Annotated in this window: 411 protein-coding genes, 1 tRNA gene and 9 pseudogenes (2 of these 421 only partly in view); 253 read left to right on the top strand and 168 right to left on the bottom strand. The window is 62.8% G+C overall.

The window, feature by feature from the left end; genetic code table 11:
* The 4 genes in view from ACVJ5M_RS31460 to ACVJ5M_RS31445 are tightly spaced (at most 16 nt apart) and all read left to right on the top strand, a layout consistent with a single transcriptional unit that may run on beyond the window.
* On the top strand, positions 1-1,179 hold the 3' portion of the coding sequence (locus tag ACVJ5M_RS31460) for a hydantoinase/oxoprolinase family protein (RefSeq protein WP_231144548.1). 888 nt of this gene lie to the left of the window's left edge; 1,179 of the gene's 2,067 nt are visible here — the last part of the coding sequence; its start codon lies off the left edge, out of view; the stop codon is at positions 1,177-1,179.
* A gap of 13 nt (positions 1,180-1,192) precedes the next feature.
* Positions 1,193-2,875, top strand: a complete 1,683-nt coding sequence (locus tag ACVJ5M_RS31455; RefSeq protein ID WP_354100546.1) for a hydantoinase B/oxoprolinase family protein — start codon at positions 1,193-1,195, stop codon at positions 2,873-2,875.
* 7 nt (positions 2,876-2,882) lie between these two features.
* Positions 2,883-3,686 carry an SDR family NAD(P)-dependent oxidoreductase gene (locus ACVJ5M_RS31450; RefSeq protein ID WP_085404128.1) on the top strand — a complete coding sequence of 268 codons (804 nt, stop codon included), beginning with the start codon at positions 2,883-2,885 and terminating at the stop codon, positions 3,684-3,686.
* 16 nt (positions 3,687-3,702) lie between these two features.
* Entirely contained in the window at positions 3,703-4,404 is a 702-nt protein-coding gene (locus ACVJ5M_RS31445; protein WP_085404127.1) for an HpcH/HpaI aldolase family protein, read from the top strand.
* An 888-nt stretch (positions 4,405-5,292) separates the two neighbouring features.
* Here ACVJ5M_RS31445 and ACVJ5M_RS31440 read toward each other — a convergent pair.
* Together ACVJ5M_RS31440 and ACVJ5M_RS31435 are read right to left on the bottom strand one after the other, a co-directional pair.
* Positions 5,293-5,562 (bottom strand): DUF2798 domain-containing protein, encoded by a 270-nt coding sequence (locus ACVJ5M_RS31440; RefSeq protein ID WP_084795198.1) that lies wholly within the window; start codon positions 5,560-5,562, stop codon positions 5,293-5,295.
* The gene (locus tag ACVJ5M_RS31435) at positions 5,555-6,454 is read right to left on the bottom strand and encodes an NmrA/HSCARG family protein (RefSeq protein WP_354100547.1); all 900 of its coding nucleotides are present in this window, start codon (positions 6,452-6,454) and stop codon (positions 5,555-5,557) included. The genes ACVJ5M_RS31440 and ACVJ5M_RS31435 overlap by 8 nt, the downstream gene beginning before the upstream one ends.
* 103 nt (positions 6,455-6,557) lie before the next feature.
* Between ACVJ5M_RS31435 and ACVJ5M_RS31430 the strand changes: the two genes are divergently transcribed.
* Positions 6,558-7,451 carry a LysR family transcriptional regulator gene (locus ACVJ5M_RS31430; protein WP_063984119.1) on the top strand — a complete coding sequence of 298 codons (894 nt, stop codon included), beginning with the start codon at positions 6,558-6,560 and terminating at the stop codon, positions 7,449-7,451.
* Between the two features lie 245 nt (positions 7,452-7,696).
* Complete coding sequence (locus tag ACVJ5M_RS31425) at positions 7,697-8,872, top strand: 4-hydroxybenzoate 3-monooxygenase (RefSeq protein WP_231144549.1); 1,176 nt, start codon at positions 7,697-7,699, stop codon at positions 8,870-8,872.
* Positions 8,873-8,876: 4 nt separating this feature from the next.
* On the opposite strand, the gene ACVJ5M_RS31420 is transcribed toward ACVJ5M_RS31425, so the two are convergent.
* Positions 8,877-10,079 (bottom strand): LysR family transcriptional regulator, encoded by a 1,203-nt coding sequence (locus tag ACVJ5M_RS31420; RefSeq protein ID WP_084795197.1) that lies wholly within the window; start codon positions 10,077-10,079, stop codon positions 8,877-8,879.
* Positions 10,080-10,238: 159 nt separating this feature from the next.
* Between ACVJ5M_RS31420 and ACVJ5M_RS31415 the strand changes: the two genes are divergently transcribed.
* The 8 genes from ACVJ5M_RS31415 to ACVJ5M_RS31380 are packed head-to-tail and all read left to right on the top strand — an operon-like array spanning position 10,239 to position 17,560.
* Entirely contained in the window at positions 10,239-10,931 is a 693-nt protein-coding gene (locus tag ACVJ5M_RS31415) for an isochorismatase family protein (RefSeq protein ID WP_063986481.1), read from the top strand.
* 53 nt (positions 10,932-10,984) lie between these two features.
* Positions 10,985-12,211: a gallate dioxygenase gene (locus ACVJ5M_RS31410; protein WP_063984117.1), complete on the top strand. Its 1,227-nt coding sequence runs from the start codon at positions 10,985-10,987 to the stop codon at positions 12,209-12,211.
* Positions 12,212-12,255: 44 nt separating this feature from the next.
* On the top strand, positions 12,256-13,455 hold the full coding sequence (locus ACVJ5M_RS31405; RefSeq protein WP_354100548.1) for an ABC transporter substrate-binding protein: 1,200 nt from the start codon (positions 12,256-12,258) through the stop codon (positions 13,453-13,455).
* A 3-nt stretch (positions 13,456-13,458) separates the two neighbouring features.
* Positions 13,459-14,322, top strand: coding sequence for a branched-chain amino acid ABC transporter permease (locus ACVJ5M_RS31400; protein WP_063984115.1), 864 nt, complete (start codon positions 13,459-13,461; stop codon positions 14,320-14,322).
* An 8-nt stretch (positions 14,323-14,330) separates the two neighbouring features.
* The gene (locus ACVJ5M_RS31395; RefSeq protein WP_084795382.1) at positions 14,331-15,269 is read left to right on the top strand and encodes a branched-chain amino acid ABC transporter permease; all 939 of its coding nucleotides are present in this window, start codon (positions 14,331-14,333) and stop codon (positions 15,267-15,269) included.
* Entirely contained in the window at positions 15,266-16,024 is a 759-nt protein-coding gene (locus ACVJ5M_RS31390) for an ABC transporter ATP-binding protein (RefSeq protein ID WP_354100549.1), read from the top strand. Before ACVJ5M_RS31395 ends, ACVJ5M_RS31390 begins: the two co-directional genes overlap by 4 nt.
* A complete protein-coding gene (locus tag ACVJ5M_RS31385; protein ID WP_063984112.1) occupies positions 16,011-16,709 on the top strand; it encodes an ABC transporter ATP-binding protein in 699 nt (232 codons plus the stop codon). Before ACVJ5M_RS31390 ends, ACVJ5M_RS31385 begins: the two co-directional genes overlap by 14 nt.
* A gap of 29 nt (positions 16,710-16,738) precedes the next feature.
* On the top strand, positions 16,739-17,560 hold the full coding sequence (locus tag ACVJ5M_RS31380; protein ID WP_063984111.1) for a creatininase family protein: 822 nt from the start codon (positions 16,739-16,741) through the stop codon (positions 17,558-17,560).
* A 1,013-nt stretch (positions 17,561-18,573) separates the two neighbouring features.
* Here ACVJ5M_RS31380 and ACVJ5M_RS31375 read toward each other — a convergent pair.
* The 3 genes from ACVJ5M_RS31375 to ACVJ5M_RS31365 all read right to left on the bottom strand — a co-directional run bounded on the left by ACVJ5M_RS31375 (position 18,574) and on the right by ACVJ5M_RS31365 (position 22,924).
* A complete protein-coding gene (locus ACVJ5M_RS31375) occupies positions 18,574-19,473 on the bottom strand; it encodes an HlyD family secretion protein (RefSeq protein WP_456679561.1) in 900 nt (299 codons plus the stop codon).
* Positions 19,474-19,535: 62 nt separating this feature from the next.
* The gene (locus tag ACVJ5M_RS31370) at positions 19,536-21,866 is read right to left on the bottom strand and encodes an ABC transporter permease (protein ID WP_456679560.1); all 2,331 of its coding nucleotides are present in this window, start codon (positions 21,864-21,866) and stop codon (positions 19,536-19,538) included.
* Positions 21,863-22,924: an HlyD family secretion protein gene (locus ACVJ5M_RS31365; RefSeq protein ID WP_283017535.1), complete on the bottom strand. Its 1,062-nt coding sequence runs from the start codon at positions 22,922-22,924 to the stop codon at positions 21,863-21,865. The genes ACVJ5M_RS31370 and ACVJ5M_RS31365 overlap by 4 nt, the downstream gene beginning before the upstream one ends.
* A 322-nt stretch (positions 22,925-23,246) precedes the next feature.
* On the opposite strand from ACVJ5M_RS31365, the gene ACVJ5M_RS31360 reads away from it, so the two are divergent.
* The 7 genes from ACVJ5M_RS31360 to ACVJ5M_RS31330 all read left to right on the top strand — a co-directional run bounded on the left by ACVJ5M_RS31360 (position 23,247) and on the right by ACVJ5M_RS31330 (position 30,031).
* Positions 23,247-24,146 (top strand): hypothetical protein, encoded by a 900-nt coding sequence (locus ACVJ5M_RS31360; RefSeq protein WP_063984106.1) that lies wholly within the window; start codon positions 23,247-23,249, stop codon positions 24,144-24,146.
* Between the two features lie 22 nt (positions 24,147-24,168).
* Positions 24,169-25,119: a 3-hydroxyacyl-CoA dehydrogenase NAD-binding domain-containing protein gene (locus ACVJ5M_RS31355; protein ID WP_063986479.1), complete on the top strand. Its 951-nt coding sequence runs from the start codon at positions 24,169-24,171 to the stop codon at positions 25,117-25,119.
* Between the two features lie 85 nt (positions 25,120-25,204).
* The gene (locus tag ACVJ5M_RS31350) at positions 25,205-26,425 is read left to right on the top strand and encodes an acyl-CoA dehydrogenase family protein (RefSeq protein ID WP_063984105.1); all 1,221 of its coding nucleotides are present in this window, start codon (positions 25,205-25,207) and stop codon (positions 26,423-26,425) included.
* Between the two features lie 55 nt (positions 26,426-26,480).
* Positions 26,481-27,332, top strand: coding sequence for an enoyl-CoA hydratase-related protein (locus ACVJ5M_RS31345; RefSeq protein ID WP_084795195.1), 852 nt, complete (start codon positions 26,481-26,483; stop codon positions 27,330-27,332).
* Positions 27,333-27,369: 37 nt separating this feature from the next.
* Complete coding sequence (locus tag ACVJ5M_RS31340; protein WP_063984104.1) at positions 27,370-28,596, top strand: CaiB/BaiF CoA transferase family protein; 1,227 nt, start codon at positions 27,370-27,372, stop codon at positions 28,594-28,596.
* Positions 28,597-28,679: 83 nt separating this feature from the next.
* Positions 28,680-29,465, top strand: a complete 786-nt coding sequence (locus tag ACVJ5M_RS31335) for an enoyl-CoA hydratase (protein ID WP_063984103.1) — start codon at positions 28,680-28,682, stop codon at positions 29,463-29,465.
* Positions 29,462-30,031 (top strand): NADPH-dependent FMN reductase, encoded by a 570-nt coding sequence (locus tag ACVJ5M_RS31330; protein WP_199877105.1) that lies wholly within the window; start codon positions 29,462-29,464, stop codon positions 30,029-30,031. The genes ACVJ5M_RS31335 and ACVJ5M_RS31330 overlap by 4 nt, the downstream gene beginning before the upstream one ends.
* Before the next feature lie 66 nt (positions 30,032-30,097).
* Here the strand turns inward: ACVJ5M_RS31330 and ACVJ5M_RS31325 are convergent, their stop codons facing one another.
* From ACVJ5M_RS31325 to ACVJ5M_RS31315, 3 genes are all read right to left on the bottom strand, one after another.
* Complete coding sequence (locus tag ACVJ5M_RS31325; protein ID WP_063984102.1) at positions 30,098-30,547, bottom strand: hypothetical protein; 450 nt, start codon at positions 30,545-30,547, stop codon at positions 30,098-30,100.
* 56 nt (positions 30,548-30,603) lie between these two features.
* A complete protein-coding gene (locus ACVJ5M_RS31320; RefSeq protein ID WP_084795194.1) occupies positions 30,604-31,935 on the bottom strand; it encodes an NAD(P)/FAD-dependent oxidoreductase in 1,332 nt (443 codons plus the stop codon).
* Between the two features lie 105 nt (positions 31,936-32,040).
* Positions 32,041-33,546, bottom strand: coding sequence for a threonine/serine exporter family protein (locus tag ACVJ5M_RS31315; RefSeq protein ID WP_245328447.1), 1,506 nt, complete (start codon positions 33,544-33,546; stop codon positions 32,041-32,043).
* A gap of 453 nt (positions 33,547-33,999) precedes the next feature.
* Between ACVJ5M_RS31315 and ACVJ5M_RS31310 the strand changes: the two genes are divergently transcribed.
* From ACVJ5M_RS31310 to ACVJ5M_RS31265, 10 genes are all read left to right on the top strand, one after another.
* A complete protein-coding gene (locus ACVJ5M_RS31310; RefSeq protein WP_084795191.1) occupies positions 34,000-35,043 on the top strand; it encodes a heme o synthase in 1,044 nt (347 codons plus the stop codon).
* Entirely contained in the window at positions 34,955-35,935 is a 981-nt protein-coding gene (gene cyoA / locus ACVJ5M_RS31305; protein WP_349642919.1) for a ubiquinol oxidase subunit II, read from the top strand. The genes ACVJ5M_RS31310 and cyoA overlap by 89 nt, the downstream gene beginning before the upstream one ends.
* On the top strand, positions 35,932-37,920 hold the full coding sequence (cyoB, locus tag ACVJ5M_RS31300; protein ID WP_063984099.1) for a cytochrome o ubiquinol oxidase subunit I: 1,989 nt from the start codon (positions 35,932-35,934) through the stop codon (positions 37,918-37,920). Before cyoA ends, cyoB begins: the two co-directional genes overlap by 4 nt.
* Entirely contained in the window at positions 37,917-38,549 is a 633-nt protein-coding gene (cyoC, locus tag ACVJ5M_RS31295; protein WP_231144552.1) for a cytochrome o ubiquinol oxidase subunit III, read from the top strand. The genes cyoB and cyoC overlap by 4 nt, the downstream gene beginning before the upstream one ends.
* Complete coding sequence (gene cyoD, locus ACVJ5M_RS31290; RefSeq protein ID WP_063984097.1) at positions 38,546-38,941, top strand: cytochrome o ubiquinol oxidase subunit IV; 396 nt, start codon at positions 38,546-38,548, stop codon at positions 38,939-38,941. Before cyoC ends, cyoD begins: the two co-directional genes overlap by 4 nt.
* Positions 38,942-39,718: 777 nt before the next feature.
* On the top strand, positions 39,719-40,519 hold the full coding sequence (locus tag ACVJ5M_RS31285) for an acetoacetate decarboxylase family protein (protein WP_063984095.1): 801 nt from the start codon (positions 39,719-39,721) through the stop codon (positions 40,517-40,519).
* Positions 40,520-40,648: 129 nt separating this feature from the next.
* Positions 40,649-41,449 (top strand): acetoacetate decarboxylase family protein, encoded by an 801-nt coding sequence (locus ACVJ5M_RS31280; protein WP_063986473.1) that lies wholly within the window; start codon positions 40,649-40,651, stop codon positions 41,447-41,449.
* Between the two features lie 247 nt (positions 41,450-41,696).
* Positions 41,697-42,284 (top strand): helix-turn-helix domain-containing protein, encoded by a 588-nt coding sequence (locus tag ACVJ5M_RS31275; RefSeq protein WP_063984094.1) that lies wholly within the window; start codon positions 41,697-41,699, stop codon positions 42,282-42,284.
* Positions 42,281-45,127: an ATP-binding protein gene (locus ACVJ5M_RS31270; RefSeq protein WP_231144553.1), complete on the top strand. Its 2,847-nt coding sequence runs from the start codon at positions 42,281-42,283 to the stop codon at positions 45,125-45,127. Before ACVJ5M_RS31275 ends, ACVJ5M_RS31270 begins: the two co-directional genes overlap by 4 nt.
* A gap of 111 nt (positions 45,128-45,238) precedes the next feature.
* A complete protein-coding gene (locus tag ACVJ5M_RS31265; RefSeq protein ID WP_063984092.1) occupies positions 45,239-48,118 on the top strand; it encodes an ATP-binding protein in 2,880 nt (959 codons plus the stop codon).
* A 12-nt stretch (positions 48,119-48,130) separates the two neighbouring features.
* Here ACVJ5M_RS31265 and ACVJ5M_RS31260 read toward each other — a convergent pair whose 3' ends face one another.
* Complete coding sequence (locus ACVJ5M_RS31260; protein WP_084795189.1) at positions 48,131-50,881, bottom strand: LuxR C-terminal-related transcriptional regulator; 2,751 nt, start codon at positions 50,879-50,881, stop codon at positions 48,131-48,133.
* Positions 50,882-51,140: 259 nt separating this feature from the next.
* Between ACVJ5M_RS31260 and ACVJ5M_RS31255 the strand changes: the two genes are divergently transcribed.
* From ACVJ5M_RS31255 to ACVJ5M_RS31235, 5 genes are all read left to right on the top strand, one after another.
* The gene (locus tag ACVJ5M_RS31255; protein ID WP_354100317.1) at positions 51,141-54,008 is read left to right on the top strand and encodes an ATP-binding protein; all 2,868 of its coding nucleotides are present in this window, start codon (positions 51,141-51,143) and stop codon (positions 54,006-54,008) included.
* A gap of 129 nt (positions 54,009-54,137) precedes the next feature.
* Positions 54,138-55,850, top strand: coding sequence for a thiamine pyrophosphate-dependent enzyme (locus ACVJ5M_RS31250; protein WP_063984090.1), 1,713 nt, complete (start codon positions 54,138-54,140; stop codon positions 55,848-55,850).
* Positions 55,851-55,964: 114 nt separating this feature from the next.
* Positions 55,965-56,507 (top strand): hypothetical protein, encoded by a 543-nt coding sequence (locus tag ACVJ5M_RS31245; RefSeq protein ID WP_063984089.1) that lies wholly within the window; start codon positions 55,965-55,967, stop codon positions 56,505-56,507.
* A gap of 208 nt (positions 56,508-56,715) precedes the next feature.
* Positions 56,716-57,867: an OpgC domain-containing protein gene (locus tag ACVJ5M_RS31240; protein WP_063986471.1), complete on the top strand. Its 1,152-nt coding sequence runs from the start codon at positions 56,716-56,718 to the stop codon at positions 57,865-57,867.
* 1,840 nt (positions 57,868-59,707) lie between these two features.
* Positions 59,708-60,085, top strand: a complete 378-nt coding sequence (locus ACVJ5M_RS31235) for an H-NS histone family protein (protein WP_354100316.1) — start codon at positions 59,708-59,710, stop codon at positions 60,083-60,085.
* Between the two features lie 205 nt (positions 60,086-60,290).
* Here ACVJ5M_RS31235 and ACVJ5M_RS31230 read toward each other — a convergent pair whose 3' ends face one another.
* From ACVJ5M_RS31230 to gmd, 8 genes are all read right to left on the bottom strand, one after another.
* Complete coding sequence (locus ACVJ5M_RS31230) at positions 60,291-61,094, bottom strand: WecB/TagA/CpsF family glycosyltransferase (RefSeq protein WP_144030834.1); 804 nt, start codon at positions 61,092-61,094, stop codon at positions 60,291-60,293.
* A 177-nt stretch (positions 61,095-61,271) separates the two neighbouring features.
* Positions 61,272-62,408, bottom strand: a complete 1,137-nt coding sequence (locus ACVJ5M_RS31225; protein WP_354100315.1) for a glycosyltransferase family 4 protein — start codon at positions 62,406-62,408, stop codon at positions 61,272-61,274.
* Between the two features lie 66 nt (positions 62,409-62,474).
* The gene (locus ACVJ5M_RS31220) at positions 62,475-63,236 is read right to left on the bottom strand and encodes a hypothetical protein (protein ID WP_063984085.1); all 762 of its coding nucleotides are present in this window, start codon (positions 63,234-63,236) and stop codon (positions 62,475-62,477) included.
* An 8-nt stretch (positions 63,237-63,244) separates the two neighbouring features.
* Complete coding sequence (locus ACVJ5M_RS31215) at positions 63,245-65,536, bottom strand: polysaccharide biosynthesis tyrosine autokinase (RefSeq protein ID WP_354100314.1); 2,292 nt, start codon at positions 65,534-65,536, stop codon at positions 63,245-63,247.
* 129 nt (positions 65,537-65,665) lie between these two features.
* Positions 65,666-66,310 carry a P-loop NTPase family protein gene (locus tag ACVJ5M_RS31210; RefSeq protein ID WP_085404109.1) on the bottom strand — a complete coding sequence of 215 codons (645 nt, stop codon included), beginning with the start codon at positions 66,308-66,310 and terminating at the stop codon, positions 65,666-65,668.
* 159 nt (positions 66,311-66,469) lie between these two features.
* Positions 66,470-67,768 (bottom strand): O-antigen ligase family protein, encoded by a 1,299-nt coding sequence (locus tag ACVJ5M_RS31205; RefSeq protein ID WP_161495915.1) that lies wholly within the window; start codon positions 67,766-67,768, stop codon positions 66,470-66,472.
* A gap of 202 nt (positions 67,769-67,970) precedes the next feature.
* Positions 67,971-68,909, bottom strand: coding sequence for a GDP-L-fucose synthase family protein (locus tag ACVJ5M_RS31200; RefSeq protein ID WP_085404108.1), 939 nt, complete (start codon positions 68,907-68,909; stop codon positions 67,971-67,973).
* Positions 68,890-69,987, bottom strand: a complete 1,098-nt coding sequence (gene gmd / locus ACVJ5M_RS31195) for a GDP-mannose 4,6-dehydratase (RefSeq protein ID WP_354100313.1) — start codon at positions 69,985-69,987, stop codon at positions 68,890-68,892. The genes ACVJ5M_RS31200 and gmd overlap by 20 nt, the downstream gene beginning before the upstream one ends.
* A 442-nt stretch (positions 69,988-70,429) precedes the next feature.
* On the opposite strand from gmd, the gene ACVJ5M_RS31190 reads away from it, so the two are divergent.
* The 4 genes from ACVJ5M_RS31190 (at position 70,430) to ACVJ5M_RS31175 (ending at position 76,121) form a co-directional block, all read left to right on the top strand.
* Positions 70,430-71,095, top strand: coding sequence for a transglutaminase-like cysteine peptidase (locus ACVJ5M_RS31190; protein ID WP_084795183.1), 666 nt, complete (start codon positions 70,430-70,432; stop codon positions 71,093-71,095).
* Positions 71,096-71,405: 310 nt separating this feature from the next.
* Entirely contained in the window at positions 71,406-72,890 is a 1,485-nt protein-coding gene (locus ACVJ5M_RS31185; RefSeq protein WP_231144558.1) for an undecaprenyl-phosphate glucose phosphotransferase, read from the top strand.
* A gap of 152 nt (positions 72,891-73,042) precedes the next feature.
* Positions 73,043-74,044: a glycosyltransferase family 2 protein gene (locus ACVJ5M_RS31180; RefSeq protein ID WP_354100312.1), complete on the top strand. Its 1,002-nt coding sequence runs from the start codon at positions 73,043-73,045 to the stop codon at positions 74,042-74,044.
* 523 nt (positions 74,045-74,567) lie between these two features.
* Positions 74,568-76,121 carry a polysaccharide biosynthesis protein gene (locus tag ACVJ5M_RS31175; protein ID WP_063984081.1) on the top strand — a complete coding sequence of 518 codons (1,554 nt, stop codon included), beginning with the start codon at positions 74,568-74,570 and terminating at the stop codon, positions 76,119-76,121.
* An 80-nt stretch (positions 76,122-76,201) separates the two neighbouring features.
* On the opposite strand, the gene ACVJ5M_RS31170 is transcribed toward ACVJ5M_RS31175, so the two are convergent.
* The 8 genes from ACVJ5M_RS31170 to ACVJ5M_RS31135 form a co-directional block, all read right to left on the bottom strand.
* Positions 76,202-77,536, bottom strand: a complete 1,335-nt coding sequence (locus ACVJ5M_RS31170; protein ID WP_187387741.1) for a cellulase family glycosylhydrolase — start codon at positions 77,534-77,536, stop codon at positions 76,202-76,204.
* A gap of 213 nt (positions 77,537-77,749) precedes the next feature.
* Positions 77,750-79,066 (bottom strand): O-antigen ligase family protein, encoded by a 1,317-nt coding sequence (locus tag ACVJ5M_RS31165; protein WP_063984079.1) that lies wholly within the window; start codon positions 79,064-79,066, stop codon positions 77,750-77,752.
* Positions 79,067-79,966: 900 nt separating this feature from the next.
* Entirely contained in the window at positions 79,967-80,263 is a 297-nt protein-coding gene (locus ACVJ5M_RS31160; protein WP_063984077.1) for a hypothetical protein, read from the bottom strand.
* Positions 80,260-80,451: a hypothetical protein gene (locus tag ACVJ5M_RS31155; protein ID WP_063984076.1), complete on the bottom strand. Its 192-nt coding sequence runs from the start codon at positions 80,449-80,451 to the stop codon at positions 80,260-80,262. Before ACVJ5M_RS31155 ends, ACVJ5M_RS31160 begins: the two co-directional genes overlap by 4 nt.
* 139 nt (positions 80,452-80,590) lie before the next feature.
* A complete protein-coding gene (locus tag ACVJ5M_RS31150; protein ID WP_063982644.1) occupies positions 80,591-80,863 on the bottom strand; it encodes a hypothetical protein in 273 nt (90 codons plus the stop codon).
* Positions 80,864-81,130: 267 nt separating this feature from the next.
* Positions 81,131-82,435, bottom strand: coding sequence for an ABC transporter ATP-binding protein (locus tag ACVJ5M_RS31145; protein WP_063984074.1), 1,305 nt, complete (start codon positions 82,433-82,435; stop codon positions 81,131-81,133).
* 27 nt (positions 82,436-82,462) lie between these two features.
* Positions 82,463-84,196, bottom strand: a complete 1,734-nt coding sequence (locus tag ACVJ5M_RS31140) for an ABC transporter permease (protein ID WP_231144559.1) — start codon at positions 84,194-84,196, stop codon at positions 82,463-82,465.
* A 16-nt stretch (positions 84,197-84,212) separates the two neighbouring features.
* Complete coding sequence (locus ACVJ5M_RS31135; protein ID WP_354100311.1) at positions 84,213-86,192, bottom strand: carbohydrate porin; 1,980 nt, start codon at positions 86,190-86,192, stop codon at positions 84,213-84,215.
* Between the two features lie 829 nt (positions 86,193-87,021).
* Here ACVJ5M_RS31135 and ACVJ5M_RS31130 point away from each other — a divergent pair.
* A complete protein-coding gene (locus tag ACVJ5M_RS31130; RefSeq protein ID WP_063984071.1) occupies positions 87,022-87,288 on the top strand; it encodes a metal-sensing transcriptional repressor in 267 nt (88 codons plus the stop codon).
* Between the two features lie 25 nt (positions 87,289-87,313).
* Here the strand turns inward: ACVJ5M_RS31130 and ACVJ5M_RS31125 are convergent, their stop codons facing one another.
* The 6 genes from ACVJ5M_RS31125 to ACVJ5M_RS31100 form a co-directional block, all read right to left on the bottom strand.
* A complete protein-coding gene (locus ACVJ5M_RS31125; RefSeq protein WP_084795179.1) occupies positions 87,314-87,778 on the bottom strand; it encodes a site-2 protease family protein in 465 nt (154 codons plus the stop codon).
* A 12-nt stretch (positions 87,779-87,790) separates the two neighbouring features.
* Entirely contained in the window at positions 87,791-88,288 is a 498-nt protein-coding gene (locus ACVJ5M_RS31120) for a flavin reductase family protein (protein WP_080669672.1), read from the bottom strand.
* 102 nt (positions 88,289-88,390) lie between these two features.
* Positions 88,391-89,902 (bottom strand): 4-hydroxyphenylacetate 3-hydroxylase family protein, encoded by a 1,512-nt coding sequence (locus tag ACVJ5M_RS31115; protein ID WP_231144560.1) that lies wholly within the window; start codon positions 89,900-89,902, stop codon positions 88,391-88,393.
* 77 nt (positions 89,903-89,979) lie between these two features.
* Entirely contained in the window at positions 89,980-90,618 is a 639-nt protein-coding gene (locus tag ACVJ5M_RS31110; RefSeq protein ID WP_187387740.1) for a MarR family winged helix-turn-helix transcriptional regulator, read from the bottom strand.
* Positions 90,619-90,655: 37 nt separating this feature from the next.
* Positions 90,656-91,420 carry a maleate cis-trans isomerase family protein gene (locus ACVJ5M_RS31105; protein ID WP_063984067.1) on the bottom strand — a complete coding sequence of 255 codons (765 nt, stop codon included), beginning with the start codon at positions 91,418-91,420 and terminating at the stop codon, positions 90,656-90,658.
* The gene (locus ACVJ5M_RS31100) at positions 91,410-92,105 is read right to left on the bottom strand and encodes an isochorismatase family protein (protein ID WP_231144561.1); all 696 of its coding nucleotides are present in this window, start codon (positions 92,103-92,105) and stop codon (positions 91,410-91,412) included. The genes ACVJ5M_RS31105 and ACVJ5M_RS31100 overlap by 11 nt, the downstream gene beginning before the upstream one ends.
* An 84-nt stretch (positions 92,106-92,189) precedes the next feature.
* Between ACVJ5M_RS31100 and ACVJ5M_RS31095 the strand changes: the two genes are divergently transcribed.
* The 7 genes and pseudogenes from ACVJ5M_RS31095 (at position 92,190) to ACVJ5M_RS31065 (ending at position 97,632) form a co-directional block, all read left to right on the top strand.
* Positions 92,190-93,149, top strand: coding sequence for a polysaccharide deacetylase family protein (locus tag ACVJ5M_RS31095; protein ID WP_063984065.1), 960 nt, complete (start codon positions 92,190-92,192; stop codon positions 93,147-93,149).
* Between the two features lie 73 nt (positions 93,150-93,222).
* Positions 93,223-94,095, top strand: a complete 873-nt coding sequence (locus ACVJ5M_RS31090; protein WP_063984064.1) for a branched-chain amino acid ABC transporter permease — start codon at positions 93,223-93,225, stop codon at positions 94,093-94,095.
* Positions 94,095-94,430, top strand: a pseudogene (locus tag ACVJ5M_RS31085) (ABC transporter permease subunit); the annotation flags it as partial. The gene ACVJ5M_RS31090 and the pseudogene ACVJ5M_RS31085, both read left to right, overlap by 1 nt.
* 121 nt (positions 94,431-94,551) lie before the next feature.
* Positions 94,552-94,932, top strand: coding sequence for a branched-chain amino acid ABC transporter permease (locus ACVJ5M_RS31080; RefSeq protein ID WP_354100319.1), 381 nt, complete (start codon positions 94,552-94,554; stop codon positions 94,930-94,932).
* Positions 94,929-95,690 carry an ABC transporter ATP-binding protein gene (locus ACVJ5M_RS31075; RefSeq protein WP_231144563.1) on the top strand — a complete coding sequence of 254 codons (762 nt, stop codon included), beginning with the start codon at positions 94,929-94,931 and terminating at the stop codon, positions 95,688-95,690. Before ACVJ5M_RS31080 ends, ACVJ5M_RS31075 begins: the two co-directional genes overlap by 4 nt.
* On the top strand, positions 95,687-96,460 hold the full coding sequence (locus tag ACVJ5M_RS31070; RefSeq protein WP_063984062.1) for an ABC transporter ATP-binding protein: 774 nt from the start codon (positions 95,687-95,689) through the stop codon (positions 96,458-96,460). Before ACVJ5M_RS31075 ends, ACVJ5M_RS31070 begins: the two co-directional genes overlap by 4 nt.
* A complete protein-coding gene (locus ACVJ5M_RS31065; RefSeq protein ID WP_063984061.1) occupies positions 96,457-97,632 on the top strand; it encodes an ABC transporter substrate-binding protein in 1,176 nt (391 codons plus the stop codon). The genes ACVJ5M_RS31070 and ACVJ5M_RS31065 overlap by 4 nt, the downstream gene beginning before the upstream one ends.
* A gap of 47 nt (positions 97,633-97,679) precedes the next feature.
* Here ACVJ5M_RS31065 and ACVJ5M_RS31060 read toward each other — a convergent pair whose 3' ends face one another.
* Positions 97,680-98,744 (bottom strand): alcohol dehydrogenase, encoded by a 1,065-nt coding sequence (locus ACVJ5M_RS31060; RefSeq protein WP_063984060.1) that lies wholly within the window; start codon positions 98,742-98,744, stop codon positions 97,680-97,682.
* Positions 98,745-98,929: 185 nt separating this feature from the next.
* Here ACVJ5M_RS31060 and ACVJ5M_RS31055 point away from each other — a divergent pair, with 185 nt between their 5' ends.
* The 12 genes from ACVJ5M_RS31055 to ACVJ5M_RS31000 all read left to right on the top strand — a co-directional run bounded on the left by ACVJ5M_RS31055 (position 98,930) and on the right by ACVJ5M_RS31000 (position 112,997).
* A complete protein-coding gene (locus tag ACVJ5M_RS31055) occupies positions 98,930-100,453 on the top strand; it encodes an aldehyde dehydrogenase family protein (protein WP_354100310.1) in 1,524 nt (507 codons plus the stop codon).
* Between the two features lie 162 nt (positions 100,454-100,615).
* Positions 100,616-101,344: an autoinducer binding domain-containing protein gene (locus tag ACVJ5M_RS31050; protein WP_354100309.1), complete on the top strand. Its 729-nt coding sequence runs from the start codon at positions 100,616-100,618 to the stop codon at positions 101,342-101,344.
* A gap of 252 nt (positions 101,345-101,596) precedes the next feature.
* On the top strand, positions 101,597-102,175 hold the full coding sequence (locus tag ACVJ5M_RS31045; protein ID WP_080669671.1) for an acyl-homoserine-lactone synthase: 579 nt from the start codon (positions 101,597-101,599) through the stop codon (positions 102,173-102,175).
* 34 nt (positions 102,176-102,209) lie between these two features.
* Positions 102,210-102,716: a hypothetical protein gene (locus ACVJ5M_RS31040; protein WP_354100308.1), complete on the top strand. Its 507-nt coding sequence runs from the start codon at positions 102,210-102,212 to the stop codon at positions 102,714-102,716.
* Positions 102,717-103,459: 743 nt separating this feature from the next.
* Positions 103,460-104,809: an ABC transporter substrate-binding protein gene (locus ACVJ5M_RS31035; protein ID WP_063984055.1), complete on the top strand. Its 1,350-nt coding sequence runs from the start codon at positions 103,460-103,462 to the stop codon at positions 104,807-104,809.
* Between the two features lie 75 nt (positions 104,810-104,884).
* Complete coding sequence (locus tag ACVJ5M_RS31030; RefSeq protein ID WP_063984054.1) at positions 104,885-105,775, top strand: ABC transporter permease; 891 nt, start codon at positions 104,885-104,887, stop codon at positions 105,773-105,775.
* The gene (locus tag ACVJ5M_RS31025) at positions 105,772-106,662 is read left to right on the top strand and encodes an ABC transporter permease (RefSeq protein ID WP_063984053.1); all 891 of its coding nucleotides are present in this window, start codon (positions 105,772-105,774) and stop codon (positions 106,660-106,662) included. Before ACVJ5M_RS31030 ends, ACVJ5M_RS31025 begins: the two co-directional genes overlap by 4 nt.
* 8 nt (positions 106,663-106,670) lie before the next feature.
* On the top strand, positions 106,671-107,777 hold the full coding sequence (locus ACVJ5M_RS31020; protein ID WP_354100307.1) for an ABC transporter ATP-binding protein: 1,107 nt from the start codon (positions 106,671-106,673) through the stop codon (positions 107,775-107,777).
* Between the two features lie 22 nt (positions 107,778-107,799).
* Complete coding sequence (locus tag ACVJ5M_RS31015; RefSeq protein ID WP_187387739.1) at positions 107,800-108,291, top strand: (2Fe-2S)-binding protein; 492 nt, start codon at positions 107,800-107,802, stop codon at positions 108,289-108,291.
* A 2-nt stretch (positions 108,292-108,293) separates the two neighbouring features.
* Positions 108,294-110,681, top strand: a complete 2,388-nt coding sequence (locus tag ACVJ5M_RS31010) for a xanthine dehydrogenase family protein molybdopterin-binding subunit (protein WP_354100306.1) — start codon at positions 108,294-108,296, stop codon at positions 110,679-110,681.
* An 11-nt stretch (positions 110,682-110,692) separates the two neighbouring features.
* Positions 110,693-111,490 carry an FAD binding domain-containing protein gene (locus ACVJ5M_RS31005; RefSeq protein ID WP_063984050.1) on the top strand — a complete coding sequence of 266 codons (798 nt, stop codon included), beginning with the start codon at positions 110,693-110,695 and terminating at the stop codon, positions 111,488-111,490.
* 16 nt (positions 111,491-111,506) lie between these two features.
* Positions 111,507-112,997, top strand: coding sequence for an amidase (locus ACVJ5M_RS31000; protein ID WP_063986463.1), 1,491 nt, complete (start codon positions 111,507-111,509; stop codon positions 112,995-112,997).
* A 2-nt stretch (positions 112,998-112,999) separates the two neighbouring features.
* On the opposite strand, the gene ACVJ5M_RS30995 is transcribed toward ACVJ5M_RS31000, so the two are convergent.
* The gene (locus ACVJ5M_RS30995; protein ID WP_063984049.1) at positions 113,000-113,899 is read right to left on the bottom strand and encodes a LysR substrate-binding domain-containing protein; all 900 of its coding nucleotides are present in this window, start codon (positions 113,897-113,899) and stop codon (positions 113,000-113,002) included.
* Between the two features lie 389 nt (positions 113,900-114,288).
* On the opposite strand from ACVJ5M_RS30995, the gene ACVJ5M_RS30990 reads away from it, so the two are divergent.
* The 10 genes from ACVJ5M_RS30990 (at position 114,289) to ACVJ5M_RS30945 (ending at position 125,455) form a co-directional block, all read left to right on the top strand.
* Positions 114,289-115,428, top strand: coding sequence for a metallophosphoesterase (locus ACVJ5M_RS30990; RefSeq protein ID WP_063984048.1), 1,140 nt, complete (start codon positions 114,289-114,291; stop codon positions 115,426-115,428).
* Between the two features lie 456 nt (positions 115,429-115,884).
* Positions 115,885-116,499 (top strand): cupin domain-containing protein, encoded by a 615-nt coding sequence (locus tag ACVJ5M_RS30985; protein WP_231144567.1) that lies wholly within the window; start codon positions 115,885-115,887, stop codon positions 116,497-116,499.
* A 301-nt stretch (positions 116,500-116,800) separates the two neighbouring features.
* Complete coding sequence (locus ACVJ5M_RS30980) at positions 116,801-117,817, top strand: ABC transporter permease (RefSeq protein ID WP_063984046.1); 1,017 nt, start codon at positions 116,801-116,803, stop codon at positions 117,815-117,817.
* Positions 117,818-117,820: 3 nt separating this feature from the next.
* A complete protein-coding gene (locus ACVJ5M_RS30975) occupies positions 117,821-118,672 on the top strand; it encodes an ABC transporter permease (protein ID WP_354100305.1) in 852 nt (283 codons plus the stop codon).
* Complete coding sequence (locus ACVJ5M_RS30970; RefSeq protein WP_063984045.1) at positions 118,672-119,634, top strand: ABC transporter ATP-binding protein; 963 nt, start codon at positions 118,672-118,674, stop codon at positions 119,632-119,634. The genes ACVJ5M_RS30975 and ACVJ5M_RS30970 overlap by 1 nt, the downstream gene beginning before the upstream one ends.
* A complete protein-coding gene (locus ACVJ5M_RS30965; protein ID WP_063984044.1) occupies positions 119,631-120,623 on the top strand; it encodes an oligopeptide/dipeptide ABC transporter ATP-binding protein in 993 nt (330 codons plus the stop codon). The genes ACVJ5M_RS30970 and ACVJ5M_RS30965 overlap by 4 nt, the downstream gene beginning before the upstream one ends.
* Complete coding sequence (locus tag ACVJ5M_RS30960) at positions 120,613-122,067, top strand: amidase (RefSeq protein WP_354100304.1); 1,455 nt, start codon at positions 120,613-120,615, stop codon at positions 122,065-122,067. Before ACVJ5M_RS30965 ends, ACVJ5M_RS30960 begins: the two co-directional genes overlap by 11 nt.
* 44 nt (positions 122,068-122,111) lie before the next feature.
* A complete protein-coding gene (locus tag ACVJ5M_RS30955) occupies positions 122,112-123,725 on the top strand; it encodes an ABC transporter substrate-binding protein (RefSeq protein WP_456679559.1) in 1,614 nt (537 codons plus the stop codon).
* A gap of 54 nt (positions 123,726-123,779) precedes the next feature.
* On the top strand, positions 123,780-124,967 hold the full coding sequence (locus ACVJ5M_RS30950) for an amidase (protein ID WP_063984042.1): 1,188 nt from the start codon (positions 123,780-123,782) through the stop codon (positions 124,965-124,967).
* Positions 124,964-125,455: a GlcG/HbpS family heme-binding protein gene (locus ACVJ5M_RS30945; RefSeq protein ID WP_063984041.1), complete on the top strand. Its 492-nt coding sequence runs from the start codon at positions 124,964-124,966 to the stop codon at positions 125,453-125,455. Before ACVJ5M_RS30950 ends, ACVJ5M_RS30945 begins: the two co-directional genes overlap by 4 nt.
* Positions 125,456-125,673: 218 nt before the next feature.
* Here ACVJ5M_RS30945 and ACVJ5M_RS30940 read toward each other — a convergent pair whose 3' ends face one another.
* Positions 125,674-126,630, bottom strand: a complete 957-nt coding sequence (locus tag ACVJ5M_RS30940; protein WP_028152372.1) for a LysR family transcriptional regulator — start codon at positions 126,628-126,630, stop codon at positions 125,674-125,676.
* Between the two features lie 135 nt (positions 126,631-126,765).
* Here ACVJ5M_RS30940 and ACVJ5M_RS30935 point away from each other — a divergent pair, with 135 nt between their 5' ends.
* The 9 genes and pseudogenes from ACVJ5M_RS30935 (at position 126,766) to ACVJ5M_RS30895 (ending at position 136,611) form a co-directional block, all read left to right on the top strand.
* Positions 126,766-128,232 carry an amidase gene (locus ACVJ5M_RS30935; protein WP_063986461.1) on the top strand — a complete coding sequence of 489 codons (1,467 nt, stop codon included), beginning with the start codon at positions 126,766-126,768 and terminating at the stop codon, positions 128,230-128,232.
* A gap of 251 nt (positions 128,233-128,483) precedes the next feature.
* A complete protein-coding gene (locus tag ACVJ5M_RS30930; protein WP_063984040.1) occupies positions 128,484-129,983 on the top strand; it encodes a CoA-acylating methylmalonate-semialdehyde dehydrogenase in 1,500 nt (499 codons plus the stop codon).
* A gap of 295 nt (positions 129,984-130,278) precedes the next feature.
* A pseudogene (locus tag ACVJ5M_RS30925) lies at positions 130,279-130,393 on the top strand (IS110 family transposase); the annotation flags it as partial.
* Positions 130,375-130,613: pseudogene (locus ACVJ5M_RS30920) on the top strand (IS110 family transposase); the annotation flags it as partial. The pseudogenes ACVJ5M_RS30925 and ACVJ5M_RS30920, both read left to right, overlap by 19 nt.
* A 337-nt stretch (positions 130,614-130,950) precedes the next feature.
* The gene (locus ACVJ5M_RS30915) at positions 130,951-131,982 is read left to right on the top strand and encodes an IS110 family RNA-guided transposase (RefSeq protein ID WP_247296495.1); all 1,032 of its coding nucleotides are present in this window, start codon (positions 130,951-130,953) and stop codon (positions 131,980-131,982) included.
* A gap of 697 nt (positions 131,983-132,679) precedes the next feature.
* Positions 132,680-133,639, top strand: a complete 960-nt coding sequence (locus ACVJ5M_RS30910; RefSeq protein ID WP_063986460.1) for an ArdC family protein — start codon at positions 132,680-132,682, stop codon at positions 133,637-133,639.
* A 308-nt stretch (positions 133,640-133,947) separates the two neighbouring features.
* Positions 133,948-134,094 (top strand): hypothetical protein, encoded by a 147-nt coding sequence (locus ACVJ5M_RS30905; protein ID WP_155256151.1) that lies wholly within the window; start codon positions 133,948-133,950, stop codon positions 134,092-134,094.
* Positions 134,095-135,334: 1,240 nt separating this feature from the next.
* Positions 135,335-135,658, top strand: coding sequence for a DUF736 domain-containing protein (locus ACVJ5M_RS30900; RefSeq protein WP_028152370.1), 324 nt, complete (start codon positions 135,335-135,337; stop codon positions 135,656-135,658).
* Positions 135,659-135,780: 122 nt separating this feature from the next.
* A complete protein-coding gene (locus ACVJ5M_RS30895) occupies positions 135,781-136,611 on the top strand; it encodes a DUF2285 domain-containing protein (protein ID WP_028159861.1) in 831 nt (276 codons plus the stop codon).
* Between the two features lie 64 nt (positions 136,612-136,675).
* Here ACVJ5M_RS30895 and ACVJ5M_RS30890 read toward each other — a convergent pair whose 3' ends face one another.
* The gene (locus ACVJ5M_RS30890) at positions 136,676-137,701 is read right to left on the bottom strand and encodes a site-specific integrase (protein WP_354099194.1); all 1,026 of its coding nucleotides are present in this window, start codon (positions 137,699-137,701) and stop codon (positions 136,676-136,678) included.
* 134 nt (positions 137,702-137,835) lie between these two features.
* On the opposite strand from ACVJ5M_RS30890, the gene dusA reads away from it, so the two are divergent.
* On the top strand, positions 137,836-138,831 hold the full coding sequence (gene dusA, locus ACVJ5M_RS30885; protein WP_354095267.1) for a tRNA dihydrouridine(20/20a) synthase DusA: 996 nt from the start codon (positions 137,836-137,838) through the stop codon (positions 138,829-138,831).
* A gap of 53 nt (positions 138,832-138,884) precedes the next feature.
* Here the strand turns inward: dusA and ACVJ5M_RS30880 are convergent, their stop codons facing one another.
* The 6 genes from ACVJ5M_RS30880 to ACVJ5M_RS30855 form a co-directional block, all read right to left on the bottom strand.
* Complete coding sequence (locus tag ACVJ5M_RS30880) at positions 138,885-139,553, bottom strand: outer membrane protein (RefSeq protein WP_038943855.1); 669 nt, start codon at positions 139,551-139,553, stop codon at positions 138,885-138,887.
* Between the two features lie 366 nt (positions 139,554-139,919).
* Positions 139,920-140,459 (bottom strand): TIGR02281 family clan AA aspartic protease, encoded by a 540-nt coding sequence (locus ACVJ5M_RS30875; RefSeq protein ID WP_063984038.1) that lies wholly within the window; start codon positions 140,457-140,459, stop codon positions 139,920-139,922.
* Positions 140,460-140,487: 28 nt separating this feature from the next.
* Positions 140,488-140,691: a DUF1289 domain-containing protein gene (locus ACVJ5M_RS30870; RefSeq protein WP_028146760.1), complete on the bottom strand. Its 204-nt coding sequence runs from the start codon at positions 140,689-140,691 to the stop codon at positions 140,488-140,490.
* 44 nt (positions 140,692-140,735) lie between these two features.
* Positions 140,736-142,331, bottom strand: coding sequence for a sensor histidine kinase (locus ACVJ5M_RS30865; RefSeq protein WP_063984037.1), 1,596 nt, complete (start codon positions 142,329-142,331; stop codon positions 140,736-140,738).
* Positions 142,332-142,468: 137 nt separating this feature from the next.
* A complete protein-coding gene (gene nhaD / locus ACVJ5M_RS30860; RefSeq protein ID WP_354095268.1) occupies positions 142,469-143,746 on the bottom strand; it encodes a sodium:proton antiporter NhaD in 1,278 nt (425 codons plus the stop codon).
* A gap of 22 nt (positions 143,747-143,768) precedes the next feature.
* Positions 143,769-144,641: an NAD(P)-dependent oxidoreductase gene (locus tag ACVJ5M_RS30855; protein WP_456679558.1), complete on the bottom strand. Its 873-nt coding sequence runs from the start codon at positions 144,639-144,641 to the stop codon at positions 143,769-143,771.
* A 189-nt stretch (positions 144,642-144,830) separates the two neighbouring features.
* On the opposite strand from ACVJ5M_RS30855, the gene ACVJ5M_RS30850 reads away from it, so the two are divergent.
* The 4 genes from ACVJ5M_RS30850 (at position 144,831) to ACVJ5M_RS30835 (ending at position 148,573) form a co-directional block, all read left to right on the top strand.
* Entirely contained in the window at positions 144,831-145,268 is a 438-nt protein-coding gene (locus tag ACVJ5M_RS30850; RefSeq protein WP_063984035.1) for a VOC family protein, read from the top strand.
* Between the two features lie 108 nt (positions 145,269-145,376).
* On the top strand, positions 145,377-146,519 hold the full coding sequence (locus ACVJ5M_RS30845) for an Mrp/NBP35 family ATP-binding protein (RefSeq protein WP_063984034.1): 1,143 nt from the start codon (positions 145,377-145,379) through the stop codon (positions 146,517-146,519).
* 193 nt (positions 146,520-146,712) lie between these two features.
* Positions 146,713-147,804: a TRAP transporter substrate-binding protein gene (locus ACVJ5M_RS30840; protein WP_014496209.1), complete on the top strand. Its 1,092-nt coding sequence runs from the start codon at positions 146,713-146,715 to the stop codon at positions 147,802-147,804.
* Between the two features lie 523 nt (positions 147,805-148,327).
* Positions 148,328-148,573 (top strand): YunG family protein, encoded by a 246-nt coding sequence (locus ACVJ5M_RS30835; RefSeq protein WP_425364300.1) that lies wholly within the window; start codon positions 148,328-148,330, stop codon positions 148,571-148,573.
* Between the two features lie 225 nt (positions 148,574-148,798).
* Here ACVJ5M_RS30835 and ACVJ5M_RS30830 read toward each other — a convergent pair whose 3' ends face one another.
* The 3 genes from ACVJ5M_RS30830 to ACVJ5M_RS30820 form a co-directional block, all read right to left on the bottom strand.
* Positions 148,799-150,613, bottom strand: coding sequence for a sulfatase-like hydrolase/transferase (locus ACVJ5M_RS30830; protein WP_231144572.1), 1,815 nt, complete (start codon positions 150,611-150,613; stop codon positions 148,799-148,801).
* 92 nt (positions 150,614-150,705) lie between these two features.
* On the bottom strand, positions 150,706-153,252 hold the full coding sequence (locus ACVJ5M_RS30825) for an arylsulfatase (protein ID WP_084795176.1): 2,547 nt from the start codon (positions 153,250-153,252) through the stop codon (positions 150,706-150,708).
* A 297-nt stretch (positions 153,253-153,549) separates the two neighbouring features.
* The gene (locus ACVJ5M_RS30820) at positions 153,550-154,407 is read right to left on the bottom strand and encodes a metal-dependent phosphohydrolase (protein ID WP_456679557.1); all 858 of its coding nucleotides are present in this window, start codon (positions 154,405-154,407) and stop codon (positions 153,550-153,552) included.
* 464 nt (positions 154,408-154,871) lie between these two features.
* Here ACVJ5M_RS30820 and ACVJ5M_RS30815 point away from each other — a divergent pair, with 464 nt between their 5' ends.
* The 4 genes from ACVJ5M_RS30815 (at position 154,872) to ACVJ5M_RS30800 (ending at position 159,958) form a co-directional block, all read left to right on the top strand.
* Entirely contained in the window at positions 154,872-156,635 is a 1,764-nt protein-coding gene (locus tag ACVJ5M_RS30815) for a cache domain-containing protein (RefSeq protein ID WP_063984029.1), read from the top strand.
* Positions 156,636-156,766: 131 nt separating this feature from the next.
* Positions 156,767-157,720, top strand: a complete 954-nt coding sequence (locus ACVJ5M_RS30810; RefSeq protein WP_063984028.1) for an ABC transporter substrate-binding protein — start codon at positions 156,767-156,769, stop codon at positions 157,718-157,720.
* 161 nt (positions 157,721-157,881) lie between these two features.
* Positions 157,882-158,556, top strand: coding sequence for a response regulator transcription factor (locus ACVJ5M_RS30805; protein ID WP_028146749.1), 675 nt, complete (start codon positions 157,882-157,884; stop codon positions 158,554-158,556).
* Between the two features lie 67 nt (positions 158,557-158,623).
* Positions 158,624-159,958: a sensor histidine kinase gene (locus ACVJ5M_RS30800; protein WP_371498199.1), complete on the top strand. Its 1,335-nt coding sequence runs from the start codon at positions 158,624-158,626 to the stop codon at positions 159,956-159,958.
* A gap of 18 nt (positions 159,959-159,976) precedes the next feature.
* On the opposite strand, the gene ACVJ5M_RS30795 is transcribed toward ACVJ5M_RS30800, so the two are convergent.
* The 6 genes from ACVJ5M_RS30795 to ACVJ5M_RS30770 all read right to left on the bottom strand — a co-directional run bounded on the left by ACVJ5M_RS30795 (position 159,977) and on the right by ACVJ5M_RS30770 (position 166,338).
* Positions 159,977-161,263 carry a M20/M25/M40 family metallo-hydrolase gene (locus ACVJ5M_RS30795; protein WP_063984026.1) on the bottom strand — a complete coding sequence of 429 codons (1,287 nt, stop codon included), beginning with the start codon at positions 161,261-161,263 and terminating at the stop codon, positions 159,977-159,979.
* A 121-nt stretch (positions 161,264-161,384) separates the two neighbouring features.
* Positions 161,385-162,986 (bottom strand): TRAP transporter large permease, encoded by a 1,602-nt coding sequence (locus tag ACVJ5M_RS30790; protein ID WP_063984025.1) that lies wholly within the window; start codon positions 162,984-162,986, stop codon positions 161,385-161,387.
* A complete protein-coding gene (locus tag ACVJ5M_RS30785; RefSeq protein WP_014496195.1) occupies positions 162,983-163,522 on the bottom strand; it encodes a TRAP transporter small permease subunit in 540 nt (179 codons plus the stop codon). Before ACVJ5M_RS30785 ends, ACVJ5M_RS30790 begins: the two co-directional genes overlap by 4 nt.
* A gap of 300 nt (positions 163,523-163,822) precedes the next feature.
* Entirely contained in the window at positions 163,823-164,875 is a 1,053-nt protein-coding gene (gene moaA / locus ACVJ5M_RS30780) for a GTP 3',8-cyclase MoaA (protein WP_231144576.1), read from the bottom strand.
* A 131-nt stretch (positions 164,876-165,006) separates the two neighbouring features.
* Positions 165,007-165,510 carry a hypothetical protein gene (locus ACVJ5M_RS30775; RefSeq protein ID WP_063984023.1) on the bottom strand — a complete coding sequence of 168 codons (504 nt, stop codon included), beginning with the start codon at positions 165,508-165,510 and terminating at the stop codon, positions 165,007-165,009.
* 153 nt (positions 165,511-165,663) lie between these two features.
* Complete coding sequence (locus tag ACVJ5M_RS30770) at positions 165,664-166,338, bottom strand: HAD-IA family hydrolase (RefSeq protein ID WP_063984022.1); 675 nt, start codon at positions 166,336-166,338, stop codon at positions 165,664-165,666.
* Positions 166,339-166,503: 165 nt separating this feature from the next.
* On the opposite strand from ACVJ5M_RS30770, the gene rpiA reads away from it, so the two are divergent.
* The 3 genes from rpiA (at position 166,504) to gor (ending at position 169,300) form a co-directional block, all read left to right on the top strand.
* On the top strand, positions 166,504-167,229 hold the full coding sequence (rpiA, locus tag ACVJ5M_RS30765; protein WP_028146742.1) for a ribose-5-phosphate isomerase RpiA: 726 nt from the start codon (positions 166,504-166,506) through the stop codon (positions 167,227-167,229).
* A 2-nt stretch (positions 167,230-167,231) separates the two neighbouring features.
* Positions 167,232-167,780 carry a DUF2059 domain-containing protein gene (locus ACVJ5M_RS30760; protein WP_063984021.1) on the top strand — a complete coding sequence of 183 codons (549 nt, stop codon included), beginning with the start codon at positions 167,232-167,234 and terminating at the stop codon, positions 167,778-167,780.
* Between the two features lie 131 nt (positions 167,781-167,911).
* Entirely contained in the window at positions 167,912-169,300 is a 1,389-nt protein-coding gene (gor, locus tag ACVJ5M_RS30755) for a glutathione-disulfide reductase (RefSeq protein WP_063984020.1), read from the top strand.
* A 269-nt stretch (positions 169,301-169,569) separates the two neighbouring features.
* On the opposite strand, the gene ACVJ5M_RS30750 is transcribed toward gor, so the two are convergent.
* Together ACVJ5M_RS30750 and ACVJ5M_RS30745 are read right to left on the bottom strand one after the other, a co-directional pair.
* Positions 169,570-170,865: a DUF892 family protein gene (locus ACVJ5M_RS30750; protein ID WP_063984019.1), complete on the bottom strand. Its 1,296-nt coding sequence runs from the start codon at positions 170,863-170,865 to the stop codon at positions 169,570-169,572.
* 108 nt (positions 170,866-170,973) lie between these two features.
* Entirely contained in the window at positions 170,974-171,981 is a 1,008-nt protein-coding gene (locus tag ACVJ5M_RS30745; protein ID WP_063984018.1) for an alpha/beta fold hydrolase, read from the bottom strand.
* Between the two features lie 401 nt (positions 171,982-172,382).
* On the opposite strand from ACVJ5M_RS30745, the gene ACVJ5M_RS30740 reads away from it, so the two are divergent.
* The 5 genes from ACVJ5M_RS30740 (at position 172,383) to ACVJ5M_RS30720 (ending at position 174,502) form a co-directional block, all read left to right on the top strand.
* Positions 172,383-172,922, top strand: coding sequence for a hypothetical protein (locus tag ACVJ5M_RS30740; protein WP_208086100.1), 540 nt, complete (start codon positions 172,383-172,385; stop codon positions 172,920-172,922).
* Positions 172,919-173,122: a hypothetical protein gene (locus tag ACVJ5M_RS30735; RefSeq protein WP_063984017.1), complete on the top strand. Its 204-nt coding sequence runs from the start codon at positions 172,919-172,921 to the stop codon at positions 173,120-173,122. Before ACVJ5M_RS30740 ends, ACVJ5M_RS30735 begins: the two co-directional genes overlap by 4 nt.
* Positions 173,123-173,279: 157 nt before the next feature.
* Positions 173,280-173,432 (top strand): hypothetical protein, encoded by a 153-nt coding sequence (locus tag ACVJ5M_RS30730; RefSeq protein ID WP_187387736.1) that lies wholly within the window; start codon positions 173,280-173,282, stop codon positions 173,430-173,432.
* Positions 173,433-173,517: 85 nt separating this feature from the next.
* Complete coding sequence (locus tag ACVJ5M_RS30725; RefSeq protein ID WP_063984016.1) at positions 173,518-173,853, top strand: hypothetical protein; 336 nt, start codon at positions 173,518-173,520, stop codon at positions 173,851-173,853.
* Positions 173,854-173,881: 28 nt separating this feature from the next.
* On the top strand, positions 173,882-174,502 hold the full coding sequence (locus ACVJ5M_RS30720; RefSeq protein WP_063984015.1) for a hypothetical protein: 621 nt from the start codon (positions 173,882-173,884) through the stop codon (positions 174,500-174,502).
* A 60-nt stretch (positions 174,503-174,562) separates the two neighbouring features.
* Here the strand turns inward: ACVJ5M_RS30720 and ACVJ5M_RS30715 are convergent, their stop codons facing one another.
* The 4 genes from ACVJ5M_RS30715 to ACVJ5M_RS30700 all read right to left on the bottom strand — a co-directional run bounded on the left by ACVJ5M_RS30715 (position 174,563) and on the right by ACVJ5M_RS30700 (position 178,375).
* The gene (locus ACVJ5M_RS30715; RefSeq protein ID WP_456679556.1) at positions 174,563-175,702 is read right to left on the bottom strand and encodes a hypothetical protein; all 1,140 of its coding nucleotides are present in this window, start codon (positions 175,700-175,702) and stop codon (positions 174,563-174,565) included.
* Positions 175,703-176,049: 347 nt separating this feature from the next.
* Positions 176,050-176,271 carry a hypothetical protein gene (locus tag ACVJ5M_RS30710; protein ID WP_175618061.1) on the bottom strand — a complete coding sequence of 74 codons (222 nt, stop codon included), beginning with the start codon at positions 176,269-176,271 and terminating at the stop codon, positions 176,050-176,052.
* A 26-nt stretch (positions 176,272-176,297) separates the two neighbouring features.
* Complete coding sequence (locus ACVJ5M_RS30705; protein WP_063984014.1) at positions 176,298-177,524, bottom strand: carboxylate-amine ligase; 1,227 nt, start codon at positions 177,522-177,524, stop codon at positions 176,298-176,300.
* A gap of 20 nt (positions 177,525-177,544) precedes the next feature.
* Entirely contained in the window at positions 177,545-178,375 is an 831-nt protein-coding gene (locus ACVJ5M_RS30700) for a class II glutamine amidotransferase (protein ID WP_063984013.1), read from the bottom strand.
* A gap of 203 nt (positions 178,376-178,578) precedes the next feature.
* On the opposite strand from ACVJ5M_RS30700, the gene ACVJ5M_RS30695 reads away from it, so the two are divergent.
* Together ACVJ5M_RS30695 and ACVJ5M_RS30690 are read left to right on the top strand one after the other, a co-directional pair.
* Positions 178,579-179,175 (top strand): hypothetical protein, encoded by a 597-nt coding sequence (locus ACVJ5M_RS30695; protein ID WP_231144579.1) that lies wholly within the window; start codon positions 178,579-178,581, stop codon positions 179,173-179,175.
* Positions 179,172-179,657, top strand: a complete 486-nt coding sequence (locus tag ACVJ5M_RS30690; protein ID WP_231144580.1) for a hypothetical protein — start codon at positions 179,172-179,174, stop codon at positions 179,655-179,657. The genes ACVJ5M_RS30695 and ACVJ5M_RS30690 overlap by 4 nt, the downstream gene beginning before the upstream one ends.
* A 52-nt stretch (positions 179,658-179,709) precedes the next feature.
* Here ACVJ5M_RS30690 and ACVJ5M_RS30685 read toward each other — a convergent pair whose 3' ends face one another.
* The 4 genes from ACVJ5M_RS30685 to ACVJ5M_RS30670 all read right to left on the bottom strand — a co-directional run bounded on the left by ACVJ5M_RS30685 (position 179,710) and on the right by ACVJ5M_RS30670 (position 184,332).
* A complete protein-coding gene (locus ACVJ5M_RS30685) occupies positions 179,710-180,339 on the bottom strand; it encodes an FMN-binding negative transcriptional regulator (protein WP_354097874.1) in 630 nt (209 codons plus the stop codon).
* A 74-nt stretch (positions 180,340-180,413) separates the two neighbouring features.
* Entirely contained in the window at positions 180,414-181,880 is a 1,467-nt protein-coding gene (gene pdxR, locus ACVJ5M_RS30680) for a MocR-like pyridoxine biosynthesis transcription factor PdxR (protein WP_231144581.1), read from the bottom strand.
* A 51-nt stretch (positions 181,881-181,931) separates the two neighbouring features.
* Positions 181,932-182,528, bottom strand: coding sequence for a redoxin domain-containing protein (locus ACVJ5M_RS30675; protein ID WP_084795175.1), 597 nt, complete (start codon positions 182,526-182,528; stop codon positions 181,932-181,934).
* Between the two features lie 46 nt (positions 182,529-182,574).
* Complete coding sequence (locus ACVJ5M_RS30670; protein ID WP_063984009.1) at positions 182,575-184,332, bottom strand: MOSC and FAD-binding oxidoreductase domain-containing protein; 1,758 nt, start codon at positions 184,330-184,332, stop codon at positions 182,575-182,577.
* Between the two features lie 174 nt (positions 184,333-184,506).
* Between ACVJ5M_RS30670 and ACVJ5M_RS30665 the strand changes: the two genes are divergently transcribed.
* The 5 genes from ACVJ5M_RS30665 to ACVJ5M_RS30645 all read left to right on the top strand — a co-directional run bounded on the left by ACVJ5M_RS30665 (position 184,507) and on the right by ACVJ5M_RS30645 (position 187,424).
* A complete protein-coding gene (locus ACVJ5M_RS30665) occupies positions 184,507-184,887 on the top strand; it encodes a nuclear transport factor 2 family protein (RefSeq protein WP_354097873.1) in 381 nt (126 codons plus the stop codon).
* Between the two features lie 453 nt (positions 184,888-185,340).
* A complete protein-coding gene (locus ACVJ5M_RS30660; RefSeq protein ID WP_354099531.1) occupies positions 185,341-185,814 on the top strand; it encodes a TerB family tellurite resistance protein in 474 nt (157 codons plus the stop codon).
* Positions 185,815-185,816: 2 nt separating this feature from the next.
* Entirely contained in the window at positions 185,817-186,179 is a 363-nt protein-coding gene (locus ACVJ5M_RS30655; RefSeq protein ID WP_354097872.1) for a hypothetical protein, read from the top strand.
* Positions 186,176-186,811, top strand: a complete 636-nt coding sequence (locus ACVJ5M_RS30650; protein WP_354097871.1) for a TerC family protein — start codon at positions 186,176-186,178, stop codon at positions 186,809-186,811. Before ACVJ5M_RS30655 ends, ACVJ5M_RS30650 begins: the two co-directional genes overlap by 4 nt.
* 34 nt (positions 186,812-186,845) lie before the next feature.
* Positions 186,846-187,424 (top strand): TIGR00645 family protein, encoded by a 579-nt coding sequence (locus ACVJ5M_RS30645; RefSeq protein WP_085404852.1) that lies wholly within the window; start codon positions 186,846-186,848, stop codon positions 187,422-187,424.
* 16 nt (positions 187,425-187,440) lie between these two features.
* On the opposite strand, the gene ACVJ5M_RS30640 is transcribed toward ACVJ5M_RS30645, so the two are convergent.
* The 3 genes from ACVJ5M_RS30640 to ACVJ5M_RS30630 form a co-directional block, all read right to left on the bottom strand.
* Positions 187,441-188,409 carry a helix-turn-helix domain-containing protein gene (locus ACVJ5M_RS30640; RefSeq protein ID WP_063986457.1) on the bottom strand — a complete coding sequence of 323 codons (969 nt, stop codon included), beginning with the start codon at positions 188,407-188,409 and terminating at the stop codon, positions 187,441-187,443.
* A 176-nt stretch (positions 188,410-188,585) separates the two neighbouring features.
* Positions 188,586-189,146, bottom strand: a complete 561-nt coding sequence (locus tag ACVJ5M_RS30635; protein ID WP_063984004.1) for a DUF2478 domain-containing protein — start codon at positions 189,144-189,146, stop codon at positions 188,586-188,588.
* A 67-nt stretch (positions 189,147-189,213) separates the two neighbouring features.
* Positions 189,214-190,623 carry an aldehyde dehydrogenase family protein gene (locus ACVJ5M_RS30630; RefSeq protein WP_063984003.1) on the bottom strand — a complete coding sequence of 470 codons (1,410 nt, stop codon included), beginning with the start codon at positions 190,621-190,623 and terminating at the stop codon, positions 189,214-189,216.
* A 183-nt stretch (positions 190,624-190,806) separates the two neighbouring features.
* Here ACVJ5M_RS30630 and ACVJ5M_RS30625 point away from each other — a divergent pair, with 183 nt between their 5' ends.
* Positions 190,807-191,184 carry a hypothetical protein gene (locus ACVJ5M_RS30625; protein WP_028159380.1) on the top strand — a complete coding sequence of 126 codons (378 nt, stop codon included), beginning with the start codon at positions 190,807-190,809 and terminating at the stop codon, positions 191,182-191,184.
* Positions 191,185-191,340: 156 nt separating this feature from the next.
* Positions 191,341-192,327, top strand: coding sequence for a cysteine synthase A (locus ACVJ5M_RS30620; RefSeq protein ID WP_063984002.1), 987 nt, complete (start codon positions 191,341-191,343; stop codon positions 192,325-192,327).
* Between the two features lie 28 nt (positions 192,328-192,355).
* On the opposite strand, the gene ACVJ5M_RS30615 is transcribed toward ACVJ5M_RS30620, so the two are convergent.
* The 6 genes from ACVJ5M_RS30615 to ACVJ5M_RS30590 all read right to left on the bottom strand — a co-directional run bounded on the left by ACVJ5M_RS30615 (position 192,356) and on the right by ACVJ5M_RS30590 (position 197,328).
* Positions 192,356-192,730, bottom strand: coding sequence for a winged helix-turn-helix domain-containing protein (locus ACVJ5M_RS30615; protein WP_063984001.1), 375 nt, complete (start codon positions 192,728-192,730; stop codon positions 192,356-192,358).
* Positions 192,731-192,876: 146 nt separating this feature from the next.
* Complete coding sequence (locus ACVJ5M_RS30610) at positions 192,877-194,088, bottom strand: MFS transporter (protein ID WP_052435626.1); 1,212 nt, start codon at positions 194,086-194,088, stop codon at positions 192,877-192,879.
* A 118-nt stretch (positions 194,089-194,206) separates the two neighbouring features.
* A complete protein-coding gene (locus tag ACVJ5M_RS30605; protein WP_028159377.1) occupies positions 194,207-194,650 on the bottom strand; it encodes a cupin domain-containing protein in 444 nt (147 codons plus the stop codon).
* A 25-nt stretch (positions 194,651-194,675) separates the two neighbouring features.
* On the bottom strand, positions 194,676-195,476 hold the full coding sequence (locus ACVJ5M_RS30600) for an alpha/beta fold hydrolase (RefSeq protein ID WP_063984000.1): 801 nt from the start codon (positions 195,474-195,476) through the stop codon (positions 194,676-194,678).
* Between the two features lie 42 nt (positions 195,477-195,518).
* The gene (locus ACVJ5M_RS30595) at positions 195,519-196,067 is read right to left on the bottom strand and encodes an NAD(P)H-dependent oxidoreductase (RefSeq protein WP_084795173.1); all 549 of its coding nucleotides are present in this window, start codon (positions 196,065-196,067) and stop codon (positions 195,519-195,521) included.
* Between the two features lie 28 nt (positions 196,068-196,095).
* Positions 196,096-197,328 carry an acyl-CoA dehydrogenase family protein gene (locus ACVJ5M_RS30590; protein WP_063986456.1) on the bottom strand — a complete coding sequence of 411 codons (1,233 nt, stop codon included), beginning with the start codon at positions 197,326-197,328 and terminating at the stop codon, positions 196,096-196,098.
* A 420-nt stretch (positions 197,329-197,748) separates the two neighbouring features.
* Between ACVJ5M_RS30590 and ACVJ5M_RS30585 the strand changes: the two genes are divergently transcribed.
* Positions 197,749-198,540, top strand: coding sequence for a response regulator transcription factor (locus ACVJ5M_RS30585; protein ID WP_135214413.1), 792 nt, complete (start codon positions 197,749-197,751; stop codon positions 198,538-198,540).
* A 126-nt stretch (positions 198,541-198,666) separates the two neighbouring features.
* Here ACVJ5M_RS30585 and ACVJ5M_RS30580 read toward each other — a convergent pair whose 3' ends face one another.
* Positions 198,667-199,749, bottom strand: a complete 1,083-nt coding sequence (locus ACVJ5M_RS30580) for a substrate-binding domain-containing protein (protein WP_354099530.1) — start codon at positions 199,747-199,749, stop codon at positions 198,667-198,669.
* Between the two features lie 113 nt (positions 199,750-199,862).
* Here ACVJ5M_RS30580 and ACVJ5M_RS30575 point away from each other — a divergent pair, with 113 nt between their 5' ends.
* Entirely contained in the window at positions 199,863-201,347 is a 1,485-nt protein-coding gene (locus ACVJ5M_RS30575) for an aldehyde dehydrogenase family protein (RefSeq protein ID WP_063986455.1), read from the top strand.
* Positions 201,348-201,534: 187 nt separating this feature from the next.
* The gene (locus tag ACVJ5M_RS30570; protein ID WP_063983997.1) at positions 201,535-201,798 is read left to right on the top strand and encodes a hypothetical protein; all 264 of its coding nucleotides are present in this window, start codon (positions 201,535-201,537) and stop codon (positions 201,796-201,798) included.
* Positions 201,799-201,809: 11 nt separating this feature from the next.
* Here the strand turns inward: ACVJ5M_RS30570 and ACVJ5M_RS30565 are convergent, their stop codons facing one another.
* The 3 genes from ACVJ5M_RS30565 to ACVJ5M_RS30555 all read right to left on the bottom strand — a co-directional run bounded on the left by ACVJ5M_RS30565 (position 201,810) and on the right by ACVJ5M_RS30555 (position 203,880).
* The gene (locus ACVJ5M_RS30565) at positions 201,810-202,601 is read right to left on the bottom strand and encodes a COG4705 family protein (RefSeq protein WP_063983996.1); all 792 of its coding nucleotides are present in this window, start codon (positions 202,599-202,601) and stop codon (positions 201,810-201,812) included.
* 69 nt (positions 202,602-202,670) lie between these two features.
* On the bottom strand, positions 202,671-203,009 hold the full coding sequence (locus ACVJ5M_RS30560) for a hypothetical protein (RefSeq protein WP_063986454.1): 339 nt from the start codon (positions 203,007-203,009) through the stop codon (positions 202,671-202,673).
* Positions 203,010-203,130: 121 nt separating this feature from the next.
* Complete coding sequence (locus ACVJ5M_RS30555) at positions 203,131-203,880, bottom strand: COG4705 family protein (RefSeq protein WP_063983995.1); 750 nt, start codon at positions 203,878-203,880, stop codon at positions 203,131-203,133.
* Between the two features lie 226 nt (positions 203,881-204,106).
* Here ACVJ5M_RS30555 and ACVJ5M_RS30550 point away from each other — a divergent pair, with 226 nt between their 5' ends.
* On the top strand, positions 204,107-204,769 hold the full coding sequence (locus tag ACVJ5M_RS30550) for a response regulator transcription factor (RefSeq protein WP_063986453.1): 663 nt from the start codon (positions 204,107-204,109) through the stop codon (positions 204,767-204,769).
* Positions 204,766-206,076 carry an ATP-binding protein gene (locus ACVJ5M_RS30545; RefSeq protein WP_354097869.1) on the top strand — a complete coding sequence of 437 codons (1,311 nt, stop codon included), beginning with the start codon at positions 204,766-204,768 and terminating at the stop codon, positions 206,074-206,076. Before ACVJ5M_RS30550 ends, ACVJ5M_RS30545 begins: the two co-directional genes overlap by 4 nt.
* Before the next feature lie 2 nt (positions 206,077-206,078).
* On the opposite strand, the gene ACVJ5M_RS30540 is transcribed toward ACVJ5M_RS30545, so the two are convergent.
* Entirely contained in the window at positions 206,079-206,975 is an 897-nt protein-coding gene (locus ACVJ5M_RS30540) for an alpha/beta hydrolase family protein (RefSeq protein ID WP_063983993.1), read from the bottom strand.
* A gap of 182 nt (positions 206,976-207,157) precedes the next feature.
* Here ACVJ5M_RS30540 and ACVJ5M_RS30535 point away from each other — a divergent pair, with 182 nt between their 5' ends.
* The 3 genes and pseudogenes from ACVJ5M_RS30535 (at position 207,158) to ACVJ5M_RS30525 (ending at position 210,680) form a co-directional block, all read left to right on the top strand.
* A complete protein-coding gene (locus ACVJ5M_RS30535; RefSeq protein ID WP_063983992.1) occupies positions 207,158-208,546 on the top strand; it encodes a class II 3-deoxy-7-phosphoheptulonate synthase in 1,389 nt (462 codons plus the stop codon).
* A 4-nt stretch (positions 208,547-208,550) separates the two neighbouring features.
* The gene (locus ACVJ5M_RS30530) at positions 208,551-208,904 is read left to right on the top strand and encodes a diacylglycerol kinase (protein ID WP_063983991.1); all 354 of its coding nucleotides are present in this window, start codon (positions 208,551-208,553) and stop codon (positions 208,902-208,904) included.
* A gap of 17 nt (positions 208,905-208,921) precedes the next feature.
* A pseudogene (locus tag ACVJ5M_RS30525) lies at positions 208,922-210,680 on the top strand (NAD+ synthase).
* A 164-nt stretch (positions 210,681-210,844) separates the two neighbouring features.
* Here the strand turns inward: ACVJ5M_RS30525 and ACVJ5M_RS30520 are convergent.
* The 5 genes from ACVJ5M_RS30520 to ACVJ5M_RS30500 all read right to left on the bottom strand — a co-directional run bounded on the left by ACVJ5M_RS30520 (position 210,845) and on the right by ACVJ5M_RS30500 (position 215,375).
* Positions 210,845-211,237, bottom strand: a complete 393-nt coding sequence (locus ACVJ5M_RS30520) for a cytochrome C oxidase subunit IV family protein (protein WP_063983989.1) — start codon at positions 211,235-211,237, stop codon at positions 210,845-210,847.
* A 9-nt stretch (positions 211,238-211,246) separates the two neighbouring features.
* Positions 211,247-211,969, bottom strand: a complete 723-nt coding sequence (locus ACVJ5M_RS30515; protein WP_063983988.1) for a heme-copper oxidase subunit III family protein — start codon at positions 211,967-211,969, stop codon at positions 211,247-211,249.
* A gap of 14 nt (positions 211,970-211,983) precedes the next feature.
* Positions 211,984-212,688, bottom strand: coding sequence for a cytochrome c oxidase subunit 3 (locus tag ACVJ5M_RS30510; RefSeq protein WP_063983987.1), 705 nt, complete (start codon positions 212,686-212,688; stop codon positions 211,984-211,986).
* Positions 212,685-214,463: a cbb3-type cytochrome c oxidase subunit I gene (locus tag ACVJ5M_RS30505; protein WP_354097868.1), complete on the bottom strand. Its 1,779-nt coding sequence runs from the start codon at positions 214,461-214,463 to the stop codon at positions 212,685-212,687. Before ACVJ5M_RS30505 ends, ACVJ5M_RS30510 begins: the two co-directional genes overlap by 4 nt.
* A gap of 78 nt (positions 214,464-214,541) precedes the next feature.
* Positions 214,542-215,375, bottom strand: a complete 834-nt coding sequence (locus tag ACVJ5M_RS30500; RefSeq protein ID WP_063983986.1) for a cytochrome c oxidase subunit II — start codon at positions 215,373-215,375, stop codon at positions 214,542-214,544.
* 545 nt (positions 215,376-215,920) lie between these two features.
* Between ACVJ5M_RS30500 and ACVJ5M_RS30495 the strand changes: the two genes are divergently transcribed.
* The gene (locus tag ACVJ5M_RS30495; protein ID WP_063983984.1) at positions 215,921-216,829 is read left to right on the top strand and encodes a DUF2189 domain-containing protein; all 909 of its coding nucleotides are present in this window, start codon (positions 215,921-215,923) and stop codon (positions 216,827-216,829) included.
* A gap of 54 nt (positions 216,830-216,883) precedes the next feature.
* Here ACVJ5M_RS30495 and ACVJ5M_RS30490 read toward each other — a convergent pair whose 3' ends face one another.
* Together ACVJ5M_RS30490 and ACVJ5M_RS30485 are read right to left on the bottom strand one after the other, a co-directional pair.
* A complete protein-coding gene (locus tag ACVJ5M_RS30490) occupies positions 216,884-218,083 on the bottom strand; it encodes a DUF2865 domain-containing protein (RefSeq protein WP_063983983.1) in 1,200 nt (399 codons plus the stop codon).
* A gap of 130 nt (positions 218,084-218,213) precedes the next feature.
* Entirely contained in the window at positions 218,214-218,519 is a 306-nt protein-coding gene (locus tag ACVJ5M_RS30485) for a hypothetical protein (protein ID WP_063983982.1), read from the bottom strand.
* Between the two features lie 289 nt (positions 218,520-218,808).
* Between ACVJ5M_RS30485 and cysS the strand changes: the two genes are divergently transcribed.
* The 4 genes from cysS to ACVJ5M_RS30465 all read left to right on the top strand — a co-directional run bounded on the left by cysS (position 218,809) and on the right by ACVJ5M_RS30465 (position 222,929).
* Positions 218,809-220,191: a cysteine--tRNA ligase gene (cysS, locus tag ACVJ5M_RS30480; RefSeq protein WP_063983981.1), complete on the top strand. Its 1,383-nt coding sequence runs from the start codon at positions 218,809-218,811 to the stop codon at positions 220,189-220,191.
* A gap of 115 nt (positions 220,192-220,306) precedes the next feature.
* Positions 220,307-220,798, top strand: a complete 492-nt coding sequence (locus ACVJ5M_RS30475) for a GNAT family N-acetyltransferase (RefSeq protein WP_354099528.1) — start codon at positions 220,307-220,309, stop codon at positions 220,796-220,798.
* On the top strand, positions 220,795-222,393 hold the full coding sequence (cimA, locus tag ACVJ5M_RS30470) for a citramalate synthase (protein WP_063983980.1): 1,599 nt from the start codon (positions 220,795-220,797) through the stop codon (positions 222,391-222,393). Before ACVJ5M_RS30475 ends, cimA begins: the two co-directional genes overlap by 4 nt.
* A 158-nt stretch (positions 222,394-222,551) precedes the next feature.
* The gene (locus ACVJ5M_RS30465; protein ID WP_063983979.1) at positions 222,552-222,929 is read left to right on the top strand and encodes a VOC family protein; all 378 of its coding nucleotides are present in this window, start codon (positions 222,552-222,554) and stop codon (positions 222,927-222,929) included.
* A 4-nt stretch (positions 222,930-222,933) separates the two neighbouring features.
* Here the strand turns inward: ACVJ5M_RS30465 and ACVJ5M_RS30460 are convergent, their stop codons facing one another.
* Positions 222,934-223,539, bottom strand: a complete 606-nt coding sequence (locus ACVJ5M_RS30460; RefSeq protein ID WP_063983978.1) for an LOG family protein — start codon at positions 223,537-223,539, stop codon at positions 222,934-222,936.
* 201 nt (positions 223,540-223,740) lie between these two features.
* Here ACVJ5M_RS30460 and ACVJ5M_RS30455 point away from each other — a divergent pair, with 201 nt between their 5' ends.
* From ACVJ5M_RS30455 to ACVJ5M_RS30440, 4 genes and pseudogenes are all read left to right on the top strand, one after another.
* Positions 223,741-225,702 (top strand): ABCB family ABC transporter ATP-binding protein/permease, encoded by a 1,962-nt coding sequence (locus ACVJ5M_RS30455; protein WP_063983977.1) that lies wholly within the window; start codon positions 223,741-223,743, stop codon positions 225,700-225,702.
* 77 nt (positions 225,703-225,779) lie between these two features.
* Positions 225,780-226,487: pseudogene (locus ACVJ5M_RS30450) on the top strand (phosphatidylserine decarboxylase); the annotation flags it as partial.
* An 80-nt stretch (positions 226,488-226,567) separates the two neighbouring features.
* Positions 226,568-227,449, top strand: a complete 882-nt coding sequence (locus ACVJ5M_RS30445) for a CDP-alcohol phosphatidyltransferase family protein (RefSeq protein ID WP_028146689.1) — start codon at positions 226,568-226,570, stop codon at positions 227,447-227,449.
* Positions 227,450-227,671: 222 nt separating this feature from the next.
* The gene (locus ACVJ5M_RS30440; RefSeq protein WP_063983976.1) at positions 227,672-228,391 is read left to right on the top strand and encodes an RraA family protein; all 720 of its coding nucleotides are present in this window, start codon (positions 227,672-227,674) and stop codon (positions 228,389-228,391) included.
* Between the two features lie 16 nt (positions 228,392-228,407).
* Here ACVJ5M_RS30440 and ACVJ5M_RS30435 read toward each other — a convergent pair whose 3' ends face one another.
* Positions 228,408-228,701 carry a hypothetical protein gene (locus tag ACVJ5M_RS30435; protein ID WP_063983975.1) on the bottom strand — a complete coding sequence of 98 codons (294 nt, stop codon included), beginning with the start codon at positions 228,699-228,701 and terminating at the stop codon, positions 228,408-228,410.
* 100 nt (positions 228,702-228,801) lie between these two features.
* Between ACVJ5M_RS30435 and ACVJ5M_RS30430 the strand changes: the two are divergent.
* The 9 genes and pseudogenes from ACVJ5M_RS30430 (at position 228,802) to ACVJ5M_RS30390 (ending at position 239,770) form a co-directional block, all read left to right on the top strand.
* A pseudogene (locus ACVJ5M_RS30430) lies at positions 228,802-229,625 on the top strand (SDR family NAD(P)-dependent oxidoreductase).
* Between the two features lie 226 nt (positions 229,626-229,851).
* Entirely contained in the window at positions 229,852-230,625 is a 774-nt protein-coding gene (locus tag ACVJ5M_RS30425) for a motility protein A (RefSeq protein WP_028146686.1), read from the top strand.
* A gap of 24 nt (positions 230,626-230,649) precedes the next feature.
* Positions 230,650-231,480 carry an OmpA/MotB family protein gene (locus ACVJ5M_RS30420; protein ID WP_063983973.1) on the top strand — a complete coding sequence of 277 codons (831 nt, stop codon included), beginning with the start codon at positions 230,650-230,652 and terminating at the stop codon, positions 231,478-231,480.
* 276 nt (positions 231,481-231,756) lie between these two features.
* Complete coding sequence (locus tag ACVJ5M_RS30415; protein ID WP_063983972.1) at positions 231,757-233,655, top strand: potassium transporter Kup; 1,899 nt, start codon at positions 231,757-231,759, stop codon at positions 233,653-233,655.
* 140 nt (positions 233,656-233,795) lie between these two features.
* Entirely contained in the window at positions 233,796-235,724 is a 1,929-nt protein-coding gene (locus ACVJ5M_RS30410; protein ID WP_028146684.1) for a potassium transporter Kup, read from the top strand.
* Between the two features lie 304 nt (positions 235,725-236,028).
* Positions 236,029-236,355, top strand: a complete 327-nt coding sequence (locus ACVJ5M_RS30405; RefSeq protein ID WP_028170872.1) for a rhodanese-like domain-containing protein — start codon at positions 236,029-236,031, stop codon at positions 236,353-236,355.
* Positions 236,356-236,362: 7 nt separating this feature from the next.
* Positions 236,363-237,544, top strand: a complete 1,182-nt coding sequence (locus tag ACVJ5M_RS30400) for an aminotransferase (protein ID WP_063986450.1) — start codon at positions 236,363-236,365, stop codon at positions 237,542-237,544.
* 5 nt (positions 237,545-237,549) lie between these two features.
* Positions 237,550-238,662, top strand: coding sequence for a polyamine ABC transporter substrate-binding protein (locus tag ACVJ5M_RS30395; protein WP_231144586.1), 1,113 nt, complete (start codon positions 237,550-237,552; stop codon positions 238,660-238,662).
* Between the two features lie 301 nt (positions 238,663-238,963).
* Complete coding sequence (locus ACVJ5M_RS30390; RefSeq protein ID WP_063983970.1) at positions 238,964-239,770, top strand: outer membrane protein; 807 nt, start codon at positions 238,964-238,966, stop codon at positions 239,768-239,770.
* A 226-nt stretch (positions 239,771-239,996) separates the two neighbouring features.
* Here the strand turns inward: ACVJ5M_RS30390 and ACVJ5M_RS30385 are convergent, their stop codons facing one another.
* The 6 genes and pseudogenes from ACVJ5M_RS30385 to ACVJ5M_RS30360 all read right to left on the bottom strand — a co-directional run bounded on the left by ACVJ5M_RS30385 (position 239,997) and on the right by ACVJ5M_RS30360 (position 244,785).
* Positions 239,997-240,929: a lipid A biosynthesis lauroyl acyltransferase gene (locus tag ACVJ5M_RS30385; RefSeq protein ID WP_063983969.1), complete on the bottom strand. Its 933-nt coding sequence runs from the start codon at positions 240,927-240,929 to the stop codon at positions 239,997-239,999.
* Between the two features lie 8 nt (positions 240,930-240,937).
* Positions 240,938-242,215, bottom strand: a complete 1,278-nt coding sequence (locus ACVJ5M_RS30380) for a beta-ketoacyl-ACP synthase (protein ID WP_063983968.1) — start codon at positions 242,213-242,215, stop codon at positions 240,938-240,940.
* Between the two features lie 47 nt (positions 242,216-242,262).
* Entirely contained in the window at positions 242,263-243,468 is a 1,206-nt protein-coding gene (locus ACVJ5M_RS30375; protein ID WP_063983967.1) for a beta-ketoacyl-ACP synthase, read from the bottom strand.
* Positions 243,465-243,935 (bottom strand): 3-hydroxyacyl-ACP dehydratase FabZ family protein, encoded by a 471-nt coding sequence (locus tag ACVJ5M_RS30370; RefSeq protein WP_063983966.1) that lies wholly within the window; start codon positions 243,933-243,935, stop codon positions 243,465-243,467. Before ACVJ5M_RS30370 ends, ACVJ5M_RS30375 begins: the two co-directional genes overlap by 4 nt.
* Positions 243,936-243,945: 10 nt before the next feature.
* Entirely contained in the window at positions 243,946-244,233 is a 288-nt protein-coding gene (locus ACVJ5M_RS30365) for an acyl carrier protein (RefSeq protein ID WP_007592476.1), read from the bottom strand.
* 209 nt (positions 244,234-244,442) lie between these two features.
* Positions 244,443-244,785 (bottom strand): annotated as a pseudogene (locus tag ACVJ5M_RS30360) (hypothetical protein).
* Between the two features lie 338 nt (positions 244,786-245,123).
* Between ACVJ5M_RS30360 and ACVJ5M_RS30355 the strand changes: the two are divergent.
* The gene (locus ACVJ5M_RS30355) at positions 245,124-245,753 is read left to right on the top strand and encodes a ParB-like protein (RefSeq protein ID WP_063983964.1); all 630 of its coding nucleotides are present in this window, start codon (positions 245,124-245,126) and stop codon (positions 245,751-245,753) included.
* A gap of 446 nt (positions 245,754-246,199) precedes the next feature.
* Positions 246,200-246,343: a hypothetical protein gene (locus ACVJ5M_RS30350; RefSeq protein ID WP_166094525.1), complete on the top strand. Its 144-nt coding sequence runs from the start codon at positions 246,200-246,202 to the stop codon at positions 246,341-246,343.
* 43 nt (positions 246,344-246,386) lie between these two features.
* Here ACVJ5M_RS30350 and ACVJ5M_RS30345 read toward each other — a convergent pair whose 3' ends face one another.
* Positions 246,387-246,590, bottom strand: a complete 204-nt coding sequence (locus tag ACVJ5M_RS30345; RefSeq protein ID WP_063983963.1) for a hypothetical protein — start codon at positions 246,588-246,590, stop codon at positions 246,387-246,389.
* 162 nt (positions 246,591-246,752) lie between these two features.
* On the opposite strand from ACVJ5M_RS30345, the gene ACVJ5M_RS30340 reads away from it, so the two are divergent.
* The gene (locus ACVJ5M_RS30340) at positions 246,753-247,484 is read left to right on the top strand and encodes a Crp/Fnr family transcriptional regulator (RefSeq protein ID WP_063983962.1); all 732 of its coding nucleotides are present in this window, start codon (positions 246,753-246,755) and stop codon (positions 247,482-247,484) included.
* Between the two features lie 139 nt (positions 247,485-247,623).
* Entirely contained in the window at positions 247,624-247,791 is a 168-nt protein-coding gene (locus tag ACVJ5M_RS30335; RefSeq protein WP_166094532.1) for a hypothetical protein, read from the top strand.
* A gap of 32 nt (positions 247,792-247,823) precedes the next feature.
* Here the strand turns inward: ACVJ5M_RS30335 and ACVJ5M_RS30330 are convergent, their stop codons facing one another.
* The 5 genes from ACVJ5M_RS30330 to ACVJ5M_RS30310 form a co-directional block, all read right to left on the bottom strand.
* A complete protein-coding gene (locus ACVJ5M_RS30330; protein WP_063983961.1) occupies positions 247,824-248,321 on the bottom strand; it encodes an MgtC/SapB family protein in 498 nt (165 codons plus the stop codon).
* Positions 248,318-248,899, bottom strand: a complete 582-nt coding sequence (locus tag ACVJ5M_RS30325; RefSeq protein WP_063986449.1) for a peroxidase-related enzyme — start codon at positions 248,897-248,899, stop codon at positions 248,318-248,320. The genes ACVJ5M_RS30330 and ACVJ5M_RS30325 overlap by 4 nt, the downstream gene beginning before the upstream one ends.
* A 114-nt stretch (positions 248,900-249,013) precedes the next feature.
* Positions 249,014-250,786, bottom strand: coding sequence for a di-heme-cytochrome C peroxidase (locus ACVJ5M_RS30320; RefSeq protein WP_063983960.1), 1,773 nt, complete (start codon positions 250,784-250,786; stop codon positions 249,014-249,016).
* Between the two features lie 274 nt (positions 250,787-251,060).
* Positions 251,061-253,955, bottom strand: a complete 2,895-nt coding sequence (locus ACVJ5M_RS30315; protein WP_231144587.1) for an ATP-binding protein — start codon at positions 253,953-253,955, stop codon at positions 251,061-251,063.
* A 250-nt stretch (positions 253,956-254,205) separates the two neighbouring features.
* On the bottom strand, positions 254,206-255,795 hold the full coding sequence (locus ACVJ5M_RS30310; RefSeq protein WP_224580704.1) for an ATP-binding protein: 1,590 nt from the start codon (positions 255,793-255,795) through the stop codon (positions 254,206-254,208).
* Between ACVJ5M_RS30310 and ACVJ5M_RS30305 the strand changes: the two genes are divergently transcribed.
* Positions 255,794-256,012, top strand: coding sequence for a hypothetical protein (locus tag ACVJ5M_RS30305; RefSeq protein WP_231144588.1), 219 nt, complete (start codon positions 255,794-255,796; stop codon positions 256,010-256,012). The genes ACVJ5M_RS30310 and ACVJ5M_RS30305 overlap by 2 nt on opposite strands.
* Positions 256,013-256,380: 368 nt before the next feature.
* Entirely contained in the window at positions 256,381-257,349 is a 969-nt protein-coding gene (locus tag ACVJ5M_RS30300) for a catechol 2,3-dioxygenase (protein WP_038955078.1), read from the top strand.
* Positions 257,350-257,420: 71 nt separating this feature from the next.
* Here the strand turns inward: ACVJ5M_RS30300 and ACVJ5M_RS30295 are convergent, their stop codons facing one another.
* Together ACVJ5M_RS30295 and ACVJ5M_RS30290 are read right to left on the bottom strand one after the other, a co-directional pair.
* Positions 257,421-260,948 (bottom strand): molybdopterin cofactor-binding domain-containing protein, encoded by a 3,528-nt coding sequence (locus ACVJ5M_RS30295; RefSeq protein WP_456679555.1) that lies wholly within the window; start codon positions 260,946-260,948, stop codon positions 257,421-257,423.
* Positions 260,948-261,430: a (2Fe-2S)-binding protein gene (locus ACVJ5M_RS30290; protein WP_063983956.1), complete on the bottom strand. Its 483-nt coding sequence runs from the start codon at positions 261,428-261,430 to the stop codon at positions 260,948-260,950. The genes ACVJ5M_RS30295 and ACVJ5M_RS30290 overlap by 1 nt, the downstream gene beginning before the upstream one ends.
* A gap of 250 nt (positions 261,431-261,680) precedes the next feature.
* Here ACVJ5M_RS30290 and ACVJ5M_RS30285 point away from each other — a divergent pair, with 250 nt between their 5' ends.
* The 9 genes from ACVJ5M_RS30285 to ACVJ5M_RS30245 all read left to right on the top strand — a co-directional run bounded on the left by ACVJ5M_RS30285 (position 261,681) and on the right by ACVJ5M_RS30245 (position 270,464).
* Positions 261,681-263,138, top strand: a complete 1,458-nt coding sequence (locus tag ACVJ5M_RS30285) for a 6-hydroxynicotinate reductase (protein ID WP_187387735.1) — start codon at positions 261,681-261,683, stop codon at positions 263,136-263,138.
* On the top strand, positions 263,135-264,031 hold the full coding sequence (locus ACVJ5M_RS30280) for a UPF0280 family protein (RefSeq protein ID WP_063983955.1): 897 nt from the start codon (positions 263,135-263,137) through the stop codon (positions 264,029-264,031). Before ACVJ5M_RS30285 ends, ACVJ5M_RS30280 begins: the two co-directional genes overlap by 4 nt.
* A gap of 15 nt (positions 264,032-264,046) precedes the next feature.
* The gene (locus ACVJ5M_RS30275; protein WP_063983954.1) at positions 264,047-264,631 is read left to right on the top strand and encodes an amino acid synthesis family protein; all 585 of its coding nucleotides are present in this window, start codon (positions 264,047-264,049) and stop codon (positions 264,629-264,631) included.
* 80 nt (positions 264,632-264,711) lie between these two features.
* Positions 264,712-265,914: an ABC transporter substrate-binding protein gene (locus ACVJ5M_RS30270; protein WP_063983953.1), complete on the top strand. Its 1,203-nt coding sequence runs from the start codon at positions 264,712-264,714 to the stop codon at positions 265,912-265,914.
* Between the two features lie 152 nt (positions 265,915-266,066).
* Entirely contained in the window at positions 266,067-267,956 is a 1,890-nt protein-coding gene (locus tag ACVJ5M_RS30265; RefSeq protein ID WP_231144589.1) for an ABC transporter permease, read from the top strand.
* Complete coding sequence (locus ACVJ5M_RS30260) at positions 267,953-268,738, top strand: ABC transporter ATP-binding protein (RefSeq protein ID WP_063983951.1); 786 nt, start codon at positions 267,953-267,955, stop codon at positions 268,736-268,738. Before ACVJ5M_RS30265 ends, ACVJ5M_RS30260 begins: the two co-directional genes overlap by 4 nt.
* A complete protein-coding gene (locus ACVJ5M_RS30255; protein WP_063983950.1) occupies positions 268,735-269,439 on the top strand; it encodes an ABC transporter ATP-binding protein in 705 nt (234 codons plus the stop codon). Before ACVJ5M_RS30260 ends, ACVJ5M_RS30255 begins: the two co-directional genes overlap by 4 nt.
* Positions 269,440-269,453: 14 nt before the next feature.
* Complete coding sequence (locus ACVJ5M_RS30250) at positions 269,454-269,909, top strand: MarR family winged helix-turn-helix transcriptional regulator (protein ID WP_063983949.1); 456 nt, start codon at positions 269,454-269,456, stop codon at positions 269,907-269,909.
* Positions 269,910-270,074: 165 nt separating this feature from the next.
* Positions 270,075-270,464, top strand: a complete 390-nt coding sequence (locus tag ACVJ5M_RS30245) for a hypothetical protein (RefSeq protein WP_063983948.1) — start codon at positions 270,075-270,077, stop codon at positions 270,462-270,464.
* A gap of 4 nt (positions 270,465-270,468) precedes the next feature.
* Here ACVJ5M_RS30245 and ACVJ5M_RS30240 read toward each other — a convergent pair whose 3' ends face one another.
* Positions 270,469-271,152, bottom strand: a complete 684-nt coding sequence (locus ACVJ5M_RS30240) for a hypothetical protein (RefSeq protein ID WP_063983947.1) — start codon at positions 271,150-271,152, stop codon at positions 270,469-270,471.
* 125 nt (positions 271,153-271,277) lie between these two features.
* Entirely contained in the window at positions 271,278-272,474 is a 1,197-nt protein-coding gene (locus ACVJ5M_RS30235) for an amidohydrolase family protein (protein ID WP_456679554.1), read from the bottom strand.
* Between the two features lie 157 nt (positions 272,475-272,631).
* On the opposite strand from ACVJ5M_RS30235, the gene ACVJ5M_RS30230 reads away from it, so the two are divergent.
* The 3 genes from ACVJ5M_RS30230 (at position 272,632) to ACVJ5M_RS30220 (ending at position 275,232) form a co-directional block, all read left to right on the top strand.
* Positions 272,632-273,405: a ferredoxin--NADP reductase gene (locus ACVJ5M_RS30230; protein ID WP_063983946.1), complete on the top strand. Its 774-nt coding sequence runs from the start codon at positions 272,632-272,634 to the stop codon at positions 273,403-273,405.
* A gap of 106 nt (positions 273,406-273,511) precedes the next feature.
* Positions 273,512-273,835: a hypothetical protein gene (locus ACVJ5M_RS30225; protein WP_063983945.1), complete on the top strand. Its 324-nt coding sequence runs from the start codon at positions 273,512-273,514 to the stop codon at positions 273,833-273,835.
* Positions 273,836-273,924: 89 nt separating this feature from the next.
* A complete protein-coding gene (locus tag ACVJ5M_RS30220; RefSeq protein WP_063983944.1) occupies positions 273,925-275,232 on the top strand; it encodes a cytochrome P450 family protein in 1,308 nt (435 codons plus the stop codon).
* Here ACVJ5M_RS30220 and ACVJ5M_RS30215 read toward each other — a convergent pair.
* From ACVJ5M_RS30215 to ACVJ5M_RS30205, 3 genes are all read right to left on the bottom strand, one after another.
* The gene (locus ACVJ5M_RS30215; RefSeq protein WP_063983943.1) at positions 275,133-276,383 is read right to left on the bottom strand and encodes a DUF763 domain-containing protein; all 1,251 of its coding nucleotides are present in this window, start codon (positions 276,381-276,383) and stop codon (positions 275,133-275,135) included. The two genes, ACVJ5M_RS30220 and ACVJ5M_RS30215, sit on opposite strands and share 100 nt — an antisense overlap.
* 92 nt (positions 276,384-276,475) lie before the next feature.
* The gene (locus ACVJ5M_RS30210) at positions 276,476-277,276 is read right to left on the bottom strand and encodes an ABC transporter substrate-binding protein (protein ID WP_063983942.1); all 801 of its coding nucleotides are present in this window, start codon (positions 277,274-277,276) and stop codon (positions 276,476-276,478) included.
* 10 nt (positions 277,277-277,286) lie between these two features.
* Positions 277,287-278,264 (bottom strand): tripartite tricarboxylate transporter substrate binding protein, encoded by a 978-nt coding sequence (locus ACVJ5M_RS30205; RefSeq protein WP_063983941.1) that lies wholly within the window; start codon positions 278,262-278,264, stop codon positions 277,287-277,289.
* A gap of 114 nt (positions 278,265-278,378) precedes the next feature.
* Between ACVJ5M_RS30205 and ACVJ5M_RS30200 the strand changes: the two genes are divergently transcribed.
* Genes ACVJ5M_RS30200 through ACVJ5M_RS30175 form a run of 6 tightly spaced genes read left to right on the top strand, consistent with a single transcriptional unit; the run spans position 278,379 to position 283,264 of the window.
* Complete coding sequence (locus ACVJ5M_RS30200; RefSeq protein ID WP_063983940.1) at positions 278,379-279,089, top strand: TetR/AcrR family transcriptional regulator; 711 nt, start codon at positions 278,379-278,381, stop codon at positions 279,087-279,089.
* A 30-nt stretch (positions 279,090-279,119) separates the two neighbouring features.
* Positions 279,120-280,004: an amidohydrolase family protein gene (locus tag ACVJ5M_RS30195; protein WP_063983939.1), complete on the top strand. Its 885-nt coding sequence runs from the start codon at positions 279,120-279,122 to the stop codon at positions 280,002-280,004.
* A gap of 52 nt (positions 280,005-280,056) precedes the next feature.
* The gene (locus tag ACVJ5M_RS30190; RefSeq protein ID WP_063983938.1) at positions 280,057-280,770 is read left to right on the top strand and encodes a PIG-L deacetylase family protein; all 714 of its coding nucleotides are present in this window, start codon (positions 280,057-280,059) and stop codon (positions 280,768-280,770) included.
* Positions 280,767-281,450, top strand: coding sequence for a 4-carboxy-4-hydroxy-2-oxoadipate aldolase/oxaloacetate decarboxylase (locus tag ACVJ5M_RS30185; protein ID WP_063983937.1), 684 nt, complete (start codon positions 280,767-280,769; stop codon positions 281,448-281,450). The genes ACVJ5M_RS30190 and ACVJ5M_RS30185 overlap by 4 nt, the downstream gene beginning before the upstream one ends.
* Before the next feature lie 27 nt (positions 281,451-281,477).
* Positions 281,478-282,347, top strand: a complete 870-nt coding sequence (locus tag ACVJ5M_RS30180; protein ID WP_063983936.1) for a substrate-binding domain-containing protein — start codon at positions 281,478-281,480, stop codon at positions 282,345-282,347.
* The gene (locus ACVJ5M_RS30175; RefSeq protein ID WP_063983935.1) at positions 282,347-283,264 is read left to right on the top strand and encodes an NAD(P)-dependent oxidoreductase; all 918 of its coding nucleotides are present in this window, start codon (positions 282,347-282,349) and stop codon (positions 283,262-283,264) included. The genes ACVJ5M_RS30180 and ACVJ5M_RS30175 overlap by 1 nt, the downstream gene beginning before the upstream one ends.
* A gap of 19 nt (positions 283,265-283,283) precedes the next feature.
* On the opposite strand, the gene ACVJ5M_RS30170 is transcribed toward ACVJ5M_RS30175, so the two are convergent.
* The 3 genes from ACVJ5M_RS30170 to ACVJ5M_RS30160 all read right to left on the bottom strand — a co-directional run bounded on the left by ACVJ5M_RS30170 (position 283,284) and on the right by ACVJ5M_RS30160 (position 286,265).
* Positions 283,284-283,595 (bottom strand): hypothetical protein, encoded by a 312-nt coding sequence (locus tag ACVJ5M_RS30170; protein WP_063983934.1) that lies wholly within the window; start codon positions 283,593-283,595, stop codon positions 283,284-283,286.
* Between the two features lie 152 nt (positions 283,596-283,747).
* Positions 283,748-284,953, bottom strand: a complete 1,206-nt coding sequence (locus ACVJ5M_RS30165) for an amidohydrolase family protein (protein ID WP_063986447.1) — start codon at positions 284,951-284,953, stop codon at positions 283,748-283,750.
* 73 nt (positions 284,954-285,026) lie between these two features.
* Positions 285,027-286,265, bottom strand: a complete 1,239-nt coding sequence (locus tag ACVJ5M_RS30160; protein WP_063983933.1) for an amidohydrolase family protein — start codon at positions 286,263-286,265, stop codon at positions 285,027-285,029.
* Between the two features lie 148 nt (positions 286,266-286,413).
* Between ACVJ5M_RS30160 and ACVJ5M_RS30155 the strand changes: the two genes are divergently transcribed.
* On the top strand, positions 286,414-286,830 hold the full coding sequence (locus tag ACVJ5M_RS30155) for a nuclear transport factor 2-like protein (protein WP_063983932.1): 417 nt from the start codon (positions 286,414-286,416) through the stop codon (positions 286,828-286,830).
* Positions 286,831-286,914: 84 nt separating this feature from the next.
* Here ACVJ5M_RS30155 and ACVJ5M_RS30150 read toward each other — a convergent pair whose 3' ends face one another.
* Entirely contained in the window at positions 286,915-287,670 is a 756-nt protein-coding gene (locus ACVJ5M_RS30150) for a GntR family transcriptional regulator (RefSeq protein WP_231144594.1), read from the bottom strand.
* A gap of 198 nt (positions 287,671-287,868) precedes the next feature.
* Between ACVJ5M_RS30150 and ACVJ5M_RS30145 the strand changes: the two genes are divergently transcribed.
* Genes ACVJ5M_RS30145 through ACVJ5M_RS30130 form a run of 4 tightly spaced genes read left to right on the top strand, consistent with a single transcriptional unit; the run spans position 287,869 to position 292,024 of the window.
* Entirely contained in the window at positions 287,869-288,726 is an 858-nt protein-coding gene (locus ACVJ5M_RS30145) for an ABC transporter ATP-binding protein (RefSeq protein WP_063986446.1), read from the top strand.
* Complete coding sequence (locus ACVJ5M_RS30140) at positions 288,726-289,502, top strand: ABC transporter permease (RefSeq protein WP_063983930.1); 777 nt, start codon at positions 288,726-288,728, stop codon at positions 289,500-289,502. Before ACVJ5M_RS30145 ends, ACVJ5M_RS30140 begins: the two co-directional genes overlap by 1 nt.
* 40 nt (positions 289,503-289,542) lie before the next feature.
* Positions 289,543-290,568 carry an ABC transporter substrate-binding protein gene (locus tag ACVJ5M_RS30135; RefSeq protein WP_063983929.1) on the top strand — a complete coding sequence of 342 codons (1,026 nt, stop codon included), beginning with the start codon at positions 289,543-289,545 and terminating at the stop codon, positions 290,566-290,568.
* 16 nt (positions 290,569-290,584) lie between these two features.
* A complete protein-coding gene (locus ACVJ5M_RS30130) occupies positions 290,585-292,024 on the top strand; it encodes an amidohydrolase family protein (RefSeq protein WP_283018655.1) in 1,440 nt (479 codons plus the stop codon).
* A gap of 65 nt (positions 292,025-292,089) precedes the next feature.
* On the opposite strand, the gene ACVJ5M_RS30125 is transcribed toward ACVJ5M_RS30130, so the two are convergent.
* Genes ACVJ5M_RS30125 through ACVJ5M_RS30105 form a run of 5 tightly spaced genes read right to left on the bottom strand, consistent with a single transcriptional unit; the run spans position 292,090 to position 296,609 of the window.
* The gene (locus ACVJ5M_RS30125) at positions 292,090-293,229 is read right to left on the bottom strand and encodes an ABC transporter substrate-binding protein (RefSeq protein ID WP_063983927.1); all 1,140 of its coding nucleotides are present in this window, start codon (positions 293,227-293,229) and stop codon (positions 292,090-292,092) included.
* A 20-nt stretch (positions 293,230-293,249) separates the two neighbouring features.
* Complete coding sequence (locus tag ACVJ5M_RS30120; RefSeq protein ID WP_354099524.1) at positions 293,250-294,227, bottom strand: branched-chain amino acid ABC transporter permease; 978 nt, start codon at positions 294,225-294,227, stop codon at positions 293,250-293,252.
* Positions 294,224-295,078, bottom strand: a complete 855-nt coding sequence (locus ACVJ5M_RS30115; protein WP_063983925.1) for a branched-chain amino acid ABC transporter permease — start codon at positions 295,076-295,078, stop codon at positions 294,224-294,226. The genes ACVJ5M_RS30120 and ACVJ5M_RS30115 overlap by 4 nt, the downstream gene beginning before the upstream one ends.
* Positions 295,075-295,818, bottom strand: a complete 744-nt coding sequence (locus tag ACVJ5M_RS30110; RefSeq protein WP_063983924.1) for an ABC transporter ATP-binding protein — start codon at positions 295,816-295,818, stop codon at positions 295,075-295,077. The genes ACVJ5M_RS30115 and ACVJ5M_RS30110 overlap by 4 nt, the downstream gene beginning before the upstream one ends.
* Positions 295,815-296,609: an ABC transporter ATP-binding protein gene (locus ACVJ5M_RS30105; RefSeq protein ID WP_223153603.1), complete on the bottom strand. Its 795-nt coding sequence runs from the start codon at positions 296,607-296,609 to the stop codon at positions 295,815-295,817. The genes ACVJ5M_RS30110 and ACVJ5M_RS30105 overlap by 4 nt, the downstream gene beginning before the upstream one ends.
* A gap of 354 nt (positions 296,610-296,963) precedes the next feature.
* On the opposite strand from ACVJ5M_RS30105, the gene ACVJ5M_RS30100 reads away from it, so the two are divergent.
* Positions 296,964-297,872, top strand: a complete 909-nt coding sequence (locus ACVJ5M_RS30100; protein ID WP_063983922.1) for an amino acid ABC transporter substrate-binding protein — start codon at positions 296,964-296,966, stop codon at positions 297,870-297,872.
* Positions 297,873-297,882: 10 nt separating this feature from the next.
* Here ACVJ5M_RS30100 and ACVJ5M_RS30095 read toward each other — a convergent pair whose 3' ends face one another.
* A complete protein-coding gene (locus tag ACVJ5M_RS30095) occupies positions 297,883-299,109 on the bottom strand; it encodes an MFS transporter (RefSeq protein ID WP_354099523.1) in 1,227 nt (408 codons plus the stop codon).
* A gap of 91 nt (positions 299,110-299,200) precedes the next feature.
* Between ACVJ5M_RS30095 and ACVJ5M_RS30090 the strand changes: the two genes are divergently transcribed.
* The 4 genes from ACVJ5M_RS30090 to ACVJ5M_RS30075 are packed head-to-tail and all read left to right on the top strand — an operon-like array spanning position 299,201 to position 302,793.
* Positions 299,201-299,674, top strand: a complete 474-nt coding sequence (locus tag ACVJ5M_RS30090) for a MarR family winged helix-turn-helix transcriptional regulator (RefSeq protein ID WP_063983920.1) — start codon at positions 299,201-299,203, stop codon at positions 299,672-299,674.
* Position 299,675: 1 nt separating this feature from the next.
* Positions 299,676-301,727, top strand: coding sequence for an FUSC family protein (locus ACVJ5M_RS30085; protein ID WP_063983919.1), 2,052 nt, complete (start codon positions 299,676-299,678; stop codon positions 301,725-301,727).
* Positions 301,724-301,930, top strand: a complete 207-nt coding sequence (locus ACVJ5M_RS30080) for a DUF1656 domain-containing protein (protein WP_028146630.1) — start codon at positions 301,724-301,726, stop codon at positions 301,928-301,930. Before ACVJ5M_RS30085 ends, ACVJ5M_RS30080 begins: the two co-directional genes overlap by 4 nt.
* Positions 301,927-302,793 carry an efflux RND transporter periplasmic adaptor subunit gene (locus tag ACVJ5M_RS30075; protein ID WP_063983918.1) on the top strand — a complete coding sequence of 289 codons (867 nt, stop codon included), beginning with the start codon at positions 301,927-301,929 and terminating at the stop codon, positions 302,791-302,793. The genes ACVJ5M_RS30080 and ACVJ5M_RS30075 overlap by 4 nt, the downstream gene beginning before the upstream one ends.
* 659 nt (positions 302,794-303,452) lie before the next feature.
* Here ACVJ5M_RS30075 and ACVJ5M_RS30070 read toward each other — a convergent pair.
* On the bottom strand, positions 303,453-304,664 hold the full coding sequence (locus tag ACVJ5M_RS30070; protein WP_354099522.1) for an acyl-CoA dehydrogenase family protein: 1,212 nt from the start codon (positions 304,662-304,664) through the stop codon (positions 303,453-303,455).
* 569 nt (positions 304,665-305,233) lie between these two features.
* Between ACVJ5M_RS30070 and ACVJ5M_RS30065 the strand changes: the two genes are divergently transcribed.
* The 4 genes from ACVJ5M_RS30065 to ACVJ5M_RS30050 are packed head-to-tail and all read left to right on the top strand — an operon-like array spanning position 305,234 to position 307,899.
* Positions 305,234-305,962 carry an outer membrane protein gene (locus ACVJ5M_RS30065; RefSeq protein ID WP_187387734.1) on the top strand — a complete coding sequence of 243 codons (729 nt, stop codon included), beginning with the start codon at positions 305,234-305,236 and terminating at the stop codon, positions 305,960-305,962.
* Between the two features lie 51 nt (positions 305,963-306,013).
* Positions 306,014-306,523: a porin gene (locus tag ACVJ5M_RS30060; RefSeq protein WP_063983916.1), complete on the top strand. Its 510-nt coding sequence runs from the start codon at positions 306,014-306,016 to the stop codon at positions 306,521-306,523.
* Positions 306,524-306,575: 52 nt separating this feature from the next.
* Positions 306,576-307,334: an outer membrane protein gene (locus ACVJ5M_RS30055; RefSeq protein ID WP_063983915.1), complete on the top strand. Its 759-nt coding sequence runs from the start codon at positions 306,576-306,578 to the stop codon at positions 307,332-307,334.
* 31 nt (positions 307,335-307,365) lie between these two features.
* Positions 307,366-307,899, top strand: coding sequence for a porin (locus tag ACVJ5M_RS30050; RefSeq protein ID WP_063983914.1), 534 nt, complete (start codon positions 307,366-307,368; stop codon positions 307,897-307,899).
* A gap of 83 nt (positions 307,900-307,982) precedes the next feature.
* On the opposite strand, the gene ACVJ5M_RS30045 is transcribed toward ACVJ5M_RS30050, so the two are convergent.
* Positions 307,983-309,101: a glycoside hydrolase family 172 protein gene (locus ACVJ5M_RS30045; protein WP_063983913.1), complete on the bottom strand. Its 1,119-nt coding sequence runs from the start codon at positions 309,099-309,101 to the stop codon at positions 307,983-307,985.
* A 92-nt stretch (positions 309,102-309,193) separates the two neighbouring features.
* The gene (locus tag ACVJ5M_RS30040; RefSeq protein ID WP_063986444.1) at positions 309,194-310,819 is read right to left on the bottom strand and encodes a long-chain fatty acid--CoA ligase; all 1,626 of its coding nucleotides are present in this window, start codon (positions 310,817-310,819) and stop codon (positions 309,194-309,196) included.
* 163 nt (positions 310,820-310,982) lie between these two features.
* Between ACVJ5M_RS30040 and ACVJ5M_RS30035 the strand changes: the two genes are divergently transcribed.
* The 15 genes and pseudogenes from ACVJ5M_RS30035 (at position 310,983) to ACVJ5M_RS29965 (ending at position 323,947) form a co-directional block, all read left to right on the top strand.
* Positions 310,983-312,845 carry a flavin-containing monooxygenase gene (locus ACVJ5M_RS30035; protein WP_063983912.1) on the top strand — a complete coding sequence of 621 codons (1,863 nt, stop codon included), beginning with the start codon at positions 310,983-310,985 and terminating at the stop codon, positions 312,843-312,845.
* Positions 312,842-313,648, top strand: coding sequence for a shikimate dehydrogenase family protein (locus ACVJ5M_RS30030; RefSeq protein ID WP_456679553.1), 807 nt, complete (start codon positions 312,842-312,844; stop codon positions 313,646-313,648). Before ACVJ5M_RS30035 ends, ACVJ5M_RS30030 begins: the two co-directional genes overlap by 4 nt.
* A gap of 119 nt (positions 313,649-313,767) precedes the next feature.
* Positions 313,768-314,602, top strand: a pseudogene (locus ACVJ5M_RS30025) (lytic murein transglycosylase).
* Between the two features lie 105 nt (positions 314,603-314,707).
* Positions 314,708-314,929, top strand: a complete 222-nt coding sequence (locus tag ACVJ5M_RS30020) for a hypothetical protein (protein ID WP_028146622.1) — start codon at positions 314,708-314,710, stop codon at positions 314,927-314,929.
* Positions 314,930-314,941: 12 nt separating this feature from the next.
* On the top strand, positions 314,942-315,364 hold the full coding sequence (locus ACVJ5M_RS30015) for a hypothetical protein (RefSeq protein WP_063983909.1): 423 nt from the start codon (positions 314,942-314,944) through the stop codon (positions 315,362-315,364).
* A gap of 387 nt (positions 315,365-315,751) precedes the next feature.
* Positions 315,752-316,198 carry a MaoC family dehydratase gene (locus ACVJ5M_RS30010; protein ID WP_014496047.1) on the top strand — a complete coding sequence of 149 codons (447 nt, stop codon included), beginning with the start codon at positions 315,752-315,754 and terminating at the stop codon, positions 316,196-316,198.
* Positions 316,199-316,298: 100 nt separating this feature from the next.
* The gene (locus ACVJ5M_RS30005; protein WP_354097862.1) at positions 316,299-316,811 is read left to right on the top strand and encodes a hypothetical protein; all 513 of its coding nucleotides are present in this window, start codon (positions 316,299-316,301) and stop codon (positions 316,809-316,811) included.
* A gap of 289 nt (positions 316,812-317,100) precedes the next feature.
* Entirely contained in the window at positions 317,101-318,258 is a 1,158-nt protein-coding gene (locus ACVJ5M_RS30000) for a helix-turn-helix transcriptional regulator (protein WP_063986443.1), read from the top strand.
* Between the two features lie 228 nt (positions 318,259-318,486).
* Complete coding sequence (locus ACVJ5M_RS29995) at positions 318,487-319,461, top strand: helix-turn-helix transcriptional regulator (RefSeq protein WP_063983907.1); 975 nt, start codon at positions 318,487-318,489, stop codon at positions 319,459-319,461.
* A gap of 134 nt (positions 319,462-319,595) precedes the next feature.
* Positions 319,596-319,844, top strand: coding sequence for a DUF6894 family protein (locus tag ACVJ5M_RS29990; RefSeq protein ID WP_063983906.1), 249 nt, complete (start codon positions 319,596-319,598; stop codon positions 319,842-319,844).
* A complete protein-coding gene (locus ACVJ5M_RS29985) occupies positions 319,813-320,046 on the top strand; it encodes a hypothetical protein (RefSeq protein WP_187388101.1) in 234 nt (77 codons plus the stop codon). The genes ACVJ5M_RS29990 and ACVJ5M_RS29985 overlap by 32 nt, the downstream gene beginning before the upstream one ends.
* A gap of 144 nt (positions 320,047-320,190) precedes the next feature.
* Entirely contained in the window at positions 320,191-321,309 is a 1,119-nt protein-coding gene (locus ACVJ5M_RS29980) for a helix-turn-helix transcriptional regulator (RefSeq protein ID WP_063983905.1), read from the top strand.
* A gap of 108 nt (positions 321,310-321,417) precedes the next feature.
* Complete coding sequence (locus tag ACVJ5M_RS29975; RefSeq protein WP_063983904.1) at positions 321,418-322,536, top strand: helix-turn-helix transcriptional regulator; 1,119 nt, start codon at positions 321,418-321,420, stop codon at positions 322,534-322,536.
* Between the two features lie 231 nt (positions 322,537-322,767).
* Positions 322,768-323,025, top strand: coding sequence for a hypothetical protein (locus tag ACVJ5M_RS29970; RefSeq protein WP_063983903.1), 258 nt, complete (start codon positions 322,768-322,770; stop codon positions 323,023-323,025).
* A gap of 193 nt (positions 323,026-323,218) precedes the next feature.
* A complete protein-coding gene (locus ACVJ5M_RS29965) occupies positions 323,219-323,947 on the top strand; it encodes a sulfite exporter TauE/SafE family protein (RefSeq protein WP_063983902.1) in 729 nt (242 codons plus the stop codon).
* Here ACVJ5M_RS29965 and ACVJ5M_RS29960 read toward each other — a convergent pair.
* Entirely contained in the window at positions 323,944-327,147 is a 3,204-nt protein-coding gene (locus ACVJ5M_RS29960) for an efflux RND transporter permease subunit (protein WP_354099520.1), read from the bottom strand. The two genes, ACVJ5M_RS29965 and ACVJ5M_RS29960, sit on opposite strands and share 4 nt — an antisense overlap.
* A gap of 135 nt (positions 327,148-327,282) precedes the next feature.
* Positions 327,283-328,527, bottom strand: a complete 1,245-nt coding sequence (locus ACVJ5M_RS29955) for an efflux RND transporter periplasmic adaptor subunit (RefSeq protein ID WP_354099519.1) — start codon at positions 328,525-328,527, stop codon at positions 327,283-327,285.
* Between the two features lie 201 nt (positions 328,528-328,728).
* On the opposite strand from ACVJ5M_RS29955, the gene ACVJ5M_RS29950 reads away from it, so the two are divergent.
* The gene (locus tag ACVJ5M_RS29950) at positions 328,729-329,334 is read left to right on the top strand and encodes a TetR/AcrR family transcriptional regulator (protein ID WP_063983899.1); all 606 of its coding nucleotides are present in this window, start codon (positions 328,729-328,731) and stop codon (positions 329,332-329,334) included.
* A gap of 16 nt (positions 329,335-329,350) precedes the next feature.
* Here the strand turns inward: ACVJ5M_RS29950 and ACVJ5M_RS29945 are convergent, their stop codons facing one another.
* From ACVJ5M_RS29945 to ACVJ5M_RS29930, 4 genes are all read right to left on the bottom strand, one after another.
* Complete coding sequence (locus ACVJ5M_RS29945) at positions 329,351-330,838, bottom strand: amidase (RefSeq protein WP_428841293.1); 1,488 nt, start codon at positions 330,836-330,838, stop codon at positions 329,351-329,353.
* Between the two features lie 290 nt (positions 330,839-331,128).
* A complete protein-coding gene (locus tag ACVJ5M_RS29940; RefSeq protein WP_231144605.1) occupies positions 331,129-332,496 on the bottom strand; it encodes an MFS transporter in 1,368 nt (455 codons plus the stop codon).
* A 75-nt stretch (positions 332,497-332,571) separates the two neighbouring features.
* Positions 332,572-334,101 carry an aldehyde dehydrogenase gene (locus ACVJ5M_RS29935; protein WP_063983896.1) on the bottom strand — a complete coding sequence of 510 codons (1,530 nt, stop codon included), beginning with the start codon at positions 334,099-334,101 and terminating at the stop codon, positions 332,572-332,574.
* Entirely contained in the window at positions 334,098-334,748 is a 651-nt protein-coding gene (locus ACVJ5M_RS29930; RefSeq protein ID WP_063983895.1) for a GntR family transcriptional regulator, read from the bottom strand. The genes ACVJ5M_RS29935 and ACVJ5M_RS29930 overlap by 4 nt, the downstream gene beginning before the upstream one ends.
* Before the next feature lie 156 nt (positions 334,749-334,904).
* Here ACVJ5M_RS29930 and ACVJ5M_RS29925 point away from each other — a divergent pair, with 156 nt between their 5' ends.
* The 5 genes from ACVJ5M_RS29925 to rnz all read left to right on the top strand — a co-directional run bounded on the left by ACVJ5M_RS29925 (position 334,905) and on the right by rnz (position 340,673).
* A complete protein-coding gene (locus tag ACVJ5M_RS29925) occupies positions 334,905-335,678 on the top strand; it encodes an alpha/beta fold hydrolase (RefSeq protein ID WP_231144607.1) in 774 nt (257 codons plus the stop codon).
* Positions 335,679-336,075: 397 nt separating this feature from the next.
* Positions 336,076-337,293 carry a multidrug effflux MFS transporter gene (locus ACVJ5M_RS29920; protein ID WP_063983893.1) on the top strand — a complete coding sequence of 406 codons (1,218 nt, stop codon included), beginning with the start codon at positions 336,076-336,078 and terminating at the stop codon, positions 337,291-337,293.
* Between the two features lie 15 nt (positions 337,294-337,308).
* Positions 337,309-338,706, top strand: a complete 1,398-nt coding sequence (gene guaD, locus ACVJ5M_RS29915; RefSeq protein WP_063983892.1) for a guanine deaminase — start codon at positions 337,309-337,311, stop codon at positions 338,704-338,706.
* 14 nt (positions 338,707-338,720) lie between these two features.
* Positions 338,721-339,704, top strand: a complete 984-nt coding sequence (locus ACVJ5M_RS29910; protein ID WP_354099518.1) for an antibiotic biosynthesis monooxygenase — start codon at positions 338,721-338,723, stop codon at positions 339,702-339,704.
* Between the two features lie 66 nt (positions 339,705-339,770).
* Entirely contained in the window at positions 339,771-340,673 is a 903-nt protein-coding gene (gene rnz, locus ACVJ5M_RS29905) for a ribonuclease Z (RefSeq protein ID WP_063983890.1), read from the top strand.
* A gap of 15 nt (positions 340,674-340,688) precedes the next feature.
* Here the strand turns inward: rnz and ACVJ5M_RS29900 are convergent, their stop codons facing one another.
* The gene (locus tag ACVJ5M_RS29900) at positions 340,689-341,522 is read right to left on the bottom strand and encodes an IclR family transcriptional regulator (protein ID WP_063986442.1); all 834 of its coding nucleotides are present in this window, start codon (positions 341,520-341,522) and stop codon (positions 340,689-340,691) included.
* Between the two features lie 123 nt (positions 341,523-341,645).
* Between ACVJ5M_RS29900 and ACVJ5M_RS29895 the strand changes: the two genes are divergently transcribed.
* The 6 genes from ACVJ5M_RS29895 to ACVJ5M_RS29870 are packed head-to-tail and all read left to right on the top strand — an operon-like array spanning position 341,646 to position 348,350.
* Positions 341,646-342,566, top strand: a complete 921-nt coding sequence (locus ACVJ5M_RS29895; RefSeq protein ID WP_063983889.1) for a dihydrodipicolinate synthase family protein — start codon at positions 341,646-341,648, stop codon at positions 342,564-342,566.
* A gap of 27 nt (positions 342,567-342,593) precedes the next feature.
* Positions 342,594-344,033 (top strand): FAD-binding oxidoreductase, encoded by a 1,440-nt coding sequence (locus ACVJ5M_RS29890; RefSeq protein WP_063983888.1) that lies wholly within the window; start codon positions 342,594-342,596, stop codon positions 344,031-344,033.
* Positions 344,034-344,035: 2 nt separating this feature from the next.
* A complete protein-coding gene (locus ACVJ5M_RS29885; protein WP_063986441.1) occupies positions 344,036-345,142 on the top strand; it encodes a four-carbon acid sugar kinase family protein in 1,107 nt (368 codons plus the stop codon).
* The gene (gene pdxA, locus ACVJ5M_RS29880) at positions 345,139-346,176 is read left to right on the top strand and encodes a 4-hydroxythreonine-4-phosphate dehydrogenase PdxA (RefSeq protein WP_231144609.1); all 1,038 of its coding nucleotides are present in this window, start codon (positions 345,139-345,141) and stop codon (positions 346,174-346,176) included. Before ACVJ5M_RS29885 ends, pdxA begins: the two co-directional genes overlap by 4 nt.
* Before the next feature lie 13 nt (positions 346,177-346,189).
* Positions 346,190-347,320, top strand: coding sequence for an iron-containing alcohol dehydrogenase (locus ACVJ5M_RS29875; protein ID WP_231144611.1), 1,131 nt, complete (start codon positions 346,190-346,192; stop codon positions 347,318-347,320).
* 58 nt (positions 347,321-347,378) lie between these two features.
* Positions 347,379-348,350 carry a Bug family tripartite tricarboxylate transporter substrate binding protein gene (locus ACVJ5M_RS29870; protein ID WP_063983885.1) on the top strand — a complete coding sequence of 324 codons (972 nt, stop codon included), beginning with the start codon at positions 347,379-347,381 and terminating at the stop codon, positions 348,348-348,350.
* Positions 348,351-348,435: 85 nt separating this feature from the next.
* On the opposite strand, the gene ACVJ5M_RS29865 is transcribed toward ACVJ5M_RS29870, so the two are convergent.
* On the bottom strand, positions 348,436-348,726 hold the full coding sequence (locus ACVJ5M_RS29865) for a hypothetical protein (RefSeq protein WP_063983884.1): 291 nt from the start codon (positions 348,724-348,726) through the stop codon (positions 348,436-348,438).
* Here ACVJ5M_RS29865 and ACVJ5M_RS29860 point away from each other — a divergent pair.
* From ACVJ5M_RS29860 to ACVJ5M_RS29835, 6 genes are all read left to right on the top strand, one after another.
* A complete protein-coding gene (locus tag ACVJ5M_RS29860; RefSeq protein WP_063983883.1) occupies positions 348,725-349,045 on the top strand; it encodes a hypothetical protein in 321 nt (106 codons plus the stop codon). The genes ACVJ5M_RS29865 and ACVJ5M_RS29860 overlap by 2 nt on opposite strands.
* A 144-nt stretch (positions 349,046-349,189) precedes the next feature.
* Entirely contained in the window at positions 349,190-350,101 is a 912-nt protein-coding gene (locus ACVJ5M_RS29855; protein WP_231144613.1) for a DUF6056 family protein, read from the top strand.
* Positions 350,098-350,496, top strand: a complete 399-nt coding sequence (locus tag ACVJ5M_RS29850) for a hypothetical protein (RefSeq protein ID WP_063983881.1) — start codon at positions 350,098-350,100, stop codon at positions 350,494-350,496. Before ACVJ5M_RS29855 ends, ACVJ5M_RS29850 begins: the two co-directional genes overlap by 4 nt.
* 486 nt (positions 350,497-350,982) lie before the next feature.
* Positions 350,983-351,056, top strand: a tRNA-Gln gene (locus tag ACVJ5M_RS29845).
* A gap of 239 nt (positions 351,057-351,295) precedes the next feature.
* Positions 351,296-352,732 carry an SEFIR domain-containing protein gene (locus tag ACVJ5M_RS29840; protein WP_354099517.1) on the top strand — a complete coding sequence of 479 codons (1,437 nt, stop codon included), beginning with the start codon at positions 351,296-351,298 and terminating at the stop codon, positions 352,730-352,732.
* Positions 352,733-352,793: 61 nt separating this feature from the next.
* Positions 352,794-353,738 (top strand): DUF2971 domain-containing protein, encoded by a 945-nt coding sequence (locus ACVJ5M_RS29835; protein WP_354095280.1) that lies wholly within the window; start codon positions 352,794-352,796, stop codon positions 353,736-353,738.
* A 21-nt stretch (positions 353,739-353,759) separates the two neighbouring features.
* Here ACVJ5M_RS29835 and ACVJ5M_RS29830 read toward each other — a convergent pair whose 3' ends face one another.
* From ACVJ5M_RS29830 to ACVJ5M_RS29820, 3 genes are read right to left on the bottom strand one after another with little or no spacing between them, the layout of a single operon-like run.
* Positions 353,760-354,434 carry a hypothetical protein gene (locus ACVJ5M_RS29830; RefSeq protein WP_354095281.1) on the bottom strand — a complete coding sequence of 225 codons (675 nt, stop codon included), beginning with the start codon at positions 354,432-354,434 and terminating at the stop codon, positions 353,760-353,762.
* A complete protein-coding gene (locus ACVJ5M_RS29825) occupies positions 354,425-355,168 on the bottom strand; it encodes a terminase large subunit domain-containing protein (protein WP_354095447.1) in 744 nt (247 codons plus the stop codon). The genes ACVJ5M_RS29830 and ACVJ5M_RS29825 overlap by 10 nt, the downstream gene beginning before the upstream one ends.
* Positions 355,168-355,812, bottom strand: coding sequence for a hypothetical protein (locus tag ACVJ5M_RS29820; protein ID WP_354095283.1), 645 nt, complete (start codon positions 355,810-355,812; stop codon positions 355,168-355,170). Before ACVJ5M_RS29820 ends, ACVJ5M_RS29825 begins: the two co-directional genes overlap by 1 nt.
* Positions 355,813-356,107: 295 nt before the next feature.
* On the opposite strand from ACVJ5M_RS29820, the gene ACVJ5M_RS29815 reads away from it, so the two are divergent.
* The gene (locus ACVJ5M_RS29815; protein ID WP_354099515.1) at positions 356,108-357,028 is read left to right on the top strand and encodes a hypothetical protein; all 921 of its coding nucleotides are present in this window, start codon (positions 356,108-356,110) and stop codon (positions 357,026-357,028) included.
* A gap of 216 nt (positions 357,029-357,244) precedes the next feature.
* Here the strand turns inward: ACVJ5M_RS29815 and ACVJ5M_RS29810 are convergent, their stop codons facing one another.
* The 3 genes from ACVJ5M_RS29810 to ACVJ5M_RS29800 all read right to left on the bottom strand — a co-directional run bounded on the left by ACVJ5M_RS29810 (position 357,245) and on the right by ACVJ5M_RS29800 (position 359,720).
* Positions 357,245-359,233 carry an AAA family ATPase gene (locus ACVJ5M_RS29810; RefSeq protein ID WP_354099514.1) on the bottom strand — a complete coding sequence of 663 codons (1,989 nt, stop codon included), beginning with the start codon at positions 359,231-359,233 and terminating at the stop codon, positions 357,245-357,247.
* 77 nt (positions 359,234-359,310) lie between these two features.
* Complete coding sequence (locus tag ACVJ5M_RS29805) at positions 359,311-359,541, bottom strand: hypothetical protein (RefSeq protein WP_354099513.1); 231 nt, start codon at positions 359,539-359,541, stop codon at positions 359,311-359,313.
* On the bottom strand, positions 359,538-359,720 hold the full coding sequence (locus ACVJ5M_RS29800) for a DNA-binding protein (protein WP_354099512.1): 183 nt from the start codon (positions 359,718-359,720) through the stop codon (positions 359,538-359,540). Before ACVJ5M_RS29800 ends, ACVJ5M_RS29805 begins: the two co-directional genes overlap by 4 nt.
* A gap of 587 nt (positions 359,721-360,307) precedes the next feature.
* Here ACVJ5M_RS29800 and ACVJ5M_RS29795 point away from each other — a divergent pair.
* The 3 genes from ACVJ5M_RS29795 (at position 360,308) to ACVJ5M_RS29785 (ending at position 362,575) form a co-directional block, all read left to right on the top strand.
* Positions 360,308-360,796 carry a hypothetical protein gene (locus ACVJ5M_RS29795; protein ID WP_354099511.1) on the top strand — a complete coding sequence of 163 codons (489 nt, stop codon included), beginning with the start codon at positions 360,308-360,310 and terminating at the stop codon, positions 360,794-360,796.
* Positions 360,797-361,111: 315 nt separating this feature from the next.
* Positions 361,112-362,101: an ABC transporter substrate-binding protein gene (locus ACVJ5M_RS29790; RefSeq protein WP_354099510.1), complete on the top strand. Its 990-nt coding sequence runs from the start codon at positions 361,112-361,114 to the stop codon at positions 362,099-362,101.
* A gap of 231 nt (positions 362,102-362,332) precedes the next feature.
* Complete coding sequence (locus ACVJ5M_RS29785) at positions 362,333-362,575, top strand: hypothetical protein (protein ID WP_354099509.1); 243 nt, start codon at positions 362,333-362,335, stop codon at positions 362,573-362,575.
* Between the two features lie 71 nt (positions 362,576-362,646).
* Here the strand turns inward: ACVJ5M_RS29785 and ACVJ5M_RS29780 are convergent, their stop codons facing one another.
* From ACVJ5M_RS29780 to ACVJ5M_RS29745, 8 genes are all read right to left on the bottom strand, one after another.
* Positions 362,647-362,877, bottom strand: a complete 231-nt coding sequence (locus ACVJ5M_RS29780) for a DUF6894 family protein (RefSeq protein ID WP_354099508.1) — start codon at positions 362,875-362,877, stop codon at positions 362,647-362,649.
* Between the two features lie 50 nt (positions 362,878-362,927).
* Positions 362,928-363,128, bottom strand: coding sequence for a hypothetical protein (locus ACVJ5M_RS29775; RefSeq protein ID WP_354099507.1), 201 nt, complete (start codon positions 363,126-363,128; stop codon positions 362,928-362,930).
* Between the two features lie 648 nt (positions 363,129-363,776).
* On the bottom strand, positions 363,777-363,983 hold the full coding sequence (locus tag ACVJ5M_RS29770) for a cold-shock protein (protein ID WP_354099506.1): 207 nt from the start codon (positions 363,981-363,983) through the stop codon (positions 363,777-363,779).
* A gap of 235 nt (positions 363,984-364,218) precedes the next feature.
* Positions 364,219-364,386: a hypothetical protein gene (locus ACVJ5M_RS29765; RefSeq protein WP_354099505.1), complete on the bottom strand. Its 168-nt coding sequence runs from the start codon at positions 364,384-364,386 to the stop codon at positions 364,219-364,221.
* 14 nt (positions 364,387-364,400) lie between these two features.
* Positions 364,401-365,087, bottom strand: a complete 687-nt coding sequence (locus ACVJ5M_RS29760; RefSeq protein WP_354099504.1) for a hypothetical protein — start codon at positions 365,085-365,087, stop codon at positions 364,401-364,403.
* 51 nt (positions 365,088-365,138) lie between these two features.
* The gene (locus ACVJ5M_RS29755) at positions 365,139-365,363 is read right to left on the bottom strand and encodes a hypothetical protein (protein ID WP_354099503.1); all 225 of its coding nucleotides are present in this window, start codon (positions 365,361-365,363) and stop codon (positions 365,139-365,141) included.
* A gap of 175 nt (positions 365,364-365,538) precedes the next feature.
* Positions 365,539-366,804: a site-specific integrase gene (locus tag ACVJ5M_RS29750; protein WP_354099502.1), complete on the bottom strand. Its 1,266-nt coding sequence runs from the start codon at positions 366,802-366,804 to the stop codon at positions 365,539-365,541.
* Between the two features lie 303 nt (positions 366,805-367,107).
* Positions 367,108-368,931, bottom strand: coding sequence for a caspase family protein (locus ACVJ5M_RS29745; protein WP_063983872.1), 1,824 nt, complete (start codon positions 368,929-368,931; stop codon positions 367,108-367,110).
* Positions 368,932-369,136: 205 nt separating this feature from the next.
* Between ACVJ5M_RS29745 and ACVJ5M_RS29740 the strand changes: the two genes are divergently transcribed.
* From ACVJ5M_RS29740 to ACVJ5M_RS29715, 6 genes are all read left to right on the top strand, one after another.
* On the top strand, positions 369,137-369,499 hold the full coding sequence (locus ACVJ5M_RS29740; protein WP_063983871.1) for a DUF1428 domain-containing protein: 363 nt from the start codon (positions 369,137-369,139) through the stop codon (positions 369,497-369,499).
* Between the two features lie 365 nt (positions 369,500-369,864).
* Positions 369,865-371,118 carry an ABC transporter substrate-binding protein gene (locus tag ACVJ5M_RS29735; RefSeq protein WP_063983870.1) on the top strand — a complete coding sequence of 418 codons (1,254 nt, stop codon included), beginning with the start codon at positions 369,865-369,867 and terminating at the stop codon, positions 371,116-371,118.
* A gap of 67 nt (positions 371,119-371,185) precedes the next feature.
* Positions 371,186-372,049 (top strand): branched-chain amino acid ABC transporter permease, encoded by an 864-nt coding sequence (locus ACVJ5M_RS29730; RefSeq protein ID WP_063983869.1) that lies wholly within the window; start codon positions 371,186-371,188, stop codon positions 372,047-372,049.
* 13 nt (positions 372,050-372,062) lie between these two features.
* Positions 372,063-373,034, top strand: coding sequence for a branched-chain amino acid ABC transporter permease (locus ACVJ5M_RS29725; protein ID WP_063983868.1), 972 nt, complete (start codon positions 372,063-372,065; stop codon positions 373,032-373,034).
* Positions 373,024-373,791, top strand: coding sequence for an ABC transporter ATP-binding protein (locus ACVJ5M_RS29720; RefSeq protein WP_063983867.1), 768 nt, complete (start codon positions 373,024-373,026; stop codon positions 373,789-373,791). The genes ACVJ5M_RS29725 and ACVJ5M_RS29720 overlap by 11 nt, the downstream gene beginning before the upstream one ends.
* Positions 373,788-374,507, top strand: coding sequence for an ABC transporter ATP-binding protein (locus tag ACVJ5M_RS29715; protein ID WP_063983866.1), 720 nt, complete (start codon positions 373,788-373,790; stop codon positions 374,505-374,507). Before ACVJ5M_RS29720 ends, ACVJ5M_RS29715 begins: the two co-directional genes overlap by 4 nt.
* On the opposite strand, the gene ACVJ5M_RS29710 is transcribed toward ACVJ5M_RS29715, so the two are convergent.
* The gene (locus ACVJ5M_RS29710; RefSeq protein WP_063983865.1) at positions 374,489-375,154 is read right to left on the bottom strand and encodes a TetR/AcrR family transcriptional regulator; all 666 of its coding nucleotides are present in this window, start codon (positions 375,152-375,154) and stop codon (positions 374,489-374,491) included. The two genes, ACVJ5M_RS29715 and ACVJ5M_RS29710, sit on opposite strands and share 19 nt — an antisense overlap.
* 107 nt (positions 375,155-375,261) lie before the next feature.
* Here ACVJ5M_RS29710 and ACVJ5M_RS29705 point away from each other — a divergent pair, with 107 nt between their 5' ends.
* On the top strand, positions 375,262-377,550 hold the full coding sequence (locus ACVJ5M_RS29705) for an arylsulfatase (protein ID WP_063986439.1): 2,289 nt from the start codon (positions 375,262-375,264) through the stop codon (positions 377,548-377,550).
* A 151-nt stretch (positions 377,551-377,701) separates the two neighbouring features.
* Here ACVJ5M_RS29705 and ACVJ5M_RS29700 read toward each other — a convergent pair whose 3' ends face one another.
* The 3 genes from ACVJ5M_RS29700 to ACVJ5M_RS29690 form a co-directional block, all read right to left on the bottom strand.
* On the bottom strand, positions 377,702-378,268 hold the full coding sequence (locus ACVJ5M_RS29700) for an invasion associated locus B family protein (RefSeq protein WP_354099501.1): 567 nt from the start codon (positions 378,266-378,268) through the stop codon (positions 377,702-377,704).
* A gap of 64 nt (positions 378,269-378,332) precedes the next feature.
* Positions 378,333-381,479: a multidrug efflux RND transporter permease subunit gene (locus ACVJ5M_RS29695; RefSeq protein WP_063983863.1), complete on the bottom strand. Its 3,147-nt coding sequence runs from the start codon at positions 381,477-381,479 to the stop codon at positions 378,333-378,335.
* A complete protein-coding gene (locus ACVJ5M_RS29690) occupies positions 381,476-382,648 on the bottom strand; it encodes an efflux RND transporter periplasmic adaptor subunit (protein WP_071914957.1) in 1,173 nt (390 codons plus the stop codon). Before ACVJ5M_RS29690 ends, ACVJ5M_RS29695 begins: the two co-directional genes overlap by 4 nt.
* 396 nt (positions 382,649-383,044) lie before the next feature.
* Between ACVJ5M_RS29690 and ACVJ5M_RS29685 the strand changes: the two genes are divergently transcribed.
* The 6 genes from ACVJ5M_RS29685 (at position 383,045) to ACVJ5M_RS29660 (ending at position 389,160) form a co-directional block, all read left to right on the top strand.
* The gene (locus ACVJ5M_RS29685; protein ID WP_063983861.1) at positions 383,045-383,284 is read left to right on the top strand and encodes a hypothetical protein; all 240 of its coding nucleotides are present in this window, start codon (positions 383,045-383,047) and stop codon (positions 383,282-383,284) included.
* Between the two features lie 424 nt (positions 383,285-383,708).
* The gene (locus ACVJ5M_RS29680; RefSeq protein WP_231144619.1) at positions 383,709-386,261 is read left to right on the top strand and encodes a TonB-dependent receptor; all 2,553 of its coding nucleotides are present in this window, start codon (positions 383,709-383,711) and stop codon (positions 386,259-386,261) included.
* A 20-nt stretch (positions 386,262-386,281) separates the two neighbouring features.
* Positions 386,282-386,971: a Fe2+-dependent dioxygenase gene (locus ACVJ5M_RS29675; protein ID WP_063983860.1), complete on the top strand. Its 690-nt coding sequence runs from the start codon at positions 386,282-386,284 to the stop codon at positions 386,969-386,971.
* Positions 386,968-387,876: a tonB-system energizer ExbB gene (gene exbB / locus ACVJ5M_RS29670; protein ID WP_063983859.1), complete on the top strand. Its 909-nt coding sequence runs from the start codon at positions 386,968-386,970 to the stop codon at positions 387,874-387,876. Before ACVJ5M_RS29675 ends, exbB begins: the two co-directional genes overlap by 4 nt.
* A 3-nt stretch (positions 387,877-387,879) precedes the next feature.
* Complete coding sequence (gene exbD, locus ACVJ5M_RS29665) at positions 387,880-388,335, top strand: TonB system transport protein ExbD (protein ID WP_014495997.1); 456 nt, start codon at positions 387,880-387,882, stop codon at positions 388,333-388,335.
* Positions 388,336-388,344: 9 nt separating this feature from the next.
* Positions 388,345-389,160, top strand: coding sequence for an energy transducer TonB family protein (locus ACVJ5M_RS29660; protein ID WP_063983858.1), 816 nt, complete (start codon positions 388,345-388,347; stop codon positions 389,158-389,160).
* Here the strand turns inward: ACVJ5M_RS29660 and ACVJ5M_RS29655 are convergent.
* The 3 genes from ACVJ5M_RS29655 to ACVJ5M_RS29645 all read right to left on the bottom strand — a co-directional run bounded on the left by ACVJ5M_RS29655 (position 389,148) and on the right by ACVJ5M_RS29645 (position 391,248).
* A complete protein-coding gene (locus ACVJ5M_RS29655; protein WP_028146575.1) occupies positions 389,148-389,567 on the bottom strand; it encodes a hypothetical protein in 420 nt (139 codons plus the stop codon). The two genes, ACVJ5M_RS29660 and ACVJ5M_RS29655, sit on opposite strands and share 13 nt — an antisense overlap.
* 62 nt (positions 389,568-389,629) lie before the next feature.
* Positions 389,630-390,310, bottom strand: coding sequence for a site-2 protease family protein (locus tag ACVJ5M_RS29650; RefSeq protein ID WP_354099499.1), 681 nt, complete (start codon positions 390,308-390,310; stop codon positions 389,630-389,632).
* 71 nt (positions 390,311-390,381) lie between these two features.
* On the bottom strand, positions 390,382-391,248 hold the full coding sequence (locus ACVJ5M_RS29645) for a LysR family transcriptional regulator (RefSeq protein ID WP_063983856.1): 867 nt from the start codon (positions 391,246-391,248) through the stop codon (positions 390,382-390,384).
* Between the two features lie 90 nt (positions 391,249-391,338).
* Between ACVJ5M_RS29645 and ACVJ5M_RS29640 the strand changes: the two genes are divergently transcribed.
* Positions 391,339-392,250 (top strand): DMT family transporter, encoded by a 912-nt coding sequence (locus tag ACVJ5M_RS29640; RefSeq protein ID WP_063986438.1) that lies wholly within the window; start codon positions 391,339-391,341, stop codon positions 392,248-392,250.
* Positions 392,251-392,252: 2 nt separating this feature from the next.
* On the opposite strand, the gene ACVJ5M_RS29635 is transcribed toward ACVJ5M_RS29640, so the two are convergent.
* From ACVJ5M_RS29635 to gntR, 6 genes are all read right to left on the bottom strand, one after another.
* Positions 392,253-392,645 carry a GFA family protein gene (locus tag ACVJ5M_RS29635; RefSeq protein ID WP_063983855.1) on the bottom strand — a complete coding sequence of 131 codons (393 nt, stop codon included), beginning with the start codon at positions 392,643-392,645 and terminating at the stop codon, positions 392,253-392,255.
* Positions 392,646-392,648: 3 nt separating this feature from the next.
* Positions 392,649-393,782, bottom strand: a complete 1,134-nt coding sequence (locus ACVJ5M_RS29630; protein ID WP_245328445.1) for a serine hydrolase domain-containing protein — start codon at positions 393,780-393,782, stop codon at positions 392,649-392,651.
* Between the two features lie 69 nt (positions 393,783-393,851).
* The gene (locus ACVJ5M_RS29625; RefSeq protein ID WP_014495989.1) at positions 393,852-394,598 is read right to left on the bottom strand and encodes an SDR family NAD(P)-dependent oxidoreductase; all 747 of its coding nucleotides are present in this window, start codon (positions 394,596-394,598) and stop codon (positions 393,852-393,854) included.
* A gap of 120 nt (positions 394,599-394,718) precedes the next feature.
* Positions 394,719-395,450, bottom strand: coding sequence for an SDR family oxidoreductase (locus ACVJ5M_RS29620; RefSeq protein WP_063983852.1), 732 nt, complete (start codon positions 395,448-395,450; stop codon positions 394,719-394,721).
* A 164-nt stretch (positions 395,451-395,614) separates the two neighbouring features.
* Positions 395,615-397,444, bottom strand: a complete 1,830-nt coding sequence (locus ACVJ5M_RS29615; protein WP_063983851.1) for an IlvD/Edd family dehydratase — start codon at positions 397,442-397,444, stop codon at positions 395,615-395,617.
* A gap of 122 nt (positions 397,445-397,566) precedes the next feature.
* Positions 397,567-398,667: an HTH-type transcriptional regulator GntR gene (gene gntR / locus ACVJ5M_RS29610; RefSeq protein ID WP_063983850.1), complete on the bottom strand. Its 1,101-nt coding sequence runs from the start codon at positions 398,665-398,667 to the stop codon at positions 397,567-397,569.
* Between the two features lie 201 nt (positions 398,668-398,868).
* Between gntR and ACVJ5M_RS29605 the strand changes: the two genes are divergently transcribed.
* The 14 genes from ACVJ5M_RS29605 to ACVJ5M_RS29540 all read left to right on the top strand — a co-directional run bounded on the left by ACVJ5M_RS29605 (position 398,869) and on the right by ACVJ5M_RS29540 (position 411,691).
* On the top strand, positions 398,869-399,930 hold the full coding sequence (locus tag ACVJ5M_RS29605) for an ABC transporter ATP-binding protein (protein ID WP_063983849.1): 1,062 nt from the start codon (positions 398,869-398,871) through the stop codon (positions 399,928-399,930).
* A 71-nt stretch (positions 399,931-400,001) separates the two neighbouring features.
* Positions 400,002-401,315, top strand: coding sequence for an ABC transporter substrate-binding protein (locus ACVJ5M_RS29600; RefSeq protein ID WP_063983848.1), 1,314 nt, complete (start codon positions 400,002-400,004; stop codon positions 401,313-401,315).
* Positions 401,316-401,382: 67 nt separating this feature from the next.
* Positions 401,383-402,330: a carbohydrate ABC transporter permease gene (locus tag ACVJ5M_RS29595; protein ID WP_063983847.1), complete on the top strand. Its 948-nt coding sequence runs from the start codon at positions 401,383-401,385 to the stop codon at positions 402,328-402,330.
* A 2-nt stretch (positions 402,331-402,332) separates the two neighbouring features.
* The gene (locus ACVJ5M_RS29590; RefSeq protein ID WP_014495982.1) at positions 402,333-403,208 is read left to right on the top strand and encodes a carbohydrate ABC transporter permease; all 876 of its coding nucleotides are present in this window, start codon (positions 402,333-402,335) and stop codon (positions 403,206-403,208) included.
* A 79-nt stretch (positions 403,209-403,287) separates the two neighbouring features.
* A complete protein-coding gene (denD, locus tag ACVJ5M_RS29585) occupies positions 403,288-404,274 on the top strand; it encodes a D-erythronate dehydrogenase (protein WP_071914932.1) in 987 nt (328 codons plus the stop codon).
* A gap of 29 nt (positions 404,275-404,303) precedes the next feature.
* Entirely contained in the window at positions 404,304-405,290 is a 987-nt protein-coding gene (locus ACVJ5M_RS29580) for a sugar kinase (RefSeq protein WP_354099498.1), read from the top strand.
* Between the two features lie 13 nt (positions 405,291-405,303).
* Positions 405,304-405,954 (top strand): bifunctional 4-hydroxy-2-oxoglutarate aldolase/2-dehydro-3-deoxy-phosphogluconate aldolase, encoded by a 651-nt coding sequence (gene eda / locus ACVJ5M_RS29575; RefSeq protein WP_028146563.1) that lies wholly within the window; start codon positions 405,304-405,306, stop codon positions 405,952-405,954.
* A 57-nt stretch (positions 405,955-406,011) separates the two neighbouring features.
* Entirely contained in the window at positions 406,012-407,181 is a 1,170-nt protein-coding gene (locus tag ACVJ5M_RS29570) for an acetyl-CoA acetyltransferase (protein ID WP_063983845.1), read from the top strand.
* A gap of 123 nt (positions 407,182-407,304) precedes the next feature.
* Entirely contained in the window at positions 407,305-407,511 is a 207-nt protein-coding gene (locus ACVJ5M_RS29565) for a hypothetical protein (protein ID WP_014495977.1), read from the top strand.
* 119 nt (positions 407,512-407,630) lie between these two features.
* Positions 407,631-408,845 (top strand): CaiB/BaiF CoA transferase family protein, encoded by a 1,215-nt coding sequence (locus tag ACVJ5M_RS29560; protein ID WP_063983844.1) that lies wholly within the window; start codon positions 407,631-407,633, stop codon positions 408,843-408,845.
* The gene (locus tag ACVJ5M_RS29555; RefSeq protein WP_063983843.1) at positions 408,842-409,978 is read left to right on the top strand and encodes a thiolase family protein; all 1,137 of its coding nucleotides are present in this window, start codon (positions 408,842-408,844) and stop codon (positions 409,976-409,978) included. Before ACVJ5M_RS29560 ends, ACVJ5M_RS29555 begins: the two co-directional genes overlap by 4 nt.
* Entirely contained in the window at positions 409,975-410,334 is a 360-nt protein-coding gene (locus ACVJ5M_RS29550) for a Zn-ribbon domain-containing OB-fold protein (protein ID WP_063983842.1), read from the top strand. The genes ACVJ5M_RS29555 and ACVJ5M_RS29550 overlap by 4 nt, the downstream gene beginning before the upstream one ends.
* Before the next feature lie 500 nt (positions 410,335-410,834).
* Positions 410,835-411,362, top strand: coding sequence for a carboxymuconolactone decarboxylase family protein (locus tag ACVJ5M_RS29545; RefSeq protein WP_028146557.1), 528 nt, complete (start codon positions 410,835-410,837; stop codon positions 411,360-411,362).
* 26 nt (positions 411,363-411,388) lie between these two features.
* On the top strand, positions 411,389-411,691 hold the full coding sequence (locus tag ACVJ5M_RS29540) for a nucleoside triphosphate pyrophosphohydrolase family protein (protein WP_014495972.1): 303 nt from the start codon (positions 411,389-411,391) through the stop codon (positions 411,689-411,691).
* A 15-nt stretch (positions 411,692-411,706) separates the two neighbouring features.
* On the opposite strand, the gene glsA is transcribed toward ACVJ5M_RS29540, so the two are convergent.
* From glsA to ACVJ5M_RS29520, 4 genes are all read right to left on the bottom strand, one after another.
* Entirely contained in the window at positions 411,707-413,554 is a 1,848-nt protein-coding gene (gene glsA / locus ACVJ5M_RS29535) for a glutaminase A (RefSeq protein ID WP_063983841.1), read from the bottom strand.
* Between the two features lie 22 nt (positions 413,555-413,576).
* Complete coding sequence (locus ACVJ5M_RS29530) at positions 413,577-415,775, bottom strand: TRAP transporter permease (RefSeq protein WP_063983840.1); 2,199 nt, start codon at positions 415,773-415,775, stop codon at positions 413,577-413,579.
* Between the two features lie 42 nt (positions 415,776-415,817).
* Positions 415,818-416,981 carry a TAXI family TRAP transporter solute-binding subunit gene (locus tag ACVJ5M_RS29525; RefSeq protein WP_063983839.1) on the bottom strand — a complete coding sequence of 388 codons (1,164 nt, stop codon included), beginning with the start codon at positions 416,979-416,981 and terminating at the stop codon, positions 415,818-415,820.
* A gap of 167 nt (positions 416,982-417,148) precedes the next feature.
* Entirely contained in the window at positions 417,149-417,370 is a 222-nt protein-coding gene (locus tag ACVJ5M_RS29520; RefSeq protein WP_135214343.1) for an acetyl-CoA carboxylase biotin carboxyl carrier protein subunit, read from the bottom strand.
* Positions 417,371-417,464: 94 nt separating this feature from the next.
* Between ACVJ5M_RS29520 and ACVJ5M_RS29515 the strand changes: the two genes are divergently transcribed.
* Positions 417,465-418,439: an IclR family transcriptional regulator gene (locus ACVJ5M_RS29515; RefSeq protein ID WP_063983838.1), complete on the top strand. Its 975-nt coding sequence runs from the start codon at positions 417,465-417,467 to the stop codon at positions 418,437-418,439.
* Entirely contained in the window at positions 418,369-419,928 is a 1,560-nt protein-coding gene (locus ACVJ5M_RS29510) for an acyl-CoA carboxylase subunit beta (protein WP_063983837.1), read from the top strand. Before ACVJ5M_RS29515 ends, ACVJ5M_RS29510 begins: the two co-directional genes overlap by 71 nt.
* Before the next feature lie 491 nt (positions 419,929-420,419).
* Here the strand turns inward: ACVJ5M_RS29510 and ACVJ5M_RS29505 are convergent, their stop codons facing one another.
* Positions 420,420-420,695 (bottom strand): DUF3303 domain-containing protein, encoded by a 276-nt coding sequence (locus ACVJ5M_RS29505; protein WP_038941960.1) that lies wholly within the window; start codon positions 420,693-420,695, stop codon positions 420,420-420,422.
* A gap of 269 nt (positions 420,696-420,964) precedes the next feature.
* Between ACVJ5M_RS29505 and ACVJ5M_RS29500 the strand changes: the two genes are divergently transcribed.
* Entirely contained in the window at positions 420,965-423,001 is a 2,037-nt protein-coding gene (locus ACVJ5M_RS29500; RefSeq protein WP_354095303.1) for a molybdopterin-containing oxidoreductase family protein, read from the top strand.
* 20 nt (positions 423,002-423,021) lie between these two features.
* On the opposite strand, the gene ACVJ5M_RS29495 is transcribed toward ACVJ5M_RS29500, so the two are convergent.
* The 6 genes from ACVJ5M_RS29495 to ACVJ5M_RS29470 all read right to left on the bottom strand — a co-directional run bounded on the left by ACVJ5M_RS29495 (position 423,022) and on the right by ACVJ5M_RS29470 (position 429,109).
* The gene (locus ACVJ5M_RS29495; protein WP_231144624.1) at positions 423,022-424,497 is read right to left on the bottom strand and encodes an FAD-binding oxidoreductase; all 1,476 of its coding nucleotides are present in this window, start codon (positions 424,495-424,497) and stop codon (positions 423,022-423,024) included.
* 171 nt (positions 424,498-424,668) lie between these two features.
* Entirely contained in the window at positions 424,669-425,436 is a 768-nt protein-coding gene (locus ACVJ5M_RS29490; protein WP_063983835.1) for an amino acid ABC transporter ATP-binding protein, read from the bottom strand.
* 40 nt (positions 425,437-425,476) lie between these two features.
* Positions 425,477-426,169: an amino acid ABC transporter permease gene (locus ACVJ5M_RS29485; protein ID WP_063983834.1), complete on the bottom strand. Its 693-nt coding sequence runs from the start codon at positions 426,167-426,169 to the stop codon at positions 425,477-425,479.
* Positions 426,166-426,960 (bottom strand): amino acid ABC transporter permease, encoded by a 795-nt coding sequence (locus tag ACVJ5M_RS29480; protein WP_063983833.1) that lies wholly within the window; start codon positions 426,958-426,960, stop codon positions 426,166-426,168. Before ACVJ5M_RS29480 ends, ACVJ5M_RS29485 begins: the two co-directional genes overlap by 4 nt.
* A 62-nt stretch (positions 426,961-427,022) precedes the next feature.
* Positions 427,023-427,919: an amino acid ABC transporter substrate-binding protein gene (locus tag ACVJ5M_RS29475; RefSeq protein ID WP_063983832.1), complete on the bottom strand. Its 897-nt coding sequence runs from the start codon at positions 427,917-427,919 to the stop codon at positions 427,023-427,025.
* Positions 427,920-427,948: 29 nt separating this feature from the next.
* Positions 427,949-429,109 carry an aminotransferase class V-fold PLP-dependent enzyme gene (locus ACVJ5M_RS29470; RefSeq protein WP_187387730.1) on the bottom strand — a complete coding sequence of 387 codons (1,161 nt, stop codon included), beginning with the start codon at positions 429,107-429,109 and terminating at the stop codon, positions 427,949-427,951.
* Positions 429,110-429,346: 237 nt separating this feature from the next.
* On the opposite strand from ACVJ5M_RS29470, the gene ACVJ5M_RS29465 reads away from it, so the two are divergent.
* The 4 genes from ACVJ5M_RS29465 (at position 429,347) to ACVJ5M_RS29450 (ending at position 433,167) form a co-directional block, all read left to right on the top strand.
* Entirely contained in the window at positions 429,347-430,141 is a 795-nt protein-coding gene (locus tag ACVJ5M_RS29465) for an IclR family transcriptional regulator (RefSeq protein WP_063983830.1), read from the top strand.
* A gap of 380 nt (positions 430,142-430,521) precedes the next feature.
* Positions 430,522-431,946, top strand: coding sequence for a TadE/TadG family type IV pilus assembly protein (locus ACVJ5M_RS29460; RefSeq protein ID WP_063986436.1), 1,425 nt, complete (start codon positions 430,522-430,524; stop codon positions 431,944-431,946).
* 10 nt (positions 431,947-431,956) lie between these two features.
* Positions 431,957-432,514, top strand: a complete 558-nt coding sequence (locus ACVJ5M_RS29455; RefSeq protein WP_063983829.1) for a TadE/TadG family type IV pilus assembly protein — start codon at positions 431,957-431,959, stop codon at positions 432,512-432,514.
* A complete protein-coding gene (locus ACVJ5M_RS29450; protein WP_028157690.1) occupies positions 432,514-433,167 on the top strand; it encodes a TadE/TadG family type IV pilus assembly protein in 654 nt (217 codons plus the stop codon). The genes ACVJ5M_RS29455 and ACVJ5M_RS29450 overlap by 1 nt, the downstream gene beginning before the upstream one ends.
* Positions 433,168-433,284: 117 nt before the next feature.
* On the opposite strand, the gene ACVJ5M_RS29445 is transcribed toward ACVJ5M_RS29450, so the two are convergent.
* A complete protein-coding gene (locus ACVJ5M_RS29445; protein ID WP_063983827.1) occupies positions 433,285-434,085 on the bottom strand; it encodes a type 1 glutamine amidotransferase domain-containing protein in 801 nt (266 codons plus the stop codon).
* Positions 434,086-434,556: 471 nt separating this feature from the next.
* Positions 434,557-435,730, bottom strand: a pseudogene (locus tag ACVJ5M_RS29440) (patatin-like phospholipase family protein).
* Between the two features lie 220 nt (positions 435,731-435,950).
* Between ACVJ5M_RS29440 and ACVJ5M_RS29435 the strand changes: the two are divergent.
* The 3 genes from ACVJ5M_RS29435 (at position 435,951) to ACVJ5M_RS29425 (ending at position 439,290) form a co-directional block, all read left to right on the top strand.
* A complete protein-coding gene (locus ACVJ5M_RS29435; RefSeq protein ID WP_063983825.1) occupies positions 435,951-436,733 on the top strand; it encodes an acetoacetate decarboxylase in 783 nt (260 codons plus the stop codon).
* Positions 436,734-436,848: 115 nt separating this feature from the next.
* The gene (locus ACVJ5M_RS29430; protein ID WP_231144625.1) at positions 436,849-437,865 is read left to right on the top strand and encodes a transporter; all 1,017 of its coding nucleotides are present in this window, start codon (positions 436,849-436,851) and stop codon (positions 437,863-437,865) included.
* A gap of 21 nt (positions 437,866-437,886) precedes the next feature.
* A complete protein-coding gene (locus ACVJ5M_RS29425) occupies positions 437,887-439,290 on the top strand; it encodes a carbohydrate porin (protein WP_063983823.1) in 1,404 nt (467 codons plus the stop codon).
* Here the strand turns inward: ACVJ5M_RS29425 and ACVJ5M_RS29420 are convergent.
* The 3 genes from ACVJ5M_RS29420 to ACVJ5M_RS29410 all read right to left on the bottom strand — a co-directional run bounded on the left by ACVJ5M_RS29420 (position 439,287) and on the right by ACVJ5M_RS29410 (position 442,962).
* Positions 439,287-440,582 (bottom strand): MFS transporter, encoded by a 1,296-nt coding sequence (locus tag ACVJ5M_RS29420; RefSeq protein ID WP_063983822.1) that lies wholly within the window; start codon positions 440,580-440,582, stop codon positions 439,287-439,289. The genes ACVJ5M_RS29425 and ACVJ5M_RS29420 overlap by 4 nt on opposite strands.
* 113 nt (positions 440,583-440,695) lie before the next feature.
* On the bottom strand, positions 440,696-441,892 hold the full coding sequence (locus ACVJ5M_RS29415) for an acetyl-CoA C-acyltransferase (protein WP_063986435.1): 1,197 nt from the start codon (positions 441,890-441,892) through the stop codon (positions 440,696-440,698).
* A gap of 299 nt (positions 441,893-442,191) precedes the next feature.
* Positions 442,192-442,962: an enoyl-CoA hydratase gene (locus ACVJ5M_RS29410; RefSeq protein WP_063983821.1), complete on the bottom strand. Its 771-nt coding sequence runs from the start codon at positions 442,960-442,962 to the stop codon at positions 442,192-442,194.
* A gap of 153 nt (positions 442,963-443,115) precedes the next feature.
* On the opposite strand from ACVJ5M_RS29410, the gene ACVJ5M_RS29405 reads away from it, so the two are divergent.
* Positions 443,116-443,646, top strand: coding sequence for a PaaI family thioesterase (locus ACVJ5M_RS29405; RefSeq protein WP_063983820.1), 531 nt, complete (start codon positions 443,116-443,118; stop codon positions 443,644-443,646).
* A gap of 69 nt (positions 443,647-443,715) precedes the next feature.
* Complete coding sequence (locus ACVJ5M_RS29400; protein WP_063983819.1) at positions 443,716-444,336, top strand: TetR/AcrR family transcriptional regulator; 621 nt, start codon at positions 443,716-443,718, stop codon at positions 444,334-444,336.
* Between the two features lie 95 nt (positions 444,337-444,431).
* Here the strand turns inward: ACVJ5M_RS29400 and ACVJ5M_RS29395 are convergent, their stop codons facing one another.
* Complete coding sequence (locus ACVJ5M_RS29395; RefSeq protein WP_063983818.1) at positions 444,432-445,352, bottom strand: LysR family transcriptional regulator; 921 nt, start codon at positions 445,350-445,352, stop codon at positions 444,432-444,434.
* 101 nt (positions 445,353-445,453) lie between these two features.
* On the opposite strand from ACVJ5M_RS29395, the gene ACVJ5M_RS29390 reads away from it, so the two are divergent.
* The 7 genes from ACVJ5M_RS29390 to ACVJ5M_RS29360 form a co-directional block, all read left to right on the top strand.
* Positions 445,454-446,950: a CoA-acylating methylmalonate-semialdehyde dehydrogenase gene (locus tag ACVJ5M_RS29390; RefSeq protein WP_063983817.1), complete on the top strand. Its 1,497-nt coding sequence runs from the start codon at positions 445,454-445,456 to the stop codon at positions 446,948-446,950.
* A 23-nt stretch (positions 446,951-446,973) separates the two neighbouring features.
* Positions 446,974-448,119, top strand: coding sequence for an isobutyryl-CoA dehydrogenase (locus ACVJ5M_RS29385; protein ID WP_063983816.1), 1,146 nt, complete (start codon positions 446,974-446,976; stop codon positions 448,117-448,119).
* A complete protein-coding gene (locus tag ACVJ5M_RS29380; RefSeq protein ID WP_063983815.1) occupies positions 448,116-449,183 on the top strand; it encodes an enoyl-CoA hydratase/isomerase family protein in 1,068 nt (355 codons plus the stop codon). The genes ACVJ5M_RS29385 and ACVJ5M_RS29380 overlap by 4 nt, the downstream gene beginning before the upstream one ends.
* Positions 449,184-449,207: 24 nt before the next feature.
* A complete protein-coding gene (gene mmsB, locus ACVJ5M_RS29375; protein WP_354097877.1) occupies positions 449,208-450,104 on the top strand; it encodes a 3-hydroxyisobutyrate dehydrogenase in 897 nt (298 codons plus the stop codon).
* Positions 450,104-451,819, top strand: a complete 1,716-nt coding sequence (locus tag ACVJ5M_RS29370; protein WP_063983813.1) for an AMP-binding protein — start codon at positions 450,104-450,106, stop codon at positions 451,817-451,819. Before mmsB ends, ACVJ5M_RS29370 begins: the two co-directional genes overlap by 1 nt.
* Positions 451,820-452,299, top strand: coding sequence for a MaoC family dehydratase (locus ACVJ5M_RS29365; RefSeq protein ID WP_063983812.1), 480 nt, complete (start codon positions 451,820-451,822; stop codon positions 452,297-452,299).
* A 229-nt stretch (positions 452,300-452,528) separates the two neighbouring features.
* Positions 452,529-453,193 carry the 5' portion of an SDR family NAD(P)-dependent oxidoreductase gene (locus ACVJ5M_RS29360; RefSeq protein WP_063983811.1) on the top strand. Its footprint extends 253 nt past the window's final position, so 665 of the gene's 918 nt are visible here — the first part of the coding sequence; the start codon lies at positions 452,529-452,531; its stop codon lies off the right edge, out of view.

The raw sequence follows: 453,193 nt of genomic DNA, 5'->3' as shown, positions 1-453,193 counted from the left end.
ATCCCGAACGGCGAGCCGGCGGTCGGCACCGATCTCGAGGTCGCGCATTATCATCGCTTTCGCAAGGGCTCGGGCTTCCCGCTGAAAATCCAGTCGATCCGCATGATCGAGATCGGCGCCGGCGGCGGCTCGATCGCGGCGAAGAACCCGCTGGGCCTGCTCGATGTCGGGCCACGCTCGGCGGGCGCGATGCCGGGGCCGGCCGCCTATCAGCGCGGCGGAACCGAACCGACTGTGACTGATGCCGATATCCTGCTCGGCTATATGGGCACCGAATCCTTCGTCGGCGGCTCGTTCAAGGTGTCGAAGGACGCCGCACTCGCGGCGATGACAAAGCTGGCGGCTTCGCTCGACGTCGGCGTGCCCCGCTGCGCCTTCGGCATCCACGATCTCGTCAATGAATCCATGAGCAAAGCGGCGGCGGTGCACGCGACCGACCTCGGCGTCGATCCGCGCAGCCTGCCGATGGTCGCCTTCGGCGGCGCGGGCCCGGTGCATGCCTACGGCATCGCGCGCAAGCTCGGCATCAAGCGCATCATCTGTCCGACCGGCGCCGGCGTCACCTCGGCGATCGGCCTGCTGATCGCGCCGGTGGCTGTCGATCTCTCCGCGAGCTTTCCGATGCAGGTCGACAGTTGGGATTTTGTCGCGATGGATCGCCTGCTCGGCGATCTCGCAGCGCATGGGGCGGATGTCGTCCGTGCTGCAGGGGTTGCGCCGGAGACGATCACCAACACCTACACCGTCGACATGCGTCACGTCGGTCAGGGCCACGAGATCACGGTCGCGCTGCCGGATCGCAGCCTGTCGCCGAAGCAGTTCCACGAAGAGCTTCTCGCCAATTTCTACAAGCTGTACCGCGAGTTGTTCGGCCGCACGGTCTCGGGTTCATCGGTCGAGGTGATCACCTGGCGCCTGCGCTCCAGTGGTCAGAAGGATCAGGTGACCCGTCCGCACACGCGGCATGCTGCCGAGGCCAAGAAAGGTAACCGTTCGGTCTATTTCAGCGAAAGCGGCGGCTTTGTCGAAACGCCGGTCTACGATCACTACAAGCTGCCGGTCGGCGAAGAGATCAAGGGTCCGGCCATTGTCGAGCAGCGGGAATCCACCGCGGTCGTCGGACCGAGCGGCACGGCTCGCGTCGACATCAACGGCAATCTCGTGATCAACATCGCCTGAGGACGACGCACCCATGTCCGTGAACGCCGCCGATTTCAACGATCCCATCAACTTGCAGGTGATGTGGAATCGCCTGATCTTCATCGCCGACCAGGCCGACATCGTGCTCGGCCGCACCGCATTTTCGCCGATCGTGCGCGAGAACCACGACTACGTGACCGTGCTGCTCGACAGCCGCGGCCGCGCGCTGGCGCAATGCACGTGGTCGATCCCGGTATTCATCACCTCGCTGCCGGTTGCCGCACAGAAGTATTTCCTGCCGAAGTTTCCGGCCGGGACCCTGCAAGACGGTGACGTGCTCGCCACCAACGATCCGGAGATCGGCACCGGGCACCTGCCCGACGTGACGATGATCACGCCGATCTTCAAGAAGGGGAAGGTCGTGGCCTATGCCGGCTCGATCGCGCATCTGCCGGATATCGGTGGCGCTCCCTTGCATTCCGAAGCCAGCGACATCTTCGAGGAGGGCATCCGTTTCCCGATCGTGAAGCTGCACAAGGCCGGAGTTCCCAACCAGGACGTGCTCGACATCATTGCCGCCTCCGTTCGCCTTCCGACCGAGGTGATGGGCGATCTCGAATCCATGGTCGCGGCCAACAATGTCATGGGCCGCGAACTGGTGAAATTCCTCGACGAATATGATCTCGATGGCATCGACGAGCTGGCCGACGCGATCCACACCCGCTCCGAAGCGCAGACCCGCCGCGCCATCCGGCAATGGCCGAATGGCACCTATAGTGCCGAGGTGCTGCTCGACGGCTACGACAGCGATGTGACGCTGAAGGCGGCCGTGATCGTCCGCGACGATTCCATTCACGTCGACTACACCGGAACATCCGCGCAAATTCTTCACTCGATCAACTGCCGGACCAATTATCGCTACGCCCATTCGGTCTACGCGCTGAAATGCCTGCTCGACCCGGACACGCCGAACAATGAAGGCTGCATCACGCCGATCACGGACGAGGCGCCGCTCGGCTCGATTCTCAATCCAGAGGAATGGACGGCGGGAAATTCGCGTAACCTGATCGGGCATGTCATCCCATCGCTGATTTTCAAGGCGTTGGAAGGCGTGGTGCCGGAGAAGGTGATGGGCGATAGCGGCGGCGCGCCGATCTGGGCCGCCAACTGCGTGGGACGGCGTGATGACGGTACGCAGTATGGTTCGGTGCAGAACTTTCACGGCGGGCAGGGCGCCCGCGCCGAACTCGATGGTCTCGACACCCTGAGCTTCCCATCTAATTGCAAGGTCACAGCGATCGAGATGTTCGAAATCGCCGTCCCCGCGCTCACCGAGTGCAAGGAGCTGATTCCTGACTCCGGCGGTGCCGGAAAGTGCCGTGGCGGCCTCGGCCAGCGCGTCGTGCTGCGCAATCTCGGGCGCAATCCGATGAACATCTATCTGGCGTCTGAGCGCGTGCGTCATCCCTGCTTCGGTGTCGTCGACGGCAAGTCCGGCAGTGCCGGCAAGGTGTACAAGAACGGGGATCCGCAATTTCCCAAGGGAAAGGTGGTCCTGAAGACGGGTGACCGTCTGGAGGTGGAGACGCCCGGCGGTGGCGGATGGGGACGGACGTCCCAGCGCTCGGCGGCCGCAATCGAGCTCGATCTAGCCGAGGGGTTGATTACGCAGGCGGCCGCGAGGCAGATTTACGGCTATCAGCGCTCAAACGTGGCGGCGACCGCCGCCGAATAGGAGCATCATGGGTCTGCTCGATGGAAAGATAGCGCTCGTCACCGGTGCCGGGACCGGGATTGGGCGCGAGACTGCGATCCTGCTCGCGCAGGAAGGCGCAACAATCGTCCTGACTGGCCGCCGGATCGATCCGTTGCGGGACGTCGTGGCTGACATCGAGAAGGCCGGCGGCAAGGCCGTTGCCCGCGCATTGGATGTCGCATCGCGCGATGCGATTCTGGAGACGGTCGGCTGGGTCAAGCGCAACGTCGGGACGATCGATATCCTCGTCAACAATGCCGGCAGCGCCAGCAAGGTGCTGAACGCGCGCTTCATCAGCGAAGCCGAGTGGAATGCCACGGTGAATGTCAACCTCACCGCGGTGTTCAACCTGACCCAGGCCGTGCTGGAGGACATGATAGCCAGGAAGGAAGGCACAGTGATCACCGTGTCGTCGCTGGCCGTGGTCAATCCGAATCTGCTCGGCGGCGCCGCCTATGGTGCAGCCAAGGCCGGCGTGAAGAACTTCATGAGCTTCCTACACAACACATATCGCAACCAGGGCATCCGTGCGACGACCATCCTGCCCGGCGAGACCGATACGCCGATCATGGACAATCGCGCCCGGCCGCCGCTCGAGGGCGAGCGGGCCGTGATGCTCCATCCGCACGACGTTGCGCGCGCGGTTCTGCTCTGCGCCAGCCTGCAAAAGGGCGCCGTGATCCCCGAACTGCACATCTGCCCGACCTTCATGCGCGACACCTCGGCCGATATCGAGGTCGCCCGCTGGGTCGGCGCGCCCGAAGGCCTCAGCGACAAGCCGAAGACCTGACAGAGAAGGATCTCCCATGAACGGAGCTAAATTGCGCGAGCGCCTCGCCAAGGGCGAGGCGGTCACCATGCTCACACCGCATCACGCCTCGTCGGGGCTGGCGGTCCGCCTGGTAGAGCTCGGGGCCGATGCGATCTTTGTCGATTGCGAGCACGGCACCTGGAGCTTTGAGGATGTCCGCGTGACCGCCCAGGCCATTCGCGGCGCGGGTGGCGCGGCGATCGTCCGGCCGCACTCGCATGAACGGCCTCTCCTGATCCGCTACCTCAACGCGGGTGCCGATGGGCTGATGGTGCCGATGGTCGATACCGCCGACCAGGCCCGGGCCATCGTCGACGCGGTGCGCTACGCCTGTCCTGCCGACTACGAGAAGCGGCTGGTCATCGCCATGATCGAGACGCCGCAGGCGATCGACAACATCGAAGAACTGACCGCGGTGGAAGGAATTGATGTCTTCTTCATCGGGCCCGGCGACCTCTCGCAGAACATGGGCTATCCCCCGGCGCCGCCGTTCGGTCAGCCGCGGCCGCAGGCCGTGATGGAGCGGGTCGCGCTTGCAGTGAAGAAGATCCGCGCTTCCGGCAAGATCGCCGGTACGCTCGTGACCTCGGACGAATTGCCGTCCTGGCTCGAGCATGGGGTACGGTATTTCTACATCCACTCGGATCCGTTTCTTCGCGTCGGACTGATGGGCGTCAAACGGATGCTCGGTCGGTGATGGGATCGCGTTGGCGTTCGGTGGCTGAAGCTAGCTTAAACTTCCCCATGATGGACTGGAGCGAGAGTTCAGGTTTTTCAGATAGTTAGAAGGCGGCGTGTGCGCGCCGTGTGCACCGAGAGATCATGAAAAATCTATGTGAGGCAAGTGTGGGCAGGCTCTCTTTGGATCGATGTGACGTCCACAAGAGCAACTGCATGTGTGTGTCTCCGCAGGAGCGGAGAACTCGCGTGAGGGCGCTTGAAAGCGCTCCCTCCAGCAGAACTCAGAGGTCGGCCGATCATGAGGAGATGTGTGAGCTGCAGCGAGGACAAGAATAGTCTTGGGGCGCCTCGTGTTCTCCCGGCGCATCTGATTCACCATGCGAAGTTCGCCGAACAGCCGCGGATTCTCAATCAGCGGGTCCCGGGTTCGAGCCTTGGTGTGCCCACACCACTCGGACAATCACACACCTCCAGCGGCTCGCGGAGTTGTCATTCCAACAAGCCGAGGCAGCGGCTGTCGCGGCAGCAGCCCAGTTTTCGTCATGCCATCGATCAGTCCCGACGACGTCGACATTGAATAGTGCTGTGCTCGACGTCTCAACGTAAAACTGCACCTGCCAGTGAACGACGACGAAGCAGGCGAGGCTATGGACGATAAGCGGCAATGGCGCGGGTGAAGAGCTGATCGTGCGTTGAAACGCAACAATCCAAATCACGTCGCTCCGGATAAGTGCCCGTCGAACCGCCGCATACGGGCTTTTCTTTTCCCGTCGCGTTTGCCGATGGGCGTCTCCTCCTCTCTGGTGCTTCGCGAGGCGCCCTGTTAGACCAATCGGGCGTGCGTTCTTGTCTGTGAGACGAGGCCTCTTCGACCCCGGAGGTGCATCGCACCTGGGATCCCGGCTCAGCGAGCGGATGGTTCGACGATAGTGGATACTATCCGCCGGACGATCGGCAAAATGAGCATGAGACTGGGAAATGCGATCAGCCAGGAGGCAAACCATGCGCTGAGCCAATTGGTGAGGAATCCAGGACCCAGGCCCAGTCCTTTGACGGTGACGACCGCTGAGACGATGCCTGACATGAAGATAGACAAAACCAGGGGCGTGACGAGGCGCCCATAGGAGGGTGGAAGTTTCCTCAGCTGCAGGAGCGGATGCCGTGCTCTAGACATTGCTTGCCTCCGCCGGGTTCTCGGAAGCGGATTGATGCACGAGATCGCCGATATATTGCTCCATCGAGCGCGGCTCACGACCGAGCGCGGCGGATAACAAAAGACTGTTCCCTCCCAACCCATATTGTCGATAATGATTATGGACTTTCGATAGAAGCTCGAGCTGGTGATCGTCGTAGGGTAGGCGCGTAACCTTTGCCCATTCTTCAAAGTTGGGCTCCTCAGCTGTGACTGGCCGCCCAAGTTTCCGGGACATGATCGACACGATATCAATACGGCTGAACATGCCCGCGCAAAGCTCCAACGTCGCATAGTCCAGCTTCGAGTCCGTGAGTGCGGTGGCCGCGATCTCCGCGACATCGCGATAGTCGACTCTCGCAATCCGCTTTTCCTTCGGAAACGGCTCCGCAAACTTGCCCTCCCTGAGGATCGTCGGCCATGCGAAGCCGATGTTCTGCATAAAATTTGCGGGATGCAGGATCGTATAGTTGAGCCGCGAGGAATACAACGCGTCTTCGACAGGAATCTTGCTTGCGTGGTTCTTGAGGCCCGTGTTCGTCGGCTGGATAACCGATGAGAACACGAATTTGCGCACGCCGGCTCGCTCGCCGGCTTCAACGAGCGCAACGCCCATCGCAGCCTCATCGGGCGCGAACGCCGGCCCAATGTGGAAAATGCCGTCAACGCCTTCTGCCTTGTTCAAACTATCCGCATTTCGCAAATCGCCAATTGCGATTTGCGCTGCACCACCGAGCCGCGCGACCTTGCCGCGCTCGGCATCTCTCACCAACGCGCGAACAATTGAATTTCGCCTCAAGAGTTCCGGGATCACCAGCCGGGCAAATTTGCCGGTGGCGCCGACCACGAGAACAACGGGCACGGTTTTTGTCATGCGAATTCTTCCCTCGATTTCTTTCCAGACGAAGTTACGTTGTCTCGAATGCCGAAACAATATGCGTTAAAAGTGACTCTCTCTCTTGAGATGCGAGATAATCATGACGCGTTTGGAAGACCTGGAAGCGTTTCTCTCAGTCGTCGATCATGGCAGCTTGACAGAGGCGGCGCTTCGCCTCGGCCGATCGCTTCAAGCCATCAGCCGTTCGCTCGCTTCTTTGGAGGAGGATGTCGGTGTTGTCCTGATCCACAGGACGACGAGACACTGTAGCCCCAGCGAGGCTGGCGGCGAATTTTATAGAAGGGTTCAGCCAGCAATTGCGGAAATACGGGAAGCCCGGGAACAAGCGGCCAGTCGGCGGCTGGAGCCCTCTGGGATATTGCGAATTGGCGCTCCCGTACTGTTCGGACCAGACTTTCTGGTCCCGATCATTGCGGAATATATGAAAGAGTTTCCACAGACGGAGATTGATCTTCAACTTTTCGACGGGTTTAGCGATCTGGCGGTCGAGCGGCTCGACCTCGCGATCCGCATCGCGGACCTCCCGGACTCTGGTTTGCAGAGCAAACTGCTGGGCACGCTGCGCCGTGTGGTCTTCGGAGCGCCATCCTATTTTGCCCGGCGCGGTCGGCCCAAGCATCCTCAAGACCTGCGACAACACAACTGTCTTGTCCGGTCGATAGATCAACAGGTCGGACAATGGTCGTTTCAAATCGACGGAAGGACTCGCCTCGTCAGAGTTCAAGGCACGTTTCGGTCGAATACGATGGCAGCCATTTACGCTGCGGCAACCAGCGGCCTGGGGCTCGGCTATTCACCGCTTTGGCAAATAAAGCACCTGGTCGCGACATCGAAGCTGAAAGTCGTGTTGGAAAACTTCGAACCGAAGCCCGTTCCCATTCATGCTCTCTGGTTGGAAAACAGACTTGCGCCCGCAAAGGTACGAGCATTCACGGATTTGCTGGCTTTGCGATTGAAACTGGACGATCTTTAGAGAATTCGTGGCGGTGATCGCAGCCTGCCGACGGTCTGCGCGACCTACGCTGAGGACCTTGGAATTCTTGCGAGACGTTGCCTGCGGAAACTGGGGCGTCGCCTTGCAATAATGTAGTTAGATCGGCGTATTTGATCTTTGCGCCTTGTGCCGTGGGTCCTTCTCGAACAAATCTGCACCGGTGGTTGTTCCACCAAGCTGTGCATTTGGTCGGTGGTTCGATGAATGCGGTGAGAAGTCTGAAGATGCGAACGCAAGTTGGAATCATTGGTGCCGGACCGGCCGGGCTTTTCCTGTCGCATCTGCTGCACCGGGCCGGAATAGAATGTGTCGTCGTCGAGGCCCAGAGCCGCCCTTATGTCGAAGGGCGTGTGCGCGCCGGCGTGCTCGAGCCGGGCACGATGGAGACTCTTGAAATGCTCGGACTGGACGCGCGGATGCGGCGAGAGGGCATGGTTGATGAAGGCCTCGACATTCGCTTTCGCGGCAAGAACATCCATCTCGATCTTCCCGGCCTGACCGGCAAGCGGGTGATGATCTACGGTCAGCAGGAAGTGGTTAAGGACCTGATCGGGGCCCGGCTTGAGGCGTCGCAGCCGCTGTTGTTCGAGGCGAAGGTCTCGCGGCTGTCGGATCTCGACGGCGACCGGCCGAAGATCCACTTCAGCCATGATGGCCGTGACGAGGTCTTGGAGTGCGATTACATCGCCGGCTGCGATGGTTTTCATGGCGTGAGCCGGCAGGCGCCGCCGCCAGGCCACATCATCAATTATGAGCGCGTTTACGATTTTGCCTGGCTCGGCGTGTTGTCGCGGTCGAGGCCACTCGGCGATATGACCTATTCGAACAGCGATCGTGGCTTCGCGCTGTGCAGCCGGCGTTCGAACGCGGTCTCTCGCCTATATCTGCAAATCGATGCCAACGACGATCACACATCATGGTCCGACGACCGGTTTTGGGGTGAACTGCACGCGCGTATGTTCGACGAGGACCGGACCGAGATCGTCGAGGGCGAGATCTTCCAGCGCGATATCGCGCGGCTGCGCTCGTTCGTTGCCTCGCCGATGCAATATGGCAGGCTGCTGCTCGCCGGCGATGCGGTCCATATTACGCCGCCCGCGGGTGCCAAGGGGCTCAATCTGGCGGTGGCCGATGTCCGCGTGATGGCGGCTGCACTGATCGAGTTCTACCGGACCGGCAACAAGAGCAGGCTCAACGGCTATTCCGAGAAGTGCCTGGATCGCGTCTGGAGGACGGTCCGGTTCGCGACCATGCTCACCGGCCTGCTGCACAGATTTCCGGAGCATTCGGCCTTTGAGCGAAACCTTCAGCTTACAGAGCTGGAGTACATCCTGGGCTCGCGGGCTGCCCAGACCACCATCGCCGAGCAATATGTCGGCACGCCTCTGGACCTGACCTGACCCGTCAGAGCTGTCCGATTGCCCTGATGTTGGCCATCAGCAACTGGGCGGCAAGCGACGGGCTGCTCGCCTGCCGTTGCAATATCCCGATCGGACGGCTGGTTTCCGGCAGCGTCAGGGGAAGCACGACCAGCGTCCTGGTCGCGATGTCCTCGTGGAACAGGTGTGCGGAAGCCGCGGTCAGCATGTTGCTGCCGATCAGGATTCCTCGGGTAATGGCGAGATCGGCAGTCTCGACCACCACGCGGGTCTCGCCGAGCCCGTGGTTTCTCAAGGTGTTTTCCAGGAGCTCCCGCGTTGGGGCGCCGTGAGGTGGCAGCACCCAATCGGCCGAGGCGAGATCCGCGAATGTCAGTTTTCGCTTGCGCGCCAGCGGATGTGCCCCGCCTGCGACGACCGACAGGACATCCTGGGTCACCACCTCGCGCGCCAAGCCGATCGTGTGTTCCGGGGGACGGAGTGCGCCGAGCATGAAATCGATATCGCCCGCGCGCAGCCGCGTGGCCAGATGCTCGAATGTCCCCTCGACCGTGGTGACCGTCAGGTTGGGATGATTTCTGGTGAGCTCGATGATCGCCTTCGGAAGCAACCGGGTCCGGCCAAGCGACAGCGACCCAACGATCACCCTGCCGGTGATCGCACCGCGAAGCGATTGGATTTCGACTTCGCCGGCGCGGATTTCGGCAAGTGCCCGCCTGATATGCACACCGAGCAGGGCGCCCAATGGCGAAGGCTGCATGCCGCCGGCGCCGCGGATGAACAATTTGGCACCGATGCTTGTTTCGATCTCACGTAGCGACTGACTGGCGGCGGGCTGGGATATTCCCAAGCTGTCCGCCACCGCGCCCACGTGGTGTTGCTCCACCAGTTCGGCAAAGACGAGCAGACGCTGGCGGCTGATGGACAGGGAGAAGATGGGCGCCTTGTCGACCAGGCTTGCCGACAGCTGGGCGGTCTTGAAGGCCGACCGTGCAGTTTCCATCTCTGCGAACGCGCGTTCGACCCGAGCGAGCAAGGCTCGTCCGAATTCAGTCAGCAGCATGCCTTGCGATCTGCGTTCGAACAGCTGGACGCCAACATCGGCCTCCAGCTCCTTGATCGAGCGCGTCACGGCGGACTGCGCGCGGCGAACCAGCCGGCTCGATTTGATGACGCTTCCGGAGTGGGCCACGGCCACGAAAGCGCGAAGGTTCCTGATATTCAGCAAGTCCGCGCGAGCCTCATTGCGGGGTGTCCGTCTCGGGAAGACATAACGAATTTAGATAGCATCCCGCGGGATTTGCGCCTAGGCAGCGCCGAAGAGCAAGCTAATTTTCCGTCACCGGCGAACTGCGTCCGAACGATGAGCCCGAGGCTGGATAACCTGATGACATCACCGTCGCCCTACGAAATGCCGCCTTATGTCATCGACCGCGTCATGAAGAAGCGCGGGCGCTTGCGTGTATTCGAGCGGTTCGAGCCGCGCGAGACCGCGCTGGTGGTGATCGATATGCAGAAATTCTACGTGTCTGATGTCCCGCCCGCGGTTGCCATCGTGCCCCATATCAACAAGCTTGCAGCAACGTTTCGCGCGCGGGGTGGGCATGTTGCTTGGGTCAGTATGACGGCTGGAGACAACGGCAGGAGCCTGTGGCCGATCTACCACGATTATTTCTTCACCAAGGAGAACGCTGCCCGCCATCGCGATAACCTGACCGCGGGGGCTGACGGGCACCGGATCTATCCCACGCTCGATGTGCAGCCGGGGGATATCATGGCGACCAAGTCTCGCTTCAGCGCATTCATTCCGTCCCGCTCGGACCTCCCCGAAAAATTGACGGCGGCAGGGATCACCAATGTCGTGATCGTGGGCATGCTGACCAACATGTGTTGCGAGACATCGGCGCGCGACGCCATGATGCTGGACTTTCGCGTGGTGATGGTGAGCGACGCCAACGCGGCCCGTTTCATTGAGGACCACAACATCGGATTTTCGACCGTTTTCCAGAGCTTTGGCGACGTTTTGACGACCGACGAGGTCATCGACGATCTCGTCCTAGAAGGCACGTCGCGGAAATAGGGCCGCACGGCGATTAGTCAATTTCTGAACGGCAGCGAGCAGGGAGCAAGTAGATGGCGAGGATTATCGGAGGCATTGGCGCCTCCCATGTGCCGACGATCGGTGTCGCCTATGACAAGAACAAGCAGGATGTGCCCGCTTGGGCGCCGCTGTTCAAAGGCTTCGAGCCGGCGGCCAAATGGCTGGAGGAGAAGAAGCCGGACGTGCTGGTGTTCTTTTACAACGACCACTTGAACGCATTCTTCTACGATCTCTATCCGACATTCGCGCTCGGCGTGGCGCCCAGCTACGACGTCGCCGACGAGGGCGCTGGGCTCCGTCCGCTGCCGACCTTGCCCGGTCACCCCGGACTCGCGCGCCATATTGCAGAAAGCGTTATCAACGACGAGTTCGACCTGACCGTGTTCCAGGATCGTCCGCTCGACCACGGTGTGTTTTCGCCGCTCCCGCTGCTGTGGCCGCACAAGGGCGGCTGGCCTGGCGCCGTCATCCCCGTCGAGGTCAACGTCGTTCAATATCCGCTGCCGACAGCGATGCGCTGCTATCGGCTCGGGCAGGCGCTCCGTCGCGCGATCGAATCCTATACCGAAGACCTGTCCGTCGTGGTGGTAGGCACCGGCGGTCTTTCGCACCAGATCCACGGCGAACGGACCGGCTACAACGATACCGAGTGGGACATGCGCTTCATCGATCTGATCGAAAAGGATCCGATGACGCTCGCGAAGATGAAACACGTCGACTACATCCGCCTCGGCGGCGCCGAGAGCGTCGAGGTCATCATGTGGTTGGCCATGCGCGGCGCGCTTAGCGACGACATCAAGAAGGTTCACCAGAATTACTATCTGGCGACGACGACGGCGATGACGGTCCTGGTGTTCGAGGAGAACGACCAGACTCCGAAGAAGGTCGAAGGCGTCTCGCAGAACCCGCAACTGTCCGGGATCGAGGATATCGCGGGCACCTATGCCTTCGACATCAAGACCGGCACGAAATGCATTCGTTTGAACCGGTTCTTCTGGAACATGAGGACGCCGGCGAGCCGCGCGGAATTCGAACGCGACGAGGCTGCGGCATGTCGCAACGCGGGTCTGACCGATCAGGAGACCACGCTTGTACGGGACCGCAACTGGCTGGGACTGATCCAGTACGGCGCGAATTTCTTTGTGCTGGAGAAGTTCGCGCGGTTGGTGGGAGAGACCAATCTCGAGGTCTATGCATCGATGCGCGGCGAGACCTTCGATGAGTTTCTTGCAACGCGCCAGGTGCCGGACGCCCGCTAATCGCCGCGCATGCGTGCCTTTCCCTGTCCCTTCGGAGTGACGTGATGACTGTTCGACCGTTCCTGATGTCCGCCGTGCTGAAGCGTGTCGCCACTGCTGCGACGATAACCGCGATGCTGTCGGGCATGGCGCAGGCCGCCAGCGGCAAGCTGACCATCGGACTGGTGTTGCCGATGTCCGGCGCTTTCGCCGATCAGGGCCAGTATTACGAGAACGGCGTCAAACTGTATCAGAAGCTGCACGGATCGACGGTCGCAGGACTAACCGTCGAGACGGTGTTGCGGGACGATCAGGGACCGGGCTCGGGTGACCTCGCGCGGCGCCTGACCCAGGAGTTGATCGTCCGCAACAAAGCCGACGTGATCCTCGGCTACAGTTTCACGCCGAATGCAATGTCGGCGGCGACCTTGCTGACGGAAGCCAGGAAGCCTGCGGTCATCGTTAACGCGGCGACCTCGATCATCACCGAAAAGTCACCTTATTTTGTCCGTGTGTCGTTCACGCTGCCGCAGTTGGCAGCCACGCTCGGCGCGTGGGCTGCCAAGAACAACATCAAGACGGCCTATACAATCGTCTCCGACTACGCGCCGGGCTTCGACGCCGAAACCTGGTTCAAGAAGATCTTTGAGGCAGGCGGCGGCAAGGTGATCGGCGACGCACGGACCCCGGTCGCGGCCATGGAATACTCGCCGTTTCTCCAGCGCGCCATGGAAGCCAAGCCCGACGCGGTGTTCGCGTTCAATCCCGGCGGCGATGTCTCGGTCGCCTTCATGAAGGCGGCCAAGGAGCGCGGCCTCGTCAAGTCCGGCATCAAGCTGTTGGTGACCGGAGATGTCGTCGACGACTACATGCTGGCTGCGATGGGCGATGCGGTCGATGGGGTGATCTCGTCGATGCATTACCAGGTCGAGCTCGACAACAAGGCCAATGCAGGGTTTTTGAAGAGCTACAAGGAGATGTTTGGTGCCAACGCGGTCCCGAGCGTCCGCACCGTGCAGGCCTATGATGCCATGGCGCTGATCTACAAGGCGGTCGAGAAGACCAACGGCAATCTCGACGGCGATGCGCTGATGGCGGCCTTCAAGGGCACGAAGCTCGATAGCCCGCGCGGGCCCGTGGAGATCGATCCCGCCACGCGCGATGTCGTCGAGAACATCTACATCCGCAAGGGCGAGCAGAAGGACGGCGGCTGGCACAACATCGCATTCGACACGATCGAGGCTGTCAAGGACCCAGCGAAGTAGTCGATGAACGGGATTGCCTCAGTCGTCGCCGATGGTGTTGCCTACGGCATGCTGCTCCTGCTGTTCTCGGTCGGTCTGTCGGTGACGCTGGGGCTGATGCGCTTCATCAATCTGGCGCACGGCGCCTTTGCGATGTGCGGCGGTTATGTTGCGACTACGTTGCTGCAATCCGCGCATCTGCCGTTTCTGCTGATCCTGCCAGCGGCCTTCCTGGCAACGGCCTTAGTCGGCGTGCTGATCGAACGATCGGTGATCCGTTACGTCTACGCCATGCCGGCGCTTCAGCAGGTGCTGTTTTCCATTGGTCTGGCCTTTGCCGCCAGCGCGCTCGCGACCATCATCTTCGGTCCGCAGCAGCAGGCCGTGCTGCTGCCCGACTGGCTCGCCGGCCATATCGATATCATCGGCATTCGCTTCGGCAGCTATCGCCTGTTTCTGGTTGTTGCCGGCCTCGTGACGGCGGTCTGCCTCATGCTGCTGTTCAATCACACCTTGTTCGGCGCGAAGATCCGCGCTTCGGTCGACAATCGCCGGACCGCCGAAGGCATCGGCATTAACGTCGATCGCTTGTTCGCGCTGACATTCGGCCTTGGGGCAGGGCTGGCGGGGCTTGGCGGTGCGCTATCGGTCGGGTTTCTCGGCCTCGATCCGACATTTCCTTTCAAGTACCTCACCATCCTCCTGATGGTGGTGGCGATCGGCGGCCCCGGCTCGATCGGCGGATCGGTGGTTGCCGCGCTGTTACTCGGCGTTGTCGACGCCTTGTTCAAATACTATCTGCCCGCGGTCGGGTCGTTCGTGGTGTATGGCCTGTTGGTCCTCACCATGATCTTCCTGCCCAGGGGTCTTGCCGGACGGGCCGCGTGAGGACGATCATGAATAGCGGTCCCGGCGTTGCGCTCCTGCTTGCGACCTTGGCGAGCTATGTCCTGTTTCCGGACTATCTGTTGCTACTCAGCAGCCTGTTCGTGCTGGCGATCTTTGCGCTCGCCTACGATCTGCTCCAGGGGCACGCCGGCATCGTCTCGTTGGGGCACGCGGCGTTCTTCGGCCTCGGCGCTTACGCTGCGGCTATCCTGGCGCGTGCCGGCATCACGGAACCGGTCGCAGGTCTTGCCGGCGCGATGCTGGTGAGCGCGGCAGCTGCATTCTGCGTGACGCCCATCGTCGTGCGCGGCAACGATTTTACGCGGCTGCTGGTGACGCTCGGCATGGGCTTCCTGCTCTATGAGGCCGCCAACAGCGCGCGCTGGCTTACGGGCGGCGCGGACGGCTTTCCCGACTTCACGATCGGGCCCGTCCTCGGGCTGTTTCCTTTCGATTTTCTCGGCAAGACGGCCTTCTTCTACGCGCTGTGCGTTCTGGCGATTGTCTTCGTCTTTCTCAAACGGGTCACGGAATCGCCGTTCGGTCTGGCCCTGAAGGGCATTCGCGAGAACACGCAGCGCATGCCCGCGATCGGCGCGCCGGTCGCACGCCATCTTGCCATGGCCTATACGATGTCGGGCGCGATTGCGGGCTTGGCCGGCGCGGTGCTCGCGCAGACCAGTCACTTCGCCTCACTCGACATGCTCGGCTTCGATCGCTCGGCGGAGGTGATGATGATGACCACCATCGGCGGCTCCGGCAGCATCCCCGGTGTCGTGATGGGGGCAGCGGCGTTCGGCTTCATGAAGGATTATCTGTCGACGGTCAGTCCGAAGTACTGGCACCTTGGCATCGGCATCGTGCTGATGCTGTCGGTGTTCGTGATTCCCAATGGCATTGCAGGCGTGGCTGACAGCCTGCGCCGGCGTTTCGGGCGGCCGTCATGACCGCCATCGAAACACGGGATCTCAGCATCCGCTTTGGTCACTTCGCTGCGGTGTCCGGCGTCTCGCTCGCCATCGCCGCGGGATCGCGGCATGCGCTGATCGGCCCCAATGGCGCGGGAAAGACCACATTGGTCCATGCGCTGACCGGCGGGGTCGCGGCCTGCTCGGGAATGATCCTGATCAGTGGAGACGACGTCACGCGGCTGGGCGAGAGCGCGCGGGTGCGGCGCGGGCTGTCGCGGACCTACCAGATCAACCAATTGTTTCGCGGCCTCAGCGTGCTCGACAACGTGGTGCTGGCCGTGCTCGAGCGCAAGCAATTGACCCGGGTGTTCTGGCGCCGCGCCGCGCACGACAATGCGACCATCGAGGAAGCCCGTGAGCATCTTGCCTTCGTCAACCTGATCGCTCACGCGGACAGGCCGGTTCATGAATTGCCCTACGGGTTGCAACGCCTGCTTGAAATCGCGGTGGCGCTGGCCGCAAGGCCTCGGATCCTGGTCCTCGACGAGCCCGCCGCAGGCGTTCCTGCGGCGCAGAGCGAGGCTATCTTCGAGCGCATCCACGCACTGCCGCGCGATCTGACGCTCCTGTTCGTGGAGCACGACATGAACCTAGTCTTCCGCTTTGCCGATCGGATCACCGTGCTGGTCGAAGGCCGCATCATCACGGAGGGCACGCCGGCCGAGATCTCCGGCAACGAGCGCGTGCGCGAAGTCTATCTCGGACGCAGGGGGGCCCATGTCCCTGCTTGAGATCGAGAGGCTCACGGCCGGCTATGGGGAGGCCGTGGTGCTGGAGGAGATGAGCCTGTCGGTGTCGGAAGGCGAATGCCTGGCCGTGCTCGGCAGGAATGGCGTCGGCAAGAGCACGCTGATGCTGGCGATCATGGCGCACGCCGCGCGCTTTGCCGGCAGGCTGCGCTGGGATGGCCACGATTTCAGCACGCTCAGCACCAACCAGCGGGTCGGGCTCGGACTTGGCTGGGTGCCGCAGGAACGCGAGATCTTTCCGTCGCTGACGGTGGAGGAAAACCTGCTTGTCGCGCATCGTCGAGGCGGCCGCTTCGACCTCAATGGAATCTACGAGGTGTTTCCGCGGCTGAAGCAACGTCGGCGCAACATGGGCGACAAGCTGTCCGGCGGCGAGCAGCAGATGCTGGCGATCGGGCGCACGCTGATGACGAGCCCGCGCCTGTTGCTGCTGGACGAACCGTTCGAGGGGCTGGCGCCTGTGATCGTCGAGGAGCTCGAGGAGACGTTGATGCGCCTGCGGCGCGACAGCGGTTTTGCGATCATCATCGTCGAGCAGCGCGCCGAGGATGTCCTGCGGCTCAGCGACCGCGCCATCGTGCTGGATCGCGGCAAGATCGTGCTCGAAGGGAAATCCGCGGAATTGCTCGCCGATTTCGAACAGGTTCATCGTTGGCTGTCGGTCTAGGCCGGCACTGACTTATCCCGGAGTTTCCCATGACCAGCGAAAATCTGTTCTCCAGCACCATGGCTGAGATGACGGCCAATGCGGTTGCAGAGGCAGCCAGCCGCAAGGCCGCGGTGCTGCTGCCGGCCGGAGTCATGGAAGCGCATGGACCGCATCTGCCGATTGGCACCGACGCCTTCATCGCGCTGCAGCTCTGCCGGGCGACGCAGAAATACGCGGCCGCACGCGGCAAGGAGACGGTTATTGCGCCGCCCTATTATTGGGGGATCAACGGCGTGCTCGGCGAATTCGTGGGGAGCTTTCGCATTCGGACTGAGACGGCCGCCGCCTTGCTGACGGACGTCATCGATTCCTTGGTGGCCAACGGGTTTCCCGACGTTTTCGTCGTCAGCCATCACGGTGACCGAGCCCACAACGACATGATCCTGGATGTGTTGCAGAAGGCGCATCTGCGCGGCCAGGCCGGCGCGCGCTGGCTATATGCGCCGACGCGATGGAATATGATCAAACGCCTCGGACAGACCGGCGAGGAGCCGATCTGGGTGCGTTGGGATCATGATCCCGCGCTCGACGACTTCAAGGTCACTGGCGTGTTTGGTGTCCATGCGGACGAATACGAGACTGCGGCGATCGTCCGCCACTATCCTGAGACCGTCGATTTTGAAGCGTTGCGCGGCCTGGAGCCGACCAAGCTCACCGTTGACGATCTCGCCGTCTGGCGACAGGGCGGTGAGGCGGCCCGGCGATTGACGCCGAATGGTTATTTCGGCGCGCCCAATCCGGTCGATCCCGACCTCTGGCGCTTCTACGACGAAACGGCCAAAATTATGGCTGAGGCTATCGCCAGGTAGTTGCTTGCTTGGAAATTTCAGCGATGGAGGCGAGCGGGTGGAGGCTAAACTGAGATTGCGGGACTACCTCCCGACGGCCGGCGCAAGAGCAATCTTCAATGGATGTGGGTCTTTTGCTGGTAGATATGGAATTCTTGATCTGACCAAGCCCGTCTCGTTTCAGGGCTGGCGAGCCGGAGCAAGAGCGTCTTGGGTTTTTATCGTTTCAGCCCGACTGAGCTCAGGTCTGGACCAATTGCTGAGACAGATCGGTTGTGCAGTTACCGCATCTTTTGCTTTAGGTCATCGCGAGCGGACGAGAGTACATTTCGAAAGATAGCGGAGAGGGCCGGCTTCACCATCGAAGAATTGTGGTCGAATGCCCAGACCGTATAGTCGTAGCCGTAAAGGGTTGTCACGCCACCCTACGAATCGATGGGCTCGGCGAAGTTCGAGAGCCCTTCCGGAAACTGATCGACGAGGTCGGAAGGTTTGCGTCGGCAAAATAGCATACGGCTGGCGGTCAGCGGCTACATCGCAGCGCCCGGGATGCTAGGAGTGGCGATCAGTTAGGCTTGTCCGCAAAAATCGCGACCAAGCTTATCAAGATGTCCGTGGTCGACCGACCGTTCGCGTCTGTTTCCGCGATCAGAGACCGCCTCGATGTTAGATCTGAGTAGTTCTCGCCGCCTGGACCTGGCTCAAACTTCCCCATGATGGATTGGAACGAGAGTTTAATTCTTTCAATTGGGTAGAGGGCCGCGTGTGCACGACGTGTGCACCGGGAGATCAAGGAAAAATCTTGCGATAGCCGACGTAAGCAAGCTTCTGAAATGGGCGAGCGGCCGCGGGGAAAGCGTCACTTCTTCGCCGCATATTCGCGCGGCTATCTGCGGCTTATTCGATCAACGATGAGCATCCTGGGATGGGAAGCAACTGGCTCTCAATCAGCGGGTCCCAGGTCGGAGCTTGGTGCGCACACCGTTTGCAAATGGTCGGTATAGTGTAGCTCTGCGATTTCAATCGCTGGGGTCCTAGCGGTCGATCCAGACGGTCATGCCCGGCTCAATGCCGGCCATCTCTCCCTTGGGATCGAGGCGAAGGCGAAGCGTGTTGCGGTCATGATCGCCAATCACACGCTCTGCCTGCCAGGTGGCAAACACGCCGAGCGGCCGCAGCTCGGTGATGACCGCCTTCGTCGCGCTATTGGCACCGTTCCGCATCACATTCGCGGTTTCTCCCATCGCGAGACGATCGAGATGGTCCTCGCGCACGTTGAAGGAGAGCCATTGCCTGCCTGCGGCCTCGACCATCAGGATCGGCTGGCCCGCGCGAACGTTCTCGCCGACCTCGGCGGCGATGACGCTGACCACGCCGTCGGCCGGCGCGCGCAACACCATCTTGTCGAGGCGGCGCTCGAGCACGGTGACCGCGGCGGCCGCGGCCTGCACCTGCGTGTCGGCGATAGCGCGCTCTTCCCGGGTCGGGCCGGCCACGGCCGCATCGTAATTGGCCTGGGCCTCGGCCACGCCGGCGCGTGCGCTGGCGACGTCGTTCTCGGCCTGGTCGAGCGACTGCTGGGATTCAAAGCTCTGGCGCGCCAGCGTGCTGGTCCGGGTGAGCTGGGCCTGCACGAAGTCGAGGCGGGCGCTGGCCTTGGCGATGGCGGCTTTCAGCGAGTCGACCTGCTCGCGACGAACGCCGGCATAGACGTTGTTGCGGTTGGCGGTTGCCGACGCGAGCGCGGCACGCGCCTGGTCCGCCTGCGCCGTCAACTCCACCGCCGATAGCCGCGCCACGACGTCGCCGGCCTTCACAGAGGCCCTCTTCTTGGCCGCAATCGAGACCAGCTGGCCGTTGACCTCCGGCTCGACCCTGATCTCGGTCGCGCGCACGACGCCGACGATGGCTGCGGGTGGTGCCGAGTGGCGCATGACATAGAGCAGCGCGCCCCGCCGCGACCAGCGCGAGCGGAATCGCGACGAAGGCGGCAGGTCTAAGGTTGGGCATGTCCCTGTCTCCTCCTGACGGCAAATGCCGAGATCACCGCAAGCGCGAAATAGCCGAGCGCCAGGCACCACAATGCGAGCCAGTCATGCCCAACCTCCCAGATGCCGGCGCCGAGCTGGTTGATGCGCACGAGGCCGTCGATCGCGGAGTCGGCCGGGAATAACCGGCCGAACGCAAGGGCCACGTCCGGAATCGCTTCGCGCGGCCATGCGAAGCCGGCCATGAAGAACTGCGGCAGGCTCGTCGCCAGCAGCAGGATGGTTGCGTTCTCCGGCCGCGTGAACCAGGCCCCGACAGCCTGCCCCATGAAGCTCGTTGCCAGCAGAAAGACACTCGCGAGCGCGAGGATCTGCGGAAGATGGCCGAGTGTCGAAAAACCGTAGATCCGCGGCAGCACGATGAGATAGAGCGCGAGCGCAGGAAGGTAGACGGTCAGATGCGCGATGCCGCGGCCGAGCACGCCGGCAAAGGCTGCGCCTCCGCTCGCCAGCGCGGTGCCGGTCAGCATCGCTGCGCCGATCAGCAGGGTCTGCTGCAGGATCAGGATGAACGCCGCCGGAACGACGTAGCTCGCATAGCCGCCCACCGGGTTGAAGATCGGCTGCAGCAACACGTCGGCCGGGCTCGACGTCGCGAGCTTCGCCTTGACGAGGCTGCCATCCGAGCGCGCGCCGCGCGAAACCAGCTCGGACGTCAAGGTTCCGATAGCGGTGGCGACCCCGCTGGCGCTCGATCTGAAGATGAACAGATAGGTTGCGTCCGCATAGACGGGTATGTGGGCGGTGATGCCCTTGAGCACGTCGCGTTCGGTGTCGGGTGGAATCTCGACGGCGGCAAAGGCCTGCCCGCGATCGATCGCGCTGTGCGCCTCGGCGAGCGTTCGGGCGCGAACCGTCACGCTCAATGCGCCGCTCGCATCCAGCGTCTCGACGATCTGCCGGCTGAGATCGCTGAGATCGTTGTCGACGACCGCAATCGGGAGCTTGCGAAGGATCTGGTTCAGATAGGGCTGCGGATAGTAGATGCCGTAGACCAGGGGAGCGAGAAACAGCAGAGCGAAGGCGCCCCGCGTTCCCAGCACGCGCCGCCACTCCGCCACGAAGGCGCCGCCGACGCCGCGCGGTGTGGAGATGACCTCGTGTGGCTCGGCAGGCCGCGCTGTTGCGAACCAGCCCTTGCGGGTGACGTTCGCCATGCACATCCACGCCAGGCCGGCAAAGACCAGCGCCAGGCCGGCAAGTGCAGCGAAGGGAATAGCGGAATCCGCGACCGGCAATCCCCGCGCGGCTTGTCCCAGCAGGACGGCCATGTACCAGCGAAGCGGCAGGATCGCGCTCCATGCCTGCGCAAAGGCATTCATGCCGATGGTGGGAAAGCCGACGCCGGCATAGCCGAATGCGGGCGAGGCAATGAGGCCCGCAAGCCCGAGTCCGGTGGCGAGATCGCCGACCAGAAGCTGGAGCAGGGCGCCGAGCGACAGATAGGCGATGATCAGCAGCGAGGCTGCAGCGATCATCAACGGCAAGTCGCCCTTGAAGGGAATCTCCAGCACGCCCTCCAGGAACAGCGGCTCGGCCAGCATGATCAAAATGAAGAGGCAGAACAGCGGCGCGAGCTTGCCGGCCAGCGCGACAAGCGGATCGCCGCCGGCGCTTTCGAGCCAGGCCCGCGCGTCGCGGCGGCGGAATTCGGAGCCGACGGAATAGCCGGCGGCAAGGGTCATCACCACATGGATGATGGTCGGCAGCAGCGCGCGCAGCAGGAACTGCGCGTAGTTCTTCTGCGGATTGACGAGCGCCATGGTCTCCGCCTTGAGCGCTCCCAGGGACGCTGGCGCAGGTGCCGCGCGACTGGCGGGAGCGGCCACCGCTGCCGCTGCGGAAAGTGAATCGCTCAGACCCGAGGATGCGATCCCGGAAGGAGTCAAAAACTGCTGGTTATAAAATCCGACGATCTGCGGGCGGCGCGCGGCCTTCAGGTCGCGCTCGAAATCCGGCGGAATGTGGACGGCCGAAATCGACTTGCCGGAGCGTATGTCCTGCACGGCCGTGGACAGCGTGCCGGAGCGGTCGACGATCTTCAGGCTTGGCGACGCCGCAATGTATTCCACCAGGGCACGCGACGCGTCCGACTTGTCCTCGTCGACGACAGTCACGCCGAGCCCGCGGATGACTGGATGGCTGAAGACCGTGGTGAGCACCACGAACGCGAACAGCGGCACGCCGAAGATCAGGAGCAGCGCCACGCGGTCATGAAGCAGCCAGCGGCACTCGCGCCGCGCGACCAGCAGAAATCCGGGCTTTGGCGCCGGCCTCATGGCCGCGACCGCCAGTCGAGATAGGCGCTCATTCCCGGTCGCAGCTCGGGCACCGGTTGCACCGGATAGGCACGGATCGAAAACGTCCGCAGGTCGAAATCACCCGAAGCACGCGTGGCCCGCCAGCTTGCATATTCGCCCTTGGTCGCGATGAGCTTGACCTCGACTGTCACCGAGCGGTCGCCGAGGGCGGGAATGCGGACATCGAAGCGATCGCCGACCTTGAGGCCTTTGACGAGATCCTCGCGCAGATCGAAATGCACCCAGAGGTCCGCGAGATTGATCAAGGTGACGAGCGGGACGCCCGGCGAGACGTATTCGCCGGGTTCCACATTACGCTGATAGATCTGCGAGGCTACGGGCGCATAAACCACGAGCTGGTCGATGATCGACTGGACACTCTGGATATCGGCACTGGCCTTTTCGACATTGGTATTGGCAATGGCCCGCTCCTCCTTGGTGTAGCCATTGACCGCCTGCTCATAGGCCGATTTGGCCTGGTCGACGGCGCGCTCGCTTTCGTGCAGCGCATCGGTGGCCTGATCGAGGCGGGCTTGCGGCGCGTTGCCTTGCTCGGTCAAGGTGTGTGTGCGGTCAAACGTCTTCTGTGCCAGCACCAGCGCCGCCTGGGCGCGCTCCATCTCCGCCTTCCGTGCCGCGATCACTTCCACCCGCGTTCCGACGAGTACGTTGGCAAGCTGGGCGTCCGCAACGGCCTTGGCCGCCTTCATCTGGTCGTGTTTGGCCAGCGTTTCCGGATTGTCGATCTGGACCAGCACCGCGCCCGCAGCGACGTTCTGGCCGCGCTCGACGGGAATCTTGCCGACCCGTCCGTCCACGCGCGCCGCGATATCGAGCCGCGTTGCATCGACCTCGCCCTGAACCAGCAAGGGTTCGGGTCGTAAGAGATAGAAGGCGGAAAGCGCGACGACGGCAGCCGCAACGACACCGACGATGATGGAAGGAGTACGTGTTGGGTTGCGCGTGGTTTTCGCCTGTTCGTTAGCCGGCTCGTCGGGTGTGTTTTGAATGTCCTTGTCAGAGCTCGGCGCGTCCATGCCTGACTCCCTTTCTGATGGCCGGATGGCCTCTAGTTTATTCGGTTGTGAGGCCCAGCCGCAATCGCGAGGCGATGAATGTTTTTGAGTCGGAGCCGACCATGTAACCTGTCCGTTACCCACGCTTGGATGTTTGATCCCTGACTTGTTGAAAGCTGCTGCTCTCGCAGTGGTGCTCGTCCCGACGTCCCGGGGGGCGCCAGGTGATCAAGCAGCAGACCCATCCCAGCGATGATATTCCTGTCCAAGATGAATGACGGCGATCGCGTCATAGTCGCGTCACCTGACCCGGTCCGTGGTCGGGCCAGGATGCAGGTGCGACATGCCAAACGCCGTCACGAAATCAAGCCCCACGATCCCTCGTCTCTTCGTCCTCGAATTGAACGCGGGCTGCATTCACCTGATGAATGCGGATGGCTCCGACCGCACGACCATCGTCACCGGCTGCCACCTTCCGGATGGCATCGTCGTGGATGTCGAGGCTGGCCATATCTACTGGACCAACATGGGCATCCCGAGCCTGGATGACGGGTCCATCGAGCGCGCCGACATCGACGGCAAGAACCGCAAGACCATCGTCCCGCGGGGACACACCCACACGCCGAAGCAGATCATCCTCGATAAGAAGGGCGGCAAGCTCTACTGGTGCGATCGCGAGGGTATGCGCGTCATGCGCTGTAACCTCGAGGGCTCGCGGCTGGAGACGCTCATCGAAGCGGGCCACGGCGAAGCCGATCGCAAGGACCAGATGCGATGGTGCGTCGGGCTGGCGATCGACCCGAAATTCGGTCGTATCTACTGGACGCAAAAGGGGCCTGATAATGCAGGGCTCGGTCGCATCTTCCGCGCCAATGTCGAAATCCCAGCCGGCCAGACCGCAGCCATGAGATCCGACATCGAGATATTCTACGACGGTCTGCCGGAGCCGATTGATCTGGAGATCGATCACCAGAGTCGAATTCTCTACTGGACCGATCGCGGTGATCCTCCGCGCGGCAACACGGTGAACCGGGCCTCGCTCGACAACAAGCCTGCCGAGCCGGAGATCGTGGTGACCCATCTCATGGAGGGGATCGGTATCGCGCTCGACGTTCCCAACGATCGCATGTTCGTGACCGATTTCGCGGGCTCGGTCTACTCCGCGCGGCTCGACGGGGCCGGCGAGCGCAACTTCCTCTACGCCCAGGGCAATCTCACCGGCATTGCCTATGCCGAAGTCTGACCAACGCATTGGAGAGAACGACATGACCGACACCAAGCCCATTCGCCGTATCGCCATCATCGGCACCGGCGTGATCGGCGCGAGCTGGAGCTCGCTATTTCTCGCCAAGGGATTGCAGGTCGTTGCGACCGATATCGCGCCGAACGCGGAAGCAGCACTAAGGAAGTTCGTCGAGACGGCCTGGCCGGCGCTCAAGCGATTGGGCTTGTCGCCCGGAGCTTCGCAGTCGAACCTCACGTTCACGCCCGACATCGCGCAGGCACTCGCCGGCTCCGACCTCGTCCAGGAGAACGGGCCCGAGCGGATCGAATTCAAGCAGAAGCTCTATGGCCAGCTCGACGAGCTGTTGCCGCCCGACGTGATCATCGCATCGAGCTCGTCGGGGCTCACCATGAGCGAAATCCAGAAGGGTGCCGCATCCCATCCCGAGCGCTGCGTCATCGCCCATCCGTTCAATCCGCCCCATCTGATCCCGCTGACGGAGATCGTCGGCGGGGCAAAGACCTCGGAAGCCACGATCCGGCGCGCAACGGAATTCTACACGTCGATCGGGCAACGGACGGTGCGCCTCAACAAGGAAATGCCGGGGCACGTCGCCAACCGCCTGCAGGCGGCGCTGAGCCGCGAAGTCTATTACCTCGTGGCCGAGGGCGTGGTGAGCGCCGCCGACGTCGACACCGCCCTGAGCTGGGGCCCGGGTTTGCGCTGGGGCGTCATGGGCAGCCTGATGCTGAACCATCTCGGTGGCGGTCCGGGCGGCATCGAGCACTTCTTCCAGCAGTTCACCGGCCCGATGACGGCCTGGTGGAAGACCCTCGGCTCGCCCGTGCTGACGCCGGACGTGCAAAAGAAACTCATCGACAGCGTCCATGCCGAGGCCGGATCGCGCACCATCGCGGAGCTGGAGGCGGAGCGCGACGAAATTCTGCTCGGCCTGATCGAGCTGCGCAAGAAGGCTGCGAAGCCGAGCTGACGCAATCGGCAGCGTCCGCGAGATCAATCATACCTTCAACCCTTCACTTTTCAGGCTTCCGAGCCGCAGCGAGGAGATATCGCAAATGTCCACCGCAAACACAGCAGGCAAGACCGCCGCGCCGAAGTCACCGCCGGCACCCAATGGCGATTTCTACCAACTGGTCGACCTCCTCACCCCGGACGAAAAGGCGCTCGTCAAGAAGGTGCGGACCTACATGGAGACCAAGGTCCAGCCGGTCATCAACAAGTACTGGTCCGACGACGCGTTTCCGTTCGAACTGCTGCCGTCGTTCAAGGAGCTTGGCCTCGGTGGGCTCGGCTTCAAGGGCTATGGCTGCGCGGGCGGCAGCCAGAAGCTGTTCGGCTTCGTGGCGATGGAGCTGGCGCGCACCGACGCCTCGTTCTGCACGTTCTTCGGCGTGCATAGCGGCCTCGCCATGGGCTCGATCTATCTCGACGGCTCCGAGGAGCAGAAGCAGAAATGGCTGCCGGCGATGGCGCGCTGGGAAAAGATTGGCTGCTTCGGCCTCACCGAGCCGCTGGTCGGCTCCGGAACGAGCGGCGGCCTGACCACGACGGCCAAGCGGGAAGGCGATACCTGGATTCTCAACGGACAGAAGCGATGGATCGGCAATGCGCCTTGGTGCGACATCTCCATCATCTGGGCGCGCGACCTTGCCGACAATCAGGTCAAGGGATTCATCGTCGAGAACAAGTCGACGCCCGGGTTCAGCGTCGAGAAGATCGAGCACAAGATCGCGCTCAAGGTGGTCCAGAACGGCCAGATCACGCTGAAGGACGTGCGGGTGCCTGAAGCGAACCGCCTCCAGGGCGGCAATTCCTTTCGCGACACCGCGCGCGTGCTGCGGATGACGCGCTACATGGTGGGCTGGGCATCGACCGGCATCCAGATGGGTGCATACGAGGCCACCCTCAAATATGCCCAGGAACGATTGCAATTCGGCAAGCCGATCGCCTCGTTTCAGCTGATCCAGGATCTGCTCGCCAAGATGCTCGGCAATCTGACCGCGTGCCAGTGCCTGATGCTCCGCCTGGCGCAGCTCGATGACGAAGGCAAGCTCGGCGACCATCACGCGGCACTGGCGAAGGCATTCTGCACGGCGAAGTCGCGCGAGACGGTCTCATGGGGCCGCGAGGTGCTGGGCGGCAACGGGATCGTCGCCGACTACAACGTCGCGCGCTTCTTCGCCGACGCCGAGGCGCTCTACTCCTACGAAGGCACCTATCAGATGCAGAATCTGATCGTCGGCAAGGCCATCACCGGTCACGGCGCTTTCCTCTGACCTTTCAGCGGGGCCGGCGCATCGGCGCCGGCTGCCCTACTCAGGAGACACGACCATGGTTTCGGGAACTGCACCGTTCACCCCTTCGCCTGCAACAGCACCAAGCTCAGCACCGAGAGCGGCGCTGGCCCTTGCGAACGTCCAGTACGAGAAAAAGGGCCCGATCGCCTACGTGACGGTCAATCGGCCTAAAGTGCTCAATGCACTCAATACGCCGACCTGGACCGATTTGCACGCGGCATTCGAGGATGCCAAAGCGGACGCGTCCGTGCGCGGCGTCATCCTCACCGGCGCTGGCGACAAGGCGTTCATCGCCGGCGCCGACATCAGTGAACTCGCCCATGTCGATGCTTACGACGCCGAGGAGTCCAGCCGGTTCGGCCAGGGTGTGCTGGACCTCATCGAAAATCTCGGCAAGCCGGTGATCGCGGCGATCAACGGCTTTGCGCTGGGCGGCGGCTGCGAGACGGCGATGGCCTGCACGATCAGGATTGCCGCCGAGCATGCCAAATTCGGTCAGCCCGAGGTCAAGCTCGGCCTGTTGCCCGGCGGTGGCGGAACGCAACGCCTGCCGCGCCTGGTGGGAAAGGGGCGTGCGTTGCAGCTGATCCTCACCGGCGAGACGATTTCCGCGCAGGAAGCCTATCGCATCGGCCTCGTCAACGAAGTCGTTGCTGCCAGCAGTCTGATCGATCGCGCCGAGACGGTCCTGAAGCAGATCATGGCCAACGCGCCGATCGCCGTGAAGTTCTCGCTGGAAGCGGCCAATAAGGGCATGGACACGAGCCAAAGCGAAGGCCTTGTGCTGGAAGCCTCGTTCTTCGGCATTTGCGCCGCCACCGAAGACAAGAAGGAAGGCACCGCAGCCTTCCTCGAAAAACGTGCGCCGCAGTTTCGCGGACGCTGAAACAAGGCCGCTCTGAGCGGATTTGGAAAGGACGCCCATGGCAAACGACAACATTTTCTCCGGACTGAAGGTGGTGGACCTCGCGAGCTTCATCGCGGGCCCGAGCGCCGCCGTGATCCTGTCCGACTTTGGCGCCGACGTGATCAAGGTGGAGCCGCCGAGCGGCGAGCTGTGGCGACATGCGAACCACCTCCCGCCGCAGCCGGTCGCCGACGATGCCTATCCCTGGCACCTGGCCAACCGCAACAAGCGCGGCATGGCACTCGACCTGAAATCTCCGGAGGCCCATCAGGTTCTCGAGAAACTGGTCAAATGGGCCGACGTGCTCATCGTCAACACGCCGCATCCGGCGCGCAAGAAACTGAAGCTCGAATATGAGGATGTGGTGGGGTGGAATCCGCGCCTGATCTACGCCGACATCACGGGCTTCGGCGACAAGGGACCGGACGCGAATCTTCCCGGCTTCGACATCACGTCCTACTGGGCCCGCAGCGGATTGCTGTCGATGACGCGCGATGCCGGTGCGCCGCCGACCTGGCCGGTGGCCGGCAGCGGCGACAACGCCACCGCCGTTGGGCTCTATTCGGCGATCGTCACGGCCCTGTATCGCCGTGAACGGACCGGGGAGGGAGCGCATGTCACCACCTCGCTTCTCGCCGAGGGCGTGTGGTCTGCCAGCGTCTCGATCCAGGCCGCGCTGTGCGATGCGAAATTCTTCGGGCTGCATGATCGCATGCACCCCGCAAATGCGGCCATGAACGTGTATCGCGCCAAGGATGATACCTGGTTCGTTCTCATCATCACGCCCGACAAGGTGGAGGCCGTGGCGAAGGCGATCGGCCGCCCCGATCTCCTGACTGATCCGCGGTTCTCCGACCCGGCGAAGCTGACGGCGAACATGACGGAGCTCACGGCGATTCTCGACGAGACCTTCTGTGCCGAGCCGATGGCACATTGGTACGAGGTATTCAACGGCGTTCACGTGACGTTCGGAGCAGTACGCGGGCCACAGGAGGTGATCAACGACCCCCAGCTCCGGGCCAACGACATCATCGTGCCCCTCGAGGGGGCGGGCGGCAAGCTGACGTCCACGATCTCCAGCCCGCTTCAGGTGCATGGTGTCGCCAAGGTGCCCGCGAAGCGCGCGCCGAAGATCGGAGAGCATAACGACGAGGTTCTCCGGCAGCTGGGATTCAGCGCGGCCGAGATTGATGGTCTGCACGCGAGCGGTACCGTTCCGAAGGCAAAGGGCCAAGCGGCCTAGCGCGATGACAGGGGGTGTGGCGGCGCTAGCCGCCGCGACCCTGCGTTGCGGTCAAACTCAGCAAAGGGTTCAGGAGTTCGACCATGGATGAGATCGTGACCGAACATGCCGCGGGCATCTTGCGTATCCAGTTGAACCGCCCGACAAAGCGGAACGCGATGACATCGGCCATGTACGTGGCTCTCGCTGATATCTTCAACGCGGCGGCGAATGACGAGGGTACGCGTGTCATTCTCTGGCATGGCGCGGGAGATTCGTTCTGCGCCGGCAATGACATCGATGACTTTCTCAAGAATCCTCCAGGACCGGGTGAATCGCCACAAGCGGGCCTCATGCATGCACTGGTTGACTTCGACAAGCCACTGGTCGCGGCAGTCCACGGCGCTGCGATCGGCGGCGGCACGACCATGCTGACGCACTGCGACTTCATCTACGCGGGCGAGAGCGCAAAATTCCAGATGCCCTTCATCAATCTGGCGCTCGTTCCGGAGTTCGGATCGAGCTGCTCAGTGCCGGCGCGGATCGGTCACGTCCGTGCAGCCGAGCTGATCTTGATGGGATCTCCATTCGATGCCCGGCGTGCGGCGGAGCTGGGACTGGTGACCGAAGTTGTCCCCGACAACGATCTCCGGGCGAAGGCAACCGACACGGCCCGGAAGTTGGCAGCGAAGCCCGCGGCTGCGTTACAGGCCAGCAAGCGGCTCATGAAGCAGCCATTTCGCGAGCAGATCAAGGCCGCGATGAAGGCCGAGAACGAAGAATTCAGCACGCAAGTCCGCTCCGAAGATGCAAGGGAAGCGTTCACGGCTTTCGTGGAAAGGCGCAAGCCCGACTTCACGCGAAACATCAAGTCTCAAGCGACTGCATGACCAAGGAAAAGCCGATGTACGTATGCGTATTGGTTGGAAGCCTGCGGAAGGCTTCGTTCAACGGGATGCTGGCGAATGCACTGATCTCGCTGGCGCCGTCCTCGATGAGGCTCGACATCGTCGAGATCGGAGGATTGCCATTTTACAATGAAGATCTCGATACCGCAGCTCCGCCCGCGCAATGGACCGCGTTCCGCCAGCGCATGAAGGCCGCCGACGCCGTTCTGTTCGTCACGCCGGAATATAACCGGTCAGTGCCTGCCGTGCTCAAGAACGCGCTGGATGTCGGTTCCAGGCCGTATGGACGCAGCGTCTGGGACCGCAAGCCGGGTGCGATCGTCAGCGGCTCGCCCGGGGCGATCGGAGGCTTCGGCGCCAATCATCATCTCAGGCAATCGCTCGTGTTTCTGAACGTGCCGACCCTGCAGCAGCCTGAGGCCTATCTCGGGCATGTCGACAAGCTGTTCGATGAGCACGGCAAGCTCGCTGGCGACGGCACCAGCAAATTCCTCCAGGCGTTCATGCAGGCGTTCGCCAATTGGGCCGAGACGGTTCGGCCGAAATGATCCGATCTCGGGGGCAGCGCGTCTGCCCCCTCGCGGCAAGAGCGGGCTGAAATCGCAGCGTCGCGCTCAAAAATGGATCGGCCGCATTTGCTCGAATTCGTCGCGGCACGCGCGGCTGAAGTCATGCAGCAGATCGATCGTGCCATCGATGGCCATTTCGCGCAGTTGGACAAAGCTCTTGTCCGGCTCCAGATAGGTGTCCAGGATTTTTCGGGTGACGTCCTCGGCATGATGGACCACCGGCTTTGAAGATATCGCCCGCATCGCGCTCATCTTGGCGTAAAGGCTGACCAGGCTCGGAATGTCGGCTTTATCGTGCTGGAGCGCATCGATGTAACATTTGGCGGCGTCCTCGATGAAATCCCTGTACAGGGTCTGCCGCCGAGTCTCCTCGTGAAGGACCCACTGCGCGCGGACCTGGCTTCGCTGGCTCCGCCAATTGGCTATTCCGCTTGTCAGGCCGCCCACGGCTGCACCGGTGAGAGCGGCGAGCGCGGATATGATGGAAGCGTCCACAGGTGCAGTCCTTAACGAATTTCCGGGAATGCTTGCAAGGTCTTGATTGGCCGCAACTATGACGAGGACGATCTCGGTCCCTCGGAAATCAGCCGCGAGCTCCTTTGCCCCGACAGATACGACCAGAACCACTGGGTCTGGACTCGAAACCTGTTCTGGAGTTGCGGCAGGGCGAGCACATGCAACGCGGCCCACACCCACCAGGTCAAAAAGCCGCTGCTGCGCAAATGGCCGGACTCGAGAATCGCAAAATTCTTGCCGACCACCGCCATGTTGCCCTTGTCGCGATACCGAAACGGTCGGCCATCCTTGTGTCCCTTGACGCGGCTGGCGATGACCTGACCGACAAATCGTCCCTGCTGAATGGCTGCCTGCGCGACCCCGGGGACGGGGTGACCATCCTGGGTCATCGTGGCCGCATCCCCTGCAACAAAGACGTTGGGCGCATCGGGAATGTCCATGAAGGCGCCCACGAATGCGCGCCCGGCGCGGTCTGTCCGGGTCGCCAGCATCTTCACGACCGGGGAAGCGCTGACGCCTGCCGTCCAAAGTACGGTGGCGCTGGGAATGCGGACGCCGGCCGCGATCACGCCCTGATCGTCAACCTTCTCGACCTTTACGCCCGTCGAGACCTCGACTCCGAGTTTCGTCAGTCGCTTGGCCGCCTTTCGCGACAGCGATTCCGCAAAGGTCGGCAGGATGCGAGTGCCGCCATCCAGCAGAACAATCCGGCTCTTGGCGGGGTCGATCTTGCGGAAATTGTTACGCAGGGTCACCGAGACCAGTTGAGCGATCGAAGCGGCAAGCTCGACGCCGGTCGGACCGGCGCCCACCAGAACGAAGGTCATTTGGCGAGCGCGCTCGTTCTCGTCATCGGTTGCTTCAGCCAGTTCAAATGCGCTCAAGATCTTGGTCCGGATCGTTTCGGCGTCGCTCAGGCTCTTGAGGCCCGGTGCGAACCGCGCGAACTCGTCATGACCGAAATAGCTCGGACGCATTCCGGTCGCGATCACCAGGAAATCGTACTCGAGCTTTCGACTGCCAATCTCCGGGCAGATGGCCTCGACGGTGCGTGCTCCCAGGTTGACGCCCTTGACCTCGGCCAGCATGACGCTGAGATTTTTCTGCTTTGCCTCGAGTTGCCGGATCGGTGCCGCGATCTCGGATGGCGCCAGAACAGCGGTGGCGACCTGGTACAGGAGCGGCTGAAAGATATGGTGATTGCGGCGGTCGACCAGCGTGATCTCGACATCGGCTCGCTTCAGAGCCCGTGCCGCCGCGATACCGGCAAAGCCACCGCCGACGATCAGGACGCTTTTTTTGCCTGGGGCCGCCTTTGTCGACGGCGGCTTTTCTTGCGGGAACGATTTGGTGAGAATTGTCGTCATGGGTACACCGACTCTCCAGGGCCAGCCGCCCCCCCAGGGTCAGATACAGCGGAGCTCCGGATTAATCTTGGATGGCGCTGCGGTGCATTGAACGACCGTGCCTGATCATCCGGGGAAGGGTCTGAGCCGCTCGTACAGCATGCGCGGGAGGATCAGCCCGAAGGCCATCGCCGTGATGATCAAAAGCGCCGTGGCACTGCTCGCAGCGATACTGGTGACCAGAGCCGCCGGTGCGCCCGGGCCGATTGAGACCAGTTCGACGAGGCCCGTCGCAGTGTTGAACAGGAAGAAACCAGGCATCAACGAGACAACGGCGGAGAACGCGACCGCCGCGAAGGGCAGATGCAGGCGATCGACCACGGGAGCCGTGAGGGCGCTGGCAAACATGCAGGCGACGAGTGTTCCGGCCGGAGCACTTCCGCCGGCGGAGATCACCGCCCAGTGTGCGGCATGTGCAAGCATGCCGACTGCAATCGGGAAAGGCAGCAGACGCCATGGCATTGAGAAGAAAGTACCGAATGAGGCGACTGCGCATCCTGCTGCGATCACATCGATGATCAACGGCAGGGGCGGAGATGGCCCGGCTATCGCGAGTTGCCCGCCGGCGGCCGTGTACCCGAACAGACCGCCGGCGCAGATCAGCAGCACGATGATGCCGGCATAGGCCAGGCGGGTCATGCCCAGTGCGATGCGCGTGCGAGCGAGGTCCATGGCACCGTTGAGGATATGCGGACCGGGGACAAGCACCATGCAGGGACAGAAGGCGACCAGCGCAATTGCATCCGACAGTCGAAATCGGCTGGCAACAGCAGCTACAGCACCGGCGACCAGCGCGGCGCAAAGTGGCTGGAGGAGCGGGTTATGGCTGAAGCCGGACAGCCTGCGCCTGATGAGCGCGCCGGCGGCTGCGCTCATTGCGATCAGGAGCAGGCTCATCGCATCGAGCGCGCCGAAGATGACGCCAAGCGAGGCCGCACCAACGGCTGCGAACAAGGTGAAGCGTGGCGTGGAAGCGGGCGGTAGACGATCGGCCGACTCAAGTGCGGATTGCGCGGCACCGGCCGGCAATGTGCCGTCGCAGATCTGATCTATCACCGTCGTAACGGCGAGTACCCTGCCCATGTCGACGCCGAGCGGCCTGGCGGGCACAGCTTGCGAGACGCGCGAGCCATCCAATTCGATGATCAGTTCGTCCCATTGCGGGAGCACCTTCACCGCGACGCCGAGCGCGCGCCCAAGACGCGTGGCAGCGACAACCGTCCGTTCCGTGGTCTGACCGTGAGCAAACAGAAGAGCGGCCGCCAGCACGGTCGTGCTCAGCGCCGTTTCGCAAGACGGCGGTTCGGCGCGCGAGCTCTCCGGCTTTCGCTCGGTCAATTGCGTTGCGCGGTCCAGTAGCCCGAGCATCGTGAGCTTCCCGAATAGCCGCTCCACCTTCCGCGACCCGAGTTCCCGGAAAGTCTGCCCGTGCCGGACGCGAATTTGTCGTGAACCTCTACCGAAGCGCGGACCGAACCGGATTTCGCGACGTAGCCCCTGAATTTCACGAGATTGGGATGCGTGACTATTCCGTCGGAAATATTGACGGTGAAGTTGTAGCTGGGATCGCATGCGCCGCCTTGCGTCACGAAGACGAGATCCCAGGAGCCGTCATAGGCGGATCGTGCCTGCGCGGCCGGGGCCATCAGGCAAACAGCTGCAATCGTCCAGAGCAAAGGCATCTTCATCGATAGTTCTCCGTAGGCTCGGCGAACGTTTCCACGCAAACGGAACGAATTTCGCCGATGTTCAAACCAGGGATCGAGCGTCACAAATATAGGGCTGCTCTAGGAAGAATTGGCGCAAAGCGCTTGTTGAAAAGTGCTCAGATCACTTTGAATCGTGCGTTCACGAAAGATGCAGGCGCGACCAGACGCCCAGCCAATTGTTTTGAGCAGGATTGGCTCCAATCGAGCAGCCATATTCAATCGCGGCCACCGCTGGGCAGACATACTGAACGCACGCACTGTCGCTGTTCGAACGGAGCACGACAGGTCGCATTCAGAATGAACCTGGAGCCGCGAGATGAACGCCAAGTCCATTGCTGGCCAGCTTGGGGAAAGACGCGCTCGTACCCCTCATTCGCTGGCTGACCATTGGAATGTGTCTGACTTCGTCGCCCTCACAAAGCCGCGCGTGATGATGCTCGCGGTCTTCACCGCGCTCGTCGGATTGAGCTCCGCTCCGGTTCGCCTTGATCCGCTAACGACCCTTGCGGCAGTTCTTGCCATTGCAGCGGGAGCCGGAGCCGCCGGTGTCCTCAACATGTGGTACGACGCCGATATCGATGCGGTCATGAGCCGCACCGCCATGCGGCCAATTCCGCTCGGCAAGATCTCCCGGTTCGCGGCGCTTGTCCTTGGACTCCTTCTTGGCGGGTTCTCCGTGGTGGCTCTCGCCCTGGCGACGAACCTCGTGGCAGCCGCGTTACTGGCGGGCGCTATCCTCTTTTATGTCGTGGTGTACACGGCGTGGCTGAAGCGGTCCACGCGGCAGAACATCGTCATCGGCGGCGCTGCCGGCGCGCTGCCGCCGGTGATCGGATGGGCCGCGGCAACAGGCGATATCGGGCTGGAGCCGCTTGCGCTGTTCCTCATCATCTTTCTCTGGACGCCGCCCCATTTCTGGGCGCTGGCACTCAACCGCACCGAGGATTACGCCGGCGCGGGCGTACCGATGCTGCCGGTTGTTGCGGGACGCTCGGTCACAACACGGCAGATATTGATCTACAGCGGTCTCCTGGCTCTCGGTTCGGAGCTGCCCTGGGCACTGGGGTTCGCAGGCGTGATCTACGGCGTCACCGTTGCGATCTGCGGGGCGCTTTTCCTCATGCTTGCATTTCTGCTGGACAGAAGCATCGGGCCTGATCGCCGTCCCGCCCACAGGCTGTTCGTGTTCTCCATCTTCTATCTGTTCGCGTTGTTCGCAGCGTTCCTGGTTGACCATGGCGGCGAGTCATTCCGGCGCACGCGTGCCTCGCATGCGGGCATTGCCACGTCGGTGCATGCTGATCGCCTGCCGGAGGTCGCCCGGAGCGCATGGCGCACCAACAATCCCAGGGAGCTCTAACATGCGATACGGCTTACTGGCAGCCCTCCTGACCGGGGCCATGATGCTCGGCGGCTGCACCGAAGGCGTGCTCGATCCGAAAGGGCCGATCGCGCTGGCCGAGCGGCAAATTCTGTTTAACGCGCTCGGCATCATGCTTGCGATCGTGATCCCAGTGATCCTTGCGATACTTGGCTTCGCCTTCTGGTTTCGTGCATCGAACGAGCGTGCGCGCTATCGGCCGGATTTCACATATTCCGGACGTCTTGAACTGCTGGTCTGGTCCATCCCCGCAATGACGGTGCTCCTGGTCGGCGGCGTCGCATGGATCGGCGCACACGATCTCGATCCGGGCAAGCCGATTAGCTCGACGGTCAAGCCTGTCAACGTTGAAGTCGTCTCGCTCGACTGGAAATGGCTGTTCATCTATCCCGAGCAGGGCATCGCGAGCGTCAACAAGCTGGTCGTGCCGGTGGGGACGCCGATCAGCTTTGAACTGACCTCATCGAGCGTCATGAACAGCTTCTTCGTGCCTCAGCTCGGGAGCCAGATCTACACCATGTCGGGAATGGCGACCCGCCTCCACCTGCAGGCGGACCATCTCGGAACCTATCCAGGGATCTCCGCCATGTTCAGCGGCGAGGGCTTTCCCTACATGCACTTCACGGTCGAAGCAGTGACCGACGGTGGATTTGCGCAATGGGTTCGGCAGACCGGCGAAACCGGTTCGATCCTCGATAAGCAAGCTTACGCCGATCTGGTCAAGCCGAGCAAGGCGGTCGCGCCGTTCACCTATCGTGGCGTCGTCTCCGATCTGTTCAGCAGCATCGTAAATGCTGGGATGGGCACCCAAGACTCCCATCAAGACTCTTCTCTATCAGTTTGTTCAACCTCGCAGAGGGCAGAGCGATGAATCTCCTCGGAAAGCTCGATTGGAGCGCGATTCCTCTCCATGAGCCGATCATCATGGGTGCAACGGGCTTCATGGTCCTGGTCGTGCTGGTCGTTCTCGGATTTATCACGGCGAAGGGAGCTTGGCCCTATCTATGGCGCGAGTGGCTCACCTCGGTCGACCACAAGCGGATAGGCGCCATGTATTGCATACTGGCGCTCGTCATGATGCTGCGCGGCTTCAGCGATGCGATCATGATTCGCGCGCAGCAGGCGCTCGCAGCCGGCGGTGCACAAGGTTATCTGCCGCCCGAACATTTCAATCAGATTTTCTCGGCGCACGGCACGATTATGATCTTGTTCATGGCAATGCCGTTCGTGGTCGGGCTCATGAACTTCGCAGTACCGCTGCAACTCGGTGTTCGCGATGTGGCATTCCCGACGCTCAATTCCGTCAGCTTCTGGCTGACCGCCTCGGGCGCGTTGTTGGTCAACATTTCGCTGGCGGTCGGCGAGTTCTCGAAAGCAGGTTGGTGGGGGTATCCGCCACTGAGCGAATTGCAATACTCGCCCGGTGTCGGCGTCGACTACTATCTCTGGTCTCTGCAGATATCGGGTATCGGTACCCTGCTGGCGGGAATAAATTTCGTCACGACCATCCTCAAATTGCGGGCACCGGGGATGGGCTATATGCGCATGCCGGTCTTCTGCTGGACCGCGCTTGCCGCCAACCTGCTCATTGTCGCGGCTTTTCCGGTCCTGACCGCGACGCTCGCGATGCTGGCGCTGGATCGCTATCTCGGCTTTCACTTCTTCACGCTCGAAGGCCAGGGCAATCAGATGCTGTACTCCAACCTGTTCTGGGTATGGGGGCACCCCGAAGTCTACATCCTGATCCTGCCGGCGTTCGGCGTCTTCTCGGAAGTTATGGCGACCTTCTCCGGCAAGCCGTTGTTCGGCTATCGCTCGATGGTCGCCGCGACGATGGCCATCTGTATCCTCTCCTTCCTGGTCTGGCTGCACCACTTCTTCACAATGGGTGCCAGCGCGAACGTCAACGGCTTCTTCGGCGTCATGAGCATGATCATCGCCTTGCCGACGGGCGCGAAGATCTTCAACTGGCTGTTCACGATGTACGGCGGCCGGGTTCGTTTCTCGGTGCCGGTGCTGTGGTCGATTGGCTTCATGGTGACTTTCGTCATCGGCGGCATGACCGGTGTGCTCATGGCGGTGCCCCCGGCCGACTTCCAGCTGCACAACAGCGTGTTCCTGGTCGCGCACTTCCACAATGTCGCCATTGGCGGCGTCGTGTTCGGAGTGATGGCGGGGTACAATTATTGGTTTCCCAAGGCGTTCGGGTTCAAGCTCGACGAACGCTGGGGCAGAGCCTCTTTCTGGTGCTGGTTCGTCGGCTTCTATGTCGCCTTCATGCCGCTCTACGTGCTCGGCCTGATGGGCATGACCCGGCGCATGCAACATTACGACAATTTGTCCTGGCAGCCGTGGTTGATAGCGGCGGCATTCGGCACCGCTATCATCCTGGTCGGCGTCGCTTGCCAGATCGTCCAACTCGTTGTGTCGATCCGCAATCGCGAAGAATTGCGGGACGTGACCGGTGATCCCTGGAACGGCCGCACGCTCGAATGGGCGACGGCGTCCCCGCCGCCGGCATGGAACTTTGCGTTCCAACCCAAGGTCGCCGGACTGGATGCGTTCTGGAGCAGCAAAAGCCGCGCACTGGCGACAAGGGACGAGCCAGCGCCGGCGCGTAATTACGAGCCCGTCGAAATGCCGAAGAACAGCGCCACCGGCTTTGTTACGGCCTTCTTCGCGGTCGTCATCGGCTTTGCGCTGATCTGGCACATCTGGTGGCTGGCCGGCGTCGGGATGTTCGGCGCATTCGCGACGCTACTTACCTTCTCATTCCGCCGACACAACGAAATTGAGGTGCCGGCCGAGGAGATCGCCCGGTTCGTGCAGGCCCACCAGGCTGGAGTTGCAGCATGAATATCGCCGTCGCAATCGATCAGATTCCGCAAGAGGCACTGCCAAGTGCGAGTGAAGCGGGACCTGCTCCAAAGAGGATCGTGGTCGCCTATGGCTTCTGGATCTTCCTGCTGAGCGACATCATCATGTTCGCCGCGCTGTTCGCGAGCTACGCGGTCCTCGTGCGCTCCACGGCCGGCGGCCCGACCGGCGCCCAGCTGTTCAACCAGACGACGGTCGCGATCGAGACAGCCTGCCTTCTCTTTTCGAGCTACACTTGCGGGCTGATGTCCTTGGCGGTGAATTCGCGCCGCTATTTCAGGACCTATTTGGGAGCGTTGATCACCTTCGTGCTCGGAGCCATATTCCTTGCTCTCGAGATCCGCGAATTCCTGAGCATGATCGCCATCGGCGCAGGGCCGCAGCGGAGTGCGTTTCTGTCCGCATTCTTCACGCTGGTCGGATGCCACGGGCTGCACGTTACGCTCGGACTGGTCTGGCTGACCGTGATGATGGTGCAGGTTGCGGTATTTGGATTCGCCGCGAGGGTGCAGCATCGCCTGCTCTGCTTCTCCTTGTTCTGGCACGCCCTCGATATCGTTTGGGTCGGGGTACTGACGGTGGTTTATCTGATGGGAGTGAGCTCATGACCGAGGTTCGACACGAACGCGCACCCGGAGACAGGCCGAGCCGCGAGATGGACGCATCGGCTCCATCCGAGCTTCTCGTCTACACGATCGGCCTGCTTGTGGCGGTTCTTCTCACGGCTACGTCATTCTGGGCTGCAAATACGACGCTGCTCTGGCCAGGCGGCGTAGTCCTCGGTCTCGCCGTCCTCGCCATTGCCCAGATGGGCATTCACCTGGTGTTTTTCCTGCACATCACCAGCGGGCCGGAGAGCACCAACAACGTGCTCGCGCTCGCCTTTGGCGCTCTCATCGTATTCGTCGTGATCGCCGGCACGATGTGGATCGTGGCAGACATGAACACGAACATGATGATGCCGTCGAGCATGCCGATGGGCATGAGGATGCAACGCTGAAGGGCGTCGCGGGGATGGCTGCTGTCGTTCGAGCATGCCGTCCTCGCGCAGTGCGTGTTCGTCAGCTTTGGTCGGCCACATCGATCGGAAGGCGCTCGACGGCGCCCATCGCGTCGTAATGCTGTGACGGGCCGACTATCTTGTGGGGCGTTTGCGAGTGCTATTGCTGTCCCTGGCGCCGGGGATTTGCGGGATATCCACCTGGATTACCTGCCTGCAGGTATCGCTGAGTTCGGAGCTCCGCTCTCTGAGACAAATCGTTATGTCGTCCGCATTGGGGATGAACGCACTGCAAAGTCGGAACACATCGGGCGTGCATGCCGCGCGCTGTTCCGGTGTTCCTTGCGAGAACGAGGGCGCGGACCAGGCGGTGGCGAGCAGCAGGCACAGGGACACACCCCACGCCGGGGATATCGACCGCCGTGGCATCCGCTTGTTTGAACTTTTCGTTTTCATCTGGAATCTCGTGCTGATCAATCGAGGCCGATACTCGACCTCGCCAGGCTGACACCGATACGCTCTCGTCGGAGCACGGGCTTGTCGCAAAATGTCAGCGTTTGTAGCTTTCGACCCTGCCGCGGCCCACCGCGTCCTGGAACGGCCTTGTGGGGGAGCGGGCAATATGCATCTGCCCGGTTCGGGCCGGTCTGTAGCAACCGCGAGTGCGCATGAACCGCCAAGGCGTCACACGTTCGTCCAAGCGTCGCGCCTGATACGGGCGCTAGTGTTCGATCCTGGAATGATGCGCCTGACACCGACTGCTGGCGGGGCGAGGACATGCTCAAGGGATTTACGGCTCCTCGGTCGCCTCGGGGGATTGCTGCATTGGTCCCACCGCCACCCTGGCACTTCGCTGGTGACGTGCTCGCGGTGGAATTCTGGAATGATCCCGATGTATCGGTCCAGATATTCCCCTCTGGCGTGGAGCTTGATGAGCGACGTCGAGGCCGCTCGGTCGCACTCTTCACGGACTATCAGTTCACGGCGCAGAACGAGGAATATCTGGACCCGGCCAGATATCAGTGCCGCGGGTTCAGCGTTCTCCTCGACGCGATGTGGAAGGGGACCCCAATAGCGTGGTGCCCATACTGCTATGTGGACAACGACGCTGCATTGATGAGAGGCTGGATTCAGGGCTATCCGAGAAAGTTCGGCACTGTGCACCTGACCCGCACCTTTGCCGCAGCGAGCATGGCTTCGGCGCCTCTCGCCAATGATAGCAGATTTTCGGCCTGCATGTCTGCTCACGGCCGCTTGCTGGTGCGGGCGAGCGTCGTTTTGCGCGAAAAGGCTGACCGTCTTGTCGGGCTTCTCGATCGCCGGATTGTGGGGCGGCGGTATTTTCCGCGGCTTTCGGCGGGCATGCACGACAAGCCGGCTGTGGACGAACTCGTTCGATGTATCTCGGATCATTCCCTGGTCACAAACATCTGGATCGGCGAGGGTGACCTCAATTTTCCGGAGGCCTACGGAGAGGAATTGGAGATGCTGGGTCCGCTCAAGGTTGGACGCGCATATCGGTTCTCGTTCTCCTATTCCGTCACCGACATCGAAGTTCTGGCAGACCTGACAGCGTAGCGGCCGGCTGATGCCAACAGACGTGTTCCGGATTGCGGCAGGAATCAACAAACCGGCGCATTTCAATCAAATCAAGCGGGGCTGGTTCCGGTAGCCTCTATGCCGAAAGCGATGCATCAGGACACGGGAATGCTGAAGGGCTTTACAGTTCCGAAGTCGCCATTCGGCCAGGCCGCTCTCACTCCGCCGCCACCCTGGCACTACGCTGGCGATGCTGTCGGAGTCGAATTCTGGACCGACCCCGACGCGACAGCAGCGACATTGCCGAATGGTCTTTCGCCGGATCCTGAGTCAAACGGTCACGCCGTCATGCTGTTTCTGGATTGGCAATTCACCGCCCAGGACGACGAATACCTCGAACCGGCTCGCTATCAATATCGCGAGGCGTTTGTCCTGGTCGACGCAATGTATGTAGACATCCCGGTCATGTGGTGTCCGTACATCTATGTCGACAATGACGCTGCGCTGGCGCGCGGCTGGACACAGGGATTTCCCAAGAAGACGGGGAGCATCTTTCAGACACGCTCCTTTGTGGCTCCTGGGCCCGCCGCGGCGCCGATGGCGTCAGGCAGCCGGTTTGGCGCCAGCCTTTCGGCGCATGGCCAGCGTCTTGCGGAAGCGTGCGTCACCTTGCGCGAGCCGGTCGAAGACGGATTGTCTCTGCTCGGCCGCCCCACGGTCCTGCTGCGCTACTTTCCGAGCCTAGTGGCCGGCCGCCGGGACAAGCCTGCCGTCGACGAGCTGGCGATGTCAGTCACCGACAATCTCACCGTTGCCGGTGCATGGATCGGAACAGGAGAGCTCAATTTTCCGGATGCGAACGGTGAGGAGCTCCACTCGCTCGCGCCGCGTCGGATCGAGTCGGGCTTCCGGTACTCGCTTTCCTATTCGACCAGCGATCTGAAAATCCTCGAAGACCGTGCTTTATAAGTGACCTCTCGCGCCCGGACGGCGAAGTGCACAGCCGCCGCTTCGCTAGGAGGTCCGTCGCAGGGCCGCTATCGGCGGCTATATTGTTGAAAATAAACAACTCTTTCGCGTCATCGAACGTTTGCTCAGCAAAAGAGCATTTGCCCGAATTTAACTGTTCAGAACGTTACTTAACAAGCCAAGGGGCTTCCCTTGCTGCACTCTCTCGCCGATCCGGGCGGCCGGGCTAAGCGTCGAGGGAACGAATATGACAGGACTTCCGGCTACCGCCCCAGAATCTTCCCTCGCATCCGACCAACAATTCAACTTGGTTGCGAGTAGCCTGGCCACGCTGCTTGAAACGGCGAGGCGAGAGCTGGAGCGTGATCGAGATGCGGCGAGGGTGTCGCTGGCGACGGCATCCCACATCCTGCAAGCGGAGATCGAGCGATGTTCGGGCGCTAGCGGCTCCACAAGGGGCGGTCTAGCGGCCTGGCAGATCTTGCGCGTGCGAGCTTACATCGACAGCAATCTGCACCGTACCATTCACATTCGGGATCTCAGTGCGGTCGCACGTCGAAGCCCGGCGCACTTTTCCCGGAAGTTCAAACTGGCTGTTGGGGAGTCGCCGCATGCCTATGTGGTGCGAAGGCGCCTGGAGCGAGCCTGCCACCTGATGATGACCAGTGCGGCCTCGCTGAGCGAAATAGCCCTGAACGTTGGCTTTTCCGATCAGGCGCACCTATGTAGGCTCTTCAGGCACGCTTTTGGCCGGAGCCCGGCCAATTGGCGACGCGAGCGCGGCATCCCTGACGAGGTCAGCTTAAGACCCGGCTTGGACGAGAATATCCCATGAGCGATCAGCGCGGCAAAGTGCTGAGCTTCGGCCCTTTCGAGCTGTCGATCGGGGGCAGGATTCTAACGAATGGCGCAGAGACCGTATCGCTTGGCGCGCGCGCCATGGACCTTCTCATTGTCCTGGTGGAGCAAGCCAACAAGGTCGTCGGCAGGAGAACCCTGATCGAGCGCGTTTGGCCGGAGAGCGGAGTTGAACAAGTCAGCCTGCGCGTTCATATCTCGGCGCTCCGCAAGGCCCTCAATCGGAGTGACCCCGGTCGGCGGTATATCGCGAACGTGCCCGGGCGAGGGTACAGCTTCGTCGTACCGGTAACGTCAGCTTCCCTGCCAATGTCGGGGGATCTCAATCCATCTTCGAGGCCCCGACTGCCTGCGCGCCTGGTTCGGATGCTCGGACGAAGAGAGGCGCTCGCCACGATCCAGATGAAGCTGGCCGAGCAGAAATTTGTTACGATCGTCGGCCCCGGCGGGATTGGTAAAACCACCGTAGCGGTGGCGGTTGCCCACGAAATGAGCGCCACCTTCAATGGCCAGATCTATTTTGTCGACCTTAGTGCTCTGGGCGGCGCTTCGCGCGTAGCTCCAGCAATAGCGGCAGCACTAGGCGTGTCGGTACAAACGAGCAATGTCGTACCAGCCCTGATTGATCGGCTGCAGGGAAGGTCAACACTCATCATTCTCGACTGTTGCGAACACCTTATCGATGAGGCGTCGGCCGTGGCGGAAGAACTGATCTGCCGTGTCCCGACACTGCATCTGCTCGCGACCAGCCGGGAGGCGATGCGAGTCGAAGGTGAACAGATCTACGAACTCTGCGCGCTCGAATGCCCTGGGGAAGACAACAAGTCGGCGCACGACGTGCTGCAATATCCCGCGGTCCAACTGCTGGTCGATCGCGTGCGGGCCGTACGCGGTGACTTCGAGCTAACAGATGCGGATGCGCCGATTGCGGCAAGGATCTGTCGGCGGCTTGACGGAATTCCATTGGCAATCGAACTCGCCGCCGGCAGAGTTGACATATTTGGCCTTAGCAAGGCGGCAAGCTTACTCGACGACCGACTAAACCTGTCATGGGTGGGGCGCAGAACGGCGTTGCCGAAGCACCAGACCTTGAACGCCGCGCTGGAATGGAGCTACGACTTGCTTGGCGTGACCGAGAAGCGCGTCCTGAGCCGGCTCAGTGTTTTCGCCGGCGGATTTACGTTCGAAGCAGCGGTCGCCGTGGTCGCTGACGAAACGATCGATGAAGCAAACGTCTCGGATTGCATTTGGGAGCTCCGCTCGAAATCGATGATTGCCGCTCAGGGACAGAGCGCGAGGCTCCGCTTGCTCGACACCACTCATGCCTTTGCGTCCCAACGGCTGGCCGAAAGCGCCGAGGAGGTCGGTTTGCGCCGCCGTCACGCCCTCTACTTCGGCGACTTGTTCAAACAGGGTGCTTCAATGGACATTCCTGAGAGGATCCAGGCGCTCGGGGTCGAGGTCGGCAATGTCAGAGCGGCTCTGAACTGGGCTTTCTCGGTCGAAGGTGATGCGAAAATTGGCGTTGAACTTGCCGCCGCCTCAGCAAGCACCTGGATGGCAATGGCCCTTCTTACCGAATGCCGGGATTGGATGACGAAGGCCATCGGCCGGCTCGACAATGCGAGTGCCGGCTCGCGCCAAGAAATGATCGTTCAGTCCGCGCTCGCCAGTTGCATGATGTTCACGGATGGCATGACCGAAGAGTCGTACGCAAGCTGGGAAAAAGCGCGCCTTCTGGCCGAGTGCCTTGACGACACCGAATGCCAGCTCGATTCCCTGCTTGTTCTTTGGGCCCACCAGATCCGGCTTCCAAATTATGCCGAGGCGACGGAATTGGCAGATCGATGCGGTGATGTCGCTGCTTTGAGCGGCAATCGTGGCGCGATCGCAATGGCCAACTACATGCGTGGCGTAACGTACCACCACAGTGGGCGAATATCACAGGCTGAAGCTTGCTTTGAGTTGTCCCTGCACCGCGACGACGAAGCGTCCCGTCGGTCTCTCATCACCCGGTTTGGCTACGATCGGAAAGTAGATGCCCTGGCCGTACTGGCCAATGTGACCTGGCTCCGGGGCTGTCCTGATCAGGCGCGACGCCTCAAACTGACGTCGATCGCTGAGGCACGCCAGTTGGATCACGCGGTACCGCTCTGCGTGGCGCTGGCTTGGGCAAGCTTCAATACCTATCTGGCAAGCCCGGACGATCCCGAGACCGAATCGCTTGCCAACGAACTTGTCGACCACGCCGGAAAATACAATGTGGAGAGCTACCAGGGGTTCGGCCTCGGCATGCAGGCTCTCTACGGCGTCAGGCGGGGGGAGGGCGATGCAGCTACTGCGACGCTCTACCGAGGTTTGGAGAAGTTGTCCGCGGCGCGATATGGAGTCTTCAATTGGTTTCTGCAAGCAGAGTTCGCAAGATGCACGGCCGTCGCGGGGCATCCGCAGCTGGGGCTTGCCGTCTTCGAACGGGCCAAGATCAATCTTGACGAGACCCACTGGTACGCCGCGGAATTGCGCCGCATCAGAGGCGAACTGGCCGTGTACAACGACGAGGGGCTTGAAGTTGCCAGACAGTATTTTCTGTCGGCGCTCGGACTCGCCGCCAGTCAAGCCAGTTTATCGTGGGAGCTCAGGGCCGCGACCAGCCTGGCCATTGCAGAAGAATCAGCCGAGCTGAAGGAGCGCGCGTGGCAGACCTTGCAGTCCACCCACGCAAAATTCCGAGAAGGCCATGAGACCGTCGACCTACGGTTGGCCAAGCAGGTACTAGCCGTTTCACATTTGCACGATGGCGCCGCCAACTCGATGCACTGAGGCTTGTCGCTGGAGAAGGTTTGGGGTAACCCTCGGAGGGCCGGGTGTATTTGCCCAAGACCGACGACGAACGGTGCAATTGCCGACGTCGTGCTTTTGGCGGAATAGGTTATGTCCGTCCAACCAATTGGCTCATCGTGTGCAATCCGGTTTCGGTTTGGCCCATTCGAGCTGAATGTATCCGAGCGCTCTCTGAGCAAGGCGGGCCAGATCCTTCCACTGGGCGGCAGAGCCTACGACATTCTGATAGCTCTGCTCGAAAATGCCGGTGAGGTCGTCCCCAAGTCCGAACTGATCGCCAGGGTATGGCCTGACGTAACCGTCGAGGAAGGCAGTCTTCGTGTCCATCTATCGGCGTTGCGCAAGACACTGGGCGATGGTCAATTTGGTGACAAGTACATCGCGAATATCCAGGGCCGTGGGTATAGATTCATTGCGCCGGTCACGCCACTTCCCGCAGCCCTCGACAGCGGTAACGCATCTTCGGGATTGTCCAGCTTGCCGCCGGCATTGGGCCGCATGGTTGGCCGCAGCAAGGTCGTCCTTGAGATTCAGCGTTTGCTCCAGACTGACCAGCGCCTCACGACTATTTTGGGCGCCGGCGGCATAGGCAAGACCACGGTTGCCCTGTCGGTTGGGCACGCGGCGCTTGCTGATTTCTCCGGGGCGGTATTCTTTGTCGATCTTTCAACGGTGACCGACAACGAGCAAGTCATCGGTGCTGTCGCTTCCGCGGTCGGGCTCGTCCCGCAGCCAGCCGATCCGAAGGAGGCGCTGCTCAATTTCCTGAGCGCTCGCAAGGCGCTTATCGTTCTCGATAGCTGCGAACATCTCATCGAGAGATCCGCGGAGATAGTCGACTATATTGTCCGGAATACCCCGGCCGTCTACATACTCGCGACCAGCAGGGAAACCTTGCGCGTTCCTGGCGAACGCGTATTTCGTCTTTGTCCACTGGACTGCCCGCCGGAGCAGCCGCAGCCGACTGCGTCAGAGGTGCTTGCTTATCCGGCCGCACGGTTGTTCGCCGAACGCGTCAGTGCTCGCCGCGGCAGCTTTTCGCTTAGTGACGACGAAGCTCCTATGGTTGCCGAGATTTGCCGCAAGCTTGACGGCATTGCGCTCGCTATCGAACTCGCCGCCGGAAGGGCCGCTGTCTTCGGCGTCGGGAATACCGTGGCAAGGTTGGGTTCGCGCATCGATCTCCTGAAGTTCGGTCGCCGGACGGCGAATCCTCGGCATCAGACGCTCAAGGCGACGCTGGACTGGAGCCACGATCACCTGTCCGAGGCCGAACGGATTGTGCTGCGACGAGTCGCAATCTTTATCGGGCCCTTTTCATTGGAAGCGGCGTGTACGGTTGCAGAGCAGGAGGGTACTGACCGGTCCGAGATCGAGGGAACGATCGCAAACCTTGTCAACAAATCGCTCATCGTGGCGTGGCCCAGCTATCGACAGATGCTTTATCGATTGCTCGACACGACACGCTCCTATGCCCTGGAGAAACTCGCTGCGAGCGGCGAACACAATTCCATGGCGGCGCGCCACGCGATCCATTTGAGCCGGTCATTGGAGGACAGCCGCGACAATCTTTTCGACCTGGAGTCCGGACGGCCTCCGGGGAGCGCGATACAGCACTATCTGGGAGACGTCCGAGCCGCGCTTGAATGGAGCTTTGGCCCCCGTGGAAACGGCAGCGCGGCCATACGACTGGCGGCGGCGGCCTCGCGTCTGTTTCTGGCCAAGTCGCTTTTCGTGGAGTGCCGGGACTGGATGGAGAAGGCGATCAATCGGATAGCTGCGGACTGCGACCCGCGCGACCAGATGGAGGTCCACGCTTCGCTTGCCTTGTCGCTGATGTTTACCGCCGGGAACAGTGAGAGGGTTCGCGATGCCTTCAATACGGCGTTGGCATTCGCAGAGCGGCACGACGATGCCTACCAGCAACTGCGTCTTCTCAGCGGGCTGTCGATGTATCTTCATCGTACGATCGACGCGGCGGGCAGCCTTGAAGTTGCGCGACGCGCGGAGTCGATCGCGAACAAGACCGGAAATCCGGAAGATGCGGCGCTTGCGGATTCGATGCTGGGGGCCGCCTATTATATCCTTGCGGACCACGTCCGCGCGCCAAAATACCTCGAACGGGCTCTGCACAGGTCGCCGGCGTCCCGACGGTTCAACGCAACTCAATATCTGTTCGATCTGCGAACCACCTCGCTGTTCAACCTGACCCGGTCACATTGGTTTGCTGGCAATCTCGATAGGGCGGCGGATTATGCCGAAAGAACCATCGAGGAGGCTGAGAGATCGGATCATCCGGTCGCTCTGTGTCGAGCTCTCATGCTGACGATGCCTTTCTATTTCTGGATTGACGATTTGGGGCAGGTCGAACCGAACCTCTCCGCGCTCGAGCTGACTGCGGAGAAGTATTCGCTGGAGCCATTCCGGGCTGTCGCCACAGGACTTAGGGGGCGCTATCTGGTCCGTGTCGGCCAGACGGAAGATGGCATGCGTCATCTGCGAGACGGCCTGGAAAAACTGCGGATCCTGCGATACGAAATGCTTGTAACGGATTTCGTCTCCGAGTTGGCGCTCGGCCTGGCGAAACAGAACGAGCGCGCGGAAGCGCTGGCTCTCATTGACGGTTCGATCGCCACGCAGCTCGGATCGAACAGGCCTCTTCACCTTCCGGCGCTGTTGCTGGCGAAAGGCGCGGCCTTTGTGTGCCGAGAGCCTCAACAGCTTGGTCTGGCCGCGGAGTGTTTCGGGGAAGCGATGACCCTGGCCGGGCAACAATCGGCGCTTTCGTTCGAGCTGCGGGCGGGATTGGAGCTTGCGCGGATTTGGATTGATCGGGGTCAAACCCGAAAGGCCCACGATCTCATCGAAGCCATCTACGGCCGGTTTACCGAGGGCTTCGAAACGCCGGATCTCATGTCGGCGAGGCTGGTCCTCGAGCGGACCCGCGTTCGTGCGCGACAAGCCGGATGACGGGGCGAAGCTTCACCGCGTGGTGACAATGCCGAGGGTCTGCGCGCGTGACACGGCCTGCGCGCGCTTCTCCACACCCAGCTTGGTGAAAACGCTCTTGAGATGCGACTTCACCGTCTCGGGGCCGATATCAAGGCTTCGGGCGATTTCCTTGTTGGACAATCCATCCGCGATCCGCGTGAGAATATCGGTCTCGCGACGGCTCAATGCGCTGAGAATCCGTGCGCTTGAGTCCGTAGCCGAGCGATCCTGTCGTGCTCGCTGCAGACCCGCCGCGAGACGATCGACGTAGGGGATCAGATCCGCCTTGAGGTTTCCTCCCTCCCGTGTCGCCCGGAGAAGCTCTGAAATGGCTGGCCCCTCGTCGAGGACGGTCTGATAGAGACCGGCCGCCGCACACGCGGCAAGCACGCGACTAAACCGGCTCACCGCCTCCGCGGCCTTGCCCGCGCTGAGCTGAACTGTCGACTGACGAATCGCAATGCAGATCAGGAACTGACGGTGCTCCATCGCTTCGGCTTCGTGCTGCAATTGTTGAAGGATTGAAGCGGCCTCGTCCGATTGAGCCTGCAGGCCCAGCAAATGAGCGCGGGCCAGTTTGTGGTACCATCCGATCTCCGACCAGGCGCCAGGCCTCGGTGCCGGGTATTTCCGTGCAAGGCGTTCCAGGCGATCGACGCATGCGGCGGCTTCATCCAACCGGCCGTCGTTCAGGTAGAGCCGCGCCTGCTCCGCGATCACGCCGGCCGAGAGTCGTCCCCAATCCCGCGCGACGCCGAGATTTTCAGCTCGTTCCAACAGAGTGCGGGCCCGCTCGAAGTTCATCCGTGCAGCGGCGACCCGGGAGATCACGAAATAAGTGCTCCACACGCAGTCGAGCATTGTCCCCGAGTTAATCAGCGGGAGGCGATCGATGACCCAGGCTTCCGCCTCATCGAGCAGGCCTTGCTCGTACTTGATTCGCGCGATCAGACTTGCTGGCAAGGCCGCTGCAATCGAATTCGGCCCGACATCCTGCTCGGCGACCCGGAAGCCCTCGCGGTAGTGCTTATCTGCCGCCGCGAGGCGTATCTGCCGCTCTTCTGTAAGCCCGTTGAGGCAGTGTCGATACACCGAGGCAAATACGTTCCTGCGATCCTCCTCGACCGAATAGGGAATCCATGGCGTCGCATGGAATTGCTTGAGGCTGCCCGCCTTCATGTGGCTGAAGCGAACGACGTTTGATGCTACGTTCGCGGTCCAGGGATCGGATGAACGGTCGACGCAATCCTGTGCCAGAGGCAGCGCGCTTTCGCTGTCATCCTTCAGCGCGATGGCAACGGAGCGGATCGCCTGGCATTCACACAGCAGGTTGCCATCAGGCAGAGGCATTGCGGCGATGTCGCCTTCGATGTCGGTTGCAAGCTTCAGGGCCTCGTCAAAGCGAAGCGCAAGCGCCAATCCCCATCCGATCGCCAATCGGACCTCGCACTGACCTCGCATGAGTTCGTCGGGAAACTGGCGTTGCCACTCCAGCAAGGTGAAGAGATCGCCTCTCTTGATCAAGGACATCGCGCAATTTTTGATCCAGCCGATCGCGCGGTCAGGAGCGCCGGCCGCGATCGCGTGCTGGACCGCTTCAGTCCATAATTCGTGGGAGGCATACCAAAGAGCCGCACGCCCGTGCAGTTCGGGAACTTCAATGCCACGGTCCGCCTCGAGCCGCTGTCGCAGATATTCGGCAAGCAGCGTGTGATAGCGAAACCAAACGCCGTCGTTGTCGAGCGGCGTGAGTAGCATCTGGCGCTGGGCAAGCGATGCCAGGATGGTGCGGCTCGCGCCCAAACCCGTTACGGCCTCGCAGAGGGCGCCGGAGAGCCGGTCGAGAACGGCCGTTCGCAGCATGAAGTCGACCAGTTCGACCGGGAGCCCATCCAGCATCTCGGTCAGGTAGGCGGCAATTGGACGCTGCGAGCCCGAGAGATTGTGGACATATTCCTTCAGGCCGGATCCAGACTGCGAAGGCATGGATGAAATGATCCGCAACGCGGCCGGCCAGCCTTCGGTCTTGCGCTGCAAGAGTTGCACGTCGGGGAATTCCAGCACTCCGGGTTTGGTGCCGTCCAGAAACGCCTGTGTCTCCAGCATGTCGAACCGCAGGGCTTCGGCATCGATCTCGATCAGCTGGTTCTGGGCTCGCAAGGTCGCGAGCGGCAGGGGAGGTTCGGTACGCGTCGTCAGCACCACGTGACAGTGGGACGGTGCGTGCTTCAAAAAATACGCGACGGTCTGATGGATGCGAGAAGCGCTGACCCAGTGATAGTCCTCGAGAAACAGGTAAACGTCGTCCTCCATCTCCGCCAGATCGTTGATCAGGCTCGACAGGATCGCCGTTGGGTCGATCAAATTGTTCTCGAGGATCAGCCCGATCGCGCCGGCGCCGACGTCCGGGCAGGCGTGATGCAGGGCCTGGGAAACGTAAAACAGAAACCGCGTGGCCTCGTCGTCGTCCGGATCGATCGTCAGCCACGCAACGGCATTGCCGTCTTGCTCGAGCGTCTCGGCCCAGGTGGCTGCCAATGAGCTCTTGCCGAAGCCCGCCGGCGCCTTGATGACACCCAGTCGCTTGGCCGGGAGGTCCGACAAGATCGCGAGCAGTCGGGGGCGCGCGACCAGCCCGCCGAATCGTGCCGGCAGGATCTTGGTCGCGAGAAATGGCAGCTGTCCTCCGCCGGGCGACGGACCCGTTCCATGAGTCGGATGGCTGGAGTGCGGCTGGATCAAAGGCTCCCCCTAACCACGTCAGTCCTCCCCCCATTCGGGGGATGCAAACCATGGTGAAATTGTACGATCTCTGTCAGCGAGAGGGAAGCGCCGGGCATTGTCAGTTGTATGCAGGCCGCATGCCGGTCGCTGCGTGCTGATCCCTGAAAGTCCACGCTAGGAGCCGGAAGCCAGCCGATGTCTATCGAGAACGCACGCTTGGGTTTCGCGCGGACCACTGAACATCCGGGAAAAGCACCCCAAGCCGGTGCCAAGAGCCATGGCTGACGATGAGCCTCGCGGAAATCTGCTATTCGGCCCCTTTGAGCTTTCGAGCAAAGAAAGGGCGCTGTGGCGCGACGGCGTGGCGCTGCCCCTCGGCAGCAGGGCCCTCGACATCCTGATCTACCTTGCCGAGCGTCCTGGCAAGGTGATCACAAAGCAGGAATTGATCGATCACGTCTGGCCGGACGTGACGGTCGAAGAGGGGAGCATCCGGGTCCACGTGGCCGCGATTCGCAAGGCGCTTGGTGACGGCCAATTCGGCAACCGCTACATCGCAAACATCAAGGGACGGGGCTACTCGTTCGTCGGCGCATTGGCCTCCCTTGGGGGCGCCACGGAAAGCAGGACCGCCAGGTCCTGGCGGCAAGGCAGGCTTCCGGTGCGACCGATCATGATGATCGGACGCGAGACGTTCGTCACCGAGCTCGGCGACAGGCTTCGAAATGACCGGTTCGTGACACTGCTCGGCCCCGGCGGCATCGGCAAGACAACCATCGCTCTGGCCGTCGGCCGCGTCGTCGCCCAGGCGATCGGCGGCGAGATCTATTTTGTCGATCTGGAAAGCCTCACCGATCCGCACCATGTTGCTGCGGCCGTTGCGACCTCCCTGGGGTTCTCACTCAAATCGAAAGATCCCGGCCCGGAGCTGGTCGACCTCATCCGGTCGCGGAAGCTCCTCATCATACTCGACAGCTGCGAGCATGTGATCGAGGCGGTCGCGTCGCTTGCCGAACAACTCTACCAGCAAACGGAACAGATTCATCTTCTGACCACGAGCCGGGAATTGCTGAAAGTTGAGGGTGAGCATTGCTGCCGGGTTCCTCCTCTCGATTTTCCGCCAGACGACTCGGAGCAGACGGCAAATGCAATTCTGCGGTATCCGGCGGTGCAGCTGTTCGTACGGCGCGTGGCCACGCGAGCGGGTCGCATCGTTCTCACCGACAAGGAGGCGCCATTCGTCGCGGACATATGCCGAAAGCTGGATGGGATACCACTCGCGATCGAGTTGGCCGCGGGTCAGGTCGCCTCCCTTGGCCTTGAGAACACGGTTGACCTCCTGGTGTCCCGGCTGGAATTGCTGAGACTGAGCCATCGGACGGCAGTCGCCAGGCATCGGACGCTCAAGGCGACGCTGGATTGGAGCTACGATCTACTGTCTGACGCAGAGAGGATCGTGTTTCGACGCTTAGCTCCCTTCGTTGGACGTTTCACCCTCGATGGCGCGCGGTCTGTCGCCGGTGAACCCGGTGCGGGAGTCGAGGACATTTTCGACGCCGTCGCAGGGCTGGTCGAGAAGTCGTTGATAGCAACCCGGATTGATGTCGTGCAGGCGCAATATCGGCTGCCCAACACGACCCGGGCATACGCACTGGCAAAACTGGAGGAGCATGACGAAGTCGATATGGTCTTCGGCCGGCATGCGGAATACCTCGCCGGACATCTCGAAACGCTGAGGGAGGCTCTATCGAGCCTGCCAGGCGCAGAGAGAGCTGCGGCCTATTCCGACCAATTGAGCAACGTCCGTGCGGCCCTCGAATGGAGCTTTGGGCCGTGCGGCGATGCCGCGACGGCAACGAGACTGGCCGCCGCCGCCACGCAGGTGTTTCTGGAGCTGTCGCTGCTGATCGAATGCCAGGCATGGGCCGAACGCGCGATGGCGGGCCTGGGAAATCCGCATCAATACTCCCGCCGCGCCTTGGAGATCTCTGCAACGATCCCGCTGGCCTTGATGCATACGGAAGGCAACGATCAACGCGTCCGGACCGCTTTCGCAAACGCGCTGGATATTGCAATCGAACAGGGCGATCTCGCCCACGAGCTGCGGGTTCTAAGCGGACTTTTCATGTATTCGCACTGGACCATGGACATCCGGGGTGCGAGCGAGATCGCCACCCGGAGCAAGAAACTGGCTTTGGGAACGGGGAGTCACGACGACATGGCGCTGGCGGAAGCAATGCTGGCGGCTTCCGAACATCTGTCGGGAAATCACCTCGCCACACAACTGCATTGCGAAGCGGGTCTCCGGCACCTGGCGTCCCGACCGCGCTCTCGAACCGAACCATATCTCTTTCATTATACGAGCTTCCTGCTCGTCGGCATGGCACGTTCTCTCCTGTACCGGGGCTTGCTCGACCAATCGCTGGACTATGCAAGGCGCGCCAGAGCGGAAGCCAAGAGGTCGGGCAACCCCGCCACGTTGTGCCGGTCCCTGGCTTTGGTCCTTCCCGTGTTTCTGGCCATGGCGGATCTGAGCCAATCGGACCAGTACATTGGTGAGCTGAGTGAGCTCTCTGTCGCGCATTCCCTGATGCCTTATCGCGCCATAGCGACGGGCTTGAAGGGGCGATGGTTGCTTCTTCAAGACAATCGCATCGAAGCGATACAATTGCTGAAGCGAGCCCTGGAAGAGCTTCACGTCCAGCGCCACGAGATGCTGAACATGGATTTTACCTGCGATCTGGCCGCGGCGCTTATGGACCTCGGTGAGCATGAGCAGGCGCTGACCCTCACGGTGAATGCGATCGAGCAACAGCAGCGTGCCGGAAAATTGTTGCACATGTCTGCCTTGTTCAGGATGAAAGGGCTCATCCTGGCGTCTCGATCTGCGGAGGATCGCTTCGACGCCGAAGAAAGCCTGCTGTCGGCAATCGACTGGGCCAAACGCCAGTTCGCCACCCTGTTCGAATTGACGGCCGCGACGGACCTGGCCGGGCTGTTGCTGAAACAGGATCGCTTGCCGGAAGCTCACGAATATCTCAGCGCGAGTCTTGATCGCGTGCCGGCCGGGATATCATTTCCTGCCCGCAACCGCGCGGTGCAAATGCTCGGCCAACTCCGATCCGCAGCCGAGGACGTCGGTTGAAAGGTGCGCCATCCGAAGCCGTGCGCCGTCTGCGCAGTTGGGTTCAAGTCCTCGCATTTTGATCCAAGCCCTGACAGCACAGTTGGGCGCACGCTGTGGCAGGAACGGTCATAGCCACGGTTGAATGTCATGGGCAAGCTGGTCGCGGATATCATTGTGGAGACCTTGCAGAGCGCAGGCGTCAAGCATTGTTACGGCGTCGTCGGCGACACCCTCAATCTGATCGCCCGCTCGCTCGAAAAAAGCGAGATCGAGTGGATATCGATGAGACACGAGGAGGCGGGGGCGTTCGCCGCGCAGGCGGAGGCGCAGGTCGCAGATCGCCTGACCGCTGTTGCCGGCAGTTGTGGTCCCGGAAGCTTGCATTTCATCAACGGGATATTCGAAGCCAATCGCAACCGTGCACCCGTCATCCTGATCGCAAGTCAGATCATTCGCGACGAACTTGGCTTCGAATTCATCCAGGAGGTCGACTTCAAGCAGGTCTACCGAGACTGTAGCGTCTTCTGCGATATGATCCATACCCCGGAACAGGCGCGCCGGAAAACGGTGATCGCCTGCCAAACGGCTCTGACGAAACGCGGTGTTGCTGTCTTGATCGTACCGGCGGATATCTCCGCCTCGGTCGTGGATGATAACATCCCCTATGCGGTGCACGTCGCCAGACCCGTCACGCGACCGAGCGATGCGGATATCAACGAGATCGCGGATATCCTCAACAGCAGCGAAAATGTTGTCGTGTATGGCGGATCGGGCTGTAAAGGAGCCCATCAGGAAATTCTCGCGGTCGCCGACAGGCTGAAGGCGCCGATCGCGCATACGTCGCGCGCAAAGGACTTCCTCGAGTTTGACAATCCCTACAACATTGGAATGACCGGGATGCTCGGCAACGAGGCCGGGTATCATGCCCTGTTGGATTGTGATGCGTTGTTGATGCTGGGCGCCGACTTTGCCTGGCGGCAATTCTACCCGGACAAGGCAAAGATCGTGCAGGTCGATATCGACCCGACCCATCTGGGGCGACGGCATCCGATCACGAAGGGTGTCGTCGGCGATGTGAAGGCGACGTTGGAGGCCTTGCTGCCGAAGCTCGCCGGGCGCACCGACGCCTCATTCCGAGGCGCATATCTCCAGCGCTATGCGAAATATCGGGAAACAGAGCGGGCCAAGGTCGCTGCCGGTCACGATGGCAATATTCCCGGAAGCTATCTGACACAGGTGATCAGCCGCCATGCGGCGAAGGATGCGTTGTTCACGGCCGACGACGGCACCCCGGCCGCCTGGGCCTATCGCCACATCGAGGCAAACGGCCAGCGCCGTATTTTCGCAAGCCTGCTTCATGGAACGATGGCCAATGGCATGCCGTCGTCCATTGGGCTCCAAAAGGCAGAACCCGGCCGGCAGGTCGTGTGCATGGCCGGCGACGGTGGAATCTCGATGCTGTTCGGAGATCTGATGACGATCGTCCAACAGGAGTTGCCCGTCAAGATCGCCGTCTACGACAACGGCAAGCTTGGCTTCGTGGAGATCGAGCAAAAGGCCGAGGGCATGCTCGATACCTTCACGAAGCTGAAGAACCCGAATTTTGCAGGCGTTGCGCGCGCGCTGGGTCTCTGGGGCCAGACCGTTTCGAACGCGAGCGAATTGGAGACCGCGGTCAAGGACTGGCTGGCGCAACCGGGACCCGCGCTTCTGCACGTGCATGTCAACCCGATGCAGCTCGTCATGCCGCCATTCATGCAGGTCGAACCTGCAATCGGGATGGCGCTCTATTCCGCCCGCGCCGTCCTGCACGGTCGCGGAGGCGACGTCTGGGAGATGGTGAAGGAAAATTTCCTCTAGTCGGGTCGTCCCTCCAGCGGGGGCATGGCATGCCGTGCTGCGCGAGAGTGGCCAAGCATTGCTGTGATGGGTAGATCGAGATTGGCGAAACTGCCGGAGCCATCGGCTCTGCCCATGGCAAGGTACTTTGCCGTTGTCGGCGGCGCACTCGCTGCTCTTCTGCTGATAATTGGCTGGTCTCTGCCGAAGCTGCCGGACAGATTTCCTGATCGGGCAAATGGTATCGACGCAGCCACCATCCGGATCTCATCCGCGCGCAAATGGCCGGAAAAGGTCGTCCTGGATACCAGCCAGCCGGCAATGCCGCCATCGTCCCTCGAGGCGATACCGATCCAGGAATTGGCCGAGCAGCTGCCTGATGAGAGGACTGATCAAATGCACGCTGATTCCTCAGCTGACTTCGTGGCGGAATCGAAGCCCCTGGCGCGGCCGATCATTGCCGAGCATCCGCTTATGCGCGGCAAGCGTAAGAGAGCTCGGGCCGGTTCATCTGCCCATGTGGCGAGAACCCGTAGTCCCAACGAGCTCCAGGGATTGAGTGCGGAGTGCTGCTGGTTCGAGCCGATGGACAGGCGGGTACGATCGAGGCCTGCCTCGCGCAGTCGCGTGGCGCGTCGCGACTCATGGACAGGCTGGCATTTCCCGGAGGCAAATTGAAAGTTGGAGCTGCTCTGCCAGCCTCGTCCTTGTTCTGCCGACCTCACATCCAACATGCGCATGATTGTCCAATACGAGCAGTCATGGGGTCGCTACGCTGACGGCGACTATGTCGCAATGCTTGGGGGCGGGCTCTAGACGCCGTATCCGGGCGCTGTGCAGGCAAATCGTCGATGGAAGAGATGGGCAAGGCTTCGGTGCGTTGACGATGAAGATTCTCGCTACGCTGCCGACGAAAGGCCGGGATCTCCGGCTGGACCTGTTCCGAGGTGTGGCAAATTGGGGAATCTTCCTCGACCATATCCCCAACAACATCGTGAACTGGGTCACAACGCGCAACTACGGTTTCAGCGATGCTGCGGATCTCTTCATATTCATTTCCGGCTACACCGTTGCCTTCGTCTTCGCGCGGATGATGCTCGAACGCGGGTTTGTCATTGGCGCGACGAGGCTTCTGAAGCGCGTCTGGCAGATCTACGTCGCCCACGTCTTCCTCTTCGTGCTCTATCTCGCCGAAATCGGATATGTCGCGCAGCGCTCCGGCAACTCTGGTTTCACCGATGACTTCAACATCCGGGGCTTCCTGGCAAATCCGGCGCAGTTCCTGTTCGAAGGGCTGATATTGCGCTTCAAGCCGGTGAACATGGATGTGCTGCCGCTTTACATCGTGCTGATGGGCGTATTCCCGCCGATACTCTGGCTGATGCTGCGCAGACCCAACATGACGCTGACTGCTTCGGCGTTGCTCTATGTCATGGCCAGGCGCTTCGGATGGAACCTCTCGGCCTATCCAACTGGCCTCTGGTATTTCAATCCATTCGCGTGGCAATTTCTGTTCACATTCGGAGCCTGGTTCGCGCTTGGCGGATCGGCACAGGCGATGCCGTTCATCCGGTCGCGTACCGCGTTGGTGCTCGGCATCAGCTATCTTCTGTTCGCTCTGGTGATGACAATGGCGGCCCGGTTTGACGAACTGCGCGAACTGATTCCGCCTGAGGTCTACGGCGCCTTCAATCCGAACGACAAGACCAATCTTGCGCCTTATCGCCTGCTGCACTTCGTCGTGTTCGCGTTCTTCGTCGTTCGTCTGCTGCCACGCGATTGGCCGGGGCTGGAATGGGCGATCTTTCGGCCCGCGATCAAATGTGGTCAGCAGTCGCTCGAAGTCTTTTGCTCCGGCATATTCCTGTCCTTTGCTGCACATGTCGCGCTGGTTGAGGTCTCCGGCGCGATCTGGATGCAGATCGTCGTCAGCATTGTCGGCATCCTGATGATGACCGTGCTGGCGTACTACCGCTCCTGGTCGAAGCGCGTCGACAAGGCGCCGAAGGCCAAGCCGGCTGTTGTAGCGGCGGGTTGAGCGTCGCGCGGGGAGGAGTTCGGAAACACGATCTGCGATGAAGCGCTCACGATTTCATGGATTGATCCAGACCGCGCTTCTCTCGCCATTTCGGGCCCGGCCCCCGTATGTAGTGAGCTTCGGGGCAGTATCTATAAGCTCACGTTGAATACACATATTCCGGTCGCGCCTAGTCAGCTCTGACGGATTTTCGTTGCGGGATCGACGGCGGCGTCTTTGGGCGACCCAAGGTTTGCCGGATGGATGAACTTTGGCACGACGCATTTGCTGTCGTCGCGAAGATAGCGCGCGACCCTGCCAGGGCGACAGCCGACCGCCCGGTGATCGGCGACCATGCGCCGCTGTTTTGGTCTAGCCATGACCGCGCCCAATTCGACCCCGATCACGTGGCTTGGACAGGCTCCGGCCCAGGCGAGCGGCTCTTATGCCGACGCCGGACGCTCGCAACCAACAACGCGCATCGGCAAGCAAGGGTAACCCTCGTCAATTTGCGATGAGTGATTTGCATAACGTCAACGGAAGTGCAGCCGACCGCAGGAAAGGTGAGACGAATAATCCAGGACAGCGTTTGCTGAAGGTAGCGCGCTGGATAGGTGAACAGCTTCGCGTAGCTGGCCTCCTCTCTAATCCTCGTCGAAATAGATATCTTCAGGAAGATTAAACGCGACGTATACGACGAAAGCGGCTGCAACGAAGACCAGTAAGGTGAGCGACAAGCCAATTAACAGCCACACGATTCTGAGGTTCTCAAATGAGCGAATGCAATTAAATGGAGTATATACGTGCCCTGCGGTTGGGGTAGCCGGACTTAAGCCTCGGCTCCCCTGCTTGGCGCAGCGTTCTTCCGGGTAGCTCTCAATTTAATGCAGCGCTTGCAAGATTTTGATTCCCGTGTTTTTACGGTAATCATCTGCTGGTACGCTAGCGTCGGCTGCTCGGCCGTTTTACGCGTCTGGAAGGGCCCCGATTTGGCTTCTGAAGAACGTTGCGCCTCAATTGAGAAGATTGCCTGAGTTTATTCGCTTCCGCTTCACCAACCCTCCTTCGCAAATCGACTAACTCTCGAAATTGTTGCGCTAAATCAATGTGTTCCATGCGATTCCAAACCGTTTTCTTTTCTTCTGATAGCTGGCTGTAAGGCCGAGCCAAATATGCAGTTGCGTGCTTTGCCAATGTTGAAGTCGAGGTGGCAATTGTCTCCCACCGACCGATAATATATTCGAGCGGCAACGCAATTAAATTCATACGTTAAGCTAATAAGTCAACCTTACCCCGAGCCGACAGCCACCTGTCGCCTGAGCAGCATGGTACCGTTCAATTGGCGCTCGCAAGATAGGCCGCCGCCCTTTGGGTCGTCGCAGATATTTGCCGAAGTTATGTCGTCTCAGCAGCGGAACGCCAACCGTTGCAGACCTGCGAGAACGGGGTACTCCAAAGAAGTGGTATCGATCCATTTAATTGTTGTCGCCGGGATACTTTAAATAGATTATTGCTGTAGCGAAAAATTCGGAAATTCGAATGCGGTTGTGCCGGCAATCCCGCGCTTCATTGGGTGCCAGCTGATTGCGCAAGGTTTAATCAGGGCGTGGGGACATTTTAGGCAGCAGAAGCATTCGCCCAAGCGATCGCATCAATTCAAGGAAGAGAATTTACCAATTTATTTCCGAACGGCAGAGTATTCCAATTCGCGCATGCGCAATATTGCCCGAATCGCCTGCTGTTTACATAAGATGGACGGGCAGTAGGAACGCTGCAACTTCTGGTGCGTTGCCGGAACAGATCGAACCACTATTACGGGATTTGGTGGAACGAAGTTTGTTTCATCAATTGTGAGCGAAAAATGCGGCCAAGCACGTTCGATTTGAAATCACTATCTATCGACGAACTCTGGAAACTTCACGAGGAAGTTTGCAGTATTTTGTCTGACCGGATCTTGCTTGAAAAGCAGGGGTTAGAAGAGCGTCTCGCGAAGCTTAGTGGCGGCGCCCAGATCGAAAAGCCTAAGATCTCAGGCAGGCCGCTGAAGGCCAACGATCGCCGGAAGTATCCGCCGGTGCTTCCCAAGTACCAAAATCCCAACGACCCATCCGAGACGTGGTCCGGTCGCGGTAAGCAACCAAAGTGGTTGGTTCCTCATCTCAAGGCAGGTCGGAAGTTGGTTGATTTTCTAATCAGCACAAACAAGCGCAATGCAACTGGGCGTCGTAAATCCGCTTGACGATTTGGATCTGCGGTTGACGCAGAGCGCTGTGCGAGTTTCGACGTAGGCCATGGGCTCTCAATGGTCAGCGCGAGTGTGCGTCTGTCGAGCTGCTGTAGCCTGTAAGTTGACCCAGGCGCTATCGCAGCCGGCTACGAGCGGTCCTTAGAAGAAGCATTGGCTTGCTGTGCATGGCGCGATCGTGGTCCCTGATCTTTCCTGACTACCATCGCCTTCTGATTATCTCGTGCGCCGCCAACACCACGAATATGGGCGCCATTACCAGGTATCTTTTCCAAAGCCTCTTTGGCTCGGTGAAAAGGCGATAGGCCCACTCCAGCCCACTCCGTTGCATCCAAGATGGCGCCCGCCGAACCAGATTGGCGTGGAAATCAAACGCTGCACCAACGCCGAGCATAGTTGCGCCACCGCATCGCCCCTTGTTTTGGCCCATCCAGATCTCTTGCTTTGGCGTTCCAAGTCCTACCCAGACGAAATCAGGCGCAGCAGCTCGGATTTTCGCGCAAGCGATCTCATCCTCCTCAGGGGTGAGAGGCCGGAAAGGTGGACATTGCGTTCCTGCAATCTTTAGGTTGGGGTATTTCTTGACGAGTGCTTCAGCAAGGAGATCTGCGACGCCCTCGGCGCCTCCGTAGAAATAGTGACGCCAGCCTCGCGACAATCCGTGCTGGCAGACCGCGGGCAGCACATCCGGGCCGCAGACGCGATACACTGGACCATCTCCCGCCGCTCGAAGGGCCCAAACCAACGGCATTCCATCAGGTGCAACAATATCGGCGGTTTGGTGAGCAAGATCCAACTGAGCATTGTTGCGGGCTGCGATGATGCCGTGCACATCGCGAAAGACCACATATCGGTCCTGCGAGTCCAGGGTCCATGTCTCAAAAGCGGCGAGGAGTTGGTTCAGACTGATTGTCGAGACGGGAGTGCCTACCAGCAATGCCTGAGATAGTGGTACGCAATTCGCCGCTGACACATCAACATTAATATTCACGAAAACACCCAAGATATAAATCCGCAATTTATATATCTGATTTAATGCATATTTAATGAGGAAGATAAATAGACTTTAGATGCGTGGTTTGATTTGCTTAGATTTAACGCCAAAGGGGAGGGTGGCTTTACTGGACAATCTAAAATTGTGCGGGCCGCCGGTTGACCACTATTCTCGGTGTTGTTGCGGTCACATGGACTTGCGAATAAAGGACGCTTTCCGCCAGACGACGGTTAGTTTCTCGACGTAGGAGTTGATTTCGTATCGTTGAGCTTGATCTTCGCGAGCGGTGCTTCCCAATCGCAACCGTAGCTCGGGATCTTCGATCAATCGTTCGATCGCTCTGCTCAAGGCCGACACATCACCCGCCGGCACCAGGAAGCCGTTTCGTTCAGGGGCAATGACTTCCGGAATTGCGCCAACGGGGGTAGATATCACGGGCACGCCGTGGGCGAATGCTTCCAATATCACCATGGGGAGGTTTTCGGCGTACGAGGGGAGCGCCAGGATATCGGTCTTGCAAAGAAGATCGTCGGCTTGCTCAGAGCTCAACCAGCCCGGAATAAGCACCCTGCCGACGAGACCGTGTTTCGCCACAGCCCTGCGGCTTTCTTCAACGGAGCCGTCACCTGCAATCGTTGCCGTCCAGTCCTGTCTCTGCGACAACATCTGCAATGCAGCTATCAGCTGCGGGGTACCTTTGCGCTCGCCGAGTTGCCCCAAGCACGTGATTCTTATCCGGGAATCAGGGGCTTGAAGTTGCGGTTTCGAACTTAGCTTCGTGGCATTGGGCAGAACTGTAATCTTGTCGCGAACCTGAGGCACACGCATCAGAACGGCGTGAGCCCAATACTCGCCCAGTACGACGATCTGCACACTCTTCAGAAAGAGAAGGTCAACGGCTCTCGCCAACCTGGTTGGGGCAACCGCCAGAAATTCGTCAAATCCAGATCCGTGCAAGTGGACCACGTAGGGGACCCTCAAGAGGCGAGCTGCTGCCCCCACAACCGTCTTTCGATAGCTACTTCCCCAGTTCGATAGGTGTATGTGCAGCACGTCAATTCGTCGAAAGAGGACCAGCCACGCGAATTTCAACAAAGCAATGGCGAAAACAAATTGAGCCACAATGAGTCCGCGCTGACCTCGCGTGACTAGGCGACTTGCCTCAACGTTCAAGTGGGGTTGTTGCTGCTCAATGGTCTCAAATATGCTGTCGTTTAAGCGATCGATACCACCGCGCCCATCGAGACCAAGCGGCGTGGCAACAGCGACGCGAAGTCGTCCTTCAATCAGGTGCAAACTACGTTCTTCGCCGCTGCGGAGCATTGAATCATCTTGGGTCGAGGGCGAAATCAAATTGGTCTCCGCATGTCAAATCGATCCGCGTGAGGTTCAAGGATGCCGTCGGTCGGATACGCCCGGCACAATGACTTCGGAGCCCCGATTGCGAAGTGCATCCGCGAAGATTTCGCGGTTGCGTATCGGAACTTCGGTTAGCAGTGGCAATATCTGATCGCGAACGCGCCACGCTGGACCGGTGAATATCTCAACGGCTTCCATGTAGAGACCGGTATTCAAAATCTGAATAAATTCTCTGATCGCCGTCTTCGCCAACGCGGGATCCAACGCCTCGAAAATGGAAAATGCGATATGATTGCGCTTCAGCGCAATCCATCCTTCACTAGGACCAAGCTCGTAAGACAGACGCAGGTACTGGAGGTTTTCGGACTTGAACCCAATCTGGTTGTTGCTTAGCCAAAAGAGTGCGAGCCATGAGAATGGGTCGGCTGGCGAGCAGGACAGTGTGGTGACGAGGGCCCTCCGCAGCGCATCGAACTCCTGATCGATGGTCTCGGGCCTGCCTACCGAGAGCGTCTGCTCGGCAATCCTCAGTCGAATGATTGCTGCGCTTCTCGTGGCGGAAGCTCTGCAGAACGGCAACTGCTCGATCGCATCAAGGTCCGACTTGAGCGGTGAAAGGATTTCGGGCCGAAACGCGCGACCAGAAATTATTCCGCGCGCGACCGATTCATCGAAGCCTTGATTCCAAAACAGCGGGAGCGTCCAACATCCCCAAAGTATCGCGATCAGGGCAAAGCCGCCAACGAAGGCGCGCACAAGCAAAGACACCTGTGTTCTAGACAGTTCGAGCATTCAAATCTTTATCGTGCAGTGGAAACTGACGAGGCCGGCCTCTCGCCGTAATAGACATTCCCGTATCCCGAATAGAGTTGCAGCACTTTAGCGTCAGCCTGCGTCAACACTACTCCGAGCATGTTATCTTGAATCGTAGGCGCCGACCTGAGCGCTTGGGCGACGACATCAAATTTCGTATGCGCCCACTTAATCGCAAGAACATAGGCATCCATGAGTTGTGTGGTCGCACGTACATCGACGATCGGCGCAAGCGGCGAAAGATCGACCACAACGTAATCGTAGTTCTTGCGGAGGACGTCGAAGAATTGCCTGGCTTCACTCGAATTCAGAAGCTCATTGGGATGCACTTCATTGTCCCAGCTGACAGCGCCCGGCAGAAAAGACATATTCGTCTTCGAATCCCGCCACAGAAGCTCGGAAAGCGGCTTTCTGCCCATTATCCCATCGATGATCCCAAATTCGGCTGCCGGAGCGATGCGGTTGGAGAGCGCACTGTTTCGCAAATCGCAGTCAACCAATAAGACCTTAGCTCCGGTTTGGGCGATGAGCTGTGCGAGCGACGCCGACAACGTCGATTTGCCTTCGTTAGGAATCGCCGAGGTTATTCCGATAACCTTGGAGGATTTCGCATCCCAACTTACATCGATATCCAGCTTAATTGCGCGGACCGCTTCCGAGAACTGCGAGAATGGATTGTTCGAAGCGGTCCAAATCAAGCCTCGATTTCTCGTGATTGTTCGGTTGGCGCGATCGCTTGTTCCCACCCGATTATTCAAAGTATCGCGAGGGGTCTTTCCGGCGCTGATCTTTGGAACGAGTGAAATACATGTGGCGTTGAGTTCCGCCTCGACTTGTTCGGCGGTTCGGAACACCCGATCCGAAAGATCGCGCAAGATCGCCAGGCCAAGTCCTAGAATCAGTCCTCCGATTCCGGAGAGGCCGAGCGCTAGCGCTGGCTTTGGATCGCTTTTCTGCGTCGGAGGAGCCGCCTGAGAGATTACGCGCGCTTCACTGATTGGAAAGGATTGCTGCTGAATTGATTCCATGTACCGCTGCAGAAAGTTGTCATAGAGAGTTCGGTAGGTTTGGGAAGCGCTCTCTAGCTCTTTCAATGACACCTGGGCCTGGTTCGTCGCCTTCGATTGGCTGACCGCATTCTCCAACTCACGTTGAACGCCGACCTCGCGTTGCTTGGCGATTTCAAAGTCACTTTTGTAGGTTTCGGCGAGGCGCTGAAGTTCGTTGAGAATTGAGTTCTGAATCTCAGCCATTTGACTTCGAAGGTTGACGGCTGCCTCGTGACCCGTTCCGTACCGGCGTGCCCAATCCGCTTCGCGATTTGCGATGTCCAGGTACTGCGAACGCAGCTTTGTCACCACTTCGCTCTTGAGGGCGTCTGCTACCGTTGAGTTGACCGTTGAATTGGGAGAGTCGGCTCGCAATACCGCTTCGATCCGATCAAGCCGGGCCTTGGCTTCCGAGGTTTGCGCCCGCGCGACCACGACCTGACTGTTGAGTTCGGATACCTGTTGCTCTGTGACGAGCCGCCCGCCGGAGCCACCGGTGTTTACGATGTTGTTCTTTGCCTTGAAGTCGACAACCGCACGCTCCGCCAAGGTTGCCTGATTGCGTAGTTCACCGATGCGGTCCTGCAGCCAGGCACTTGCCCGTCGGGTTGCTTGGTCCTTCGCCTCCAACTGGTCGACGATATAGGCTTCGGCTACGGCGTTGGCGATCTCCGCAGCGCGATCGCGACTCAGCGACTTGAAGCTGATCTCAATCACATATGACAGGCCAATCCGCTTAATGGTGAGTTGAGACTGAAAGGTCCGGATCGCCGACCGCGTAAGCTCAAAGTTTGAGGCGGTGTCCCTTGAGCCGAGCACGGCGGACACCAAGCCAAAAGCTGAGGAAAAAAGTCCGGATCGTGATCCGGAAAATTCCGGATCCTCGATCAAATGAAGTGTTTTAATTACGGAGAGAGCTACCTTTTCCGACTTCAATATTTCGATTTGGCTCTCCACTGACGCCGAGTCGATCGGGATGTCTCCCAGAATGGACTGCTGTTGAAAGAGCTGAACCTTGCGGGTGTCTATGATCAGGGTGGTCTGGGCTGTGAAACGAGGGGGCGCAGTCACCACGTATACGAGGCCGAGAGCAAGGATCGAGAGCGCTGTGATCAATATGATCAAGTACTGGCGTTGCAAGAATCCAACAAGGCGATTGAGGCCTTCTGCCGCCGATTCGGGCGGTCGCGGCAACTCAAAATCGACCCGTGACTTATCAGAATACAACATGGGGACTTTCGGATGATCGACGTGTTGCGTCAAGGCGCGCCGTCGTTCCAATGGGAAATCTGGTCGCCGAATAACCGACGAGCGTCGCGCTTAATCGTGGAATGCTGGCCATCGGGAGTCAGTGTGGCTCTAGGGGCTTACACTGTTCGATATTCTATTTGTCGTGTTTGAACTGGGGGCTGACGCGCTGGATGCGGCCGATGAGATTGAGAAGTTTCCGATCGTCACACCACCTTGTCCGATCGATGGCGCAGACGGCGTCCCAAACCTGGAGCTCGTGGAGCCGGTCTGCCCGCCAGATCCGCCACCCGATCCGGCGCCTGTGTCGCCCGCGCCGCCACCCGCACCCGTTTCGCCAGTCGGCTGATCTCCGGATGTGGCTGCAAAAGCGAGAACGACGTCCTGATCCTTTGTCCGGATGATCGCCTGCTGAATTTCGTTGGCGTAGGTTGGATTAGAGACGATCACGATCTTGGCTGCTTGAGCGAGCCCGCCACCGATCGCCAATTTTTGATCCTTGTTGGCGGTCGACAGCAGAGTTAAAATCGATGCTAGCGTCGCCGGATCGTCGACCGCGAGATTTCGAATTAATGTCAGCAGGATGGCGCCTCCATCCTTGTTTCGCTCCAGTACGCTTCCGGGATTGCTCTGAAAATCGGCCGAGGTCAGGGACGGCTGTGCCATAGCTCCATGCGTGGAGAGCCCCACGGCAGCCAGTAACAGGATCCAGCCAGTGGCGGCAAATGCACATTTGCGATAAAGATCAAATGGCATATTAAATCTCCCATTAACTTACGAAAAAGTTTAATTAAAAATCAATATCACGGTGGGGAGGCAGACACAATTGGTCCGCGCGCCCGATCGCTCGGCGGGCGGTTGAAGTTTAAATATCGTAAATCCTGCCAGATAGGTGTTGGGCCGGGAGCGCGGGGCTCATTGAATCCGATTGCCGCTCGGGAACGATTGGCTCAGTCCCACGCCGAGAAGCCCAAATACCGTGATTGCAAATCCGGGTACCTGGATCGAGAAATCCACCAGGGAATGAGCCAAAGCGACCGCTGAAATCGACAATGCGGCAATGGGAACGATACGATCTCGCCTGCGCACCTTTATCCCTCTGATCAGGACAGCGAGCGCCAAACCCCAGGCTGCAACGATCGTCATCGTAAGCGGGAGACCTCCTTCAGAGGCAATCTCCAGCAGCGTGTTGTGAGCGCGGTCCCACGTCCCCCACATCGATCCGTGCAGGGACCGATAAGCAGGAAACATCGAAGGAAAGGTTCCAATGCCGGTACCCAGCCAGGGATGATCCGCGATACTCGCTACGGTTGACCGGTAGGTATCGAGCCGCATCGCATCAGAAAGCCCTTCGGCGCTGAATCGTCCGCTTACGCTGGCCCCCAGGATCTGGAAGAGGGCGATCACCACACCGAGGCTGATAGCGAAGGCAATGAGGGCTCCGGACCGCCCCGGTAGATCTCGATAGAAATACAGGAGCAGCGCGAGGACGAGGCCGGCGAGGGAGAGAACAATCCCAGCCCTGGAGCCCGTCATGAACATCGCTGTTACGCAAAGTGACAACATGAAGAACGGTAGCAGGACGTCGCGAGGTGCCTCCGAGAGAATCCGAGAAAAGACCTGCCCCCAAGCGAACCCGTTGTGTTTAACGAAAGTACGAATGCTTTCGGACGTAAATAGAAGCCATACAATCGAGCAGCTGCCGAAATACACGGCTGCAGTGTTCCGGTTGGTGAACGTAGCAGTCAAGTAACTGAGATGAGCCTCTTTCTCGACCCACAGCACCTTTGTCGGATCAATCAGGAACGACGCAAGGCCGAATATCGCGTACGTAGCTCCGGACCAGGCGACAACTTTGAGTAGTTGGGTCGCCAAGCTTCGGTCGCTCCCGACGATGATGCCGCAGATGATGGTGAGAATAACGATAAAGGGAGCTCCAAGTGCATAGATCGGTTGATGGCGTGCAATAGATACCGTGGAAGCCAACGGAACACCCAGCAGCTCGCTGGTTCGCGTCCACAAGGGCGAGGGACGCGAAGCACCAAACCAGGGGGATAGTGCAAGTTGTTCATGCAGAACCATTGCGTAGGCAACAACAACAATCCCGAGGACGAAAAAGATGGGGGCATGATGGCGCCGGAGGCGGTCGGGGGAGGCTGCAATTGCGGCGGCGCCGAGAACGATACACCAAAGCGCCTCGACCCAAGCATCCATCGACCCGAACGGCAGGGGTGCTAGAGCTACGACAAGGAATAGTATCCGCGCTGAAACTCGAGTCTGCGACATCAATGCAAACGTGACGATCTCCCCCTGATGCGACGTCAATAGAATTCCGCTTTAACCTCGTCGTTGGCTCATTACACGACGAAATTGGTCGTACCTCTTTTCGCCGACTTGAGAGTATATGCGTTCGTCGTTACCGATCGAGATGCGCCCGGTAGGCGAGCGCGATACCCTCAGCAAGCGGAGTGACAGCGCGCCAGCCGAGTTTGGTGATCTTTTCAATATCGAGCAGTTTGCGTGGCGTGCCGTCGGGTTTTGATGGGTCGAAGCTGATCCCGCCTATATAGCCGACCACGGTGGCGACCAGGCGGGCGAAGTCAGAGATGGTGATGTCCTCGCCGGTGCCGATATTGACCGGTTCATCGCCGGAGTAGGTCTTCATGAGGTGAATGCAGGCGTCCGCAAGATCGTCGACACAAAGGAATTCCCGGCGCGGTGCGCCCGTCCCCCAGACCACAACGTTCTTTGCACCGGAGACCTTCGCCTCGTGGAAGCGGCGGATTAGAGCGGCCACCACGTGGCTGTATTCAGGATGATAATTGTCGCCGACGCCATAGAGATTGGTTGGCATCACGCTGATGAAGTCGGCGCCGTACTGGCTACGGTAGGCCTCGACCATCTTGATGCCAGCGATCTTGGCAATCGCATAAGGCTCGTTGGTGTGCTCAAGCGGACCGGTCAGTATCGAGTCCTCGCGCAACGGCTGCGGCGCCAGCCGGGGATAGATGCACGACGAGCCGAGGAACATCAGCTTGTCGGCCCCACCGACGTATGCCGCGTGTATCACGTTGGCTGCGATCGCCAGATTGTCGTAAAGGAATTCCGCGCGCAGCTTGTCGTTGGCAGCGATACCGCCGACTTTCGCTGCCGCAAGAAACACTACGTGCGGGCGTTTGCGGGCGAACCAGGCGTTTACCGCGGTCTGATCGCGCAGGTCGACCTCGCTGCGGGGCAGGGTCAGCAGTTCCACATTTTCGCGCGCAAGCCGGCGCACTAGCGCAGATCCGACCATCCCACGGTGGCCGGCGACGAAGACGCGCCGGCCCTGGAGCTCAAACGGGATGTCTGCCATTGGCGACCTCCCGCTTGGCGATCGCCAGATCGCTTGCCATCATCTCCTTCACCAGCTGAGCGAACGGGATCTTTGGTTGCCATCCCAGCTTCTCGCGCGCCTTGCTTGCGTCTCCGATCAAGAGGTCGACTTCTGTCGGGCGAAAATACCTGGGGTCGATCCGCACGACTGTCTTGCCCGAAGTTCGGTCTACACCAGTTTCTTCGACGCCTCTGCCGCGCCATTCGATTGTACGGCCGACCTCCGCAAAGGCCAGTTCGACGAATTCGCGAACCGAGCGCGTCTCTCCGGTCGCCAGCACGAAGTCGTCAGGCGCGTCTGCCTGCAGTATCCTGTGCATGCCTTCGACGTAATCACGCGCATGGCCCCAGTCGCGCTTGGCCTCGAGGTTGCCGAGATAGAGCGTGCCTTCGAGGCCGACCTCGATACGAGCCACGCCGGTCGTGATCTTGCGCGTTACGAAGGTCTCGCCGCGTATCGGGCTCTCGTGGTTGAACAGGATGCCGTTCGCAGCATACATGCCGTACGCCTCTCGGTAGTTCACCGTGATCCAATAGCCATATAGCTTGGCGACACCATAGGGCGATCGAGGATAGAACGGCGTCGTTTCCCTTTGCGGAACTTCCTGTACCAGGCCGTAAAGCTCGGAGGTCGATGCCTGATAGAATCGCGTTTCCTTCTCCATGCCGAGAATCCGAATCGCTTCAAGCATACGCAAAACGCCGATCCCGTCGGCATTTGCCGTGTATTCTGGACTTTCAAAACTGACGCTGACATGGCTCTGGGCCGCGAGGTTGTAGATCTCGGTCGGCCTGACCTGCTGCATGAGCCGGATCAGGTTGGTCGAATCCGTCATGTCACCATAGTGCAGCAAGAACGGCACGTTGCCGTGGTGCGGATCCTTGTAGAGGTGATCGATCCGCGCGGTATTGAACGAGGACGACCGCCGCTTGATGCCGTGCACGGTGTAGCGGAGGCCTAGAAGGTAGTCGGCCAGATAGGCTCCATCCTGTCCAGTAATGCCGCTAATCAACGCAACACGTTGTTTCGAGGCCTTGGGTGTAGTTCCCGAGAGCATTCATCTCCTCGTAATTTCTTCGCAACCTCATGTCCGTAGATCAACATAGCGGGGTATAATTCTATTTTGCATCAAATCGACCAAAATACTTAATTCTCAACGGCGAATTTCAATGCGTCCTCAGCATCGCCGCCTCAAATTAAATGCTGCCGGTATTTAAGGAAGGGTGCCGCTGGAAACTGCGGCAGCCTGAAGTGTTCAGCCTCGGTCAAGCACCTTTCGCAAGCCGCGCGCTGCACAAGGCATCTTCCTCTGCTCGGTATCGGCTCGCTGCATGCGGAGCGACATTCGCCGTAGCCTTCGCAAGCGCGGGTGTAGCGGGCGAGGCGGTTGGTTAATAAAGTCCGCGACAGTTGAGTAAAAAGCTTCGACAAAGTAGGGCCAAATCTCAAATTGCCCATGCGCATGATGCTCTCGGTAATGCGGGGGGGAGCAATTCGACATGCGTGAGATTCCAAAGATTGCCGCGGTGATGATTGCGCTGCTATCTGCCGCAATCTCCGATGGAGCAAATGCGGGAATTTCCAATATGTCGCGCGGCTTGCGGGCGCAATTGGAACGAATTCAGCTCAGCGCGCCGGCGTTGGCGCCGATGGCTCATGTGAGGTTCTGCATGGATTACCCTGCAGAATGCACAGTTCGAAGGCTGATCTTTCGCGGCGGGCCCGTTAAGCTGACTTCGTCGCGATGGTCCGATGTCGTCCAAGTCAACAACACTGTAAATGGCACGATTGTACCAACGGCCAACCTCGGCGGCCTTGCAACTGAAACCTGGATCGTTGGCCCCCGAACTGGCGACTGTAACGACTATGCGGTGACTAAGCGGCATGAGCTACTTGCGCGAGGTTGGCCGGCGCGCGCCTTGCTTCTGAGCGAGGTGATTACTTCCTCAGGCGAGCATCACCTTGTTCTGGTGGTGCGGACGGCGTCGGCTGACCTCGTTCTCGATAACCTAACCGCCGAAATCCGAGTTTGGTCGAAGACGCCTTATCGGTTCGCCCGCATGCAGACACCAGGAAATGCTAGGCTTTGGGCTACCATCGTGTCGTGGAGCTCAAGACGTGAGCGGACGGCAAGTCTCGAGGCCGTTAAGGTTGGCCTCGATTAATATCTCCATCTGGTGCCATGGCCGCAAGTCTCAGCGCGGAATTGATGCCCGGCTCCTTGGAACGCGGAAGTCCACCATTCCGCAGTCGCACTGGCTAAGCCTCAATTTTCGCAAGTACAACCCTTACGAAAAAGCGTTGCCAGCATCCATTTGAGGTAGAAGTCGGCGCAAAGGGCGCGCCGCGGCATGTCGCGTTAAAAATTTAATCAGAATTAATCGAAAGTTAGTTTAACAGTCAATCAAAAATATGCTCAAAGCACGCTTGTTTAACAAGCGAGTTTTCGAATCGCATATTTTTGAGTGATTTTTCATGCCAAACAGTAGCGGCGAGTTGGCGTCGAGCGAGGCGATCCTCTCTCGTGACAGCGTCGGCTCGGCAAGCAAGGAGCCACGGCTCCGATTTCCTCACGCGATGGCTGGGTACTTTTGCGCCGGGGTCGATTTTCTCGTAATTATCGTGTCGAGCATTCTAGGTTGCTCTATCTATCAAGCGTTTTCAGGCCTGGTTGTCAGTAATTTTGATGCCTTTGCACTGTCGGGAAGCGTCGCCGCAATCCTTTACTTGTGGATGGCACACGCGGCGGGATTCTACCAATTCGGCTCCATTGTCTCGTCACATGCCGTTTACCGGAAAATCATCAAACGTTGGCTTGTCGTCGGTCTTTTACTGGCCCTGCTGGCTTTCCTGCTCAAGGTTGGCGCGATCTTTTCGCGTGGTTCGATTGTCACTTTTGTCGCTCTGACAGCCACGTTATTGCTGGTCGCGCGGTGGGCCGTCACGCGCGCCATTAAAGTTGTCGTGTCCGAAGGACTGCTAGCTGGTCGTCGAGCCGTCCTCGTTGGATCGCGGGATGAGTTGGCGGCGCTGGACGGCGAGCAGTTATTGGGGGATTTCGGCCTGAGCGAAATCGACCGCTTAACTCTTCCAAGCCCAAGCCTGTCGACCATGCAGCTGACCCGCAGCGAACTGAGCGTGCTCAATCTAGCTATGGATAGCGCAAGGCAAGAAGGGGCCGAAGCGATCGTATTGGCAGTTTCCTGGAGTGAGTCGCGGAGGCTGGAACTCATACGCGAATGCATGCGGGCTTCGCCACTTCCAGTTCAATTGCTCCCGGATCGGATTGTTCGGGGTCTGACGCGAAATCTCACATTTGCTTGGCAGCCAAATTTTGCGATCGAAATCAAGCGCGGTCCGCTCTCCCGCGTCGAGCATCTTTTGAAACGTGTGTTTGACGTCGTTGGTGCCCTGGTGCTCCTCCTTCTACTCTGGCCGCCGATTCTCATTGCCGCGATTGCAATCAAGTTGGATTCCGCGGGACCGGTCCTGTTCCGTCAGCGACGAAACGGCTTCAACGCCAAGCAGTTCAGGATTCTAAAATTCCGTACCATGACCGTAACCGAAGACGCTGACAAGGTTGTCCAGGCGACGCGCTTCGATCGGAGAGTAACACGAGTAGGTCGTCACTTGCGCCGCTTGAGCGTCGATGAGCTTCCGCAACTCTTTAACGTCCTGAAGGGTGATATGTCGCTGGTTGGTCCGCGACCGCATGCATTGGTGCATGACATCCAGTATGGGGAAATAATGTCGGACTACGCATTTCGCCATCACGTCAAGCCGGGCATCACTGGCTGGGCCCAAGTGAACGGATTCCGGGGCGAGACACGTCAAGTCGAACAAATGCAGCGCCGGGTGGAGCTCGATCTCTGGTATATCAACAACTGGAGCCTGTTGTTGGATCTGAAGATCCTGTTGAGGACGTGCATTGAGGTTGCGAGCGCGCGAAACGCCTATTAAGCATCCCGACGCTCCAGGACTCGCCATTTCGTAATCAAACGTTAAATTGGCGGCACACCGCAACCGCGTTCGACGCAGTCTGTGGCTTATTGCATTTTGAAAGCCGCGAACGCTTCGTAGTTCTCCGATACGCTGAATCAGGTGAGTTTCTCGTGACCCGCGTCAGTATTATTATTAAAGCCTATAATGAGGAAGTGCATATCGCTTCGGCAATCGAGAGCGCCTTGGCCGCGCTTCCGAGCCCGGAAGGCGAGGTGGTGCTCGTAGATAGCGCTTCTGTAGACAAGACGCTTGAGTGCGCCCTCCCTTATCCAATCTCGATTTTCAGGATCGCGAACGCCAGTGAGCGATGTTGTGGAGCAGGTCCGCAGATTGGTTATGCACACGCCAAAGGCGACTTTCTCTGTCTCATGGATGGAGATATGGTTCTGGACAAGGAGTTCATAAAGACTGCTCTAGCCTTCCTCAACGACCATCCCGACGTGGCTGGGGTAGGGGGCAGGATCGACGAAATGTCGACGGAGAATATCGAATTCAAGAACCGCGCACGGAATCTTTTTCACTTGAATCCATTAGGTGAGGTTGATCGCCTTGCAGGCGGGGGGCTCTATCGACGGAGCGCGATCGATGAACTCGGCTACTTAACGGATCGAAATCTACACGGGTACGAGGAGTTCGACCTTGGAGCGCGACTTCGGTCTAGCGGTTGGAAACTTGTGCGGTTGAATGTCCCGGCCGCCAAGCACTTTGGTCATACTAGTAGCACATATCGCTTGCTCTTTCACCGTGTGAAGATGGGATACATTTTCGCACCAGGCGAAATGCTGCGTGCATCGATCAACGCTGGCTACTTCGCGCGTGTGATACGATCGCTTCGCGAATTTAAGCTCTGGGTCGCTGTGCTTGGATACTGGTCTGCCTTCGCGTTGCTTGCTTTGTTCACGTCTTACGGAGCAGCGTTTGCCGCCTTGGCTCTTCTTGGAGTTGCCGCCATCATCCTGGCCCTAACAGTTTGGAAAAAATCCTTTTCGAATGGAACCTATATGGTTATTGGCTGGCATGTTTTCACGATAGGCATGCTCTTCGGGCTCTTCAGGCCTAGAATCTCTCCCCTCAAGCCGCTCACGGTCGAAACGCTACGGTTGTCGCGATAATGAGGGAAGAAATGTTCCTTGTTAATTTGCGAAGGGAGCTGCGGAGAAATAAATCGATCCGAGTAAAGGTGTTTATTGCCGGCTTTCGTCTGACTAATTTTTTCTTTGAGTTTGACAAGACGCGTGTCCTCTACGCGGTGTCCAACTGTATTTACAAAACGGTTTGCTTCTTCTTCAAGATCGATATCTTGGCGCGAACACGGATTGGTTGGGGCTTGCGGATATTTCATCCCTTTTGCATATGCATTCACCCTGACGTTCGGATCGGCGACGATTGCACTTTGCGGCACGGAGTGACGTTGGGAAACAAGGGTGAGAGCTCAAGTGCGGTCCCTTCAGTGGGAAGCGGCGTCGAGTTTGGTTGCTATGCAGTGGTTTTCGGCGGGGTAAGCATTCCAGATGGAACCAGAGTGCGCGCTCTGTCGCTCACGACGGAGAGTGAAAGGTCGAAGGTGGCGATCGACGTGAACGCTCGCGATGCCTGTGACCTCGATCGGAAGTCTCTGTGCGGATTCGACAGGCCGTGAATACCGAAGGACCACATAAGCACATCAATATTCATCGCGCGTTCCAGATCCACTACGCGTTCAAGTTCATCAATCTGTTCCTGGGATTCTTCTTTCAGATCCTTGTGGTGAAAACGCTACCGCCGAGCGGCTACGCGACCTATGCGATCTTCCTTGCAATCCTTTTGACGATGGAGCGGCTACTTTCGTTCGGCATTGATCGTACGTTGCTGCGTTATGTTCCATCGCTTACAGCGGATGGTGACTATCAAGGCCTCGCGGCCCTGTTGAAGAGGGTGGCTCTCGTAAGGGGGGGATCTATCCTGGTGGCGCTGGGTGCAATTGGTCTGCTCGCGACGTTCGCGCGAGACACGTTGCTGATGGGCGAAGGGATGCTTACGATCTGCGCGTTCGCTGTTTGGTATGCGGGCTATGCGGTGACGACCGATTTGGAGATGTTGGCGCAAAGCTGGATTGTGCACGCGACGACCGCGATATCGGGAACGATCGATGTCCTTTTGCGAAGCGCGTGCGTACTCCTTCTTGCACTTTCCGGTCATGAAATCAGCGGCGCTACAGTGATCGCAATATCGGCTGTGACGACGTTCGTTGCGGTGATCATCATACTCTTAAAATTGATCCGGCTCAGGCCGCATATCTCAAGTCTTCTGATCGCGACCAGCGAGCAGCGATTGCCCCGCCTGAGCGCGAAGGATGCTCCGCTTTTCGCCGCATCAATCTACGCGTCCAACATTGGTTGGTTGATTACCAGTCCCTCGGTTGTCAGGATATTTGCCAAAGGCGGGCTCGATATTGTTACGTTTTCCGCATTTTCGTTTGTGCAAGGGCTTTGCGTTTCGATTCAAAGAGCGTTTCCCGGTCTGATGATCCTCCCAAGTCTGGAGCCCTTGTTCGCCAGGTTCACGATGGCGCCTGCGCGAGTGTTTTCCTCGCTTTCGTTGGTGTTCAAGCTTGAGTTGGTCTGCTTTCTGGCTTTCTCAATTCTTACCGGCCTCGCGGGACGAGAGATCATCGCGCTTGTATCACGGCCGGAATATGCTCCGTACTACTACTTGCTCCCGTTGGTCATGTTGATCCTCTTGTTTCAGACGATTTACCGGATATGCGAGATTGTTACGAGCGTTCAGCTTAAGCACACCGTCTTCCTGGCGCTCTGGCCGGTATCGCTGCTGGGGGTCGCAGCTCTCTACCTGACTGCAGATCGTTGGGGCCTTCTCGCAGTCCTGTTCATTCCGCTCACTGAAAGTGCAATCCGTATCGGAATCATCATGCTTGCCCATCGACGCGTCGAGACATGGCGGGCAATAGACCCCGTTCGCTCGCTCCAGGTCGGAACAGCGGCAGGCGGCTCCGTTCTATTTGCTTTGCTTGCTCGCTACGCCCGACCAGACTTCGGAAACCTAACCTTGGCCGTGCTGGCTACAGGTCTCTTCTTCTTGACGGTGTTTGTTGTACGCCCACTGCGTAAGGATGAGGTCGCGAGTCTCAGTCTGACCATGCCGTCGTCCCTGCAGTCCCTGAGTCGCGCGATCACGCGTTGGGCCCGATAGGGATAGATGGGCTCGCCCTCAGGCGCCGTTTGATCGAGCCATGGCTTCGGTCGCTCAAAGTCAAAGTGCTCTTCGAGAACCTACCTTCCGGGCAGCCTCAGGGCCTCCAGCATATCCGCCTCAAATGCGAACGGGGGAGCTGCAGAAGAGATCGCAAAACAATCGCCTTGCATCTGATGGATAGTGATCAGTCCTATACCGCTTGCAAATGAGTTGTCCCGTATCGCCCGGACGAAATTGAAGGCGCTTTTCGAGGGAGCCTTTCCGACGCAACCAGCTTGGTCGCGATTTACGCCAAACTCCGTATTCATGATTTGCTTGCGTGACAAGTGATGAAGGTCGGCCCAGGTGTTTACGACATTCATTCGCTTCAGCAACAACTCCGCATTGCCAAAGGTTGTCCTGTACTTCTCGAAGCTGTAGCTGTGAACCGTTCGATACAGAAAGTCGTAGATTAGTTGCGATTTTGCCGAGTGGGTCAGATTTGGATCTGCCGCCACGTTTCTTCGAAAGATATTTTCTGCGGCGAGCTTACCATCTCTGTCCATTGCAGCAGGAAACTCAAGACCGCCGACATGAGAGAAGAATCCAGCATACCCTTGATGCGTGAAGGTGGCGGACTCGTAGGGGTGGATCGCATAGCCGGTATTCGCGTCAAAGCGGTCGGGCCTTAGATTGACAACACCCGCTGACGAGTCCCCGCTGACCGATCCGTCGAGCTCCGCGAAGCCGGTTCCGGCCACGATTAATGTGTGAGTTGGCAGGATCAGGCGGATCTGCTTCCAGTAGAATTCGATTTGCTCGTTCCAGGGGCGCTGATCGTTGAATGAAGTGGGTGACGGGGGTTCGTTGAAAAGCTCGATAGCAACCAGAGCTGGCGGAAAGCGCGCCCCGATGGAAATGGCAAGCTTGCTGACGACGTGGATCAAGCGCTGAAACTTCTCCCCGGTCTCGCCATCCAGCAAATCGACATCCGCGAAGCCGGAGACCGGGTGAGCTCCTCGAGGGAAGGGATGAATATCCACTAGGACCCTCAGTCCACTGTCTACTCTCCGGGAAATGCCGATCATTATCTGCGCAACTAATGCATCAAGTAAGGTTTCGGAGCGAGCCGACATCAACGCGCCAACGTCTATCACCATTCTGAGGCAGTCAAAGCCAGACGAGTTGATCAAAGCGAGCCGCGATTTTGGCATGATTGCTTGGTCGGAGCCGCCGTTTCGAAAGGGATCCTCGTCGTAAACAGCCGATCCTGGGGGGCCGATCGACAAGCCGTATCCGAACGGCTGAAATGTGTTTAAGCAGACCAGGGTCTTGTGATTATCGGAGAAGGCAGGGCCGTCGCTCAGCTGCGGTTTCTGCATTGACGCGTGAGAGGGAAGGCCCGAGCAGCAGATGGCAAGAGCTGTAGCCATCGCCATCGTCCGTAGTTCTCGAAAGTGACAAGCGTTCAATGGAATGCCCAATCTTAGGTTATCGACGACTCCGTGGATGTCCGACCTGCCTCCGCTTTGATATCTTGCGGCCAGCGGAGAACATTTCGGCGTAGACAAATTTGATTTCTAACGGCCGCTCGACAATCTCGGCGGACCTTCCGGCGTTAGGAGTTGATTGGAGCCGGCGGCCGGCTAGGCGGGGTTGGAGCCAACTCCCAATCGTCGTTTAGGCTCTCGCCTGTACTGGCGCTTGAGCAGTCCGGGGGGACTGTTGAGCGATCTAGAACGCGCGCCCAAGCGTCTCAATGCGGAAAGCTCGGAGCTCGCGGTCACCATCGCCATCGCCGGCAAGACCGCATACCAGCTATTTGGCGCTAGAAACGCCGACTCTACAACGTTGGCCCCAATCATATAAATGAAAATCGCCAACGGAAACGCGTTGATGTGCGACTTCTCTTCATCTCCAGATATCAGAAGTCGCGCCGCAATCCAAAATTGCCAGGCGAGCAGGGCCAAGCATAGTGCGAGACCAACATACCCGAACGAAATTAGTATCTCCATAAAGCCATTATGCGCGTTGAGGAACTGACCGTATCCTATACCTTCGATCTGAGGTGATACTATCTTGGTAAAACCTGCTGCGAGACCGTAGCCAAGGAGCGGGCGCTGGTCGGCTAGCCCAATCAGGTAGCCCCACAGCGGAACGCGGCCCGTCAAATCGGGCTCCTTTCCAAGAGCATTAAGTGTGAGCGTTGCAAGATCGCCGCCGAATAATGCGATCATCAGAAGCGCAAGCGTCAGGAACGGCAATGCGGCTATTCGTATTTGAAATGAGCATCGACCCACGAGCATCAGCGTGGCCAGCAGGACGGGCATGAAACCCGCTACGGCGTAGGCGGCACCGGAGTTGGCTCCGTACAGGCACACCAGACTGATAGTGATGATGGCAACGCGAACTGCATAACTTGTGAAGGCAACGCGGCCATAAAAGAGCACGAGTACGAACGACAGCGCGGCCAGCTGCCCCAAGGCGGTCCGATGGCCAATCACCCCGCGCCAGGAACCCGCGTGGACCGCCTCAAAAGGAAAAACATCTGTGGCCTGATGGACACCCTGATAAGGAAAAACAAAGACCCAGACAAAGCTTGCAACGATAATAGAGGACAGCGTCCAGAGGAATAAACGCAGCGAGCCTACCGTTCCAAACTTTGAGCAAATGGCAATTCCAAAAAGTACGGTCCCAGACAGGGCAACGCTCTTTCGCAGAGTCAACAGCGGGTCTGGCGACCACAACATTGATAGGAAGCCCAGCAGAGGAAGGATAAATACAGGCCAGCTATGACGAACGGTTGTCCAGAAATTGGACGAGATCAGGAGAAGAATCGCAACCAAATAGCACAAGCTCAGCACGATTTGGCTGCGAAGGGAGCCATCTGCACCGAGGTCCATCGGACGGCCAGTGTCGATGCCGGCAATCTGCAGCGCAAATCCGCCGATCATCGCGATCATGCAAATTCCGGAAATGATCGTGACCGGCAACGGAACCGAGGGCGGTCCCGAATTTTCTGTAGGTCGCTGAAGCTTGAGCCGATAGAAGTTACGTTTTTGAAAAACCGAATTTCGTTGCATGATCCAACTGGTCTTGCGCGACGAACGCTGAGAGGTCGTCAGGACGCGAATGTCTCAGTGGGCGACAAATCGTAAACGACGAGGATTCCCCGAATATTGCTACAGCACATTTTAAATACCAGGGAAATAAATAATTAAGTATTTGCGAAACAAGCTTAAAATGGCCGAGTTGCCGCGGTCGGTCTTTTGTCCCGCCGTCACCCTCGAACCGTTTTAGGCGGTCTACTCGTGGCAATCTCTGGGAGATGGTTGGCCACCGCAAGCGTGACGTAGGCAGCCCCAGCTGGCGGCCTCAGTTGAGTTTCCTGCGAAGCTTTCGAGCGCTGGCGGGCCTACCACTCCCTGCGCTCTAATCCGCAATTGGATCGGCAGCCGGGAGCATTGGGGCTGGAATTGCTATGGCGTGCCATGTTGGCCCTCCAAGTGACAATGCGTAGAAAACCGGAGTCCGGTAGTTGTCCGGACTCCATTTTCGGAACGGGGTGTTCTACTGAAGGAACACCGGCGCGATTTGAGCACCAAGTTTTTTCGTTATTCCGGGAATGCCGCAGTGGGGGCTGGAACCACGCTGCGGCTTTTCCGATTTCGCGAGGGTTCGAGCTGCCACCTGGCGGCCGGCGGCACAGACTGCACATGCCAAGGAAGAAAGCCCCAGCTACGCTAAGGTGATGCGTGAGGAATGGGCGTTTCGGTTTTTCATTTGCTTGGTCGGGCTTTTCCCCGTCGTTCTAGTGGCAATCTTGTTGTTCAAGCTTTGAGGCCGCCAACTGAGACGGCCTCTTATTGATCCCTCTTCAGCTTTCGCCGGCCCCAATGAGGCTCTTTGCCCTTCGGGCTAAGCTCCGGGACATAGTGGCGGTTCAATGCCCGCATGACCCCGATGCGGGCAAACATCGTCGGGCCACCACCTTCCGCCACCACGATCAAGGCTTCCATCGCCGCTTGCCACTCCAGTACGGCGTGCTCTTTCTTCGGCAGCGTGGCGATGTACTCGCCGGCGTCGAGCAGCGTCACCAGTACGTGATTGTCGATCGTGACCGGATCCTTGAAACGCCGACCCCAGCCTCGTTCGGTCATTCCTTCCGCTTCAGATCATGTCCCGCGGCACCAATGGCGCGTTCAACCTCATCGGCCAGGATTGTCAGATGCTCGGCCAGCTTGGTGAACAGTTCTCGCTTCCTGGGCTCAGTTGCCAGATCACGAATCAAGGCGCACTCGGCAGCATCCGTTCGCAGCTTTTCCAACTGAGCCTGCATGTCTTTCATGGTGATCGGTTCCGTTCCCGATCTGGAACTATAACGCTTTGTGCAAAAGCAGACAGATTTGATTGCCGGTTTTTCCTATGCTCATGACCACCTGGCGACCCCATTACCGCCAAGGTAGCCTCCAAACGGCCCCGGCAACTTAGTCTTTTGCTGGGGCCGCTTTTGCGCTGGTGCCGATCAGCCGGACATAGGTCCCGCTCTCGTGCAGCTCGAGCCAGCCGCATTCAACCGCATACTTGATGCCGGCCCCAAACTCCGAGCCACTGGCTTTTAGCGTGTAAAGGAAGGGCGCGTTGACCTTCTCGATGTGGATGCGGCCGTCCTGGACAGCTTCAATAGTCGTCGCGAGTTCTATCAGCTTGCGGGCCGCGACTTCTGGGTTGGCGAAGGATCGTTCGGTGGCAAGTTTCATCGGTACCCCATAGCTGGCACGGTCGGCCTATTCCAATCGAAGTCTGGTCGGACATCGGCGCCTCTTCTGCCGCACGTCTGGCAGACGAATTTCGACTCAATATCCGATAGCCGCACATCGTCAGACCATCGATCCGCGCTTGAGGCGCTCGAGACTCTCCGGATGCTGTTGCGGCAGCCTGGCGGCAAGGGCGGCCTTTCCGTTGATCGAGATGCGCCCAACGGCAGCTTCGACTACCCGCGCGCCGAGCTCGACCCTAGCAGCTTATTAGCCCGGATTTTCAAGGCTAAAAGTCTCGGACTGCTCGTCATAGGCGAACAGCTCGGCATAACGGCCCCAGGACACCATCGTCTTGAGCGTTTCGTCCGCATAATCCTCGGACATATAGTCTTCGAGCTCGTTGCGGAACCGCGCCACGGGCGCAGTGTGCGAGGGACGTTCGTCGAGCACGCGGCGAATCAATCCCATCACCGGAACGTATGCGACGAGATGTTCGGCGAACAACCTTTTGCGTGCGTCGGTCTCGAGATGAGCGAAACGCTTGCCTGCTTCCGTCAGCATCAAGTCCCCTTCGCTGAGTTGGGCCAACCGCAGAAGCTGAAGAGATTCGCCGAGATGCAGGATTTCGTCTGCTTCGAGCTGGAGCTGGCTTGCGAGCACGGGCAGGTCGGCGTGTCCGTGATAGGGCGGTCCCGCCAGCGTCTCGATCAGGCCGGACAGCACGTTGGATGAGACGTGATGCAGAGTCATGCCGATACCGGTCCCGGAAATGCCTTCGATCGAAGATGCCTTCGGCTCGGCGCGCTGGGTCATGCGGGCATAGATGCTGTCGACAAGCTGGCGGAAATGCGGATCAAGCCGGTTGCGTGGATGAGGCAGGTCGACCTTGATCTCGGCGGCGACACGCCCTGGATTGGATGAAAATACCAGGATGCGATCGCACATCAGGACTGCCTCCTCGATATTGTGCGTCACCATCAGGATCGACTTGATGGGTAGTCGACCCTCGATCCAGAGATCGATCAGATCGGTCCGCAGCGTCTCAGCGGTGAGTACATCGAGCGCCGAAAAGGGTTCGTCCATCAACAACAAGTCGGGGTGCACAACAAGAGCGCGAGCAAAGCCCACGCGTTGGCGCATTCCGCCCGAGAGCTCTTTTGGGAAGGCCGACTCGAAGCCGTCGAGGCCGATCAGGTCGATCGCCGCCAGTGCGCGCTTGCGGCGCTCGGTGGCATCGACGCCTAGCGCTTCCAGTCCAAGCTCGACATTTTGCAGAACCGTCAGCCAGGGAAACAGTGCGAATGATTGAAACACCATGGCAACGCCGTTCGGTGGGCCAATGATGGCTTGGTCCCGGCACGTTGCCTCGCCTGACGAAGGGCTGACCAGTCCGGCGATGATCCGTAGAAGTGTCGATTTGCCGGACCCGGAGCGGCCGAGCAGTCCAACAATCTCTCCTGGCCGGATCGTTAGGTCGACGTTCTCTAGCACCAGAAATTCATCGCCGCTACCCTTTGGAAAGGAGCGGCAGACGCAGCGGATATCGATCAATGTGGCAGTTTGGTCGAGCATTATGGGCTCTCCTCTACTCAAGTCTCGTTAGCCAAGGCGCAGGCGCCGCTCGCCGAACGCGTAGAGCGGCCGCCAGATCAGTCGATTGAACAACGTCACCAGGATGCACATCGTGGCAATTCCGAGCACGACGCGCGGGAAGTCGCCGGCTTCCGTTGCGGAAGCAATATAGGCGCCGAGCCCGGTGGCCTTCAGATGCGTGTCGCCCCAGCTTGCGACCTCCGCGACGATCGACGCATTCCAGGAGCCGCCGGATGCCGTGATTGCACCGGTGACGTAGTACGGGAAGATTCCGGGCAGGATGACCTTGATCCACCACCGCCATCCCCGGAGATGGAAGCTGCCGGCGGCTTCGCGCAGATCGGTCGGAAAGGCGCTCGCGCCCGCGATCACGTTGAACAGGATGTACCACTGCGTGCCCAGGATCATCAGCGGGCTCAGCCAGATGTCTGGATTGAGCTTGAAGCTGACAATGGCGACGACAAAGACGGGGAAGGCGAGATTGGCCGGGAAGGCCGCCAGAAACTGGGCCAGCGGCTGGATCCGTTCGGCCAGCTTCGGGCGAAGCCCGATCCACACGCCAACCGGCACCCAGATCAGCGTGGCGAGGCTGATCAGGATGGCGACGCGCAACAACGTGATGAGCCCGTCCCTGATGACGACGAGAACGTCGGACATTCCGAGACTGGCCGAGAGATAGCGATAGGTCAGCCAGGCGGCATAGGCCGTGCCGGCGAGGATCAATGCGATCCAGACCGTATCGACGAGGCGTGACGTCTGGTCTTTACCTGGTGCCGCGGGCGGCAGCTTTGGCAGCGGAATGCGCAAGTTCGAGATCGCGCGGTTCAGCGCCGCGAAAGGAAGGGTCAGCGCACGCAGCGCCCGAGTCCGGCGGAACAGGTCGAGCATCCAGGAGGCCGGCGCCTCGCCTGAGGCGGTCTGCTCGAAGCGGAATTTGTCGGCCCAGGCGACGATGGGGCGGAACAGCAGCTGATCATAGGCGATGATCACGAGCAGCATCGCCAGGAGGGCGTAGAGGATGGCCGACAAATCCTGCTGCTGAATCGCCAGCGCGACATAGGAGCCGATCCCCGGCAAGGTCACCGTGGTCGTGCCGACGGTGATCGCTTCCGAGGCGACCACGAAGAACCAGCCACCCGACATCGACATCATCGCGTTCCAGATCAGTCCCGGCATCGCGAAGGGGACGTCGAGGTGCCAGAAGCGCTGCCAGCCGGACAAATGGAAGCTTTGCGTGGCCTCCTCGAGGTCCTTCGGCACGTTGCGGATCGACTGGTACATGCTGAACGTCATGTTCCAGGCCTGGCTGGTGAAGATCGCAAACACGGAGGCGAGCTCGGCGCCCAGCACCTGGTCCGGAAACAAATTCATGAAGAAGACGACAGTGAAGGTGAGGAAGCCGAGGATCGGCACCGACTGGAGGATATCCAGCAGCGGGATCATGACCAGCTCCGCGCGCCGGCTCTTGGCGGCGATCGCCGCGTAGACGAAAGTGAAGACAGTCGAGCACACCATCGCAAGCAGCATCCGCAACGTCGTGCGCAAGGCGTAGAGCGGCAGGTTTGCCGGATCGAGCGAGACCGGCGCGCGCTCCAGTTCGGACAGGGGCGCGACGGTCTGCTGGCCGCCATAGACGATCAGCACCATGGCGCCGATGACGAGGATCAGCGCCGCGACGTCCCAGACATTGGGACGTGCTGCCAACCCGATTGTGGTTCTGCGAATATCCTGTAGCCTCACGATGCGGTCCTCTCAGTTAGAATTCCGCGTGCAAGCGGCCCGAGAAGATCGAGACCGGCCCGCGATCGGCGTTGTAGGCGGGATTGACGACGAGCTGATAGTCGGCGGTCATCGTCACGCCCTCGATCACCGAATAGGCATAGTAGGCCTCGAGAATCCGCTCGTTGTTGTAGTTGAGACGGCCGTCGCCGATCAGGAGGCCGATGCCGCCGGCGGCGAGGAAGTCGCGATGCCCGGCCGACAAGCCGTTGATGGCGCCGCCGATGCCGACCGTGTCGTCCGGCCGTCCCCAGCGGCCGCCCTTGATCGACAGGCCGCCGGAGAGACCGCGGTCAATGTCGGTGAATGACAGAATCTGGTTCTGGCCGTCGTTCCAACTCGCGCGGGCGAACAGCCCGACGTCGTTGACGATCTGCTGCTCGAGATTGACGTAGAAGCCGTATTTGGAGCGGATGCGCTGGGTTGCGGTGGCGATGTCGTTAATGTTGAGCGCAGGGTTGGCGGCCGCCAGTGTCAGGACTTCGCGATAGTTCGCGGTGTTGCCGCCATTGGCAAAGACGCCGACACGCAATTTGCCCGGCTGCTCGAAGATCGAATGGCGCTCCTCGAATTCGACGACCGCGCCGCCCGTCTTGTAGACCAGTGTGTCGCTGTTGGGCGCATCGGGGACCTGGAACAGTCCGGCGCGCACGGCCCAATCCTTGCGGTTGAGCTCGACCACGGCGCCACGCGTGTAGCCGGGCAGGTCGGCGGGGAAATCGTACGCCCCCGACGACCACATCGCCCAGTTCATGAAGTCGGCGCGCGGGTCTTTTGCATATGAGTTGCCGTCGAAGAAATCACCGACGGCAAAACGGCCGACGATCAGCGTGATGCGGTCGATGTCGCGCTTGCCGGCGAGCTGGTTCGGCGCGTCGGCCACCTCTTCCTGCTCGCCGCCGAGGCCGAAGGTCTGCTTGAAGTAGTAGCGCTGCGGACGGATTTTCGGGAACGGCGCGCCAGCCTTCTGGGCTTCGCCATTGGAGAAGCCGGCAAGTCCGAGCGTGCCGTTGAGACCAAAGCCCTGGGCCAGCTCGGGATTGAAGTAGAATTCGCCGCCGTCCCACAGCCGCGCACCCAGAAACGCCGTGGTCGTCCACGTCGCCTGAAACTGGCCGCTGCCGGGCAGGCTCTGCGGGCTCGCATAGGGCGAATGGATCGGCCCGTAGCCCTGCGGCAGCACGGTCGTCTGGGCGTGGACATTCCAGTCGCCGGACTCCGGCAGTTTCGTCTTGCCGTTGATCGGCGCCATCCAGGGCGTATCGCCGAAGTGGTAGTTCAGGCCGAGCTTGAACAGATGAACGCGCGGTTCGACATCGACATTGGCGAGGCCAAAGCCGCTGAGATCGTAGGTTCGTCGCGACAGCGCGACGTAGTCGTATTCGGCCTTTGCGCTCCAATTGCCGCTGACGGCGAATTCAAGGCCGAGGCCCGCCGTCCACCCGGTTTGATACTTTCCGACCGGAAACAGCTCCGAGACACCGTCGGCATCATTGATGTTGATATGCGTATGGCCCCAGGCGAAACCGCCGGTGACGAAAGGCATGAAGCGGTCGAAGGCATAGCCGATGCGGCCGCGCACGGTGCCGACATAGTCGATTGTGGTGTTGAAGGGGGTCGGTGACCGTCCATGCGCGACGACGTCGCGCGGACCGGTGAACGTGGAGTCCGCCTCGATTCCGAGCACGATACGGTTTGCGAGCTGGCGATTGTAGCCAAGCTGGTAGCCGCCGGAGAGGCCGGTCGCGCTGGACGGCAGGATCATTCCCTGCGCGGGCAGAGGGTTGGTGCCGGGCCCAAAGCTCGCATCGCCGTAGCCGAAATGGCCGCCGACATAGAAGCCGGTCCAGTCGTAGAGGGTCTTCGCCGTTCGTGCCTTCAGCGGCAGATCGGCGGCATGCGGCTGGGGGCATCCCAAGCCCGTGAGTACGCTTCCAATGGCAAGAAATCGCTTCATTCCAAACCTCCGTGCATCGGCAGCCGCCGATCACTGCTTGCGCCGCTGTCCCAAAGCGAGCCAGGCGCCTAGTCGTCCCAGCCAGCGTGTTCCGGACAGGACCGCTCGAAGACCTTGATGGGAAATCCGTCGCTGACCGTGGAGGATCATGGCGCAATGCAGAGTTCGGCTGGCCATCCGAAGGACGGCCGCCGCCACTAGGCGTCGCAGTCGTGCGAAAAGTGCCTTGATCATCGGGCCCACCATCGGCGACGGCTTACGCGCCAGATCCAATCCAGGGTGCCTGAAGTGGCTCAGACGCCGACCATTGGCGCGGCAATCCTGGCGCCACGGTCATCTCCTCGGACCAATGGCAGACCAGTCCATTGTCGTCCGTCGACCAGCGGCAGAGAAGCCGCGGGCGGATCGATCGGCCAACGTTGTGGACGCGTAGATTGTCGTTGGCGGGAAAGGGACCGCTTGCTCTGCGCGCAAAGCGGCAAAGTCCGCGCAACCGAATTCGTGCGATTACCTTCAACATCGCTCACCTCCACCTCCGCATGACGCGGCAGGTCAGTGAGCGGAACGAGACCGCCTATTTGCGGTCGTAATTCCTGTCGCTGCCGCCGCTTTCGCGGACGCTTGTGTTCTGCGGCTGCGTTGCTCCTTCGGGGAGCGCGGCGCCATAGGTGGTACTGCCCATAGCTCTTCGTCTGGTTGTGATCCGTCGGGAACGGAATGTTCCAGACGGTGACTGGCCCAATATGCTTGCGATCGCGTGGAGTCAAGCACACAGTTCTATCCTCCAGGGAGGATATGACGTATCCTCCCTGGGAGGATAGGAGACGTCATGAAAGATCATGCTCACAGCTCGATTGCCCGCCGCCTGAAACGCGCACACGGCCATCTCGAAACGATTATAGAGATGATCGAACAGGATCGCCCTTGCGTCCAGATCGCCCAACAATTGCAGGCGGTGGAAGGAGCGATCGAGAACGCCAAAAAGATGCTGGTCCACGATCATCTCAGTCATAGTCTTGAACGATCCTTCCCCGCCGCGGGGTCGAAGGGCAGGGCGACGCTCAAGGAGTTCAAGCTGCTGGCGAAATACCTCTGAGGCCGTTGACCGATCCTTCGCAACGTCAGCACCCCCCTGCGGGCCTCACCGGCCATTTGAACGCGACGACGAAGAGAGCACTCGCTATTTCGCTGCCGGTTTTCCCAAGGTTAGGAGCGGCGAAGTCTGGATCCCAAGCATGGGTGACCAGCAACAGGGCGCACGCGAACGCTACGTTTGAGAACGGCCCCGCGATTAGAATGGCTGCACGCCGTGGAATCGAGAGGCCACCGATTGAGGGGCGAGTGTTCGGCTTTGTTGGCTTGAGAGACTCGGGTCCGTCATAGAAGCCGCACGTTGACCGAACAGGCAGAACCCTGAAGGCCAAAATCGTGCCTGATCCATCGGAAAGTCGACCGATCGTTGGACCCAGTCCAATAGTCACGACCACTGCATTGATGCCGAAGGCGCGGGCAGCAAGCAGATGACCAAGCTCATAGACGACCAGGGCGCAGTAGCCGCCAATAGCAAGCAAAGGGATCTGCCACATGCTGATCGCCTTCTACGCGCATTGGTCTTTTTGAAGTGACCAATAACGGCCTCTCTGAAAGACCAGGGGGTGTCGTGAAGTTCTCGGGCTTTCGTGAATGGCGAGCACCCGAGAGATGAAGAGTTCGTGGTCCCCGCCGTCGTGTCGGGCATATTGTTCGCACTCCAGCGCGACCAGCACGTCGGGAAGGAGTGGGGTACCGAACTGTCCGTCGGTCGCAGATATGTCGTCCCATTTGCCAGATTTTGCGCGCGCAAAGCGATCGGACAGATGGCCCTGCTCTTCGCCGAGTACGTTTATGGCGTACCGACGGCATAACCGCCATTTCACCAGGCTCGCCGCTTCGAGGTGAATGCTGAAGGCTACGAGAGGAGGAGTTAGCGATACCGAGTTGAACGAACTCATGGTCATGCCCAGTCGCTCGCCCTCGTCGGTCGTTGCGGTTACAACGATGACTCCGGTCGGGAAGTAGCCAAGCGCATCACGGAACTGTCGATTGTTGAAAGTCATGGCTATGTGCTCTCTCAGGTCGGCTGCAAGTGTCTGCGCTTGGCAAGCGTGGCTCGTATCTTGCTTCGAATCGCCTTGAGGACGTGGCAGATCAGGCTCCTGCTATTCAGCAGGGATCGCGGCTTCGATTTGCTGGGTATGGTGAAATGACGCGCTGTTCGCGGGCAGATCGTAGCTAGCCATCAGCTTGTCGACGGTCTGATCAAGCGATGCCCAGGGTGCGAGCCTCATGCTATGGGCCCGAACGAGGAATGGCGGCCCCGCATAGAAGTTCTCATATTGAACGTGTCGGGCGCCGAACTCCGAGGCCAGTAGATCCCAGGCCAGCTTGTAGAGCTTCATCCGATCCAGCGCGCTCTCATGCTCAGTCGACCAATAAGTCTCAAAAAGAGCGTTCATTTGATCGTTTCCGACGATTGAGATGTCGGCTGGCATCTGGAAGATGGCGCCGCCCATCAACTCTCTTACCGTCGCGCAGATCAGCCCATAATTGTCCTGGCACCAGCTGAGAGCGGCGTACATGTAACGCTGATTGACCACGACATACCCGTCGCCAACGGGCTGATGATCGGCGACCTGGCCAGCGATCAAGCCGGCGATCGTCGCCTCCATGGCCGCAAGTTTTCCGAGTGTCTCCTGAACGGCGGGAATTCCGCGGACGCCGGCAGATTTTGCAATCTTGTTCGCAAGCCCGACGATCAATTGAAGCTTTGCCCAGAAGCGTACGTTCGATTGATGATTTCCGAAGTAGTGCCCACCCGTTTCCATGTAGATCGCGCGACTGAGGTCGACGTTTCCGATCGTGAAGACGCGTGACCATGGGACCTTCACGTTGTCGCAGACGAGCATGCAATCGCTCTCGTCGAAGCGAGAGGAGAGGGGGTAGTCGAACGTGTTCGGTGCGGCCTGCTCCATCGATCGTCGTGACCAGAGCGATAGTCCCGGCGCATTGGCCGGTACCGCACAGGTCACGGCTTCCTTGATCCGGTCAGGCGCTAGCGGCGTCAGGTTTCCGATCCAGATCTCGTCGCAAAACGCGCCTCCGGTCGCGAGTGTCTTCATGCCGTGGAGAGTGATCCCCTCGTCGTCCATGGCCGAAACATGAAGTGCCGGCGACTTGAAGAACGACGAGCCGGCGTCAGATGAGTAGTTGCGCGCGCCCTGTGGAGGGTGGGTCGCATAGCTGACATAGAGATCGTTGTCGCGGATGTAGGTGTAATAGTCGAGGAGGTTTTGTTTGAAGCCGTGGTTCGGAACGTCGAACACTTCGGGCCGACAGGTCATCCCGGTAATGAAAGATCCAACGTGATCTGGGGATCGACCGAACAGTCCGTAGCTGGCATCGGCCCACGCTTTGTGCCCGGCCGTGCGGAATTCGAGGTCTTGGCGGCTACGCGGCCGCTTGAAATAGAAACTATGACGCTGACCGTCTTCCGAGAAGGAAAGTCGATCGAAATGATCCGGATTGCATTTCAGATCGAACAAGCGCGCGAAGCTTTGAGCAGAATTGCGGAAGGCAGGATGGGTGGTCACGTCATCAACGAGGTGGCCACCGAGGTAGATCTTGCGGCCGTCTCTCAGCGATCGAAGATAATTGGCGCCGGTCCGAAGCATTGTTCATCTCTCCAAAATTAGTTAGGTAAACTAAATAAATAGATGGGGCCTTGGAGTCAAGCAGGCCTCCCTGGGGGTTATCGCGCTGTTGTCCGTCGCCGACGCTTGGTTGGCTGGCGCAGCGCAGCCTCGCGTTGGTCTGCGGCGACATCGTTCAGGACCGAAATCGCGCTCTCGGCACGAGAGATCAAGACGCTCAGCTCGTTGGAGTAGGTGAGGGCGCTATTGCTATCGAGGTGCCCGTAGAGCGCGTCATTGACTATTTGCTGTATGGGCGCAATCGCCGAAAGCGAGGACACGCCCTTATCGGTAAGTTCGAGAAAGCTGACCCGCCTATCATCTGGATTGACGACCTTGGCCAGATAACCCTGCTCGACGAGGTCGGCGATCTCAACGCTTGCGTAGGCGTCCGTCACATGCATCTCGCGCGCTGTCGATCTGACGGTCCATTGCTGCTTATCAGTCAGACGTCCCACGGCCTGCATGAGCACATACTGAAAAGTGGAAAGGCCGACCAGAGAGGCAAATCCGCTACGAACGGTCTCAAGCAGGCTGGAAAGCACGAAATGCTGGTGGGTGATCCTCCGCACCAGCATGTCAGTCCCATCGACCATGAGCGCGGCGCGGGAAATCGTTGGCGGTAGTTTGGGGGCGCGAGGCCGGGTGACTGCCGCACCTGGCTTGGCCTTCGATACGCGCTCCCTCGACTTTGTCATCTCAACTGTTCCTCAGAAGGCCGTAGCGTACGAATCGCTATCGTGCCGCCCGCGCGGGCCAATCGTCGATTAGCATGCTTTGGCCCATGCCAACAGGGAGCGCGGCCTTGTGGCCAATCGCCTTGAGGACCGCCCAGCCAAGGCAAAGATTGGAGGAAAGCACCGCCTTGCCTGTGGCGCGAACGATGTCTGGTATGGCCCGCAAGGTCGGGGCGCCAGTGCCGGTCAGGACAATCGCGTCGGCCGAGTGCCAGTCCAGGCGCAGGACCGCTTCGACAACCTTGGAGGCGCGTAGCTTATATATGTTAAGCGTGTCACTGGAGCCGAGGTCAATTCCCCCTTTCGCCGTCAGATCAAAGCCGGCCTGTGACCAGAACGAGAATGATGCCTCCTGCAGCCAGCCCGGGTAGGGTCCAAAGAGGGCAATGCGCCGCGCCCCGAGCTCGGCGAGAGCAAGCTCAATGGCCTCGGCCGAGGAGAGAATAGGGTAGCCGTATAGCCGGGAGAGCTGCTCGAACTTCCGACGCACCTCGTCATGACCCAGCAGGTAGGTCGTTGCGGTGCAGGCGAAACCAAGGGCCCCGAGCCTGATTGCGCCAAACCCCTCGAGGCTCTCCCCCAGATTGAACAAATAGTCTGAAAACCTCTTGCGGGCGTCGATGGGATCGCCGCGGAGCCGTGTGGTGAGGCTCAGCACGTCCGGTGGCATAAGTGCGGCCATTTCAGGCTCTACGGTCGGATTGGACTGTGGCGGGGCGAAGCCAACAATGCCGCCGGATCCGTACTCAAAATCATTGGACATCGTCGCGCTCCGTCAGCTTCTCAAGGGATTTAAGCAGGTCGCTGGTTGGAAGTACGTCAGCGTATTTCTGGGCCATGTCGAACAGGTTCACGCCATGAGCGATCGAGCTGCGGTCGTAGACACACTCCTGCGGCACGGCGACGTGAAAATTGTAGGAGAAGGCGTCGACCACGCTGGCGCGGACGCAGCCTGACGTCGTGCAACCCGTCATGATGAGGCTGTCGACCTGGAGGTCCACGAGATGGCTCACCAGAGTGGTGCCAAAGAAGGCGCTGGGGTGTTTCTTCGGTATCAGTATGTCGCCGTCGATCGGCGCGACTTCCCGGACAAAGCGGTACCCGACGGGCGGAATCGTCATGATCGAGGGGACTTTTGCCGCAAGCCGGCCGCCGTCCTGCAGGACCTTCGGCGCGACATGTGGAAAGAGGACGGGCCAACGTTTCTTTCTAAATAGTTCCAGCACTGTGCTGATGTGCCCAACGGCCTGCCATGCGACCTCACCGCAGGACGTCGGATATTCCTCGACCGCTTGCCAAAACGGCAGCGGCAACGAGCCGGTCGTTCGATACTGCACGTCGATAATGAGAAGCGCAGGCCTGCGCCCAATGCCCGCCGAGCGGCCGAATCCGGCCGCATCGTAAGCTCGTCGATCTTCGTCAGTGATGATGCCGTCCCACGGTCGCACGTCAGATCTCCTCTATAAAATTAGTTTGCAAAATTAAATATCGTCGGATAGCGTTGCGGTCAATAGAGGAAGCGAGGAGGGCCCATGGCCAAGTTTGATACAAAGATGGATCGTTATCCGTTCGTGCCAATCACACAGCGGCCGACCTACGATTGGCCCGGTGGCAGGAGACTTGCCGTTTATTTTGCAATCAATATCGAAGCATTCGAGTTCGGCCGAAACCCTGGACCGGACTTCACGACCATGCCCGCCCCGCCGTTTCATCGCGGCTATGCTTACCGGGACTTCGGTAACCGGGTTGGGATCTGGCGCCTGATCGATCTCTTCCAGGAGTTCGACATCCAGCTCTCGGTACTTGCCAATACCGCCGTCTACGATGCCTATCCCGCGCTCATGGATGCGTTTCGACGGCGGGGCGACGAGTTCGTCGGCCACGGTCGTACAAATTCGGAGCGGCAGATCGACATGACCGAGGACGAAGAACGCGACATGCTGAGAGAGGTTCGGCTCCGCTTCGAGAAGGAAGAGGGGACGGCGCCGCAGGGGTGGCTCGGACCCTTCATCTCGCAGAGCACGAAAACCCCAGAGCTGCTGGTCGAGCAAGGCTTCGGCTATATGCTCGACTGGTTCTACGACGAGCAGCCGCAGCTGTTCAGAACGGATCTCGGCCCAATTCTCAGCGTGCCGTATCCATCCATGGAGTTGAACGATCTGCCGGCCGTCTTCAATAGAAGGGTCAGCGACGCTGAGTTTGCCGATCTCTTGGTCGATGCTTTCGATCAGCAATTGCAGGACTCCGAGAAATATCCGCTCGTCTTCTCGGCCGCACTCCACACCTTTGTCATGGGCCAGCCGCACCGAACCCGAAAGTTGCGGCGCGCGCTCGCGCACATCGCCTCTCAGCGCGACAAGGTCTGGATCACGACGGCCGGCAAGATAGCCGCTCATGCACTCTCGCTGCCCAAGGGGACGCTTCTCAGCCCCGAGATCGCAGGGACAGGCATTTCGCCTGAGCATTCATCGCATCGCCAAAGCCGCGTCTGATCTGCCGGGAGATGCTCAATATGGTGAAGCGATATCTCGATAAGTCTGCCTCGATCGAAGTAGCGGAGCGGCCATGATTGCTCAGCAAATTGTTAATGGCCTCATGCTCGGCGGCGTGTACGTGATGGTCGCCGTCGCCTTTACGCTGGCGATCGGTGTTCTCAACTTCCTCAATTTTTCTATTCCTGGCATCTTCATGGTTGCAGGAATGGTTTCGTGGGCCGCGCTGAAGAGCGGCCAGCACTGGCTGCTCGCGTTCGGCTTCGCGCTAATGGCGAGCGCCGTCGTGGGAGTCGCCGTCTATTTCCTGACTTATCGGCCGAGCAGCGACAGCGACCCGGAGGTTCCTCTCGTCAGCTCATTGGGATTCCTGGTTCTCCTCGAGAACCTGATCGTCTTGTGGTTGGGATCTGACCAACAATCCTATCCCGCGATCATTGCGGATTTTAATTTCAGAGCGGGCTCGATCATCGTCGGCGGAGCTCAGCTTCTAAGTCTGGCACTTTCGCTCGCGTTTGTGATCGCACTGTCCCTGTCGTTGCGGTTCACGAACCTCGGGCGTCAGGTCAGGGCGATCGCCGAAAGCCGCCGCACGGCATCGATTCTCGGTGTGAATGTCGGCTCCGTCGTCCCTAGAGTGTTCGTGCTGAGTGCGCTGTTTACGGGCGCCGGTGGCATCCTCTTCGCGATTAGCTACCTGCAGGTGTCCTCGTCCATGGGGGAGAGCATCGGGTTCAAGGGTATCAGCGCAATGATCATCGGCGGCATGGGCAACATCTGGGGAGCGGTCGCTGGCGGCCTGCTGATCGGGCTCGTCGAGATATTGTCGACGCAGTTCCTTGGTGCCGACTTCGTCAATATCGGCGTCTACGGCTTACTCCTGGCTTTGCTGATCATAAAGCCTGAAGGGCTTTTTGGCATGGCTGTCGCCAGGGAGAAGTTCTGATGTCGGGGTATCTGACCGGGCTCATCGTGCTTCTTGCCCTCAACACCATCGCCGCTTACGGCGTCTACCTGCCGATGGCCGCGGGACAGCTCAATCTCGGAATCGCGGGATTCATGGCGATCGGGGCCTACGCCTCTGCATATCTCACCAACATGTGCGGATGGCCGGCCCTTGCCGCTATAGCGGCTGGCGGGGGGACAGCGGCAATCCTGGCGTTCGTGGTTGCGATGCCAATCCTTAGGACCCAGGGCATTTATCTGTCCCTTGCGACCTTTGCTTTGGGACAGGTCATCTGCGCGATTTTGCTTAATCTGGAAGTTGTCGGCGGTGCCGCCGGCTATCCCGTCTCGACCCACATCGAGGCCTTTACGGTCGTCGCCGTGACGGTCGTAGTCGTCTTGCTCGTATGTCTGATGTCGACGACACGAGTGCCGATCTATCTCGCGGCCGTGAAGAATGGACCTCCTGGGCCTGAATGTCAAGGCCCTTGGTGTCGCCGCACTGACTGCTGGCGCGACCATCGCCGGCGTAGGTGGGGCACTATATGCGCACTACTTCAACTACGTCGAGGCGCAGTACTTCGGCGTGATGCTGAGCACCTACACCGTGCTCTACGTATTGCTCGGAGGGACTCAATCGGTTTGGGGGCCTCTCGTCGGTGCCGCGATCTTCACGATTGTGCCGGAAGCACTGAGGTCCAGCTCGCAGTGGCGATATGCGATCTTTGCACTTTTCATCATCCTCTTCATGGCCCTGCGTCCGCAAGGGCTGATCACTCGTGGACTGACGCGTCGGCGCACGCAGGCCGCAGTGCAGGGCGGAACAACCGCGTCATGAGCATGCTCCTTTCGATGCAAAATCTATCAAAAGCGTTCGGCGGTCTCGAAGTCGTTCGCGAGCTCTCCTTCGACGTGCCGGAGCGAACAGCAACCGCACTGATCGGTCCCAATGGTGCCGGGAAGACGACCGTCTTCAACCTCATCAGCGGTGTGTACCCGGTCACTTCGGGAAGCATTCGGTTTCGCGGCTCGGATATCGTGAATCTTCCGTCACGCTATCGAATCAAGCGCGGAATCGCTCGCAGCTTTCAGAATATCCGTCTGATCCCCCGTCTGTCAGTGATCGATAATCTGCTCATCGGCCAGCACGTCACACTGACGCGGCCTTTCGATGTGATGCGGCCATTTCGATTGGTTCGGGATCACGAGTGGATCTGCGCGGCCAAGGCCGAGCTTTCGGCGTTCGGTCTAGGTCAGTATGCCGATGAACCCGTAGGTCTGCTCCCTTACGGGATCCGCAAGCGCGTGGATCTCATCCGGGCAACCCTGTCGTCGCCCTCGGTTTTGATGCTCGACGAGCCGGCTGCGGGTCTCAATGCATCGGAAACACGCGAATTGCATAGCCATCTCGATACTCTGAAGGAGCGGGGAGTAACCCTTCTCGTGATCGAGCACGACATGCAGTTCATCCGATCGGTCTGCGAGAAAATTGTCGTGCTGAACTTTGGCTGCAAAATCGCAGAAGGATCATTCGACCAGGTGAGGACGGATGAGCAAGTTCGTGAAGCTTATCTTGGGGCGGAGCAGGCGGCATGAGCGGATTGATCCTCGACATTGAGCAAATGTCGGCGTGTTACGGGCGGGTCGAGGCGCTCATCGGTGTTTCGCTGCAAGTCGCGCATGGTGAGATCGTGACCGTTGTCGGTGCAAATGGGGCCGGCAAGAGCACTCTGCTCCATTCAATTCTCGGAATGGTCTCGCCAGCGAATGGCAGGATTACTTTCGCCGGCGCGGACATCACCCGCTGGCCGATTCACCGTCGCATCGACACCGGGCTCGTTCTCGTGCCGGAGGGCCGGCGGATCCTGGTGTCCATGACGATCGAAGAAAACCTGCTTCTTGGCGCCCATATGCGGCAGGACAAGACTGCCGTACGGCGTGAGATCGATGGCATCTATGATCGGTTTCCAAATCTCGCGCAGCGCCGAAATCATGATGCATCATGCTTATCTGGTGGGGAACAGCAGATGCTTGCGCTCGGCCGCGCAATGCTGGCGAAACCACAACTCCTGATGATGGATGAACCATCCCTCGGCCTGTCACCCTTGTTTGTCTCGAAGCTGTTCGAGCTCATCCGGGAATACAATCGCGAGGGGCTCAGCGTGCTGCTGATTGAGCAGAACACCGCAAATGCTCTGAGGATCGCTCACCGCGCGACAGTGCTGGAATTGGGCCGAGTGGCCCTCGAGGGGAATGCTGCCGCCATCGCTGGCAGCGCTCGCCTTCAGGAAGCCTATCTCGGGGGCGCGGCTCGCGAGGTTACGGAGATTGATCACAAGAGGAAGTCAGCAGGGAGGCGTTCATGAAATGCAGAAGAATTCTGGCGGGAATCGCAATTGCAAGCGCGCTTGCGTCGGCGGCGTATGGGCACGAAAGGGAGTTGGTCATCGGGTTGTCGATGGCCAGGACCGGTACGTTCGTAAGTGTGGCGAACGCAAACGAAATTGCCGTCGATATGGCCGTTGACGAGATTAATCGCGCCGGCGGCGTCAACGGATCCGCAATCCGGCTCGTGAAATTCGATACGGCCGGTGACCCCAAGCAATCGGTGCTCGCGGTGGAGCAGTTCGCTCGTGACAACGGGGCCCTTGCCATCGTCGGCCCATTCTCGTCGAGCGAGGCGCGCGTGGCATTTTCGGCCGGAGAACGGCTCGGGATCGTCCAGATGTCGATGTCATCTTCCGCACCTGGAGTAGCGGCCCCATTCAAGTATGCTTTCCGGAATACTGTCGATGAAGGCCTGGTCATCGAGATGGTTCTCAAGGCCATGCGCGCCAAGAATCTCAGCATGGGGACTGCGGCGATTGCTTACGCGACCGACGACGCCGTATCCAAGGCGGTCGGCACCACGGTGCTGCCGGAGGCGCTGATTAAAGTCGAAGTCCCCGTCGGCGGATTCGTCGATTTTCCGTACAAGGCGTTCGACATGTCGGCTCAGGTCTCGAAGCTCGCCCAGCTGAAGCCCGATATCGTCGGCGTTGGGGCTCCCCCCGAGGCCATGATCAATCTGGCCAAGGAGATGAAACGGCAGGGCGTTAGCGCTCGCCTGTTCGCGGGCACGACGGTCGGCGATCCCGACTTGCCGGTCCGGTTTGGAGATGCGGGCGAGGGGACGATCATTGGCTCACCCTTCTATAGCGATCTCAACGATGCCGTCCGGGCCTTTGCAAGGTCGTTTGCGACCCGGGCAGAAGCCGCCAAAATCGGCCGGACGGTGCCAAATCAGACTGATATATCCAGCTACGATATCGTCTACCTCTATGCGGAGGCCATGAAGCGCGCTGGCGTGACGGGCGAGCCGTCCAAAATCGCTGCTGAGCGCACCGCTGTCAGGGACGAATTGCGGAAAATGAAGGATTACCCGGCTCTTGGTGGGAAAATCACATTTCGGGAGAATGGTGACGCGATCAAGCCCATTTACGTACTTGAGGCCAAAGGCGGACACTGGACTCTGTTTGATCAGCGTACCGCAGATTGAACACGGCTGGACGGTGCCGGATCATCGGCACCGTCCAGCCACTGCCATTACGACGGATGATCCGGCACCAGGACAGCTCGTCCGACAACGCGGCCCTCCCTGAGATCGGACAGTGTCTCATGAGCCCGATCAAGCGGCCTGGTCACAATCGGCATTTGGTCCACGCCTGTCCGCACCAGACCCATCAGCTCGATCAGATCTCGTCGGCTACCAACGAATGAGCCGGACACCGTAATGGCCCTTAAGGGCATTGTTGCCAGCGATAGCGTGCGCTCGCCGCCAAAGAGACCGACGATTACATAGATTGCGCCCTTGGCGAGGGTCGCCATGGCGAGATCCCATGAAGCCGGCGATCCGACGAAGTCGATGATCGCATGAATGCCTCCCTGGGCGCTCTCGGCAAGGAGTTTGGCAAAGTCATCTTTCGTAGGATCAAGAGCTGCAATGGCACCTGCTGCCAGCGCCGCACTGCGCTTATCGGGATCAATGTCCGCAACGATCGCGCCGGACCGCCCCATCGCCTTCAACAGAGAAAGGCACATCAGGCCGAGCCCGCCGGCCCCGACAATCAGGATTGGCTTTCCCAGGCGGTCGGGGCCGAGCTTCTTCAGGGCGGAATACGCCGTCAGCCCCGAGCACGCATAGGGCGCAGCCTGCTCCGGCGGGATCGCGGGAATATCGATGAGGTATCGGGGGTGGGGGACCAGGACGTGGTCGGCATAGCCGCCTGGGCGCAATACGCCGAGATATTGCGGAGTCGGACACAGATGCTCGTCGGAGCTCTTGCAGACCTGGCACTCTCCACATCCAAACCAAGGATAGACCAAATAGGTTCTGCCCATTTCAGCGAGACGCATGGCGTCTTCGCCCGCCGCTACCACCGTGCCAACGACCTCGTGGCCCATGGTGTGCGGCAGCTTTTGTCCCCGGTCGGACATCTTCATCATCTTGCCCCCGCCCAGGTCATAGCCGCCTTCCCAGATATGAAGGTCGGTATGGCAAACGCCACAGGCGTTGACCCTGAGAAGGACTTCGTTGCCCTTCGGGACGGGCGTAGATGTTTCGACGCATTCGAGGGGAGCCCGGTATTGGGTGAGCGCGAGACTTTTCAAATGTTCCTCCGTTGTGAATGAGCCTGAACGACGCCTTGCCCTTTTGCCTTCAGCCGCCGCGCGTCGATCTTCGTGCTTTCGATTTCACCTTTGACGTCGTGATGCGAGTCGCGGTCCGATTGACATCCAGGTGACGCATCTATAGCAATATAGTTAGGTTGGTTAAATAACTAAATGAGGCTGGGATGTTTGAGAGGGCACTGAAGAATTTCGATATCGGCTTTCTGAATTCCGGGACGTACGCGCATGGCGACGGATGGAGCCCGACCGATGGCAGGATCCCGTTCGATGCGGTCGACCCGGCTCAAGACAAGGTCGTAGCCCAAATCGCTGGCGCCAACGAGCGCGACTACGAGCGCGTCATTCGCTGCGCTCAGGCCGCGCAAACCGAGTGGGCAACCGTTCCTGCTCCGAGGCGAGGAGAACTGGTCGGGCGGATAGGTTCACTTGCTGCAGAGTACCTTGACGACCTTGCTGCGCTCATCGTCCTCGACACAGGCAAGGCGATTGGCGAGGCCAAGGCCGAAATCCGCGAAGTCATCGACATGGCTGCGATGGCGGCGGGTCAATCGCGCATGATGTATGGTTTCGTTCAGCAATCGCAGCGCAGCAAGCACCGAATGTACGATCAATGGCTGCCGCTGGGCGTCGTCGGCGTCATCACAGCCTACAACTTCCCGGCATCGGTCTGGGCCCAGAATGCCTTCCTTGCTGCTATCGGAGGCAATACGGTCATCTGGAAACCTAGTCCAAAAGTGCCACTCACCGCGCTTGGCCTGCAGCAGATCTGCAATATGGCGATGAACGAGCTCGAGCTCGACGGTGTCTTCTCGCTTTTCATGCCCGGCGATAACAGTGTAGCGGAGCTGCTCATCCACGATAAGCGCATCGCTTTGGTATCGTTCACCGGATCAAGTGCCGTTGGCCGGAGGGTTGCAGACGTCGTGGGCAGCACGTTGGGCCGCCGCTACCTGCTCGAATGCTCAGGCAATAACGGATGTATCGTTGACCAGACCGCTGACCTCGCGCTGGCCGCGCGGAGCATCGCCTTCGGTGCCGTCGGCACGACCGGCCAACGCTGCACGAGCACAAGACGCGTCATTGTCCAACGTTCGGTCGCGAAACCTCTGATCGAGCTCTTGAAGCAGGCCTTTGGTCAGATCACGGTCGGCGATCCCAGGGAGGAGGGAACGATTGTCGGCCCCCTGGTGGACCGCGACGCAGTGATGCTTTTTGAAAGGGCCGTTCGAAACGCAAGGGATGCTGGAGGAAAGGTCATCTTTGGTGGAAAGCGTATCGATCGTCCCGGCTACTATGTCGAGCCAACGCTGATTACAGACCTGCCTCACGACTTGCCTTCTGTTCAGAAGGAAACCTTTGCTCCGATCCTCTATGTCTTTATCTACGATACGCTTGAGGAGGCCATTCATATCAACAACAGCGTACCTCAGGGGCTCTCGTCAGGCATTCACAGCACGGATCTATCCAATATCGAGCTGTTCCTGTCTGCCGCGGGAAGCGACTGCGGCATCGCAAGGGTCAATATGGGGACGACCGGCGCCGACATCGGCGCTGCGTTTGGCGGCGAGAAGGAGACAGGCGGCGGACGCACTGCTGGCTCGGATGCCTGGAAGGGCTACATGCGAAGTCAGAGCGTGTGTGTCAATTGGGGAGGGCTGTCTCCCTGGGATGCCTGCATCCGTCTCTAAATTAGCAAGCCGACTTGGGCTGCGTTGACGTCAAGAATTGGCCTCAAGCCGTCGCGGCTTGAGGCCGTGGCTCGTATGCGCGCAGACCGAGTTTCGGGCTCAAAGAACGATCCCTGAGGGATCAACCGGTCGCGTCAGCGCAACAGTCGGATCCAGCCCATCATGAACTGGACGGAGAACATCTTTCAGGAGTTTATTGACGCCCTTCAGACGGCCATGGACGAGGACGAATTCGAGCGGATTGCCACGCGAGCATCCCATGGTCTCGGCTTTCGCTGGTTTGCCTATCTCCGTATTGTCGACAGCTCGCAAAAATTGATCTCGTCCTACCCGAAATCCTGGACGAGCCGATATCTGCGCCACCGCTATCATCGGCTCGATCCGGTCGTGCTCCGCGCAAGAGCCGAACACGCGATGTTCACCTGGGGAGCATCGTCCGGGTCAACCCGTCCAAGAAACCGTGAGCAATCCCGCTTCTTTGAGGAAGCAACGGGATTCGGGATCAAGTCCGGAATAACGGTGCCGATCAGGGCAGGGTTCGGCCGCATGGCGGCCTTTACGGTCGCGACCGATGATGCCCTGATGGAGCCGGACCTCCTGCTTGCGACGTCGAATGACATCGTGCAACTGCTCGGGCTCTATTTCCATACGCATCTGCGTGGGCGAGCCCCCGCGAACCAGACACGGCGGGAGGGCCAGATCCTCAGCCAGCGCGAGCGCCAATGCCTTGCGTGGGCCGCTCTCGGCAAGACAGTGTCCGAGACAGCCGTGCTTGTCGGCGTCACCGCGCGCACAGTGGCATTTCATCTCGAAAACGCACGCCGCAAGCTCGACGCGGTTTCGATCACCCATTGCGTTGCGCTGGCGATCCGGCGACGGCTGTTGCCCTGACGCAACGAGGCATCTTCAGATCCCTATATTGACGCGCCAGCGCGTATCGCAATCCGCTATCTTGTGGGAAAATTGACGCTGAGTTGGCTCTCGCTGGCGTAAGCTTCTGTTTGGTTGTGAACCTGTCAAATAACACAGGCGCTGCTTGCGCCGCTCTCTGGTCTGGTGGGCTTTCCCTCAACGGAGCTTGCCATGCACGCTGTTACTCTCGATCATCGTCAAACCGGATCCCAACTCGACCTCTTGGTGCAGATGTTCCGCCTGCGCCGTCGTGTTTTCAGGGATCGTCTGGATTGGACGGTCTCAGTCTCCGGAGATCTGGAGATCGACATCTACGATGCGCTGGCACCGACCTATGTCTTGGTCGTCTCCGACGACTATGACGTCCTGGGGTGTGTCAGGCTGCTTTCGACCACCGGTCCCACCATGCTCGCGGACACGTTTCCAATATTGCTTGGCGACAAAGAGGCGCCGAGGAGCGAGCTCATTCTGGAGAGCTCGCGGTTTTGTGTGGATACCGATCGAGCCGTTGAGCTTGGCCCACACGGAATCAATCGTGCGACGTTCGTACTGTTCGCGGCAATGCTCGAAACGATGCGGGCGAAAGGTGCAAACGCAATCGTGACCGTTACGGATGTGCGGATGGAGCGCATCTTGAGACGCGCCGGCTGGCCGCTGGAAAGGCTGACGGAGCCGCGCAAGCTCGGCCAGACAACCGCGCTTGCGGGATATCTCCGGGACTCCGATTTGGCGCTTGAGGCGATGTACCGCCAAGCAGGGCTCGAAGGGCCCGTCGTGCGCAATCAGCCCGAAGGCCGCAAAGCCGCGTGATCGGGCGCGGCACCGCGCGTCAAGGAGCCCGCTTGTGCTGGCAGACCCCCGCCAGAGTCGCGTTGTCTTGCTAAACCTCGCGCGCGGCAGTACGGCGGGAGTAGCAGAGCGTTTCCCTGTCCGCTGCGGTGGAAGCCTGACGCTGCTCCCGGTCTGTCACGAAATTCTTGGCGCAAAGTCGATCGCAGTCGGCGAATATCTGACAGACCTGCTGCCGGTGGAGGTCGCGGCTTCGATCGAACACCTCAAGTCCGACGCTCTGTCGCCGTGGCGCGACCCAGGATTTTCCGCTCACTTTGCGGAGGCAGACGTCGGTATCATTTTTCTCGGTGACGGGTTTCTGGAGGAAGAGGTGCTGATCGCAGCGCTTGAGGGGCTAAACGGGGTTACGAAATGCGACTACTCTCGGATCTCGCGTTTGCGCGAAGGGAGACGGACCGCCAGTTTGTCGCAGATCGCTTGGCGCACCACGGCATCGTTACCACCACAGTTCGCCAAGCCTTGTTCGAATGGGCGGTGGTTCTCGATGATCCGGCGATGACACACAGGATCCGGCAGTTGCTGCCTTGATTGGGCGCCCTCGCAAGCGTTCGCTTGCTGGCCGGGCTCTCGTGAACCGAGCCCTGTCCGGTCTCGGCCTTCCGGCTTCGATCCCTGACGCCAAGGTCCGCGCCAACCGGACGCGTGCGACGTTTGTGCTGAAGAGTATTTTCGAACGATGTGGACCTCGTTCGAACGAGAAACGAGTCGGAGGCAAAATCTGAGCTCACGACCAAGCCGCATTAGTCTGTGAGCCGGAAACGACGTGTGAAACACCTTCTGGCAGGGCCGGCCGCAAACAGCCATTAAGTTGCTCCTAAAGGCGGGGGCGGCGCCCGTATTGTCCCGAACCGGAAGGCAGCAACCGCGCCCCTGTCAGCTCCTTGTGAACACCGTGTCCTTGGCGCGACCCTCCACTTTCGCTCCGGCCGCGCCGGTACAGCCTGCCTCTGGCGTTCGGGGCTGTCCGGTCGCTCTTCGACGCAGGCGTTATACGATCTGTCTGCTGTCTTGACGCGACCTGAGCGATCAGGGGGCGGGCTGTATACAAGCCATGGCGCCTTCTTATGCGCGTTGCCAAAAGCTGATGCAGCAGACAAATCCATTAGCCGCGTTTATGCGGCGAATTTTTACTTCCAATTTTACTTCGCGAAATCCCGTCAATAGCCTTGAGCGCAATTGATCACATCGCAGCCGGTCAATGGCGATCGGTGCGGGCGTTCATCGTAACCAATGAGGGTTGCCATGCTTGACAGGGATAAGCGGACATCGACTTCCGATCCGGCGGGAACGGAAGTGACGTCTTCGAAAAAGCTGAGCCGGCGCACGATGTTGAAGGGTGCTGCGGCAGTTGCGAGCGCAGCTGTGGGTTCGGATGCGATCCGCGGATTCCCGACCATCTGGGCGCAGGAGATCAAGGACATTGAGCTCCGCCATGTCGGCGTCTCCTATTCGGTGGTGAAGGCGATCGGCGACCAGGCGGCCAAGGATCTCGGCTTCAAGGTGACGATGCAGAACCTTGATACCTCCGCTGCCATCAACCGCTTCATAAGCCAGCCTAATACGGTCGATATCGCCGATCTTGAAGGCTGGCAGGCCAAACTCGCCGCCAAGCGCAGCGTGATCCAGGGCATCGAGGTCAAGAAAATCAAGGAGTTCGACAACATCCTGCCGATCTTCACCAAGGGCGAGATCGACGGTCACAAGATCCCGCGTCAGGGCATTTCGCCCTACGAGGCGATGTATGTCTCCAAGCCCGACTCCACCGATCTGCATGACGGCGTCACGGAATGGGCGACCTTCCTGCCGCAGGTCTACAACGCCGATTCCATCGGCTATCGGCCCGACCTTGTCGGCCATGAAGTAACCGAGTGGAAGGACCTGATCGATCCGAAGTTCAAGGGCAAGGCTGCGATTCTCGACGTTCCCGCGATCGGGATCATGGATGCCGCGCTCTGCTTCGAAAGCGCCGGGCTGATCAAGTACGGCAACAAGGGCAACATGACCAAGGAGGAGATAGACTTTACCTGCAACAAGCTGATCGAGCTGAAAAAGCAGGGCCAGTTCCGAGCGACCTGGACCACCTTCGACCAGTCGGTGCAGTTGATGGCGGCGGGTGAGGTGGTCATCCAGTCCATGTGGTCGCCGGCGGTCGCCGCCGTGCGCGTCAAGGAAATCCCCTGCGTCTACGCGCCGGTTAACGTCAAGAACGGCAAGGAAGGCTATCGCGGCTGGTGTAACGGCATGGGCCTGATGAAGCACCTGTCCGGCAAGAAGCTCGACGCGGCCTACGAATATCTCAACTGGTATCTCTCGGGCTGGCAGGGCGGCTTCGTTGCGCGTTACGGCTATTACAGCCCGGTGCCGTCGACCGCGAAGAAGTTCCTCACACCGGCGGAATGGGCGTTCTGGTACGAGGGCCAGCCAGCGCCCGAGGTGGTCAACGATCCCTATGGCGTGCCGATGGAGAAGACCGGTACCAAGCGTGACGGCGGCTCGTTCCTGGACCGCGTCAAGAACATCTCGTGCTGGAATACGCTGATGGACGAGGCCGCGTACATGAACAAGCGCTGGAACGATTTCAAGGTGGCCTGAAACCTGCTTTCCCGACCTGACGACAGCATCGGCGCGGTCGCGCGCCGGTGCGAGAAGACCGAGTTCGAGGCCGATATGCAGCCGAGTCCAGTTTCAACTCAAGCTTCGCCACGCGACAATCTCGCCGGCTGGCTCTATGTGTCGCCGCTGGTCCTGGTGCTCGTGCCGTTCTTCGTGGCGCCTATCTTGGTCGTACTGGCGGCGAGCTTCTTCGCCACTGACGGTTTTGGCGGCCTGACGCCCGACTTCACGCTGGCGAGCTACGTCGATGTGCTGCATTCGGCGCTGACGCTGAAGCTGTATCTGGCGACTATCAAGTTCACGGTGCTGACCTGGATCTTCACGCTGATCATCGGCTTTTTTGTCGCCTATTTTCTGGTTTTCCACGTCCGTAACCAGCTGCTTGCTATCGGCCTGTTCCTGCTGTGCACGGTGCCGTTCTGGACCTCGAACATCATCCGGATGATCTCCTGGATTCCTCTGCTCGGCAAGGAAGGCCTGATCAACCAGGCGCTGTTGACGCTAGGCGTAATCCGCCAGCCGCTTGAGGTGTTGCTGTTCTCCGACCTTGCGGTGGTCATCGCCTATGTCCACCAGCTCACGATCTTCATGATCGTGCCGATCTTCAACTCCATGGCGCGGATCGACAAGAGGCTGATCGAGGCCGCGATCGACGCCGGCGCCAGCCGTTTCGACATCATGCGTCTGATCGTGGTGCCGATGTCCAAGAGTGGCATCGCGCTCGGCACCATCTTCGTGGTCTCGATCGTAATGGGCGACTTCTTCGTGGTGAAAGTGATGTCCGGCGGCGGTTCGGCCTCGGTGGTCAGCGCGTTCTACGAGGACGTGGGCGTGCTGCAATATCCGACCGCGGCGGCGAGCGCCGTACTTCTGACTCTCGTGCTGGTTGCGGTCGTCGCGCTGATCCTACGCACGGTTGATATCCGGCAGGAGATCGCGCGATGAGCGCCGCCCTCGCCGACATGCCCGAAACGGCCGCGCCCGCGACCAGGAAGGCGATCGCACCGAGCAAGGGCGGCCGGCCCTGGACCTTCTACGTTCTTGCGACGCTATTCGGGTTCTACGTGATCGCGCTCTACGGGCCGATGTTCTGCATTTATGTCCTGTCGTTTCAGGATATCCGCGGCGGCCTCGTGTTCCCGATGAAGGGCCATTCGCTGCATTGGTTCGTCGATCTCTTCACGCAGGTGCGGACCGGCGACGTCAAGGGCTCATTCGACCGCTCGATCAAGCTTGCGGTCATCGTCACCGTGATCACAGTGGTGGTGTCCTTTCTGGCAGGGCTCGGCTTCCGCAAGCGCTTTCGAGGCGACACCGTCGTGTTCTACATGATGATTGGTAGCCTTGTTGCGCCCGGGCTGGTGCTCGGTCTTGGCACCGGCCTGCTGTTTCAGGCGCTCGGACTGAACGCCAGCTGGTACACCTCGGCGCTCGGCGCGCAGCTGTCCTGGACGCTGCCGTTCGGCGTGCTCGTGATGTTCGCGGTGATGTCGCGCTTCAATCACGTCTGGGAGGAAGCGGCCTACGATCTCGGCGCCAGTCGCTGGCAGTCGATCTGGCTGGTGATGATCCCGGTGCTGGTGCCCGGCATCGTCGCGGTGGCGCTGTTCGGCTTTACGCTCTCCTACGACGAGTTCGCGCGCAGCCTCCAGACGGCGGGCTCGCTGAACACGCTGCCGCTGGAAATCTGGAGCATGACGCTGAATGTCACCTCGCCCTCGCTCTACGCGCTCGGCACGGTGACGACCATCGTCTCATTCATCGTCATTGGCGCGAGCCTGGGCAGCATCGTGCTGATCCAGAAGAGGCGCGGCAGCAGCGCAAAGGGCTGAGCTGGAATATGAAGAGCGATCGCGGTGATATCGAACTGGCTGGCGTCGGCAAGAGTTTTGACGGAGCGACCTACGTGGTCGACGGCGTCAACCTCAAGATCGCCGACGGAGCCTATTGCTGCTTCATCGGCCCCTCAGGCTGCGGCAAGACCACGATTCTGCGCATGATTGCGGGCCATGAGGACCCGACCGCGGGCGAGATCGTGATCGGTGGCCAGAACGTCGTGGGGCTTGCGCCGGCCCAGCGGCGCACGGCGATGATGTTCCAGTCCTACGCGCTGTTCCCGCATCTCACCGTGCGCGACAACATAGCCTTTGCGTTGCGCGGGCGCGGGATGTCGAAGACCGATCGCCTGCGCGCCGCCGACGTCATGATCGAGAAGGTCCGGCTGACGCAATTCGCTGACCGCCTGCCGGCGCAACTTTCTGGCGGTCAGCAGCAGCGTGTGGCGCTGGCGCGCGCGGCGATCACAGAGCCGCGCGTGCTGCTGCTCGACGAGCCGCTCTCCGCGCTCGACGAGCAGCTACGCGTACAGATGCGCCAAGAGCTCAGGCGGATGCAGCGGGAGCTCGGCATCACCTTCATCCATGTCACCCACACCCAGCTCGAAGCGATTGCGCTCGCCGATCTCGTGGTGGTGATGGAGCAGGGCAAGATCAAGCAGGCGGGGGCCGCGCGCGACGTATACGCCCACCCGCACGACCGTTATGTCGCCGAATTCATGGGCGGTCAGAATGTGCTGTCGGGGCGGGTGGAGAAGGTCAACGGTGCAAGCTTTACACTCGCACAGGCCGCGCCTTCAGGAATCGAAGTGCCACTCCAGGCGCGCTCGACTGTCTCCGTGGGCGACAAGGTTGATATCGCTGTGCGCCGTGACGACGTCGCGCTGGTCAGGCCGGGCCGGGAGTTGCCGCCCGGCTGCAGCACGTCGCTGCCGAGCCGCGTGCTCGCGATCGAATATCAGGGCTATTTCGTCAAGGTCATGCTCGACACCGTGCCGGACGACGAGTTCGTGGCTTATGTGCCGGAAAAGACCTTCTTCGCAGATCCGTTCACCGTCGGCGATGTCGTCATGGCCACATGGGCCACGGGCAGCGCACTTCCACTAGCCTGAAGACCCCATCGCGCACAGGAGTATGACCGTGCAGATATCCTTCACTCTCAACGACCGGCCAACCACCGTTGACGTCGAACCGGCGACGCTCGTCGCCGAGCTGCTGCGCGAGCAGCTCAATCTGACCGGCACGCATATCGGTTGTGACACCAGCCAGTGCGGGGCCTGCGTGGTGCATCTCGACGGCCTCCCGGTGAAGAGTTGCACGCTGCTCGCGCCTGCGCTCGACGGCGCGACGCTGCTGACGATCGAAGGGCTGAGGAGTGAACCCGGCTCGAATCGGATGCATCCGATGCAGGAGGCGTTTCGCGAACATCACGGCCTCCAGTGCGGATTCTGCACGCCCGGTATGCTGATGACGGCGGTGGCGCTCGCCACTGAGAAGCCAACGCTGACGGAGGCGGACGTCCGCCACGGCCTCGAGGGCAATATCTGCCGTTGCACCGGATACCAGAACATCGTCGTCTCAGTGATGGCCGGCGCTGCCGCCATGAACGCTGCCAAAGGAGAGTGACCATGGGCAATGTGATTGGCATTGGCGCCTCACCGAAGCGCAAGGAGGACCAGCGGTTCCTGACCGGCCGCGGCAATTACGTCTCCGACATCAAGCGTCCCGGCATGACCGCGGGCGTGTTCGTGCGCTCTCCGCATGGCCACGCGATTCTGCGCGGCGTCGATAAGAGTGCGGCGCTGGCTTCGCCCGGGGTCATTGCTGTCCTGACCGGCGACGACGTCAAGACTGACGGACTGGGTTCGTTGCCCTGCGGTTGGGGCATCTCGGACGCCAAGGGCGTGCCGATGAAGGAGCCGCCGTTCCCGATGCTGGCTCAGGGCAAGGTGCGCTTCGTCGGCGACATGGTCGCCTTCGTTATTGCCGATACGCCGGAGCAGGCCAATGCGGCAGCGGAACTATTGACCGTCGACTACGAGGTCCTGCCGTCCGTAGTGGGCGTGCTCGAGGCGGTCCGGCCGGGCGCACCCCAACTGTTTGATGATGTGCCGAACAACATCTGCTGCGACTGGGAGCTCGGCGACAAGGCCGCGGTCGAGACCGCCTTCCGCAAGGCCGCGCATGTCGCAAAGCTGAGCCTGGTCAACAACCGCCTGATCGGCAACCCGATGGAGCCGCGTGCCGCGATAGCCGAGTATGAGCCGGGCACCGACCGCTTCACGTTGTGGACCACCAGCCAGTTCCCCCATGTCGTGCGCTTCCTGATGGGCGCTCTGGTCCTGAACATTCCCCAGCACAAGCTGCGCGTGGTCGCTCCGGATGTTGGCGGCGGTTTTGGTGTCAAGCAGTTCCACTACGGCGAAGAGGCCGTCATCACCTGGGCCGCCAAGCGGGTGATGCGGCCGATCAAATGGGTCGCGAGCCGCTCGGAGGGCTACGTTTCCGATCGTCACGGCCGCGATCATGTCACCGAGGCCGAACTCGCGCTCGACGAGACCGGCAAATTCCTGGCGTTCCGCGTCAACACGCTTGCCAATATGGGCGGCTATCTCTCGACGTTCGGGCCGAACATCCCGACCAATCTTTATGGGCCCTTGCTCGGCGGTGTCTACACCACGCCCGCGATCTACTGCAATGTGAAGGTGGTGTTCACCAACACCGTGCCGGTCGACGCCTATCGCGGCGCGGGCCGACCCGAGGCGACGTTCGTGCTGGAACGCATCGTCGATGTCGCAGCCAGCGAGATGGGCATCGACCGCGTTGAGATCCGCCGCCGTAACATGATTCCGAAAGAGGCCTATCCGTACCAGACGCCGGTGCTGGTGCAGTACGATTCCGGCGATCCGATGGGGTGCCTCGACGGCGCGCTGGTCGCGGCCGACGTCAAAAATTTCGGCATCCGTAAGGCGGCCTCGGCCAGCAAGGGAAAATTCCGCGGGCTCGGCTACTCGACTTATGTTGAGGCCTGCGGCCTGGCGCCATCGCGTTTTGCGAGACGGCTCGGCGCGCGCGGTGGCCTCTATGAGAGCGCCACGGTGCGCGTGCATCCAACGGGCCAGGTAACGGTCATGATCGGCACGCACAATCACGGCCAGGGCCATGAGACGACGTTCGCGCAGATCGTCTCGGAGAAGCTCGGCGTCTCCTTTGAGAATGTCGACATCGTGTTCGGGGACACCGATCGCGTGCAGTTCGGCATGGGCACCTATGGCTCCCGCTCGCTGGTGGTCGGCGGCGCGGCGCTGTCCAAGGCGACCGACAAGGTGATTGCGAAAGGCAAGAAGATCGCGGCGCATCTGCTCGAGGCTTCCGAAGTCGATATCCAGTTCGAGGCCGGAAACTTCTCAGTCGCGGGTACGGACCGCATCAAGTCGTTCGAGGAGATCGCGGGCGCTGCCTATGTGCCGCATAATTATCCGCTGGAAGTGCTGGAACCAGGGCTAGAGGAGCAGGCCTACTACGATCCCGTCAACTTCACCTATCCCGGCGGCTGCCACATCGCCGAGGTCGAGGTCGATCCGGAAACTGGCACGGTGACACTGGTCAACTACACGGCCGTGGATGACGTCGGCACGGTGATCAATCCGATGATCGTCGAAGGCCAGTTGCACGGCGGCATCGTCCAGGGTGTCGGCCAGGCGCTGTTTGAGAGCGCGGTCTATGACGAGGGCTCAGGCCAGCTCTTGTCTGGTTCGCTAATGGATTATTGCATGCCGCGGGCCGATCACATGCCGATGATGAAGGTTGCGACCCACTCCACGCTCTGCACTCACACGCCGATGGGTGTGAAGGGCTGCGGCGAAGTCGGGACCATCGGCTCGCCGGCAGCCGTCATCAACGCGGTGGTGGATGCGCTGTCGCATCTGGGCGTGACCCATGTCGACATGCCGGCGACGCCGAACCGGATCTGGCGCCTGCTGCAAAATGCGTCGCTGCCGGTCGCGGCGGAATAGGGAGGACAACAATGAAGCCGTTTGCCTATCACCAGCCGGCCGAGATTTTCGACGCAGCACGATTGCTGACCTCGATTGAGGACAGCAAGCTCGTAGCTGGCGGGATGACACTGATTCCCACCCTGAAACAGCGGCTGGCCAATCCCGTCGCGCTGGTCGACCTGTCGAAGCTCGGATCTCTCAAGGGTATCAACGATGACGGCGCCACCATCACGATCGGCGCGATGACGCCGCACGCGGTTGTGGCTGCCTCGAGACTGGTGCAGGCAAAGATCCCCGGGCTTGCGGCGCTGGCCGCGATGATCGGCGACCCTGCGGTACGCAGCCGCGGTACCATTGGCGGCTCGGTCGCTAACAATGATCCCGCGGCTGACTATCCGGCCGGTGTGCTCGGTCTCGGTGCCACGATCGTCACCAGCATGCGTGAGATCCCGGCCGAAAAGTTCTTCGTCGGGCTGTTCGAAACTGCGCTTGAGCCGGGCGAGATCATCACCGCGATCCGCTTTCCCGTGCCGCTCAAGGCGGGCTATGCAAAGTTCAAGGCGCCGGCGTCGCGCTATGCGCTGGTTGGCGTGTTCGTCGCTAAATTTTCCGACTGCGTTCGCGTGGCTGTGACTGGAGCAGGGTCGGGTGTGTTCCGCGTGCCGCCGATGGAAGAAGCGCTGTCGCAAAATTTCGATCCGTCCGCGATCGCGGCGATCAAGGTCGACACCGACGGCCTCACCTCCGACATCCATGCCGAAGCGGACTACCGTGCGCATCTCGTCACGGTCATGGCCAAACGTGCCGTCGACGCGGCGCTCAGCTAGCTTTTTAGGGTTGATGATGACTGATGGTTCCGGCCGAACGGCCTTCCCGCCAGCGCCGACTGGCCTTGGCGCGCTTTCTGCAACCGAGATCATGGCCGGCTATCGGCGCAAGACGTTTACTCCGCGTGATGTCGTGGACGATACGATAGCTGCGCTCGAAGCGACGCATGAGGCTTGCAATGCGGTGGTGACGCCGATGTACGGGCAGGCGAGGGCGGAAGCCGACCGCGTCACCAAGGAGATGCGCGCGGGCGAGGCCAAGGGGCCACTCGCCGGCGTACCGGTCACCATTAAAGACCTCGTCTTTGTTGCGGGCGTGCCAGCCTATGCCGGCTCGCCGATGAACAAGACGTTCGTGCCCGACGTGGATGCCGCGGTGGTGTCGGCGCTGAAGGCATCGGGCGCGATCATCACCTGCAAGACTACGACTTGCGAGTCCGGCTACAAGCTGACGGCCGACAGTCCGGTCACGGGTACCACGCGAAATCCCTGGAATCCCGGTCGCACCAGCGGCGGCTCGAGCGGCGGCGCGGCCGCGGGCGTTGCCGCGGGCTGCGGCCCGATCGCGATCGGCACCGACGGCGTCGGATCGATCCGTGTTCCATCATCCTTCTGCGGCGTGTTCGGGCTGAAGCCGACCTTTGGCCTCGTGCCGCGCTCGCCCGGTTTCTCGCCGCCATCCTGGGCCTCGCTCGCGCACACCGGACCGATCACGCGGACGGTCGCGGATGCCGCGCTCACGCTGGAAATTATCGCCGGCTACGACATGCGCGATGCCGCAAGTCTGCCCGTGCCGTCCCGTCGCTTCGACACCAACGCTGTTCCGTTGAATGGCGTTCGTATCGGCGCCAGCGCCGATCTCGGCTACGCCGCGGTCAGCACCGATGTGCGCGCAGCGTTCAACAAGGCGATCGCCGTTCTCGATGCCTGCGGTGCACAGGTCACTATCGATGGTCCGGGCCTCGATGCCGGCATCTTGGAACACACGCTGAAGCCGATCGCCTTCACAGAGCAGGCGGCGGCGGTTGCGACAAAGACCACGGCTGATTTGGCCAGTTCGGAAGCCGATTATCGCGACGTGGTTACCGCCGGCCGCCACTACAGTGGCACGGACTATATCGAAGCCAGCTATCGGCGCGGCCAGGCGCGCAATGCATTCCTGAAGCTGTTTGAGCGGGTCGATGCGCTAGTGACGCCAACGGTTGCGGTGACCGCGTTCGAGGCCGGTAAGATCGGTGTCGGCAAGATCGACGGCAGGCAGGTCGATCCGCATCTCGGCTGGTCGCCCTTCACCTGGCCAATCAACCTCGCTGGCCTTCCGGCCGCGACTTTGCCTTGCGGTTTTGACCGGGATGGCCTGCCGATTGGTCTTCAAATCATCGCGCCCTGGCTCGACGAGCCCACGATCTTCCGCATCGCTGCGGCGTTCGAGCAGGCGCAGCCCTGGGCAAAGTTTTGGCCGTCGCTGGCGCTCAACGAGATAGGGCGAACGCGCGCGAAGGCGTAGTGCTAGGACAACGCGATCGGTGCGCCGCGGCCGCTGAGCTCTTCGTCGAGGCGCAGATAGTGCGCCAGGTAGTCGTGCAGTGCGGTCGCGGCTTTCGAAGTCGCGCCGCTCGATTTGTAGAGCAGCAGCTCGATTTTCGGCAGCGGCGGCAGGCCCTCGTTGGGACCGATCTCGCGCATCGTCGGCACCAGCGCGCTGCGGCCGAGCACGGTGACGGCCATGCCGGCGAACGCCGCGGCCTGCAAGCCGCCGACGCTTTCGCTGACGCAGGCGATGCGCCAGCGCAGATTCGCGCGCTCTAGCGTATCGATGGCATAGTCGCGATAGATGTTGCCAGGCGGCAAGAGCGCGAGCGGAATCGGGCGCTCCTGGTGCGCGGCGGATTGATCACCGGTCATCCAAACCAACTGCTCGCGCCGCACCACCTGGCCCCCGGTGAAATCATTCATCCGTGTGACCAAAGCGATGTCGACATCGCCGCGCTTGACGAGACCGACCAGTGGCGTCGACAGCGCGCAGTTGAGCTGGACTTGCACGCGCGGAAAGGATTTTCGGAACACGCTGAGGATCGAGGGGAGCATGAAGGCGGCGTAGAGATCCGGCGTGCCAAGCACGACATGGCCCTCGATCTCCTGTGACGCAAGTTGCGAAATCAGTTCGTCATGCAGCCTCAGGATGGATCTGGCGTAAGTGAGAACCGTGCTGCCATCATCGGTCAACGTCAGCCTGCGGCCGCCATGCTCGAACAACTGCTTGCCGGTGAGCTCCTCCAGCCGCTGCAATTGCAGGGTGATCGCCGGTTGGGTGCGGCCCAGCCGTCGCGCGGTCTCAGTGATGCTGCCGGTCTCGACCACCGAGATCAGCGACCGGAGCATGCGGATGTCGAGACTGATGAGGTTCATGCGGCGTCCATGTCGCCCAGAATTTATGCAAGTTCCGTGCAAGCGTAGCTACAGGCAATTGCGATCAGCCGAACCAGAGAAAACGAACAACCGGGCAGGGCGGCCGACGGGAGAAAAATACCCCTGTGTTTTTGAAGAGTGCTGTAAGATATTGTTAACATGGAAGGTTTTGCTCACTAAGCGAACTGGGCCTCCCTGCCAAGGTGGCTCTGAAATCCGGAATGCGGCTTGCCAAAATGGACTCAGAGCGGGATGTGCCGCGAAGAAATTCCCGGCAAAACCATCGATGCTCGCCACAACCTTCGGAAACTGAAGAACCGGCTATGGGGCGCCGCTGTCGCGCTGGTTCTGTGTAAGAATGCCGCACCGATCAAATCCGGAGCAAACTCATTCCTCAACTCTTATTCGGCCTGGTCTATCTCCTTATCCTGACCCGCTTCATCTGGCCGCTGCAGTTGCCGCTGTCGATCAAGTTCGTAATGGCAGCGCTTGCATTGGTCGCATTGCAGTTTCACCGGTGGAGCAAGCTCTCGTCAGGCTCTGTGTTCTCTCCGGAATTCCCGCGACCGGTGGTCGCTATCTTCAACTGGGCTTTCGGCGCGCTCGTTCTGCTGGCGCTGCTTCAACTGATGCTTGATGCCGGACTTCTATTCGGGTTGCTGATCCACGGCGGGCCCCTGAGTGCCCCCGACGGTGTCCGTTACGGGTTGGCTGGGTTAGCATCGATTGCGGCTGCGACCGGCGTCCATCAGGCAATGAGGATTCCGCCGCTGAAGGACGTCGAAGTCTGCATCTCCGGACTTCCGCGGCAATTCGACGGTTACACCATTCTGCAACTCACTGATCTTCACATCAGCCGCCTCTTTCCAGCATCATGGGCGCGCGCTGTTGTCGAGCGATCAAACAAGCTCGGCGTGGACTTAATCGCGATCACGGGAGATCTGATCGATGGCACGCTCGAAGCGCGACGCGCCGACATCGAGCCGTTGCGGGACTTGAGAGCGCCCGACGGCGTCTACGTGATCTCCGGGAATCACGAATACATTTTCGGCTACAGCACATGGATGGCGCACTTCGGCGCGTTGGGACTGCTCTCGCTCGAGAACAGGCACATCGTTCTCGAGCGCAATGGCGGTAAGTTGGTCCTCGCTGGCATCACCGACCGGGCGTCGCGCCATAGAGGACATCCCGACCGCGATCTCGCTGCAGTCCTTGAAGGCGCTCCAGAAGGTGCTCCTCTCATTCTGCTCGACCACCAGCCAGGTGACGCACGAAACGCCGCGGCGCTTGGCGTGGCTCTGCAACTGTCCGGACATACACACGGAGGACTGATTCTAGGGCTCGACAGGTTGGCCGCGCGCGCCAACGCGGGTTACGTCTCGGGTCAATACGACGTGGACGGGATGACGCTCTACGTGAATAACGGCACGGCCCTATGGCCAGGCTTCGCGTTACGGCTCGGTCGATCATCCGAATTGACGCGGGTCACGCTCCGCCGGGTAAGGTGCAAGTCAGGCAATGCTGACTGATCTGCTCGTAGCCTGTGCCGCAGCTGGCTGTCTTGGTTCGCTGGTTATGCGCTGATCGCTAGGCGGAGGCATATGTAAGTCGACGTATTGGCGTTTCGTCCGCTTCGGGTCAACAGGCGCTGCCCTAATCGCCGCCGGTCCCGTCCGATCTGCCGCGACAACCCGGCGATTTCAGAGCCGGCCCGGGCTTCGCGTTCGGGCCAGAAGTCGACCCAGCAAGTTACCGCTCGCTCACCCGGCCTGTTTAACTTGGCTCGCGGCCCTTGGCTTGACGGGCAGCCCCTTGAGGCGAAGCGGTTGAAATTGGCGAGACCCCAAGGTCGCCTGGACGGTAGAAGCCAACGGCTCTCGCTTGTCAGGTCGGGGGCGAGCCTCGCCCGTAGGCTGGCGAAGAGTTCGGTTCGCCCAACTTCCATTTAGATTTGCCCCAGCATGCTGGTAAATCATGTGATTATAATGCATACACTTCCCGTCCAACTGGCTGGAAAATGCTGCGTGAGCTCTGAAAACAACACCTTGAATATTGGTCCGCGTATCCGGCGTGCCCGCTTGTCCAAGGGGCTGCGAATGCGAGACCTGGCGCAGGTCGTCGGATGCGACGAGAGCATGATCTCCAAGATCGAGGCCGGGAAGGTCATGCCGTCGCTGCCGATGCTCGCCAAGATGGTCGACGCGCTCGACCGCGACATGGCCTCGTTCTTTGGCCTGCGGATCGACGACTACAAGCTGGTGCAGAAGCCCGAGGATCGGCTCAAGGTGCCTGTTGATGCGCTGCGCGGTGGCACGGGCGTCGTGTATGAGCGGCTGGTGCCGGTAGCCGCCGGAAATCTGCTCGAAGCCAATGTTCACGTGGTGGCCCCGGGAGGCGAGAAGATCGATCTGATTACCCATCAGGGCGAGGCCGTCGGCTATCTCGTGTCCGGAACCATCGAGCTCACCATCGACGACACCACCTATCTGATGACTGCAGGCGATTCCTTTTTCTTCAAGGCGTATCTGACCAACAGCTATCGCAACGTCGGGCCGGACGAAGCGCGGATCGTCTGGGTCAATACCCCCCAGGTTCACTGAGCCGAGCGATCAGGCTCACGGTGCATGAATTTCATGCATGTGGCGAAAACTGTAGCAGGCTGCTTCAAAGCCACTTCATTTCCTGCGCCCGCGCGAGCCTGCTTCGCAGTAAAACGAGCTGATCCGCTGGCTCTCGCACCCAAAGGTTCCGAAAGACGAGCTGGCATAACGCTTGCTTAAACTCGGGCATGACTGTGATGCATGCCAACTGCCCCTGGCTGTATCCGACGTCGATGGGGCCCGACCACGTTGATGCGCTCCGGCATGGCCGTCGCACCGGCGAATAACGGCAGGCGAACCGCTGATGGCTTTCGTTTGGAAACGTTTGCTAGGCACCATCCCGAGTCTGATCGGCGTCGTCGTCCTGACCTTTTTCATCTCCCACGCCCTGCCGGGTGACCCGGCGGCGTATTTCGCCGGCCCCGCCGCGAACGCCGCATCGATCGAGAACATCCGCGCCACGCTGGGCCTCGATCGCCCGCTTCCAGTGCAGTTCGTGCACTATGTCGGTGACCTCGCGCAGGGCAACCTCGGCCGTTCGCTCACCACGGGACAGCCGGTGTTGACCGATCTGCTCGAGCGGCTGCCTGCATCGCTGGAATTGTCGTCCTTTGCGCTTTTGTTCGCGATCAGCATCGCCATCCCGATGGGGGTGTGGGCCGCGACCCGCATCAACGGAAGCGTCGATCACGCCTGCCGTGCGCTGGTCACCGTGAGCGCCGCTTTCCCAACGTTCTTCGTCGGGCTGCTGTTCGTCTACATCTTCTATTTCCTGCTCGGCTGGGCGCCGCAGCCGCTCGGCCGCCTGAACGAGATCGCCTTCTCGCCGCCACCGCACGTCACCGGGGCCTACACCATCGACGCACTCATCGCGGGCGATTGGCCGGTGCTCCGCGCGTCGTTGTCTCAGCTGATCCTGCCCGCGATATCGCTCGGCCTGTTCGCGCTGGCGCCGATCGCGCGCATCACGCGCGCGGCCATGTTGGAGGCGCTCGGCAGCGACTTCATCCGTACTGCGCGCGCCAGCGGCTTGCCGGTGCGCAAGATCCTGATGACCTACGCATTCCGCAACGTGCTGCTGCCGGTCAGCAGCGTGCTCGGTATGGTGTTCTCCTTCCTGCTCGGGTCCAACGTCCTGATCGAACAGGTGTTCGGCTGGCAGGGTGTCGGCGCCTACGCGGTCTCGGCCGTCATCGCGTCCGATTACGCAGCGGTTCAGGGCTTCGTCTTGATGATGGCGGTGCTTTACGTGCTGCTTAATCTCGCCGTCGACATTTTCGCGACGCTGGTCGATCCCCGCGTTCGGTTCGAGGGCTGAGCGATGAGTATAGTCACGCTCGCCCGCAACACAGGTTATGCCTTTGGCGAAAACCGCCTGACGCTGATGGCTGTGATCATCCTGGTGCTGCTGGCGCTGTGCGCGATTTTCGGACCTTACATCGCGCCGTACGATCCTCTGGTCACCTCCGCCACCACCAAACTGGCGCGGCCCAGCACCCTGCATCCGTTCGGGACCGACGCGCTCGGACGCGACATCCTCAGCCGTGTCATCGTCGCGACGCGCCTCGACCTCGGGATGGCAGTCTCGGCGGTGGCGCTGTCGTTCGTGGTTGGCCTGGCGCTCGGCTCGCTCGCCGGCTATTTCGGCGGCTGGACTGACCGCATCATCGGCCGCGCCATGGACACCATCATGGCGTTCCCGCTGTTTGTGCTCGCCATGGGCATCGTGGTGGCGCTCGGGAACAGCGTCGCCAACATCATCATCGCCACAATGATCATCAATCTGCCGTTCTATTGCCGCTTCGCGCGCGCCGAGGTGAACGTGCGGCGCGAGCTCGGCTATGTCGAGGCGGCGCGCATGGGCGGCAACGGCTCGCTGCGCGTCCTGCTCAACCATATCGTCCCGAACGTTCTACCGCCGATGATGGTGCAGGCTTCGCTCAACATGGGATGGGCGATCCTCAATGCCGCCGGCCTGTCCTTCATCGGGCTCGGAGCCCGACCACCGACGCCGGAATGGGGCATCATGGTCTCGGAAGGCGCCAGCTACATCATTTCCGGCGAGTGGTGGGCCTTCATGTTCCCGGGCGCCGCTCTCGTGCTCGCGGTGTTCTCCTTCAACATGCTGGGCGACGGACTGCGCGATCTGCTCGATCCGAGGAAACGCGTGTAATGGCGCAGCTCGAGATCGACAATCTGTCAGTGGAGTTTCGCACCCGTCACGGCGTGGTGCGGGCGCTGGACGACGTGAGCTTGTCGGTCGGCCGCGGTGAGATCGTCGGCGTGGTCGGTGAAAGTGGATCCGGAAAGTCGGTCACGGCCTACACCGTCATGGGCCTCAACGATGAGGCGGCGCAGATCACCAAAGGCAACATCACGATGGGCGGCATCGATCTTCTGGCGGCGCGCCCGGAAGCGATGCGCGAATTGCGCGGACGCGAGATGGCGATGATCTTCCAGAGCCCCCGCACGGCGCTCAATCCGATCCGTAAGGTCGGCAAGCAGATCGAGGACGTGCTGCAGGAGCATGCCGGGTTGCCGAGTCGTGATCTCAGGAAAGCGGCAATCGCAGCACTGGCGCGAGTTCGCATTCCCGATCCCGAACGCCGGGCGGAAGCCTATCCGTTCGAGCTCTCGGGCGGCATGTGCCAGCGCGTGATGATCGCCATGGCGCTGGCCTGCACACCGTCGGTCCTGATCGCGGACGAGCCCACGACGGGGCTCGATGTGACAACTCAGGCGGTGATCATGGACCTGATCAGGGACATGAGCCGCTCGACGCGGATGTCGACGTTGCTGATCACTCACGATCTCGGGCTCGCCGGCGAATATTGCGACCGGATCGCCGTCATGCATGCCGGGCACATCGTCGAGATCGCGTCGACCGAGGCGCTGCTCGATCATCCGGCCCATCCCTATACACGCCAGTTGCTCGCCGCCACGCCCGTCCCGGAATCGCGTCTCGACGACCTCAACTCCATTCCCGGCCATTTGCCCGATCTGCGCGGCGCGTTGCCGCCGTGCCGCTTCAGCGGACGCTGCGAGCGGCGGCAGCTAATCTGCGACGAGGCGGAGCTGCCCTGGACCGAATTGTCGCCCGCGCATGTCGTGCGCTGCCGGTTTCCCCTGTCATGACGCCGCTGCTCGAAGTCAGGTCGCTGTGCAAATTATACCCGATCAAGCGGGCGCCGCGCGGCGCCCGGCTCCACGCGGTCGACGATGTGGATCTGACGATCGGCACCGGTGAAAGCGTCGGCCTGGTCGGCGAATCCGGCTGCGGCAAATCCACCATGGTTCGCCTGCTTGGCCGGCTGATCGATCCCACGGCGGGCCAGATCCTGCTCGGCGGTGAGGATCTCACCGCGATTGCGCAGGCGAAGTTCGCGTCCTCGGCAAGCCGGCGGCGTGTTCAGGTGGTGTTCCAGGACGCGACCGAAAGCCTGAATCCATCGTTCCGCGCTTTCCAGGCGATCGCCGATCCCTTGAAACGGCTACTCGGCATGAATAACGGTGCCGAGCTGGACAGCCGCGTTCGCGCCACCGCCGCGCTGGTTGGACTGCCAGAAGAACTGCTGCAGCGCTACCCGCATCAATTGTCGGGCGGCCAGCGCGCACGGGTGGGCATCGCGCGCGCCGTTGCGGTCGAGCCGTCGCTGCTGATCCTCGACGAGCCGACCTCGGCGCTCGACGTGTCGGTGCAAGCCGTGATCTTGCGGCTGCTCGCCGACCTGCGCGCGCGACTGGCGATGAGCTACTTGTTCGTGTCGCACGATCTCAACGTGGTGCGGCTTCTCTGTTCGCGCGTGGTCGTGATGTATCTCGGCAAGATCGTCGAGATCGCACCGGCCGAGACGCTCTTCACTTCACCCCGTCACCCCTATGCGCAGGCGCTGGTCGCCGCGATCCCGGATCCGGCACGGCGCGGTGAAGCGCGGCCCCGACTCGACGGCAGTCCGAGCAGCCCGATCGATCCGGACCCCAACGTCTGCCGCTTCTACGGCCGCTGTCCCAAAGGGGCCGACATCTGCACCAAGGCCATGCCGCCGCTTCGCGCGGTTGGCCCGGACCATTTCGCCGCCTGCCACTTCGCTCTTTCACCCGATGGAGGAACCGATGAGCGCTGACAATCAGATCTGCCGCATGGACGCCGCGACCGTCGCGGCTAAGGTCAGGAACAAAGAGCTATCCGCCGCCGAGGTCACCGAAGCCGTTCTGCGCCGCATGGAGAAGCTCGAACCGCACATCCATGCCTTCTGCACACCGACGCCCGACGTGGCGCGCGCCGCGGCCGCGGCAGTCGACGCCAAGATCGCAGCCGGCAAGGATCCCGGCCTGCTGGCGGGCGTACCGATCGGAATCAAGGATCTCGTCGCCACCAAGGACATCCTGACGGTGATGGGTTCTCCGCTCTACCGGGACTTCGTGCCGGATGAGGACGACATTGTCGTCGAGCGGCTGAAGGACGCCGGCGCAGTCATCATCGGCAAGACCAACGTGCCGGAATTCGGCTACAGCGGCGTCGGCCACAACCCGGTGTTTCCGGCGACGCGCAATCCCTGGAATCTCGACATGACATCCGGCGGATCGAGCGCCGGCTCTGGAGCTTCGGTCGCGGCGGGCGTTGCGCCTTTCGCAATTGGCTCCGATGGCGGCGGATCGATCCGCATTCCGTCCGCGCTTTGCGGCCTGTACGGAATCAAAGCCTCGATGGGGCGGGTGCCGCTCTACCCGGGTTGCCGGGATGAACGCTATCCCGGCGTCTCGAGCTGGGAATCACTCGAGCACGTCGGCCCGATGAGCCGCACCGTGACCGACGCGGCGCTGATGCTGAAGGTGATCACCGGACCCGATCCGCGCGATCGCTATTCCATCCCGGCCGCCGACTTCGACTATGTCGGCGCCGTGAAGGAGAGCATCAAGGGCCTTCGCATCGCCTATAGCGAAGACTGGGGCTATGCGCCGGTCGACCCGGAAGTCCGCCGCGTCGTGTCTGAAGCGGTGCGCGTGTTCGAGACCGATCTCGGCTGCACGGTCGAGCGCGCCAATCCGGGATGGGAAGATCCGTTTCCGCATTTTTGGACCATCGTCGCCGGTGACACCGACCTCGCCGGCATGCGCCGCATGATGAAGGGGCATGAAAAGGAAATGTCGCCGCACCTTGTCGGCTTGTTGCAGCGGCAATGGACGGCCGAAGAATTCACTGACGCCAAGATGATCCGGCAGATGGTCTGCAACCGCATGTGGCGGTTCATGGCCAACTACGACCTCCTGATCACGCCGACGCTCGCGGTACCGGCATTCCCGCTCTACATGCAGGGGCCCGAGATCATCGAAGAGAAGATGGTCTCTACCGGCGATTGGCTCTGCTTCACCTTCATCTGCAATTTGACCGGCCAGCCAGCAGCGACCATTCCCGCCGGCTTCACCAAAACCGGTTTGCCTGTCGGCATGCAAATCATCGGTCGCCATCTGGCGGATCGTACCGTGCTCGCCGCCTCCGGCGCCTTCGAACAAGCGCGTCCGTGGGCTCACAAATGGCCGAAACTGCTGGGCGATCTCGGCCTCTGACGCTGCCTCGACTTTTCAACCGAAATCCAGAAAGGACGCGCGATATGAAGTTCGATCGTAGTCTCGCTACAGCGGCGCTGCTCACAGCGTCCGTTGTCTGGCCCGGCGCTTCCGCGCGCGCGGCCGAAATTGCCAAGGACACGATGGTGATCGTGTCCGAAATGGGCCCCAACGGTCTCGACACGATGGTGCCGACCGCCAACGATCACAGCCGCATGGTGGTGTGGCAGGCCTACGACCGGCTCGTCAGCCACGGCGAGAAAAAGCTGGCCGACGGCACGGTATCTTACGACGCCAAGGTCATGACGCCAGAGCTGGCCGAGAGCTGGGAAGCCAGCGAGGACGGCAAGACCTACATTTTCCATCTGCGGAAGGGCGCGACGTTCCACGATGGCAGCCCGGTCACCGCCAAGGACGTCAAATGGTCGTTCGATCGCGCCATCGCCGCCGGCGGCTTTCCGACGGTGCAAATGGCGGCGGGATCCCTGGTCAAGCCCGAACAGTTCACGGTGGTCGACGATCACACCTTCAAGGCGACGTTCGATCAGTTCAACAAGCTGACGATGCCTGACCTCGTCGTGCCGGTGCCCGTCATCGTCAATTCCGAGCTGGCCAAGAAGCACGCGACAGCGCAAGACCCGTGGGCGTTCGAGTGGGTGTCACGCAACGATTGCGGCGGCGGTGCCTACAAGGTGGAGTCCTGGTCGCCCGGCCAGCAGACTGTTTTTACCCGCTTCGACGCCTGGAAGTCCGGCCCGCTGCCCCAACTCAAGCGCGTCGTCTATCGGCAGATCGCCTCGGCCGGTACGCGTCGCGCGCTGCTGGAGAAGGGCGACGTCGATATGTCGGTCGGCCTTCCGCCGAAGGACTATGCCGAACTGGCAGAGCAGGGGAAGGTGACGATCATCGGCGTGCCGGTGCAGAACGACCTCGTGTTCGTCGATATGAATGTGAAGATCGCACCGTTCGACAATCCCAAGGTGCGCGAAGCGATCTCCTACGCCATCCCCTACAAGGAGATCGTCAGCTCCGCGCTCTATAACCGCGCCAAGCCGATGTTCGGTGGTGACCCTGACAAACCCTATCCCGACGCGACGTGGCCCGTTCCGATCAAGCATGGCCAGGATCTTGCGAAGGCCAAGCAGCTGTTGACCGAGGCCGGGTTCCCCCACGGCTTCAAGACCACGCTGTCGATCGATCTCAGCGAATCCACCGTGCGCGAGCCGACTGCCATCTTGATCCAGGAGGCGCTCAAGACGATCGGCATCGAACTCACGATCGAGAAGGTCCCGGGCTCGAACTGGTTTGCCCAGATGGCCAGCAAACCGATGCCGATGGTCATCGCCGAATTCTATGGCTGGCTCGATTACCCCGACTATTTCTTCTTCTGGACCTTCCACGGCGGCAACAACTCCGTGTTCAACACTGCCAACTACGTCAATCCCGACCTCGACAAGGTGATTGACCAGGCGCGCTTCACCCGCGATCCCGAGATCTACAAGACAAGCCTGAACAAGATGGTCGACATCGTCATGACCGACTTGCCTCGCATCCCGCTCTACACGCGGTTTGCCGACTATGCGGTGCAGAAGAACGTCAAGGGTTTTGAGTACTGGTTTCACACGCATCCGGATTTCCGCAAACTCTACAAGGAATGAGAGGACGGCAAGCGCGCTCGAACGGGGGCGCTTGCCATTCATCGGGGAAACACCGTGCAAGACACGCTCGGCGCTTTCGTTCCAGGCCCCATCATCCAACGGGCGCCGCACGGCTCAGGGCCACTTTCGGGCTTGAGCTTCGCGGTCAAGGACCTGTTCGATGTTGCAGGCGGCGTGACCGGCTGCGGCAATCCGGACTGGGCTGCCACCCACGAGATCGCAAAGGCCGACGCCTGGGCCGTCGACGCTCTGCTGGGCGCCGGCGCCTCGCTGACGGGCAAGACCATCACCGACGAGATCTCGCTCGGGCTGCTTGGCATCAACAAGTTTTACGGCACGCCGCTGAACCCGCGCGCGCCGGACCGTGTACCGGGCGGCTCGTCGAGCGGCTCCGCGTCCGCTGTTGCCGGCGGCCTGGCTGATTTTGCCTTGGGTACCGACTCCGGCGGCTCAGTGCGCATCCCCGCGAGTTTCTGCGGAATTTACGGCCTGCGTCCGACTCATGGTCGTATCTCCATCGCCGGCATGATGCCCCAGGCGCCATCATTCGATACCGTTGGCTATTTCACTCGCGATGCCCTGACTTTCGGCCGGGTCGGCGCGGTGCTACTCGGAGAGCAGGCGCCCGATGTCTTGCCCAGCGAGATCGTCGTTGCGGCCGACTGTTTTGCCATCGCCGACGAGCCGGTAAGGCGCGCCTTGCAGCCGGTTGTTGATCGGATGCGCGATGCAGTGGCGATCACCGCGTCGCCATTGGCCGAAGGCGCGCTCCTCGACTGGGCGCGCCACCAGCGCATCCTGCAGAAGTGTGAATTCCACGCCACGTTTCGGGATTGGATCGATCGCGTGAACCCGCGCTTCTCGTCGGAGGTAGCCGGCGCGTTTGCCGACGAAGGCCGCATTGAATCGAGTGACCTCTCGGCCGCCAAGGCTTTCCGCGAGTGCGTATCGAAGCGGCTCAACGATTTGCTCGAGGGGCGCCGCATGCTGTGCCTGCCGACCTCGCCCATTCTGCCGATAGGCCGCGACGCGCGCCTGTCGGACATTCGCGCGGCGGTACAGCGGATTGTCGACCTGACCGGTATCGCGGGCCTGACGGGCCTTCCACAGGTCAGCCTGCCCGTCGCTACATCCGGCTCTATTCCGGTCGGGCTGTCCCTCATTGGCTGGCGCGGCGGCGATGCGGCATTGGTCGCAGCAGCGCGCACCCTGGCGCGGGAATTCTCGATTGGACTGGCATGACCGACATCAAGGAAGCACGGACGCTGACCCTCGAAGGCGCGCTTAAGGTGCTCAACGCGGCAATCGGCGAGGCGACCCGCATTGGACAGCCGATGTGCATCGCAGTGGTCGATACCGGCGGCAATCTGCTGGCGTTCGGGCGCATGGACGGCTCGAAGGGACTTAGCGTGACCTCGTCCATCAACAAGGCACGGACGTCGGCACTGTCTGGCTCGCCGACCGGCAGCGCTCACGCGGACGTGGAAATCCAGGTCACTCTCGCGCATGAAAATCGCTGGACCAATCTGATCGGTGGTCTCCCGATCCGCGTCGATGGGTTCATCCTTGGCGCAGTGGCGGCGGGCTCCGGATCAGGCACACAGGATCTCGCTGTCGCCCGGGCCGGTGCGGCCGCGATCCCGGGAGCAGACATGTGCGTCGATTTCACGCCGATGGGCGCGGAAGACACCGGGATCATCAGGGGGGCGACGCTTCAGCCGAGGATTTGAAGCCAGCGGTCGGTCTGCGCACGACGACATAGGCCAAGGGGCGGAAGAGAGCCAAAAGTGATTGCTAGGCTCGGTGGAGCAATGTCTGCACTGGGTCAAGAGCGGGCCGGGATGGATCGCTAAACTTGCCCCTTGGTTGAGGGGCGTGAGTGAGGTGTGCTCCCGCTCGCATGGGGTAGTTGTCGGTCTGTAGCCAAGTGCGCCAAAAGGGACGTTGGCTAAACGTCGAAAAGCGTTTCTTCATTCTTCAAAGTAGCGATAGCGAATCCGTGCGGGCCGAGATCTCGAAAGAACTCACGGATAACGTCGATGAGGACTCGCACGTATTCGGGCTTATTCGATCCGTAAACGTCGGCGATGACGAGCGTGGGTGCGGGCAGATCGTCAGTTATCGGCAGCCGGATAAGCTCAGTGCCGTCCGGGGAAGCGTGGCCCAGTGGGGGCATGTTGAGCACAGAAACTCCAAACCCGCACGCAACAGAGGTCCTGATAGTCTCGTAGTTGCGCGTGCGGAAGCCGATCGTTGGTTGAGTTGCCAGCACATCGAACAATGTAAGGAGATACAGCGCGGTCTGTGGCAAATCCAACAGAACCAAAGGCCGAGTTGCCAATTCTGCGATAGATACGGCCGGCTGACGCGCGAGTTGGTCGGATCGCGAAATTAGCGCATGCGCAGGTACTTTACAGACGCGTGTTGTGTTCTCTTTGAAGTGCGGTCCGATATCATAAGTTACGACCAGGTCGACCGCTCCGTTTGCGAACCATTCTCGCAACTGCAACTGGTCTCCCTCGAGCACAGAAATCTCAACCGGCCCAACGCGCTCGATGTAGCGCTTCAGTGTGTCGGGAATGAAAAGTGCGCCGAAAGGATTGAAGCAGCCAATACGGATTGCCGGCGTGCTCAGTCCTCCCAAGCGAGCTATCGTCCTTTTGAATTCTGCATCGGCGGTCAGCATCGAGCGGGCTGCGCAGATAAAGCGTTCTCCCGCCGGGGTTACTCTGACCCCGCGTGAGGGACGCCTCTCAAAGATTCGAGCGCCCATTTCGGTTTCAGCAAGTTCAATCGCCGCAAGGATCGACGATTGCGAGATCCGCAAACTCACCGATGCTGCGTGCATGCTGCCAAGCCTGGCGACTTCGCTTACGTATCGAATTTGCCGAATCGTAAGATCCACAAGGCGTTCCCTACAGTTGATCGATGGTCTTTCTACAAATTATGCATTTTATGACCAGCTCGTAAATTCCTAATGCTCGCCGGACGGAGCCGAGTTTGACCGCTCCTGACTGTGAGAGAGGGAAAAGCAGTGTCTATGGACGTCTTCAGTCCGCCTGATGGGACCGACATATGTGGGCTGAATGCAGCCCAGGTGCTTTCCGCCTATAAGAAGGGGACATTGTCACCGATTGAGGTGACCGAAGCCGCTTTGGAGAGAGCTGAGGCAGTCAACGGGGAGCTGAACGCGTTCACGTTTATCGACCGGGATCGGGCTAGGAATGAGGCGCGTCGGTCCGAAGCTCGCTGGAGGTCCGGCGCACCCTTGTCAGACCTCGATGGCGTCCCGACAACGATTAAGGACATCGTCTGGGTCGAGGGGTGGTCGGTTCGGTGCGGCAGCCGCACGACGACAGCTTCGCCGTGTGAAAGGGATGCGCCGTCGGTCGAGAGGCTGCGCCGCTCAGGCGCGATCTTCATCGGGCAGACAACAACGCCGGAATTCGGCTGGAAGGCGGTTACCGACTCTCCTCTCTTTGGCGTGACGCGCAACGCCTGGGATCCTTCGATGACGGCAGGAGGATCCTCCGGAGGAGCAGCGGTAGCCGCAGCTGTCGGAGCGGGCAGCCTTCATTTGGGTAGCGATGGCGGTGGCTCGATACGCATTCCGGCGTCGTTCAACGGCATAGTCGGACATAAGCCGTCATTCGGACGTGTGCCCGCTCATCCTCCCAGCGCTTTTGGAACAGTGGCGCACATCGGTCCGATGGCACGAAGCGTTGGCGATGCTGAAGCCATGCTTGAGGCGATGTCTGGGCGCGACTTGCGCGACTGGGCGCAGGGCGCAGGCAAATTACCAAGATTGGGGAAGCGGCAGGCGGACTTTACGGGGATGCGGATCGGATACTGGTCAACTCCCCCTGTAGGACACGTCGACAGGGAAGTGGAATTGAGTGTGGCGGCTGCGGTTCGGCGAATGGAGGAGTGGGGAGCGATCGTCGAGCCGGTCGAATTGCCTTCCATTGATCTTCTTGAGCTGTTCCATATCCACTGGTTTTCGGGGGCCGCCAATCGGCTCGTCTCAGCGGGCGAAGTTGCCTCCGAAGTATACGATGCCGGCTTCCTGTTGGCCGCCGCGAAAGGCCGTGAGTACAACGCTGCTACCCTGGTGGCTGCCCAAGTGCTTCGCGCCGAATTCGGCGCCTTCATGGACGAGTTGCTCGAGAGTTACAATGTGTTGGTCTCTCCAGCCGCCGCCATTCCTCCGTTCGCAGCCGGGCGAGATGTGCCAGAAGGTAGTGGCCTTAGCCATTGGACCGAGTGGGCATCCTTCAGCTTTCCCATCAATCTGAGCCAGCAGCCTGCGTGCGTAGTTCCTTGCGGAATGACGGCTTCTGGAGCTCCAATTGGACTGCAATTTGTTGGCGCACGAGGAAATGACTCAGGCGTACTCGCCACGGCGCGGGCTTACGAACTGGTGTCACCCGAGCACTTCAGGATGGTCGATCTGACTAAGCGATCACGAAAGAGGATGGACGGCGTCGGAGCGACGCGCAGCGAATAGCGACCGGAACGAGAACGTACTGACGTTCATCAGGGGGCGCTCGGATGTGCGACCATCTATTGTTCTTTGGCGAAGTCGGAAGTCTCGCTTGAATGGATCGAGCGACCGGGGCCAGACGATGAGCGTGACTTGCGACGTCGCTGGTACAGTTCTTGGCTCATGGTTTTCGTTGCCCGCTGAGGTCGATGGAAGCTCTCGGAGTGTTCTTCGGCAGGCCGAACAATCTGATGTAACGGTAGGGAGAAGTGGGTATGGCGAAATACACTGGCCATTACATCGATGGGCGGCGGTGCGTAGGTCAGGGTCGACGGACCTCAACGGTCTTCAATCCGGCGACAGGCGAGCACACGGGATTGGTACCTCTTGCATCCGGCTCGGACGTTCATCGCGCGGTTGCGAGTGCGACTGCGGCTTTCGCGATCTGGTCGGAGATTACTCCCCTGCGCCGAGCACGAATTCTCAACAAGTTCTTGCGGCTTCTGGAGGAAAGGGCGGAACGCCTGGCAGCTCTGATTAGCGCGGAGCATGGCAAGGTGCTCGCTGATGCGATGGGCGAAGTGCAAAGAGGCATTGAAGTTGTTGAGTTCGCGACCGGTGCCCCGCAGCTTCTGAAAGGGGAGTTTACCGAAAGCGTCGGAACACGGGTTGACAGTCATTCGGTCCGACAGCCGATTGGGGTCGTGGCAGGGATTACGCCGTTCAACTTCCCCGCGATGGTCCCCATGTGGATGTTTCCAGTCGCTCTTGCCTGCGGCAACTGCTTCATATTGAAACCTTCGGAGCGCGTTCCTTCTGCCGCGATCCTGCTCGCCGAGTGGCTAACCGAGGCCGGCCTTCCGCCAGGAGTATTCAATGTCGTTCAGGGCGATAAACAAGCGGTCGATGCACTCTTAGTCCATCCGGATGTTGCGGCAGTGAGTTTCGTCGGGTCGACGCCGATCGCTCGATACGTCTACGAGACGGCAGCCCGCTTCGGAAAGCGCTGTCAAGCGCTAGGTGGTGCAAAGAACCATATGATCGTGATGCCTGATGCGGATTTGGATCAAGTTGCGGATGCCTTGATGGGAGCGGCCTATGGAGCGGCAGGCGAGCGTTGCATGGCGGCCTCCGTGGTGGTGCCAATCGGCGAACATACGGCTAACGAATTGATCGCGCGGATGGCCCCCAGGGTGCATGCGCTCAGGATCGGACCGGCGACCGATCCTGACGCTGAGATGGGGCCATTGATAACAAAACAGCATCTAGAGAGGGTCTGCGCTTACATCGAATCGGGCGTGACCCAGGGAGCAAACCTGCTGGTCGACGGTCGTGGTTTCAAGATGCAGGGTCACGAAGGGGGGTATTTTATTGGGGGCTCTCTCTTCGACCAAGTTGAGCCGAATATGACGATCTACAGAGAAGAGATCTTCGGACCGGTGCTTTGCGTCGTGCGTGCGGAAAGCTTCGAAGCTGCCGCCAGCCTGATCAATCGAAGCGAATTTGGCAACGGTACTGCGATCTTTACCCGTGATGGGAAAGCAGCGCGTGAATTCGCGCATCGGATACGCGTCGGCATGGTGGGGGTCAATGTTGCTATCCCCGTTCCCATGGCTTTCCATTCCTTTGGAGGTTGGAAGGCCTCTCTGTTCGGTGGTCATCATATCCACGGTCCAGAGGGAGTGCGCTTCTACACGCAATTGAAGACGATTACGACACGATGGCCCACAGACATTCGCCTGGACGTCAATTTTGCCATGCCGACCTTCCATTAGTGGGGCCGAGCACCGGCAGTGCGTGTCGGTAGCGACCGGTGTACTTTCTCCCCGTCACGACGTTCTCTCAGCAAAGGCCCCGCTGACAGCGCCACCCCACGAGGCGCGCAGCAATTCGGTGTCATCATCGCCAATGACGCCACATAGTGGTTCTCGACTGGCTGGAGTGGTGTTTGCGCGTAGACGCGTGCGGCCAAGGGCCCGCAGCGGTCTCTCGTGTTGGGGGGACGGCCCCCTTCCGCCACACCGCGTGGCAAGATGAGGTCGTCGCTGACCTCAAACGAAGGAGCCGCCCGTGGAAACGATTGTTCGCACCGGCCTGGATACGTCGAAGATTGTATTTCAGCTGCATGGCGTTGACGGGACAGAGCAGCTGGTTTTTACGGCGTAAGTTGAGGCGCGGGCAGGTTTGTTGCGAACCGTTTTGGTCGCTGGCGCGACGGCTGTGATCGCGGATATTCGCCGACGGAAACTCGCTCCTGGCCCTGGCTGAAAGATATCAGCGCACGCAAGCCGCCGAAGCTAGTGCCCATAGCGTTGGCAAACAAGCTGGCGCGGATTGCCTGGAAACTGATGGTCAGCGGCGAGCGGTTTCGACCTGCAAGCAGCGTCATGCCGATGCCGACATAGACTTGAACGAAATGCAGAGCTTGGCGCCAGACCGGCAGGTTTGACGCTAAGGGCGGAACTTGCAGGATAGTAAGAGGTGGTACGTTCGGCGCGAGCCGCTCAGTGAAATGCTCCGCTCGGTTTACCGGCAGAAAATGCCGCTCTCGTGTTTGGATCTCACTGTCCGCGGAGCCCATCTTGGCCGGTGGTCGCAAGACCCGAAAACAGGCCGGACATACGAGCGCAAGCGATCCGCGCAAGCTGCTAGAGCCGTCCTTGCAAGTCGGGGGCCAATGGTATGGACCCCGCCCTTGCCGCGGTGGAATCTCAAGCGTCAACTGCAGCGAAGGAGGATGTTATGCAGGTCGTTCGGATAGGTCTAGATCTGGCGAAGTATGTCTTCGAAGTTCACGGCGTCGACAACCACGGGAAAGTCGTTGTGCGAAAGAGGTTACGTCGCGATGCGGTGGCCGGCTTTTTCGCCAATTTACCGGCCTGCCTGGTCGGCATGGAGGCTTCCAACGGGGCACACTATTGGGCTCGCGTGCTCACGGAGCTTGGCCATCAGGTCCGACTAATCAGCCCTCAGTTCGTGACACCATACGTCAAGTCGAACAAAAACGACCAGAACGATGCGGAAGCCATCTGCGAAGCGGTCGGTCGTCCGTCCATGCGCTTCGTGCCACCGAAATCAACCGATCAGCTGGCGGTACAGGCCGTCCACCGCATTCGCCGGCGCCTGGTCGCCGATCGAGTCAGGCTCGTCAATCAGATTCGCGGTCTTCTGTCCGAGCATGGGATTGTCATTGCCCGTGACATCGCGCAGCTGCGGCGTGGCCTCGCGGTCATCGTAGGAAACATCAATGACGACCTCAGCGAGATGCTCCGAGCGCTCATGAGGGAACTGCAAGAGGAGTTGTCCGAGCTTGATACCCGCATTGCAGCCTATGACCGGCGGATAAGGGAAATCTTCCGTACGAGTGAGCAGTGCCAGCGGCTCGGCAAAATCGAAGGCGTCGGACCTGTGACAGCAACAGCCTTGGTCGCCGCCGTGGGCGATAGAAGCTGTTTCAAGAACGGCCGACAGTTCGCGGCTTGGCTTGGTCTGGTACCCAAGCAGCGATCCAGTGGAGGGCGGGCCCGCTTGTTCGGCATCAGCAAACGGGGCGATCGATACCTGCGGACGCTGATGATTCACGGAGCTCGCGCCGCTTTAAGCCGTGCTAATGGCAAGCAGGATCCGCGAAGCCTCTGGCTCGGCAAGATGCGGCAACGGCGCCATCCCAATGTCGCGGCCGTGGCTCTTGCCAACAAGAACGCGCGGATCGTGTGGGCTATGCTCACAGGCGGCGCGGCTTATGAGCCGGCGCTTTCGGTGAAGGCGGCCTGAAGCGAAGCGGCAATCAAGGAAAGGAGGTCTCACCGGCAATTGCAACAAATGGCAGGAGATGGCGAAACGGTCACCCCGTCGCTTCCCGAACCTGATGTGTGGACCGGCATGGCTTGCGCCGATGTCTCGGGGCCGTTGAGGTGGAAGCGGGCGAAAACCATCGAGGCTTGCGGCGGAGACGTTGTCCAGCCGCATCAAGAAGCCGGATATACGTCAGCAGTTGTGGCCGTCGATCCTGATCAAGCCAGTCGTTGCAATCGGGCGGGGTCCATATACGTCCACATATGAACCCGAGCCCTTTCGGTCTCGGCCTGCCGGCTTCGATCCCTGGCGTAGGACCATGATGGAGTCGTCGTTCGATATCTCCAAATCTGACGAGTGACTTGACGCGATAATCCACACAGCAGAATTGTCGCCGGAGGCGCTCTTTGATGAAGCCGGCCGTAAGCGGCCGGCGCTTGTTTTTACCCCCGGAAGGCGGGGTAGGCGGCGCTCCCGCATAGCCCCGAACCGGTGAGCCGCAACCGCGCCCCTCTCTGCTCCTCCAGGACGATCATGATGATGGCGCGGTCCTCCGCTCGCGCTCCGGCCGTTCCGGTGCGGCCCACCTCAAGTGTTCGGGGCTTTCCGGTCGCTCTTCGCCGCCCACCCCGCCTTCCGGGGGCAGGTTGCGGAAGAAGAGTTGACGGAGATCATCATGACCAAGGGCCGCAAGCGTGATTGCACGACGATGACAAAACCGAGCCTTTACGAAGAAATCACCTCGCACATCATCGCCGACCTGGAGGCCGGCACCTTCCCATGGGCGCGACTCTGGGGCGCGAGTGGTGAGAGCAAGGCGTTTGCGTTGCCCAGCAATGCCGCGACCGGCAATCCCTATTCCGGGATCAATATCCTGATCCTGTGGGGCAAGATGTTTGAATCCGGCTTCACCTCTCAAAGGTGGCTCACCTTCAATCAGGCATCAGCCCTCGGCGGCACCGTACGCAAAGGAGAGCATGGCACGACGGTCTGTTATGCCGACCGCTTCGTCCCCAAGCGCGCGCAAGATTCTGCGCGCCGAGGCACAGAGGGGCAGGCGGAGGAGGGGGAGGCAAGTATTCCCTTCCTGCGCCGCTACACGGTTTTCAATCTGGATCAATGCGACCAATTGCCGGCCGATCTCAGCCTCGCGTCACCCGAACTGCCCGAGCGGCAGCTCGTGCCGCAGGCCGAGGCGCTCGCCAAGGCAACGCTTGCCGATATCCGCATCGGCGGCGCGGACGCATTCTATCTGCCGCTGGCAGATACCGTTCACATCCCGCCACAGCCGGCATTCTTCGAGCAGATCAACTTCTATCGGACGCTCTTTCATGAGCTCGGACACTGGACCGGCCATCCCAACCGGTTGAACCGCGACCTCACGGGTACCTTCGGCTCGAAACCTTACGCCCATGAGGAATTGGTCGCCGAGTTGACCGCCGCTTTTGTCTGCGCCGCGCTCTCCATCAAGCCGACGGTCCGGCATGCCGACTATCTCGGTTCATGGCTGGACGTGCTCCGCAGCGACAGCCGCGCAATTTTTCGGGCCGCAAGCAAAGCCTCCAAGGCCGCCGATTTTCTGCTCGCGTTCAGCGAAGACAACCGAGCGGCCGCAGCGAAGGCGAGGGCGCCCTGAGCCGCGCCCTCGATGAGCCGCGTGCGGCCGCCGCCTGTGTGCCGCGCTACATGGCGTTTCCGATCGGTCATTAGGACGCCAAATAATCGCTATCTCGGCCCGCGCCTGCGAGATGATTAACCCTTTGTTTACCAGCCCTTGACGCTCTCGATTCGGGCGCAAGGACGCAATTTGCGCCCGAATTCTGCGGTGTCCGAGTCGCCTTGGAGTCAATCGGGCGAGGTGGAAATTTAGCCGGAAGCGATTCTGACGACTCAGCCTATTGGAGGGTCCAAGCAGAGCGCGTGCAGCGCATCATGGAGCCGACCATGGTTGATCCCTTCAAGGCGTTTCCCGAACCGCATGCAGTGAAGCTCAGGCGTATTTGCGTTGCTCAGGTCGTGGTGAGCGTCTCGGCACTGACGTCAACGGCCGTACTGCTGTCGTGCCTCACGATCGTCGTGAACAAGCTCTGATTGGCTGGAAAGAGCGACGCCGTCCTGACGCAGCCTGCAATGCTCTATTGCCAAAACGCCAAAGCCGGATCGTATCGCGCCCGGCGCGTCTACGATCCGGCTTAACGACGAGCTATCGTTCCAGCCATCGCCGTGAGATCAATCAGGTGGCAAGTCCACAAAGGCCAAATGCCTCAGGGGCGTGCCTCTGGCGGGAGCGAAAGCGGGTCTCGATGCCCGAAGACCTACTACTTTTTCTTGGCGGCCTTCTTCGCCTTCTTCGCGACGGTCTTCTTTGCCTTCTTCGCTTTCTTAGCCATATGCCCTCCGTCAATCCTCAATGGATGCAAACCGGGAATCGGTATGCACAGAAAAAAGTGTAACACTGTTTTGAAAGATTGACAGTGAGGCGGCTTGATCGCGCTTTTCGAGTCGCTCGACGTTGTTCGAGAAGATAGCGCTGCATGAGAAGAGCGACCGATGCCGTCGCATCGCTGCCGCGGCAATTCCAGGCAACGGCTGCCCCATGAGACAGCGATCTCAAGAGAAGGCAGTCCCAAGAGAAGGCGATCCTAAGTGAGCCGTCTCCAACACGCGGCTCCGTGCTCGCAGGACGCCTTTAAGAGAAAGCCGTGACGAGAGGGCCCCGCGACCGATGCTGGCGGAGACCGTTGGCGTCAGTCGGTGGATTTCCTGATCAAGGCGACGACGCTGTCGTCGTCCTCGCCGGCCGCCCGCCGAGAATGCGGCAGAGCTGGCAGGCCGGAGGTTGGCGCTGCCAGGGCGAGGTTCACATAGTCCTTGCTGCTGTTTCGCCGGAGCAGGTCCAACCTGTAGCGATCGCGATACGCCGGGGCATGTCACGAACGTCAGAGCGGGTCTCGGCGGCCTTGGCGCGGTTGGGGATGATGTCGACGCCGAGGCACTGATGAGAGACTGCGGTAGCCCTCGAGCGCCATCGTCTCGAGACATTCCGACGTGCGTCGGCCTTTGTCCTTCTGTGTTAGCGGGTCCGATCTCCCTGCGCGTGGCTGAGTCACCTATGGGAAGGGCTCCGCCTGCCAAACCCTCGCTCGCATAGCTTTTTTCCCCGCCGGACAAGTCCGGCTCCTCGCGGCCGCTTCGCTCCAAAAAAGCCATCGGCTCAGGTGCTCCGCATGCGCTACGCCCCGCGTCAACGCGGGTTCGAAGGCGTTTCGCTTCCCATCACGGTCCAGCCATCGCGAGGGGATCGGCTCCTCGCGAACAAGGGACAAAGACCATGACCGCAATCGGATACGTCACCAAGAACGACAACGGCAGCTACAAAGGGCAGCTCCGCACCGTCTCTATCAGGGCCGACATCGACATCATCCCCAACCGCGACAAGACCGCCGACATCCACCCCGACTTCCGCGTGATGACCCAGGGCGTCGAGATCGGGGCAGGCTGGATCCGCCGCGGCGAGAACAGCGGCAAGGACTATGTGAGCCTCTCGCTGGCAGCGCCGGAGTTCGGTCCGCGCAAACTCTACGCCAATCTCGGCCGAGCCGCCGGCCAGGACGACGACAGCGTCTTCGCCCTGATCTGGAACCCCGGCGACTAACGCCAACGGCCCCCGCGAACACCGGTCGCGGGGGCCCTCACTTGACCGCTCTCTCGGAGTTGCGCTCGTGCCTCAATTGGTCGAAACCATCTGCATAGGGACATTGTCTGCTGGGGCGACCATTGGAAAATTCTGTCACGCCGTCGCGCGAAGGCGCCGGTGATCGTGCTGCCCGCGATCCTGTCGGCTGCAATCCCGTCGCCTATGACGGCAGCGATTGGGCCTGGGAGTTCCTGCGCCGCAACGAGGACTACGCCAAAGACTGGCGTTGCTCTGTGCCACAACGCTTGCCATGCATCACGCTGATCGACGGCACAAAGCTGTTGCGGCTGCCGAGACGCTTTCCCCGGGCGGAGAAATGGGGCCTCCACGCCTTCGCCAATCCCACGCTTGATGCCGCGCAAACGCCCGTGTTCTGGCATGCGAGCGCTCTCAAACGCGTGGTCCGGTTGAAGGCAACTCGGCCGACAGGGGAGGACAAAAGCGGCGCGATGACGCTCGCAGATTTCAAGGTTGATCGACGTGCCGTGATCGACGCCGAAGGCGTCCCGCTCGTCCTCTTGAAAGGCGGCGGGGTCCATATCCCCCTCGAAATCCACGGCCTGCGCGCCCTGACATTGCCCTTCGCGCCAGTCTTCGAACTGCACGATCTCGCCGATCTCTCGGCCCAGACGGACCTCCTGAAGCAGCTCAAGCGCTTCACTGAGCAGGGCTTCCAGGCCTCTCAGCGATCGCCATTTGCAAACGACGAGCGCTTGCAACACGCGCTCATCGCGCTCGATGAGAGCCGTCGTGGCAAGACTTACCGCGAGATCGCGATCACGATCTTCGGAGAGAAGAAAGTCACCGAGGAATGGCGCAGCCATAGTCAATTCTTGAAGGACCGCACGCGACGGCTCGTCGCGAAAGGCAACGAGCTCATGCGAGGTGGCTATCGAGACCTCCTGGGTTAACGAGGCCTTGCCGGATTAGCCGACTGGCCGAGTTCCCCGCTCACTAGACCAATTTTGCGCGCGCCTAGTGGCGGAATGCGCCTCGCCCAACTTCGCCACTCCCTAAACCGCTCCCGATCGGACGACGCTTCTTCACACACCTACGGGTTGCGTGGGCTGTAAGAAGGAACACTTCTGCATGACCGGAAACGACGACAAGGAAGCCGAGAAGCCCTTTCTCAACACCGTAGAGGCCGCAGCCTGGCTGCGGCTCACCAAGAACACCCTCGAGAAGATGCGGGTGACCTCTGGTAATGATGCGCTGCTGGAGCAAGAGCTCCCAAGCGTCATAGCCAGTTAGGTTAAGGAGTGGTACTTGCTGGTCATTGCCATCCTTTTCCCTTGGATCTTTGCGGTCTCGGATTAGGAGGATCCGTTTCTTCAAATCAACGTCCGGCCAGTCGGGCCGGCAAATCTCCTCTTGCCTCATCGTCGTTGCGACCGCGTATCGGACAATGCGGCCCATTGGGATGACCTGTCGATAGTTGGATTCGAAGTATTCAATGAGCTCGTCAAGCTCATCCTGAGTTGGTCGCCGGTCTCGCTCGTCGGACTTTCCAACGAGACCCAAATACTTCAGCGCCACGCGTGCCAGGCGAACCTCTTCGGCAGAGATCTCGATGCCGTGAACGGCAGCTGCGTGAGTTGCCACGGTTCTGATGAACGACATGTCGATCGCAAGCGTAGCTGGTCCTGCACCTTCCTTCGCTCGCTTGCGGCCATATTCGATCAAACGTTCGCGGTTGAGGCGAGGAAGCTTCGTTGATCCGAGGTCCTCCTTCAGTGCCTCCAGGACGGCTGCCTTGGATCTACGGGGAGGGCGGCCAACCTCGAGCATGTCTTCGATATGGAGATCGATAATATCGCCAAAGGTTTTCGCTCTTACCGCGGCGCGGGGCTTCGGCGACCCGCTACGATCAATATTGCACTCCATATCGAGCGCCCATTCCTCACCGTCCTTGCGCCGACGAAAGGTCTCTGCCACGTAGCGGTTCTTGCGGCGTACCTGGACGCGCCAGTTCCCGGACGGCAACTGAGTGAAGCTGGCCACGGTCGTGTGCACTCCCCAAATCGTGTGCGCTACGTGTGCACTGAGAGGTCGAAGCGGGTACAAACGTGTGCAATTTCGGCTAGTTTGGAGTGCACATGTTCATGTTTCATCCTGTTGAAGCATAAGGTAAATCATTGAAATCGCAATACTATCGCTTTTCTGTGGCTCCGATGATGGACTGGACCGATAGCCGCTGTCGGGTGTTCCATCGCCATCTGACGCGGCGGGCGCTGCTCTACACGGAGATGCTGACGACCGGGGCCATCATTCATGGCGACCGGGAGCGGCTGCTGGGGTTCGACGCGGTCGAGCATCCGGTGGCGCTTCAGCTTGGCGGGTCGGATCCGCGCGAGCTCGCACAGGCGGCGCGGATCGGCGAAGAGTTCGGCTATGACGAGATCAACCTCAATGTCGGCTGCCCGTCGGATCGTGTGAAGGATGGCCGCTTTGGAGCCTGCCTCATGGCGGAGCCGGAGCTTGTGGCGCGATGTGTCGACGCGATGAAGGGCGCGGTTTCCATTCCCGTCACCGTCAAATGCCGCATCGGCATCGACGATCAGGATCCGGAGGTCGCGCTCGATACGCTTGCGCGCGGAGTGGTCGCCTCAGGCTGCGATGCGCTGATCGTGCATGCCCGCAAGGCCTGGCTCAACGGTCTGTCGCCGAAGGAGAACCGCGACATCCCGCCGCTCGACTATGACCGCGTCTATCGCCTCAAGCGCGCGATGCCTGATGTGCCCATCATCATCAACGGCGGCATCCGCGGTATCGACGAGGCGAAAGCGCATCTCGAGCACGTCGACGGCGTGATGCTCGGCCGCGCCGCCTATCAGGAGCCATGGCGGCTGCTCTCCGTCGATCAAGACATCTTCGGCGAAGCGGCGCCGCATGCGACGATGCAGGACGCGCTCGAAGCGATGATGCCCTATATCGAGCAGCAGCTTGCGCGGGGCACGCGGCTGCATGCGATCACGCGGCATTTCGTCGGGGCGTTCCACGCCGTGCCCGGTGCGCGCGCCTTCCGCCGCCATCTTGCCGAGCAGGGGGTGAAGCCGGGCGCCGGTGTGGACGTGCTGCGCGATGCGATCGCACGTGTCGGTGCGCGCGCTCCGGCGGAGGCCGCGGCCTAGCCCAAACGGGTGAAGAGCCGGATCGTGAAAATCCGGCTCCTCGTCGATCCGTCTCAGCGGAGCAGATCGAAATGATAGTTCACGCCGACGCGGAAGGTGTGGAATTTCGCGGCGTTCCAGTCCGGCAGATCGTCGTGCTTGAACTCGGTGTAGAGATATTCTGCCTTGGCCGACCATTTCGGCAGGAACGCCCATTCGACGCCGCCGCCCGCGGTCCAGCCCATCTTCATCTTGTTGATCGGCCCGTCCTTCAACTCGCCGGTGGCAAGACCCGCGGTCCCGAAGAACAGCAGCCGTGAATCCATCGTCGCGATGCCGGCGCGGGCGCGGCCGGTCATGTACCAGGGGATGCTCACCGCGGCGCTGTTGAGCGCGTCGTGGTTCTTGATGTCGCCGCCCTCGAAGTCATTCTCGATGCCGACCACGAACATCGGCGAGAGCTGGTAGTTGTAGCCAATCTGCACGCCGCCGACGGCGCCCTTGACCTTGCCGCCGCTGATGCCGACGAGATTATTGAACGCGTCGTCGCCGCTCTCTGCGTAGCCGGCGTTGAAGCCCGCATAGAGACCCGTCCACGAATACACCGGCTGCGGCGCCGTGTAGGCGGAGGAGGGCGCGGCGTAGCGCGGCGACAGGTCGGCAGCGCAGGCGCTGCTCGCGGCGAACACCGCGGCAAAGGGCAGGGCGCGCATCGTGCGGCGTAAGGCGGCTCTGGCAGTCATGACTCTCAATCTCCCACTTGGCCGCACCTCACGGAGCAGCCTTGTCCAACCCCGATCCGGGAATAGGCTTGTTATAAACCGACTAGGCGGTTTGTAAATGGAGGAAATGCCACATCGATGGATTGTTCGCGGGGGCTCGGGTTAGGCGGTTGGCTGGAAGCCGCGCCGATGTAGCGCAGCGCGCTGGCGCAAAGGTGGCCTCGCGGACTGGATCAAGCGGGGCTGCCTGGATGGAGCGGCGCCGTTAGTTTGACTGGCGCCAGAGCGGCCAAGGGCGATTTAACAAGCGCCGATCGCGTTGTGCGGCTCAGGCAGTCCCGGCTGATTGGGCCTGGATCGTGCGCACGGATCGGGTAGCGAAGCGCATTATCGCAACGCGCGGCGATCTGGCAATTCCGGGTAGCCGGTGAGCATCAGCTTGTCGGCGCGCACACCCCAGCTCTCCAGGCGGTCGAGGAAGCTCATGCCGAGCAGATTGGTCTTCATCTGCCCGCGCGGCACGACGAGGGCCGGCACCGACTTTTCGACGAGGTGGCCGACGGAGAGACGGTCGAGCGTAAGGCGGGCAGCCTTGGTGTGGCCACCCGCGGTTTCGAGATCGACGTCGTATTCGAGCATCTCGAGAGGCAGTCCGATCGCTTTTGCGGTTTCCCAGGTCAGCACCACGGAGGTCGCACCGGTATCGATCACCATCGGTGCGGCGACGCCGTTGATCTTGGCGCGCAGCGCGAATTCGCCGCCCTGGCCGCGCTGGATCTGCACGGCCGGGGCCGGGGAGGCGATCTGCGCGCGAAACATGTGCGAGACCTTGTTGCTCGCGCGCGCGATCCGGTCGGGATCGCCATAGGCGACGACGGCACCGGCCGTGCCAGCGAGCATAACGAGAACGAGCAGGAAGCGGATCATTGCGCGCCTCCGAGGCGACGCAGGGCGGTCAGGCGCGTTTCGGCGATCCCGCGATCGGCTGCAAACCCGCGTCCGCCATGCGTGCCGGCAACAGCGCCATCACCGCGAGCCGTTCCGTGCTCTCCATGGCGTGCCAGCGCGCGATCTCCGGCAATGTCCGGCCGCAGCCGAAGCACAGCCTCGTCTTGGGATCGATCATGCAGACGGCGACGCACGGCGTTTCTTTGCTCATGTGGCCATAGTGGGGGATCGTCGGGCATGTCTGCAAGCATCTCGTTAAGAGCCCGTACCTGCGCTCATGATCGGCTTGTGGCGCGGCCGGCGCTTCTCGTCGGGCACCGCGGAACTGTCCGGCTGGAGCGGCGGAGAATCGTCCGACATCGGCGCCAGCGCACTCATCACGCGCTCCGGCGGGAAGGTGACGATCACCTCGGTGCCGATGCGCAGCTTCGATTTCAGCGTGAATGTACCGCCATGCAGGTCGATCAGGTTCTTGGCGATGGGCAGGCCGAGCCCTGCGCCCTGTTCGGCCGACTTGATCGAGTTGGAGCCCTGGCCGAACGAGGCGAGCACGATCGGGATCTCGTCCTCGGGGATGCCGGAGCCGGAATCCTTCACCGAGAGATATTGCCCGCCCGAAGCGGTCCAGCCGGCCTTGAGCCAGATCTCGCCGCCTTGCGGGGTGAACTTGATCGAGTTGGAGAGCAGGTTGAGCACGACCTGGCGGATCGCCCGCTCGTCGGCCCAGAGCCGCGGCATGGCCTGCTCGAATACCTCGTGGATGGTGATGCCGCGGCTCGAGGCGCGCAGCTTCATCAAATGATGGCAGTCGGCGACGATGCCGACCAGTGACACCGCTTCCTCGTTGAGCTCGTAACGGCCAGCCTCGATCCGCGACAGATCGAGGATCTCGTTGATGAGGTTGAGCAGGTGCACGCCGGAATTATGGATGTCGGCGGAATATTCCTTGTAGACCGGGACCGCGTGCGCACCAAAGATTTCGCTCTTCATCACCTCGGAGAAGCCGAGGATCGCGTTCAGCGGCGTGCGCAGCTCGTGGCTCATCTGCGCGAGGAAGCGCGATTTTGCGACGTTGGCGGATTCGGCGCGGTGGCGCGCTTCGTCCGAGATCGCCTTGGCCTGTTCGAGCTCGCCGATCAGCGCGTCCTTCTCGGCGCGTGCCTCGAGCGTGGCGAAAGTTGAGGAGTGCAGGCGGTGCGCCAGCAGCACGAAATAGCCTTCGGCTGCGAGCGCGAGCGCCGCCAGGATGTAATTGTCGAGCGCGCCGGTGATTGCAAAGCTCAGCGCCATCGCGACCGCGACCGGCGCCGTGGCGGCAAGGGCGGCGATCGGCAGATTGGCGGCCAGCATGCTCGACACTGCGATCACCAGCAGCATCAGGAACATCATCAGCGTTTCCGTGACCATGTCGAGCACGGGATGGATCAGGATCGCCATCCAGCACAGGCCATAGAGCAGGTCGAGCACGACGAAGTGCGTCCGCCAGGCGCGCGTCGCCGCGGGCGAGGAGGCCTCAGTCAGGAAGCGGTGGCAGCTGCGGATCATCGCGGCGTGGATGCAGAGCATGCCGGCGGTCCAGGCCGCGGCCGGGATCGGCTGCATCCACAACCCGAACAGCACGCCGGTGGCGACCACCAGCAGCATCACGACATAGGAGGCCGACAGCCGCGTCTGGGCATATTGGCGCAGCATCTCGGCGTCGAAAGCCGGCCGGGTTCCGCTGGTCGACGTTAACTTGTCGCGCGCCTCGCGTACCCGCTGCGACGCAACCCGGCGGCTGCTCGCCGATGGCGCGCTCACCGGCTCGGCCGGAAGCTGTACGACCTCTGGCTTTTCAGCGGGTTTACTCATCGAACAACAACATTCCTGCCTGCGCAAAGGCGGGCCTTCTGCATTGTCTATCTCTGGCAAGAAATCCTTAAGAGGTGACTTAAGGAGCTAAAGAATTACGTTAACCCGGCGTTAATTTTGAACGCGCGCAGTGCCGGTCAGTGCAGTGCCGCATGCTGGGCGACGTAGACCACCGCGCCCGCCAGATAGCCCGCGAGCGCGGGGATGGCGATGCGGCGGGCGTACCAGAGGAACTCGATCCGCTCGAGCCCCATGGCGGCGACGCCCGCGGCCGAGCCGATGATCAGGATCGAGCCGCCGGTGCCGGCGCAATAGGCGATGAACTCCCAGAGGAAGCTGTCGGTCGGGTAGTGGCCGAGGTCGTACATGCCCATGGTCGCCGCCACCAGCGGCACGTTGTCGATGACGGCGCTGAGCAGGCCGAGCACGACGACGATGACGTCCTGGCGGCCAATCGTCGCCTCCAGCCAGAGCGCCAGCATCGACAGGAGGCCCGCATGTTCGAGGCAGGCGACCGCCAGCAGAATGCCGAGGAAGAACACGATCGAGCTCATGTCGATCCGCGTCAGCGCATGCGCGAGCGTCAGCGGCCGGCGAACATGCTCGTCCTTGTCGCGGTGAACGACCTCGCCGACCAGCCAGACGATGCCGAGCCCGAGCAGCACGCCCATGAAGGGCGGCAGATGCGTGACCGCCTTGAAGGCCGGCACGGCGATCAATACGCCGAGCCCCAGATAGAACATCAGATTGCGCTCGAACGACCCGACGAGCTGAACTCCGTCGTCCTTGGGTGGTGGCGCGATGGTCTTGCCTTTCACCAGAAGGCTGATGAAGGCGAGCGGCACGAGCAGATTGACCAGCGAGGGCAGGAACACCGAACCCATGATCTTCAACGGCGTGATCTGCCCGCCGATCCACAGCATGGTCGTGGTGACGTCGCCGATCACGGTCCAGGCGCCGCCGGCATTGGCGGCGATGACGATGAGGGAGGCGAACAGCAGGCGGTCGTCGCGCCTGGCGATCAGCCGCTGGATCAGCGAGACCATCACGATGGTGGTGGTCAGATTGTCCAGGATCGCGCTGAGGAAGAAGGTCACGAAGCCGATCAGCCACATCAGGCGGACCTGACTGGTCGTGCTGATGCGAGAGGTGATGACCTCGAAACCGTCGTGGGCGTCGATCACCTCGACGATGGTCATCGCGCCGATCAGGAAGAACACGATCTGCGCGGTGGAAACGACGGATTCGTCGATCTGCCGGCCGACCATGGCGTAGTCGCCGATCGTGGCCGCGTAGATCGCCCAAAGCAGCCCGGCGCCGATCAGCGCCGTGGCACTCTTGCTGATCCGGAGCGGGTGTTCGAGCGCGATCGCCGCATAGGCCAGAACGAAGATGACGGCGATCGCGATCAGCAAGGTGGGATCAGTTCGACAGGTGTCAGCGGTTAAGGCGCGCGAGCAGGCTCGACGTATCCCAGCGCTTGCCGCCCATCTTCTCGACCTCGGCGTAGAACTGGTCGACCAGCGCGGTCACCGGCAGATTGGCGCCGTTGCGGCGGGCTTCGGCCAGCGAGATCGAGAGGTCCTTGCGCATCCATTCGACCGCGAAGCCGAAATCATACTTGTCCTCGTTCATGGTCTTGTAGCGGTTCTCCATCTGCCAGGACTGCGCGGCTCCTTTCGAGATGGTCTCGATCACGGCGGCGACGTCGAGGCCACTCTTCTTGGCGAAGTGGATACCCTCGGAGAGGCCCTGCACCAGGCCCGCGATGCAGATCTGGTTGACCATCTTGGTCAACTGGCCGGAGCCGGCGGGCCCAAGCAGCTTGCACATCCGTGCATAGGCGCCTGTGATGACCGGCTCGGCGCCGGAATAGGCGTCCTGCGCGCCGCCGCACATCACCGTCAGCACGCCGTTCTCGGCGCCGGCCTGGCCGCCCGAGACGGGAGCGTCGATGAATTTGAAGCCGGCCTCGGTGGCGGCAGCGTCGAGCTCGCGTGCGACCTCGGCGGAGGCGGTGGTGTGGTCGACGAAGGTCGCGCCCTTCTTCATGCCGGCGAACGCGCCGTCGGGGCCGATCGTGACCGCGCGCAGATCGTTGTCGTTGCCGACGCAGCACATCACGAAGTCCTGGCCTTCGGCTGCCGCCTTCGGGGTTGCAGCGGTCTTGCCGCCGAACTTGTCCGCCCATTCCTTCGCCTTGGCCGCGGTGCGGTTATAGACGGTGACCTCATGGCCCCCTTTTTTCACGAGGTGTCCGGCCATGGGGAAGCCCATCACGCCGAGACCGAGGAAAGCGACTTTAGCCATGTGTGGTACCTTGTCCGTAGTTTGGGTTTTACGGTTTTTGCCGGGCGAGGGGGCGCCTGGTTCCGCTATGAGGGCGGATTAGGAGCGCACCATAAACCCTTGAGGCCAGAGGGCAACGGCTTCGTTTGGCAGCCGCCTGTGCTAGGATGGCGGGACTTAAGGTCCTACATAAAAAAAGGGAGCGAAAGCATGGGCGGCGTGAGCGTTGGTGTCCTCGATCATTTCAACATCCGGACCCGGAATCTGGCCGAGACGGTCCGCTTCTATGAGGACGTGCTGGGCCTGGAAAAAGGCGCCCGGCCCGATTTCGCCTTCCCGGGGGCCTGGATGTACAGCGAGGGCAAGGCGGTGGTGCACCTCGTCGATATTTCCCCGACCTCGGAGCCACAAAAGCCGGATTCCGGCGTTGTCCACCATGTCGCCTTCGTCAGCCGCGGGTTCGACGGCATGAAGCAGCGGCTGACGTCCAAGGGCATGAAATTCGACTCCCGCCAGGTCCCGGGCGGCGACCTCTGGCAGATCTTCGTCCACGACCCCAACGGGGTCATGATCGAGCTCAATTACGAGGCCGCTGCGGAGCAGGGGGCTGCCCCCGCGGAGATGGCAGACGATATCGGCAAGCAGTAGCCTTTTGGCCGTTTCCGCTCTAATGGGGCATCCTCAAGCCTTGAGCGTGATCTGATCGGAAAGCCGCTCCACACTTTTCCGGATCATGCTCTGTTCAGGAGATGCGCTTTGAGCGTGACGCAGCAACAGGTTCTCGACAGCCTCGCCAGGATCAAGTCGCCCCGCGGGGTCGCGCTCACCAATGCCAATGTGCTGAGCGCGATCAGCGCGGCCGACGGCAAGGTGTTCTTCTCGATCAACGTCGATGCCGCCGAGGCGCGGGCCTGGGAATCCGTCCGGGCCGAGGCCGAAGCCGCCGTGCGCGCCATTCCCGGCGTCACCACCGTGATGGTGGCGCTGACCGCCGAGCGCAAGCCGGGTGCCGCACCGCCTCCGCCGCCAACGCCGAGCCGCGGCACGCCGGGCGTGCAGCCGGTCCACGCCCACAAGCCACCGCCGCAGGGCGGCGCCCAATCGCCGATGGCGCGCCAGTCCGAGATTCCGGGTGTCGCCGCCGTGATCGCGGTTGCCTCGGGCAAGGGCGGCGTCGGCAAGTCGACCACCGCGCTCAACCTGGCGCTGGGCCTGCGCGACCTCGGCCTCAGGGTCGGGCTGCTCGATGCCGACATCTACGGCCCCTCGGTGCCGCGGTTGACGGGCCTCCACGAGAAGCCGGCGCTGGACGGCGAGCGCAAGATGATTCCGCTCAGGCGCTTTGGCCTCGCCATCATGTCGATCGGCTTCCTGGTGGAGGAAGAGACCGCGATGATCTGGCGCGGTCCCATGGTGATGTCGGCGGTGACGCAGATGCTGCGCGACGTCGCATGGGGGAGCCTCGACGTGCTCGTGGTCGACATGCCGCCGGGCACCGGCGATGCCCAGCTCACGCTGGCGCAGAATGTACCGCTCAAGGGCGCCGTGATCGTCTCGACCCCGCAGGACCTGTCCCTGATCGATGCACGGCGGGGGCTTGCGATGTTCAGGAAGGTCAACGTGCCCGTGCTCGGCATCGTCGAGAACATGAGCTACTTCCAGTGCCCGCATTGCGGCACGAAATCGGACATTTTCGGCCATGGCGGCGCGCGCCACGAGGCCGAGAAGCTCGGGGTACCGTTCCTGGGCGAGATCCCCCTGCACATGGCGATTCGCGCCACCTCGGATGCCGGCAATCCCGTGGTCGACAGCGAGCCGGACGGCCCTCATGCGGCGATCTATCGCGCCATTGCGGGGCAGGTCCGGGACCAGCTCAAAGGCGTTATCGCCGCGGCCTGATCCGGTCTTTTGGGGACATGCGACTTTCGTAGAGCCCCGTCATGCCATTGTCGCGTTCCGAAAGCGGGGCTTCCGTGTTAAAGGCCACGGCAGTCAAGCCCCTTCGGTTCGACGCGACAAAAACGCGTCGCCGGAACGAGCGGCGACAACGAGGAAGTTTAGGGGAAACGCCCCAACAAGGAGAGACCTGAAGATGAAGCGTCGTGATTTCCTGAAAGTGTCGGCAGCAGGCGCGGCGGCGACCGCCGCGGTGGCCTCGCCGGCGATCGCGCAGTCCATGCCCGAGATCAAGTGGCGCCTGACGTCGAGCTTCCCGAAGTCGCTCGACACCATCTATGGCGGTGGCGAGCAGCTGGCGAAGTACGTCGCCGAGATGACCGACAACAAATTCCAGATCCAGGTGTTCGCCGCCGGCGAAATCGTCCCCGGCCTCCAGGCGCTCGATGCGACCTCGAACGGCACGGTCGAGATGTGCCACACCGTCTCCTACTACTATGTCGGCAAGGACCCGACCTGGGCGATCTACGCCTCGGTGCCGTTCGGCCTCAACGCGCGCCAGCAGAACTCCTGGTGGTACCAGGGCGGCGGCGAGCAACTCGGCAACGAGTTCTTCAAGAAGTCGAACGTGATCGGTCAGCCCTGCGGCAACACCGGCACCCAGATGGGCGGCTGGTTCCGCAAGGAGATCAAGACCGTTGCGGACCTCTCCGGCCTCAAGATGCGCATCGGCGGCATCGCCGGCCAGGTGCTCCAGAAGGTCGGCGTCGTGCCGCAGCAGCTCGCCGGCGGCGACATCTATCCGGCACTGGAGAAGGGCACCATCGACGCCGCCGAGTGGGTCGGCCCCTACGATGACGAGAAGCTCGGCTTCGCCAAGGTCGCCAAGTACTACTACTATCCCGGCTTCTGGGAAGGCGGTCCGACCGTCCACGCCTTCACCAATTTGGACAAGTGGAATTCGCTGCCGAAGAACTACCAGGCGATCCTCACCAACGCGATGGCCAACGCCAACAGCTGGATGGCCGCGCGCTACGACATGCAGAACCCGGCGGCGCTGAAGCGTCTGGTCGCCGGCGGCACCCAGCTTCGTCCCTTCACCAACGAAGTGCTCGAGGCCTGCCTCAAGTCGACCAACGAGCTGTGGGGCGAGATCTCGGCCAAGAACCCCGACTTCAAGAAGTCGATCGACGCCATGCAGGCCTACCGCTCCGACGAATATCTATGGTGGCAGGTCGCCGAATACACCTACGACAGCTTCATGATCCGCTCGCGCACCCGCGGCTGATCTTTCGAAACGTCGCAAGACGACAGAGCCCGGCCTCGTTTGCGAGGCCGGGCTTTTTCTTTGCCGCCAGCGGCCGCCCAAACAAAAATATGAAAAACAACCCCATGCACAGTAGAAGCAGGGTGAGGGCAGGCCGCCCTGTGAATGCTGCCAACAGCTTGACGCGTCGGGGCAAATCAGCGGGAAGGGGCAATCGTCGCACAGCCGGGGCCAACGCGGCGATTTTGCCTGATCGCGGCATCTGGAATGACATCGTCATTTGCCCCGCGTCCGTTCCCGCATCGTCATTGCGCGGAGCCCTTGCGACGAAGCAATCCAGACTGTCACCGCGGAGGGTTGCTGGATTGCTTCCGCCTTCGCCGAGGCTTCGGCGGACAAGTCGCTACGCTCGCAATGACGAGTGGATGGAGTTGGGGCTCAACCCAGCAACGAACCCGTTTGACACGTCGGGCAAAACAGTGGCAAAAAGCTAGCATCGTATAATCCGAAATTGGCGCTGCGGTGCCGATCCCGTGAGGTGACGATGAGCTTCGATCCCGATGAGGTTCGACGCGCGCTGCGCAAGGCATGGTCGTTGTCGACTTCCAGCCAATGGACGCCGAACAATCCGGCGGTAGGACAGTGCAACGTCACGGCGCTGCTCGTTCACGAACTCTTCGGCGGCGAGCTGCTGAAAACGCCTCTGCCGGCGGCCGATCACTTCTACAATCGGATCGAAGGCCGGCGGTACGACTTCACCTTATTGCTGCTGGACGCCTCCCCTCCTTAGACCGTCGACAATGAAACGCCCGCATTCCAAAGTAGCAGATTTTCCCGGCGGGTTGGTCAGGGTCGTCACTGACTAAGTTCACGCCTTTCTACCACGCCCGTGTCCATGTCCGAGTTGGGTCCAGGCTGTGTAAAGCGGGTACTTGTCAACGACAAGCGCTCTCGTCGTTGACGCTTTTCGCGAGGGCAGTCCCGGGTCGTTCCGCCCCCGTGCAGTTGTTTCACGCTATTGGTGCCGCGGATATTTTTCTTCCTGATCCTGCTGGAACCTCTCAATCGCGTCCTTTACCTTTGGAAGCAGATTGTAGATCGGCGGATTGTTGTTGAGGACACCAATCTTGAACTGCGGCGGATACTTGACGAGGTCCTTGATGTACGAGGCCGCCGCGCCCGCCAATGGTACGCCCATCGGAAGATGGCGTAGCCCTGTTGACACGTCTTCCTTTGGATTGGTGTAGAGGTTCACCATGACCGCGCCTCCTGTGTCGACAGCGATCGGACCACTGAACCCGCCCCAATCACCCTTCTGAAAGAACCCATTCTCGATTTCAGCCGTCCAAATGTATTTGAACTCATCGATGCGGATCATCGCGAAGTATTGATTGAGGGTGTAGATGCGCTCGCGGCGGGCCGACTCACCATTGTCGGCGAGCAGCAGGCCGGACTGATCAACGCCATCGACGTAAGTCGTCTTCGGGAAGAACTCGGCAAGCTGTGCACCGGGCTTACCTGCCAGCGATACAAAGGTCGGCAGGATGTCCGCTTGATCGAACAGTCCCTCCGACCGGCGCGGCTTTATCATGCCTTTCCAGTAGGCAAATGTCGGGACGCGCACGCCTCCCTCCCATGACGAACCCTTGCAGCCCCGGAATAGGGTTCGGCCATGCGGCGGGATTTCGCATTCGGGTCCGTTGTCTGAGGTCAGTAAGATCAGCGTATTCTCAAGCTGACCCGTATCCTCAAGCGCCTTGACGAGTTGCGCGAGCACATAGTCCATGTGCACCAGGCAGTCACTATACACGGTGCGCGCTCGCGATTTTCCTGCCCACTCGTCGGACGGATAGTTGTCGAAATGACAGCCGCGCGTCGCGTGGTAAAGGAAAAACGGCTGCTTGCTGTCCTTCATCTGCTTGATGAAATCGACGCTGTAGTCCATCCAGCGCTTGTCGAGGTCCTTGATGTAGGCAAGATCGATCAGCTTGAGGTTTTCGCACTGTTCCGTGTTGGTGGGAGTGCAGTGAACCTCATAATGACTGAACGGAGCCTCTTCCATCATCTTGAAGCGGGACGGGCTCAGCGCTATTTCGGGTTCAAAATACTGATCGCGCCACTCCGTGTACTCGTCAGACACGCTGAGAAATCCGAGATAATCATCGTAGCCAACGTTCTGCGGCAGGGAGCCACGGTTCTCGCCCATGTGCCATTTGCCTGCACCACGCGTCACGTAACCAAGCTTCTTAAGAATGCTCGGGAGCGTGATTGCGCCGTCAAGCCCGCCCGGCTCGCCATACATCGGCGGACGGAGAATGCCATGGTGCAGCGGGTTCTGCCCTGTCATGATCGTGGCGCGGCTCGGCGAGCAGCTCGGCGTCGAGTAGGCCGAGGTCAGGTTCAGCCCCTCGTTGGCCAGCTTGTCCATCGTAGGCGTTTCGTTGCCAACCGCGATGCCCCCGCCGTTGAAGCCGGGGTCCGTCCAGGCCACATCGTCGAGTAGGAATACAATGAGATTGGGCTTCTTGCCGGTCTTCCTTTCGAGGTCAGCGAGCTTTCCGCGCGCCTGTTGCTCCTGTTCCGAATGGGCGATAACGGGATACATGTTGTCGGCTGGCTTCACCGGTTTTAGGTGAATGAATTGATCTGGATGATCGTAGCCTTTGGCGGTCGTGGGGCCGGTAGCGCTGCCTCGAATATTCTGCGCGAACGAAACACTCGACATCGTGAGGGCCGCTAACCCGAGCGCGCCCGCCACTAGTGCTGCAATTGAAGCTCCACTGGCTTTGGTTGATTTCAAGTCGCTGAGACGGAACCGTACAACAGGCATGTTTCCCTCCTGATCACACAGAAAAGATGGCGCGGACTGTCGCAATTTTGAGTCGGTAAAAGCGAAGTGCCAAGCAGCTAAGTCGGAGCGACTTACTGTGCCTTGTTTATCGTTTCCTGGACCTTCTGTTGGTGAAGCTTTTCCTCCGCAGCCTTCATCGGGACCAGCTTGACCGTTAGCTTGTCGATCTTGCCGGTGAAACGGAATGGCGGCTGGTAGTCCTTGTCGTCCACGCCAGTGCGGGTGTCCACACCGACATCGAAGGTCTCGTAGATCGTTTCGACGAACGGAATGGTGTGCGGGATAGTCCTGCTGGCGACTTCCTTGCCATCCACCGACAGGACGCCGGTGCCGCCCTTGCCAAAACCGGGGCCGTCATACTTGAAATCAAACACGATGGTATGCTTACCCGGTGCGAGCGCCGCTGGGCTTTCCCATCGGAAGCGCTCCACGTTAAAAAAATTGTACACGAAGACTGGTTTGCCCTTGAGCAAGTAGAGACCATGACCACCGCCACGGCCCCCGAGCGTATTGATCATGCCTTCTGCGCCTCCCTGCGGAATTTCAACCTCGGCGGTGATGGAGTAGGACTTGCCGGCAATGTCGGGGGCGCTGCTGTAGGGAAGACCAGACGATTCACCCGAGTAGGTGAATAAGGTCCGACCCGCGGTCGCGCTCGGTCGCGGCGTGACTGCGCGAGCGGTGAAGCTGTTATCCAGCGGGAACACGTTGTATTTCTGCGCCGTGACCAGAAACAGTTCCTTCATGTCGCGCAGCCTGTCCGGCATCTTGGCCGCGAGGTCGTTGTTCTCCGAATAATCCTCGGCGAGATTGTAAAGCTCCCAGGTGTAGCCGTTGACGACATCGGGAAACTTGCCGAAGCCCAGATCCCACGGCGGCTCGGGCGGCGTGGTGGCGGCGAGCCAGCCGTCGTGGTAGATCGCCCGGTTGCCGACCATCTCGAAATATTGCGTGCTGCGGGTCGAAGGGGCGTTCGCGTTTGCTTTGTCGAAGGTGTAGGACATGCTCACGCCTTCGATCGGCTTCTGAGCAACGCCGTTGACCATCACCGGCGCTGGAATGCCGGTGGCTTCGAGGATCGTCGGCACGATGTCGATCATGTGATGAAACTGCGTGCGGATGCCGCCCACCTCGTTGATGTGACCGGGCCATGAGATGGCCATGCCTTGACGGGTGCCGCCGAAGTGCGACGCGACCTGCTTGGTCCATTTGAATGGTGTGTCAAAAGCCCAGGTCCAGGCCACCGCAAAGTGCGGCGTGGTTTGGGCCGAACCCCAAACGTCGTAGAATTTCAATTGCTCCGCGACTGGAATGTTGACGCCTTGGATCGCGGCCATTTCGTTCGGGGTGCCGAGGATGGAGCCTTCGGCGCTGTTGCCGTTGTCGCCGCTGATGTAGATGATGAGTGTGTTGTCGAGCTTGCCCTGGTCTTCGACTTCCTGAATGACCCTGCCGATTTCATGGTCGGTGTAGGCCGTGTAGGCTGCAAAAACGTCCGCCTGGCGAATGAAAAGCTTCTTCTCGTCGGGGCTGAGCGTGTCCCATTTTTGTAGCTTCGCGCCGCCGTATTCTGGCTGGCCATCCGGCCACGGTGTGAGCTGGGTATTCGCCGGAATTACACCGAGCCGTTTCTGGTTGGCGAAGATTGTCTCGCGCAGCTTTTCCCAGCCCTGATCGAACAAGTGCATGTCGCTGATCTTCTTGATCCACTCTGGCGTAGGCTGGTGCGGTGCGTGCGAGCCGCCGGGCACGTAATAGATGAAGAACGGCTTGTCTGGCGCGGCGTTGTTCAACCCCCTCATGTAGTTGATCGCATCGTCCGCCATGTCGGTGGTGAGGTTGTAGCCGGGGCGTCCTACCCACGGAAAGACTTGCGTCTGGTCGCGGAAGAGAAACGGCGTCCACTGGTCAGTTTCGCCGCCCATGAAGCCATAGAAGTGATCGAACCCCATCCCGTTCGGCCATTGATCAAAAGGTCCTGCCAAGCTCAGTTGATAGCTGGGAGTGTTGTGGTTCTTGCCGATCCACGCCGTCGTGTAGCCGTTCTCCCTCAGGATCGTGCCGATGGTGGCACTCTCCGGCCCGATGACGGAGTCATACCCCGGGTATCCGGTGGACATTTCGGTGATCACGCCGAAGCCCACCGAGTGATGGTTGCGGCCCGTGATCAGCGCTGCCCGCGTCGGTGAGCAGAGAGCAGTTGAGTGGAACTGCGTGTAACGCAGTCCGGCGTTCGCGATGCGATCCATTGCAGGAGTTGGGATGACGCCGCCGAAGGTCCCCGAAACTCCATAGCCTTGATCGTCTGTCATGATCAGGAGCACGTTGGGCGCACCCTTGGGCGGCACTACTTGCGCAGGCCAATACGGTTTCGACTGGCTGGCCCCAAGGTTGATCTCGCCGCCGAACTTCGGCGGCGGCGGCGGGAGATACTTTCCATCTATCGTCGTCGTGGCGCTGGGTGAACCCGGCGTGCCGGTGGTTTGTTGCGCGAGGCTGGTTGTTCCCAGCGCGCACAGCAAATAAGCGGCGGTGAGTGTGGTGCCGCAAAGCAGCAAGTTGCGGCGGTTGCGGCTTTCTGGCTTTGAGCTATCGTCATCCTGGCGGGCACGGGTCATTGGAAGCTCCCTCTTGGAGACGTCAGAACCCTGTGGGCGCCTACTCGGGACACAATGCCGCAAGGCTTCTATTGATCTAAATCAAGACGGTGCCCACAGGTCCGAAACGTCGCCTTCGGTCATTCGCGACAGGGCCAGACCAGCAGCAAGTCCGGCGATGTCCGTTATGCCGCCGGAAGCGGAAGTAAATTCAGAGCATTGGCCGGACCGCGACCAGCCATTGCGGGTTGGTGGCGCTGCCCGAGACGTGATTCAAGCTCCAAAACCGGAGCCTCGAATCCGTCCAAGACCACCGATCTACAGCTGCGGGCCAGATAGTCTGACCTCTCGCTCGGCGCGGAAGACATTGCCATACAGGTTGCTGATCCATTGTCTTCCGCTCGACGTTACGTTCAGATAACGGATCGCCGTTGGGACTTGCGGTGCGACCCTGGTCCAGTAGAACTGCGGATATTTGTGCACCACGTCCGCGGGTGTGGCGTATCCGAGCGATTTGTTGAGCCCTATCTCTTCGAATTCATAGAAGAGCGCATTTGATTTCTTCATGTAGTTCGGATCGCCGAGCTGGCCGATCAGATCAGCGGCGCGCAGCAACAAACCTTCTTCCTCGTCCAGATCATCCTTGAGTTCGCTCGTTGGTGCGTCTGTATAGGGAAAGCGGGTATATTCGATGGCTTGGGCAACGCGCGCGGCGTCGATCTGGTCGACAGCGTCGAGGCGCTCCACCGCGAACAATTTTGAGCGATCGACGTGATAGGGCGCAAGCGCTGCATCGGAGGAGCCGACCGGCAACTCAACCGTTCGGCCGGTACCATCAACGACATAGGCGCCCTCCTGGTCTCCGTAGATGACGCCCCGAACGTAGCCGATGTCGTGGATCAGACAGGCCAGGATAAAGTGAGCGTAATCGCTGGCCGTGGTTTGCCTCAGAAGTGAGCGGCCGATCAGGATGTCGTGCCCCACCAGCGTGACCAACAGGGTGTGCTCCACGTTGTGATACAATGCATCGCTGTTGCCGATACATTCCAGGGCCAGCTTCGCAGCGTAAGGGAGCAATTCCGGCAAGCTGGCATGCGATGAGCCGAAGCGGCCCTTTGTCTCCGAGATGAGGAACGCACCGAGCGCCTGGGACGTCAGTTCCGGAATTGTTATCATGAGCAAGGTCCTCGTCGACGAACCCCCAATAAGCCTGCTGCAGGATCAGGAGGGAGAGGAGGCCACTGGAAGAATGCGACGCCGAGCTGGAAATTGCCGGGCGCCAGCGAACTGAAAGGCGACGTCACCGCCTGAAATGGGCTGAACATGACGTGAGGCCAAAGGCGGGGGTGATGCTTGACCTAGATCAACGTGGCTGCGGCGCATGCTACGTCTGCCCGGCAGCAACGCCCGTTCAGGGTGGTCAAAAGCCGGCGTGCGGCGCGAAGGCCAGTCAGCCGGAGGCTGACATCGGCCGACAATTCAGCCATGGCGCCAATTTGTCGCCGGACCGCGTTGCTGGTCCGCCCTAGAAAGCGCGAAGGGTGCACCGGTACGCTCGGGTTCGAATGAACTCCACCCGACGGCGGAGCGACATGTTATTCTGGGTCATTGTATTTATGTGATTATCAGGAGACCGGATCATGATTCCTCAGGATCGGTTTCGCGGCCTTTTTCATAAATATCTGTTCGCGCTTTTCGTGGCTGTCGCGATCCCACTTGCATTCAACGGCGTCATTGAGGCGTGGTTCGGCTATCGCGATCAGCGCGCGAGGCTCGACCAGTGGCTTAGCCTCCAGTCCGCATCCGCGGCCGCCGAGATACACGATTTCATCCACGGCATCACGAGTCAGCTTGGCTGGCTGGTTCAGCTTCCATGGAGTGACGAGTTCGACGAACGCCGGCGGACCGACGCGTTGCGCCTGCTTCGACAAGCGCCCGCCATCGTCAGTCTCACACTCCTCGACGGCAATGGCCTGGAGCGTCTCTACATCTCGCGGATCGGCCTCAATCGTATCGAGAGCCGCACGGACCGATCAGCCGATCCCGCCCTGGTTGGTGCCCGCGCAGCTCAGATCTGGTTCAGCGACGTCAGCTACAATCGAGGCTCCGAACCGTACTTGACGGTCGGGATTGCCGGCAACCGACCGGCTGTCGGCGCAGTCATAGCCGAAGTGAACCTCAAGCTGATTTGGGACGTGATCTCGGCGATCAAGGTCGGAAAGACCGGCTCCGCCTTCGTCCTGGACCGATCGGGTCGCCTGATCGCCCATCCCGACATCAGCCTCGTGCTCCGCGGGGCGGAGGAAGCAACCTCCAAGCCATTTCGGGCTGTGCGGGACGCGATAGGGTCGAAAGCGGGCTTCGCAACGAGCCGGGATGCGCAAGGACACTATGTTGCCGCCAGCGCTGCTCCCGTACAGGGCCCCGACTGGACAGTCGTGGTCGTGCAGCCGCTATCCGAAGCTTACGCGCCGATCTATTCCGCCCTGTGGCGGACGGCAATGCTTCTCGCAATCAGCACCATGCTCGCAGGCATTCTTGCCTATGCATTGGCGCACCGGATGACGGAGCCGATCAAGCTGCTCGAGGAGGGCACGGAGAGGATTGGTGCCGGGTCCTTTGACCACCGCATCTCGATCCACACCGGGGACGAGTTCCAGCGTCTTGCAAACAGTTTCAACAGAATGGCGTCCGAGCTGGCGCTGGCGCAGCAGCACCAGGAGCGCATCGCCAAGCTCAAGCGGTTCCTTGCCCCCCAGGTCGCCGATCTCGTCGATCGAGCCGGCGATGACAGCGTGCTGGACGGCCGCCGTACGGAAGTCGTCGTTGTCTTCTGCGATTTGAGGGGGTTCACCGCGTTTTCAGCAGGCGCCGCGCCCGAGGACGTCATGAGCGTATTGTCGGAATATTATGAAAGCCTTGGCAGGGTCATCACGAAATTCGAGGCAACGCTGATCAATTTCTCCGGAGACGGACTGATGGTGCTGGTGAACGCACCTGTCCCGGTCGTAGAGCCTGCATTGAGAGCCATCGATCTCGCCATCGACATGCAGACGAACGTGCAAGCCCTCATCGCCGGCTGGCGATCGCGTGGCTACCACATTGGTTTCGGAATCGGCCTTGCCAGCGGGCCGGCGACTGTCGGCCGGATCGGATACGAGGACCGGCTCGACTACACCGCCATTGGAAGCGTCGTGAATCTTGCGGCCCGGCTGTGCGCATCTGCCGCAGACAAGGAAATCCTGATCGACGCCAAAGTCGCCGCCGACGTCAAGGGCAGGCGGCCCGTTGAGGATCTCGGGGGCCGCGAGATCAAAGGATTTGACGAAGCCATTCCAGTCTTCGGAATATCCTTCGAGGCTCTCGAGCCGAGTGGCCGCGGGATGCCCGGCACAATCCGCTAGAGACTGTCCGCGTATCCGGGGCTATGCTCCGGCAAACGGCTGACGGCAGCGGGTCCGTGGGCATGAGGTGCGCCAACTCTGAAGCAGCAACGCTACGCAGACGCGCCAGACGGCGTGATTTTCTTCTTTGGATGGCAGGCGCCGCGACGTGGACGACCGTCTCGTATGGGCAGAAGCCCTCCATGCCGGTCATCGGATATCTTTGCCCGGAGTCACCCGAGCTCTTTGGCAGTCGACTTGAGGCTTTCCGACAGGGACTGGAGGAAGCCGGCTTCGTCGAGGGGCGCAATGTGGCGATCGACTTTCAGTGGGCCGCCGGACAATATTCTCGATTGCCAGCCCTGGCTGCCGAATTGGTCGCCAGAAATGTAGATCTGATCGTGGCTCCTGGCGGGGCTCCCGTGGCACTTGCCGCGAAGGGTACGGGTACGACCAAGACCATCGTGTTCGAGATGGGCGGCGACCCCGTTCAGCTACGCGTGGTGGACAGCCTGTCGCGGCCGGGCGGAAATATCACGGGGGTATCGAGCCTGAGCGTCGATGTGTCGCCAAAGCGGCTTGAGCTGATGCGCGACCTGTTGCCCACGGCGACCCGATTGGCGGTGGTCGCCAACCCGACAAGTCCGACCGCACCATCACAATTGCAGAAGCTTCAGGCGGCCGCAGAAACCCTGCGGGTTCAACTGCAGATCTATAGCGCAAGCAAGGAGGATGAATTTGAATCCGTGTTCGCGGCCGTTGCCAGGGACGGGCCAGGCGGAGTTGTGTTTACCTCCGACCCTTATTTTGCATTTCGCAGTGCCCGGCTGGCGGCTCTCGCGATGAAATATCAATTGCCCGCAATCACGCAGACCCGAGACTTTCCCGTGGCTGGAGGCTTGATGAGCTACGGAGGAGATTTCGTGCAGTCGCACCGTCGCGCGGGTATCTATGCCGGACGCATTCTGTCGGGCGAGAAGCCTTCCGATCTTCCGGTTCAGCTCGTCACGAAGGTGGAGCTCGTTGTCAATTTGAAGGCAGCGAAACTGCTCGGCCATCCGTTCTCCGCAGCAGTCATTGCCGGCGCGGACGAGGTGATCGAGTAAACCATCATGGGAACGCGCCCAGATCGGCTTACACGAACCTGACAGGGGGCGCGGGCGAGCCTGCCACGCGCTTTTTCGCTGGCCGAGGCGGCCGGAATGGTGGAAGAGAGCGAAGATGCGGCGCGAGCCGTGATTGCACCGGAACATCCGGCGGGACTGCGATGCGCCTTCTGATCGTCGAGGACAATGTCGAGCTGTCGCGGCTCGTTGCCGCCGGGCTGTCGGCCGCCGGCTACCAGAGCGACATCGTGAGCACCGCGGCCGAGGCACGCGAGGCGGTCAGCAGCGTCAGCTATGCTGCGATGATCCTCGACCTCGGCTTGCCCGACGGCGACGGCCTGTCGGTACTGCGCGAGCTGCGCCGGCAGATGGAGCCGCTGCCGGTGCTGGTGCTGACCGCGCGCGGCGGCCTGCAGGATCGCGTCAGCGGCCTGCGCAGCGGCGCCGACGACTATCTCGCAAAGCCGTTCGCGATGGAGGAGCTGGTGGCGCGGCTGGAGGCGATCCTGCGCCGGCCCGGCCAGCTGCTCGGCCGCTCCCTACGCCTCGCCAATCTCGTCTACGACACCGAGAGCCGCCAGATCTTCGTCGACGACCAGCCGCGGATCATCTCCGCGCGCGAGACGTCGGTGCTGGAGATTTTGCTGCGCCGGCAGGGGCGGGTGGTGCCGAAGAAGAATGTCGAGGACCACATCTTCGGGCTCGAAGGCGAGGTCGCCTCCAACGCGGTCGAGGTCTACGTCTCGCGGCTGCGCAAGCAGCTCACCGAGCACGGCGCCAAGGTCGTGATCCACACCATCCGCGGCGTCGGCTATCTCATGTCCGAGGAGAAATAGCGTGGCGGCCGCCGGGGCCTATGGCAAATCGCCGACATTCAAATCGTTGATCTGGCGCATCGTGTTCATGCACATCGTGGCGGTCGCGGTCGTCGCGATCTTCCTGCCGCTGGTGCTGTTCTGGCTGCTCAATTCCGAAGTCGACCAGCTGCACCGCGAAGCCATGCGCGCGCAGGCCGAGGTGCTGGCCGAGCGCATTGTCGCGGCGCCGGACGGCCTGCTGACGTTCAACCTGCCGGACAGCCTGCGGGGCCTCTATTCGGAGGCCTACGGCCGCTATCTCTACGATATCCGCGATGCCGACGGCCGTTTGCTGTTTTCGTCCCGCCGCAAAACGGGAGCGGCCGCGTCGGCGCCGCCGACGCTTTCCGAGACGATTTCCGGCGCCGGCGTCACCCGCATCATCGACGGCAAGATCGTGCGCATCCGCGTGGCCGAGGATCTGGCGCATCGCGACGTCATCATCGACGACATCATCTCGAACTTCTTCCGCCGGGTCGGGTGGATCACCATTCCGATCCTGCTGATCCTGCTCGCCGCCGACATCATCATCTTCCGCCGCGCCATCGCGCCATTGTGGAAGGCCTCGGAGGAGGCCAGCAATATCGGCCCGGCGCGCACCGACATCCGCCTGCCGACGGAACAGATTCCGCGCGAGATCATGCCGCTGGTCACCGCCGTGAACCAGGCGCTCGACCGGCTCGAGGACGGTTTTCGGGTGCAGCGGCAGTTCACGGCGGATGCCGCGCATCAATTGCGCACGCCGCTCACGATCCTGCGTACGCGGATCGAGACGCTGGGCGATGGCGCCGCGCGGCAGGCGCTGCACGCCGACATCGAGGGCATGAGCCGCATCGTCGCCCAGCTGCTGGAGATCGCCGAGCTCGACACCCTGGTGCTCGATCCCGGCGAGACCGCGGACCTGCGCGCCGTCTGTGCCGAGGTGGTCGGCTCCATCGCGCCGTTCGCGATCGCGCAGCACAAGGACATCGCGCTGAAGGGCGCCGACGCGCCGGTGCTGATCCATGGCAATGCGGAGATGCTCCAGCGCGCGATCTTCAACCTCGCCGAAAACGCCATCAAGTTCACGGCGAAGGATACCGCCGTCGACGTCGAGGTGCGCGAGGACGGTTCGGTGCGCGTGCGCGATTGCGGCCCCGGCATCGCGGAGAACGAGCGCGAGCTGATCTTCCAGCGCTTCTGGCGCGCCGACCGCCAGCGCAGCGACGGCGCGGGCCTCGGGCTCTCGATCGTGCGCGGGGTCGCGGACGATCATGCCGCGACGGTGGCGGTGGAGAATCTTCCGGGCGGCGGCGCGGAGTTCACGCTGCGGTTTCGGCTGGCGGAGAAGACGGCTTCTTCACCCTCTCCCCTTGTGGGAGAGGGTGGCTCGCCGCGATAAGCGGCGAGACGCGGCGCGCTATTTCAGCTTGCCCGTGGACAGGTCCATGACCATGCGCGTGGCCAGATAGAGCCGCGGCACGATGCTGTTGATCTGCACATATTCGGCATCGTTGGAGTGCGCGCCGAAGCCTGACAGGCCCATGCCTTCCACCACGGCGCCGCTGGTCTTGAGCGCGGCAAACGCGGCGTCGGTGCCGCCGCCGGTGGCCTTCTCGTCGACCTTGAGGGACAGTCCGATCTCCCCATAGATCGTCTTGCCGTAGGCCGCGACGCGGCGTGAGGCATCGTTGGCCTCCAGCGGCGGACGACGTACCTCGAATTTCAGCTCGACCCTGGAGTCGGGCAGCAGGCGGTTCTTGATCTTCTCCTGCAACGCCTTCTGCAACTCGTCGAAATCGGCGACCTTGAGCGCACGTGCGTCGGCCTGGGCCGAGGCGTCGGCCGGGATGACGTTGCGGTTGGTGCCGGCCTTCGAGACCGTCCAGTTCAGCTTCAGGCCCTGCTCGGGCTTGGACAGGTCCTTCATCTGCAGCACCTGGTGCGAGAGCTCGTACAGCGCGTTGACGCCGCCCTCGGGCCGCGCGCCCGCGTGCGAGGACTTGCCGTGCACCGTGAGATAGGCCGAGCCGATGCCGCTGGTGGCAAGGCGCAGCGTGCCGTCGGTGCCGCCGCCCTCGAACGAGAACACCACGTCCTGATCCGCGGCGAATTTGGTGATGGTGCTGCGCCAGCCGGGCGAGGAGATCTCCTCGTCGCCATTGGTGAGCACCGTGAGCGTGCCGTAATCCCTAAAATTGAGTTTCTGGAGCATCGCCACGGTATGGAGAATGAGCGCGACGCCCTGCTTGTCGTCGGCAATGCCGAGGCCGTAGGCCTTGTCGCCGTCGACGCGGAACGGTTGGTCCTTCAGCATGCCCTTCAGGTACACCGTGTCCATGTGGGCGATCAGCATGATCTTCTTGCTGCCGGTGCCCTTGAACACGGCGTGCACGGCCGGGCCGATTGTCTCGGGCGTGTCGTCGAGGCGATAGACGTCGGTGGGGTGCAAAATCTCCACCGTGCCGCCGAGCTGCTTGAGCTGGCCGGCAACGCGCTCGGCGATCTGGTTCAGGCCGTCGATGTCCTTGCTGCCGGATTCGATACTGACGAGATCGCGCAGCGTGTCGAGCAGCGGCTGCTGCTCCTTTTGCGCCAGCGCATGGACATCGGTCATCGGTTCCGCATGCGCAAACGTTGCGGCACATGCCACCCAGAGCGATGCGATCAAGGGAGCGAGCGACGGAGCAGGGAGCGATCGGGACATGCGCGGCGGTCCATCAGTTGGAGGATGGCCCGGTATGCCCGTGTTTGCGTTGCTTGTCACGCGCGCGGGCGCGCGCGTCATGAACCGCCGAGGCGGAACATGACGGCGATGGTTATGGCCGCTACTTCTGCGGCGGTCCGAGATCCAGCGGCGGCAGGTCGATCTGCGGCACTTCGATCTTGACCTTGTCGAGGTCGACGTTGAGCGGCTTGTCGAGCAGGCCCGTCACCGTGATCGGGAAGATGATCACGAGCAGCACCATGATCAGCTGCAGGCCGATCCAGGGGATCGCGCCCCAATAGATGTCGGAGCTCTTCACTTCCTTCGGCGCCACGCCGCGCAGATAGAACAGCGCGAAGCCGAACGGGGGATGCAGGAACGAGGTCTGCATGTTCACGCACAGCATCACGCCGAACCAGATCAGCGCCGCGTCCGGTCCCACCACCGGGGCGAGGACCTTCTGCGCGATCGGCGCGATCATCGGCAGGATGATGAAGGCGATCTCGAAGAAGTCGAGGAAGAACGCCAGGAAGAAGATGAAGAGGTTGATGAAGATCAGGAAACCCCACACGCCGCCGGGCAGCGAGGTCAGCAGATGCTCGAGCCAGACGCCGCCGGAGACGCCAAGGAACACCACCGAGAAGCAGGTCGAGCCGATCAGGATGAAGGTGACCATGCAGGTGAGGCGCATGGTGGACTCGTAGCCCTGCTTGATCAGGTCGCGCAGCTCGGGGATGCGTGCGGCCTGGATGCAGATCCACGCCACGGCGAGATAGGTGACGGCGAACGAGAGCCTGAAGACCAGGTTCTCGGTGAACAGCATCGCGACGATGGTGCCGACGCCGGCGGCGATCACGCCGCCGATCAGGATCATGCGATCCTTCGAGGTGAAGTCCTTGTGATGGATCGCGGCGAGCACGATGGCGCCGACCGCGCCCATCGCGCCGGCTTCCGTCGGGGTCGCAAGACCCATCATCATGGTGCCGAGCACGACGAAGATCAGCACGGCCGAGGGGATGATGCCCATCAGGCACTTCTTCCACAGCGCCCAGCCGGTGAGCGTGCGCGCTTCCTTCGGCACCGGCGGCACGTGGCTCGGCTTGATCAGGCCGAGGATGAAGGTGTAGCCGGCGAACAGCATGATCTGGAACACCGACGGACCCCAGGCGCCGAGATACATGTCGCCGACCGACTTGCCGAGCTGGTCGGCGAGCACGATCAGCACCAGCGAGGGCGGCACCAGCTGCGTGATGGTGCCGGAGGCCGCGAGCACGCCGGTGATGTAGCGCATGTTGTAGCCGTAGCGGATCATCACGGGCATCGAGATCAGCGCCATGGCGATGACCTGGGCCGCCACCGTGCCGGTGATGGCGCCGAGGATGAAACCGACGATGATGACGGAATAGCCGAGGCCGCCGCGGACCGGGCCGAACAGCTGGCCCATCGAGTCCAGCATATCTTCGGCTAGTCCACATCTCTCTAATATGGCGCCCATGAAGGTGAAGAACGGGATCGCGAGCAGCAGCTCGTTGGAAAGCACGCTGCCGAACACGCGGCCGGGAATCGCCTGGAGGAAGTTGAGGTCGAAGAATCCGAGATGGATGGCGAGGAAGCCGAAGGAGAGGCCGACCGCCGCGAGCGTGAACGCGACGGGGAAGCCGATCAGCATCGCCAGAACCAGGCCGCCGAACATCAGCGGCGGCATCATTTCCAGCGTAATCATTGGGTCGGCCTCTCGTACTTGGCGTCGATCGTCACATAGCCCTGGAGAGCCGCGATTCGCTTGATGACTTCGGAAACACCCTGGAGCGCCAGCAACACGAAGCCGGCGGGGATCACGAACTTGATGGGCCAGCGGATCAGGCCGCCGGCATTGCCCGACATCTCGCCGACGTTATAGGCCTGCATGAAGAACGGCCAGGACAGATAGGCGAGCAGGAGGCAGGAGGGGATCAGGAAGCAGAGCGTGCCGATCATGTCGAGCCAGAGCTGGCCGCGTTCCGAGAGCGTGAGGTAGAAGATCTCGACGCGGACATGCTCGTTGCGCTTGAAGGTGTAGGACGCGCCGAACATCACCAGGATGGCGAACATGTACCATTGCAGCTCCAGCCAGCCGTTCGAGGAGTTGCTGAAGGCATAGCGGATCATGGCATTGGCCGCGCTGACCAGGCACGCCAGCAGCACCAGGATATTACAGACGTACCCAATCTTTTCATTGAGGGCGTCGATGGCGTTGCTCACCGCCAGCAATGGACGCATCTTACTTTCTCTCCGTCGCCGTCGCGGCCTAACACTTTACGGGAGGCTTCAGCACGCATCGCCTGGCCGGCGTGCGAAAAGCACGCGACCGCACGGACAATATTCCGGAGCGATTGCGGCGTCAGTCCTCCCCTCGTGCCTTGCCGTCTTGACCGCGACCGCCAAAGGGGCGCGGCCGGCTTATTGCTGCCGGGCAAGCAAAGGCGGCTGCACCAAACCAGCGGGCTTGTGCGCCGTCAATCGGAAAATGGGCAAATTGACGCCGAGTCAAAAGCTTATGGCGGGGAGGGCGCGAATCCCTCAGCCGCCCGTGACGCTCATGTGCCTGGAGACGCTGGGGCGGTCGTGGCGGCGGTCGATGATGAAATCGTGGCCCTTGGGCTTCAGCCCGATGGCGAGGTCGATCGCATCCGCAAGCAGCATGTCGTCGTCAGATGCACGCAGGGGTTTGCGCAAATCTGAAGCATCCTCGTGGCCGAGGCAGGTGTGCAGCGTGCCCGTGCAGGTGATGCGCACCCGGTTGCAGGATTCGCAGAAATTATGGGTCATCGGCGTGATGAAGCCGAGCTTGCCGCCGGTCTCGGCAATGCTGACATAGCGCGCCGGCCCGCCGGTGCTCTCGGCCAGATCGGTCAACGTGAATTGCTGGGCGAGCCGCGCGCGCACCAGCGACAGCGGCAGGTACTGGTCGATACGGCCCGAGCCGATCTCGCCCATCGGCATGACTTCGATCAGCGTCAGGCCCATGCCCTTGCCGTGCGCCCAGCGCATCAGGTCGGGAAGCTCGTCCTCGTTGAGGTTCTTCAGCGCCACCGCGTTGATCTTCACGCCAAGCCCAGCGGCGCGCGCGGCTTCGATGCCCTCCAGCACCTTGTCGATCTCGCCCCAGCGGGTGATCTCGCGAAATTTCTTGGGATCGAGCGTGTCGAGCGAGACGTTGATGCGGCGGACGCCGCAATCGGCGAGCTCCCGGGCGTGTTTCGCAAGCTGGGTGCCGTTGGTGGTCAGGGTCAGCTCGCTCAGGGCGCCGCTCGAAAGGTGGCGGGACAGCGAGCGCACCAGCGTCATCACGTTGCGGCGGACCAGCGGCTCGCCACCGGTGAGCCGCAGCTTCTTCACGCCCTTGGCGATGAAGGCCGTGCAGAGCCGGTCGAGCTCTTCCAGCGTCAGCAGGTCCGCCTTGGGCAGGAACGTCATGTCTTCCGACATGCAATAGAAGCAGCGCAGATCGCAGCGGTCGGTGACGGATACGCGCAAATACGAGATGGTCCGCCCGAACGGATCGGTCATCGCGCTCGACAGCGCGTCGCGGGGGGTCGCTGCTGCGAGAGGGCTCGCGGAAGGTCCGTTCATACCAGATGCCTTGCCAAATGCCTTGTCACTTACGGCGACGGGCGCACCTTTGCTTCAGTGGTGCTCTGGAAGCAATCTAAGCATCGGACGCGGTTAGGACAATCGGGTGGTATACGTAATCAGCGCCTGGATCAGCGCTTTCCTGCGTTCGGATCGGGAAACGGCGAGGCCGCCACCGCAGCAGGTGCAGCATCCGCAGGGGCCGCAGCGGGTGCGGCATCCGCAGGTGCCGCGGCGGCTGCGGCCGGCTTCGGCTTCTTCGGCCGGTGCGGCTTCTTCACAGGCTTGGGCGGCACTGCCGGCTGGAGTTCCGCGAACACCGGATTCGGGTCGGTGGTGACCGAGGCGGGCGTGGTGAAATCCCCGGGATTCTTGATCACGTTCACCGGCACGCTGGCCGGCTGATATTTCGGCAGCGCGAAAGCGACGGCGAACGGCGCGTCGGGGGCGGGAACCGAGACGGAGCAGGGGGTCTTGCAACCCGCACCCAGCGAGGTCGTGGCGTCAGCTCCTGGAGGATTGGATTCCAGCCGGACCTGGACGGTCGGCGGCGCCGATTTGAACATGTCCCAAGACATCGAGGAGCAGCCACCAAGGCTCGCTCCCGCTAGCGCAATCGCGATGACACGACGCATGACCACCCACTTCTAACTGCGACGAACCGCCACATCCCCGGGCGAACCTACGAGCGTCGTTCCAAGCAAGCAACCGGCGCGCTGCGCATAGTTAATAGATGGTTAACGCAGGGTTCCGTAGAATATGGCAGTTATCTCAGAGGCTTGTGGTTCCTAGGCAGTCATCAGGCTGTGGGCCGCGGCCGGCAGGTCGCGCATGTGATGGATCAGCCGGTCCGGCTTCAGCTCGGCGATCGGCACGTCCGTATAGCCGAAGCTGACCCCGATCACGGGCACCCCGGCGCGCCGGGCCACGCCGACGTCGGTTCCGGCATCGCCGACCATGATGCTGGCTTTGACCGCCCCGCCGGCGCGCGCCACGGTCTCGCGGAAAATGGTCGGATCGGGCTTCTGGACGCCAAAGGTGTCCGCGCCGCAGATCGCGGCAAAGCGGCGGGTGAGGTCGAGCTGGTCCAAAAGCCGCTTCGACAGCCATTCCAGCTTGTTGGTGCAGACCGCCAGCCGGTGGCCCTGGGCGGCAAACTGGTCGAGCGCGGCCTCGAGCCCTTCGAACGGGCGGGATTCGACCGCGATATGGTCGGCGTAATAGGCGATGAAATCCGCCGTCATCCGGTCCATGTCCGCCGGCGTGACCATGCGGCCTTCGGCCTCCAGCCCCCGTTCGATCAGCTTGCGGGCGCCGGCGCCGATCATGTTGCGGGCCGAGGCCATCGGCACGGGCGGCAGCCCTTCGCGGTCGAGCACGAAATTCAGCGCGGTGATCAGGTCGGGCGCCGTATCCACAAGCGTGCCGTCGAGATCGAAGACGAGGGTGTAAGGGGAGGTCATGGTTCCAGCGCTATCGGGCCGGCCGGATCGGCGCAAGGGCCGAAGCCATAAGTTCACCTTATAAGATCGGCCCGGAGGCCTGTTCCGGCGGGAAAAACGAGGCTACATAGGCCGCCGCAAGCAACCTATCGGCGGCACACTCTAAAATTCAGGGGCGGGCGCATCGTGAACATGGACCAGTTGAAGCGGCAGGCTGCGGCGCGCGCCCTCGAGGAGGTGCGTGACGGCATGCAGCTCGGGCTCGGCACCGGCTCGACCGCCAAGCATTTCGTCGAGCTGCTCGGCGAGCGCGTGCAGGCCGGGTTGAAAGTGATCGGCGTACCGACCTCGGAGGCGACGCGCCTCGATGCGGAGCGCTGCGGTGTGAAGCTGACGACGCTGGACGAGATCGATCATCTCGACCTCACCGTCGACGGCGCCGACGAGATCGATCCCGACTTCAACCTGATCAAGGGCGGCGGCGGCGCGCTGCTGCGCGAGAAGATCGTGGCGGCCGCCTCGGATCGCATGATCGTGATTGCCGACGACAGCAAATGGGTGCCGACGCTCGGCCGCTTTCCGCTGCCGATCGAGGTCATCCCGTTCGGGCTCGGCGCGACGCGCCGCGCGATCGAGAAGGCATTTGCCGAATGCGGCGTTTCCGGGCAAATGGCGGTCCGCAAAGCCAAAGGCGGCGACAAGGATGGCCACGTTTTCGTCACCGATGGCGGCCACTGGATTCTCGATGCTCAGCTCGGACGCATCGTGGATCCGCCTGGCCTCGCCAAGGCGTTGAGCTCGATCCCCGGCGTGGTCGAGCATGGCTTGTTTATCGGCTTGGCCAGCTCGGCCGTTTTGGCGGGCGGCGAGGGAATTCGCGTGATTGAACGGCGTAAGCCGAAAGGAGACTAGGAATGAAGAGCGTATTGAGATTCTTGCCGGCCGCGACGCTTGCTGCTGGACTGGCCGTCTTGGCGGTCCCGGCGATCGCGCAGCAGGCCGCGCCGGCCCAGAAGGCTGCTCCCGCGCCGGCCCCGCCGAAAGCCTCGCCTGCGGCGATCGCGGCGGCCAAGGAAATCCTGCAGATCAAGAACGCCACCGCGATGTATCAGGGCGCCGTGCCTGGCATGGTCGAGAAGACCAAGATCACGCTGATCCAGCAGAATCTCAACTACCAGAAGGAGCTCAGCGAGGTCGCGCCGATCGTGGCCCAGCAGCTCAACGGCCGCCAGAACGAGATCGGCGAAGGCATGGCGCAGATCTATGCCAGCGAGTTCACCGAGCAGGAACTGAAGGACCTCGTCACCTTCTACAAGTCGCCGCTGGGCAAGAAGCTGATCGACGCCGAGCCGCGCGCCATCGGCCTCAGCATGGCCTTCATGAACTCCTGGGCCCAGAACTTCTCCGAGACCGTGATGGGTGCCTTCCGTGCCGAGATGCGCAAGCGTGGCAAGGAAATCTGACAGTACCTATCTGATCAGAAACCCCTGAAGCGCGTCATCGCGCTTTAGGCTGTTATTTGCGCATGATCCTATCGGAGAACCGCTGCACACTTCTCCGGATCATGCGCTGAAAGAAGAGGTCGGAGTGGACAATGGCTGAATTCGACGTCGACCTCTTTGTCATCGGCGGCGGCTCGGGCGGCGTGCGTGCCGCCCGCATCGCGGCCGGCCACGGTGCGCGTGTGATGATCGCGGAAGAGTACCGCATGGGCGGGACCTGCGTGATCCGCGGCTGCGTGCCGAAGAAGCTGTTCGTGATCGGCTCGCATGTCCGTCACGAGCTGGAAGATGCCGCCGGTTTCGGCTGGACCGTTCCGCCCGCGACCTTCGACTGGCCGACGCTGATCGCCAACAAGGACAAGGAGATCGCGCGGCTGGAAGCGGCCTACACGACGAATGTCGAGAAGTCGGGCGCGCAGGTCGTCAAGAGTCGCGCGGTGATCGAGGACAAGCACACCGTCCGCCTGCTCGAGAACGACCGGAAGATCACCGCAAAATACATCCTGATCGCCACCGGCGGCGCGCCCAACCACGGCGCCTCGATCCCCGGCATCGAGCACGTGATCTCCTCCAACGAGGCGTTCCATCTGAAGAAGCTGCCGAAGCGGATCGTGATCCAGGGCGGCGGCTATATCGCGCTGGAATTCGCCGGCATCTTCGCCGGCTACGGCTCCGACGTCACCGTGATCTATCGCGGTGACAACATCCTGCGCGGTTTCGACGAGGACGTTCGCGCCCACGTCCGCAGCGAGATGGAAAAACAGGGCATCACCATTCTCACCGGCTGCACGGTGGCGAAGGTCGATCGGCACGGCGAGGAATTTACCACGCATCTGTCGAACGGCTCGAGCCTCGCTTCCGACCAGGTGATGTTCGCGATCGGCCGCCATCCGTCGGTCGCCAATCTCGGCCTGGAGAAGGCCGGCGTCGCCATCAACCCCGAGAATGGCGGCATCGCGGTGGACCATTTCTCGAAGAGCTCGGTCGACAACATCTATGCGATCGGCGACGTCACCCACCGGCACAATCTGACGCCGGTTGCGATCCGCGAGGGGCATGCGTTTGCCGACACCGTGTTCGGCAAGCGCGAGGTGCAGGTCGATCATTCCTACATTCCGACCGCGGTGTTCTCGCAGCCGGAGGTCGGCACGGTCGGTCTGACGGAGACCGAGGCGCGTGCGCAATTCAGCCACGTCGACATCTACAAGACGACGTTCCGCCCGATCAAGGCGACGATGTCCGGCCGTGACACCCGCGTGCTGATGAAGCTCGTCGTCGATGGCTCGACCGACCGCGTGCTCGGCTGCCACATCGTCGGCGATTGCGCCGCCGAGGTCACCCAGGTGGTCGCGATCGCGGTGAAGATGAAGGCGACCAAAGCCGACTTCGACGCGACGATCGCGCTGCATCCGACCGCGGCCGAAGAGCTGGTCACCATGCGCACGCCGACGGCGCGGCATGTACGGCAGGCGGCGGAGTAGGACCGGCCTTTAGCGCGACCTCAAAGCACTGAGATCACGTCACGTCATCTCCGATATCTTGCCCTTGCCTTGGCAGGACTCGCATTTGACTGGATAGATCTTGCGACCCGGGTGCGTTGGCTCCTTGGATTTGGGAAAGCCGGTTCCATTGCACAGCGGGCAGGTATGTTCTTTGATCTTCGGGGGCATGCTAGATCCTTTCCGGCTGTGGTGGCGCAGCGGCCCCTGCAGGGGCCGCGTTGCCTTGTGGTCAATGGTTCAAGGCCGACCTAGCCTCCGGCGGGCTCATCCTCGGCGAAGGTCTGCTCGATGGCGGCGGGCATCTTCGCAACCGACATCAACGAACGTGCGACCTGATTGAGCAACTGGTCCGCGTTCTCTTCCTCCGCCAGATTCTTGGAAAGCAGCGCGACGACGGCGGTGTGACGCAACTGCTGCGCCAGGTTGCGGGCGGTCGCGTAGCCGGCAATCTCGTAGTGCTCGACACGCTGTGCCGCACCGATCAACGCGAGATCCGCAGCGGCATCGTCCTTCCTGGCGCCCTCCTTGATCACTTCGTCGCCTTCCTCGACAAGCCCCTGCATGCCCTTGCAAGCCTTGGCGCGCGGCTTCTTCCCAAGAAGTTCGAAGCACTCGTCGAGACGCTCGATCTGCGCTTCGGTTTCGGCCAGGTGAACGGTGAACAGCTCGGAGAGCTGGTCGTAGCGGGCAGCCTCGATCATCTGAGGCAATGCCTTGGTCAACTGCTTCTCCGCGTGCAGGAGATCCCGCAGCTGATCGATCAGCAGGTCGTCAAGGCCAACGGACGGTTCCGATGGCGAGCTTTCGGCAACGATGGAAGGCGCTGCGCCGGGATCGCCGCTCTGGAGTGCCGGTGATTCCATGAACACCCAGTCCTCGCCTTCATTCCAGGGACCTCTTGTGTCGATTTCTCCATTGTCGCCGGACCCTGTCGAATCGTTGAAGAACTGGTCCACGAGACCGGGCGTCGGAGCGATGCGGCCGATGCTGAACGTGGGCTTGTTCATGCTTTCCAGCGCGCGTGAGAACGCCTTCATGTGGGTGATTTCCCGTGTCATCAGGAATTGCAAGGCGTCCTTGGTACCGGCGTCATCACAGAAATTGATCAGGCGCTCATAGACGATCTTGGCCCGAGCTTCTGCGGCGATGTTGCTGCGCAGATCGACGTCGAGTTCTCCGGTGATCTTGAGATAGTCCGCCGTCCAGGCACTGCCTTGCGAGTTGAACAGATTGACACCGCCGCCTCCGGCAATCGCGATCAAGGGATCGGCTTCCGCCGCTTCGCGATCGAACTTCATGGGTTTCAAGTGCAGCCGCGCGAGCGATCCGACGACCTCAAGGTGGCTCAACTCCTCGGTTCCAATATCCATGAGGAGATCCTTACGGTCGGGATCCTCGCAGTTGAGACCCTGAATGGAATACTGCATGGCGGCCGCAAGCTCGCCGTTGGCGCCACCGAATTGCTCCAGCAGCATATTGCCGAACCGGGGATCGGGCTCGTCGACCCGGACTGTGAACATGAGCTTTTTGACGTGATGATACATGGAAAGACCTTTGACTACAGGAGATACCGGGGCCAACTGAGCGCTGTGTTGGACGTTCCTAATTCGGATCGTGCCGCGACCAGATGCTTCTCGGGAGAATCAGGTGGCTCAATGCAGCGTTTCCGCCGCGGCTTCGTCGACAGCGGCCATCAGGTCAGCCGTATCCGATTGCTGGATCATGTGACCCGCATTCGGGACGCGACGCATCTTGCTGTGCTTGATCTCGTCATGCAGCCTGCCGGACTGTTCGTCGATGTCGATGAGGCGGTCGTCCTCGCCGGCCAGGATGGTGACCGGCATGGCCAATTCGCCGTAAGTCTTCGCCGACAGCATCGCAGAAGGGACCATCAACGCCGCTTCCGCGGCACCCGCACGAAGCTGCGACGGACGCACCGCCAGTGATTTGGGGAAGCCGTCGAATTTTTCCGGGACGGATTTGGGCCCGAACAGCTGCCGCAGCATCGTCGGCCACATCAGGCGGCTGAGGATCGGCGAGATCGTGTGACTGAGGATGTCGCCAAACCCTGGTATCGCCGGCCCGGCCATCGCCATCATCGCGTCGGTGCGGGCCGTCGGGAAATAATAGCCCGACGCCAGTATCAAGGCTTCGACCAATGAGGGGTGCCTGCTTGCCAGGGCGATCGCAACCGATGCGCCCCAGGAATGTCCGAGCACGATCGCCTTGTCGACGCCAAGGTGCGCAAGCGCGTCTTTGAAAAGGTCGGCTTGGGCGGCCGGCGTCCACACCACGTTGCGCGGCCTCAGACTGTGCCCGAAGCCGGGACGGTCGAACACGATGACCCGATAGTCCTTGGCTGCAAGATCGATCAGGCCACTCGACTCGAAATCCTGGATCATGCTGCCATTGCCATGGAGCAGAACCAGCGGGCGTCCGGACCCGCGCTCGACATAGTGCAGCCGAACACCGTCGATGTCGATGAACCGCCCTTGGGGCGGATTATCACGCTGCGCCTTGTCGGCAAGGCGCCGATTGACGAACGCGGCCGCTGCGAGCAGGCCGGCCGTCGCGGCAATCGTGGAGGCCAAGGGATGTTCTGCGAGAGCATGAAGGGCCGTGGCCGCCAAAGATGGCGAACGTTTTTTCAGTATGCGCATGTGACACTTTCGCTGACTGCGGCCAGCTGTTGGAGAGTTTAAGGGACGCTTCCGCATTGACGCCCTTGGTCGCATCACGACCGCGATGGCGCCGGATTCTTGCTGGAGGAGATTTCCGTGCGTCGCGGGTGCGGTTCGGAGACCGGATCAGCACCATCGAGCAGGGATCGATTTCGCCTTCTTGGGACCCGGAACAGTGCTGGTCCGGACCTCCCGGCATGCGCATTCACGGATCATGTCGTGCAGACGCAACAGGAGGGACGGAGAGATGTTCCTAATCCAATCGATGCAGCCAGCAGTCGGAAAATGCCGTAGATCGGAGGTAAAGGCGTGGTTCCTCGGGGCCGCGCACTGGTGAATGTCATTTGCGACACCATATCCAGGATATCACCCGCACAGACATGACAGGCGCCGGTGACAGAGAGACGCTGCCGCGCTCCCGCCACAACCGGAGGCGCGCATTGAACGTTATCTCCTATCCCCTGCATCTCTGCCGCAAGTTCGATCGCCGCTGGAGCGCGAAAGCGGTTCAGGACGAGACACAGCAATCCCCGTCACAACGGCCCAACGGCTGTACCGCCTGCGGGCGAATAGTGGCGGCTCCCTTGCATGCGACCTACTTGCCCACCGGGAACTTCGTCAATCAGTGGCGGTGCCCTGTGTGCAAGAACTCCTGGCAGACCTCTGCCGATGCCACGAGCAGCACTGATATCCAATTGAGCCAGTCCGAGCATCTTCGGCAGAATGCCGGGCACTGCCTGACGCTGGAAGACACCGCTGCCAACGACGCGGCGCGCAAGCAGTTCAGGAGCATGGGCGATGCCTGGCTCGCTCTCGCGGAGACGCAGGAGTGGCTCGATGGCGCGACGCCGCCGGTCTCGCGACCGCAGCCGCAAAGCGCTGATTTGATTCCGATGCCAACGCAGGGGCGTTCGTCATGAATGAGAAGCGCAACCGCGTGCGTCAGGCGGATTCACTTGCCGAGCGTCTCGCAGCTGATGCACTGAGGCTGCGTGAAGAGGCCTCGCACCTTGAACCCGGCCCAGAGCGGGATGCGCTGCTGAGCAAGGCACACCGGAACAAGATGGCTGCCGATATCAACTCCTGTCTGACCGCTCCGGGACGCCGCTTGCCTGGATAGCCAGCGCAGATCTCGAGCCCGAGCTTTCACCGTTTGCCAATAGTAACGAACCACCAAGGGTCCGATTGAGACCCATGGACGATTTGGCGTGGGCAGCACTGCCGGGTCTGACGCAGGCAAACGGTCACCTTTCCCCGGAATGCAAGGACCAGATGACATGGATCGAGACAAGAGCGGCCGCATCGTTGAGACTGCGCTCGAAGCGCGCCAAGGCGAGCTCGGTCCCAGCGTGTTGATGCTGCTGGGTGTGAGTGTGGGACTTGCAGTCATCCTCATGGTGATGACGTGGATGATATTCTTCAGAACCTGAGCGTGAAGGAGATGTCAAAGCGCGAGACGTAGGAACTAAAGCTCTGATGGGGGCTTGGATCACTCCTTAGACACTGGAGACCATCATGAAGCGCCCATCGTTTATCGTTTGCATTTCTTTATTCGCGGCGGCCACCGCCTTCGCAGCTGCTCCGGCCTCGGCACAAAATCCACCGGCGCAGTCCGGACCGAACAACAGCGCGGTCAACAGCGCGGGGCAAAACAACTCCGACGCTCCTGTCGCAGGTCGCAACAGTTTCACCGAAGGACAAGCCAAGTCGAAGATCGAGGATGCCGGCTACGCCAACGTCACCGAACTGAAGAAGGACGACAACGGTGTTTGGCGCGGCCATGCCAGCAAGGGTGGATCTGCCACCGCGGTCAGCGTCGACTTTCAAGGCAACGTCAATTCGGCCAAGTAAGCCATTAAGCAAATAAGAAGGACACACAATGACCGTTACAATTTCTCGTCTTTACGACAACTACAGCACTGGGCAGCAGGCGGTTCAGCGTCTCGAAGCTGCCGGCGTGCCGCATTCGGACATCAGCATCGTCGCCAATAATTCGGACAGCTGGTTCAACACCGACAAGAAGGTAGACCGTGACCGCGATGGCGTCGACGACCGCGCCGAAGGTGCCGGCAAGGGCGCCGGCATCGGTGCGGGCGTGGGTGGCACTGCCGGCCTTCTCGCCGGTCTCGGCCTTCTCGCAATCCCCGGCCTCGGACCCGTCGTTGCAGCCGGTTGGCTCGCCGCCACCGCGGTCGGCGCGGCCGCCGGAGCCGCCACCGGCGGTGTCGTCGGAGCGATGACTGAGGCCGGCATTTCGCGGGAAGATGCGGACTCCTACGCCGAGGGCGTGCGTCGGGGAGGCACGCTGGTGTCGGCGCGGGTCGCAGATGCCGATCGATCCCGCCTTGACGCGGTCCTGAACGAGTCGTCCGTCAATTTGCGTGACCGCAGCGCGGCCTGGCAGAAGACCGGATGGAAGTCGTTCGATCCCGCCAGCAAGCCCTACGGCGCGGACGAAGTTCGCAAGGAGCGGCAGCTCTATAGTGGATCAGTGCGCTAAAGTTCATGCGCCAAATGAGATCGCGACGGCCCGCTTCGGCGGGTCGTCTTTTTTGCGCGGCTACGCGTACAGATACCCGACCGGCTTGCCCTCGGTGCGCAGGGGACGGATGTCCTTCTGCGTGATGATCTGGCCGGCGAGGCCGTCGATCTCGTCGCGCTGCGTCGGCGTCCAGCCGCGAAGCTCGTTCATGCCCTTCAGCAGGCCGAGCCTGAGGACCTGGGTGTTTTCGCCGAGGCCGACAAGGCTGATCGAGCCCTTGCCTGCCGTCACCACATCGCCGGCGGAGAGTTCAAATGCCTCGCCGGACCTTTTCTTGAACTCGGCTGTGCCGCGAATGACGCGATAGATCACGACCTCGCCCTTGGCGAAACAGGTCGGGTCCGCGGCGATCGACGTGCTCTTGGGCAGCAGCGACTGGCCGGGTGGGTCGGTTGCGATGATGTGGCCGGTGACGAGATGGCCGCTCGGCACTTCGATGCCGATGTCGCGCACGTACACCGGCAAGGCCGATTTGATCGGACCGTCGACGAGTGGCTTGAACAGCGCGTCCAGCGCGAGGGGATCCTGAAGCCAGAAGCCCGCGTCGGCCGGCCGGTTGTGCAGCGGGTGGCTCCAGGCCACGCGCGGCGTCTCGGCCTCGTTGATCTGGTCCGGACCGACGATCGTCGGGTTCGGAAAGGTCGTCGGATCGGTCACGAAGGCTTCGAGGAATTTGCCAGAGTAGCCCATCGAGATCGGATCGGGTACCACGGACTGCGGCGTCTTCAGGTTTTCTTCGGTCGACAGTCCCGACCAAGTGTAGAACAGCTGGCGGTGGACGATCGCGCTTTGCAACATCACCGCACCGGGGCCGACATTGTAGAAGCGCCCGTCGTAGTCGAAGGTGAAGGCGCCCGAGGTGACCAGCACGAGCTGAAAGCCGCCTGGCGGAAGATGAAGATGGAAATCGGTGGGGCCGGTGTCCGGGCGGTAGATCGGGAGGTTCGTCGCGACTTCGTGCAGGAGGAAGGTTTCGTTGTTGGCGTGGAAGCCCTCGTTCGCGCGGTTGTAGAGGGCTTGCGGCCGGTACGTCGCTTCGAACCTGGCGTTCCTGTCGCGATCGATCGCCACGAAATCCTGAGCGTTGAGGCGCAGTGGCGCGCCGTTCGGATGGGTGAGGCCGGTAAATTTGAGATCGCCGGCGGCATGCACGTTCATGGCACTCTCCGATCTTTGCCGCTCATCCGGTCTCCGGGCGCACGCATCTTGCTGCGCCAATTCGTGGGAGCAGGGAATCAGGCCTGACGCTGCCTTGCGAATTCTGGGCCAGTCGGGATGCAGCACGATGCGCGGGCTCGGCGGCTCCGCACGGCGCGATGAAAAATCGAGATTGCACCTGAGGTTAGACGGCAGGTCAGGCTGCCTTGCCTGGGCCACATCGCCGAGCCCGCAACCCCGGCGACGGGGTGCGTCTTGTCTAATTTGTCGGCAAGCCCTGGTGCGATCGTGCAGCCGCGCAGGTCGCGTCGATCAGCAAAGGCCGGCGGCCGGGCATGCGCAACCGCTCATTCGAACGGCTGACGTGTGATCCGCTCGGGCTTGCCGATGGGGCTGTCCGCCCACTTCGCCATGTCCACCGTTCGCGCGTCGATGCCTTCGCACCAGAGGCAGCTGAGCTCCGCGCGGCCCTTGGCCGAAAGCAGCGGTACAAGTCCGTGGCCGCAGCCAGCGCAAGACGTGACGCGATTCACGCGTTCCTCCACGATCACCGAATTCAGGAGCGACATTGTCGTTCGCCAAGCTTGCGCGGGCGCTATGACGGCGCACGAACGCTTCCGATCGGAGCGCTCGCGCCCGAGATCGTCGAGGCTGCGATCCAGCGCGAGACCGCCCCGATGTCCTCCGCATTCTCGCGATAGGCGCGAAGCTGGAATTCCGCCGAGCTGCCGCGCTCCACGATGGTCCGGCAGTGCTCGACCTCGGCGGCGCAGTTCAGCGCGGCTGCGTCCCCGGCGACGTCGTCGATGATCCGGGCCAGCAGCTCCGAGATGGTGACCGGCCCGTCTTTCGAGGCAAAGATGCAATCGGTGCCGTAGCGCTGGGCCCGCCATTTGTTCTCGACCGCAATCGCGCGTTCGACCACCGTGACCTCCTTCGACCGATGCGGCCGCAGATAAAGATGGCGCGTCAGGCAGCGATAGAGCGAGGCGATGGCAACGGCGTCGTCGATGAAAGTGCAGGTGTCGGGCGCGCGAAGCTCGAGGGTCGGATGCCTCATGGACGGCCGCATCGCCCACCAGATATGGCTCTCGTCGGGAATCACGCCGGAGCGTTGCAGCGCGCCGACATATTCGTCGTAGTCGTGCCTGGTTTCGAACAGTTCGGGCAAGCCGGTGCGCGGCAGCTCGGAATAGGCGGCAAGCCGGTAGCCCTTCAGCCCGGTCTTGTGGGAATTCCAGAACGGGGAGGAGGCCGACAGCGCGATGAACAGCGGCAGATGCGGCAGCATCGCCCGCATCACCGCCATCCGCTTCTCGGGATCGGGCAGCTGGACGTGCACATGCATGCCGCACATCATGTTGCGGTGGCCGATGCTGCGCAGATCCTCGATCATCTCCTCGTAGCGCGGCTTCGGACTCGGCTGCGACATCCGCCAGACCGCGGTCGGATGCGTGCCGCAGGCCATGATGACGAAGCCGTATTGCGCGGCGACGTTGGCGACCTCGCGGCGGAGGAACCGCAGCTCTTCCCGGGCGTCATTGACATCGACGTGAACGTTGGTGGCAACCTCGAGCTGGGATTGCAGCATCTCCCGCATCGCCTGGCCGCCGGTGGACCAGTTCACCGACTCGAACAGGGCGTTGGGCGTTTCGATCGCGACCTCGAAGCTGCGGCGATCGGCGAGGAAGTATTCCTCCTCGATGCCGAAGGAATATTCAGCCGCCTTGCCGCGTCCGCCGGCAGAGCGGATGACGAGGTGCTGCTTGTCATCGGAGGAATCGAGGCGCAGCAGTTTCAAAACGTCTGAAGCAAATGTCATAGGGCCACCCGGCAGTGGTATTACCTGCGGGCAATAATCCGCATGACGCGGGCCGGTTCCGCGTCGGACCCACCGGAAATTGCAACGTCGAACGGAACAATTTTCACGTTTTCGGACGCGCGCGCGACCAGCGCGTGATTCGGCGGAACTTCCGTCCAGTCCGTTTCCTTGTCGAACGGCTCGGACACGACGACGACCTGGCCGCCGCCGGCCTCGCGATAATAGAGCGTGTTGGCGGCATCGTTGACCGCGACGCGAAACGCATAGAGATCCCGGCCGTTTGCGATCGCGCTGGTGAAGCGCAGGCGCTCACGAAGCTCGCCCTCGTTGACCAGGCCGACCAGCGATTGCAGCACGGCTTGCGTTGCGCCAAGTGGATCGCTGTCGAGTCCCGCGCCCATCATGGCGAGGAACACGGCTTCCGAATCGGTCGTGCCCAGCCGCGAGGGGTAGTAGGCATCGGGGATCAGCGCCTCGACCTTGCGCCGCAGGCGATTCCAGCTGCCGACGAAGCCGTTGTGCATGAACATCCACTGGCCGCAGGCGAACGGATGGCAATTCTGCCGCGTCACCGCCGTGCCGGTGGCGGCGCGCACATGGGCGAAGAACAGATGCGAGCGCAGATGGCGACAGAGGTAGCGCAGGTTTTCGTCCGACCAGGCCGGACGGGTCTCGCGGTAAAGGCCGGGCTCCGGATGCTCGCCATACCAGCCGAGACCAAAGCCGTCGCCGTTCGAGCCCGCGGTGGATTGCAGCGAGCGGATGCTCTGCGCGATCAGCGAATGCTCGGGCTCGGTGACGTAAGGCTCGAACGAGGTGGTCTCGCCCCGGTATGCGATCCAGCGGCACATGCGGCCTTCCTGTCAGGATGTGGCGTAAGGTTCACCAACAAGATCGCCTGTGTTGGGTTCCCCCGCGATGTGTTCTGCAAAGTCCGGATCATTTCTGCGGCGTGTTTTAGACGTTCATTTACCCTGCATTGCGGGAACCCGCGCATTAATACGTCTCTTAACGCCGACACGGTTAGGTTGCGCGCGAATTTTGAGTGCGCATCATGAGCCGATTTGTTCTTTTCACCTGCATGGCGTTCGTCTCCACGTTCGTGGGCGTCTCCTGGGCGATTCGCGGATTTCCGGTGTCGCACGTTTCGCTGGTCGGTGAATTGAGGCCCACGCTCAGTTCCTCGTTCGGCGATGAGCATTCAAAGGCCAAGCAGCGGAAGGATTGGGAAGCGGAGCACACCCTGCAAAGCGACAAGGACCCGAAGCAAGACGCACTGCGGATGGACGCATTGCAGGCAAGCACCGCTTACGCGATGTCGCCGTGCGACGACACCATGAAGGCGAACCTGAGGGCGGCTACGGAGGCCTATGCGCGGGGCTGGGTGAAGATCTACGACTGCCCAAATCCGAGAATGGGCATGTTCTGCAGTGAAGAGAAGCGCGATCGGGCGAACGCCGCGTATTCCACGCCGCTGGACGTTCGCGTCAAGGCGCAGCTGGCCGAGGCGTTCAAACAAAAGGGCATCGTCAAGGAAGACTTCCCGGAGGATATCCGCGACGTCGTTCTCTGGTTCACCGGGCCTGGTATGTTGTTTGATCCGTCTCCGGTATGCCTGCCACGGCAGCAGGCGTCGGCGAGCTTCAAATGAGCCGCGCCTGGTTCATCGTCTGGGCGCTTGTCATCTGGCAGGTCGCCGCCTGGGCATTCGCTCCGCAGAAGACAGCCCAGCGACCAGCAGCACCGGTCGATGGTCCGGGTTATGGTTCCAACGAAGAGATCTTCGTGGACGGTCGCGCAGGCTTGCGCCGCGAGACCGCTCTGGCGTTCGAGCGCCCTTATGGATCGCGTTGCGCGGGAGAGGGGCGGAAGCAATTCGTCGCCCATATCGACTACTATTATTATCGTCGTCAGAACGACATGGAACACTACCCCAAGATTTTCGGGAAAGCCGGGGCAGACTACATCGCCAAGCAATGGTCGACCGGAGACGACAAGCGCTTCGAACGCCTGACGCAGGAAGCCTACGCGCAAGGCTATCTTGCCCTATCGGATTTCGGTGACGTCGGGCGCAAACTGGCGGAAGCCGTTGTGAGGGGCGAGCGCGTCGTCGCGCATTCCTGCGCAAGCTGATGGTCCACGGAGACTCTCGGTGAAGCCTCTCAGCACCGAGAATCCCGCTCTCTCAGACCGGAAGCGGGATCAGGGCGGCAGCTTCGCGATCATGCGCGTCCTCGCTTGCCGCAAGACCTTGCGCGACGCCGACACGATCGGCCTCGGGGCGGTTCTGGCTCATCTTGCGCTTGCCCTCGAACCGCACGACGGGAATGCGGACGCCAACGATCCCGTGCAGTTGCGCGGCGATGAAATCGGCGGGGGCATCACTGACGGCCCACGGCTTTGCGCGCGCGCCCTCGTGCCTGTTCGTCAGCCGCGTCACGGCCTCGAGCAGGCGCTCCGGCTCCTGGAAGAATTCCACCGGACCATAGGCGTGCACGGCGACGTAATTCCAGGTCGGCACCACCTTTTCCGTCTCTTGCTTGGTCGCATACCAGGACGGCGTCACATAGGCGTCGGGGCCGTTGAAGATGGCGAGCGCATCGCCGATCGGCGGGAGCTTCCATTGCGGGTTGGCCTTGGCGACATGCCCATAGAGCACGCCGTGCTCGCCTTCACTCTCGTCGAGGAACAGCGGCAGGGGCGTGGCGACCGGACCTTCGCTGGTCGCCGTCACGAGGCTGGCGAGCCGGGCGCCGCGGATGGTCGCGCGGATGCTCTCGATGTCGTCGTCCTTGAAGGCGGGCGGGATGTACATGGCGTGTCTCCGTTCTTGATGCGGAGATAGCCGAAATCTGGCCTATATGAAACGGCCAGTTTTACATGATTTAATCAGTCCAGTTCGGCGGCGGCCTGCGCGAGAATCTTGCAGCCTCTCTCGATCTGCGCAATCTCCAGCGCCGAATAGCCCATGACGAGACCGACGGTCTTCCGCGCCCTGCGTGGGCCGACCAACAACGCGGAGACGGGATAGACGCCGACGCCTTTCGTGCGAGCCGCCTGGATCAATGCATCTTCGCGCTTCTGCGGCAGATCGTCGAGCCACGCCACCACGTGCAGGCCCGCCGCCGTGCCCTCGATCCGGACGCGATCTCCGAACCGGCGGCGCAACGCGGCGAGCAGCGCCTGCTGACGCTCGGCGTTGCGCCGGCGCACGCGCCTGACGTGGCTGTCATAGGCGCCGCTTTCGAGCATCGAAGCGAGAGCGTGCTGTTCGATCAGCGGCGTGTGCCGGTCCATGATCTGCTTGGCGGCGGCGAACAGGGATCGCAGCCCGGCGGGCACGACCAGGTAGCCGATCCGCAAGGTCGGGGAGAGTGTCTTGGAGACGGTGCCGAGATAGATCACGTTGTCGCTGCCCTCCAGCGCATGCAGCGGCGGGATCGGCCTGGTGTCGTAGCGATACTCGCTGTCGTAATCGTCCTCGATCACGTAGGCGTCGTGCTTGCGTGCCCAGGCGAGCAATTGGTGCCGGCGTCCGATCGGCATGACGCCGCCGAGCGGATATTGATGCGATGGCGTCACATAGGCGAGCCGGGCCTCGATGCCGTCGAGCCGCGTTGTCTCCAGTCCATCCGCGTCAACGGGGATCGGCACCGTCTCGGCGCCCGTTGCCGCGAGCGTGTGCCGCGCCATCTGGTAGCCGGGATCCTCCATCACGAAGCGGTCGCCGGCGTCGAGCAGGAGGCGCGCGCAGATGTCGAGCCCCTGCTGCGAGCCGTTCACGACAACGATCTGATCGACCTCGCAGCGGACGCTGCGCGATCGCCACAGATAGCCCTGAAGCGCGGTCCGCAGCCGCAGCGCGCCGCAGGGGTCGTCATAGGCCAGCCGCTCGGGCTTGCGCGCCATCGCCGCCGTCACGGCCTTCTTCCACGCCAGCACCGGGAAATCCGACGGCGAGAGCTCGCCATAGCGGAAGTTGGCGATGAGCCCGCGCGGCGGCTCGGTCCAGCGCGGCGGGTCCGACCGCAACCGCTCGCCGAAGGCCGACAGAAGCGGCCTGCGCGCCGAGGGCCGCGATGCGGCGCGCGCGCGTCCGCGTTCGACGACGGCGCGGGCAACGCGCGGCCGCGCGCCATGGCGTGTCTCGATAAAACCTTCGGCGGCGAGCTGTTCATAGGCGACGGTCACGGTCGAGCGCGCCACGCCCATCTCGCCGGCAAGCGCCCGCGACGACGGCAGCAGGCTGTCGATCCCGTAGACCTGCGTCAGAATCTGATCCCTCAGGGCTTCGTAGATCTGGCGCGCGCCCATGCGGCCGGCGCGATCGCCGGGAGTCGTCTTCATCTGGACCATCCACATTCCTGGCTCGGCATTCGTCCGAACGGACGATGCCGGAATGTGTTTCTAGTCCCGTTCGCCGAGAGTTTCGACGTAAGCCTTGCCGTAGGGATAAAAATGCTCCTTGCGGCCCTGATCCCAGAGGGTCTTCAGCCCGGGCGCGGTGATGTCCCAGTCCGGACGGCAATTCATGCTGACGGCTCGGAGATCCTGGCGCAGCTCTTCGACGGTCGGGCGTCCGAAGAACCAATAGCCGTTATAGATCTTGTGAACGCGCAGGCCGGGCTCCAGCACGATGACATGCGGGATCATCGGATTGTGGACGGGATCGGTGTATTCGGCGATGTCGAGATCCTTCTGAACGATCCGCCGCGAATCCGACAGGAAAGGCCAGTGCGCCCCGACGCCGCTGCGATATTCGTTGGTCTGGGTGATGTTGTCGGTGGTGATCGTGACCAGCCGGCAATAGCCGACCTCCATCTCGCGATGGAGTTGCAGCAGACCTTCGGCCTGGCGGCGATCCTTCGGACAGAAGCCGCCGCGGCCGAGAACGAGCACCATTGGATCGCCACCCTGCAGCTCGGAGAGCTTTCGGTGCTTGCCGGTGTGGTCGCTGAGCTCGTAATCCGGGAAGGTTACTCCCGGCATCATGTCAGGTCGCATTGAACTCTCCCATATCTTCTCGCATGTCTGGCGTGGGTGCCGACACTCACAGATCGATCACGACGTCGCCCTGGGGCCGTGAACAGCAGATCAGGACATTGCCGTCCGCTGGTGCGTCGAGCGGATCCGGCGCATAGCTGACCGCGCCGGCCACCAGCCCGCTCTCGCAGTTGTGGCACACGCCGGTCCGGCACGACCAGCGCACGGGAACGTCGCAGGCTTCGGCCAGCTCGAGCAGGCTGGCATATGATGGTCCCCAGCAGACATTGAGGCCGCTGCGGGCGAACGAGACCATCGGGCCTGGGCCGGTTGCGCCGGCCGGCAAGTGCGCCCGCTTCTGCGGGGAGGACGCTATGCCGGGTGTCAGGGATGGTCCGGCGCCGAACATCTCGGTGTGAACGCGATCCGCTGCGATGCCGAGTCCGGCAAGCCCGCGCGAGAGATCGGTCATGAACGGTGCCGGCCCGCACAGATAGAAATCGCCGTCGCGTGGGACGCCGACGGATTGAAGCACCCGGAGGTCCAGATGTCCGATCGTGTCAAAATCCACATTGAGGCGATCGCCTGGATCGGGCGCGCTGTAGCAGACATGGCTGTGATGGTGGGCCAGCCCAGCCAACAGCCCGCGCACCTCGGCGGCGAACGCATGTTCGCGACCGTTGCGGGTGCCGTGCAGCCACCAGACCTCTCGCGTCGATGCTTCCGCGGCGAGCGCGTGCAGCATCGCAAGCACCGGCGTTACGCCAATGCCGGCACTCAGCAAGACGACGGGCCGCGCATCTTGCCGTAGCGTGAAACTTCCGCGCGCCGCGCCGATCTGCACAGCGTCGCCAATCTTGACCTCGTCGGCGATATATTGGCTCGCCGCGCCGTGGGCTTCCCGCTTGATGCTGATGCGCCAGGACGCGGCATCGGAGCGGCTCGACAGCGAATAGCTGCGCGTCATCGCCGGTGCAGTGGAGGTGCCGAGCCGCACGACGACGAATTGCCCGGGCAGGGCGGCGGCGACGGGATGTCCGTCCGTGGGTTCGAGGATCAGCGACGTCACGTTGCCGCTTTCGGCGATCTTGCGCGCGACGCGAAACGGCCGGAAGCCGCGCCAGGCCGGAGGCGGGCTCGACGCCGGGCCGAGCCCGGCGTTTCCCGCCGTCGTATCCTTGCGCTGCTGCTCGAGCAGCGCCTCGAAGGAATGACGCCAGCCGCCGCTCAGCGCCGGAATTTTCAGCGCGCGCTCCAGGCCGTCGCGCGGGTGAGGAGGCAGATAGAGCAGCGCATTGATCTCGGACACGCTCATGCGTTCGGGGCCATCAGCGATCTGCGTGATCTCGTCGCCGGCCTCGACGTCGCCTTCCTCGATCACACGAAAATAGAAGCCGGGCCGGCCGTGCCTGACAAGCAGCGCGGCCATGTCCGGCTCCTCCATGCGAATCCCCAGCCGGTAACAGGTGACGCGCGGCTGCGTCACCTCGAACAGGGCAGAGCCGATTTTGTAACGATCTCCGATGCAGACGTCCCTGTCGGCGAGGCCGTCGACGGTAAAATTCTCGCCGAATTGACCTTGGACGAGGTTCGATCGACCGAGGTGCTCCTGCCAGTATTGATAGGACTCCCGCTGGTAGACGTAGACGGCGCGCTGCTCGCCGCCATGACCGGCGGTATCGCCCTGTCCATCGCCGTCGATGTTGAGCCGGCGCACCCTGCGCGGACCACTGACGGGCGTCTTCCAGACGCCGGTATAAACGGTCTTGCCTTGCCACGCGATGTCGCGCGGCAGGCCGACATTGAGGGAGAGCAAACGGGCCATGGGGTTCCCCGGCGTGACGGCGCGGCTCTGGCGGTTTCCAGGTCGCTGCAATGCCAATCTGCATCCATGTCGGAATTTTGGCCCGTTAGTCGTTGTTAGACGTTGCTAGCCGGTCTTGTCGCCGGCTGTCTGCGTCCCGATCTGGCGGCAGACACCGCAAGACGGGAGATCGCGATGGATGATCAGGCGATACTGGCGGCCCTTCAGCGCCATTGGGCTGCGTCGGACGCAAATGATTTCGAGGTCGAACACGACATTTACCGTGAGGACGCCGTGCTCGACTATCCGCAGTCCGGCGAGCGCATCCGCGGCCGCGGGACGATTCAGGAGAGCCGGTTCGTGCAGCCCAACAAGAAGCGCTTCACGGTCCGCCGGATCGTCGGCGGCGGCGATCTCTGGGTGAGCGAGTTCGTGCTGACCTATGACGGCGTGCCGTCCTATGTCGTCAGCATCATGGAATTCCGCGAAGGACTGGTGGCGCACGAGACGCAGTATTTCGGCGAGAAGTTCGATCCCGCACCATCGCGCGCGCATCTTGTCGAGGTCGTGAGGTAAGTTGCGCGTCAAACGGCGGTCTCGTGCCCCGGACGGAGCGCAGCGCCTCTTCGGCGGTGCGCTGCTGAGCCGGGGCCCATATTGCGGCGGAATGCGTGGCCTTCTGGGTCCCGGCTCTGCGCAGCAACGCGAAGGGCGTTGCAGCGCGTCCAGGACACGGAGAGACGCGCACTATTGGTTAACCAGATCCACTGACACGGAACCCGATGCGGCGGCTGGTCGCAGTCTTGTTGCCTTGATTCCGGCCCACCCATCTTTATGTCTGGAGCGAACAAGAATCCGGGCCCCTCTGGCGAGGACGCCGACAATGTCGGCAAAACCTTGCGATGTCGGATGACCTGTCCCGCGCGAATGCGATGGATCGGCCGATCGTCGGGCCTTCTCGAGTTCTCTCCGACTCAATCGTCCCCATCGCAGCCCCGCGCGGTCATTTCGCAACGTAAGGGAGCTACGATGTCCGACGCCGCCACTTCAAATCCGATCGAAATCGAGATCACGGAACCGTCCAGGCTGAACGAGCAGGCTGCGGTCGCGTTGGTGATCGCCGGCGCGCTCGTCGCCTTCGCCGACCGGCGCGTTTCGCCGGTCGAGCGCGACGAGGTGATCCGCTTCATCAGGGATCGCGGACTGGCGCCGCACATGAGTGACGACCGGCTGTTTGCGATATTCGACGAACTGGCGGAACGACTCGAGGAGCCTGACTTTGCCAATGTGGTGATCGACACGTTGCGTCCGGTCTCGGACCTGCCGCTGTCGGCCCATTTGATGGAACTGTCGGAGCGCGTCGCGGCTGCGGACGAGGACGTGCATCCCCATGAGGTGCAGGCGATCAAGCTGTTGCGCCTGCTGACGCTCGTGCTGCCGCGCGCAAAGCCGGTGGCGCCGGGCAGCGCAGGCACTGAACGGCGCGCCGCCGCGCAGGAGTGAGCATGAGCACAGCATCGGACGAGCGGACGACAGGAAATCTGGTCACCACCGGCCAGATGGCCGGTGGCGACCCGCGCCTCGACAAACTCGTCCGTCGCCTGCCGCCGCGCATGGGCGACACCGTCGCCTATCTGCTCAAACCGTCCAGCCGCTGGGTGAGGATCCCTTCGGGCGCGCTGCTCATCGTTGGCGGCGTGCTCTCCTTCCTGCCGGTGCTCGGAATCTGGATGCTGCCGCTCGGCCTCGCACTGCTCGCCGAAGACGTCCCGGCGTTGCGCGCCTCGCGCTCCAAGGTCCTGGATTGGGTCGAGCGGAAGAAGCCGCAATGGCTCGATCCGTCTGCATCGAAAAGTGATCAATCATGACTGAATTCATCACCGCCGACGCGCTGACCGCGCTGCTCCAGGTCATCCTGATCGACCTCGTGCTCGCCGGCGACAACGCCGTCGTCATCGGCCTTGCCGCCGCCGGCCTGCCGGCCGAGCAGCGCCGCCGCGCCGTTATCGTCGGCATCGTCGCCGCCACAGCCTTGCGCATCGTCTTCGCCGGCGTCGCGACCCAGCTCCTGCAGGTGATCGGCCTGCTGCTCGCCGGCGGCGTGCTGCTGCTGTGGGTGTGCTGGAAGATGTGGCGCGAGCTGCGCGAGCAGTCCGCGCACACCGAGCTCTCGTTGAGCCATGGCGGTAGCGCGGGCAGCGCACCGGCGTCGCGCAAGACCTTCGGGCAGGCGGCGTTGCAGATCGTCGCCGCTGACGTCTCGATGTCGCTGGATAACGTGCTCGCAGTCGCAGGCGCCGCGCGCGAGCATCCCTACATCCTCGCGTTCGGACTGTTGCTGTCGGTCGCGATGATGGGCGTCGCCGCCGATCTGCTCGGCCGGGTGTTGCAGAAGCAGCGCTGGATCGCCTATGTCGGTCTCGCCATCATCGTTTACGTCGCCTTCGAGATGATCTATCGCGGTTCGCTCGAGCTCGCGCCCGTCATCGCGAGTCTCTGAGGCGACAATTCCTGCCTGCAATCCGGAGTGATCCATGACGCCTGAACCCAAAGCACCTTCGGCGCACGCCGGGCCGCGACCGAAAATCGGCCCATTCGCCCAGCTCATCTTCGGCTCGCGCTGGCTGCAAGTGCCGCTCTATGTCGGCCTCATCGTCGCGCAGGGCGTCTATGTGCTGCTGTTCCTGAAGGAGCTCTGGCACCTGGTCGCGCACTCGTTCGACGCCAGCGAGCAGCAGATCATGCTGGTCGTGCTCGGACTGATCGACGTCGTCATGATCTCGAACCTGCTGGTCATGGTGATCGTCGGCGGCTACGAGACCTTCGTCTCGCGCCTGAACCTGAACGGCCATCCGGACGAGCCGGAATGGCTGAGCCACGTCAATGCCAGCGTGCTGAAGATCAAGCTCGCGATGGCGATCATCGGCATTTCCTCGATCTCGCTGCTCAGGACCTTCATCGAGGCCGGCAATCTCGGCACCACGCGCAGCAATTTCACCGAGTCCGGCGTGATGTGGCAGGTGCTGATCCACCTGACCTTCATCATTTCCGCAATCGGTATCGCCTGGGTCGACCGCATCAGCGAGAGCGGGCACCGCAAGGGTCACGCCTGAGGGGCGATCCGCACTCTCAGGCGCCGATGGCCAGATGCAACGGACGCCGTCCGCGTGCCAGCGTCTCGGACGGCGCTTCGCCGAAGGCCAGTCTGTAGCTCCTTGAGAAGTCGCCCAGATGCCAGAAGCCGTTACCGAGCGCTGCGGCCTTGACGGTCAAGCCATCGCCCCCGGTCATGAGCTGGACGCGAACGGCCCACAACCGTTTGAGGCGCAGATAGTGGTGCAGGCTCACGCCATGCACCGCGTGCGTCGCGACCTGGAGCGTGCGCACGGACACGCCGAGCGCGGCGGCGAGGTCGTCGCTGTAGAGCGGCTTGCTGCCGAACAGCGCAACGACGTCGTCGAGATGCGCGATCAGCTTGCGGTGCTTGTCGAATGAACCGGGGCGGGCGCTGCGTGCGCCTGCCGGCAGCAGGGTGGCGTCGAGGCCGGCGAGCAGCGTTTCCTGGATCGGGCGGTAGAGCGCCTCGAATTGCCGGGGATCGTTGCATGCCGACGCCAGCGAGAACATCTCCACGATAGCCGCGCGCAGGCGCGTCATCGGATCGTCCTGCGTGCGGACATAGGCGAGGCCGGTGTCGAAATCCGCCCAGCCGCGATGGCGCATGTCCGAGTTGAAGCGCAGCATCAGGTAAGTGTTGGGGTGATGCTCGATCGCCTTGACGGGGGCTTTGCCGCGCATGACGGCGATCATCGAACTATCGACCTCGCGGCCATTGGCGATGGAGTGAAAGGTGAGGGGAACAACGAGGCCGACGCCGTTGTCCGTGCCGATCTCGGCCTCATACCGCCGTGCAAAGGAGCGCTGGAGCACGAAGAGCCCGTCGCGGAGCGGCAGGATGGCGCGAGACAGCGAGAATTCCCGCGGACGGAGCGGCGTGCTGGTGCCGAGACCGAGCACCTCGTTGGCGCGAAATTCGTCGAAGTCCGAGAAGCGCTCGACGCCGAGGACGCGCGATGGCTTTAGCCGACGTACCGGCATTTCGGGATCCCAGGGCATGTCGGGGTGAGCGGGTTGAATCCGCACAAGCGTATCAGAGGCCCGACCGTCGGCCATATTCCGGGAAACTACTGCCTGCGCGGCGGCGACAGGGGAAGTCGGCGCGCTGCTGTGAGGACTTCACGGACAAGTACGCGAGTCCGGCAGGCTCAGATCGTTCACTTCAGAATTTCGCACACCGTAGGATGTGATCCGACGTCAAGCTGCGCGTTGCTTGTGGAGATGCTCCGCCACCACGCCTCCAGCGCGTCGCGCTCGCAGCCGAGCCTGACGCTCATGCCGCCGGCGAACTTGATCCAGTCGGCGAAATGGTCTCTGCCAACCGCGATCACCACGGGAATGTCGGCGTCGAGCGCGCGTCCGATCAGATGGGACAGGCCCTTGCCGTCGCGCTCGCGCTTGCCGAAGCGGTTGATGATGACGAGATCGGCGCCATGCGAGAGCGCGTCCGCGATCCGCATCCCCGCATTTTGCAGCCGCGCGAGATCGAGACGGCAGCCGCGCGCGGCCGGATCGAAATCCTGCGCGAGTAGAAGCGTCTCGCCGCTGTGAAGCAGCACGGCCGACAGGCTCAAATCCGCGCATTGCCCGGCCTGAACCATGCCGACGACGCGACGGCCACGCGCATTCAGATCCGCCGCAAAGCTGCGCAGGACCGCGTCGGGGTCCTGATGCGCCTCGTAGACGAGGGCGGCGAGGTCGCATTGCGCATCGAACATGGTCGGCCTCCGTTTGACGGCAAAGAATTGGGGCCGCGACGTTTCCGCCGCGGCCCCGGTTCTCCGATCAGGCCGCGGGCGGGCCGTTGATGATCTGCAGCTGTGTGAACTCGGCGAGGCCTTCCTCGGCGAATTCAGTGCCGATGCCCGATTGCTTGGCGCCGCCGAACGGGATGTGCGGGGCCATGTCGAGGTGCTTGTTGATCCAGACCGTACCGGACTCGAGCTGTGTTGCGACTTCGTGCGCGCGCTTGATGTCGGACGACCAGACCGAAGCGCCGAGGCCGTAGGTGGTGGCGTTGGCGCGGCGGATCGCATCGTTCTTGTCGGAGTACTTGATCAGCGGCAGCACCGGGCCGAACTGCTCCTCGTCGACCAGTTTCGAGCCTTCCTGGATGTCGCGCACGATGGTCGGCTCGATGAAATAGCCGGGACGGTCCATCGCCGAACCGCCGGCGACCACCTTGCCGTTCTTGCGCGCGTCCTCGAGGAACGTCTTCACCTTCTCGTACTGCATCTTGTTCTGCAGCGGCCCGAGCTTGGTGCCCTGCTTGGCGCCGTCGTCGACCACCGTGCTCTTGGCGATCGCGACCAGCTCGTTGCAGAGCTCGTCATAGACGGACTCGTGGACGTAGAGACGCTTGATGGCGAGGCAGACCTGGCCGGAGTTCTGGAACGCGCCCTCGAAGATGTCGGGAGCGACCTTCTTCGGGTCGACATCGTCGAGCACGATGCCGGCGTCGTTGCCGCCGAGCTCGAGCGTGATGCGCTTGAGCGTCTGCGCCGCGCTCGCCATCACCTTCTGCCCCGTGGCGGAAGAGCCGGTGAACGAGATCTTGCGGATATCAGGATGCTTGGTCATCTCGCCGCCGAGGTCGTTGGCGTCGGTGATGAAGTTGAGAACGCCCTTCGGCAGGACGTCCTTGATCAACTCGGCGAAGCGCAGGGTCGCCAGCGGCGTGGTCGGCGCCGGCTTCACCACCAGCGTGTTGCCGGCGAGCAGCGCCGACGGCAGCTTGAAGCTGAGGATGAGCAGCGGATAGTTCCAGGGAATGATGGCGCCGACGACGCCGAGCGGGCGGCGATAGGCTTCCACCTTGCGGTCACCGGAATCCTCGATCACCTTCATCGGCAATTCGAGCGAGCTGAGGTAGCGGAAGAACGCGGCCATGCCGAGGACCTCGCCGGTGGCGTCGCCAAGCGGCTTGCCTTGCTCGCTGGTGAGGATGTGGGCGAGCTCGCCCGAATTGGCCTCGATCACGTCGGCCATCTCGTTCACGAGCTTGCGGCGTTCCGCCATCGGGGTCGCGGCCCAGGCCGGGAAGGCGGCCTTCGCCGCGGCGACGGCGGCATCAAGCTGCGCCTTCGAGGCACGCGGACACTGCGCCAGCACCTCTTCGGTCGCGGGATTGAGAACCGGCATGGTCTGGTCGCCGGGCACCATCTTGCCGTCGATGAGAAGATTGTAGTCACTCATTGGCTTTGCGCTCCCTTGCAAAAACGGGCCGTTCGGGGCCTCGTTATATCGAACTATATATCACGACTTCGCCGGGCCGACCATGGCGGCCGGTTCGATCAATTCCAGAAAAGCAGGGCTGGACGCGGGTGGACATATCGATATATCGTGATGAATATAGCGAACCGTGTTCCGGGACTGACGATGGAAATCAAGGTGAGGCAGCTCACGACCTGCGAGGTGGCGTCCGACGGCGGCGCGATCTCGCTGGGCTTCGAGGATCTGGCGGGCAACCCCGCCGCGGTCAGTGTCTCGCTCAACCAGGTCGGCGCCCTCATCATGACGCTGCCCGGGCTGCTCGAGGCGGCGCTGAAGGCCCGCTACGGCGACCAGAGCTTGCGCTACGCCTATCCGCTGGCGTCCTGGGCGATCGAGCAGGCGACCGATACGACCCAGCGCATCATTACGCTTCAAACCGAGGACGGCTTCAAGGTGCGCTTCTCGATCCCGAAAGCCGAGCAGAGCCTGCTCGGCGAAGCGCTGACCCAGCCGATGCCGGAAATGTCGGTGCGGCCGAACTAGCGGCTTGGGCCAAAGGCGCAATTAAAACGCAGCCCAAGAATGAAATTGCCGATTGGGCCGGTCGGGCGCCGGAAATGTTGCACGCGTCGCCTGAACTAGAGAATCGCTTTGCCTGTTCGCCAGCCTAAAGTTGTGGGCGCGTAGGGGTGGCAAGCGATGAGAGATGTTCGAACGGGTTTCCTGGACGCTATCGGCAACACGCCATTGATCAGGCTGCGAATGCCGTCGGAGGCCACGGGTTGCGAGATCTATGGCAAGGCCGAATTTCTCAATCCCGGCGGCTCGATCAAGGATCGCGCGGCGCTGGCCATGATCGACGATGCCGAGCGATGCGGCAAGCTTGAGCCGGGAGGCGTCATCGTCGAAGGAACAGCCGGCAATGTCGGAATCGGCATAGCGCTCGTGGCGAATGCACGCGGCTATCGAAGCGTGATCGTGATGCCTGACACGCAAAGTCAGGAGAAAAAGGACATGTTGCGGTTGTGCGGTGCCGACTTGCGCCTGGTGCCTGCCGTACCCTATTCCAATCCGGGTCATTACGCGCGCTATTCCGGTCAGCTCGCCGAGGAGCTCGGTGCTTTCTGGGCCAATCAGTTCGACAATGTCGCCAATCGGGACGGGCATTATCGCACGACTGGTCCGGAGATTTGGCAGCAGACGGATGGACGAATCGATGGCTTCACATGTGCCGTCGGGAGCGGCGGTACCTTGGGTGGGATCGCGCGAGCCCTCAAGGAGCGAAATCCCGGCATCAAGATTGCGCTCAGCGATCCCATGGGGGCCGCTCTCTACAATTGGTTCACCAAAGGGGAACTGACGACAGAGGGAGACTCCATCACCGAAGGGATCGGGCAAGTCCGTGTCACCCGGAACCTCGAAGGCACGCCCATCGATACGGCATATCAGATTACGGACGAGGAAGCCTTGCCTGTCCTGTTCGACCTGATCGAGCACGAAGGACTGGTGTTGGGCGGCTCAAGCGCGATCAATATCGTTGGAGCCATGCGACTTGCGCGCGACCTCGGTCCAGGCAAAACCATCGTGACCATCCTCGCGGATGGCGGACAGCGCTATCAATCCAAGCTGTTCAACCCGGAATTCCTGCGCAAGAAAAATCTGCCCCTGCCACGCTGGATGCGCTAGCGAGCCGCCAGGATGCGCGCCCGTCCGTTCACGATTTCCGCGAACGGCCGATGTCGCTCCTGAGCGCTTCCAGCTCCTTGTGCACGGCGCGCGCGGCGTCGCGTTCGATCTTGCGGTAGCGCGCGACAAGCTTTTCGCCGAAGGGCGTGAGCATCGCGCCGCCGCCGTTCTTGCCGCCGGCCTGCGGCTCGACCACGGGATGTCCGCAAATGCGGTTGATCTCGTCCACGAGATCCCAGGCACGCTTGTAGGACATGTCCATGGCGCGGCCGGCCGCCGAGATCGAGCCTTGCTCGCGGATCTGCTCCAAAAGCTCGATCTTGCCGGGCCCGATCCGATCCTCGCCATCGAGGTCGATGCGCAGACTGAGCTGGGGAAGCGATTTGGCGCTCGCGCGCGGCATGACGGGGTCTCTTGGGGCACTTGCATGCGAGATTGCCACTCTTGCCCGCCGCGGACAAGGTGAGGGCGCCCGATTTCCCAAAAGATGGACCTTTGTCGAGGTCCCAAGGGCACGGGCTTCTGCCCCGTGCCCTTGATCGCTGCATCTTATTCCGCGGGGCTTCCGACCACCGCGCCCTGACTGACGTCCTCGCGGGCGAGGATCATCAAAAGGCCGACGATGATGAGCTCGACCACCGCGAAAGCAATGAAGGCGCCGGTGAACGAGCCGGCCGAGGCGTTGATGATGGCGCCCATCATCCAGGGCGCCACGAAGGCCGAGAAGATGCCAAATACCTCGGCGTATCCAATCGCGGCCGGTGCGAGCGCGTCGGAGTATTTTTCGCTGAGCAGGGCGAAGATAGCGCCGCCGCCGAGAAGCGCGATACCGCTGAGTGCTGCAAACAGCACCAGCATCGAGAACGACATCGGTGTGACCACGCTCCACAGGAACATCAGCGCGGTCAGGAAAGCGAGACATGCGGTGAGTTTGATCATGAAGGGCTTGCCGAGCCGATCGGACATGTAGCCGCCAATCACCAGGAATAGCACCTGCGACAACCCCATGACGGTGCCGATGACAGCGCCCGCTTCCGGCGGCATGTGCTGTACTGTGATGAAGGCCGGCACCACCCAGGTGGCGGTGCCGGCGATCGCGAAGGTGCAGGCCACGATGCCGAAGCCGCCGACCGCGATCCATTTCGAGCGGAAGATCTCGCCGAGCGGCAGGTGCTCCTGCGGTGTTTCATTGCCCCAGGTAAAACCGTCGATGCCGAGCTCGCGCGGATTGTTACGGACGACGAGTGCGTCGACGGCTGCAACGAGCAGCGTGCCGATCGCCAGCACGGCGAAGAAGGTCCGCCAACCGGTCGCAATCGTCAGGGGAATGCCGAGCGCGAAATCCATGGTGATGGCGAGGCTGTAGGCGGCGAGGATGATGCCTACCACCGAGCCACGCCGACTTTGCGGAAACCAGCCGAAGATCAGCTTCATGTTGCCGATGAAGATGCCGGCGTCGAAGAAGCCGATCACGAGCCGGAGCATCACGAGCTGCGTGTAGCTTTGCACGAACACCTGGAGCACCATGCCAATACCAGTGCCCGCAAGCCCGATCAGCAGCATGTTGCGCGCCGTCATCGACCGGCTGACCGGAGACCAGACGACCATGCCGATGCCGTAGGTCAGCGCAAAGATGCCTTGGGCGAGTCCCGCCTCGGCGGGATTGAGCTTGAGGCTCTCGGAGACGAATGGCAGGACGGCCGCGAAGGCATACCAGTCGGCGGCGAGAAAGATCTCGCAGAGGATGGCGAGCGCCAGCATGGCTTTTTGCCACCGGGCTATCCGACGGCGGTCGTTCTCGGAGATGGACGTCCAAGTTGTTGTCAGCATGGTCATCATCGGTTCTCGCGGTTTGCGTGTCGACGGAATCGGCGTGGCCTCAGGCGGGCGGCGGCAGGAAGTTGACCTCGTGTTCGGCGGCACGTCGCACGACCTCCTGCGGATCGGGGAGATTGTGGATGCGCTCGAACAGCTCTTTCAGCGACCGCGTCGGTGCGACCCAGAACAGGCTGGTGGCGGTTTCACCCGACTTGTTGAAAATGCCGTGGGGGATGCCCTTGGGCATGCGGACGAGGTCGCCGGCCTTGGCGACAAAGTCCTTGCCGTCGAGCCAGAGGTCGTAGCGGCCGCTCAGCACATAGACGAATTCATCCTGGGTCGGATGCACGTGCGGCGGCACGAAGGTGCCATCCGGAAACACGGCATGCCAGGCCATCGACGCTTCGGAATGCTGCTTCAGCGTGTAGGTCTGGCCCAGAATGTTCCAGATGACGTTGCCAAAGCCTTCTTTGGCAGGGGTCACGCCCGGAGGCATCTCGATCATGGTGGTGTCCTCTGTTGTGTGCGGATCAATCGACGAGAAAATCGGTGACGTAGTGTGCGGAAGACGGCGTTTCCTCGAACACGAGATGACCGGTCGCCGGCACCAGCGTCACGCGTGCGTCGGGGAGCCCTGCTTTCCAGGCATCTGCCTGGGCGGTCGGGCGCAAGCGATCTGCGGCCCCCCACAGCACCAGCGTCGGCATCGTGATTCGATGCAGCCAGTGCGCGAGCTTGGGATTGCCCTGCGGTTCGCTGCGGATCAGCTTGGCAAAGCCCGTGACCTCGCGTCCAAGCCGGGCGTCGAAGGCCGGATCGGGCGCCTTGGGAAAGTAACGGAGTGCCGCGGCCGGATCGTGCGCGAGATAGGCTGGCAGTTCTTGCGGTGCGATCTCGAACAATCCGGGCGCAGGCGCGCTTCCGACCACAAGACCGGCGGGCGCAACCAGCACCAGCTTGCGGACCCGATCCGGCTGACGGATCGCGAACTCCGCGGCAAGCCATCCGCCGAGCGAGAACCCGGCGAGGTCGAACTGCTCAAGGCCAAGCTTGTCGAACAGATCCATGTAGTGAAGGACGTGATCCTCGACGGTGTCGATCGTCTCGGAGTCGCCGGAGTCGCCGAAGCCCGCATGATAGGGGATGATGACCGTGTGCCGCTTCGCCCAATCGCGCGCCATCTCGAAGCCGGTGAAGGTGCCGGTGCCGTGCAGGAACACCAGCACGGGGCCGCTTCCGATGCTGTGAACGACGGTCCGCACGCCGTTGATCGTATGTTCCGCGCGGGAGAAGCCGGTGAGATCGGGCGAGGGTTTGACGGTATCAAGCATGGTCGTCTCCGGTTGAAGGCGGCAGAGCCGGGCGTTGGTGAGTCATGCGGCGGCTTCCTGGCGACCGCTGAGAAGTGAGGCGAATTGTTCGACGGCGTTGGCGAGCCGCGCGGCCGTCATTGGTGCGAGCGGCTCGCCCGGTACGATCTCGCCGCTGCTGGAGTAGATCGCCGTCGAAACGGTGCAGGCTTCGAAGAAGCCGAACAGCGGGCGGAGCTGGTGCTCGACCACCAGCGAGTGGCGCAGGCCGCCGCCGACCGCGGTCAACAGCACCGGGCGGTTGCGCAGCACGCTGGGTTCGATCAAGTCGAATACGTGCTTGAACAATCCGGGATAAGAGCCCTGGAACACCGGGCATCCGATCACGAGACCGTCGGCTTGTTCGATGGCCTCGACGACGGCGCGCGCGTTGTCATCGAGTGCAGTCCGGGTGAAGCCGGCGATGCCGCAACCGGCGTCGACAAGGTCGAGGACGGTGGTCTTCAGTCCATGCTGCGCCTGAAGATCGGCGGCGACGGCTTCCACCAGCATGCGCGACTTCGCCGGGCGCCAACTATTGCCGCAGAAGCCAACGATGCGGGATGTCCTCACCTCGACGCCCTCGTGTCTGGTCGCTTGCTCAGCCCGTCACCCCGAAGACCGTCCATTGCGCACCAGGGCCGGGGAGGCCGAGCAGCGCACGGCCGCACTCTTCGACGATCTGGTCGGCCATCAGGATGTGCTGCGTGCCCGAATGGATGTCGCGATAGAACCGCTGCATCGGCGTGTTGTGCAGCGAGGCGCCGCGCGCGGCGCGATGCGCGAAGGTGGCGACATCCGACAGAACGTCGTGGACGTGGCGCAATGACAGCTTGATCATCGTCATCTGCTCCAGCGACGGACTTTCACCGCCGGCACAAGTCTCCGAGACGTCCTTCCAGGTTTCGTGGACCAACGCACGTGCTGCGCGGAAACGAGCTTCGGCCTGCGCAAACTGGAACTTGAAGCTCGCGCTGTCGCGCGACTTGCCGAATGGATCCTGGCGCTGGACGATCACCTTGACGAGTTCGTCGAGCATGCGGCGGCCGACACCGACGGCCCAGGCGGAATGCGCCCAGGCGCTGTAGCCCGCCAGTCCCAGTGCACCCTGCACACCACCTCGGCGCGGCGCGCCAATGTCAAAATCGTAGGTCATGTGCGTGGGCACGAACAACTCGTCGCCCTCGCTCAAAGTGTAGTCGAAACTTCCCGTCGCGCGCAGGCCGAGCACGTCCCAATTGCCCATCAACTTGATGGTCGCGCGCGGATGGTGGGTGACGACGATCTTGGGCTGGCCGTTCGGGCCGAACACCATGTCCTTGCCGGATGCGTCGGTGACGAAGCAGCCTGAATGGACCCACTCGGCGTGCTGAATGCCGCTGCCATAGGCCCAGTTACCGCGGATCATGTAACCGCCATCGACCGGTCGGGCGAAGCCGCGCGGCACGCCGTTGCCGGCAATCGTAATGTCGGGCCCGCCCGCGAAGACTTTCTTGATGCCTTCGTCCTCGATGTAGATGGCGAGCGTCGTGCCTTCCATGTTGTTGCCGATGGCGCACCAGCCGGCGGAGGCGTGTGCGTAAGCGAGCCGCTCGATCACGGTCATGGCGTCGTAAGGCAGAAGCTCGGCGCCGCCGACCTCCTTCGGGAACAGCATGGTGTAGATGCCGGCCTTGCGCAGCGCCGCTACCACGTCGTCAGTCAGATAGCCCTGTGTCTCAGCCTCCGCGGCCCTGGATTCGACCAGCGGTAGCAGCGCGTCGAGGCGCGCATGGAACTCGGCCACCGTCGGGGTCGCGGAAGGCTTTACGGCGAGTTGCACGGAAGGGCTCATGGTCGGTGTCTCCACGTCGGGCTGTTGGTTCTTCGCGCAACGCTGCTGCACGCGAAGATCTGGGTCGGGCGGAACAGACGCCGGTCGCGGGCAAGACTCCGCCCAAACGCGCCAAAGACTGTTGGTGCGCGCGACGAACGGCTCGCGTTGGTGTCGAGATGTCCCCGTCGGAACCGCGCGAACGTCGTTACGCGATCCCGATGGCCGGGATGCTAGAGATGAGGCGGCCAAAGCAGCAATCCCCCATCATGGGGGGTGTTGGCCATGCTGCTCTGCCGCAAAGCTGGGCCGGGAGAGCAGTGTTTTGCCGCTTCTTTTCGCTTGACCAAAGGTCAGGCGAGGCAGAAATTTTAAGCCTATAACAATCGGCAATGACGCGCGTGTGTCCGAGGGCACCGCGCGTTCGCGCGAGGAGTGGCGGTGAGAGCCGAGCAGGAGCATTTGGATGGTCTGCCCGAGCGCCAGCTCGCAGATCGGCTGATGTCCATCGCCGAGAGCCGCTCGGTGCGCGCGCTTGGCATTGCCTGCTGCTCGGCGATCACGGAATTGACGGGATCGCCGACCGTCGGCCTCTATTTGCTCGACGGGCTCGAACCGGAACTGGTCTACAGCCGGCACGTCGCAGAAGGCCTGCTCGACAATTACAGGGCCGGCTTCTGGAAGCGCGACCCCGTGCTCGACTGCATCATGACCCAAGGCCGCGCGGTCGACGGCGAAACGGTGATCGGTCCGCAGCAATGGCGGCACAGTCCGTCCTTCGAGATGCTGCACGAGTGGGGCTTTGCATACAACATGGGCGGCCCGTTGTGGTGCGGGCAGAAGATCGTCGGCGTGCTGTTTACGGCGACGACCGATACGGACGCGCCCTACACGATGCGGTCGCGGCAGCGCATGGAGATGCTGTGTCGGGCCGGCTCGCTCGCTTTGACCAACATGACGAACGCGGGCGCGATCGACGCCCATCCTGCCGCAATCCGGGTCCCCGAGCCGGCAACGACGCCGGTGGCGACGCTCTCGGCATCGCTTCCGCCACGGTCCGCGGACGTCGCGATCCGGGTCTGCCGCGGCCAGACCAACAAGGAAATCGCCCGCGAGATGGGGATTTCCGATCAGACCGTGAAGGAGCACGTCGCGAACCTGTGCCGACGCTTCGGCGTGCACAACCGCACCGAGCTTGCGGCTTGCCTGCTGAGTCCGAGCGCTCGGCAATAAGGTGCCGCGCCGGGGCAGATGTGGTTGACGATCAGCTTGAGCGAACCGACGAAGGTCGGACGCTGCCGATAGTGCCCGTACCGCGCGTCCCAGCGGCCGGACGTGAGATCGTTGCCGAGCCGAGCATCATCGCACGGCGTGCATCTCCAGAAACGCCTTCACGCCGGTTACGTTACCGGTATCCGACGGCACGTAGCCGGGCAGGGTGGCGACGGCGGCGCGGAAATCGGCGCTGCGCATGATCTCCAGGATGCGCTGCATCGGCCCGGTATCGAGGAAGGCACGCTTGCAGACGAAGAAATAATCCTCGGTGAGGATGCGGATGAAATCGAGGCCGAAGTGGCGCGCGGCCGCCTCGACACCAAAGCTCGCATCCGCCATGCCGCTCGCGATATAGGCCGCGACGGCGGCGTGGGTGAACTCGATCTGCTGCGCGCCGTTGATCTTGCTCTCGTCGATGCCGTTCGCGGCAAGCAGCTGGTCGAACAACAGGCGCGTGCCGGAATCATGGTCGCGGTTGACGAAGCGGACTTTTGGACCGGTGAGATCCTGAAGCGAGGAAATACGCAGCGGATTGCCGCGCGCGACCATCAGCCCCATCTCGCGCGTGACGAAACTGATGATGCGATCCTCGCGCGGATCCAGCCATTCGCGCGCCGCCTTGATGCCCTGGGCCCGCAACGCGCCGTGCGGCAGATGCAGGCCCGAGAGATCGCAGGCGCCCTGCGCCAGCGCGACCAGCGAATGTTGGTTGCTGACATAGCGCAAATCGACGCCGATGCCGGGCTCGCGATCGAGGAATTCGCGCAGCTTTGCCACGGCAAAGCCGTGGCTGGCATGAACGCGGATCACCGAAGGGCGCTGTTCGAGGAACGGCTTGATCTCGCTCGCCAGCTCCTGCGCCAGGTTTTCGAGCTGCGGCCCGAGCCGGGCCTGCATGCGTTCGCCGGCCCATACCAGCCGCTCGCCGAACGGCGTGAGCTTCGAGCCCTTGCCGCGCTGGGTCTCGACCAGAGGGGTTCCGAAGAACTCCGACCATTGCTCGATCAGATTCCAGACGTGCCGGTAGGACAGGTGCACATCGCTGGCCGCGCTCGTGATCTTTCCGGTCTTCCGGATCTCGTTGAGCACGCCGAGCATGATCACGGCGGTGCGCGGGCTGCCCTCGTGGCGAAATCGCCAGACGGCCTCGATCTCGATCTGAAGCATCTGAAATCCTTATGAACTGCACTTCATATGTGAGGCGTCCATTTGCAAACCATATCATATTTACTCCGGCCAATAGGCGCCTAGTCTGGTATACCAGATCAGGAAGAAATATGATGTCCGTTGCATATGACTTTGCGCACTCGCCGGCCACCGAGTTCATGTCCCGGCCGCAGCATCTGCTCATCGACGGCCGCCGCGTCCCCGCGAGCTCCGGCCGTACCTTCAAATCCCTCAATCCCGCCACCGGGCAGGTCATCGCCATCGTCGCCGAGGGTAACGAGGCCGATGTCGAGCACGCCGTGGCAGCCGCGCGGCGGGCCTTCGAAGGCCCCTGGCGCACGATGCGGGCGTCGGAGCGCGGCCAGATCCTGCTGCGCTGGGCGGACCTGCTCAAGCAGCACGCCGAAGAAATCATCGAGCTCGAATCGATCGACGCCGGCAAGCCGATCTCCGCGACGACGCGCCAGGATTTTCCGGCCGCGGTCGACACGCTGATCTATTACGCCGGCTGGGCCGACAAGATCAGCGGCGATGTCGTGCCGGTGCGCGACGATGCATTGACTTATACCGTGCGCGAGCCGGTCGGCGTGGTCGCGGCCATCGTGCCGTGGAATTTCCCGCTGATGATCGGCATGTGGAAGCTCGCGCCGGCGCTGGCCTGCGGCTGCACCATCGTGATGAAGCCGGCAGAGCTGACCTCGCTGTCGGCGCTGCGCATCGCCGAGCTCGCACTCGAAGCGGGCCTGCCGGCGGGCGTCTTCAACGTCGTCACCGGTCCGGGCCGCGTCGTCGGCGACGCGCTGGTCAATCACCCTGACGTGGACAAGGTGACCTTCACCGGCTCACCCGGCGTCGGCCGTGGAATCATGAAGGGCGCGGCGAGCAACTTCAAGCGCGTCTCGCTCGAGCTCGGCGGCAAGTCGGCCAACGTCATCTTCGACGATGCCGATCTCGAAGCGGCGTCCAAGGCTGCGGCCTCAGGCATCTTCTTCAATGCCGGCCAGGTGTGCTCGGCCGGCTCCCGCGTGCTGGTGCAGGAGAAGGCTTACGACGAAGTCGTGGAGCGTCTGGCGGCGCGCGCAAAGTCGCTCAGGATCGGCGATCCGCTCGATCGCAAGACGGTGCTCGGTCCTGTGATCTCCGAGAAGCAGATGAAGTCGATCCTCGACTATGTCGACATCGGCCAAAAGGAGGGCGCGACCCTCGTCACCGGTGGCGAGAAAGTCGGTGATCGCGGCTATTTCATCAGCCCCGCGGTGTTCGCAGGCGTCGCACACGAGATGCGGATCTCGCAGGAGGAGATTTTTGGCCCCGTCGTCAGCGTCATCAAGTTCAAGGACGAGGCCGATGCGCTCAGGATCGCCAACGGCACGGCCTACAGCCTCGCCGCCGGGGTCTGGAGCCGCGACATCGGCAAGCTCCAGCGCTTCGCCAAGCGGGCGCGTGCGGGCACGGTCTGGATGAACACCTATGGCTACACCGACGTGCGCCTGCCCTGGGGCGGCGAGCGCGACTCCGGCCTCGGCCGTGAGCACGGCACCGCCGCGCTCGACAATTTCACCGAGCCCAAGGCTGTCTGGATGAATCTGGCCGTCTGATAACCTCCCGATCGGCCAATCCTGGGCCCGCCTGATCGTCCGGTCAGGCGGGCTCTCTTTTCGACATCGATAAAATTGTCTGCATTCCGCTCAGCGGCGGCAAACCCTGCGGACAAGAAGGCTGCTGCCTTAAACCTCCACTTTGGAACCGGCGTGCATCCTGCCTGCAAAAGGTTGGGGCATCGACATGTCTGTTCTCAGGGAGATCGTTGCGGCGGTTGCGGGAGTCTACGCGCTCCTGTTCGTCTGCGACGCATTGTTCGGCGTCGGCGAGGCGCGTTTCGACGACGCCTATTACAGCGCCAGCTTCTACGCGCCGCGGCCGAAGGAATTCCGCTTCGCCAGCGATACGCCGCCGGCGGTCCGCGTCAGCGAGGCCTTCGCGCAGTTTGCGCCGGGCGAGGCCAAGCCGAACCGGCGCTACTCGTCTCTGACGACGATCATTCGCTAACGTTCGGCCATTCAGGCTTGCTCCGGCGCCGGGGCGTCGCCGGGATGCTGCCCCGCGCGTTGCGGGATCAGCAGCAGGCACCCCAGCATAAAAGCTGCGATCACGACCGAGGCCAGCGGCCGGCTCAGCGCCAGCCCGCCGTGGTCGAGCGGCTTGTCGAGAAAGTCGCCGACGGTCGCACCCAGCGGACGCGTCAAGATGAAGGCGGCCCAGAACAGCGTGACGCGTGAGACGCGGGTCCAGAAGTAAAGTGCAGCGATAACGACGAGTCCGGCCGCGAAGATCAATGCGCCGCCGCGATAGCCCATATCGCCGGTATCCGCGATCCAGTCGCCGAGCGCAGTACCCAGCGTTTGCGAAAAGGTGATCGCGCCCCAATAGAACGCCTCAACGCGCGGTGTGCTGACGCTGTTGACCGAGATCGTTCCCTCGGCGCGATACCAGAGGCCGAGCACCAGCACGAGACAAGTGAGCAGCAGCGTCGAGCCGCCGGTATAGCCGATGCCGAGCGAGCGGTCGGCGAAGTCAGCCATCGTGGTGCCGAAGGTGGTCGATGCGACGATGGTGGCCCAATACAGTGCCGGATGGAATTTGCGCGCGCGGACCTGCGCCGCGACCAGGACGATCATGGCCGCGAGGAACAGGCAGGTCCCGGCCAGATAGCCCCAGTTCAGCGTCATGGTGACGGTGTCACCGCCGGTCTCGCCGAGCGTGGTGGCGGCGATCTTGATGATCCAGAAACCGAGCGTGACCTCGGGGACCTTGCTCTCGCTGATGATATTGCTTTTGGTCTGATCTTCCATGGTGTCCTCGTTGATATGTCAGCCGCGGACCGGGATCCGCGGCTGACGGGATGATGGCGCGCAGAGGCGTCAGGACTTCGCGGCGGTATCCATGGCCGCGAGCAGATCAGCGACTGCCTGTTTGCACTTCGCCGCATCCGGCGCGCCCGCGCGCAACGCCTCCAGCGCGCGGTCGATCGCCTTGTCGACGGTGTGCCAATCGGCTGCCGCGCGCGGCTTCAATCCGGCTTCTGCCTCGTCCCATTTGGTCTCGAGGTCCTTGATCCTTGTCTTGGCGGCGGGGAGGTCGCCCTTGTCGATCAGCGCGGCGACGTCGACCACGATGCTCCGGAACGGCGTGAGATCGCCGAGCTTTGCGGTCGCGGCTTCCGCGAGCGGCACGAAGGTGAAGTGCTGGCTCGCATGCATGCGCGGTTCGCCCGTGAAGGTCGTCACGAGGCAGACGGCGACGGCGGAAATCAGTTTCATCATGTGGTTTCTCCTGGTGGAGCTCCTGCTTCATGCAGAGAGCGGGATTTCGCGGTTGAAGCTATTGCGCCGGATCGGCGCGGCGCCTGTCGTCGCCCTCGAAGGTCACCCAGGCGACGAGGCCGACGATCACGGTCAGGAAGGCGATGCTGGTCTGGATCGTGCCGAGGCCGATGCCGCCGTACTCGCGTGATTGCGAGAGCAGATCGCCGAGCGAGGCGCCGAGCGGGCGGGTCAGGATGTAGGCAAGCCAGAAGGTGAGGACGGGATTGGCGCCGAAATAATAGGCCATCATCACCGCCGCGATCAGCACGCCGAAGGCGGCGACGCCGAGCTGGAAACCGAGACCAAGTGCTTCGGTGGCAAGATCGCCTGCGGCCGTGCCGAGCGCGAAGGTGAAGAGGATGGCCGTCCAATAAAACAGCTCGCGCCGCGTCGTCACGATGCTGTGGATCGACAGCGTACGCTCGACGCCGTACCAGACCGCAAAGGTTGCGGCGAGCGCGCAAGCGAACGCCGCTGTGCTGATGTAGAGGCTGATCTCGAGCTTGTCGGTCAGGAGATCCGTGAGCTGCGTGCCGACGATACTGACGAGAACGACGGTCAGCCAGTAGATCCAGGGCACGTAGACGCGGCGGTTCAGTTGCAGCAGCAGGGCAGCGACCAGCAGGCCGCTCATGCAGATCGCGGTCAGGCTGGCGCCGAGGCCGACATGCACCGCGAGATAGTCGGCGCCGGTCTCGCCAACCGTGGTCGAGAGAATCTTGATGGCCCAGAAGATCGCCGTGACCTCCGGAACCTTGTTCAGCATCCGTTTTGCGCCAAAACCTGAATATTGCGACACGCCCAAATCTCCCAAGCCGAAGCGATGCGAGACCGTCGCGCAGGCGACTTAGGCCGGGCTTAGGGACGAGAATCTTCAACGCGGGGCGGCCTTCGCCGCATTTTGGGCCTGCTGGCGCTCCCTAACTCTGCGCTAAGTCGGAACGGTCATGATTTTGACGGCCGGATGGCCCGGCGGTTTCGAGGATCGAGCTTTGCGGGTTTTACTGATCGAGGATGACAGGATGGTCGGTGCCGCCGTCGAGCAGGCGCTGAAGGATGCTGCCTACGCCGTCGACTGGGTGAGGGATGGCGAGTCCGCGCTGCTTGCCGCCTCAGCCGAGTCTTACGAGGTGCTGCTGCTCGATCTCGGCCTGCCGAACGCGGACGGCCGGGATATCCTGCGGCAGTTGCGCGCGAATGGCTGCAGGTGCCCGGTCATTATCGTCACCGCGCGGGATGGCGTCGATCACAGGATCGAAGGCCTCGATCTCGGCGCAGACGATTATCTGGTCAAGCCATTCGAGATTCGCGAATTGCTGGCTCGGATGCGGGCAGTGCTTCGCCGCGAAGGCAGCGGTGCGTCCGCTGTGCTTGGCAACGGCAAGCTCAGTCTCGATCCTGCGACCCGCGAGGCGTCGCTGTCTGGCCAAACGGCCCTCCTGACCGCGCGCGAGTTCGCGCTGCTCCAGGCTTTGTTGACGCGCCCCGGCACCATCCTGTCGCGGAGCGAGCTCGAGCGGCAGCTTTACGGCTGGAACGAGGAGGTCGAAAGCAATGCGGTCGAATTCCTGATCCACACCATCCGCAAGAAGCTCGGCACGGAGGCGATCCGTAATGTGCGCGGGATGGGATGGATGGTGGATCGCGCGCCATGATCAACTCGCTGCGCGGCCGGCTGTTCATCAGCTTGACGACGATCGTGCTGGTGACCGGCCTCATCGGAGGCGTCTTCGCACACCGGTGGGCATTCGATGAGGCGATCGAGACGCAGGACTCCGTGCTGATCCAGATCGCGGGCCTCGTTCAGAGCGGTGGCTTCACCGGAGCTCAGGACCTCCATGGGGTCGATGAAAACTCCGAAGTCTGGCTGATGGAGCTGGGCAGGGCGCCGCAAGGCACACCCGAGGAGCGCCAATTGTGGCGGCTTCAGGATGGGATGCGCGATGCAACGCGACAGGGAAAGCCGGTCCGGGTGGTGCTGAAGACGCGATCCGACGGCAGCCGGTTTGCCGTGGCCCAGAGCACGGGTGTCAGGGATGAGATCGCAAGTGACATGGCGCTCCGCACCGTGCTTCCGATCGCCGCGCTGATCCCTTGCCTGATGCTGGTGATCGCCCTTGTCATAGCCGGATCGCTTCGACCCATGGTCCGGCTGGCGGACGAACTCAACGCACGGCGTGCGGATGACATGACGGCCTTGCCGCTGCGCGACCTCCCAAGCGAACTGAATCCGTTCGTGTCTTCCATCAAGGGCCTGTTGCAGCGCATGCACGAGATGATAGGGCAGCAGCGAAGGTTTATCGCGGACGCCGCGCACGAACTGCGCACTCCGCTTACGGCGTTGAGCGTACAGGCTGAGAATCTCGATCACGTCGAACTGCCACCGGCCGCGCGCGAGCGCCTTGCAGCGCTTCGGCAGGGCATGAGTCGCAGCAAGCATCTTCTGGAGCAGTTGCTTGCGCTGGCACGACACGACGCTGAGTCCACCGATTGCGGGCAATGGGAGGTTGTGGAGCTCGACCTCGCGGCGAAGAGCGTCATCGCCGATCTGTTGCGGGAGGCGATCAGCCGCGGAGTCGATCTTGGTTTCGAACGGGCCGAGTCAGCTCCGGTGCGCGGCGAGCCGGTCATGCTCGCAGCCATGATCCGCAATCTTCTCGATAACGCGCTCCGTTTCACGCCGGCGGGCGGCAGGATCGATGTGGCGATTTACCGGGACGGCACCAAGGCTGTGCTTCGGATCGAGGACAATGGGCCAGGCGTGTCCCCCGAAGAGATCGGCCGGATATTTGAGCCGTTCTTCCGTGGGCAGCGGCCGGAAGGCGAGGGCGTCGGTCTGGGCCTCTCGATCGTCAAGCGGATTGTCGATCGGCTTGGGGGATCGATCGACGCTGCGAACATCACGGAGGGCGAACGAAGCGGATTGCGGATCGTCATCAAACTGCCCGCGGCGGCCGCGTAATATCACTCCCCCTGGATCCATTCCGCCACGCCGCGCCACAGCGTGTCGCGGTGCTCCGGGCGGAAGAAGCCGAAATGGCCGATCGCCTTGGCGCCGATTTCGGACGGCTTGACCGTCAGCACCTCCGGCTTGATCGCGGAGAAGCCGCTCGCGAGCAGCTCGACCGCGGGCCGCGTCGCCCAGGGATCGTCGGAGAAGCAGAGCGCGCGCAGCTCGCCCTTGAACTTTGCGAAGTTCTCCAGCGCCGGCAATTTGGAGTCGAACAGATAGCGCGGGCTGGAGACCCAGTCGGCCCATTGCAGGAAGACGCCCTTGGGCAGATCCTCGCCGATACCGGCCCAGGCCGGCGCGTAGCCGAGCGCGTGGACGAGCGGCACACCGACGAAATTCATGAAGGCGTAGACGCGATATTTTTCCGGCGACTCCATCAGCCGCCAGGTCGCGGCCTGCGAGGCCACGAAGGCGGCGCGTGAAATGTCGCTGTTGTTGTCGATCAGCCCCAGCGCCTGGCCGCCGAAGGAGTGGCCGACATAGGCGAGCGGCAGGGTGGTGTAGCGCTCGCGCATCCAGCGCACCGCGGCGGTGACGTCCTGCGCGGCCCAGCCCGACATCGAGGCCTTGAATCCGACCAGCGATTTCGGCTGGTTGTAGCCGACCATCGCCGGCTGCCGGGAATCGCCGATGCCGCGATAATCGTAGGTCAGGACCGCGCAGCCGCGATGGGCGAGGTAGGAGGCAAAGCCGCGATAGATCTTTCGCGGGACGGCGGTGGCGGAGTTGATCAGCACGGCATGGCGTTTGGTGCCGCGCGGCAGGAACAGGGTGCCTGCCAGCGGATACCCGTCAGTCGCCGGGAAGCTGATCTCGTCGATGAAAACGTCGTCGCGCGCCGCGTCCATGGGCAGCCGATGTCCTGCCGGTTTCCTTGCCAGCCCTCAGCAAATGCGAATTCGGCTTTCCCCGCAAGGGTTTGCAGTGCGAAATGGATTTACAACTGGCGGCCGGGGACCGGGCTGTGTATAAGGCGGCCCTCGCAACCCACAGATCAGGTTGTGCTTTTTTACTTCACGGAGAGATTGCGATGTCCGAGCGGTGGACGCCCGAGTCCTGGCGCAGCAAGCCGGTGCTACAGGTGCCCGATTATCCCGACGCCAAGGCCTTGGCCGACGTCGAGGCGCAGCTTGCGACCTTTCCGCCGCTGGTGTTCGCGGGCGAGGCGCGCAATCTGAAGAAGTCGCTGGCCCGCGTTGCGGCCGGCGAGGCCTTCCTGCTCCAGGGCGGCGATTGCGCCGAGAGCTTTGCCGAGCACGGCGCCAACAACATCCGCGATTTCTTCCGCGTGCTGCTCCAGATGGCGGTGGTGCTGACCTATGCCGGTGCGGTGCCGGTGGTGAAGGTTGGCCGCATTGCCGGCCAGTTCGCAAAACCGCGGTCGTCGCCGACCGAGAAGATGAACGGTGTCGAGCTGCCGAGCTATCGCGGTGACATCGTCAACGACATCGCCTTCACCAAGGAAGCGCGCGTGCCGGATCCGCAGCGCCAGCTGATGGCCTATCGCCAGTCGGCCGCGACGCTGAACCTGCTGCGGGCGTTCGCGACCGGTGGTTACGCCAATCTCGGCAGCGTGCATGAGTGGATGCTCGGCTTCCTCAAGGATAGCCCGCAGTCCCGCCGCTACAAGGAACTCGCCGACCGCATCTCGGACGCGCTCAATTTCATGCGCGCCTGTGGCCTCGATCTCGAGGCCCATCCCGAGTTGCGCGCGACCGATTTCTACACCAGCCACGAAGCGCTGCTGCTCGGCTACGAGCAGGCCATGACCCGCGTCGATTCCACCACCGGCGACTGGTACGCGACCTCGGGCCACATGATCTGGATCGGCGACCGCACCCGGCAGCTCGATCACGGCCATATCGAATATTTCCGCGGCATCAAGAATCCGATCGGCCTGAAGTGCGGCCCGTCGCTCAAGTCCGACGAGCTGCTGAAGTTGATCGACGTGCTCAACCCCGACAACGAGCCGGGCCGGCTGACGCTGATCAACCGCTTCGGCTCCGACAAGGTCGCCGATCATCTGCCGGGACTGATCCGCGCCGTGAAGCGCGAGGGCAGGGTTGTGGTCTGGTCGTGCGATCCCATGCACGGCAACACCATCACCTCAACGTCAGGCTACAAGACGCGCCCGTTCGACCGCGTCCTGTCGGAGGTGAAGTCGTTCTTCACCATCCACGCGGCGGAAGGCACGCACGCCGGCGGCGTGCATCTGGAGATGACCGGTCAGGACGTCACCGAGTGTATCGGCGGCGCCCGCGCGATCACCGACGAGGATCTCAACGACCGCTACCACACGGTCTGCGATCCCCGCCTTAATGCCGAGCAATCGATCGACATGGCTTTCCTGATCGCGGAGCTCCTCAAGCAGGAACGCGCCGGCAAGGCCAGGCCGATGCCGGTCGCCGCGGGGCTCTAACACCTTGCTGCGGATCTGGAAGGCGACGATCAATTCGCGTAACGGTCTGGCCTTCGCGTTCCGGTCGGAGCAGGCCGTTCGCGAGGAGATTTTTGCGCTCATCCTGTCGGTGCCGCTGGCATGGTTCGTCGCCGCGACGGCGCTGCGGGCGGTCGAGCTGGTCTGTTCGGTTGCGTTCGTGCTGACGGTCGAGCTGCTCAACACCGCGATCGAGAAGCTTGCCGACCGGCTGACCATGGATCACGACAAACAGATCGGCCGGGTCAAGGACATGGGCTCGGCCGCGGTCGGCGTTGCGCTGCTGATGGCCGGCGCATTCTGGATCATCGCCATCATCGAGCGATTGGGGTTCCTCTGAAGCGGAGTGCGGCGGCCATGACCGAACGTCTCAACGTATTCGCGGTCACGCTCGCCCAGCTCAATCCGACCATGGGCGACATCGAGGGCAATGCCGCGAAGGTGCGTGCCGCGCGCGCGCAAGCCAGGTCCGACGGCGCCGATCTCGTGCTGTTTCCGGAATTGTTCATCGCCGGCTACCCGCCGGAAGATCTGGTGCAGAAGCCGGCGTTCCAGGACGCCTGCCGCGGCGCGATCGAGGCGCTCGCGCGCGAGACCGCCGATGGCGGCCCGGCGGTGCTGGTCGGCACGCCCTGGGTCGAGGACGGCAGGCTCCATAATGCCTGCGCGCTGCTCGATGGCGGAAAAATCGCCGCACTTCGCTTCAAGTGCAATCTGCCCAATTACGGCGTGTTCGACGAGAAGCGGCTGTTTTCGCGCGGCCCGGCCGCGGGTCCCGTGACCGTGCGCGGCGTGCGCATCGGCGTGCCGATCTGCGAGGACATCTGGCAGGAGGAGTCCGAGGATTACGAGAACGTGGTCGAGACGCTGGCCGAGACCGGCGCCGAGATCATCCTGGTGCCGAACGGCTCGCCCTATGCCCGCGACAAGAGCGACGTGCGCCTCTCGGTCGCCGTGGCGCGCGTCACCGAGAGCGGGCTGCCGCTGGTCTATCTCAACCAGGTTTGCGGACAGGACGAGCTGGTGTTCGACGGCGGTTCCTTCGCGCTCAACGGCGATCTCTCGCTCGCGGCGCAATTGCCGGCGTTCGAAGAGAGTGTCACCACATTGCGCTTCACCAGGAACGGCGAGGATTGGCGCTGCGCGGGGCCGATTGCCGCGCAGCCGGAGGGCGACCACGCCGACTACGCCGCCTGTGTGCTGGGCTTGCGCGACTATGTCGCCAAGAACGGCTTTCCCGGCGTGCTGCTCGGCATTTCCGGCGGCATCGACTCCGCTCTCTGCGCGGCGATCGCGGTCGATGCGCTCGGTGCCGACCAGGTGCACGGCGTGATGCTGCCTTATCGCTACACCGCGGCGAGCTCGATCGCGGACGCGGGCGAGCTCGCCGGGCATCTCGGAATCCGCTACGAGGTGCTGGCCGATCGCTGAAGCCGTGACCGGCTTCGAGACCATCCTGTCCGGCATCTTCAAGAATCTGCCGCCCGACATCACCGAGGAAAACCTGCAGGCCCGCACCCGCGGCACGTTGCTGATGGCGATCTCCAACAAGACCGGGCTGATGGTGGTGACGACAGGCAACAAGTCTGAAATGTCGGTCGGCTACGCCACGCTCTATGGCGACATGAACGGCGGCTTCAATCCGATCAAGGACATCTACAAGACGCAGGTGTTTCGGCTGGCCGCGCTGCGCAACCACTGGAAGCCCGACGGCGCGCTCGGGCCTGCGGGCGAGGTCATTCCGCCTGATATCATCACGCGCCCGCCGACGGCGGAGCTGCGCGAGAACCAGACCGACCAGGACTCGCTGCCGCCTTATGACGTGCTCGACGCCATCCTGGAGCGTCTGATCGAGCGCGAGGAGCCGCTCGACAAGATCATCGCCGCCGGCTTCGACCGCGAGACGGTCACCCGCATCGATCATCTGCTCAACGTCGCCGAATACAAGCGCCGCCAGGCTGCACCGGGCGTGAAGGTGACGGCCCGGAATTTCGGCCGCGACCGCCGCTATCCCATCACCAACCGCTTTCGCGACAAGGGCGAGCCGTCGCCTGCGGCGGACGAGACACTGGTCTCACGCGGCAGCAAGGCGTCGATCGACGCGTTCGAGGGCTGATGCGAGCCGCGCGGCGGGGCAGGCGATGGCGCCCCACCGCTGTCATCATCCGCGGGGGCGGATGATCCAGTACTCCGTGGCGGGCATTGTAGGAACCGACTGCTGACACGGGTTACTGGATGCCCCGCCTTCGCGGGGCATGACAGTGCGAAATCAGCTTGCTGCTACGACGGGACTGCGAAAAACATCACCCGAAGCAAGTGGGTGTATTCGGATTCGAGCACCATGATGGTCACAAACACCATTACCGCGATCGGCGGCAGCAGGATGGCATAGGTGAGGGCCAGCCGCTCCCAGGCCATGTGCATGAAGACGGCGACGATCAGGCCGGCCTTCAACACCATGAACAGCAGGATCAGCGACCACCTGAGGTAGCCGTGTAGGCCAAAGTAGTCGACAAGGTAGGAGCATGTGCTGAGGACGAACAACCAGCCCCAGACCACGAGGTAGAGCTTGATCGGGTGCTGTTGCCCTTTGGCGTGCACGGCTGCTGTTGCGACTGCGCCGTGCGCCGGAGCGTGGAGCTGGCCTTCCATGTGTACCGCCGCGTTTGTCATGCGCCGACCTCACCAAAGATAGAACAATGCAAAGATGAACACCCACACGAGATCGACGAAGTGCCAGTACAGGCCCATGATCTCGACGATCTCGTAATAGCCCTTGCGGCTTGTGAAGAAGCCACGCCTCTCGACGTCGAAGTCGCCCCGCCAGACCTTTCGCGCGATCGCGATCAGGAAGATCACGCCGATCGTCACGTGGGTGCCGTGGAAACCCGTGATCATGAAAAAGCTTGAGCCAAACTGCGCCGCGCCCCATGGATTGCCCCAGGGTCGAACGCCCTCCATGATCAGCTTGGTCCATTCGAACGCCTGCATTCCGACGAAGGTTGCGCCGAATGCCGCCGTGACCAGCATCAGGATTGCGGTTCTCACGCGATCGCGGCGGTAGCCGAAATTGACGGCCATCGCCATCGTGCCGCTGCTGCTGATCAGGACGAAGGTCATGATGGCGATCAGGATCAGCGGGATGTGGTGGCCCCCGATATTGAGGGCGAAGACTTCGCTGGGATTCGGCCACGGCACGGTCGTGGACATGCGCGCCGTCATGTAGGAGAGCAGGAAGCAACTGAAGATGAAGGTGTCGCTGAGGAGGAAGATCCACATCATGGCCTTGCCCCAGGACACGTTCTTGAAGGCGCGCTGATCGGACGCCCAGTCGGCGGCGATGCCGCGCCAGCCTTCAAGCCGCGCAGGCGATTGGCCCGAATGTGTCAGCACGGTTTCAGCCATCTGGTCTCGCCTCCCTAGCTCAGCAATTGACGGCAGATGTTGACGAAATCGTCGGTCCAGCCCGTGAGAAGACCGAGCAGGACAAGCCAGACCAACAGCAGGAAGTGCCAGTAGATGGCGCACAGCTCCACGCTCAAGCGCATCTCGGCGATCTCGGCGCCGCGCCATACCTTGGCCGAGGTTCGCCCGAGGGCCACCAGGCCACCCGTCAGATGCAGCCCGTGCACCGCGGTCAACAGGTAGAAGAAGGAATTTGCCGGATTGGACGCCACGAAATATCCGGCAGCCCCGAGCCGTTGCCAGGCCAGGAGCTGTCCGGCGAGGAAGATCACGGCAGATGCTCCGCCGGCGAGCAGACCGATCTTGACGCTCTCGGTATCGTCTCGCCCGGCAGCCACGTACGACCATTGCAGCGCGACACTGCTCAGGACCAGGACGCCCGTGTTGACCCACAGCAGCCGCGGGACCGGCAGCGGCCGCCAGTCCACCACGCTCATGCGCATCGAGTAGGCGCTGATGAAGAGGACGAACAGTGTGCTCGCGACAGCGAGAAACACGCCAAGTCCGACCTTCGCTGCCGGCCAGGTCATGCTATCGCCGCCGGGGAAATCACCGACCGAGCCTTCCTCCAGCCAGGGCTTGGCCATCAGCCGCTGCTGCGACAGCCACCATCCGGCGATCACCGCAAGCACAGCCAGGAACAGGATGATGGCACTCACGAAGCAGCTCCCTGAACGAGCTGCGTCGCGCGCGGCGGCTGGTTCTGCGGAATGAAGTCCTCCGCAGCACCGGGCACACTGTAGTCATAGGCCCAGCGGTACACGATCGGGAGCTCCTTGCCCCAGTTGCCGTGCCCCGGCGGCGTCTCCGGCGTCTGCCACTCCAGCGTCGTCGCCCGCCACGGATTGCCGCCCGAGGCCTCACCCTTGAACAGGCTCCAGGCAAGATTGAACAGGAACACCATCTGGCTGAAGCCGACGGTCAGGGCCACCACGGAGATGAAGGCGTTCAGTGTATGGGCCGAGGACGGGATGAACGCCGGGTCGCCGAGTTCGAAATACCGGCGCGGAACCCCGAGCAGTCCCAGATAGTGCATGGGGAAGAAGATCAGGTAGGCGCCGAGGAAGGTGACCCAGAAGTGAAACTTGCCCAGGACGTCGTTCAGCATCCGCCCCGTGACCTTGGGGTACCAATGATAGATCGCGCCGAGCACGACCATGATCGGTGCCACGCCCATCACCATGTGGAAATGCGCGACCACGAACATGGTGTCCGAGAGGGGCACGTCCACGACAACGTTGCCGAGGAAGAGGCCGGTGAGGCCGCCATTCACGAAGGTGATGATGAAGCCGAGGGCGAACAGCATCGGCACCCTGAGATGAATGTCGCCGCGCCACAGCGTCAGCACCCAGTTGTAGACCTTGATCGCGGTGGGGATCGCGATGATGAGCGTCGTGGTGGCGAAGAAGTACCCGAATTGCGGGAACATGCCGCTCACATACATGTGGTGCGCCCACACGACGAAGCTGAGCGCACCAATCCCCACGATGGCCCAGACCATCATGCGATAACCGAAGATGTTCTTGCGCGCATGCGTGCTGATCAGATCGGAGACGATGCCGAAGGCGGGCAGGGCAACGATGTAGACCTCGGGGTGGCCGAAGAACCAGAACAGGTGCTGGAAGAGCAGCGGGCTGCCGCCGCCATATTTCGAAAGCGTGCCCATCTCGACGAGGGAGGGCATGAAGAAGCTGGTTCCCAGCAGGCGGTCGAGCAGCAGCATCACCGAGGCGACGAAGAGTGCAGGGAATGCCAGCAACGCCATGACGGTCGCCGTGAAAATGCCCCACACCGTCAGGGGCAGGCGCATCAACGTCATGCCGCGGGTGCGCGCCTGCAGCACCGTGACCACATAATTCAAGCCGCCCATCGTGAAGCCGATGATGAACAGGATCAGGGACGACATCATGAGAATGATGCCCCAATCCTGCCCGGGCGTTCCGGAGAGGATTGCTTGCGGCGGGTATAGCGTCCAGCCGGCGCCGGTGGGGCCGCCGGGGACGAAGAATGTCGAGGCCAGCACCAGGACCGCGAGCAGGTAGACCCAGTAGCTCAGCATGTTCACATATGGGAAGACCATGTCCCGGGCGCCGACCATCAGCGGGATCAGGTAGTTGCCGAAGCCGCCGAGGAACAATGCGGTGAGCAGATAGATCACCATGATCATGCCGTGCATGGTGATGAACTGGAGGTACTGGTTGGCATCGATGAAAGAGAAGGTGCCGGGGAATCCCAGTTGCAGTCGCATCAGCCACGACAGCACCAGGGCCACCAGCCCGATGGCCGAGGCCGTCAGCGAATACTGAATGGCGATCACCTTGGCGTCCTGCGAGAAGACATACCGTGTCCACCAGCTCCTTGGATGATAGAGCTCGACTTCAGGTACTTCGGCAGGCGGGATGCCTGCGATCCCTTCATATGGAATATCGACCATAGAAACCTCCTCGGTCGTTTCCATCGGGGGTGAGGCGTCGGCCTCGTGCACCCGATCCATCTTCGCAGCGGCAGCCTGCTACTTGCCACCGGATTGGTACGTCGCCTTCACGACAGCTCTTACCGGCGACAATTCGGCAAACGTCTTTTGTTGCTCCAGCCAAGCGTGATATTCACGCTCTTCGTCGACGATGACCTTGGCCCGCATCTGATAATGAGCAGCGCCACAAAGCTCCGCACATAGAACATCGAACGTTCCGGTTCGGATCGGCGTTATCCAGAAGTAGGTCACCATGCCAGGGACCATGTCCATCTTGGCACGGAATTCGGGCACGTAGAAATCGTGCAGGACATCAACCGAGCGGAGGAGAACCTTGACTGGCTTTCCCATTTGAAGGTGCAGGTCGCCGTTCTCGATCACGACGTCGTCCTGCGCATGCGGGTCGTCACGATTGAGTCCCATCGGATTGTCGGAAGCGATGTTGCGGACATCGGATGTGCCCAACCGCCCATCCTTGCCCGGAAGGCGGAAGCTCCATTGCCATTGCTGGCCCATGACCTCGACTTCGGTGGCATCCGCAGGCACCGTCACGAACTGGTGCCAGACCACGAGACCGGGCGCCAGCATGGCCGCGACTCCGACGCCGGTCCCGACGCTCAGCCACCATTCGAGCTTTTTGTTTTCCGGATTGTAGTCGGCCCGTCTTCCCTCTTTGTGGTGAAAGCGGAAGACGCAATAGGCCATGAAGACGATGACCGCGACGAAAACGAAGCCCGTGATCCAGAACGTGATGCTGATGGTGTGGTCGATATAGGCCCAGTTCGTGGCGATCGGCGTCCACCACCACGGGCTGTAGAGGTGAAACAGCACCGAGCCGATCGCGACCAGAAGCAGTATCAGTGCGACAGCCATCCTGATCCATCCTTGCCATCGAAGGCTACGGATACGAATCCAGGGCGGAGCTCACGTCTGTCGCGATGGCGGACTTTCTCTACGCGGACATCTATGCTGACATATGCGCCATCACCGCGCCTCTTGCCTCGCCCATTCAACCAGTCGCGATATTCAAGAGGAAGACCGCGACCGCTGGGGGCGTCCAGGCATTTAAAATGATCCCCCGCGAACCCGGCGTCAATAGCATGTCAACACGCTTACGCGGCGTGGGCGATCGATGTTGCCGTGCGAGCTGGCGAGCCTCGGTCGCATTCTCGATGTGATGCATCGCACAAAATATGCGACGCACAATTCACCCAGCCGGGAGCGCTGGTCATTCCAGATCGCGCGCGCTAAGCTCGGGGCGCAGGTCGCGACGGGTTTCGTCCGGCTAAGCTCCTTCCTCGTTGAGCCTGGAACTGCCGTACTCGGCTCGATCGCGTCTCCCGCACATAAGGGCGGATACGCGCGGCCGGAAAGCGCGCCGTTTGCCGCCGCGACTTTCAGCAGAGGAGGGTGTGTCCATGGCCACTCTTTATCCCGACAACATCATAAAGCGGCACCTGTTCGGCGAAGCGGCCTCCTACCCCATTCGCAAGATCAGCTTGTCCGACCTGACCGAGGCCCTACGCCTGGGTTGGGAGGATTTCCAGGCGATGCCGAGCCACGCGATCGTCGTGTGCGTGATTTATCCCGTTCTCGGTCTCGTCCTGTTCAGGATGGTTCTCGGCTATTCGGTGCTGCCGCTCCTGTTTCCGCTGGCTGCCGGCTTTGCCTTGATCGGCCCTTTTGCCGCGATCGGTCTCTATGAACTCAGCCGGCGTCGCGAGCGCGGCGAGGAGGTCGATGCATGGGATGCGATCAAGGTGCTGCGCGCACCGTCGTTCGGCGCCATGGTCGAGCTCGGCGTGCTCCTGCTGGTCCTGTTCGGGGCCTGGATCGGTGTCGCGAACGCAATCTATGTCACGATCTTCGGTCACGCGGCGGCCGCAAGCATTCCCGACTTCGCAACGCGGGTGCTGACGACACCGGAAGGCTGGTCACTCGTCATCGTCGGTTGCGGTTGTGGCTTCCTGTTTGCGGTTGTGGCCTTGTGCGTCAGCGTCGTGTCGTTTCCGTTGATGCTCGACCGGCATGCGACTGCGATCGACGCGATCCGCACGTCGCTCCGAGCGGTGGCCGCGAATCCGGTTGCGATGGCCGGATGGGGCCTCATCGTCGCGGCGCTGCTCGTGATCGGCTCGCTGCCGTTCTTCGTCGGTCTCGCTGTCGTCCTGCCGGTGCTCGGTCATGCCACCTGGCACCTCTATCGGCGGGTGGTCGAGCCGAATCCGAATCCACCGGACGAGCCGCCGCCGCCCCCGAAGGGAAAGCGCTACGCAGCGGACTTTCCGGCCAATCTCTTCCCGTGGAGCCGCGAGGGTAAGCAGTAGCAGCGAAACGGCCGCACCTGGCGGCCGCCTTCGCGGGGCATGACGGGTTAGAGCCTACTTCTGCTGCTGCGGCAGGAACGTCGGACCGACCGAGCGGATCGGCTTGTTCTCCGACGACGGGGGTGCCGTGCCGGTCTCCGCAGGCGCTGCCGCAGCCGGTGCGCTGGCCGTCGTCGGCGCGGGCGCCGCGCCCTTCTTGGCAGTCGCAGGCGTGCCCTTGTTGAGCCGCTGCTGCTGCATCTTCTTGGCGCTCTCCTCGGTGACGATGATGTCACCCTGCTGCTCGGCCGCCGCCTTGTCGTCGGCGGATTTCAGCGCGTCGGCCCAGGTCTGGCCTGCGGCCTTGCAGGAGCAGGACGGGTTGAACTCGCTGCGGAATTTGAACGCGGTCGGCAGCGCCGTGTAGGGCTGGCCGCTGGTGGAGACCGCGGAGTTCATGTCCTCGCCGGGATTGCGATGAGTGTAGAGCACGGCTTCCGCGGCCGGGCACAGCGCCTTGCAGGTCTTCTCGTCGTCGGGGAAGCGCGCCGGCACGGTGGCAAACGAGACCGGGAAGTAGGCGCCATCGCAGGTGCGCACGCACACGGTGCGGTAGGTGCCAGATTGCGGTCCGAGATCGGAGGGCGGCACGCCTTGCGGATTGTTGGGGTTGTTGCCGCCGCCGCCGAACAGATTGTTCAGGAAGTTGCCGCCGCCTTGCGATTGCGCGGCGTTGGCATATTGCGGGCCGCAATTGTTCTGCGCCAGCGCCGCCAGCACCGAGCGGCGCTGGTTGTCGCGCTCCGGGCTGAAGCCGCCGGGGCCGCCGCCGCGCAGGCGTTCGAGATTGCCGGTGATCTGGTCCAGATTGGCGCGCATCTGCTGGATCTGGGTGTTAACCGGACCGCATTGCGCCGACTGGCCGTTGAACAGCGAGAAGAAGCCGGAGGAATCGCAGCCCATGCGCTTGGCCTGCATGGTGACCCGGTCGAGCTCGGCCTGCTGCTTGGCCTGGGAATCCTGGTAGCGGCGGATCTGGTCTTCGCGCGCGGGGTCGCCACCGCCGCCGCCACGATCGAGCGCGACGAGCTGGCCTTCCAGCCGCACGCACATCGGATTTGGTCCAAGCCCGTTCTGGCCGGGCTGAGGCGGCGGGCCGGGCGGGCCCGCCTGCGCGAAAGCACCGTTGGCGAGCATGACCGTGCTCAGAAGCACGGTGCAGGCAAGGATGGAGCGGGCACGGGAGAGAGACAAAAATTCAGGCATATCCGCCATTCTAGCGAGGTCACGGCCCGGCGTGATTTTGGGGGCCGACGCGCGCCCTCCAATAGCCGCTTCCTGCGGCATCGTCACGTCGTTTCAGGGGCCGAAAACTGGTCCTAAGGTCCGCCAGCTCCGAGGGAATTCAGCGCTGGCAGGTGATTGCGACATATTCGTCGCAATGGCCATGGGAGCAGTTTGCGCCAGTTTTGGGGACAGAGCCGGTAATTTCGTCGGGATCGACCCGGCGATAGGCCGAGGCCTGGGCAAAATCGCGTGACTGGCAATAGGTGCGCGCGACCTGTGCGCCGCATTTCTCACCCTTGGCGAGGCACTGGTCGACACCGTAGCCGTCCGCCTGGTTGGCGATGATGAAGACGCGGGTCTCGGCGAGCGCGCTGGATGCCGCGATGATGGAGGCACAAGAGACGAGCGCGAGCAGGGATCGCATGGGTGCACCGGGGCTTTAGGGAACCGCCGGGTTCCAAGTAAACTCAAAAGGTTAAGAATGATGAACCATCAAGGCGGGGCGGCCGCGCTTTGCGGAGATAAAACGGCGTTTTCGCGGCTCTCTTGACGCGGGGGCGCCTGATAGCCCATATGTGGCCGCATGTACGGTCTCCTCGCCATTTGTGGCATTTGCCGCGAGATTACGAGCTAGCGATTCGCTGGCTGGAGCCGTCTTTTCTCAAAAACATTGAGAGCCTCGGACGCCCGGCCAACAGCCGACGGGTATCCATATGGAATTGCGCCTTTACGATACGCTGAGCCGGGACAAGCGCACCTTCGTGCCGCTCGATGCGAAGAACGTCCGCATGTATGTCTGCGGACCGACCGTCTACGACTTCGCCCATATCGGCAATGCGCGGCCGGTGATCGTGTTCGACGTGCTGTTTCGGCTGCTGCGCCATCTCTATGGCGAGGCGCACGTGACGTATGTCCGCAACATCACCGACGTCGACGACAAGATCAACGACCGCGCCGCGCGCGATTTTCCGGGGCTCCCGCTCAACGAGGCGATCCGCAAGGTCACCGAGCAGACCGGCAAGCAGTTTCACGCCGACGTCGACGCGCTCGGGGCGCTTCGGCCGAGCGTCGAGCCGCGCGCGACCGAGCATATCGGCGAGATGCGCGAGATCATCGAAAGGCTCATCAAGGGCGGCTTTGCCTATGCTGCCGAGGACCATGTGCTGTTCTCGCCGCAGGCGATGAACGCGGCCAATTCCGGCCTGCCGCGCTATGGCGCGCTGTCCAATCGCTCGCTGGACGAGATGGTCGCCGGCGCCCGCGTCGACGTCGCGCCCTACAAGAAGGGCAATACCGACTTCGTGCTGTGGAAGCCGTCCAAGCCGGGCGAGCCGTCATGGCCGTCGCCGGCCGGGATCGCCGCGCAGGGGCGTCCGGGCTGGCACATCGAGTGCTCGGCCATGGCCTGGAAGCATCTCGGCGAGTATTTCGACATCCATGGCGGCGGTATCGATCTCGTGTTTCCGCATCACGAGAACGAGGTCGCGCAAACCTGCTGCGCCTTCCACCAGGAGCGCATGGCGAACTACTGGATGCACAACGGCTTCCTGCAGGTCGAGAGCGAGAAGATGTCGAAGTCGCTCGGCAACTTCGTCACCATCCACGAGCTCCTCGCCGACTGGCCGGGCGAGGTGCTGCGCTTGAACATGCTGAAGACACATTACCGCTCGCCGATCGACTGGACCCTGAAGTCGCTGGAGGAGAGCGCCAGGACGCTCGACGACTGGTATCGGGTCGCGGCCGACGCCGAGCCCGGCCAGCCGGCCGCGTCCGTGGTCGAGCCGCTGCTCGATGACCTCAACACGCCGCTGGCGATCGCGGCGCTGCACGGCCTGCGTGGCAGCGACGTGAGCGCGCTGGCGGGCTCGTTGCGCCTGCTCGGCATCCTCTCCGAAAGCGCTGCGCAGTGGGAAGGGCGCAAGCAGCAGGCCAGCGGGGTCGATGCCAAGGAAGTCGAACGCCTGATCTCGGAGCGGACGGCCGCCCGTAGCCGCAAGGATTTCAAAGAATCCGACCGCATTCGCGATCTGCTTGCCGCGATGGGCGTTGCGATCAAGGACTCCAAGGACGGGACGACCTGGGAGGTCGCGCGATGAAGCGGCCCGACACGCCTTTCCCGCGGCACTGGCTCTATTACATCGCGCTGAAGATCCTGCTGCTCGCGGCCGCCGTGGCGCTGGCGCTGAAACTCTATGGGATGTGGTGAAGACGATGGGACAGACTTTGCCAAAGCCCGGCTTGCGACCGTTCCTGCCTGATGACGTGCCGGTTCTCGCCGCGATCTTCACGGCAAGCATCGAGGAGCTGACCGGCGAAGACTACAACGAGGCGCAGCAGCAGGCCTGGATGGAGGCGGCGGAAACCGAAGAATTCGGCAAGCGGCTCGCGGCCGATCTCACGCTGGTCGCCACGCTGGAGGGCTCGCCCGTCGGCTTCGCCTCGCTGCGCGGGGCCGATCTCATCCATATGCTCTATGTGCATCCCGCCGTGACCGGTCAGGGCATCGCGACCATGCTGGTGGACGCGCTGGAAAAGCTCGCCGGCGGCCGTGGCGCGACCAGCCTGTCGGTCGATGCCAGCGACACCGCGCAAAACTTCTTCGCCAAGCGCGGCTATGTCGCCATGCAGCGTAACAGCATCACCATCAACGACGAGTGGCTCGCCAACACCACGATGAAGAAGACGCTCGGAGCTGCGCAATGAGCAAGGAGCGTCTCTATCTGTTCGACACCACGCTACGCGACGGGGCGCAGACCAACGGCGTCGATTTCACCCTGACCGACAAGCAGGTCATCGCGGCGATGCTCGACGATCTCGGCATCGACTATGTCGAGGGCGGCTATCCCGGCGCCAATCCGACCGACACCGAGTTCTTCGGCACCAAGCCCAAGCTCAAGCATGCGCGCTTCACCGCCTTCGGCATGACGCGCCGGGCAGGGCGCTCGGTCTCCAACGATCCCGGCGTGGCCGGGCTCCTTGAAGCGAAGGCCGATGCGATCTGCTTCGTGGCGAAGTCCTCGGCCTATCAGGTGCGCGTCGCGCTGGAGACGACGAAGGAAGAAAATCTGGCGTCGATCCGCGACAGCGTCGCGGCGGCGAAGGCCGCGGGGCGCGAGGTCATGCTCGACTGCGAGCACTTCTTCGACGGCTACAAGGAGGATTCAACCTTCGCGCTCGCCTGCGCCAAGGCCGCCTATGAGGCCGGCGCGCGCTGGGTGGTGCTGTGCGACACCAATGGCGGCACCATGCCGAACGAGATCGAAGCCATCGTCACCGAGGTGACGAAGCAAATCCCCGGCGATCATGTCGGCATCCACGCCCATAACGACACCGAGCAGGCCGTGGCCAATTCGCTCGCCGCGGTGCGCGCCGGGGCGCGGCAGATCCAGGGCACCTTGAACGGCCTTGGCGAGCGCTGCGGCAACGCCAATCTGTGCTCGCTGATCCCGACGCTGAAGCTCAAGAAGGAGTTTTCCGACGCCTTCGAGATCGGCGTCACGCCCGAAAAGCTCGCAACTCTCGTCAAGGTCTCGCGCACCCTCGACGACATGCTCAACCGCGTGCCGAACCGGCATGCGGCCTATGTCGGCGAGAGCGCCTTCGTCACCAAGACCGGCATTCATGCTTCCGCCGTGCTGAAGGACCCGCAGACCTACGAGCATGTGCCGCCGGAATTGGTCGGCAATCATCGCAAGGTGCTGGTGTCAGACCAGGCCGGACGCTCCAACGTCATCGCCGAGCTCGACCGGGCCGGCATTGCCTACGAGAAGAGCGATCCCAAGCTGACGCGGCTGGTTGAGGAATTGAAGGAACGTGAGGCTGCCGGCTACGCATATGAATCCGCCAACGCCTCGTTCGATCTGCTGGCGCGCCGGACGCTCGGCAAGGTGCCGCATTATTTCGAGGTCGAGCAGTTCGACGTCAACGTCGAGCAGCGCTACAATTCGCACGGCGAGCGCGTCACCGTCGCGCTTGCAGTGGTCAAGGTCGACGTCGCCGGCGAGCGCTTGATCTCGGCCGCCGAAGGCAACGGCCCCGTCAACGCGCTCGACGTCGCGCTGCGCAAGGACCTCGGCAAGTACCAGAAGTACATCGAGGGCCTGACGCTGATCGACTACCGAGTCCGTATCCTCAACGGCGGCACCGGCGCGGTCACGCGCGTGCTGATCGAGAGCGAGGACGAGAACGGAGATCGCTGGACCACGGTCGGCGTGTCCCCGAACATCATCGACGCCTCGTTCCAGGCACTGATGGACTCGGTGATCTACAAGCTGGTGAAGTCGGGGGCGCCGGCGTAGCTCTTGGCACGGCTGTCATACCCCGCGAAGGCGGGGTATCCAGTACGCCGTGGCTTCTCCGTAACGCCGCGGCGTCTCGGAGTACTGGATCGCCCGCCTTCGCGGGCGATGACAGCGGAGAGTGGGGAGAGGCCGGCAACGACGGATGGGGGTATTATATGATCGATCACATCTCCGTCGGCGTCACCGATCTCGATCGCTCTGCAAAATTCTACGAGACGACGCTCGCGGCCCTCGGGCTCGCGCGCCTCGTCGTGCGGCCGCGGACGGTCGGCTTCGGCAAGGCCTATCCGGAGTTCTGGATCAACTTACGCGAGGGGATGCCGCACGTCCCATCGGAAAGCGGCGTTCACATCTGTCTGCGGGCGAAGACGACGGCCGAGGTCGATGCGTTTCACGCCGCAGCACTGTCCGCCGGCGGCGCGTCCGACGGCGCGCCGGGCATCCGCCCACATGACCGCGTGCGCTATTACGCGGCCTTCGTGACCGATCCCGATGGCAACCGGATCGAGGCGGTGACGTTTCCGGCGGAGTAAGGCGCTAGAGCTTGCGCGCCACTTCCGGGGCGAGCTGCGTTTCAGATTCGGCGATCTGTGCCGCTGCCGCCTTCAGCTTCGGCAGAATATCCTCGACGCGATCGGCCTTGAGGATGTCGACCGAAAGGCCGGCGCGGATGAACTCGGTCTGGCGCATGTGCGACAGCAGCGAAAACAGCGGCTCCCAGAAATTGTCGATGTTGGCGAGCAGCACCGGCTTGGCGTGACGGCCGAGCTGTTTCCAGGTCAGCTGCTCCACCAGCTCTTCGAGCGTGCCAACGCCGCCCGGCAGCGCCACGAAGGCGTCGGAGCGCTCGAACATCAGCCGCTTGCGCTCGTGCATGTCGGGGGTGACGATCATCTCCTGCACGCGGGTCAGCGCGTTCTCGCGCTTCCGGAGGAATTCAGGAATGATGCCGGTGACGGTGCCGCCGTGATCGAGCACGGAGGTCGCGACCGAGCCCATCAGGCCGAGCGAGCCGCCGCCATAGACCAGGCGGACGTTGCTCTCGGCGAGAGCCTTGCCGAACGCCTTGGCGCCTTCGGTGAAGCTGGGATTGGTTCCTGGGCCGGAGCCGCAATAGACGCAGACAGTTTTGATCGTGCTCATTGGTGCCATGATGCATTGCAGCGCAGGGGCGTCAAGCCCAATTGGTGATTCGGATCACCCGGAAATCTACCGGTAAATGGCGACAAACAATCAAAGATTCGCCATCTGGCGGGGTGCGCTGGCATCGGGAAGGCTCTATATGACGGGCGAAAACCGCAAATCGTAACGCTGCCCGCACCCGGCGGGCTTTCAGGCTTCTTGATGGACCAACCTCAATCGTTCGACGGCGCAGACGTTCCCGATCCTCCCGCAGGGGGATCGCTGGAGCGAGCCACGCTGATGGGCACGCTGGCGCATCTGTGGCCCTATATCTGGCCGGGCGACCGTTTCGACCTGAAGATGCGGGTGGTCTGGTCGATGGTGCTGCTGCTCGCCGCCAAGCTGATCACGTTGACCGTGCCGTTCAGCTTCAAATGGGCGACGGATGCGCTGACCGGCGCCAACACCGCACCGGTCGCGGCCGACAACTGGCACCTCTGGGTGATCGCCTCGCCATTGCTGCTGACCGCAAGCTATGGCGTGACGCGCATCCTGATGGCGGTTCTGACGCAATGGCGCGACGGCATCTTCGCCCGCGTCGCCATGCATGCGGTGCGCAAGCTCGCCACCATCACCTTCATCCACATGCACGAGCTGTCGCTGCGCTTTCACCTCGAGCGCAAGACCGGCGGCCTGACGCGCGTGCTCGAGCGCGGCCGCGAGGGTATCGAGGTCATCGTGCGCATGGTGATCCTGCAGCTGATCCCGACCATCGTCGAGGTCACGCTGCTATTGGCGGTGCTGCTGTGGCAGTTCGACTGGCGCTACGTCGTGGCGACGCTGATCACGGTCGCGGTCTACATGTACTACACCTACATCGCGACCGAGTGGCGGATCGGGATCCGCCGCAAGATGAACGATTCCGACACCGAGGCGAACACCAAGGCGATCGACTCGCTGCTCAACTACGAGACCGTGAAATATTTCAGCGCGGAGACGCGCGAGGCGCAGCGTTACGACAAGTCGGTCGCGCGCTACGAGGAGTCGAGCGTTCAGGCCTATACCTCGCTCGCGGTGCTCAACACCGGCCAGGCCGTGATCTTCACGCTCGGGCTGACCGCGACCATGCTGATGTGCGCGATCGGCGTGCGCAACGGCACCAACACGGTCGGCGATTTCGTGCTGGTCAATGCCATGATGATCCAGCTCTACCAGCCGCTGAATTTCATGGGCATGGTCTATCGCGAGATCAAGCAGGCCATCATCGACATCGAGAAGATGTTCAACGTGCTGGGCCGCGAGGCCGAGATCAAGGACATGCCCGACGCGCAGCCGCTGGTGGTCTCGGCCGGCAATCTGCGTTTCGAGGACGTGCGCTTCGCCTATGAGCCGACGCGGCCGATCCTCAAGGGCATCAGCTTCGAGGTGCCGGCCGGCAAGACGGTCGCGATCGTCGGCCCGTCGGGGGCGGGCAAGTCGACCATCTCGCGTCTGTTGTTCCGCCTCTACGACATCTCCGGCGGCAAGATCCTGATCGACGGCCAGGACATCCGCGAGGTCACGCAGGCCAGTTTGCGCGCCTCGATCGGCATGGTGCCGCAGGATACGGTGCTGTTCAACGATACCATCCGCTACAACATCCGCTACGGCCGCTGGGATGCCGATGATGCCGAGGTCGAAGAGGCGGCGCGGCTGGCGCAGATCGATCATTTCATCCGCATGGCGCCGATGGGCTACGAGACCCAGGTCGGCGAGCGCGGCCTGAAGCTCTCGGGCGGCGAGAAGCAGCGCGTCGCCATCGCGCGCACCGTGCTCAAGGCGCCGCCGATCCTGGTGCTGGACGAGGCGACCTCGGCGCTCGACACCCACACTGAGCACGAGATCCAGGGCGCGCTCGACCGCGTGTCGAAGAACCGCACCTCGCTGGTGATCGCGCACCGGCTGTCCACCATCGTCGGCGCCGACGAGATCATCGTGCTGGACCAGGGCCGGATCGCCGAGCGGGGCACCCACGCCAAGCTGCTCGTGCAGGGCGGCCTTTACGCCAGCATGTGGAACAGGCAGCGCGAAGCCGAGGCGGCACGGGAGAAACTGGCCAAGATGGCCGACAGCAGCGAGGCGCCCAACCGGGAGCCGCCGCCGGTCGACGACGCCCTCGCGACATCAGCGGCGGCCGCGGAGTGACCTTGTCTCCGGTCCCAACTCTGGCCTAAACAACTCCACCGCGCGGGGGCGACCCGGCGCCATCAACTTCCAGGCGGCAGATAGCGATGTCCATCCTCGATTCGATCCAGCGTCAGATCCCGCCGATCCACAAGGAGGGCTATCCCTTCATTGGCGGCTTTGCGCTGGCAAGCCTGATCCTGTTCTGGCTGTGGTCGCCGCTCGGGTGGATCGGCACGATCCTGACCGTGTGGTGCGCGCTGTTCTTCCGCGACCCCGTGCGCGTGACGCCGGTGCGCGAGGGGCTCGTGGTGTCGCCGGCCGACGGCCGCGTCTCGATGATCACCATGGCGCTGCCGCCGGCCGAGCTCGGGCTCGGCGACCGGCCGCTGCCGCGCATCTCGGTGTTCATGAGCGTGTTCAACTGCCATGTGAACCGCAGCCCGATCGCGGGCAGGGTGGACCGTATCGCCTACCGGCCGGGCCTGTTCATCAACGCCGAGCTCGACAAGGCGAGCGAGGACAATGAGCGCAACTCGCTCGTGATCACGACGCCGACGGCCAAGATCGGCGTGATCCAGATCGCGGGGCTCGTCGCCAAGCGCATCGTCTGCTTCGTCAGGGAAGGGCAGGCGATCGGGGCGGGCGAGCGGTTTGGCCTGATCCGCTTCGGCTCGCGCCTCGACGTCTACCTGCCCCTGGGTACCAAGGCGCTGGTGTCGGAAGGGCAGACGGCGATCGCCGGAGAGACGATTTTGGCCGATCTTGCCGGGGACGACCCAAGCCGCGCCTACCGCGCCAATTAACCATTGGTAGGTGCATCAGGGCCTTCCGCCGCAATGGCGGAGGGGGACGGGGCTTGCTATATCTCGCCTTGAGGTAATCCATGACCCCCTACGACTTCAAAGATCCCGACGTGCGCCGCCGGCGGTTCCGCCCGATCCCGGTGCGGATGCTGGTGCCCAACGTCATCACGCTGCTGGCGATCTGCGCCGGCCTGACCTCGATCCGGCTGTCGATCGAGGGGCGGATGACGCTTGCGGTCTACGCCATCGTGTTCGCGGCCGCGCTCGACGGCATCGACGGCCGCGTCGCGCGCATGATCAAGGGCCAGTCCAAGTTCGGCGCCGAGCTCGACAGCCTCGCCGACTTCGTCAATTTCGGCGTCGCGCCCGGCTTGATGCTGTACTTCTGGCAGCTGCACGAGCTCGGCAATGCCGGCTGGATCGCCGCCATGGTGTTCGCGATCTCCGGGGGCTTGAGGCTCGCGCGCTTCAACGCCACCATGGACGATCCGAACAAGCCGGCCTTCGCCGCCAATTTCTTCACCGGTGTGCCGGCGCCGGCCGGCGCGATCACCGTGCTGCTGCCGATCTACGTCGCGTTTCTCGATCTCGGCCGGCTGCCCGCGGCGGTGACGGCGGCCTACACGCTCTTGATCGCCTTCCTGATGGTGTCGCGCCTGCCGGTATTCTCCGGCAAGACCAAGCGCATGCGCGTGCCGCCCGAGCTGGTGCTGCCGGCGTTCGTCGCGGTGATCGTGTTCATCGCTATCCTGATCGCCTATCCCTGGCACGTGCTGTCGATCGGCACGGTGCTGTATCTGCTCGGTTTGCCGCTCGGCTACAAATCCTACCGCGACCAGGCGCGCGCGATGGCGGCCACCGCGCCGTCCGGAGGCGAGGTCCCGTCGCCGCCTTCGGCGCCGACGCTGGCCAATTTGTCGGAGCCGCCGCTCGACGATGACCGGCCCGGACGGCTGCACTAAAGCGCGATGAGATTTGGCTGAATCGTCATCGCGCTTTAGGTCGTTGTTTGAGCATGATCTTTTCGGAAAACCGCTGCGCACTTTTCCGGATCATGCACTGAGCGGTTTTCGCGGATATCTGCCATGAAGGCGGCCGAGTTGGGTTGACGCCCGATCTCGGCTATATCGCCCTGTGCCGGCGGCACCGCGCCAACAGCGGCCGCCAATCTGGGAGAGAACGCCGTGACTGATACCGCGACCGGGCCGCTGCCCGCTGCCGTCCTCGAAGCGCTGGGCCGCTATGACACCCCGACGATCTGCAATGCCATGGAGATCGTGGCGCCGGAGCGCCGGTTGATCGGCTACACCACCAAGCAACTGGTCTGCCCATTTCCCGACCTGCCGCCGATCGTCGGCTATGCCCGCACGGTTGCGATCCGCTCGGTGCTGAAGTCCTCGCTGCCGGCCGAAGAGCAGTCCAAGCGGCGCATCGAATATTACGAATATGTTGGCACCGGCCACGGTCCGCGCATCTCGGTGATCCAGGACATCGACGGTCCCGACGTCGGCTACGGTGCGTTCTGGGGCGAGGTGCAGAGCAACGTGCACAAGGCGCTCGGCTGCCTCGGCGTCATCACCGACGGCTCGATCCGCGACATCCCGCAATGGGCCCCGGGCTTCCAGGCGCTGGCCGGCTCGATCGGCCCGTCGCATGCCTGGGTGCATGCGGAAAGTTTTGGTGGCGAGGTGCGCGTCGCCGGCATGACCGTGAAGTCCGACGATCTGATCCATGCTGACCAGCACGGCGCCATCGTGATCCCGCTCGACATCGCCGCAAAGCTGCCCGAGGCCGCCGAACTCTGCGGCCGCCGCGAGACGCCGATCCTGGAGATCGCGCGCAGCCCCGACTTCTCGCTGGAGAAGCTGAAGGCCGCGCTGAAGCGCTCGACGGAGATTCACTAACGGGCGACCGAACGACTTAGGGCCGCGTTGCCGGCCGTGGGCCGCCCTGTTCCGTCAGAAACAGGGCGGCCTGATCCGGCTCGCCGAAGACTGCGGCGGCGCATCCGATCAGGGTGAAGCCGCCGGCGAGATCCCAGAGGGTGATGTCGTCGCCACCATCAGGGACGTGAATCAAGCGCGCTGCGATCACGGCAAAGCCGGCCTCGACAAACAGCAAGACGCTGAACGCCGGCAGGACGAGCCCTGGCTCGAGCAGGTGGAGCGCCAGTACCGCGGGCAGCGCGGTGAGAAGACCGAACAGCGTCAACATGGCAAAACGGCTCCTGCGATGGAGCATGCCGCCCGGCGATACAATACTGCATGATCTCTCGTCGCGGATGTGGCGCAGGGCCGCAGTCGGAGGACGCACAATGAAGATGACTGGCAAAACCGTCCTGATCACCGGTTCGACGGACGGCGTCGGCCGCTACGTCGCGCGTCGGCTGGCCGAAGCAGGTGCGAGGGTCCTGCTCCACGGCCGCGATGCCGTGCGCGCGAAGGCGCTGATCGACCAGATCGTGCAGGCCGGCACGCTGCGCCGACATTCTACCAGGCCGACTTGTCGTCGATGTCAGGCACGCGAGAGCTCGCTGCGGCCGTTCTCCGCGATCACCAGCGTCTCGATGTGTTCGTCAGCAACGCCGGCATCGGCTCGCAGAACGACGGACCGCAACGGCAGGAGAGTCCGGACGGCTACGAACTGCGCTTTGCCGTGAATTACCTCTCGGGCTTCCTGCTTGCGCACTTGCTGCTGCCGCTGTTGACGTCCGCAGCACCTTCGCGCGTCGTCAATGTTGCCTCCCTCGGTCAGCATCCGATCGATTTCGACGACGTCATGATCAGCAGGGGCTACAGCGGCTCGCGCGCCTACGCGCAGAGCAAGCTCGCGCAGATCATGTTCACCATCGATTTCGCGGAGGAATTGAAGCGCATGGGCATCACCGTCAACGCGCTGCATCCGGCCACCTACATGAACACCACGATGGTGCGCGCCGGCGGCATCACGCCGATCTCGACCGTGGAGCAGGGCGGTGCGGCGATCCTGCACCTCGTCGAAGGCGACGATGTCGCCGGCAAGAGCGGGATGTTCTTCAACGGCATGAACGAGACGCGCGCCAATCCGCAGGCCTACGATGCCGGCGCGCGCAGGCGCCTGCGGGCACTCAGCCTCGAGCTGACCGGGCTTTCGTCCTGAGCTGCCGTCCTGGCGCCCCGCGATCATGGTTAGCGAAGTGTTGAGATTCCCGTCGGTCGCGGGCAAAGCCGGCGTCCTGTCAGCGCGCTGCGCCGGTCTGGCGCCCCGGCTCAACTTAACCTTTACGCGGCTTTAAGGGGGGCACTCTAGGGTTTCCGATGCGGTTCGGGGTTGGGCCGCGCCAGCGGCCAGGACGGCCGTTGTTGCGTTCGCGTTGGAGTGTCCCATGGATATCATGACGAGCGTCGGGCTCATTGCGGGCATCATCGTCATTACGGCGATGATCTTCATGGGCGGCGACCTCCACATGTTCATCTCCGAACATGCCATGATCATCATCTTCGGCGGCTCGGTCTCGGCCACCATGATCCGCTTTCCGCTCAGCGCGCTCCTGCACGGCCTTCCGCTCGGCGCCAAGTTCGCTTTCACCATGAGCCGCCTGTCGGCGCACGACCTCGTCGACGAGCTCGCCCGCATCGCCGAGATCGCCCGCAAGCAGGGCCCGGTCGGCCTCGAAAAGGTCGAGACCGACGAGCCGTTCCTGGCCAAGGGGATCCGCTACGTCGCCGACGGCTACGACCTCGACTTCATCCGCGACAATCTCGAGCGCGACCGCGACAACTTCCTCATGCACCTCGACGAAGGCAGCAAGATCTACCGCGCCATCGGCGACTGCGCTCCGGCCTTCGGCATGATCGGCACCCTGATCGGCATGGTGCAGATGTTCGCCAACATGACCGATCCCTCCAAGCTCGGCCCGTTCATGGCGACCGCGCTGCTCGCAACCCTGTACGGTGCGCTCGTCGCGAACCTGTTCTGTCTGCCGATCGCCGACAAGCTGCACGGCAAGCTGCTCGACGAGGAAACCAACCGCACGCTGATCATCGACGGCATCCTGATGATCCGTGACTCCAAGAGCCCGACGCTCGTGCGCGAAATGCTGCTGGCTTATTTGCCGGAGAAGCATCGTCACGCCGAGGGCGAGCCGGTGCCGGCGTAAAGCCGCCGCCCGGGATCTCGAGAGATGGCCAAGAAGAAGCGCGGCGATGCTCACGGTGGCGGTCACGGCTGGTTCGTGACCTTCGCCGACCTGATGGGCCTGATGATGAGCTTCTTCGTGATGCTCGTCGCGTTCTCGACGCAGGACGCCAACAAGCTGAAGATCGTTGCCGGCTCCATGCGCGACGCATTCGGCGTGCAGAGCGAGGCGCGCTACGCCGGTATCGTCGAGTCCGACGGCCTGCCGACCCGCCCGCGGCTGAAGAACGTCGACCACATCCAGCCCGAGGACGCCTCCAACACGCCGACGCCGGATCAGGAGGACCGCGACCGCACGTCGGGCGCGAAGATCAAGGTCGACCGCAATTTCGCGCTCGCCGCCGCCTCGCTGCGCCAGGCGCTGCAGGACATGCCGGAACTGACCGAGATGTCCAAGCACATCATGTTCGAGGAGACCAAGCAGGGCCTCAACCTGGAGATCGTCGATCAGGATGGCCGCTCGATGTTCGCCGACGGCTCCAAGGTGCCGTATGACCGCACCCGCCGCCTGATCGAGAAGCTCGCGATCCCGCTGAAGGCCACGCCGCTCCGTGTCTCCATCGCCGGCCACACCGCGGCCGGATTCGTGCCGACCCGCAGCGACTATGGCGCCTTCGACCTGTCGGCCGATCGCGCCAATGCCGTGCGTCAGATCCTCGAACGCGAGGGCCTGCCGCCGTCCCACGTCTTCGCCGTCGCCGGCAAGGCCGACACCCAGCCGTTGTTTCCGGACGATCCTTCGCTCGCGGCCAACCGGCGGGTGACGATCACGCTGATGCGCGAGGATCCGCCGCTGCCGCCGAATTTGAAGCCGTAGAGCGTTTCGCGCGAAGCGGCCGCCGGTTTCGCGTGAAGAAAACCCGTCAAACCCAGAATCTCGAGCCCCGTCGTTCCGCTTCCCTAGGAGCGGACGGCTCTAGACACTTGCGCTACCATCTTACCTGAGGCATGTCGTCGCGCTAATAACGATCGTTGCTGCGCCGTCACAGCATCCGCCCCGGCGGCTGCTATGGTGGTGTGCCGATTGACAGGCGCGCCGGAACGGTCAAAAGGCGCCGGATCAATTCTCGGGAAGAAGCGTTTCTCATCTCACATGACGGCGAGCATCACATCGACCGACGCTCAGGACGGGCCGGTCACCTCGGGTTTCTGGGGCCTGACGCTCGGAAGCATCGGTGTTGTCTTCGGCGATATCGGCACCTCGCCGCTGTACGCATTCCACGAGGCGGTCAGGGGCGCGGCCCATGGCGAGCCGGTCTCGCGGGTCATGGTCCTCGGCGTGCTCTCGCTGATTCTCTGGGCGCTCTTTATCGTCGTCACCGCCAAATACGTCCTGCTGCTGCTGCGCGCCGACAATAACGGGGAGGGCGGCACGCTCTCGCTGATGGCACTCGGCCAGCGCGCGCTCGGGCGGCGAAGCTGGTTTCTGATGGCGCTCGGCGTGGTCGGCGCCTCCATGTTCATCGGCGATTCCATGATCACGCCGGCCATCTCGGTGCTGTCGGCGGTCGAGGGTCTGAAGCTCGTGACCCCCGCCTTCGACCACTATGTCGTACCGCTCACCGTCATCATCCTGGTGTTGCTGTTCGCGGTCCAGAGCAAGGGGACCGCGCTGGTGGCCTCGGCCTTCGGGCCGGTGATGGTGGTCTGGTTCACGGTTCTTGCGGTGATGGGCGCCGTGCACATCGCCGACGATCCGTCGGTGCTGGCGGCCATCAATCCCTATTACGCGCTGCAATTCCTGCTGTCGCACGGCACGATCGGCCTGGTCACGCTGGGCGCCGTGTTCCTGGCGGTGACGGGCGGCGAGGCGCTCTACGCCGATCTCGGCCATTTCGGCCGCAAGCCGATCCAGTCGGCCTGGATGTTCTTCGTGCTGCCCGCGCTCCTGATCAACTATTTCGGGCAGGGCGCGCTGGTGCTGTCCGATCCCAGCGCGATCGAGCACTCGTTCTATCGCATGGTGCCCGAGAGTCTGGTGCTGCCGCTGGTTGGACTTGCGACCGCGGCGACCGTGATCGCGAGCCAAGCCGTGATCACCGGCGCCTATTCGCTGGTCTATCAGGCGGTGCAGCTTGGCCTCCTGCCGCGCTTCGAGGTGCGCTACACCTCCGAGACCCATGCTGGCCAGATCTATCTGCCGCGTGTGAACCGGCTGCTGCTGATCGGCGTGATGCTGCTGGTGCTGTTGTTCCACACCCCCAGCAATCTGGCTTCGGCCTACGGCATCGCGGTCTCCACCACCATGGTCGCCGACGGCGTCATGGGCTTCGTCGTGATCTGGAAACTGTGGAACTGGCGCGCCGCGACGGCTGCGGCGGTGATCGTGCCCTTCGTCGTCGTCGACATCAGCTTCTTCAGTGCCAATCTGCTCAAGCTGCTCGAGGGCGCCTGGGTGCCGCTGCTGTTCGGCGCGGTCATGGCCGGGACCATCTGGACCTGGCGCAAAGGGACTGGGATCCTGCTCCAGAAGACGCGCCGGATCGAGGTGCCGCTCGACGACCTGATCCGCAGCCTCGAGAAGCGCCCGCCGCACATCGTCAAGGGCACCGCGGTGTTCCTGACCAGCGATCCCGCCTTCGTGCCGACCGCGCTGCTGCACAATCTCAAGCACAACAAGGTGCTGCACGAGCACAACGTGGTCCTGACCATCGAGACCGCGCACACGCCGCGGGTCGAGCTGTCCGAGCGGTTCCGCATGGAGAAGATCAGCGACAAGTTCTCCAAGGTCAGACTGCGCTTCGGCTACATGGAGCAGCCGAACGTCCCGAAAGCGCTGGCGATCGCCCGCAAGCAGGGCTGGCAGTTCGACATCATGTCGACGTCGTTCTTCGTGTCGCGAAGGTCGCTCAAGGCCTCGGCGCAGTCGGGCATGCCGCTGTGGCAGGACCACCTCTTCATCGCGCTGAGCCGGTCCGCCAACGACGCCACCGACTATTTCCAGATTCCGACCGGACGGGTGGTTGAAGTCGGCACCCAAGTCACCATCTGAACGCAATTGGTCAAGTCATGCAAATTTCGCATGGCAAGGGCCCAAAATCGGGCTAGGCTATGCCGGCAGCGCAGGACTATAAGCCGCGCGCTCTTCCGCCGTTGTGCAGTGAAGCATTCTAGAGGCCACTGGGCTCTCCCATGACAAGTGACGTAGCGATTTCCGCCCCGGAAACGGCGGCGGCCAATGGGCATGGCGAAGCCCACACCACCGCCCGTTTCGGTGCGCTGACGCTCGGCAGCATCGGCGTCGTCTACGGCGATATCGGCACCAGCCCGCTCTACGCGTTCCGCGAGGCGGTGATGGCCGCCTCGGGCGCGGAGGGGGTGCCGACGCCGGCGGCCGTGCTCGGCGTGCTCTCGCTGATCCTGTGGGCGCTCATCGTCGTGGTGACGCTCAAATACGTTGTGATCCTGCTCCGCGCCGACAACAATGGCGAGGGCGGCACGCTGGCGCTGATGGCGCTGGCCCAGCGCGCGGTCGGCACCGGCGGGGCGACCATCGTCCTGCTCGGCATCATTTCCGGCGCCCTGTTCTACGGCGACGCCGTGATCACGCCGGCGCTTTCGGTGCTGTCGGCCATCGAAGGCATGAAGGACGTCACCCTGCACTTCGAGCCCTACATCGTTCCGTTGACCGTGATCATCCTGGTCGGCCTGTTCGCCGTGCAGTCGCGTGGCACCGCCCGCGTCGCCGCGTTCTTCGGTCCCGTGATGTGCGTCTGGTTCGCGGTGATCGCGATCGCGGCAATCCACCCGATCATCGAGCAGCCGCAGGTGCTGTTCGCGCTGAACCCGCTCTACGCCGTGTCCTTCATGTTCCACCACGGCATCATTGGTTTCGTGACGCTGGGCGCCGTGTTCCTGGCGGTCACCGGTGCGGAGGCGCTCTATGCCGACCTCGGCCATTTCGGCAAGCGGCCGATCCAGACCGCCTGGCTGTTCATCGTGCTGCCGTCGCTGGCGCTGAACTATCTGGGGCAGGGCGCTCTCGTCCTCGGCGATCCCGGCGCGATCGTGAGCCCGTTCTTCCAGCTGTTCCCGCAAGGCTTTTTCCGTGGTTGCATGGTCGTTCTCGCCACCGCCGCGACGGTGATCGCGAGCCAGGCCGTCATCACCGGCGCCTATTCGCTGACGCGCCAGGCGATTCAGCTCGGGTTGCTGCCGCGCTTCGAGATTCGCCATACCTCTGAAGCCCATTCGGGCCAGATCTTCATCCCGCGCATCAACCAGCTTCTGCTGGTCGCGGTGGTGCTGCTGGTGCTGCTGTTCCGTTCCTCCAGCGCGCTGGCATCGGCCTATGGCATCTCCGTTACCGGGACCATGGTGGTCACGGCGATGATGGGATTCGTCGTGATCTGGAAGGTCTGGAAGTGGTCGCCGTTCGCTGCCGCCGCCCTGATCGTGCCGTTCCTGTTCCTCGATCTGACCTTCCTCGCCGCCAACCTGCTCAAGGTGTTCGAGGGCGGCTGGGTGCCGCTCGCGCTCGGCGCGCTCATGATCATCCTGATGTACACGTGGCGGCGCGGCAGCAGGCTGCTGTTCGAGAAGTCGCGCAAGCTCGAATTCCCGCTCGCCGACCTCGTGGCGATGCTGGAGAAGCGGCCGCCGCAGCGCGTGCCCGGCACCGCGGTGTTCCTGACCTCAGACCCGCTCAGCGCCCCGACCGCGCTGATGCATAGTCTGAAACACTATAAAGTGCTGCATGAGAAGAACGTCATTCTCACCATCGAGACCGCGCAGACACCGCGGATCGATCCGGCCGAGCGCGTGAGGCTGGAGCAGATCTCACCGACCTTCTCCAAGGTGACGCTGAAGTTCGGCTTCATGGAATCGCCCAATGTGCCGAAGGCGCTGGCGATCGCCCGCAAGCTCGGCTGGCAGTTCGACATCATGTCGACCTCGTTCTTCCTGTCGCGCAGGGCGCTCAAGCCCGCCGCCCATTCCGGCATGCCGCGCTGGCAGGACCGGCTGTTCATCTCGCTCAGCCGCTCCGCCAACGACGCCACCGACTATTTCCAGATCCCCTCCGGCCGCGTGGTCGAGGTCGGTACCCAGGTCACGATCTAGCCCCACCGCCGTCGTCGGCCGGCTTGACCGGGCGACCCAGTACTCCGAGACAGTTGTGGTTGAATTGATAGGCCGCGGCGTACTGGATTCCCCGCCTTCGCGGGGAATGACACCGAGCGCGTGGTGGGATGCGAAGCAGGAGTTTCAGGCATCCTGAAAGCCGCACTTCAAGTCGCTGCGATTTAGCTTTAACTTGCGGCATGCAGCTCAAGCCTTTGTAGCGCTTGATTTTCGGCTGCCGAGAGGCGAGGTTGCCGCCCGCCGGGATCGCCCCGGCAGGCGGCTCGTGACGTTGGAGGATGATGTGGCAAACCAGGTACAGGATCTGACCCCGGACGAGGTCTCCAAGGGTGTCGCGGAAGGGCGCTATCTCCTTGTCGACGTGCGCGAGCCGAACGAGGTCGACGCCGAGGCCTATCCTTACGGCGTTGTCGTGCCGCTCTCGACCTTCGATCCCAAGGCGATCCCCGATCCCCAGGGCAAGGAGGTCGTGTTCGCCTGCCGCTCCGGAAAACGCTCGGTGACGGCCTCGCTCGCGGCGCAGGCGGCGGGGCTGCCTTACGACAAGCATCTGGCCGGCGGCATGCTGGGGTGGAAGGCGGCGGGTCTTCCCAGCAAGGTCGGTGGCTGACCTCGCGATGACGACCAAGAGCTCCTCGCTGAACAAGGTCTTTGCCGACCTTCCCGTCACCATCTTCGAGGCGATGTCGCAGGCCGCGCGCGACAACAACGCCATCAATCTCGGCCAGGGCTTTCCTGATGATCCCGGGCCTGAGGACATCCGCCGCGCCGCGGCCGATGCCTCGCTGAACGGCTACAACCAGTACCCCTCGATGATGGGCCTGCCGGAGCTGCGCCAGGCGATCGCGACCCATTACGGTCACTGGCACGGCCTCAAGCTCGATCCGATGAGCGAGGTGATGGTGACCTCCGGCGGCACCGAGGCGCTGACCTCGGCGATCCTCGCGGTGGTCCAGCCCGGCGACGAGGTGGTCTGCTTCCAGCCGGTCTATGATTCCTACCTGCCGATCATCCGCCAGGCCGGCGGCATTCCGCGCCTGGTCCGCCTCGAGCCGCCGCACTGGCGGCTGAATGAGGACATGCTGAAAAGCGTCTTCAATTCAAAGACCAAGGCGGTGCTCTTCAACAATCCCCTGAATCCCTCCGCAGTGGTCTATCCGCGCGAGGACCTCGAGCTGCTCGCCCGCTACTGCCAGGAGTTCGACGTCATCGCGATCTGCGACGAGGTCTGGGAGCACGTCACCTTCGACGAGCACAAGCACGTCCCGCTGATCACCATCCCCGGCATGCGCGACCGCACCATCAAGGTCGGCTCGGCCGGAAAGATCTTCTCGCTGACCGGCTGGAAGATCGGCTTCGTCTGCGCCGCGCCGCCGCTGCTGCGGGTGGCCGCCAAGGTGCACCAGTTCCTGACCTTCACCACCGCGCCGAACCTCCAGGCCGCCGTCGCCTATGGGCTCGGCAAGTCCGACGACTACTTCCTGTCGATGCGGAAGGACCTGACGCGGAGCAGGGACCGCCTGACCAGGGGACTGGAGAGCCTCGGCTTCCCCGTGCTGAAGTCGCAGGGCACCTACTTCCTCACCGTCGACCTGTCGCCGCTCGGGCTGAACGAGAGCGACACCGAGTTCTGCTGGCGGATCGTGAAAGACTACAAGGTCGCGGCGATCCCGGTGTCGGCCTTCTACGAGCAGGACGCGGTGACCTCCGTGGTCCGCTTCTGCTTTGCCAAGAAGGACGAGACGCTCGACACCGCGCTGGAGCGGTTGTCGGACGCGGTGCGCGGACGCAAGAGGTAGGAAAGATGACGAACGTCGGCCGCTCCAGGCTTTGCCTTGGTTTTGCAATCGCCGCGGCGCTGACGTTGCTTTCTGGCCCCGCAGGGGCCGAGGAGCGGGTCGTCAACTTCTACAACTGGTCCAACTACATGGCGCCTGACGTCCTTGATGCCTTCACCAAGGAGACCGGCATCAAGGTGGTCTACGACACGTTCGATGCCAACGAGACGCTGGAGACGCGCCTGATGGCCGGCAAGTCCGGCTATGACGTCGTGGTGCCGACCGCCTATTTCCTCCAGCGCCAGATCAAGGCCAACATCCTCCAGAAGCTCGACAAGTCGAAGCTGCCGAACCTCTCCAATGCCTGGCCGGTGGTGACCGAGCGCCTTGGCATTTACGATCCTGGCAATGTCTACGCCGCCAACTACATGTGGGGCACGACGGGCATCGGCTACAACGTCGCCAAGGTGAAGCAGATCCTCGGGCCCGACGCGAAGATCGACAGCTGGGACATCGTCTTCAAGCCGGAGAATTTGGCGAGGTTCAAGGACTGCGGCGTCCACATGCTCGACTCCGCCGACGACATCTTCCCCGCGGCGCTGAACTATCTCGGGCTCGATCCGAACTCGACCAAGCAGGCCGACCTCGAGAAGGCCGCCGAAATCGTCGCGAAGGTCCGCCCTTCCGTGCGCAAGTTTCATTCGTCCGAATATCTCAGCGCGCTCGCCACCGGCGAGATCTGCTTCGTGGTCGGCTGGTCCGGCGACATCATGCAGGCGCGCGCACGCGCCGCCGAAGCGAAGGGTGGCATCGAGATCGGCTACGCCATCCCGAAGGAGGGCGCGCAGATGTTCTTCGACAATCTCGCGATCCCCGCGGATGCCAAGAACGTCAAGGAAGCCTACGAGCTGATCAACTATCTCTACCGTCCTGACGTTGCCGCCAAGAATTCGGACTTTTTGTCCTACGCCAACGGCAACCTCGCCAGCCAGAAGTTGGTCGATCCGAAAATCCTGAACGACAAGAACATCTATCCGGACGAGGCGACGCTCGCAAAACTGTTCGTCATCACGGCGCGTGAGCCTGCGACCCAGCGGGTGATCAATCGGCTGTGGACCAAGGTGAAGACAGGGCGGTAGTCGCTCTGGGGACCGCCCGGAAGCCAAAATCTGCAAAACAACCCCATGCACAGTAGAAGCGTCACCTGCGGGTCGCCGGCGGTGGCGGTGCTTAAGTCGCGATGACGCCTGGGCTTCATCGACGCGCGGACGCAATGACCTGAAGCAGCGCGCGCGGTGCCGATCTGCGGCCGGTCTTCTCAGATTGCGCATACAACCTGACGTCGTTGCGATGGTATCCGGATGTGTCCGTGGGGTGACAGCGTCCGGCGCTGTTCCGGTGTATGGAACCGGAATACATTCGTTCATAGGAATTGCCCCGATGAAGAAATTTGTTCTGGCTGCGGCCGGCTCGTTGCTGTTCGTCACCGCGGCGTCGGCGGCTGACATGGCCCCGCGTTACACCAAGGCTCCTGTCGTGGCGCCGGTCTACAATTGGGGCGGTCTCTATCTCGGTATCAACGGTGGCGGCGGTTCTGCGCACACCTGCTGGGACATCTTCAACGATTCCGGCTTCCCGATCGTGCCGTCAGTTCCCGAGGGGTGCCACAACGCGACAGGCGCCACCGTCGGTGGACAGATCGGCTATCGCTGGCAGGCGGCCAACTGGGTGTTCGGCCTGGAAGCGCAGGGCAACTGGGCCGATTTTAGGGGCAGCAACGCGAGCCAGTATGCCGTCTTTGGTACCACCTCTCTCCTCAACGACGTCACCAAGGTCGACGCCTTCGGCCTGTTCACGGGGCAGGTCGGATACGCCTTCAACAACGTGCTGCTCTATGCCAAGGGCGGTGCGGCCGTCGTTCACGACAAATACTCGCTCACGGTGACGCCGGCCGGCGCGGCCGCTCTCGCGCCGTTCTTCGCCGTCGTCGCCGGCCAGACCGGTGCCGTCGGCTCCGAGACGCGCTGGGGAGGGACCGTGGGAGCGGGAATCGAGTTCGGCTTCGCGCCGGGCTGGTCTGTCGCTGTCGAATACGATCATCTGTTCATGGGCAGCCGGGACGTGACCACGAACACCATTGCCCCCTTCGCCGCGCCGCCAAGCACCCACCGCATCGGCCAGGACATCGACATCGGCACGGTGCGCGTGAACTACACGTTCGGTGGACCGGTGGTCGCGAAGTACTGAACGGTTCGAGAGCTTGAACGCGAAGGCCCCGGTCATGCGCCGGGGCCTTTTTGTTTGGGACGAAGTCTTTCGGTAGAGAGAAGGCCAGACCCTCACCCTGAGGAGCGCGCTCTTCGCGCGCGTCTCGAAGGGCGAGGCCACCGGCCGGGCCTGCATCCTTCGAGACGCGCGTTTCGCGCTCCTCAGGATGAGGAATAGGTAGCCGCGTTAGCCGTTTGGCGGCTCGCTACCGCCACCGTCTGTGCAGCCACAGCCACTGCTCGGGATGCTCGCGCACCCAGCCTTCCACCACGCTTGTGATCGCCTGCGTCGTGCCCTGGATGTCGATCTTGCCGTCGGCGTCGCGCACCGGCGGGATCTCCTCGGTCAGCTCGCCGCGGAAACGGTTGCCGGGCAGGCGGATGATACGGACGCCGTGGATCGGGCATTCGACCTGGCGCAGCAGGCGCGCCAGCATCGGATTGGCGCGGGTCTTGCGGCCGAAGAAGGTGACCTCGACGCCGCCGGTCAGGTACTGGTCGATCAGCATGGCGACGTGCTTGCCGTCCTTCAGCGCCTGCGCGAGGCGCAAAGGCGCGTCGCGCCCCGCAGCGATCAGCGTGCCCATGTTGACCTGGCGCATCTCCTGGATGATGCGGTCGGCAGAGGCGATGTTCGGCCGGCGATAGAGGATCGCAGTGTCCAGCCCATGCGCGACGGCGGCGAGCGCCGGCAGTTCCCAGTTGGCGAGATGGGCTGCAAAGATCAGCGCCGGCTTGCCGTCGTCGCGGATCTGGTCGAACAGCTCGATGCTGCGCTGGGGCAGTTCGATCCGGCTCTTTTCCGGATGATCGCGGTCGTAATCCCAGACTTGGTCCATATGGGCGAATTCGGCACCGACGCGGCCGAGATTGTCCCACACGCCCATCAGGATGGTTTCGATTTCTTCCGGCGACTTCTCCGGAAATGCCACGGTGAGGTTGGCGCGGCCGATGCGGTGCTCGCGCAGGCGCGGGCCGATCGTCTTCACCACGCGGGAGAAGAAGTCCGAGGTCTTGGCCGGATCGAAATAGCGCGTGGTGCGCAGCATGCCGACGGTGGTGGCCCCGATCAGGCTTCCGCCGAGCGACTTGGCAGCCTCCCGCGCGCGGGCCTTGATGCTCGCAGGTAACAGCGCCATGCGTCCGGTCAGGCCGGTTCGCGGGTCAGGATCAGCGAGGCGTTCTGGCCGCCGAAGCCGAACGAGTTCGACATGACCGCGGTGACGCGGGCATCGCGCGCCTTGTTGCCGACGACGTCGAACAGGATCGTGGGATCCGGATTGTCGTAGTTGATCGTCGGCGGAATGCGCTGATGCTCGAGGGTGAGCAGCGAGAAGATCGCTTCGACCGCGCCCGCGGCCGAGATGGTGTGGCCGACCATCGACTTGTTGGAGGTCACCGGGATCTTCTGCGCGAGATCGCCGAACACGGCCGATGTCGTGTTGAACTCCATCTTGTCGTTCTCGGGCGTCGCGGTGCCGTGCGCGTTGATGTGGTCGATCTGGTCCGGCGTCATGCCGGCATCGGCCAGCGTCTTGTTCATGCAGCCGATGATCGGCTTGCCATCAGGCGAAGAGCGGGTGCGGTGGAAGGAATCGGTGAGCTCGCCGCAGCCGGCGATCACGCCGAGGATTTTTGCGCCGCGCGCGGTCGCTGCTTCGTAGCTTTCCAGCACGAGGGCGCCGGCGCCTTCGGCCATGACAAAACCGTCGCGGTTCTTGGAGAAGGGGCGGGAGGCCGCCTGCGGCGGATCGTTCTGGGTCGACAGCGCCGAGAGCAGCGAGAACCGCACGAGAGCTTCGGGGTTCACGGTGCCGTCGGTTGCCACGCACAGCGCGGCATCGGTCTCGCCGCGGCGGATCGCCTCGACGCCGAGCTGGATCGAGGTCGCGCCCGAGGCGCAGGCCGTCGACAGCGAGATCGGCGAGCCCTTGGTGCCGAAGGTCTCGGCGAGATAAGCTGCTACCGAGCCGAACATGAAGCGGTGGTGATAGGCGCTGTACTTGCCGCCGCCGGAGATGCGCAGCAGATCGTCATAGGTGATATCCTGCGCGCCGACGGCACGGCCGAGCTCACGGCGCTGCGGCCACTCGACTTCGACCGGTGCAACCGCAAGGAAGAGCGGACCGGGGAAATCGGCCTTGGCGCCGATGCCGGCCTGCGCGAGCGCTTCCTGCGTGACGAGCTCAGCCATCCGCTCGGACAGGCCGGTGGAGGAGAACGGATCGACGCTGACGAAATCGACCGTGCCGGCCATCGTCGTCCTCAGGCCGTCGACCGGAAAGCGCGTGATGGTGCGGATGCCGGATTCGCCGGCCACGAGCTTCGCCCAATTGTCGGCCTTGCCGTTGCCGAGCGAGGTCATGATGCCCATGCCGGTGACGACGACGACGGGACGCCCGAGTTTGTCGCGTGGTGCAGTCATGTCGATCCCCCGATTGAGCTAGAGCATCCGCCAAAGCGCGACGCGCTTCAGCTTACGGCCTCGACCAGAGCCATGCCCTCGCCGCGCCAGTGTCCGGCCCCCACCACCACAATCTGGGTGGGCGCGCCCTGCATTTCAATCTCGGTCCCGGTGGAATCGTTCGGCGGGAACAGCGCACCGCGCGAGATCGACAGCGCCGCGAGCGCGATGCCAAGCGGGAATTGCGTTTCCATGGCGTGGCCGAACATCGTGCCGGTCGAACGCACCGGGAAGTCAGCATGGCCCTTCAGGAAGCCGCGCTCCTCTGACGTCGCGGGCTCCGCGCCGGTCGCGCCCGATATGATCGCGCCCTTGCCCTCGCGCCTGGGCAGCTTTTCCCAAAGCTTCTCCAGCGTCGCGGCCGTGTCGCCGGGTTGCTTGCGCCGGGCGAGGTCGGCAACGACGCTCGACAGCTTTGCGAACGGCTTTGCGCCGCGCGCTTCCGCGTGCGCCTTCGATTCCAGCACCAGGAACGCGCCGGCAGATCCCAACGCGAAACCGGGGTGATCCTTGCGCGCCCACACCGGAGCAAACTTGTCTTTCAGGTTGAAGTCGCCGAATTCGTAGAGGACCATCAGGTCTTTGCGCTCGCCATTGTGGGAGCCGCCGATCAGCGCGATGTCGCTCTCGCCCGAGGCGATGCGCGCGAGCGCAATGCGCGCCGCATCGGCACCCGCGACCTCTTCGCCCATGAAAGTGCGCGAGGTGCCGCCGAGACCGTGCACGATGGCGATGTTGCCGGCGAGCAGGTTCGAGAGCTGGGCCAGGAACAGCGTCGGCCTGAGATCGCTCATCAGCCGTTCGTTGAGGAAGCCGGGCGCATTGGCGCCCTTGACCTCGGCCGTGAGCACGCCGGAGTCGACATTGAGGTCGCGCTCGCCGCCGCCGGCGGCCACCACCATGTCGATCTTCGACAGGATGTCCTTGTTGCCCTTGATCCCGGCGGAATCGAGCGCAAGGCCCGCGGCATAGGTGCCGATGCGCTGCCAGGCTTCCATCTGGCGCTGGTCGCCCTTCTTCGGGATCTGGCTGTCGAAGGTCACAGGCATCAGGGGATGCACGATGCAGGGCGCAAAGCCCTTCTCGTCGACATTGATGCGCTTGTCCTGAAGCGCGGCCCAGTTGGCGTCCAGGCCTTCGCCGAGCGAGGTGGCAAGGCCAATGCCGGTGATCCAGACTTCCGTCTGGCCGGGCTTCGAAGCAGTGTCAGTCATGGCGATCCGGCCTGTTGCGGGAAGCCGACGCGTTTGGCGACCGCGTCCATGAAGCCGCGCATATCCGCATTGGGGAAGGGGATCTGCGTGAAGGTGAGCGTCGAATTCGCGCGCAGCTTACCGCCGACCTTGATCTTGGCCTCGGTCACCGCATAGCCCGAGCCCTGATGCGACAGGGTCGCCTCGATGGTCATGAGATCGCCGGGGAAGACCGAGCCGCGGACCTTGGCCTCCTTGACGGCGGCCAGGATCGGCATGCGCTCGAACTTGAGCACGCCGAGCTGAAGCCAGCCCGAGGCCTGGGCCATCGATTCGATCAGGAGCACGCCGGGCATCAGGGGATAGCCCGGGAAGTGCCCCTCGAAGATCGTGCTCTCCTTGGGGACCAGGGCTTCGACGACAATCGTCTTCGCGTCGACGTTGAGGTCGACGACGCGATCGATCATGTGGAAGTATTCGAGTTGCATGACCGCGCGCTTAGGCGCTCGCGCCCTTGGCCGCAACCAGTTCGTCGATGCGGGCGCACAGATTTTTCAGCACGAAATACTGCTCGGTGGTCGCCTTGCCGTCGTTGACCTCCTGGGTCCATTTTTCCAGCGGCAGCTTGATGCCGAACTGCTTGTCGATCGCGAACGCGATGTCCAGGAAATCGAGGCTGTCGATGCCGAGGTCATCGATGGCGTGGCTATCCGGCGTGATCGTGTCGCGCGGGATGTCGCAGGTTTCAGCGATGATCGTAGCGACCTGATCGAATGTGGAGGACATCACTAAGCCTTTGATATATTGCTGATATTTGTCTGAGGTTCCAGAGTGGAACGGTGGGTGGGCATCGCGCCCCGATGACGCCCTCAACCCCCCCCTCTGGCCGGGTCGAAAGCCCGTATATCGGAGCGCCGCCCTGAGTTCAATGGAGCCGGGCGGCCCCGGCGACAGGGCTGGGGATGCCGTCGGCGGCCTTTTCACCCGGGGGGTGCCTAGATATGGGGCGTCGTGATCTTGGCGCAGTCGCGGCGGCCCCATCAGTACGCAATCCTGGGTGCGGCGCAGGTCGGCAATGCTCACCGCGAGCCAGATCCCGATCGCGGTCAGCGCGATGGTGAAGGCGAGCGCCGCAATATTGGCGAGCATGCGGTGGCGGAAATTGTCCGGTTCCGGGCGGGGCTTCTCGTAGCGCGACAGGTCGAGCGGCTCGGGCGCGACGCGCAGCGGCTGGACGGTACCGCTGCCCCGTTGGACCGGCGGGGGAGACGCGTTGCGCGGCCTGAACTGGAGCACCCGGTGCTCGTCATCCGAGCTGATGGGCCGCTGTGTTTTCATGGTGCGGGGATCACTCCGAAGCAGCGGTTTTTAGATAGCATACGTCGTGAATGCCTTGCAGAAAATCTTCTCAACGCGCACGTGCATTGCGCTTTCGCACTATCTTGCATGGCATATTTCCGGAGCGGCTCGCGAGCGAACGCGGCGCCGGCTGTCAGGTCGGTGACAGGAAGCGGAGGTTGCGTTGCAACAACACCGCCGAAGCACGCACCGTCGGCTCCCGTGAACATCTGCTTGTGATATCCGCGGCCGGATCGAACGCATTTTGCCGCCGCGGGGCCCATGGCATAATCAAGGGAACCGGACCACCGGTTGCAACCATGTGAGGGGCCTTCATCATGACCACCACCAACGCACGCGAACCGAGAGTGCATCCGGTGCCGATCCTGTCGCTCCGGCCGACGCAGATGACGGTCGGCATGCGCGAGGTCAAGGAGAAGCGCAAGCGCTGGCGCGAGCACGGCAAGAAGAAGCAGGCCGACCTGCTCGGCAATCACATGATCCCCGTCGTCTACGGACCGGACCAGCGCTACTACGTGATCGACCATCATCATCTCGGCCGCGCATTGCACGACGAGGGCGTCAAGGAAGTGCTGGTGACCGTGGTCGGCGACCTCAGAATGGTCGAGCGCGAAGCTTTCTGGGGCGTGATGGACAACAAGCGCTGGGTCTATCCTTACGATTCCAAGGGCGAGCGGCGTCCGTTCCGCGATCTGCCGAAATCGGTCGTCGATCTCAAGGACGATCCGTTCCGGAGCCTTGCCGGCGAGCTCCGCCGCATGGGCGGCTTCGCCAAGGATACCACGCCGTTCTCGGAATTCCTGTGGGCCGACTTTCTGCGCCGGAAACTGACGCGCAAGGCGGTCGATGCCAATTTCGACAAGGCGCTCGAGAAGGCCCTGTCCGCGGCCAAGAGCAAGGACGCTATCTATCTGCCCGGCTGGTGCGGGCCGGCGGATGACGATTAGGCGCAACCGCTCGCATCAGTCGCGCTGAAAGATCTTGGCGCCGGGGTAGACGCGCCGGGCGTAGCTCACGACCAGCGCGCGGTCCTGGGTTGCCAGGAAGGGCGTTCGGATTTGGCACGAGCCGACGACGAGGTGCCACAGACATTGAGCCTCCGGATGACGACGTTCATTTGAGCAATCCTCGATGACTCCGCGTTCCCGCGAATACTGCTTATCGCGGCAGTCTTGCGATTCATGATCGTGGTCGCTGGCGCGAAATTCCCGTTGCCGCTCGCGACCGTCGCAAGACAACGACGATGATTATTAGTTGGTTACGGCGCGGCGGCCCGAGAAGCCGGATCTCATCACAGCCGCTTGAGCGAAGTCATTTTCTGCAGGGATGAAACCGTCCTGAAACAGAGCCACCCCATCTCTGGTGGGTAGTCGAGCTCACACAGGAGGCCGAAATGCGCCGTCTGGTTTTCGTAATCGCCTTGCTCGCAGTCGCCACAGCAGGAATCTCGGCATCGTTTGCTGCAGTTCGCCACGCCAAGACGCTGACATTCTCTGAGCGCTTTGCTCCGGCGCTCGAGTTGATGGCGCAGCGCTAGCGGTGTAGCGCCTCGCAGTCGCCGCTACGCAACGGTGGGACGATCACTTCTGGTGCTGCGGGCCGGGTGAGGACAGAAGGCGTTCGATCTCGGCGGCTGCCTCGCCGTTGCGCGCCTTCTGCAAGAGTGTGTGGCGTTCGGTGCCGGCGGGCAGCTTCTTGGCCGCGGCGCGGGCGTCCTGCGTGAACCTGTTCAGGCGCTCCTGGAGTGACAGGGCCGGTCGCGTGCGGTTGCGCTTCTTGGTCATGGCTGCACCTTTCCGGCGCAAAGCCAACCATGGGGAGGCGAGTGGCGTCCTTAACTTTTGTTGGAACCGGGGGCGTGGATCGCGGGTTTTTCATTGCAGCGGCGCTTCGGCGCCAGGGATTGCAATACAGATCCCACCTCATACCAACCGGAGCTAGCTCGCGTGCCTAGCGATACGATCCGTGCTGCGCTTGTCAGGCGTTTGCGTACATCTTCAGGCATCTCGGACGACGACGTGAAGGAGATCGAGGCGCTCCCAATCGCGGTTCGTCAATATCCGGCGGAGGCGCCCGTGGTGCACGACGGCGAGCGCGCAACCGATTGCTGCCTGATCGCAGATGGCTTCTGTGCGCGTTCCAAGACGATAGCAAGCGGCAAGCGTCAGATCCTCTCTATCCACATCCCCGGCGAGATCCCCGACCTGATGAGCCTGTTCCTGCATGTGATGGATCACGATCTGTCGACGCTGACGCCATGCACGCTCGGCTTCATCAGTCACGAAACGCTGCGAAAATTGCACCAGCGCAGTCCAAGCGTCGCCGAGTTGTTCTGGCGAGACACGCTGATCGACGCTGCCATGTTTCGCGAATGGATCGTCAATGTCGGCCAGCGTCCCGCGCCCGCAAGGCTTGCCCATGTCATGATCGAGCTGCGCGAACGCCTCCGGGTCATCGGGCGTCTTGACGGCAACAGCTTCGAGATGCCGCTGACCCAGGAGCAGATCGGCGAAGCCCTGGGAATCACCGGGGTGCACGCCAACCGCGTGATCAAGCAGTTGCGGCAGGAGGGCATCGTCGAGCTGCACCGCGGCCGCGTCACGGTGCTGGACGAGCGGAAATTCTTGGAACTTGCCGATTTCGACGGCCGTTACCTGCATCAGTCGCCAACGCTTTGAGGCGCGCAGGCGACTTGACCTACCGCAAATTCGTATCGGTGCAGGGCGCTATGGTCCGTCGGCATGATTGCCGAACCGGTGTTGCCTGAATGTCGAGGGCGCAGGTGGCTCCGAGTCATGCTGACCCGGAGGCATCACCGTGAGCGCAATCTTTCGCATTCTGTTCATCGTTGCCGGTGCCATCACCGCGCTGTTCGTCGCGCGCGATGCCCTGAATTTCACGATCATCCAGACCTTCGTTGCCGTTCTGCTCGTCACCGCCATCGTCGGTGTCGGAAGCTTCTGGAGCCAGCGACGGAAAACGTGACGGATGTGAGAGCCGCGTGCTGGCGCAGCCGGCTAGGTCCGCGGCGGCGCGTCCGGAGACGTCTCCGCGGTGTGCGCATCCCCCTTGCCGCCGAGCATGCGGTGCAGCCGTCGCTCGATGTGGCGGCCCACCGTCAGCAGCACGAAGGCGAGCGCCAGCGCGACGGCGACGATCTTCCACTGTCCGGCGCCGCAGACGATGCCGATGCAGGCCGCGAGAAAGGTGCAGGCGGCGCTGGTCAGCCCGCGGACGCGAAATCCCATGCTCTGATGCACGATGACGCCGGCGCCGAGAAAGCCGATGCCGGTGAGGATGCCCTGGATGACGCGGCTGGTGGCATCGGCGACCCTGGTTGGCTCGGCGAGCTGCAGGGCGAGCAGAACCACGGTCGCCGTGGAGAGCCCGACGATGCCGAGCGTCTTCAGCCCGATCGGTTTGCCGTGCAGGTCGCGGTCGAGGCCGATCGCGCCGGCGGCGACGGTCGCGGCACCGAGACGAGCAAGGATTTCGGACCAGTCGAGCTCCGTCATTTTTTCGGCAAGCGCCCCATCAGGTAAAACTCCTCGTTCGGCCTCATGCCGGTGAAGTTTGCCAGCCGATTGGACAGCGCGAAGAAGGCGGAGATCGCGGCGATGTCCCAGATGTCGTCGTCGCTGAAGCCGTGCGGTGCAAGCGCCCCGAAGTCCTCCTCGGAGACGCGCTGTGCGTCGGCCGAGACCTTCATCGCGAAATCGAGCATCGCCTTTTGCCGCGGCGTGATGTCGGCCTTGCGATAGTTCACCGCGACCTGGTCGGCGATCAGCGGGTTCTTGGCGCGGATGCGCAGGATCGCGCCGTGCGCGATCACGCAATACTGGCACTGGTTGGCCGCCGAGGTCGCGACCACGATCATCTCGCGTTCGGCCTTGGTGAGGCCGCCGTCCTTCTCCATCAGCGCGTCGTGATAGGCGAAGAACGCGCGGAACTCGTCGGGCCGGTACGCCAGCGTCAGGAACACGTTCGGCACGAAGCCGCTCTTCTCCTGCACGGCGAGCAGGCGCGTGCGGATGTCGTCGGGGAGCGTGTCGAGGGCGGGTGCGGGGAAGCGTTGTGAAGGAGGAAGGGGCATGACGATGTTCCGGATGGGGCTCTCGGGGAAGCGCGGAACATAGTCGATCGCAGTCCTTAGCGCAAAGCGCATGCGCGGACTACATCCTGGCTAGCGCAGACAGAGCCGAGGCTCTCAAAGAGTCTTCAAATATTCGAGGAGTGCCTTCTTTTCGTCGTCGCTCAAGCGCGTGCCATAGTCATGCCCGCACCGGCTGTTTCCTGAATTGAGGTCATTGCAATCGGTGACTGGACGAGTTGGCCCCTCTTGTGTGACGTCAAGACCAACATTCTTGATGTCGTATCTCGCGCCAACTTTGAATTGTGACATGCGCTTCGCAGGCGGTACGAGCAATTCCGCCAATGTCGGCACCGAGCCGTTGTGCAAATAAGGCGCCGCGGCCCAAATTCCCTCCAGCACGCGAGCTTCATACTCGCCTCTGTTGAGGGTCCGCTCAAGAAGCGTCCCAGGTTCGATCGTCAGGCTTTCTGGCTGGTTCGGAGGTTGCGCGCTGCTGGGCGGCGCGATGGACGCCTTGACCGGAGCCGGTGACAGAGAGAGGGATGTGGAGGGCGCCTTTTGGGCGTTGGGAGGCAACGAGGAGCCAAAGCCGTCACCGGGGCCGACGTCGCTCCCCAGATACAGCTTATTGTCGAGGATCGCTCCGGCGACTGCACTGAACATCATGTGGACGGCATAATCCTCCTCCTCGAGGTGCCTGGCGATCAACGGGATACCTGCTCCCTTCAGCGCGCCGGTCTTCACCCTCCAACCAAGCTCGTCGAATTGACGTGTGTCGGTGCCGACGTTCTGAACCGGCGTCACCCACGTCGTAACAAACAGGTCGCGCAGGGCACGGACTTCCTTCTTCTCGTGACACCCCTTGCTGCACTGCCTCTCGAAGATTTTTTGACCGTCTTTAGCCAGCTTCGAGTCGATAGGCCAATCTGATGGCCATTTTGGCGGGCCCATCTTCTGGAGCAATTCCTCAAGTCGTTTCAGTCCATCGAAGTTGATGGAGTTGGCATAGTTGAAGAACGGGCCGAACGAGCGCCTTGGTTCGAAGTTGCCGAATGCGAGAGCCTGTCCCGCGTTCCGGGCTAGTGCGAAGACGCGGTTTCCATTCAACACAAAACCGGCCCAGTCGGTCTGGTTCTGCATCGGTGAATTCCACAGGAAAGGATAGCGCACCGGAGCATCGCCAATCTTCATGTTCTCCGGGATCAAAAAATCGGGCGGCGGCCCAACGTCGGTGCCGGATATGCGGTTGAAGATGATCCCGATCGCGTCCAGACGTCCGGGGCCCCAACCAACTGGCGGCAATGTACCGGTCACGAATGCATGAACGCGCCGGTGCCATGCATCAACCCTCTGACGTAGTGCGGCAACATCGGCAGCAGAAGGTGTCGCAGGTTGGGAGACGGCCGCAGCAAATGCAGCGAATGCCGTGTCGCTTGCGGTTACGTCTCCTACCGCCTTGTCCAGGTCGCTCAGGAACTCCTGGAAATCCATAAACGCCGGACCGCCGTCGATGCGGTACGTCTTGCCCCCAACTTCAACCTGCCGCGTGTGACACGCGGAGCATGTTATCCCGACCATCTGGGACTCTGCGGGACCCGTGGTGTGGAGGCCGACGGGGAGGTTGGTATTATTGCCCGGATTTGGGAGAAAGCCGTATCGGGTAAGACCATCCGAGAGGAACGGTTGTCCGTCCTTCGCTTTCAATGCCCGTAACCAGGTGAGGTTGATTAAGCGGGAGCCTTGGTCGCGCGTGTAGTAGTCAGCCCTGTCTTCCGCTGTCCATGTCGGGCCTTGGTCGACATATATCGGATCGCCGAGAGCGGTCTCAATTCCCGAACTTGCAGCGACGACCAGCGCAAAGCGAATGAGGAAAGCGACACGACGCATCGCATGAGCCTCCGTGAACTACAATTGAACCACCCGTTTTCTCGAAATCAGAATTTGTGGAGATATGCGCAGCTCGGCGAGACGCAGCTCGCCCGGTAGCGACGAGAGCTGTCAGAAATAGCCGTCCGATGCTCGAGATTGTACTTCTTGGCAAAGTCCCGTCAAGGTCGTTGCTCCGGGTCGGAGCCCCGGATTGCATGCCGCGCCCGTTGAAGCGCGGCGAGCCCACGAAACGGGCCCGGTGAACTGGTGTGTCTCGACACGAGCGGCCTTGCTAAACCGCGAGCCGGGATCCGTCCCAGGCAACAATGCCAAACTGATCGCAAATCGCGTGCATCTCGGCGAGATCCTCAGCGACGCGGGCGGTGCCAGGCTTCGCCTCGGCGAGCAGTCGCACCCTCAAACCAAGACATTCGACAATCAGCCATGGGTTCCTGATGGTCCTGGCGATGGAAAGAGCGTCATCCAAGGCGCTCAGGCCACGTTCGGATTTCCCGTCCCGAACGAGAGCCTCAGCGTAACCCGCATAGAGAAGGCAGAGCTCGATCTGGCCTGTCCGCAGATGCGTGCCGCTCTCCATACGGGCGTCTATCAGGTCGACGGCCTGATGTGCCTGGCCTGTTCGTGCCAGAGCGGTCGCCATTGCTCCGGTCAGGTTGGCCTTGCTGGCATCGTAGCCGTTACGTTCGACGATCTCCCTTGCAATCGACAAGCATTCCACAGCCTGGTCATTTCGATGGAGCATGAGGAGATTTCGTCCCATCGTAATGCGGGCGAGCACTTGCCCATATGAATCCTGTTCGCGAACTGCGATCTCCAATGCACGCAATGCGAATCCGAGCGCCTCCGCATATTGACCTGTTGCATTCATGAACCAGCTCCTGAATGCCAAAACCGTGCATTTTGGACCGGCCGGTGTCCCGAGACGGGCAGTCTCGAGTTCTCCTGTGAGCATTTCATTCAGTTCGTCCATCGCCGCAATCGCGCGATGGACGTGGCCCATGCTGTGCAACACATTTGCCATGATGGTCTGATTTGAAAATATGAGTGCAGTCGATTTCAGCGCTCGAGCCGTCCTCAGTCCCTCGCTCGTTATTTGCAGCCCTTCTTCATACCGGCCCTCAAACCAGTAGACCATCCCGAGTTGCGACTGGACGCTGCACACGTGAGCAATCCTGCCTTGGCGCCGCGCCAGCTCCAACGTCCGTGGCAAATGCATATTTACTTTTTTGAATTCGCCGAGTTGCAGCATCGAAGCGAAGCTCATTCGACCGAAGTCGACATATTTTTCTTCGGCGGCTTCCCCAAGACGCTCGATGAGCTTGAGCGCCCGGTCGTATATCAAACTGAGCGATGAGGCTGCGGCGTTCCGGCGCGCTTCGACGGCGGCGTCCCAGAGGTAGCCAAGTGCAGCATCAGCATCTCCGGCTTCCTCTGCATGAAAGGCCAACTGTTCGTAACGACCATCCAGATTCGGGTAACGCCGAATGATCGCCTGGACAGCGGCCTGGTGGATTTCCAGACGCCGGCCACGCGGTATCGTGTTTGCACAGGCCTCGGCGATGATCTGATGCCGGAAACGCACGGAGTTACCCGCAAGCGGATGGACAAAAGCAAATCGGGCAAGCTCGAACAACGCAGTCAGCAGCTCGCCTACGTCCACGCCGAGCACCGTCGTAGCCAATTGGATTTCGACCTCCTCTCCCAGCAGGCTGAGCGTCTGCACGAATGCCTTCAACTTCGGAGAAAGCCGTTGCAGGCGCGCATGAATCACGGACTCGACGCTCTGAGGCAGCGAATGTTCGCTCGTTGCGTTCGTCGCGTCCGCCGAACGCAAGAACTCTTCCAATACGAAGGGGACGCCGTCGGCGCGATCGATTGCTCTCGCAAACACGGTCGGGGATCGAGTTTTCGGCCACAATTGGCGTCCCAAAGCCTCCATGCAGGCCCGCGACAGCGGTTGTAGATGAATGAGCGAGTCCGCAATCTCCATGGACTGGTCTGATGATTCCGGACGTCCGGTCAGCAATATGCAAAGCGGCTTTGGGGTACTTGCGCGCGCGAGCAATTTCAGGAAATGGCGGCTTTCCGGATCGATCCACTGGAGGTCTTCGATCAGCAAGAGAGTTGGTCTATCAAGCGCCAATGCGAGGAAGGCATTGACAAGTGCACGTGCAATTTGCGTTTGCGTATTGTCGGTCAATCGTTGGCGAGAGGACGCTTTTCCGGCGATGAATAGGGCTTCGAGCTTTCTGCGATCGGCTGCCTCGATGTGCAGTTCCGCGAGAGCCTCACGAATATGTGCATCCGAAGATGAGCTGTTTGCAGCGAGCATGTCGCCCACCAAGGTGCGGGCGGCGGCGAATGCGGTGGCACGTTTCTGTACGCCGCCATAAAAGACGCAGCATCGCACGTCGGATGTCAGTGCCTCGGTCATTACGGCTGTCGCAAGGCGGCTCTTACCGATACCTGGTTCGCCCAGCAGCGTGACGGAGCAGCTTTTGGCGCCCGGGCGCGGGAGGAGCTCCCGAAGCGCCGCAAGTTCGTCGACCCGATTCACGATCGGATTTTGATAGCGGCTGGCGATTTCGTTGTGATCGACATCGTCCGGCCGGGCATTTAGCGTGTAGGCCTCGATGACCCGATCGGCGATTCCCGAAGTCGTCTTGTGCGCCGTAAGGCCGAGTGGCGATCGGCACAGCTTTGCGGTTTCGGCGCTAACCCTGATCTCGCCTGCCGCTGCTTCCTGCTGCAGCTTGGCAGCAACGTGCACGGTCGCTCCGGCAACGTCGAAGCGGGCGATGGCATTTTTGCCGCCTATGCGTAAGCCGACCAGGCCGGAGTGAAGTCCGACGCGAAAATTGACCGGATCTCCCCTGGGGCCGGACGACTGGCTATGACTCTGAATGTCCCAGGCTGCGATGCACGCACGATCCGCATGATCCTCATATGCGGTTGGCCAGCCGAATATGGCAATGCCACCGTCTCCCGCATAGTGGACAATCTGTCCCCCGAGACGCTCCACGGAGTTGCGGATGTGATCCAGCCACTGGTCCAAAAACGCTTGAGCTTCATCGGGATCGCAAGCCGCGATGTGGCGAGTTGAACCCACCATGTCGACGGCGAGCACCGTTATGATGTTACGATCCGCAATATTGGCACCGCCCACGGACATCTTCGCGCCCCGCGTGCTCAAACCGGCTCTAAAAGGCAAAGGTAGCACGAAGGACAAGCCTTGGGCTATCCGCGAGACGCGGCCTTGAGCCGCGATATCCGGGGGCATTCCCCGTCTTTCACGACTGTCCGCTGTTCGGGAAATTCCAGAGGCGATCGTGATTGAATCGAGGGGCCGCGGCGTACTGGATGCTCCGGTCAAGCCGGGGCATGACAGCGGAATTTGCCGAAGCGGTGTCCGTTCCTTACCGCAGTGGCTTCTTCAGCAGCGAGAAGCGATCCGGGTCCAGCCCCATCGAGGGCTGCAGCATCGGCGCTTCGGCGGTCGCGAGCGTCTTTGCGGGCGGCTGCGAGAACACCGGGTCGTTCGGCACGTCGCGTTGCGAGGTGGCGCCGCGCCAGCGCTCGAGCACGGCGCCGACGAAATGCATGTCGTGACCGGAGGTGACCGACGGCACGCTTGAGATGGTGGCTTCGCCGCGCGGCAATTGGTGCGGCGGCACCTCCTTGAAGCGCAGGCGGGTCGGCAGCGCGACGCCTTCGCCGAACGCCAGGACTTCGCGGGTGCCGAGTGATGGCACGAAGGACAGCAGGTTCGCGGCGGCATCCGACACCGCGGCGCGCAGCAGCGCCTGGTCGCGCTCGTTGGCCAGACGCATCGTGAACAGCGTGTTGCACTGGGAGATGATGGTGGCGTCGAGCTCGGCTGGACGTTGGGTGATGAGGCCAAGATAGACGCCGTATTTGCGGCCTTCCTTGGCGATGCGCGACACCGCCTTGCGGGTCGGGCCGAAGCCGACATTGCGGTCGGCGGAGGCATATCGGTGCGCCTCTTCGCAGACGAACAGCATCGGCGACACGCCGTCGCTCCACAGGCCGAAGTCGAAGGCCATGCGGCACAGCACCGAGACGACGGAATCGATGACCTCGGCCGGGAAGCCGGCGAGCTGCATCACCGTCATCGGCTTGCCGTTGGCGGGCAGGCGGAACAGATGGCTGATCACCTCGGCCATGGTGTCGCCGCCGACATTGGCGTTGTCGAACATGAAGGCGTAGCGCGGGTCGTTGCGGACGGCCTCGATGCGCGAGATCAGCTTGTGATAGATGATGCGAGAGGAGCGGTTTTCCAGCTTGCCCATGCGCTCGTCGATCAGCGAGATCAGATCGACCAGGCGGTATGGCACCGGCGTGTCGACGGTGAAGCCGACCTGCTTGGGATCGATGCGCTTCAGGCCGAGCCGATCGGTGTTCTGATACTGGGTGTAGATGCCCTTGGCGATCGGGATCACCTCGGCGAGGACGTCGAGCTCCTCGGGCACGCCGGCGCGGCCGCCGAACAGCACGTCGACGATTTCCTCGAAGTTGAACAGCCAGAACGGCAGCTTCAGGTTCCGCGGGTTGAGCACCAGCGCGCGATCGCCGAAGCAGCGGCCATATTCGTTGTGCACGTCGAGCAGGAAGATGCGCAGGTTCGGGCGTGATTTCAGGATCTCGTTGAGCAGCAGCGACACGCCGGTGGATTTGCCGACGCCGGTCGATCCCAGCACCGCGAAATGCTTGGAGAGCATTTCCTCGACGTCGACATAGGCGACGACGGAGCGGTCCTGCTGGAGGAAGCCGACATTGATCTGGTCCGATCCGGTCGGCGCGTAGATCGTGCGCAGCTCCTGGCTCGTGATCAGGTCGACGGAATCGCCGATGGTGGGATAGTTGGTGACGCCGCGCTGGAACTTGGCCTTGTCGGCGGCATTGTGGATTTCGCCGAGCAGGTCGACCGACGCGATGGCGATGTAGTCGGAGCTCGAGAGGTTCTCGCAGGACACCTCGGTGATCATGGCGACGATCACCGAGCTGGCGCAGCGGATGCTGACGAAACGGCCGACGGTGGCCCGAATTTCTGAGACCGGCATCTGGCTTGCCGCCAGCAGCCCGACCCGGGCGAGCGACCCGCGTACCGAAATCACGCGTCCAAAGGATGTCACGATGAATGAACCTGGCATGAGCAAGGGGTTTAACCCTGACTATGCGTGCCGCGGCTGGACAAACGGTTAAACGGCAGGCGCGGGGGCTTTGTTAAATCTGCGACAATTCGGTTGAGAGATTTGCTCCTAATGCATACTTGCGGGCGGAATCGGTAGGGGGATGCCGCTTTTCTAGGCCGATAGGCCCGACAGCGCTTAAGGAAGATTTTACCATTCGGCCAGTCGGTCCGCCGTTCGGGGATGGAGGTCATCCCGGCTGGCGCGTCACTCGATCCGGACGGCCATGTTTTGATTTGTTGACGGGACCTAATCATTTGTACATTAGTACAAATGAACCTGCGGCCTGGATGCCGCCCCCGTACGCTCGAGCGCGTTTGCAGCCTTGCGTCCGGTTGCGCGATCCGGTCCGGCGGATCGCAGTCACGCCTGGAGGAAAGCATGCAGCCCGAACCGATCCTTGATCTTGCTCATCTCGGCCACATGGAGCTGCTGACGCCGAAGCCCGACGAGAGCCTGAAATTCTTCGTCGACGTCATGGGCATGACCGTCAGCGGGCAGAAGGGCGAGTCGGTTTACCTGCGCGGCTGGGACGATTATGAGCGCTATTCGCTCAAGCTGACGGCGTCGAAGACATCAGGCATGGAGCATATGGCGCTGCGCGCGCGCAGCCAGCAGGCGCTGGAGCGCCGCGTCGCCGCGCTGAAAGGCTCCGGCTTCGACATCGGCTGGATCGACGGCGACATGGGGCAGGGGCCGACCTTCCGCTGCCGCGACCCTGACGGCCATATCGTCGAGCTCTATTACGAGACCGAATGGTACCAGGCGCCGCCGGAGCTTAGACCCGCGCTGAAGAACCAGGCGCAACGCTTTCCCGCGCGCGGCGTCAATGTCCGCCGCCTCGATCACCTCAACTGCCTCGCCGTCGACATCAAGGCCAACCGCGAGTTCTTCGAAAACTATCTCGGCTGCCGCCTCACCGAGCAGATCGTGCTCAACGACGGGCGGGAAGCGGCGATGTGGCTGACGATGTCGAACAAGAGCTACGACTTCGCCTACTCGCTCGACCACTCCGGCACACCCGGCCGCTTCCACCATGTCACCTACGCGCTCGACAGCCGCGAGGAGATTTTGCGCGCCGCCGATATCTTCCTGGAGAACGGCGTGCACATCGAGACCGGCCCGCACAAGCACGCGATCCAGCAGACCTTCTTCCTTTATGTCTACGAGCCCGGCGGCAACCGCGTCGAGGTCGCCAATGCCGGCGCGCGCCTCATCCTCGCCCCCGACTGGAAGCCGATCGTGTGGACCGAGGAGGAGCGCAAGAAGGGCCAGGCGTGGGGATTGAAGACGATCGAGTCGTTCCACACCCACGGCACACCGCCGGTGGAGGCGAAGAAGCACGGCTAGAGCATGACCCGGACCCGAAGGGCCGCGTTAGCGCAAAGTGTGAAGCGGCTTTCCGATTAGGTCGTGCTCCATCAATGCGTTGAGGTGCGCACGCGCGCGATCGTCTCGCGGACGCCGGTCCAGGCCGGCTTGTCCGGCGCGAACTGCCGGCGCAGGAAGGTGACGAGCTCTTCGACTTGTGCGTCGCTCATGCTGTTCTTGAAGGCGGGCATGTAGCCGAGGTCGCTGGAGACGGGCTCGGTGACGCCGTGCAGGATCACCTGGACAAGATTGTCCGGCATTCTGCTGTGCAGATTGCTGTTGAGCGCGAGCGAGGGCCGGCTGCCGAACAGCGGCAGGCCGCCGACCTCGTGGCAGACGGCGCAGGCGCCCTGATAGAGCCGCGCTCCGGTGGAAGCGGCGGTCGCGACTTGCGTTGCGCCTTCGAGCTTCGCGGCGAGCGCATCCTGCGTCTGCGTATCGGTTGCGGGGTCGTTGAACGAGTTGAGGTAGATCGCCATCGCGCGGATGTCCTGGTCGGGTAGCGCCGTGAGATCCCTGACGATCGGCGCCATCGGACCGGCCGCCACGCCGTGATAACGCGACTGGCCGGTGCGCAAATAGGCGAAGAGTTCGTCTTCACTCCATGGAATCGGCGCATGCGAGAGCGAGGTCAGGGCCGGCGCTTCCCAGCCCTCGGCAAATCCACCCGCGAGATACGCATTGCGCTGCTCCGCGCCGAGCGCGTTGCGCGGCGAATGACACCCGGTGCAATGGCCGAGGCTCTCGACGAGATAGGCGCCGCGGTTCCACTGCTCGGATTTGGCGGGATCGGGCTTGAATTCGCTCGTCCTGTGGAACAGGGCATTCCAGCCCGCAAGCAGCGGGCGGAGGTTGAACGGGAAGGCGAGCGCATTCGCCGGCGCTGTGGCGCGAACCGAAGGCTGGGTCATCAGGTAGGCGTAGAGCGCCTGCATGTCGGCGTCGCTGGTCTTGGCGAAATGGGTGTAGGGGAAGGCGGGGTAGAGCTGCCGTCCGTCGCGGTGCAGCCCGTCGCGCATCGCGCGCTCGAAGGCGGGATAGGACCAGGCGCCGATGCCGGTCTCGACGTCAGGCGTGATGTTGGTTGAGTAGATCGTGCCGAACGGCGTCTGAAGTGCGCGGCCGCCGGCGTTGAGCACGCCATTGAGGCTGGTGTGGCACTCCGCGCAATTGCCGAGTGCTGCGAGTTGCTCTCCGCGCGCGATCGTCGCCGCGGAATAGACCGAGGCATCAGGCCGCGCGATCGGCGCGATGGCGCGTCCGGGCAAGAGGGCCGCGCCGACGCCGATCGCGGCGGTGCAGACGGCCGCGATCGTCGCGAAGATGCCGGCGCGCTTGGCGAACGGATTCTGCCAGATGCGTGACGGCGGCGGCGCAGCGGGCGCGGGCAGGGCTTGCGGCACGGGCGATGTTTCAGCGTGCAACCCCCTCAGGATACGCTCGGGCGTGAACGGCGGCTCGCGGAAGCGCACGCCGGTGGCATCGAAGATCGCGTTGGCGATCGCGGCTGCGCTCGGCACCGAGGCGGACTCGCCGACGCCGAGCGGCGGCTGGTCCTGACGCGGCAACATCAGCACGTCGATCTTGGGCACGTCGGGGAACGGGATGATCGGATAAGCGCCCCATTCGCGCGCCGCCACCGCGCCGCGCTCGAACGAAACCTCCTCCATCAGCGCGCGGCTGGTGGACTGGATGACGTTGCCGTGGATCTGGTGGCGCACGCCGTCCGGATTGATCATCAGGCCGGAGTCCTGCCCGGCGACGACGCGCGTGACGCTGACATCGCCGGTGGACTTGTTCACCGCAACGTCGGCAATCCAGGCCGACCACGCCGCACCATAGCCGGGAAACTTGCTGTGGACATAGAGCGCATAGGCAAAGCCGCGCCCGTGCACGATGTCGCCGTTTTTCTCTTCGCGGACAGGCCGGGGCGTCCAGCCCGCGCGCTCGGCCACCGCATTGACGAGATCGACGGCGCGCTGGTCCTTCAGGTAACGCAGGCGGTATTCGATCGGATCGACGCCGGCCTCGGTCGCGGCCTCGTCGATATAGGATTCATGCGCGAACGTGTTCGGCAGCGCCGAGACACCGCGAAACCAGGACGCGCGCACGATCGGCGCCATGTCGTGGGCGACGACGCGCATGTGGTCGTAGTCGTAAGGCGGAATCGCGGTGCGGTCGCCCATGTGGAGCACATCGGCCACCGGCGAGATTCGCCCCGTCAACAGCAGCGCCAATGTCGGCGCAGCGTTGGAAGGGTAGCGCGTGGCGAGGTCGTAGCCGGCGACGCCGCCGTCCGCGTCGAGCCCGCCATTGACGTCGATGAGCTGCGCCGTGCCCTTGGGCTCCCAGGCGTGCTCCTGCTCGCGCGTCAGCTGCACGCGCACGGGCCGGCCGACGGCGCGCGACAGCAGCAGCGCGTCCGCGGTGACGTCATCGGCGCAGTTGCGGCCGTAGCAGCCGGCGGCCTCCAGGCGGATCACCTCGATCTCGCTCTCGGGACGCTCGATCAGGAGCGCCAGATCGCTGCGCAGGACATGCGGGTTCTGCGTGCCGGACCAGACGCGGATGTCGCCGTCCTGGACATCGGCGACTGCGCAGGACGGCCCGATCGAGGCGTGCATCTGGTACGGCCACACATAAGTGCGCTGCATCGGCTTGGCCGCGCCCGATATCGCAGCATCGACATCGCCCTTGTCGATCAGCGTGCGCGGCGTCGATGGATGGGCGCGCAGCGCGGTCTCGACGTCGGCGAGATCGGTTAGATGAGGTGTCGGCTTCCAGCTCACCGCGAGCTGCTCCGCCGCGCGGATCGCGTTCTCCTCGCGCTCGGCGACCACGCCGACGAAATCGCCGATGCGCACGACGGCAATGATGCCGGGAATGTCGCGTACCGAGGCCTCATCCACCGCGATCAGGCTGGTGCCGACGAACGGCCCGGCATCGACGCCGGCATAGGGCGGACGCACCACCCGGCCGTGCAGCATACCGGGCACCCTAATGTCGTGCACGAAGGTCAACTCGCCCGTCGCCTTGGCGGGCAGGTCGACGCGGGGCGTCGACTGGCCCACGATGGCGTAGTCGCCAACGGACTTGAGTGCGACGTCGTCGGCAAGCTCGAGGCGAATGGTCTCGCCGCCGATCAGTTCGCCATAGCTGACGCTGCGGTTGTGCCCGCGCACGAGGCCGTCTTCGATCTTGAGGTCGCTGGCCGGCAGCTCCAGCCGCTCGGCTGCGCGCGCGATCAGAAAGTGCCGCGCTTGCGCGGCGGCCTTGCGCAGGGGGACGGCGGTGATCTGGATGGTCTCGCTCGCGATCGTCGCGCCCTGGTTTGGAACCACGGCGGTATCGCCGAGCACCACGACGACGCGCGCAAAGGACACATCCAGCTCTTCGGCGACGATCTGGCCGAGTGCGGTGCGGATCCCGGTGCCGAGATCGACATGGCCGTTATAGGCCGAGACCGATCCATCCGCGGTGATGCGGACGAAGGTTTCGGACGTGACTTCGTCCACGGTGCGGACGACGACGAGCGAACCGGATTGCCGCTCAGCTCCGTTCGAAAGAGGGGAGGCCATCAATCAACGGCCTCAGTGATCTGGCCGGATGCGCGCATCACCGCGCGCAGGATCTCGACATGGGTGCCGCAGCGGCAGAGATTGTAGCGCAGCGCCGCCAGCGCCTCCTGTTCGGTCGGCTGCGGGTTGATCGCGAGCAACGCCTTGGTGGTCATGATCATGCCGTTAAGGCAATAGCCGCATTGCGCGGCTTGCTCGTCGATGAAGGCCTGCTGCACCACATCCGGCTTGTCGTGCGTGCCGAGCCCTTCGAGCGTCAGGATGTCGCGGCCTGCACAGCCGCTCACGGGAATCACGCAGGAGCGCGCGGCGGCGCCGTCGATCAGGACAGTGCAGGTGCCGCATTCGCCCAAGCCGCAGCCATATTTCGGACCGTTGAGCGCGAGGTCGTTGCGCAGCACATAGAGCAGCGGTGTCTGCGGCGCTGCCGTGATCTCGTGGATCCTGCCGTTCACGGTGAGGCGGATCGGTGTCTGCGTCATCCTCGTTCCCAAGCCCGTGGCCAAGTGCTCATCAAAACCTACGTCGCGACGATACCGTTTGTACACAAACGTGCAAGCCGCGCATGCCGCACTGCAGCGCGACTGCCTTCTTTGTGGACAGAGCGGATAGGCAAATGGGGTTTTATGCGGCAGCCGCATCTTTTGCGCCGCACCGCCGCTTGACAGCCTTCGGGAGGGCGCGCAACATCGTTCGTATACGAATGATAACCGCAGTCGACTGGCTTTGGACATGGTGACTGAAACGACGAGCGCCGCCATCGACAAGATCCGTTGCGATGCCTGTCCGGTGATGTGCTACATCAAGCCGGGCGCGGCGGGCGCCTGCGACCGCTATGCCAACCACGACGGCAAGCTCGTCCGCGTCGACCCGCACGTGATCCTGGAACGCACCGTCTCGCATGGCGGGAAGCTCGTTCCGTTCAGCCGCACCGAAGACTGGGACGGCAAGATCGTCCACGAGCCCTCTACCTTTGTCACCGCGATCGGTGCGGGCACGACCTATCCCGACTACAAGCCGGCGCCCTTCATCGTCTCGTCCGAGATCGATGGCGTCGACATGGTGACTGTCGTCACCGAGGGCATCTTCTCCTATTGCGGCATCAAGGTGAAGATCGACACCGACCGCTATCTCGGCCCGGAAACCGCGACCGTTCGCGCGCAGGGCGAGGCGGTCGGCCACGTCACCACCAGCGAATACGGTTCGCAGATGCTGTCGCTCGGCGGCGTGCATCATCTCACCGGCGGCTCCAAGAAAGAGGGCCGCGTCACCTGCGATACGCTGATGGATCTCGCCAATTGCAAGGCGGTCGAGCTCACCATCGACGGCGGCGCAAGCGTGGTGGTGCAGGCCGGCCAGGCGCCGATCGTCAACGGCATGAAGGAAGAGCGCATGCGCGTCGGCTGCGGCTCGGCGACGATTGGCATGTTCGCCAAGCAATGGCACGGCAAGGTCGACGAGGTCGTCGTCGTCGACGACCACATCACCGGCGTGCTCTCGGAGCACCAGGCCGGCAAGCTGCTCGACATCGCCGACACCGGCATCAAGATGAAGGGCCGCCGCTCGACGCCGGGCCGCTATTTCCAGGTCGCCGATCCCGGCACGGGGTGGGGCGGCACCAACATTTCCGATCCGCTGGCGATTCTCGGGCCGTTCGACGCCAAGGAAGCCAAGCCTGGTCTCTCCATGCTGATGGTCTCCACGACCGGCGAGCACTCGTCTTACTATGTGCTCGACGAGGCCCTGAAGCCGGTCGAAACCGAGATGCCTGATGACCTGAAGTTCTCGGTCGAGCGCATCCAGGAGAATTGCGAGCCGGCGCTGTGCACGGTGTTGTTCATGGCGGGGGCCGGCGGCTCCTTGCGCGCCGGCGTCACCGACAATCCGGTGCGGCTGACGCGTTCGGTGAAGGACGCGCTGACGCGCGTCACCAGCGGCGGCGCGCCTGTTTATGTCTGGCCGGGCGGCGGCATCACCTACATGGTCGACGTGACACAGATGCCTTCAGGCGCGTTCGGCTATGTGCCGACCCCGGCGCTGGTCGCGCCGATCGAGTTCACGATGAAGCTGTCCGACTATGCCGCGCTCGGCGGGCACATGGATTATGTGAAGCCGCTGTCCGAGGTGCAGAGCGGTGACGACGTCCGCCAATTGCCCTGGCAGAATCCGATTCCAGGGCGCTGGGCATGACCAGGCTCCCGCAAATCGCATTGCTGTCTGGTGGCCGGCGGCTGCATTTGCAGGATGGACCGATTGATCTGATCGTGGAGGCGAGGGGGCGCGCTGACGCAGTGCGTGCGGCCTATGAGGCAGCGGCGCAGCATTTCACCGGACTGCTCGACGAACTCTGCGCGGAATTGCCGGAACTGCGGACGGCCGCTGAAAAGCAAACTTCGCTAAAAGGCGTGGTGGCGCGTCGGATGCACGCTGCTGTCGCACCCTATGCCGCCGATTGCTTCATTACGCCGATGGCCGCGGTTGCCGGCAGCGTTGCAGAGGAGATTCTTGGCGCCATGCTGGGCGCTGCGACGCTCGATCAGGCCTATGTCAACAATGGCGGCGATATCGCGCTGCATCTCGGCGAGGGCGAGCATTTTTCGGTCGGCCTGATGGATCGGCCTGATCGTGCCGGCGTGCTGCGCAAGATGAGGGTCTACTCAGGTGATCCCGTGCGCGGCATCGCGACCAGCGGGCGTCACGGCCGCAGCTTTTCGCTCGGCATTGCCGACGCGGTCACGGTGCTGGCTGCCACCGCATCGCAGGCCGATGCGGCCGCGACGGTCATCGCCAATGCCGTCGATCTGCCCGGGCATCCCGCCATCATCAGAAAGTCTGCGAACGAGCTTCAGCCCGACAGCGACCTCGGCGCGCGTCTCGTCACCCGCGATGTCGGTGAATTGTCGCAGAGCGAGATCGCGGCCGCGCTGGAATCTGGCGCGGAATGTGCACGGCAATTGTTCGATCGTGGATTGATCGAGGGTGCCGTGTTGCAGCTTTGTGGTGATATGCTTGTCATCGGAACCAGGGATATGGAAGAGCAACGAACGCGCCCGCGCATGCTGGAGAACGCGGTCTATGCCTGAACAGGGAAGCGAAACATGAGCGCGATCATCCGCAAGATCGTCACCGTCGTCGAAGAGACGCAGATGGAAATGGGCCGCCAGGTCTCGCCGCCGACGCGGCGCGCAGCGGCGATCGCCGTGATCGAAAATCCCTTTGCCGGCAAATATGTCGAGGATCTCTCGCCCCTGATCGCGATCGGCGAGGAGCTCGGCGAGCTCCTGGCGAAGCGCGCGGTGGCGGCGCTGGGCATCGATGGCGCGAAGGCGCAAAGCTACGGCAAGGCCGCGGCTGTCGGCGAGAACGGCGAGCTGGAGCATGCGGCGGCTATCCTGCATCCGAAGATGGGCGCTCCGGTGCGCAAGGTCCTGAGCAAGGGCGCGGCGCTGATCCCATCGTCGAAGAAGCGCAGCGGCCCGGGCACGACGCTGGACATTCCGCTCGGGCACAAGGACGCAGCCTTCGTGCGCAGCCATTTCGACGGCATGGAGGTGCAGATCAACGACGCGCCGCGCGCCAACGAGATCATGGTCGCGGTCGCCGTCACCGATAGCGGCCGTCCCTTGCCGCGCGTCGGCGGGCTGACGGTTGCGGAAGTGAAGGGTGAAGACGGTTTGAAATAGAGTTTGAACCGGGGAGGCGGGCATAGCTTCTCCGACAAGATCACGCTGAAGACGTAGAGAGTTCAAAACTGGAGGTTGGGATGCGAGCGAGAAACACTTTTGTGGGCGCGGCCTTCGCGCTGCTGGCGGGCGGCATGGCTCATTCGGCCGTGGCGCAGGAGATCAAGATCGGCGAGATCAACAGCTACTCGCTGTTGCCGGCGTTCACCGAGCCCTATCGCAAGGGCTGGCAGCTCGCAGTCGAACAGGTCAACGCGGCCGGCGGCATCAACGGCAAGAAGCTCGTCGTCGTCTCCAAGGACGACGGCGGCAAGCCGGCCGATGCGCAGACCGCTGCCAACGAGCTCGTCTCCAGCGAGGGTGTTGCGATGCTGACGGGTACGTTCCTGTCGAACATCGGCCTCGCCGTCAGCGACTTCGCCAACCAGAAGAAGGTGTTCTTCCTCGCGGCCGAGCCGCTGACGGATGCCATCACCTGGTCCAAGGGCAACAAGTACACCTTCCGTCTGCGCCCCTCCAACTACATGCAGGCGGCGATGCTGGTGGAAGCAGCCAGCAAGCTGCCGGCCAAGCGCTGGGCGACCATCGCGCCGAACTATGAATACGGCCAGTCCGCGGTCGCGGTGTTCAAGAAGCTGATGTCGGAGAAGCGCCCCGACATCCAGTGGGTCGACGAGCAGTGGCCGCCCCAGGGCAAGATCGACGCGGGTCCGGTGGTGCAGGCGGTTGCCGCGGCCAATCCCGAAGCGATCCTCAACGTCACCTTCGGCGCCGACCTCGTGAAGCTCGTGCGTGAAGGCAACACCCGCGGCCTGTTCAAGGGGCGCGAGGTCGTATCGTTCCTGACTGGCGAGCCCGAATATCTCGATCCGCTCAAGGACGAGACGCCGGAGGGTTGGATCGTGACCGGCTATCCCTGGTACTCGATCAAGACGCCCGAGCATGACGCGTTCCTGAAGGCCTACCAGGCCAAGTACAACGACTATCCGCGCCTGGGCTCGATCGTCGGTTACCAGACCATCAAGGCGGCCGCTGCGATCCTTGCGAAGGCCGGCTCGACCGATCCGGAGAAACTGATCGCCGCGGCGGAGGGGCTGTCGATGCCGTCGCCGTTCGGCGAGATCACCTTCCGCAAGATCGACCACCAGTCGACGCTCGGTGCCTATGTCGGCAAGACCGCGCTGAAGGACGGCAAGGGCGTGATGGTGGATTCTTCTTACAAGAAGGGCTCGGACTATCTGCCGAGCGACGCCGAAGTCGATAAGCTGCGTCCGAAGGACTGATGTGAAGAGGAACCGGGGCCTCGTGGTTCGAGACGCGCGGCGTTGCCGCGCTCCTCACCATGAGGGTCCCGGACCTCATCCTGAGGAGGCGCGTAGCGCCGTCTCGAAGGATGAAGCCCCATACTGAGACTTATTCTTAACCCGGACCGCCGATGGCCTTTTATGTCGTACAGTTTCTGACCGGTCTCGCCAGCGCAGCGTCGCTGTTCCTGGTGGCCTCGGGCCTGTCGATCATCTTCGGCGTGACGCGGATCGTGAATTTCGCGCATGGCGCCTTCTACATGATCGGCGCCTACATCGCCTTCACGCTGACGGAGCGGCTTTCGGGTGCGTTCGGCTTCTGGGGTGGGATCGTCGTCGCCGCGTTTGCCGTGGCCTTGATCGGCGTCATCGTCGAGATGGTGCTGCTGCGCCGCATCTATCACGCGCCCGAGCTGTTCCAGCTGCTTGCGACCTTCGGCCTGACCTTGATGGTCGAGGATCTCGTCGTGCTGATCTGGGGCCCCGACGATCTCGTCGGCCGCCGCGCGCCGGGCTTCAAGGGCGCCATCGATTTCTTCGGCCAGAACATCCCGAGCTACGATTTGTTCCTGATCGTGCTCAGCCCGGTCGTACTCGGCATTCTCTGGCTGCTGTTCCAGCGCACGCGCTGGGGCGTGCTGGTGCGCGCGGCGACGCAGGACCGCGACATGGTCGCAGCGCTTGGCGTCAACCAGAAATGGCTGTTCACATCCGTGTTTGCGGTCGGCGTCTTCCTCGCCGCACTCGGCGGCGCGCTCCAGATCCCGCGCGATGCCGTGCATCACGCCATGGATTTGCGGATCATCGTCGAGGTCTTCGTCGTCGTCGTGATCGGTGGCCTCGGCAGCATCGTCGGCGCCTTCGTTGCGGCGGTGCTGGTCTCCGAGCTCAACGCCTTCGGCATCCTGATCTTCCCGAAGATCTCCATCATCCTGGTCTTCCTGGTGATGGCGGTGGTGCTGATCGTCCGGCCCTGGGGTCTGTTCGGCAAGCCCGAGGCGCCCGCGCGCAAGACACCAGGCCTCACTGTTAATCCCTGGCGGCCGCTGACGTCGAACGAGCGGCTCGCGGCGCTTGCCGCGCTCGTCATCGCGGCGACGTTGCCGCTGTTCGCCGGCAATTATGTTCTCACAGTCGGTTCGGAGATTGCGATCTTCGTGATCTTCGCCGTCAGCCTGCATTTCCTGATGTCGGTCGGTGGGCTCGCGTCCTTCGGGCATGCCGCTTATTTCGGTCTCGGCGCCTACGGCGTCGCCTTCCTCGCCAAGATGGCCGGGCTGCCGATGGTCGTGTGCCTGCTGCTCGGGCCGCTGCTGGGCTGCATGGGCGCTGCCGTGTTCGGTTTCTTCGCGGTGCAGCTTTCCGGCGTCTATTTCGCGATGCTGACGCTTGCGTTTGCGCAGATCGTCTGGTCGATCGCGTTCCAGTGGGTGAGTGTAACGGGCGGCGACAACGGCATACTCGGCGTCTGGCCGTCAAGCTGGGCGGCGAGCCCGGGGCATTTCTATTGGTTGGCGCTCGGCGTTGCGGCACTCGTGACGGTCGCGCTTCGGGCCATGGTATTCTCGCCGTTCGGCTACGCACTCAGGGCCACGCGCGACTCGCCTCTGCGCAGCGAGGCGGTCGGCATCAATGCCAAGCGCATCCAGTGGACGGCGTTCGTGATCGCAGGCACGACCGCCGGCATCGGCGGCGCGCTGTTCGCCTACCTCAAGGGCAGCGTCTTCCCCGACAATCTCGGGATCTCGCTGTCGGTCGACGCGCTCGTCATGGTGCTGCTCGGCGGCGTCGAGACGGTGTCGGGTGCGGTGATCGGCGCCATCGTCTACAAGGCGCTCAACATCTGGCTGGTCAGCCAGACCGACCTGTCAAAGCTCGTGCTCGGCGGCTTCATCGTGCTGATCGTCGTCGTCTTCCCCAAGGGCATCGTCGGCACGCTGGAGATGCTGGCGCAGCGGCGCAGGAAGACATCGCCGCCGGGATCTCCCTTGCTTGCCAAGCCGATCGAGTCCGTCGAATGAGCGTCGCACCCCCACTTCTCGCGGTTGAAGGCCTGTCCAAATCCTATGGCGGCATCCACGCCGTGCGTGGCGTCTCGTTCTCGCTGCGATCAGGCGAAATTCTGGCGTTGATCGGCCCGAACGGCGCGGGCAAGAGCACCTGTTTCGACATGCTCAACGGCCAGAACAAGCCTGATACCGGCCATGTCCGCCTGCTGGGCGAGGAGACCACCGGCAAGAAGCCGCGCGAGATCTGGCGGCTCGGCGTCGGGCGCACTTTCCAGATCACCGCAACCTTCGCGACGATGACCGTGCGCGAGAACGTGCAGGTCGCGCTGATCTCGCATGGCAAGCAGCTGTTCAATCTCTTCGGCTCGGCGCCGAACTTCGACCGCGGCGAGGCCGGGCGGCTGCTCGAGCTCGTCGGCATGGGCGGCTACGCCGATCGTCCCTGCGGCGAGCTTGCCTATGGCGACCTCAAGCGGCTCGAGCTTGCGGTGGCGCTTGCCAACGAGCCCAAGCTGCTGCTGATGGACGAGCCAACCGCCGGCATGGCGCCGCGCGAGCGCGTCGACCTGATGCGGCTAACGGCGCAGATCGCGCGGGAAAAATCGATCGGCGTGCTCTTCACCGAGCACGACATGGACGTGGTGTTCGAGCATGCCGACCGCATTATCGTACTCAACCGCGGCACGCTGATCGCCGAAGGCTCGCCGGCCGAGGTGCGCGGCAATCCGCAGGTGCAGGCCGTCTATCTCGGCGAGGGCCTGCTTTACGATGCCGGGCATGGAGCCTCCGCATGAAGCTCACGGTGCAAGACCTCAACAGCCATTACGGCCCGGCGCATATCCTGTTCGACATCGGTTTCGAGGTCGGCGAGGGCGAGGTGGTGGCGTTGCTCGGCCGCAACGGCGCCGGCAAGTCGACGACCTTCCGCTCGATCGTAGGTCTGGTCGCGCAGCGAACCGGCCGTATCATGTTCGAGGGCAAGGATGTCTCGGCGCGCCCGACGCATGAAATCGTGCGCGACGGGCTCGGCTATGTGCCGGAGGAGCGGCGCATCTTCACCGATCTGACGGTGGAAGAAAATCTCGAAGTCGGCCGCCAGCCGAAGCGCCCGAACGCCCCGCACTGGACCCGCGAAAAACTGTTCGCGCTGTTTCCGAACCTGGGTGAGATGAAAAATCGTCCGGGCGGCCGCATGAGCGGCGGCGAGCAGCAGATGCTCACCATCGCGCGCACGCTGATGGGCAATCCCTCGCTGGTGCTGCTGGACGAGCCCTCGGAAGGGCTGTCGCCGAAGATCGTGGAGCAGATGGTCGATGCCATCCTGACCATGAAGAAGGAAGGCGTCAGCATCGTGGTGTCCGAGCAGAATTTGCACTTTGCGCGGCTGATCTCCGACCGCGCCTATATCATCGAGCGTGGCCGCATCTGCTTCGGCGGCACCATGGCCGAGCTCGACGCGCGTCCGGATGTCCGCGACGCGCATCTGTCGTTGTGAGGGGCGGGGAGCGGATGGCAAGAAGCGTTGCGGCGAAGAAAAGCGTCAAACCGGCAAAATCGTCTTACGTGCTCGACGAGCAGGTCGGCTTCATCCTGCGTCAGGTCTGGCAGCGCCACAGTTCGATCTTCTCGCGCGACATCGGCACCAATCTCACGCCGACGCAATGGGCGGCATTGTCGAAGCTGGCCGAGACTGGGCCATGCTCGCAGAACCAGCTCGGGCGGCTGACGGCGATGGATGTCGCGACCATCAAGGGCGTGATCGACCGCCTGACCGCACGAGGCCTGACCGAGACCAGCCAGGATCCCGAGGACGGACGGCGGCTTCTGGTCAGCCTGACGCGCGCCGGTCAGCAGCTTGCGGAGAAGGTCGCGCCGAGTGCGCTCGCGATCACCCGGGAAACGCTTGCGCCGCTCGACGCCAGGGAGCGCGAGATGCTGATGGCGCTGTTGAACAAGCTGCGGTGAGGACGGTCTCGTAGGGTGGGCAAAGCGAAGCGTGCCCACCGTTCTTCCTCAAGTCGCAAAGATGGTGGGCACGGCGCTTCGCGCCTTTTGCCCACCCTACGGCAGTTGAACAAGGGGCGGGAACTGGCGACTAACGTCGATGAAGGGTTTATCGAGGTTGTCGTCATGCGAGCAGTCACGCGATTTGCGATGGTTCTGAGTCTTACTTCCGCGTTGGCGAGCAGCTGCACTGCCGCCTTTGCCGCACAGCCCTACGAGGGCTTCTGGGCGTCAACCAAGAAGGATTGCCGTGATCAGGACAGCGCCAGCCGGATGAGCATCGAAGGCGGCAACCGCCTGTATTGGTACGAGACGCGCTGCCGCGCCGGCGAGATCACCGCAGACGGCAAGCAAAGCTGGAAGATGCGGCTTGCCTGCGAAGGCGAGGGCGAAAAGTTTCGCGCCAATCCCCGAGTCTCCGTTGCGGCGGATGGCCGGCTGGTGATCGAGAATGGCCCGGTCGGCCAGGCCAAGCGCCAGACCTACGTGCGCTGTGAGATCGCAAAGAAGCGCTGATTCCTTACGTCTTCCCCGGCCATTTGGCGCGGTAGCGGATTTCGCTGCCGTCGGCGAGCCGTCGCCACGTGCCGAACTCCGGCGTATGCGGCGCCCGGGCCGTCAGATCGATCGGATAGATCCGGCTCGGCTGGCCCTGGATGTTGACGGTGAGCTGCCGGTGCGAGGTCCTAAAGGCAAGCTCGACTTCGCCTGCGATGACGGGGTGGTCGCCATCACGACGGAAGCCGGCCGGACTTAGCTCGCCCGGCATGGTGTTGAGGTCGGTCTGCAATTCGATTGCAATGCCTTGCGGTGACGTCGGCACCGTTGCTCCGGCCGGAAAGCGAACCTCGAACACGAGCAGTGGATTGCTGGCGTTCGGATTGAGCCAGGGCGTGGCGGTCGTATATGCGTAGACGGCGTAAGTGACACCGGCGGCGAGGCAGAGCAGGACGACGACGCCGAGTGACTTCAGGCTGTTGCGTGCGAGGCCGCCGCTATTGTCGTCCTTGCGTGTCGCCAGCTTGGTGGCGAGCACCAGGCCGATCACTGCGCCGATGGGGGCGATGGCGAACAGGGCGACCAGCCCCGTCGTGATCGGGTCTGCACGATTGCCGAAGCCGGTCAGCTCGAGCAGCCCGATCATGGCGATGAAGCCTGCCGCCGCACCGGCGATGCCGGCGGCAATCCGCAGCGAACTTTTCATGTCTCCCTCGATGGTCCAGCAATGAACTGCCGCCGCCGAGGGCTGCCTGCGTTAGACGCAGCAGGCAGCAGACTTGTTCAATGCCTTGGAGGCGCGACGCGAAGCGGCGAGCTGCTCCGGCTGCGTCACTTCGCCACCACTTCCGGCACCCAGCCGGCCGGCGGGGTGTTGCGGCTGCGCTGGGTGCGCACGATGCCGTCGATGATGGTCATGCCGATGCCGGGGAGGTCGCCGAGCTGCACGCTCTCCAGGATGGTCTTGCCGGGCGAGTGCTGCGCCTTGTCCATGATGACGAAATCGGCCGAGCGGCCGACCTCGATCAGGCCGCAATCGAGCTGACGCATTCGCGCGGTGTTGCCGGTGGCAAGGCAGAACGCGATCTCGGCCGGGAGGTCACCGAGCGAGGATAGCATCGAGACCATGCGCAGAATGCCGAGCGGCTGCACGCCGGAGCCGGCCGGAGCGTCGGTGCCGAGGATGACGCGGTGCAGGTCGCCCATCTCGCGTGCGATGCGCAGCGTGAAAAGGGCCGAGCGCTCATTGCCGTTGTGAACGATCTCGAGGCCGCGCTTGCAGCCCTCGCAGATGCAGCGGATCTGGTCGTCGGGCAGCGCGGTGTGGCCGCCATTGATGTGGCCGACCACGTCGGTGTCGGCCTCCAGCACCACGTCCTTGTCGATCAGGCCGGAGCCGGGGATCGAAGGGCCGCCGGTGTGGATCGTGCTCTGGATGCCGTATTTGCGGGCCCAGCCGACCATCTTGCGTGCCGTCGGGCCGTCCTTGACGCCGCCGAGGCCGACCTCGCCGAGCAGCTTGACGCCGGCCGCGGCCAACTCCTTGAAATCCTCCTCGACCATCTCGCATTCGATCACCGGTGCGCCGGCGTGAACCTTCACGCCGCCCGGGCGCAGATTCCAGAATGCGCGCTGGGCGAAGATCGCCATCGCCTTCAGCCCGACGACGTCGCGCGGGCGGCCGGGCATGTGCACCTCGCCGGCGGAGATCATCGTGGTGACGCCGCCATGCAAATTGCTGTCGATCCAGCCGATCTGGTTCTGGCGCGGCGTCCAGTCGCCCGCCACAGGGTGGACATGGCTGTCGATCAGGCCGGGCGCGACCGTGGTGCCGTTGGCCTCGACGATGGTGGTCGCGCCTTCGGTGTTGAGGTCCTTGAAGCGGCCGATCGCAGTGATCTTGCCGTTCTCGGCGACGATGGTGTCGCCGTCCAGGATCGGCTTTTCCAGGGCGCCGGACAGGATCAGGCCGATATTCCGGATCACGAGCTTCGAGGGTCCGGTGGCCTGGGGGGCGTCATGCGCCATGGAAGGGGCTCCTTGTTCCTAACTGCAACGCTCGCGATCTTGGGCAGCCTTGACCCCGGGAGCAAGCAGGATTATTCATTAGTACACGAATGATCGTGTACAAACGACGCATAGCTGCCCGCCTCGGAACCGCATTGGAAGCGACAGGGAAGGTGAGATGAGCAATTTCAATCAGGAAAGCGTTTTGAGCGTCCACCACTGGACCGACACGCTGTTCTCTTTCAAGACCACCCGCAGCCCGACCTTCCGTTTCCGCAACGGCGAATTCACCATGATCGGGCTCAAGGTCGGCGAGAAGCCGCTGTTGCGGGCCTACAGCGTCGCCAGCGCCAATTACGAGGACACGCTTGAGTTCTTCTCGATCAAGGTGCCGGACGGTCCGCTGACCTCGCGCCTCCAGCATCTGAAGGAAGGCGACGAGATCATCGTCAGCCGCAAGGCCACCGGCACGCTGGTGATCGACAATCTCGAAGAGGGCCGCAACCTCTACCTCATCGGCACCGGCACGGGCCTCGCGCCGTTCCTGAGCGTGATCAAGGACCCCGAGACCTATGAGCGGTTCGAGAAGGTCGTGCTGCTGCACGGCTGCCGGCACGTGAAGGAGCTCGCCTATGGCGAGATGATCACCGAGACGCTGCCAAAGGACGAACTGATCGGCGAGTACATCCGCGATCAGCTGATCTACTATCCGACCGTGACCCGCGATCCCTTCCGCAACCGCGGCCGCATCACCGACCTCATCACGTCCGGCAAGCTGTTCGCCGATATCGGCCTGCCGCCGCTGGAAGCCGCCCATGACCGGGTCATGATCTGCGGCAGCCCGGCACTGGTCGCTGACACCCGCGTGCTCCTGGGCGAGCGCGGCCTCATTGAGGGCAATCACGGCGAGCCGGCCCAATTCGTGGTCGAAAAGGCCTTTGCCGAGCGCTGATCGCGGATTTTTCGCGCAATAAGACCGTATTTTCGCCGTTTGGCGGGCGTTGCGGCGCCGATTCCGCGCGCGATACACTGTGGGAACGAATCAGCGGAGTTCCCACATGGTTGCGGACAGCGACAGCAACATCGCCTGGCACCGGGTTCAGTTGAAGAAGAACCGCGCCGAGTTGAAGGCGCTCGAGACCGCGCGCTTCACGATGGGCGAGATCGCGTCTTCGAAGCGGGACGGGCAGACCCAGAAGGCGATCGCGGAATTCAAGCGCAAGATCGCGCAGTCCGAGCGCGTGATCGCCGATCACGACAAGCGCACGCGCCGCCCCCTCGGCACCGATCTGCAAAGCCTCGCCAACGGTAGCTGGAGCCATTGGGACGCCTACACCAATCAGCAGCGCAAGACCGGTCAGCGCTCGCCGGGGCGCGGATAGGCTCTCTTCTTTTCGCGCGGTTCCGGCCCTTGCGCGTCGCCTCGTACACACCATCTGGTTGAGGCGCCACCAACCAATACGGTGATCCCATGACACCGCGCCTCGATTTCACCAGCGAGGCCTTTTTCCGCGATCCGTCCAAGGCGATCGCGGCGCTGCGCGCGTCCGGCCCCGTGATCGCGTCGCGATTTCCTCTGGTCGGCGATGTCTGGGTCACCACGACCCATGACGCCACGGCGCAGGTCCTGAAGGACGGCACCACCTTCACGCTGCGCAAGGGGGACGGCAAAGTCGCTGGCCTGCGCTGGTGGATGCCAAAACTGGTCACCACCATCGCCAACAACATGCTGACGATGGACGAGCCTGATCACACGAGGCTGCGCAGCATCGTGGACGAGGCTTTTCGCCGCCGCGCGATCGTGGCGATGGAGCCACGCATTCGCGCCATCGCCGACGGCTTGGCGAACGACCTGTTTGCCGATGGCAGCCCCGCCGACCTCGTCCAGCGTTACGCCCGCATCCTGCCGGTGTCGGTGATCTGCGAATTGCTGGGCCTGCCTGCGGCCGATCGCCCGCGATTCATCGCCTGGGCCAACAAGATGTCGTCGCTGACGAATGTCGTCAGCTTCTTCCGCCTGCTGCTCGCGTTTCGCAAGATGCGCGCCTATCTCGAACGGCAGTTGCAGGTCGCACGGGTGCAGGGCGGCGAGGGCCTGATTGCCGAGCTGGTTCAGGTCGAGCGTGAGGGCGGCCAGATCACGCCGGACGAAATGGTGTCGATGGTGTTCCTGCTGCTCGCGGCAGGATCGGAGACCACGACGCATCTGATCAGCGGCTCGGTCTATGAGCTCCTCAGAAATCCGGGCTTGCGTGATTGGCTGGAGGAAGACCGGAGCCGCGTCGGGCTCGCCGTCGAGGAGTTTTTGCGCTTCGTGTCACCGGTGCAGTTTTCCAAGCCGCGCTATGTGCGGCGGGATATCGAGCTTGCGGGCGTGCCGCTGAAACAGGGCGATCGCGTCATGGTCATGCTCGCCGCGGCGAACATGGATCCGGCGGTGCATGACCAGCCCGAGCGGCCCGACCTCACGCGCAAGCCGAACCGCCACATCTCATTCGGAACGGGAATTCACTTCTGTCTCGGCCATCAGCTCGCACGGATCGAGGCGGCCTGCGCGCTGGAGGCGCTGTTTGCGCGATGGCCGAAGCTCGGTCTCGCCGTCGATCCCGCGCAGATTCACTGGCGCAAGCGGCCGGGCATGCGTGCCATCGCGGAGTTGCCGGTCGTCGCGGTGGACAGTCAGCCCGTCGATTTCCGTGACGCCACGACATCGCGCTCCCAGCCGAACACGGAGCGGCCGTCGAGATCGGGCGAGGCTTCACGCTCTCCGGCGATGTAGGCCTCGACCGACGGACCGCTGGCAGTCCGCTCCAGCCGCCGCGCCTGGTCGTCGAGGCGCCTGATCGCCTGCATCTCCTCTTCGCGTCCGAGCTTGGCGTTCTGGATCGCGCCCTTCAGCACGCGGATGGTTTCGTCATAGACCTTGATCGGGACGGGGTAGGGATGCCGGTCCTTGCCGCCATGGGCGAGCGAGAAGCGCGCGGGATCGTTGAAGCGATAGGGCGCGCCATGCACGACCTCGGCGACCATCGCCAGCGAGCGCACGGTGCGCGCGCCGACGCCGGGCGTCAGCAGCAATTCCGGAAAATCGACCGGGCCGCGTTCGGCCGCGGCGGCCAGCGTGCCGTGCAGGCGGCGTGCGAACACGTCCTTGGGCCTGACATCATGATGCGCGGGCATGATCAGATGCGGCAGCATCGCCTGCGCCGGCGCGGGCGCCGTCCCAACGAGGCGTTCGAATTCTGCGAGGATGCGATCGGGGCCGAGACCGCTCAACAGTTCGAGCTGCGCGGCGCGCGAGACATCGGCGCGGTGATCGGTGAGATTGACGATCTCGCCCTGCTGCGGTCCGTCGATCGCGCTATGCGGCGTGTCGACAAAACTCTTCAAGGCCTCGGAATGCCAGTGATAGCGGCGGGCCTGCCGCTTGTCGCCGTTCATGCCCTGCTGCACCACAGTCCATTTGGCGTCTGCAGTGACGAAGAAGCCATGCAAGTACAGATCAAAACCGTCCTGGACCGCGGCGCTGTCGACCTTGGCGACCAGGCGACTGGCCCGCGTGAGGCTCGCACCGTCGAAGCCGACGCGATCGCCGAGCTGCAACAGCTCGTCAGGCGTCTTGCGCGAATGCTGGCCGCGGCCGCCGCAGACATAGATGCCGAGCTCGTCCTGGAGCGGGCCGAGCCCGCGCTTCAGGGCGCCGATCACGGAGGTGGTTATGCCGGAGGAGTGCCAGTCCATCCCCATCACGGCACCGAACGACTGGAACCAGAACGGATGCGACAGCCGCTGGAGGAAGGCGTCGCGTCCATAATGATGCACGATCGCCTGCGTGACGATTGCGCCCAGCGACGACATGCGGCTCGCAAGCCATGGCGGAACCCGCCCGGTGTGGAGAGGAAGATCGGCGCTGCCGGTTCGGCGAGTCATGATCGACGCAAGTTAGCGCAGTTCGGCGACGGTTGCATCGAGGGAATACTGTATTGGGCAGGGCGGGAGGACACCTCACCCAAGTCCGCGAGCTACTCGCGCGCCGCCTTGGACGCGCCGCGCAGGCCCGCCTGCTGCTGGATCGTGTCCAGCACGCCGGATGACTGCTCGTCCGCGACGAAGCGGTTGAGCAGGGGAAGGGCGTCCTCGCGCCCCTTGGGGATCGCGATGGCCATATGCTCGGCGCCCCAATTGCCGTCGAGGATTTTCGCGCCCGGCATCTGGTCGGACATCTCGAACAGCGTCGGTTTGTTGGTCGCGTAGAGGTCGATCTCGCCGCGGCCGAACATGGCAATGGCGACCTTGACGCTTTCCGCGGGAACGATGGTCGCACTCCTGAACTTCGCCGGCAATGTGCGTTCCGAGGTCGAGCCCTTGGTGACGCCGATCTTCACGCCCGGCCTGTCGATGTCCTCGATCCTGCCGATCGGCGAGTTCGCCGGGACGAGATAGCCGAGCTCGATCGCCAGCACGGGCTGGCTGAAGCTGACCTCGTTGGCGCGGGCCGGCGTGGCGTTGGTCACGGTGAAATCGACCTGGCCGTCATGGATCGCGGTGACTATGTCGGCGACGCGCTGAAACCTGACATAGTCGATGCCAACGCCGAGCCTTTTGGCCAGTTCGCCGCCGAGATCGTAGGCGAGGCCATGCGGCTGGCCGGCCGCATCCGTCACCATCGAGGTCGGGCTGCCCGGATAGATGCCGACACGCAAGCTGCCGCTCGGCGCCAGCAGTTTTGCTTCGCCATCGGCGCGCGCGGGCGCGCCGAGCAGGCCGGTCATTGCAAATGCGAGCAGGGCGGTGCGCGCAAATCGCCGGGAAGAGGTCCTCATGTGACGAGCCTCACTGCGCGCGGATGTCGGCGGCCTTCAGCACCGGCTCCCATTTGGTCGCCTCGGCGTGCATGTAGGCGTCAAAGTCCTTGGCGGAGGAGCCGACCGGCGCCGCGCCGATCTTGCCCAGCGTCGACAGCACGTTCGGGTCCTGCAGCGCCGCCTTCAGATCGGTCTCCAGCTTCGCCACGATCTCCGGCGGCATCTTGGCAGGCCCAAGAACGCCCCACCAGACCGAGACGTCGTAGCCGGGGACGCCTGATTCCGCGACGGTCGGAACATTCGGCAGCGCCTTGGAGCGTTCGGCCGAGGTCACCGCGAGCGCGCGCACCGGGCCGCCTTCGAGCTGGCCGATCGCTTCCGCCAGCGGATTGATGCTGAGGGGGATCTCGCCAGCGATCACGGCGGTCAGCGCCGGTGCGCCGCCTTTGTAGGGGATCGCGACGATCTTGCTGCCGGACATGTATTTGAGCAGCTCGCCGGCGAGATGCGCGGAGGTGCCGTTGCCGGACATGCCATAGGAGAGCTTGTCCGGCTCCTTCTTTGCGGCGGCGAGGAGATCGCCGAGCGTCTTGTAGGGGCTGTCCTTGGCGACGACGATCGCGAGCGGCGAGGAGGCGACTTCGGTGATCGCGGTGAAATCCCTGAACGTGTCGTAGGGCACGCTCGGATAGATGAACTGGTTGAGCGGATGGCCGCTCGCGACCAGGATCAGCGTGTAGCCGTCGGGGGCGGCCTGCGTCAGCGCCTGCGAGGCGACGATGCCGCCGGCGCCCGGACGGTTGTCGATCACCGGCTGCTGGCCCCAGGTCTTCGCCAGCGCCTGGCCGAGCGTACGCGCGAGCACGTCGACGGCGCCGCCCGCCGCATAGGGCACAAGGATATGGACCGGCTTGCTCGGGTAATTGTCGGCGGCCTGCGCGGCGCCGCCCAGCAGCAGACCGGCACCCAGCATCAAACCGCCGATTGTCTTGTTCAAACCCAGCATTTTCCAGCACTCCTTGCGGGCTTTCGCATCCTGCCTCGGTGTTCCGAGCCGTCCGGACGCCGCCCATGGTTCTTGTTGACGAGACCTGATCTTTTGTACGATAGTACAAATCACATGGTACGCAAGCCCACCAGCAAGGAAACGGCCCGCAAGCCGAACATGCGCGAGGCGATCCTCGCCGCGGCCGAGGAGCTGTTCGCCACCAACGGCTTCAATGCCGTCTCGGTGCGCGACATCGCGCAGGCCGCCGGCGCCAATCCCGGCAGTGTGACCTATCATTTCAAGACCAAGGACGGTCTGCTGCTGGAGATCTACCAGCGCCATTGCGGGCCGATGAATTTGCGCCGTTCCGAGCTGCTCGCCGCAGCCAAGCGCGTGCGCGACCTCCAGGACCGGCTGGAGGCGATCGTGCGCGCCTATGTGGTGCCGGCCTTCACCTCGGGCAGCGATCTCGCCGGGGGCGGGGCGCGCTTCACGCGGCTGCGCGCCGTGATGTCCGCCGAAGGCAACGAGGTCGTGCGAAAAATCATCGCGCAGACCTTTGACGACACCAGCCATGCCTTCATCGACGCAGTCCACGAGAGCCTGCCGCATATTCCGCGCACCGACATCGTCTGGCGCAGCCACTTCCTGCTCGGCGCACTCTATTACTCGCTGGTGACGCCGGATCGCGTCTCGCGCCTGTCGCGCGGCGAGGCCGACGGCAGCGATGCCGCCAGCGCCATCGAGCAATTGGTGCAGGCCACCGTCGCCGCCTTCCAGGCGCCGGCGCTCGATCAGGCCGCGCCGGTACGGCGGCGGCCGGTCGTCAGCAGCAAGGCTTGAAAGAAGCGATCTCGCTCGGCGGTTCAAGTGATGACGATGATGTACACGCCGACCATTCCGCCGCCCGATCCGAATACTCGCACGCCGAAGTTCGAGCTGCCAAAGCTGTCCTGCGATGCGCATTGCCACATCTTCGGCCCCGGCGCGACATATCCGTATGCACCTGACCGTTCCTACACGCCGCCGGATGCGCCGCTCGAGGATTTTCGTGCGCTGCATGCCAAGCTCGGCGTCGAGCGGGCCGTCATCGTCAATGCCAGCGTGCACGGCACCGACAACACGGTCGCGCTCGATGCGATCGCGCAGAGCAATGGCGCCTATCGCGCGGTTGCCAATATCGACGACACCATCACCGAGCGTGGCCTCCAGGTGCTGCACGAGGGCGGCTTCCGCGGTTGCCGCTTCAATTTCGTGCGCCATCTCGGCGGCGTCCCCGACAAGGGCGTGTTCAACCGCGTCATCGCGATGGTCGCGCCGCTCGGCTGGCACATCGATCTGCATTTCGATGCGATCGATCTGCCCGAATATGCCGACATGCTGGCAAAGCTGCCACTGAGCTACACCATCGACCATATGGGACGGGTGAGGGCGTCCGAGGGGCTCGACCAGCTTCCGTTCAGGATTCTGATCGAGCTGATGCAGCGCGACGAGAAATGCTGGGTCAAGATCTGCGGCTCGGAGCGGGTGTCCTCGGCCGGACCGCCGTTCACGGACGCGGTGCCGTTCGCGCGCAAGATCGTCGAGACCGCGCCCGACCGCGTCATCTGGGGCACCGACTGGCCGCATCCCAACGTCAAGGTGATGCCGAATGACGGCGACCTCGTTGACCTGATCCCGCTGTTCGCGCCGGAGACGGAATTCCAGCAGAAGATCCTCGTCGATAATCCCGCGCGTCTGTTCGAGTTCGACACATGACGGTGCTCGCGATCGATACGTTGCTTATCAAGGAAAGAGGGGAGTTCGTCCCATGAAAACAGGTCTCGTGATCACCGCCCATCCCGGCGATTTCGTCTGGCGCGCCGGCGGCGCCATCGCGCTGCATGCGAAGAAGGGTTATCGCATGAAGATCGTCTGCATGTCCTTTGGCGAGCGCGGCGAGAGCCAGTTCGCCTGGAAGGAAAAAGGCGCGACGCTGGAGTCGGTCAAGGCAGGTCGCAAGGACGAGGCGGAGCGGGCGGCGAAGCTGCTCGGCGCCGAGATCGAGTTCTTCGACTGCGGCGATTATCCGCTGAAGCTCACCGAGGCGCATTTCGACCGCATGGTCGATATCTACCGCGAGCTCAATCCGAGCTTCGTGCTGACGCATGCGCTGGAAGATCCCTATAATTTCGACCATCCGAACGCGGCGCATTTCGCGCAGGAGACCCGCGTGGTCGCGCAGGCGATGGGCCACAAGCCCGGCGCGCAGTACAAATATTCGGCGCCGCCGGTGTTCCTGTTCGAGCCGCACCAGCCCGAGCAGTGTAACTACAAGCCGGACCTGCTCCTCAAGATCGACGAGGTCTGGAAGAAGAAGTACGAGGCGTTCCAGATCCTCGCCGCGCAAAAACATCTCTGGGGTTACTACGAGCGCGTCGCGCTCAACCGCGGCATCCAGGGCAGCCGCAACACCGGCGTGCCCATGACCTATGGCGAGGCCTATCAGCGGTTGTTCCCGACGGTTGCGGAGGAGCTGGCATGAAGCCCGTCGTCGTTCGCAACATCAAGCGTGCCGATCCCGCCGGGATGGCGGAATACGGCGTCTCGACCGTTCACGAGGCTTACGGTCGCCTCGGCCTGATGAAGCCTTACTTGCGGCCCGTTTGGGCCGGCGCGTCGATCGCTGGCCCCGCCGTCACGGTGCTGGCACAGCCCGGCGACAACTGGATGATCCATGTCGCCGTTGAGCAGTGCAAGAAGGGCGACATCCTCGTCGTCGGCTGCACCACCGATAACACCGACGGCATGTTCGGCGAGCTGCTCGCGACGTCGCTGCAGGCGCGCGGCGTGCAGGGGCTGATCATCGACGCCGGCTGCCGCGACGTCAAAGCGCTGCACGAGATGAAGTTTCCGGTGTGGTCGCGCGCCGTCTCGGCCAAGGGCACGGTCAAGGCGACGCTCGGCTCGGTCAACATTCCCGTGGTCTGTGCCGGGGTCAACGTCGATCCGGGCGACATGATCGTGGCCGATGACGACGGCGTCGTCGTGGTGCCCAAGCGCTATGCCTCTGAGGTCGCCGAAAAGGCGAAGAAGCGCAACGCGGACGAGGGCGGCAAGCGCAGGCGGCTGGCCTCGGGCGAATTGGGCCTCGATATGTACAGCATGCGCGAGGCGCTGGCGAAGGCCGGGCTGGTCTACGTCGACAATCCCGAGGACGTCTGAGCGGGACCAGAGAAGCGGAGCGGGCGGATGGATCGTCTCAAGTTGAAGGCTGTGCTCGGCAGTCACCCTCACGTGCAGGCGGTGAAGAGCGGCGAACTCCGCTCCAACCTGTTCGACCTCGATTTCATCGCGTACACGCCGACCAACACGGCGTTCAAGCCGATGGTGCGCGAGCAGGCGTTCGACGTCTGCGAGATGGCGATCGTTACCTATCTGATGGCGAAGGCGCATGGCAAGCCGCTGGTGCTGCTGCCTGCCACCATGCTCGGCCGCTTCCAGCATTCCTACGCGCTCTACAACCCTGCAAGGGGAGTGCTCGGGCCATCCGATCTCGAAGGCAAGCGCGTCGGCATCCGCTCGTTCACGACGACGACGGGCGCATGGATCAGGGGCATTCTCGCCAACGACTACGGTGTCAATCTCGACAAGATCCGCTGGATCACCTTCGAGGATCCGCACGTTGCCGAATATGTCGACAGCACCGAGCGTGCGCCGAAGGACAAGAAGATCTTGCAGATGCTGATCGACGGCGAGCTCGACGCCGTCCTCGGCGAGGCCTCTGATCATCCCACGTTGAAGCCGCTATTCTCCGATCCTGCCGCAGAGGCTGCCAAATGGTACACCCGTCGTGGCGTCGTCCCGGTCAATCATCTCGTGGTCGTGACAGAGCAGCTTGCGAAAGCGCGCCCCGACGTAGTTACAGGCGTTTATGACCTGCTTGAGCGGAACAAGGCGCAGGTGGGACCTGCGGCGACGCCCGACCTCGTTCCGTTCGGGATCGAGGCGAACAGAAAACCGTTGGAGCTGATCGTCGACTACGCATTCCAGCAGGCGCTGATCCCGCGCCGCTATGCGGTCGAGGAGCTGTTCGACGAGACGACACGAGGATTGAATTGATGGCAGGTGATCCCAGGCGCTGGCAGATCGGGCTCGTCGGCTACGGCGAGGTCGGCAGGATCCTGGCCGAGGATTTGCGGCAGCAGGATATCAAGGTAGCCGCTTACGACATCAAGCTCGGAGGCGAGCACGGCGCTCCGCTGAAGGAGCATGCGGCGAAGTTCGGCGTGACGCTGGCGGCGTCTCACGCCGAGCTGACCGCGAAATCCGATTTCATCATCTCCGCGGTCACGGCGAGCCAGGCCGTGCCCGTAGCAAAAGCCTGCGCTGGCGCAATCAACCAGGGCACCTGGTTCCTCGATTTCAATTCGGCGTCTCCCGGCGCCAAGCAGCGCGCCGCTGCGTTGATCGACGGCGCTGCCGGACGCTATGTCGAGGGCGCGGTGATGACCTCGGTGCCGCCTTATCGCATCAAGGTGCCGCTGCTGCTCGGTGGGCCCGGCGCGAGGGAGCTGGAGCCGCTGCTGAATACGATCGGCTTTGCGGCCAAGGTCGCGAGCGACAAGCTCGGCGTGTCCTCGGCCGTGAAAATGTGCCGCAGCATCATGATCAAGGGCCTTGAGGCCATGGTCATCGAAAGCTTCACCACTGCGCGGGCCTACGGCGTCGAGGACGCCGTGCTGGCTTCGCTCGCGGAGACGTTTCCGGCGATCGACTGGGAGAAGCAGGGCGCCTATTGCTTCCAGCGCGTGATCGAGCACGGCCGTCGCCGTGCCGAGGAGGTGCGTGAAGTCGCGGAGACCGTGCGCGAGGTCGGGCTCACGCCATGGTCGGCGCAGGGCACCGCCGAGCGCCAGGCCTGGGTTGCCGATCTCGCTGACGAGGGGCTGTTCGGCATCAAGGGGACGAAGGAATTTGCCCGCAGCGCCGATTGGCGCACCGAGGCGGATCGCATTCTGGCGAAGATCAAGCGCTGAGATCCAGCGCGCATTCAGCTCAAGACTCTGCTGCCGCCGCGTAGTCCGAGAGTTCGTCGCGCGCGAGCTCGATCAGGCTCATCAGGCTCGTGGCTTCGCGGACGACTTCCGTGGTGCGCTCGGTGCGGAACTCGGTGAGAATCGTGCGAATGCATTTGTCGGCGGTATCGAGCGTCAACAGCGCGCGGGCCATGTCGTCCTGCGTGTGGATTGCCGATATGTCGATGCCCGACAGGACTTCGCCGATGCCGGTCAGTCGCTTGATGGCCATCTCGGCGGGCGTGTTGGCCCGAATGGAATGGTAATCGATGCTGCTGAATGCGCTGAACATTCGATACTTCCCCGGAGAACGCAGATGTCAGTGCGTGTCTTAGTATGATCTCCTTGGCCCGTCGTGCAATGCGCGTATTTACGGTCAGGGATTCTACCGGATTGGGGAGTGAGGAAAGCTAGCGGTATAATCGAACGGAAAAGATCCGATCATTAGCCGCGCTTCCCGACAATCTTACCGTCGCATGCGACGAGCTTGCCTTCCTTGTACACGGTGCGCCCTTGCGGCACGCCGACAACGGCTTCAGGAATATGCTCGGCATTCAGTGTCACGAAATCGGCCTTGGCGCCGACGCGCAGGCCATAGCCTTCGAGCCGCAGCGCCTTTGCGCCGGATACGGTGACGACATCGAACGCGACGCGCAGTTCTTCGTCGATATTGAAGCCCGAGCGATAGCCGAGCGTCGTGGCCCGGCGCAGCATGTCGCCGTCGCCATAGGGCCACCAGGAATCGCGGATGTTGTCGTTGCCGCTGAAGACGGTGACGCCGGCATTGCGCAGGGCCAGGATCGGCGGGAAGGGCCGGGCGCCTGGCGCATTGGTCATGATCGCGACGCCCGAGCGGGCGAGGGTGTCGGCGATCTTCTTGAGCTGATCCATGGGGATGTCGCCGAGCCCGTAAGCATGGCTGACGGCAACGCGTCCCGCCATGCCGAGCGCGCGCGTCCGCGCCGCGATCTGCTCGATTTCGAATGCGCCCAGCGTGCCCATGTCATGCAGATGGATGTCGACGTCGACGCCGTGCTTGCCGGCGACACCGAACACGACGTCGAGATGCTTCTCGATGTCGCGATCGAAGCTCGCGGGATCGAGCCCGCCGACGAGATCGGAGCCGAGCCCGATGGCCTCGTCCAGCAATTGCGGCGTGCCCGGGCTCATCAGGATGCCGCTCTGGGGGAAGGCGACGAGCTGGATGTCGATCAGGCCCTTGTATTCCTCGCGCACGCGCAAAATCGTCTCGAGCGATTTCAGGCCGACCGAGCCGTCGACCATGACGTGGCTGCGCATCTGCGTGGTGCCGTGGCCGATGCAGAGATCGAGCTGGTTGCGTGCGCGCACATCCATCGGCGCTGATACGGCCATGTTCTGGGCCTGGAAGGCGACGCGCTCATGCACGTCGAACCCGTTGGTGCATGGCTTGTGCGGACGCCAGGCGTCGCCATAGAAGCTGGTGTCGAGATGGATGTGGCCTTCGACGAAGCCGGGAACGACGAGGACGTTGCCGAGGTCGATGGTCTCGTTTGCGGCGGGACGTTCATCGACGGGCGTGATCGCGGCGATGCGGCCGTCCGCGACGGCGATGTGATGCCGGGCTCCGCCGTCGAAGCGCGCGTTCAGGAAGATCGTGTCGAAGGCCATCCGGTTGCTCCGTTGGTCGATTGCGATGATCATCGCGCAAGCCGCGGGTCGGGCGCAAGGCGCGGAAAGTCGGTCAGCCCGGCCCGAACAAGGTGGGCCGCTGCCGCTCAAACGTCTGGCGGCCGCTCTTGAAGCCCATCACGATATCCGGCAGCTCGGCGATGGCGAAGCGGCTGTCCTGGGTTTCGAGCACGACGAGATCGGCGGGGTTGCCGACCTTGATGCCGTAATCGCCAAGGTTCATCAGCCGCGCCGGCAGTTCGGTCACGAGATCGAGGCAGGTATCGAAGTCGCTGACCGAAGCGTGCGCGACGTTGGCGTAGAAATTTGCCATCCGCAGCAGCGAGGCGTCGCCGAACGGCGTGAACGGGTTGAGCACATTGTTGGTCGCGACCGAACACAGCACGCCGTCGCCGGCGAGCTTGTGCGCAAGCGTCAGCCCGCGCGGCACGTTGTGGGTGGCTTCGCGGCCCATCAGATAAAGATCGGTTGCGGGCAGCACGGTGACGGCAACGCCTGATGTCGCCAGCTGCGCGGTGGCCGCCTTCATCCGCTCCGGCGGCAGTGCCGAGAGTTTTGTCGCATGGCCGATCGCCACGCGTCCTCCGTAGTTGCGCCGCTCGGTCTGGCGGCAGACCTCGTCGAGGTGCCACCAGGAGGGGTCGAGGTCGAAATCGAGATGGAGGTCGACGTCGACGTCGAATTCCTGCGCGAGATCGAAGATGCGTTCGAGATGCGCGTTCGGGTCGGTGTCCATATAGGGACAGCCGCCGATTGCTTCGCCGCCATCGCGCAGCGCCTGCACCAGCAGCTCATCGCTGCCGGGGTCGTTGGTCAGGCCTTCCTGCGGGAAGACACAGAGCGACAGGTCGATGGCCCAGGCATAGTCGCGCTTCAGCGCCTTGACCGCCTCGAAGCCGCGCAAGGCAATGCGGGGGTCGATCTCGACATGGGTCCGCATGCGCGTCGTGCCGTGCACGATGGCGCGCTCGAGCACTTTTGCGCCGCGCGCGTAGACGTCCTCGACCGTGAAATCCTTTTTCATCCCGGCCACGGCGCGGATCGCGTCCGAGACGCTGCCGTGATTGTGCCCGCAGCGGCCGAGCAGGCAGGCCTTGTCGAGATGGATGTGGGTGTCGACGAACCCGGGCAGGGCGAGGCGCCCGCCGACATCGACCTCGACGGCCTCGCAGGCAAGCTGCGGCTCGATCGCGGCGATGCGGCCGCCCTTCACGCCGATATCGACGGGTGCGGCGGATGATCGCAACAGCGTGTTGCGGAAGATCAGGTCAAGGGCGGGTTGGGCGGTCATGGCGTCGGATTCAGCTGTGGTAGCCTAGCGGAAGCTGGGGAAGCGGGCAGCTCCAGATTGTGTGCAGTTATGCCACCAAATTGTTCAAAAAATGTGCATACACTTTGGGGCGTGAATTGTAGAATGCCGCCACCTCGGAGAGCCCACCATGTCTGTCCCCGCAAAAGCCGAACGCCCGATGACCGACGCCGAGATCGTGGAGGCCTATCTCACGGCCTCGATGATACCCGATCCCGATGCCGCCGCGGCCTATATGAAGCCGGGTACGGTGATCACGTTTACCGGCGGGCGCGAGTTCGATCATCCGCGCGGCCCGACCGGCTTCAATGCGAACCGCTATCGCTGGGTCAAGAAGAAGATGGACCGGTTCGACGTCTGTCCGGGCACGGACGAGACCATCGTCTACAGCGTCGGCATGCTCTATGGCGAGTGGATGGACGGCACGCCGTTCGAGGGCAATCGCTATGTCGACCGCTTCGTCGTGCGGGGCGGACAGATCGTGAAGATGGACGTCTGGAACGATAGCGCAGAGCGGATTTTGGTCCAGCGCGGGATCGAGGCTTAACACGCGCATGATCCGGAAAAGTGTGCAGCGGTTTTCCGATAAGATCATGCGCAAACGAAAAGCTAAAGCGCAATTCGCTGCGCTTTAGCGACGAGCCACTTTCGGCAGCTTGACGACGCGGTCGCTCGTCACCTCGTCCGCATAGGGCGCGAGGATATCGAGCAGATCGCGGCCACGCTGCGGGGTGGGGGCCACCAATGCACGATTGGCCACGGAATCCAGATGATGGTGCATCAGTTCCATCACCTTGGCTTCGTCGCCCTTGGCGAGCGATGCGATGATGGCGCGGTGCTCGTTGATCGCGCATTCGGTGGAATGCGGTCGGCTGTAGAGTGACAGCGTCAGGCAGCAGCGATAGGCGACCTCGCTGACATAGCGCACCAGGATCGGGCTGTTCGTCATGTGCGCGAGCAGGATGTGGAATTCGGTGGCGAGCCGGATCGAAACTGCATCCGTGCCGCCGCGTGCGCGGTCCTCGGCATCGACATGGGCATTCAGCTCGGCGATCTGGCTCTTGCTTAGCTTGCCCGCGAGCTGGCGGACGACAAGGCCCTCGAGTTGGATGCGGATGTCGAAGGCATCGCGCGCCTCCTGCCAGCTCGGCGTTGCCACCACCGCGATCCGGTTGCGGCGGAGCTCGACGAGGCCTTCGGCAGCAAGCTGTCCCAGCGCATGGCGCGCAATGGTGCGGCTGACGCCGAAACGTTCGCCCAGCGCATCCTCGGGCAGCTTTGCACCGGGCTCCAGCGCCTGCTCGATGATCGCGCGCCTGAGTGCGCGGCAGATCACGCCGACCTTGTCCGATGATTCAGACGTCTTGCTGGTGGTGCGCGCCGCCATCGGCGAATCCTTGCGGGGAGGGTCGAAACCTCTCTTTAGCACAGGCTTTGTCCAATCCAGCGCTCCAGTTGCATGCAGTTTGGCAGCCGAATTGCCTAAATCGAATCCGGCCATCCGGCGGGGAGTTTGGCCAAATCATTGATTTTGCGAGGACGACCGACTGGCACCCAGCTTGCATGCACTTTGCCTGTGATGCGCATGCAACCCAACGCCCAATTTGACGGCCAGCCCGTTCCCGAAGGCTCCGGCCCGACCGCCATTGAGCTGTCCGAGGCCACCGTGACCTTCGGGCGCGGCGACCGCGCCGTGCCCGCTCTGTCGAAGACGACGTTGCGGATCGCCGACGGCGAGTTTGTCGCACTGGTCGGCCCGTCCGGATGCGGCAAATCGACCATTTTGCGTCTCGTCAGCGGCCTGGTGCAGCCGACCAGCGGCGTCGTCATCGTCGGCGGCCGCGAGGTCGCGGCGCGGGCGCTGCGGGTCGGCATGGCCTTTCAGAACCCGACCATGCTGCCGTGGATGACGATCGAGCGGAACATCATGTTGCCGCTGAAGATCGTCGAGCCGTTCCGCTCGAACTTCCGCAAGCTGCGTAAGACCGAGTTTCGCGACAAGGCCAATGCGCTGCTGGAGCAGGTCGGCCTTAGGGGATTTGGCAGTCGCTATCCCTGGCAGCTATCCGGCGGCATGCTCCAGCGCGCCAATCTCTGCCGCGCGCTGATCCACGAGCCGCGCATGTTGCTGCTGGATGAGCCGTTCGGCGCGCTGGACCAGTTTACCCGCGAGGAGCTGTGGGCGATCCTCCAGAACCTCTGGATGACGCACAAGCCGACCGTGTTGCTGGTGACGCACGATTTGCGTGAAGCCGGTTTCCTCGCCAGCCGCATCTGCGTGATGAGCGCGCGTCCCGGCCGCATCCTCGATGACAGCCGTGTGGAGTTCGCGCGGCCGCGCACCGTTGCCATGACCTTCGAGCCGGATTTCGTCGCGCTGAACCAGAAGCTGCGCGCCTTCATCGAGGATGCGCGCAGCGCAGCCCAACAGGGGACAGGCTGATGTTCGGGATCGATGTCAGGCAGAAGGCATGGTCGGCGGGACTGATCGTGCTGTTCTTCGTCGCCTGGGAGCTGTTCTGCCTGATGACCGGCATGTCGGACCTGGTGCTGCCGCGGCCATCACAGGTTTTTGTCACGCTGTTTCAGCGCTTTCCGGTGCTGTGGCCGCACATCGTGCAGACGCTCGCGACCACCATGTTCGGCTTCGTCCTCGGCGTTGCGCTGGGTGTCGCCCTCGGCGCCATCATCGGCGTCTCCAAGACGGCCTATGACACCTGCTATCCGCTGCTGATCGGCTTCTCCTCGATCCCCAAGGTCGCGGTGGTGCCGATCTTCGTGCTGTGGTTCGGCTCCGGCACGGTGCCGGCGGTGCTGACGGCGCTGTCGATCTGCTTCTTCCCGATTGTCGTCAATATCGCCACGGGCCTCGCGACCACCGAGCCCGAGCTCGAAGACGTATTGAAGGCGCTCGGCGCCAGCAAGTTCGACATCCTCTGGAACGTCGGTCTGCCCAGGACCATGCCGTTCTTCTTCGCCTCGCTGAAGGTCGCGATCTCCTACGCCTTCGTCGGCGCCGTGCTGTCGGAGACGGTCGCCTCCAACCGCGGCATCGGCAACGTCATGATGACCGCGTCCTCCAATTTCAACGTGCCGCTGGTGTTCGCCGGCCTGTTCGTGCTCGCCGGCCTCGGCGTCGCGCTCTACGCGGTGTTCTCGCTGATCGAAGGGCGTGTCACCGGCTGGGCCACGCGCAAGAACGACGTGATCGCCACCTGAATTTCTGAACCGTCACGCAACGAAGCTTGAGGAGGTCTCGATGTTGAGAAAAGTAACAGTCGCGCTGCTGGGATTGGCTCTGTCCACGGGCGCTGCCACGGCCGACGACACCACGATCAAGTTCACGCTGGGTTGGAAGACGCAAGGCAGCGATGCCGCATTCTTCTACGCCAAGGACAACGGCTATTTCAAAGAGGAAGGCCTCAACGTCGTCATCGACCAGGGCGAGGGCTCCGGCGCCACTGTCACGCGCGTGATGTCGGGGGCCTATGACGCCGGCTTCGGTGACGTCAACGCCATCATCCAGAACGCCTCGACCAAGCCGCAGGAGGCGCCCGTCATGGTCTACATGATGTGGAACCAGCCGCCGTTCGCGATCGTCGCCAAGAAGACCAGCGGCATCAACACCATCAAGGATTTTGAGGGCCACACGCTGGGCGGCGCGCAGGGCACGCCGACGACGCGGCTGTTGCCGGTGTTCACCCGCAAGAACGGGCTCGACGGCGAGAAGATCAAGATCTCCAACATGGCCCCGAACCTCCAGGAGCCGATGCTGATCAAGGGCGATATCGACGCGGCGCTCGTGTTCAACATCACCAGCTATTTCAACCTCGTGCTCAACCGCCAGGACCCTGACAAGGATTTCAAATGGTTCTCGTTCGGTGAGTACGGCCTCGATCTCTATTCCAACGGCGTGATGGTCTCGAAGAAGCTGATCGCGTCGAACCCGAAGGCCGTGGCCGGCCTCGTCCGCGCCATCAACAAGGGCGCGATTGCAGTGGCCAAGGACCAGAACGCCGGCATGAAGGCTGCGCTGAACTACGACAATCTGATCGACGTCGCCGTCGAGAAGCGCCGGCTGCAATATTCCTTCGACAAGCTGATCGTCTCGCCGGAGATGAAGGAGATCGGCATCGGCGACATCAAGGATGACCGCATGACGCGCGCCATCGGCATCGTGGTCGAGGGTTATCAGCTCGCCCGCGCGCCGACACCCGCAGAGGTGTTCTCGCGCGAGTTCCTGCCGCCGCGTGCGGAGCGGGAGTTGGTGTATACTGCCAACTAAATTTGGAGAGACGGTCATGGCCACGGAGATTGCGGCAACCAGCCTGTTCCGTGGCCCTGATCTCGGTGTGACCGACAATGTCGTGCTGCGGCACGATAAGGGTACCATCACCGACATTCTTGAAGGAGCGGGGCCTGCTGGCGGGCCTCGCTCCTTCGTCATTCCTGCCTTCGTCAACGCCCATGACCATGCGCGCGCGACCGCGTCGTCCTTCGGGGCGGTCGGCATGCCCCTCGAAAGCTGGATCCTGCGCACCGCGCTCGGCACGCCCTTCGATCCCTATCTGACCGCGGCCTCCGCACTGGCACGTTCCGCCAGGGCTGGTTGCGCGGCGATGATGGTGCACTACACCCGCCCAAGCGGGACGATGCCGTTGCTCGATGAAGCCAAGGCGATTGCGAGGGCGGCATCCGATGTCGGCATCCGCGTGGCATTTGCCCTCGCGGTGCGGGACCTGAATCCGATCGTTTATGGCGATGCCGAGCCGATTCTCTCCGGCCTCCCCAGTGATGACCGCAAGAGCATCGAAGACCTCTTTGTCCGCGCGCCGATGTCTCCGAAGGCCTATATCGAGCTGACCGATGCGATTGCCGCCGCCATCTCCGGCCCGATGGTCGACGTGCAGCTCGGGCCCGCCGGCGTGCAATGGTGTTCGAAGCCACTGCTGGAGGCGATGGCGGAGAACTCGGCGCAGACGGGCCGCCGCATTCACATGCATCTGCTGGAGACCGTCTATCAGCGCGCCTGGGCCGACCAAAACTTTCCGGACATGGTGCGTTGGCTGCGCGATATCGGCTTCCTCTCGGAGCGGCTGACGCTGGCGCACTGCATCCACGCCCGTCCCGATGAGCTGGAGATGATCGCAGCCTCCGGCGCGCGCATCGTCACCAATTTCAGCTCGAACATGCATCTGCGCTCGGGGCTCGCCCCGATCGCCGCCGCACACAAATGTGGCTGCGCCATCGCGGTCGGCGTCGACGGGTTGGCGCTGGACGAGGACGACGACATCCTGCGCGAGATGCGGCTGGTGCAGATGGCCCATGGCGGCCTCGGCTTCAGGGCGACCTGGACGCCGGCCGAGCTGTTCGCGCTCGCCGTCCGCAATGGGCGCCGTGCCACCGGCGCGCCCGGGAGCGGCGAGCTCGTCGCAGGCAATCCCGCCGATTTCGTCGTGATCGACCTCGACCGGCTGAATCGAGATCAGATCATGCCCGTCGACCCCATGGCGCTTCTGTTCGCGCGGGGCAATGCGTCGCTGGTGAAGGAGGTCGTCGTCGCCGGCAAGACGATCGCGAAGGACGGGGCCTGCATGGGCGTTGACCTGCCGGCCATCGAGCAGGAGTTGCGGGCGATGTACCGCGTCAATGTCGGCAAGCTCGGAAGTTTTCAGCGCATGTGGCCGTCCCTATCGGAGCGCGTCTCCGGTTGGTTCGAACAGCAGCTCACTTGCGAGTAGGAGGCGACCAGGGAAACGCCCGCCTGACGATCGGGCGAGCGCTTCCAATGGCACGAATGCCGTCGTTACTGCAATGCCTTGAGCTTGGTGTTCTTGCCGTCGACCACCTCGAACACGACATAGCGAGGCTGCATCTGGCCGTTCGGCAGGAACTGGACGTCGCCGAACACGGTGCCCTTGACGGGCTTGCCGCGGATCGCCTCTGCCACGGTCTTGCGATCGAGCGACTTGGTCTGTTCGACCGCCTGCGCCCACACCTGCACGGCGGCGGCGCCGAGCGCGGCGCTCTTGTCCGGATCAACGCCGTAGGCCTTCTTGTAGGCCGCGACGAACGCTACGCTCTCCGGCTGCGTCGTGAACGGCGGCAGATCGGGGAAAAAGATGTCGGCCGATATCACGCCGTTGTTGGCGTCGCCGGCGACCTTGTACACGGTGCTCAGCATGATGCCGACGGCGCCGACGAAGGTGGATTTTATGCCGGCCTGGCGATACTGGTCGACCAGCGCGGGAAGGCCTGAGGAATTCGACGAACTGGTGACGATGACGGCGTCTGGATTGGCGCCCTTGATATTGGTCAGCTGGACGCGGAAATCGGTGTCCTTGAACGCGAACTTTTCGGTCATGATGACTTCACCCGAAAAGTTCATCTTCTTGAATTCGGCCTCGACGGCGGTCTGAAAGCCGTTGCCATAGACGTCGTTCTGGGTGAGGAACGCGATTTTCTTCGCCTTCATCGTCTGGGCGACGTATTTTGCGATGACTTCCGCATCGAGGCCGTTCGAGCTGTTGATGCGCATCGCGTAAGGGTTCGTCTCGCCGCTGAGGATCAGATCCGACTTCGAGACCGCGGTGAAGTCGAGAATGTTGCCGCGGGCGAGAATCGGCTGCATCGCCAATGTGACTGGTGAGTTCCAGCCTTCGATGACGATGTCCGCCTTCTCGGCAACCATCTCGTTGGCGCGGCTGACGCCGACCGCGGGCGTGCTCTCGTCGTCCTTGGAGATCACCGTCAGCTTGCGGCCGAGCAGGCCGCCCTTGTCGTTGATCTGTTGGACCATCAGCTTGACGGCGTTGGTCACGGTCTGGCCATCAGGGCCGGCGCCGCCGCTGAGCGGAAAGATGGTGCCGACCTTGATGTCCTGCGCCACAGCTGGCACAGATGCGAGACCCAACAATAGCGCGAGAGCCAGTTTCGTCTTGTGCATGCGCTTCCTCCCAATGCATTCTACGTCTTCTTGGTGATACGGCGGTAGAGGCCCACGAGCCCGGCGGGCCAGAAGATCAGGACGAGCGCCAGCACCGATCCCAACACGATCTTGTTCCAGTCGCCGCCGAGCGACAGCAAGTTCTGCTGGGCAATCAGGAGGGCGGTGCCGATCAAGGGGCCGAGCAGGATACGGCGCCCGACCAGCACGATCGCGGTGAGCATCATGACGAGGAAGTAGGACTCGAACATGTCGGGGCCGACATAGGCGCGCTGATAGGCGTAAAGCCAGCCGGCAAGCCCGGTGATCGGTGCCGAGATCACGAACACGGCGAGCCTGACCCGGCGCGGATCGACGCCGAGGCTTGCGGCCAGCGCGGGGTTCATCTGTACCATCAGCGCGGTGGTGCCCAGCCGCGAGCGGCGGAAGCGCGCGATGAAGGCGAGGGTGAGCAGCAGCAGCGCGAAGGCGATCGGCCAGAGATCTTCCTGCATCGCGCCGGAGAAGTTGGTCACGAGCAATGGGAGCTTCAGCGGCGGAATGCCGACGATGCCGTCGGACCCACCGACGGCGTCCCAGTTGAACGCGATCTCGTACGCGACCACGGCGGCCGCATAGGTCACGAGGGAGAACACGAACTCGCGGGTCCGCAAGGTGACGGCGCCGAGGAAGGCCGCGGCCGCGAGGCACAGCGCGATTGTCGCGGCCGCCGTCGCCCAGCCGTTCAGTCCGCATTTTTCCGAGAGGTTCGCGGCCGCATAGCCGCCGATGGCCCAGAACACGGTGTGGCCGAGGCTGACCTCGCCGAGATAGGACAGCACGATGTCGGCGCCGTAGCACATCACCGCGAAGATCGCGATCGTGGTCAGCGTGGAATAGGCGACCGAGGTACCGCCCAGCAGGCGCGGCAGGAGGAAGCCGATCACGACGAAGGCCGCGACTGCGGCGAGGCGCAGGAACGGGATCGAGGCGGGCTGCGGGGATTCGATCGCGGTCATTTGGTTGCAAGCCCCGCGGGACGGATCACGAGCAGCGCCAGCAACAGCGCAAAGGCCGCCGCCGTCGTATAGGCCGGCGCGACGAACGCGCCGAAGAAGGCGGTGAACAGGCCGAGCCCGAGCCCGGCTGCGAGCGCGCCGCCGATCGAGCCGATGCCGCCGAGCACGACCACGACAAAGGTCATGATGACCTCGTTGAAACCCATGCTGGTCAGGATCGGCGAGCGGGGCGCCACCAGCGCCGCCCCCAGCGCGACCGCGGAACATTCGAACACGAAGACGCCGAGATAGACGAACTTTGCGTTGATCCCGAACAGCTCTGCGAGCTTCGGGTCCTCGGCGACGGCGCGGATGACCGAGCCGAAGCGGGTTCGCTGGGTGAACAGCCAGACTGCGCCGTAAAGAAGAAGGGTTACGACCAGCACCAGCACGTCCTGCCAGGTGAACCAGAGCGGACCGATGTCGATCTTGGCGCGCGCCAATGTTCCGGGCAGCGTCTGCGGATTGCCGCCGAAGATCAGCGCGCTGCTGCCCTGCAGGACGTAGCCGAGACCGAGCGTCACGATCATCAGGCTGGTCAGGTTCTGCGTCATGACCAGGCGCATCATCGCGTTCTGCATCAGGAGGCCGATCACGCCGAGCACGATGATCGCCACCAGAATGGCGAGCGGGTAGGGCAGGCCCAGTTTGGTGATGGCGTACCAGGTGACGAAGGCGCCGAGCATGTAGAGCTGGCCATGGGCGAAATTCACCAGTCGTGCGACGCCGAGCAAAATGGTCCAGCCCAGCGCGATGCAGGCATAACCGGAGCCAAGCACGATGCCGTTGATGACCTGCTGCGCGATATTCATGCCGGCGTTCCATCGGCGATGGTGCCGAGATAGGCCTCGATGATGCGATGGTCCGCGGCCATGACGTCGGCAGGACCTTCGCCGACGATCTTGCCGCGTTCGAGCAGGTAGAGGTGGTCGACCACCTTCAGCGCCGCCTTGATGTTCTGCTCGACCAGCAGCACCGGCAGGCCGCGATCGACCAGCAGGCGGATGCGGGAGAGCAGGTCGGTGATCAGCCGGGGCGCGAGGCCCGCGGAAGGCTCGTCCAGCATCAGCACGCGCGGGCCGGCGAGCAAGGCGCGCCCGACCGCGAGCATCTGCCGTTCGCCGCCGGAGAGTGCTGCGCCCTTGTGCGAACGGCGCTCGGCGAGGCGCGGGAAGAACTCGAAAACCTCGGGGATGGTGAAGAGATGCCGGCCGGTCGTGTCCGCGGGCGGCCGCACCAGTGCCAGGTTCTCGTCGACGGTCAGCTCCGCAAAGATGTTCTTGCCTTCCGGCACCAGCGTAAGGCCGCGCGCCACCCGCTCGTGCGCGGCGAGTTTCTCGATGCTGCGTCCTTCGAGCTGGACGCTGCCGGTGACCACGGCGCGGCCACGGGACCAGCCGGCGAGCGCATTGACCAGCGTGGTCTTGCCGGCGCCGTTGGCGCCGACGAGGCCAACCATTCGCCCCGCGGGCACGCCGATATTGACGCCTGACACCGCGACATTGCCTGCGTAGCGGACTGAGAGACCGTCGCTCTGGAGTACGCCGCTCATTCGTCGCGTCCCAGATAGGCTTCGCGCACGCGCGGATCGCGCTGGATGTCAACAGGCGTTCCCGTCGCCAGCATGGCACCCTGGTCGATCATGACGATGCGATCGGCAATCGACATGATGAGGTCCATGTGGTGCTCGATGACGACGAGGGCGAGGTTACGCTTGCGTAGGCCAATCAGGACGTCGGCGAGCTTCTTCATGTCGCCGCCGCTGAGGCCGGCCGCGGGTTCATCGAGCAGGAGCACCTTTGCGCCGGTGCCATAGGCGAGTGCGACCGAGAGCAGGCGCTGCACGCCGTAGGGAATGTCGCCGGGAAGCTGGTCATGGTACTGCCGGGCGATGCCGAAGAAGTCGAGCAGTTGTGCAGCCGCCAGTTCGGCTGCGCGGCGCGTGGTGGCCTCGCGCCAGGGCGCGAACAGGGATGTGGCGAGATCGGTCGAGAAATCGCGGAAGATGGCCGAGACCGCGTTCTGCAGGACGGTCAGTTCGCCGAAGAACGAGTTCTGCTGAAAGGTGCGGCGCAGGCCGCGGCCGGCGAGGTCGAACGTCCGGAGCGCCGAGACGTCGGCCTTGTCGAGGAATGTGCGGCCGCGATGGGTGACGGCATTGGTGACGGCGGCAAAGCAGCTGCTTTTTCCCGCGCCGTTCGGGCCGATGATGCCGAGGATCTCGTCGTTATGGACTGACCAGCTCACGTCGCGCAGGGCGACGAGCGCGCCATACTGCACGGTCAGCCCTTCGACGCGCAGCACCTCGCTCGCGCCGCGACGCGTTTCCCCGGAACTTGCCACCCGGCCGTCCATCCCTTGTTGTCCCGGCCGCGCTTACGGCAACCGGTCCTTTTTGGCGAGGCAACGCACGGCAATCGATGCGGGATCAAATCGCAGGAGAGAGGCAGCCTCGCGAGAGGCAAGGTATTGCGCGCCAACTCTGAAAACTTGTGCTGACTGGTCGTCAGACCAGAGACGCCTGCGCTGCGGCCCGCTCAACCCTGACGGCGCGGCACGGTATTTTCTCCCGCAGTGGTACATACAAAACCGCAATAGCTGATAGACGGAACCTCGTCTGGCGATCATCCGGGCTGTGGGCTATGAACCCTGGAGTTGCGCCGCGGCGCAGCCCATGACCCCCTTGAGGAGCCCCCGATGCGTCTTCCCACAATTATCCTGGCCGTCACATGTCTTGCGGGCGCAGCTTCAGCGGAGGACCTGTCGGGCACGCTCCAGAAGGTCAAGGAGACCAAGAAGATCACGCTGGGCTATCAGGAGGCCTCGGTCCCCTTCAGCTATCTCGACGGCAACCAGAAGCCGATCGGCTTCGCCATGGATATCTGCCTCAAGATCGTGGATGCCGTGAAGAAGCAGCTCGGCATGCCCGATATCGCCGTCGACACGCTCGCCGTGACGTCGTCGAACCGGATTCCGCTGATGGTCAACGGCACCCTCGATCTGCACTGCTCGGCGACAACAAACAACGCCGACCGCCAGAAGCAGGTCGCCTTCACCAACACGCATTTCCTCAGCGCGACCCGGTTTGCGGCCAAGAAAGCCGCGAAAATCAGCACCATTGACGACCTCAAGGGCAAGGCCGTTACGGCGGTGGCCGGCTCGGTCAATCTGAATCAGCTTGCCAAGGTCAACACCGAGCGAAATCTCGGCATCAGAATAATGCCGGCCGTGGATCAAGCCGAAGCGTTCCTGCTGCTGGAAACCGACCGCGCTCAGGCCTACGCGCTCGACGACGTCCAGCTTGCGGTCGCGATTGCGCGCTCGAAGGAGCCGGCGCTGTTCATGATCAGCGAAGAGACGTTTTCGAAGGCCGAGCCCTTCGGGATCATGCTGCGGCGGGAAGACGCGCCGTTCAAGGCGCTCGCCGACCGCGCCACCGCCGAGCTTTACGCGAGCCCGGAGATCGAGGTGCTCTACAAGCGCTGGCTGGAATCGCCGACCGCGCCGAACGGCCTCAACTACAATGTCCCGATGTCGGCGGCCTTGCGCAACGCCTTCAAGAAGCCGAGCTCGAGCTTCGATCCCGACGTCTACGTGGTGAACTGAGGCGAGGGCGCTAGCGCGCCCGCGGCGTGTCCAGTAACTGGCCCGCCAACGCCGCGCCGATCGCCGCGATGGCGGCCATAGCAAGCGCCCACGGAACGAACAGCCGATGACCGATCAGCGCGCCGCTCAGGAGCGGCGCGCTGATATTCGCGCCCGACATCAGCGACTGGTTGAGGCCCATGATCATGCCCTGACGATTGATCGCGGTCGAGCGCGACAGCTCGGCCGTCAGCGTGCTGCGCGCGAACATGGTGCCGACGATGATCAGTGTCAGGTTGATCGCGAGCAGGCCGACATTGTCGCGGGCCGCAAGTCCGGCAAATCCGAGACCCATGCAAGCGAACGCGGCCATCACGATGCTGCGGTCTGACGCGATGATGCTCACACGCGTGATGAGCAGTCCCTGAACCACCATGTTGATGAAGCCGGCATAGGCGAACATCCAGCCGAGCTCGCGCGCGCCGAAGGGATGTCCGTCCCAGGAGAACCGCGCCGACAGGAACAGGCCGATCTGCGACAGGAACATCGAGTTGACGAAGAAGAACACGATGAGCAGGCCGAGCAGCCGCCAGGCATAGCGCATGCCGAGCAGGCTGCGGGCCAACGTCGGCTCGGGCACGCGATGCTGGTAGAGCGGCTCGGACGCCGGGTGATCAGGCGGGAGCAGGGCGATCGTCGCAACGATGCTGATCAGCGAGAGCGCGGCCGGGGCCCACACCGGCGCGGTCTGGCCGTAGTGCACGAGGAAGCTCGAGAGAGCGGGGCCGAGCAGCAGCCCGGTTCCGATCGCACCGCTGGTCATGCCGAGTGCCTGCTTGCGTGTTGCCGGCGCGCTGTGCTCGGCGGCATAGGCGTGAGCGACCGAGATGTTGCCTGATGTCAGGCCGTCGATGATGCGTGCCAGGAACACCAGCGTCAGGTTGCCCGCCAATGCGAGCAGGATGAAGCCGATGAACGTCCCGATCTGGCTGACGACCAGAACCTTCCGCCGGCCGTAACGATCCGAGAGCATGCCGACCACGGGGCCGGCAACGAGCTGACAGACGGCATAGGCCGAGATCAGCGCGCCGAGCAGGAACGGCGTCGCGCCGAGCCGCTGCGAGTAGAACGGCAGCAACGGCAGGATGATTCCCATGCCCGTGGCGTCCACAGCGACGACCACGAAGGTCGGGACCAGCGTCAGCGTGCTCTCGCCCGCTATCGTCTCCCTTGCCTCGGTCGCGGAACCCGGTCCCATCCAGCGCTGTCCTCGTTCGCATTTGCGTGATCGATTGCGATACGCGGATTATATAGTTGCAGGCTAATAGTTCGCGTCCTATCTAATTTGCATGGCTCCCTCGCAGGCTCATATCCACGGCGAGATCGGCCGGCTGATCGCGCGACTGGCCCGCATCTGGCGCCGCGAGTCGGATCAGGCGCTGTCCGATCACGGCCTGTCCTATGCGACCGCGATTCCGCTGCTGGTGCTGTCGCGGCAGGGCGAGAACGTGCGCCAGGGCGTGCTCGCCGACGAGCTCGGCATCGAGGGGCCGTCGCTGGTTCGGTTGATCGATCTGCTCGAGGCCGAGGGGCTGGTTGAACGCCGCGAGGATCCGAGCGACCGCCGTGCCAAAACGCTACATCTGACCAAAGCGGGCGAGGTCAAGGTCGAAGAGACCAACCGGGTGCTGCGCCGGGTACGGGCGAGCTTGCTCAAGGATATCGGCGCGGACGAACTTGCGATAACCTTCGAAACTCTTCAGCGCATCGAACAGCGGGCCAGTCGCCTGCAGGACACCAAGACCGGTCCAGAGACGAAATAGCATGCGCGCAGACGAGCCGTTCCTGGTCCGCCACGCGGACGTCATTTTTGCGTTGAAGACGTTTGCCGCGTCGATGCTGGCGCTCGTCATCGCATTCGCCATGGACCTGCCGCGGCCCTATTGGGCGATGGCGACCGTCTACATCACCTCGCAGCCGCTGGCGGGCGCGACCAGCTCAAAAGCGTTCTTCCGCGTCATGGGCACGCTGGTCGGCGCCACCATGACGGTGGCGCTGGTGCCGAACCTGATCGATGCGCCGGAATTGCTTTGCCTCGCGATCGCGCTCTGGGTCGGGCTCTGCCTCTATCTGTCGCTGCTCGATGGCACGCCGCGCAGCTACGTCTTCATGCTGGCGGGATACACGGTCGCATTGATCGGGTTTCCCTCCGTCTCCGAGCCTGGCGCCATCTTCGATACCGCCATTGCGCGGGTGGAGGAGATTTCCCTCGGCATCATCTGCGCGAGCCTCGTCTCCACCATCGTCCTTCCCCGCAGCGTCGCGCCAGCCGTCGCCAACCGCGTCGACGCCTGGCTGTCGGATGCGCAGCGCCTGAGCCAGGCGGTGCTGCTTCGTCAGGGAACGAGTGAGACGCGCCGCGGCAGGCGGCTCAAGCTTGCGACCGACATCGTCGAGATCGACACGCTTTCCACCCATCTTGCGTATGACCGGCTGACCGATCGCAATGTGGTGACTGGCCTCGGCGAGATCCGGCTGCGCATGCTGATGCTGTTGCCGGTGATCGCCTCGCTGGAGGATCGGCTGGCAGCGCTGGGGGAGGAGGCGTTGCGCCGGCAGCCCGAGCTGAAGCGGCTGCTGGAGGATCTTGCGAAATGGATTGCGAGCGATGTCGGCGCGCGGCAACCTGCCGAGCCGATCCGCGCCGCGATCACAGGGCGACAGGCGGTGCTCGATGACAGCGCCTCATGGGAGCGGATCATCACTACGAGCCTGCTGTTGCGGCTGCGCGAGCTGGTCGACCTGTCGCGCGACTGCCGCGTGCTCAGCGAGGCCATCGCCGAGAGCCGCAATGTTTCGACGCTCGACCTGGCCTTCCGTTCCGAGGCCGGCGCCGCGCCGGTGCGCCATCGCGACCGCGGCCTTGCCTTGTGGTCGGCAGCCGGCGCGGCCACGGCCATCCTGATCTGCTGCGCGTTCTGGATCGGGACCGGCTGGCCGGACGGCGCCTCGGCGCCGATGATGGCGGCGGTCGCGTGCTCCTTCTTTGCCGCGCAGGACGAGCCCGCACGTTTCATCCGCAGTTTCGGCCTGTGGTCGCTGGTCGCCATCGTGGTCGTCGCGATCTATCTGTTCGCGCTGGTGCCGGCGATCTCTCATATCGAGGTCCTGATCGTCGCGCTGGCGCCGACCTTCCTGGTCTACGGCTTCCTGATCGGACGGCCGGCAACGGCGGGAACAGGCATGGCGCTCGCGGCCAACACCGCAACGCTGTTGGCGCTGCAATCGACTTACAGCGCGGATTTCGCATCCTATGCCAATTCCGCGGTCGCCTTCTTCGTCGGCGTCGTCATCGCCGAGCTCGTGACGCGGATCGCGCGCGGCGTGGGCGCGGAGTGGATCGCCAATCGCCTGGTGCTATCGAGCTGGAAGACGCTCGCGGTCGCTGCCGAGCGCCGTGGCAAGCATGATCGGGCAGAGTTTGCGGGCCTCATGCTGCATCGGCTCGGGCTGCTGGTGCAGCGCATCGCCTTCCTCTCCGAGAGCGATCGCCACGATGCCGACAGCCTCGTGCAGCTTCGAATCGGGATCAATATCATCGACCTGCGCCGCGCCCGCTATGGGCTTGCCGCAACCACCATTGCCGTCATCGACGACATGCTTGATCAGCTCGCCATCGCTTGCCGCAGCCATGCCGGTGGGGGAATGCCGACCGAGCTTTTGACCAGCGTCGATCGGGCGCTGGCCAAGGCGGTGACGGATTCCAATGACCGCGCGCGCGAAGACGCCCTGATCGGCCTCGTCGGCATCCGCCGCGGCCTGTTCCCGGACGCACCGGCCTACCGGCCGCGTACAGGCGCGAGTGTTGCAGCATGAGATACGTGATCGACATCTATGGCGTGCTCGTGCCGGCGCTGCTGCTGTGGATCATCGTCGCCTATGTCCTGAGCGCGATCCTGCGCCGGCTCATGCAGCGCTTCGACCTCTACCGGCTGGTCTGGCACCGTGCGCTGTTCGATTTCGCGATTTTCGTCTGTCTTCTCGGCGGCGTCGTCTATCTCTCGGAGTTTTTGCCATGAAGGGGAATTTCGCCTGGTTTGGCCGCCTTGCGCTGACCGTTCTCGCCGTCGTCGCCGCGCTCGCGGTCGGCCGTGAACTTTGGGTCTATTACATGGAGCAGCCCTGGACCCGCGACGGTCGCGTCCGCGCCGATGTGGTGCAGGTCGCGCCTGACGTCTCCGGGTTCGTCACGGAGGTGCTGGTCAAGGACAACCAGAAAGTCCATCGCGGCGATGTGCTGTTCCGGATTGATCGCGAACGTTTCGCGCTGGCCTTGCGGCAAGCCGATGCATCGGTGGCGGGTCATCAGGCCACGCTCGACCAGGCCAATTCCGATTTGAAGCGCTACAGCGCGCTGACCACCGATGCGGTATCGCAGCAGAAGCAGGAGCAGGTGTTGGCCACCCAGCTCCAGGCCAAGGCGGCGTTCGATCAGGCCGTCGCCGACCGCGCGGTCGCCCAGCTCAACCTCGATCGCAGCGAGGTCCACGCCTCCGTGAACGGTGTCATCACCAATATGGATCTGCGTCCCGGCGCTTACGTCACGGCCGGCAAGGGCGTGATGGCGCTGGTCGACACGGATACGTTGCACGTGGAGGGTTATTTCGAAGAGACAAAGCTCGCGCGCATCCGCACCGGCGACAAGGTGCGGGTCCGCCTGATGGGCGAAACGGTCACGCTGTCAGGCCATGTCGAGAGCATCGCCGCCGGCATCGAGGACCGCGACCGCGCTGAGGGCGCGAACCTGCTTGCCAATGTCAACCCGACCTTCAGCTGGGTGCGGCTCGCCCAGCGCGTCCCCGTGCGCATCGCGCTGGACAATGTCCCTGACACCATCTCGCTCGTCGCCGGCCGCTCCGCGACGGTAGAGGTATTGGACTAACGCAACGAGCCCATGGATCGCGCCTGGCTTGGGGAAAACCGCCAACAGGCGTTTCAATGCCAAATCGCAGGGCTAATCCTGACGCGCTTGTGTGAGTCGGGGGACCGTATGGGCGTTTGGTTTTTAGTCCTGGCAGCTTGCGTCGTCGGCGCGTTGCTCCTTTTGGCATTCTGCCGATAGAGCCGACAGCGGACGCAAATGTTGCTGCGAAGCATCAGCCAGCCGTTGAATAGCGGTTCCAGACCGATGGTTTTTGACTGTGCATGGATGACCGCGTTCACTTCCGGGATCGGAGGCGGGCATGAGCTGGTTGTTTGTGTTTCTCATTGCCGCGAGCGCAGTCGTTCTGATCGCCCATGCGATTGACGCGATGCGTTCCTGATACTGCCTGCGACTCGGTTCGTCGGTAGCTCGGTAAGCGACGAAATTGTTCCGAGGCGGGCGAGTGTCAATTTGAGGAACCTGGTCCTGCGGGCCAAGGTTGTCACAGCAGGAGGAATACGATCATGCTTGCGTTCTATCTGCCGATCATCATTTTCGGAGCGATGCTCGAAGCGATTTCGAAGCAAACTGTCTCTGCACCCATCCAGGAGCCGCCAAGCATCGATTAGACTCCGACGCTCACGCGTTCCGCTCGGGACTGACGAACCAGCGTCTGCTCAGGCATTCGAGTATTTCTTCAGCTCGAACCGCGCGATCTGGTTTCGGTGCACCTCATCCGGCCCATCGGCAAGCCGGAGCAGGCGCGCGGTCGCGTAGGCCTGGGTCAAGCCAAAATCGTTCGAGGTGCCGCCGCCGCCATGGGCCTGGATGGCCCAGTCGATGATCTGGCAGGCCATGTTGGGCACGGCGACCTTGATCATCGCGATCTCGGCCTTCGCGACCTTGTTGCCGACCGTGTCCGTCGCATAGGCGGCGTTGAGCGTCAGCAGCCGGGCCTGCTCGATCATGATGCGGGCTTCCGCGATGCGCTCCTGCGTCACGGTCTGCTCCGAGACCGGTTTGCCGAAGGCGACGCGGCTGCGCACGCGGCGGCACATCTTTTCCAACGTGCGCTCGGCAAGGCCAATCAGCCGCATGCAGTGATGGATGCGGCCGGGGCCGAGGCGGCCCTGTGCGATCTCGAAGCCTCTGCCTTCGCCCAGCAGCATGTTTTCCTTGGGCACGCGCACATTGGTGAAGACGACCTCGGAAGCGCGGTCGGGCACGCCGTAGAAGCCGAACACGGGCAGCGGACGCTTGACCTCGATGCCCGGCGTGTCCATCGGCACCAGGATCATGGACTGCTGCTTGTGCCGGTCGGGATTGTCCGGATCGGTCTTGCCCATGAAGATGCAGATCTTGCAGCGCGGATCGGTTGCGTTGGTCGTGTACCATTTCCGCCCGTTGATGACGTAATGGTCGCCGTCGCGCACGATCGAGCTTTCGATGTTCGTCGCATCGGATGATGCGACCGCGGGCTCGGTCATGGCGAAGCAGGAGCGGATTTCGCCTGATAGCAGCGGCTTCAACCAGCGCTCCTTGTCCTTCTCCGTGCCATAGCGCTCCAGCACCTCCATGTTGCCGGTGTCGGGCGCCGAGCAGTTGAACACTTCGGGCGCCAGATGCGTGCGCCCCATCACCTCGCAGAGCGGGGCATATTCGAGATTGGTGAGACCCGCGCCGTGGCCGGACTCAGGCAGGAACAAATTCCAGAGACCTTCGGCGCGCGCCAGTGGCTTCAGCTCCTCGACGACGGGATAGACCTTCCACGGTCCGAGCTCTTCCGCTTCGCGATAGAAGCGCTCCTCGTTCGGATAGATGTGCCGGTCCATGAAACTTTCGAGCTTGCGCTTGAGCTCGACGACTTTGGGCGACATCGGGTAGAGCATCTGGACCTCCTGTAGATCAAGCAGCGCCTGCACGCGGGGCCGGCCTGCATCAGAATCGAGTCGGCGATAGCGGCGCTTGCCTCATCGCATTTTCATCGGCGCGGCTCTGCGCAAATCGCGTCAGAGCTCACCTGTTGCGTAGCGATATTAACGTCCATTCATGCGTTGTCTTGCGTTTGTGCACCGAATGAGAAGCGCGTGGGAAACAATCAGCAACTGTGACTTTGACGCGACTGGCAATCCGAAAGGTCGTGCCTAAGATCGGCCTCAATCAAAAGTGGGGGCAGCAGTCATGACAACACAAGGGGACTACGGAAGCACTTCCTTACGGATCGCGCGCCCCTAGTTCGCCAGTCGATAGGACGCGGAGCGCATTGTCCTAGACTGCGCGCGGGTTCTTCCAACAACCGATAGTTCGTCCCGTCGATCCGCAAGCTGCGCGGTCGCCGGTTTCGTTCGTTCAAAAGCAAGCAAGGGCTTGATCCAAACGTTGCATCTCAAGGCACAATCTAAAATAGATAAATATAAGAAACACACTCTTGAATTCGAAAGAGGAAATGGACATCGACATGCACACGCAATCAGAACGCTCCGTCACTCACCGCATCAGACTCGCCGCCGCCGTTGCAGCGGTGAGCGCGATTATCACTTCACCTGCTTTCGCCGGCGGTCCGCTGCCTGCACCCGTCGTCTCCTGGTCTGGATTCTACGCCGGTGTCCATGGCGGCTGGGGATGGGGGAAGTCGGAGTTTCGCGATCCCCTCAACAGCCCCGCCAACAATCCGTTCTTTGCCTACTACAACGGACCGCTCGCGGGCGGGCAGCTCGGCTACAATTGGCAGCTGGGCAACTATGTCCTTGGTGCCGAGGTCGACGGCTCCTGGTCCTTCGTGAAGGGCAACACCAGCACGTCGCCCCTTCTCACGTCGAGCACCACCAACGGGGTCGGCTACACCGCCCTCGCGACCGCGACGGGCCGTGTCGGCTACGCATCGGGCCAATGGCTCGCCTATGCCAAGGGCGGTGCCGCCTATGCCCGCATGGAGCTTTCGTCGCGGTTCACCCCGGAGATCACCAACTACAACCGCGAGCTGTTCGGTGCCGTCGGCGGCGTCGGCCTGGAAGTGGCCTTCCTGCGCAACGTCTCCGCCAAGGTCGAATACAACGCGATCTTTCTCCCCACCGAAACGCTGCATTGGGTGAGCCAGGACACGACCTCCGAGATCAAGCATTTCGTCCAGGTGGTGAAGGCCGGCATCAACGTCCGTTTCAACGGCGACGGCGGCCTCCCGCGTTAATTCCCCGGCACGTCGAAACAACATTCAACAGAAATCCTCGGAGACAACATCATGTCCACCATGTCCAAGATCGCCGCAGTCGTCACCGCCGGCCTCGGCGCCATGATCGCCGCACCAAGCCACGCCGCCGCTCCAGTCGAGTACGTCAAGGTCTGCTCCTTGTACGGCGCCGGCTTCTTCTACATTCCGGGCACCGACACCTGCACCAACGCCAACCAGATCGCGACGAACCAGTTCGATCTCGCGCGTGCGCAGACCCGCGCTTCGACCGGCACCGCGATGGCCGCGTCGCTCGTCGCGCCGTGGCTTCCGACCGGCACCAATTACGCGGTCTCGACCCACTGGGCGACCTATGACGGCCAGCACGCCGCGGGCTTCTCGGGCTTGGTGCGGGTCTCCGGCAATTTCGTGTTCTCGGGCGGCTTCTCGCTCGGCCTCGACAAGGGAAGCCTCACGTCCCTCACCAACCGCACGCAGACGGAATTCGGCACGGCGATCCCGGCGCAATCGTGGAGTGACGTCCGTGGCCTCGGCCGCGCGGGGTTCATGTACGCCTGGTGATGCACGCGACGCTCGCTCCTAAAATTCATTCTGACATTTGAAAGACCATCCCATGACAATCTCTCTCTCGCGATCGGCGCGCCGCTTCCTCTCCTGCGTTGCTGCCGTCACGCCCCTTCTCGCGGCCATGCCGCTCACCGCCGCATCCGCGAACGCGGCCGACATGACCGTGAAGGCTCCGGTCGTCGCTCCGGTGCCGCTCTGGAACGGCTTCTACATTGGTGCTCATGGCGGTTATGGCATGGGCAGCAGCCGGCTCGTCGACCCGAGCTTCGCATTCGCGCAAGATCGCTTCACGATGGACACAAAGGGCGCGCTCGCAGGTGCGCAGGTTGGCGCCAACTGGCAGTTCGACAACATCGTGGTCGGTGCCGAGCTCGATCTTTCCTGGGCGTCGATCAAGGGCAATCGTCCGTTCGATCCCGCGAACCCCATCTTGTCCGGGCTTTCAGTGTCGTACCAGGCGATGGCGACGGGCACCGGTCGCATCGGCTACGCGTTTGATAACGTACTGGCTTACGCCAAAGGCGGCGTTGCCTGGGCAAATGTCGCCTACCAGGCCTATGTCGGCACGGTTGCTCCGCTCGACGTGAACCACCAGCGGACCGGCTTGACCGGCGGCGTCGGCCTTGAATACGCGCTGACGAGCAATCTCTCGGCGCGGCTGGAGTACGACTATCTGTACTTCGGTCCGGCCGCGATCGCGCTGAGCACACGGATCAGTACCCAAAACGTCGACCATGACCTGCACCTCGTGAAGCTCGGCGTGAACTACCGCTTCAACGGCGATGCCATCGTTGCTCGTTACTGAGCCGCGTCAACGTCACTGATTGGAGACAAACATGTGGAAGCAAATCAACGCGGCACGAGACGTCTTCCGACGTCACCTGCGCGCTATCCTTGCGACTGCCGCTCTGGTTCTGGCGATCCCGACGCCCGGCCATGCTGCGGTCGAGTACGAAAAGATCTGCTCGGTCTACGGTGCCAACTTCTTCTACATACCGGGTACTGACACCTGCGTGAACGCGGGGCAGACGGTGCAGAGCCAGTTCGATCTCGCACGCCAGATTACCCGTGCAGCGACGGGAACGGCCATGGCGACTTCGCTCGTCAATCCGTTCCTGCCCGACGGGACCAACTATGCGATCTCGACGCACTGGGCCGTCTTCGACGGGCAGCATGCCGCCGGTGTGGTCGGAATGATCAGGATCCAGGGAAACCTGTCACTGACCATGGGCATCGCGTTCGGTCTCGATCGCGGCAGCTTGACGTCCACGTCCAACCGGACCGCGACGGAGTTTGGCGTGGCGCTTCCGGCGCAGTCGTGGAGCGACGTGCGCGCCCTTGGACGGGTGGGGCTCCAGTATTCCTGGTAGCCGGCGCCGAACACGAAGGCGCCGCCCGGACGATCTTCACGACGTCCGGGCGGCGCAAATGCTGTGAGCCCAGGGAAGGGCGGCTAGCCGATTTCGAGATAATCCGGGCCGGGCAATGTCGGGAAGGGCGGGGTCGGCAGCGTCTGGTACCAGAACGCGACCGAGGCGATGTCGTCCTGCAATGGAAGATACTTCGCCTCCTTGACGCCCGGCAGCCAGCCCAGCGCCTGGATCGTCACGCGCAGATCGGAGCGGAAGCGCACGGGATCGGGGATGTGCCAGCGGTACAGGCCGAAGCGTTGCTGCGATTTGTAGGCACCATCGGGACGGATCACCTGCGGCAGGCCGGCATAGGGCGTGGTGAATTCCTGGTAGCGGGATTGTTGCGCCGGACCCTGGCCGGCATGCGCGACATAGGGATCGAAATTATAGGCGCCGCAGAAATAATCTTCGGTGCCGGTGCCGCAGATGGTGGGGAATGCACCGTCGCCGTCGATGAAGAACTTGATCTCGCCTTCGCCCCACCAGCCGTTGTTGTTGACGCCCCAGGCCATATAAGTGCCGACATAATGGCCCGCACCGCTGACGCCATCGAGGATGGTGTAGACCTCCTTGTACGGCAGCGGGTTGGTACGCCGGAATTGCGCATGGAAATAGGCGCAGTCCTCGGGCACCTCAGTCAGCGTGTAGTTGATCTGGTAGTAGACGGTGAGCTGCTCCTCGCTGCGGTTCTCCAGCGTGAAGCGCGCGCGCTTGCGGAACGGCATCTCCCAGTAGCAGTTGAAGGCGCGGCCGGGATTGACGCAGACCGCGAGCGAGGACACCTGTGCGAACTCCTCCCATCCGCAGGCGAAGAAATCGCCGGCCGGGCACTCGACGCTCGGTTGCGCCTGGTCGTCCCAGTAGATGCGCAGGATCGAGTGACGGAGCCGCCCGCGCGCCAGCGTCATCCAGATCTGCTGGATCGCGCCCTGGCCCTGGATGTCGCCGAGCGTAAAGGTCGCGCCGGGCCCGATCACGACATAGGGCGAGACCTTCCAGCCCTGGCCGAGATCGCGGGCCTGGCGTGCGGCGGGGCCGTCGACGGACATGCCGCCCTTGCCCTTCTCGCCGGTGAAATTCTCGGGGCTGATCGAGCGCGTCTGCGCATTCGACAGGCGCGACAGATTGCCGAGATGCAGGCCCAATCCGGAAAACGCCATGCTGTCCTCGATCCCTGGAGTTAGCGACACCTCGATATATCGCCGTCGAATCTACCAAAAGATGAAGACCGCGCACGCAGGGTGCGCGTACTTCAGGCGACGCGGTATTCCCTGAACTTCTCGCGCAGCGCGGATTTGAGCACCTTGCCGGTGCCGGTCATCGGAAATTCGTCCAGGAATTCGACCGCATCCGGCATCCACCAGCTCGCGATCTTCGGGCGCATGTGGTCGAGCAGGGCCTTGCCGTCCACGGTCGCGCCCTTCTTGCGGACGACGAGGAGCAGCGGACGCTCCTGCCATTTTTCATGGTTGATCGCGACCACGGCGGCTTGCAGCACATCGGGGTGGGACAAGGCGACGTCCTCGAGCTGGATCGAGGAGATCCATTCGCCACCGGACTTGATCACGTCCTTGGAGCGATCGGTCAGCGTGACGTGGCCTTGGCTGTCGATCACCGCCATGTCGCCGGTGATCAGCCAGCCATCACGGTCGAGGCCTTCGTCGAGCTTCATATAGCCCGAGGCGACCCACGGTCCACGCGCGCGCAGATGGCCGACGGTCTTGCCGTCGCGCGGCAGCTCGTTGCCGCCGTCGTCGACGATGCGCAAGGCTGTGCCGAAGCAGGCGCGGCCCGACACCTGGCGCCGGTCGAATTTCTCCTTGTCGCCGAGATGCTCGGAGCCGGGCCGCAAGCCCGGCATCGAGCAGCCCAGGGCCTCGGTCATGCCCCAGGCCTGGACGTAGTCGATGTCATAGTCGAGCTTGAGCTTCTCGACCATCGCACGCGGCGGCGCCGAGCCGGACGACAGTGTCGCGCGCAGCGTCGAGAATTTATTGCCGGTGCGCCCTAGCCAGTCGAGCAGGATCAGCCAGAAGCTCGGCACGCCGGCGGAGAGCGTCACCTTCTCGCCTTCGAGCAGCTCATAGAGCTTGTCGGGCTCATAGTTGCGGCCGGGCAGCACCAGCTTTGATCCCGTGTAAGGCGCGGTGAATGGCATGTTCCAGCCGTTGCCGTGGAAGAGCGGCGCCATCGGCATCATGACTTCGCGTACGCCTTCGAGATGTCCCGGCAGGAAGTCGAAATTGCAGCAAGTCATGGTCTGCAGGATGGCGGCGCGGTGCGAATAGATCACGCCCTTGGGGTTGCCCGTCGTGCCCGACGTGTAGCAGATGGTGGAGGCGGATTTTTCGTCGAACTCCGGCCAGGCGAAGCCGGCGTCGTTCTCCCTGGCGAGGAGATCTTCATAGCAATGCACGTTCGCAAGCTTGGTCTCCGGCATTCGCTCGCGCGAGGACATCACGACATAGGCCTCGATCGTCTTCAGTTGCGGCGCGATCGCCTCGACCAGCGGCAGCGTGGCGCGGTCGATGAACAGCAGCCGGTCCTCGGCGTGGTTGATGATGTAGACGAGCTGCTCGGGGAACAGCCGCGGATTGATGGTGTGCAGCACATAGCCCATGCCGGGCGCGGCATAGAACATCTCGAAATGCCGGTGCGTATTCCAGGCCAGGGTGCCGACGCGGTCGCCTTGCTTCATGCCGAGCCGCTTCAGAGCCAGCGCCATGCGCTTGATGCGTGGATGGGCGTCGGCGTAGGTGTAGCGATGGATGTCGCCCTCGATCTCGCGCGCGACGATCTCGGCTTCGCCGTGATAGTCCGCGGCATACTGGATCAGGCCGCTGATCAGGAGCGGCATATCCATCATCAATCCCTGCATGGTCTCCTCCGCGGCCACGTCGTTGCGTGGCATATGTTGTGATTTGCGCGTGAGGTTAGCGGAACGTCACGGGACGTTCACGCAAAAAGCGATGGACGCGATTGCATGCGTCACTTTTTCGGGGCTAACTGATCCGAAGCAGCGTCCGCCGTGGAGGAAATCGATGTCAGCGGAAAGACACAAGACCGGTGCAGCCGGCGAATCTACGGTCGATATTTCCGCACTCCGCGCGCGCTATCGCGACGAGCGCGACCGGCGTTTGCGCGCCGAGGGCAAGGCGCAATATGTCGAGGTCGCAGGCGATTTCGGCCGCTATCTCGACGATCCCTGGGCCGATCCCGGATTTGCGCGCGCAGCTGTCAGCGAACAGACCGAAGTTCTCATAGTCGGCGGCGGCTTCGGCGGTCTGCTCTGCGGCGCGCGCCTGCGCGAGGCCGGCATCGAGGATTTTCGTATCGTGGAAAAGGCCGCCGATTTCGGCGGCACCTGGTACTGGAATCGTTATCCCGGTGCGGCCTGCGATACCGAGAGCTACATCTATCTGCCGCTGCTGGAAGAGACCGGCTACATGCCGGTGCGCAAATATGCGCGCGCGCCCGAGATCTACGAGCATTCCCGCCGCATCGGCCGTCACTTCGGCCTCTACGAGCGCGCGCTGTTTCAGACGATCATCTCGCGGATGGAATGGCAGGAGCAGGAGGGTTGCTGGCTGGTCGAGACCGATCGTGGCGATCGCATCCGCGCACGCTTCGTCATTCTCGCCGGGGGCCCGCTGAGCCGTCCGAAGCTGCCGGGTATTCCCGGCATCGAGACCTTCAAGGGCCACAGCTTCCACACCAGCCGCTGGGACTATGGCTACACCGGCGGCACGGCTGAAGGCGGTCTCACCGGTCTGGCCGACAAGCGCGTCGGCATCATCGGGACCGGCGCGACCGCCGTGCAATGCGTGCCGCATCTCGGCCGATCGGCGAAAGAGCTCTATGTCTTCCAGCGCACGCCATCGGCGATCGGCGTGCGCGACGACCGTCCGACGGACGCAAGCTGGGCGCAGAGCCTCGAGCCCGGCTGGCAGCGCGAGCGCATGGACAATTTCACTGCGGTCATCTCCGGCGAGCCGTTCGAACGGGATCTGGTGCAGGACGGTTGGACCGGCCTGCTTGGCGAGATCCTGCTGGCGCCGCGCCGCCAGCCGCAGCCGGTGACCTCGCTCGAAGAGGCGCTGAAGGTCATCGAGCAGGCCGACTACCGCAAGATGGAAGAGATCCGCGCGCGCGTCGATACCGTCGTGAAGGACGAAGCCGCCGCGGCGGCGCTCAAGCCCTGGTACAAGGCGTTCTGCAAACGCCCATGCTTCCACGACGAATATCTCGACACTTTCAATCGTCCCAACGTGCATCTGGTCGACACCAAAGGGCAGGGCGTCGAGCGGATCACCGAGAACGCCGTCGTGGTTGACGGCAAGGCCTATGAGCTCGACTGCCTGATCTATGCCAGCGGCTTCGAGGTCGGCACCGATTACGCCCGCCGCATGGGCTTCGAGGTTTACGGCCGTGACGGCGTGAGCCTGTCCGAGCGATGGCGCGATGGCGTCAAGACGCTGCATGGCTTCTACAGCCGTGGCTTCCCGAATTGCTTCCTGATCGTCACGGTGCAGGCCGGTCAGAGCGCCAATTTTCCGCACATCATCGACGAGCAGTCGCAGCACATCGCCTATGTGATCGCGGAGGCGCGCAAGCGCAAGGCGCGGACGCTGGAGCCGACGCTCGCCGCCGAGGACGCCTGGGTCGAGGAGGTCGTCAAGGCCGCGCTCGGCCGCCAGACCTATCTGGCCGAGTGCACGCCGGGCTACTACAACAACGAGGGCGTGTTCGATCCGATCGCGGCACGAAACAGCCAGTACTGGCGCGGGCCGGTGGCGTTCCTGCGGCTGCTCGACAAATGGCGCAAGGAAGGCAATCTGGATGGCCTGGAATTGACTGAGGGGACCGAGGCGGGCGGCTCTCAGGGTCCGGCTTCACCGGCATGATCCCGGGTCTATCAGGCGCGACGCGGCTCTACGTCATTGTCGGCGATCCCATCGCGCAGGTGCGCTCGCCGGCAGGCGTGACGGCCGCCTTCGCTGCGCGCGGCCATGACGGCATTCTCGTGCCGGTTCAGGTCGCGCCAGCGGATTTGCCGGATTTCCTCTCGGTGGCAACGCGGCTGAAGAACCTCGACGGCATCGTCGTGACCATCCCGCACAAATTTGCCTGCTATCAGGCCTGCGCCAGTGCGACCGAGCGCGCACATTTCCTGCGCACCGCGAACCTGATGCGCCGGCGCGCGGACGGTTCATGGCATGGCGACATGGTGGACGGCCTCGGCTTCGTCGGTGCGGCGCGGGCGAAGGGGATCGATCCCCGGGGCATGCGGGCACTGCTGGTCGGCGCCGGCGGCGCAGGATCGGCGATCGCGCTTGCGCTGGTCGAGGCCGGCGTGAGCGATCTCGCGATTCACGACAGCGCGACCGAGCGCCGCAACGCACTGATCGGCCGGCTCAACGGGCTCGGCAGAACGCCTGTGCGGGTCGGCACCAGGGATCCCGCGGGCTTCGATTTCGTCGCCAATGCGACACCCGCCGGGATGAAGGAGGGCGATCCGCTGCCGGTCGATGTCGCGCGGCTCGCGCCGACGGCCTATTGCGGCTGCGTCATCACACAACCCGAAGTCTCGCCCTTCGTCGCTGCCGCCCGCAGGGTCGGCTGCGTGACCGGGACCGGTACGGACATGTACGAGCAGCACCAGGGCATCATAGTGGATTTCCTGCTCGGCCGCGACGGCGAAGGGTAGGCGGCTGCCCCGGTGTCAAGGCACAGGTTGCGCCGGATGGGGCTTGAGCGATCAGGGCCGACGTAGGATCATGGGCCGGCGCGAGCCGGTCGCGCACGTTTATGTGAGAGGACCAGGGAATGACCAAGGGCAGGACCGTTGCGACGGCCATGATCGGCGCTGCAGCGCTGCTTCTCTCGCTGGCGCCCATGTCCCTGATATCCATGGCCCACGCCGCCACATGCGGCAGCTCGCCGGCGGGCTTTGAGGCCTGGAAGCGCGAGTTCGGCGCGGAGGCGCAGGGCAAGGGAGTCGGCCAGACCGCGCTCTCGGCGCTGATGCAGACCAATTACGCCCGGTGCCACGATTGCGGCCGACCGCGGCCAGCGCAGTTTTTCGCTGACGCTCGACCAGTTCCTCGCCAAGCGCGGCGCCACCACCATCGTGGCCAAGGGGCGGCAGCTCAAGCAGTCGCAGGCCGCCTTGTTCGCCTCGATCCAGCAGCGCTACGGCGTCCCGCCCGGGCCGCTGATCGCGATCTGGGGCATGGAGACCGGGTTCGGCAGCCAGCGCGGCAACCAGAACATGCTGTCGTCGATCGCGACCCTTGCCTATGACTGCCGCCGTCCCGAATTTTTTACCGACCAGCTCTATGCCGCCCTCAAGCTGATCGACCGCGGCACGCTGTCGGGGGCGACCCGCGGCTCCATGCACGGCGAGGTCGGCCAGACCCAGTTCATGCCCAAGAACATCCTGGCCTATGGCACCGGCAATCTCGAGGTTGCCGCCAATGCGCTGAACTCGACGGCGAATTTCCTGAAAGCTCATGGCTGGCGCGCAGGAGCCGGTTACCAGCCGGGCGAACCGAATTTTGCCGCTATCGAGGCTTGGAATGCTGCCGGCGTCTATCAGAAGGCAATCGCCCTGATGGGACGGCAGATCGACGAGGGAGGAGGGGCGGCCGCGTTGCGTTGAGGCCGCATGAAGGCTCGGCCGCGCACGAGAAAGTTCTTGCGTTGAGGAACTGACGGCACGAGGTTTGCTTTGATCGGGGGCAGGGCTGGCATGAGGAGACTCAATATGGCTACCCAGATCGTGATGGACCAGACGGGCGACACGCGCCACGAGTTTGATCCTGACAATGCCGAAGCGCTGGCGCGAGCCGAACGGCGCTTTCGTGAGCTGACCGGAGCTGGCTTCACCGCCGCCTATCGTACCGGACCCGGTGAAGTTACCCGCATCAAGTCATTCGATCCGACCGCGCACGAAACGCTGTTCTATCCCCGCCTGGTCGGCGGTTGATCTGAGCTGCTCATGATCGCGGCAATTTGGCTCCGTGCGCCGGCGCGTGCGCGTCTGCATGCGCTGCGCGAGCTCTATCGGCGCTTCTTCGGCGAGAACACGCCGGATGCCCGCGGCCGCCGGCTTTTGGCCGAATGGCTGTCGCCGGCGCAGCGCGCGCAATTCGAGCAGCATCGGTATTTCGATGTCATCGGCTGCGATACCGGCAAAAGGTACCGCATCCACTACGGCACGGCCGCCAATGTCCATGAGATCGACGATGAGGGGCGTGCGGCGATGGGATGGTGCTTCGTCCCGTCAGGCTTTCTCGTGCCCGGCGACGTGATGCTGGCGCAGAAGGTCGCGCTCGAGACCGACGAGAACGCGGCAATCGCGCTCGCCAACCGGTTTCCGCCGGCCACGCACTCGGAGCACTTTTACCGGCGCCCGTTCTAGCGGCCGGAGGGCGTGCAGATCAGGAGTGCGTGGTGCGGTAGGCATCCAAAGCATGCGCCGCGAAGACAGCGACGCTGCAAAGCGCGAGCACGGCTGAGATCAGCTCGATCATAGCTCATCCTCCCGCAGCGGCTGGGAGACGAGATTTTGGCAGCAGGCATAATCCAAGATGAGGTCGAGGAAGAATTGCATGGTCGCCGTCCCTGTATGATTTTGACAACCAGATAACCGGCCATCTGTTTCAGGCGTGTTTCGTCGTTTTGGGAAACGGGTTTCGCGGGGAACCCGGGGCTGGCTTGTGCACCGCAGACCCGCTACATCCCGCGCTGCTCAGTCCTTCAGCCGGGCCTTTCGGGCGGGCGGCAAGTCATATTGCGAGGCAAAATCATGGCGCAGGTCGAGTGGTTCGACGATCTCACCATCGGAATGCGGTTCAAATCCCCCGAGGTGCAAGTCACCGAAGCCGACATCAAGCGCTTTGCAGCCGAGTTCGATCCGCAGCCGATGCATCTCGACCACGAGGCCGCCAAGCAGACCTTGTTCAACGGCCTGGCCGCATCAGGATGGCACACCGCCGCGATCGCCATGAACCTCGCGATCCAGGCCCGCCCGTTCGGCCCGCATCCGCTGATCGGCGCGGGCGTCGATGGCCTGCGCTGGACCATCCCGGTACGGCCCAATGACCGCCTGCATCTGGTCGGCGAGGTCATGAGCCTGACGCCGTCGAAGTCGAAGCCGCAGGGTATCGCGCTGGTGAAATGGACCATGTTCAACCAGAACGGCGAGGAGGTTTACACCTTCACCCCGATCGCCATCATCCCCAGGCGGGTGTAAGGCCGGCGACGTTCAGCATTGGCCGGGATCAGCCTCCTCGAGCCCTTGCGGGCCGCAGGCTGAGGTGGTCATCTCCGCGTGGGGAACGCTGGAGGCTGACATGAGACGATTCCTTCTTGCCGCTTTGCTGAGCGCGGGCGCCTTGGGCGCAGCCGTATCGAGCGCAGGGCCGGCGCTCGCGCAGCAATCCAAGGTCGGCGACTGGACCATCGAGAAGCGCGCGCAGGACACGCATTGCAATGCGAGCCGCGGCTACAAGGACAAGGAAGACGAGAGCCGCAACTACGTCATCGTGATCACCTATTCCGAGAAGGCCATCGTGATCGTGATGATCTATGACGGTTGGGAGTGGGACAAGGTCGGCGAGATCCTCCGGGCCGACGTCGGCACCGATGACGCCGACATCATGAAGAAGGCGAAGTGGGAGGTCATGGACAAGACCACCGTGCGCGGCATCTTCGAATACGACCAGTCGATCATGGACCGGCTGTCGAAGGCCAGGCGTCTCTCGCTCGATTTCGAGGACGATGACGAGGACAGCATCGAGATGCAGATCCCGCGCGCCGGCGAGGCGCTGGCCGCGCTGAAGTTCTGCGAGGAGAACCGGAAGTAAAGCGCTGTGCCGCGCACAGCGCGCGCGATCGAGCAAGCAGCGCGAGGGCGCGTGACCCACAGCACACAGCCCGCGCGCTGTTCGCTTTTATCCTAGTCTTTGGCGAAAACGTCCAAGCCGCACCCTGCGGTTGACGTTACGCAAGGACGATGTTCGATATTTTAGCATCTCGCTGCACTGCTTTTTCCACGCCGAAGGCGACGATCGACCGCTCCGTCGGCTCTGCCAATGTCCAATGCGCAAGCTCCCTTCGTCACCGGGGCCGCACGCCGATCGCATCGTCCTTCCGATGACGATCCTCCAGGCAAACCGGTTCTCGTCTCTCGTCGGCGAGATCTACGATGCGGCGGTCGATCCTGCGCTGCGCAGCGGCGCGCTGGAACAGGTTTCCCATTTCGTCGGCGGGTGTGCCGCGACCATCCTGTCCCGCGATGCGGCAAGGCTCTCGATCGAGATTCACCAGCATTTTGGCACCGAATCCCGCTTCCGCCAGCTCTACCGCGACAGATATGTCGAGCAGGATCCTCTGCTCGATCGTCATCTTGCTTTTGCGGCCGGGCACGCCATCGGCGTGACCGATATCATGCCGCACGCGGACTTCGTGGCGACGAGCTTCTATCGCGAGTGGGTCGAGCCGCAGGGCGCGATCGACCTCGCGACCGTCGCGCTCGAGAGATCGGACGCGCGTACCACGGTGTTGCAGGTGTTGCGCCACCGATCCCGCGGAACCGTCGACGAGGCGATGCGCGAACGCATGCGGCTGCTCGCACCCCACATCCAGCGTTCCAGGATCATGGGCCGGCAGATCAGGGCGCGCTCGCACACCGTGGACGATCTTGCCGATGTGCTCGACGGCCTGAGCACGGCGATCTGCCTGCTCGATGCGGATGGCCGGGTCGTCCACGCCAACGCGGCGTGCCGGCAGCTGTTCGTCGATGCAAACCTGCTCGCGATGGTCGGCGACCGGATCGTGGTCCGTAACACCCAGGCCGACAAAATATTCCGCGGCCTGTTCGAAGTTGCCGCAGATGGTGAAACTCACCCGGCCGGTCGCCGCCGCATCGGGCTCGCGACGTCGGCGGACGGTCAGCACTATCTCGTCCAAGTCCTTCCATTGAAGCGGGAGCGCAGCCTGCCGCGAGACGTCGCGGCCACGGTGCTCCTCGTACAGAAGGCCGCGATGGTGCCATCGCTCGTGCCCGACGCCATTGCTGCGGCCTTCAGGCTGACGCGGTCCGAATTGCGCGTGCTGATGGCCATCGTCGAGGTCGGCGGCGTTCCCGATATCGCGGCAAAGCTCGGCATTGCCGAGACCACGGTGAAGACGCATCTCGGTCGCCTGTTCGAGAAGACCGGTGCCGGCAGGCAGGCCGACCTCGTGAAGATCGCGGCCGGCTTCACCGCGCCGTTTGTACAGCGAACGAGCCGCGACGACGACACCATGTGATTCATTTGACGGCGCGAGCCGCGCGGCGATGCAATCTCAATCCATTGTGATGAGCAGGATCGTCAGGTCCTCCGAACGTACGACGCGCGTCATTTGATACTTTCGTATATGGCGCCACTTGAATGAGAAGGGCAGCGTGCGCCACGGAACAATGCGCGCCGGCACCGGACGCGGGTGCGGGAGACGACAGCGCGTGAGCGAGCCTGCCTGTCGGTTGGAGAAATTGCAGTGAGCGGCAAGGTCGAATTTTCCATTCTCAATGTTTCGACGGACCACATTCCCGAAGACGAGCGTGTGTCGCTGCTGCGCGAATTCTATTGCCGCGGCGTGCTCAAGGCGGAGGTCGAGCCGACGGACGAAAAACCGTTCGCCGCGAGCCTCACATCCCATGGCTTGCCGGACGTCCAGCTGGTGATCGGCGGGCTGGTCGGAGCGCGGGTCATCCGTACCAAGCAATTGGTCGTCGACGGCAACGACAGCCTTGGCCTGATGATCAACCGATCCGGCATCGTCGAAGTATCTGCGCGAGGACGAGATCTGAGGCTTCATCCCGGTGACGCGGTTCTGACGAGCGCGGAGGACGCGACGATCTACGAACGCCTCTCGCTTGGAAATTGTCTGTCGCTGCGCGTGCCGCGGCGGGTGCTGGCGCCCATGATCGTGGACATCGACGACACCGTGATGCGAATCATTCCGGAGCGCGCCACCGGACTTCGCCTGCTGGTCGACTACGCGACGTCTCTGGTGCGCGAGCGCGCGTTCGCGGTGCCCGCATTGCGCCAGCTCGCTGTTGCACATCTCCATGATCTGATGGCGCGTGTTCTCGGCGCGACGGATGAGGTTCACGAGCTGGCCGGGCGCAGAGGCGTCCGGGCCGCGCGGCTGCGGAAGGTGAAGTCCTTCATCGTCAACAATTGCTGGCATCAGGACCTTTCGGTCGCGACCGTGGCGCAGGAATTCGGCGTGACCACACGTTACCTTCAGCGGCTGTTCGAAGCCGACGGCAAGACGTTCTCGTCCTTCCTGACCGGGCAGCGCCTCAAACGCGCCCATCGCATGCTGCGCGAGCCTGACTTCGCCGGGCGGCCGGTGAGCTCGATCGCCTACGACGTGGGCTTCGGCGATCTCTCTTATTTCAATCGTTGTTTCCGGCGGGCCTATGGCGCGACGCCCAGCGGCGTCAGGAGCGGCGAAGCGCTGTGACCGCGCGGTGCGCGGTTCGTGCGACCAGGCGGGTGCCTATCGCAGCGCGCGCGTTCGGCCGACTACGTCTTCTAAGCGCGCGGAGTAGAACGATGACGCTGTGTTTCGGACGGCGCCGGCAGTTGGAGTTGTGAATGCGCCGCTTCTTCTTTGATCTCCTGGTCGACAATGTCGTGAAGATCGATCCGGGCGGCATGGTCTTCGAGCAGGCCAAGGCCACGTTCGTCGTGGCCGACGAGATGGCGAGACATCTGTTCGTCTGGCGTGACGATCTGCGTGATCGCGACGCCTGGATCCGCGTCAGGGATGCGGGTGGGCGAGAGGTCTATCGCGCCGCGGTCTGGTCAGAAAATGTCGAGAAGGTCGGCTGGGACCAGGCATGACCGTTCCGACTTCACCCTCCTGGGCGGCAACGCCGACAACCGGTCGCGGCGCCAAGTGCTCAACAATGCTGCGGTGGCCGGCTTCGGCTTCGACTACCGCGCCAGCCGCAACGTGTCCGTGTTCGGCGCGGTCGAGGGCATGATGATGTCCGACCGGAGCCGCACCGGCACAGCGAAGGGTGGCGTTCGCGTCGCGTTCTGAGCCGGCATCAGCCCTGGCGGCTCGAATGCGATGCCCGCCGGCCGGGCCCCATCCGCCCGGCCGGCGCCTCCTCCGATCGGAGGACGTCGCATGCCGTGGTTATGGTATTCTTGGTGATATTGATCACTCAGGCCATTTATAGCCATGCATCGACCACCGAAGCTGCCCGAACTGGTCGAGTCCATCTATGACGCGGGGCTCGATCCCTCGCTGTGGAACCACGTCGTCGCCGGCGTCCGCGATTTCGTCGGCGGGCAGGCCTGCGGGCTGTTTTCCAAGGATTCGATCAGCAAATTCGGCGTCACTCATTATTATTGCGGGGCCGACCCGCACTATATCCGGCTCTATTCAGAGACTTATTCGAAGTTCGACCCGCTGACGGTGCTGCCGCCGCATGGCGAGATCGTCAGCATCCCCGATCTCGTCAATTTCGATGAATACCGGAAAGGGCGCTTTTACCAGGAGTGGATGCAGCCGCAGGGTTGCAGCGACGCGGCCAACGTCGTGCTCGAGACATCGCATGCGAGCTGCCCGGTGATGATGACGGTGCTGTCGGGCCGGCACATGGTGGACCCGGCGATGAAGCGTCGGCTCTCGCTGATCGTACCGCACGCCAGCCGCGCGCTGCTGATCAACCGCGCCATCACCTCGCAACTGACACTGGCGACGGCGCTGGTGGATGTTCTGGACAATCTGGCGTCCGGCATCTTCCTGCTCGATGCCTTCTGCCGGGTGGTGCATGCGAATTCGGCCGGCCACGCCTTGTTTGCCGCCGACGACGTGGTTCGGTCCGTTGCCGGGCAGCTCGTAACCAGCAGCGCGGAGGCCAATCAGACGCTGCGCGAGGCACTTGCGACCCGCAGCGAAATTGCCCTGCTTGCCACACGGGGCCATGCGATCCCGCTGCTTTCGCCGAGCGGCGAGCGTTATGTCGCGCATATTCTGCCGCTGTCGTCCGTGCTGCGAAATGGCAGCGAGCGGGTGGTCGATGCCGCCGGTGCGCTGCTCCTGCGCAAGGTGTCGCTTGGCGGGCAGTCCTATGGCGAGCTGATCGCACGGACCTTCGGCCTCACGCCGGCCGAGCTGCGCGTGTTCCTGTCGATCGTCGAGGTCGGTGGCGTCCCGGAAACGGCGGCAGCGCTCGGTATCGCAGAGACCACGGCGAAGACGCATCTGCATCGGGTGTTCGCCAAGACCGGCGTTTCGCGTCAGGCCGATCTCGTCAAGCTCGCGGCCGGATTCTCCAATCCGCTCGTCAACTGATCGGTCAATCGCGGCCGGGGTTGAACCTTTTGCTCCCACGATAGACTCAATTGTGCCGCCGGGCATGACGAGCATTTCGCGATCTCCAAGTCACCATTGGCTGTTCTGATGTCCCGACCTCCCAAACAGTCCGAGTTGATCGAGAATATATATGACGCGGGTCTCCACCCTGAGTTGTGGAGCGATGTTGTCGTCAAGCTCAATGCGTTCATCGGCAGCCAGGCTTGCGGGCTGATTTCGAAGGATCCGGTCAGCAAGTCCGGCGCGACGCATTATTACTGCGGTGTCGATCCGCACTACATCCAGCTCTATGCCGAGACCTACGCCCAGTACGATCCGCTGGCACGGCTGCCTCGCTATGGCGAGGTTCGTAACATCCCCGATCTCGTGAATTTCGACGAATATCGCCGCGGGCGGTTCTATCAGGAATGGCTGCGGCCCCAGGGCTGCGTCGATGTCGCCAGCGTGGTTCTGGAACAGTCGAAGTCGCCGTGTCCGATGCTGATCACCGTGATTCCCGGCAAGGGGATGCTCGATGCCGAGCAGCGGGCGCGGATGCAATTCCTGATTCCGCATGCGAGCCGGGCGCTGCTGATCAACCGGGCGATCGAGCGGAAGCAGCAGCGGGCGATCGCGCTCGCCGATGTCGTGGATCGGCTGAATGCCGGCGTCATCCTGCTCGATACGGCCTGCAACATCGTCCACAGCAATCCTGCCGCGGACATGTTGCTCGCCGCCGATGATGTCCTGCGGTCTGTCGCGGGCCGGCTGGTGGCACGATCTTCCGCGGCAAATTCGGCGCTGCGCGATATCTTCCGTGACGCAGGCGAGGTTGCCGTCGCGGCGGCCGGCGGGCGAAAGATTCCGCTGATGTCGCATGACGGCTCCTACTACGTCGCGCACGTCATCGCGCTGCCGTCGTTGTTGCGTGAAGGCGCGGCGGAGCGCATGTCGGCGGTCGGCGCCCTGTTCATCTGGAAGGCGGAACTCGACGGCCGCTCATGTGCCGGCCTCATCGACCGCGCGTTCGAACTGACCCCTGCGGAGCTGAGGGTCATGCAATCGATCGTCGAGGTCGGCGGTGTGCCGGAGACGGCCGTGGCGCTCGGCATCGCGGAGACGACGGTGAAGACGCATCTGCATCGGGTGTTCGCGAAGACCGGCGTCTCGCGACAGGCGGACCTCGTGAAGCTCGCGGCTGGATTTTCCAATCCGGTTCTGCACTGACGCGCTTTCCGAAGGCGCAGGCGAGTCGCTCCGGCTCGCGATAGGTTCAAACAGCAGCATCATTAGAAAGTTATCGCGGGTCGTTCGATCGAATGACGCGATTCTCCGCGCTCTCTTCTACGAGAACTCACGCGTTTTCTTGCTCGACGCGTTCGATCTTCGTGTGAAGCAACTCACAGCAAGCGGAAGTGAACCTCATCAATCTCTCGCACAAGTTGAGAGGAGATTGTCATGCGAAAGGCGTCACCAGCTCCGGCCGGCAAGTTCCGCGACATCGTCGCGCGCATCGGCGCGGCATTCCGCGCGCAGCGCGAGATCGACGCGAAGCGCGTGTTGCGGCGCTACAGCCATTTGCTGGAGCAGTCGCACGGAACGTCGCGTTTGAATGAAATGATTCCCGTCTGCAATGAAGAGGATATTTTTGAAAATGCCAACAGAGTTGATCCGCGCGAGCGCGCGGCCGGCCGCACCACGTTCGAACGCGCGTAACGTCAATATTGTCGCAGCCGCGCTGACGGCGGCGCTCGTCACGCTTCAACTGGTCGGGCTGGCAATGCTGGAGCGTTCGCACGCGCAGCCGGTCGCTCGGCCTCTCCTGAATTCGCACGATGCGGAGCTCTGCACCGGGACTGCCGATGTCCCGGCGACGCAGACACCCTACGATTGACCCGGAGAACGCATCGTGCCTGATATCACGACCAGCCTTCTCGTGAGCGTCGCCGTGTTCGCCGGCGCTTTCGTCTCGGGGCTCTCGGGCTTCGCGTTCTCGGCCGTGGCGGGCGCGATTCTGCTCCGCGTGTTTCAGCCGCTGGAGGCCGTGCCGCTGATGATGGCGTGCAGCATCGGCGTGCAGGCCACCAATCTATGGGCGCTTCGGCGCAGCATCCGGTGGGAGGGCAGTCTGCTGCTGATCGTCGGCGGATTGATCGGCGTTCCCATCGCGGTGTCGCTGCTGCAGAGCACGGACACGCATCTGCTCCGGCGCGGCTTCGGTATCATCGTCGCGCTCTATGCGGCCTACATGCTGCTGCGGCCGACGCTGGTGACGGCGGGCGAAGCCGTCGGCCGGCCCTGGGTCGCACTGATCGGGTTCGGGGGAGGGCTGGTCGGCGGCCTGACCGCGATGCCCGGCGCGATCCCCACGATCTGGTGCGACATGCGCGGCATGCCCAAGAGCGAGCAGCGCGGCCTGGTGCAGCCGTTCATCGCCGCGATGCAGGTCTTCGCGATCGCGCTGCTGGTCGGACACCAGGATCTATCGTCGAAGGTGTTCGTCGACCTCGCGATCAGCCTGCCGGCGCTGTTCGCAGGCTCAGCGCTCGGCGTGATCGCCTTTCACCGGGTCAACGAGACGGTCTTTCGCAAGACCGTGCTCGTTCTGTTGCTGCTCTCAGGGATTTCCCTGATCTAGTGGCCTGCGCCTTCGTGCTTGAGACCCTGGACCGGCGCCGCGCTGGTGTCGCTGCTGTGATGCACCAGCGGCTTGTTGCCGGTGACGGTCCGGAGCAGCACATAGGACACCGGCGTCAGGAACAGGCCGAACACGGTGACGCCGATCATGCCGGAGAACACCGCGACGCCCATCGCGCGCCGCATCTCCGAGCCCGCGCCGGTCGAGAGCACCAGCGGCAAGACGCCCATGATGAACGCCATCGACGTCATCAGGATCGGGCGCAGCCGCAAGCGGCTCGCCTCGATCGCCGCCCGAATCGGCGTGCGTCCCGCGAATTCGAGCTCGCGCGCGAATTCGACGATCAGGATCGCGTTCTTGGCGGAGAGGCCGACGAGAACGATAAGCCCGATCTGGGTGAAGACGTTGTTGTCGCCCTTCGAGATCCAGACCCCGAACATCGCAGCCAGCAGCCCCATCGGCACGATCATGATGATCGAGAGCGGCAGGGTCAGGCTCTCACAGAGCGCCGCCAGCACCAGGAACACCAGCAGGATCGCCAGCGGAAACACCCAGAGTCCGGAATTGCCGGCGATGAACTCCTGATAGGTCAGGTCGGTCCATTCGAAGGCAAAGCCCGGCGGCAACGTCTCCGCCGCGATCCGCGTCGCTACCTCCTGCGCCTGGCCCGATGAAAAGCCGGGCGCGGCGGCCGCGTTGATGTCGGACGACAAAAAGCCGTTGTAGCGGATCGCGCGCTCAGGTCCGGCGCTCTGGCGAATCGTGAGCAGCGCCGACAGCGGCACCATGTCGCCCGAGGACGAGCGCACCTTCAACTGCCTGATGTCGTCGGCACGCGCCCGGAACGGCGCGTCGGCCTGGACATAGACGGAGTAGGTGCGACCAAACTTGTTGAAGTCGTTGACGTAGTAGGAACCGAGGTAGATCTGCAGGGTGTTGAACACTTCGGTCACGGGCACGCCGAGCTGAAGCGCCTTGGTGCGGTCGATGTCGGCGAAGAGCTGGGGCACGTTGACCTGGAAGCTCGAGAACACGCCGGCGATCTCCGGCGCCTTCTGCATCGCCGCCATGAACGCCTTGGTCGCCTCGTTCAGCGCTTCATAGCCGAGACCGGCGCGGTCCTCGATCTGCAGCTTGAAGCCGCCGATGGTGCCGAGGCCGTTGACCGGCGGCGGCGGGAACATGGCGATGAAGGCTTCCTGGATGCCGGAATATTTCTTGTTGAGATCGGCCGCGATCGCGTTCCCGCTCAGGGCCGGACCCTTGCGCTCGTCGAACGGTTTCAGCGTCGAGAACACGATGCCGGCGTTGGATGAGTTGGTGAAGCCGGCGATCGACAGGCCCGGGAACGCGACCGAGCTCTCGACACCGGGCTGGGTCAGCGCGATGTCGCTCATCTTGCGGATGACCTCTTCGGTGCGGTCGAGCGCTGCACCGTCGGGCAGCCGCGAGAAGCCGACCAGATATTGCTTGTCCTGGCCCGGCACGAATCCACTCGGCACCTGCTGGAACAGGAAGGCGGTGAGGCCGACCAGCACCACATAGAGGCCCATCACCGCAGCCTTGCCCGAGACCACCTTGGTGACGGTGCCGCTGTAATTGTCCGAAGAGCGCGTGAAGGCCTTGTTGAAGCCGCGGAAGAACCAGCCAAGGCCCTTTTCCATGATGATCGTCAGCTTGTCCTTCGGCTCGTTGTGTCCCTTCAGCAGAAGGGCCGATAGGGCCGGCGACAGCGTCAGCGAGTTGACGGCCGAGATCACGGTCGAGATCGCGATGGTCAGCGCGAACTGCTTGTAGAACTGCCCGGTGAGGCCGGAGATGAAGGCCAGCGGCACGAACACCGCGATCAGCACCATCGCGATCGCGATGATCGGGCCGGAGACCTCGCGCATCGCCTGGTAGGTGGCGTCGCGCGGCGAGAGGCCACCCTCGATGTTGCGCTCGACGTTCTCGACCACGACGATGGCGTCGTCGACGACGATGCCGATCGCAAGCACGAGGCCGAACAGGCTGAGCGCGTTGATGGAGAAGCCAAACAGATGCATCACCGCAAAGGTGCCGACGATGGACACCGGCACTGCCAGCAGTGGAATGATGGAAGCGCGCCAGGTCTGCAGGAACAGGATCACCACCAGCACGACCAGTGCGATCGCTTCCAGCAGCGTGTGGATGACAGCTTCGATCGAGGAGCGCACGAACTGGGTGGGGTCGTAGACGATCTGGTAGGACACGCCCTCCGGCATGTTCTTCTTGATCTCGGCCATGGTGGCGCGGACGTGGTCGGAAATCTCCAGCGCGTTGGAGCCCGGCGCCTGGAAGATCGGGATCGCCACGGCCTGCTTGTTGTCGAGCAGCGAGCGCAGGCCGTATTCGGAGGCGCCAAGCTCGATGCGGGCGACGTCGCGCAGCCGCACGACTTCGCCGCGCGTGCCGGTCTTGACCACGATGTCGCCGAACTGCTCCTCGTTCGCAAGCCGTCCTTCCGCATTGACGGACATTTGCAGGTCGATACCCCTGACGTTCGGCGACGAGCCGACGACGCCGGCGGCGGCTTCGACGTTCTGTGCCTGGATCGACTTGACGATGTCGCTTGCGGTCAGGCCGTGCTCGGCCGCCTTCTGCGGATCGACCCAGACCCGCATCGAATAGTCGCCGGCGCCGTAAAGCTGGACGTCGCCGACGCCGTCGATCCGCGCGAGGCGGTCCTTGACGTTGAGCACCGCGTAGTTGCGCAAATACGTCATGTCGTAGCGGCCGTTGGGCGACAGCAAATGCACGACCATGGTGAGGTCGGGCGACGACTTTTTGGTGATGATGCCGAGCTGGCGCACCACGGCTGGCAGGCGCGGCTCGGCCTGCTGCACGCGGTTCTGCACCAGCTGCGTCGCCTTGTCGGGGTCGGTGCCGAGCCGGAACGTTACCGTCAGCGTCATGGCGCCGTCGGTGGTCGCCTGGCTCGACATGTAGAGCATGCCTTCGACGCCGTTGATCTGCTCCTCGATCGGGGTTGCCACCGTCTCGGCGATCACCTTGGGGTTGGCACCGGGATAGGTCGCGCGCACCAGCACCGAGGGCGGCACCACGTCCGGATATTCGGAGATCGGCATCGCGAACAGCGAGATCAGGCCTGCGAGGAAGATCAGCACGGACAGCACGCCGGCGAAGATCGGACGGTCGATAAAGAACTTTGAGAGATTCATGGCCTTGCCCCTGCAAGAGAGACAGCTCTCCCGTTACCGGGACGCGGGAAATACCCGCGAACCCGGAATCGAGATGCGATGTCTTGGTAGCTCTATGACGTCGTTATTCCGGGCACGCGGCCCGGAATGATGTAACTAGCGTTGCACCACGTCCTGGTTGCTGTGGTTGGAGGCCTGCTGCGGTCCCCGCGCACCCATCACCGCGACCTCCGTCTTGAGGAGAGCACCCGGACGCACGCGTTGCAGGCCATTGACGATGATGCGATCACCGGGCTTCAGCCCCGCCGTCACGATGCGCAGGCCGTCAACCGAACCGCCGAGCGTGATCGGCCGATAGACCGCGCGGCTGTCGTCGCCGACCCCCATCACGAACTTCTTGTCCTGGTCCGTGCCGATCGCGCGCTCGTCGATCATCACCAGCGTCTGCTGCTTCGGCTGGCCCATGCGTACGCGGGCGAACTGGCCGGGGATGAGACGCCCGTCCTCGTTCCGAAACACCGCGCGGGCCCGGATGGTGCCGCTCTGGCCGTTGACTTGGTTGTCGATGAGCTGGATATGACCTCTCGCCGAGAGACCGCCGGATGTCGTCATTTCCACCGGGATCTGGTCGAGATTGCCGCGCTTGCCGGAGGCATCCGCGATCGAGTTCAGCGCGCGCAGCACGACCTCTTCATCCGCATCGAACGATGCGTAGATCGGATTGACCGACACCAGCGAGGTCAGCACCGGGGAGGCGGTGCCGGCGGCGACGAGATTGCCGACGGTGATCTCGAACTTGCCGACGCGGCCGTCCACGGGTGCACGCACCTCGGTGTAGTCGAGATTGAGCTTTGCGGTCTGGAGCGTCGCTTCTGCCGCCTTCACATTGGCGATGGCTTCGCGATTGGCATTGTCGCGCTGGTCGTAGTCGCGCCGTGTGACCACGGCATTGCCGACCAGCTGCGCGCCGCGCTCGAGCTCGCTCTGGGTGAACACGACGCGCGCTTTGGCAGCCTCGAGCTGGGCGTTGGCCTTGTCGACCTCTGCTGCGTAAGGCGCCGGATCGATCTTGAACAGCACGTCGCCGGCCTTCACCAGCGCGCCTTCGGTGAAGTTGGTCGCAAGGATCGCACCCGCGACGCGGGGACGAAGCTCGACACGGTTGATGGCCTCGAGCCGGCCGGAGAAATCGTCCCACAGCACGGTCTGCTTCGGTTCGATCAGCGCGACCGTGACAGGGACGGCCTGCTCAGCTGCCGCAGCCGTTGCGGTCGCCTGCGCGGCACGTAAGTAATGGCCGGTCGCGATCGAGCCGGCCACGGCGAGGGCGCCCACGATGGCAACGCCGCCGAGGAGGCGGCGGAAACGGCCGGTGCGGGGGGAGTTTTGCGAGGGATGCATTTGCGCGCTCCAGATATGTAGTGTTCACTACAGATGTGGAGCTGGATGTCGCAGTGCAAGATACTTATGTACCATTCACTAAGAAAATTGTAGCGGCATACCGCAAGAATTGGAAGACGGCAGAGAAAATAAAGCTAGAACAAATAGATAGGATTCGGCGTTAAGCTTCAGGCAGAACGTGAATTCCGAGGAGACAGGCACATGGGCATGGGACGCCCCCGCGAATTCGACGCCGAAACGGCGTTGGACCAGGCGATGGAAGTGTTTTGGCGCCATGGCTATGAGGGCGCCACCATTGCCCAGCTCACCGAGGCCATGGGCATCAATCCGCCGAGCCTTTACGCCTGCTTCGGCAACAAGGAAGGCCTGCTCAAGGCCGCGCTCGACCGTTACACCAAATTGCGGGGCGTCTGGATGGACGAGGTGGTCGCCGCGCCGACTGCCCGCGACGTCGCCGAGCGGATGCTGATGGGCATCGCCGAAAAGCAGACCGATCCCGCCAATCCGCCCGGCTGCCTGCTCGTGCAAGGCGGCATCGCCTGCGGCAGTGGCTCCGAAAACGTCCCCTTCGAGCTCGCCGCCCGCCGCGCCGAGAACGAAGACCAGCTCCGCGAGCGCTTTGTTCGCGCCAAGGCCGAAGGCGATCTCAAGCCGAGCTCTGATCCCGCCGCGCTCGCGCGCTACGTCTCGGCCGTCTCGGTCGGCATGGGCGTGATGGCGTCCTCAGGCTCCGACCGCGAGGCGCTGCGTCAGGTCGCGAGCGTCGCCGTGCAGGCGGTCGAGGCGCAGTCGGCCGACAGAACGTGACGGCCGCCCGCCGTTGTCAATTTGACGATTGCAGCGAAGGCGGCGGGACGAAGCCACCGAACTCGCGTTCAATCAACCCGGCCAGCGCAATCGTCGTGCGGTCCTCGAGATAAGGCCCGATGATCTGAACCCCGACCGGCAGGCCCGACGGCGTTCGCTCGATCGGTACGGCGGTCGCCGGCAGTCCGCAGGTCGAGGCCGGGTCCGCCCAGATGAAGCACGCATCGGCGTAAGGGTGCAGCTTTCCGTCGATGTCCAGTTGCCGCGCGTCGAACGGTTCGGACTGGTCATGCGGAAAGGCCGGCACGGCGGCAGCCGGATAGATCACGGCGTCGAACTCGCGGAAGAACTGCTGCCACCGTTGCTGCAACTGCAGGCGCGCCGCGTCGGTCGCCAGCCATTCGCGATGGATCATGCCCCAGCCCCGCGCACGCTCGGCCTGCAGGCTGCGGTCGTCGGGCGAGAGCGCCGCGGCAATTCCTTGCGCCTCTGCGAGGGCGGCCGGTGTCAGGCGCGGGCTTCGGGCTGCGTTCAACAGCTTCATGTAGAGCCGCGCGGAGTCGGCGAGGTCGGGCAGCGACGTGCTCGCACGTGCGACCCGCGCACCAGATTTGTCGAGCCGGTCGGCCAATCGCCCAATGGCTGAACGCACGGCATCGCCCGTCGGCATCAGCGGATGGGTATCGATCACGAGGATCCTGAAATCCTTGAGATCGTTGTGCCGCGGGGCCGGTAGCGCAAGGCGATAGCCGATCCCGTCGCGCGTCTCGTCGGGGCCGGCAATCACGTCGAGCGACAGCGCAAGGTCGGAGGCGGTGCGCGCCATCGGCCCGACGACAGCCAGATCGCCCTGGCCGGGGACGGGTAGTGCAGGCGGCAGGCTGTAGCCGCGCAGCGGGACCAGGCCGAGGCTGGGCTTGTGTCCGAACACACCACAGAAGTGCGCAGGTACGCGGATCGAGCCGCCGATGTCCGAGCCGATCGAGAGCGGACCGAAACCCGCGGCCAGCGCCGCGCCCGATCCGCCCGAGGAGCCGCCGGGCGACCGGCCGAGTTCCCATGGGTTGTTCGTCGCTCCGTAGATGTCGTTGTAACTTTGGAAGTCCCGCAAGCCGATCGGGATATTGGTCTTGCCGATGATGATGGCGCCTGCCGCCTTCAACCGCGAGACCACAAGGGCGTCTTCCGCCGGTTGGAAATCCCTGAAATGCGGAAAGCCCCATGTCGTCGGCAGGCCGGCGACGTTGAACGGTTCCTTGAGGGTCACGGGAATGCCGAGCAGCGGCAGCCGCTCGCCGCGGCCAAGCGCGGCATCGGCGGCGCGTGCGGCGTCTCTCGCCCGATCGAAATCGCGAACGATGATCGCGTTGATCCGCCCGTCCAGCGCCTCGATGCGCGCGATCGTATGCGCGAGCAACTCGGACGCGGACACTTTGCGAGCGTGCAGGGCGGTCAGCAGTGCGCCGATCGAGCCGTAATTCAGATCAACGTTATCTGCGGTCATCACGCGCTCCATTGTATCACATCGTCTCGGCAAACCGATCCGGGCGCTGAACATGCGATTTTGTGAGCGAGATGAGGAGACGGCACAACGGGAACCAGATCTGCCCGCCGGTCGGGGCCGCGTTAGGGGCGCCGACCGCCTCCACAGCGTCATGGCCGGGCTTGTCCCGGCCATCCACGCCTAACGACACGGCACGGAGAACGTGGATGCCCGGGACAAGCCCGGGCATGACGACCTCCTGTGCCCCGACATCGGGGTCAGAGCATCCGCAGGTCAACTAAGAGCTAACCTCAGGAAGCCTCCTTCAGCACCGGCGACGCGGATTCCTCCGCCTTGAGCTCCTCGAGGCTGCGATGCCGGGGCTCGATGCCCAGCGCCCAGACCGTGATGATCTGCACCACCAGCAGTCCGATCATCAGCGCCATCACGCCGGCCACGCCGCGCGTCTCGAACAGCGACACGACGAGAAACGGTGTGACGATGGTGGCGCCGCGCCCCAGCGTGTTGACGATGCCGGAGGCGCGCAGGCGGACCTCGGTCGGAAACAGCTCGGGGATATAGATGCCGAACAGAAGGGCGACCAGGACGTAGATCGGTACCGTCAGCGCGAAGCCGACAGCCGGCAGCAGGATCGGGTCGGAGATCATGGGGTAGAGGATTCCGAGCATCACCGTGATCAGGGATGCGCCGATGATGGTCGGCTTGCGGCCCCAGCGGTCGGCGGTCAGCGCGCCGATGGCCGAGCCGACGGGCGCGCCGAGCGCCATCAGCAGAGAATAGCCGAACGAGGTCGCGATCGAGAGGCCCTGCTTGACGAAGAACACGGGCAGCCAGGTCACGAAGCCATAGAGCAGGGTGTTGATGGTGATCAGGCAGACGGCGCCGACGATCATCCGCGACAGCAAGGGCGCGGTGAACAGCGTGCCGAGATCGGCAGATGCCGGGATCGGTGTCGTGGCCGCGGGAGGAGGCAGGGGCTGACCCCGCGCGGCTTCCTTCTCGATGGCTTGCATCAGCGCTTCCGCCTCGGCGGTGCGTCCCACAGCTTCCAGCCAGCGCGGCGATTCCGGCAGCGACTTGCGCATGTACCACACCACGAGCGCGCCGACGCCGCCGAGCACGAACATGGAGCGCCAGCCGAATTGCGGCACCACCACGGACGCGATCAATAGCGCCACGGGCAGACCGGTGACGACGCACACGGTCGTGAAGCCGAGCCATTTGCCACGGGTGCGCGCGGGCACGAATTCCGTCATCGTCGAATAGCCGACGACGTTCTCCGCCCCGAGCCCAACGCCCATCACGAAGCGGCAGGCGATCAGGAAGGCCATGTTCGGTGAGAACGCCGCGGCCAGGGAGGCAACGCCGAAAAGGAGCAAATTGAATTGATAGGTGAAGCGGCGTCCGTAGCGGTCGCCGAGGAAGCCGGTGCCGAATGATCCCAGCATCATGCCGACGAAGGTCGCGGAGATGAAAACCGCATTCTGGGCGAGGGTCGAAAAGCCTGTCTTCAGCGTGACGCTGAGCACGGTCCCGGCGATATAGATGTCGAAACCGTCGAAAAACATTCCGATGCCGATCAGCAGCATGATGCGGCGGTGGAATGGCCCGATCGGCAGCCGATCCAGACGGCTGCCTGCGTTCACCATTGTCGACATATACGCTCTCCCCTGACTGTTGTTCTGGTCGATGCGGCCCGCCTTCTATGGGCGGTCGGCCGCTCGTCGTTTTTGCTAGTTCAGGCGCTGCTGGTTGGCCGTATCGCGATACCAGTCGAACGGCTGCTCGTGGGTCGCGACCATCACGCTCTTGGTGTTGAAGTGGTCGTTGAAGCTTTCGGTGCCGCATTCGCGGCCGATGCCGGAATCATCGACGCCACCCCAGGGCGAGGCCGGGTCGAGACGGTGGTGATCATTGATCCAGACGATGCCGGCCTTGACGGAGGCGGCGACACGATGCGCGCGCGCGACGTCGCGGGTGCGGATGGCCGCGGCGAGGCCGAACGGCGAATTGTTGGCAAGCCGCAGCGCATCGGCCTCGTCCTTGAACGGCGTCACCGAGGTGAAGGGACCGAACACTTCCTCCTGGAAGATGCGCATGTCGGATGTGACGTCGGCGAACACGGTCGGCTCGACGAAATAGCCGTTGTCGTGACCCGGCACCTTCGCGGCAACACCGCCGGTGACGAGACGCGCGCCATCCTCGTGGCCGTAGCCTACGTAGGTGAGAACGCGGTCGCGCTGCCGCGCGGAGATCACGGGGCCCATTTGGGTGTTCGCGTCGAAGGGATCGCCGACGCGGATCGTGCGGGTCTTGGCCTGCAGCTTCTCGACGAATTCGTCGTAGATCGTGGCCTGGACGATGTGGCGCGAGGCGCAGACGCAGGTCTGGCCGGCGCCGATGAAGGCGCCGAACGCGGCGTAGTTCACGGCGCGGTCGACGTCGAAATCGTCGAACACCATCACCGGCGTCTTGCCGCCGAGCTCCATGGTTTGATGCGCAAAGACTTTTGCGGCCGCGCTGCCGGCGATGCGGCCCGCTTCGGTGCCGCCGGTCAGGACCAGCTTGTTGATGTCGCCGTGCTCGGACAGCATCTTGCCCGCGCTCTGGCCGAGGCCGAGCACGATGTTGAAGACGCCGGGCGGAAGGCCGGCTTCGGTGAAGATCTGCGCGAGCTTCAACGTCGTCAGCGGCGTGTATTCGGAGGGCTTGACCACGGTGACGCATCCGGTCGCCAGCACCACGGCCAGCGACTTGCACAGGATCATCAGTGGATGATTGAACGGCGTGCAATTGGCGACGATGCCGATCGGCGTGCGAAGCGTATAGTTCAGATAGGCGCCTTCGACGGGGATGACGGAGTCGCGGCGCGCCAGCGCAACACCGGCAAAGTAGCGGAAGAAATCGGGCAGGCGGGAGAGCTGGGCGCGGGTCTCGTTGACCGGCCGGCCGTTGTTGAGGGTTTCCAGCCGGTACAGGCTGTCGAGATTGGCCTCGAAAGCATCGGCGAGCTTGTTGACCAGTCTGGCCCGCGCGCGCGTGTCCATGCCGCCCCAGGCTTTGCCTTCGAACGCCGCGCGCGCGCTCTTCATCGCGCGGTCGATGTCCTCGGCGGTCGAATTGGGGATGCGGGCGATGACGTCGCCGGTCGCGGGATTGCGAACGTCGAGCATCACGCCGTTGCCGGCTTCGACTTCACGTCCGTCGATGAAATTGCCGTGGGTTTCGACGTCGATCGACGCGGGTTTCGATGGAATGTTCATGATGATCTCTCCTCGACGATGACGGCGTTGCGCTTGAGCGCCGGCAGAACGCGTTTTTCGGTGGCCCCGATATGGGCCTTGATGATGCGCGCCGCGGTTCGCGTTTCGCGGCTCTGCATGGCGTCGATCAGGGCGACGTGCTCAGCGACGAGCTTTGCCGGATCGTGACCCTTCAGATTGGACACGCTGACGCGGACCAGCCGGTCGGCCTGGCCGATCAGGTCGCACAGCGCCGTCGCCATGCGGCGATTGCCGGACGCATGAGCCAGCGCGGAGTGGAAGCCGCGATTGTAGGCGATGAAGTCTTCGTGGTCGCCGGAGAAGCGGCGAAATTCGTCGAGCGATTTCAGGACGCTGTCGGGAGCGCTCTCGATCGCCTCGGCGACGCAGGCCGGCTCCAGCGCAAGACGGAAGCGGAGGAGGTCGCGGGCGTCCGACAGCGAGATCGGCGTGACCCGGTAGCCCTGGCGCGGCTGCACCGTCACCAAATGCTCGCGCTGCAGCCTCAAAAGCGCATCCCGAACCGGTTGGCGGCTCACCGAATAGCGTTCGGCCAGATCCTGTTCCCGCATTTCATCGCCCGGAGTGAACCGGCACGCTAAAATATCAGATCGGAGAAGATCGTAGATGTTTTCGCGCAAAAGCATGATTCTAGGGACCTCGTTGGCTTCAATTTGGCAATCCTGATATTTCACGTCAAGAGCCAAATGCTTGAATTCCCTGACAGTTGATTTATCAATCGGGGGCCTCCACGGCACGCAAACGGGCGTGATCCCGCCGACGAAGTTAAGGAAAGACCGGACATGGACAGGCTTCTTGCCAACGGGACCGTCAACGCCGCGCAATCGGGCGATGGGCCGCCGCTGTTTCTCTTCCACTCGCTGTTGTCGGACCGTGCGAGCTTCGATGCGATCGTGCCCGAGCTTGAGGGATCGTTTCGCACCATCGTGCCGGAGTTGCCGGGGTTCGGCCGTTCACGCGCGGTCGAGGGCGGGCTCGTCGCTGTCGCGGACAGGATGGCGGAGGCCGTGAAGGAGGCTGCGGGCGGTGCGCCGGCGATCGTGCTCGGCAATGGCTATGGCGGCTTCGTCGCCTTGCAGATGGCGATCCGGCACCCGGAGATCGCCAGCAAGCTCGTCCTCGCCGATTGCGGCGCGGCGTTCTCGGAGCCCGGCCGCGAGGCGTTTCGCAACATGGCGAGGGTCTCGCGGGAGAAGGGACTCGAGGCGATCACCGACGTTGCGATGCGACGTCTGTTTGCGCCCGAGTTTCAGGCGCAGCATCCCGAACTGATGCGGGATCGTCGTGAAGCTTTTCTGCACACGGATCCCGATGTGTTTCGCAGCGCATGCGACGCGTTGGCAAGCCTCGATCTCCGCGCCGAACTTGCCGCGGTGAAAGTTCCTGCCCTCGTTCTGGTCGGTGAGCACGACGAAGCGACGCCTCCGCCAATGTCGTACGAGCTGGCCGCCGGTTTGCCGCGCGCCGAACTCAAGGTCATTCCAGGCTGCGCGCACGTGCCGCAGCTTCAGTCGCCCCGGCAGTTTCTGGTAGCTCTCAACGGCTTCCTGCTCTGATCTGCGCCTGGTCGATGCCGATCCTGCGCTCGAAACGGCGATGCCTTCCGAACGGTTAATGGCTTCTGTGCGGCGGGAATTCACAAGCGGGGATGATGCAGTCCTGCGCCTGTTCTGCCCGACGTGTCAAACGTCCTCGGGGGCCGCGCTAGCGCCATGCCGGAGCGAAATTCTTCAATGATTTGTACTGCGCATGGGGTTGTTTTCGCATTTTTTGTTGGAGCATCCCCAGGCCGCGAGGACCAGAGCATGGGCCGCCCACATTGAAGCGGGCCTCCTAAGAGTTTTTATACACAGTTCTGGCACGCTCCGCGCGTCAATATCCGCAACCTGCATCGTCGCCTCTCATTGCACGCACGAAAAGACAGGACCCGCGGGCATCGAGGGGGCGTGAGCCATGACTGCAGTTGCTTCGGACGCTGGTCGCGCGAAGGGCGGGATCGTGCCGATCCTGCTATGCGTGGTGCCGTTCAGCCAGATTCCGCTCGATGCCTATACGCCGGGCCTGCCGCAGATGGTGGTGGACCTCGCAACCGATTCTGCGTCGATGCAGAACACCGTCACCGCCTACATGCTCGGCATGAGTCTGGCGCTGGTGCCGGTTGGAATCGCCTCCGATACGCTCGGCCGCCGTAACGTCCTGCTCGCGGGGCTATCGGTTCTCATCGCGATGAGCATCGCCTGTGCGCTCGCCACCAGCGCATCGCTGCTGCTCGCGCTGCGCTTCCTGCAGGGCGTCGGCGGCTGCACCTGCCTCGTCGTCGCCTATGCGGTTGCGGCCGACTGCTTTCGCGGCCGCGAGCTCACGGCGATCTCGGGATTGCTTGGTGCTGCCTGGGGGCTTGCACCCGTGCTCGCACCGGCGGCCGGCGGGTTCATCGTCGAGCTGACGTCCTGGCGCGGGGTCTTCGTCATCATCGCCATCGCTGCGGCCATCGTCGCCGCGATCGTCGTGCTGCTTCTGCCCGAGACGCTGCCGGCCGAGCGACGCGCGCCGTTCGATCCGCGCCGCACGGCGAGCATTCTCCGCGAAGCGCTCGTCCGTCCGGGTTTCCTGGCCTTCGTGCTGGTGTTCGCCGCCGCGGCGAGCGCGCAACTGGCGTTCGGCGTCGTCGCGCCGTTCTTCTACCAGACCGGCCTCGGTTATTCCGCGGCCATCTACGGCCTCGTCGCGCTCGGCCTTGGCGGCGTCAATCTCGCTGGCGAGCTCGGCTGTGCGCATTTCGCGCGCTTCATGCCGGCCCGCGTGATGGGCTTTGGCGCGTTCGCGCTGTTTCTCGCCGGCGCCGTCGTCTTGACTGCGACCGGCTTGGCCGTCGGTCTCGATTTCATGTCGATCACGATCGGCGGTGCGCTGGTGCTCGGCGGTTGCGGCGTGCTGTGCCCGATGATGTACGGCATGGCGCTCGGCCTGTTCGAGCGCGACCACGGCCTGATCGGCGGCCTCATCAGCGCGCTCTGCTATCTCGCGGTGAGCGGCGCCATGGCGATCGCGGCGGTGTTGCCCGAAGCGACGCAGGCGCCGATCGGCTGGCTCTATCTCGGCCTCTGCGCCGTCGCAGGGACGCTGCTTGCGATCTCGCTGCCTTCGGCGCGCCACGCCACACAGACTTAAGGAAGGAACCCATTCATGACCACCGTCGGTATTCGCGGCACGTTCTTCGACTTCGTCGACGATCCCTGGAAACACATCGGCAACGAGCAGGCTGCCGCGCGCTTTCACCAGGACGGCCTCATGGTCGTCACGGACGGCGTCATCAAGGCGTTCGGTCCCCATGACAAGATTGCCGCCGCGCATCCGGGCGTCGAGATCACCCATATCAAGGACCGCATCATCGTCCCGGGCTTCATCGACGGCCACATCCATCTGCCGCAGATCCGCGTGCTCGGTGCCTATGGCGAGCAGCTGCTGCCGTGGCTCCAGAAGTCGATCTACCCCGAGGAGATCAAGTACAAGGATCGCAACTACGCGCGCGAGGGCGTGAAGCGTTTTCTCGACGCACTGCTCGCCGCCGGTACCACCACCTGCCAGGCCTTCACCAGCTCCTCGCCGGTCGCGACAGAAGAGCTGTTCGAGGAAGCGGCCCGCCGCAACATGCGCGTGATCGCGGGCCTCACCGGGATCGACCGCAACGCGCCGGCCGAGTTCATCGACACGCCCGAAAACTTCTATCGCGACAGCAAGCGTCTGATCGCGCAGTACCACAACAAGGGCCGCAACCTCTACGCGATCACGCCGCGCTTCGCCTTCGGCGCTTCGCCGGAGCTGCTCAAGGCATGTCAGCGCCTCAAGCACGAGCATCCGGACTGCTGGGTCAACACCCACATCTCCGAGAACCCGGCCGAGTGCAGTGGCGTGCTGGTCGAGCATCCGGACTGCCAGGACTATCTCGGCGTCTACGAGAAGTTCGACCTGGTCGGGCCAAAGTTCTCCGGCGGCCACGGTGTCTATCTCTCGAACAACGAGTTCCGCCGCATGTCCAAGAAGGGCGCCGCGGTGGTGTTCTGCCCGTGCTCGAACCTGTTCCTCGGCAGCGGTCTGTTCCGCCTCGGCCGTGCCACCGATCCCGAGCATCGGGTGAAGATGTCGTTCGGCACCGACGTCGGCGGTGGCAACCGCTTCTCGATGATCTCCGTGCTCGACGACGCCTACAAGGTCGGCATGTGCAACAACACGATGCTCGACGGCAGCATCGATCCGGCGCGCAAGGATCTCGCGGAAGCCGAGCGCAACAAGCTCTCGCCCTATCGCGGTTTCTGGTCGGTCACGCTCGGCGGTGCCGAAGGCCTCTATATCGACGACAAGCTCGGCAATTTCGAACCCGGCAAGGAAGCCGATTTCGTCGCGCTCGATCCGAATGGCGGCCAGCTGGCGCAACCCTGGCACCAGTCGCTGATCGCCGACGGTGCTGGTCCGCGCACGGTCGACGACGCCGCGAACATGCTGTTCGCCGTCATGATGGTCGGCGACGACCGGTGCGTCGACGAGACCTGGGTGATGGGCAAGCGTCTCTACAAGCAGAGCTGAAGCGAACGGTCGCGATGAGCGCATCTCCGGATCCAGCGGCCCAGGCGGTCGCCCTCGTCATCCAGCGCCGCATTGCCGACGACGGCTTTGCCGCGTTCGCGCGGTGGAACGGCGAGGTCGGCGAGGCGCTGAAGGCGTGGCCCGGCTTCCTCAGTCAGGAGATCGTGCCGCCGCAGCCGCCAGCGCATGTGGACTGGGTGACCATCCTGCGTTTCGCGAACCCGGCCGCTGCCCGCGCCTGGCTTCAGAGCGATGTACGGGCGCGGCTGATCGCGGACGTGCAGCGCTTCTTCGTCGGGTCGGAGGACGTCCATATCCTTCCCGTCACCGGCGTTCAGCGCGACAGCGCGGTCTCCGCCGTGATCTCCTTCAAGGTCCCGGATGGACTCGAGGATGCGTTCCTCAAATGGCAACAGCGCATCCAGGCCGCGGAGGCCGAGTTCAGGGGGTTCCTGCGCCACAAGATCGAGCGGCCTATCCCGGGCCTGCACGACGAGTGGATCGTCATCCTGTCGTTCGACAGCGATGCCAACCTCAACGCGTGGCTGGACTCGCCCTTGCGGCAGACGCTGCTTGAGGAAGGCGCGCGCTTCAACGCCGGCATGAACGTGAAGCGGGCAAGCTACGGCTTCAATTTCTGGTTCCCGGCCGGCAAGACGCAGGCGCCGGAGCAAGGGCCCAGCCTGATCTGGAAGAGCAACCTCATCGTCCTGCTGGTGCTCTATCCCGTGGTCTATCTCTGGGGCTATTTCATCAGCGCGCCGCTGATCGACAGCCACGGCGTGCCGGTCTGGCTGTCGCTGTTCGTCGGCAATCTCGTGAGTACCCAGCTGCTCGGCTGGTTTCTCGTGCCGGCCGCCTTCAGGGCGCTCGACTGGTGGATCAAGCCGAAGGCAGCGCTCGGCCGCCAGATTGCGGGATATGCACTGCTTGCCGCGCTCTATGCTGGCTCGATGGGCTTGTACGCGCTGCTGCTCGCATGGCATTGGGGACGGTGAGGCCATCCACCGTGCGGACCGTTGCGGTGCTGTCGGGGAGAGGTCGGTCTCTGGACGCTGACGACCATGTTCGCCCTGACATTTCTCGGCACCTCGGCAAGCGTTCCCTCAGTGGAGCGCAACCATCCGGCCCTCCTGGTGGAGGCCGCTGGCAAGCGCATCCTGGTTGATTGCGGCGAGGGTACGCAGCGCCAGTTGCTGCGCAGCGGCGCCGGCTTTCGCCGGCTCGACCGCATCCTGCTGACGCACGGGCATCTCGATCACGTACTCGGCATCCCCGGTCTCTTCTCGACGCTGGGGCTGCGGCAGACCTCCGACGTGATGACCATTCATGCGGGCCCGGGCACGCTCGACATCGTCGTTCGCATGCTCGCGGGCTTGTGGGGCGCGGGCAGGGCGCCGATCCCCGTGGCGTTCGCGCCGCTGAGCGAGGGGCAGGTCATCGATGCCGGCGACTTCACCATCGACTGCTTTCCGGTTCGCCACCGCGACACCGACAGCTTTGGCTTCTCTTTCCAAAGCCCCGCGCACCGCCACCTTCTGCCCGAGCGGCTTGCGTCGCTCAGTGTTCCGGACGGGCCGATGCGCGGAGAACTGGCCGCCGGACGACCGGTCGTGATCGCCGGTCGAACCATCGATCCGGAGGACGTCCTGGGCCCGCCGGGCGGCGGTAGGAAGCTCGTCGTGGTCGGCGACACTGAAACCACGGACGGTCTATCTCGACATGTCGCCGACGCCGACTTGCTGGTGATCGAGGCGACGTTCCTCGATCGTGACGCCGCGACTGCGCGGGACTACGGCCATCTCACGGCGACCGAAGCCGCTTCGTTTGCCGCCGCCAACAACGTCAAGCAGCTCGTGCTGGTCCACATGTCGGGACGGTACGAGGATGAAGAGATATTGGCCGAAGCGACAAGGGTGTTTCCGAATACGCGGATCGCCGCCGACTTCGATCGCATCGTGATCTAATCGCCGTCACCGCGCTCAGCTCGTCAATCCCGACTTGATCGCGAGATCCTGGACTTGGGCCGTCGCCTGCATCAGCCGCGGCAGTGCCTGGTCGCGGAAGGCCGCCATGTCCATGCGCATCGCATCGACCGTGACGCTCAGGCCGCCGATCACAAAACCCTGAGCGTCGAAGATCGGCGTTGCCAGCGTGCGCAGGCCATAGGCATTCTCGCCGTCGGAGACGGCATGGCCTTTTTTCTTCACCTGATCGAGCCGGGCGAGCAGTGCATCGAGATCGGTCAGCGTTCGCTCCGACAGTTTGACGCGAGGACGCAACTCGAGCCGCTCGATCTGCTGGTCGCGTGGCAGATGCGCCAGCATGACATGGCCGAGCGCGGCGCTGTAGGCGGGAATGCGCGTGCCCGGCCGGCGGTCCATCTTGTGACGGTCGAGGCCGGCACCGACGCGCGCGAGATAGACCACGTCGCCGCCATCGAGAATTCCGAGCGAGGCCGCATCGCCGACAGCAGGGACGAGGTCGCGCAGCAGCGGCTCGACGATCGGCCGCAACGAGCCGCGCGACAGCACGGTGTAGCCGAGGTCGAGACAGGCGACGCCGAGACGGAACCGGCGGCTTTGCGGAACGGCCTGGAGATAGCCGAGTTCGGTCAGGGTCTGGATCAGGCGGAACGCCGTCCCGCGATCGAGATCAGCGCGTGCGGCAATCTCACTCAGGGTCAGCTCGAAGGTTTCGCTGGTGAAACTCTTGAGCACGGCAAAGGCCTTGCCGACGGAGGCGACATAATTCTTGGGATTTTTGGCGCTAGTTTCCGATACGCGCTTTGCGGCCTTCCCTGCGACCTTGGCCATGCTCGAATGCCCCACCATGACAGCCATGCCCTTGACGTCGGGCCGAGCTGATTTTACGACTGCACCAGCAAATAACAAATGTTCGCATTCCGAACAACATCGTTCTGACGATCGGAGGAAGTTTTGTCGACATCATCGCTGCACCCTCATGGCGTGTTCTCCGCCGCGTTGACGCCGCTCGACGCCGAGCTTGCTCCCGATCATGCGCGCTTCGTGGACCATTGTCGCTATCTGCTCGACGAAGGCTGCGACGGCATCGCGATGCTGGGCACGACGGGTGAGGCGAACTCCTTTTCGGTGGCCGAACGCACGGCGCTGCTCGAGGCGGTGGTGGCTGCCGGCATCGCGCCGCGGCGGCTTTTGCCTGGCACCGGCGTTGCCGCGCTCAGCGACACCATCGCGCTGACGCGCCACGCACTCTCGGTCGGCGTCGACACCGTGGTGATGCTGCCGCCGTTCTACTACAAGAACGTCACTGATGACGGAATCTTCGCCTCCTACAGCGAGGTGGTGCAGCGCATCGGTGATGCGCGTCTGAAAGTCGTCCTCTATCACTACCCGCAGATGTCGGCGCAGCCGATCTCGCATGCGCTGATCGAGCGGCTGCGCAAGGCCTATCCGGCCACGTTCACGGGCATCAAGGATTCGTCCGGCGACTTCGCCAACATGACGGCGATGGTCGAACGGTTTCCGGGCTTCGCGGTCCTCGGCGGCGCCGATCCATTGATGCTGCCGCTGCTGCGCAAGGGGGGCGCGGGCTGCATCACCGCGACCTCCAATGTCGTCGCGCGCAGTCTTGCCTATGTCTTCAAGCACTTTGGCGACAGCGACGACGATCCGGCGCTCAAGGCGGCGCAGGCGCGCATCGTGAAGGCGCGCGAGCTGGTCTCGCAATTTCCGCAGATGGCCTCGCTGAAGGCGCTTGCGGCTGATCGCACCAAGCATGCCGGTTGGCAGCGGCTGCGGCCGCCGCTGGAGTCCTTGCCGCCGGACCAGTTGAGAGAGTTGCTTGCGAATGCTGCGGCATTCGCAGCCTCCGCCTAAGCTCGGTACGGACGACGAGGCGACCTGATGTCCAACTCATTCCAGGATGCATTGGCCGGGCTCGCCGCGATCGTCGGCGACAAGCACGTCATCGCGTCCGGAGCCGACCAGGAGCCTTATGTGGTGGACTGGCGCGGGCGCTATCGCGGCCGCGCGGTCGCGGTGGTGAAGCCCGGTTCGACCGCCGAGGTCGCCTCCGTCGTCAAATACTGCGCCGACAGGCGCCTTGCGATCGTGCCGCAAGGCGGCAACACCGGCATGTGCGGAGCCGCGACGCCGGACGATCACGCGGGCAATGTCGTGATCCGGCTCGACCGCATGCGAGCCGTGCGCGACGTCAGTCCGCTCGCCAATACGATCACGGTCGAGGCCGGCTGCATTCTCGCCGAGGTCCAGAACGCGGCGCGTAGCGTCGATCGCTACTTTCCCTTGAGCCTGGGTGCCGAGGGTTCTTGCCAGATCGGCGGCAACATCTCGACCAATGCCGGCGGCACGGCCGTTCTGCGCTACGGCCCGACGCGCGATCTCGTGCTCGGGCTCGAAGCCGTGCTGCCCGACGGGCGTATCTTCAACGGCCTGCGCGCGCTGCGCAAGGACAACACGGGTTACGCGCTCAAGCAGCTCTTCATCGGGGCGGAAGGCACGCTCGGCATCGTCACCGCGGCGGTGCTGAAACTGTTCTCGCCGCCGCGCAGCTCGGCGCTGGCGCTGGTGAAATTGCAGGGTGTCGCGCAGGCACTCGAGATCATGGCGCGCCTGCGCGGTATGGTCGGCGACCGGCTCGGCAGCCTCGAAATCATGTCGCGCTCGCAGATCGAGGTGATCAGGGAGACCGTGCCGCACGTCACGATCCCGTTCGAGCTGACGACGCCGTGGTATCTGATCGTCGAGCTAACCGACGCGCTCGCGGGCGTCGATCTCGACGAGCCGCTCGCCACGGCGCTGGCGGATGCGATGGAGGCCGGCATCGCCGAAGACGTCACCCTGGCCTCCAACCTCGCGCAGGCGAAGGCAATCTGGGCCGTCAGGCACAGCGTGTCCGAAGGCAACAAGCGCAGCGGCTATGTCGTCTCGCACGACAGCGTTGTGCCGCTGGAGCGCCAGGCGGACTTCGTCACCAATGTCGAGGCGCGAATTGTGGCCGCGGTACCGCATGCCCGCGTGGTGATGCATGGCCATATCGGCGACGGCAACATCCACGTGATCGCCCTGATCGACCGTGCGCATTGTCAGGAGCCGGTGACGACGGCCGCCCTGGTGGCGCAAATCAATGAGATCGTCGACGATGAAACCGCAGCGCAGGGCGGGGCGATCAGTGCCGAGCACGGCATCGGGATCACCAATCGCGTCCGGCTGGCCCGTGTCGCCGATCCGCTCGATATCGAGCTGATGCGCGGCATCAAGCGCTTGCTCGATCCGAACGGCCTGATGAACCCCGGCAAGATCTTTGGCGCGGGAGCAGCATGACGATGACGGTCGTGCGCCTGCTTGCCGACGATCTCACCGGCGCGCTCGACACCGCGGCGGAGTTCGTCGGCCTGTGCGGACCGTTCGACGTCACCTGGGTGGATTCGCCCGCGGCTCCGGGCGCGCAAAGCCTCGCGATCGACAGCGGCACCCGCGAGCGGTCGAAAGCCGACAGCGTCGAGATCGTCGGACGGCTGGCGCCGCAGCTTCAGGGTGGGACGATCGCCTACAAGAAGGTCGACAGCCTGCTCCGCGGTGCCTGGGCGGCCGAGCTCGGCGCCTGCCTGCGCGGCGGCCCTTGGGCTTCATGCGTGGTCGCACCGGCCTTCGACTATCAGGGACGCCGTACCGTCGAGGGCCAGCAATTCGCGCGCACTGTACAGGGTGACTGGCATCGCGTCGGCGACAACCTGCTGGATCAATTGAAACTGGAAGGTATCGAGGCGCGGCAGGGCGGCCCTGACACGCTCGCGCAAGGTGGCGTTCAGGTGTTCGATGCCGAGAGCGACATCGACCTCGATCGCGTCGTCGAAATGGCGCGGCAGATGCCGGGGCCCGTGCTCTGGTGCGGAAGCGGCGGGCTGGCCGGCGCGCTCGCCCGCGGCCATCGCGCCGATGCCCCGAGCCGGCTGAAGCGGCCGGTGCTGGGGCTGTTCGGTTCCGACCAGGCCGCTACTGCCTCCCAGCTCGCAGCATGTGGCGAAGCCACCATCGCGTTGGCCGAAGGTGAGGGGGGCGCAGGCGTTCAACGCAAGCTGGCTGACGATGGCGTGGCGCTGGTGAAATTCGCGCTCGCGGATGGCCTTTCGCGCGCCGAGGCCGCCCAGCGGATCGCGCGCGAGCTGACGACGCTGATTTCGGCGCTCAATCCGCCCGGAACCCTGATCGTTGCTGGCGGCGAGACCTTGAAGGCCGTATGCGTTGCGCTCGGCGCGCATGCGCTCCAGGTGACGGGGCGTATCGTGCCGGGATTGCCGCGCTCGGTGCTGCAAGGCGGCCGTTGGGCCGGCGTCGACGTCATCTCGAAATCCGGCGCGTTCGGCACCAGCGAGCTGTGGCGCGATCTGCTCCGGGACAATCATTTGCTGAATATGGGGAGCCCGACATGACCTCTCGTCATCTTGCCATTACCATGGGCGATCCGGCCGGGATCGGCCCGGAGATCATCGTCAAGGCCTGCGTCGGGCTGAAGGACCGGATCGCGACAGGCGATCTGCGCATCCTGATCATCGGCAGCGGCGCCGCGCTCGATGGTGCCAGGGCCGCGCTCGGCGCTGCCGTTGCGATTCCGGAGGTGAGTGCTGACGATGCTGACTGGCCGAACCTCTGTTTCCTCCAGGCCGATGTCGAGGGCACCCCGATCAAGCCCGGCGTCTTGAGCGCCGATGGCGGCCGCTTTGCCTACAAGGCGATCGAGCAGGGCGTGCGCCTGACCCAGGCCGGGCGGACCTCCGCGATTGTTACCGCGCCGCTCAACAAGGAAGCACTCAACAAGGCCGGCTATCACTTCCCTGGCCATACCGAGATGCTGGCGCACCTCACCGGCGTCCGCGGATCGGTGATGCTGCTCGCCCACGGCAACATGCGCGTCAGCCATGTCTCGACCCACGTGGCGCTGGAAGACGTGCCGAAGCGTCTGACGCCGGAGCGTCTGCGCATGGTGATCGATCTCACCAACGAGGCTTTGCTGCGGCTCGGTATCGACAAGCCGAAGATTGCGATCGCCGCGCTCAATCCGCATGCGGGCGAGGGCGGTCTGTTCGGCCGGCAGGATATCGACGTTTCGGCACCGACGATTGCCAAGGCCGTCGCCGATGGCCTCGACGTCGTCGGCCCGGTGCCCGGCGACACCATCTTCGTCAAGCTGCGCGCCGGCCAGTACGATGCTGCAGTCGCGATGTATCACGACCAGGGGCACATCCCGGTCAAACTGCTGGGCTTCCAGGTCGATCCCGCGACCGGGCGCTGGCAGGAGCTCTCCGGCGTCAACATCACGCTGGGCCTGCCGATCATCCGCACCTCCGTCGATCACGGCACCGCCTTCGACATTGCCGGCAAGGGCATTGCCAACGAGCACAGCCTGATCGAGGCCATCGACTATGCCGAGCGGCTCTCCGCTGGCGTCTCCGCCTCCAAGTCATGAGATCTGGCGCACGATGACCAACGCCTTCACGCCCATCGAAATCCAACGTCCCACCATCCTGGAATTCGGCAACGGCACCATCACGGCTGCTGCGCGTTTCGCCGAGCGGATCGGCGCCAGGCGGCCGCTGGTGATTTCCGATCCGTTCAATGCGCGCCGCGTCGATGCGCTGGCGCTGCCGGGGGCAGTGAAAGTGTTCGGCGACGTGAAGCCCGAGCCGGACCTGCCCAATCTCGAGAAGGCCGTCGCGATGGCGCGTGACGTCAAGCCTGATCTCGTGGTCGGCTTCGGCGGCGGCAGCGCGATGGATCTCGCCAAGCTGGTCGCGGTGCTCTGCACCAGTGACGTGGCCTTTGCCGATATCGTTGGGCCAGAAAAAGTCGCCGGCCGCAGCGTCGCGCTGATGCAGATCCCGACCACGTCGGGCACCGGCAGCGAGGTGGGTACCCGCGCGCTCGTCACCGATCCCGTCAGCCAGAACAAGCAGGCGGTGCAGAGCCGCTTCATGCTCGCCGATATCGCCATCGTCGATCCTGATCTCACAATGACCGTTCCGAAGGAGGTCACTGCAGCCACCGGCGTCGATGCGCTGGCGCATTGCGTCGAGGCCTACACCAGCCGCAAGGCGCATCCGATGATCGACCTTTATGCGCTCGAGGGCGCGCGGCTGGTCGGGCAATATCTCAAGCGGGCGGTCGCTGACGGCGGAGATCGCGAGGCACGCGCGGGTCTCTCCCTGGCCTCGCTCTATGGCGGCTATTGCCTTGGACCGGTGAACACCACCGCCGGGCATGCCGTCGCTTATCCGCTCGGCACGCGCCATCATGTCGCGCATGGGCTCGCCTGTGCCGTGATCTTCCCGCATACGCTGGCCTTCAACATGCCGGCAGTCGAGGCGAAGACGGTCGCGGTGCTGGCGGCGCTCGGCCTGCCGGCGCAGAACGATGCGAAGCTCGCATTCGACGCCACTTACGATTTCTGCAAGAACCTCGGCATCGAGATGCGTCTGTCCGCGCTCGGCGTGCCCAAGGGCGATCTCGGCGTCATGGCCGACGAGGCGCACGCCATTCGCCGCCTGCTCGACAATAATCCGCGCGACCTCGGCCGGGATGCGATCCTGAACATGTACGAGGTCGCGTTCTAGTCACCTCCGCCGCGCGCGGCACCCAATCAACAAAACAGTAGCAGTAGAGGAAACTTCGATGAGATCGATGTGGCTTGGTCTTGTGTCAGCCGTGCTGCTGGCGACGTCGCCGGCAAAGGCGCAGGACGGCTACCCGTCCAAGCAGGTGACGGTGATTGTGCCCTTCGCCGCCGGCGGTACCGCCGACATCTTCGCGCGCATGGTGTCGAACCATCTGCAAGTGAAGCTGGGCAAGCCGTTCGTGGTCGAGAATGTCGGCGGTGCCGGCTCGATCCTCGGCGTGACGCGGCTGGCGAAATCGGCGCCTGACGGCATCACGCTCGGCCTTGCCAGCACCTCCGCGCTCGCGATCAACCCCACGCTCTACGGTCCGAAGCTCAGCTACCAGCCGGACAGGGACCTGGTGCCGGTCGCCCAGATCAGCGTCGTGCCGAATGTGCTCGTGGTGAATCCGAACAAGATCAAGGCGCGCACCGTGCCGGAGCTGATCGCCTATCTGAAGGCGAACCCGGACAAGGTCTCGTTCGGCTCGGCCGGCGTCGGCACCTCGCAGCATCTTGCCGCTGAACTGTTTCAACAGATGACCGGCACCAAGATGGTACATGTGCCCTACAAGGGCTCCAGCCAGATGCTGACGGATCTGTTGAGCGGCCAGATCGATCTTGCCTTCGACAACGTGCCGCTGCTGCTGCCACAGGTGAAGACCGGCCAGCTCGCGATGCTCGCCACTGCAACGCCCAAGCGCGCCGCCTTCGATCCGGAAGTCCCGGCCGTCGCCGAATTCCTGCCGGGCTTCGAAGCGGTGGCCTGGCACGGCTTCTTCGTTCCCGCGGCCACGCCGAAGCCCATCGTCGAAAAGCTGTCGGGCGAGATCCGCGCCTTCATGCGGCAGCCGGAGACGGTGCAGAAGATGGCCGAGCTCGGCGCGGCCGCGGTTGCGGTGGATTCGGAGCCGTTCAAGATCTACATCGCTTCCGAGACTGAGCGGTGGAAGAAGGTGATCGAAGCGGCGAACATCAAGCTGGAGTAGGGGGCGGTCGCTTATCTGGAAATGACGGACGGGTCGCTGTCGGCTCGGCTTCCTCGCGAGCCCCGCTGAGCGCGGGCCTTGCCCCTCATTCGAAGAATTCTCCAACCCAGTTGTGCCTGACAGCCTCGACGTGCCAGCCCATTGCGCGTTGCGCGTTCGGTAGGGGATCCGGCACGTCGCTGCGGACGTGGCTGTCGAGGCCCCGCGCACGGTGCGCGTGGCGTCCTTCGCTCCGCAGGCGAAACCTGCCTTGTGACTCGAAAATCCGGCTGTAGCCGTCGGTCGGAAAGAAAGTTCCTGCGATCGGAAAGTGGGTCGGCTGCTGCCGAAGCATCAGGAACGTGATGTCCTCCGCGGTTTCCGAGAGACGTGTCATGACTGTCCTGCTGAGAAACACCTTCAAGGCCTGGATCGACCGGGCGCCGGGCGCGCCGCCCAAGCTGGTCATGGTCGGCGACGTGAGGGTACCGACCGATGGCTGGCAGGCCCGGCTGACCAGGCGCTCGCCGCAAGGTATCAATCCGAAGATCCTGATCCTCGACGTGAACACGCAGCAGCCGGGCGGCGAAGCGCAGGAAGCGATCACCACGATCCCGCTCCGTTACGAGGAGAGCCCGCCGCAGGACGAATACGGCCAGGTGATGATCGCGAACGGCAAGGCTGAGATCGTGGTCCGCGTCTGCGGCTCGAACTAGCCTTTCGATTGTTTGCCCGCGGAACCTTGTGATCTTCTGTGCCGCGTTGCATAACGAGGGTTGCATTCGGGGCTGTTCGCTCTCTCGTTGCTGCCGCTTTGTTCAGTCGATTTTGGGGGATTTCCTGTGCGCCTCGGAAGCCGCATGCCGGACGTGATGCCTATCGTGGCCGCTTCTGTCGCTCTCTTCATCCTGCTCTGGCTCGCATCCATCGCGCTCTATGCGATGCCTGAATCCGACGATTATTGCGTGACGAACCGCGTCAACAGCATGGGTCTCGTCGGAATGGTCAAATCCTATTATTTGCACCAGATGGGCCGACTGACCTCGCTTGTGGCGATCGCCGCCCCCGCCGTTGTCAGCAAGGTGACAGGCGTCGATTATTTGGTCGTCTATCCGGTCATACTCATTTGCGGCATGGCCATCTTCTTGGCAGTCAGCGTTTATTGGGCTGGTCGAATGTGGACCGGCCTGTCGTGGCCAGAGAGATTTTTGGCGGGTGCAATGCTCTGCGCGGCGAGCTTCGTTCTGGCGATCAGTCTGCGGGAGATGCTTTACTGGATCTCGGGCAGTGCGTCCTACATGGTTCCCGCCCTCTTCGTGATCATCATCCTCGTTGAGCTGGTGCGGTCCGCAGCGAACGAAACCGTGCTCTCGACCGGCCAAATCGTCGTTCTCTCCGCAATCGGCTTCCTGGGTGCTCTGGCCAACGAGTTCACGCCATTTTGGATCGTGGCCCTCGTCGCCGGTTCTGCCGTTTATCGAGCGTTCTACCATCCTCGCCCGCAACTGGCGGGCCATGCAGTGATGCTGACGGCGACCTTCATCGGACTTGCGATCCTGCTTTTGTCACCGGGGAATGCGGTCCGGATGGCGGCATATCCGGAGGGGGGAAGATCGCCGCTTCTTTCTCGATGGGGTTGTACTATCTGTGGCTCGAGCTGGTTCGGCATTACACCGAATCTGCGACGTGGGCCTGGCTCGGTTTCGTGGCGTTGTTTTCGGTCTTCGTGGTGCCTTCGCAACCGAGGCCGACGGCGCGGCTGCTGGTCTTGATCGTCGGGTTCGTGGCGGCAGTGCTCGCTGGTCTCTACACCGCTTATGTCATTGCCTATTTTGCGACGGCGGAGGATCTCGCGACGCGAGGGCGGAATGAGGTGGTGGTTTTTCTTCTTGCCGGAGGGGGCTGCGTCGTCGCCCTGGCTGCCCGCTTCCTTCCCTCCCTGGGCCATCATGCCCATATTCGCATGACGGCCCTGGTGGCCTGCGGGCTCCTTTCTTTTTTGCTCCTCGATAGCGTCGCGCTGGGATACGTCCGCGCCGAGGAGTCGCAATTCGCGACCTTCTGGAGCGAGAGTTGTCCAGAGGCATCAATTTCTTCGGACGACCAAGGACCTGGATGTTGTCGTCCCCAAGAGATCGGTCAAGCCGTCCATGCTGATGGACGGTGAGCTAACCAAAAATCCGGGCCAGCTGCCGAATGATTGCGTCGGTGAATTCTATGGCAAGCGATCCGTGGTCTTGGGCGATTAAGTCAGCGGATCAGGCTGTAAACCCGCTCGCGCTTCGTGCGGGCGATCGCCGGCTGCGGCGTGCCGGCGTCGAGCGCGCGCATCATGCCTGGGTAAAGCCGACAGACCATCCCCATTGATCGACGTGAAGCGGCACGCCGGCGCGCCCGTTGATCGTGGCATGTGGACGTCGTCGAGGCAGGCGTGCCAGGTCTCCTGGTGCTGATTGCCGGAGCCGGCCGCGGGTGAGGGCGGACATGCCGCTACGGCGCGAACGCAGCGAGAACAAGCTGCGATGCTTACAGAGGGGCTAGACCTCGAACGCCGGCGCGGCTATATGAGCGCCAGCGCGCCGCTGATTTGCAAAACTTTTGCTGCGGCTTGCAAAGCTTCCGAAGAAAGTCTTGTGATATCAAGCACTTCGGTTGGGGAATGGTGTAACGGTAGCACAACAGACTCTGACTCTGTTTGTCTTGGTTCGAATCCAGGTTCCCCAGCCATCACCTAAGCCATTGAAATTCTGGGATTAATTGACGCTGTGGGCGCTCGATTGGCGTGCTTTTGTGTTGCGCCTGTTGCGCCAAAATGGTGAGCAAATTCAAAGGCTCAAGTACAACCTAGGCGGCTCGGCGCGACACAGGACGCGACATGCTGTGAATAGCGCTGATTGAGAACGAATGTCTCCGCGCGTGCAGTGAATGCGTGCCACCATCGAGCGTTGATTCGCGGAGAACTCTCTATGCCGGCCCCAAAAGTGTTCATTTCCTACAGCTGGACGTCACCGGAACATCAGCAATGGGTCGTCGATCTAGCGACACAGCTCCGGGAAAGTGGCGTGGATGCCATCTTGGACAAGTGGGACCTGAAGGAAGGGCACGATTCGATCGCCTTCATGGAGCGGATGGTCACGGATCCCGAGGTGCAGAAGGTCGTGATTGTTTCGGACCCACTCTATGCAGAGAGGGCCGACGGCCGGCGGGGCGGTGTAGGAACCGAGACGCAAATCATCTCACCGCAGATTTACGCCAAGGCGAGCCAGGACAAGTTCGTCGTCGTAGTTTCCGAGGTTGACGCCGATGGAAAAGCGTCCCTGCCAACCTACTACGGTTCGCGAATTTTCATCGATCTAAGCAGTGAAGAAATTTATCCTCAGAATTTCGAACAACTCGTTCGTTGGGTTTTCGGCAAGCCGCTTTTTGCAAAGCCGCAGGTCGGGAAACCACCAATTTATCTCGAAGAGAACTCGGTGTTGTTGCCGACGCGATCCCGAGCTTCGCGCGCCATGGATCTACTTCAAAAGGGTTCACCACAGAGCGAAGCGTCGCTACGCGATTATCTCGAAACGCTAGCTGAGAACTTTGAGGCGCTCAGAGTAGATACGAAATCGAACCCATTTGACGAGGCGGTAGTCGCCTCAATTGAGTCCTTTCTTCCCTACCGTAACGAATTCGTCCGCGTCATCACTTCACTTGCCAGGAACAATGCGACCGACGACACAATCACGCTGATCAAGAGATTCTTCGAGTCAGTACTTCCATATAATCACAGGCCCGAAAATGTAACCTCGTGGTCGGACGATTGGTCTGACAACTTCAAGTTCATCATCCACGAGCTATTTCTATATACTGTTGCTATTCTTCTGAAATACGAGCGGTTCGCCTCAATGGATCAATTGATAACCGGCGGATTCTACGTGGGTGGAATCAGCAATTATTCTCATCAACCAGTGCAAGGCATTTCTATATTCGATGTTTCTCTCCACAGCCTTGAGGTTCGCAAGCAACGGCTCGCACTCAAGAGGACATCGCTACATGCCGACATACTACAAGAGCGCGCAAAAATAGCCGGGATTGGCTTCGAAGATGTCATGCAAGCTGATTTCGTCTTGTTCATGCGCGAGGCAAATGATGCCTCATCAGCGGAACGCGACAATCGGTGGTACCCCGACACATTGGTCTATCTTGGACATCATTCGCGCCCCTTCGAGATTTTCGCGCGAGCCCGATCAACCCGTTATTTCGAGAAGGTCAAAAACATAATCGGCGTACAAAAGAAGGCTGACTTAGTTCAACTGGTTCAGGCATTCGGAAAGAAGCTTTATCTTCCGAGGTGGAATTACTACAGCTTGAATCCAGCCGAGTTGATGGGCCTGGATCAAATCGCGACAACAGCGTGAAAATGCGTCGTTGCTGCCCTTCGTGCGTCTGCTCGACTCATCAAGTGATTTGGAATGTCAAATGACGGTTGACGCGAACTCAGGCACAGAGGACGAGGTTCAAGCTCGGCTGTTCAAACATTTCCTCCAGCATAAGAATCTCGCCGGGCGCATTTTCTATCACTACTGCTCGATGGAGACGTTCCGAGTTATCTGCGAGACGAAAGCACTCCGATATAGCGACATCAACATGATGAACGATGTTGCGGAGTACGCCTGGGGCTATCGCGTCTTCGAGGACGCCGCGACGCGACTGTTAAAGCTCGATCCAAAGCCCAGCGGATTACAGGGGGTAGACGTACCGTTCTTCGATGATGTCGATAAAGTCATGTCGCCGATGCAGTTGTTCCTTCATCCGGTCATGTGCTCATTCTCAAAGAATCCAGATGTGCTTAGCCAATGGCGTAGTTACGCAGACGACGGGCGCGGCGTCGCAATCGGCTTCACCGCCGACTGCTTTGCGAAGATGCCGGTCTCGCTCATGAACGTCGAGTACGATCATGAAAAGCAGCTTACTGAAATGGCCGACATCTTGGCTGCACTATATGATGTCGAGCGATCCGGTGGGCACAAGCGCGGAGAGGATTTCGACGGCATGTGTAAAGAAGTTGCCATGTACAAGTTGGCATTCAAGAATCCGGCCTTCTTTGAAGAGCAAGAGGTCCGTAGCCTCCATCTCCTTCAAGTGAAGCGCGATGAAGGCGCGATCACGCTTTTCGATCCGGGTGGGTGGCTCAGCAGCCGGGAAAACGAAGTTGCCGGACAGCCAGTTAAATTTCGAACGCGTGATGGATTCATTGTCCCGTTCGTCGACATACCATTTGTTGTGGGAAAGCAAAATCAGCCAATTGCTGAGGTGTGGCTCGGCCCCAAGAACGAAAACGCCGATGGCAATATAATGTACTTGATGAACAACAATGGCTTCTCAGGCTACCAACTCAAAAGATCGGCGGCATCCTACCGTTAAGCTTGCCATCGTGAAAATGAACTAAATCCGCAACTCCCATCTGTCCGTCCGCGGCCCCGACGTCGCCCACCAGATGCCGTAGCTGACTGCCAGGACGATGTCGTCATGCTTGCCGGCCCGGGCAGACCACGTGTTAGCGCCCGACGCAGTGACATGTCGCTGAAAGTCACGCAACTCGTCACGCAACGAGTCCGCTTCGGATAGTTCGGCCGCAACGTGCAGCTCTTTCGAGTGCATCCCGGCTTCCAGTTTCGAAATCAGAATTGTTTTTGCCACGCGGAAAATGTTGCCTTCCTGCGTCTGCTCGCTGCCGGCGGTGATCTGTAATCGAATCGGCCGCAGGCCGTTCGCTTCCATCAGGTCGACCACGCCCGCACCAACGCCGCTCTGGTCAATGACCAGCTTGGCCTTTGCGCTCTTGAGCGGTTCGCGCCGCATCAGTTCGCCGATCGCGTGCGCCTGCGCCACGTAGTTCATGCCGAGAGGTAGCCGCTGCAAGTGCAGGAGGTCAAAACGCTGCACCGAGTCCTGTCGCCATATCTTGGTCACGTGGTCGGCCTTGCCGGAGCCCATGCCCTTGATCGTGTGATGCATCACGCCGATCGCCGTACTGTCGACTGACTTCCCGAGGTCCACGCCGACGACCCACGCGTCGCGCTCGCGCACTTCAACCGCACGATACCCATTCATGCCCATAGCGGTCGAAGCTCCTTGTCAAAAATGCCGTCGATGATCTCGTTCGGAAACGCGGCCTCTTGATCGTCCAAGAACTCGAGTCCGTATTCCGTCCGGAACGTTGTTTCGCCGAGTGCCTTCCGTTCGCTGGCCAGAAACTCGGGCGTAATCCGGGGACACATGTCCGGCGTCACCCGGATCTTTTCGAAATCCGACTCCGGATCAGTCCACCCCTCGTAAAACCAGCCACGCTTCGCGGCGCCCGTGGTAAGGCCGATCAACTGTCCGCGGGGATGCACCGCCAACATCGGACGGACCGCCGCGTAGATTTCGTCGGAGACGCGCGCGCCTTCGTCGATCAGGACCAGGCGCACCCGCGCTATGCCGCGCACGTTGTCCGCCTCACCGGGTAGGCCGATAATGCGTGAGCCATTGGGCAGCTCGATACGCTGCACAGCATCGTTGGCCAGGTCGGCACCAGGCAAGTGCAGATAGCGGTTCTTCGCCCGGCGAATGAATTCCGAACTGATGCGCTGCGCGGGGCTGATGACGACGATGGTTTCGCCCGGTTCGGTGTGCGCCACATGGTCCGCGAGCAGCACGCAGGTTTCGGTTTTGCCGGCCTGGCGACAAGCGAGAATCAGGCCGCGGCGCGGCGGCCGGCGCAGGAACGCTTGCTGCCAGTCGTCGGGCTGCACGCCGCAGTCATTGGCAAACGATACGGGATCGCAGACGTACGACAGATCGCGCGCCATCAGGGACACGGGGGCGCCTCCGGCAGCGGCACAGGGCAGGGCGGGGCGGCCGGCCTTGCCGCAATGACAAGAGGAGCCTTGCCGGCCGCCTTGGTGATGTCGTCGGCCGCCTGCGTCTCGATGCCGGCGAGCGCCCGACCTACGGCAAGCCGCGCCTCGGGGAACGGCGCCAGGGCGCGCAACAGCACCTCGCGCAGGCGCAGATAGTCGGGGTGGGTCAAGATATGCTGGTGCCGCGTCTCGTGGACGTTGACGAGTACGCCGAGCAGCTTCGAGACGAGTTGCAGGTTGTTAGTGATCGCCGCTTCGCCCCGGATGGCGGCGCCGGCATCGCCGACGGCTGCGGCCAGCTCAATGTGATTCGCCAGGCGTGCGCGCTGGTGCACGAGGTGGTGCAACAGGTTCTCGCCCTCGCTCACCTTGAGCGCGTCGAGATCCACCGCGCTCGGGTGCAAGGCATGTTGCACGGCCGCCATCATCTGCGGTGACAGGTGGTTCTTACCGTGACGCTGAACGCTGTGTGGCGACAGGTCGAAGCGCTTCCCGATCGCATCATGACCAAGGCCGTGCGCCAACGCGACGTCGACAGAATGCCGATGCTGGCTGTTGCAGACTTGGCAGGCGCCGGGGCCGGTCTTGACCATTGAGTTCGCTTTCTGCAAGCGCGAATGGCGCCCTCGACCCGCATCATCGGTCAAGGGCGCAACATAGGCGCATCATGATTCAGAAAATTACTATAGTTCAGTAGGTTAACATGCGACCCAAAGATATAAAATCCGTTAATCGAGTCAAATCGTGCGCGACAGGGCCGGAAAGTCGGCGCGGATTGAAAAGAAGTCCTGCCCGAAAGATGAGGTACTTTAAGTTGTGAATGATTGCGGATAGAATCGGAGCTCGTTTCAGGTTGACCGAGGAAATTGCTAGCCGCGGAGACCGCAAATGCTTTCAAAAGAGATCGTTCAGACGCTTGGTGGCTATCTCAGTTATGGGGCTATTGGCCTTGGCCTCGCCGTCGCGGTACTAGCAACGATTTTACTGATATCGAAAAGCGCCGCCGCTGTCCGCTTCATGCAGTTTGCGCTGGTCCTTGTGGTTATTGGATCAGCTGTTGAGCTATTGAGAATATACGCTGCGAACGCCGCAACCTGGCGCGTTTTCGTTGCTTCGCAAAATCTGCCCGATGAGTTCTGGAATGATTTCCTTCTCTCCAGGCAACAAAAGATGTTTGGGCTCGCAGAGCCAACTGACGAATACACGAGCGGCTCCTTTAAGGAGGGGGACACGAAGACGGTGCAAATCCACATTCCGAAGGGAGAATGTCGGTACTATTTCGCAGCCGTTCGGCCGCCCGCTAAAGTAAGTGTTCAACTCCATGATAACGCAAGCAACGCGAGGACCCTAAGGGCGACGGATTATTATCGAACGGGGAAAATCTGCGTACCAAGCGCAAGCTCGACGCATGAGATTGGCCTACAAGTTCAAATGACGGACAGCGATGGTCAGTTCTCAATTTCAGCGTTCAAGGCGCCTCCCGAAGAGGAACTGCCGACCGCTTCCGCCGCATCGACAACGTCTCAAACAACGCCCCAGGCCAATTCGTCAGCCGCTCCAACGCCAACTCCAACGCCAACGCCAGCGCCAGCTCCGCAGGCGACAGTTACGAGGCGAGTGGTCTGTACGGGAGAATTCGAAGCCAATTGCGCGGGGCCGCACGACGCATTCTTTACATGCGGCTTTTTTGGGAGCGACGATCAGATTGCATCGCAAATGTGCAAAGGGCCGCCGTCTAAGGGAGTGCGTATCAACACAAAGGGCGGGAATAAGTGCGGATACTCCTTAATTGAGGTGACTTGCGGTTAGCCAAGTGCACTTTTCCAGTTCACTTCCATGTTGACTACGCTCGTTGGTTCACTGGTTCACCTATAGGGATATGACTGAACCGAACCAGACGATGATGGGGCATGAATGCCCCCCATCGTATCGTCCGTGGTTCACGGAGTGGTTCAGGTGAACCAGCTTGATATCTAAGGGGTTTTTGCCTCTTTTGGTTCGGTTTTGGTTCACCCGTTGGTTCGCTCAATTTGCACCTGGAAAACGCGCTGGCGGAAGCGGTGGTTGGTTCAGCCCTGAACCGCGCGAATCCAGCGCGTTTAGCTCCCGCTGACCGGTGGCGGTCAACGTCCAACCGCTGCGCTCTGTGCGGATCAGCTTTTGTTGCTCAAGCTTCTGCGCGAGCCGGTAAACGCGGCTGTCGCTCATCCCGATTAGCTTCCCGACGTCACGGCGGCTCTTGCGCGGATGCTGATCAATAGTCCGCAGCAGCGCGTCCTCGTCCCGCTCATTCGCCCGCTCGCGCTCCACGATGCCGAGATCCGACACCGGCCGCGCGACAACGGTCGGAATGGGACGCCCCCTGGTGTCCCGCAGCTTCGGGTGCTGCACCGTCACCAGTTCGAAATGCACCGGCTCGAACGACGGTCCGCGGAACTTGCCGAGGGCTTCGAAAGCGATCAGTTGACCGTTCCGCCGCAAAGCCACGTTGCCGTCCACCTCATTTAAGAATGCCCCGCCGCCCTTCGGGATCAGGTCGTCGTCGGCCGCGCGCTTGGTCGGATGCGCCAGGGCGAGCACGCACGGCCCGCCGGGCAGATTCGTCATGGAACGCAGCAGGCGGGCATAGTTGCCCATCTGGACGTTGTCGTTATCGTCATCGCCCTCGAAATATGCCGCGACAGTGTCGACGATGACCAGGGTTGGGGTCAGGCCCTTCGCCGAGACTTCAGCTTCGATGTTCGCGACGTTCTCCGAAATCTTCACCACGCCGTTGATGAAATGGACGTCCACGGCGTCGGGATCGATTCCCATCTCTTGGGTGACGCCGAGCCAGCGCGCCTGAACATCGGTCGGGTTTTCGCCGGCGGCGTAGATGACCGTCCCTTTTTCGACTTGAATGCCCCCGATCGCGCGACCGATAGCAACGTGCGCGGCAAGACGCATCGCGGCCGCGGTTTTGCCGCCCCCGGTCTTGGCGGTCATCGAGTAACAAAAGCGCCTCTGGAAGATCCGGTCGACGACGTAGTCGGGCGGCACGAAATCGCTAACGAATTGACCCGATGATTGAAGCAGCATTGGTCTCTCCGCTTCCTCGTGATAGCCGGAGGGCATTGGCGGGGTCGGCAAATTCAAGGGCGGTCCGGTCGGCGGCTTAGGGCAGCCGACCGGATGCCGGAACATCCACGTGATGTCGCTCCGCAGGTAGTGGCGGAGCGTGCGATCGCCCTCGGAATATTCGACCTCGAATTTCTCGAACCGCTTCGCGGCCTGATCAGGGTCATGGCTCATGCGTTGAAACAGCTCGAGCCCCGCGCTTCCGAAATGCAGTTTCAACGCGCCACCGAACATTGCCCAATCCTGCTGGGATAGGTCCCAATCGCCGGCCGCCAGTTTTTGATCGACCCACCAGGCGACTTCCTCGACGCTGTAGCCGTCGAGCGCGGGTGCAGCGTCCTCGCGCGGCTCGCGCCTTGGCCAAGCCGGCCGAAGTATCTCGCCGTCATAGAGCGTTTCGTTGCCCAGCCATTCGTAAGGACCGGCTTTTTTATTGGGGTCGTTTTTCGGGTTCGTGAAGTAGCTCGGCGGAAGCATGGCATTTGCGCTACCCACGAGCAGATCGCCCCAGCCGGTCGTCCGTTGGCGCAAGGTCCATAGCCCGTTCGCATCGGTGAGGCGAAAATAGGTATGCGTCCCGCCAGACGGGCTGCGCACGTGCGGATCCGGGAGGGAATAGCCGGTGATCTTCAAAAACCACTCTTCGGCGATTTCTTGCTTGCCGGCTTCGATGTCGAGCACCGCGACTTGCGACGCCCCCGGATGGAGACCGATGTTTCGACCACCGATTAGCCAACCTTGCCAGGTGGCTAAATCGCGCGAATAACGATGCTGCCAGTCCGCGCCAATCGGCGCCTTATCGCCAGCGTGCACCTCGTGCAGCGCAAATCCGTGTCGTTCGGCGAAGTCGAAAAATCTAGTTGCGGTTTCCGGATTGACAGTATACTGTGCGTTCATCGATTGCGCCCTCCAACGGCGCGGTCAGGTGAATACAGAGCCCGGCGCGTGCCACCGCGTTGGGCTCTTTCGTTTTGTCAGCGCACGATTGGCGGCGGCGGAGGATATTTCGGCGGCAGTGTCTTTGCCGACCAAGGCAACGGATGAGTTCGGCAGAATTCGAGCCAGTCGAGGTTTTCGACCAGTTCCTTGCAGCGCGTTCGCCACGACGTCGGGTCGACCACGATTTCCGCCCGGTATCGCTCTACGTGCTCGCGGAGCAACGTAAAGGCGTGCTCGCACGCGCGGTTGATTTCGTTGCTGTTCATGCGACAGTTTCGAACATGGAGAAGAAAATGCGGGGCTTAAACGCCCATCGGCCGGCGACCTTTTGAGCGCCAGCCAGTTGCCCCCGTTCGAGCATTGCGAACGTGGCCTTTTCACCCTTGCCGATCACCTGAGCGATCGCGCGGGCGCCCCAAACGACTTCTGGCTGATTGCCGTGCATCTGCGAGACTCCGAGTGAGTGCTCGCTTTGCATGGATGCTAGGGCGAGCACAGATTTGTGCTGATCGCTCCCGACACGCATCCCGCTTGTCGTTCAGCTTCACGGCATCCGCCAAGGCATCCCGCCTCAAAGCGCCATCTCGGCGCAACGAATCCGCTACCCGCTTAGAAACTGCGCCGTACTCCACAGCGCTCTAGGCACCCTACAACACCCAAAGTAAAAATCGACTTAACCTGGCGCTTAGTCGCGATCTTTCGCCCGCGGCGCTTTCAATCCAATCGAGCAACTGCCGGATCGCATCCGATAGCTTCGGAATTGGCCGCTGTTTTCGGGCCATTTGCCGACACGTTCGGATCGAAAGCAATCACTCACCTTGGATTTTCCCGATGCAGCCCATCAGCGAAGCAGTGCCCCATCTCATTGAGGTCCGCTCAGTGAAGCATTGCGGACTAGATTTGCTCATGTTGAGTTCTTCGCGTTTTGACCCTGAACGGACTTTCGATCTGGCAGCGGGGACGCTCTCGTTTACCCATCCAATCGGGTGTAGAGTGCACACCAGTAAGATTGCACATCAGTAGGAGGGCGTGATGAAAACTGCCTTTCTTTCAACCCTGATCCTTGCACTTTCGACAAGCGCCGGCTTCGCACAACAGCCCGCGCAGTGCCGAAACTTCGAGGCTACAATTGCGCTTCAGATGACTAAAGAAGGTTGCTCAAGCCAGATCGACCTTTGCACTGTCGGAACAGTCATGAGCAACGAGCCCGCTCTAAGCGGCGCAACGTGGTTTTTCACGGCGCACGGAATGGCCGAAATAGCGGGACTGCCTTCGTTGCCCAAAACACTGCAATCTTACGCGGGAACGGTGCTAGTCACGGCAAAAGGGGGAACATTCACGACCAGCACTGCTGGCGTGTACGAAACCGAGTCGCCGGCCTTCAGCCAACTGGATAAGATCGTCAAGGGAACCGATCGATTTAGCAACTCTAGCGGTCGCCTCATTTTCGTCACCGGCATTGGTCGGCAAGGCGGCGGATTTGATACGCACGCTCGCGGCGAGTTGTGCGTGAACGAGTAACCAGCCCGGTCCGGTAAACTTTGGAGCTGGAGACGCGGGGAACAACCGCGGGGTGATGGAAGCGCCTCTGTTGGCGATCTCCGAGCCAAGCCTTCAATGTCGCCTGTTGGCCCATCGCTGCCATTGACGCAGTGCAGCCACATGTCAGTTCGCAGGGGTAGACCGGAAGTTTGCGGCTGAGCGCCAATCGACGCTTGTGACCCGAAACAGACCTCGACAGCTACCCAAAAGGATGTAGTGAAAGTAGCCCCGCCCCTCTCAGCGTGCTATGACTTGTCGTGACAAGTCTCCCTCTCCTGAGCCCGGAGTGGACACATGAGACGACGCGAGTTCGTCACGCTGTTTGGCGGCGCAGCAATTGCGTGGCCGTACGTCGCACGAGCCCAGACTCCGAGGAAACGGCCCGTTATCGGCACATTTGGATCGGGTACACCAGCTCAGCGCAAAGGTTACGCAGCGTGGCCATCGTTCTTGAGGGGGCTGCAAGAACTCGGATACATCGAGGAGCGCGATTTCGACATAACGTTCCGGCTTGCCGCGTCTACCGAGAAGTTGCCAGAGGTAGCGAGGGAGGTGGTTCAGCTCAGCCCCGATGTCATATTTGCCGCCGCCAGCGCTAATGCGCTTGCCGCCACGCAGGCAACATCAACCATCCCGATCGTTGTTGCAGCGTTGGGAAACCTGACCGCGCTAGGATTGTCGGAAAACGATCTTCGCCGTCCAACTGGCAACTTGACCGGCATCATGCCCTACGTGCGTGGGCTGCCTGCAAAGCAGCTTGAGATCGCGCGGCAAATCGTTCCCGGCGCGCAAAAGGTTGGGATCGTAAATGACACGAGCGACATCAAGACAGCTCCGCAGTGGGACGAAATCAACGCCACCGCCGCGAAACTTGAAATCAAGATCGTCGGTGCGGATGTTCAGAGAACCGAGGATGTTGAACCCACGTTCAGAAGGTTTAAAGCGGAGCGCGTTGATGTCGTCATCGTTCTACAGGCGAACTTCCTACTCTTGGATCGGGCTCAGATCGCCGCTGCCGCAGCGGCAACTCGGCTCCCGACCCTTTATGGATACCGCGAACTCGTGGATGCGGGCGGGCTCATTAGCTATGGAATTGATCTTCGGGCATGCAATTACCGAGCTGCGACCTACGTGTACAAGATACTCAAAGGCACCCCCGTGGCCGATTTACCCTTTGAGTTCCCGACCCGGCTCGACCTCGTCATCAATCTAAGGACTGCAAAGGCACTCGGTCTTACGATGCCCGACATGCTGCTCGTCCGCGCCGACGACGTGATCGAATAACGATCCAAAGGGTTGCCGCGGCTGCTACGACCGGTTATGGCCCAACGCGGAAGTCCCGCGATGTCCGCTTTCGCGCCGCTATCAGAGTCTCAGCGGACATCAACGGTGTCCCTGAACTATCTCACGACAGGCAGTAGCTCGCGCTCGTTCCAAGCCGCCCGGAACCAATAATTTGACGAAGGTTTGCCCAGTGGCTCAGGAACGTTCGGTGGTGGCGTTGCTTGGAGAGCAATGACGAGCACGACCGTCGTTCTCATCCCCGGTATGCTGAAAGCGCTTCGCCTCGTGCGCGTCTACGGCTTTATGGTCGAGCGCAGAGACGGCCTGTATTACCCCGGCAGCAACCAGCCGGCATGCTCGAGGGCTTTGGCAGAGAAGATGGTTGAAGGTGGCTGGCTGGTGAAATACGGAGAGCGTTATCAGCCTACTGAGAAGGGTTGGCATGCAGGAGAAGCCGGTTCGGGCGCGGGATAAGATAGGTGATCCCAGGGCCGCCCCCGGCGTATTCCCTCTTCGCGATATCGAGGCCGCCAACTGAAGCGTCCTTACTGCTTCGTCCTACTTCTGTCGAAAATGAATGCGGCTTGAAACACCCGCTCAACGTCTGTTCTCACTTCCACGGAAACGTCCTGCCGTATGCTGGCAAAGTCCTTTGCCAAGTTCGCAAGCGACCTGGCGGCTTCGACCTCGGCCTCTTGCTGAGTGTCGAATTCCAGGCCTTCCTCGTCCGGGTACAGACCGGTGTCGTCCCGGATGTCGAAGTAGTACCGGGTCATGCGCCGCCCTCATTCGAGGGAGAGCAATGGAATTAAATGTCCCCCTGTTCCTATTCCGGTGGCTGTAGCCCGGGCGATCTCAGCCACTCGCTCATATGCGAGCCGGTCTCGGCTTGTCTGGCTTTGCGGAGGAGGAATTCGCGCTCAGGGCCGTGGGGGAGCCTCTTGGCTTCCTCTCTCAATCGCTGGGCTTCTTGGGCGAGACGTTCTTCGAGGGTGGTGGTCTGTTTAAACCTGCGGCGCTGCGTCATGACTGGCCTCGTGCGTACGGGTCCTAACCGTTTGGTTTGCGGTCCATATTTTAGCCGGCCCACTACCGGTTGCCATTGACAAATGTTGGAATCTCGCGCCCTCGGAAGAACTTTAGTTCAGATGCGAGCGTTGACCGGGAGCGGGCAGCCGGAGGAACAAGCCATGGAAATGGACCTTGCGGAGCGCTTTTTTCTTGGGCTCGCATTCATAGGCGCGAGCTGCCTGTGCGCTGTTTTCACTCTGTGGCTGCTTAGCTGAAAGTATGGCCCGGCACCGTGAACCGGCGGGCGCAGTCACAAACCTGTGGCACGCCCATTGCAAAATTAGAGCTAACTGGGATTTCAGTGCTCAGTTTTGAGAAGAAACGCTGCCGGGACGTGTATTTCGAGCCCGGCAGCGTCCTATTTCGGGACTAGGTGGGACAGCCCTCAGAGGAAACCCGCCGGCATCAAGCACTCACGCGGTTGAGAGGGCCGGCTCGAACTACACGAGAGCGGGGCTATGTGCGGCGGCTTTCAGCCGCCGAAGCCTACAGGGTCTGGCAATGAGCGTCGTCCGATATTTTGCAGCTTCCAAGTGTTGCTGCGACGAGAGAAGCCGCCGCCGGTTTTGCTGACTGCCTCTGGTCAGGCTCCTACAACACAAGATCAGATACGCAGATTTTCCGCACTACTCTTGCCACGCTTTCGATCAACCTGGACCTCATAAGAGACTTTCTGCCCCTCAGCCAGCCCGGACAGACCGGCGCGCTCAACAGCGCTTATGTGCACAAAAACATCTTGGCCGCCGTCATCGGGTTGGATGAAACCAAATCCCTTGGTCGCATTGAACCACTTCACAATACCCGTCGCCACGTTCATCTCCTAGTTGAGCAATACCGATAGAGTAAATCAGGCTGGACCATTCCCGCAAGACCGATCCCCATGTTGATTGCTCGGCTCGTCACCGCCGGGTGCCATGTATTGAATGCAAGGCCCGCGGCGGCGCCTCGTTCCCAACGACATTGGCATTGGACCACGTCCGATCGATTGCGGCCAAGCGCTCCCATGCGTCGCGGAAGATGCTAAGGGCGTTGACCTAGTTGCGGGTTCATCGCTCCGTCTGCCCCAAAGCGCGCGCGAGTTCGGCGGGAAGCGGCTTCCTCGCAGGCGGCTCCTGTCGAGAATCATGGGCCGTGGTCACGCAGAAATCGTTCACCGGCTGAAGAGCTTCGGTGACCTGTTTTGCCGCGCTGTCGGCGTTGAGTCGTTTAGCCATGGTGGTCTCCTTGGTTACGCTGCCGCGGCGAGTTCGGTTTCCCGCTCAACGTCAGCTTGGATGTGGCGTTGATCGGGAACGCTCTGGTTCAGGAAGTCGTTGAGCGCGTGCGCGTTCGGCAGTTCGGCGAGATCGCGCATAGCGTCGGCAGCCGCGGCCGTTGCGTTGGTCAGGAGCTGCACGGCGGCGCGCTCGCGCTCCAACTCGTCGAGCTTGCCGGGGTGGACAATGTTGATCGCCCGAGTGCGCGCATCTTCTGCTGTCTCGCCATCCGCGCCGACGAGTTCGGGCGCTTCGAGAAGCGTCTGCAAGTAGAGCAGCGACATGGTCGGAACCATCGCCTTGAGTTCCTTTGCCGACTTCGGCAGGCGATCGCGAACCTGGCCGCGAAGGACCGCGCCGGCGGCATCGGTCTTGTCGATGGGCGGCAATTCGATCTTGGCGCGCTTCTCGTCGATCCGATCATTGAGCCGCGACGCGAACGCTTTGGCGCGGATCACTTTCCACGCGTGCGGTTTAGCCTCGTCGCGAGCTTTCTTGGTCCTGCCTTGCGCGCTCAAATCAGTGTCACCGCGGACTTTCGCAGTGATCGAAATAATATCCTGATGCACTTCAATGAGGCGGTCGAACGCGCTGTGCACCGTTGCGTTGGGGATGCCTGCGGCCTGATCTTTGAGAAGGGAGAAATAGCGATCGTTCATTTTGGTGGTGTCCTGATGTTGGCAATTAGCGCGCGATGTTGATTGTCAACATCAAGCCGCGGCGCTTGCGCGCGGCGCTATGGCGGGTTGGAAACTGGCGAGGAAGGTGGGAACGTGCATGCCCCATCGACCGGCGACCTTCTTGGCGCCGGGCACGCGATCCTGTTCGAGCATGAACCAGGTCGCTTCTTTTGATCGTCCGAGGTACTTGCCGATATCGGCAGCGCCCCAAACAAACTCGTCGGGATTCGCGATCAGTGATGTTTTGGTTTTCACAGCGAGACTCCGCGGAGGCTCGCATGCGGGCACATAGCCGAAAGCGAGCCACAGTGTGGCATCAAGCTCCCGGCAGCATCCCGCTGTCGTAAAGGACCGCTACGGCGTCTCGCCGCTGGTCCCGTAGAGAGTACGTGTGTCCAGTAATGCGCGCTAAAGCTTAATCAAACGTTACCTAGCCAAACTTGCCCTCAGCCGCGGCCAATTCTTCGGAGTCGTCAGCGCGAGGAAATAGATGGCCGTACAGATCGGCCGTGATTGCGATGTTCGAATGACCGAGTCGCTCGCTCACGATCTTAAGCGGTAGTTCTAAGCCCCCGTCGACCTTGCGATTTATGCACCAGCTCGCGAAGAAATGGCGTAGGGCGTGGAGGCCGGTATATTTCGCCGTGACCGTCGGCTTGCCGTCTTCATCGCGGACGGACTTGCCTTCCTTGTCCAAGGCGGGTGCAGTCACGCCCGCGGCGACCATGGTTGGAATCAATCCGCGAGTGATGATGTTGGCGTGTGATTCGACCTTCCCGGAGCCGTTCGGGAACACGAAGTGCTGCGCTCCATCGCCAGCGCGCGGACATTTCAATTTCCATTCCTTCAGCGCCTTTAGGGTAGTGGGCAGAATAGGAACGGAGCGTTCGCCGGCCTCCGATTTAGGGCGGCCGATCTCATTGTAGGCGTCGGCGCGCTGATGCACGTGAAGTTCGCTCTTTTTCAGATCGACGTCTTGCCAACGCAGGCCACGCAGCTCAGAAGCACGCAACCCGCAACGGATCGCCACGAGCAGGAAAGGCCGCCACCGGCCTTCGGCCGCCCCTAGTACGGCTTCGATCTCCGACGGGGTGGGAATGTCGACACCGATTTTCAGCTTGCCTTTGGCCCGGCGTTCGGCTCTGCGGTCCTTGCCGCGCTTCCGGCTCGCCTTGAGGCTACGGACGACGTTCTGACCGACATGGCCGCGCTCTTGGGCATCAGCGAGCATAGAACCGAGCGAGCCCGTTACCCGCTTGACCATGTCGGCGGACCTTGGCGATACCTCGCATTGGCCGGGGGCAGGGGTGCCTTTCCGCAATTTGTCCTGCCAGTCCCGCACCAACCCGATGGTCAGCGTCGAGAGCTTCAAACCGCCGAGGTAGGGATTGATGTGATCGCGCAGGTGCTGCTCGTAGCCGTCCCGGGTCGTGCGTTCGAGATCCGCGCAGGCATCGATCCAGTTCCGGCCGGCTTCCGTTACGGTGGGGCTTTTCGAGGCGGGGACGTGGGTGCCTTTGCCCAGGTCGACCCGAACCTGCGCCTGGAAGGCGTCGGCGTCCTTCTTGCGATCAAACGTCTTGATGACGCGCTTACGTTTGCCGCGGCTGTCCAATTCCGGAATGCTGTATTGCACGACATAGGCTTCGCGGGTCTCGCCGGCTGATGTGGTCCATGCGCGTTTTCTGACTGACATCGGCCCCGCTCCTTTGAGTGGGCTCGATTGTACATGAGGCGCGACAAGAGCGCAACACGATGCCGATTTATCTAATAAAATCAATTAATGATATAAGACTCTGACTCTGTTTGTCTTGGTTCGAATCCAGGTTCCCCAGCCAGTTCCGGGCGATTTACCCAGATCATAACCTGCTCTGAATCAGGCCCGCGCCGCGAGCCTGACGTGCCGTCGGCAGGCCTCCCCGTCGTCGGTGCGGCCTCGGCGCGTTGGCCCGACTTATCGCGTCCGCGATGCGCCGCGCGGCGATGCAAGGCGAAATGACTAGCGGCGCCTCTTCCGGCCCGTCTTGGCGGCACGCTTTTTCGTCGCCCGTCGCTGGCCGCGACCTGCATCTGCCGCGCCCCATGGAATTTTCGCGCTGACGCGCGTCTTGGCGCCAACGAGATTGGGCGTCTGGTTGTATTTGAGGCGACGGAGTTTGGCCGTGACGAGCTCGCTCAGCTCCTGGAACGACGGATTGGCGCTGCGGTCTCGTTGTTCGCGCAGCACCTTCGCCATGCAGAACGTGTAGGCGCCATACGACGTGACGCCGTCACGATATTCATAGGACAGCTCCTGCTCCTGGCAGGCCTCGAGGAGAATCGGCAGATAAGGACCGTGATGCCCGAGCTCGGCGCGCGTCTTGTTGTATGCCTTGTCGGGCTGGGTGCGGAGCGCCATGCTGCGCCCGAGCCGCTGCGTGGCGCCGTTGTCGCCGAGATAGTCGGCGCCGTTCTTGCTCTTGCTCAGACTTTCGTTCAGGGGAGGGAACTCACGCGGCACCCACATGCCTTCGCTTGCCTCCCACCGCAGCGCCCGGTGGCGGATATCGTCGGGCGGCGTCAGGCCGCGGATACGCGGACCACCGTCACGTGTCATGCCGCCGGAATGGCAGCAGTCGAGCATGGCGACGAAATAGCAGTCGTACGGAAGCTGTGAGTAGAGCTGGCTGAACTGGCGGTCGAGAATGGCGTGCTCGGGCGTCCAGTCGAAATCATAGGGAACGAGGCACTCGTCGACGCTATCCGGTGCGCCGCTCGGGCTGTATCTGGGAATCTGGGCGCCATGGCCCGAGTAGAACAGCATGCGCTCGTCGCCGTCGCGGACGCCCTCGAGCAGCCAGTGAAGCCTTTCCATGATGCCCTGCGCCGTCGCCCGCTCATTGAGCACGACGCGTATTTCGTCCGGCTTGAAGCCGCTCTCCTGTAGCACCGAGCTCATGAGGAATACGTCGTTGACGCATCCTTCGAGCCTGTCCGCGGGTTTGGGATAGTCGTTGATGCCGATCAGCAGGGCGCGGCGGGTCGGCCGGGCGTCAATGCGGGCAATCCCCCGCGCGGCGCTGACGATGGAGCGGGACGTCGGCACCGGGACCACGTCGTGCCAGACGGTGGCGACGGTCTCGGGGCGCGACAGGTACCAGGTCGCGTTGTGATTCAGGAGATCGTTGGGGACATCGAACGGTGTCAGCACCTGTTGAAAATTGTCTGCGGCGATCTCGAGCGGATAGGTGAGAACGCGATCTTCCCGGTTGAACAGATGGTACCATTTCCGGCAGGGAAGGTCCTGAATGCGGCCTGCGAAGATGTCGCGCACCGCGGGATTGCCGATCTGCGAACCGAACGTGACGAAGACCTTGTCCCTGATCGCACCGGGATTACGCACGAACGTGTCGTAGCAGATCAGCGAGCCGAGGCTGTGAGCCAGGACAACGTCGTAGTTGCCGCTCTTCAGCTTGTCGAGGACTGCGCCGCGCAGCGCGGCCTGCAGCTGTTCATCCACCGACCACTGGGCGACCATGCCCGCGGTCCATCTGATCAGGGTTGGTACATCTTCGAGGCTGCGTGTGCCCGCGAGCAGATCACCGACCCCGTGGACGGTCGCGCTCGCGAGCAGTTTTGCCAGCGCGATGCCATAGGTGATGAGGTTCGGCGGGCTCTTGTCGAACAGGTCGTCATACGAGAGGAAGTCGATGGCCGGGTTGAGGCTCTGATCGACGGACTGGACCGCGCGTATGATCGCCTCGGACCATGACTTTCGAAACTCGGCGTCGATCTCCGCGTGACCGACGCCGTGGACGCAAAGCAATGACAGGCGGGTGCTCATGAAAGCTGCCTTCTGCTCAATGCAATCTGAAGTAGCCGATGTTCGAGCGCAAACGTCCGGGATGATGTCACGGCGCCACGAGCTTCAAATATGAAGTAGCGCACGAAATCCTCGCGACAGTTTGCCTCACCTTGCGGGAGGCATGACGTGTCGGATCGTCCCGCGCCGCTTCGTCCTCGGGGCAGGCAACCCAAGGAGATCCGTGATGCCTTATGTCGATGGTTTCGTGCTGGCCGTGCCGAAGGACAAGATCGAGGCCTACAAGGTGCTGGCGCGTAAGGCCTGCGCCGTGTGGATGGAACATGGCGCGCTCGATTACGTCGAGTGCATCGGCGACGACGTGCCTTATGGCGAATTGACCTCGTTTCCGCGCGCGGTGATCGCGAAGGAGGACGAGGTCGTGGTGTTCTCCTGGATCGTCTACCGTGACCGGGAGACCCGCGATGCCGTCAACAAGAAGGTGATGGCTGATGAGCGGTTCAAGGGCGCCGACATGCCCTTCGACGGCAAGCGCATGATCTATGGCGGCTTCACGACGCTGTTGCGGGCGAGCGACGTCGTCGGCTGACGGCGTTTTGCAGGGTGGGTTGGCGGCAGCCACCGCCTCTGCGTTCGCGGAAACAGACGGGGGCCGGGTTACGCCAGCGGACCGCGCTTGGCGCAGTCGCAGCGTTAACCCACCCCTGCAGATGGCAATGACGTCCGCCGTTCGGGTTACCGCGTTCGCGCCGGACGACGCCGGATTTGAACGCTGCCCGCGCCGGCGCATTCGCTGCCTCTCCCATGCAGCATTGCGCAAGTCCGTTTCGTCTTGCCGGTGTCCGGCTGGCATGCCATCCTAGATCCACCAGGCATAAACAAACGGAAGCGGGCGCTTAGCCTGCAGCTTCCAAAATAGCTTGGTCGGGGAAACCCTTTGGGAGGTCTGATTTGATGAATTTCAAGCACGTCACCGGGCTGTTTTGCGCAGCCGCGATGTTCCTTACGCTGGGCTCCGGCGCGCAGGCCCAGGACAAGGTCATCAAGATCGGCGTCATCATGCCGATGTCCGGCGGCACCGCCTCGATCGGTGCGCACGCCAAGGCGGCGCTCGAAGTCGCCATGGACATCATCAACAACGCTCATCCTGAGCTTGGCAATCTGCCGCTGGCGAAGAACGCCGGCCTTGCCGGCCTCGGCGGCGCCAAGATCGAGGCTGTGTTCGCCGACAACCAGGGCAACCCGGCGACGGGCCAGAACCAGGCGCTACGCCTGATCACGGAAGAGAAGGTGGCGGCCGTGTTCGGCTCCTACCAGTCCGGCGTCACGCTGACTTCGAGCGCGATCGCCGAGAAATACGGCGTTCCCTTCCTGAACTCGGAATCGGTCGCCGCCAATCTCACCGAGCGCGGCTTCAAATGGTTCTTCCGCACCACGCCGATCGCGACCGATTTCGCCAAGATCTATGTCGACTTCCTCGCCGACATCAAGGCGCAGGGTGCCAAGACCGACGCCGTCGCGGTGGTCCATGACAACACCGAATACGGCACCTCGGTCGCCAACACGATCGCCGGCGCCTTCAAGGAAAAGGGCCAGCCGATCGCGCTCGACATCGCCTATCCCGTCAATGCGACCGATTTGCAGGGCCAGGTGCTGCAGCTCAAGGACAAGAAGCCCGACGTCGTCATCATGATCAGCTACACGTCGGATGCGATCCTGTTCGCCAAGACCATGCAGTCGCTCGACTACAAGCCGGCCGTGCTGCTGGCCGACGATGCCGGCTACTCCGATCCGTCCTTCACCAAGGCGGTAGGCAAGATCTCGCAAGGCGTCTTCAACCGCTCGTCCTGGGTCGTGGGACCGCCGGGCTCGGCGTCCGCCATCATCGCCGACATGTACAAGAAGAAGAGCGGCGAGGAGATGGACGACACGGTCGCCCGGCAGATGCAGGGCTTCTTCGTGCTGGCCGATGCCATCGACCGCGCCGGCTCGACCGAGCCTGCCAAGATCCAGGCCGCGCTGAAGGCGACGGACCTGAAGCCCGAGCAGCTCATGATCGGCTACAAGGGCGTGAAGTTCGACGACAAGGGCCAGAACATCCTGGCTTCCGGCGCCATCATCCAGCTCCAGGATGGCGAGAACTACGTCGCGGTATGGCCGAAGGCCAATGCCGAGAAGGCGCCGGTACTGCCCTACAAGGGCTGGTGAGATTGCCTGAAGGCGGGACCGCGCGTCCCGCCTTTCCCAGAATGTTTTGATCAGAGCAACGCAGCTCATGTCCTTCGTACTCGTGCAGGTGATTGCCGGCGGGCTTCTGCTCGGTGCCGTCTACGCCCTGTTTTCCTCTGGCCTCACGCTGGTGTGGGGCATGATGAACATCGTCAATTTCGCGCATGGCGACTTCGTCATGCTCGGCATGTACGTCGCCTATGTCGTCTATACCCTGATGGGGGGAGGGCCCATCCTCGGCGCCCCACTGGCGACACTGGTGCTCGCGACCGTCGGGGTCGTCGTCTATTTCGCCCTGATCCGCGACATCATGAAGGGGCCGATGCTGGCGCAGATCCTCGGCACGTTCGGGCTCGCGCTGCTGCTGCGCTATTCCGTGTTCTGGTGGTTCGGCGCCAACTTCCTGTCGATGCCGTCGAATATCGTCGGCGGCACCTATGCGTTTGCGGGCCTGCGCATCGAAGCCTCGCGGCTGCTTGCCGGTGTCGTCGCGCTGCTGGTGACATTCGGTCTTCACCTGCTCCTGACGCGCACATCGCTTGGTTCAAAAATGCTGGCGGTGGCGGAGGATCAGACCGCGGCTCAGCTCATGGGCATCAGGCCCGATACGATGCAGGCGATCGCCTGGGCCATCGCGGCCGGCGCCACCGGCCTTGCCGGCGCGCTAATCGCGAACTTCTTCTACATCGTGCCGACGGTCGGCGAGACGCTCGGCATCGTCGCCTTCGTCACGGTATCCCTTGGCGGCTTCGGCAGCGTGCCAGGCGCGCTCGTCGCGGGCCTGTTGATCGGCGTGATCGAGTCGCTCTCCGGCTATCTGATCGGTGCGGTCTACAAGGACATCGTCGTCTATGTCCTGTTCCTGTCCTTCCTCTGGTTCCGGCCGCAAGGCCTGATGGGCAAGCTCTGATGAGAAAGCTGCAATGCGGCGCTTGATCTGGCTCTCGATCGTCGCAGCACTGGCGATTGCCTATCCGTTGCTGCTGTCCTCGCCGTTCCAGCAGCGCCTGGGCGCACTGGTGCTGCTCTATGCCATCGCCGCGTCGGCCTGGAACATCGTCGGCGGCTATGCCGGCCAGGTCTCGGTCGGCCACGTCGTGTTCTTCGGCTGCGGCGCTTATGCCGCGATGGGGAGCTACGCCAAGTTCGGGCTGTCGCCGCTGTTCGGCATCCCCGGCGGGATCGTGCTGGCGGTGGGGCTCGCTGCGATCATCGGCGTGCCGACGCTACGGCTGTCGGGTCACTATTTCAGCATGGCGACGATCGCGGTCGCCGAGACCGTGCGGCTGATCGTCACCAACACCGACTGGCTCGGCGCGGCCGTGGGTCTTTCCGGTCCAACGGTCCCCCGCAACATCTTCGATCTCTCGTTCCTGTCGTCGCTGCCGTACTACTACCTCTTCCTGGTCGTCCTCGTGATCACGCTGTTCATCACCTGGTGGATGACCAACAGCCGCATGGGATTCTATCTGCGCGCGATCAAGGATTCCGAGAGGGCCGCACGTTCCCTGGGCGCACCCGCGAGCCGGACCAAGCTCTACGCCTACATGCTGAGCGCGGCGCTGACGAGCGTTGCCGGCGCGCTCTATGCGATGATGTTCGGCTTCGTCGATCCCGAGTCCGGGCTCGGCATCCTGATCTCGGTCAAAATCCTGATCATGGCGGCGCTGGGCGGGGCGGGGTTGCTGTTCGGTCCGCTGGTGGGAGCCGCGATCCTCGTGCCGCTGGAGGAGATCTCCAACAGCTGGCTTGGCGGCAAGGGGGCCGGCCTCACCTTCGTCCTGTATGGCGCGATCATCGTGCTGATCGCGCGCTTCCAGCCCGGCGGCCTGCTCAGCCTGTTCATGGGACGACGTAAGCCCGGCGCAGATAAGGGAGCCGGCCATGCTCCTTGAGGCGCGCGGGATCACAAAGGCGTTCGGCAGCTTCAAGGCGGTGGACGATGCGTCCGTCACGCTGGAGCAGGGCGATATTCTCGGCCTGATCGGCCCGAACGGCGCCGGCAAATCCACCTTCTTCAATTGCCTCACCGGCGACCTCAAGACCACCTCGGGCCGCGTGCTGTTCGAGGGGACCGACATCACCGACTTCGCGCCGGAGCAGCGCGCCGGGCTCGGGCTTGCGCGCACCTTCCAGGTGCCGCAGACCTTTGAAGGCATGACGGTGCTCGAGAACGTCATGATCGGCGCCTTCCTGCGCACCTCGCATCGCCACGGGGCCGAGACCAGGGCGCGAGCGGTGCTGGAGCGCGTCGGCATGAGCAGGCTTGCGGATGCGCCGGCGCGCTCGCTGGGCACACCCGGCCGCAAGCGGCTGGAGATCGCCCGCGCACTGGCGACCGAGCCGAAGGTGCTGCTGCTCGACGAGGCCATGGCCGGGCTCAACGCCCACGAGGTGAGGCTCGCCATCGATCTCGTGCGCGACATCCACCGTTCCGGCATCACGCTCGTCATCGTCGAGCACATCATGGAAGTGATCATGTCGCTCGCGAGCCGCGTGATGGTGTTTCACCAGGGCAAGGAGATCGCCCGCGGCTCGCCGCGCGAGGTCACCTCGAACCCGGCGGTGATCGAAGCCTATCTCGGCAAACGCGCGGCGAAGGCCGCGGCCGGCCATACGCCGGTCGAGCTGATGGGCGGGCGGGACCTATGAGCGGCGCGCTTCTTCGGATCGAGCACCTCGAGGTGCGCTATGGCGACCTCATAGGTGTCTCCGACGTCTCGCTGGAGGTGCCGGAGGGCAGCGTCGTCGCGCTGCTCGGCTCCAATGGCGGCGGCAAGACCACGACGCTGAACGCGATCGCGGGTCTCATTCCCGTGCATTCCGGATCGATCAGCTTTCGCGGCGAGGACATCGCCGGCCAGAAGGCCTTTGCGATCGTGCGCAAGGGGCTGGCGCTGTCGCCGGAAGGCTGGCGCCTGTTCGTGCAGCAGAGCGTCGAGAACAACCTCATGCTCGGCGCGACGCCGCTGCACGACAAGTCGCGCCAGACCAATTTGCTTGAGCGCGTCTACGAGATCTTCCCGCGGCTGAAGGAACGCCGCAACCAGCGCGCCGGCACCATGTCCGGCGGCGAGCGGCAGATGCTCGCGGTCGGCCGCGCGCTGATGAGCGATCCTAAGCTATTGATGCTGGATGAACCGTCGCTCGGCCTCGCGCCGGCGGTGGTCGAATCCATGTACGAAACCTTCGGCCGCCTGCATCGCGAGGGCCTGACCATCCTGCTCGCCGAGCAGTCGATCGAGCTCGCGCTGGAAGTCTCGGACTTCGCGACCGTGCTCCAGGTCGGCAAGAGCGTGCTGTCCGGCACGGCCGCTGCGCTCGCACAGGACCCGCAGGTGCAGAAGGCCTATCTCGGGGTCGACTGATTGATCTCCGCCTGGAGCAACAGCAACAGGCAACCGGCCAGCCGCGTCTCCATCTCTTTTGATCTAAGCGACAGCGGCCCGGGATCGTTGAGGATCGCGTTCACCAGCGTGCCCAGCACGACCTGAAAGCCGAAGGCGATCGTGCGGGTCTTGGCGGCCTTGCGTCCCTTGTCCATGGCCGGGAGCAGGAGAGGGGTCGCGCGTCCAGTCGTTGCCTTCGCGAGGGCCTTGAACGGCGTCCATTTGTCCGGACGGGTGTCGTCATGCTGAAGCGCGGCGCGCAGCACGCCCTCGTGGTTGCGCATCCAGGCGATGATGCCGCTGACGATGATGTGGCAGAGCTTGTCGAGGTCCGTATCCGGTGACGGCCGCCTGATTTCGCCCAGCCGCTGTTCGCCGTCGCGCGCAGCCAGCGCCATCAGTGCGTTGAAATAGGCCTCCTTGCTCTCGAAGCGGCTGTAGAAGGCGCCGACGGTGGCGCCGACCTCGGTGCAGAGCGCCTCGATGGACAGCTCCGCAAGGCTGCGCGTGCGCAGCATGCCGGCGCCGGCGCGCAGCAGCGCCAGCGTCGTCTCGCGGCTGCGCTTCTGGCGCGACGGGGCAACGCCGGGAAGGTCGAAATCGGGTTCGTCCGAGCTTGGCCGCATCCGTGCTTGCATCCGGCTAAAATCATAATCATAATTCGGATTATAATTTAGACGTGGCCGAGCCGCGGGTCAACCGCAGCCGCCGGGCAACCAGCAGGGAGAAGCAGATGAGCGCAAACAGCGGCACGCCGTTCCGCGGCACCGTCGGCAAGACGGTCGCGGAGTCGAAACCCTGGTGGCCGGAGGCGCCAAGGCCGCCCGAGGGCGCGCCGAACATCCTGGTCGTGCTGTTCGACGACGTCGGCTTCTCCGATTTCGGCTGCTATGGCTCGACAATCAAGACGCCGACCATCGACCGGCTCGCCGCGGAGGGGCTGCGCTACTCCGGATTCCACACCACGGCAATGTGCTCGACGACGCGCGCCGCGCTGCTGACAGGACGCAATCATCACTCGGTCGGCGTCGGCTGCCTTGCCAATTTCGATTCCGGTTATCCCGGCTACCGCGGCAAGATTGCGCGTGAGGCGGGGACGCTGGCCGAGATGCTGCGCATACATGGCTATCGCAACTACATGGTCGGCAAATGGCACGTCACGCCGCTGACCGAGAGCGGCGCCACCGGCCCGTTCGACGGCTGGCCGCTCGGCCGCGGCTTCGACCGCTTCTACGGCTTCCTTGATGCCGAGACCGACCAGTACGCGCCGGAGCTCGTCTCCGACAACACGCATATCGATCCACCGGGCACGTATGCGGACGGCTATCATCTGACCGAGGATCTGATCGACCAATCGATCCGCTTCATCGGCGACCATGTCGCCGACCGTCCTGACGTTCCCTGGCTCACCTGGGTCGCACTTGGCGCCTGCCACGCGCCGCATCAGGCGCCGGCCGATATCATCATGAGCTATGACGCCGAATTCGCGCACGGCTGGGACGTCGAGCGCGAACGGCGTCTGGCACGCCAGAAGGCGTTGGGGCTGGTGCCTGAGGGCACGCGGATGCCGGCGCGCAACGATGGCGTGAAGGCCTGGGAGGAGCACTCGGCCGATGAGCGCCGCGTCTTCACCCGCCTGCAGGCGGCTTTCGCCGGCATGCTTGATCATTCCGATCGGCATCTTGCACGGCTTGTCTCGTTCCTGGAAACGGCCGGCATTCGCGACAACACCGTGATCATCGTGATGTCCGACAACGGCGCGAGCCAGGAGGGCGGGCCGCTCGGCTTCGTCAACGCGATGGGGCCGTTCAACTTCAAGCCGGAGCCGATCGCGGAAAAGCTCGGCCGTATCGACGACATCGGCGGGCCCGACACCCACAGCAATTTCCCGCATGGCTGGGCGATGGCGTCGAACACGCCGCTGCGGCGCTACAAGCAGAACACCCATGGCGGCGGCATCCGCGATCCCTTCGTCATCAACTGGCCTAAGCGGATCGCAGGCAAAGGCGAGCTGCGGCACCAGTTCGTCCACGCCTGCGACCTCACCCCGACGCTGCTGGAGCTGATCGGCGTTGAGGCGCCGAACGAGATCGGTGGCTGCCCGCAGATGCCGCTGGAAGGCGAGAGCTTCGCGCGCTCGATCACGGATGCGTCCGCGTCCTCAAAAAGCTCGCCGCAATATTTCGAGATGTTCGGCCATCGCGGCCTCTGGCAGGGCGGCTGGAAGGCGGTCGCCTTCCATCCCTCGGGCACGCCGTTCGAGAACGACAAATGGGAGCTGTTTCATCTCGACCAGGATTTCTCCGAGACCGACGATCTCGCCGCAAAGGAGCCGGAACGTCTGGCAGCAATGATGGCGACCTGGTGGGCGGAGGCCGCGAGGCACAAGGTGCTGCCGCTCGACGATCGCTTCGGGCCGCGCTTTGCGGAGAACGCCGCACGCTTCCACGGTGCGCGCCACCATTTCGTCTTCCACGCCGGCATGGGCCACGTGCCGACCGATGTCGCGCCTGACGTGCGCAGCCGCAGCTACACGATCGAGGCGCATGTCGAGATCGACGAGGCGGGTGCAAACGGCGTGCTGATCTCGCATGGCGACGCGACGTCGGGCTACAGCCTCTACGTCAGGGACGGTCACCTCGTGCACGACCTCAACATCGGCGGCAGCCACCAGATCGCGCGGTCGGACCGCAAGGTGCCGTCAGGCGCGCGGCGGCTCGGCGTGTATGTCGAGCGGCTCGTGCGCAAGGAGCCGCCGGCCAAGGGGGCGCGCACCGGCGTCACCGAATATACGCTGCTGATCGACGGCGAGCCGGCGGGGTCGCTCCAGACCCAGCTCGGCTTCCACACGCTGATCTCGTGGTCCGGTCTCGACATCGGCCGTGACCGCGGCAGCCCCGTGTCGCATTACGAGGCGCCGTTCGAGTTCGAGGGGCGATTGCTGCGCGTCACCGTCACCATGCACAACGACCAGAAGCTCGACGGCGATGCCGTCGGCAACGCGCAGATGGCGCGACAGTGATAGGGAAGAGGCGGCGCAGCATCCGCGCCGTCATTGCGAGCGCAGCGAAGCAATCCAGACTGCCTCCGCGGAAAGATTGCTGGATTGCTTCGCTACGCTCGCAATGACGAGGTGAGAGAGCGTCCACTCCAACAGGAAACGGGAGCGGTCCTTACTTGATCTTGTCGTAGGCCGCCGCGAAATCGCCCAGCGGCATCGGGATCGCGATCGCCTCCTTGGCCATGTTCTGGAAGGAGACCTTCAGCTGCTTGCCCGACCGCAAGGCGGCGAGCAGGTCCGCCGCGATCGGCGTCGAGGCGTAGCAGCCGCGGTTCTCGCAGGTCTGGATCTGGAGGTCGAATGTCTTGCCCTCGTCGACCTGGAGCTTGGCCCCGACGGGCAGGTTGAGTCCGAGCGGTAATTGCAGCAGCGCCACCGGCGTGCGGGTGTCGGGCGCGATGCGGATGTTGATCAGCACGATGGTCTGGCCGGTTTTGGTCAGCACCGCGTTCTGCTCCATTGCGCATTCGAGCGGCGCGTCGCGGCTGACGCTGGTGCAGCGCACGACCCATCCGGCTTGCTCCGCACCGTCAGCCTGCGGCTGGGTCGGAGCTGGCGCGGGCTGTGCGGCCGGTGCAGGGGAAGCGGCGTTCTTTTTGGCGCTCTGCTGGGCATACGCGCCGCCTGTCGACAGCAGAAGGGCGGCGGCGAGGGCGACAAGTCTGGATTGCATGGACATGGCGAAACCGCGTTGGCGTGAACCGAGGGCCTCGCTGTAGCGTCGCGGAAGCCGCGGTGCAAGCTTACTCGGCGGCCTGCTTGACGGTGCTGTGCTCGGGCGCCTCGTGACCTTTGCCGTCACCCGAACGGCCCCAGCCCGAGAACCAGTTGTTGAGCTCGTCGAGATAGAGATAGACCACCGGGGTGGTGAACAGCGTCAGCGCCTGGCTGACGATCAGGCCGCCGACCATGGCGTAGCCGAGCGGCTGGCGGATCTCGGCGCCGGTGCCGTGGCCGAGCATCAGCGGCACGCCGCCGAGCAGGGCGGCCATCGTCGTCATCATGATCGGCCGGAAGCGCAGCAGCGCGGCCTGACGGATCGATTGCTCCGGCGTCTTGTGCTCGTCGCGCTCGGCCGCGATGGCGAAGTCGACCATCATGATGCCGTTCTTCTTCACGATGCCGATCAGGAGAATGATTCCGATCAATGCAATGAGGCTGAAGTCGAAGCCGGCCGCCATCAGGATCAGGAGCGCGCCGACGCCGGCCGAGGGCAGGGTCGACAGAATCGTAATCGGGTGGATGTAGCTCTCGTAGAGAATGCCGAGGATCAGATAGACCACGACGAGGGCTGCGAGGATCAGCAGCGGCACGGTGCCGAGCGACTGCTGGAACGCCTGCGCGGTGCCCTGGAAGCTCGAATTCAGGGTTGGGGGTGCGCCGAGATCGGCCATCGCCTTCTGCACGGCCTCGGTGGCCTGGCCGAGCGCGACGCCCTGGGCGAGGTTGAAGCTGATCGTGATCGCCGGGAATTGGCCCTGGTGGCTGATCGAGAGCGGGCGGACCGGATCGGTGGTCCAGGTCGCAAAGGTCGACAGCGGCACCTGGTCGCCGGTCAGCGGCGATTTCAGGTAGAGCTTGTTCAGGCTGTCGAGACTGCCCTGCATCTCCGGCAGGATCTCGAGGATCACCTTGTAGGTGTTGAGCTGGGTGAAATACTGCGTGACCTGCCGCTGTCCGAAGGCGTCGTACAGCGTGTCGTCGATCAGCTGCGGCTGGATGCCGTAGCGCGATGCGGTGTCGCGGTTGATCTTGAGCTGGACCGTGGTGCCCTGCGTCTGCTGGTCGGTCGCGACGTCGCGCAGTTGCGGCAGCGTCTGCATTTTGGCGAGGATTTTCGGCGCCCAGTCGTTGAGCTCGGTGAGATCGGCATCCTGTAGCGTGAATTCAAACTGCGTGCGCGTCGGCCGGCCGCCGAGCCGGACGTCCTGGGCCGCTTGCATGTAGAGGCGGGCGCCCGACACCTTCTCGAGCTTAGGACGCAGCCGGGCAATGATCTCCTGCGCCGACGCGTTGCGCTCGTTGCGCGGCTTCAGCGTGATGAACAAATTGCCGTTGTTGCCGGCGCGGCCGCTGCCGCCGATGTTCATCGCGATCGTGGCGACGTCGGGATCGTCCATCACGATCTTGCCGAGCTCGACCTGGCGGCGCTGCATCTCGGCGAAGGAGATGTCCTGGGACGCTTCCGAGGTCGCGGTGATCAGGCCGACGTCCTGCTGCGGGAAGAAGCCCTTCGGGATCAGGATGAACAAATAGATCGACAGGCCGAGCGTGGCGAAGAAGATCAGGAGCGTGGTGCGGCGCCAGGCCAGAGCATGATCGAGAACGTACTCGTAGCCGCGCAGCATGCCGTCGAAGGCGCGTTCGCTCCACTGGTAGAACTTGCCGTGGGTCACCTCGCCATGAGCGCGCAGGAAGCGTGAGGCCATCATCGGCGTCAGCGTCAGCGACACGAACATCGAGACGAAGATGGTCATCGCCAGCACGACGGCGAACTCGCGGAACAGGCGTCCGATGATGCCGCCCATCAGCAGCAGCGGGATCAGCACCGCGACCAGCGAGATGCTGATCGAGACGATGGTGAAGCCGATTTCCTTGGAGCCCTTGAAGGCGGCCGCCATCGGCGATTCGCCTTCCTCGATGTAGCGCGTGATGTTCTCGAGCATCACGATGGCGTCGTCAACGACGAATCCGACCGCGATGGTGAGCGCCATCAGCGATAGATTGTCGAGCGAATAGCCAACCACCCACATCAGGGCGCACGCGCCCAGTAGCGCCAGCGGAACCGTGATGGTGGGAATGACCGTCGCCCAGAAGCTGCGCAGGAAGACGAAGATGACCATGACCACGAGGGCAATGGTCAGCAGCAGCGTGAACTGGACGTCCTCGACCGCGGCGCGGATGGTCGTGGTGCGGTCGCTGATCAACTCGATCTTGATCGCGGGCGGAATCGCCGCGACGAGGCGGGGCAGGGTGGCCTTGATCCGGTCGACGGTCTCGATGACGTTGGCGCCCGGCTGCTTGAACACCACCAGGAACACGCCACGCTTGCCGTTGGCCCAGGCTGCCTGCTTGGCGTCCTCGGCGCCGCTCACCGCCTGTCCGATGTCGCGGATTCGAAGCGGACCGCCATTGCGATAGGCGATGACGACGTCGTTCCAGTCCTTGGACTGGGTGAGCTGGTCGTTGGCGTAGATCGTGTAGGCGCGCTTCGGCCCGTCGATATTGCCCTTGGGGCTGTCGACTGTGGTGATCGCGATCTGGCTGCGCACGTCCTCCAGCGACAGGCCCTTGGCGACGAGTTTCGCCGGGTCGATCTGAATGCGGATGGAGGGCTTCTGCTGGCCGCCGATGAAGACCTGCGCGACGCCCGAGAGCTGGCTGATCTGCTGGGCAAGCTGGGCGTCGACGGCATCGCTGACGGTGGTCAGCGGCAGTGTATCGGATGTTGCCGAGAGCAGCAGGATCGGCGCGTCGGCCGGGTTGACCTTGCGGTAGGTCGGCGGCGAGGGCAGATTCTTCGGCAATTGACCGCTTGCGGCGTTGATGGCGCCCTGCACGTCGTTGGCGGCGCCGTCGATGCTGCGGTTGAGGTCGAACTGGATGGTGATCGAGGCGGTTCCCAGATAGCTCGTCGAGGTCATCTGGGCGATGCCGGGAATCTGGGCGAATTGCCGCTCGAGCGGCTGGGCCACCGACGAGGCCATCGTCTCGGGGCTGCCGCCCGGCAAATTGGCTGTGATCTGGATGGTCGGGAAGTCCACCTGCGGCAGCGGCGCGACCGGCAGCAGGGGATAGGCGACGAGACCGACGAAGAGGATGCCGGCCATCAGCAGCGAGGTGCCGATGGGATAACGGATGAAAGGTGCCGAAATCCCGCCCTCGGTCATTCCTGTCGTACCTTATTCTGGCTCGGATCCGAGCTTGCTACGGCCGTCGAGACGAGGCTTCCGGGCTGGACCTTGAACTGGCCGCCGGTGATCACCTGTTGACCCGGGCTCAAGCCTTCGTCGACCACCGAACGGCCGTCGATGGCGTAGCTGACCTTGATCTTGTGCACTTCCGCCTTGTTGTCCTGATTGACGGTATAGGCGTAGAGGCCGTTGGTCGAATGCTGAACCGCGTCATCCGGAACCACGGTCGCGTCCTTCAGGGTGCGTACCAGAAGGCGCGTCGAAACCGACTGGCCCGGCCACAGCGTGTGTTCCTTGTTGTCGAACACCGCCTTGAGCCGAATAGTCCCGCTGGTCGTGTCGACCTGATTGTTGATGACCGCGAGCTTGCCCTCGGCCAACGTTTTCTTGCCGTCGGTGGTGAACGCGATCACCTTGAGCGCGCCGGCCTTCTGGCCTTCGCTGATATAAGGCAGCTGGTCTTCCGGCGCGGTGAAGATCACCGAGATCGGCTCGACCTGCGAGATCGTCACGATTCCCGTCTGCGTGGAGGCGTTGACGATGTTGCCAACGTCGACCAGGCGCAGCCCGGCCACGCCGGTGAACGGCGCCTTGATCTGGGTGTAGTCGAGCTGGGTCTGGGCGTTGGAGATGGCGGCTTCGTCGGCGGCGATCTGGGCGGTCAGCTGCGCGACGGTGGAACGCTGGGTGTCGACCCGCTGCGCAGTCGCGAACTCGCCAAGCTTCATGGCACGCTGGAGCTCGAGATTGGCGTTGGCCAGATTCGCCTCGTCCTGCGCCTTCTTGGCCTTGGCCTGGTCGAGCGTGGCTTGATAGGGCCGGGGATCGATCGAGACCAGAAGCTCGTCCTGCTTGACCATCTGGCCTTCGCTGAAGGCGATCTTGTCGATCTGGCCGTCAACCCGGCTCCGGACCTGTACGGTGTTGAAGCCCTGAACCGTGCCGAGACCGGTCAGATATACCGGAAAGTCGGCCTTCTGGACCGGCGAAACGCTGACGGGGATGGCGGGCGGACGCGCCGGACCCTTCTGAGCCGTCTGGGTTTTTCCGGCCTCGGGCGAGCCGAATTTCTGCCAGCCATAGTAACCCGCGGAGGCCACGGCCGCGATGATCAGAATCCAGAGGATCGGCCGTGTTTTTTTCATGTCGGCTCGTTGGCTTTTACGCCCAAAACTACGAATTGTGGAGCAATCATAGGGTTCCAGCGCGCTTGTATAATACACGCCAAGTTCCAGTGTAAACAGCACTATCGGTTCGGAATCCTAAACAATTGGAAAGCTTTGCACTGTCTAGGCAGCTCCGTGACACTACGGTGTGCAGTGCTGCATTTTCCCGGCGCGAGCGATCCGCGCGCAAATCTTGGGCAATGCCCGGAGCCGGTGTGGGCGGCTTGCAGAGCTGTCCGCAAGGGCGCCCCGGCTGTGCTGCGAAGTGAGCCGGGATCAACCCCGTGAGAACGGTTCTAATTCGCCTGCACGGCGTTTCGGTTGTCAGGAAATCCGGCATCGGTCATATCGGCCCCGCCACAACGGGAGCGCAGGATGGACGAACTGAACGGCAAGCTGATCGCGTGCCAGATTCTGATCACGGGACTGATCGCGCGCGTCGCCAACGAGCAGCGCGATCCCTTGCGATTCCTGACCGACTTCCGGGACGAGATCAAAGCCGTCGTTGGCGGCGTCAACATCGCCGGCATGGACAACTCCGATCGCGTGCGCGCCGTCGCGCAGAAAACCGTCGACGAATTGTTCTCGCTGATGAAGCCGCCGAGCAGCGATTGAGAGCGGCGCCGCTGCTCGCGCCTGCGCAGCTCTCGCATGCGCCCATGTTTCCAGATTGAAATCTGCACCGAGTCCGATCTGGATGAATTCAAATGTGCTGGCAGATCAATCGCATTGACCTGCTTTTCTCCGACCGATAGCACCGCCCCATCGTTCGCGTTTCTGCATCGACGAAGCGCATCAGCTCGAAGGTTGATGCGGCACGACGAGATCGCAGCGCTCAATGTCCAGATTAGAACGGTTCAAGTTTAGAACCATTTAAAACTGCGGCGCACTCAACCGAGTTTAGAATTGCTTTGAAATGGTCGGATTCAAACGGAGTGTTGCAGAGATCGCGTTGACCCCCATGAACACGCCCGATAGCACCAATGCGTCGCGTTGTCGCAACGCGACCAATGGAAGCATAAGCACTGTGGGGCGTGTGATGGGCATGATGAAAACACCGCGATCGTTGCGTTCGGATGCGGATCGGAAATCCTTCGGCAACAATTTCGACACTGCGACCGGCAAGACTGTGTCCACGGTCGCCAGTTTGATTGCGGTCGCGACGGTCTCGACCGGCGCACAGGCGCAGCAGACCAATCTGCCCCCCGTGAACGTCGATGCGCCTCAGCAGCGTCCGCGTCCGACCGCTTCGAAGCCCACCGCCGATCAGATTCGTGCGCGCAACGCGCTGCGGCGCGCGGCGCAGCGGCAGCAGGCCGCACAAGCGCCTGTCGCCAATCCGAGCCCTGGTCCTGCCGATCGTGATCCGTACGCAAATCCCGCCGCGCCTTACATGGCCACCCGAGTGCAAGCGTCAGGTAAATTCCCTGAGCCAATCCTCAACACGCCAAAATCGATCACCGTGCTTACAAAGGATGTGCTGGAGGACAAGAACGCCACGACGCTGAAGCAGGCGATCCTGAGCACGGCCGGCGTGACGCTCGGAACGGGTGAGGGCGGCAATGCCTTCGGTGACCGCTTCTTCATTCGCGGCTTCGATGCCCGCAACGACGTCTTCATCGACGGCGTGCGCGACGCGGGCGTCAGCGTCCGTGAAAACTTCTTCACCGAGCAGGTCGAAATTCTGCGTGGTCCGGGCTCAACTTTCGCGGGCCGCGGTGTCGCCGGTGGTGCGATCAACATCGTCACCAAGCAGGCGACGACCGAGAAGAGCTTCTACAACATGGACACCACGTTTGGCACCGACATGACCAAGCGCGTGGTGCTCGACGTCAACCAGGTGATCAACCCGACCTGGTCGGTGCGCGCGGGCGGACTGTTTCAGGACGCCAATGTCGCTGGGCGAAGCTATGTGACCGACAATCGCGACGGCGCATTCGTCGCGACGATATGGAAGCCTCTGGATGCAGTCAAAATCACTGCCAACTACATCCATACCGAACTGACCGGACTCCCGGACTTCGGCGTGCCTTACTATCGGCCGAGCACGGCGACGACCGCCGGCGGCCCGTTCACCGATTTCGGGGTTAATCGTAAGAATTGGTACGGCTTCCTCAACCGAGACTTCTACCGGACCGGCCAGGACATTGGTTCGCTCAACGCCGAGGTTTACGTCACGCCAGATCTCTTGATCACCAATAGGTTCAGGGATTCTCACTCCACGCAGAACTACATTGGAACGCTGCCTGAAGCGCCGACACTCGCCCCAGGGGCTCCGTTTACGGCCTACACCCTCAGTGCGAATCCGCAGAGCCGCTACCAGGTCACGGACGTCATCGCCAATCAGACGGAGGCGACTTACAAGTTCAGTGATAGCGCAGGCTTCAAACACACTGCGCTTGCCGGGTTTGAATACGACCACGAGACCTCGTCTATCAACAGCTATACCGGCCTTGCTTCGGAGGCGCTGCCTGGCGGCTTTACCGGCAACTCGCTGACAGGCGTGAGCGTGTTCAGTCCGCAATACACAAACCTTCCCTTCGGGATTCCCGGAGGTTTGACGCAGAAGCCGACCAACATCGCGATCGATACCAAGAGCGTATACGTGCTGGATACGGCCAACTACAATGACGTCCTGATCCTGAATGGTGGCGTTCGGTTTGATGACTACAATATCAAGGTGAACGGCTGGGGTTCGGTCAACGGGGGAACGCTGAACGCCTTTGGCCAGCAGCAGCAAGACTACGGGATGCCGAATTTCAATCTCGGCCTCACCCTCAAGCCATTGCCGAACGGAAGCGTTTACGCGGCCTACGCAACCTCGTCGAACCCGGTCGGCGCGGAATTTGACGGAACCAGCGTTCAGTATGGTGGTCTTGCGCCCGTGCTCAACGGCGCCGCTCCTCAGATCTTCGGTCCTGAGAAGAACAAGGCGATCGAGCTTGGAACGAAGTGGGAGCTGTTCGACAGGCACCTGTTGCTGACCGCTGCGCTCTTCCAGACCGAAAAGGAAAATGCGCGAGAGTCGCGCAATGTCACTGCTGCAACTGCGACTGCGGCATGTCCCTATACTGCTACGGCGGGGAACGTATCCTGTATCACGGCCGGCGCGGCCTATCGTATTCGCGGTATCGACCTCGGCGTCAGCGGCAAGATCACCGACAAATGGAGCATTTTCGGCGGTCTCGTTCTGATGCAGTCGGAAGTGACGAAGTCGCTGATTCCGCCGGCCAACACGACGCTCTACACCACCAACGTGGGCCTGCCCCTCTCCAACGTCGCGCACCAATCCTTCAGTTTGCTCAGCAAATATCAGTTGACGGATGTGTGGGAGCTGGGCGGTCAGGCGGTCTACCGCTCGAAGATTTATGGCGGTACGTTCCTCGCGGCGAACCAGGGCACTTCGATCCCGAGCTACTGGCGGTTCGATGCCTTCGTCGAAGCCAAGCTCAACCAGAACTGGCAGCTGAAGCTGTTCGTGAACAACATCTTCGACAAACGCTACTATGACGCGCTGTACCAGAGCGCCGCGCCCTTCGTGCTGGAAGCACCGGGACGCGCCGCCTATCTGGTGATCTCGGCGCGCTACTGATGGAGTAACGACGAGGTGCCATGCTGACATGCATAGACGGCGTCCTGAGCAAGGATGATGTGGCGGAATTCCGCCGCATCATGGACGCCAGCGAATGGGAAGACGGCCGTTCCACCGCGGGCGCGCAGTCAGCAATGGTCAAGCGCAATGAGCAGTTGCCGCCTGACAGCGAGGTCGCGCGCAAGCTCGGCAACCGCATCATCTCGGCGCTGACGTCGAACCCGCGGTTCCTGGCAGCGGCGATCCCGCTGCAGATCTTCCCGCCGCTGTTCAACCGCTATGCGGCCAACAGCGGCCATCATTTCGGGCTGCATGTCGACAATGCGATCCGCGGCGACCGCCTGACCGGCCTTCGCATCCGCACAGACCTGTCTGTCACGCTGTTCCTGGCCGAGCCGGAAGAGTATGACGGTGGCGAACTTGTGATCGAGGACACCTACGGTTCGCACGAAGTGAAGTTGCAAGCCGGGGACTGCGTGCTCTATCCCTCGACCAGCCTCCATCTCGTCACGCCGGTGAAGAGGGGGACGCGGGTTGCGTCTTTCTTCTGGCTTCAGAGCATGATACGGGACGATCAAGCCCGGAGCATGATCTTTGACCTCGACACCGCGATACAGGCGCTGGTGGAACGGCTCGGGCGTGACGATCCCGAAACGGTCAAATTGACGGGTATCTATCACAACCTCATTCGCTACTGGGCCGAAGTATGAAGATCATGTCCTTCCAAGCAAGCCTTGCCGCCGCCTTGATGCTGGCGGCCGCCTGGCTCGTATCCCCTGTTTCTGCCCAGACACAGACCCCGCCGGCGGCACCTGCACCGGCACAGGCGACGGCTCAGCCGGCCACCGCCAGCCCGGCTCCGGCTGCCGCTCCGGCGGTGGTGGCGCCCGTGGCGAAGCCCGACGCGGCCGCTATCGCGCCCGCCATGAAGGAGCTGTCCCCCTGGGTGATGTTTATGTCGGCGGACGTCATCGTGAAGGCGGTGATGATCGGGCTTGCCTTCGCATCGCTGATGACCTGGACCGTCCTGATCGCCAAGTCGATCGAGCTGTCGGTCGCGTCCGGCAAGCTTCGTTCGGCACTGAAGAAGATCTCGGAGGCGCGCTCGCTCGCGGAAGCGCAAATGGCGCTCGGCGCCAAGCAGGGCATTCTGCCGTCCTTCCTGGCGGCGGCGCTGCGTGAGGCGCGGATGTCGGCCGGCCTGTCCAGCGATGCCGGCATCAAGGAGCGTGCGGCCTCGAGCTTTTCCGAAATCGTGCGCGCGGAGGCACGGCGCATCCGCATCGGCATGGGCGTGCTGGCGACCATCGGCTCGACATCGCCCTTCGTCGGCCTGTTCGGCACGGTCTGGGGCATCATGAACAGCTTCATCGGCATCTCGAAGTCGCAGACCACGAACCTCGCCGTGGTCGCGCCCGGCATCGCCGAGGCGCTGCTCGCGACCGCGATCGGCCTCGTCGCCGCCATTCCCGCCGTCATCATCTACAACCACTTCTCGCGCGTGACGAAAAGCTATCTCGAGCTCGTCAGCCGTGCCTCGGGCGCGGCGGGGCGGCTGCTCTCGCGCGATCTCGACCGCAGCCACGGCAGCGCGCATTCGCGCGCGGCGGAGTGAACCATGGGCGTTTCGCTCGCAGACAATGATGACGACGACGATTTCGGCGAGACGCATGACATCAACGTCACGCCGTTCATCGACGTCATCCTGGTGCTGCTGATCATCTTCATGGTCGCAGCTCCGCTCTCCACGGTCGACCTGCCGATCGATCTGCCGACCTCGAGCGCGACCCCGCAGAAGAAGCCGGACAAGCCGACCTATCTCAGCATCAAGCCCGATCTGACGCTTGCGATCGGCGAAAACCCGGTCCACCGCGCCGAGTTGATCGGGACCCTCGACGGCCTGTCCGACATGAGCAAGGACAAGTATGTCTTCCTGCGCGCCGATCGCTCGGTGCCGTATGGCGAGTTAATGAGTGTCATGGAGCTCTTGCGCTCAGGCGGCTATTCCCGGGTGAAGCTGGTCGCGCTGGAGGGCGCTCCCGGAGCGCCTGCGGCAGGCGCCGGTCAGCCTTAGAGGCGCACGATGTCGGACGAAGCCAGACCATCCCGGAAGCTCTGGATTTTGGCGGCGGTGGCGGCGCTCGCGCTCCATCTGGGCGGTGCCGCGCTCGCCCTGGCCCATCTGCGGACCGATGACGACGACGATGGCCTGGGTGCGGCCGGCGCGGAGTTCGCCGTCGAGATGGCCTCGCCCAAGGCGCCCGAGACCGACCTTCCGCCGGGACCGGACAGCGAAGCGATGCAGGAGCAGCAGGCGCTTCCAGAGCAAAAGGCCGAGACCAAGGAAACCGAGCTTCCAAAGGACCAGTCGCAACAGGTCGACGATCCCGATCGGGTCGTCACCGAAAACATCTCGAAGAAGCCGCAGGACGAGGATCCCAAGATCGCGGCGGTCGAGACACCCGCTGCCGAGGCTTCGCCGCAGTCGGTTGCAACGGCGCGGCAGACGCTCGACGAGGACGCGCGCGAGGCCGAGAAGGCCCTGGCGCCGGTGCTTGGCCTCGGCAAGGACATCCTCAGGATCACGACCGACTGGAATCGCAAGATCAGTGCGCACCTCACGGCCCACAAGGTCAACCCGGAGGGCAAGCAGCCCAATAATCAGAAGGTGAAGGTCAGCTTCGCGATCAACCGCAGGGGCAATGTGCTGTCCGTCGACGTCGTGGAGTCATCGGGGGATGTGGCCTACGATGCGGCCGCGCTCTCGATTGTCCGCAAGTCCGATCCCATCCCGCAGCCCCCGGCCGGACTGACCGAAGACCGGTTCGAGCGGACCGTCGACATCATCTTCACGCCGCCGGACGAGAAGAAAAAGAAGAAATCGGCTCAGCGCCAGTAGAGCCGGATCCCGACATAGACCACGACCAGGCAGACGAAGATCAGCGCCACCGGGAGGGGCCGTTTCTGGGCTCCGCTAAACGCCGCCGTGAAGGAGGCCGTCTTCGTCGGTTTCGGGGGAGGTCGGCGGAAAGCGGTAACATTGTCCGCCGCCGGCTCGGGCGGACGGGTGCGGACGTCGGGCGGAGTTCCCGCGCCGCCCATCTCGGCATAGTAGGCCTTGTAGATCGCGCCGATCGTGGCCTCGGTGGCCTCGCCCTCGCTCATCCGCGCCAGCAGGTTCTTGTAGCTGACCAGGAACTCCTGCGCCTCGGCAGGCAGCGCGGAGGCCCCGTTGAGCTTGGCCATCATCTTCCAGGTGGCAAAATCGGCGCGGGCGCGGGTGTCCGCGCGTCGCGCGATCAGCATATCGGCAGCTTTGACCAAGTCGGCCTCGAGCCCTTCGGCTTATGTTCGGGTGTTCTGTTGAACTACGCGTTGCCGGTCAGGAAGAGAACAGCCTGAATCACATAACCGGTCAACGTTCGCAGTATTCCTGAAATAACATCAAGATTTAGACCGAACTGCGAGCCCGCGAGCGGCAGCAGGATCAGAAGACCAATCAGGATCAGCATCCCGAATGGCTCGAGCCGGGCCAGCGGCATGGCGAGGGCCCGAGGCAACAGCCCGACCGCGACGCGCCCGCCGTCGAGCGGCGGGATCGGCATCATGTTGAACACCCCCAGCACCGCGTTGATCACCAGCGCATTCTTGAGGTTGTCGAAGATCCACTGGGCCGAGGCCGCCGGTGCTAGGGGCAGGGCATGCAGGGCAAGAGCCGCCGCGAGCGCCAGCAGGATGTTGGTGGCGGGTCCGGCAAGGGCCACCCAGACCATGTCGAGCCTGGGATGGTTGAGCTTGCGGAAATTGACGGGAACCGGCTTGGCATAGCCGAATAGGAACGGCGAGTGCGCGAACAGCAGCATCGCCGGCAGGATCAGGGTGCCGAACGGATCGATATGCTTGATAGGGTTGAAGCTGACGCGGCCGAGCTGCCAGGCCGTGTTGTCACCGAGACGGTACGCGACGAAAGCGTGCGCGGCCTCGTGGAAGGTGATGGCGAGCAGCAGCGGTAGCACCCATACAGAAAGCTCATAGAGGGAAATGTTCACGGCTCGTCCGTCCCGGTTTGTGCCTCGTGGCCTTGCAGCCAACCCGGCCGATCCGGTGATGGGGCAACGCGTCAGGTCAGGATATGGGACGCGGGTTCCGAAATCCCAAGCCGTAAATGATCCGCCAGCAGCGCCGCCGGCTGCGACAGGTTGCGCGCGCGGTGCAGGTGGATGTCGGCAGCCGGCAGCGGCGGCAGGCCGTTCGACAGGGCGCGCAGGCGGGAGGGCAGGGTGCCGGCCTTCACGACCGTGATCGCAAGGCCCTCCGCCGCGATCGCTTCCACCGCCGCAAGGGTGCGACTGACGAAGGCAAGGCGCCAGGGCCGGCCGGCGGCATCGAGGGCGTCCGCGGCCCATTGCCGGAACAGGCAGCCCGGCGGGTAGAGCGCGACGGGCAGCGTGTCCTGTGCTTCGGCTCGATACGTCCTGGCCGCAGCCCAGACCGCCTGCTCGCGTCGGAGCAGTTCGCCATCGCCGCGTCCTTCCGGATGCATGGCGATGACGAGGTCATAGGCCTCGCCGAGCCGGGCCGGCATCGTCGCGGTCAGGCCGGTCTCGATCTCGACCCGGATCTCCGGATGGTTTTGGGCAAAGCGCGCCAGCAAGGGCGGAATGACGATCGTGCCGTAATCGTCCATCACGCCGAGGCGGACCACGGCGTCGCGCTTGCGTGCGCGGAGCACATCGATCGCCTCTGCATTGAGGTCGAGAAGCCGCCTCGCATAAACGAGGAGCTCATCGCCCGCCGCGGTCAGCGCGACGCCGGCCCTGGTGCGCTGAAACAGCTTGGTGCCGATCCGCTCTTCCAGGCGCCTGATCTGGACGCTGACCGCCGACTGGGTCCGGTTGAGCAATTGGGCTGCGCGCGTGAACGAGCGATGCTCGGCGACGGCGAGAAATGCCTTCAGCAGATCGGGGTCGAGAACAGGCGTGGTCATGACGAAAACTTATCCCAGCATGACGGAAACTCCATTCCCTGTTTCGGCGCGCCTCGTATGCTGCGTTCAGGGCTCGTCAAGGGAGGGCGTGTGGGCGAAATCTCCGGCGTTCTGGCCGCGGTGCTGTCGAGCGGCCTCGGCGGCACCTCGATCGGTGCCACGCGCTATCTGGTGGGCAGCCTCGATCCGCTCGCGATCGGCTCGTTCCGGTTCGGCATCGGCTTCCTGCTGCTGTTACCCCTGACGCTGCTCCGCGGTGACCGTTGGCCGGGGCGAGGGGACTGGGCCGCCGCGACCGGGCTCGGCATTCTGTTCTTCGCGCTGTTTCCGATCCTGTTCAATGCATCGCTGATCTTTACGACCGCCGCGCGCGGCGCGCTCGCTTTGTCGACACTTCCGCTGTTGTCGCTCGTGATCGGCGCCGCGCTCGGCGCCGAGGCCCTGAGCTGGCGCAAATCGATCGGTGTCGTGATCGCGACGTTTGGCGTTGCCGTCGCGCTGCTCTCCGACCTGACCTCGGCACCATCCGGCGCCTGGCGCGGCGATCTCCTGATGATGGCGGCCGCGCTGTGCATGGCGCTGTACGGCATCTGGTCAAAACCGCTGATCCGGCGCTCCGGCCCGATCGCCTTCACCACGATGAGCATGGCGGCCGGCGCGGCCTGCCTCATCCTGCTCTCTTATATCCGGAGCAGTTTTGCGCCGGTCGCCGGCTTCGGCGCGCCGCAATGGCTGGCGGCTTTCTATCTCGGCGCCTTCGGTGCTGCGCTGACCTTCTATCTCTGGGCCTTCGCGCTGGAGCGGACCACGCCGACGCGCGTCGCGATCTCGGTGACGGTCAATCCGATCACGGCCTCGCTGGTCGGCGCCTGGCTGCTGAACGAACCGCTGCGCTGGAATCTGGCGGCCGGCATCGTCGCGGTGTTTGCCGGGATCTGGATCGCGACGACGGCGGGACGGCGCGCTCAGGCGGCGAGAGTGCCTGCGTCAGGGCAAGCCTGACGTCACGCCGGGATGGTGCCCTGATATTGCGTCAGGCCGTCGTCGAGCTTCAGCCAGGCGACCTTCTCCGAGACCCAGATGTGCTCGGTCGGCGCAAAGGCGTTGCGATCGTCGAAGGTCGTGAGCGAAACGCCCGCCAGCGTGCCGTTGCGCCGCCAGGAGAACAGGCGCGTGCCGCAGCGCTTGCAGAACACGCGGTCGATGTTCTCGGACGAGGCATAGCGGCCGGTGTCGCCCTCGACGCTGAGCGCGCGCTGGTCGAACTGCGCGCGAGCAAAATAGGGCGAGCCCATCGCCTTCTGGCACAGGCGGCAATGGCAGATGCGGACGTTGAGCGGCTCCCCCTCCGCCTTGAACCGCACCGCGCCGCACAGGCATCCACCTTCCCGGATCATGGCTCAGGCCACCCGCCATTCGCCGACCTGGCGCGCCATGCTCCAGTTGAGATTGTCGAGATCGCCATCCATGTTGGAATTCCCGCGTCTGGTGTTGGTGAAGGCGGCCCAGCAGAAGCCGCCATGGGTGCGCACGGCAATCGTGCTCGTGCCCGGCAGGCTGCCATTGTGCCACCAATTGTCGAATTTGTTGACACAGAAGCCCTTGGCGTAGTTCGGGCTGTAACTGGGTGCGGTGGTCATGACCTCGATGGTGCGCGGCCGCAGGATGTTCGCCGGTCTGGTGTAGCCGTCGACATGCATCAGGAACTGCACGAGATCCGCCGGCGTCGCGATCCAGCCGCCATGGGAATCCATCCGCCGGACATTCATGCTGTAGGGATTTTCGGCCTGACCGTAATAGACGACTTCGCCGGCCTGGCGCTGCTCGCGCGTGTTGCCGGCGACGCTCATGTCGGTGACGCTGCAGCGCGTCAGCACCTCGGTGCGGACGTGCTCGGCATAGGCCTGGCCGGTGAGCTTCTCGATCACGCGGCCCAGCACGCAATAGCCGAAATTGGAATAAGCGTAGTGCTGGCCCGGCGGCCGGTCCAGCGGCCGGTTGGCGAGCGTCCAGGCGATCAGCTCGGCATGATCCATCCGCGGATGCGTGAACATGGGATCGCGGTTGTCGTTGCTCCAGCCGCCGGCAGCGTGCGTCAGCAGATGCTCGAGCGTGATCTGGTCGATGCCGGCGGAGTAGGGCGGTGACCCGTAATCGGTGCCGAGCAGTGCACCGGGGCCGAAGACGCGATCCGTGAGCTTGAGGCGGTTCTCCTCGATCAGGCGGAAGATCGTGACCGAGGTGATCATCTTGCTGACGCTGGCGATCCGGAACAGATGCCGCGGCGTCACGGTCTCGTTCCGCTCGCGATCGGCAAGACCGAAGGCGTCCTCGTGGACAACAGTGCCGGCATAGCCGATCGCAAAGGACAGCGCCGGCACGTCGTATTTGTCCATGAAGCTGCGCGCGAGCCGCGCCATGGCGCCGCGTTCGGCCGGCGAGGGCGGACGGATGCTCGGCGGGCTGGGCGCCAGTTGCGCGGGCGCAACACGCGACAGCAACGGCAGCGCGCCTGCGCCCGCTGCGAGCTTCACGAAATCCCGACGCCCAAAATCCCGACGTCCAAGCCGCATGGTCCACCCCTTCAAGGGGCGGCCAAAGCTTCAGTAGGTCGCCCGTCCGCCGGAAATATCAAACACCGCGCCGGTGGAGAAGGCACAATCTTGGGATGCGAGCCAGCTCACCATCGCGGCGAGCTCTTCCACCAGCACGAAGCGTGCCTTGGGGATTTTCGACAGCATGAAGTCGATATGCTGCTGCGTCATCTGGTCGAAGATCGCGGTCTTCGCCGCGGCCGGCGTCACCGCATTCACGAGGATGTCATGTGCCGCCAATTCCTTGCCGAGCGATTTCGTCAGCGCGATCAGTCCGGCCTTGGAGGCCGAGTAATGCGAGGCGTTGGGATTGCCTTCCTTGCCGGCGATCGAGGCGATGTTCACGATCCGCCCGTATTTCTGCTTGAGCATCGTCGGCACGATCGCCTTGCAGACGATGAAAGGGCCGTCGAGATTGATGCGCAGGACCTTGCGCCACTCCTCGAGATCGGTCTCCCAGACCGGCTTGTTGACGCCGGCGATGCCGGCATTGTTGACGAGGATGTCGATCTTGCCGAAGGCGGCAAGCGTCGCATCGCGCGCCTGCTCGACCGCGGCGGGGTCGGTGACGTCGACCTTGAAGACTTTTGTCTCGCCGCCGACTTCATTCGCGGTCTTCTCGGCGAGAGCCGAGTCGAAATCCCAGATCGCGACCTTGGCGCCGGAGTCGATGAAACGCCGGGTGATGGCACGGCCAAAGCCCTGCGCGCCGCCGGTGACGACGGCAATGCGGCCGTTGAGATCGATCTTGTTCATCGAGAACTCCCTTGTCTATCCCTCATGGTGAGGAGCGCGCACTTGCGCGCGCCTCGAACCATAAGCCCGTGGCCCATCCCTCGAGAGGGCGCTGTCGCGCCTCCTCGGGATGAGGAGCGATCAGAGCATGTAGCCGCCGTCGACGACAAGGTCGACGCCGGTGGTGAATGCGCTTTCGTCGCTGCCGAGATAGACCGCCATGGATGCGATTTCGTCGGCGGTGCCGAGCCGGCCCATCTTCTGGCGGGAGACGAACATCTCCTTGCCCTGCGGCCCCTGCGCGGCGGCGCGGTCGAGCATCGAGGGCGTCTCGACGGTGCCGGGGCAGATGCTGTTGCAGCGGATGCCCTTGGTGATGAAGTCGAGCGCGACCGCGCGCGTCAGCAGCGACACCGCCGCCTTCGACGCGCTGTAGACGTAGCGGTTGGCCGGTGGCCGCAGCGCCGCGCAGGACGAGATGTTGACGATGCTGCCGCCGCCGCCCGCCAGCATCTCGGGCAGGAACGCCCGGATGGTCCGGTGCATCGACTTGACGTTGAGGTCGAACGAGAAGTCAAAATCCTCTTCCGAGCACTCCAGGATGGTGCCGTGATGCACGAAGCCCGCCGCGTTGAGCAGGATGTCGATCTTGCCGACGCGCTTGGCGAAGGCGTTGACGTCGGCGGTGTTGCGGACGTCGAGCTTGGCGACCTCGGCGATGCCTTCCTTGGTCAGGCCCGCGATGCCGGCCTCGTTGATGTCGGTGGCGATGACGGTTGCGCCTTCACGCGCGAATGCGATGGCGCATGCGCGCCCGATGCCTGCCGCTGCAGCCGTGACGACGGCGCGCTTTCCCTTGAGGCGGTCTGCCATGTTGTTTTTCTCCTTGGCTTGAATTTGTCTATCGGCTCTTCATTGCGAGGAACTCGTGACAAAATTGCGCAGCAATTTTGCACTGTTGCGACGAAGCAATCCAGACTGTCTCCTTGGAGATATCTCTGGATTGCTTCGCTTCGCTCGCAATGACGACGTGGCTGTTAGTGATTGTCTCTGGCGACACCAAACGTGCCGGCGACGTTCTGATACCTTGTGGCGAGCTCCATGCAGGCGCCGGTCGATTGCTGGCCGACCGTGTTGCGGTAGATCTCCTGCCACGGCGTCTGGTTCGCCGGATGCTTGAAGCCGCCATTGGCCATCAGCTCGGCGTGGCGCTTCTTCACCTCGTCGTCCGAAATGAGAATATTGGCGCTGCCCTTGTTGAGGTCGATGCGTACCTTGTCGCCGGTCTTGAGGATCGCGAGCCCGCCATTGGCGGCAGCTTCCGGCGAGGCGTTCAGGATCGACGGCGAGCCCGAGGTGCCGGACTGGCGGCCGTCGCCGATGCAGGGCAGGGCGAGAATGCCGCGTTTGATCAGCGCAGCCGGCGGCTGCATGTTCACGACCTCGGCGCCACCGGGGTAGCCGATCGGGCCGGTGCCGCGGACGAACAGCATGCAACTCTCGTCGATGTCGAGTGAAGGATCGTCGATCCGCTCGTGATAATCCTCCGGGCCCTCGAACACGATGGCGCGGCCCTCGAAGGCGTTGAGGTCCTTCGGGTTGCTGAGATAGCGGTCGCGGAATTCCTTGGAGATCACGCTGGTCTTCATGATCGCGGAATCGAACAGATTGCCCTTCAGCACCAGGAAGCCGGCGTCCTTCACCAGCGGCTTGTCGTAGGCCCGGATCACGTCATTGTCGGGCGCGGGCGCATTGGCGCAGTTCTCGCCGATGCCGCGGCCGTTCACCGTGACCGCGTCCTCGTGGATGCGCTTGTGCTTCATCAGCTCGCGCACCACGGCCGGCACGCCGCCGGCGCGGTGGAATTCCTCGCCGAGATAGAAGCCGGCCGGCTGCATGTTGACCAGCAGCGGCACGTCGTGGCCGAACTTCTGCCAGTCGTCGATCGACAGCTCGACGCCGATGTGGCGCGCCAGCGCGTTGATGTGGATCGGCGCGTTGGTCGAGCCGCCGATCGCCGAGTTGATCACGATGCAGTTCTCGAACGCCTTGCGGGTCAGGATGTCCGACGGCTTGAGGTCTTCCCAGACCATCTCGACGGCGCGTTTTCCCGTCTCGTAGGCGATCTGGCCGCGCTCCCGATAGGGGGCGGGGATTGCCGCGCAGCCCGGCAGCGAGAAGCCGAGCGCTTCGGCAAGCCCGTTCATGGTCGAGGCGGTGCCCATGGTGTTGCAATGGCCGACCGACGGCGCCGAGGACGCCACGATCTCCATGAATTCCTCATAGTCGATCTCGCCGGCGGCGAGCCGCTCGCGCGACTTCCAGACGATGGTGCCGGAGCCGGTGCGCTCGCCGGCATGCCAGCCGTTCAGCATCGGCCCGCCCGACAGCACGATCGCGGGCAGGTTCACGGTTGCCGCAGCCATCATGCAGGCAGGCGTGGTCTTGTCGCAGCCGGTGGTCAGCACCACGCCGTCGAGCGGATAGCCGTAGAGGATCTCGACGAGGCCGAGATAGGCGAGGTTGCGGTCGAGCGCCGCGGTCGGGCGCTTGCCGGTCTCCTGGATCGGATGGGTCGGGAATTCCATCGCAATGCCGCCGGCCTCGCGGATGCCTTCGCGGACGCGGTGCGCCAGCTCGATATGGTGGCGGTTGCAGGGGGAAAGGTCGTTGCCGGTCTGGGCGATGCCGATGATCGGCTTGCCGGACTGAAGCTCGGCCCGGGTGAGGCCGTAATTCAGGTAGCGCTCCATATAGAGCGCGGTCATGCCCGGATTATGCGGATTGTTGAACCATTCCTGCGAGCGGAGGTGGCGGCGAGCGCCGTTGCTGGCGGGCGCATGCCCATTGGTTGGTTTTTTTGTCATTGGTTTCTCCTGCAATGCAAACGCACTGGCGTCGGGAGCTCAGCTTCGGCTGGTGCGATGCCCAACGGCGCGATCCATGGTTCAAAGGCCCGTTGGCGGGTCATTCCCTCACAAGCGCGATACTAGTCTTGGCCACTTGGTAACGCTATCATTTTGTTCGCGGCGCCCGCGCCTGATGCGGCAGGCCTGTCGTCCGACCGCCGCGACGACGAGCTTTGCCGCTCGATCACCTTGAAGCCGAGATCGAGCACCGGCTGCTCGGGGCGCCGTCCGTCGATCGCTTCGATCAGCATGGTGGCGGCCGTGTTGCCCATCTCGTAGCGGTTGGTGCGCACGCTGGTGAGGGTGGGTACCGCGGAGGCCATGAATTCGAGGTCGTTGAATCCGACGATCGCGATCTGCTCGGGGACCGCGATCTCCCGGCGCCGGCATTCGAACAGCACGCCGAGCGCGAGGTCGTCATTGGCGCAGAACACCGAGTCGATATCAGGCTCGCGCGCCAAAAGATCGGTGAACAGGGTGCCGCCGAGCGTCACCGAGGTCGGTGTCGCCGTCGTGACGACGAGGCGCTGCTCGAACAGCGCGGCGTCCTTCATGGCCGAGACATATCCGTCCAGCCGCCGCTGCACCCGCGGGTCCATGCGCGCGCCGACGAAGCCGATCTTGCGATGGCCTTGCGCGAACAGGTGGGCGATCGCCGCGCGGGCCGCATCATAGTGCGAAAAGCCGATCATCATGTCGACCGGATTGGGCCCGACCTCCATGATCTGCACGATCGGGCAGTCGGCGGCCTCCAGCATCGCGCGCGATTCCGCGGTCTGGTCGATGCCGGTGACGATCAGTCCGGCCGGCTTCTGCGCGAGAAACAGTCGCAGCAGCTTCTCCTCCTGGAGAATACTGTAGCGTGTGTTGGACAGCTGGATCGAGTACCGGCTGCCTTCGGAGGCGTCGTAGATGCCGCGCAGCACGTCGGAAAACACGTTGTTGGTCAGTGACGGGATCAAGACGCCGATCACTTCGGTGCGCTGCGAGGCCAGCGCCCGCGCCGCCAGGTTCGGCACATAGCCGAGCTCATTGGCTGCGCTCTCGACCCGCGTCCGCTTGGCGACCGACAGGGCCTCCGGATTGCGGAAGAACCGGGACGCCGTGATCGGGCTGACGCCGGCAAGCTCGGCAACTTCCGCCAGCCGGATTTTACCTGACTTGGTGCGTTTTCGACCCATTAGTTGCTCTTATCACAGTCGGTCCGGCAAACAAAGGAACGTTGACAGCGCTACCAGCAACGACTAACCAAAGACAAATTGCCAAAACCGCACAAACTGCCGACAATGTCGCTCGCTAAGATCGGGCTTCGTTCGGTGAAGTCTGAAAAACAAGACGGTCGCGGCGCGTGAGGCGTCGTGGACTTTCGAGGAGGGAGCTAGATGTCGTCTGTGCAAATCCGCGACGTGCGGAAATCGTTCGGCAATTTTGAAGTCCTGCACGGCGTTTCGATTCCGATCGAGGACGGCCAGTTCGTCGTCCTGGTTGGCCCCTCCGGCTGCGGCAAGTCGACGCTTCTGCGCATGCTTGCAGGCCTCGAGAACATCACCTCCGGCACGATCTCGATCGGCGACCGCGTCGTCAACAATATCCAGCCCAAGGAGCGGGATATTGCGATGGTGTTCCAGAACTATGCGCTCTATCCGCACATGACCGTCGGCGAGAACATGGGCTTCTCGCTGAAGCTGCGGAACGCGAGCTCCGACGAGATCAACAAGCGCGTCAAGCGCGCCGCCGAAATTCTCGCGCTGTCGCCGCTGCTCGAACGCTATCCGCGCCAGCTCTCCGGCGGCCAGCGCCAGCGCGTCGCGATGGGCCGCGCCATCGTGCGCGATCCGCAGGTGTTCCTGTTCGACGAGCCCTTGTCGAACCTCGACGCCAAGCTGCGCGTCGCCATGCGCACCGAGATCAAGGAGCTGCACCAGCGGCTGAAGACGACGACCGTCTACGTCACCCACGACCAGATCGAGGCCATGACCATGGCCGACAAGATCGTCGTCATGCATGACGGCATCGTCGAGCAGATGGGCACCCCGCTGGAGCTCTACGACAAGCCCGACAACCAGTTCGTCGCCGGCTTCATCGGCTCGCCGGCCATGAACTTCCTGAAAGGCCATGTGCGCGTCAACGGCGTTGCGACCTTCGAGGGGCCGAACGGCGTCAAGCTGCCGCTCAAGAACGCGCCGGCGGCGTCCGACGGTCGTCCTGTCGTCTACGGTGTGCGACCCGAGCATTTCACCATCGCGGACGACGGCGCCGATGCCGAGATCATCGTGGTCGAGCCGACCGGCTCGGAGACGCAGGTGTTCGCGAAGGTGGGTGGCGAGCAGGTCGTCGCGGTCTTCCGCGAGCGTCACCAGTTCAATCCGGGCGACAAGGTCAAGCTGAAGCCTGACCCGTCACTGGTTCATCTGTTCGACGAGGCGACGGGCAAACGTATGTAGCCGCGCCGAAGGATTGCCCAACGACTATTCAAGAACGACCCAATACAAATATAAAATTCAGGGAGAGAACGATGAGCAATTTCGACAGGCGAAGTGTGCTTAAGGCCGGCCTGGGCGGCGCAGCGTTGCTGGCCGGCCCGGGCATCGTGCCGGTCCGCGCCGCGGAGTGGACCAACACGCCCGAACCGAACGCGTCCATCCGCGTCTTGCGCTGGAAGCAGTTCATCCAGGCCGAGTTCGACAAGTTTGCCGAGCAGACCAAGAAGTTCTCCGAGAAGACCGGCGTCAAGATCAAGCTCGAGGCCGAGAGCTGGGAAGACATCCGCCCCAAGGCCGCGGTGGCCGCCAATGTCGGCGCCGGCCCCGACCTCATCATCGGCACGCTCGACGATCCCCACAAATTCCCGGAAAAGCTGATCGATATGACTGATGTCGCCGACTATCTCGGCGCGCAGTATGGCGGCTGGTATCCGGTTGCCGAACGTTACGGCAAGAAGGGCAACAGCTGGATCGCCATTCCGCAGGGCGCGACCGGCGGCTGCCTGAACTACCGCATCAGCCACGTGAAGGCTGCGGGCTTCGAGGAATTCCCCAAGGACACCGCCGGCTTCCTCAAGCTCTGCCAGGCGTTGAAGAAGAACAACACGCCGGCCGGCTTCGCGCTCGGCCATGCCACGGGCGATGCCAATGGCTGGTGCCAGTGGGCGCTCTGGGCGTTCGGCGGCAAGGTCGTCAACGACAAGAACGAGGTCGTGATCGACTCCCCGGAGACGGTCGCCGCGCTCGAATACGTCAAGCAGCTCTACGAGACCTTCATCCCGGGCGTGCTGTCGTGGAATGACTCGAACAACAACAAGGCGTTCCTGAACGGCGAACTCAGCCTGACGCTGAACGGCATCTCGATCTGGACCGTCGGCAAGAACTCCACCGATGCGAAGCAGCAGGAGATCGCCAAGGACATGAACCACGCGCCGATGCCGATCGGCCCCGTGGGCGTGTCGACCGAGCAGCAGAACGTGCTGGTCTACTACGGCTACAAGCACTCGAAGTATCCCAAGGCGGTCAAGGAATTCATCAAGTTCATGATGGACAAGGAGAACTACGACGCCTGGGAGGTCGCTTCCAACGGCTACGTGTCGCCGCCGCTGCCGGCCTACAACGACAACCCGGTGTGGACGTCGGATCCGAAGATCACCCCGTATCGCGACTGCCTGAAGCGCTGCCGCGACAACGGCTTTGCCGGCGATCTCGGCTATGCCTCCGCCGCGGTGATGGGCGACTTCGTCGTCGTCGACATGTTCGCGGAAGCAGCCTCCGGCTCGGCGACGCCGAAGCAGGCGGCGGCGCGCGCCGCCGAGCGCGCCAAGCGCTACTACCAGGTCTGATCAACGCCAATCCGCGCGGCGTCCGGTTCGCCGGACGCCGTGACTTTTCTCCCGAGGGGAATCCGACATGGCAGTCATGGCCGAGTCCGCTGTCGCGCAGGTCAAGCGCGCCAGCCTCTGGACCAGAGCATTCGAGAGCCGGAATTGGCTCGGCGCGATGTTCATGGTGCCGGCGATCGCGATCCTCATCCTGTTTCTGGCTTATCCGCTGGCGCTGGGCTTCTGGCTCGGCATGACTGACACCAAGATCGGCGGGGCCGGGCGCTATATCGGCTTTGCGAACTTCGTCTCGCTCTCCAAGGATTCGGTGTTCTGGCTCTCGGTCTTCAACACCATCTTCTATACGTTCACCGCGAGCATCGTGAAATTCGCCATCGGCCTTTACCTCGCGCTGCTGCTCAACGAGCGGCTGCCGTTCAAGTCGATGATCCGCGCCATCGTGCTGCTGCCCTTCGTGGTACCGACGGTGCTGTCCGCGATCGCGTTCTGGTGGATCTATGACAGCCAGTTCTCGATCATCTCCTGGGTACTGATCAAGGCCGGCCTGATCACGCGCTACATCGACTTCCTCGGCGATCCCTGGAATGCGCGCTTGTCGGTCGTCGCCGCCAACATCTGGCGTGGCGTGCCCTTCGTGGCGATCACGCTGCTGGCGGGATTGCAGACGATTTCGCCCTCGCTCTACGAGGCGGCCAATCTCGATGGCGCCACCAACATGCAGCGCTTCCGCCACATCACGCTGCCGATGCTGTCGCCGATCATCGCGGTCGTGATGACATTCTCGGTGCTGATGACGTTCACCGACTTCCAGCTGATCTACACCATCACGCGGGGCGGGCCGATCAATGCCACGCATCTGATGGCGACGCTGTCGTTCCAGCGCGCCATCACCGGCGGCAATCTCGGGGAGGGCGCAGCGATCTCGAACGCGATGATCCCGTTCCTGGTCGCAGCGATCCTGCTCAGCTTCTTCGGGCTTCAGCGCTCCCGCTGGCAGCAGGGCGGGAGGGACTGACCATGAGCACCGCGGACGACCAAAGCGTCGGAATGGACTATCTCGAGAGCTTCCCGCGGAAGTTCTTGCGGGTCTACTTTCCGCTCGGCCTGATCATCTTCTTCCTGCTGTTCCCGTTCTATTGGATGGCGGTCGCGACGTTCAAGCCGGACGCGGAGATGTACGATTACGAGAAGTACAATCCGTTCTGGATCGTGAATCCGACCATCGAGCACATCAAGAAGCTGTTGGTCGAAACCGACTATCCGCTCTGGATGTGGAACACCGTGATCGTCTCGGTGTCCTCCACCTTCATCTCGCTGTTCGCCAGCGTCTGCGCCGCCTACGCGATCGAACGTCTCCGCTACAAGGGCTCGCGCTATGTGGGGCTAGCGATCTTCCTCGGCTATCTCGTGCCGCCCTCGATCCTGTTCATTCCGCTGGCGGCGATCGTGTTCCAGCTCGGCCTGTTCGATGGCAATCTGGCGCTGATCCTGACCTATCCGACCTTCCTGATCCCGTTCTGCACCTGGCTCCTGATGGGCTATTTCCGCACCATTCCCTACGAGCTCGAGGAATGCGCGCTGATCGACGGTGCGACGCGGCTCCAGATCCTGGTCAAGATCACGCTGCCGCTGTCGCTCCCGGGGGTGATCTCGGCCGGCATCTTCGCCTTCACGTTGTCCTGGAACGAGTTCATCTACGCGCTGACCTTCATCTCCTCGTCGGAGAACAAGACGATTCCCGTCGGCGCCATCACCGAGCTCGTCAGCGGCGACGTCTACCATTGGGGCGCGCTGATGGCGGCGGCCCTGATCGGCTCGGTCCCCGTAGTTATCCTTTATTCCTTCTTCGTGGAGTACTATGTGTCGGCGATGACCGGCGCCGTGAAGGAATGATCGCGGGGCCTGCCTTGAGAGCGTGCCAGGAGAACGTGTCAGGAGCGGCGCGCTCCGGCCAATAAGAAGGAGTAGGCTCTTGCACATTCTGGTTCTGGGCGCCGCCGGCATGGTCGGCCGTAAATTGTGTGAACGGCTGTTGCGCGACGGCCGGCTCGGCAAGAGCGACATCACCAAGCTGACCATGCACGACGTGGTCGAGCCCAAAAAGCCGGAAAAGGCCGGTTTCCCGGTCGAGACCGTGTCAGGCGATTTCGCCGTGCCGGGCGCAGCCGAAAAGCTGATCGCCGGCCGCCCCGACGTGATCTTCCATCTCGCCGCGATCGTCTCCGGCGAAGCCGAGCTCGATTTCGACAAGGGCTACCGCATCAATCTCGACGGCACGCGGATGCTGCTCGATGCCGTCAGGCTCGTCGGCGGCGGCTACAAGCCGCGCGTGGTCTTCACCTCGTCAATCGCGGTGTTCGGCGCGCCGTTCCCGGACGCGATCGGCGACGAGTTCTTCCACACCCCGCTGCTCAGCTACGGCACCCAGAAGGCGATCGGTGAATTGCTGCTCGCCGACTATTCGCGCCGCGGCTTCCTCGACGGCATCGGCATCCGCTTGCCAACCATCTGCATCCGGCCCGGCCTGCCCAATAAGGCGGCATCGGGCTTCTTCTCCAACATCCTGCGCGAGCCGCTGGCCGGCAAGGAAGCGATCCTCCCGGTCTCCGAGGACGTCCGCCACTGGCACGCCACGCCGCGTTCCGCCGTCGGCTTCCTGCTCCACGCCGGCACCATGGACCTCGCCAAGGTCGGTCCGCGCCGCAACCTGACCATGCCCGGCTTCTCGGCTACGGTCGGCGAACAGATCGCTGCGCTCAAGCGGGTGGCCGGCGACAAGGTCGCCGCGCGCATCAAGCACGAGCTGGATCCGTTCATCGTCGGCATCGTCGGCGGCTGGCCGCGCAATTTCGAGGCGAAGCGGGCGCGCGAGCTCGGCTTCACCACCGAAGAAAAGACTTTTGACGACATCATCCGCATTCACATCGAAGACGAGCTCGGCGGCAACTTCGTCGCCTGATCGAACCGATGAACAGCGTGGATATGACGATGGCGAGCGTTGCTTGCATCGGTGAATGCATGGTCGAGCTCCGGCAGGCCCAGGGTGGACAGTCCGCTGGACAGTCCAGCGGGCATGGCCAGGGCGGCGGCCTGTATTCGCGCGGCTTCGGTGGCGACACCCTCAACACGGCGGTGTATCTGGCGCGGCTCGAGGTCAAGGTCGACTATCTCACCGCGCTCGGCGACGATGCCCTGAGCGACGAGATGATCGCGGCCTGGAATGCGGAGGGCGTCGGGACCCGCCGCGTCTCCCGGCTGCCGGGCAAGCTGCCCGGCCTCTACATGATCCAGACGGATGCGAAGGGCGAGCGGCAGTTCTTCCACTGGCGCGACAGTGCGGCAGCGCGCCAATTGATGAGCCTGCCGGAGACGGATGAGCTGCTCAACTCGCTGATGAGCTACGACATCATCTATCTCTCCGCGATCACGCTCTCGATCTACGGGGCGGCCGGGCGCGAGCGCCTGTTCGCGGCGATCAAGCGGGCGCGCCTGCTCGGCACCCGCTTCGTGTTCGACACCAATTTCCGCGCGCGGGGATGGCCGGACCGCGACGTCGCCCGCGAGGTCTTTGCCACGGCGTTTGCGACCGCCGACATCGTGCTGACCTCGACCGAGGATCTGCTCGCGCTCTATCCCGGCGAAAGCCACGAGCAGTTGATGGCGCGCATTCCCACGCCCGAGCTGGTGTTCCGTCTCGCCGCGCCCGTCAGCCTGTTGCGCTTTCCCGGCGGCACCAGCGAAGTCCGCGCCGAACCGATGACCAAGCCGGTCGTTGACACCACCGCGGCCGGCGACAGCTTTGCCGCGGCCTATATCGCGGCCCGGCTCGGCGGCTCCGATCCGGTCGAGGCGGCCCAGGCCGGGCACCGCCTCGCCAGCCTCGTGATCTGCTATGCCGGCGCCATCATTCCGGGCTATGCCATGCCGCCGAAGAAGCGGCACCGGCCAGCGACCACGCGTCAAGCGACCAAGTGAAACGAAAGCCAAGATGACCACGACTGCCCAACAGAACCACCTCGTCGCGCTGTTCAAGGCCGCGACCGTCATTCCTGTCCTCACCATCGAGCGTATCCAGGATGCCGTGCCGCTGGCGAAAGCGCTGGTGGCTGGCGGCGTCCGCACGCTGGAGGTGACCATGCGCACCCCCGTTGCGATCGAGGCGGCGAGGGCGATGATGGCCGAGGTGCCCGAGGCGGTCGTCGGCATCGGCACGATCCTCAAGCCGGCCGATTTCGTCCGTGTCGAGAAGTTGGGCGTCGCGTTCGGCATCAGCCCGGGTCTGACCCCCGATCTCCTGAAGGTCGCCGCGGACAGCTCCTTGCCGTTCGCCCCAGGCATCGCCACCGCCTCCGAGCTGATGCTGGCGCTGTCGTACGGCCTCGACGTCGCAAAATTCTTCCCGGCCGAGCAGGCCGGCGGCATCAAGGGCCTGCGCGCGCTGGGCGGCCCGTTCCCGAACGTGCGGTTTTGCCCGACCGGCGGTGTGGGCGAGGCCAATGCAGCAACCTGGCTTGCCGAGCCCAACGTGGTCGCGGTCGGCGGTTCCTGGCTATGCCCGACGGCGGAGATCAAGGCCGGGAACTGGGCCGGCATAACTGCCATCTGCCAGCGCACCCTCAAGGCCCTGAAAGCCACGTGAAGTCTTGCAGTTGGTGGGCTAAGACATAGGTCAGTAAGAGACCCCAGGGAGATGACCATGACCGCCAGCATCGTCGGATGGGCGCATACGCCGTTCGGCAAGTTCGACACCGAGACCGTCGAAAGCCTCGTCACCCGCGTGGCCAACGAGGCGATGGCCGATGCCGGCATTTCCGCGTCCGACGTCGACGAGATCGTGCTCGGCCATTTCAACGCCGGCTTCTCGCCGCAGGATTTTACCGCCTCGCTGGTGCTCCAGGCCGACCCGAAGCTGCGCTTCAAGCCCACGACCCGCGTCGAGAACGCCTGCGCCACCGGCTCCGCCGCGGTCCATCAGGGCCTGCGTGCGATCGACGCAGGCGCGGCCAGGATCGTGCTCGTCGTCGGCGTCGAGCAGATGACCCGCACCCCGGGTCCGGAGATCGGCAAGAACCTGCTCAAGGCGTCCTATCTGCCGGAGGACGGGGACACCGTCGGCGGCTTCGCCGGCGTGTTCGGCAAGATCGCCAGCTCCTATTTCCAGAAATACGGTGACCAGTCCGATGCGCTGGCGCTGATCGCGGCCAAGAACCACAAGAACGGCGTCGCCAACCCCTTCGCCCAGATGCGCAAGGATTTTGGCTTCGAGTTCTGCCGCGCCGAGAGCGAGAAGAACCCCTATGTCGCGGGTCCCCTGAAGCGCACCGACTGCTCGCTGGTCTCCGACGGCGCCGCGGCGCTGGTGCTGGCCGACGCCGAGACCGCCAAGGGCATGAGCAAGTCGATCGGCTTCCGCGCCACCGCGCACGCCCAGGACTTCCTGCCGATGTCCAAGCGCGACATCCTCCAGTTCGAGGGCTGCACGGTCGCCTGGCAGCGCGCGCTGGAGAAGGCGGGCGTTGCGCTCACCGATCTCTCCTTCGTCGAGACCCATGACTGCTTCACCGTCGCCGAGCTGATCGAGTACGAAGCGATGGGCCTGACGCCGAAGGGGCAGGGCGCCCGTGCCATCAAGGAAGGCTGGACGCTCAAGGACGGCAAGCTGCCGGTCAATCCGTCCGGCGGCCTGAAGGCCAAGGGCCACCCGATCGGTGCCACCGGCGTCTCCATGCACGTGATGACCGCGATGCAGCTTGCCGGCCAGGCGCCCGAGGGCATGCAGCTCAAGAACGCCAAGCTCGGCGGCATCTTCAACATGGGCGGCGCGGCGGTTGCCAACTACGTCTCCGTGCTGGAGCCGTTGAAGTAAGTTCTCGTAGGGTGGGCAAAGGCGCGTTTGCGCCGTGCCCACCTTTTTGTTGCGCTAGATCATGGTGGGCACGCTACGCTTTGCCCATCCTGCGGCTCTTCATTGATTGGCAGGGAATGCATCATGGGCAATGATTACGAAGACTCGCTGTCGATAGACGCACTCAACGATCGCATCGCGATCCTCGAGGACAATATCCGGCAGCTCATCGAGCAGGCCGCTGCCGCCTCCGGCGAGCAGAACGAGTCGCGCATCGCCGACCGGATCAACCAGCAGAACGATGAGCTCGACCGCCTCATCAAGATCCGCGAATCCCGCCAGAAGAAATAGCGGCCGCGGCACCGCGCATGCGGCCATACCCCGGCCGCCCTTGCGCGTGCGGCGTCGCTGCCCTTAGCTGGACCGAAATCGCAGGGCCAGGTTGAGCCCGCGCAATCGGGAGCGAACGGATGGGGCCGCTGAAGGGCATCAAGGTCGTGGATATGACCACCGTGCTGATGGGTCCCTATGCGACCCAGATGCTCGGCGATTACGGTGCCGACGTGATCAAGGTGGAATCGCTCGACGGCGACGTCACCCGCCTGATCGGTCCGATGCGCCATGCCGGCATGGGCCCGGTGTTCCTCAACACCAACCGCAGCAAGCGCTCGATCTGTCTCGATCTGAAGAAGCCCGCCGGCCGAGAGGCCGTCCTGCGGCTGCTGAAGGACGCCGACGTTCTCGTCTACAATGTCCGCCCGCAGGCGATGGCGCGGCTTCAGCTCGGCTACGACGTCGTCTCCGCAATCAACCCGCGTCTCGTCTACGCCGGCGTGTTCGGCTTCGGCCAGGACGGGCCCTACGCGGCAAAACCCGCCTATGACGATTTGATCCAGGGCGCGACCGCGCTCCCCGCCTTGATGGCGCAGACGGGTGATGGCGTGCCGCGCTATGTGCCCAACGCGCTGGTCGACCGCATCGTCGGTCTCACTGCGGTCGGCGCGATCTGCGCCAGCCTCGTGCATCGGGATCGCACCGGCCGCGGCCAGCGCGTCGACATCCCGATGTTCGAGACCATGGCCGGCTTCGTCATGGGCGACCACATGGGCGGGCTCACCTACGAGCCGCCGCTCGACAAGGGCGGCTATGCCCGCCACCTCTCGCGCGACCGCCGGCCCTACAAGACCTCGGACGGCTATCTCAGCGTCATCGTCTACAACGACAAGCAGTGGGAGAACTTCTTCAAGGCAACGAGCCGCGACGATCTGCGCGCCGACCCCAAATTCGCGACCTTCGCCGGCCGTGCCGCCAATATCGACGTCGTCTATGCCGAGCTCGCGCGCATCTTCGAGACCCGCACCACGGCCGAGTGGATCGACCTGCTGACCAAGGCCGATGTGCCCGTGATGCCGATGCACGACCTCGCGTCGATCCTGCACGACGAGCATCTGGAAGCCACCGGCTTCTTCCCGGTCGTGAACCATCCGACCGAAGGCCCGATCCGCAGCATGAAGGTGACGGCCAGTTGGTCGGAGACCGAGGCCGAGCCGGCAAGGCTGGCGCCGCGGCTCAACGAGCATGGCGCGGAGATCCTGCGTGAGATCGGCTATTCCGCGGACGAGATCGACGCGATGGTCCGCGATGGCGTCACGCGTTCGCCGCCGGAGCAGGGAGGGGCATCATGAGCTTCATCACCGGCGTCGGCCTCACACCTTTCGGCAAGCACGAAGGCTCGTCCTCGCTCGACCTGATGAGCAAGGCGGCGCAAGCCGCACTCGACGATGCCGGTTTCAAGCGCGCCGACATCGACGGCATCCTCTGCGGCTACTCGACCGTCTCGCCCCACATCATGCTGGCCACCGTCTTCGCCGAGCATTTTGGCATCCGTCCGTCTTACGCGCACGCCGTGCAGGTCGGCGGCGCGACGGGCCTTGCTATGACCATGCTGGCCCATCACCTCGTCGAGGCGGGCGTCGCGCGCAACGTCCTCGTCGTTGCTGGCGAGAACCGCCTCACTGGCCAAAGCCGCGACGCTTCGATCCAGGCTTTGGCGCAGGTCGGGCATCCCGACTACGAGGTGCCGCTCGGCCCGACCATTCCCGCCTATTACGGCCTGGTCGCCACCCGCTACATGCACGAATACGGCGTGACGGAAGAGGATCTCGCCGAATTCGCGGTGCTGATGCGCGCGCACGCCTGCACCCATCCCGGCGCGCAATTCCACGATCCCATCACGGTCGCCGATGTCATCGCCTCGAAGCCGGTGGCAATGCCGCTCAAGCTGCTGGACTGCTGCCCGGTGTCGGACGGCGGCGCGGCTTTCGTCATCAGCCGTGAGCGGACCGGCGAGGCCGGCGTGCGCATCCGCGGCTGCGCCCAGGCGCATACCCATCAGCACGTGACGGCCGCGCCCGCGCTCAGCGAGCTCGGTGCTGAAATCTCCATCGCCCGCGCCAAGGAGGCCACCGGCCTTGCGATCTCCGACGTGCGCTACGCCGCGATCTACGACAGCTTTACGATCACGCTCGCCATGCTGCTGGAAGACCTCGGCCTCGCCGGCCGCGGCGAGGCGGCTGCGCGCGTGCGATCAGGCCATTTCAGCCGCGACGGCGCGATGCCGCTCAACACCCATGGCGGCCTGCTCAGCTATGGCCATTGCGGCGTCGGCGGCGCGATGGCGCATCTGGTCGAGGCGCATTTGCAGATGACGGGGCGGGCGGCTAGCCGCCAGGTGCGCGACGCATCGATCGCGCTGCTGCACGGCGACGGCGGCGTGCTGTCGTCCCACGTGAGCATGTTTCTGGAGCGCGTGCGATGAGCGAACGAATCGCGGACTGGACCAAGGGTGAGCAGGCCATCACCTTTCAGACCTGCGGCGCATGCGGCCATGCGCAGTATTTCCATCGCGCCTTCTGCGCGGCCTGCGGCGCGCCCGATCCGCGCGATGCGCGCGCCTGCGGCAAGGGCAGCGTCTATGCGACTTCGCTGGTCTGCCGCGCCGCCACGCCCGAGACCCGGGCGCACTTGCCCTACAACATCCTGCTGGTCGATTGCGCAGAGGGATTTCGCATGATGGCGCACGGCGAGACGAATCTAGCTATCGGCGATGAGGTCACTGCGAGCTTCCCGACGTTTGCCGGCAAGCTCGTGCCGTTTTTCAGCAAAAGGAAATAGTAGGATCCGTCATTCGGGGGCGGTCCGAGGGACCGAGCCTGGAACGGGATTCTGAGCCTGGCTTGTGCGAGAGCCACCCCGGAATGACGAAAACACTCTACGCAACTCTTGCTAACGCCCGTAGAACAATATGCTGGCGATGACGAGCATCGCCGTCACCGCCAGCATATGCGCGAGCGCTCCCGAGGCCGCCCCCTTGGTGGCTTCTTCCTTCATGCCTTTTTCTCCCTAGACTTGGGCGTGACTCATCGTTGCGCGGCTAGCGCACCCGACGGTCAATTGTTTTTTACTCGGAACACCCCATGCGAGTATTCACCGTGATTTGTCCCCACACGGCGAATATCGACTGTCCCAAGGTCGATCAGCAATGCGGCGGCATTTTGACTCGATGATGTTGCTGTTGCGGTCACGCCAGAATACAGTTTCGTGGGACTCTCGCCGCTAACGACAAAAAGCATCAAAGGCCCAAGGAAATCGTCAAGGAAATCTTCAGGTAAATCATGGCCCGTATCAACTACAGCGACCCGTTCAAGGCGTCCGACCGCACCCGCGAAATTCTCGACAAGAACCGCAACGCCAACATCTTCCGCATGATGGCGCACTCGCCGAGCTATTTTGAGCAGTATTGCCGGCTCGGCGGAGCCATCCGCCACAAGGGCGAGCTCGATCCCATCGTGCGTGAGCTAGCGATCACCCGCACCGGCATTTTGTGCGAGGCGCCGTATGAGATCGTCGCGCACAAGCGCATCGGCAAGAATGTCGGCGTCACCGACGAGCAGAACGAAGCGCTGGAGAATTGGCAGGCCGCGACCTGCTTCAATGAGGTGCAGCGCGCCGCGCTCGCCTTCACCGACGAGATCGTGAAGCTGAAGAAGCCGACGGATGCGACGTTCAAGGCGATCGCATCGAAGCTGACACCGGCCGCGCTGGTCGAACTCCAGCTTTCGGTCGGCTTCTACATCATGACGTCGAAATTTCTGGAGACTTTTGAAATCGATCTCCAGCCCGTCACGGAAGTGGTGGGCTAATCCAAAAACTGTGGCGAGGTCTGCCGATGACGATCGATGAATACGCGGTCTGGGCCGCGAGCATTGCGAAAGTCGATGAGCATCCGTCCAACGAGCGGCTGTCCTATCTCGGGCTCGGCCTCGCCGGCGAATCCGGCGAGGTGGCCGACCACATCAAGAAGCTGCTGCGCGATGACTGGCTCGACAAGGCGGGCCTCGTCGATGAGCTCGGCGATGTCATCTATTACTGGGCCTGCCTGTGCGCCGCGACCGGCCAGCAGCCGTCCGAATTGCTCAAGGCGAGCGCGGCCAAGATCAAGCGGCGACTGAGCGAAGCCGCGAGCCGCTGACCCGGATCAGCGCGCTCACGTCGACGTCAGAATGTCGACCTTGGCATTGGCGACGATCAGGCGGTCGGCCAGCAGCTGCGCCAGATTGCGCATGATGCGCTCGGAGGCGCGCGGGTGCTGCTTGCGGAAGCGCTCGAAATCCTTCAGCGGCACCTCGAATGCGGTCGCCGCCATGTCCGCGAAAACATCGGCCGAACGCGTCGGCTCCAGCAGCGCCATCTCGCCGAAGGCCATACCGGCGGTCAGCGTCGCCAGCCGCACGCCGTCGGGCAGGGTGACATGTACGGCGCCGCTGCGCAGGAAGAACAGGAAATCGGCGGGGTCGCCTGTCGTGATGATCTTTGCCCCGGATGGAAAGGTCCGGATCGTGCAGATCGAGGCGAGGTCGGTCAGCTCTTCCTCGCTCATGCCTGATAGCAGCGGCTGCTCGGCGAGCTCGGTGGTCTCGTGGAAATCGATCGAGCCGCCGTAGCGGTAGACGATCTGGTCTTCCGCCCATTCGATCGCGGTGTCGAGCAGATAGAAGTCGCGGACGTTCTTCAGCTCCGCCGTCCATTCCCGCAGGCTGTCCCATTCCTTCGACGCACGCCTGACCCCTGACAGTACGACGGTCACGTTCAGCGCTGCCAGCTCCTCGAACGCCTCGGCCACGAGCCGCGCCCCGGCGCGCGTGGTGGAGGTGACGCGGTGGAGATCGAAGATCACGATTTGCGGCCGGGGCTGTCCGGCCAGCCGGCGCGAGACATAGTCCACCGCCGACAGCGACAGCGTGCCGACCAGCTCGATAACCCGCACCTCCTGCTCATGCCCGGCCAGAATCTTGCGCTCCTGCGGCCGGCGCACGCGCCGCGACGGGCTCTTGCCGATGTCGTAGTCGGCGATGACGGCGTTGCGGGCGTCGTCCCTGCGGTTGAGCATGTGCAGGTCGTAATGCGAGGACAGCGCCTCGCAGACCTTGATGCCGCGCACGCTGTTACCGTGCTTGTCGAGCTTGGGCGAATAGCAGCCGAGCCCGAGCCGGGCGGGAAGGGCCGCGAGGATGCCGCCGCCGACGCCGCTCTTGGCGGGGATGCCGATCCGGTAGATCCACTCGCCGGCGTAGTCGTACATGCCCGACGACGTCATCACCGACAGCGTGCGCGAGATGGCGTAGGGTGTCAGCACCTGCTCTCCGGTTACGGGATTGACGCCGCGATTGGCGAGCGTCGCCGCCATCACCGCGATGTCGCGCGCCGTGACCAGCACCGCGCATTGCCGGAAATAGACGTCGAGCACGCCCGCGACATTGTCCGAGATCACCGCATTGGTCTTGAGGAGGTAGCCGATGGCGCGGTTGCGGTCGCCGGTCTGGCTCTCCGAGCTGTAAACGGCCTCGTCCACCGCGAGATCGCGCCCCGCAAAACGGCTGAGCGCAAGCCGGATCTGCTCGAAGGCTTCCGTGCCCTTGCTGTCATAGATCAGCCCGGTGCAGGCGATCGCGCCGGCATTGACCATCGGGTTGAACGGATGGTTCTCGGAATTGAGCCGGATCGAGTTGAAGGGATCGCCCGAGGGCTCGACGCCGATCGCGCTCTCGACGCGGCCGGCGCCCAGGAGGTCCAGCGCCAGCGCGAACACGAAGGGCTTCGACATCGACTGGATGGTGAAGGGCACCCGGCTGTCGCCGACCTCGTAGACATGGCCGTCCAGGGTCGCGAGGCTGATGCCAAAATGGGCAGGGTCGGCCTTGCTAAGCTCGGGGATGTAGTCGGCAACGGCGCCGGAGGTCTCGGCCGAGAATTCGTTGAGACAATTGCCCAGAAACCGCAGCAAGGGCGGCTTCGAGCGGGTCCAGGCGGAGGCGAGAGGCGAAAGCGTTGTCATCGCCTGTCTTTGTGCAACGCAATCAGGGCACGCGCAACCCGTCCGGCACCACAGCCTGCCGCCGGACCAGCAGCAGGGCGATCAAAACCGTGGGCACGAGGATCGCGAGGCCCAGCAGCGTGACCTGCATCTGCGACAGCGGCATGATCCCGCCGCCCGGGGTGGCCACGACGAAGCCGCCGATCACCAGCAGCACCCGCAAAGGCCACTCCATCAGGCCGGCGCCGCGAAGGTCGCCGACAAAAGCCTGGTAGCCCTGGATGCCGCCGCAGATGAAGACGATGCCGAAGCAGGCAAGTCCGGTCAGCCCGAATGCCTCCAGATACGGGTTGCTGCCCTGAAGCAGCAGCGCCGGATTGAGCACGAAGAAAAACGGGATGAAATAGATGATGCTGCCGACCCACATGCTCTCCCAGCCCGTCTTCATCGCGGGCGCGCCGGCGATGCCGGCCGCCGCGAAGGAGGCGATCGCCACCGGCGGCGTGATCGAGGACAGCATGCCCCAGTAGAAGATGAACATGTGCACGGCCATCTTGTTCAGCCCGAGCTTCTCCAGCGCCGGCGCCACCAGAATGGCCAGGAAGATGTAGCAGGAGGTCGTGGTCAGCCCGAGCCCGAGGATCAGGCTGGTGATGGCGCACATGATCAGCAGCAGGAAGGCATCGCCCCCGGCGATGCTGAGCAGGTCGTTGGCGAGGCTCGAGATCACGCCGGTGAGCGAGAAGGCGCCGATCAAGAGGCCACAGCCGGCGAGGATCGCGATCAGCTCGACGAAGGTCTTGCCGTTGAGTTCGAGGAAATGCAGCCAGCGCGCGCCGCCCCAGTTCTTGCCGGGGAAGAATTCGTTCAGCGCGGCCAGCAGGCACATGCCCCACAGCGCGGCATTGAGCACGCCGAACCAGAACATCGCAGCCGTTGCCGCGATCGAACCGGCGAGCACCAGCGTGTTGCCGAGCCTCCAGCGCGCCGGCCCGGACCATTGATGCAGGATCACGAGCAGCACGGAGGCATAGAACGGCGCGTGGCTCTCGCGCTTGAAGTAGAGCAGCATCACCACGAGCACGACGATCACGAAGAGATAGTACCAGCCCTCTTTGAAAGCGTCCCAGAAGCGCGGCAGCTCGGCGCGCGGCAGACCCTTCAGCTTGTGGCGGGCGGCATAGGCGTCGACCTGCGCGAACAGGCCGACATAATAGAGGATCGAGGGGATGGTGGCGGCGAGCGCGACGTCGGCATAGCCCGTGTTCATGAACTGCGCCATGACGAAGGCGGTCGCGCCCAGCACGGGCGGGGCAAGCACGGCGCCGGTCGAGGCGCAGGCCTCGATCGCGCCGGAATAGGACGGCGTGAACCCCGTCTTCTTCATCGCGGGGATCGTCATCGTTCCCGCTGTCAGAACATTGGAGACGATGCTGCCGCCGACGGTGCCGAGCAGGCCGGATGCGAACACACAGACTTTTGCCGCGCCGCCGCGGAAGGTGCCGCACATCGCGAAGGCGATGTTGATGAAGAATTTGCCCGCGCCCGTCATCATCAGCGCGGTGCCAAAGACGAGGAAGCCGATCACGGTGTCGGCAAAGGCCTGGATGGGAATGCCGAGCAGGCTCTCACCGGAGAGCATGTGATAGGACGTGGTCTGCTGCAGCGTCGACTGCGTGCCGCGGAACGGCCCGAGCCAGGAAGAGTCCGCAAACAACGGATAGAGCGTGAAGGGCAGCACGCTGAGCAGCAGGCTCCAGCCGCCGGTGCGCCGCAGCGCCTCCATCAGCACGAACCACATCACGAGCCCGGCGGCGATGACGTTGCCAGGCGCGCCATCGAACTCCCAGCCGAATTGCGCGGCCTTGCGGATGTTGAGCATCAGCCAGATCGCCGAACCGAAGGTCGCGGCGAACAACAGGAGGTCATACCAGGGGATGCGGTCGAGCGGCGCCTTCTCCGATCCTGGAAAGATCAGGAAGGTGAATGGGAGCATCAGCGCTATCAGCAGGTAGAAATATTCGGTGTTGAGCTGGGTGTAGTCGATGAAGAAGCGCAGCGAGAATTGCTGGTTCACACACAACAGGATGGTGGCCGCGGTGGCCGCCATCAGCACCCAGCGCCACGCGCCCTTCAGCGTACGGACGCGCGTGACCTCGGCTTCCTGCAGGTCGGCGGCGGCGCCGAGATGCGGATCTGCGAACTCAACCTTCGTCGCCGGCGCTGCCGCAGTCTCTGACATCGGCGCTCTCCTCAAACAGTTCTGCGGCAGGCAGCTTGACGATCAGTCAAACCCGTTCGGCATGTCGGCCTTGGCCAGCGCCGTGGCGCGCGCCTTCATCCAGCCGTCGAGGAAGGCCTTTTCGTCCGATGGAGGATTGGACTTGCCGTAATCCGCCCACGCCGCACCGAGCACTTCCTGTCGCTTGAACAGCTTGTTGTTGTGGGCGTCCTGCGCGTCAGACCATTGCCCGGCTTCTTTCAAGGCCTTCACCGCGCCGGGATGCACCGGCACCACCCAGTTCTTGGTCTGCCGGTCGGCGGCGAGCCCGCCGGCGCCGGGCGCGGAGTCCTTGTAGGCGTCGTAGTTGACGGTCATCGCCTTGGTCATCGCATAGATCTGGTCGGCCGGTTGCGAGGCATAGGCGACGAAGATCGGATAGGGGTAGTTGCCGAGCTCGATCGGCTTGTCCGGGGTGATGCCGGCACCGCAGGTTGCGGTCTGCGGGAAGAAGAACGAGCCGACCTTCTGCATCCGCGCCCAGCCTTCCTTGTCCTTGGCGGGCAGTGGCGGCCAGACCAGACCGCGCGGCGAGGTCTCGGCTTCCTTGGCGGGGCCGGTGATGGTGGTGCCGAAGGCGGCGTCGGTGTCGTTGTTGATCAGGCCTTTCCACATCGCGCCGTAGCTCGCGAACTCGACGACCTTGACGTCCTTCTGCGTCAGGCCTGCAAAGGCGAGCACCGCGAGCGAGTTCTGGTTCAGCGCGGGCGAGCCCACGACGAAGCCGACGCGCTTGCCTTTCAGGTCTTTCAGATCTTTCACGCCGCTATCGGCTGCGACCCCAAGCGAACCGCAATTGCAATCGACGCTCGAGAGCATGATCTGGAGCGGCTGCGGGCCCCATTCCTTCGAGCCGAACTCGAACACGCCTTCCTGCGCGAAATAGGTGCCAGATCCCATCGCGGATGACGCCGCGCGCTTGGCGCGCAATGGTGCAAGCCGCGCGACGTCGTTGCCTGCAGGCAGCACGCGCACATCGGTGCCGTATTTGTCCTTCATCATCTTGCCGACGCCGACCGCGATGTTGAAGCCGGCGGTGCCGGTGTCATAGGCGGTGAACGTCAATGTCGCCGGCAGCTTGACGTCTTCGGCGATTGCATAGCTTGTAGACGCAAAAGCAATGCCCGCAACCAAGGCAGGCGCGAGCATGGTCAGCCCACGAAGCATGTTTCCCTCCAATGATCCTCGCGTTTGCCGCGAAGAGTTTAATTCTTTGTTTGAAACAGTTTTTTGTTTGAAACGGATCATGTCATCGCGATCAGGCGATGGCAACGCCGTACCGCGAACGCGGCGATGAGGCAGACAGATTGTCGCGGAAGCCACGGATAATGCAGTCAGTTCGCGACGATCGCGATCGCCTGTCCTTCGGCGACGACGTCGTCGAGCTTGACGAGCAGCGATTTGATCGTGCCGCTCGCGGGCGAGGGCACAGGTATCTCCATCTTCATGGCTTCGACGACTACAACGTCATCGCCATCCGCAACGGTTCCTCCAACTTGCACGGGAGTTGCGCAGATGCGACCCGCGACCTCCGTGACGATCTTAATTTCTGGCATGCCATCGCCTTTTTGTTGTCGTCGCAAAATGCCTGAGGTAGCGTCGTCTGCAAGTGGAATTTAATTCCGCAGAGCGGAACGAACGGTAGGGAACATGGGACGACGATCGGAGCGGTTAAGCAGGCAAGGTGCGCTCGCTGGCGATGCCGGCGAGGGTGATGTCATCCAGGTGGTGTCGCGCGCGTTCGACGTGTTGCGATGCTTCGAGGGCCATGAGGCCCGACTCGGCAATCTCGAGATTTCAAATCGCTGCGGCCTGCCGCGCTCGACGGTGTCGCGGCTCACGCACACGCTGACGCGGATGGGGCAACTCGTGTACCTGCCGCGCGACCAGAAATATCGCATCGGCCCGAGCGCGGTGGCGATGAGCGCCTCGATGATGAAGGGCGCGCAGCTGCGCAGCATGATCCGGCAGCGGCTCCAGGAAGTCGCCGAGCAATTGCCAGGCACTGTCGGCTTCGTCGTCCCCGATCGCTTCCATCTGGTCTATCTCCAGTTCGCGCGCTCGGCGACTGCGCTCGGTCTGCATGAGGGCACCGGCAGCCGCATCTCGATGGCCTCGACGGCCGCGGGCGCGGCCTACACGGCGGCGCTAGCGCCTGAAGTCGGCGATGCCTTCATTACGGACATGGAACGGGAAGCGCCCGAGGCTGCGAAAATCCTGCGGCCCCGCATCGAGGCCAACCGGCAGTCGTTGCTCGAGCGCGGTTATGTCACGGCCTGCGGCCTGTGGAGCCCGCACATCAACGGCCTCGCGGTGCCGATCTGGTCGCCGCAATACCAGACCTTCGTCGTCATCACGATCGGGCTGTTGTCGTCGATGTATGACGAGCAACGTCTGCATGCCGAAGTCGCGCCGTTGATGGTCGCGCTCGGCCGCTCGCTCGGAAGCCTGATGGAGGGCGCCGAAGGTGATGTCTTCAACAACCGCCTCTCGCGCAAACCGGTCGCAATGGCCGTGCATAACAATAACAAGCCGATCAATTCGGAGGGAGTGAATGAACTGGAAGCCGGAACTCGACGAGCTCGCCCGGCGCGAAGCCTTCGCGCGGGAGATGGGCGGCGTTGACAAGGTCAAGCGTCAGCATGACCAGGGCCGACTGACTGTTCGGGAGCGTATCGACAGACTGATCGACAGCGGTAGCTTTCACGAGATCGGTGCCGTCTCCGGCATCGGTGAGTACGATTCCAGTGGCGAGCTGCAGAAATTGACGCCGGCGAACTGCGTGTTCGGCCGCGCGCGCGTCGAAGGCCGCACGGTCGTCGTGGTCGGCGACGATTTCACCGTCCGCGGCGGCTCGGCCGATGCGTCGATCTCGGCCAAGCCGTTGATGGCGGAGGAGATGGCGCATGATTTCCGTCTGCCCATCGTCCGCATCATCGAGGGCTCCGGCGGCGGCGGCTCGGTCAAGACCATCGAGACCAAGGGCGCGGCCAATCTGCCGGGCGGCATCGGCGGCACGCGCTGGTATCGCTTCACGACGGAGAATTTGTCGCGCGTGCCGGTCGTCGCGCTCGGTCTCGGCTCGGTCGCGGGCCTTGGCGCGGCGCGCCTTGCCGCCAGCCACTATTCCATCATGACCCGGAAGTCCGCGATGTTCGTCGCGGGGCCGCCGGTGGTGAAGGCGCTCGGGCAGGACCTCTCGAAGGAGGAGCTCGGCGGCGCCGACATCCAGACTCGCGCCGGCGCGGTCGATCACGCCGTCGATACGGAAGAAGAGGCGTTCGCCTGCGCGCGACGTTTCCTCTCTTATCTGCCGTCATCGGTCTATGAGCTGCCGCCGACCTTGCCCTGCACCGACAATCCGGAGCGCACCGAAGAAGCCCTGATGAACGCGGTGCCGCGCAACCGCAAGCAGGTCTACAAGATGCGGCCGATCGTCGAATCGGTCGTCGACAAGGGCTCGTTCTTCGAGGTCGCCAAGAATTTCGGCAAGCCAATCATCGTCGGTCTCGCCCGGCTCGAGGGCAGGGCGGTGATGGTGCTTGCGAGCGACAGCTTTCACTACGGCGGCTCGTGGACCGCGGATGCGTGCCAGAAAGTGGTGCGCTGGGTCGACTTCGCGGAAACCTTCCACCTGCCGATCGTCTATCTCATGGACTGCCCGGGCTTCATGATCGGCCTCGATGCTGAGAAGGCGGCCACCATCCGCCACGGCGTCCGCGCCATGGCCGCGGTCAACCAGACCACCGTGCCCTGGTGCACCGTGATCCTCCGCAACGCCTTCGGCGTCGCCGGCGTGGTGCATCAGCCGGCCGACCGCTTCTCGATCCGCTACGCCTGGCCCTCGGCCTATTGGGGCTCGCTGCCGCTCGAAGGCGGCATCGAAGCCGCCTACCGCGCCGACATCGATGCGGCCGAGGACAAGGCGGGCAAGCTCAACGAGATCCAGGAACGGCTGAACAAGCTGCGCTCGCCGTTCCGCTCGGCCGAAAAATTCTGGGTCGAGGAGATCATCGATCCCAGGAAGACAAGGTCGCTGCTGTGCGAGTTCGCGAGGCTGGCCGAGCCGCTGCGGAAGGCGGGGCCGCCGGAGAACATGACGATCAGGCCGTAGGTTGCGGTCATGGCGAGCAACCGGGGGCGCGCGAAGCGAAGTCCCGATGACGGGCTCCGCGAAGCAATCCAGACTTTACCCGCGGAGGCCGTCTGGATTGCTTCGTCGCTTCGCTCCTCGTGGAGCGGCGCGGTGCAAGTCGTGATGCGTGGAACCATTTCCGGCGCTGTGCATTCAAACGCGCATGAGGAACCTGTATTTCGGCATCGGGGCTCTCGCCGCCGCGCTGGTTCTCTTTACGGTTTGGCTGGGCCAGCATGAACGGGAGGCATCAATCGATCGCCTCGAGCAATGGGTGATTCCACGCCCGCCACCTGAGCGCTAAAGGAATCGCGGCCGTCACTGACGGCCCTATCGAAATACCCGCAAACACATTCGTTGTAAGCCGCCACGGAAACGGCCACGCCTTCGGCCGGACAGATCGACATTTTAGACCTGCCGGGGATGTCACTGCCGCCGGTCTTCAGCGGCAGCGACATGAGGATTGACGATTAGCGCTTGGGCAGCGAGGCCATCACTTCGCCCGCGTCGCCATCCTCCAGACAGGGTGTGACGGTCAATGGGAGCAGGTCAGCCCACTGTGCGAGCCAGCGATACATCGCCTTTGGATCGCTCGATTCAGAGATCGCAAATCCCTGTCCGTTCATGCCATGCCACCGGCCCAGCATCTTGACGCCTTCGGGTGGCGCTCCGCCGGTTTCCAGAAAACGGCTGACGGCCGCATTGAAGGTGCCTTGAGGTACACTCCAGGTTGTAATGAATTTCATGCGATTCTCCCATAATCTGAATTATTGGATGAATGCTGCGGCTGCGCCGCCCGCGCACAATAGCGCTGGCATATCGAATAACAACGGCGAATGAAGCCGTGGGTTAGTGCGATGGAGGCGCCGTAGCGGACTTGGTCGTGTGTCACCGGCGTCCGCCGGAGAACATGACGATACGGCCGTAGCGGCGCGAACGGGGAACTCATTGGGGCTGCCGACCTATCCCGTCTCTGATAAGATCATCTCGGGAATGAGACCGGGAGGGCTCGCTCATGTCGGCTGTCGATGCGAAGATCGTCCGCACCATGTGTCCGATGAACTGCCACCCGACGTTTTGCGGAATGCAGGTTGAGGTCGAGAGCGGTCGGCTCAAGACGCTGAGCGGAGACAAGGATAATCCGGACAGTGCCGGGTTTCTTTGCGTTCGCGGGCGCGCGACCAGCGAGATCTTCGGCAATCCGAAGCGACTGCTCTACCCCCAGATTCGCGACGATCGCCGCACCGACATCTGGCGCCGCGTAAGCTGGGACGAGGCGCTGGATTTCATGGCGAAGCGGATGCGGTCGGCTGGACCCGAGGCGGTGGGTCTATGGGCGGGGCATGGCGGCTTCACCGTGGGCAGTGCCGTGACGGTGCAGTTGATGCAGCGTTTCGCGCATATGTATGGATGCCAGAACTGGCATCCTGCAATGGTCTGTTGGGGGCTTGGCGGTTTTGGAGTGGGGCTGACGGGCGCGCTCAAGGTCAATACCAAGGAGGATATGGCTGAGAACTCGAACATGATCGTGCTTTGGGGCGCGAACATTTCGAGTCAGCCCAATACCGCCCGTCATATCGTCGCCGCTCGGCGTCGCGGGGCAAAAGTCATCACGATCGATGTAAGGAGAACGGAAGCGGCGGCTCAATCGGATGAAGTTTTCCTGATCCGCCCTGGATCGGACGCTGTGTTCGCTTTGGCCGTCATGCACGTCATCGTCACTGAAAAGCTCTACGACTCTGAGTTTATCGAAGCGCATACCGTCGGCTTCGCGGAATTGTCGTCTCACGTTCTGCCCTTCACGCCGGCCTGGGCAGCAGCCGAGACCGGTCTTGAGGAAGGCCAGATTGCGTCGTTCGCCAGAGCGTACGCGTCCACGCGACCAGCCATGATCCTTCTCGGCGGCAGCTCCATGCACAAGAGTGCCAACGGCTGGCACGCGGCGCGTGCGATCAGCTGTCTGCCGGCGTTGACCGGCAATTTTGGGGTTGCAGGCGGCGGTCTCGGCCCACGTCATGGCGCCCACAGTGCGGCCATGTGCAATCTGAATACGGGTGTGGCACGCGCGCCGGGCAATTATGTTGCCAATCAAATGCCCGACATCGCAAAGGCCTTGTCCGACGGGCAGCTCAAGGTTTTGCTCCTGCTGGGGACCAACATGCTGTCGTCCTTCGCGGACGCCGGTGAAATCTCCCATGGTCTCGACAAGACGGGTCTGGTCGTTTGCGTCGATCTGTTCATGAATGAAACGGCGCGGCGTTTCGCCGATGTGCTGCTGCCTGGAACCGCCTGGCTCGAGGAATTGGGATTTAAGGTGACGAACACGCACCTCTATCTGATGGAGCGTGCACTGGAGCGGGAGGGAGAGACGCGCCCGATCTATGAAATCCTGAGTTCTTTGGCAGACTCCCTCGGGCTTGCTGACCTCTTTCCGTGGGCGTCGATCGAAGAGGTGATCGATGTCATCTTGAATGACACGACAACCGGCCATGCGACTGTTGCGTCGCTGCGCGCTGCCGGTGGCTTTTTGCCTCTTAACGTGCCCGCGGTCGCCTATGCGGATCGGAAATTCGATTCACCGTCCGGGAAGATCGAATTCTGCTCGCCGCAGGCGGCAAGGCTCGGGCTTCCGCCACTTCCGGTGTACGGCGGCGACCAGGCTTCGCCCTATCCGTTGTCGCTGAGCTTCGGAAGGACGCTGACACATTTTCATTCGTTCTATGACGAGGGCCAGGCTCTCCCGGCATTGGCAAAGCACAATGTCGCCCCGCAACTCTGGATATCGCCGGTGGATGCAGAGGCGCGTCAGCTCAGCAACGGGGATGCGATCAGGATTTACAATCAGCGGGGCGAGTTCGCGGCAAAGGCCTGCGTCACCGACGACGTCAAGCCCGGAGTGGTCTGGATGCGCGATGGCTGGGTTGGCCTCAATCATCTCACGTCCGGCGACGCGGTCCTGACCGGGGACGCTCTCAGTCTTTTTCACTTCTCCGTTGGCCAGTCCGACTACGGCGCCCGCGTGGAGGTCGCGCGAAGGCAGGCATCGTTGTAGACGAGGCTATCCGGCGTCGATCACAGCCGCAGCACCTTGCCTGGATTCATGATGTTTTGCGGATCGAGCGCGCGCTTGATGGTGCGCATGATGTCGAGCTCGGTCTTCGAGCGGTAGTGACTGAGCTCGTCGAGCTTGTCGATGCCGATGCCGTGCTCCGCCGAGATCGAGCCGCCCATGGAGGTGATGAGATCGTTCACGGCCCGCGTGATGGCGGACGAATATTGGGTCAGCGTCTGCTGATCCATGCCTTTGGGGCCCATGAACGAGAAATGCAGATTGCCGTCGCCGATGTGTCCCAAAGGATAGGGGCGAATGGTCGGAAGAATGTCGAACACGGCCTTGAGCCCCTGGTCGATGAACCCGGGAATCCTGGAGATGGCCACCGACACGTCGTAGCTCAGTCCCGGCCCCTCGGCACGGGAGGCCTCGGCGACGCTTTCCCGGATGCGCCACATGTTGCGCGATTGACCGACCGTCTGCGCCAATGCCGCGTCGAGCACGCGGCCGGCCTCGAGCTGATAAGCGAGAAACTGCTCCAGCTTCTCGGTCATGCCCTCGGTCCCGTCCTGTCGGGCCCGCGAGGACGACCATTCAAGCAGGAGGTACCATGGCGTGTCCGCCTTGAGAGGATCCTGGGTGCCGGGAATATGGCGCAGCACCATGTCGATGGCGCTGCGGCTCATCAGCTCGCAGGAGCCGACATTGTCCCCTGACGCAGCATGGGCTTCGGACAGGATCTCCAGCGCCGCGCGCGGATCGCGGATCGCCAGCCACGCCGTGCAGACGTCCTTCGGCGCCGGCCACAGCTTGAGGACGGCCTTCGTGATGATGCCCAGCGTTCCCTCGGCGCCCATGAAAAGGTGCTTGAGGTCGTAGCCCGTGTTGTCCTTCTTGAGCGCACGCAGTCCGTCCCAGATGTCCCCGTTGGCCAGCACGACTTCGAGCCCCAAGACGAGATTGCGGGCATTGCCATAGCGGAGCACCTGCACGCCGCCGGCGTTGGTCGACAGGTTGCCGCCGATCATGCATGAGCCCTGGGCGCCAAGGCTGAGCGGCAGGAACCTGTCGTGACGGCTTGCGGTCTCCTGAAGCGTCTGGAGAACGCAGCCGGCCTCGACCGTCATCGCGTAACCGACGGCATCGACGTCCAGCACGCGGTTCATGCGGCCGAGCGACAGCACGATGCCGGTGTGCGCCGGCCAGGGCGTGGCACCGCCCATCAGGCCGGTGTTGCCACCCTGCGGCACGATCGCGACGCCGTGCTCGTGGCAAAGCCGGACGACTTTCGAGACTTCCTCGGTGCTGCCAGGACGAACGACGGCGCCCGCGCCGCCAACCAGCAATCCGCGCCAATCCGTGACGAACGGCTGCTTGCCGTGCTCGTCCTCGATCAGGCCCTTCTCGCCGACGATCGCGCGCAGCGCATCGCGCATCCGGGCGGTCAAAGGAGCGGTCGGGATGGTGGGTAGGGAGGACGGGAAGGCAGCCGGCATTTTGTTTCCCCTGGCGCATCTTGGTGTGCACTGCGCACGTGACGTGCGGGGGTATTCTCCACGTTTGCGGCGGGGAGTCTAATGGCAATATGTCTCGAAGCGGGGGACCGTGGACGAACGCGTCGAGCAGCTGCCGTTACCGACGGCGCCTGGTCTCGGCCGAGCGGGATCCTAGTGGATGATCTGGTTCAGGAAGCCCTTCGCCCGTTCCGTGCGCGGAGCCCGGAAGAATGTCTCCGGATCCGCTTCCTCCACGATGCTTCCGCGATCCATGAAGACGACCCGATCGGCGACCTCGCGGGCGAATCCCATCTCGTGCGTCACGCAGACCATCGTCATTCCATCTCGCGCCAGCTCGACCATGGTGTCCAGCACTTCCTTGACCATCTCGGGGTCGAGAGCGGACGTCGGTTCGTCGAACAGCATGATCTTGGGCTGCATGCACAGCGCCCGCGCGATGGCGACGCGTTGCTGCTGGCCACCCGACAATTGTGCGGGATACTTGTCCGCCTGATCCTGAATGCGGACCTTCCGCAGCAAGCCGAGTGCGCGATCGCGCGCTTCCGCCTGCGAGATGCCGCGAACCTTCATCGGAGCCAGCATGCAGTTCTCGGCAACCGTGAGGTGCGGAAAGAGGTTGAAGCTCTGAAAGACCATCCCGACCTCGCAGCGCACGCTGTTGATGTCGGCCATGCGGTTGCTCAATTCGACACCGTCGACGACGATCCTGCCGCCGTCGTGTTTCTCGATATGGTTGATGCACCGGATGAGCGTCGACTTGCCGGAGCCCGAAGGGCCGCACAGGACGATCTTCTCGCCCTTGCCGACCCTGAGATTGACGTCGTTCAGCGCATTGAATGCGCCGAATCGTTTCATCACGTTTTCGACGAGGACGATTGCATTGGGCTGCGTAGCATTGCTGACAGTCGCTTGAGGCATGTTCGTCTCCCGAATACGAGGCCGTTTGTTATCTCGATGATCACCGTGCCGTGGCAAGGCCATATCGCTTGCGAAGGGTGGCGACGCACTGGGAGGCCACCGAGCTGATCACGAGGTAGGCCACCGCGACGACGAGGTACATCTCGACGAGACGTCCATTGAGCTGTGCGAGCTTGGAAGCCGCGCCCAGAAGATCCGTCAACGACAGCACGTAAACGAGAGACGTGTCCTGAAACAGGATGATCGTCTGGCTCAGGATGATCGGGCTCGCCACGCGAAGGACTTGCGGCAGAACGACATGGCGGTAGGTGTCGTAGGTCGACAGCGCGAGCGCCTGGCAGGCCTCGAACTGCCCCTTGTTCACGGCCCGCAGTCCAACGCGGATGATCTCGGAGTAGTAGGCGGCTTCAAACAAGCCAAAGGTGATGAACGCCGTGTAGGTCGCCCCGATCGGGATCGGGCGGCCGTTGCCGCTCAGGTGCCCAAGCACGATCGGCACCAGGAAGAAGAACCAGAAGAGAACCAGGATCAGCGGGATCGACCGGATGATCGCGACGTAGCCGCGGACGATCTGGGCGAACACCGGGACCTCGAAGTGCTGTACCAGCGCAAGACAGGTTCCGAGGACCATGCCGATGGCGAATGCGGCCGCCGTGAGCGAAAGCGAGAAGAGCAGGCCCGACCAGAGATAAGGCCACGACTGCGCGACGATCGAGAAATCGAGGGTGTTCATTTCACGGTCTCCATGGCGCCAGGCAGAGCGCTGCCTTGCTGCATGTCGGCGGCGAGATCCTGTTCAGCAGTGAGCTTCACCGGGGCGCTACCCGGGATCCTGAAGGCTTTGTCGATGAGCGTCATGATCTGATATGCAACCAGCGCCAGGCAAAGATAGATGATCGTCGCCGCGCCGAATGCCGAGAATGTCTGGAACGTTGCCTCGCTGATCTGGCGCGCCTGTGCGGTCAGCTCCATCAAGCCGATCGTGAGTGCGACGGAGGTGTTCTTGTATATTCCCATCACCTCGCTGGTGAGGCTCGGCACGATCAGGCGCAGAGCCTGCGGCACGACGATGTACCGATAGGTGAGGTAGCCACTGAGGCCGAGAGCGTTGGCGGCCTCGATCTGCCCCTTAGGAAGCGCTTCGATGCCGGCCCGGACCTGCTCGGCTATCCGAGACGCCGTGTAGAGTCCGAGGCAAAGGAGAGCCGGGAAGAACGATGCCCAAGGCGGCGGCATCTGCTTGATGGCATTTCCGAGCGCGGTCGGCACCACCTCCGGGAAAACGAAGTACCAGAGGAACATCTGCACCAGGACAGGGATGTTTCGGAATATCTCGACGTAGAGCCGGGCCGGAATCGAGACGAAACGATTCTGGACTGTGCGGCCCACGCCGACGAACACGCCGATACCGAAGGCGATCCACCAGCCGAAGAAGGCCAGAGCCAGGGTCCAACCGAGACCCGACAGAAGCCAGTCGATATAGCGCTGGCCGTCTGCCGCCTGTTCAAAAAGCACTCCGAACATCGCGAGCCTCCGGGTTGCAGGTGCGGACGAGGATGACTTTCCGGGACGATCAGCTCCGTCAATCAGTCGACGGCATCGCTGGGATGTGCGATCCGCTCCATCAACTCGTCGGTGAGCGGGAATGCGAGGTTCTCACCCTTGGGCGGGATCGGCCTGGTAAACCATTTCGCGTAGGTCTTCTCGAACTGGCCGGATGCCATCTGCTTGGAGAGAACGTCGTCGACGAGCCTCTTGAAGCCGGCATCGCCCTTCGTGAACATCAGTCCATAGTAGATCTTCGCGTAACCCTCGGAAAGGAACAGGAGCGCGTCCGGATTCGGCGCCGCAGCCTTGAGCCCGGCGAGAAGGATATCGTCCTCCATGAAGGCGACGGCACGGCCGGTATTTAGCATCAGGAAGGACTCCGCATGGTCCTTGGCCTGGACGATGTTGAGGCCGAGCTGCTCCTTGGCGTTGACGCTCTGCGCGAAACCGACTGCGTTGGAGCCTTGCGTGGCGACAACCGTCTTGCCCTTCAGGTCGCCGGCGGTCTTCACGCCACTGGCGGCCTTGACGAGCCAGCGCGGCTGGCTGACGAACGTTGCGACCGAGAACGAGACCTGTTCCTGCCGCTTCTTGTCGTTGGCGGTGCCGCCGCATTCGATGTCGACAGTCCCGCTCTGGATCAGGGGAATCCGGTTCGAGGAGTTCACCGGCGTGTAGTTGACCTTCAGACCGGGCAACTTCAGCTCATCCTTGATGCGATCGACGATCGCCGCGCAGAGATCGAGCGAGAAGCCAATGGGCTTCTGATCCGGCCCGAGGTACGAGAACGGTATCGAAGCCTCACGGTAGCCGATCGTGATCGATCCGCTGGATTTGATCTTGTCGAGCGTCGGGCTGTCGGCTGCCGCGGCCGGGCTTGCGTTGACAGCCAGGAGCGCCGGGAGAAGTCCCAAGAGCTGAACGAGCTTCTTCATGGTTTTTGCCTTCCCATCGTTTGTCAGACTCAAGCTGCGACGGACGGGCGTCCGAGCCCTCGCCGGCGGATGACGTCGATCAGGCGATCGATGTCGGTGGCGGTGTTGAACATGCCGAGCGAGACGCGAATGCCATCTCGTTCGGGCGACACGCGCACGCCGTTCTCCTCGAAATGGCCGAGCCAGTCTGCCGCGGGCAGGGCGATGACGTAGATGTGCGGCGCGCGATGCTTGCGCTCGCGCGGACCAACGAGGCGGACGTCCAGCTCGTCCAGGCGTGCAATCAGGTGATCGCCGAGATCGAAGCAGTGGTTCTGGATGTTCTGCACCCCGATCTGCTCGATCATGTCGAGCGAAGCACCGAGGGCGTGGACTGCGGGCAGGTTGAAGTTGCCCAGCTCGAAGCGCCTGGCGGCCGGCGAGGGCGCCATCCCGTCGGCACGCGCGATGAGATCGCTCGGGATCTCGGCGAGGCTCGCAGCCGCCAGGTAGGCCGGCTCGAGCTCCTTGAGCGTCTTGTCCCAATAGAGCAGCCCGAGCCCTTGCGGAACCAGTAATCCCTTGTGGCTGCCGGAGCCGATGAAGCTTGCGCCGATCGCCTTGGCGTTAACAGGCACGACTCCGATGGCCTGCATCACGTCCACCACGAAGTGGAGCTTGTTCCTGACGCACATCGCGCCGACGCTCTCGATGTCAAAGCGGTGACCGGCGTGAAAAGTCACATGCGACATCGAGATCGCACGCGTCCTTTCGTCAATGAAGGGAGCAAAGCTGTCGGCGTCGACGATTTCCGTCATCGGGATGAAGCGGACCTCGACGCCCTTCCGTTGCAGATTGAGGAACGCGTAGGCGTTGTTCGGGTGATCGCCGTGGATCATCAGGACGTTGTCGCCGGCCTGTAGCGGCAGTGCGTTTGCCGCAATGTTCATGCTTTCCGACGTGTTTTTCGTGAAGGCAATCTCATCCGCCGTCACGCCGAGAAAGCGGGCGACCTTGGCACGGGTCTGCTCGACCCGATCGAGCCAGATGCTCTTCGGACCGGCTGTCTCGAAGCCCTCGCGAAGGAAAAGCTCGATCGCGGCCTTCACGGGACGCGCGAGCGGCGTTTGAAACCCGGAATCCAGATAGACCATCCGTTCGACGGCGGGGAATTCCTTCCTCACGGCGTCCACGTCGTAATGACGAGACATGCACATCTCCTGTTGAGCGCGCCGGCAGAACTTGGCTCCCGGCCAAGCGGCGGAGCGCGATTTTCGGAACGGCGAGACCGCACTGCACAATTTCTGGTCAATCGCCGGTGACGCCAAGAATATGAGCTTTCAGGATTTCGACAATCGATTATGTCGAATTTCAATAGGTTTTATTCCGAAAAATGATAATACTCGGCGTTGATCTTGATTTCACTTCCAGTTTTGGCCGGGTGGGAAATGACGAAGCGAATTGGGAAGGAAGGACCGTTGGATCGGGCTTTCGCGATCGTTCGGCATGTTGCCGACCAGCGCAAAGCCGTCTCGGCCGCGGAGATCGCAAAGGCTCTTTCGCTGCCGCTTCCAACGGCACACAGGTTGATCGGAAACCTCGAAGACCGCGGACTGCTTCAGAAGGCGTTGGGTACCAAGCGGTACGTTGTGGGCAACCAGCTCGTCACACTGTCGGCCACCGTCATCGGCGCTGCGTTTCGTACTGCGCGGCGGCATGCGGTGCTTCGGGCGGTCGCGGGAGAAATCGGCGAACAGTGTGAGATCGGCGTCGTACGCGACAACGTCGTTGCCTATGTCGACAGCGTTCGCGTTTCGGAGCCGCAAGGTCTTCAGTTCAATCCGGGGGAAGCGGCGCCGTTACACTGCACGTCGACCGGAAAGATCTATATGAGCAGACTGCCCGAGCGGATCCGGGCGAAGCTGTGCCGCGCGCTACCCCTGACCAAATTCACCGAAACGACGATCGTCGATGTCCACGCGCTGATGAAGGTTCTCGAGGAGACGCGACAACGCGGCTGGGCCAAGACAAACGAAGAGTACGTCAAGGGGGTGGTGGGGTGCGCCGTCCCCATTCTGTCACCGGATCGGGAATTGATCGCTTGCCTCGGCGTCTCTGTACCGGTGGCCCGCGTGAGCTTCGCCGAACTGGACCGGTTCATAGCGCCGCTTCAAAAGGCCGCCGCTCTGCTATCCGACACCATTCTGCAAGTTGAAGACGACGATGGCGCAGATGCCCAATGACGGCATGATGCCTTGGCCTCTGTGCCATAGCCGTCCTTAACCAGACCGACGTGCCTGCTGCGCGCTGATGCTGCGCAGCCCACCGGACGCACCCGCCAGCGCCGGCGTTGAGGCCGTATCGACCGCACCTGAGGCCGCTTACCCCTCAATCTCTGCGATCGCGTTTAACCGACGTTAATGATGTCTTCTCGATATGGAACATCTCACTCCGTTGCACTCCCTGTTTGTGGATTGCCCGTAAGTGTTGATTAAGAAGGCCATATCCATATTCCAGCCTGCGATTGGCGGGCTGACCGGCAGCGGTAATCCCACCGGTTGCCCCGATCAAAAGACTTTAGGAATTGCTCTCTGCCGCCACGACGGCAATCAGGATGAAGGTCATGCTCCGCCGGGTAGTGCTCCGTTTCGCAAGAGACCGGAAGGCCAACATCGCCGTTATCTTCGCCCTCACGATGGTGCCGATCGTCTTTCTCCTGGGCATGACGCTCGATTACACGCAGGCCGTCCGCAAGCGGGAGCAATTGAACGCAGCCGCCGACGCGGCCGCGATCGCAGCCGTGCGGCCGGCGATGCTGACCCAGACCGACAAGACGGTCGTCCAGGCGACCGCCGCAGCCGTCTTTGCAGCGAAGGCGAATCTTCCCGGTCTGACGGCGACGCCGACGCCGACCATCACCGTCACGGATTCCGGCCTCGCACGAAGCATCACGGTTTCCTACACCGCGCAGTCCGTCAATAATTTCCCCAGCGTTCTCGGCAGGCAGACCTGGGACGTCTCTGGCTCCTCAACGGCGAAGGCGTCGAGTGCGCCCAACATGAATTTCTACCTGCTGCTGGACGACTCGCCGTCGATGGCGCTTGCCGCGACGCAGGCCGACATCACCAACATGATCGCGGCCACGAAGAACCAGCCCAGCTACGCGAAGAATTGCTCGTTCGCCTGCCATGAGGCGCGTCCCAACAACGCAACTGCCAGCTCGACGAACAAGGACAATCTCACCGTCGCACGCGCAAACAACATCACGCTGCGCATCGATCTCGTGACCAACGCCGTTACGCAATTGCTGAAGGGACCCTGGACGTGCCCGCAGGCGGGTGTGACGGGCGGCGTCATGCAGTGCATGTCGGCGCTCAACAACACGACCTACAAGGCCGCCATCTACACCTTCGACTACGCCCTCAACACGATTCAGGTGCTGACCACGCCGGACACCGCCGCCACGAAGATCAACAACATTCAGCTCCTGACGGTCGACCACCAGAACTGCCCCATTGTCGATAGCAAGGGCAACTGCACCTACACCACCGACTACGGCACGGACATCTCGGGCGGGCTCACGGGCGTCAACACCGTGATGCCTGCGCCGGGCACCGGCACCAACCAACAGGGCGATACGCCGCAGGAGGTGGTCTTCCTCGTCACCGACGGCGTCGAGGACAAGCTCATCCCGAAGACGGGGGGCTCCTGCGACCCCAATGCCACCTATGCGCTTCCGACAGCCAACTCGACGACCTTGCGGTGCCAGCAACCGCTCGACACGACGGTCTGCACGACGATCAAGAACCGCGGCATTCGCATCGCGGTCCTCTACACCGAGTATCTGCAGCTGAGCGACAGCTGGTACACGAGCCGCATCTCGCAGTTCAACAATCCATCCTCGTCGACCGGCACGATCGCGACACGGCTGCAATCGTGCGCATCGCCCGGTCTGTATGCGAGCGTGCAGACAGGTGGCGACATTTCCGCGGCGCTGACCAACCTGTTCATCAAGGTTGCATCCAGCACGGCCAGCCTCGTGCAGTAGGGAAGGCGCCATGACCCGACAGGTCACGACAACGAAAAGATGCCGCAACCGCTGGGCCGCCTTCGCCGGCGATAGCCGCGGAGCCACGGCCGTCGAATTCGCGCTCGTTGCCGCGCCGTTTCTCGCCCTCATCATCGCGCTCATCCAGACGTTTCTGGTTTTCTTTGCCCAGCAGATGCTTGAAACCGTGGTGCGCCAGTCGGCGCGTCTCGTCATGACGGGGCAGGTTCAGTCGGCGCAGATGAACCAGGCGGTTTTCAAGCAGAAGGTCTGCGATCAGATCGTAATCCTGTTCAATTGCAGCGGCCTGATGGTCGACATGCAGGTCGCAACGTCCTGGTCTTCCGCGAACACGGCGACGCCCACGCTGACCTTCGACGGCTCGGGCAATGTGACCAACAGCTGGCAATACAATCCGGGCGATTCCGGCGATATCGTCGTTCTCCGCGTCATGTATGTCTGGCCGGTCGTGCTCGGGCCGCTCGGCTTCAATCTCTCGAACCTTAGCAATGGCAACCGGCTGCTCATGTCGTCCGCCGCGTTCCAGAACGAGCCAGGAGCTACCTGATGATCTCCGCCCTGTCGTCTCGCGCTCGGCAGATGTTGACCGATGTACGCGCTGTTGCAGCGACGGAGTTCGCCATCGTGACACCGTTCATGCTGGTGCTCTATGTCGGCGGCGTCGAGCTCGGGAACGGGCTCGCCATGAACGTCAAGGTCAGCGCGACTGCGCACAGCGTTGCCGACATGATCTCGCAGAACACGGCCGTCACGTCGACCCAGATGGACGGCATTCTCGCTGCGGCGAGCTCCATCATGGCTCCCTATCCCATCAAGAACGGCAGCACCTCGCTGATGACGATCACGGTCTCCGAGGTCTCGACCGACAGCAATGGCAACGCGACGGTGCAATGGAGCAAGTCGACCAGTACGTCGGGTGCGAGGGCCGCCGGTCAGCAGATGACCTTGTCGTCCTTTACCGCGCCGGGCGGCACCAGCAATGCCAACATCTCGCTCATTCTGAGCGAGGTGTCCTACGACTACGCGCCCAACCTCGGCTTCACGATCGCCGGCACGGTGAAGCTGTCCGACAGCTATTACCTGTTCCCCCGCTGCTCGACGAACACCCCCGCCACGTCGAGTTTTCCCTATTACGACGTGAAATATCCGGCGGCGAAGACCTGCACCTGCGTGCAGCACTTGCAGCAGAAGACCTGTTAGTTTCACGGAACGCGGTCCGAAAGAAGCCGGATGCCGCTGAGGCACGCTTCCGTCCCGATTTCCTCCCGGCCCCTGTGCGCAATTGCGCACAGGGCCGGATGACATTGGAGTAGACGCTTACGCCGCCACAGTGGCGCGGTCGAGCGCTGCGATCAGCTTTGCCGCGATGGGATGGTCGGACCGCGGATTCTGGCCGGTGATCAGCTCGCGGTCCTCGACGACGTAAGGCTCGAAGTCGACGGCGCTTCGGCTGACCTCGGCACCCGCAGCTCCCAGCGCGTCCGGCATGGTGAAGTAGATCTTGCCGTGCAGGAACTGCTCCTCGATCGGTATCTCTTCCGAGGCGGTGAACACCGTCATCTTGTATCCCGCATATTGCCAGCCCTTGCCCAGCTCCGCGACCTTGGCCTTGTCGCCGGCGATCAGGGCGGCGCGATAGGCCTTGGCGTCGGGCAGGGTGGCCAGAGTTGCGATCGGTCCGTGGCAGAGCAGCGCCGTGATCTTCTTCCGTTCGTGGAAATATCGCAGAATCTTGCCGAGCTCGGGATCCTGCATGAGGTCGACGACCGGGCCCTGCCCGCCGGGGACAAAAACGGCGGCATATTGATCCAGTCCTCCGTCCACGATCGCGCGCAACGTATGGACGTTGGTCATCGCCGGGTCCTTGTCGAAGAAGTCGCGTCCCCGCCGGTAGGCCTTCTCGTCGCCGCCGAAATGGGCCGCATGATCGGAGGCCGGATCGATGTACGGTTGCTTGCCGTTCGGCGTCGCCAGCACCACCTCGTAGCCGGCATCGATCACGGCCATCGCCGGCACGACGGTTTCATTGAGGTATTGGCCGGTCGGTCCGGTGCCGCCGCCCTGGATTTCGATACGGGTGGCATTGGAGCCGACAACGAGCACTTTTCCTTTGGACATGGTGTCTCCTGCGATTTGCTTGATCGTCTTGCGGTTAGAACTTCATAACAATCCGGCCGACGCGAACGGCAACCTGCCGCGACGACCGTTCTGGCGTTTCAAGCAACGGCTGGAGCAGATCGGGCGGAGCACGCCGCTTCGCTCCGCAAGCTCGCCCCGAAGGCTCCTGCGGAGGGAATAATCTGTCGCTGTCGAAGAAGTAAGCGGCTTCGCTGACGGCGCGCAAGCCAGCCTCCCAACGTCATTCCGCGCGCAATTTAGGGGATGCGGCGCCGTCTGACCATGTGGCGCGATCGGCCTGGAGCGGATGCATCGTGCGATTTTGCAATGATGCCATCATGCTCCTGTTTTGCCCGACGAGTCAAGTTGACTTCGGTAAAACGTAAGTCATTGATCCGCCACGCGCCGGCTACTGTGCATGGGGTTGTTTTCGCAGTTTTTGTTTGGAGCGGTCCGTCTGAAGAGCGCCCGTTACGCGCTCTCCGTCTCCCGGTGCACGTCGTGCACCACGAGGCCCATGCCTTCCTCGGGCATCTTGATCCAGTCGCGGCGCTTCAGGGTGCGCTTGGTGTCCTCGTAGCCGCTTGTCCAGTGCTCGCGCATCGAGGTGCCCGAGAATTCGTGGTCCTTGGCGTCGCCCTCATAGGCCTTCTGCTGATAGATCAGGTGCAGGATCGCGATCTCCGGCATGTTGCGCAGGCTTGCCTTGAGGCTACGATCCTCGTCGGAGAGTTGCTCGTCCGGGACTTTCGCCAGGGCCTTGTAGAGCAGAACCTTGAGGTTGTGCGTGCGGCGGTAGACGTCGGTGTTGTGGCGCGTGCGCGAGGAATACATGATGTCCTTGTGGCGGGCCATTACGTCCTGGATCGAGCGCGGCAGCACGCCCCGTGCGCTGAACAGGTCGACCTGGAACACCAGCGAGTTGAGCGCATCCTCCTGGTCGAGCAGATGCTGGAGCGGCGTGTTGGAGACGATGCCGCCGTCCCAGAAATGATCGGTGCCGATCCGCACCATCGGCAGCGCCGGGGGCAGGGCGCCGGAGGCCATGATGTGCTCCGGCTCGATCTCGTCATGGGAGTTGTCGAAATAGATGAAGTTGCCCGAGAGCACGTTGACCGCGCCGACCGCGAAACGGACCTTCTTCTCGTTGATGAGGTCGAAGTCGACGAGCTCCAGCAGGCTCTCCTTCAGCGGCATCGTGTCGTAATAGCTGGTGGCGGTGCGCGCCGACCGGGCTGAACCAGGGATTGACCTGGTGCGGGGTGAAGAAGCCGGGCTGGCCCATCGCCGACGTCATCCACGCACTGGTGAGATTGCGCCACTGGCGGAAGATGTCGCCGTCGGGCGTGTAATGCCAGATCTTGCGATTGGTGATGCGCTCCCAGAAGATGCGCAGCGCCTCCAGCCGCTTCTCCGGCTTGTTGCCGGCGATGATGGCGGAGTTGATTGCACCGATCGAGACACCGCAGACCCAGTCGGGCTCGATGCCGGCTTCGTGCAGCGCCTGGTAGACGCCGGCCTGGTAGGCGCCGAGCGCGCCGCCACCTTGCAGCACCAGCGCGACGCGGTCGCAGCGTTCGGGGCGCCAGCCCCGTGCGGGAGGCTGATGCGTCTGATGAGCCGGTTGCGACGTGCGGGCGTCCATGGGTGCCTCCTAGCGTGGACCAAACGATTGCGTCCGGCAGTGACGGCGTGATGACAATTTCAGCGCCGATGCGTCGTCTGCATGCAGGCCGACCGCAGCGGAAATGGCGGGAGGTCGTGCGCCTGACGGAAATCCTTCACATCGCAGTCAATGACGGCGGCTAGCAATTTGCGGTCCAGGCCTGACGCCGCCGGGCGGGCACCACACACAGGAGATCAGGATGCGCAGGGAAGACGTGCTGAGACTTCCGTCCATGCCGGCGGCGGGGCCGAGCTATCCGGCCGGGCCCTATCGCTTCGTCAACCGCGAATTCCTCGTCATCACCTACGAGACCGATCCGGAGCTGATCCGCGCCGGCCTGCCTGAGCCGCTGGAGCCGATCGACCAGCCGATCGTGCACTACGAATGGATCAAGATGCCGGACTCCTCCGGCTTCGGCAGCTACACCGAATCCGGCCTCGTCATCCCCGCGCGCCTCAACGGCGAGGAGGTCAATTTCGTCTCGCAGATGTATCTGGATGATGATCCGCCGATCGCGGCGGGCCGCGAGATCTGGGGCTTTCCCAAGAAATATGCCCATCCGAAACTCGAGATCGTCAAGGACACGCTGACTGGCACGCTGGAATATGCCGGTCAGCTCGTCGCCATGGGCACGATGGGCTACAAGCACGAGAGCATGGCCGGCAACGGCGATCGCACCCGTGCGACGCTGTCGAAGACGCAGATCAATCTGAAGATGATCCCGGGCGTCGACGGCCGTCTCGAAGTTTGCCAACTCGTCGCGATCAACCTCATCGACATCGTGCCGAAGGGCTCCTGGATGGGGCCCGGCCGGCTGCATCTGGTGCCGCATGTCAACGCGCCGGTCGCGGATTTCCCGGTCCGCCGCTGCCTGGGCGCGCACCACTACATCGCCGATCTCACGCTGCCGTTCGGCCGCGTCGTGCACGACTACGTCAAGGAGGCCGAGGCGATGGCCGCGACGGGGCTCGCTGCAGAGTAGGGCGGCACCATCATCAAACTGTAACAAAGCCGTAATTGAGTACCCGCGAGAAGTCCGGAAGATGCCGTCAGCCATCTTCCGGAAGCGGGGCATTTGTTGACGGTTGGGGTTGGCCATGGCTGAGCCGGCGAAGCTTGTCAGCACGATATCGGACACCGTGCCCGTCATTCCCGGCCTGGTCTGGGCGTTCCGGCTGCACGGCGACGGCAGTGCCGAGGCGCTGCCGATCGACCAGCCGATCGAGTTCAGCCATGACGGCCGGCTCTGGCTGCATTTCAACCTGACCGATACGCGCGCACGACCCTGGATCGCGGCGTCACAGCTGCCGCCGCTCGCGCGTGACCTCCTGCTGTCCAACGACACTTTCCAGCAGCTTCACGTCATCGACCATTGCGTCTACGGCGTCTTCTCCGATCTCGTGCGCGACATCGACAGCGCGACGGAGGAGACCGCGTTCCTGCGTTTCGCCATGACCGAGCATCTTCTCGTCAGCGGCCGGCATCAGGCGCTGTGCTCGGCCGATGCGACGCGCCGCGTGCTCGAAGGCGGCTACCGCGTCGACAACGTCGCCCATCTCCTGGAAAAGATCGTCGACGAGGTCGCCGATACGCTGGACCGGATGGCGGACAAGCTCGGCCAGGAGATCGACGACATCGAGGAACGGATTTTGGCCGACGACGCCAAGCCGGAGATGCGCCGCAATCTCGGCCGGCTGCGCCGGACCTGCGTCAGGTTGCATCGCCAGCTCACCGGCCTGCGCGTGCTGTTCCACCGCCTCGATCAGAAGAACACCGATCATCTCGCGCCGGCCTTGCGCATTCACGCCGGCAAGCTGGCGCAGCGGCTGGACGGGCTCGATCACGACATCGTCGAGCTCCGCGAACGCAGCCGCCTGCTCGAGGAGGAGCTGCGCTTCAAGAACGAGGAGGAGAGCAACCACCACCTCCACACGCTCTCCATCGTGACCTCGCTGCTGCTGCCGCCGACCCTGATCACCGGCATCTTCGGCATGAACACCAAGGGCCTGCCGCTCACCGACGTCGAGAGCGGATTTCTCTGGGCGGCGCTCCTGATGGCCTCGTCGGTCGGCGCGGCCTATCTGTTCATGCGGCGCACGGGTATCTTCAGGTAGCGTACGCAGCCGGTATCAGCCGTGATCGGGACGTCCCACAGATTTCCGCTGCGAAATGCGGCCGCGATCGTGCTGGCCTCGACGGTGGCGAGCACCGGCGCGCTCGCCGGCGCCAAGGACGAAAGCGCGGCCGAATGGCTGGCGCCGAAATGGTTCAACGAATGGCATGACGGGCTTGCCAACAAGGGCCTGAACTTCGGCGCCACCTATATCGCCGACAACATCGCCAACGTCTCCGGCGGCGTGAAGCGCGGCGCCATCCATTTCGGGCGCCTCGATCTCTCGGTCGATGCCGATCTCGACAAGCTCGTCGGCTGGGCCGGCGGCCGCTTCTACGCCAATGCGTTCGTGATCTACGGCCAGGGGCTGAGCCGCAACTACGTGATGAACCTCGCCACCATCAGCGAGATCGAGGCATTGCCGGACCAGCGGCTCTACAACGCCTATTTCGAGCAGAGCTTCTTTGGCGACCGCCTGAACATCAGGGCCGGCCAGCAGGCCGCCGACGTCGAGTTCTTCGACAGCCAGACCGACGACCTCTTCATCAACGGCACCTTCGGCTGGCCCGCGATCAAGGCGAGCAACCTTCCGGCCGGCGGCCCGGCACCGCCGATCGCTGTGCCCGGTATCCGCATCAAGGCGGCGCTGACGGACAACATCACCGCGTTCGGTGCGGTGTTCAACGGCGATCCGTCGGGTCCGGGCGATCAGGATCCGCAGCTGCGCGACCATCATGGCCTGGCGTTCCGGGTCAACGATCCGCCGTGGGTGATCGGGCAGGTCCGCTTCAACTACGACATCGATATCGGCGGCCGGCCGCTCGCCGGCAATTTCACGCCGGGCGCCTGGAAGCATTACGGCTCGTTCGACAGCCAGCGTTTTACGGCCGAGGGGCTCTCGATCGCCGATCCCGGCGGAAGCGGTGTGCCTGCAAGACTTCGCGGCAATTACGGTATCTTCGCTGTCATCGAGCAGGTGCTCTATCGCCCGCCGGAGGTGAAGGACAACACCACGTCAGCCTCGCTTCCGGGCGTCACCGCGTTCGGCCGCATTGCCTACAGCCCGCCGGACCGCAATCTGATCGACCTTTATGTGGACGGCGGCATCGGTTTCGTGGGCTTCACGCCAGGCCGTCCGCTCGATCGCTTCGGCGTGGCGATGGCCTATATGCGGATTTCGAACACCGCGCGCAATCTTGACATTGATACGCAGGCTTTCACCGGCATCCAGAGTCCGGTGCGCAGCAACGAGACGCTGATCGAGATGATCTACGAGGCGCATATCAAGCCGGGCTGGCTGATCGCGCCTTACTTCCAATACGTGTTCCGGCCCTCCGGCGGCATCCCCAATCCGAACGATCCGACCGGCGTTTCGCGGATCGGTGACGCCGCAGTGTTCGGCGTCACCACCACGATCAGGTACTAGGCCATCGCCGGCTTCGGCTCGGCCTTCGGTTGCCGCGACAGCGCCAGAACGATCAGCGAGGCGAACACGCAGAGCGCGCCGGCGATGAAGAACGCGGGCAGGTAGCTCTCATAGACCGTCCGCGAGAAGCCGGCACCGAACGCCGCAGTGCCTGCGCCGAGCTGATGGCCGGCAAAGATCCAGCCGAACACCAGATTGGCGCGCTCGGGCCCGAACTTCTGCGCGGTGAGCCGCACGGTCGGCGGCACCGTGGCGATCCAGTCGAGGCCGTAGAACATCGCGAAGATCGACAGCCCGTAGAACGAGAAGTCGCTGAACGGCAGGAAGATCAGCGAGAGCCCGCGCAGGCCGTAGTACCAGAACAGGAGGTAGCGGTTGTCGTAGCGGTCCGACAGCCAGCCCGACATGATCGTGCCGAAGAAATCGAAGATGCCCATCGCGGCGAGCAGGCCTGCGGCCTGCACCTGCGGAATCCCGAAATCGAGGCACATCGGGATCAGGTGCACCTGGACGAGGCCGTTGGTCGACGCGCCGCAGACGAAGAAGGTCGCAAACAGGATCCAGAACGCGCGCGACTTCGAGGCGTCGCGCAGCGTGCCGAGTGCCACGCCGGTGATCGAACCATGGCTGACCGGAGGGGCCGGCAGGGGCTCGGTGCCTTCGTCGCCGAATGGGCGCAGGCCCACATCGCTCGGCCGGTCGCGCATCGCAAGGAGAACCGCCACGGCGGAGACGCCGAGCGCGATGCAGACGAAGCCGAGCGCGAGCCGCCAGCCGTAACGTTCGGTCAGGCTTGCGAGCAGCGGCAGGAATACGAGCTGGCCGGTGGCGACGCTCGCGGTCATGATGCCGACGACGAGGCCGCGCCGCGCGGCGAACCAGCGCGTCGCTATGGTGGCGCCCAGCACCAGCGCGGTCATGCCGGTGCCGATGCCGATCACGACGCCCCACAGCAACACGAGCTGCCAGACTTGCGTCATGCCGAGCGAAGCCACAAGCGCGGAAACGACGATGAGCTGGGCGGCCAGCGTGACGTTGCGCAGGCCGTAGCGGTTGAGCAGGGCGGCCGCGAACGGCGCCATCAGCCCGAACAGGATGAAGCGGATCGACAGCGCGGAGGAAATCTGCGCCGTGCTCCAGCCGAACTCCTGCTGAAGCGGGACGATGAACACGCCGGGCGCGCCGACCGTGCCGGCGCTGATCAGCGCGGTGAGGAAGGTCACGCCGACCATCACCCAGCCGTAGTGGATATTGCGGCGGCCGAGTGTCGCCGCGAGCCAGTTCGAGATCATTGGGCCTCAATGTTTGATGGGCAGGCTTTGAGACACCTGCACGAGCTTGTAGAATGGCACGGGACGCGTCTGTCGAAAATGACAGAGTTCCCTCATTTTCGGACGTATCTAGGTCAGTGCGTCAGACGCTCCACGGCGATGGCCGTGGCTTCACCGCCGCCAATGCAGAGTGCCGCAACGCCGCGCTTGAGGTTTTGCGCCTCGAGCGCGTGCAGCAGCGTCACAATCAGCCGCGCGCCGGTGGCACCGATGGGATGGCCAAGCGCGCAGGCGCCGCCGTTGATGTTCAGCTTCTCGCGCGGGATGCCGAGGTCGCGCTGCGCCGCCATCGCCACCACGGCGAAGGCCTCGTTGATCTCGAACAGGTCGACATCGCCGGCGCTCCAGCCGACCTTGTCGAGCAGCTTGCGGATCGCCGGGATCGGAGCCGTCGTGAACCATTGCGGCTCCTGGCTGTGGGTGGCGTGGCCCTTGATCTCGGCGATTGCCGGCAGGCCGTTGCGATCAGCCAGCGAGCGCTTCGTCAGCACCAGCGCCGCGGCGCCGTCGGCATTGGCGGAGGAGGCGGCCGGCGTGATGGTGCCGTTGGCGCGGAACGCCGGCTTCAATCCGGGGATTTTCGCAGGATCGACCTTCAGCGGATGCTCGTCATTGGCGACGATGCGAGGGCCTGCTTTCTCGGTCAGCGTGATCGGCGCGATCTCGGCCTTGAACGCGCCGCTCTCGACCGCCTTGCGCGCACGGCTCAGCGTCTCCATCGCATAGGCATCCTGGTCCTTGCGGGTGAACTGATAGGCTTCCGCGGTGGCCTCGCCGAAATCGCCCATGGAACGGCCGGTCTCGTAGGCATCCTCCAGCCCGTCCATCATCATGTGGTCGATGATGCGGTCGTGCCCGGCGCGGTAGCCACCGCGGGCCTTGGCGAGCAGATAGGGCGCGTTGCTCATGCTCTCCATGCCGCCAGAGACGACGATCTCGGCCGAGCCGGCGCGGATGATGTCGTGCGCCAGCATGGTCGCCTTCATGCCGGAGCCGCAGACCTTGTTGACCGTGGTCGCGCCCGTGGCGTCGGGCAGACCGGCGCTACGTGCCGCCTGTCGCGCCGGCGCCTGGCCTTGTCCGGCCGGCAGCACGCAGCCCATGAAAACTTCATCCACCTTCTCGGGCGCAAGCTTGGCGCGCTCCAGCGCGGCGTTGATCACATGCGATCCGAGCTTGTGTGCCGCCAGCGGCAACAGCTCGCCCATGAAGCGGCCGAGCGGGGTGCGGGCGGCGGAGACGATGACGACGGGATCGGCGGCTTCGGCCATGATGAAACTCCCAGCGATGACGGAAAAGATTATGATCATCATATGATGCGGCGCAAAAAATGCAACCGCAGCCGGCATGAGAAATTGTCGTGGTTCGGATGAGATTTGGTCGTTCGATTGGAGGGGGTGACGTGACTGTCGCGGACTTTGGCGTGGCGGTCGCTCCGCACGGCACTGTCATCGCCCGACTTGATCGGGCGATCTAGTATTCCAGAGGCGGTGGTGATCGAACCGATGAGCCGCGGCGTACTGGATGCCCCGGTCAAGCCGGGGCATGACACCGTCAGTGTGGAGGCAGCCTACCGCTTCCTGTTTACGAAAGCCTGCATCAGCCGCGTCGGCTCGTCCGACAGGAACGACTCGCCGAACACCTTGACGCTGAGATTTACCGACTCCGTCAGCGGCAGTTCCTCCCATTGCCGCAGCAGCGCCTTTTGCGAGCGCAGCGCCTCGGGGCCGCATTCGAGCAGCGCCTTCACGACGTGTTCGACCTCGGCATCCAATCCACCCTCCGGCGCGACCTTGTCCACCAGTCCCCAGGCCAGCGCCGTCGGCGCGTCGATGTTCTCCGCCGTCATCACCAGCCAGCGGGCGCGGGCCCAGCCGATCAGGCGCGGAAGCAGGGCGGCGTGGATCACCGAGGGGATGCCGACGCGGACCTCCGGCATGCCGAAATGCGCATCGTGTGCAGCGATTCTGAAATCGCAGGCGGCGGCGACTTCGAGGCCACCGCCGAGGCACCAGCCCGGCATCCGCGCGATCACGGGGGCCGGGAATTGGCGCACGGCCTCGCAGAGATCGCCCAGGCGGCTGATGAAGGCTTCGGCCGACTTCTGGTCGAGCTTGGCCATCTCCTTGATGTCGGCTCCGCCGATCATGCTCTTCTCGCTCTGGCCGCGCAGCACCACGACGCGGATGCTGCGGTCAGTCGCGAGGGTCTGCAGGCCTTCGCGCACGGCATCGGTGACGGGCGAGCCCAGAATGTTGAGCGGGCCGGCGTTGCAGATCGCGACATGGACGACGCCGCGCGCATCGCGCGTCACGCCGCAGTGATTGTTGAGCATTTCCATCGGAGCATCTCGGAGTTTCGTGGACATGCGCGAGGCGCGCGGGTCGGGATCACTTCGGTGCCGAAACGCCCTGCTTGTCAAGCGGGTGGGGGACGGAGTTGCCATGGCGAAGTTCGTGACATAGTATGACATACATCATACAAAGAGGCCGCCATGACCTGTAACGATCAACTCGACCTGTTTTCGCCCGCGCAGCGGCGTGAGCGCGTGGTGGACTGGCAGGTGCCTGCGCCGGTTGCAAAAGTAGCGATGGGGCTTTCAGGCATGGACGCGATGCTGGGAATCCGCGACGGCCGGTTGCCGCCGCCGCCCTTCGCAAAATTGATCGGTTTCACCATGGCCGTGGTCGAGCCGGGCCGGATCGTGATGGAACTTGAGCCGCGCGAGGATCTCGAAAATACCATTGGCCTCCTGCACGGCGCGACCGCCGCGGCGCTGATTGATACCGCCATGGGCTGCGCGATCTCGACGCGGCTGGAGGCCGGGCAGTCGTCAGTGACGCTCGACCTGAAAATGACGTTCCTGCGCCCGCTGTCGGTCCGTTCCGGGCTGATCTCGGCCGAAGGCAAGATCATCAAGCTGGGACGCCAGACCAGCTACACCGAGGGCTTTGTCCGCGACGGCAAGGGTGCGCTCGCAGTCCATGCAACTGCAACCTTTTCCATGATCGGCGCGACAACTTAACATGAATTAATGCACCGCCTGGTCCATTTCTGTGTTATGAGATGATCTCCGACATTCAATGAGACCCGCATGCGCTATTCCCGGGAACACAAGCAGGAAACCCACGACCGAATCGTGAAGAAGGCCTCCGTGCGGCTGCGCGAAAAGGGCGCTCACGGCATCGGCGTCGCCGACCTCATGAAGGAGGCGGGCCTGACCCATGGCGGCTTCTACGCGCATTTCGACTCGCGCGAGGCGCTGGTGATCGAGGCCTTTGCCTACGCCATGGACCGCTCGATGGAGCACTGGCGCAAGCAGTCCGATCAGGTCGCGCCCGAAAAGCAACTGACCCAGATCGTCGAGACCTATCTTTCGGCGCTGCATCGGGACAATCCCGGCCACGGCTGCTCGATTCCCGCGCTCGGCGCCGAGATCGCCCGCGAGAGCCCGAAGACGCGCAAGGCCTTTGCCGGAAAGCTCGACGAGATGGTCGAGATGATGACCGATTTCATCCCCAACCTGCCGCGCAAGGCCGCGCGCAAGCAGGCCATCGCGACATTGGCTACGATGGCCGGCACCATGCTGCTGGCGCGCATCGCAGGATCCAGCGAACTGTCGGACGAGGTGCTGAAGGCCGGCAAGGACAGCGCGCTCGATGGCGCGAAGCGCGAGCCGAAGGTGACGGCGGCGAAGAAGGCGAAGCAGAGCTGAGATGCGGTAGGGTGGGCAAAGGCGCTCTTGCGCCGTGCCCACCATCTGTCCACGCCTGCAACAGATATGGTGGGCACGCTTTCGCTTTGCCCACCCTAGGAGACCGTCGTTACCCCCGCAAACAACGCCCGCTCGCGCTCCACGATCTCGCCGATGTAGTCGGCCACCGCGCGGATCCGCGCCAGATCCTTGCTGTCCGCGTGCATCAGCATCCAGAACGTCCGCGTGATCGATATCTCCTCCGGCAGAACCGCCACCAGCTGCGGGTAGTCGCTCGCCATGAAGTGTGGCAGCACGGCGATGCCGAAGCCCGCGAGTGTGGAATTGAGCTGCGCGATCAGATTGGCGCTACGGAAGCGCGCCGAAATCCGCGGCGATACCTGCGGGAGGTAGTCGAGTTCGGGCGTGAACAGCAGCTCCTCGATGTAGCCGACGAAGCGATGCTGCGGCAGATCCTGCCGCGAGGTGATCTTCGGGAAACGGTCGAGATAGGCCGGCGCCGCATAAAGCCCGAGCCGGTAGTCCAGGAGCTTGCGGCCGACGATGCGGCCTTCCTTCGGCATGGTCAGGCTGATCGCGATATCCGCTTCGCGCTTGGAGAGACTGAACAGCCGCGCGGTGGCCACAAGTTGCAGATCGAGGTCGGGATAGCGGTCGGCGAATGGCGCCAGCCGCGGCGCCAGGAAGGCGGTGCCGAAGCCGTCGGGCGCGCCGATCCGCACCGTTCCGGTCAGCCGTGCCACCGAGCCGCCGACCTGCTCCTGGTTGGCGACGATGGTCGATTCCATGGCTTCCGCGCTGTCGGCGACGCGCTGGCCGGCCTCGGTGAGGAGATAGCCGGTCTTGCGCCGGTCAAACAGCTTTGCCGAGAGGTGTCTCTCCAGCCGGTCGACGCGGCGGATCACGGTGGCGTGGTCGACCCCGAGCTGTTTAGCCGCAGCCGAAACCGAGCCGCCCCGCACGATGGCCAGCACGAAGCGGAAGTCGTCCCAGTCGATGCTACCTTGATCCAGCATTTTCGCACATCTATGGTGCATTATCTCAGACTTGAATCCTATAAAATGCAGGTCGATAGGATTTGTCAAAGCGTTCACGCTCGACCTCAGGAGATCATTCCATGCGTTCAATCGGACATTTCATCGGTGGCAAGGAGGTCAAGGGCACCTCGGGCCGCACTGCCGACGTTTTCGAGCCGATGACCGGCGACGTCCAGGCCAAGGTGGCGCTGGCGTCCAAGGCCGAGGTCCGCGCCGCGGTCGAGAACGCCCGTGCCGCCCAGCCGGAATGGGCCGCGACCAACCCGCAGCGCCGGGCCCGCGTCATGATGAAATTCGTCGAGCTGGTGCAGCGCGACTACGACAAGCTCGCCGAGCTGCTCGCGCGTGAGCATGGCAAGACCGTGCCGGATGCCAAGGGCGACATTCAGCGCGGCCTCGAAGTCGCGGAGTTCGCCTGCGGCATCCCGCATCTGATGAAGGGCGAATATACCGAAGGCGCCGGCCCCGGGATCGACATCTATTCCATGCGCCAGCCGCTCGGCGTCGTTGCGGGCATTACGCCGTTCAACTTCCCGGCGATGATCCCGATGTGGAAGTTTGCCCCTGCCATCGCCTGCGGCAACGCCTTCATCCTGAAGCCGTCCGAGCGCGACCCCGGCGTGCCGATGATGCTCGCCGAGCTGATGATCGAGGCGGGCCTGCCGGCTGGCATCCTCAACGTCGTCAACGGCGACAAGGAAGCTGTCGACGCCATCCTCGACGATCCCGATATCAAGGCCATCGGCTTCGTCGGCTCCACGCCGATCGCGCAATACATCTATGAGCGCGCAGCCCAGACCGGCAAGCGCTGCCAGTGTTTCGGCGGGGCCAAGAACCACGCCATCATCATGCCCGACGCTGACATGGACCAGGCGGTCGACGCGCTGATCGGTGCAGGCTACGGCTCGGCCGGCGAGCGTTGCATGGCCGTGTCGGTCGCGGTCCCCGTCGGCAAGTCCACCGCCGACCGGCTGATGGAAAAGCTGATCCCGCGCGTCGAGTCGCTCAAGATCGGTACCTCGATCGATCCGTCGGCGGACTACGGTCCGCTGGTGACGCGCGAGGCGGTCGAGAAGGTCAAGAGCTACATCGACATCGGCATCAAGGAAGGCGCGACGCTCGCCGTCGACGGCCGCGGCTTCAAGATGCAGGGCTACGAGAAGGGCTTCTATCTCGGCGGTTCGCTGTTCGACAACGTCACCAAGGACATGCGGATCTACAAGGAAGAAATCTTTGGGCCCGTGCTCTCGGTCGTGCGCGCGCACGACTACAAGGAAGCGCTGGCGTTGCCGTCGGATCATGACTACGGCAACGGCGTCGCCATCTTCACCCGCGACGGCGACGCCGCGCGCGACTTCGCGGCCAAGGTCAATGTCGGCATGGTCGGCGTCAACGTGCCGATCCCGGTGCCGATCGCCTACTACACCTTCGGCGGCTGGAAGAAGTCGGGCTTCGGCGATCTCAACCAGCACGGCCCGGACTCGGTGCGCTTCTACACCAAGACCAAGACGGTGACCTCGCGCTGGCCGTCCGGCGTCAAGGAAGGTGCGGAGTTCTCGATCCCGCTGATGAAGTAACCCTCTCAAGAGCGAGGCCGGGGATGCAGTTCGCTCTGAACGAGGATCAGGTCGCGGTTCGCGACATGGCGTTGGCGTTTGCGGCCGAGAAGATCGCGCCGCACGCGCTGCGCTGGGACGAGGAAAAGCATTTCCCCGTCGACGTGATGCGTGAGGCGGCGACCCTCGGCATGGGCGGCATCTACATCCGCGAGGATGTCGGCGGTTCCGCCATGACGCGGTTCGACGCGGCGCTGATCTTCGAGGCGCTGGCAACGGGCTGTCCGACCACCTCGGCCTTCATCTCCATCCACAACATGGCGTCCTGGATGATCGATGCCTTCGGCAGCGACACCCAGCGCCACAAATGGTTGCCGAAACTCTGCTCGATGGAGCTGATCGCGAGCTACTGCCTGACCGAGCCGGGCGCCGGCTCCGATGCGGCAGCGCTGCGCACCCGTGCCGTGCGTGACGGCGATCATTACGTCCTCAACGGCCAGAAGCAGTTCATCTCCGGCGCCGGCGGCACGGATCTTCTTGTCGCCATGGTCCGAACCGGCGGTGACGGTGCCGGCGGCGTCTCGACCCTCGTGATCGACGGCAACACGCCCGGCGTCTCCTACGGCGCCAATGAGCGCAAAATGGGCTGGAATGCGCAGCCGACCCGCGCCGTGATGTTCGAGAACGCGCGCGTGCCGGTCGCCAACCGCCTCGGCGAGGAGGGCATCGGCTTCAAGATCGCGATGGCCGGCCTCGACGGCGGCCGCCTCAACATCACCGCATGCTCGCTCGGCGGCGCGCAGACCGCGCTCGACAAGGCGCGCACCTACATGAAGGAGCGCAAGGCTTTTGGAAAACGTCTCGACGAATTCCAGGCATTGCAATTCCGTCTCGCCGACATGGCGATCGAGCTCGAGGCCGCGCGCACCTTCCTGTGGCGCGCAGCGGCGGCGCTCGACCGCAAGGACCCCGATGCCACCATGCTCTGCGCCATGGCAAAGCGCTTCGGCACCGACGTCGGCTTCGAGGTCGCCAACCAGGCGCTCCAGCTCCATGGCGGCTACGGCTATCTCAGCGAATACGGTATCGAGAAGATCGTGCGCGATCTGCGCGTGCACCAGATCCTCGAAGGCACCAATGAAATCATGCGGCTCATCGTGGCGCGCAAATTGATCGAGGGCGCGCGATGAGTTCAGTGGAGGAGGGCGATCTGGTCGCCCGCGTCGAGGGCGCAGCCGGGGTGATCCGGCTCAACCGCCCCAAGGCCATCAATGCCGTGACGCTGGAGATGTTTCGGGACATCGAGACCGCGCTTGACCGCTTCGAGACTGATCCGGCCGTCGCCGTGATCCTGCTGGAGGGGGCCGGCGAGCGCGGCCTCTGTGCCGGCGGCGACATCCGCACGCTCTGGGAAAGCTCGAAGGTCAATGGTGACCTCGGCAAGATCCTGTGGCGTGAGGAGTACATCCTCAACGCCCGGATCAAGAAGTTTCCGAAACCGTATGTCGCGTTCATGGACGGCATCGTGATGGGCGGTGGCGTCGGGCTCTCCGCCCATGCCAGCCACCGCGTCGTCACCGACCGCACCAGGCTCGCGATGCCCGAGGTCGGGCTCGGCTTCTTCCCCGATGTCGGCGGCACCTTTCTGTTGTCGCGCTCGCCGGGCGAGATCGGCACGTATTTCGGCCTGACCGGCCAGACCATGAACGGGCCCGATGCAATCCATGCGAAGTTCGCCGATGCTGTCGTGCCGGCGGTGAAATTGCCGGAACTGCGCGAGGCTCTGACAAGGACTCGTTCCGGGGCGACCGCAGCCGACGTGAGCAAGCTCATCAACGGTTTTGCGACCGGGGAGACCGCGGGGCCGGTCGCCGCGAAAGAGCCTGTTATCGACGCGTTGTTCGGCTTCGACCGCATGGAGGACATCGTCGCTGCGCTCAAGCGCGACGGGTCGGAGTTCGCGCAGTCGACGCTGAAGACGCTCAACGAAAAATCGCCGCGCGGCATGGTGGTGACGTTGAAGCTGCTGCGGCTCGCGCGCACCGCATCGAGCCTGGAAGAGTGCCTGGTGCGCGAATATCGCGCTGCGCTGGAGGTCTTCCGCAGCGACGATTTCCGCGAAGGCGTGCGCGCGGCCGTGATCGACAAGGACCGCAATCCGACCTGGTCGCCGCCGCGCATCGAGGACGTGACGCCGGCGATGATTGCGCCGTATTTCGCCGAGATCGGCGCCGACGAACTGAAGTTCAACTAATCAACGAAACGTCTAGCGGAGGATATCGATATGGCCACGATCGCATTCATCGGTCTCGGCAACATGGGCGGCCCGATGGCGGCCAATCTGGTCAAGGCCGGCCACAAGGTGGTGGCGTTCGATCTCGCGGAGGCCTCGCGCAACCAGGCCAAGGCCGATGGCGCCGCCATCGCTGAGAGCGCGTCGGGTGCGGTGAAGGGCGCCGATGTCGTCGTCACCATGCTGCCGGCTGGCAAGCACGTGCTCGGCGTCTGGAGCGAGGTTGTTCCCGCCATGGCCAAGGGCGCCCTGATCATCGACAGCTCCACCATCGACGTCGAGAGCGCGCGTCAGGCGCATGCGCTGGCGGCCAAGCATGGCGTGCTCTCGGTCGATGCGCCGGTGTCCGGCGGTACGGGTGGTGCCAAGGGCGCGACGCTCACCTTCATGTGCGGCGGCGAGGAGAGCGCGTTTGCGGCGGCAAGGCCCGTGCTGGAGAAGATGGGCAAGAAGATCGTGCATTGCGGCGGTGCCGGCGCCGGGCAGGCGGCAAAGATCTGCAACAACATGATCCTCGGCATTTCCATGATCGCGGTGAGCGAGGCCTTTGCGCTCGGTGAGAAGCTCGGGCTCTCGCATCAGGCGCTGTTCGACGTCGCTTCGACCTCGTCGGGCCAGTGCTGGTCGCTGACGACCTATTGCCCGGTGCCGGGGCCGGTGCCGACCTCGCCCGCCAACAACGATTACAAGCCGGGCTTTGCCTCGGCGCTGATGGTGAAGGATCTGACGCTGGCGCAGGACGCCGCCAAGGCCGCGGGAGCGGCCACGCCGCTCGGCAAGCATGCGCAGGAGATCTATCAGTCCTTCGATGCCGCCGGGCAGGGCGGGGTGGATTTTTCCGGAATTATCAAGCACGTTAGGGGGCTAGCCGGGAAAGCCTAATGACGACATTTCAGGACGCGCGCGCGTTTCTGCTTAAACACCGCACGGATTACGAGACAGCGGTCAAAGACTTCCGCTGGCCCGATCCGGTTCCCTTCAATTGGGCGCTCGACTGGTTCGACGAGCTCGCGAAGGATGCGGACGCCAAGGACCGGCCCGCGCTCTGGATCGTCGATGCCGCACAGGACAAGCAAACCAAGCTGTCTTTCGCGGCGCTCTCGCAGCGCTCCAACCAGGTCGCCAACTTCCTGCGCGCGCAGGGTCTGAAGCGCGGCGACCACCTGCTGCTGCTGCTCGGCAATGTGGTGCCGTTGTGGGAGACGATGCTGGCGGCGATGAAGCTCGGCGTCGTCGTGATTCCCGCCACCACGCTGCTCACCGCGGACGAACTGCGCGACCGGCTCGATCGCGGCAAGGCGAAGGCGGTGGTCGCGGCGCAAGACCAGGTCACGAAATTCGCAAGTCTCGGTGCTGAGAATATCGTCCGCATCGTCGTCGGTGCGGCCTCCGATGGCTGGCTTGCCTATGACGAGGCAGCGAAGGCTTCGCAGAGCTTTACGGCTGACGGTCCGACCAATGCCGACGACCCGATGCTGCTCTATTTCACCTCGGGCACCACGGCGAAACCAAAGCTGGTGCTGCACAGCCAGCGCAGTTATCCCGTCGGCCATCTCTCGACCATGTACTGGATCGGGCTGAAGCCGGGCGACGTCCACCTCAACATCTCATCGCCCGGCTGGGCCAAGCACGCCTGGAGCTGCTTCTTCGCGCCGTGGAATGCGGGTGCGACCGTGTTCGTGGTCAACCAGCCGCGCTTCGATGCCAAGGGTCTGCTTGCCACCATCGGCCGCTGCGGCGTCACCACGCTGTGCGCGCCGCCGACGGTGTGGCGGCTGTTCATCCAGGAGAACCTTGCGGCGTTCAAGGTGAGCTTGCGCGAGGTCTGCGGCGCGGGCGAGCCGCTCAATCCGGAAGTGATCGACCAGGTGCAGGCCGCCTGGGGCCTCACCATCCGCGACGGCTACGGCCAGACCGAGACCACCGCGCTGGCCGGCAACTCGCCGGGCCAAAAGATCAAGGTCGGCTCGATGGGCCGGCCGCTGCCGGGCTATCGCGTGCAGGTCAGTGACGCCGACGGCCATCCGGCGAAGGAGGGCGAGGTGGCGCTGGTGCTCGGGGCTGACCGTCCGGCCGGCCTGATGCAGGGCTATCAGGGCGACGACGGCAAGCTCTCGGGCGCGGAAGGCGCACTCTACCGCAGCGGTGACGTCGTGTTCGCAGACGAGGATGGCTATCTCACCTTCGTTGGCCGTTCCGACGACGTGTTCAAATCCTCCGATTATCGCATCAGCCCGTTCGAGCTCGAGAGCGTGCTGCTCGAGCATGAGCTCGTCGCGGAAGCCGCGGTGGTACCGAGCCCGGACCCGATCCGGCTCGCGATCCCCAAGGCCTTTGTGCTGCTGACATCAGGTGCGGAGCGCTCGCCCGAGACCGCGCTCTCGATCTTCAGGCATCTGCACACGCGCCTTGCGCCGTTCAAGCGCATCCGCCGCCTTGAAATCGTCACCGAGCTGCCGAAGACGATCTCGGGCAAGATCCGCCGCGTGCAGCTCAGACGGCTGGAACGCGACGACGACCGCAACGATCCCCTGCGCGGTCGCGAATTCCGGGAAGAGGATTTTCCGGAGCTGCCGAAAACACGGAGTGAGACCTAAGTGAACGAAGTCTGGAAGAAGCCGCCGATTTCCCTCGAAGCCTATCAGGCCATGGTCGGCAAGGAGATCGGCGTGTCGTCGTGGCATCTGGTCGATCAGCCACGCATCGACACCTATGCCGACGTGATCGAGGATCACCAGTTCATCCATGTCGATCCGGAGCGCGCGAAGAAGGAGACCGCCTTCGGCACCACCATCGCCCACGGCTTCCTGACGATGTCGCTGCTGTCGATCATGTCCTACGAGGTGATGCCGGTCATCGCCGGCACCACGATGGGCGTCAATTACGGCTTCGACAAGCTGCGCTTCATCTCGCCGGTGCGCTCGGGCAAGCGCGTCCGCGGCCGTTTCGTGCTAGCGGAAGCCAAGCTGCGCAAGCCCAACGAGTTGCAGTCCCGCACCAACGTCACGGTGGAGATCGAAGGCGAGGACAGGCCGGCGCTGGTCGCCGACTGGCTCGGGTTGATCTATTTCGCGTAGGCCCAAGCCGCCATGGCCGGGCTTGACCCCGCCATCCATCACTGCTCAAAAGCTGACAAATTTTCGCGGGTCTGACCCTCTCCCCTTGTGGGAGAGGGTGCCTCGCGGAACGCGAGGCGGGTGAGGGGTCTCTCTCCGCGAGCGCATCTGTCGAGAGAGACCCCTCATCCGGCGCTTCGCGCCCACCTTCTCCCACAAGGGGAGAAGGAAGAAGAGGCAGGAACTGCACATGGCAATCAGGTTCGACGGACGTGTCGCCATCGTCACCGGCGCGGGTAATGGCCTCGGACGCGCGCATGCGCTGGGGCTGGCCAGCCGCGGCGCGAAGGTCGTCGTCAACGATTTCGGCGGCGCGCGTGACGGGAGCGGCGGCTCGTTGTCGCCGGCCGAAGCCGTCGTCGAGGAGATCCGTAAAGCCGGCGGCACCGCGATGGCCGACGGCGCCGACGTCTCGAATTTCGAGCAAGTCACGGCGATGGTCGAGCGCGCCACCAAGGAGTGGGGCAGCGTCGACCTGATGTGCGCCAATGCCGGCATCCTGCGCGACAAGTCGTTCGGCAAGATGGAGGCCGCCGATTTCCAGAAGGTGCTCGACGTGCATCTCGTCGGCACCTTCTATTGCTGCAAGGCGGCCTGGGCCGGCATGCGCGACCGCAATTACGGCCGCATCGTGCTGACGACCTCGTCCTCCGGCCTCTACGGCAATTTCGGCCAGGCCAATTACGGCGCGGCCAAGTCCGGCATGGTCGGCCTGATGAACGTGCTGGCCGAGGAAGGCCGCAAGACCGACATCCGCGTCAACATCATCTCGCCGACCGCGGCGACCCGCATGACGGAAGAGCTGCTGCCGCCACAGGCGCTGCAACTGATGAAGCCGAACGCGATCACGCCCGC

This window comes from Bradyrhizobium sp. S3.7.6, from assembly GCF_054061875.1.
Note: the sequence above shows the minus strand (reverse complement) of the source record. Positions and strands in the feature narration are given on the sequence as shown.

Coding starts and splice junctions, on each gene's coding strand:
- ACVJ5M_RS31455 (WP_354100546.1), top strand. CDS start 1,193: ATGTCCGTGAACGCCGCCGATTTCAACGATCCCATCAACTTGCAGGTG.
- ACVJ5M_RS31450 (WP_085404128.1), top strand. CDS start 2,883: ATGGGTCTGCTCGATGGAAAGATAGCGCTCGTCACCGGTGCCGGGACC.
- ACVJ5M_RS31445 (WP_085404127.1), top strand. CDS start 3,703: ATGAACGGAGCTAAATTGCGCGAGCGCCTCGCCAAGGGCGAGGCGGTC.
- ACVJ5M_RS31440 (WP_084795198.1), bottom strand. CDS start 5,562: ATGTCTAGAGCACGGCATCCGCTCCTGCAGCTGAGGAAACTTCCACCC.
- ACVJ5M_RS31435 (WP_354100547.1), bottom strand. CDS start 6,454: ATGACAAAAACCGTGCCCGTTGTTCTCGTGGTCGGCGCCACCGGCAAA.
- ACVJ5M_RS31430 (WP_063984119.1), top strand. CDS start 6,558: ATGACGCGTTTGGAAGACCTGGAAGCGTTTCTCTCAGTCGTCGATCAT.
- ACVJ5M_RS31425 (WP_231144549.1), top strand. CDS start 7,697: ATGCGAACGCAAGTTGGAATCATTGGTGCCGGACCGGCCGGGCTTTTC.
- ACVJ5M_RS31415 (WP_063986481.1), top strand. CDS start 10,239: ATGACATCACCGTCGCCCTACGAAATGCCGCCTTATGTCATCGACCGC.
- ACVJ5M_RS31410 (WP_063984117.1), top strand. CDS start 10,985: ATGGCGAGGATTATCGGAGGCATTGGCGCCTCCCATGTGCCGACGATC.
- ACVJ5M_RS31405 (WP_354100548.1), top strand. CDS start 12,256: ATGACTGTTCGACCGTTCCTGATGTCCGCCGTGCTGAAGCGTGTCGCC.
- ACVJ5M_RS31400 (WP_063984115.1), top strand. CDS start 13,459: ATGAACGGGATTGCCTCAGTCGTCGCCGATGGTGTTGCCTACGGCATG.
- ACVJ5M_RS31395 (WP_084795382.1), top strand. CDS start 14,331: ATGAATAGCGGTCCCGGCGTTGCGCTCCTGCTTGCGACCTTGGCGAGC.
- ACVJ5M_RS31390 (WP_354100549.1), top strand. CDS start 15,266: ATGACCGCCATCGAAACACGGGATCTCAGCATCCGCTTTGGTCACTTC.
- ACVJ5M_RS31385 (WP_063984112.1), top strand. CDS start 16,011: ATGTCCCTGCTTGAGATCGAGAGGCTCACGGCCGGCTATGGGGAGGCC.
- ACVJ5M_RS31380 (WP_063984111.1), top strand. CDS start 16,739: ATGACCAGCGAAAATCTGTTCTCCAGCACCATGGCTGAGATGACGGCC.
- ACVJ5M_RS31375 (WP_456679561.1), bottom strand. CDS start 19,473: ATGCGCCACTCGGCACCACCCGCAGCCATCGTCGGCGTCGTGCGCGCG.
- ACVJ5M_RS31370 (WP_456679560.1), bottom strand. CDS start 21,866: ATGAGGCCGGCGCCAAAGCCCGGATTTCTGCTGGTCGCGCGGCGCGAG.
- ACVJ5M_RS31365 (WP_283017535.1), bottom strand. CDS start 22,924: ATGGACGCGCCGAGCTCTGACAAGGACATTCAAAACACACCCGACGAG.
- ACVJ5M_RS31360 (WP_063984106.1), top strand. CDS start 23,247: ATGCCAAACGCCGTCACGAAATCAAGCCCCACGATCCCTCGTCTCTTC.
- ACVJ5M_RS31355 (WP_063986479.1), top strand. CDS start 24,169: ATGACCGACACCAAGCCCATTCGCCGTATCGCCATCATCGGCACCGGC.
- ACVJ5M_RS31350 (WP_063984105.1), top strand. CDS start 25,205: ATGTCCACCGCAAACACAGCAGGCAAGACCGCCGCGCCGAAGTCACCG.
- ACVJ5M_RS31345 (WP_084795195.1), top strand. CDS start 26,481: ATGGTTTCGGGAACTGCACCGTTCACCCCTTCGCCTGCAACAGCACCA.
- ACVJ5M_RS31340 (WP_063984104.1), top strand. CDS start 27,370: ATGGCAAACGACAACATTTTCTCCGGACTGAAGGTGGTGGACCTCGCG.
- ACVJ5M_RS31335 (WP_063984103.1), top strand. CDS start 28,680: ATGGATGAGATCGTGACCGAACATGCCGCGGGCATCTTGCGTATCCAG.
- ACVJ5M_RS31330 (WP_199877105.1), top strand. CDS start 29,462: ATGACCAAGGAAAAGCCGATGTACGTATGCGTATTGGTTGGAAGCCTG.
- ACVJ5M_RS31320 (WP_084795194.1), bottom strand. CDS start 31,935: ATGACGACAATTCTCACCAAATCGTTCCCGCAAGAAAAGCCGCCGTCG.
- ACVJ5M_RS31315 (WP_245328447.1), bottom strand. CDS start 33,546: ATGCGATCCCAGCTACAACTTCACCGTCAATATTTCCGACGGAATAGT.
- ACVJ5M_RS31310 (WP_084795191.1), top strand. CDS start 34,000: ATGAACGCCAAGTCCATTGCTGGCCAGCTTGGGGAAAGACGCGCTCGT.
- cyoA (WP_349642919.1), top strand. CDS start 34,955: ATGCGGGCATTGCCACGTCGGTGCATGCTGATCGCCTGCCGGAGGTCG.
- cyoB (WP_063984099.1), top strand. CDS start 35,932: ATGAATCTCCTCGGAAAGCTCGATTGGAGCGCGATTCCTCTCCATGAG.
- cyoC (WP_231144552.1), top strand. CDS start 37,917: ATGAATATCGCCGTCGCAATCGATCAGATTCCGCAAGAGGCACTGCCA.
- cyoD (WP_063984097.1), top strand. CDS start 38,546: ATGACCGAGGTTCGACACGAACGCGCACCCGGAGACAGGCCGAGCCGC.
- ACVJ5M_RS31285 (WP_063984095.1), top strand. CDS start 39,719: ATGCTCAAGGGATTTACGGCTCCTCGGTCGCCTCGGGGGATTGCTGCA.
- ACVJ5M_RS31280 (WP_063986473.1), top strand. CDS start 40,649: ATGCTGAAGGGCTTTACAGTTCCGAAGTCGCCATTCGGCCAGGCCGCT.
- ACVJ5M_RS31275 (WP_063984094.1), top strand. CDS start 41,697: ATGACAGGACTTCCGGCTACCGCCCCAGAATCTTCCCTCGCATCCGAC.
- ACVJ5M_RS31270 (WP_231144553.1), top strand. CDS start 42,281: ATGAGCGATCAGCGCGGCAAAGTGCTGAGCTTCGGCCCTTTCGAGCTG.
- ACVJ5M_RS31265 (WP_063984092.1), top strand. CDS start 45,239: ATGTCCGTCCAACCAATTGGCTCATCGTGTGCAATCCGGTTTCGGTTT.
- ACVJ5M_RS31255 (WP_354100317.1), top strand. CDS start 51,141: ATGGCTGACGATGAGCCTCGCGGAAATCTGCTATTCGGCCCCTTTGAG.
- ACVJ5M_RS31250 (WP_063984090.1), top strand. CDS start 54,138: ATGGGCAAGCTGGTCGCGGATATCATTGTGGAGACCTTGCAGAGCGCA.
- ACVJ5M_RS31245 (WP_063984089.1), top strand. CDS start 55,965: ATGGCAAGGTACTTTGCCGTTGTCGGCGGCGCACTCGCTGCTCTTCTG.
- ACVJ5M_RS31240 (WP_063986471.1), top strand. CDS start 56,716: ATGAAGATTCTCGCTACGCTGCCGACGAAAGGCCGGGATCTCCGGCTG.
- ACVJ5M_RS31235 (WP_354100316.1), top strand. CDS start 59,708: ATGCGGCCAAGCACGTTCGATTTGAAATCACTATCTATCGACGAACTC.
- ACVJ5M_RS31225 (WP_354100315.1), bottom strand. CDS start 62,408: ATGCTCCGCAGCGGCGAAGAACGTAGTTTGCACCTGATTGAAGGACGA.
- ACVJ5M_RS31220 (WP_063984085.1), bottom strand. CDS start 63,236: ATGCTCGAACTGTCTAGAACACAGGTGTCTTTGCTTGTGCGCGCCTTC.
- ACVJ5M_RS31215 (WP_354100314.1), bottom strand. CDS start 65,536: ATGTTGTATTCTGATAAGTCACGGGTCGATTTTGAGTTGCCGCGACCG.
- ACVJ5M_RS31210 (WP_085404109.1), bottom strand. CDS start 66,310: ATGCCATTTGATCTTTATCGCAAATGTGCATTTGCCGCCACTGGCTGG.
- ACVJ5M_RS31205 (WP_161495915.1), bottom strand. CDS start 67,768: ATGGATGCTTGGGTCGAGGCGCTTTGGTGTATCGTTCTCGGCGCCGCC.
- ACVJ5M_RS31200 (WP_085404108.1), bottom strand. CDS start 68,909: ATGGCAGACATCCCGTTTGAGCTCCAGGGCCGGCGCGTCTTCGTCGCC.
- gmd (WP_354100313.1), bottom strand. CDS start 69,987: ATGCTCTCGGGAACTACACCCAAGGCCTCGAAACAACGTGTTGCGTTG.
- ACVJ5M_RS31190 (WP_084795183.1), top strand. CDS start 70,430: ATGCGTGAGATTCCAAAGATTGCCGCGGTGATGATTGCGCTGCTATCT.
- ACVJ5M_RS31185 (WP_231144558.1), top strand. CDS start 71,406: ATGCCAAACAGTAGCGGCGAGTTGGCGTCGAGCGAGGCGATCCTCTCT.
- ACVJ5M_RS31170 (WP_187387741.1), bottom strand. CDS start 77,536: ATGGCTACAGCTCTTGCCATCTGCTGCTCGGGCCTTCCCTCTCACGCG.
- ACVJ5M_RS31165 (WP_063984079.1), bottom strand. CDS start 79,066: ATGATCGCGATGATCGGCGGATTTGCGCTGCAGATTGCCGGCATCGAC.
- ACVJ5M_RS31160 (WP_063984077.1), bottom strand. CDS start 80,263: ATGACCGAACGAGGCTGGGGTCGGCGTTTCAAGGATCCGGTCACGATC.
- ACVJ5M_RS31155 (WP_063984076.1), bottom strand. CDS start 80,451: ATGAAAGACATGCAGGCTCAGTTGGAAAAGCTGCGAACGGATGCTGCC.
- ACVJ5M_RS31150 (WP_063982644.1), bottom strand. CDS start 80,863: ATGAAACTTGCCACCGAACGATCCTTCGCCAACCCAGAAGTCGCGGCC.
- ACVJ5M_RS31145 (WP_063984074.1), bottom strand. CDS start 82,435: ATGCTCGACCAAACTGCCACATTGATCGATATCCGCTGCGTCTGCCGC.
- ACVJ5M_RS31135 (WP_354100311.1), bottom strand. CDS start 86,192: ATGAAGCGATTTCTTGCCATTGGAAGCGTACTCACGGGCTTGGGATGC.
- ACVJ5M_RS31130 (WP_063984071.1), top strand. CDS start 87,022: ATGAAAGATCATGCTCACAGCTCGATTGCCCGCCGCCTGAAACGCGCA.
- ACVJ5M_RS31125 (WP_084795179.1), bottom strand. CDS start 87,778: ATGTGGCAGATCCCTTTGCTTGCTATTGGCGGCTACTGCGCCCTGGTC.
- ACVJ5M_RS31120 (WP_080669672.1), bottom strand. CDS start 88,288: ATGACTTTCAACAATCGACAGTTCCGTGATGCGCTTGGCTACTTCCCG.
- ACVJ5M_RS31115 (WP_231144560.1), bottom strand. CDS start 89,902: ATGCTTCGGACCGGCGCCAATTATCTTCGATCGCTGAGAGACGGCCGC.
- ACVJ5M_RS31110 (WP_187387740.1), bottom strand. CDS start 90,618: ATGACAAAGTCGAGGGAGCGCGTATCGAAGGCCAAGCCAGGTGCGGCA.
- ACVJ5M_RS31105 (WP_063984067.1), bottom strand. CDS start 91,420: ATGTCCAATGATTTTGAGTACGGATCCGGCGGCATTGTTGGCTTCGCC.
- ACVJ5M_RS31095 (WP_063984065.1), top strand. CDS start 92,190: ATGGCCAAGTTTGATACAAAGATGGATCGTTATCCGTTCGTGCCAATC.
- ACVJ5M_RS31090 (WP_063984064.1), top strand. CDS start 93,223: ATGATTGCTCAGCAAATTGTTAATGGCCTCATGCTCGGCGGCGTGTAC.
- ACVJ5M_RS31080 (WP_354100319.1), top strand. CDS start 94,552: ATGGACCTCCTGGGCCTGAATGTCAAGGCCCTTGGTGTCGCCGCACTG.
- ACVJ5M_RS31075 (WP_231144563.1), top strand. CDS start 94,929: ATGAGCATGCTCCTTTCGATGCAAAATCTATCAAAAGCGTTCGGCGGT.
- ACVJ5M_RS31070 (WP_063984062.1), top strand. CDS start 95,687: ATGAGCGGATTGATCCTCGACATTGAGCAAATGTCGGCGTGTTACGGG.
- ACVJ5M_RS31065 (WP_063984061.1), top strand. CDS start 96,457: ATGAAATGCAGAAGAATTCTGGCGGGAATCGCAATTGCAAGCGCGCTT.
- ACVJ5M_RS31055 (WP_354100310.1), top strand. CDS start 98,930: ATGTTTGAGAGGGCACTGAAGAATTTCGATATCGGCTTTCTGAATTCC.
- ACVJ5M_RS31050 (WP_354100309.1), top strand. CDS start 100,616: ATGAACTGGACGGAGAACATCTTTCAGGAGTTTATTGACGCCCTTCAG.
- ACVJ5M_RS31045 (WP_080669671.1), top strand. CDS start 101,597: ATGTTCCGCCTGCGCCGTCGTGTTTTCAGGGATCGTCTGGATTGGACG.
- ACVJ5M_RS31035 (WP_063984055.1), top strand. CDS start 103,460: ATGCTTGACAGGGATAAGCGGACATCGACTTCCGATCCGGCGGGAACG.
- ACVJ5M_RS31030 (WP_063984054.1), top strand. CDS start 104,885: ATGCAGCCGAGTCCAGTTTCAACTCAAGCTTCGCCACGCGACAATCTC.
- ACVJ5M_RS31025 (WP_063984053.1), top strand. CDS start 105,772: ATGAGCGCCGCCCTCGCCGACATGCCCGAAACGGCCGCGCCCGCGACC.
- ACVJ5M_RS31020 (WP_354100307.1), top strand. CDS start 106,671: ATGAAGAGCGATCGCGGTGATATCGAACTGGCTGGCGTCGGCAAGAGT.
- ACVJ5M_RS31015 (WP_187387739.1), top strand. CDS start 107,800: ATGACCGTGCAGATATCCTTCACTCTCAACGACCGGCCAACCACCGTT.
- ACVJ5M_RS31010 (WP_354100306.1), top strand. CDS start 108,294: ATGGGCAATGTGATTGGCATTGGCGCCTCACCGAAGCGCAAGGAGGAC.
- ACVJ5M_RS31005 (WP_063984050.1), top strand. CDS start 110,693: ATGAAGCCGTTTGCCTATCACCAGCCGGCCGAGATTTTCGACGCAGCA.
- ACVJ5M_RS31000 (WP_063986463.1), top strand. CDS start 111,507: ATGACTGATGGTTCCGGCCGAACGGCCTTCCCGCCAGCGCCGACTGGC.
- ACVJ5M_RS30995 (WP_063984049.1), bottom strand. CDS start 113,899: ATGAACCTCATCAGTCTCGACATCCGCATGCTCCGGTCGCTGATCTCG.
- ACVJ5M_RS30985 (WP_231144567.1), top strand. CDS start 115,885: ATGCATACACTTCCCGTCCAACTGGCTGGAAAATGCTGCGTGAGCTCT.
- ACVJ5M_RS30975 (WP_354100305.1), top strand. CDS start 117,821: ATGAGTATAGTCACGCTCGCCCGCAACACAGGTTATGCCTTTGGCGAA.
- ACVJ5M_RS30970 (WP_063984045.1), top strand. CDS start 118,672: ATGGCGCAGCTCGAGATCGACAATCTGTCAGTGGAGTTTCGCACCCGT.
- ACVJ5M_RS30965 (WP_063984044.1), top strand. CDS start 119,631: ATGACGCCGCTGCTCGAAGTCAGGTCGCTGTGCAAATTATACCCGATC.
- ACVJ5M_RS30960 (WP_354100304.1), top strand. CDS start 120,613: ATGAGCGCTGACAATCAGATCTGCCGCATGGACGCCGCGACCGTCGCG.
- ACVJ5M_RS30955 (WP_456679559.1), top strand. CDS start 122,112: ATGAAGTTCGATCGTAGTCTCGCTACAGCGGCGCTGCTCACAGCGTCC.
- ACVJ5M_RS30945 (WP_063984041.1), top strand. CDS start 124,964: ATGACCGACATCAAGGAAGCACGGACGCTGACCCTCGAAGGCGCGCTT.
- ACVJ5M_RS30935 (WP_063986461.1), top strand. CDS start 126,766: ATGGACGTCTTCAGTCCGCCTGATGGGACCGACATATGTGGGCTGAAT.
- ACVJ5M_RS30930 (WP_063984040.1), top strand. CDS start 128,484: ATGGCGAAATACACTGGCCATTACATCGATGGGCGGCGGTGCGTAGGT.
- ACVJ5M_RS30915 (WP_247296495.1), top strand. CDS start 130,951: ATGCAGGTCGTTCGGATAGGTCTAGATCTGGCGAAGTATGTCTTCGAA.
- ACVJ5M_RS30910 (WP_063986460.1), top strand. CDS start 132,680: ATGACCAAGGGCCGCAAGCGTGATTGCACGACGATGACAAAACCGAGC.
- ACVJ5M_RS30905 (WP_155256151.1), top strand. CDS start 133,948: ATGGTTGATCCCTTCAAGGCGTTTCCCGAACCGCATGCAGTGAAGCTC.
- ACVJ5M_RS30900 (WP_028152370.1), top strand. CDS start 135,335: ATGACCGCAATCGGATACGTCACCAAGAACGACAACGGCAGCTACAAA.
- ACVJ5M_RS30880 (WP_038943855.1), bottom strand. CDS start 139,553: ATGACTGCCAGAGCCGCCTTACGCCGCACGATGCGCGCCCTGCCCTTT.
- ACVJ5M_RS30875 (WP_063984038.1), bottom strand. CDS start 140,459: ATGATCCGCTTCCTGCTCGTTCTCGTTATGCTCGCTGGCACGGCCGGT.
- ACVJ5M_RS30870 (WP_028146760.1), bottom strand. CDS start 140,691: ATGAGCAAAGAAACGCCGTGCGTCGCCGTCTGCATGATCGATCCCAAG.
- ACVJ5M_RS30865 (WP_063984037.1), bottom strand. CDS start 142,331: ATGAGTAAACCCGCTGAAAAGCCAGAGGTCGTACAGCTTCCGGCCGAG.
- ACVJ5M_RS30855 (WP_456679558.1), bottom strand. CDS start 144,641: ATGGCTAAAGTCGCTTTCCTCGGTCTCGGCGTGATGGGCTTCCCCATG.
- ACVJ5M_RS30850 (WP_063984035.1), top strand. CDS start 144,831: ATGGGCGGCGTGAGCGTTGGTGTCCTCGATCATTTCAACATCCGGACC.
- ACVJ5M_RS30840 (WP_014496209.1), top strand. CDS start 146,713: ATGAAGCGTCGTGATTTCCTGAAAGTGTCGGCAGCAGGCGCGGCGGCG.
- ACVJ5M_RS30835 (WP_425364300.1), top strand. CDS start 148,328: ATGAGCTTCGATCCCGATGAGGTTCGACGCGCGCTGCGCAAGGCATGG.
- ACVJ5M_RS30830 (WP_231144572.1), bottom strand. CDS start 150,613: ATGCCTGTTGTACGGTTCCGTCTCAGCGACTTGAAATCAACCAAAGCC.
- ACVJ5M_RS30825 (WP_084795176.1), bottom strand. CDS start 153,252: ATGACCCGTGCCCGCCAGGATGACGATAGCTCAAAGCCAGAAAGCCGC.
- ACVJ5M_RS30820 (WP_456679557.1), bottom strand. CDS start 154,407: ATGATAACAATTCCGGAACTGACGTCCCAGGCGCTCGGTGCGTTCCTC.
- ACVJ5M_RS30815 (WP_063984029.1), top strand. CDS start 154,872: ATGATTCCTCAGGATCGGTTTCGCGGCCTTTTTCATAAATATCTGTTC.
- ACVJ5M_RS30810 (WP_063984028.1), top strand. CDS start 156,767: ATGGCAGGCGCCGCGACGTGGACGACCGTCTCGTATGGGCAGAAGCCC.
- ACVJ5M_RS30805 (WP_028146749.1), top strand. CDS start 157,882: ATGCGCCTTCTGATCGTCGAGGACAATGTCGAGCTGTCGCGGCTCGTT.
- ACVJ5M_RS30800 (WP_371498199.1), top strand. CDS start 158,624: ATGCACATCGTGGCGGTCGCGGTCGTCGCGATCTTCCTGCCGCTGGTG.
- ACVJ5M_RS30795 (WP_063984026.1), bottom strand. CDS start 161,263: ATGTCCCGATCGCTCCCTGCTCCGTCGCTCGCTCCCTTGATCGCATCG.
- ACVJ5M_RS30790 (WP_063984025.1), bottom strand. CDS start 162,986: ATGATTACGCTGGAAATGATGCCGCCGCTGATGTTCGGCGGCCTGGTT.
- ACVJ5M_RS30785 (WP_014496195.1), bottom strand. CDS start 163,522: ATGCGTCCATTGCTGGCGGTGAGCAACGCCATCGACGCCCTCAATGAA.
- moaA (WP_231144576.1), bottom strand. CDS start 164,875: ATGAACGGACCTTCCGCGAGCCCTCTCGCAGCAGCGACCCCCCGCGAC.
- ACVJ5M_RS30775 (WP_063984023.1), bottom strand. CDS start 165,510: ATGCGTCGTGTCATCGCGATTGCGCTAGCGGGAGCGAGCCTTGGTGGC.
- ACVJ5M_RS30770 (WP_063984022.1), bottom strand. CDS start 166,338: ATGACCTCCCCTTACACCCTCGTCTTCGATCTCGACGGCACGCTTGTG.
- ACVJ5M_RS30760 (WP_063984021.1), top strand. CDS start 167,232: ATGAAGAGCGTATTGAGATTCTTGCCGGCCGCGACGCTTGCTGCTGGA.
- gor (WP_063984020.1), top strand. CDS start 167,912: ATGGCTGAATTCGACGTCGACCTCTTTGTCATCGGCGGCGGCTCGGGC.
- ACVJ5M_RS30750 (WP_063984019.1), bottom strand. CDS start 170,865: ATGTATCATCACGTCAAAAAGCTCATGTTCACAGTCCGGGTCGACGAG.
- ACVJ5M_RS30745 (WP_063984018.1), bottom strand. CDS start 171,981: ATGCGCATACTGAAAAAACGTTCGCCATCTTTGGCGGCCACGGCCCTT.
- ACVJ5M_RS30740 (WP_208086100.1), top strand. CDS start 172,383: ATGACAGGCGCCGGTGACAGAGAGACGCTGCCGCGCTCCCGCCACAAC.
- ACVJ5M_RS30735 (WP_063984017.1), top strand. CDS start 172,919: ATGAATGAGAAGCGCAACCGCGTGCGTCAGGCGGATTCACTTGCCGAG.
- ACVJ5M_RS30730 (WP_187387736.1), top strand. CDS start 173,280: ATGGATCGAGACAAGAGCGGCCGCATCGTTGAGACTGCGCTCGAAGCG.
- ACVJ5M_RS30725 (WP_063984016.1), top strand. CDS start 173,518: ATGAAGCGCCCATCGTTTATCGTTTGCATTTCTTTATTCGCGGCGGCC.
- ACVJ5M_RS30720 (WP_063984015.1), top strand. CDS start 173,882: ATGACCGTTACAATTTCTCGTCTTTACGACAACTACAGCACTGGGCAG.
- ACVJ5M_RS30715 (WP_456679556.1), bottom strand. CDS start 175,702: ATGAACGTGCATGCCGCCGGCGATCTCAAATTTACCGGCCTCACCCAT.
- ACVJ5M_RS30710 (WP_175618061.1), bottom strand. CDS start 176,271: ATGTCGCTCCTGAATTCGGTGATCGTGGAGGAACGCGTGAATCGCGTC.
- ACVJ5M_RS30705 (WP_063984014.1), bottom strand. CDS start 177,524: ATGACATTTGCTTCAGACGTTTTGAAACTGCTGCGCCTCGATTCCTCC.
- ACVJ5M_RS30700 (WP_063984013.1), bottom strand. CDS start 178,375: ATGTGCCGCTGGATCGCATACCGGGGCGAGACCACCTCGTTCGAGCCT.
- ACVJ5M_RS30695 (WP_231144579.1), top strand. CDS start 178,579: ATGAGCCGATTTGTTCTTTTCACCTGCATGGCGTTCGTCTCCACGTTC.
- ACVJ5M_RS30690 (WP_231144580.1), top strand. CDS start 179,172: ATGAGCCGCGCCTGGTTCATCGTCTGGGCGCTTGTCATCTGGCAGGTC.
- ACVJ5M_RS30685 (WP_354097874.1), bottom strand. CDS start 180,339: ATGTACATCCCGCCCGCCTTCAAGGACGACGACATCGAGAGCATCCGC.
- pdxR (WP_231144581.1), bottom strand. CDS start 181,880: ATGGTCCAGATGAAGACGACTCCCGGCGATCGCGCCGGCCGCATGGGC.
- ACVJ5M_RS30675 (WP_084795175.1), bottom strand. CDS start 182,528: ATGCGACCTGACATGATGCCGGGAGTAACCTTCCCGGATTACGAGCTC.
- ACVJ5M_RS30670 (WP_063984009.1), bottom strand. CDS start 184,332: ATGGCCCGTTTGCTCTCCCTCAATGTCGGCCTGCCGCGCGACATCGCG.
- ACVJ5M_RS30665 (WP_354097873.1), top strand. CDS start 184,507: ATGGATGATCAGGCGATACTGGCGGCCCTTCAGCGCCATTGGGCTGCG.
- ACVJ5M_RS30660 (WP_354099531.1), top strand. CDS start 185,341: ATGTCCGACGCCGCCACTTCAAATCCGATCGAAATCGAGATCACGGAA.
- ACVJ5M_RS30655 (WP_354097872.1), top strand. CDS start 185,817: ATGAGCACAGCATCGGACGAGCGGACGACAGGAAATCTGGTCACCACC.
- ACVJ5M_RS30650 (WP_354097871.1), top strand. CDS start 186,176: ATGACTGAATTCATCACCGCCGACGCGCTGACCGCGCTGCTCCAGGTC.
- ACVJ5M_RS30645 (WP_085404852.1), top strand. CDS start 186,846: ATGACGCCTGAACCCAAAGCACCTTCGGCGCACGCCGGGCCGCGACCG.
- ACVJ5M_RS30640 (WP_063986457.1), bottom strand. CDS start 188,409: ATGCCGGTACGTCGGCTAAAGCCATCGCGCGTCCTCGGCGTCGAGCGC.
- ACVJ5M_RS30635 (WP_063984004.1), bottom strand. CDS start 189,146: ATGTTCGATGCGCAATGCGACCTCGCCGCCCTCGTCTACGAGGCGCAT.
- ACVJ5M_RS30630 (WP_063984003.1), bottom strand. CDS start 190,623: ATGAGTGACTACAATCTTCTCATCGACGGCAAGATGGTGCCCGGCGAC.
- ACVJ5M_RS30625 (WP_028159380.1), top strand. CDS start 190,807: ATGGAAATCAAGGTGAGGCAGCTCACGACCTGCGAGGTGGCGTCCGAC.
- ACVJ5M_RS30620 (WP_063984002.1), top strand. CDS start 191,341: ATGAGAGATGTTCGAACGGGTTTCCTGGACGCTATCGGCAACACGCCA.
- ACVJ5M_RS30615 (WP_063984001.1), bottom strand. CDS start 192,730: ATGCCGCGCGCGAGCGCCAAATCGCTTCCCCAGCTCAGTCTGCGCATC.
- ACVJ5M_RS30610 (WP_052435626.1), bottom strand. CDS start 194,088: ATGCTGGCGCTCGCCATCCTCTGCGAGATCTTTCTCGCCGCCGACTGG.
- ACVJ5M_RS30605 (WP_028159377.1), bottom strand. CDS start 194,650: ATGATCGAGATGCCTCCGGGCGTGACCCCTGCCAAAGAAGGCTTTGGC.
- ACVJ5M_RS30600 (WP_063984000.1), bottom strand. CDS start 195,476: ATGCTTGATACCGTCAAACCCTCGCCCGATCTCACCGGCTTCTCCCGC.
- ACVJ5M_RS30590 (WP_063986456.1), bottom strand. CDS start 197,328: ATGAGCCCTTCCGTGCAACTCGCCGTAAAGCCTTCCGCGACCCCGACG.
- ACVJ5M_RS30580 (WP_354099530.1), bottom strand. CDS start 199,749: ATGCTTCAGATCGAGATCGAGGCCGTCTGGCGATTTCGCCACGAGGGC.
- ACVJ5M_RS30575 (WP_063986455.1), top strand. CDS start 199,863: ATGTCCGTTGCATATGACTTTGCGCACTCGCCGGCCACCGAGTTCATG.
- ACVJ5M_RS30570 (WP_063983997.1), top strand. CDS start 201,535: ATGTCTGTTCTCAGGGAGATCGTTGCGGCGGTTGCGGGAGTCTACGCG.
- ACVJ5M_RS30565 (WP_063983996.1), bottom strand. CDS start 202,601: ATGGAAGATCAGACCAAAAGCAATATCATCAGCGAGAGCAAGGTCCCC.
- ACVJ5M_RS30560 (WP_063986454.1), bottom strand. CDS start 203,009: ATGCATGCGAGCCAGCACTTCACCTTCGTGCCGCTCGCGGAAGCCGCG.
- ACVJ5M_RS30555 (WP_063983995.1), bottom strand. CDS start 203,880: ATGCTGAACAAGGTTCCGGAGGTCACGGCGATCTTCTGGGCCATCAAG.
- ACVJ5M_RS30545 (WP_354097869.1), top strand. CDS start 204,766: ATGATCAACTCGCTGCGCGGCCGGCTGTTCATCAGCTTGACGACGATC.
- ACVJ5M_RS30540 (WP_063983993.1), bottom strand. CDS start 206,975: ATGGACGCGGCGCGCGACGACGTTTTCATCGACGAGATCAGCTTCCCG.
- ACVJ5M_RS30535 (WP_063983992.1), top strand. CDS start 207,158: ATGTCCGAGCGGTGGACGCCCGAGTCCTGGCGCAGCAAGCCGGTGCTA.
- ACVJ5M_RS30520 (WP_063983989.1), bottom strand. CDS start 211,237: ATGACAAACGCGGCGGTACACATGGAAGGCCAGCTCCACGCTCCGGCG.
- ACVJ5M_RS30515 (WP_063983988.1), bottom strand. CDS start 211,969: ATGGCTGAAACCGTGCTGACACATTCGGGCCAATCGCCTGCGCGGCTT.
- ACVJ5M_RS30505 (WP_354097868.1), bottom strand. CDS start 214,463: ATGGTCGATATTCCATATGAAGGGATCGCAGGCATCCCGCCTGCCGAA.
- ACVJ5M_RS30500 (WP_063983986.1), bottom strand. CDS start 215,375: ATGGCTGTCGCACTGATACTGCTTCTGGTCGCGATCGGCTCGGTGCTG.
- ACVJ5M_RS30495 (WP_063983984.1), top strand. CDS start 215,921: ATGGCCACTCTTTATCCCGACAACATCATAAAGCGGCACCTGTTCGGC.
- ACVJ5M_RS30490 (WP_063983983.1), bottom strand. CDS start 218,083: ATGGCGGATATGCCTGAATTTTTGTCTCTCTCCCGTGCCCGCTCCATC.
- ACVJ5M_RS30485 (WP_063983982.1), bottom strand. CDS start 218,519: ATGCGATCCCTGCTCGCGCTCGTCTCTTGTGCCTCCATCATCGCGGCA.
- cysS (WP_063983981.1), top strand. CDS start 218,809: ATGGAATTGCGCCTTTACGATACGCTGAGCCGGGACAAGCGCACCTTC.
- ACVJ5M_RS30475 (WP_354099528.1), top strand. CDS start 220,307: ATGGGACAGACTTTGCCAAAGCCCGGCTTGCGACCGTTCCTGCCTGAT.
- cimA (WP_063983980.1), top strand. CDS start 220,795: ATGAGCAAGGAGCGTCTCTATCTGTTCGACACCACGCTACGCGACGGG.
- ACVJ5M_RS30465 (WP_063983979.1), top strand. CDS start 222,552: ATGATCGATCACATCTCCGTCGGCGTCACCGATCTCGATCGCTCTGCA.
- ACVJ5M_RS30460 (WP_063983978.1), bottom strand. CDS start 223,539: ATGAGCACGATCAAAACTGTCTGCGTCTATTGCGGCTCCGGCCCAGGA.
- ACVJ5M_RS30455 (WP_063983977.1), top strand. CDS start 223,741: ATGGACCAACCTCAATCGTTCGACGGCGCAGACGTTCCCGATCCTCCC.
- ACVJ5M_RS30445 (WP_028146689.1), top strand. CDS start 226,568: ATGACCCCCTACGACTTCAAAGATCCCGACGTGCGCCGCCGGCGGTTC.
- ACVJ5M_RS30435 (WP_063983975.1), bottom strand. CDS start 228,701: ATGTTGACGCTGTTCGGTCTTCTCACCGCGCTGCCCGCGGTACTGGCG.
- ACVJ5M_RS30425 (WP_028146686.1), top strand. CDS start 229,852: ATGGATATCATGACGAGCGTCGGGCTCATTGCGGGCATCATCGTCATT.
- ACVJ5M_RS30420 (WP_063983973.1), top strand. CDS start 230,650: ATGGCCAAGAAGAAGCGCGGCGATGCTCACGGTGGCGGTCACGGCTGG.
- ACVJ5M_RS30415 (WP_063983972.1), top strand. CDS start 231,757: ATGACGGCGAGCATCACATCGACCGACGCTCAGGACGGGCCGGTCACC.
- ACVJ5M_RS30410 (WP_028146684.1), top strand. CDS start 233,796: ATGACAAGTGACGTAGCGATTTCCGCCCCGGAAACGGCGGCGGCCAAT.
- ACVJ5M_RS30400 (WP_063986450.1), top strand. CDS start 236,363: ATGACGACCAAGAGCTCCTCGCTGAACAAGGTCTTTGCCGACCTTCCC.
- ACVJ5M_RS30395 (WP_231144586.1), top strand. CDS start 237,550: ATGACGAACGTCGGCCGCTCCAGGCTTTGCCTTGGTTTTGCAATCGCC.
- ACVJ5M_RS30390 (WP_063983970.1), top strand. CDS start 238,964: ATGAAGAAATTTGTTCTGGCTGCGGCCGGCTCGTTGCTGTTCGTCACC.
- ACVJ5M_RS30385 (WP_063983969.1), bottom strand. CDS start 240,929: ATGGCGCTGTTACCTGCGAGCATCAAGGCCCGCGCGCGGGAGGCTGCC.
- ACVJ5M_RS30380 (WP_063983968.1), bottom strand. CDS start 242,215: ATGACTGCACCACGCGACAAACTCGGGCGTCCCGTCGTCGTCGTCACC.
- ACVJ5M_RS30375 (WP_063983967.1), bottom strand. CDS start 243,468: ATGACTGACACTGCTTCGAAGCCCGGCCAGACGGAAGTCTGGATCACC.
- ACVJ5M_RS30370 (WP_063983966.1), bottom strand. CDS start 243,935: ATGCAACTCGAATACTTCCACATGATCGATCGCGTCGTCGACCTCAAC.
- ACVJ5M_RS30365 (WP_007592476.1), bottom strand. CDS start 244,233: ATGTCCTCCACATTCGATCAGGTCGCTACGATCATCGCTGAAACCTGC.
- ACVJ5M_RS30355 (WP_063983964.1), top strand. CDS start 245,124: ATGACCACCACCAACGCACGCGAACCGAGAGTGCATCCGGTGCCGATC.
- ACVJ5M_RS30350 (WP_166094525.1), top strand. CDS start 246,200: ATGCGCCGTCTGGTTTTCGTAATCGCCTTGCTCGCAGTCGCCACAGCA.
- ACVJ5M_RS30345 (WP_063983963.1), bottom strand. CDS start 246,590: ATGACCAAGAAGCGCAACCGCACGCGACCGGCCCTGTCACTCCAGGAG.
- ACVJ5M_RS30330 (WP_063983961.1), bottom strand. CDS start 248,321: ATGACGGAGCTCGACTGGTCCGAAATCCTTGCTCGTCTCGGTGCCGCG.
- ACVJ5M_RS30325 (WP_063986449.1), bottom strand. CDS start 248,899: ATGCCCCTTCCTCCTTCACAACGCTTCCCCGCACCCGCCCTCGACACG.
- ACVJ5M_RS30320 (WP_063983960.1), bottom strand. CDS start 250,786: ATGCGTCGTGTCGCTTTCCTCATTCGCTTTGCGCTGGTCGTCGCTGCA.
- ACVJ5M_RS30305 (WP_231144588.1), top strand. CDS start 255,794: ATGGCGACGATCACCGAGCTGGCGCAGCGGATGCTGACGAAACGGCCG.
- ACVJ5M_RS30310 (WP_224580704.1), bottom strand. CDS start 255,795: ATGATCACCGAGGTGTCCTGCGAGAACCTCTCGAGCTCCGACTACATC.
- ACVJ5M_RS30300 (WP_038955078.1), top strand. CDS start 256,381: ATGCAGCCCGAACCGATCCTTGATCTTGCTCATCTCGGCCACATGGAG.
- ACVJ5M_RS30295 (WP_456679555.1), bottom strand. CDS start 260,948: ATGGCCTCCCCTCTTTCGAACGGAGCTGAGCGGCAATCCGGTTCGCTC.
- ACVJ5M_RS30290 (WP_063983956.1), bottom strand. CDS start 261,430: ATGACGCAGACACCGATCCGCCTCACCGTGAACGGCAGGATCCACGAG.
- ACVJ5M_RS30285 (WP_187387735.1), top strand. CDS start 261,681: ATGGTGACTGAAACGACGAGCGCCGCCATCGACAAGATCCGTTGCGAT.
- ACVJ5M_RS30280 (WP_063983955.1), top strand. CDS start 263,135: ATGACCAGGCTCCCGCAAATCGCATTGCTGTCTGGTGGCCGGCGGCTG.
- ACVJ5M_RS30275 (WP_063983954.1), top strand. CDS start 264,047: ATGAGCGCGATCATCCGCAAGATCGTCACCGTCGTCGAAGAGACGCAG.
- ACVJ5M_RS30270 (WP_063983953.1), top strand. CDS start 264,712: ATGCGAGCGAGAAACACTTTTGTGGGCGCGGCCTTCGCGCTGCTGGCG.
- ACVJ5M_RS30265 (WP_231144589.1), top strand. CDS start 266,067: ATGGCCTTTTATGTCGTACAGTTTCTGACCGGTCTCGCCAGCGCAGCG.
- ACVJ5M_RS30260 (WP_063983951.1), top strand. CDS start 267,953: ATGAGCGTCGCACCCCCACTTCTCGCGGTTGAAGGCCTGTCCAAATCC.
- ACVJ5M_RS30255 (WP_063983950.1), top strand. CDS start 268,735: ATGAAGCTCACGGTGCAAGACCTCAACAGCCATTACGGCCCGGCGCAT.
- ACVJ5M_RS30250 (WP_063983949.1), top strand. CDS start 269,454: ATGGCAAGAAGCGTTGCGGCGAAGAAAAGCGTCAAACCGGCAAAATCG.
- ACVJ5M_RS30245 (WP_063983948.1), top strand. CDS start 270,075: ATGCGAGCAGTCACGCGATTTGCGATGGTTCTGAGTCTTACTTCCGCG.
- ACVJ5M_RS30240 (WP_063983947.1), bottom strand. CDS start 271,152: ATGAAAAGTTCGCTGCGGATTGCCGCCGGCATCGCCGGTGCGGCGGCA.
- ACVJ5M_RS30235 (WP_456679554.1), bottom strand. CDS start 272,474: ATGGCGCATGACGCCCCCCAGGCCACCGGACCCTCGAAGCTCGTGATC.
- ACVJ5M_RS30230 (WP_063983946.1), top strand. CDS start 272,632: ATGAGCAATTTCAATCAGGAAAGCGTTTTGAGCGTCCACCACTGGACC.
- ACVJ5M_RS30225 (WP_063983945.1), top strand. CDS start 273,512: ATGGTTGCGGACAGCGACAGCAACATCGCCTGGCACCGGGTTCAGTTG.
- ACVJ5M_RS30220 (WP_063983944.1), top strand. CDS start 273,925: ATGACACCGCGCCTCGATTTCACCAGCGAGGCCTTTTTCCGCGATCCG.
- ACVJ5M_RS30215 (WP_063983943.1), bottom strand. CDS start 276,383: ATGACTCGCCGAACCGGCAGCGCCGATCTTCCTCTCCACACCGGGCGG.
- ACVJ5M_RS30210 (WP_063983942.1), bottom strand. CDS start 277,276: ATGAGGACCTCTTCCCGGCGATTTGCGCGCACCGCCCTGCTCGCATTT.
- ACVJ5M_RS30205 (WP_063983941.1), bottom strand. CDS start 278,264: ATGCTGGGTTTGAACAAGACAATCGGCGGTTTGATGCTGGGTGCCGGT.
- ACVJ5M_RS30200 (WP_063983940.1), top strand. CDS start 278,379: ATGGTACGCAAGCCCACCAGCAAGGAAACGGCCCGCAAGCCGAACATG.
- ACVJ5M_RS30195 (WP_063983939.1), top strand. CDS start 279,120: ATGACGATGATGTACACGCCGACCATTCCGCCGCCCGATCCGAATACT.
- ACVJ5M_RS30190 (WP_063983938.1), top strand. CDS start 280,057: ATGAAAACAGGTCTCGTGATCACCGCCCATCCCGGCGATTTCGTCTGG.
- ACVJ5M_RS30185 (WP_063983937.1), top strand. CDS start 280,767: ATGAAGCCCGTCGTCGTTCGCAACATCAAGCGTGCCGATCCCGCCGGG.
- ACVJ5M_RS30180 (WP_063983936.1), top strand. CDS start 281,478: ATGGATCGTCTCAAGTTGAAGGCTGTGCTCGGCAGTCACCCTCACGTG.
- ACVJ5M_RS30175 (WP_063983935.1), top strand. CDS start 282,347: ATGGCAGGTGATCCCAGGCGCTGGCAGATCGGGCTCGTCGGCTACGGC.
- ACVJ5M_RS30170 (WP_063983934.1), bottom strand. CDS start 283,595: ATGTTCAGCGCATTCAGCAGCATCGATTACCATTCCATTCGGGCCAAC.
- ACVJ5M_RS30165 (WP_063986447.1), bottom strand. CDS start 284,953: ATGGCCTTCGACACGATCTTCCTGAACGCGCGCTTCGACGGCGGAGCC.
- ACVJ5M_RS30160 (WP_063983933.1), bottom strand. CDS start 286,265: ATGACCGCCCAACCCGCCCTTGACCTGATCTTCCGCAACACGCTGTTG.
- ACVJ5M_RS30155 (WP_063983932.1), top strand. CDS start 286,414: ATGTCTGTCCCCGCAAAAGCCGAACGCCCGATGACCGACGCCGAGATC.
- ACVJ5M_RS30150 (WP_231144594.1), bottom strand. CDS start 287,670: ATGGCGGCGCGCACCACCAGCAAGACGTCTGAATCATCGGACAAGGTC.
- ACVJ5M_RS30145 (WP_063986446.1), top strand. CDS start 287,869: ATGCAACCCAACGCCCAATTTGACGGCCAGCCCGTTCCCGAAGGCTCC.
- ACVJ5M_RS30140 (WP_063983930.1), top strand. CDS start 288,726: ATGTTCGGGATCGATGTCAGGCAGAAGGCATGGTCGGCGGGACTGATC.
- ACVJ5M_RS30135 (WP_063983929.1), top strand. CDS start 289,543: ATGTTGAGAAAAGTAACAGTCGCGCTGCTGGGATTGGCTCTGTCCACG.
- ACVJ5M_RS30130 (WP_283018655.1), top strand. CDS start 290,585: ATGGCCACGGAGATTGCGGCAACCAGCCTGTTCCGTGGCCCTGATCTC.
- ACVJ5M_RS30125 (WP_063983927.1), bottom strand. CDS start 293,229: ATGCACAAGACGAAACTGGCTCTCGCGCTATTGTTGGGTCTCGCATCT.
- ACVJ5M_RS30120 (WP_354099524.1), bottom strand. CDS start 294,227: ATGACCGCGATCGAATCCCCGCAGCCCGCCTCGATCCCGTTCCTGCGC.
- ACVJ5M_RS30115 (WP_063983925.1), bottom strand. CDS start 295,078: ATGAATATCGCGCAGCAGGTCATCAACGGCATCGTGCTTGGCTCCGGT.
- ACVJ5M_RS30110 (WP_063983924.1), bottom strand. CDS start 295,818: ATGAGCGGCGTACTCCAGAGCGACGGTCTCTCAGTCCGCTACGCAGGC.
- ACVJ5M_RS30100 (WP_063983922.1), top strand. CDS start 296,964: ATGCGTCTTCCCACAATTATCCTGGCCGTCACATGTCTTGCGGGCGCA.
- ACVJ5M_RS30095 (WP_354099523.1), bottom strand. CDS start 299,109: ATGGGACCGGGTTCCGCGACCGAGGCAAGGGAGACGATAGCGGGCGAG.
- ACVJ5M_RS30090 (WP_063983920.1), top strand. CDS start 299,201: ATGGCTCCCTCGCAGGCTCATATCCACGGCGAGATCGGCCGGCTGATC.
- ACVJ5M_RS30085 (WP_063983919.1), top strand. CDS start 299,676: ATGCGCGCAGACGAGCCGTTCCTGGTCCGCCACGCGGACGTCATTTTT.
- ACVJ5M_RS30080 (WP_028146630.1), top strand. CDS start 301,724: ATGAGATACGTGATCGACATCTATGGCGTGCTCGTGCCGGCGCTGCTG.
- ACVJ5M_RS30075 (WP_063983918.1), top strand. CDS start 301,927: ATGAAGGGGAATTTCGCCTGGTTTGGCCGCCTTGCGCTGACCGTTCTC.
- ACVJ5M_RS30070 (WP_354099522.1), bottom strand. CDS start 304,664: ATGCTCTACCCGATGTCGCCCAAAGTCGTCGAGCTCAAGCGCAAGCTC.
- ACVJ5M_RS30065 (WP_187387734.1), top strand. CDS start 305,234: ATGCACACGCAATCAGAACGCTCCGTCACTCACCGCATCAGACTCGCC.
- ACVJ5M_RS30060 (WP_063983916.1), top strand. CDS start 306,014: ATGTCCACCATGTCCAAGATCGCCGCAGTCGTCACCGCCGGCCTCGGC.
- ACVJ5M_RS30055 (WP_063983915.1), top strand. CDS start 306,576: ATGACAATCTCTCTCTCGCGATCGGCGCGCCGCTTCCTCTCCTGCGTT.
- ACVJ5M_RS30050 (WP_063983914.1), top strand. CDS start 307,366: ATGTGGAAGCAAATCAACGCGGCACGAGACGTCTTCCGACGTCACCTG.
- ACVJ5M_RS30045 (WP_063983913.1), bottom strand. CDS start 309,101: ATGGCGTTTTCCGGATTGGGCCTGCATCTCGGCAATCTGTCGCGCCTG.
- ACVJ5M_RS30040 (WP_063986444.1), bottom strand. CDS start 310,819: ATGCAGGGATTGATGATGGATATGCCGCTCCTGATCAGCGGCCTGATC.
- ACVJ5M_RS30035 (WP_063983912.1), top strand. CDS start 310,983: ATGTCAGCGGAAAGACACAAGACCGGTGCAGCCGGCGAATCTACGGTC.
- ACVJ5M_RS30030 (WP_456679553.1), top strand. CDS start 312,842: ATGATCCCGGGTCTATCAGGCGCGACGCGGCTCTACGTCATTGTCGGC.
- ACVJ5M_RS30020 (WP_028146622.1), top strand. CDS start 314,708: ATGGCTACCCAGATCGTGATGGACCAGACGGGCGACACGCGCCACGAG.
- ACVJ5M_RS30015 (WP_063983909.1), top strand. CDS start 314,942: ATGATCGCGGCAATTTGGCTCCGTGCGCCGGCGCGTGCGCGTCTGCAT.
- ACVJ5M_RS30010 (WP_014496047.1), top strand. CDS start 315,752: ATGGCGCAGGTCGAGTGGTTCGACGATCTCACCATCGGAATGCGGTTC.
- ACVJ5M_RS30005 (WP_354097862.1), top strand. CDS start 316,299: ATGAGACGATTCCTTCTTGCCGCTTTGCTGAGCGCGGGCGCCTTGGGC.
- ACVJ5M_RS30000 (WP_063986443.1), top strand. CDS start 317,101: ATGACGATCCTCCAGGCAAACCGGTTCTCGTCTCTCGTCGGCGAGATC.
- ACVJ5M_RS29990 (WP_063983906.1), top strand. CDS start 319,596: ATGCGCCGCTTCTTCTTTGATCTCCTGGTCGACAATGTCGTGAAGATC.
- ACVJ5M_RS29985 (WP_187388101.1), top strand. CDS start 319,813: ATGTCGAGAAGGTCGGCTGGGACCAGGCATGACCGTTCCGACTTCACC.
- ACVJ5M_RS29980 (WP_063983905.1), top strand. CDS start 320,191: ATGCATCGACCACCGAAGCTGCCCGAACTGGTCGAGTCCATCTATGAC.
- ACVJ5M_RS29975 (WP_063983904.1), top strand. CDS start 321,418: ATGTCCCGACCTCCCAAACAGTCCGAGTTGATCGAGAATATATATGAC.
- ACVJ5M_RS29970 (WP_063983903.1), top strand. CDS start 322,768: ATGCGAAAGGCGTCACCAGCTCCGGCCGGCAAGTTCCGCGACATCGTC.
- ACVJ5M_RS29960 (WP_354099520.1), bottom strand. CDS start 327,147: ATGAATCTCTCAAAGTTCTTTATCGACCGTCCGATCTTCGCCGGCGTG.
- ACVJ5M_RS29955 (WP_354099519.1), bottom strand. CDS start 328,527: ATGCATCCCTCGCAAAACTCCCCCCGCACCGGCCGTTTCCGCCGCCTC.
- ACVJ5M_RS29950 (WP_063983899.1), top strand. CDS start 328,729: ATGGGCATGGGACGCCCCCGCGAATTCGACGCCGAAACGGCGTTGGAC.
- ACVJ5M_RS29945 (WP_428841293.1), bottom strand. CDS start 330,838: ATGACCGCAGATAACGTTGATCTGAATTACGGCTCGATCGGCGCACTG.
- ACVJ5M_RS29940 (WP_231144605.1), bottom strand. CDS start 332,496: ATGTCGACAATGGTGAACGCAGGCAGCCGTCTGGATCGGCTGCCGATC.
- ACVJ5M_RS29935 (WP_063983896.1), bottom strand. CDS start 334,101: ATGAACATTCCATCGAAACCCGCGTCGATCGACGTCGAAACCCACGGC.
- ACVJ5M_RS29930 (WP_063983895.1), bottom strand. CDS start 334,748: ATGCTTTTGCGCGAAAACATCTACGATCTTCTCCGATCTGATATTTTA.
- ACVJ5M_RS29925 (WP_231144607.1), top strand. CDS start 334,905: ATGGACAGGCTTCTTGCCAACGGGACCGTCAACGCCGCGCAATCGGGC.
- ACVJ5M_RS29920 (WP_063983893.1), top strand. CDS start 336,076: ATGACTGCAGTTGCTTCGGACGCTGGTCGCGCGAAGGGCGGGATCGTG.
- guaD (WP_063983892.1), top strand. CDS start 337,309: ATGACCACCGTCGGTATTCGCGGCACGTTCTTCGACTTCGTCGACGAT.
- ACVJ5M_RS29910 (WP_354099518.1), top strand. CDS start 338,721: ATGAGCGCATCTCCGGATCCAGCGGCCCAGGCGGTCGCCCTCGTCATC.
- rnz (WP_063983890.1), top strand. CDS start 339,771: ATGTTCGCCCTGACATTTCTCGGCACCTCGGCAAGCGTTCCCTCAGTG.
- ACVJ5M_RS29900 (WP_063986442.1), bottom strand. CDS start 341,522: ATGGCCAAGGTCGCAGGGAAGGCCGCAAAGCGCGTATCGGAAACTAGC.
- ACVJ5M_RS29890 (WP_063983888.1), top strand. CDS start 342,594: ATGTCCAACTCATTCCAGGATGCATTGGCCGGGCTCGCCGCGATCGTC.
- ACVJ5M_RS29885 (WP_063986441.1), top strand. CDS start 344,036: ATGACGGTCGTGCGCCTGCTTGCCGACGATCTCACCGGCGCGCTCGAC.
- pdxA (WP_231144609.1), top strand. CDS start 345,139: ATGACCTCTCGTCATCTTGCCATTACCATGGGCGATCCGGCCGGGATC.
- ACVJ5M_RS29875 (WP_231144611.1), top strand. CDS start 346,190: ATGACCAACGCCTTCACGCCCATCGAAATCCAACGTCCCACCATCCTG.
- ACVJ5M_RS29870 (WP_063983885.1), top strand. CDS start 347,379: ATGAGATCGATGTGGCTTGGTCTTGTGTCAGCCGTGCTGCTGGCGACG.
- ACVJ5M_RS29860 (WP_063983883.1), top strand. CDS start 348,725: ATGACTGTCCTGCTGAGAAACACCTTCAAGGCCTGGATCGACCGGGCG.
- ACVJ5M_RS29865 (WP_063983884.1), bottom strand. CDS start 348,726: ATGACACGTCTCTCGGAAACCGCGGAGGACATCACGTTCCTGATGCTT.
- ACVJ5M_RS29855 (WP_231144613.1), top strand. CDS start 349,190: ATGCCGGACGTGATGCCTATCGTGGCCGCTTCTGTCGCTCTCTTCATC.
- ACVJ5M_RS29840 (WP_354099517.1), top strand. CDS start 351,296: ATGCCGGCCCCAAAAGTGTTCATTTCCTACAGCTGGACGTCACCGGAA.
- ACVJ5M_RS29835 (WP_354095280.1), top strand. CDS start 352,794: ATGACGGTTGACGCGAACTCAGGCACAGAGGACGAGGTTCAAGCTCGG.
- ACVJ5M_RS29830 (WP_354095281.1), bottom strand. CDS start 354,434: ATGGGCATGAATGGGTATCGTGCGGTTGAAGTGCGCGAGCGCGACGCG.
- ACVJ5M_RS29825 (WP_354095447.1), bottom strand. CDS start 355,168: ATGGCGCGCGATCTGTCGTACGTCTGCGATCCCGTATCGTTTGCCAAT.
- ACVJ5M_RS29820 (WP_354095283.1), bottom strand. CDS start 355,812: ATGGTCAAGACCGGCCCCGGCGCCTGCCAAGTCTGCAACAGCCAGCAT.
- ACVJ5M_RS29815 (WP_354099515.1), top strand. CDS start 356,108: ATGCTTTCAAAAGAGATCGTTCAGACGCTTGGTGGCTATCTCAGTTAT.
- ACVJ5M_RS29810 (WP_354099514.1), bottom strand. CDS start 359,233: ATGAACGCACAGTATACTGTCAATCCGGAAACCGCAACTAGATTTTTC.
- ACVJ5M_RS29805 (WP_354099513.1), bottom strand. CDS start 359,541: ATGAACAGCAACGAAATCAACCGCGCGTGCGAGCACGCCTTTACGTTG.
- ACVJ5M_RS29800 (WP_354099512.1), bottom strand. CDS start 359,720: ATGCACGGCAATCAGCCAGAAGTCGTTTGGGGCGCCCGCGCGATCGCT.
- ACVJ5M_RS29795 (WP_354099511.1), top strand. CDS start 360,308: ATGAAAACTGCCTTTCTTTCAACCCTGATCCTTGCACTTTCGACAAGC.
- ACVJ5M_RS29790 (WP_354099510.1), top strand. CDS start 361,112: ATGAGACGACGCGAGTTCGTCACGCTGTTTGGCGGCGCAGCAATTGCG.
- ACVJ5M_RS29785 (WP_354099509.1), top strand. CDS start 362,333: ATGACGAGCACGACCGTCGTTCTCATCCCCGGTATGCTGAAAGCGCTT.
- ACVJ5M_RS29780 (WP_354099508.1), bottom strand. CDS start 362,877: ATGACCCGGTACTACTTCGACATCCGGGACGACACCGGTCTGTACCCG.
- ACVJ5M_RS29775 (WP_354099507.1), bottom strand. CDS start 363,128: ATGACGCAGCGCCGCAGGTTTAAACAGACCACCACCCTCGAAGAACGT.
- ACVJ5M_RS29765 (WP_354099505.1), bottom strand. CDS start 364,386: ATGGCTAAACGACTCAACGCCGACAGCGCGGCAAAACAGGTCACCGAA.
- ACVJ5M_RS29760 (WP_354099504.1), bottom strand. CDS start 365,087: ATGAACGATCGCTATTTCTCCCTTCTCAAAGATCAGGCCGCAGGCATC.
- ACVJ5M_RS29750 (WP_354099502.1), bottom strand. CDS start 366,804: ATGTCAGTCAGAAAACGCGCATGGACCACATCAGCCGGCGAGACCCGC.
- ACVJ5M_RS29745 (WP_063983872.1), bottom strand. CDS start 368,931: ATGAGCACCCGCCTGTCATTGCTTTGCGTCCACGGCGTCGGTCACGCG.
- ACVJ5M_RS29740 (WP_063983871.1), top strand. CDS start 369,137: ATGCCTTATGTCGATGGTTTCGTGCTGGCCGTGCCGAAGGACAAGATC.
- ACVJ5M_RS29735 (WP_063983870.1), top strand. CDS start 369,865: ATGAATTTCAAGCACGTCACCGGGCTGTTTTGCGCAGCCGCGATGTTC.
- ACVJ5M_RS29730 (WP_063983869.1), top strand. CDS start 371,186: ATGTCCTTCGTACTCGTGCAGGTGATTGCCGGCGGGCTTCTGCTCGGT.
- ACVJ5M_RS29725 (WP_063983868.1), top strand. CDS start 372,063: ATGCGGCGCTTGATCTGGCTCTCGATCGTCGCAGCACTGGCGATTGCC.
- ACVJ5M_RS29720 (WP_063983867.1), top strand. CDS start 373,024: ATGCTCCTTGAGGCGCGCGGGATCACAAAGGCGTTCGGCAGCTTCAAG.
- ACVJ5M_RS29715 (WP_063983866.1), top strand. CDS start 373,788: ATGAGCGGCGCGCTTCTTCGGATCGAGCACCTCGAGGTGCGCTATGGC.
- ACVJ5M_RS29710 (WP_063983865.1), bottom strand. CDS start 375,154: ATGCGGCCAAGCTCGGACGAACCCGATTTCGACCTTCCCGGCGTTGCC.
- ACVJ5M_RS29705 (WP_063986439.1), top strand. CDS start 375,262: ATGAGCGCAAACAGCGGCACGCCGTTCCGCGGCACCGTCGGCAAGACG.
- ACVJ5M_RS29700 (WP_354099501.1), bottom strand. CDS start 378,268: ATGTCCATGCAATCCAGACTTGTCGCCCTCGCCGCCGCCCTTCTGCTG.
- ACVJ5M_RS29695 (WP_063983863.1), bottom strand. CDS start 381,479: ATGACCGAGGGCGGGATTTCGGCACCTTTCATCCGTTATCCCATCGGC.
- ACVJ5M_RS29690 (WP_071914957.1), bottom strand. CDS start 382,648: ATGAAAAAAACACGGCCGATCCTCTGGATTCTGATCATCGCGGCCGTG.
- ACVJ5M_RS29685 (WP_063983861.1), top strand. CDS start 383,045: ATGGACGAACTGAACGGCAAGCTGATCGCGTGCCAGATTCTGATCACG.
- ACVJ5M_RS29680 (WP_231144619.1), top strand. CDS start 383,709: ATGGGCATGATGAAAACACCGCGATCGTTGCGTTCGGATGCGGATCGG.
- ACVJ5M_RS29675 (WP_063983860.1), top strand. CDS start 386,282: ATGCTGACATGCATAGACGGCGTCCTGAGCAAGGATGATGTGGCGGAA.
- exbB (WP_063983859.1), top strand. CDS start 386,968: ATGAAGATCATGTCCTTCCAAGCAAGCCTTGCCGCCGCCTTGATGCTG.
- exbD (WP_014495997.1), top strand. CDS start 387,880: ATGGGCGTTTCGCTCGCAGACAATGATGACGACGACGATTTCGGCGAG.
- ACVJ5M_RS29660 (WP_063983858.1), top strand. CDS start 388,345: ATGTCGGACGAAGCCAGACCATCCCGGAAGCTCTGGATTTTGGCGGCG.
- ACVJ5M_RS29655 (WP_028146575.1), bottom strand. CDS start 389,567: ATGCTGATCGCGCGACGCGCGGACACCCGCGCCCGCGCCGATTTTGCC.
- ACVJ5M_RS29645 (WP_063983856.1), bottom strand. CDS start 391,248: ATGACCACGCCTGTTCTCGACCCCGATCTGCTGAAGGCATTTCTCGCC.
- ACVJ5M_RS29635 (WP_063983855.1), bottom strand. CDS start 392,645: ATGATCCGGGAAGGTGGATGCCTGTGCGGCGCGGTGCGGTTCAAGGCG.
- ACVJ5M_RS29625 (WP_014495989.1), bottom strand. CDS start 394,598: ATGAACAAGATCGATCTCAACGGCCGCATTGCCGTCGTCACCGGCGGC.
- ACVJ5M_RS29620 (WP_063983852.1), bottom strand. CDS start 395,450: ATGGCAGACCGCCTCAAGGGAAAGCGCGCCGTCGTCACGGCTGCAGCG.
- ACVJ5M_RS29615 (WP_063983851.1), bottom strand. CDS start 397,444: ATGACAAAAAAACCAACCAATGGGCATGCGCCCGCCAGCAACGGCGCT.
- gntR (WP_063983850.1), bottom strand. CDS start 398,667: ATGGGTCGAAAACGCACCAAGTCAGGTAAAATCCGGCTGGCGGAAGTT.
- ACVJ5M_RS29605 (WP_063983849.1), top strand. CDS start 398,869: ATGTCGTCTGTGCAAATCCGCGACGTGCGGAAATCGTTCGGCAATTTT.
- ACVJ5M_RS29600 (WP_063983848.1), top strand. CDS start 400,002: ATGAGCAATTTCGACAGGCGAAGTGTGCTTAAGGCCGGCCTGGGCGGC.
- ACVJ5M_RS29595 (WP_063983847.1), top strand. CDS start 401,383: ATGGCAGTCATGGCCGAGTCCGCTGTCGCGCAGGTCAAGCGCGCCAGC.
- ACVJ5M_RS29590 (WP_014495982.1), top strand. CDS start 402,333: ATGAGCACCGCGGACGACCAAAGCGTCGGAATGGACTATCTCGAGAGC.
- ACVJ5M_RS29580 (WP_354099498.1), top strand. CDS start 404,304: ATGGCGAGCGTTGCTTGCATCGGTGAATGCATGGTCGAGCTCCGGCAG.
- eda (WP_028146563.1), top strand. CDS start 405,304: ATGACCACGACTGCCCAACAGAACCACCTCGTCGCGCTGTTCAAGGCC.
- ACVJ5M_RS29570 (WP_063983845.1), top strand. CDS start 406,012: ATGACCGCCAGCATCGTCGGATGGGCGCATACGCCGTTCGGCAAGTTC.
- ACVJ5M_RS29565 (WP_014495977.1), top strand. CDS start 407,305: ATGGGCAATGATTACGAAGACTCGCTGTCGATAGACGCACTCAACGAT.
- ACVJ5M_RS29560 (WP_063983844.1), top strand. CDS start 407,631: ATGGGGCCGCTGAAGGGCATCAAGGTCGTGGATATGACCACCGTGCTG.
- ACVJ5M_RS29555 (WP_063983843.1), top strand. CDS start 408,842: ATGAGCTTCATCACCGGCGTCGGCCTCACACCTTTCGGCAAGCACGAA.
- ACVJ5M_RS29550 (WP_063983842.1), top strand. CDS start 409,975: ATGAGCGAACGAATCGCGGACTGGACCAAGGGTGAGCAGGCCATCACC.
- ACVJ5M_RS29545 (WP_028146557.1), top strand. CDS start 410,835: ATGGCCCGTATCAACTACAGCGACCCGTTCAAGGCGTCCGACCGCACC.
- ACVJ5M_RS29540 (WP_014495972.1), top strand. CDS start 411,389: ATGACGATCGATGAATACGCGGTCTGGGCCGCGAGCATTGCGAAAGTC.
- glsA (WP_063983841.1), bottom strand. CDS start 413,554: ATGACAACGCTTTCGCCTCTCGCCTCCGCCTGGACCCGCTCGAAGCCG.
- ACVJ5M_RS29530 (WP_063983840.1), bottom strand. CDS start 415,775: ATGTCAGAGACTGCGGCAGCGCCGGCGACGAAGGTTGAGTTCGCAGAT.
- ACVJ5M_RS29525 (WP_063983839.1), bottom strand. CDS start 416,981: ATGCTTCGTGGGCTGACCATGCTCGCGCCTGCCTTGGTTGCGGGCATT.
- ACVJ5M_RS29520 (WP_135214343.1), bottom strand. CDS start 417,370: ATGCCAGAAATTAAGATCGTCACGGAGGTCGCGGGTCGCATCTGCGCA.
- ACVJ5M_RS29515 (WP_063983838.1), top strand. CDS start 417,465: ATGGGACGACGATCGGAGCGGTTAAGCAGGCAAGGTGCGCTCGCTGGC.
- ACVJ5M_RS29510 (WP_063983837.1), top strand. CDS start 418,369: ATGAACTGGAAGCCGGAACTCGACGAGCTCGCCCGGCGCGAAGCCTTC.
- ACVJ5M_RS29505 (WP_038941960.1), bottom strand. CDS start 420,695: ATGAAATTCATTACAACCTGGAGTGTACCTCAAGGCACCTTCAATGCG.
- ACVJ5M_RS29500 (WP_354095303.1), top strand. CDS start 420,965: ATGTCGGCTGTCGATGCGAAGATCGTCCGCACCATGTGTCCGATGAAC.
- ACVJ5M_RS29495 (WP_231144624.1), bottom strand. CDS start 424,497: ATGCCGGCTGCCTTCCCGTCCTCCCTACCCACCATCCCGACCGCTCCT.
- ACVJ5M_RS29490 (WP_063983835.1), bottom strand. CDS start 425,436: ATGCCTCAAGCGACTGTCAGCAATGCTACGCAGCCCAATGCAATCGTC.
- ACVJ5M_RS29485 (WP_063983834.1), bottom strand. CDS start 426,169: ATGAACACCCTCGATTTCTCGATCGTCGCGCAGTCGTGGCCTTATCTC.
- ACVJ5M_RS29480 (WP_063983833.1), bottom strand. CDS start 426,960: ATGTTCGGAGTGCTTTTTGAACAGGCGGCAGACGGCCAGCGCTATATC.
- ACVJ5M_RS29475 (WP_063983832.1), bottom strand. CDS start 427,919: ATGAAGAAGCTCGTTCAGCTCTTGGGACTTCTCCCGGCGCTCCTGGCT.
- ACVJ5M_RS29470 (WP_187387730.1), bottom strand. CDS start 429,109: ATGTCTCGTCATTACGACGTGGACGCCGTGAGGAAGGAATTCCCCGCC.
- ACVJ5M_RS29465 (WP_063983830.1), top strand. CDS start 429,347: ATGACGAAGCGAATTGGGAAGGAAGGACCGTTGGATCGGGCTTTCGCG.
- ACVJ5M_RS29460 (WP_063986436.1), top strand. CDS start 430,522: ATGCTCCGCCGGGTAGTGCTCCGTTTCGCAAGAGACCGGAAGGCCAAC.
- ACVJ5M_RS29455 (WP_063983829.1), top strand. CDS start 431,957: ATGACCCGACAGGTCACGACAACGAAAAGATGCCGCAACCGCTGGGCC.
- ACVJ5M_RS29450 (WP_028157690.1), top strand. CDS start 432,514: ATGATCTCCGCCCTGTCGTCTCGCGCTCGGCAGATGTTGACCGATGTA.
- ACVJ5M_RS29445 (WP_063983827.1), bottom strand. CDS start 434,085: ATGTCCAAAGGAAAAGTGCTCGTTGTCGGCTCCAATGCCACCCGTATC.
- ACVJ5M_RS29435 (WP_063983825.1), top strand. CDS start 435,951: ATGCGCAGGGAAGACGTGCTGAGACTTCCGTCCATGCCGGCGGCGGGG.
- ACVJ5M_RS29430 (WP_231144625.1), top strand. CDS start 436,849: ATGGCTGAGCCGGCGAAGCTTGTCAGCACGATATCGGACACCGTGCCC.
- ACVJ5M_RS29420 (WP_063983822.1), bottom strand. CDS start 440,582: ATGATCTCGAACTGGCTCGCGGCGACACTCGGCCGCCGCAATATCCAC.
- ACVJ5M_RS29415 (WP_063986435.1), bottom strand. CDS start 441,892: ATGGCCGAAGCCGCCGATCCCGTCGTCATCGTCTCCGCCGCCCGCACC.
- ACVJ5M_RS29410 (WP_063983821.1), bottom strand. CDS start 442,962: ATGGAAATGCTCAACAATCACTGCGGCGTGACGCGCGATGCGCGCGGC.
- ACVJ5M_RS29405 (WP_063983820.1), top strand. CDS start 443,116: ATGACCTGTAACGATCAACTCGACCTGTTTTCGCCCGCGCAGCGGCGT.
- ACVJ5M_RS29400 (WP_063983819.1), top strand. CDS start 443,716: ATGCGCTATTCCCGGGAACACAAGCAGGAAACCCACGACCGAATCGTG.
- ACVJ5M_RS29395 (WP_063983818.1), bottom strand. CDS start 445,352: ATGCTGGATCAAGGTAGCATCGACTGGGACGACTTCCGCTTCGTGCTG.
- ACVJ5M_RS29390 (WP_063983817.1), top strand. CDS start 445,454: ATGCGTTCAATCGGACATTTCATCGGTGGCAAGGAGGTCAAGGGCACC.
- ACVJ5M_RS29385 (WP_063983816.1), top strand. CDS start 446,974: ATGCAGTTCGCTCTGAACGAGGATCAGGTCGCGGTTCGCGACATGGCG.
- ACVJ5M_RS29380 (WP_063983815.1), top strand. CDS start 448,116: ATGAGTTCAGTGGAGGAGGGCGATCTGGTCGCCCGCGTCGAGGGCGCA.
- ACVJ5M_RS29370 (WP_063983813.1), top strand. CDS start 450,104: ATGACGACATTTCAGGACGCGCGCGCGTTTCTGCTTAAACACCGCACG.